The sequence below is a fragment of the Aliikangiella aequoris genome (assembly GCF_053709105.1).
The window spans coordinates 722,672-1,184,044 of record NZ_CM132298.1 but is presented as its reverse complement, the minus strand read 5'-3'; the positions used below and the strand labels follow the sequence as shown (position 1 = coordinate 1,184,044).

At 40.1% G+C, this 461,373-nt stretch carries 396 protein-coding genes and 8 tRNA genes (2 of these 404 only partly in view); 159 read left to right on the top strand and 245 right to left on the bottom strand.

Going from position 1 to position 461,373, the window contains the following annotated elements; all coding sequences use genetic code 11:
* From clpX to ACUR5C_RS05210, 7 genes are all read right to left on the bottom strand, one after another.
* Positions 1-698: the 5' portion of an ATP-dependent Clp protease ATP-binding subunit ClpX gene (gene clpX, locus ACUR5C_RS05240; protein ID WP_454467306.1), read on the bottom strand. It extends 592 nt beyond the left edge of the window; 698 of the gene's 1,290 nt are visible here — the first part of the coding sequence; the start codon lies at positions 696-698; its stop codon lies beyond the left edge, outside the window.
* 159 nt (positions 699-857) lie between these two features.
* Positions 858-1,478, bottom strand: a complete 621-nt coding sequence (gene clpP / locus ACUR5C_RS05235) for an ATP-dependent Clp endopeptidase proteolytic subunit ClpP (protein WP_454467305.1) — start codon at positions 1,476-1,478, stop codon at positions 858-860.
* A gap of 152 nt (positions 1,479-1,630) precedes the next feature.
* A complete protein-coding gene (gene tig / locus ACUR5C_RS05230) occupies positions 1,631-2,950 on the bottom strand; it encodes a trigger factor (protein ID WP_454467304.1) in 1,320 nt (439 codons plus the stop codon).
* Positions 2,951-3,205: 255 nt separating this feature from the next.
* A tRNA-Leu gene (locus tag ACUR5C_RS05225) sits at positions 3,206-3,290 on the bottom strand.
* 42 nt (positions 3,291-3,332) lie between these two features.
* Positions 3,333-3,408: transfer RNA gene (locus ACUR5C_RS05220), tRNA-His, on the bottom strand.
* A 77-nt stretch (positions 3,409-3,485) separates the two neighbouring features.
* Positions 3,486-3,562 (bottom strand) — tRNA-Arg (locus ACUR5C_RS05215).
* A 52-nt stretch (positions 3,563-3,614) separates the two neighbouring features.
* A tRNA-Pro gene (locus tag ACUR5C_RS05210) sits at positions 3,615-3,691 on the bottom strand.
* Between the two features lie 167 nt (positions 3,692-3,858).
* Here ACUR5C_RS05210 and folD point away from each other — a divergent pair.
* A complete protein-coding gene (gene folD / locus ACUR5C_RS05205) occupies positions 3,859-4,722 on the top strand; it encodes a bifunctional methylenetetrahydrofolate dehydrogenase/methenyltetrahydrofolate cyclohydrolase FolD (protein WP_454467303.1) in 864 nt (287 codons plus the stop codon).
* Between the two features lie 102 nt (positions 4,723-4,824).
* On the opposite strand, the gene ACUR5C_RS05200 is transcribed toward folD, so the two are convergent.
* Positions 4,825-5,868, bottom strand: a complete 1,044-nt coding sequence (locus tag ACUR5C_RS05200) for a rod shape-determining protein (RefSeq protein WP_454467302.1) — start codon at positions 5,866-5,868, stop codon at positions 4,825-4,827.
* Positions 5,869-6,084: 216 nt separating this feature from the next.
* On the opposite strand from ACUR5C_RS05200, the gene ACUR5C_RS05195 reads away from it, so the two are divergent.
* From ACUR5C_RS05195 to ACUR5C_RS05180, 4 genes are all read left to right on the top strand, one after another.
* Positions 6,085-6,570: a GNAT family N-acetyltransferase gene (locus ACUR5C_RS05195; protein WP_454467301.1), complete on the top strand. Its 486-nt coding sequence runs from the start codon at positions 6,085-6,087 to the stop codon at positions 6,568-6,570.
* A gap of 118 nt (positions 6,571-6,688) precedes the next feature.
* Positions 6,689-8,308 carry a methyl-accepting chemotaxis protein gene (locus ACUR5C_RS05190; RefSeq protein WP_454467300.1) on the top strand — a complete coding sequence of 540 codons (1,620 nt, stop codon included), beginning with the start codon at positions 6,689-6,691 and terminating at the stop codon, positions 8,306-8,308.
* Positions 8,309-8,385: 77 nt separating this feature from the next.
* Positions 8,386-9,531, top strand: a complete 1,146-nt coding sequence (locus ACUR5C_RS05185; protein ID WP_454467298.1) for a porin — start codon at positions 8,386-8,388, stop codon at positions 9,529-9,531.
* 12 nt (positions 9,532-9,543) lie between these two features.
* Positions 9,544-9,972, top strand: a complete 429-nt coding sequence (locus ACUR5C_RS05180; protein ID WP_454467297.1) for a type 2 periplasmic-binding domain-containing protein — start codon at positions 9,544-9,546, stop codon at positions 9,970-9,972.
* Positions 9,973-10,050: 78 nt separating this feature from the next.
* Here ACUR5C_RS05180 and dnaE read toward each other — a convergent pair whose 3' ends face one another.
* From dnaE to ACUR5C_RS05020, 32 genes are all read right to left on the bottom strand, one after another.
* Positions 10,051-13,572, bottom strand: a complete 3,522-nt coding sequence (gene dnaE, locus ACUR5C_RS05175) for a DNA polymerase III subunit alpha (protein ID WP_454467296.1) — start codon at positions 13,570-13,572, stop codon at positions 10,051-10,053.
* Between the two features lie 18 nt (positions 13,573-13,590).
* Positions 13,591-14,172, bottom strand: coding sequence for a ribonuclease HII (rnhB, locus tag ACUR5C_RS05170; protein WP_454467295.1), 582 nt, complete (start codon positions 14,170-14,172; stop codon positions 13,591-13,593).
* Between the two features lie 37 nt (positions 14,173-14,209).
* On the bottom strand, positions 14,210-15,346 hold the full coding sequence (gene lpxB, locus ACUR5C_RS05165) for a lipid-A-disaccharide synthase (RefSeq protein ID WP_454467294.1): 1,137 nt from the start codon (positions 15,344-15,346) through the stop codon (positions 14,210-14,212).
* 17 nt (positions 15,347-15,363) lie between these two features.
* Positions 15,364-16,128, bottom strand: coding sequence for an acyl-ACP--UDP-N-acetylglucosamine O-acyltransferase (gene lpxA / locus ACUR5C_RS05160; protein ID WP_454467293.1), 765 nt, complete (start codon positions 16,126-16,128; stop codon positions 15,364-15,366).
* A complete protein-coding gene (gene fabZ / locus ACUR5C_RS05155) occupies positions 16,125-16,595 on the bottom strand; it encodes a 3-hydroxyacyl-ACP dehydratase FabZ (RefSeq protein WP_454467292.1) in 471 nt (156 codons plus the stop codon). The genes lpxA and fabZ overlap by 4 nt, the downstream gene beginning before the upstream one ends.
* On the bottom strand, positions 16,588-17,643 hold the full coding sequence (gene lpxD, locus ACUR5C_RS05150) for a UDP-3-O-(3-hydroxymyristoyl)glucosamine N-acyltransferase (RefSeq protein ID WP_454467291.1): 1,056 nt from the start codon (positions 17,641-17,643) through the stop codon (positions 16,588-16,590). Before lpxD ends, fabZ begins: the two co-directional genes overlap by 8 nt.
* A gap of 5 nt (positions 17,644-17,648) precedes the next feature.
* Complete coding sequence (locus ACUR5C_RS05145; RefSeq protein WP_454467290.1) at positions 17,649-18,158, bottom strand: OmpH/Skp family outer membrane protein; 510 nt, start codon at positions 18,156-18,158, stop codon at positions 17,649-17,651.
* 43 nt (positions 18,159-18,201) lie between these two features.
* A complete protein-coding gene (gene bamA, locus ACUR5C_RS05140; RefSeq protein ID WP_454467289.1) occupies positions 18,202-20,712 on the bottom strand; it encodes an outer membrane protein assembly factor BamA in 2,511 nt (836 codons plus the stop codon).
* Between the two features lie 27 nt (positions 20,713-20,739).
* Positions 20,740-22,089: an RIP metalloprotease RseP gene (gene rseP, locus ACUR5C_RS05135; RefSeq protein WP_454467288.1), complete on the bottom strand. Its 1,350-nt coding sequence runs from the start codon at positions 22,087-22,089 to the stop codon at positions 20,740-20,742.
* A gap of 2 nt (positions 22,090-22,091) precedes the next feature.
* Positions 22,092-23,276 (bottom strand): 1-deoxy-D-xylulose-5-phosphate reductoisomerase, encoded by a 1,185-nt coding sequence (gene ispC, locus ACUR5C_RS05130; RefSeq protein ID WP_454467287.1) that lies wholly within the window; start codon positions 23,274-23,276, stop codon positions 22,092-22,094.
* Positions 23,276-24,157: a phosphatidate cytidylyltransferase gene (locus tag ACUR5C_RS05125; protein WP_454467286.1), complete on the bottom strand. Its 882-nt coding sequence runs from the start codon at positions 24,155-24,157 to the stop codon at positions 23,276-23,278. The genes ispC and ACUR5C_RS05125 overlap by 1 nt, the downstream gene beginning before the upstream one ends.
* A complete protein-coding gene (gene uppS, locus ACUR5C_RS05120; RefSeq protein WP_454467285.1) occupies positions 24,157-24,882 on the bottom strand; it encodes a polyprenyl diphosphate synthase in 726 nt (241 codons plus the stop codon). The genes ACUR5C_RS05125 and uppS overlap by 1 nt, the downstream gene beginning before the upstream one ends.
* Before the next feature lie 99 nt (positions 24,883-24,981).
* Positions 24,982-25,539: a ribosome recycling factor gene (gene frr / locus ACUR5C_RS05115; RefSeq protein WP_454467284.1), complete on the bottom strand. Its 558-nt coding sequence runs from the start codon at positions 25,537-25,539 to the stop codon at positions 24,982-24,984.
* Between the two features lie 38 nt (positions 25,540-25,577).
* Positions 25,578-26,309, bottom strand: coding sequence for a UMP kinase (gene pyrH, locus ACUR5C_RS05110; protein ID WP_454467283.1), 732 nt, complete (start codon positions 26,307-26,309; stop codon positions 25,578-25,580).
* 3 nt (positions 26,310-26,312) lie between these two features.
* Positions 26,313-27,194 (bottom strand): translation elongation factor Ts, encoded by an 882-nt coding sequence (tsf, locus tag ACUR5C_RS05105; protein ID WP_454467282.1) that lies wholly within the window; start codon positions 27,192-27,194, stop codon positions 26,313-26,315.
* A gap of 128 nt (positions 27,195-27,322) precedes the next feature.
* Positions 27,323-28,078, bottom strand: a complete 756-nt coding sequence (gene rpsB / locus ACUR5C_RS05100; RefSeq protein ID WP_454467281.1) for a 30S ribosomal protein S2 — start codon at positions 28,076-28,078, stop codon at positions 27,323-27,325.
* 406 nt (positions 28,079-28,484) lie between these two features.
* On the bottom strand, positions 28,485-33,335 hold the full coding sequence (locus ACUR5C_RS05095; RefSeq protein WP_454467280.1) for an NAD-glutamate dehydrogenase: 4,851 nt from the start codon (positions 33,333-33,335) through the stop codon (positions 28,485-28,487).
* 330 nt (positions 33,336-33,665) lie between these two features.
* Positions 33,666-35,981: an efflux RND transporter permease subunit gene (locus ACUR5C_RS05090; protein WP_454467279.1), complete on the bottom strand. Its 2,316-nt coding sequence runs from the start codon at positions 35,979-35,981 to the stop codon at positions 33,666-33,668.
* A gap of 18 nt (positions 35,982-35,999) precedes the next feature.
* Positions 36,000-36,929: a WD40/YVTN/BNR-like repeat-containing protein gene (locus ACUR5C_RS05085; RefSeq protein ID WP_454467278.1), complete on the bottom strand. Its 930-nt coding sequence runs from the start codon at positions 36,927-36,929 to the stop codon at positions 36,000-36,002.
* Positions 36,930-37,139: 210 nt separating this feature from the next.
* Complete coding sequence (locus ACUR5C_RS05080) at positions 37,140-38,519, bottom strand: DUF1329 domain-containing protein (RefSeq protein ID WP_454467277.1); 1,380 nt, start codon at positions 38,517-38,519, stop codon at positions 37,140-37,142.
* 15 nt (positions 38,520-38,534) lie between these two features.
* Positions 38,535-40,373 (bottom strand): DUF1302 domain-containing protein, encoded by a 1,839-nt coding sequence (locus ACUR5C_RS05075; RefSeq protein ID WP_454467276.1) that lies wholly within the window; start codon positions 40,371-40,373, stop codon positions 38,535-38,537.
* A 243-nt stretch (positions 40,374-40,616) separates the two neighbouring features.
* On the bottom strand, positions 40,617-40,853 hold the full coding sequence (locus ACUR5C_RS05070) for a DUF2835 family protein (protein ID WP_454467275.1): 237 nt from the start codon (positions 40,851-40,853) through the stop codon (positions 40,617-40,619).
* Positions 40,834-41,466 (bottom strand): DUF2799 domain-containing protein, encoded by a 633-nt coding sequence (locus ACUR5C_RS05065; protein WP_454467274.1) that lies wholly within the window; start codon positions 41,464-41,466, stop codon positions 40,834-40,836. Before ACUR5C_RS05065 ends, ACUR5C_RS05070 begins: the two co-directional genes overlap by 20 nt.
* A gap of 163 nt (positions 41,467-41,629) precedes the next feature.
* The gene (locus tag ACUR5C_RS05060; protein WP_454467273.1) at positions 41,630-42,379 is read right to left on the bottom strand and encodes a TMEM175 family protein; all 750 of its coding nucleotides are present in this window, start codon (positions 42,377-42,379) and stop codon (positions 41,630-41,632) included.
* A gap of 221 nt (positions 42,380-42,600) precedes the next feature.
* Positions 42,601-42,677, bottom strand: a tRNA-Arg gene (locus tag ACUR5C_RS05055).
* 145 nt (positions 42,678-42,822) lie between these two features.
* A tRNA-Ser gene (locus tag ACUR5C_RS05050) sits at positions 42,823-42,914 on the bottom strand.
* Between the two features lie 118 nt (positions 42,915-43,032).
* The gene (gene csrA / locus ACUR5C_RS05045; protein WP_353896571.1) at positions 43,033-43,218 is read right to left on the bottom strand and encodes a carbon storage regulator CsrA; all 186 of its coding nucleotides are present in this window, start codon (positions 43,216-43,218) and stop codon (positions 43,033-43,035) included.
* A 157-nt stretch (positions 43,219-43,375) separates the two neighbouring features.
* A complete protein-coding gene (gene alaS, locus ACUR5C_RS05040; RefSeq protein ID WP_454467272.1) occupies positions 43,376-45,967 on the bottom strand; it encodes an alanine--tRNA ligase in 2,592 nt (863 codons plus the stop codon).
* Complete coding sequence (locus ACUR5C_RS05035) at positions 45,957-46,538, bottom strand: regulatory protein RecX (protein WP_454467271.1); 582 nt, start codon at positions 46,536-46,538, stop codon at positions 45,957-45,959. Before ACUR5C_RS05035 ends, alaS begins: the two co-directional genes overlap by 11 nt.
* Before the next feature lie 220 nt (positions 46,539-46,758).
* On the bottom strand, positions 46,759-47,337 hold the full coding sequence (locus ACUR5C_RS05030; protein ID WP_454467270.1) for a DUF4136 domain-containing protein: 579 nt from the start codon (positions 47,335-47,337) through the stop codon (positions 46,759-46,761).
* A gap of 292 nt (positions 47,338-47,629) precedes the next feature.
* A complete protein-coding gene (gene recA, locus ACUR5C_RS05025) occupies positions 47,630-48,658 on the bottom strand; it encodes a recombinase RecA (protein WP_454467269.1) in 1,029 nt (342 codons plus the stop codon).
* A gap of 319 nt (positions 48,659-48,977) precedes the next feature.
* The gene (locus ACUR5C_RS05020; protein WP_454467268.1) at positions 48,978-50,282 is read right to left on the bottom strand and encodes an NAD(P)/FAD-dependent oxidoreductase; all 1,305 of its coding nucleotides are present in this window, start codon (positions 50,280-50,282) and stop codon (positions 48,978-48,980) included.
* A gap of 295 nt (positions 50,283-50,577) precedes the next feature.
* Between ACUR5C_RS05020 and map the strand changes: the two genes are divergently transcribed.
* From map to ACUR5C_RS04985, 7 genes are all read left to right on the top strand, one after another.
* Positions 50,578-51,345 (top strand): type I methionyl aminopeptidase, encoded by a 768-nt coding sequence (map, locus tag ACUR5C_RS05015; protein ID WP_454467267.1) that lies wholly within the window; start codon positions 50,578-50,580, stop codon positions 51,343-51,345.
* A gap of 23 nt (positions 51,346-51,368) precedes the next feature.
* On the top strand, positions 51,369-54,029 hold the full coding sequence (gene glnD / locus ACUR5C_RS05010; protein WP_454467266.1) for a [protein-PII] uridylyltransferase: 2,661 nt from the start codon (positions 51,369-51,371) through the stop codon (positions 54,027-54,029).
* 9 nt (positions 54,030-54,038) lie between these two features.
* The gene (dapD, locus tag ACUR5C_RS05005) at positions 54,039-54,863 is read left to right on the top strand and encodes a 2,3,4,5-tetrahydropyridine-2,6-dicarboxylate N-succinyltransferase (protein ID WP_454467265.1); all 825 of its coding nucleotides are present in this window, start codon (positions 54,039-54,041) and stop codon (positions 54,861-54,863) included.
* A gap of 63 nt (positions 54,864-54,926) precedes the next feature.
* Entirely contained in the window at positions 54,927-55,286 is a 360-nt protein-coding gene (locus tag ACUR5C_RS05000) for a Spx/MgsR family RNA polymerase-binding regulatory protein (protein WP_454467264.1), read from the top strand.
* Between the two features lie 44 nt (positions 55,287-55,330).
* Positions 55,331-56,473 (top strand): succinyl-diaminopimelate desuccinylase, encoded by a 1,143-nt coding sequence (gene dapE, locus ACUR5C_RS04995; protein ID WP_454467263.1) that lies wholly within the window; start codon positions 55,331-55,333, stop codon positions 56,471-56,473.
* 10 nt (positions 56,474-56,483) lie between these two features.
* Complete coding sequence (locus tag ACUR5C_RS04990) at positions 56,484-57,176, top strand: M15 family metallopeptidase (protein WP_454467262.1); 693 nt, start codon at positions 56,484-56,486, stop codon at positions 57,174-57,176.
* Positions 57,177-57,276: 100 nt separating this feature from the next.
* Positions 57,277-57,480 carry a DUF2897 family protein gene (locus tag ACUR5C_RS04985; RefSeq protein ID WP_454467261.1) on the top strand — a complete coding sequence of 68 codons (204 nt, stop codon included), beginning with the start codon at positions 57,277-57,279 and terminating at the stop codon, positions 57,478-57,480.
* Here ACUR5C_RS04985 and ACUR5C_RS04980 read toward each other — a convergent pair.
* Positions 57,477-57,845: a response regulator gene (locus ACUR5C_RS04980; RefSeq protein WP_454467260.1), complete on the bottom strand. Its 369-nt coding sequence runs from the start codon at positions 57,843-57,845 to the stop codon at positions 57,477-57,479. The two genes, ACUR5C_RS04985 and ACUR5C_RS04980, sit on opposite strands and share 4 nt — an antisense overlap.
* Positions 57,846-58,055: 210 nt before the next feature.
* Here ACUR5C_RS04980 and ACUR5C_RS04975 point away from each other — a divergent pair, with 210 nt between their 5' ends.
* The 5 genes from ACUR5C_RS04975 (at position 58,056) to ACUR5C_RS04955 (ending at position 62,954) form a co-directional block, all read left to right on the top strand.
* Positions 58,056-59,210 carry a methyltransferase gene (locus ACUR5C_RS04975; RefSeq protein WP_454467259.1) on the top strand — a complete coding sequence of 385 codons (1,155 nt, stop codon included), beginning with the start codon at positions 58,056-58,058 and terminating at the stop codon, positions 59,208-59,210.
* A 187-nt stretch (positions 59,211-59,397) separates the two neighbouring features.
* Positions 59,398-59,976 (top strand): YajG family lipoprotein, encoded by a 579-nt coding sequence (locus ACUR5C_RS04970; RefSeq protein ID WP_454467258.1) that lies wholly within the window; start codon positions 59,398-59,400, stop codon positions 59,974-59,976.
* Positions 59,977-60,162: 186 nt separating this feature from the next.
* Positions 60,163-60,930 carry a TIGR04219 family outer membrane beta-barrel protein gene (locus tag ACUR5C_RS04965; RefSeq protein WP_454467257.1) on the top strand — a complete coding sequence of 256 codons (768 nt, stop codon included), beginning with the start codon at positions 60,163-60,165 and terminating at the stop codon, positions 60,928-60,930.
* Positions 60,931-61,033: 103 nt separating this feature from the next.
* Complete coding sequence (locus ACUR5C_RS04960; RefSeq protein WP_454467256.1) at positions 61,034-61,915, top strand: ABC transporter ATP-binding protein; 882 nt, start codon at positions 61,034-61,036, stop codon at positions 61,913-61,915.
* Positions 61,916-61,925: 10 nt separating this feature from the next.
* Positions 61,926-62,954, top strand: a complete 1,029-nt coding sequence (locus tag ACUR5C_RS04955) for an ABC transporter permease (RefSeq protein WP_454467255.1) — start codon at positions 61,926-61,928, stop codon at positions 62,952-62,954.
* A gap of 20 nt (positions 62,955-62,974) precedes the next feature.
* Here the strand turns inward: ACUR5C_RS04955 and ACUR5C_RS04950 are convergent, their stop codons facing one another.
* The gene (locus ACUR5C_RS04950; protein ID WP_454467254.1) at positions 62,975-64,531 is read right to left on the bottom strand and encodes an AmpG family muropeptide MFS transporter; all 1,557 of its coding nucleotides are present in this window, start codon (positions 64,529-64,531) and stop codon (positions 62,975-62,977) included.
* Between the two features lie 130 nt (positions 64,532-64,661).
* Between ACUR5C_RS04950 and ACUR5C_RS04945 the strand changes: the two genes are divergently transcribed.
* Together ACUR5C_RS04945 and ACUR5C_RS04940 are read left to right on the top strand one after the other, a co-directional pair.
* Entirely contained in the window at positions 64,662-65,567 is a 906-nt protein-coding gene (locus ACUR5C_RS04945; protein ID WP_454467253.1) for a ketopantoate reductase family protein, read from the top strand.
* Between the two features lie 112 nt (positions 65,568-65,679).
* Positions 65,680-67,428: an ATP-binding protein gene (locus tag ACUR5C_RS04940; RefSeq protein ID WP_454467252.1), complete on the top strand. Its 1,749-nt coding sequence runs from the start codon at positions 65,680-65,682 to the stop codon at positions 67,426-67,428.
* A gap of 161 nt (positions 67,429-67,589) precedes the next feature.
* Here the strand turns inward: ACUR5C_RS04940 and ACUR5C_RS04935 are convergent, their stop codons facing one another.
* A complete protein-coding gene (locus tag ACUR5C_RS04935) occupies positions 67,590-67,958 on the bottom strand; it encodes a response regulator (RefSeq protein ID WP_454467251.1) in 369 nt (122 codons plus the stop codon).
* Between the two features lie 284 nt (positions 67,959-68,242).
* Here ACUR5C_RS04935 and ACUR5C_RS04930 point away from each other — a divergent pair, with 284 nt between their 5' ends.
* The gene (locus ACUR5C_RS04930; RefSeq protein ID WP_454467250.1) at positions 68,243-68,914 is read left to right on the top strand and encodes a TIGR01621 family pseudouridine synthase; all 672 of its coding nucleotides are present in this window, start codon (positions 68,243-68,245) and stop codon (positions 68,912-68,914) included.
* A gap of 2 nt (positions 68,915-68,916) precedes the next feature.
* Here ACUR5C_RS04930 and ACUR5C_RS04925 read toward each other — a convergent pair whose 3' ends face one another.
* From ACUR5C_RS04925 to mpl, 4 genes are all read right to left on the bottom strand, one after another.
* The gene (locus tag ACUR5C_RS04925; RefSeq protein WP_454467249.1) at positions 68,917-69,690 is read right to left on the bottom strand and encodes an ABC transporter permease; all 774 of its coding nucleotides are present in this window, start codon (positions 69,688-69,690) and stop codon (positions 68,917-68,919) included.
* A gap of 41 nt (positions 69,691-69,731) precedes the next feature.
* The gene (locus tag ACUR5C_RS04920) at positions 69,732-70,652 is read right to left on the bottom strand and encodes an ABC transporter ATP-binding protein (protein ID WP_454467248.1); all 921 of its coding nucleotides are present in this window, start codon (positions 70,650-70,652) and stop codon (positions 69,732-69,734) included.
* Between the two features lie 82 nt (positions 70,653-70,734).
* The gene (locus ACUR5C_RS04915) at positions 70,735-71,364 is read right to left on the bottom strand and encodes a flavin prenyltransferase UbiX (protein WP_454467247.1); all 630 of its coding nucleotides are present in this window, start codon (positions 71,362-71,364) and stop codon (positions 70,735-70,737) included.
* A 9-nt stretch (positions 71,365-71,373) separates the two neighbouring features.
* Complete coding sequence (gene mpl, locus ACUR5C_RS04910) at positions 71,374-72,765, bottom strand: UDP-N-acetylmuramate:L-alanyl-gamma-D-glutamyl-meso-diaminopimelate ligase (RefSeq protein ID WP_454467246.1); 1,392 nt, start codon at positions 72,763-72,765, stop codon at positions 71,374-71,376.
* 252 nt (positions 72,766-73,017) lie between these two features.
* Here mpl and ACUR5C_RS04905 point away from each other — a divergent pair, with 252 nt between their 5' ends.
* The gene (locus ACUR5C_RS04905; protein ID WP_454467245.1) at positions 73,018-74,289 is read left to right on the top strand and encodes a 6-phosphofructokinase; all 1,272 of its coding nucleotides are present in this window, start codon (positions 73,018-73,020) and stop codon (positions 74,287-74,289) included.
* A 111-nt stretch (positions 74,290-74,400) separates the two neighbouring features.
* On the opposite strand, the gene ACUR5C_RS04900 is transcribed toward ACUR5C_RS04905, so the two are convergent.
* From ACUR5C_RS04900 to ACUR5C_RS04890, 3 genes are all read right to left on the bottom strand, one after another.
* Positions 74,401-75,042 carry an energy transducer TonB gene (locus ACUR5C_RS04900; protein ID WP_454467244.1) on the bottom strand — a complete coding sequence of 214 codons (642 nt, stop codon included), beginning with the start codon at positions 75,040-75,042 and terminating at the stop codon, positions 74,401-74,403.
* A gap of 67 nt (positions 75,043-75,109) precedes the next feature.
* A complete protein-coding gene (locus ACUR5C_RS04895; protein ID WP_454467243.1) occupies positions 75,110-76,177 on the bottom strand; it encodes an Hpt domain-containing protein in 1,068 nt (355 codons plus the stop codon).
* Positions 76,178-76,380: 203 nt separating this feature from the next.
* Complete coding sequence (locus tag ACUR5C_RS04890) at positions 76,381-78,429, bottom strand: sodium-translocating pyrophosphatase (RefSeq protein WP_454467242.1); 2,049 nt, start codon at positions 78,427-78,429, stop codon at positions 76,381-76,383.
* 376 nt (positions 78,430-78,805) lie between these two features.
* On the opposite strand from ACUR5C_RS04890, the gene ppa reads away from it, so the two are divergent.
* Positions 78,806-79,354, top strand: coding sequence for an inorganic diphosphatase (ppa, locus tag ACUR5C_RS04885; protein WP_454467241.1), 549 nt, complete (start codon positions 78,806-78,808; stop codon positions 79,352-79,354).
* A 53-nt stretch (positions 79,355-79,407) separates the two neighbouring features.
* Here the strand turns inward: ppa and ACUR5C_RS04880 are convergent, their stop codons facing one another.
* The 7 genes from ACUR5C_RS04880 to dusA all read right to left on the bottom strand — a co-directional run bounded on the left by ACUR5C_RS04880 (position 79,408) and on the right by dusA (position 86,686).
* Complete coding sequence (locus ACUR5C_RS04880; RefSeq protein ID WP_454467240.1) at positions 79,408-81,621, bottom strand: tetratricopeptide repeat protein; 2,214 nt, start codon at positions 81,619-81,621, stop codon at positions 79,408-79,410.
* A gap of 27 nt (positions 81,622-81,648) precedes the next feature.
* Entirely contained in the window at positions 81,649-82,557 is a 909-nt protein-coding gene (locus ACUR5C_RS04875) for a DUF4097 family beta strand repeat-containing protein (RefSeq protein WP_454467239.1), read from the bottom strand.
* Between the two features lie 263 nt (positions 82,558-82,820).
* Entirely contained in the window at positions 82,821-83,864 is a 1,044-nt protein-coding gene (locus ACUR5C_RS04870) for a DUF2333 family protein (protein ID WP_454467238.1), read from the bottom strand.
* 9 nt (positions 83,865-83,873) lie between these two features.
* Positions 83,874-84,320 (bottom strand): copper chaperone PCu(A)C, encoded by a 447-nt coding sequence (locus tag ACUR5C_RS04865; RefSeq protein ID WP_454467237.1) that lies wholly within the window; start codon positions 84,318-84,320, stop codon positions 83,874-83,876.
* Positions 84,321-84,502: 182 nt separating this feature from the next.
* Positions 84,503-84,715: a PspC domain-containing protein gene (locus tag ACUR5C_RS04860; protein WP_454467236.1), complete on the bottom strand. Its 213-nt coding sequence runs from the start codon at positions 84,713-84,715 to the stop codon at positions 84,503-84,505.
* A 45-nt stretch (positions 84,716-84,760) separates the two neighbouring features.
* The gene (locus tag ACUR5C_RS04855) at positions 84,761-85,423 is read right to left on the bottom strand and encodes a PspA/IM30 family protein (protein ID WP_454467235.1); all 663 of its coding nucleotides are present in this window, start codon (positions 85,421-85,423) and stop codon (positions 84,761-84,763) included.
* Positions 85,424-85,693: 270 nt separating this feature from the next.
* Complete coding sequence (dusA, locus tag ACUR5C_RS04850; protein WP_454467234.1) at positions 85,694-86,686, bottom strand: tRNA dihydrouridine(20/20a) synthase DusA; 993 nt, start codon at positions 86,684-86,686, stop codon at positions 85,694-85,696.
* Positions 86,687-87,062: 376 nt separating this feature from the next.
* Between dusA and ACUR5C_RS04845 the strand changes: the two genes are divergently transcribed.
* Positions 87,063-87,485, top strand: a complete 423-nt coding sequence (locus tag ACUR5C_RS04845; protein ID WP_454467233.1) for a DUF3718 domain-containing protein — start codon at positions 87,063-87,065, stop codon at positions 87,483-87,485.
* Between the two features lie 181 nt (positions 87,486-87,666).
* On the opposite strand, the gene ACUR5C_RS04840 is transcribed toward ACUR5C_RS04845, so the two are convergent.
* From ACUR5C_RS04840 to bioA, 11 genes are all read right to left on the bottom strand, one after another.
* Positions 87,667-88,020 (bottom strand): DUF1428 domain-containing protein, encoded by a 354-nt coding sequence (locus tag ACUR5C_RS04840; protein WP_454467232.1) that lies wholly within the window; start codon positions 88,018-88,020, stop codon positions 87,667-87,669.
* A gap of 106 nt (positions 88,021-88,126) precedes the next feature.
* A complete protein-coding gene (locus ACUR5C_RS04835; protein WP_454467231.1) occupies positions 88,127-90,130 on the bottom strand; it encodes a methyl-accepting chemotaxis protein in 2,004 nt (667 codons plus the stop codon).
* A 217-nt stretch (positions 90,131-90,347) separates the two neighbouring features.
* A complete protein-coding gene (locus tag ACUR5C_RS04830; protein ID WP_454467230.1) occupies positions 90,348-90,761 on the bottom strand; it encodes a secondary thiamine-phosphate synthase enzyme YjbQ in 414 nt (137 codons plus the stop codon).
* The gene (gene alr, locus ACUR5C_RS04825) at positions 90,749-91,825 is read right to left on the bottom strand and encodes an alanine racemase (protein WP_454467229.1); all 1,077 of its coding nucleotides are present in this window, start codon (positions 91,823-91,825) and stop codon (positions 90,749-90,751) included. The genes ACUR5C_RS04830 and alr overlap by 13 nt, the downstream gene beginning before the upstream one ends.
* 9 nt (positions 91,826-91,834) lie before the next feature.
* Positions 91,835-93,205 carry a replicative DNA helicase gene (gene dnaB / locus ACUR5C_RS04820; RefSeq protein ID WP_454467228.1) on the bottom strand — a complete coding sequence of 457 codons (1,371 nt, stop codon included), beginning with the start codon at positions 93,203-93,205 and terminating at the stop codon, positions 91,835-91,837.
* Between the two features lie 183 nt (positions 93,206-93,388).
* Positions 93,389-93,841, bottom strand: coding sequence for a 50S ribosomal protein L9 (gene rplI / locus ACUR5C_RS04815; protein WP_454467227.1), 453 nt, complete (start codon positions 93,839-93,841; stop codon positions 93,389-93,391).
* A gap of 30 nt (positions 93,842-93,871) precedes the next feature.
* Positions 93,872-94,099 carry a 30S ribosomal protein S18 gene (rpsR, locus tag ACUR5C_RS04810; RefSeq protein WP_142934948.1) on the bottom strand — a complete coding sequence of 76 codons (228 nt, stop codon included), beginning with the start codon at positions 94,097-94,099 and terminating at the stop codon, positions 93,872-93,874.
* A 14-nt stretch (positions 94,100-94,113) separates the two neighbouring features.
* Entirely contained in the window at positions 94,114-94,536 is a 423-nt protein-coding gene (gene rpsF / locus ACUR5C_RS04805; protein WP_454467226.1) for a 30S ribosomal protein S6, read from the bottom strand.
* A 307-nt stretch (positions 94,537-94,843) separates the two neighbouring features.
* Entirely contained in the window at positions 94,844-95,503 is a 660-nt protein-coding gene (locus ACUR5C_RS04800) for a hypothetical protein (RefSeq protein ID WP_454467225.1), read from the bottom strand.
* Between the two features lie 14 nt (positions 95,504-95,517).
* Positions 95,518-97,359, bottom strand: coding sequence for a serine/threonine-protein kinase (locus tag ACUR5C_RS04795; RefSeq protein ID WP_454467224.1), 1,842 nt, complete (start codon positions 97,357-97,359; stop codon positions 95,518-95,520).
* A 254-nt stretch (positions 97,360-97,613) separates the two neighbouring features.
* A complete protein-coding gene (gene bioA / locus ACUR5C_RS04790; protein WP_454467223.1) occupies positions 97,614-98,912 on the bottom strand; it encodes an adenosylmethionine--8-amino-7-oxononanoate transaminase in 1,299 nt (432 codons plus the stop codon).
* Between the two features lie 124 nt (positions 98,913-99,036).
* Here bioA and ACUR5C_RS04785 point away from each other — a divergent pair, with 124 nt between their 5' ends.
* Positions 99,037-100,740 carry an amidohydrolase gene (locus tag ACUR5C_RS04785; RefSeq protein ID WP_454467222.1) on the top strand — a complete coding sequence of 568 codons (1,704 nt, stop codon included), beginning with the start codon at positions 99,037-99,039 and terminating at the stop codon, positions 100,738-100,740.
* Positions 100,741-100,793: 53 nt separating this feature from the next.
* On the opposite strand, the gene ACUR5C_RS04780 is transcribed toward ACUR5C_RS04785, so the two are convergent.
* The gene (locus tag ACUR5C_RS04780) at positions 100,794-102,314 is read right to left on the bottom strand and encodes a tetratricopeptide repeat protein (protein WP_454467221.1); all 1,521 of its coding nucleotides are present in this window, start codon (positions 102,312-102,314) and stop codon (positions 100,794-100,796) included.
* 253 nt (positions 102,315-102,567) lie between these two features.
* Positions 102,568-103,230 (bottom strand): 2OG-Fe(II) oxygenase, encoded by a 663-nt coding sequence (locus ACUR5C_RS04775; protein ID WP_454467220.1) that lies wholly within the window; start codon positions 103,228-103,230, stop codon positions 102,568-102,570.
* Positions 103,231-103,434: 204 nt separating this feature from the next.
* On the opposite strand from ACUR5C_RS04775, the gene ACUR5C_RS04770 reads away from it, so the two are divergent.
* A complete protein-coding gene (locus tag ACUR5C_RS04770) occupies positions 103,435-103,953 on the top strand; it encodes a DUF4240 domain-containing protein (protein ID WP_454467219.1) in 519 nt (172 codons plus the stop codon).
* Positions 103,954-104,006: 53 nt separating this feature from the next.
* Here ACUR5C_RS04770 and ACUR5C_RS04765 read toward each other — a convergent pair whose 3' ends face one another.
* From ACUR5C_RS04765 to ACUR5C_RS04745, 5 genes are all read right to left on the bottom strand, one after another.
* On the bottom strand, positions 104,007-105,806 hold the full coding sequence (locus tag ACUR5C_RS04765) for a hypothetical protein (RefSeq protein WP_454467218.1): 1,800 nt from the start codon (positions 105,804-105,806) through the stop codon (positions 104,007-104,009).
* 147 nt (positions 105,807-105,953) lie between these two features.
* On the bottom strand, positions 105,954-106,907 hold the full coding sequence (locus tag ACUR5C_RS04760; RefSeq protein ID WP_454467217.1) for a pyridoxal-phosphate dependent enzyme: 954 nt from the start codon (positions 106,905-106,907) through the stop codon (positions 105,954-105,956).
* Positions 106,908-107,012: 105 nt separating this feature from the next.
* Positions 107,013-107,540 (bottom strand): DUF4199 domain-containing protein, encoded by a 528-nt coding sequence (locus tag ACUR5C_RS04755; protein WP_454467216.1) that lies wholly within the window; start codon positions 107,538-107,540, stop codon positions 107,013-107,015.
* Between the two features lie 139 nt (positions 107,541-107,679).
* The gene (locus ACUR5C_RS04750) at positions 107,680-108,192 is read right to left on the bottom strand and encodes a response regulator transcription factor (protein ID WP_454467215.1); all 513 of its coding nucleotides are present in this window, start codon (positions 108,190-108,192) and stop codon (positions 107,680-107,682) included.
* The gene (locus ACUR5C_RS04745) at positions 108,185-108,523 is read right to left on the bottom strand and encodes a DUF2956 domain-containing protein (protein ID WP_454467214.1); all 339 of its coding nucleotides are present in this window, start codon (positions 108,521-108,523) and stop codon (positions 108,185-108,187) included. The genes ACUR5C_RS04750 and ACUR5C_RS04745 overlap by 8 nt, the downstream gene beginning before the upstream one ends.
* Before the next feature lie 131 nt (positions 108,524-108,654).
* Between ACUR5C_RS04745 and ACUR5C_RS04740 the strand changes: the two genes are divergently transcribed.
* Both ACUR5C_RS04740 and ACUR5C_RS04735 read left to right on the top strand, forming a co-directional pair.
* The gene (locus ACUR5C_RS04740; protein ID WP_454467213.1) at positions 108,655-109,683 is read left to right on the top strand and encodes a CDP-glycerol glycerophosphotransferase family protein; all 1,029 of its coding nucleotides are present in this window, start codon (positions 108,655-108,657) and stop codon (positions 109,681-109,683) included.
* A 3-nt stretch (positions 109,684-109,686) separates the two neighbouring features.
* A complete protein-coding gene (locus ACUR5C_RS04735; protein WP_454467212.1) occupies positions 109,687-110,796 on the top strand; it encodes a glycosyltransferase family 4 protein in 1,110 nt (369 codons plus the stop codon).
* A 16-nt stretch (positions 110,797-110,812) separates the two neighbouring features.
* Here the strand turns inward: ACUR5C_RS04735 and ACUR5C_RS04730 are convergent, their stop codons facing one another.
* Positions 110,813-111,886, bottom strand: coding sequence for a glycosyltransferase family 9 protein (locus ACUR5C_RS04730; RefSeq protein ID WP_454467211.1), 1,074 nt, complete (start codon positions 111,884-111,886; stop codon positions 110,813-110,815).
* A gap of 77 nt (positions 111,887-111,963) precedes the next feature.
* Between ACUR5C_RS04730 and ACUR5C_RS04725 the strand changes: the two genes are divergently transcribed.
* Positions 111,964-112,689, top strand: coding sequence for a 3-deoxy-D-manno-octulosonic acid kinase (locus ACUR5C_RS04725; RefSeq protein WP_454467210.1), 726 nt, complete (start codon positions 111,964-111,966; stop codon positions 112,687-112,689).
* A 45-nt stretch (positions 112,690-112,734) separates the two neighbouring features.
* Here ACUR5C_RS04725 and waaA read toward each other — a convergent pair whose 3' ends face one another.
* The 3 genes from waaA to ACUR5C_RS04710 all read right to left on the bottom strand — a co-directional run bounded on the left by waaA (position 112,735) and on the right by ACUR5C_RS04710 (position 114,842).
* A complete protein-coding gene (gene waaA, locus ACUR5C_RS04720) occupies positions 112,735-114,054 on the bottom strand; it encodes a lipid IV(A) 3-deoxy-D-manno-octulosonic acid transferase (protein WP_454467209.1) in 1,320 nt (439 codons plus the stop codon).
* 28 nt (positions 114,055-114,082) lie between these two features.
* Positions 114,083-114,541: an OsmC family protein gene (locus tag ACUR5C_RS04715; RefSeq protein ID WP_454467208.1), complete on the bottom strand. Its 459-nt coding sequence runs from the start codon at positions 114,539-114,541 to the stop codon at positions 114,083-114,085.
* A 76-nt stretch (positions 114,542-114,617) separates the two neighbouring features.
* Positions 114,618-114,842: an FmdB family zinc ribbon protein gene (locus ACUR5C_RS04710; RefSeq protein WP_454467207.1), complete on the bottom strand. Its 225-nt coding sequence runs from the start codon at positions 114,840-114,842 to the stop codon at positions 114,618-114,620.
* Between the two features lie 257 nt (positions 114,843-115,099).
* On the opposite strand from ACUR5C_RS04710, the gene ACUR5C_RS04705 reads away from it, so the two are divergent.
* From ACUR5C_RS04705 to ACUR5C_RS04685, 5 genes are all read left to right on the top strand, one after another.
* The gene (locus ACUR5C_RS04705; protein ID WP_454467206.1) at positions 115,100-116,812 is read left to right on the top strand and encodes a proline--tRNA ligase; all 1,713 of its coding nucleotides are present in this window, start codon (positions 115,100-115,102) and stop codon (positions 116,810-116,812) included.
* A 52-nt stretch (positions 116,813-116,864) separates the two neighbouring features.
* The gene (locus ACUR5C_RS04700) at positions 116,865-117,548 is read left to right on the top strand and encodes a transglycosylase SLT domain-containing protein (protein WP_454467205.1); all 684 of its coding nucleotides are present in this window, start codon (positions 116,865-116,867) and stop codon (positions 117,546-117,548) included.
* 70 nt (positions 117,549-117,618) lie between these two features.
* Entirely contained in the window at positions 117,619-118,806 is a 1,188-nt protein-coding gene (locus ACUR5C_RS04695; protein WP_454467204.1) for a patatin-like phospholipase family protein, read from the top strand.
* Between the two features lie 249 nt (positions 118,807-119,055).
* The gene (locus ACUR5C_RS04690; RefSeq protein ID WP_454467203.1) at positions 119,056-120,351 is read left to right on the top strand and encodes a PstS family phosphate ABC transporter substrate-binding protein; all 1,296 of its coding nucleotides are present in this window, start codon (positions 119,056-119,058) and stop codon (positions 120,349-120,351) included.
* Between the two features lie 191 nt (positions 120,352-120,542).
* Entirely contained in the window at positions 120,543-121,544 is a 1,002-nt protein-coding gene (locus ACUR5C_RS04685; RefSeq protein WP_454467202.1) for a transposase, read from the top strand.
* Between the two features lie 243 nt (positions 121,545-121,787).
* Here ACUR5C_RS04685 and tilS read toward each other — a convergent pair whose 3' ends face one another.
* Complete coding sequence (gene tilS / locus ACUR5C_RS04680; RefSeq protein WP_454467865.1) at positions 121,788-123,236, bottom strand: tRNA lysidine(34) synthetase TilS; 1,449 nt, start codon at positions 123,234-123,236, stop codon at positions 121,788-121,790.
* Between the two features lie 47 nt (positions 123,237-123,283).
* A complete protein-coding gene (gene accA / locus ACUR5C_RS04675) occupies positions 123,284-124,252 on the bottom strand; it encodes an acetyl-CoA carboxylase carboxyl transferase subunit alpha (RefSeq protein WP_454467201.1) in 969 nt (322 codons plus the stop codon).
* Positions 124,253-124,664: 412 nt separating this feature from the next.
* Here accA and ACUR5C_RS04670 point away from each other — a divergent pair, with 412 nt between their 5' ends.
* Complete coding sequence (locus ACUR5C_RS04670) at positions 124,665-126,524, top strand: DUF1631 family protein (RefSeq protein WP_454467200.1); 1,860 nt, start codon at positions 124,665-124,667, stop codon at positions 126,522-126,524.
* Positions 126,525-126,720: 196 nt separating this feature from the next.
* The gene (locus ACUR5C_RS04665; protein WP_454467199.1) at positions 126,721-127,746 is read left to right on the top strand and encodes a hypothetical protein; all 1,026 of its coding nucleotides are present in this window, start codon (positions 126,721-126,723) and stop codon (positions 127,744-127,746) included.
* Positions 127,747-127,824: 78 nt separating this feature from the next.
* Here ACUR5C_RS04665 and ACUR5C_RS04660 read toward each other — a convergent pair whose 3' ends face one another.
* From ACUR5C_RS04660 to hemA, 5 genes are all read right to left on the bottom strand, one after another.
* Positions 127,825-128,649 (bottom strand): hypothetical protein, encoded by an 825-nt coding sequence (locus ACUR5C_RS04660; protein WP_454467198.1) that lies wholly within the window; start codon positions 128,647-128,649, stop codon positions 127,825-127,827.
* A gap of 159 nt (positions 128,650-128,808) precedes the next feature.
* The gene (locus tag ACUR5C_RS04655) at positions 128,809-129,564 is read right to left on the bottom strand and encodes a HesA/MoeB/ThiF family protein (protein ID WP_454467197.1); all 756 of its coding nucleotides are present in this window, start codon (positions 129,562-129,564) and stop codon (positions 128,809-128,811) included.
* A 16-nt stretch (positions 129,565-129,580) separates the two neighbouring features.
* The gene (prmC, locus tag ACUR5C_RS04650; protein ID WP_454467196.1) at positions 129,581-130,462 is read right to left on the bottom strand and encodes a peptide chain release factor N(5)-glutamine methyltransferase; all 882 of its coding nucleotides are present in this window, start codon (positions 130,460-130,462) and stop codon (positions 129,581-129,583) included.
* Between the two features lie 45 nt (positions 130,463-130,507).
* The gene (gene prfA / locus ACUR5C_RS04645; RefSeq protein ID WP_454467195.1) at positions 130,508-131,596 is read right to left on the bottom strand and encodes a peptide chain release factor 1; all 1,089 of its coding nucleotides are present in this window, start codon (positions 131,594-131,596) and stop codon (positions 130,508-130,510) included.
* 64 nt (positions 131,597-131,660) lie between these two features.
* The gene (gene hemA, locus ACUR5C_RS04640) at positions 131,661-132,983 is read right to left on the bottom strand and encodes a glutamyl-tRNA reductase (protein ID WP_454467194.1); all 1,323 of its coding nucleotides are present in this window, start codon (positions 132,981-132,983) and stop codon (positions 131,661-131,663) included.
* A gap of 604 nt (positions 132,984-133,587) precedes the next feature.
* Between hemA and ACUR5C_RS04635 the strand changes: the two genes are divergently transcribed.
* From ACUR5C_RS04635 to ACUR5C_RS04595, 9 genes are all read left to right on the top strand, one after another.
* Positions 133,588-135,549 carry a tetratricopeptide repeat protein gene (locus tag ACUR5C_RS04635; RefSeq protein ID WP_454467193.1) on the top strand — a complete coding sequence of 654 codons (1,962 nt, stop codon included), beginning with the start codon at positions 133,588-133,590 and terminating at the stop codon, positions 135,547-135,549.
* On the top strand, positions 135,550-136,164 hold the full coding sequence (gene lolB / locus ACUR5C_RS04630) for a lipoprotein insertase outer membrane protein LolB (RefSeq protein ID WP_454467192.1): 615 nt from the start codon (positions 135,550-135,552) through the stop codon (positions 136,162-136,164). It abuts the gene before it with no gap.
* Positions 136,165-136,174: 10 nt separating this feature from the next.
* The gene (ispE, locus tag ACUR5C_RS04625; protein WP_454467191.1) at positions 136,175-137,038 is read left to right on the top strand and encodes a 4-(cytidine 5'-diphospho)-2-C-methyl-D-erythritol kinase; all 864 of its coding nucleotides are present in this window, start codon (positions 136,175-136,177) and stop codon (positions 137,036-137,038) included.
* Positions 137,039-137,046: 8 nt separating this feature from the next.
* Positions 137,047-137,121 (top strand) — tRNA-Gln (locus ACUR5C_RS04620).
* A gap of 150 nt (positions 137,122-137,271) precedes the next feature.
* Entirely contained in the window at positions 137,272-138,219 is a 948-nt protein-coding gene (locus ACUR5C_RS04615) for a ribose-phosphate pyrophosphokinase (protein ID WP_454467190.1), read from the top strand.
* Positions 138,220-138,573: 354 nt separating this feature from the next.
* Positions 138,574-139,203: a 50S ribosomal protein L25/general stress protein Ctc gene (locus ACUR5C_RS04610; protein ID WP_454467189.1), complete on the top strand. Its 630-nt coding sequence runs from the start codon at positions 138,574-138,576 to the stop codon at positions 139,201-139,203.
* Between the two features lie 43 nt (positions 139,204-139,246).
* On the top strand, positions 139,247-139,831 hold the full coding sequence (gene pth, locus ACUR5C_RS04605; RefSeq protein WP_454467188.1) for an aminoacyl-tRNA hydrolase: 585 nt from the start codon (positions 139,247-139,249) through the stop codon (positions 139,829-139,831).
* Between the two features lie 190 nt (positions 139,832-140,021).
* Positions 140,022-141,113, top strand: a complete 1,092-nt coding sequence (ychF, locus tag ACUR5C_RS04600) for a redox-regulated ATPase YchF (protein WP_454467187.1) — start codon at positions 140,022-140,024, stop codon at positions 141,111-141,113.
* 187 nt (positions 141,114-141,300) lie between these two features.
* Positions 141,301-141,377: transfer RNA gene (locus ACUR5C_RS04595), tRNA-Met, on the top strand.
* Between the two features lie 482 nt (positions 141,378-141,859).
* Here the strand turns inward: ACUR5C_RS04595 and ACUR5C_RS04590 are convergent.
* On the bottom strand, positions 141,860-142,105 hold the full coding sequence (locus ACUR5C_RS04590) for a DUF2164 domain-containing protein (protein ID WP_454467186.1): 246 nt from the start codon (positions 142,103-142,105) through the stop codon (positions 141,860-141,862).
* Between the two features lie 417 nt (positions 142,106-142,522).
* On the opposite strand from ACUR5C_RS04590, the gene ACUR5C_RS04585 reads away from it, so the two are divergent.
* The 6 genes from ACUR5C_RS04585 to ACUR5C_RS04560 all read left to right on the top strand — a co-directional run bounded on the left by ACUR5C_RS04585 (position 142,523) and on the right by ACUR5C_RS04560 (position 146,241).
* A complete protein-coding gene (locus ACUR5C_RS04585) occupies positions 142,523-142,762 on the top strand; it encodes a hypothetical protein (protein ID WP_454467185.1) in 240 nt (79 codons plus the stop codon).
* A gap of 24 nt (positions 142,763-142,786) precedes the next feature.
* The gene (locus ACUR5C_RS04580; RefSeq protein WP_454467184.1) at positions 142,787-143,002 is read left to right on the top strand and encodes a hypothetical protein; all 216 of its coding nucleotides are present in this window, start codon (positions 142,787-142,789) and stop codon (positions 143,000-143,002) included.
* On the top strand, positions 142,968-143,417 hold the full coding sequence (locus tag ACUR5C_RS04575; RefSeq protein WP_454467183.1) for a DUF8616 domain-containing protein: 450 nt from the start codon (positions 142,968-142,970) through the stop codon (positions 143,415-143,417). The genes ACUR5C_RS04580 and ACUR5C_RS04575 overlap by 35 nt, the downstream gene beginning before the upstream one ends.
* Positions 143,407-144,129, top strand: coding sequence for an SEL1-like repeat protein (locus ACUR5C_RS04570; RefSeq protein ID WP_454467182.1), 723 nt, complete (start codon positions 143,407-143,409; stop codon positions 144,127-144,129). Before ACUR5C_RS04575 ends, ACUR5C_RS04570 begins: the two co-directional genes overlap by 11 nt.
* 588 nt (positions 144,130-144,717) lie before the next feature.
* Complete coding sequence (locus ACUR5C_RS04565) at positions 144,718-145,095, top strand: hypothetical protein (RefSeq protein WP_454467181.1); 378 nt, start codon at positions 144,718-144,720, stop codon at positions 145,093-145,095.
* Between the two features lie 105 nt (positions 145,096-145,200).
* On the top strand, positions 145,201-146,241 hold the full coding sequence (locus ACUR5C_RS04560; RefSeq protein ID WP_454467180.1) for an IS481 family transposase: 1,041 nt from the start codon (positions 145,201-145,203) through the stop codon (positions 146,239-146,241).
* Between the two features lie 51 nt (positions 146,242-146,292).
* Here the strand turns inward: ACUR5C_RS04560 and ACUR5C_RS04555 are convergent.
* From ACUR5C_RS04555 to ACUR5C_RS04540, 4 genes are all read right to left on the bottom strand, one after another.
* Positions 146,293-147,362 (bottom strand): IS3 family transposase gene (locus ACUR5C_RS04555; protein WP_454467179.1). Its coding sequence is split into 2 segments (ribosomal slippage): positions 146,293-147,113 and positions 147,113-147,362, totalling 1,071 coding nucleotides; the frame shifts between segments, so codons are not numbered across the junction.
* 204 nt (positions 147,363-147,566) lie between these two features.
* Entirely contained in the window at positions 147,567-148,424 is an 858-nt protein-coding gene (locus ACUR5C_RS04550; RefSeq protein WP_454467178.1) for an OST-HTH/LOTUS domain-containing protein, read from the bottom strand.
* A 654-nt stretch (positions 148,425-149,078) separates the two neighbouring features.
* Positions 149,079-150,503, bottom strand: a complete 1,425-nt coding sequence (locus ACUR5C_RS04545) for a hypothetical protein (protein WP_454467177.1) — start codon at positions 150,501-150,503, stop codon at positions 149,079-149,081.
* Between the two features lie 672 nt (positions 150,504-151,175).
* Positions 151,176-151,913 (bottom strand): methyltransferase family protein, encoded by a 738-nt coding sequence (locus ACUR5C_RS04540; protein WP_454467176.1) that lies wholly within the window; start codon positions 151,911-151,913, stop codon positions 151,176-151,178.
* 430 nt (positions 151,914-152,343) lie between these two features.
* On the opposite strand from ACUR5C_RS04540, the gene merC reads away from it, so the two are divergent.
* Together merC and ACUR5C_RS04530 are read left to right on the top strand one after the other, a co-directional pair.
* Positions 152,344-152,733 (top strand): organomercurial transporter MerC, encoded by a 390-nt coding sequence (merC, locus tag ACUR5C_RS04535; RefSeq protein WP_454467175.1) that lies wholly within the window; start codon positions 152,344-152,346, stop codon positions 152,731-152,733.
* On the top strand, positions 152,721-152,939 hold the full coding sequence (locus tag ACUR5C_RS04530; RefSeq protein ID WP_454467174.1) for a GDCCVxC domain-containing (seleno)protein: 219 nt from the start codon (positions 152,721-152,723) through the stop codon (positions 152,937-152,939). The genes merC and ACUR5C_RS04530 overlap by 13 nt, the downstream gene beginning before the upstream one ends.
* A 146-nt stretch (positions 152,940-153,085) precedes the next feature.
* Here ACUR5C_RS04530 and ACUR5C_RS04525 read toward each other — a convergent pair whose 3' ends face one another.
* Entirely contained in the window at positions 153,086-153,628 is a 543-nt protein-coding gene (locus tag ACUR5C_RS04525) for a hypothetical protein (protein ID WP_454467173.1), read from the bottom strand.
* Positions 153,629-153,985: 357 nt separating this feature from the next.
* On the opposite strand from ACUR5C_RS04525, the gene ACUR5C_RS04520 reads away from it, so the two are divergent.
* From ACUR5C_RS04520 to ACUR5C_RS04500, 5 genes are all read left to right on the top strand, one after another.
* Positions 153,986-156,100 carry a TonB-dependent receptor plug domain-containing protein gene (locus tag ACUR5C_RS04520; RefSeq protein WP_454467172.1) on the top strand — a complete coding sequence of 705 codons (2,115 nt, stop codon included), beginning with the start codon at positions 153,986-153,988 and terminating at the stop codon, positions 156,098-156,100.
* A 485-nt stretch (positions 156,101-156,585) separates the two neighbouring features.
* A complete protein-coding gene (locus ACUR5C_RS04515) occupies positions 156,586-157,803 on the top strand; it encodes a hypothetical protein (RefSeq protein WP_454467171.1) in 1,218 nt (405 codons plus the stop codon).
* 14 nt (positions 157,804-157,817) lie between these two features.
* Positions 157,818-158,312, top strand: a complete 495-nt coding sequence (locus ACUR5C_RS04510; protein ID WP_454467170.1) for a hypothetical protein — start codon at positions 157,818-157,820, stop codon at positions 158,310-158,312.
* Entirely contained in the window at positions 158,305-159,870 is a 1,566-nt protein-coding gene (locus tag ACUR5C_RS04505) for a sensor domain-containing diguanylate cyclase (RefSeq protein WP_454467169.1), read from the top strand. The genes ACUR5C_RS04510 and ACUR5C_RS04505 overlap by 8 nt, the downstream gene beginning before the upstream one ends.
* A gap of 3 nt (positions 159,871-159,873) precedes the next feature.
* Positions 159,874-161,769 carry a putative bifunctional diguanylate cyclase/phosphodiesterase gene (locus ACUR5C_RS04500; protein WP_454467168.1) on the top strand — a complete coding sequence of 632 codons (1,896 nt, stop codon included), beginning with the start codon at positions 159,874-159,876 and terminating at the stop codon, positions 161,767-161,769.
* Between the two features lie 203 nt (positions 161,770-161,972).
* Here ACUR5C_RS04500 and ACUR5C_RS04495 read toward each other — a convergent pair whose 3' ends face one another.
* Positions 161,973-162,362 (bottom strand): DUF6768 family protein, encoded by a 390-nt coding sequence (locus tag ACUR5C_RS04495; RefSeq protein WP_454467167.1) that lies wholly within the window; start codon positions 162,360-162,362, stop codon positions 161,973-161,975.
* A gap of 37 nt (positions 162,363-162,399) precedes the next feature.
* Entirely contained in the window at positions 162,400-162,912 is a 513-nt protein-coding gene (locus tag ACUR5C_RS04490; protein ID WP_454467166.1) for an RNA polymerase sigma factor, read from the bottom strand.
* Positions 162,913-163,104: 192 nt separating this feature from the next.
* Here ACUR5C_RS04490 and ACUR5C_RS04485 point away from each other — a divergent pair, with 192 nt between their 5' ends.
* Complete coding sequence (locus ACUR5C_RS04485; protein ID WP_454467165.1) at positions 163,105-163,578, top strand: acyl-CoA thioesterase; 474 nt, start codon at positions 163,105-163,107, stop codon at positions 163,576-163,578.
* A gap of 67 nt (positions 163,579-163,645) precedes the next feature.
* Here ACUR5C_RS04485 and ACUR5C_RS04480 read toward each other — a convergent pair whose 3' ends face one another.
* Positions 163,646-164,161, bottom strand: a complete 516-nt coding sequence (locus ACUR5C_RS04480; RefSeq protein WP_454467164.1) for a hypothetical protein — start codon at positions 164,159-164,161, stop codon at positions 163,646-163,648.
* 423 nt (positions 164,162-164,584) lie between these two features.
* Between ACUR5C_RS04480 and ACUR5C_RS04475 the strand changes: the two genes are divergently transcribed.
* Entirely contained in the window at positions 164,585-165,496 is a 912-nt protein-coding gene (locus tag ACUR5C_RS04475) for a hypothetical protein (RefSeq protein ID WP_454467163.1), read from the top strand.
* On the opposite strand, the gene ACUR5C_RS04470 is transcribed toward ACUR5C_RS04475, so the two are convergent.
* The 21 genes from ACUR5C_RS04470 to ACUR5C_RS04370 form a co-directional block, all read right to left on the bottom strand.
* The gene (locus ACUR5C_RS04470; RefSeq protein ID WP_454467162.1) at positions 165,480-165,956 is read right to left on the bottom strand and encodes a DUF3106 domain-containing protein; all 477 of its coding nucleotides are present in this window, start codon (positions 165,954-165,956) and stop codon (positions 165,480-165,482) included. The two genes, ACUR5C_RS04475 and ACUR5C_RS04470, sit on opposite strands and share 17 nt — an antisense overlap.
* On the bottom strand, positions 165,953-166,327 hold the full coding sequence (locus ACUR5C_RS04465) for a hypothetical protein (RefSeq protein ID WP_454467161.1): 375 nt from the start codon (positions 166,325-166,327) through the stop codon (positions 165,953-165,955). Before ACUR5C_RS04465 ends, ACUR5C_RS04470 begins: the two co-directional genes overlap by 4 nt.
* Before the next feature lie 12 nt (positions 166,328-166,339).
* Positions 166,340-166,663, bottom strand: coding sequence for a hypothetical protein (locus ACUR5C_RS04460; RefSeq protein ID WP_454467160.1), 324 nt, complete (start codon positions 166,661-166,663; stop codon positions 166,340-166,342).
* Positions 166,664-166,690: 27 nt separating this feature from the next.
* Positions 166,691-167,236, bottom strand: a complete 546-nt coding sequence (locus tag ACUR5C_RS04455) for an RNA polymerase sigma factor (RefSeq protein ID WP_454467159.1) — start codon at positions 167,234-167,236, stop codon at positions 166,691-166,693.
* Positions 167,237-167,429: 193 nt separating this feature from the next.
* A complete protein-coding gene (locus ACUR5C_RS04450) occupies positions 167,430-169,313 on the bottom strand; it encodes a DUF4382 domain-containing protein (RefSeq protein WP_454467158.1) in 1,884 nt (627 codons plus the stop codon).
* Positions 169,314-169,397: 84 nt separating this feature from the next.
* A complete protein-coding gene (locus tag ACUR5C_RS04445; protein ID WP_454467157.1) occupies positions 169,398-173,594 on the bottom strand; it encodes a hypothetical protein in 4,197 nt (1,398 codons plus the stop codon).
* A 224-nt stretch (positions 173,595-173,818) separates the two neighbouring features.
* Entirely contained in the window at positions 173,819-175,036 is a 1,218-nt protein-coding gene (locus ACUR5C_RS04440; RefSeq protein ID WP_454467156.1) for a methyltransferase, read from the bottom strand.
* Between the two features lie 118 nt (positions 175,037-175,154).
* Positions 175,155-175,604, bottom strand: coding sequence for a BLUF domain-containing protein (locus ACUR5C_RS04435; protein ID WP_454467155.1), 450 nt, complete (start codon positions 175,602-175,604; stop codon positions 175,155-175,157).
* 115 nt (positions 175,605-175,719) lie between these two features.
* Complete coding sequence (locus ACUR5C_RS04430; RefSeq protein ID WP_454467154.1) at positions 175,720-176,160, bottom strand: BLUF domain-containing protein; 441 nt, start codon at positions 176,158-176,160, stop codon at positions 175,720-175,722.
* A gap of 2 nt (positions 176,161-176,162) precedes the next feature.
* A complete protein-coding gene (locus ACUR5C_RS04425) occupies positions 176,163-178,754 on the bottom strand; it encodes a CheR family methyltransferase (RefSeq protein ID WP_454467153.1) in 2,592 nt (863 codons plus the stop codon).
* Positions 178,741-180,846, bottom strand: coding sequence for a sensor domain-containing protein (locus tag ACUR5C_RS04420; protein ID WP_454467152.1), 2,106 nt, complete (start codon positions 180,844-180,846; stop codon positions 178,741-178,743). The genes ACUR5C_RS04425 and ACUR5C_RS04420 overlap by 14 nt, the downstream gene beginning before the upstream one ends.
* A 324-nt stretch (positions 180,847-181,170) precedes the next feature.
* A complete protein-coding gene (locus tag ACUR5C_RS04415; RefSeq protein WP_454467151.1) occupies positions 181,171-181,809 on the bottom strand; it encodes a response regulator in 639 nt (212 codons plus the stop codon).
* Positions 181,809-182,531, bottom strand: a complete 723-nt coding sequence (locus ACUR5C_RS04410) for a sensor histidine kinase (RefSeq protein ID WP_454467150.1) — start codon at positions 182,529-182,531, stop codon at positions 181,809-181,811. Before ACUR5C_RS04410 ends, ACUR5C_RS04415 begins: the two co-directional genes overlap by 1 nt.
* Positions 182,518-185,847, bottom strand: coding sequence for a protein kinase domain-containing protein (locus ACUR5C_RS04405; RefSeq protein WP_454467149.1), 3,330 nt, complete (start codon positions 185,845-185,847; stop codon positions 182,518-182,520). The genes ACUR5C_RS04410 and ACUR5C_RS04405 overlap by 14 nt, the downstream gene beginning before the upstream one ends.
* 16 nt (positions 185,848-185,863) lie before the next feature.
* Entirely contained in the window at positions 185,864-186,763 is a 900-nt protein-coding gene (locus ACUR5C_RS04400; RefSeq protein WP_454467148.1) for an FHA domain-containing protein, read from the bottom strand.
* 17 nt (positions 186,764-186,780) lie between these two features.
* Positions 186,781-187,617 (bottom strand): DUF6689 family protein, encoded by an 837-nt coding sequence (locus ACUR5C_RS04395; RefSeq protein WP_454467147.1) that lies wholly within the window; start codon positions 187,615-187,617, stop codon positions 186,781-186,783.
* A gap of 557 nt (positions 187,618-188,174) precedes the next feature.
* On the bottom strand, positions 188,175-188,678 hold the full coding sequence (gene msrA, locus ACUR5C_RS04390) for a peptide-methionine (S)-S-oxide reductase MsrA (RefSeq protein WP_454467146.1): 504 nt from the start codon (positions 188,676-188,678) through the stop codon (positions 188,175-188,177).
* A gap of 2 nt (positions 188,679-188,680) precedes the next feature.
* Positions 188,681-189,124 carry a peptide-methionine (R)-S-oxide reductase MsrB gene (gene msrB, locus ACUR5C_RS04385; RefSeq protein WP_454467145.1) on the bottom strand — a complete coding sequence of 148 codons (444 nt, stop codon included), beginning with the start codon at positions 189,122-189,124 and terminating at the stop codon, positions 188,681-188,683.
* A 301-nt stretch (positions 189,125-189,425) separates the two neighbouring features.
* A complete protein-coding gene (locus ACUR5C_RS04380; protein WP_454467144.1) occupies positions 189,426-190,520 on the bottom strand; it encodes a metallophosphoesterase in 1,095 nt (364 codons plus the stop codon).
* 190 nt (positions 190,521-190,710) lie between these two features.
* The gene (locus tag ACUR5C_RS04375) at positions 190,711-191,124 is read right to left on the bottom strand and encodes a hypothetical protein (RefSeq protein ID WP_454467143.1); all 414 of its coding nucleotides are present in this window, start codon (positions 191,122-191,124) and stop codon (positions 190,711-190,713) included.
* Between the two features lie 252 nt (positions 191,125-191,376).
* A complete protein-coding gene (locus tag ACUR5C_RS04370; protein WP_454467142.1) occupies positions 191,377-192,396 on the bottom strand; it encodes a DUF5924 family protein in 1,020 nt (339 codons plus the stop codon).
* Positions 192,397-192,609: 213 nt separating this feature from the next.
* Between ACUR5C_RS04370 and ACUR5C_RS04365 the strand changes: the two genes are divergently transcribed.
* From ACUR5C_RS04365 to ACUR5C_RS04350, 4 genes are all read left to right on the top strand, one after another.
* On the top strand, positions 192,610-193,428 hold the full coding sequence (locus tag ACUR5C_RS04365) for an alpha/beta fold hydrolase (protein ID WP_454467141.1): 819 nt from the start codon (positions 192,610-192,612) through the stop codon (positions 193,426-193,428).
* Between the two features lie 446 nt (positions 193,429-193,874).
* Entirely contained in the window at positions 193,875-196,190 is a 2,316-nt protein-coding gene (locus ACUR5C_RS04360) for a S8 family serine peptidase (RefSeq protein WP_454467140.1), read from the top strand.
* 224 nt (positions 196,191-196,414) lie between these two features.
* Positions 196,415-197,173, top strand: a complete 759-nt coding sequence (locus ACUR5C_RS04355; protein ID WP_454467139.1) for a class I SAM-dependent methyltransferase — start codon at positions 196,415-196,417, stop codon at positions 197,171-197,173.
* Positions 197,174-197,651: 478 nt separating this feature from the next.
* Complete coding sequence (locus tag ACUR5C_RS04350; protein WP_454467138.1) at positions 197,652-198,512, top strand: GGDEF domain-containing protein; 861 nt, start codon at positions 197,652-197,654, stop codon at positions 198,510-198,512.
* 111 nt (positions 198,513-198,623) lie between these two features.
* Here the strand turns inward: ACUR5C_RS04350 and ACUR5C_RS04345 are convergent, their stop codons facing one another.
* Together ACUR5C_RS04345 and ACUR5C_RS04340 are read right to left on the bottom strand one after the other, a co-directional pair.
* Positions 198,624-199,868, bottom strand: coding sequence for a DUF418 domain-containing protein (locus ACUR5C_RS04345; protein WP_454467137.1), 1,245 nt, complete (start codon positions 199,866-199,868; stop codon positions 198,624-198,626).
* A 71-nt stretch (positions 199,869-199,939) separates the two neighbouring features.
* A complete protein-coding gene (locus ACUR5C_RS04340) occupies positions 199,940-200,758 on the bottom strand; it encodes an MBL fold metallo-hydrolase (protein WP_454467136.1) in 819 nt (272 codons plus the stop codon).
* 217 nt (positions 200,759-200,975) lie between these two features.
* On the opposite strand from ACUR5C_RS04340, the gene ACUR5C_RS04335 reads away from it, so the two are divergent.
* The 3 genes from ACUR5C_RS04335 to ACUR5C_RS04325 all read left to right on the top strand — a co-directional run bounded on the left by ACUR5C_RS04335 (position 200,976) and on the right by ACUR5C_RS04325 (position 207,189).
* The gene (locus tag ACUR5C_RS04335; RefSeq protein WP_454467135.1) at positions 200,976-201,764 is read left to right on the top strand and encodes an RNA methyltransferase; all 789 of its coding nucleotides are present in this window, start codon (positions 200,976-200,978) and stop codon (positions 201,762-201,764) included.
* Positions 201,765-201,918: 154 nt separating this feature from the next.
* Positions 201,919-202,497 (top strand): hypothetical protein, encoded by a 579-nt coding sequence (locus tag ACUR5C_RS04330; protein ID WP_454467134.1) that lies wholly within the window; start codon positions 201,919-201,921, stop codon positions 202,495-202,497.
* Between the two features lie 159 nt (positions 202,498-202,656).
* Positions 202,657-207,189 (top strand): EAL domain-containing protein, encoded by a 4,533-nt coding sequence (locus ACUR5C_RS04325; RefSeq protein ID WP_454467133.1) that lies wholly within the window; start codon positions 202,657-202,659, stop codon positions 207,187-207,189.
* Positions 207,190-207,443: 254 nt separating this feature from the next.
* Here the strand turns inward: ACUR5C_RS04325 and ACUR5C_RS04320 are convergent, their stop codons facing one another.
* Positions 207,444-210,587, bottom strand: a complete 3,144-nt coding sequence (locus ACUR5C_RS04320; RefSeq protein WP_454467132.1) for an EAL domain-containing protein — start codon at positions 210,585-210,587, stop codon at positions 207,444-207,446.
* Between the two features lie 294 nt (positions 210,588-210,881).
* Between ACUR5C_RS04320 and ACUR5C_RS04315 the strand changes: the two genes are divergently transcribed.
* The gene (locus ACUR5C_RS04315; RefSeq protein ID WP_454467131.1) at positions 210,882-213,800 is read left to right on the top strand and encodes a diguanylate cyclase; all 2,919 of its coding nucleotides are present in this window, start codon (positions 210,882-210,884) and stop codon (positions 213,798-213,800) included.
* A gap of 29 nt (positions 213,801-213,829) precedes the next feature.
* On the opposite strand, the gene ACUR5C_RS04310 is transcribed toward ACUR5C_RS04315, so the two are convergent.
* Positions 213,830-214,462 (bottom strand): class I SAM-dependent methyltransferase, encoded by a 633-nt coding sequence (locus ACUR5C_RS04310; protein WP_454467130.1) that lies wholly within the window; start codon positions 214,460-214,462, stop codon positions 213,830-213,832.
* Between the two features lie 122 nt (positions 214,463-214,584).
* Positions 214,585-216,327, bottom strand: a complete 1,743-nt coding sequence (locus ACUR5C_RS04305; protein ID WP_454467129.1) for a monovalent cation:proton antiporter-2 (CPA2) family protein — start codon at positions 216,325-216,327, stop codon at positions 214,585-214,587.
* A gap of 201 nt (positions 216,328-216,528) precedes the next feature.
* Here ACUR5C_RS04305 and ACUR5C_RS04300 point away from each other — a divergent pair, with 201 nt between their 5' ends.
* From ACUR5C_RS04300 to ACUR5C_RS04290, 3 genes are all read left to right on the top strand, one after another.
* The gene (locus ACUR5C_RS04300) at positions 216,529-218,700 is read left to right on the top strand and encodes a prolyl oligopeptidase family serine peptidase (protein ID WP_454467128.1); all 2,172 of its coding nucleotides are present in this window, start codon (positions 216,529-216,531) and stop codon (positions 218,698-218,700) included.
* Positions 218,701-218,938: 238 nt separating this feature from the next.
* The gene (locus ACUR5C_RS04295; RefSeq protein WP_454467127.1) at positions 218,939-220,603 is read left to right on the top strand and encodes a VRR-NUC domain-containing protein; all 1,665 of its coding nucleotides are present in this window, start codon (positions 218,939-218,941) and stop codon (positions 220,601-220,603) included.
* Complete coding sequence (locus ACUR5C_RS04290) at positions 220,593-223,019, top strand: ATP-dependent DNA helicase (protein ID WP_454467126.1); 2,427 nt, start codon at positions 220,593-220,595, stop codon at positions 223,017-223,019. The genes ACUR5C_RS04295 and ACUR5C_RS04290 overlap by 11 nt, the downstream gene beginning before the upstream one ends.
* Positions 223,020-223,037: 18 nt before the next feature.
* Here ACUR5C_RS04290 and ACUR5C_RS04285 read toward each other — a convergent pair whose 3' ends face one another.
* The 4 genes from ACUR5C_RS04285 to ACUR5C_RS04270 all read right to left on the bottom strand — a co-directional run bounded on the left by ACUR5C_RS04285 (position 223,038) and on the right by ACUR5C_RS04270 (position 225,640).
* Complete coding sequence (locus tag ACUR5C_RS04285; protein ID WP_454467125.1) at positions 223,038-223,634, bottom strand: hypothetical protein; 597 nt, start codon at positions 223,632-223,634, stop codon at positions 223,038-223,040.
* Positions 223,634-224,191, bottom strand: a complete 558-nt coding sequence (locus ACUR5C_RS04280; protein WP_454467124.1) for a hypothetical protein — start codon at positions 224,189-224,191, stop codon at positions 223,634-223,636. Before ACUR5C_RS04280 ends, ACUR5C_RS04285 begins: the two co-directional genes overlap by 1 nt.
* Before the next feature lie 47 nt (positions 224,192-224,238).
* Complete coding sequence (locus ACUR5C_RS04275) at positions 224,239-224,778, bottom strand: TFIIB-type zinc ribbon-containing protein (RefSeq protein WP_454467123.1); 540 nt, start codon at positions 224,776-224,778, stop codon at positions 224,239-224,241.
* Positions 224,779-224,938: 160 nt separating this feature from the next.
* Complete coding sequence (locus ACUR5C_RS04270; RefSeq protein WP_454467122.1) at positions 224,939-225,640, bottom strand: putative porin; 702 nt, start codon at positions 225,638-225,640, stop codon at positions 224,939-224,941.
* Between the two features lie 352 nt (positions 225,641-225,992).
* Between ACUR5C_RS04270 and rimO the strand changes: the two genes are divergently transcribed.
* The 3 genes from rimO (at position 225,993) to ACUR5C_RS04255 (ending at position 230,387) form a co-directional block, all read left to right on the top strand.
* A complete protein-coding gene (gene rimO, locus ACUR5C_RS04265; RefSeq protein WP_454467121.1) occupies positions 225,993-227,411 on the top strand; it encodes a 30S ribosomal protein S12 methylthiotransferase RimO in 1,419 nt (472 codons plus the stop codon).
* Positions 227,412-227,428: 17 nt separating this feature from the next.
* The gene (locus tag ACUR5C_RS04260) at positions 227,429-228,940 is read left to right on the top strand and encodes a B12-binding domain-containing radical SAM protein (protein WP_454467120.1); all 1,512 of its coding nucleotides are present in this window, start codon (positions 227,429-227,431) and stop codon (positions 228,938-228,940) included.
* A 127-nt stretch (positions 228,941-229,067) separates the two neighbouring features.
* Positions 229,068-230,387, top strand: coding sequence for a hypothetical protein (locus ACUR5C_RS04255; RefSeq protein WP_454467119.1), 1,320 nt, complete (start codon positions 229,068-229,070; stop codon positions 230,385-230,387).
* Between the two features lie 481 nt (positions 230,388-230,868).
* Here ACUR5C_RS04255 and ACUR5C_RS04250 read toward each other — a convergent pair whose 3' ends face one another.
* The gene (locus tag ACUR5C_RS04250; protein ID WP_454467118.1) at positions 230,869-232,128 is read right to left on the bottom strand and encodes a DUF2130 domain-containing protein; all 1,260 of its coding nucleotides are present in this window, start codon (positions 232,126-232,128) and stop codon (positions 230,869-230,871) included.
* 183 nt (positions 232,129-232,311) lie between these two features.
* Between ACUR5C_RS04250 and ACUR5C_RS04245 the strand changes: the two genes are divergently transcribed.
* A complete protein-coding gene (locus ACUR5C_RS04245; protein WP_454467117.1) occupies positions 232,312-233,196 on the top strand; it encodes a helix-turn-helix transcriptional regulator in 885 nt (294 codons plus the stop codon).
* Between the two features lie 63 nt (positions 233,197-233,259).
* On the opposite strand, the gene bamJ is transcribed toward ACUR5C_RS04245, so the two are convergent.
* From bamJ to ACUR5C_RS04210, 7 genes are all read right to left on the bottom strand, one after another.
* Positions 233,260-233,880: a BamJ family beta-barrel-assembly machinery protein gene (gene bamJ / locus ACUR5C_RS04240; RefSeq protein ID WP_454467116.1), complete on the bottom strand. Its 621-nt coding sequence runs from the start codon at positions 233,878-233,880 to the stop codon at positions 233,260-233,262.
* 460 nt (positions 233,881-234,340) lie between these two features.
* The gene (locus ACUR5C_RS04235; RefSeq protein WP_454467115.1) at positions 234,341-236,746 is read right to left on the bottom strand and encodes an alpha/beta hydrolase family protein; all 2,406 of its coding nucleotides are present in this window, start codon (positions 236,744-236,746) and stop codon (positions 234,341-234,343) included.
* Between the two features lie 210 nt (positions 236,747-236,956).
* Positions 236,957-237,271: a DUF7683 domain-containing protein gene (locus ACUR5C_RS04230; RefSeq protein WP_454467114.1), complete on the bottom strand. Its 315-nt coding sequence runs from the start codon at positions 237,269-237,271 to the stop codon at positions 236,957-236,959.
* A 384-nt stretch (positions 237,272-237,655) separates the two neighbouring features.
* Positions 237,656-237,865, bottom strand: coding sequence for a DUF6316 family protein (locus ACUR5C_RS04225; protein ID WP_454467112.1), 210 nt, complete (start codon positions 237,863-237,865; stop codon positions 237,656-237,658).
* 211 nt (positions 237,866-238,076) lie between these two features.
* On the bottom strand, positions 238,077-238,346 hold the full coding sequence (locus tag ACUR5C_RS04220; RefSeq protein WP_454467111.1) for a DUF4404 family protein: 270 nt from the start codon (positions 238,344-238,346) through the stop codon (positions 238,077-238,079).
* A 275-nt stretch (positions 238,347-238,621) separates the two neighbouring features.
* A complete protein-coding gene (metA, locus tag ACUR5C_RS04215; protein ID WP_454467110.1) occupies positions 238,622-239,689 on the bottom strand; it encodes a homoserine O-succinyltransferase MetA in 1,068 nt (355 codons plus the stop codon).
* Positions 239,690-239,863: 174 nt separating this feature from the next.
* On the bottom strand, positions 239,864-240,253 hold the full coding sequence (locus ACUR5C_RS04210; protein ID WP_454467109.1) for a hypothetical protein: 390 nt from the start codon (positions 240,251-240,253) through the stop codon (positions 239,864-239,866).
* A gap of 273 nt (positions 240,254-240,526) precedes the next feature.
* On the opposite strand from ACUR5C_RS04210, the gene ACUR5C_RS04205 reads away from it, so the two are divergent.
* The gene (locus ACUR5C_RS04205) at positions 240,527-242,074 is read left to right on the top strand and encodes a PilT/PilU family type 4a pilus ATPase (protein ID WP_454467108.1); all 1,548 of its coding nucleotides are present in this window, start codon (positions 240,527-240,529) and stop codon (positions 242,072-242,074) included.
* Between the two features lie 102 nt (positions 242,075-242,176).
* On the opposite strand, the gene ACUR5C_RS04200 is transcribed toward ACUR5C_RS04205, so the two are convergent.
* Positions 242,177-243,376, bottom strand: a complete 1,200-nt coding sequence (locus ACUR5C_RS04200; protein WP_454467107.1) for a CaiB/BaiF CoA transferase family protein — start codon at positions 243,374-243,376, stop codon at positions 242,177-242,179.
* A gap of 154 nt (positions 243,377-243,530) precedes the next feature.
* Here ACUR5C_RS04200 and yaaA point away from each other — a divergent pair, with 154 nt between their 5' ends.
* Positions 243,531-244,301, top strand: coding sequence for a peroxide stress protein YaaA (gene yaaA, locus ACUR5C_RS04195; protein WP_454467106.1), 771 nt, complete (start codon positions 243,531-243,533; stop codon positions 244,299-244,301).
* Positions 244,302-244,439: 138 nt separating this feature from the next.
* On the opposite strand, the gene ACUR5C_RS04190 is transcribed toward yaaA, so the two are convergent.
* From ACUR5C_RS04190 to ACUR5C_RS04165, 6 genes are all read right to left on the bottom strand, one after another.
* On the bottom strand, positions 244,440-244,874 hold the full coding sequence (locus ACUR5C_RS04190; RefSeq protein ID WP_454467105.1) for an MgtC/SapB family protein: 435 nt from the start codon (positions 244,872-244,874) through the stop codon (positions 244,440-244,442).
* A gap of 24 nt (positions 244,875-244,898) precedes the next feature.
* On the bottom strand, positions 244,899-246,284 hold the full coding sequence (nhaA, locus tag ACUR5C_RS04185; RefSeq protein ID WP_454467104.1) for a Na+/H+ antiporter NhaA: 1,386 nt from the start codon (positions 246,282-246,284) through the stop codon (positions 244,899-244,901).
* Positions 246,285-246,433: 149 nt separating this feature from the next.
* Entirely contained in the window at positions 246,434-246,940 is a 507-nt protein-coding gene (locus tag ACUR5C_RS04180) for a Dps family protein (RefSeq protein ID WP_454467103.1), read from the bottom strand.
* A 278-nt stretch (positions 246,941-247,218) separates the two neighbouring features.
* Positions 247,219-247,785, bottom strand: a complete 567-nt coding sequence (locus ACUR5C_RS04175) for a hypothetical protein (RefSeq protein WP_454467102.1) — start codon at positions 247,783-247,785, stop codon at positions 247,219-247,221.
* Between the two features lie 62 nt (positions 247,786-247,847).
* The gene (locus ACUR5C_RS04170; RefSeq protein WP_454467101.1) at positions 247,848-250,697 is read right to left on the bottom strand and encodes a putative Ig domain-containing protein; all 2,850 of its coding nucleotides are present in this window, start codon (positions 250,695-250,697) and stop codon (positions 247,848-247,850) included.
* Positions 250,698-250,772: 75 nt separating this feature from the next.
* Positions 250,773-250,997, bottom strand: a complete 225-nt coding sequence (locus ACUR5C_RS04165) for a DUF6316 family protein (protein ID WP_454467100.1) — start codon at positions 250,995-250,997, stop codon at positions 250,773-250,775.
* A 379-nt stretch (positions 250,998-251,376) separates the two neighbouring features.
* Between ACUR5C_RS04165 and ACUR5C_RS04160 the strand changes: the two genes are divergently transcribed.
* The 6 genes from ACUR5C_RS04160 (at position 251,377) to ACUR5C_RS04135 (ending at position 258,856) form a co-directional block, all read left to right on the top strand.
* Complete coding sequence (locus ACUR5C_RS04160) at positions 251,377-252,645, top strand: efflux RND transporter periplasmic adaptor subunit (protein ID WP_454467099.1); 1,269 nt, start codon at positions 251,377-251,379, stop codon at positions 252,643-252,645.
* A 59-nt stretch (positions 252,646-252,704) separates the two neighbouring features.
* A complete protein-coding gene (locus tag ACUR5C_RS04155) occupies positions 252,705-253,406 on the top strand; it encodes an ABC transporter ATP-binding protein (RefSeq protein ID WP_454467098.1) in 702 nt (233 codons plus the stop codon).
* 12 nt (positions 253,407-253,418) lie between these two features.
* A complete protein-coding gene (locus tag ACUR5C_RS04150) occupies positions 253,419-254,732 on the top strand; it encodes an ABC transporter permease (protein WP_454467097.1) in 1,314 nt (437 codons plus the stop codon).
* 9 nt (positions 254,733-254,741) lie between these two features.
* A complete protein-coding gene (locus ACUR5C_RS04145) occupies positions 254,742-255,947 on the top strand; it encodes an ABC transporter permease (protein ID WP_454467096.1) in 1,206 nt (401 codons plus the stop codon).
* Between the two features lie 164 nt (positions 255,948-256,111).
* A complete protein-coding gene (locus ACUR5C_RS04140) occupies positions 256,112-257,476 on the top strand; it encodes a sigma-54-dependent transcriptional regulator (protein ID WP_454467095.1) in 1,365 nt (454 codons plus the stop codon).
* A gap of 45 nt (positions 257,477-257,521) precedes the next feature.
* Entirely contained in the window at positions 257,522-258,856 is a 1,335-nt protein-coding gene (locus ACUR5C_RS04135) for a sensor histidine kinase (protein ID WP_454467094.1), read from the top strand.
* Positions 258,857-258,904: 48 nt separating this feature from the next.
* On the opposite strand, the gene ACUR5C_RS04130 is transcribed toward ACUR5C_RS04135, so the two are convergent.
* The 3 genes from ACUR5C_RS04130 to ACUR5C_RS04120 form a co-directional block, all read right to left on the bottom strand.
* Positions 258,905-259,945, bottom strand: a complete 1,041-nt coding sequence (locus ACUR5C_RS04130; protein WP_454467093.1) for a DsbA family protein — start codon at positions 259,943-259,945, stop codon at positions 258,905-258,907.
* 183 nt (positions 259,946-260,128) lie between these two features.
* Positions 260,129-260,518: a hypothetical protein gene (locus ACUR5C_RS04125; protein ID WP_454467092.1), complete on the bottom strand. Its 390-nt coding sequence runs from the start codon at positions 260,516-260,518 to the stop codon at positions 260,129-260,131.
* Positions 260,519-260,680: 162 nt separating this feature from the next.
* On the bottom strand, positions 260,681-262,144 hold the full coding sequence (locus ACUR5C_RS04120) for an aminotransferase-like domain-containing protein (RefSeq protein ID WP_454467091.1): 1,464 nt from the start codon (positions 262,142-262,144) through the stop codon (positions 260,681-260,683).
* A 263-nt stretch (positions 262,145-262,407) separates the two neighbouring features.
* On the opposite strand from ACUR5C_RS04120, the gene ACUR5C_RS04115 reads away from it, so the two are divergent.
* The gene (locus ACUR5C_RS04115) at positions 262,408-263,412 is read left to right on the top strand and encodes a DMT family transporter (protein ID WP_454467090.1); all 1,005 of its coding nucleotides are present in this window, start codon (positions 262,408-262,410) and stop codon (positions 263,410-263,412) included.
* Positions 263,413-263,599: 187 nt separating this feature from the next.
* Here the strand turns inward: ACUR5C_RS04115 and ACUR5C_RS04110 are convergent, their stop codons facing one another.
* On the bottom strand, positions 263,600-264,592 hold the full coding sequence (locus tag ACUR5C_RS04110; RefSeq protein WP_454467089.1) for a GlxA family transcriptional regulator: 993 nt from the start codon (positions 264,590-264,592) through the stop codon (positions 263,600-263,602).
* Between the two features lie 166 nt (positions 264,593-264,758).
* On the opposite strand from ACUR5C_RS04110, the gene ACUR5C_RS04105 reads away from it, so the two are divergent.
* The 7 genes from ACUR5C_RS04105 (at position 264,759) to ACUR5C_RS04075 (ending at position 273,370) form a co-directional block, all read left to right on the top strand.
* Positions 264,759-266,606: a beta-ketoacyl synthase gene (locus ACUR5C_RS04105; RefSeq protein WP_454467088.1), complete on the top strand. Its 1,848-nt coding sequence runs from the start codon at positions 264,759-264,761 to the stop codon at positions 266,604-266,606.
* Positions 266,607-266,822: 216 nt separating this feature from the next.
* On the top strand, positions 266,823-268,160 hold the full coding sequence (locus tag ACUR5C_RS04100; protein WP_454467087.1) for a chalcone isomerase family protein: 1,338 nt from the start codon (positions 266,823-266,825) through the stop codon (positions 268,158-268,160).
* A 349-nt stretch (positions 268,161-268,509) separates the two neighbouring features.
* The gene (sufU, locus tag ACUR5C_RS04095) at positions 268,510-268,950 is read left to right on the top strand and encodes a Fe-S cluster assembly sulfur transfer protein SufU (RefSeq protein WP_454467086.1); all 441 of its coding nucleotides are present in this window, start codon (positions 268,510-268,512) and stop codon (positions 268,948-268,950) included.
* A gap of 6 nt (positions 268,951-268,956) precedes the next feature.
* On the top strand, positions 268,957-269,943 hold the full coding sequence (locus ACUR5C_RS04090; RefSeq protein WP_454467085.1) for an XdhC family protein: 987 nt from the start codon (positions 268,957-268,959) through the stop codon (positions 269,941-269,943).
* A gap of 3 nt (positions 269,944-269,946) precedes the next feature.
* Positions 269,947-270,636, top strand: a complete 690-nt coding sequence (locus tag ACUR5C_RS04085; RefSeq protein WP_454467084.1) for a nucleotidyltransferase family protein — start codon at positions 269,947-269,949, stop codon at positions 270,634-270,636.
* Between the two features lie 19 nt (positions 270,637-270,655).
* Entirely contained in the window at positions 270,656-271,123 is a 468-nt protein-coding gene (locus tag ACUR5C_RS04080) for a (2Fe-2S)-binding protein (protein ID WP_454467083.1), read from the top strand.
* Positions 271,124-273,370: a xanthine dehydrogenase family protein molybdopterin-binding subunit gene (locus ACUR5C_RS04075; protein ID WP_454467082.1), complete on the top strand. Its 2,247-nt coding sequence runs from the start codon at positions 271,124-271,126 to the stop codon at positions 273,368-273,370. It begins immediately after the preceding gene.
* A 321-nt stretch (positions 273,371-273,691) separates the two neighbouring features.
* Here ACUR5C_RS04075 and ACUR5C_RS04070 read toward each other — a convergent pair whose 3' ends face one another.
* Positions 273,692-273,838 (bottom strand): hypothetical protein, encoded by a 147-nt coding sequence (locus tag ACUR5C_RS04070; protein ID WP_454467081.1) that lies wholly within the window; start codon positions 273,836-273,838, stop codon positions 273,692-273,694.
* An 83-nt stretch (positions 273,839-273,921) separates the two neighbouring features.
* Between ACUR5C_RS04070 and thrA the strand changes: the two genes are divergently transcribed.
* The 5 genes from thrA (at position 273,922) to ACUR5C_RS04045 (ending at position 280,543) form a co-directional block, all read left to right on the top strand.
* On the top strand, positions 273,922-276,378 hold the full coding sequence (gene thrA, locus ACUR5C_RS04065; RefSeq protein ID WP_454467080.1) for a bifunctional aspartate kinase/homoserine dehydrogenase I: 2,457 nt from the start codon (positions 273,922-273,924) through the stop codon (positions 276,376-276,378).
* Positions 276,379-276,408: 30 nt separating this feature from the next.
* Positions 276,409-277,365: a homoserine kinase gene (gene thrB, locus ACUR5C_RS04060; RefSeq protein WP_454467079.1), complete on the top strand. Its 957-nt coding sequence runs from the start codon at positions 276,409-276,411 to the stop codon at positions 277,363-277,365.
* Positions 277,366-277,407: 42 nt separating this feature from the next.
* A complete protein-coding gene (thrC, locus tag ACUR5C_RS04055) occupies positions 277,408-278,694 on the top strand; it encodes a threonine synthase (RefSeq protein ID WP_454467078.1) in 1,287 nt (428 codons plus the stop codon).
* 133 nt (positions 278,695-278,827) lie between these two features.
* Positions 278,828-280,009, top strand: coding sequence for a Na+/H+ antiporter NhaA (nhaA, locus tag ACUR5C_RS04050; protein WP_454467077.1), 1,182 nt, complete (start codon positions 278,828-278,830; stop codon positions 280,007-280,009).
* Positions 280,010-280,096: 87 nt separating this feature from the next.
* Positions 280,097-280,543, top strand: a complete 447-nt coding sequence (locus tag ACUR5C_RS04045) for a GNAT family N-acetyltransferase (protein WP_454467076.1) — start codon at positions 280,097-280,099, stop codon at positions 280,541-280,543.
* Positions 280,544-280,745: 202 nt separating this feature from the next.
* Here the strand turns inward: ACUR5C_RS04045 and ACUR5C_RS04040 are convergent, their stop codons facing one another.
* The 11 genes from ACUR5C_RS04040 to ACUR5C_RS03990 form a co-directional block, all read right to left on the bottom strand.
* A complete protein-coding gene (locus tag ACUR5C_RS04040) occupies positions 280,746-282,032 on the bottom strand; it encodes a peptidase MATCAP family protein (RefSeq protein WP_454467075.1) in 1,287 nt (428 codons plus the stop codon).
* Positions 282,033-282,367: 335 nt separating this feature from the next.
* A complete protein-coding gene (locus ACUR5C_RS04035; protein ID WP_454467074.1) occupies positions 282,368-283,177 on the bottom strand; it encodes a hypothetical protein in 810 nt (269 codons plus the stop codon).
* Positions 283,178-283,461: 284 nt separating this feature from the next.
* The gene (locus ACUR5C_RS04030) at positions 283,462-284,802 is read right to left on the bottom strand and encodes a glycosyltransferase family 2 protein (RefSeq protein ID WP_454467073.1); all 1,341 of its coding nucleotides are present in this window, start codon (positions 284,800-284,802) and stop codon (positions 283,462-283,464) included.
* A gap of 319 nt (positions 284,803-285,121) precedes the next feature.
* Positions 285,122-287,737, bottom strand: coding sequence for an ATP-dependent helicase HrpB (hrpB, locus tag ACUR5C_RS04025; protein WP_454467072.1), 2,616 nt, complete (start codon positions 287,735-287,737; stop codon positions 285,122-285,124).
* A gap of 112 nt (positions 287,738-287,849) precedes the next feature.
* Positions 287,850-288,959: a hypothetical protein gene (locus ACUR5C_RS04020; RefSeq protein ID WP_454467071.1), complete on the bottom strand. Its 1,110-nt coding sequence runs from the start codon at positions 288,957-288,959 to the stop codon at positions 287,850-287,852.
* A 151-nt stretch (positions 288,960-289,110) separates the two neighbouring features.
* A complete protein-coding gene (gene aguB, locus ACUR5C_RS04015) occupies positions 289,111-289,968 on the bottom strand; it encodes an N-carbamoylputrescine amidase (protein ID WP_454467070.1) in 858 nt (285 codons plus the stop codon).
* 17 nt (positions 289,969-289,985) lie between these two features.
* Positions 289,986-290,972, bottom strand: coding sequence for an agmatine deiminase family protein (locus tag ACUR5C_RS04010; RefSeq protein ID WP_454467069.1), 987 nt, complete (start codon positions 290,970-290,972; stop codon positions 289,986-289,988).
* Positions 290,973-291,049: 77 nt separating this feature from the next.
* The gene (gene speA, locus ACUR5C_RS04005; protein WP_454467068.1) at positions 291,050-293,017 is read right to left on the bottom strand and encodes a biosynthetic arginine decarboxylase; all 1,968 of its coding nucleotides are present in this window, start codon (positions 293,015-293,017) and stop codon (positions 291,050-291,052) included.
* 64 nt (positions 293,018-293,081) lie between these two features.
* Positions 293,082-293,933, bottom strand: a complete 852-nt coding sequence (gene speE, locus ACUR5C_RS04000; RefSeq protein WP_454467067.1) for a polyamine aminopropyltransferase — start codon at positions 293,931-293,933, stop codon at positions 293,082-293,084.
* Between the two features lie 79 nt (positions 293,934-294,012).
* Entirely contained in the window at positions 294,013-294,489 is a 477-nt protein-coding gene (speD, locus tag ACUR5C_RS03995; protein WP_454467066.1) for an adenosylmethionine decarboxylase, read from the bottom strand.
* A 490-nt stretch (positions 294,490-294,979) separates the two neighbouring features.
* Positions 294,980-295,618 (bottom strand): DNA-J related domain-containing protein, encoded by a 639-nt coding sequence (locus ACUR5C_RS03990; RefSeq protein WP_454467065.1) that lies wholly within the window; start codon positions 295,616-295,618, stop codon positions 294,980-294,982.
* 481 nt (positions 295,619-296,099) lie between these two features.
* Here ACUR5C_RS03990 and ACUR5C_RS03985 point away from each other — a divergent pair, with 481 nt between their 5' ends.
* Together ACUR5C_RS03985 and ACUR5C_RS03980 are read left to right on the top strand one after the other, a co-directional pair.
* Entirely contained in the window at positions 296,100-298,697 is a 2,598-nt protein-coding gene (locus ACUR5C_RS03985) for a TonB-dependent receptor (RefSeq protein WP_454467064.1), read from the top strand.
* A 333-nt stretch (positions 298,698-299,030) separates the two neighbouring features.
* Positions 299,031-299,471: a hypothetical protein gene (locus ACUR5C_RS03980; RefSeq protein WP_454467063.1), complete on the top strand. Its 441-nt coding sequence runs from the start codon at positions 299,031-299,033 to the stop codon at positions 299,469-299,471.
* Positions 299,472-299,548: 77 nt separating this feature from the next.
* On the opposite strand, the gene trhO is transcribed toward ACUR5C_RS03980, so the two are convergent.
* Positions 299,549-300,541, bottom strand: coding sequence for an oxygen-dependent tRNA uridine(34) hydroxylase TrhO (gene trhO / locus ACUR5C_RS03975; protein ID WP_454467062.1), 993 nt, complete (start codon positions 300,539-300,541; stop codon positions 299,549-299,551).
* 233 nt (positions 300,542-300,774) lie between these two features.
* Here trhO and ACUR5C_RS03970 point away from each other — a divergent pair, with 233 nt between their 5' ends.
* A complete protein-coding gene (locus ACUR5C_RS03970; protein WP_454467061.1) occupies positions 300,775-302,349 on the top strand; it encodes an aspartate kinase in 1,575 nt (524 codons plus the stop codon).
* Between the two features lie 4 nt (positions 302,350-302,353).
* On the opposite strand, the gene ACUR5C_RS03965 is transcribed toward ACUR5C_RS03970, so the two are convergent.
* Entirely contained in the window at positions 302,354-302,818 is a 465-nt protein-coding gene (locus tag ACUR5C_RS03965; protein ID WP_454467060.1) for an Lrp/AsnC family transcriptional regulator, read from the bottom strand.
* Positions 302,819-303,050: 232 nt separating this feature from the next.
* Between ACUR5C_RS03965 and ACUR5C_RS03960 the strand changes: the two genes are divergently transcribed.
* Positions 303,051-303,896, top strand: a complete 846-nt coding sequence (locus tag ACUR5C_RS03960; protein WP_454467059.1) for a class I SAM-dependent methyltransferase — start codon at positions 303,051-303,053, stop codon at positions 303,894-303,896.
* 133 nt (positions 303,897-304,029) lie between these two features.
* A complete protein-coding gene (locus ACUR5C_RS03955) occupies positions 304,030-305,715 on the top strand; it encodes a M28 family metallopeptidase (protein ID WP_454467058.1) in 1,686 nt (561 codons plus the stop codon).
* A gap of 56 nt (positions 305,716-305,771) precedes the next feature.
* Here ACUR5C_RS03955 and ACUR5C_RS03950 read toward each other — a convergent pair whose 3' ends face one another.
* Positions 305,772-306,431, bottom strand: coding sequence for a peptidylprolyl isomerase (locus tag ACUR5C_RS03950; protein WP_454467057.1), 660 nt, complete (start codon positions 306,429-306,431; stop codon positions 305,772-305,774).
* 252 nt (positions 306,432-306,683) lie between these two features.
* On the opposite strand from ACUR5C_RS03950, the gene ACUR5C_RS03945 reads away from it, so the two are divergent.
* Positions 306,684-307,919, top strand: coding sequence for an EAL and HDOD domain-containing protein (locus ACUR5C_RS03945; protein ID WP_454467056.1), 1,236 nt, complete (start codon positions 306,684-306,686; stop codon positions 307,917-307,919).
* Positions 307,920-307,927: 8 nt separating this feature from the next.
* On the opposite strand, the gene ACUR5C_RS03940 is transcribed toward ACUR5C_RS03945, so the two are convergent.
* Positions 307,928-308,881, bottom strand: a complete 954-nt coding sequence (locus tag ACUR5C_RS03940) for a DUF808 domain-containing protein (RefSeq protein ID WP_454467055.1) — start codon at positions 308,879-308,881, stop codon at positions 307,928-307,930.
* Between the two features lie 136 nt (positions 308,882-309,017).
* Here ACUR5C_RS03940 and ACUR5C_RS03935 point away from each other — a divergent pair, with 136 nt between their 5' ends.
* Together ACUR5C_RS03935 and trxC are read left to right on the top strand one after the other, a co-directional pair.
* A complete protein-coding gene (locus ACUR5C_RS03935) occupies positions 309,018-309,392 on the top strand; it encodes a CoA-binding protein (RefSeq protein WP_454467053.1) in 375 nt (124 codons plus the stop codon).
* Positions 309,393-309,443: 51 nt separating this feature from the next.
* Positions 309,444-309,896, top strand: a complete 453-nt coding sequence (gene trxC / locus ACUR5C_RS03930) for a thioredoxin TrxC (RefSeq protein WP_454467052.1) — start codon at positions 309,444-309,446, stop codon at positions 309,894-309,896.
* Between the two features lie 16 nt (positions 309,897-309,912).
* Here the strand turns inward: trxC and ACUR5C_RS03925 are convergent, their stop codons facing one another.
* Genes ACUR5C_RS03925 through ACUR5C_RS03915 form a run of 3 tightly spaced genes read right to left on the bottom strand, consistent with a single transcriptional unit; the run spans position 309,913 to position 312,220 of the window.
* Positions 309,913-310,830: an AEC family transporter gene (locus ACUR5C_RS03925; protein WP_454467051.1), complete on the bottom strand. Its 918-nt coding sequence runs from the start codon at positions 310,828-310,830 to the stop codon at positions 309,913-309,915.
* Positions 310,823-311,245, bottom strand: coding sequence for a VOC family protein (locus ACUR5C_RS03920; RefSeq protein WP_454467050.1), 423 nt, complete (start codon positions 311,243-311,245; stop codon positions 310,823-310,825). Before ACUR5C_RS03920 ends, ACUR5C_RS03925 begins: the two co-directional genes overlap by 8 nt.
* Positions 311,246-311,272: 27 nt before the next feature.
* Complete coding sequence (locus tag ACUR5C_RS03915) at positions 311,273-312,220, bottom strand: 2-hydroxyacid dehydrogenase (protein ID WP_454467049.1); 948 nt, start codon at positions 312,218-312,220, stop codon at positions 311,273-311,275.
* 394 nt (positions 312,221-312,614) lie between these two features.
* On the opposite strand from ACUR5C_RS03915, the gene ACUR5C_RS03910 reads away from it, so the two are divergent.
* Positions 312,615-313,427 carry a DUF4097 family beta strand repeat-containing protein gene (locus ACUR5C_RS03910; RefSeq protein ID WP_454467048.1) on the top strand — a complete coding sequence of 271 codons (813 nt, stop codon included), beginning with the start codon at positions 312,615-312,617 and terminating at the stop codon, positions 313,425-313,427.
* 437 nt (positions 313,428-313,864) lie between these two features.
* Here ACUR5C_RS03910 and ACUR5C_RS03905 read toward each other — a convergent pair whose 3' ends face one another.
* A complete protein-coding gene (locus ACUR5C_RS03905; RefSeq protein WP_454467047.1) occupies positions 313,865-314,296 on the bottom strand; it encodes a hypothetical protein in 432 nt (143 codons plus the stop codon).
* A 24-nt stretch (positions 314,297-314,320) separates the two neighbouring features.
* Entirely contained in the window at positions 314,321-315,223 is a 903-nt protein-coding gene (locus ACUR5C_RS03900) for a recombination-associated protein RdgC (RefSeq protein WP_454467046.1), read from the bottom strand.
* A gap of 293 nt (positions 315,224-315,516) precedes the next feature.
* Here ACUR5C_RS03900 and ACUR5C_RS03895 point away from each other — a divergent pair, with 293 nt between their 5' ends.
* The 3 genes from ACUR5C_RS03895 to ACUR5C_RS03885 all read left to right on the top strand — a co-directional run bounded on the left by ACUR5C_RS03895 (position 315,517) and on the right by ACUR5C_RS03885 (position 317,922).
* A complete protein-coding gene (locus tag ACUR5C_RS03895) occupies positions 315,517-316,062 on the top strand; it encodes a phosphatase PAP2 family protein (protein ID WP_454467045.1) in 546 nt (181 codons plus the stop codon).
* Between the two features lie 47 nt (positions 316,063-316,109).
* Entirely contained in the window at positions 316,110-317,177 is a 1,068-nt protein-coding gene (locus tag ACUR5C_RS03890; RefSeq protein WP_454467044.1) for a glycosyltransferase family protein, read from the top strand.
* A gap of 184 nt (positions 317,178-317,361) precedes the next feature.
* Positions 317,362-317,922 carry an aminoacyl-tRNA deacylase gene (locus tag ACUR5C_RS03885; RefSeq protein WP_454467043.1) on the top strand — a complete coding sequence of 187 codons (561 nt, stop codon included), beginning with the start codon at positions 317,362-317,364 and terminating at the stop codon, positions 317,920-317,922.
* 43 nt (positions 317,923-317,965) lie between these two features.
* On the opposite strand, the gene ACUR5C_RS03880 is transcribed toward ACUR5C_RS03885, so the two are convergent.
* The 3 genes from ACUR5C_RS03880 to ACUR5C_RS03870 are packed head-to-tail and all read right to left on the bottom strand — an operon-like array spanning position 317,966 to position 319,062.
* The gene (locus tag ACUR5C_RS03880; RefSeq protein ID WP_454467042.1) at positions 317,966-318,253 is read right to left on the bottom strand and encodes a hypothetical protein; all 288 of its coding nucleotides are present in this window, start codon (positions 318,251-318,253) and stop codon (positions 317,966-317,968) included.
* A 39-nt stretch (positions 318,254-318,292) separates the two neighbouring features.
* Positions 318,293-318,721, bottom strand: coding sequence for a hypothetical protein (locus ACUR5C_RS03875; protein ID WP_454467041.1), 429 nt, complete (start codon positions 318,719-318,721; stop codon positions 318,293-318,295).
* Between the two features lie 17 nt (positions 318,722-318,738).
* A complete protein-coding gene (locus ACUR5C_RS03870; RefSeq protein ID WP_454467040.1) occupies positions 318,739-319,062 on the bottom strand; it encodes a hypothetical protein in 324 nt (107 codons plus the stop codon).
* Positions 319,063-319,601: 539 nt separating this feature from the next.
* On the opposite strand from ACUR5C_RS03870, the gene ACUR5C_RS03865 reads away from it, so the two are divergent.
* Both ACUR5C_RS03865 and ACUR5C_RS03860 read left to right on the top strand, forming a co-directional pair.
* Positions 319,602-319,778 carry a DUF1328 domain-containing protein gene (locus ACUR5C_RS03865; protein ID WP_454467039.1) on the top strand — a complete coding sequence of 59 codons (177 nt, stop codon included), beginning with the start codon at positions 319,602-319,604 and terminating at the stop codon, positions 319,776-319,778.
* A 92-nt stretch (positions 319,779-319,870) separates the two neighbouring features.
* Positions 319,871-320,053 carry a hypothetical protein gene (locus ACUR5C_RS03860; protein ID WP_454467038.1) on the top strand — a complete coding sequence of 61 codons (183 nt, stop codon included), beginning with the start codon at positions 319,871-319,873 and terminating at the stop codon, positions 320,051-320,053.
* Positions 320,054-320,161: 108 nt separating this feature from the next.
* On the opposite strand, the gene ACUR5C_RS03855 is transcribed toward ACUR5C_RS03860, so the two are convergent.
* Positions 320,162-321,505: a sigma-54 interaction domain-containing protein gene (locus tag ACUR5C_RS03855; protein ID WP_454467037.1), complete on the bottom strand. Its 1,344-nt coding sequence runs from the start codon at positions 321,503-321,505 to the stop codon at positions 320,162-320,164.
* 271 nt (positions 321,506-321,776) lie between these two features.
* Here ACUR5C_RS03855 and ACUR5C_RS03850 point away from each other — a divergent pair, with 271 nt between their 5' ends.
* The 3 genes from ACUR5C_RS03850 to ACUR5C_RS03840 all read left to right on the top strand — a co-directional run bounded on the left by ACUR5C_RS03850 (position 321,777) and on the right by ACUR5C_RS03840 (position 324,670).
* Positions 321,777-322,337 carry a BON domain-containing protein gene (locus ACUR5C_RS03850; protein WP_454467036.1) on the top strand — a complete coding sequence of 187 codons (561 nt, stop codon included), beginning with the start codon at positions 321,777-321,779 and terminating at the stop codon, positions 322,335-322,337.
* Positions 322,338-322,411: 74 nt separating this feature from the next.
* The gene (locus tag ACUR5C_RS03845) at positions 322,412-322,888 is read left to right on the top strand and encodes a hypothetical protein (RefSeq protein WP_454467035.1); all 477 of its coding nucleotides are present in this window, start codon (positions 322,412-322,414) and stop codon (positions 322,886-322,888) included.
* A 195-nt stretch (positions 322,889-323,083) separates the two neighbouring features.
* Positions 323,084-324,670, top strand: coding sequence for a peptide MFS transporter (locus tag ACUR5C_RS03840; protein ID WP_454467034.1), 1,587 nt, complete (start codon positions 323,084-323,086; stop codon positions 324,668-324,670).
* Between the two features lie 86 nt (positions 324,671-324,756).
* Here the strand turns inward: ACUR5C_RS03840 and ACUR5C_RS03835 are convergent, their stop codons facing one another.
* Positions 324,757-325,359, bottom strand: coding sequence for an HD domain-containing protein (locus ACUR5C_RS03835; protein ID WP_454467033.1), 603 nt, complete (start codon positions 325,357-325,359; stop codon positions 324,757-324,759).
* Between the two features lie 238 nt (positions 325,360-325,597).
* On the opposite strand from ACUR5C_RS03835, the gene ACUR5C_RS03830 reads away from it, so the two are divergent.
* Positions 325,598-326,149: a hypothetical protein gene (locus tag ACUR5C_RS03830; protein ID WP_454467032.1), complete on the top strand. Its 552-nt coding sequence runs from the start codon at positions 325,598-325,600 to the stop codon at positions 326,147-326,149.
* Between the two features lie 72 nt (positions 326,150-326,221).
* Positions 326,222-326,698, top strand: a complete 477-nt coding sequence (locus tag ACUR5C_RS03825) for a LabA-like NYN domain-containing protein (protein ID WP_454467031.1) — start codon at positions 326,222-326,224, stop codon at positions 326,696-326,698.
* A gap of 10 nt (positions 326,699-326,708) precedes the next feature.
* On the opposite strand, the gene ACUR5C_RS03820 is transcribed toward ACUR5C_RS03825, so the two are convergent.
* Entirely contained in the window at positions 326,709-327,206 is a 498-nt protein-coding gene (locus tag ACUR5C_RS03820; RefSeq protein ID WP_454467030.1) for an RDD family protein, read from the bottom strand.
* A 253-nt stretch (positions 327,207-327,459) separates the two neighbouring features.
* On the opposite strand from ACUR5C_RS03820, the gene ACUR5C_RS03815 reads away from it, so the two are divergent.
* The 3 genes from ACUR5C_RS03815 to ACUR5C_RS03805 are packed head-to-tail and all read left to right on the top strand — an operon-like array spanning position 327,460 to position 330,082.
* Positions 327,460-328,647 carry a dipeptidase gene (locus ACUR5C_RS03815; RefSeq protein ID WP_454467029.1) on the top strand — a complete coding sequence of 396 codons (1,188 nt, stop codon included), beginning with the start codon at positions 327,460-327,462 and terminating at the stop codon, positions 328,645-328,647.
* A 49-nt stretch (positions 328,648-328,696) separates the two neighbouring features.
* Positions 328,697-329,428, top strand: a complete 732-nt coding sequence (locus tag ACUR5C_RS03810; protein WP_454467028.1) for a hypothetical protein — start codon at positions 328,697-328,699, stop codon at positions 329,426-329,428.
* 12 nt (positions 329,429-329,440) lie between these two features.
* Positions 329,441-330,082 (top strand): site-2 protease family protein, encoded by a 642-nt coding sequence (locus ACUR5C_RS03805; protein ID WP_454467027.1) that lies wholly within the window; start codon positions 329,441-329,443, stop codon positions 330,080-330,082.
* A 45-nt stretch (positions 330,083-330,127) separates the two neighbouring features.
* Here the strand turns inward: ACUR5C_RS03805 and ACUR5C_RS03800 are convergent, their stop codons facing one another.
* The 4 genes from ACUR5C_RS03800 to ACUR5C_RS03785 all read right to left on the bottom strand — a co-directional run bounded on the left by ACUR5C_RS03800 (position 330,128) and on the right by ACUR5C_RS03785 (position 332,543).
* The gene (locus tag ACUR5C_RS03800; RefSeq protein ID WP_454467026.1) at positions 330,128-330,709 is read right to left on the bottom strand and encodes a hypothetical protein; all 582 of its coding nucleotides are present in this window, start codon (positions 330,707-330,709) and stop codon (positions 330,128-330,130) included.
* Positions 330,702-331,295, bottom strand: a complete 594-nt coding sequence (locus tag ACUR5C_RS03795) for an RNA polymerase sigma factor (RefSeq protein ID WP_454467864.1) — start codon at positions 331,293-331,295, stop codon at positions 330,702-330,704. The genes ACUR5C_RS03800 and ACUR5C_RS03795 overlap by 8 nt, the downstream gene beginning before the upstream one ends.
* A 128-nt stretch (positions 331,296-331,423) precedes the next feature.
* Positions 331,424-331,720: a DUF1653 domain-containing protein gene (locus ACUR5C_RS03790; protein ID WP_454467025.1), complete on the bottom strand. Its 297-nt coding sequence runs from the start codon at positions 331,718-331,720 to the stop codon at positions 331,424-331,426.
* Positions 331,713-332,543 carry a tetratricopeptide repeat protein gene (locus ACUR5C_RS03785; protein WP_454467863.1) on the bottom strand — a complete coding sequence of 277 codons (831 nt, stop codon included), beginning with the start codon at positions 332,541-332,543 and terminating at the stop codon, positions 331,713-331,715. Before ACUR5C_RS03785 ends, ACUR5C_RS03790 begins: the two co-directional genes overlap by 8 nt.
* A 299-nt stretch (positions 332,544-332,842) precedes the next feature.
* Between ACUR5C_RS03785 and ACUR5C_RS03780 the strand changes: the two genes are divergently transcribed.
* Positions 332,843-333,145 (top strand): hypothetical protein, encoded by a 303-nt coding sequence (locus ACUR5C_RS03780; RefSeq protein ID WP_454467024.1) that lies wholly within the window; start codon positions 332,843-332,845, stop codon positions 333,143-333,145.
* Between the two features lie 74 nt (positions 333,146-333,219).
* Here ACUR5C_RS03780 and ACUR5C_RS03775 read toward each other — a convergent pair whose 3' ends face one another.
* On the bottom strand, positions 333,220-335,652 hold the full coding sequence (locus tag ACUR5C_RS03775; RefSeq protein WP_454467023.1) for a S9 family peptidase: 2,433 nt from the start codon (positions 335,650-335,652) through the stop codon (positions 333,220-333,222).
* A gap of 488 nt (positions 335,653-336,140) precedes the next feature.
* On the opposite strand from ACUR5C_RS03775, the gene ACUR5C_RS03770 reads away from it, so the two are divergent.
* Complete coding sequence (locus ACUR5C_RS03770) at positions 336,141-337,010, top strand: BPSS1780 family membrane protein (protein WP_454467022.1); 870 nt, start codon at positions 336,141-336,143, stop codon at positions 337,008-337,010.
* A gap of 49 nt (positions 337,011-337,059) precedes the next feature.
* On the top strand, positions 337,060-338,736 hold the full coding sequence (locus ACUR5C_RS03765; protein ID WP_454467021.1) for a GGDEF domain-containing protein: 1,677 nt from the start codon (positions 337,060-337,062) through the stop codon (positions 338,734-338,736).
* A gap of 40 nt (positions 338,737-338,776) precedes the next feature.
* Here ACUR5C_RS03765 and ACUR5C_RS03760 read toward each other — a convergent pair whose 3' ends face one another.
* The gene (locus ACUR5C_RS03760) at positions 338,777-339,259 is read right to left on the bottom strand and encodes a YajQ family cyclic di-GMP-binding protein (protein ID WP_454467020.1); all 483 of its coding nucleotides are present in this window, start codon (positions 339,257-339,259) and stop codon (positions 338,777-338,779) included.
* A 244-nt stretch (positions 339,260-339,503) separates the two neighbouring features.
* Between ACUR5C_RS03760 and mgtE the strand changes: the two genes are divergently transcribed.
* From mgtE to ACUR5C_RS03745, 3 genes are all read left to right on the top strand, one after another.
* Entirely contained in the window at positions 339,504-340,889 is a 1,386-nt protein-coding gene (gene mgtE / locus ACUR5C_RS03755; protein ID WP_454467019.1) for a magnesium transporter, read from the top strand.
* Positions 340,890-341,374: 485 nt separating this feature from the next.
* Entirely contained in the window at positions 341,375-343,576 is a 2,202-nt protein-coding gene (locus tag ACUR5C_RS03750) for a M4 family metallopeptidase (protein WP_454467018.1), read from the top strand.
* 96 nt (positions 343,577-343,672) lie between these two features.
* Positions 343,673-345,574, top strand: a complete 1,902-nt coding sequence (locus ACUR5C_RS03745) for a M20/M25/M40 family metallo-hydrolase (protein ID WP_454467017.1) — start codon at positions 343,673-343,675, stop codon at positions 345,572-345,574.
* A gap of 82 nt (positions 345,575-345,656) precedes the next feature.
* On the opposite strand, the gene ACUR5C_RS03740 is transcribed toward ACUR5C_RS03745, so the two are convergent.
* Together ACUR5C_RS03740 and ACUR5C_RS03735 are read right to left on the bottom strand one after the other, a co-directional pair.
* Positions 345,657-345,965 carry a putative signal transducing protein gene (locus ACUR5C_RS03740; protein ID WP_454467016.1) on the bottom strand — a complete coding sequence of 103 codons (309 nt, stop codon included), beginning with the start codon at positions 345,963-345,965 and terminating at the stop codon, positions 345,657-345,659.
* A gap of 40 nt (positions 345,966-346,005) precedes the next feature.
* The gene (locus tag ACUR5C_RS03735; protein ID WP_454467015.1) at positions 346,006-347,241 is read right to left on the bottom strand and encodes a hypothetical protein; all 1,236 of its coding nucleotides are present in this window, start codon (positions 347,239-347,241) and stop codon (positions 346,006-346,008) included.
* 560 nt (positions 347,242-347,801) lie between these two features.
* Here ACUR5C_RS03735 and ACUR5C_RS03730 point away from each other — a divergent pair.
* The 4 genes from ACUR5C_RS03730 (at position 347,802) to ACUR5C_RS03715 (ending at position 353,048) form a co-directional block, all read left to right on the top strand.
* A complete protein-coding gene (locus ACUR5C_RS03730) occupies positions 347,802-348,554 on the top strand; it encodes a TetR/AcrR family transcriptional regulator (RefSeq protein WP_454467014.1) in 753 nt (250 codons plus the stop codon).
* Positions 348,555-348,585: 31 nt separating this feature from the next.
* Positions 348,586-350,940, top strand: a complete 2,355-nt coding sequence (locus ACUR5C_RS03725) for an efflux RND transporter permease subunit (RefSeq protein ID WP_454467013.1) — start codon at positions 348,586-348,588, stop codon at positions 350,938-350,940.
* A 65-nt stretch (positions 350,941-351,005) separates the two neighbouring features.
* The gene (locus ACUR5C_RS03720; RefSeq protein ID WP_454467012.1) at positions 351,006-351,797 is read left to right on the top strand and encodes an outer membrane lipoprotein-sorting protein; all 792 of its coding nucleotides are present in this window, start codon (positions 351,006-351,008) and stop codon (positions 351,795-351,797) included.
* A gap of 42 nt (positions 351,798-351,839) precedes the next feature.
* Positions 351,840-353,048 (top strand): hypothetical protein, encoded by a 1,209-nt coding sequence (locus ACUR5C_RS03715; RefSeq protein ID WP_454467011.1) that lies wholly within the window; start codon positions 351,840-351,842, stop codon positions 353,046-353,048.
* A gap of 52 nt (positions 353,049-353,100) precedes the next feature.
* Here ACUR5C_RS03715 and ACUR5C_RS03710 read toward each other — a convergent pair whose 3' ends face one another.
* From ACUR5C_RS03710 to bioB, 13 genes are all read right to left on the bottom strand, one after another.
* Positions 353,101-353,913 carry a Dam family site-specific DNA-(adenine-N6)-methyltransferase gene (locus tag ACUR5C_RS03710; protein ID WP_454467010.1) on the bottom strand — a complete coding sequence of 271 codons (813 nt, stop codon included), beginning with the start codon at positions 353,911-353,913 and terminating at the stop codon, positions 353,101-353,103.
* A 118-nt stretch (positions 353,914-354,031) separates the two neighbouring features.
* Positions 354,032-354,808: a putative metalloprotease CJM1_0395 family protein gene (locus ACUR5C_RS03705; RefSeq protein WP_454467009.1), complete on the bottom strand. Its 777-nt coding sequence runs from the start codon at positions 354,806-354,808 to the stop codon at positions 354,032-354,034.
* Between the two features lie 39 nt (positions 354,809-354,847).
* Positions 354,848-355,144 carry a hypothetical protein gene (locus tag ACUR5C_RS03700; protein ID WP_454467008.1) on the bottom strand — a complete coding sequence of 99 codons (297 nt, stop codon included), beginning with the start codon at positions 355,142-355,144 and terminating at the stop codon, positions 354,848-354,850.
* A 249-nt stretch (positions 355,145-355,393) separates the two neighbouring features.
* On the bottom strand, positions 355,394-358,264 hold the full coding sequence (locus ACUR5C_RS03695) for a M16 family metallopeptidase (protein ID WP_454467006.1): 2,871 nt from the start codon (positions 358,262-358,264) through the stop codon (positions 355,394-355,396).
* A 213-nt stretch (positions 358,265-358,477) separates the two neighbouring features.
* Entirely contained in the window at positions 358,478-358,855 is a 378-nt protein-coding gene (locus ACUR5C_RS03690; RefSeq protein WP_454467005.1) for a diacylglycerol kinase, read from the bottom strand.
* A gap of 5 nt (positions 358,856-358,860) precedes the next feature.
* The gene (locus tag ACUR5C_RS03685; protein ID WP_454467004.1) at positions 358,861-360,420 is read right to left on the bottom strand and encodes an amidohydrolase family protein; all 1,560 of its coding nucleotides are present in this window, start codon (positions 360,418-360,420) and stop codon (positions 358,861-358,863) included.
* A complete protein-coding gene (locus tag ACUR5C_RS03680) occupies positions 360,417-360,956 on the bottom strand; it encodes a hypothetical protein (RefSeq protein ID WP_454467003.1) in 540 nt (179 codons plus the stop codon). Before ACUR5C_RS03680 ends, ACUR5C_RS03685 begins: the two co-directional genes overlap by 4 nt.
* 12 nt (positions 360,957-360,968) lie before the next feature.
* Positions 360,969-361,796, bottom strand: a complete 828-nt coding sequence (locus ACUR5C_RS03675; RefSeq protein WP_454467002.1) for a CvfB family protein — start codon at positions 361,794-361,796, stop codon at positions 360,969-360,971.
* Between the two features lie 54 nt (positions 361,797-361,850).
* The gene (bioD, locus tag ACUR5C_RS03670) at positions 361,851-362,534 is read right to left on the bottom strand and encodes a dethiobiotin synthase (protein WP_454467001.1); all 684 of its coding nucleotides are present in this window, start codon (positions 362,532-362,534) and stop codon (positions 361,851-361,853) included.
* An 11-nt stretch (positions 362,535-362,545) separates the two neighbouring features.
* Positions 362,546-363,400: a malonyl-ACP O-methyltransferase BioC gene (gene bioC / locus ACUR5C_RS03665; RefSeq protein WP_454467000.1), complete on the bottom strand. Its 855-nt coding sequence runs from the start codon at positions 363,398-363,400 to the stop codon at positions 362,546-362,548.
* Complete coding sequence (bioH, locus tag ACUR5C_RS03660) at positions 363,397-364,197, bottom strand: pimeloyl-ACP methyl ester esterase BioH (RefSeq protein ID WP_454466999.1); 801 nt, start codon at positions 364,195-364,197, stop codon at positions 363,397-363,399. The genes bioC and bioH overlap by 4 nt, the downstream gene beginning before the upstream one ends.
* Positions 364,194-365,369, bottom strand: coding sequence for an 8-amino-7-oxononanoate synthase (gene bioF / locus ACUR5C_RS03655; RefSeq protein ID WP_454466998.1), 1,176 nt, complete (start codon positions 365,367-365,369; stop codon positions 364,194-364,196). The genes bioH and bioF overlap by 4 nt, the downstream gene beginning before the upstream one ends.
* Before the next feature lie 20 nt (positions 365,370-365,389).
* The gene (gene bioB, locus ACUR5C_RS03650) at positions 365,390-366,481 is read right to left on the bottom strand and encodes a biotin synthase BioB (RefSeq protein WP_454466997.1); all 1,092 of its coding nucleotides are present in this window, start codon (positions 366,479-366,481) and stop codon (positions 365,390-365,392) included.
* 177 nt (positions 366,482-366,658) lie between these two features.
* On the opposite strand from bioB, the gene ACUR5C_RS03645 reads away from it, so the two are divergent.
* The 5 genes from ACUR5C_RS03645 (at position 366,659) to ACUR5C_RS03625 (ending at position 371,444) form a co-directional block, all read left to right on the top strand.
* On the top strand, positions 366,659-367,480 hold the full coding sequence (locus ACUR5C_RS03645; protein WP_454466996.1) for a ComF family protein: 822 nt from the start codon (positions 366,659-366,661) through the stop codon (positions 367,478-367,480).
* Positions 367,481-367,611: 131 nt separating this feature from the next.
* Positions 367,612-368,940, top strand: a complete 1,329-nt coding sequence (locus ACUR5C_RS03640) for an MATE family efflux transporter (RefSeq protein ID WP_454466995.1) — start codon at positions 367,612-367,614, stop codon at positions 368,938-368,940.
* 2 nt (positions 368,941-368,942) lie between these two features.
* Positions 368,943-369,971 carry a serine/threonine protein kinase gene (locus ACUR5C_RS03635; RefSeq protein ID WP_454466994.1) on the top strand — a complete coding sequence of 343 codons (1,029 nt, stop codon included), beginning with the start codon at positions 368,943-368,945 and terminating at the stop codon, positions 369,969-369,971.
* A gap of 164 nt (positions 369,972-370,135) precedes the next feature.
* A complete protein-coding gene (locus tag ACUR5C_RS03630; RefSeq protein ID WP_454466993.1) occupies positions 370,136-370,993 on the top strand; it encodes a PA4780 family RIO1-like protein kinase in 858 nt (285 codons plus the stop codon).
* Positions 370,994-371,090: 97 nt separating this feature from the next.
* A complete protein-coding gene (locus tag ACUR5C_RS03625; RefSeq protein WP_454466992.1) occupies positions 371,091-371,444 on the top strand; it encodes a tellurite resistance TerB family protein in 354 nt (117 codons plus the stop codon).
* A gap of 117 nt (positions 371,445-371,561) precedes the next feature.
* Here ACUR5C_RS03625 and ACUR5C_RS03620 read toward each other — a convergent pair whose 3' ends face one another.
* The 7 genes from ACUR5C_RS03620 to ACUR5C_RS03590 form a co-directional block, all read right to left on the bottom strand.
* Positions 371,562-371,963 carry a response regulator gene (locus ACUR5C_RS03620; protein ID WP_454466991.1) on the bottom strand — a complete coding sequence of 134 codons (402 nt, stop codon included), beginning with the start codon at positions 371,961-371,963 and terminating at the stop codon, positions 371,562-371,564.
* Positions 371,964-371,968: 5 nt separating this feature from the next.
* Complete coding sequence (locus ACUR5C_RS03615) at positions 371,969-372,433, bottom strand: response regulator (protein WP_454466990.1); 465 nt, start codon at positions 372,431-372,433, stop codon at positions 371,969-371,971.
* 10 nt (positions 372,434-372,443) lie between these two features.
* Entirely contained in the window at positions 372,444-376,040 is a 3,597-nt protein-coding gene (locus ACUR5C_RS03610; protein ID WP_454466989.1) for a PAS domain-containing sensor histidine kinase, read from the bottom strand.
* A 19-nt stretch (positions 376,041-376,059) separates the two neighbouring features.
* Positions 376,060-378,099: an EAL domain-containing protein gene (locus ACUR5C_RS03605; RefSeq protein WP_454466988.1), complete on the bottom strand. Its 2,040-nt coding sequence runs from the start codon at positions 378,097-378,099 to the stop codon at positions 376,060-376,062.
* A gap of 34 nt (positions 378,100-378,133) precedes the next feature.
* Positions 378,134-378,550, bottom strand: a complete 417-nt coding sequence (locus ACUR5C_RS03600; protein ID WP_454466987.1) for a response regulator — start codon at positions 378,548-378,550, stop codon at positions 378,134-378,136.
* An 11-nt stretch (positions 378,551-378,561) separates the two neighbouring features.
* Positions 378,562-379,296 (bottom strand): sensor histidine kinase, encoded by a 735-nt coding sequence (locus ACUR5C_RS03595; RefSeq protein WP_454466986.1) that lies wholly within the window; start codon positions 379,294-379,296, stop codon positions 378,562-378,564.
* A gap of 563 nt (positions 379,297-379,859) precedes the next feature.
* Complete coding sequence (locus ACUR5C_RS03590; protein WP_454466985.1) at positions 379,860-381,848, bottom strand: 7TM diverse intracellular signaling domain-containing protein; 1,989 nt, start codon at positions 381,846-381,848, stop codon at positions 379,860-379,862.
* 480 nt (positions 381,849-382,328) lie between these two features.
* Here ACUR5C_RS03590 and ACUR5C_RS03585 point away from each other — a divergent pair, with 480 nt between their 5' ends.
* Positions 382,329-382,694, top strand: coding sequence for a DUF6164 family protein (locus ACUR5C_RS03585; protein WP_454466984.1), 366 nt, complete (start codon positions 382,329-382,331; stop codon positions 382,692-382,694).
* An 8-nt stretch (positions 382,695-382,702) separates the two neighbouring features.
* Positions 382,703-382,981, top strand: a complete 279-nt coding sequence (locus tag ACUR5C_RS03580; protein WP_454466983.1) for a hypothetical protein — start codon at positions 382,703-382,705, stop codon at positions 382,979-382,981.
* A gap of 18 nt (positions 382,982-382,999) precedes the next feature.
* Here ACUR5C_RS03580 and ACUR5C_RS03575 read toward each other — a convergent pair whose 3' ends face one another.
* From ACUR5C_RS03575 to ilvY, 3 genes are all read right to left on the bottom strand, one after another.
* Entirely contained in the window at positions 383,000-383,776 is a 777-nt protein-coding gene (locus tag ACUR5C_RS03575) for a hypothetical protein (RefSeq protein ID WP_454466982.1), read from the bottom strand.
* A 200-nt stretch (positions 383,777-383,976) separates the two neighbouring features.
* Positions 383,977-384,264 (bottom strand): YebG family protein, encoded by a 288-nt coding sequence (locus ACUR5C_RS03570; RefSeq protein WP_454466981.1) that lies wholly within the window; start codon positions 384,262-384,264, stop codon positions 383,977-383,979.
* Between the two features lie 88 nt (positions 384,265-384,352).
* Positions 384,353-385,231, bottom strand: coding sequence for an HTH-type transcriptional activator IlvY (ilvY, locus tag ACUR5C_RS03565; protein ID WP_454466980.1), 879 nt, complete (start codon positions 385,229-385,231; stop codon positions 384,353-384,355).
* Between the two features lie 172 nt (positions 385,232-385,403).
* Here ilvY and ilvC point away from each other — a divergent pair, with 172 nt between their 5' ends.
* Positions 385,404-386,879, top strand: a complete 1,476-nt coding sequence (ilvC, locus tag ACUR5C_RS03560) for a ketol-acid reductoisomerase (protein WP_454466979.1) — start codon at positions 385,404-385,406, stop codon at positions 386,877-386,879.
* A gap of 22 nt (positions 386,880-386,901) precedes the next feature.
* Here ilvC and ACUR5C_RS03555 read toward each other — a convergent pair whose 3' ends face one another.
* From ACUR5C_RS03555 to ACUR5C_RS03545, 3 genes are all read right to left on the bottom strand, one after another.
* The gene (locus ACUR5C_RS03555; protein ID WP_454466978.1) at positions 386,902-387,546 is read right to left on the bottom strand and encodes a DUF502 domain-containing protein; all 645 of its coding nucleotides are present in this window, start codon (positions 387,544-387,546) and stop codon (positions 386,902-386,904) included.
* Positions 387,547-387,650: 104 nt separating this feature from the next.
* Entirely contained in the window at positions 387,651-388,859 is a 1,209-nt protein-coding gene (locus tag ACUR5C_RS03550) for a GGDEF domain-containing protein (RefSeq protein WP_454466977.1), read from the bottom strand.
* Between the two features lie 169 nt (positions 388,860-389,028).
* Positions 389,029-389,349, bottom strand: coding sequence for a hypothetical protein (locus ACUR5C_RS03545; RefSeq protein ID WP_454466976.1), 321 nt, complete (start codon positions 389,347-389,349; stop codon positions 389,029-389,031).
* A gap of 307 nt (positions 389,350-389,656) precedes the next feature.
* Between ACUR5C_RS03545 and ACUR5C_RS03540 the strand changes: the two genes are divergently transcribed.
* Both ACUR5C_RS03540 and ACUR5C_RS03535 read left to right on the top strand, forming a co-directional pair.
* Positions 389,657-391,342: a FimL-related protein gene (locus tag ACUR5C_RS03540; protein ID WP_454466975.1), complete on the top strand. Its 1,686-nt coding sequence runs from the start codon at positions 389,657-389,659 to the stop codon at positions 391,340-391,342.
* 18 nt (positions 391,343-391,360) lie between these two features.
* Positions 391,361-391,816 carry a tellurite resistance TerB family protein gene (locus ACUR5C_RS03535; RefSeq protein ID WP_454466974.1) on the top strand — a complete coding sequence of 152 codons (456 nt, stop codon included), beginning with the start codon at positions 391,361-391,363 and terminating at the stop codon, positions 391,814-391,816.
* Here the strand turns inward: ACUR5C_RS03535 and ACUR5C_RS03530 are convergent.
* On the bottom strand, positions 391,813-392,496 hold the full coding sequence (locus ACUR5C_RS03530; protein ID WP_454466973.1) for a cyclic di-GMP-binding domain-containing protein, MshE-related: 684 nt from the start codon (positions 392,494-392,496) through the stop codon (positions 391,813-391,815). The genes ACUR5C_RS03535 and ACUR5C_RS03530 overlap by 4 nt on opposite strands.
* A gap of 315 nt (positions 392,497-392,811) precedes the next feature.
* Positions 392,812-393,216, bottom strand: coding sequence for a hypothetical protein (locus ACUR5C_RS03525; protein ID WP_454466972.1), 405 nt, complete (start codon positions 393,214-393,216; stop codon positions 392,812-392,814).
* A gap of 528 nt (positions 393,217-393,744) precedes the next feature.
* Between ACUR5C_RS03525 and ACUR5C_RS03520 the strand changes: the two genes are divergently transcribed.
* From ACUR5C_RS03520 to ACUR5C_RS03505, 4 genes are read left to right on the top strand one after another with little or no spacing between them, the layout of a single operon-like run.
* Positions 393,745-394,632: a MipA/OmpV family protein gene (locus ACUR5C_RS03520; protein ID WP_454466971.1), complete on the top strand. Its 888-nt coding sequence runs from the start codon at positions 393,745-393,747 to the stop codon at positions 394,630-394,632.
* Complete coding sequence (locus tag ACUR5C_RS03515; protein ID WP_454466970.1) at positions 394,622-395,062, top strand: DUF3019 domain-containing protein; 441 nt, start codon at positions 394,622-394,624, stop codon at positions 395,060-395,062. The genes ACUR5C_RS03520 and ACUR5C_RS03515 overlap by 11 nt, the downstream gene beginning before the upstream one ends.
* 10 nt (positions 395,063-395,072) lie before the next feature.
* Positions 395,073-395,771: a response regulator gene (locus ACUR5C_RS03510; RefSeq protein ID WP_454466969.1), complete on the top strand. Its 699-nt coding sequence runs from the start codon at positions 395,073-395,075 to the stop codon at positions 395,769-395,771.
* 8 nt (positions 395,772-395,779) lie between these two features.
* The gene (locus ACUR5C_RS03505) at positions 395,780-397,063 is read left to right on the top strand and encodes an ATP-binding protein (RefSeq protein ID WP_454466968.1); all 1,284 of its coding nucleotides are present in this window, start codon (positions 395,780-395,782) and stop codon (positions 397,061-397,063) included.
* 38 nt (positions 397,064-397,101) lie between these two features.
* Here ACUR5C_RS03505 and ACUR5C_RS03500 read toward each other — a convergent pair whose 3' ends face one another.
* From ACUR5C_RS03500 to ACUR5C_RS03470, 7 genes are all read right to left on the bottom strand, one after another.
* On the bottom strand, positions 397,102-397,512 hold the full coding sequence (locus ACUR5C_RS03500) for a GFA family protein (protein ID WP_454466967.1): 411 nt from the start codon (positions 397,510-397,512) through the stop codon (positions 397,102-397,104).
* 69 nt (positions 397,513-397,581) lie between these two features.
* Positions 397,582-398,718: a flavodoxin-dependent (E)-4-hydroxy-3-methylbut-2-enyl-diphosphate synthase gene (gene ispG / locus ACUR5C_RS03495; RefSeq protein WP_454466966.1), complete on the bottom strand. Its 1,137-nt coding sequence runs from the start codon at positions 398,716-398,718 to the stop codon at positions 397,582-397,584.
* An 84-nt stretch (positions 398,719-398,802) separates the two neighbouring features.
* The gene (locus tag ACUR5C_RS03490; RefSeq protein WP_454466965.1) at positions 398,803-399,831 is read right to left on the bottom strand and encodes a RodZ domain-containing protein; all 1,029 of its coding nucleotides are present in this window, start codon (positions 399,829-399,831) and stop codon (positions 398,803-398,805) included.
* A complete protein-coding gene (gene pilW / locus ACUR5C_RS03485; RefSeq protein WP_454466964.1) occupies positions 399,822-400,619 on the bottom strand; it encodes a type IV pilus biogenesis/stability protein PilW in 798 nt (265 codons plus the stop codon). Before pilW ends, ACUR5C_RS03490 begins: the two co-directional genes overlap by 10 nt.
* Before the next feature lie 197 nt (positions 400,620-400,816).
* On the bottom strand, positions 400,817-401,926 hold the full coding sequence (gene rlmN / locus ACUR5C_RS03480; RefSeq protein ID WP_454466963.1) for a dual-specificity RNA methyltransferase RlmN: 1,110 nt from the start codon (positions 401,924-401,926) through the stop codon (positions 400,817-400,819).
* A gap of 133 nt (positions 401,927-402,059) precedes the next feature.
* Positions 402,060-402,491, bottom strand: coding sequence for a nucleoside-diphosphate kinase (ndk, locus tag ACUR5C_RS03475; RefSeq protein WP_454466962.1), 432 nt, complete (start codon positions 402,489-402,491; stop codon positions 402,060-402,062).
* A 214-nt stretch (positions 402,492-402,705) separates the two neighbouring features.
* Positions 402,706-403,722, bottom strand: a complete 1,017-nt coding sequence (locus ACUR5C_RS03470; protein WP_454466961.1) for a winged helix-turn-helix domain-containing protein — start codon at positions 403,720-403,722, stop codon at positions 402,706-402,708.
* 135 nt (positions 403,723-403,857) lie between these two features.
* Here ACUR5C_RS03470 and ACUR5C_RS03465 point away from each other — a divergent pair, with 135 nt between their 5' ends.
* The gene (locus ACUR5C_RS03465) at positions 403,858-405,249 is read left to right on the top strand and encodes a hypothetical protein (protein ID WP_454466960.1); all 1,392 of its coding nucleotides are present in this window, start codon (positions 403,858-403,860) and stop codon (positions 405,247-405,249) included.
* A gap of 305 nt (positions 405,250-405,554) precedes the next feature.
* Here the strand turns inward: ACUR5C_RS03465 and ACUR5C_RS03460 are convergent, their stop codons facing one another.
* From ACUR5C_RS03460 to ACUR5C_RS03395, 14 genes are all read right to left on the bottom strand, one after another.
* A complete protein-coding gene (locus ACUR5C_RS03460; RefSeq protein ID WP_454466959.1) occupies positions 405,555-406,346 on the bottom strand; it encodes a crotonase/enoyl-CoA hydratase family protein in 792 nt (263 codons plus the stop codon).
* A gap of 92 nt (positions 406,347-406,438) precedes the next feature.
* The gene (locus ACUR5C_RS03455) at positions 406,439-410,119 is read right to left on the bottom strand and encodes an ATP-binding protein (protein WP_454466958.1); all 3,681 of its coding nucleotides are present in this window, start codon (positions 410,117-410,119) and stop codon (positions 406,439-406,441) included.
* The gene (locus ACUR5C_RS03450; protein ID WP_454466957.1) at positions 410,110-410,865 is read right to left on the bottom strand and encodes a DUF4194 domain-containing protein; all 756 of its coding nucleotides are present in this window, start codon (positions 410,863-410,865) and stop codon (positions 410,110-410,112) included. Before ACUR5C_RS03450 ends, ACUR5C_RS03455 begins: the two co-directional genes overlap by 10 nt.
* Positions 410,852-412,300 carry a Wadjet anti-phage system protein JetA family protein gene (locus tag ACUR5C_RS03445; RefSeq protein WP_454466956.1) on the bottom strand — a complete coding sequence of 483 codons (1,449 nt, stop codon included), beginning with the start codon at positions 412,298-412,300 and terminating at the stop codon, positions 410,852-410,854. The genes ACUR5C_RS03450 and ACUR5C_RS03445 overlap by 14 nt, the downstream gene beginning before the upstream one ends.
* Positions 412,301-413,020: a 7-cyano-7-deazaguanine synthase QueC gene (gene queC / locus ACUR5C_RS03440; RefSeq protein ID WP_454466955.1), complete on the bottom strand. Its 720-nt coding sequence runs from the start codon at positions 413,018-413,020 to the stop codon at positions 412,301-412,303. It abuts the gene before it with no gap.
* A 56-nt stretch (positions 413,021-413,076) separates the two neighbouring features.
* Positions 413,077-413,721, bottom strand: a complete 645-nt coding sequence (gene queE, locus ACUR5C_RS03435; protein ID WP_454466954.1) for a 7-carboxy-7-deazaguanine synthase QueE — start codon at positions 413,719-413,721, stop codon at positions 413,077-413,079.
* A 258-nt stretch (positions 413,722-413,979) separates the two neighbouring features.
* The gene (gene ybgF / locus ACUR5C_RS03430; protein ID WP_454466953.1) at positions 413,980-414,747 is read right to left on the bottom strand and encodes a tol-pal system protein YbgF; all 768 of its coding nucleotides are present in this window, start codon (positions 414,745-414,747) and stop codon (positions 413,980-413,982) included.
* Positions 414,737-415,258, bottom strand: coding sequence for a peptidoglycan-associated lipoprotein Pal (gene pal / locus ACUR5C_RS03425; RefSeq protein WP_454466952.1), 522 nt, complete (start codon positions 415,256-415,258; stop codon positions 414,737-414,739). The genes ybgF and pal overlap by 11 nt, the downstream gene beginning before the upstream one ends.
* Positions 415,259-415,365: 107 nt before the next feature.
* The gene (gene tolB, locus ACUR5C_RS03420; protein WP_454466951.1) at positions 415,366-416,712 is read right to left on the bottom strand and encodes a Tol-Pal system beta propeller repeat protein TolB; all 1,347 of its coding nucleotides are present in this window, start codon (positions 416,710-416,712) and stop codon (positions 415,366-415,368) included.
* Positions 416,702-417,601 carry a cell envelope integrity protein TolA gene (tolA, locus tag ACUR5C_RS03415; RefSeq protein WP_454466950.1) on the bottom strand — a complete coding sequence of 300 codons (900 nt, stop codon included), beginning with the start codon at positions 417,599-417,601 and terminating at the stop codon, positions 416,702-416,704. The genes tolB and tolA overlap by 11 nt, the downstream gene beginning before the upstream one ends.
* A gap of 62 nt (positions 417,602-417,663) precedes the next feature.
* On the bottom strand, positions 417,664-418,101 hold the full coding sequence (tolR, locus tag ACUR5C_RS03410) for a protein TolR (protein WP_454466949.1): 438 nt from the start codon (positions 418,099-418,101) through the stop codon (positions 417,664-417,666).
* 10 nt (positions 418,102-418,111) lie between these two features.
* The gene (gene tolQ, locus ACUR5C_RS03405; RefSeq protein WP_454466948.1) at positions 418,112-418,801 is read right to left on the bottom strand and encodes a protein TolQ; all 690 of its coding nucleotides are present in this window, start codon (positions 418,799-418,801) and stop codon (positions 418,112-418,114) included.
* The gene (ybgC, locus tag ACUR5C_RS03400) at positions 418,791-419,204 is read right to left on the bottom strand and encodes a tol-pal system-associated acyl-CoA thioesterase (protein ID WP_454466947.1); all 414 of its coding nucleotides are present in this window, start codon (positions 419,202-419,204) and stop codon (positions 418,791-418,793) included. Before ybgC ends, tolQ begins: the two co-directional genes overlap by 11 nt.
* 233 nt (positions 419,205-419,437) lie before the next feature.
* Entirely contained in the window at positions 419,438-419,899 is a 462-nt protein-coding gene (locus ACUR5C_RS03395; protein ID WP_454466946.1) for a GNAT family N-acetyltransferase, read from the bottom strand.
* Between the two features lie 331 nt (positions 419,900-420,230).
* Here ACUR5C_RS03395 and ACUR5C_RS03390 point away from each other — a divergent pair, with 331 nt between their 5' ends.
* Positions 420,231-421,526 (top strand): hypothetical protein, encoded by a 1,296-nt coding sequence (locus tag ACUR5C_RS03390; RefSeq protein ID WP_454466945.1) that lies wholly within the window; start codon positions 420,231-420,233, stop codon positions 421,524-421,526.
* A 107-nt stretch (positions 421,527-421,633) separates the two neighbouring features.
* Here the strand turns inward: ACUR5C_RS03390 and ACUR5C_RS03385 are convergent, their stop codons facing one another.
* A complete protein-coding gene (locus ACUR5C_RS03385; protein ID WP_454466944.1) occupies positions 421,634-423,235 on the bottom strand; it encodes an ABC-F family ATPase in 1,602 nt (533 codons plus the stop codon).
* A gap of 212 nt (positions 423,236-423,447) precedes the next feature.
* Between ACUR5C_RS03385 and ACUR5C_RS03380 the strand changes: the two genes are divergently transcribed.
* The 7 genes from ACUR5C_RS03380 (at position 423,448) to ACUR5C_RS03350 (ending at position 428,870) form a co-directional block, all read left to right on the top strand.
* Positions 423,448-423,651, top strand: a complete 204-nt coding sequence (locus ACUR5C_RS03380) for a hypothetical protein (protein ID WP_454466943.1) — start codon at positions 423,448-423,450, stop codon at positions 423,649-423,651.
* Between the two features lie 14 nt (positions 423,652-423,665).
* Positions 423,666-424,055, top strand: a complete 390-nt coding sequence (locus tag ACUR5C_RS03375) for a GntR family transcriptional regulator (protein ID WP_454466942.1) — start codon at positions 423,666-423,668, stop codon at positions 424,053-424,055.
* Between the two features lie 10 nt (positions 424,056-424,065).
* Entirely contained in the window at positions 424,066-424,950 is an 885-nt protein-coding gene (locus ACUR5C_RS03370; RefSeq protein ID WP_454466941.1) for an ABC transporter ATP-binding protein, read from the top strand.
* Complete coding sequence (locus ACUR5C_RS03365) at positions 424,937-426,259, top strand: hypothetical protein (RefSeq protein WP_454466940.1); 1,323 nt, start codon at positions 424,937-424,939, stop codon at positions 426,257-426,259. The genes ACUR5C_RS03370 and ACUR5C_RS03365 overlap by 14 nt, the downstream gene beginning before the upstream one ends.
* Before the next feature lie 318 nt (positions 426,260-426,577).
* On the top strand, positions 426,578-427,291 hold the full coding sequence (locus tag ACUR5C_RS03360; RefSeq protein ID WP_454466939.1) for a UPF0149 family protein: 714 nt from the start codon (positions 426,578-426,580) through the stop codon (positions 427,289-427,291).
* Between the two features lie 43 nt (positions 427,292-427,334).
* Positions 427,335-427,769 carry a hypothetical protein gene (locus ACUR5C_RS03355; RefSeq protein ID WP_454466938.1) on the top strand — a complete coding sequence of 145 codons (435 nt, stop codon included), beginning with the start codon at positions 427,335-427,337 and terminating at the stop codon, positions 427,767-427,769.
* A 30-nt stretch (positions 427,770-427,799) separates the two neighbouring features.
* A complete protein-coding gene (locus tag ACUR5C_RS03350) occupies positions 427,800-428,870 on the top strand; it encodes a phosphotransferase enzyme family protein (protein WP_454466937.1) in 1,071 nt (356 codons plus the stop codon).
* A 16-nt stretch (positions 428,871-428,886) separates the two neighbouring features.
* Here ACUR5C_RS03350 and ruvB read toward each other — a convergent pair whose 3' ends face one another.
* Complete coding sequence (gene ruvB / locus ACUR5C_RS03345) at positions 428,887-429,897, bottom strand: Holliday junction branch migration DNA helicase RuvB (RefSeq protein ID WP_454466936.1); 1,011 nt, start codon at positions 429,895-429,897, stop codon at positions 428,887-428,889.
* A gap of 173 nt (positions 429,898-430,070) precedes the next feature.
* Here ruvB and ACUR5C_RS03340 point away from each other — a divergent pair, with 173 nt between their 5' ends.
* The 3 genes from ACUR5C_RS03340 (at position 430,071) to ACUR5C_RS03330 (ending at position 432,596) form a co-directional block, all read left to right on the top strand.
* Positions 430,071-431,189 (top strand): S-(hydroxymethyl)glutathione dehydrogenase/class III alcohol dehydrogenase, encoded by a 1,119-nt coding sequence (locus ACUR5C_RS03340; RefSeq protein WP_454466935.1) that lies wholly within the window; start codon positions 430,071-430,073, stop codon positions 431,187-431,189.
* Between the two features lie 93 nt (positions 431,190-431,282).
* Positions 431,283-432,131, top strand: a complete 849-nt coding sequence (fghA, locus tag ACUR5C_RS03335) for an S-formylglutathione hydrolase (RefSeq protein ID WP_454466934.1) — start codon at positions 431,283-431,285, stop codon at positions 432,129-432,131.
* An 81-nt stretch (positions 432,132-432,212) separates the two neighbouring features.
* Entirely contained in the window at positions 432,213-432,596 is a 384-nt protein-coding gene (locus ACUR5C_RS03330) for a hypothetical protein (RefSeq protein ID WP_454466933.1), read from the top strand.
* On the opposite strand, the gene ACUR5C_RS03325 is transcribed toward ACUR5C_RS03330, so the two are convergent.
* The 8 genes from ACUR5C_RS03325 to rnr form a co-directional block, all read right to left on the bottom strand.
* Complete coding sequence (locus ACUR5C_RS03325; protein WP_454466932.1) at positions 432,597-434,828, bottom strand: TonB-dependent receptor plug domain-containing protein; 2,232 nt, start codon at positions 434,826-434,828, stop codon at positions 432,597-432,599. It lies immediately after the preceding gene.
* A 201-nt stretch (positions 434,829-435,029) separates the two neighbouring features.
* Positions 435,030-435,644 (bottom strand): Holliday junction branch migration protein RuvA, encoded by a 615-nt coding sequence (gene ruvA / locus ACUR5C_RS03320; protein ID WP_454466931.1) that lies wholly within the window; start codon positions 435,642-435,644, stop codon positions 435,030-435,032.
* A 51-nt stretch (positions 435,645-435,695) separates the two neighbouring features.
* Positions 435,696-436,214 (bottom strand): crossover junction endodeoxyribonuclease RuvC, encoded by a 519-nt coding sequence (gene ruvC, locus ACUR5C_RS03315; protein ID WP_454466930.1) that lies wholly within the window; start codon positions 436,212-436,214, stop codon positions 435,696-435,698.
* Positions 436,215-436,342: 128 nt separating this feature from the next.
* Complete coding sequence (locus ACUR5C_RS03310) at positions 436,343-437,083, bottom strand: YebC/PmpR family DNA-binding transcriptional regulator (protein ID WP_454466929.1); 741 nt, start codon at positions 437,081-437,083, stop codon at positions 436,343-436,345.
* A gap of 81 nt (positions 437,084-437,164) precedes the next feature.
* Positions 437,165-438,928 carry an aspartate--tRNA ligase gene (gene aspS / locus ACUR5C_RS03305; protein WP_454466928.1) on the bottom strand — a complete coding sequence of 588 codons (1,764 nt, stop codon included), beginning with the start codon at positions 438,926-438,928 and terminating at the stop codon, positions 437,165-437,167.
* A gap of 139 nt (positions 438,929-439,067) precedes the next feature.
* Positions 439,068-439,682, bottom strand: a complete 615-nt coding sequence (locus ACUR5C_RS03300; protein WP_454466927.1) for a DUF1287 domain-containing protein — start codon at positions 439,680-439,682, stop codon at positions 439,068-439,070.
* Positions 439,683-439,756: 74 nt separating this feature from the next.
* Positions 439,757-440,494 (bottom strand): 23S rRNA (guanosine(2251)-2'-O)-methyltransferase RlmB, encoded by a 738-nt coding sequence (gene rlmB, locus ACUR5C_RS03295; protein ID WP_454466926.1) that lies wholly within the window; start codon positions 440,492-440,494, stop codon positions 439,757-439,759.
* Between the two features lie 27 nt (positions 440,495-440,521).
* Positions 440,522-442,987, bottom strand: a complete 2,466-nt coding sequence (gene rnr, locus ACUR5C_RS03290) for a ribonuclease R (protein WP_454466925.1) — start codon at positions 442,985-442,987, stop codon at positions 440,522-440,524.
* Positions 442,988-443,300: 313 nt separating this feature from the next.
* Between rnr and ACUR5C_RS03285 the strand changes: the two genes are divergently transcribed.
* Positions 443,301-445,043, top strand: a complete 1,743-nt coding sequence (locus ACUR5C_RS03285; protein ID WP_454466924.1) for a sensor domain-containing diguanylate cyclase — start codon at positions 443,301-443,303, stop codon at positions 445,041-445,043.
* Between the two features lie 210 nt (positions 445,044-445,253).
* Here ACUR5C_RS03285 and ACUR5C_RS03280 read toward each other — a convergent pair whose 3' ends face one another.
* A complete protein-coding gene (locus ACUR5C_RS03280) occupies positions 445,254-446,288 on the bottom strand; it encodes a mechanosensitive ion channel family protein (protein ID WP_454466923.1) in 1,035 nt (344 codons plus the stop codon).
* A gap of 184 nt (positions 446,289-446,472) precedes the next feature.
* On the opposite strand from ACUR5C_RS03280, the gene ACUR5C_RS03275 reads away from it, so the two are divergent.
* Complete coding sequence (locus tag ACUR5C_RS03275; RefSeq protein ID WP_454466922.1) at positions 446,473-448,311, top strand: M1 family metallopeptidase; 1,839 nt, start codon at positions 446,473-446,475, stop codon at positions 448,309-448,311.
* 52 nt (positions 448,312-448,363) lie between these two features.
* Here the strand turns inward: ACUR5C_RS03275 and ACUR5C_RS03270 are convergent, their stop codons facing one another.
* From ACUR5C_RS03270 to ACUR5C_RS03260, 3 genes are all read right to left on the bottom strand, one after another.
* Entirely contained in the window at positions 448,364-449,575 is a 1,212-nt protein-coding gene (locus ACUR5C_RS03270; protein ID WP_454466921.1) for a phosphatidate phosphatase App1 family protein, read from the bottom strand.
* Between the two features lie 122 nt (positions 449,576-449,697).
* On the bottom strand, positions 449,698-449,898 hold the full coding sequence (locus ACUR5C_RS03265; RefSeq protein WP_454466920.1) for a tautomerase family protein: 201 nt from the start codon (positions 449,896-449,898) through the stop codon (positions 449,698-449,700).
* Positions 449,899-450,046: 148 nt separating this feature from the next.
* On the bottom strand, positions 450,047-450,331 hold the full coding sequence (locus ACUR5C_RS03260; RefSeq protein WP_454466919.1) for a CBU_0592 family membrane protein: 285 nt from the start codon (positions 450,329-450,331) through the stop codon (positions 450,047-450,049).
* 316 nt (positions 450,332-450,647) lie between these two features.
* On the opposite strand from ACUR5C_RS03260, the gene ACUR5C_RS03255 reads away from it, so the two are divergent.
* The 4 genes from ACUR5C_RS03255 (at position 450,648) to egtD (ending at position 456,318) form a co-directional block, all read left to right on the top strand.
* Positions 450,648-452,801 carry a YgiQ family radical SAM protein gene (locus tag ACUR5C_RS03255; protein WP_454466918.1) on the top strand — a complete coding sequence of 718 codons (2,154 nt, stop codon included), beginning with the start codon at positions 450,648-450,650 and terminating at the stop codon, positions 452,799-452,801.
* 60 nt (positions 452,802-452,861) lie between these two features.
* Positions 452,862-453,908: a dihydroorotase gene (pyrC, locus tag ACUR5C_RS03250; RefSeq protein WP_454466917.1), complete on the top strand. Its 1,047-nt coding sequence runs from the start codon at positions 452,862-452,864 to the stop codon at positions 453,906-453,908.
* Between the two features lie 146 nt (positions 453,909-454,054).
* Positions 454,055-455,368, top strand: coding sequence for an ergothioneine biosynthesis protein EgtB (egtB, locus tag ACUR5C_RS03245; RefSeq protein ID WP_454466916.1), 1,314 nt, complete (start codon positions 454,055-454,057; stop codon positions 455,366-455,368).
* Entirely contained in the window at positions 455,368-456,318 is a 951-nt protein-coding gene (egtD, locus tag ACUR5C_RS03240; RefSeq protein WP_454466915.1) for an L-histidine N(alpha)-methyltransferase, read from the top strand. Before egtB ends, egtD begins: the two co-directional genes overlap by 1 nt.
* 33 nt (positions 456,319-456,351) lie before the next feature.
* Here the strand turns inward: egtD and ACUR5C_RS03235 are convergent, their stop codons facing one another.
* From ACUR5C_RS03235 to ACUR5C_RS03225, 3 genes are all read right to left on the bottom strand, one after another.
* Entirely contained in the window at positions 456,352-458,757 is a 2,406-nt protein-coding gene (locus tag ACUR5C_RS03235; protein ID WP_454466914.1) for a zinc-dependent metalloprotease, read from the bottom strand.
* Between the two features lie 158 nt (positions 458,758-458,915).
* Positions 458,916-459,488, bottom strand: coding sequence for a GNAT family N-acetyltransferase (locus ACUR5C_RS03230; protein WP_454466913.1), 573 nt, complete (start codon positions 459,486-459,488; stop codon positions 458,916-458,918).
* A gap of 41 nt (positions 459,489-459,529) precedes the next feature.
* Positions 459,530-461,373 carry the 3' portion of a M14 family metallopeptidase gene (locus ACUR5C_RS03225; RefSeq protein WP_454466912.1) on the bottom strand. Its footprint extends 754 nt past the window's final position, so only the last 1,844 of its 2,598 coding nucleotides appear in the window; the start codon falls outside the window, past its right edge — the gene reads right to left on this strand; its stop codon occupies positions 459,530-459,532.

Here is a 461,373-nt window from a genome sequence, read left to right as displayed (position 1 = left end):
CCACCTTGCGGCGGTACTGAAGCCACAGTGCCTTCAATTAGCTTCAACAATGCCTGCTGAACACCCTCACCCGAAACATCACGGGTAATTGATGGGTTATCCGCTTTACGCGAAATTTTGTCAATTTCATCGATATAGACAATACCATGCTGCGCTTTTTCAACGTCATAATCACATTTTTGCAGCAATTTTTGGATAATATTTTCTACGTCTTCACCAACATAACCGGCTTCTGTTAACGTTGTTGCGTCAGCAATTGTAAATGGAACATCTAATAAACGCGCTAAAGTTTCAGCTAGCAGCGTTTTACCACTCCCTGTTGGACCAACTAGCAAAATGTTACTTTTACTGAGTTCAACGTCATCGGTTTTAACCGACGAATCTGATTGAAGCCTTTTATAGTGGTTATAAACCGCAACAGACAAAACACGTTTAGCGGCGCCTTGCCCAATAACATACTGTTCTAAAATATCATTAATTTCGCGAGGTGTAGGCAGTTTGCCACTGTTATTGTCTTGTGCAACCTCTTGAATTTCTTCACGAATTATATCATTACATAGCTCTACACACTCATCGCAAATAAAGACCGACGGCCCTGCAATTAGCTTTCTAACTTCATGCTGACTTTTTCCACAGAAAGAGCAGTACAAAAGCTTACCGCTATCATCTCTACCGCCCGATTTTCTGTTATCACTCATCTGCTTTCCTTTACCATTATCTTTCAAATACAATTAACGCTAATTTAGTTCGCTGTTAAACGGCAATACTCAACATTAATCCATCGACATTTAATCTTAATCATTGGCAATTAATCGACTACTGCTAAGTATGCGAAAATTTACCAAAATTTCCAGTTTTTAAGTATTTCGTGCGCTAATAACTTTGTCAACTATCCCGTATGCTTCAGCTTGCTCAGCACTCATAAAGTTGTCTCTATCAGTGTCTTTTTCAAGCTCTTTTAGTTTTCTGCCGGTGTGATGGCCTAAAATACGGTTTAAAGTTTCTCTCATTTTAAGTATTTCTTGCGCATGAATTTCAATATCGCTCGCTTGACCTTGATATCCGCCTAAGGGCTGGTGAATCATAATACGTGAATTCGGTAAAGCGAAACGCTTATTTGGAGTACCACCGGCAAGCAAGAAAGCCCCCATACTGCAGGCTTGGCCAATACATAAAGTCGACACGTCAGGTTTAATAAACTGCATAGTATCGTAAATTGCCATCCCAGCAGTGACCGACCCACCAGGCGAATTAATATAAATAGAAATATCTTTATCTGGATTTTCTGACTCTAAAAATAGCATTTGAGCAACAATTAAGTTCGCCATGTGATCTTCTACTTGACCAACAAGAAAAATGACACGTTCTTTTAATAGTCGAGAATAAATATCATAAGAGCGTTCACCTTTAGCGGTCTGCTCTACAACCATAGGCACTAAACCTAATGCTTGTGCTTCACTCATGGAATTCATGTGCATTATTAATCCTTATATTTCAACGAGATGCCGAATATTGCTCGACAAACATACAAAAACCCGGTCTAAAACGACTTGTAGCTAACATATGGGTTAACTATAGCAGTTTCAATACCGGGTTTGTAAATAATAAAATACTTTATTTGTATTTTATTTTAGCTTTCTGTTGCTTCTGTTTCTTCCTTTTCAGGATTCATCACTTCATCGAAGGTCATTGTTTTTTCAGTTACTTTTGCTTTTTCTTGGATAAACTGAATCACGCTGTCTTCAAGTACTAGCTGCTCTACTTCGTTTAATCGATTTTCGTCAGACAAATAATAGTTAATCACGTCTTCTGGTTTTTCGTATACCGAAGCTAGCTCTTCTAACTTAGTCTTAACTTGGTCTTTGTCTGCAGTAATCTTGTTTTGCTTAATTACTTCACCCACTAACAAGCCTAATTTAACACGACGCATAGCCTTGTCTTCAAATAGCTCGCTAGGTAAGTCTGGTAAGTTAGCTCCTTGGCCACCAAACTGCTGCATTGCTTGCTGTTTTAGATTACCAATTTCTTGTTCAATCATAGAACGAGGAATTTCAAATTCATGGCTATCAACTAAAGCATCCATCACTTGCTCTTTTACTTTAGTATTTAATACTTGCGCTAATTCACGCTCCATATTTTTGCGAATATCTGCTTTTAAACTAGCGACTGAACCATCTTCAATACCTAGTTTTTCAGCTAGTTCGCCCATTTTAAGCGCTTCTTTCTTATTTACAGCATTCACTTTGGTAGCAAAAAGCGCTTCTTTTCCTGCAACATCTTTATTTTGGTAGTCTTCTGGGAAAGTCACTTTTACTTCAACTTCGTCACCGGCTTTAGTTCCAACTAATTGGTCTTCAAAACCTGGAATCATTCGGCCTGCGCCAAGCTCTAGATCGAATCCATCAGCTTTACCGCCAGCGAATTCTTCGCCGTCAATGGTTCCTACGAAGTCGATATTAACCTGATCGCCTTCTTTTGATTTGCGTTTTACTTCAACCCAATTGGCTTGCTGCTCACGTAAGGTGTCTATCATTTTGCTTAAGTCTTCATCACCCACTTCGGCAACCACTTTTTCTATTTTAATAGAATCAAGAGCATTAACTTCAATTTCTGGGTAGATGTCGAAAGTCGCGGTAAATTCAAGATCTTTACCTTCTTCCATAGTTACTGGCTCAATTTTTGGCGCGCCAGCGGGTTGTAGCTTTTCTTGCAAGACTGCTTCATAGAAAGAGCGTTGCATCACTTCCGAAACCACTTCTTGACGTACATGCGGTCCAAAACGCTTTTTAATGACGTTCATGGGTATTTTGCCTGGTCTAAAACCGTTTAGTCGTTGAGTTTTCGCTAACTCTTTCATACGTGATACGGCGACATCGTCGACTTTCGCCGCAGGTACACCAATCGTTAATTTACGCTCTAAACCGTTTGTGGTTTCAACAGAAACTTGCATTTGTCTGCTCCAACTGAGATTTTTTATTGAATACTCAAAAAGCACTGACTATTCGATAGCCAATGCATAATAATATAAGGTTGAGTCTAATATACAGGAAAGTTGCGAGAGCGTTAATTGCAGAGTAAATATAATTTATCACTATATCATTCAACATTTGGCTAGCACCAAAGCTCAGGCGACCACCAACTAGCTCAAGCCAGAATTTTCAACAACATGAGTCTAAAATGCTCATTTTATTGATTTTTTACAAAGTGGTGCGAGAGGAGAGACTCGAACTCTCACGCCGCAAGACACTGGAACCTAAATCCAGCGCGTCTACCAATTCCGCCACTCTCGCACTTTGTAAAAGCGGTCATTTTTTATCAAAAATGACTTAATATGGGGTGGACGATGGGGTTTGAACCCACGACCACCGGAATCACAATCCGGGGCTCTACCAACTGAGCTACGCCCACCATTACAAACTCTTTCTTTTAGTGAAGGCAGTATAACTGCTTTTTCACTTGAGGTATAATCCTGTGACACGCATTAATGGCGCGCCCGGCAGGATTCGAACCTGCTACCCTCGGCTTAGAAGGCCGATGCTCTATCCAGATGAGCTACGGGCGCATTGTTCCTCAGGAAACCCCGGCACAACTTCATATAAATGAAACTGCTAATTTGGTCGGGGAAGAGGGATTCGAACCCCCGACATCCTGCACCCAAAGCAGGCGCGCTACCAGACTGCGCTATTCCCCGAACAATCTTATGAGGCTGGCCCCACAAGGAGCGCGCATAATACTGACTAAACTGATTCTCGTCAACAAAGAAAAGTAATTATTTTTAAAAAAAGTTTTACTTGGCAGTGAGTTAAACAATTGCGAAAATGAGCCTAATATTTCTTTTAGTTATTGGATGAATCACCTATGTCAGCGAAATTGATCGACGGCAACAAAATATCAGCAACTTTACGCCAAGAAATAAAGCAAAAAGTCGACCAGCGCAAGCAAAAAGGACTAAGTGCTCCTGGCTTAGCGGTAGTTTTAGTTGGTGATGATTCCGCGTCTCATGTTTATGTAAGCAAAAAAGTGCAGGCTTGCGATACCATAGGGTTTAATTCTAAAAAGCTTGCATTTCCAAGTCATATTGAACAAAACCAGTTGGTCGCTGAAATTGAAGCACTAAACCAAGATGAATCTATCCACGGCATTTTAGTCCAATTACCACTGCCCGCTCATATTGATGCTAGCGTAATTTTAGAAACGATTCGCCCAGACAAAGACGTTGACGGATTTCACCCTTACAATGTTGGCCGCCTGGCGCAGCGGATACCACGTTTAAGACCCTGCACTCCTTACGGAATCATGATTATGTTAGCCAGCTCTGGCATAGATGTAAAAGGCCTTAATTGCGTCGTAGTTGGCGCAAGCAATATTGTAGGCCGCCCCATGGCGATGGAGTTATTACTGGCTGGAGCAACAGTCACGGTATGTCACAAGTTTACCCGTGATTTAGCCGAACAAGTCGGTCGCGCAGACTTAGTGGTGGTAGGCGTTGGTATTCCAAACCTTGTAAAAGGTGACTGGATAAAGCCAGACGCAATCGTCATTGATGTGGGTATTAATCGGCTCGATAACGGCAAATTGACCGGAGATGTTGAGTTTGAGGTTGCTTCACAAAGAGCGAGTTGGATTACGCCGGTACCAGGAGGTGTTGGTCCTATGACGGTGGCTACTTTAATGCAAAACACTTTACTTGCAGCAGAAAGTTTTGATATTGCCAAGCGCTAGGAAAAGTCAAAACTCGGCCGACATAAGTTTCGGCAAAACATAAAAAAAGGCCCACCAAAGTGAGCCTTTTTTATTCATATTTAGCTAATCATGTTTTAAAGCTTAGTTTTGCCAGAAAAGGTCGCCACCATGCTCTTCAATGGTTTCCAAAACTTTCCCGCCACCGCGTGCAACACAGGTTAATGGATCTTGCGCTACTATGACAGGTAGTCCAGTTTCCTCTAAAAAGAGACGATCTAAATCTTTAATTAAAGCACCGCCACCAGTTAACACCATGCCTCTTTCAGAAATATCTGCTGCAAGCTCTGGTGGAGACTGCTCTAATACCGAGCGCACCGCGCGAATCATTCCAGCTAACGGATCTTGCAAAGCTTCGAGTACTTCATTACTGTTAATGGTAAAACTACGTGGAATACCTTCGGCTAAATTACGTCCACGGACATCAATCTCCATGACTTCGTTGCCCGGAAAAGCAGTGCCAATTTCGTGTTTGATTCGTTCAGCAGTCGCTTCACCAATAACAGTACCGTAATTACGTCTAACGTAATCAATGATTGCCTCATCAAACCTGTCACCACCAATTCTAACTGAGTCAGAAGAAACAACACCATTAAGCGATAATATGGCAATTTCTGTAGTGCCGCCGCCAATATCAACCACCATTGAGCCACGCGCCTCTCCGACAGGAAGCCCAGCACCTACCGCTGCAGCCATAGGTTCTTCAATTAAGTAAACATCTCGCGCACCAGCACCATAAGCCGATTCTTTTATGGCACGTCTTTCTACTTGAGTAGAACCGCAAGGTACACAGATTAAAACTCTTGGACTTGGCCGCATAAAAAAGCTTGAGTCGTGAACTTTACGTATAAATTCCTGAAGCATTTTTTCAGTTACTTCAAAGTCTGCAATAACACCGTCTTTAAGTGGACGAATCGCAGTAATATTGCCTGGAGTTCTTCCTAACATGACTTTTGCGTCACGCCCAACCGCCGCAATCGACTTATTTCCGCCGCGCTCGTGACGAATAGCAACAACGGAAGGTTCATTTAACACAATCCCCTGTTCTTTCATATAAATTAAAGTATTTGCCGTACCCAAATCGATAGATAAGTCGGCCGAAAATAGGCCTCTAATTTTGTTAAACATAATGCAGGAATTTCCGCTGTAATTATTTTAAATTCTATACAAGCAATCACTAAAAGCGCGGCTAAAACTAGCCTTAAATGCTACTCGCACAATTAATAAATCACTTACTTAAAAACTGATTATCGCTCACTTAGCTCATAAACAGAAGTGTTTGCATTAAATAATTTATCCTCTATCATAATTTTCCTTAATTTCACCGCTAATAAAAGTGAAACCATGCTAAAAATTGAAAAAGCGCGTCCCCAAGATTCAGCACGCATCGCAATGCTAGCTAAACCTATCTGGCAAGAACATTACACGCCAATTATTGGAGCCAAACAAGTAAACTATATGCTAGAGAAGTTTCAGAGCGAGGAAGCGATCGCCGCGCAAATTAACCAAAACTTTGCCTACTATCTCGTTTCCTATGAAAACCAAGCTGCAGGCTATTTTGCGACTCAAAAGCGAGACGCCCACTTATTTATTAGTAAGTTTTACCTACTGAGCGTCTTTAGAGGGCTTGGATTGGGTAAAAAAATGATGCGCTATGTTGAAAATTTGGCACAACAACAAGACTGTAGCCACTTAGAGTTAACGGTTAATAAGTTTAACCCGGCCTATCAGATATACTTAAAACTTAACTTTGTTGTTAAAGAAGCCATACAAATTGATATTGGTAATGGCTTTATTATGGATGATTACCGAATGTTAAAGTCCTTATAATATCGAAAAAGAATGAAACAAAAGCTATATATGTTTGTTTTTTGGCGAAATTCAAATCTCTCTACTACACTCTAGATCAAGTGCCTCCAAGTTCTGAGAGCCATTTAGAGGAAAAAATATGGAGTTTTTTGCCAAGCAGTCAATTCGACTCAAAATCTTACTTATTCCCTTTGTCGGTGTTTTAGGATTTATGTCTTATCTTTTATTTAGCTTGTCTACAATGAATAACAATTTAGATTTGTTAAAAAATGCTAAAGATGTGCAGTTCCCTTTGCTACAAATATCGGCTGATAGCCTTGTTCAACTTGAAGACATAAAACGAACACTAGGCGACGCGGTCAGTATGAACGAACAGGAAAAGCTAGAAGCAGCTAACCAAGTGTATAGCGACTTGCGTGAAAAGCTTAATAATGCGGCAAGTATCGACAAAACGACTTCTGCAGAAATACGCTCGTTAACGACCCAACTAGATAACTACTATCAAAGAGCCTTTTCTCTGTCTGAAAGTATTGTCAAAGAAACCGCTGATTTTTCTAATATTGCCACCCAAAGTCAGAAAATGACTGACTTACTTAGCAATTTACAAGATGACTTAACTGCCTTTAACCAAGCTAGAAATAACGACTTTGTCGAAGCATTTAACTTAGTTAATGATCAAACCGAAGCTACAGCATCAATCGGGATCACCGTGGGTATCGTCACTATAGTGTTACTGCTGGCGGTTTCTTTACCGATTAGCCATGCGATTAAAAACAGCTTAGATCAAATTATCGACTCCATGCGCCAAATAGCGCAAGAAGACGGAGACTTAACGCTGCGCATAAAGTCACGTAGTAAAGATGAAATAGGACAACTGGTTCACTGGTTTAACACCTTTATTGATAAATTACAGAACACCATTAAACAAACGGTAGAAACCGCCCTTCCTTTAGCTCAAACCGCGACCAAAGTAAGAGAGTTAACCGCACACTCACAAGCAATTTTTGCGCAACAAATAACTAGCAGCGAAATGTCTCGAGTGTCAGTCGACGAAATGAATCAAAGTGTTGAGCGCATCTCAAACAACGCCATTCAAGCATCTGAGTCGGCAAATGATGCCCAACAAGGCGCAAATAAAGGATTAGAAGACGTTCAACAAACCATTGATAGTATTCACTCACTTGCTCAATACATTAGTGATTCAGCAGAAACTGTCACTAAATTAGAGCAAGGTTCAACTAAAGTAAACGTGGTGCTAGAAGTAATTAAGGGTATCGCAGAACAAACAAATTTATTGGCGTTAAACGCTGCGATCGAAGCTGCTAGAGCCGGAGAACAAGGCAGAGGGTTCGCCGTGGTAGCAGATGAAGTTCGTAGTCTGGCATCTAGAACCCAAGAATCAACTGAAGAAATCAACCAAATATTAGAAGAACTCCAATCTTCCGCCAAAGAAGCGGTTTCGAAAATGGAAAGTAGCCGCAGCCAAGTAACTCGTAGTGTAGAACAGGCGAGTGACGCAGGAGAAAGCCTCAAGGTAATTACGGGTACCGTAACGGCGATTAATAAAATGAACGAAGAAATTGCCCACGATACTGCCAACCAAACGAGTATTTCTACCAGGCTAGTTGAATCGGTTATCGACATTCAAGAAAAAACTCAAGAATCGAGTGAAGCCAGTGCTCAGCTGTCCAATGTGAGCGAAGAGTTATCTAAGCTTGCTTCTGTTTTAGAGTCGATTACTACTCAATTTAAAGTATAACAACTTATAATAACGCGTATTTTTAATTTAAACCTAACTAAAACTGATAAAAACCAATGCTTAAAAGGAGCATAACAATGAAAATCCTTAGAAAGTCCATAATATTCTGTATCCTGTGCGTGCCACTAGCGCTTCAGGCTGCTGAAATAAATTTCTCTGGCTTTGCCACTTTAGCAGGTGGTAAATTGTCTGAAGAAATCGAATTTAGAGGCTACGATGACGAAATCGGCTTTGCCTCCAACTCGCTTTTAGCTTTGCAAGCTTCAGCTGACCTAGGCGATGGTTGGGGTGTCACTACCCAACTAATTTCTCGAGGCAGTGAAAACTGGGAAGTTGACTCCGAGTGGGCGTATTTAAGTTATGACGCCAGCGACAATTGGCGATTATTGTTCGGTAGACAAAGGTTGCCTTTATACATCTACTCTGACTTTCTCGACGTTTCCTATGCATACCACTGGATATCTCCCCCAGAAGGTGTTTATAGTTTGCCGTTTGATGTAATTGACGGAATCGGTTCAATTTACTCTAATAGTTTCGGCGGTTTTGATTCTTCTCTACATTTAACCTATGGCCGTACGGAAGGGAACATTGAAGCACTTGACGCAGATACCGTATTCAAAAATGCTGTCAGTGTAGCTTGGACACTAAATAGAGACTGGTTTACATTAAGATTGGGCTATGCGCAAACTGATTTAAGCATTCTCTCCGAAGATTTGAGCAACTTAGCCCAAGCTTGGCGAGATACAGGTCCTTTAGTTGGTCAAGACTTTAGTACTATCGGCGACAACATTGAGTCTATCGACGACAAAGGTACGTTCGCTGGTGTTGGTATTATCATTGACTATAACGACTTTTTGTTCGTTACAGAGTTTACCGACGTTGACCCAGGCAACAACCTTCTCCAAAAACAAGAATCTTTTTACGTGAGCTTTGGTAAACGATGGGGCGATGCGCTATTGCATGTCACTTATGGCGAAGACTTAGATGTAGTTGAAGACGTACTAGGCGCAGCTGCGTCAATACCGCCTCTAGCAGGTTTAGTTGCCGCAACCAATGGAGTAGCAGTTGGATTAGAAGAAGATAGTAAATTCTATACGGTAGGTTTACGTTGGGAACTAAGTGATTCTGTCGCGATGAAAATCGACTACACTGACTACGATGACCTAAACCCAGTTAACAATACAACGTCTATTTTCCAAGTAGCGTTGACTACAGTCTTTTAAGAGGTGACCACAATGAAAATCTTACAGAATTTCCTTATAGTCACCTGTTTACTAGGTGGCGCGCTTTATACAAGCGGTCTATCAGCCGAAGTCGCAGTAATAGTTCATCCATCTAATGCGAATAATTTATCCGCTGATGACATTAAGCGTATATTTTTAGGCAAAATGAAGAAATACCCTAATGGTAGCTCAGTACTGCCGGTAAACCAAGACAGCTCCAGCGCTGCAAGAGACGAGTTTAACGACAAAGTCTTAGGTAAATCTGCTAGCCAGGTAAAAGCGTATTGGTCTAAGTTAGTGTTTAGTGGTAAAGGTAGCCCACCGAAAGAAGCGTCAAACCAAGATGAAGTGATTCAATTGGTTAAAGACAACCAGTCGGTCATTGGCTATGTAGATGCTAGCAAAGTAGATCCTGGGGTAAAAGTTGTCGCAAAGTTTTAAGCTTAGCTTTGTTTAGGTAAAAATAAAAAGCCCGCTTTATGCGGGCTTTTTATTAAATTCAATGGCTATAAGCAAAGCTTAATAAACTAAATTAACTCGCTCACACCCAGGGATATTCTTTAAATTAAAAATTAAGTCATCGGTTGGCTTTACTGAGTATTCTCCAGAGGCGATTAGTTCGGCGTTTACACCTGCCGATTTAACGACTAACCTAACAGGGCATAGCCCACCTTTAAACGCGGCAACCTGAGCGTAAACATCTTCACTGAGCAAACTGTTTTGATCAAGGTCTAAATATACTTCTAGCTGTTTGGATAAGCGCTCTCTAACTTCAATCAGTTCACTAACTTCGACCGCACTCATTTTTAATCCACCAGAAAAATCATCATTAGAAATATCACCTTTGGCAACAATGATTTCATCTTTACGCAAAATATCGCGATTAGCTTCGTAAAGCTCGTTATAAACCATTAGGTCAACTCGGCCACTTTGATCATCTAAAGTGACAATAGCCCAGTTTAAGCCTTTTTTGGTTTTCATCACGCGGATTGCAACAATTAACCCTGCGACAGAAACGTATTCTCCACGGCGCGTAGGTTGAAGGCTATTTAGGCGCGTATCACAAAAATGTTTTAATTCGGTTAAGTAACGATCTATCGGGTGGCCCGTTAAATATAAACCTAAGGTTTCCTTTTCACCCAAAAGTACTTTCGCTTCGGGCCAATCTCTTACCATAGTATACTCAGGCTTTTCATCTAACGATTTATCATCTGCCGACCCAAATAAATCATTTTGTCCCAATAACTGGTTGCGCTTAAATTGCTCTGCACTTTTCACCGCATGCTCTAACGACGCCATTAACACCGCTCGACTTGGCCCTAACGCATCTAGCGCACCAGCTCGAATCAGTGCTTCTAAATTACGTCGGTTGGCTTTTTTAAGATCAATTCTTTTACAAAAATCAAACAGATCTCGATAGGCTCCATCTTTGTTTCTTTCTTCGACTATGGACTGAATAGCTCCTTCGCCAACGCCCTTGATTGCGCCAATTCCGTAAATAATGGTACCTTCACCATCAATTGTAAACTTGTATTGGCCGCGGTTAACATCCGGAGGAACAATTTTTATTCCCATAGATTTAGCATCATCGACATAAGTAACCACTTTGTCGGTATTATCCATATCAGCAGACATAACTGCTGCCATAAATGCCGCTGGGTAATGCGTTTTTAGCCATGCGGTTTGAAACGACACTAAAGCATAAGCTGCAGAGTGAGACTTATTGAAACCATAGCCTGCAAATTTTTCCATTAAATCGAATATATGCCCTGCTAAATCACCATCAACATCTCTTGCAATTGCGCCTTTCATAAAAATTTGACGTTGCTCTTCCATTACTTCGGCTTTTTTCTTACCCATGGCTCGACGTAATAAGTCCGCGCCGCCAAGAGTAAAGTTAGCTAACACTTGCGCTATTTGCATTACTTGTTCTTGGTATAAAATTATGCCGTAGGTTGGCTCAAGAACCGGCTTTAAATCTTCGTGCTGATAATCTGGGTGGGGGTATGCCACCTCTTGGCGGCCATGTTTTCGGTTAATGAAGTCGTCTACCATTCCAGAGCCGAGAGGCCCCGGTCTAAATAATGCCACTAAAGCGATAATATCTTCGAAACTACTCGGCAATAGCTTTTTGATTAACTCTTTCATGCCGCGCGACTCTAACTGGAATACCGCAGTTGTGTTGGCAGATTTGAGCAAGTCAAAAGTTGCGCTATCTTCTAAATCAATGGCTTCTATTCTTAGCGGCTCTTCTTGAGGATCTTTTAACTGCTTGTTAACCATTTCGACAGCCCAGTCAATAATAGTTAAAGTTCTTAAACCAAGAAAATCAAATTTTACTAAACCCGCAGATTCAACATCATCTTTATCAAATTGGGTAACTAAGCCTTCACCTGCTTCGTCACAATACAAAGCGGAAAAGTCGGTTAAATCAGAGGGAGAAATCACCACGCCACCGGCATGCTTGCCGGCATTTCGAGTTATCCCTTCTAATTTTACGCCCATATCCCAAATTGCTTGAAATTCTTCTTCTTCGGCATACCGAGTTCTAATTTCTTCTTCTTCGTCCCATGCTTTTGCTAGGGTCATACCCGGATCAAACGGGATCAGCTTTGAAATTTTATCTACAAACCCATAAGGTTGACTTAAAACTCGGCCCACATCCCGTATCACCGCTTTTGCTGCGAGGCGTCCAAAAGTAATAATCTGCGATACACTATTTCGGCCATATTTGTCAGCCACATAATCAATCACTCTATCACGACCATCCATACAAAAATCAATGTCAAAATCTGGCATTGAAACTCGTTCGGGATTTAAAAATCGCTCAAAAAGTAAATCATATTCTAATGGATCAAGATCAGTAATTTTTAATGCGTAAGCCACTAATGAGCCCGCACCAGAACCACGACCTGGGCCTACTGGTACACCGTTATCTTTTCCCCAACGAATAAAATCAGCAACAATTAAAAAGTAACCGGGAAAACCCATTTGGTTAATAACATTTAGCTCAATCTCTAGTCGCTCGTCATAAGGCTTGCGAATTTCAGCAAAATTCTCGGCACTGGTATCAAATAGAAACTCTAACCGTTCTTCTAAACCTTCGCGGCTTAAAATACAAAAATATTCTTCAATGGTTAAGCCATCTGGTATCGGGTAGTTAGGTAAAAAATATTCTCCTAAGTGCAAATGTAAATTACACCTTTTTGCGATCTCTATGGTGTTTTCAATCGCTTCTGGAATATCACTAAATAATTCAACCATTTCATCGGCTGTTTTTAAATATTGTTCTTGCGAATAAGTTTTAGGACGCCTTGGATCATCCAATACTCTGCCTTGATTAATACAGACTCTAATTTCATGCGCGGCAAAATCTTGTTTTTCTAAAAAGCAAACATCATTAGTTGCGACTACCGGAGTGCCCGAGCCTTGCGCGAAACCCGCAACAGACTGAATATATGCACCTTCTCCTGCTCGCCCAGTTCGCTGCAGTTCTAAGTAATAACGATTATTAAAATGTAAGTTCCAAAACCCTAAATGACTTGCAGCCAGTTCGTGATTATTAGCCAACAAAGCGCGCCCAACGTCACCCTCTTTTCCGCCAGACAGAACTATCAAACCTTCGTTATGCTCAATTAACCAATTTTTTTCTACGATAGGTTTACCGAGTTTTTGATTGGTTTGATAAGCTCTAGAAACGAGCTTCTTGGCATTAAGATAACCTGCATCGTTTTGACACAATATAGTAATTCTAAAAACATCATTTTCATCGGCACTATCATTAACCCATAGGTCAACACCGACAATAGGTTTGACTCCAACGGCAATCGCTTTACGGTAGAACTTAATTAAGCCACAAAAATTAACATTGTCAGTAATGGCGAGTGCAGGCATTGACTCTTTAGCCGCTTTATCAAGCGTTGGGTTAATTCTACAAATACCATCAACCATAGAAAATTCTGTATGCATTCTCAAATGCACAAATGCAGTTTTTTGACTAGGCGAGCTTGGCACAGAATCTAATGCATTATTATCGGTCATTTTAAAAAATTAAACCCTTTATACTAAATCTAGTTGCGCTTTAACTGGCCCAAAGCTCATTCGATGAATTGGCGTAACGCCTAACCGTTGAATTGCTTCGCGGTGGAATTTTGTAGGGTAGCCTTTATGCTTTGCAAAACCATACCCAGGATACTTTGTATCCATTTCTAACATCTCGTTATCTCGCGCAACTTTTGCAATGATCGACGCCGCGCTTATAGCCGCCTCGGTCAAGTCGCCTTTTACAATCGCTCTCGCAGGGCAGGGCAAATTGGGTAATTTATTACCATCGACTAAACAAAATGTTGGCGCAATATTTAGCCCTTTAACAGCTCTTTCCATAGCAATTAAGCTGGCTTGTAAAATATTCACTTTGTCAATTTCTTGTGGCTCTGCTCGCGCAATACAAAAACTAAGCGCTTTATTTTTTATTTCAATGGCGAGCACTTCGCGCTTTTTCTCCGTCAGCTTTTTAGAATCAGTTAAGCCTTCGATTGGATTACTAGGATCAAGAATAACCGCAGCTGCGATTACTGGGCCAGCTAAAGGCCCGCGCCCTACTTCATCTACACCGGCTATTAAATCTTTTGGGTTTAACATCACTTTTCTTTTTATTAGAGTAATTGGTCAATAATAATTAATCGATCAGCTCGCAAATTGCATTTGCTGCTTTCTCACTTCCACCTAACTTTAAGTTCTCATGAAGCTGATAAAAAGACTTAACAGTCTGTGCACTCGCTTTGCTATCAAAAAGCTTCAGTAACTCATGTTTTAGGTTTTCAGGGTTACAATCCTCTTGCATTAACTCCTTCACTAGCGGCTTACCAGCAATTAAATTAGGTAGTGAAAACTGATTTATCTTAAGCAGTTTTTTAAATATCCACAAGCTAAATGCGGAAACTTTATAACCCACTAACATTGGCTTTTTTAACAGCATGGCTTCTAAAGTTGCAGTTCCCGAAGCAAGTAATACGACATTCGCAGCTAACATGGCTTGGCGCGAATCACCATCAATCAATTTAATAGCCAAATTAGTCTGGTGAGCTTGTAGGTATGCCTCTATTTGTTGGCGCCTTTTATCGTTGGCACAAGGAATAATAACTTGTAAGCCTGCTATAGAGTCAGCGACACCTTGCGCCGCTTCAATAAAAGGTGCTAATAAATAATTAACTTCTGTACTTCTGCTTCCCGGTAAAAGTGCTAAAACTTTTTCATGTTCTGGGATATTTAGTAATTTTCTTGCTTGATTTTGATCAGGGTGTAGCGGTATTTCATCGGCAAGTGGATGGCCTATACATGCTGTTTTCACATTATGCTGACGATAAATTTCAACTTCAAAAGGAAATAAACAAATCATTAAAGAGACACTTTTGGCGATTTTAAATATACGATTTTCGCGCCATGCCCATACTGAAGGACTAACATAATGAACGGTTTTTATATCGGCTTGCTTTAATAAAAACTCTAACTGAGTATTAAATACTGGTGCATCAATACCAATAAAGCAATCAGGCTTTTCACTAATTATTTGGCGAGCTAACCGCCGGCGCATCAGCCACAGCTCTGGTAAGCGTTTTAAAATAGGACCAATCCCCATGATTGCTAATCTTTCCATAGGGTAATATTCGATTAGTCCCTCAGCTTGCATTAGCGGCCCGCCAATCCCTTTAAATACGGCATTTGGATAGCGTTGTTTTAGAGCCGCGATGAGACCTGCGCCTAAGATATCTCCAGACGATTCTCCAGAGACAATATAAAATAATTTTTTAGTCACGTTTTATACAGCTAAAATTAGCGCGCGATGCCGCGTTGAGAGTTCTTAACAAAGTCAACCATCAACTGCACTGAAGCACATTGCTCTGCCGCTTCTGCTAGCTCAGCTATGGCTTCGTCTATCTTAAGCCCTTGTCGATAGATCACTTTAAATGCGCGCCGGATTTGGGTAATGTCTTGTTTAGAAAAACCTCTTCGCTTTAATCCTTCAGCGTTAATAGCTCGAGGGCTAGAAGCGGCAAACAAAACAAAGGGTAATATATCTTGCGTCACAGCGCTTTTAATACCGACAAAAGCGTGAGCTCCAATATGAACAAATTGATGAACGCCAGAAAAACCACCCAATATAGCCCAATCACCAACCACAACATGGCCGGCTAAATTTGAGCTGTTTGCAATAATAATATTATTACCTAATACGCAATCGTGAGCGACATGAGTGTAGGCCATTATTAAATTATCATTACCTATCGTAGTTTCCGCTCTATCTTGTATTGTTCCTCGGTGAATAGTACAAGACTCACGGATAATATTATTATCACCAATAACGGTTCTAGTGGGTTCACCGGCATATTTTTTATCTTGATTTGCTTCACCAATAGAACTGAATTGATAAAACTGATTGTTCTTGCCTATTTTAGTGTGACCATTAATGACCACATGCGGACCTACAACGGTGCCCGAGTCTATTTCAACGTGCTCGTCAATAATAGAAAAAGGACCGACACTTACGTCTTTGCCTAACTTCGCCGAAGGATGGATAATTGCACTAGGGTGAATCACGATTGAATTTCCTGTTTTGAACACATCAATTTAGCTGAACATACGGTTTGTCCATTCACTTCTGCCACGGCATCAAACTTCCAAAATGTTTTCTTTCTTTTAATAAGTTGTACTTTTAATAGCAATTGATCGCCCGGCTCTACCGGCTTTTTAAATTTTGCTTCATCAATACTCACAAAATAGTATAGCGTATTTTCGTCAGCACATTGCTGCGAAGTTTTAAACGCCAAAATTCCGGTGGCCTGTGCCAATGCTTCTAAAATAAGCACACCGGGAAACACCGGACGATGCGGAAAATGCCCCATAAAACAAGGTTCATTCACACTGACATTTTTAATCGCATTTAGGTACTCACCTAGCTTGTAGTCAATAACTCTATCGACTAGCAAAAATGGGTAGCGATGCGGCAGCGTTTGCATTATTTGGTGTATATCGAGAGAATTTAACTGCTGGTCGCTATCACTCATTATTCTCCCCCTTCTCCCGCTCTAACTGAGAAAGTGCTTTTTGCAGCTGTTTTAGCTGTTTTGCCATATCATCAAGCTGTCTAAACCTTGCCACATTTTTGCGCCAAGTTTTGTTATCTTGCATACCCGTGCCGCTAGAAAAAACGCCAGGCTCTCGGTTTGAGCGATTAATAAGACTACACGCAGTAACGTGAGTTTTATCAGCAATCGTTAAGTGCCCCAAAATAGAGGAGCGTCCGCTAAAGGTACAATACTTGCCAATTTTACTACTGCCAGCAATACCAGTAAAACCGGCCATCGCTGTGTGTTCGCCTATTTCAACATTATGTGCAATATGACATAAATTATCGATTTTTACTCCATTCCCTATAACCGTATTATTTAAGGCACCTCGGTCAATACAAGCATTGGCGCCAATATCAACCTCGTTTCCAATAATCACTTTTCCGGTTTGAGGAATTCTAACCCAACATCCTTTTTCGTTAGCGTATCCAAAACCGTCTGCGCCTATAACTGCGCCCGATTGAATAATACAGTTTTCACCAATTTCAACACCGTGATAAATACTAACATTAGGATATATACGTGTTCCTTTACCCAATATTGTTGCTTCACCAATGCTTACGTTAGCGCCAATAATAACGTTGTCTTCTATTACCACTCCATGATCAATATAAACGCCAGCACCAATGGAGACATTACTACCAATGCTCGCTCCGGATGCAATTTGCGCGCTTGAATGAATCGTTTTGACTGGAACCGGTGTGCTATCTAAAAGTTGCGCAACTTTGGCAAAACCTAAATAGGGATCTTTTACAATAATTGCGTTGCCTTTAAATTCCTTTGCGGTATCAGCAGATAGCAAAACACAACCGGCAAGGGTTGTGTTGAGTTGTTGCTTAAATTTAGCGCTACTTAAAAAGGAGATGTCGTTGGGTCCTGCGCTTTCTAAAGAGGCTATACCATCGATGGTATGCTCGCTGTCCCCAACAATCTCAGCTTCTAGCAATTGCGCGATTTGCGCAATTGTATAAACCTTACTATTCAAATTAACTATCCTGCAGGGTTGCTCAATACTTTTATAACCTTAGGGGTAATATCTAAATTAGTATTATTAAATAAAACCGCGTTTTTCTGAACAATCATATCAAGCTTTTCATCAGCAGCAACTTGCTTAATAGCATCGTTCACTTTAAGCATGACTTTTCGTTTTTCAATATTGTTAGCCGCTTGAATATCTTCGTTAAAAAATGCTTCTTTCAGCTTATAGTCTGCTTCTAAAGCTCTTAATTCTCTTTGAAACTCAATCTTTTGTTGGTTAGTTAAAGTCATCGCGTCGCGCTTAACTTTTTCTTGAATTTCTTCGCTCTTTTTAATGATCTTTTTAAGCTCATCTTGGCGCTCTTTAAATTGCGTCACCACTTTTTGATTAACATCTTGTAGGCCTGGAGTCTTTTGAATCACTTCTTGCATGTCTACTACGCCAATTTTAAGTCCTGCCGCACTTGCAGTACCTAACATAGCAACTAAAAGTAATACTGAAACAAATAATTTTTTTAACATTTTTACACCTTTTGCTTTTATTTAAATTTAAAATTCAAGTTGGCTAGAAAGTTTTTCCAACATCAAATGAGAACGACTCTGTTTCATCCCCATCTTCTTTTTTTATTGGCTTCGACAAACTAATCGTCAATGGCCCCATTGGCGAAAGCCATTGAATGGAAAACCCTGCCGATATCCTAAATGTACCAGGCTCTGAATAGTCCGGTATGTTAGCATACTGTTCTGCAGAAAGATGACTAAACCTCGTTTTATCAAAGTTAGTATCCCACAAGTTACCCGCATCTACGAAGAAGCTCGTCCGTAAGGAGTTATTATCTTCTGCAAAAGGAACGGGGAAAATAAGCTCGAGCGTCCCTAAAACCCTGACGTTACCTCCAGCAGTTCTTCTGCTTAAAATCAGGTTGTCATTTTGGTTAGGTAGTACTACTGTACCAGAGCTTTGGCCAGTGTCCAAACCAAACGGGCCGTCAGCAGACTGATTTTGAACAATAAAAACTCTCGGCCCAATTGTGTTGTTTTCAAACCCACGCATAGTACCAGAACCACCTGCACCAAACATCTCAAAGAAAGGCAACGATTGACTGTCACCATAGCCGTCGCCATAAGACGCTTTAAACGTACTTAAAAAAGTCCACTTAGGCGCTATGGGAATATAATGGTTAATCATATATTCGGCTTTATAAAACTCTAGATCGCTGCCTGGAATGGTCGCATTCAACGAAAGTGATTGACTCGTCCCACGATCTGGAAATATCCCTCGGTTTAACGTATTTCGACTCCAAGCCGTTGAAACGCGATACAAGCCATAGTCGAAGTTAGGGTCGACTCGAATATCCTGACCATTTTCTTCGTAAAAATCAACAACTTGCGAAGATGTAGTATAACGACTCGATTTCAAATTACTATCTTGTATACCTAAACCTAGGTTAATTCGCGTTACTTCATTAATGGGGTAACCGAAATTCATATTCAAACCAGTCGTGTCGAGGATAAAGCTCGAGAAATTAATTTCGCCATAATCAGTCGTTACATATTCCAACCCAACCCCAGCACTAATACCATTTAAGGTGAAGTAAGGGTCAAAATAATCAGCATTATAACTTTCTGAAAAGCGATTTTTATTAATGCCAAACTGAATTCGCTTACCTGATCCCATGAAGTTGCTGTGGCTAACATTTGCATTTAACGAGACTCCCCAAGAGTCACTATAGCCCAGCCCGCCTTGTATCGTTCCCGCAGATCGTTCTTTAACTTGGTAGTTCACATCGACTCGGTCTTCTCTATCTTCTAGCTTTGGTGTTTCAACCTCAACTTCTTCTAAATAAGACAAACGTTGCAGTCTAATTTTTGAGCGATCGATACTAGAAGTTGATAATGCACTACCTTCCATTAAGCGAACTTCTCTTCGCAAGACTTCATCATTGGTTGACTCATTGCCATTAAAAGTAATGCGATTAACATAAACCTTTTTTCCGGGATCAATATAAAGCGTTAAATTAACTTTATTTTCCGCTTCATTAATATCAGGAATCGTTGCAACTTTGGCAAATGCATAACCATAGAAACCTAGACTGGTTTTAATTTGTTCTTCGGCAAAAGAAACCGCAGCTGCAGAATAAGTATCGCCTTTTGCTAAAGGCATTAAAGCTTTTAAGCGATCTTTAGATAAAATAAGTTCGCCGGAATAAACAATTTTATCTACCGAAAATTTTTCACCCTCTTCTACATTAATAGTGACATAAATTCCTTTTCTATCTGGTGAAATTGATACTTGAGTAGAAGTATTATTATACTTTAAATAGCCTCTATCTAAATAATACGAGCGCAGTGTTTCTAAGTCGCCAGAAAGCTTTTCTCGAGCATATTGATCGTCACTAGTAAAGGTTGAAAGCCAGCTACCAGTGGTTAGCTCAAATTGGCTTAGCAGTTCTTCGTCACTAAATATTTTATTACCAACTAAATTGATCTTTTTAATTCGCGCGGGTTCACCTTCTGTGACATCAAACTTCACATGAACTCGATTACGTGATTGAGCTATGATTTTCTCTTCTATCTTTATGGAATATTTACCATGCGAAAAATATTGCTCTTCCATGCCAATCTTTATACTTTTGATCGCTGACGGATCAAATATTTCACCTTTTGCAAATCCAGAGCTTTGCATCGCTTCTAATATTTGCTCGGTTTTAATATCAGAGTTACCATCGATTGTTATTTCTGAGATTGTTGGTCTCTCTTTTAAATCGATAAGAAGTTTATTGCCTTCTTTAAACAACCGGATATCTTCAAAACTGTTAGTCGCGAAGATAGTTCGAATAATAATAGGAATTCGAGTTTCATCAACTCTTTCTCCCACTTGTAAAGGAAGGAGGTTAAAGAAAGTTCCAAGCTCCATGCGTTGTAATCCATTCACCTGAATTTCAGAGACAACAAAAGCTTGCTTATCACTGCTGTCTGCCTCGGCCGCAAAACCTAATGCAGGCGATAACAAACAAGTGCTTACCAAGAAGCGAACCACCATTTTTCTTAAGCTGGATTTATTAGAATACTTCATAATTCCCTAACATTATAAAACCACGCTCTAAAGGCGTGAAAAATCATTAAAAATGGCAAAAGCCATCAAACAAAACACCATAAGCATGCCAATCTGCATACCAACTTCTTGTACTTTTTCTGAAAGCGGCTTGCCTTTAATCGCTTCAATCGCGTAATACATAAAGTGACCACCATCAAGCATGGGAATTGGCAATAAATTAATAAAGCCTAAATTGACACTTATCATTGCTATGAAACTAATAAAATACACCAGTCCGCTACGCGCACTAGTTCCCGCTCCTTCAGCAATAGATAGCGGGCCACTTAAGCTTTTAGGTGAAATGTCTCCAATTAAAAGCTTCTTAAACAAGCTAACCGTTAATGAAATCATTTTACCGGTTTCTTGAAAAGCTAACCCTAACGACTCAACAATGCCGCCTTGGCGCTTATCTAGATATTCATCAACCTTAATTCCTTGCGGAGTCACTCCAAGAAAGCCAACAGTCTTTCCATCTTTATTGTGAGAACCTATGACCACAAAAATAGGTTGCAGTTCACCATCTCGCTCAATTAATAACTTTACTCGCTGATCTTGCGCGATTTCTATTTTTGATACGAGTGATTTCCAACCTGAAACTGGCTCATCGTTATATTGAACTATCTTGTCGCCTACATTAAGACCGGCGTTAAAAGCCGGTGAATCCTTTGATATATTAGCCAAAACTGCGGGTCTATCTAAATCTTGATACTTGTTTCTAAGACCTAAGGACTCAAATATCTTTGGCTTTTCGGTATCAACCTGCCAATTTTTCAACGGTACAATTATTTCTTTTTGGCGGCTATTGGTAGACTCAACGGTAAGCGTAATCGCATCTGTGTCACCAATCTTTGCCACCAGACTGGTTAATAAATCGTTCCATAAGGTCACTGGGTTGCCGTCAATCGCGGTAATTCTATCGCCTTCAACTAACCCAGCCTTACCAACGATTGAGTTGCCGTCAATTTTACCAACCTGTGTCGTTAAACCTGTTATACCTAGAACAAACATCCACCAATAAAGGAAAATAGCTAATATAAAGTTAGCAATTGGCCCAGCGAGTACAATTGCCATTCTTTTCCAGACACTTTTACGATTAAATGCATAGGCAAGATCTTCAGGAGCAACATCGGCTTCACGTTCGTCTAACATTTTGACATAGCCGCCTAACGGAATAGCAGCAATTACATAACGTACTCCGTCTTTCGCAGTGCGTTGCCAAATAGGCGTACCAAACCCCACGGAAAAGGTTAAAACTTTAACGCCTAACTTGCGAGCCACCCAAAAATGGCCGTACTCGTGAATAGTTACCAGTACTCCCAAAGCGATAATAAAATAAATTAGATTAGAGATGAACACTTTTACGACTCTCCCTTTTCTATTATTTGGCGTGCGGTTTGACGAGCTTGCGAGTCGGCGCTCAATACACAATCTAAATTATTAACTTTATCAACCGGTATCAAATCGAGGGTCTTTGCAATAACTTTTGCAATTTGAGTAAACGCAATCTCTCGGTTTAAAAATGCTTCTACAGCAACTTCATTGGCTGCGTTCAAAATAGCTGGCGCGGTTCCACCACTTTTAATCGCTTGTATCGCGAGTTGTAAGCAAGGGAAGCGCTCAAAGTCTGGCTTTTCAAAACTTAAATCTTGCATTGAAAAGAAGTCTAATGCACTAACTCCAGAATTTATTCGCTCTGGCCAAGCTAATGTGTGGGCTATGGGCGTTCTCATATCTGGCTGACCAAGTTGAGCAATCACAGAACCATCAATGTAGGCGACCATTGAATGGACAATACTTTGTGGGTGAACGACTATTTGAATATTTTCTGGTGCAATATCGAACAAAAAGCAAGCTTCGATAAACTCTAAGCCTTTATTCATCATGGTGGCAGAATCAACTGAAATTTTCTTACCCATATCCCAGTTTGGATGAGCACAAGCTTGTTCTGGTGTTACCTGTTCTAACTCATCTAATGGAGTGGTTCTAAATGGACCACCCGAGCCAGTTAATAAGATCTTTGCAACACTCTGCTTGTCGATACTGGCATCTTGGTTATTAACCGGTAAACATTGAAATATCGCATTATGCTCGCTATCTACGGGAAGTAGCATCGCTTTACTATCATTTACTTCTTTTAAAAACAGCTCGCCCGACATAACCAAAGCTTCTTTATTGGCTAACAGCACTTTATGGCCTTGTTTAACCGCCTCTAAAGTCGGCAAAAGACCGGCTGCGCCAACAATTGCCGCAACCACAGTATCGATGTTCGGCAACTTAACACAATCAACCAAGGCAGCTGGGCCACTATTGACTTGTATACTTAATGACTTTTCCGCTAGCAATAGAGTTAATTCTTTTGCTTTAGTAGGATCAGCAACAACAACATATTTAGGCTGAAAGCGAATACACTGTTCAAGTAATTTTTGAATATTGTGATGGGCAGTTAGAACTTCTACTCGGTAAAGTTCTGGATTACGAGCAATTACGTCGAGGGTACTACTACCAATAGAACCCGTTGAGCCTAAAATGCAGACCCCTTGCATTAACGAAACCATCCCATATAGCTAAATATCAGGTAAAACAAAGGCGCAACCACTAGGCTGCTGTCGAGCCGGTCAAACAATCCGCCGTGCCCCGGCAATAAGTTACCTGAATCTTTTATATTTGCCGCTCGCTTTAACGCGCTTTCGAATAAGTCGCCATAGACAGAGAGAACCGCTAGGCCAACTGCCGCTAGCGTATACCAAAGTGGCGAAGCTACCTCAAAGCCAATTAAAACCACACCAAGCCAAGCAATGGCGACACTTAAAATAAATCCACCGGCAGCCCCTTCCCATGTTTTGTTTGGACTAACTAATGGGGCCAGTTTATTTTTACCAAATAATTTACCGGTAATAAATGCGCCGGTATCTGCTGCCCAAATAATACAAAACATTAATAATAAAAACTGACCGCCAAGGTAAACATCGATTAAATAACCTACTGCTCGCGTCGAAACTAATGCCACAAAAAATGCAGGCAGCAATGCTAACCCAATAAATAATAGCAAGCCTGAAAACTTCCACCAGACTTTAGATTCGGTATAACAAGCAACCACGGTAACCGCAAGAATAATTGCCACTATACTGACAAGCAGTGCAACCATAGGCAAATGAAAGACTAACTCAAATGGCCAATTAGGAGATGGCCAGAGTTCAAGATCGCCCCCGAACCACCAAATAACTAAATTGACAATAGACACACCAATAGCGTAAAAGCTCTGCCCGAGCGAACTACTCATACCGGCTACTTTAGCCCACTCCAACGCCACTAAGTAAGTAATAACTAGAACAACACCGGCAAAATACTCTAACTGTATTAAGAAAAATGCGCCTAGCACTAAAGGCAAAAGCGTTAAAGCGGTGACTATTCGTTGTTTAAGCATTATTTAGGTTCTCGCTGCTCAATTTGTTCGCCTGTCATACCAAAGCGCCTTTGTCTTTGGCTATAATCTTGTACGGCTTTGGTTAGGGCTTGAGTATCAAAATCTGGCCATAAAGTATCACAAAAATACAGTTCAGCATACGCAGCCTGCCAGATTAAAAAATTACTAATTCGAGTTTCTCCACCGGTTCTAATTAACAAGTCTAGTGGTGGTAGGTCTGCAGTAGCTAACTGCTGCTCTAGCATTTCTTCGCTAATTTTAATTGGCGTAGAACTACTTTCAATAATTCGGTTAACTGAATTAACAATATCCCAACGTCCGCCGTAGTTTGCGGCAACATTTAAACGCACAGATTGATTATTTTCTGTTAACTTTTCTGCTTGTTTAATACTCTGTTGGAGCTTTTCATTAAATGCAGAAGTATCACCAATAAACTTAAGTTTTACGTCATGCTTATTAAGGGTTTTCACTTCGCGGTTTAAAGCCATGATAAACAGCTCCATTAAGTACGAAACTTCTTCCTGAGGCCGATTCCAGTTTTCACTACTAAAAGCAAACAACGTAAGTGATTTAATCCCTAGTTTACCAGCTGATTCAACAACTTCTCGCGCACGCTCTACTCCAGCCTTATGTCCACTGGTGCGCTTCTTACCTTGAGCTTGCGCCCAACGGCCATTGCCATCCATTATAATGGCTACATGCTGTGGCGTTTTTAATTGCGTCATTAAGGTTGCCGTCTAGTTAGTTCAATTACGATAGGGGTAATACAAAGACGCCGCGTCATCTTACCGATAACACGGCGCTCAATTGCTAAACTAATGGAACTAAATTTCCATTAGCTCCTTTTCTTTCTCAGCAGCAAGCTCATCCACTCTTTTAACATGTGCGTCTGTGAGCTTTTGCACGTCGTCTTCGCCGCGACGTTCTTCGTCTTCACTAATTTCTTTCTCTTTTTCTAACTCTTTTAATGTTGAGTTAGCATCTCTACGAATATTGCGAATCGCAACCTTAGCAGCTTCCGCTTCGTTTCCAACAACTTTAATTAAATCTTTACGACGCTCTTCAGTCAGCGGAGGTAATGGCAGACGAATTAAGTTACCCGCCGTATTCGGTGTTATCCCAATATCAGACTCCATAATGGCTTTTTCTATTGGCGCAATCATTGACTTTTCAAATGGCTGAATAGTTAAAGTTCGCGAATCTTGTACCGAAACGTTTGCCGCTTGATTTAATGGCGTATTAACACCGTAATAAGAAACGCTCAAATGGTCAAGAAGGCTGGGATGTGCTCTTCCCGTACGAATTTTTTGCAACGAAAGTTTAAAAGCTTCTATGCTTTTGTCCATGCGAGTGTTCGCATCTTGTTTTATTTCGTCTATCACTTTTTTAGCTCCGTAATTGCAAAGTTAAAAAACTCGCCTTAATCGCGAGTGATGAGGGTACCTTCGTTTTCTTTTAATACTGCATTCACTAATACGCCCGGCGATTGCATGTTAAAAACTCTAATCGCCATATTATGATCTCTCGCCAAACAAAACGCGGTTAAGTCCATAATGCCTAATTGCTTTTGCAGTGCTTCATTATAAGTTAAATGTTCGTACTTTACAGCGCTAGGGTCTTTAACCGGGTCTGCTGAATAAACGCCGTCAACTTTAGTTGCCTTTAAAACAACGTCGGCATCTATTTCAATTCCGCGTAAACATGCTGCAGTATCGGTAGTGAAAAATGGATTACCTGTACCGGCGGTAAATATGACCACCTGCCCAGTTTTCATATATCTTAAAGCGGCTCTTCGGTCATAGTCTTCACAAACGCCAGTCAGCGAAATAGCCGACATAACTCGCGTACCAACACGAATTCTTTCTAGAGCGTCTTGCATAGCCAGCGAGTTCATTACAGTTGCAAGCATCCCCATATGGTCACCAGCGACTCGATTCATACCCGCGTTGGCTAATTTTTCACCTCTAAACAAGTTACCGCCGCCGATAACAACGCCTACTTGAACACCTTTTTCAACTAGTTCGCTGATTTCGGCAGCAATTCGATCGAGGATCGAAGGGTCTATACCATACGGCTCTGCACCCATAAGGGCCTCTCCGCTTAATTTAAGCAGAATTCTAGTGCGATTCTTTTTAGGTGCAGAACTTGGCATGGCTTATTCTCCTTTAACTTGTGCCATTACTTCTGAAGCAAAATCTTCTTCTTTCTTTTCGATTCCTTCGCCTACTTCAAAACGAACCATTGACGTTACGCTTGCGTTAGCTTGTTTTAAAAGCTCGCTAACAGTTATCGAAGGATCTTTAACAAAAGGCTGGCCTACTAGGCTGACTTCTGCAGCAAATTTGCGCATACGGCCAACAATCATTTTTTCAATGATTTCAGCAGGTTTACCGCTTTCTTGTGCTTGTGCAGTAAAAATCTCTTTTTCACGATTATAAACATCTTCAGAAATGTCTTCTGGGTTTACAAATTGTGGGTTAGTTGCAGCTGCATGCATCGCAATATCTTTAGCTAGCTCAACATCGCCATCTTTCAGTGCAATAATAACACCGATTCGGCCACCGTGAATATATGACGCTAAAGCACCGTCAGTTGCTTCAACAATTTGAACACGACGCACACTAATGTTTTCACCAATTTTAGCAACTAAGTTAGTACGTGCTGCTTCCACTGTGTCACCAGATGCTAGAACAACAGCGTTAAGCGCTGCAACATCAGTAGTTTTGTTAGCTAATGCTGCATCTACAACGTTATTAGCAAACTCTTTAAAGTTTTCGTCGCGAGCAACAAAATCAGTTTCAGAGTTAACTTCTACTATTGCGGCTACTTTACCATCATCACTAGACTTAGTAATAATGACACCCTCTGCGGCGATACGGCCAGCTTTTTTCTCAGCTTTAGCAGCACCAGATTTACGCATATTGTCAATTGCAGTTTCAATATCGCCATTAGTTTCTACTAAGGCTTTTTTACATTCCATCATGCCCGCGCCAGTTCTTTCGCGCAGTTCTTTTACTAAAGAAGCAGTAATTGCCATTTCTTTCTCCAAAAAATATGAGCGTTGAGCCATTTGATTTAACCAAGCTAGCTTGCTGGTTAAGTTAATTTCAAATTGGCATAAAATAGGGGGCACAGCCCCCTACTCTAAATAACAAAGTAAGCGAGTTACTCTTCTGCAGAAGCTTCTTTTTCTTCTTCTACAAATTCATCGCTTGAATCTTCAGCAGGTGCTGTAGCTACACTTTGGCGACCATCAATAATGGTATCAGCCGCTGCTGACAAATATAATTGAATAGCACGAATAGCATCATCATTACCTGGGATAACATAATCTACGCCATCAGGGTTAGAGTTACTATCAACAACAGCAACAACAGGAATACCTAACTTGCGTGCTTCAGAGATTGCAATGTGCTCATGGTCAGCGTCGATTACAAAAATTGCATCAGGAAGTCCGCCCATATCTTTAATACCACCGATACTGGCTTCTAATTTTTCCATTTCGCGGCTTAATAAAAGCGCTTCTTTCTTGGTTAGTCTTTCAAAAGTACCATCTGCACTTTGCTTTTCTAACTCTTTTAAGCGGTTGATTGACTGACGGATAGTCTTATAGTTAGTTAACATACCACCTAACCAACGCTTATCAACGAAGAACTGACCACAACGAGTCGCTTCTTCTTTAACAATTTTACTTGCACTACGCTTAGTGCCTACAAACAATACTTTTCCTTTACGTGCAGCAACTGAACTGATGAAGTTCATTGCGTCTTGGAACATAGGAAGAGACTGCTCTAAGTTGATAATATGAATTTTGTTACGAGCGCCGAAAATGTACGGCTTCATTTTTGGATTCCAGAAACGGGTACGGTGACCAAAATGAACGCCCGCTTGAAGCATATCACGCATTGTGACTTTTGCCATTGTATAAACTCCTGATTTTTAAGGGTTTTGCCTCCGCTACTCCCAAATATCAACCTTTAATAAACAAACTATTAAAAGCACCCTGATATCTGTGTCGAACAGCGTGTGGATTAGGTGCAGGCGACATTGCCATACACGGCGCGCTTTATACCATAAAACGCTTATTTAGAGCAATAAAAATAGCTAACTAGCTAGCAATTTCATAGATTAGGACTCATTTCACCCAGATCGCAGGGCAAGATTAAATCGAATCGTCTGTTTTAACCTTAGTTTTAGTCTTATCTCAAGCAAGGCTTTTTAAGGTTTAGTGCAAACAGAGAAAAAGAAAAGGCGCCCTAAGACGCCTTGGTGTGCAACAACGTTTTGTCTCTTGTTGATTCGTTAGTGAAGGCTCTGGCTAAACAACCTATTTAAGGCTGGCGGCTGCGCTGACACTACTTTGCACAAGAATTAATAGTTCCCGTAATGCCACTGAGAACTTAGCAAACTCATGGTGACTGCTTGTTCTAAAGTCCGCCAACATTTGCTGCCAACGAGCGAGTAAATTTGCATTCTCGATTATCCAGTTAATAATTCGCTCTTCTGCATCTTTAGAGCGATTAGTTAACTGTAATACGGCCACAGTAAGACTGCGTTGTTGCCAGTCTAAGTCTTCTCGGAATGTAGCTCGCGCGAAGGCCTGCCAATGATTATCGACTGGTTGCAAGTTGATTTGCTCTAAGAACCAATGGAGTTCTAGCTTGGCACCCAATTTAAAGTAAACTTCTGCAACCAGCGAAATATCATGCTTAGTTTGTTTCGCCATTTCGACAATATCAAGACCAGAAAACATCGTACTTAAATAACAAACTCGCTCAGCTAGTTTGGTAGGCACACCTAGCTCAGTCCATTTGTCGACATGCTTGCGAATAGATTTGTTCTCTTTTTTGTCTAGCACTTTGTGAATGCTCTTTTCTAATTCAACAACGCCATCTTTAAAGAAGTCGATACTCTCAATAATCTTTAGATTTTTACGTTTGTGACGTAAAAACCACCGAGTGCAGCGACGGCTCATACGTTGCGTTTGGTATATCATGTCATGCTTAACGCTGGCGGGAATAGAGTGATCTAACGACTCAATTTGTTTCCACAATCCAGGAAGGTCAAACACTTCTTTGGCAATAGTAAAGCAAGTTGCAACATCTGCGGGGTTTGCACCGGTTTCATCTATAGCTCTAAATGCAAAATTACTACCCAAATAATCAACCATTTCATTGGCGAGTTTCATGGCAATAATTTCATCTCGTAATGGATGGCTTTGCATTTGGGTCACAAACTTTTTGCGCAGCGGTTTAGGAAAGTAGTTTACCAATACAGTATTGTAAAAAGGTTCATTCGCTACTTCTGGAACTCTTAAATCTTCTTTAAGTACCATTTTCCCGTAGGCGGTTAGCACCGCAATTTCTGCCCGTGTGAGACCTTTATTTTGTGCTAATCGTTCCAGCAACTCTTCATCGGTTGGCAAGAACTCTAGTTCGCGATCTAACTTTTCTTCTTTTTCTAACCAATGGATAAAGCGCAATAGCTCTTTTACCATAGTGGCAGAGCGCTGCTCACTCACACTAATAGACTGTGCTTGCAAAAAGTTTTCCCTTAACACTATTTCGCTAACTTCATCGGTCATACTTGCCAGCAGTTTGTTTCTGCGCTTTAGCGTCATTTCACCTGCAAGTACCATTTGGTTAAGTAATATTTTAATATTTACTTCATTATCAGAGCAGTTAACGCCGCCAGCATTGTCAATAAAGTCAGTATTTGCGCGACCACCATTCATCATATATTCAATACGGCCAAGCTGAGTAACACCTAAGTTGCCCCCTTCACCAATGATTTTACAGCGTAGCTCTTCCCCATTTACCCTTAGATTATCATTCGCTCTATCGCCCACTTCATTATTAGATTCGTGTTTACTTTTTACATAAGTACCAATGCCGCCATTCCATAAAAGATCAACTTTAGACTTTAAAATGGCATTAATAAGGTCGTTCGGTGATAGTGCTTTTTCTTCAAGGTCGAGCAACTGACGAATTTCTTTCGACAAGGGAATACTTTTTGCGCTTCTAGAAAAAATGCCGCCGCCTTTAGAAATAAGCTTAGCGTCGTAATCTTCCCAGCTAGAGCGGGGTAAGTTAAATAACCTTTCTCTCTCAACAAAGCTTTTTTCAGGGTTAGGGTTAGGGTCAATAAATATGTGCATATGATTAAAAGCAGCGACTAGTTTAGTGTGCCGCGAGCACAACATGCCATTTCCAAAGACATCTCCAGCCATGTCTCCAACACCAACGGCAGTAAAATCTTCATTTTGACAATCAACACCCATTTCCATAAAGTGACGCTTCACCGATTCCCATGCACCTTTTGCAGTAATTCCCATCTTCTTATGGTCATAACCCACACTGCCACCTGAAGCGAAAGCATCACCTAGCCAAAATCCATACTCTTCCGATATGCTATTAGCAATGTCCGAAAAAGTTGCGGTACCTTTATCAGCTGCGACAACAAGGTAAGGATCATCAGAATCTTTACGAACTACGTTGACTGGAGGGATTAATTTAGATTCTACTAAGTTATCAGTGATATCAAGCAGTGCACTAATAAAAATTTTATAACAGGCAATTCCTTCCGCCATAAATTCTTCTCGGCTTAGTCCAGACAAAGGACGTTTACACACAAAGCCGCCTTTAGCACCAACTGGAACTATGACCGAATTTTTTACTTGTTGTGCTTTAACCAAGCCTAAAATTTCAGTTCTAAAATCTTCGCGTCTATCCGACCAGCGCAATCCACCCCGTGCAACCTTGCCTCCTCTTAAGTGAACACCTTCTACTCTTGGTGAGTAAACAAAAATTTCAAACATAGGTGCAGGCTTAGGCATATCTGGAATTTTGGCAGGGTTTAGTTTAAGAGAGATATAACTCTTAGGCTGCTCTGACTTATCCAGTTGGAAAAAGTTTGTTCTTAACGTGGCCGAAATAAGCTCTAAATATCGATTGAGAATTCTATCTTGGTCTAATATGGCAACACTATCTAAAGCGCTAATGATTTTGTCTTTAATATTTTTCTGTTTAACTTTGCTGCGTTTCATTGACGGATCAAAGTTAAGGTAGAAATATTCAACTAGCATACTTGCAATATCAGGGTAAGCAGCTAAAGTTTCTTCAATATAGTTTTGCGAAAAGCTCGATCCCAATTGCCACATATATTTAGCATAAGCTCTTAATATGGCGATTTCACGCCAGCCTAAAGAAGCCGATAACACTAGGCGGTTAAATCCGTCGTTCTCTGCTTCGCCGTTCCATATACTTGTAAATGCCGACTGAAATTTTTGCTTGAGCTTTTCAAGCTTTAGATCAGTACTACCTGGATGTAGCATGACATAATCACTAACCCAACGCTTCACGCCATTTTCTGGCTTAATTTCGTAAGGCTTTTCACCAATAATATTCAACCCCATATTTTCTAGCATTGGAATAATTTCAGATAATGGTTTAGGGGCATCTCTAAAAAATAGTTTAAAGCGGAGTAGATCAGCATCATCTTTCTCATCCCGATATAAACGCATGCTCAGTGCATTTTTATCAGTTAAAGACTCCATATGCTGAATATCATTTACTGCAGTTTTTACTCGAGTATCGTCTTGGTAACCCACAGGAAAACGGTTAGTATATCGAGCCGCAATTCTTTTACCTTCATTTTCACCAAACTCTTTTATTAATGTTTGTTTGAGCGAATCTTCCCAAGAGCGCGTAGCAAGTTGAAGCTTACGCTCTAATTGAGCCAAATTAAATTTAACGGTTTCTGCGTTTTCAACCGGAACAATAAAATGAATACGCGCTAATATTGACTCAGAAAAAGTCGTGGTAAACTGAGGTTCAGAAATAGCACCAAAGGTTTTCTTTAACAAGTTAGTAATCTTGATTCTAATTTTGGTCGTGTAGACCTCTCGTGGAACATAAATTAAGCACGAGAAAAACCGGCCATAGGGATCTCGTCTTACAAATGCTCTTACAATAGGACGCTCTTGGATTTGTAAAATACCAATTGCCGACTCATATAAATCATCAACTCTAATTTGAAAAAGCTCATCTCTGGGGTAGGTCTCAAGAATATTTCTTAAAACTTTTAAATCGTGCTCAAGCTTTGTTAACCCTGAACGTTTTTGAACCGCTTGAATCTTCTGCCTTAAAACGGGAATGCTCATAGGATTCAGGTTGTATGCAGCCGATGTATATAACCCGATAAAGCGATCTTCTCCAATAATCTCGCCTTTTTCATTGACTCGTTTAATGCCAATATAATCGATATGTGCGGGGCGATGAACTCGACTAACCGCACTTAGCTTAGTTAAAACCAATAAATTTTCTGAATTTAAAATAAGGTTACGTGCCCCTTTGGGCAAGTCACTTAATGAATAAGCTTTTGGCTTCCAGTTTTGTTTGGTTTTAAGACCAAGGCACGCACTTTCTTGCGGAACTAATCGGACATCTTTATTGGTTTTTTGAAGCTCGTAATAGGTATAGCCTAACAATGTAAAGTGATTACCACTAATCCACTCTAAAAAATCTTTACATTCTATATTCTTTTCGTTGACTAACTTTTTAGGCAAATGGCTTAACCGCTGTATCACTTCGCCTAGTCTTTCTTTCATAGGTCCCCAGTCTGCAACCGTAACCCTTACATCAGAAAGCACTTCTTCTAAGTTGAGCTTAATTAGCTCGTGTTCGTGATCATCTAACTGACGATCAATTTCTAAATACATGGGTGTAATACTGCTTGCTGGCGCTTTGGGATCTGGCCGTGCAACGCTAGTAATTTTTCCGCTTTTATTGCGCTTGATATCTAAAGGAACATGAATGTGCAATTGTATATTAATACCCATTCGATTGAGTTCCATTCGCACCGAATCAACAAGAAATGGCATGTCTTTGTGCACCAGTTCTATTACCGAGTGACTACACCAGTTTATATCATCACCGGGAGAGTAAACTCGCACATGACATTCGCCTTCACTTTTTTGCATATAGCCCCAAAGGCTTTCAATTGAGCTAAAAAGCGCTTCTGCGGATTTTGATTCTATTTCGACACTGGCTATTCCTGAACAAAAATGGTGGGCAAAGTCAGTAACTAATTTAGCTTGCGGCTTACTAAATTTAGACTCAATTAAATGGACAACATCTTTAAACAGTTTTGATTGATGTATTTTATGGTCGAAAGACATAATATTTCCTTTAAAGGCAACTAGCTAAAAGGCGATTCAAGTGACGAATTATTGCCATTTTGTTCGGTAAAAGTTGAATTAAGTGTGGTAGAAAAAACACAAGATTGCCAACAAAAAGCCTGCAGATAATGATTTAAATCTAGATTTAAAGAATTAAAGGTCATTTTTTTAGTCATTGGCCAGTTTTTGGCAATTTGGTTGAATAAAAGAACTGCGCCAATTGTAGGCGAAAGAATTTCAGGAAGCACGCACTAAATGCATAAAAAACGCTTTTTTTTATGCATTGCGTAAAAATTATGGGTAAAGCAGCGACGCTACGGTTTATTAACTTTAGCGTCGGTACAAGAAGGCGGCTAATGCGGGTAATAAAATCACCGCACCCAGCATATTAAATAGGAACATAAAGGTTAAAAGAATTCCCATATCAGCCTGGAACTGAAGCGCAGACATCAACCAAGTACTCACACCAATCGCTAATGTGATACCAGTAAAAAAGACCGCATTACCGGTTAAATTGAGCGTTTTTAGAAAAGCCTCTGAAATAGATTCCCCCGCTCTAATAAACACAATCATGCGAGAGAAAATATAAATACCATAGTCAACCCCTATGCCAACTCCTAAGGCGACCACGGGCAAAGTCGCTACCGTTAATCCGATGTCGAGTATGGTCATTAAGGCTTGTGCCATTACAGAAACAATTGCGAGCGGAATAACAATACATAATGTTGAGCGAATTGAACGAAAGCTCACCAAGCAAAGTAAAATCACAGCCGCATACACCCAAATAAGCATCGGGATTTGTGCTTCTGATACAGCTTCATTAGTGGCAGCCATAACGCCTACAGGGCCGGTAGCTAAGCGGAATTTTATATTTTCGAACTGATGTTTTTCTGTATAAGCCTTGGCAGCGTCTACCACTTCTTGAATAGTTTCTGCTTTATGGTCTTTGGTAAAAATAAGAATTGGAATAACGCTACAGTTACTATTAAATAACCCGCTACTCGTTTCTAAATACCTTATCGACTGAACTAAAGTAGCTTGCTCTTGCGGCAGTATTCGCCATTGCAACGCACCTTCATAAAAGCCGGCGTTCAATATTTTTGCGACCGAAGGTAAACTGATTGCAGATTGCACACTCGGCAAGTTTTCAATGTGCCATTGAAACTTGTCAATCTCATTCATAATTGAGTACTGAGTACATCCATCGGGGATAGTTTCCGCGATAATCGAAATCATGTCTGTCCCAATGGAGAAGTTGTCGGTTACAAATTTGGTATCTTTGTTATAAACAGAGTCTTGTTTTAGCGCGGGTGCACCAGCGTGCAAATCACCTACTTTCATGTTACGCGCAAACATTAACGATACGACAACAATTATACCCGCAACAATTAAAGTTTTGGTTGCGGTTCTGGGGTTAGCAAAGCCAGAAAAGAATCGCCAAAGAACCGCTTGACGCTGACTAGACTGTTCAACTTTAGTGGCAAAGTTATCTGGAAATTTCGCAAAAGAAAGCAGCACAGGTAATAAGACTAAGTTAGTTAATATTATCACCGCGACACCTAAACTTGCGGTTATTGCGAGTTCTTTAATGATATCGATCTTAATAAATAGTAATGTTAAAAAGCCTATAGTGTCACTCAATAAGGCGATCATACCCGGAACAAATAGGCGGCAACAAGCGGCATAAGCAGCGCTTTTAGGGGTGCTTCCGGCAGCGACGTTTTTACCCACCGCATTAATCATTTGAACCCCGTGACTCACTCCAATCGCAAACACCAAGAAGGGCACCAGAATTGACATAGGATCGATGCCAAAGCCAAATAATGTCAACAGTCCAAGTTGCCATACAACCGCAATTACCGAGCAAGCTAACGGCAAAACGGTTAAGCTGACTGAATTAGAATATAAAAACACCAATATCGCAGTAATGACTAAAGCCACGCCAAAAAATGCCACCACTTGCTTGGCGCCATTACTTACATCACCAATCATTTTAGAAAAGCCGATAATATGAACTTTAATTTGCGGATTAGAAGACTCTATAGTTGATCTAATTTGTTCAAGCTGGTCCGCTACGGCAACTAAGTCAGTTTTTTGTTTGGTTTTGGGGTTAATTGACAATAGCTGAGCACTAACCATGGCCGAAGCAAAATTATTGGCGACTAAACGCCCCACTAAACCAGCTTTTAAAACATTGCTTTTTACCAACTGAAGCTGCTTTTCAGATCCGTCGAAACTCGCGGGAATTACCGGTCCGCCAACCATGCCATCTTCTACCGCTTCAACAAAGCGTGTGTTAGGGGTAAACAACGAACTCATTAATGGTTCAGAAATACTATCAATTGAGGCAACTAAATCAGTAGCTTCACTTAAAGAGTTAAAAAACGTAGGATTAAAAATGTCGCCACTGGTATCTTCAAGTACAACCAGCACTCGGTTTGCTCCACCAAAGTGCTCTTGGTGCTCAATATAAGTTTGCATATACTCATGCTGAAGCGGAATGTTTTTCTCAAAACTAGCATCAACCTTGAGTTGCGAGGCAAATCCAAGCATACCAATGGTGATTAAACCAAAACACCATAAAATAACTTTTCTATAGCTAAAAATAGTTTTGTCAATTAAAGCTTCAAAATTGAACCGACTCATCAATTATGTTCCAGAAATCTATTGTTCATTAAAATTAGTTTTTAACACGCCTTTTATACCAACAAGTAGCACAGTATCTTGGTCTAGTGCTATAGCATTAGCCAAATGCACTCTATCACTCCGCTGTGAAAGCTTAAAGCTATCTCCGTTGTCATCACTAATCAGCTGCGCTCCATCTGTGCCAACGATTAATAACCTTCCGTCGGCTAGCTTAGTCGACTCTTGCAGAACAGCGATAGTATTGGTCTCAATTTGATTCCAACTTTCCCCTAAATTAACCGATTTAAAAACATGTCCGCGTAAGCCCATAATAACTAATGTTTGCTCATTTAGCGCCTGAACATTAAAAAACGAACCGTCGTAAGGGCTATCTAATTTTCGCCAATTTTGCCCCAGGTCGCTCGAAATTGCTAAAAAGCCCAGTTCTCCGGCCATGACCAAGGTTTCACCATCATCTAAAGCGGCAACCGAGTAAAAGTGGGGAAACCCAATTTCTTCATCTTCAAGAGTTGCTTGATAAACAGGCTCCCAAGTGACTCCGCCATTTTCGGTTTGCATATATAAGCCATAGGCGCCTATGGCAATACCCTGTTGCTTGTTTTTAAACCAAATATCGAAAAATGCTGGCTGGTCTAAATTTTTACTCGCATGTTGCAAAGTCCAAGTTTCTCCAGCGTCATTGGTAAACAAAATATTTTGTTCGTGACCGACAGCCCAACCTGTTTGCCCGTCGAGGAAAAATAGTTTGGTCAACAGCGCCTCAGTAGGTACCAGTTTCTGCGACCAGCTTTCACCTAAGTCATCTGAAACAATAATATGGCCTCGCTCACCAACAGCAACCAAGCGTTTATTAGCCACTTGCTTTATGTCCATTAATAAACGTTCAGGTGCTTTTACTGCACGCGTGTTCAAAGTTACTTCTGCAGTTGCCCCAACGCTAAATAACATGAAAGCGCTGAAGATAGTAACTACAGTAATTTTTAAACCCAAAAATTTCATGAACTGATTAACCATCCATCGATTAGATTGTCGTTAAAATTTACGCTTAACTATTCGTTTTAAGTAAGTGTAGGGACAATTTGAATATAAATCACGAAAAAAGGTCGGCAATAAACCGACCTTTTCTTGTTTGGAGCCTTTTTCACTAAAAAAAATGACTTATTTTTTACCCGCTCTGCGCAGTGCAGCTGGAGTAAAGTCATTTTTGTCTCTTTTAGCAGAGAAGTCATACATTTCGTCTTCATTATCTAAGCCTAATGCCAAATAACGGCCGGACTTAAGATCGTGGAAAACCTCCAATGTAGACCATAATGTAGGCACTTCGTAATAATTGACCGCGTGAGACATTCCAACGCGCCACAGTTGATCTTGCGTGTCATAAATGTCAGTTATAGCAACTTGCCAGCTGTCTTCATCGATAAAGAAAACACGCTTTTTGTACTGGTGGCGAGTATCATCTTTTAAGTCAGCTTCTACAACCCAAACTCTATGAAGTTCATAGCGCACTAGATCTTGGTTAATATGCCCTGCACGAACAATGTCTTCGTATTTGACACTATCAGAATGTAACTTGTAGGTGTTATAGGGAATATATAGCTCTTTTTTGCCGACTAACTTCCAGTTATAACGGTTTGGTGCACCATTAAACATGTCAAAATCATCTGTCGTTCTAAGCCCATCTGCCGCTGTTCCTGGTGCGTCATAAGCAACATTAGGAGCTCGTCTAACTCGACGTTGACCAGTGTTGTATGTCCATGCTTGACGAGGCTTTTTAATTTGATCAAGCGTTTCATGAACCAACAGAGCGGTACCAGCTAATCTGGCTGGCGAAGTTACCCATTGCTTAAAGTAAAACAACATGTTGGTCTCTTCTAAATCTTCTGGCTTAGTCCCTTTCTTTGTATAGTGTTGATCGAGTTCGTCCTGGAACTTAACTAATGTGTAGCTTCCGTCTCTAAGCGGAGTAACTTGACCGGTATTACGGGTTACCGTTTCACCGCGATAGCGTACGATATGATTCCAAATAACTTCTAAACCCGATTTAGGAATAGGAAAAGGAAAGCCAACTGCAGCTTTACTTAAACCATTTCCACCTTCAACTAACTCCGCGCGCAATGAGTTTGCCTTGGTTTCATCGTAGACATGCTGCGGATAAGAAGCACTTCGACGAGTGAGATAAACATCCATTTTAAAAGTATCTGGATAAGCTTCAAATAATGCGATTTGACCAGGCGTTAAGTTATCTTTGTACTGCTCCATGTTGGCTTTAGTAATAGTAAACTTTACTTTATCACCAGCATAGGGATCAGGATGAAAGTCACCAGGCTTGTAACCCGCAGGTAATTGCGTAATACCGCCATTCCACTCAGGAATTGTGCCCGCGGCATTGCCGCTTTTCTCAGATCCCATTGGGGTGAGAGTGGTGCCCAATTTTGCTGCTTCTTCAGCAGAAACTTTTGCCATACATGCGCCAGAGGTTAATCCATAGCAAACCGCAGCGGCAATTATCGTTGTTGTAAACTTCTTACTTTTTAACATGTGTACATGTCCTTCTTAAAATGAATAACTGATGTTAGCCGCTAGAAAATCTCTATCGCCCATAAGGTTCGCTGTGCCTGCGCCGAAGAATGCAGAGTAACCAATATCTGCTTTCCATTTTGCCTGTAAATCAAAGCCAACACCTAAAGTTACAGCTTTACGATCTTCAACAAAATTGCTAATTGGCCCAGGTGTGGTACCGCTTACATCATGTTGGTAAACTATTCGGGGAGCAACATTCCATCCATAAAAGACATCGGTATAATCCCATTTACTAACTATTCGATATCCCCATGAAAAGTCGTCAGCAAAATTATTAGTTTCTACGCCTTCGCACTCCACGGGAACACCGCCGATACTGCAAGGTGAAGTGGGGTCAACAAAACCCAATCCGCGGCCAGCTCTATCAGGATTACCACTACGATTGGTACCTGGCGCGTTAAATCTTAGTTCAGATTGTTCTGGCATATCCATAATTTGGTTTGCGCCAATTTCAGCTAGTAATACCCACTGATCTGCGCCAAAAGTTGGCCCCATAAACTTTGTAAAGGTCGCTTGATACTGTACCGTATCAAATAAGCGATACCCAGAAATCTCGTCTCCTGGGGATGCGCCTCCTGGAATTTGTGAAGTTCCGCTTGGAATAGACCCTACAGGTTCTAAAGTAGCAAATAGTAGCTCAACATCGTCTATTTGGAGTGGCTCATCTTGACGGTAAGTCATTTCACCTGCGATAGAAATACCGCTATCAGTTGAAGTGTTAAAACTGAAACCGTACATTTGAATATTTTCTAGATACTCAAAAAAGCCCGTAACTTCAGTGCCGTTATGTGCATTTGCAGAAATAATAGGTCTTTTATTATGGTAGTTAACATAGTAAAAACCAAATTCAGTGTAATTTAAGTCTTCCGCTAGCCACGCTAACTTTACACCAAATTGACCGTCATCTTTAGCGTCTTTGTCATCTAAACGACGTGCAATAGTGCCTGGAGTGCCCTCGCCATATTGCGAAAATCCTAAATGGATGTCTGTGCCTGATTCACCGGTAAAATCTTGAGTAGCAAAATAGGTGCCGGGCTCGTCAGTTCTGAATTTTTCCCACTCAAACTGTACGAAAGCCTCTAAACTAAGGGTAGAAGTGAGATCTAAAGACGACCACAATGTATTGACAGGTAATAGTGCTTCTTTTAACTCAGAACCAGGTACTCGCAAAGCCGTTACATCCACCGCATTGATTTCTGATAAGCCATGCTGAATAAACGTGCTTTCACCCCAACTTATAACCTGTCGTCCGGCACGCGCTTGAAGCACACCGTCGCCAAAATCGAAAGTTTTATAAACATAAGCGTCTAACAAACGCATATCTTTACCTTGTTCGTCTAAGGCGGCATCAGAAATTGGTTTAGGACGTCTCCATGGATCTTGATTGAGTTCAACATCATAAAAAGCTGAACCACGCACAAAAAAACCAAAACCGCTGTCGTGTTCCATACCAAGCTCTGTAGTCACTTTAAACACTCGCGAGAACATTTGTCCTTTGTCGAAGTTTAAATTGCCATCGTCGCCATTGTTACTCCAAGCGCCGCGCGTCAGCTCTTGATTAGACCCTGGAATTGCCGATAACTCGCCAGGTCCTAAACCTAATAAGTTGGCATGACCAATTCTTTTCTCATCGCGATCTTCGGCACGCCAGCTCATACCTGCTGACACAGTAGTGTCCCACGAGCCGCTCCAAGTTTCAGTATTAAGCTCAATTGCCTGGACGCTTGTGACGGCAGACAAAGCTAGCGAAACTGCCACAACAGCTTTAGAGATATTAAGTTGGCAGTTTTTATTTAGCCCTTTTGTTATCATTTTATTACCTTCCCCATTGAAGAGCGGATTATGTAAATAGTTGTAGCTTAAACGACCAGTAGTGACGACTACTTTATACGTTATAGCCTTTCTTAAAGTTTAGTAAAATTTAACTTTGAGCAAAAGCCCATAAAAACCTATTATGGAAAATCATCCGACCAGTTTAAAGCTTTTTTTAATATTTTTTTTAATCTTTAAATTCAAACACTTACAAGACAGCAAAGTTGCTGCATTGCGTCAAAACTATGTTAATTTTACCAATTCGATCACTTTCCCCAAATTACTGTATCTTAGGCAAAAGTATCCGCAAATACCTAATTTAGTCACGTAAGGTTGCAACAAGTTTGCCGGGAAACGGACTTTTTTCCCATCGTCACTGACAACCAATACACTATGCACTTGGCCTCGGTAATACTTTAAGTACTCTTGTGCGGAGATATTTAACCTAAATCTTACTTCATTAACGCCTTGATTTTGCATATTTTAAATTTTCAAGCTGATCCCTAATACGGTCAATATTTCTATTATAATGCTCTACCTTTAATATTAGGTCTTCTTTATCTTCGATTAAGCGTTTATTTTCTCTCAGTAGCGCTCTTTTTTCCGAGCGAGAAATTTTCGCTTCAATCACTCGTTCTTCATTGGTTTCTATTTGTGACTCTATTAAGCTGATTTCATCTTCTACTTGATGTCTTTTACTTTCCCAAGATTTAATTTTTAAAGAAAGCTTATATACGGCTTTTCCTCCAACCACGCCTTTATTAAATTCAGCGGCTAATTGCCCTTTACAAACGCCGTTATGACGTCCGCCAGACTCTCCCACACGGAATCCATTGTGATAATTACAATACTCTTTAACTCCTTGTGTGTGGCCTTTTAAGTAGGCCTCTAAATTTGGCACCACTGAATACTCAGCACAAGCTTCACGATGTTGACTAATATAAGACGGTAGACGACCTTTAGCCCCATCAGCCATTCCAATAATATTCCAGTTTGCGTTTAAGCATTCGTCTTGGCTCAACGTCGCACAGCCACTTAAAACGCTGATAAAAATTACAGGTACCAAAAACCTTAGATATAAATTAGAACTCAAATGACATCCCCTAAATTAAGTAACAAACAGCACATCAAAATACACTATTTAAATTAAGACTACTAGCCGCTACGTTAAACTTGAAATTTGTAAACCTGTTAATCTTTCCGATTTAGTTCTTGAGCCAAGCATAGCCTAAGCCAGATGAACTCAATATTAACGATTAACTTAGGTCACTCAATTGCGAAGCTAGTATTTTTGCCTTTTGTTTAGTTCGTATTCCAGAAATTAAAGGAAACCATACCGCTAAAAGCGCAAAAGCAAAACCGCTCAACGGCACTAATTGCGCAGGCATGAAAAGCGCTAATATAATACAAAGCACACCACTAGCAGCGGCTCCACTCCACCCCAAAATAAAACTAGAACATTCAAAAGTCTCGTTAAAATTTAGCACAAGTTGCTCTTTAAGGTTCAACGCGTAGCGGTACATTTGCACAAATACCAAACAAATTGCAGAGAAACCGACGCCTAAAAATATAAACATAGTGCGCAATTCGTCTAAAGAGTTAATTTTAAAGCTTGAGGGTAAATACCCGTTAGTTAACCAAGCAAACATACCCGCAGCCATGGTTCGCATGGGATAAACATAGATTAATACTAGAATTAAAAGTGCGGTGCTAAGCACTACAACATAAGTTGTGTCTAGCCCAAATCGCCTACTCCATATATTATGAGTATGCCAAACCCACACTAATTGCACCACAGCAAAAATAAAAGCGGGAATTGTTTTAATCGCTAGAATCATTTCGTCAAACGATTGAGGAATCGCATCAAAAGAAATAACAAGCATTGTGACTGCAAATGCAAAAGCAGCATCAATAAAAGCTTCCAGCCGAGTTGTTTGAATCCCCCGCATTCGAAACCCTTTTTCACTTGGACACTCATTTAGAAATTTTTGAGTTAACAAAGCCATTAAAATTCCCTTAATATTTGGATCAATCATTTAATTAAGGAATATATATACCATAAATTTTAGGTATTTAAATCTAGCTTCTCACAACTAACTTAAGCAATAACGACTTAAAATACTCAAGCTGAGAGCTTAGCGATTCAATTCGCAGCACAAGTAACACTTAGTAAAATATTTATTGCAGACATAAAAAAACCGAGCAAGCTCGGTTTTTTTATTTGAAATGGCGCGCATGGAAGGAGTCGAACCTCCGACCGCCTGGTTCGTAGCCAGGTACTCTATCCAGCTGAGCTACATGCGCGTAAGGTATCTAACGTTGCCGTTAGAAGGTGCGGCATTATCCTTGTGTGATAGGTTAAAGTCAATACTAATTAAAACTAATTTTAAACTTTAACGACTAAGCCGCTATCCCACAAAACTTCATTTATTCCTTAAACAACAATTAATGGCGGAGAGAGAGGGATTCGAACCCTCGATGGGCTATAAAACCCATACTCCCTTAGCAGGGGAGCGCCTTCAGCCGCTCGGCCATCTCTCCAGGTATTAATTATTTGCTGATGTTTTGCGGGGGAGAATACTACCTGATTAAAACTAAAAATCAATCACTTTTTTGTATTTAAATCAGATTCTCTAAATAGAAGACTAAATCGTGAAAACTACTCGTCCGAAGACATCTCTTTTTCACGTTGAATTCGCATATAGATTTCTTCTCTGTGTACAGAAACTTCTTTGGGCGCATTAACGCCAATTCGTACTTGATTACCTTTAACGCCTAAAACCGTTACCGTAACCTCATCACCGATCATTAGTGTTTCGCCAACACGACGAGTTAAAATTAACATTGCCAATCTCCTCAAAAATTTGGCTGTATTTAAATACGCGTCCTACTTTTTATCTTCCCTTCCTAAGGGAGGCAATTATAACAATAGACTATTTCATAGTCACTGTATTAATTTTTAATTTCAGCACGTATTGTTCCTACTTAATATAATAGCAGTATTATTGCGCTTCGACCCAACTTTTAACCGCTTGTATTGCTTCACCTATAGCAGCTACGTTGGTTCCACCGCCTTGCGCCATATCGGGACGCCCGCCGCCTTTACCATCAACAATAGCGGCTAACTCGCGCATTAAGTTACCTGCGTGATATTGTTTACATAAATCTTTAGTCACGGCAGTAATTAATGTCACCTTATCATCATTAGCTGTCGCTAATGCGATAATGCCCGAACCAATTTTATCTTTTAGTTGATCAGACAAGGTTCGTAAGCCTTTATTATCAACCCCTTCGACTTTAACTGCTAACACCTTTACACCGTTAATTTCCTGCGCTTGAGATAATAAGTCCGACCCTTGTGAAGATGAAAGTTTTGATTTTAACTTGTCTATTTCTCTGTCTTGCTGCTTTGACTTAACCACTAATTGTTCTACTTTTTCGCTTAGTGACAAACGGTCGGTCTTTAAAGAGGACGCTAATTGATTAATTAACCAGCCTTGCTTTTGAGTATATTCAATGGCACTTGCCCCTGTTATCGCTTCTATTCGCCTTACGCCCGAGGCTATACCTTGCTCACTAACCACTTTAAATGCACCAATATCACCAGTACGCTTCACATGTGTACCACCGCAAAGTTCAACCGAGAATTCAGACATTTTTAAAACACGCACTTCGCTGCCATATTTTTCACCAAACAACATCATTGCACCAATTTGCTTGGCATCTTCAATGGAGGTGAGTTTAGTTTCTACCGGGTGGTTCTCGCGTATCTTTAAATTCACTAATTGTTCGATTTTAAATATTTCTTCTTGCGAAACAGATCCAGGGTGAGAGAAGTCAAATCTCAATCGCTCACTATCAACTAATGAGCCTTTTTGCTGAACGTGCTCGCCTAGTATTTTTCTTAAAGCCGCATGTAATAAGTGAGTTGCTGAGTGATTTAGCGCGGTTTCTTCACGATTCTTTTGATCAATTTCGGCAGTGGCTTTAGCACCGACTTTTACAGTGCCACTTCTAACAATGCCTTTATGCAAAAATGCTTCGTTTACTTTAATCGTGTCTTGTACTTCAAACTCAAAGTCGTCTGCATAAATGCGTCCCCTGTCGCCAGCTTGGCCACCAGACTCTGCATAAAAAGGCGAATGTAATATAACCAACGCAGCTTCCGTACCCGCAGTAATTGCATCGACTTTTCCGCCATCTATAACAATTTCACTTACTTGGGAGTTTGCACTTGAATCTGTGTAGCCGGTAAACTGTGTTTCACTTTTTAAGTCTAAATTGTCGTTATAGTCGTTACCAAATTGGCTACCTTGACGCGCTCTTTCGCGCTGCTCTTGCATACAAGACTCAAATCCTTCCATATCCACTGACAAACCTTTCTCCCTTGCTATATCAGCGGTTAAATCAACCGGAAAACCATAAGTATCATACAACTTAAATAAGGTTTCTCCCTGAATTTGTTGATTTTGCAAATCGGCGATATCTTGCTCAAGAATTTTCATACCTTGTTCTAAAGTACGCGCAAATTGTTGCTCTTCTTGTAATAAAATATCCATTATTTGCTGTTGTTGCTTCTTAAGATCAGGGTACGCCTGTCCCATTTGAGCCACTAACCCTGGTACTAGTTGATGAAAAAAGTGACTAGGGGCATTTAATTTATTTCCATGACGAATCGCGCGACGAATAATTCGACGTAACACATAGCCACGACCTTCATTACCGGGTATGACACCATCTAAAATCATAAACGAACAAGAACGTATATGGTCAGCAACCACTCTAAGCGACTGATTAGTATGATCTTTCACACCAATAACTTTGGCAATAAACTGTATTAAGTTAGCAAATAAGTCTATTTCATAGTTATTGTGTACGTGTTGCATTACTGCACTGATTCGCTCTAACCCCATGCCAGTATCTACCGACGGTTTTGGTAAAGGCTTCATACTGCCGTCTTTACTACGATTAAACTGCATAAAAACTAGGTTCCATATTTCTATGTAGCGATCACCATCTTCTTCTGGTGTGCCAGGAGGACCTCCTTCAACACCTTCACCATGGTCGTAAAAGATTTCGCTACAAGGACCACACGGACCAGTGTCACCCATCGACCAAAAATTGTCTTTATCACCTAATCTCGAAAAGCGGTTTTTATCTATGCCTATGTCGTTAAACCAAATATCTTCAGACTCTTTATCGTCTTTGTGGACAGTCACCCACAGTTTTTCGGCGGGCAGTTTAAGTTCTTGGGTTAAAAAGTCCCATGCAAATTGCATGGCTTCTTTTTTAAAATAATCACCAAAGCTAAAGTTGCCCAACATTTCAAAAAAGGTGTGATGGCGGGCGGTATAACCGACGTTTTCAAGGTCATTATGCTTACCGCCAGCTCGCACACACTTTTGCGAACTTGTGGCTCTGCTATAGCCTCTATCTTCTGTTCCAAGGAAACACTCTTTAAAAGGAACCATTCCTGCATTGGTAAACAACAGAGTAGGATCATTCCCCGGCACTAATGGGCTAGAATCAACGCGCTGATGCCCTTTGCTTTCAAAATAAGTTAAAAAGGCTTCGCGAATTTCGTTACTCGTCATGCTCACCTGATGTTTCTCCCAAAACTATAAATTTATTCATTGATGCGCGAATTTGCTGTGAGTCGAACCCGCGATACTGTAAAAATCTTTGTAATTGTCGATATTGCTTTAAATTCTGTTTAATCGGTGTAATGGCGACTTCAGCGTGTTGCGCTGACAACTCTTCAAAGTTTGCCGCCAAACTAGTTGTAACCATGGACCGTGTTTTTTTTATCAATACAGAGTCGCACAAGGCTTGCCAATCAACTTGTGCCTGTTGCATTGCTTGTTGGGCAAGCTTAGCATCAACTTGCTTTTGAGTAAGCTCATGGTTAATTCGCTGCTTACCGATGCCTCTGGCCGACTTAAACCGAATATAAGATTCGCAATAGCGAGACTCGTTTAACCAATTGTTAAGCTTCAAATACTCTAAGCATTCAGTAACTACACATGCATCAAAGCCCTTGCTCTGTAATTTTAGTGCTATTTCCTTGTTAGCATATTCTCGAACACCTAGTAATCGGCACGCATATTTGATTGCACGATTAAGCTGTTTGTTACTCTTTTTAGGTTGTTCGTCTTGGTTTAACATTTGAGTCTAAGCCATATTTCAAGCGCATAACCAATATCGCCCAAATTTTAAGTGAACGATATACAATCATCTAGTGGATTACAATAGAGAAAAGCCCTGCTTTGTACCATTAATAGGATAATCCCGCGGAATAAGCGAATCTATTAAACAATAAATGCGTTTTAACAATACGCAGGCTTTAGTTAGTTAATCTGTCAGCCTTTTATCCTATCAATTTACATTAACGTGGTGGAAACGCACTGAGCATTTCACTGGCGTTGTTTAGTTCAATTGTCATACGCTCTTCAGGTGTTCTATTGTTATAAATACCAAGCGGACTAGCAACACTACCTCGCCAAATAACTTGCTGTTTCTTAGGGTCAACAATGTCGAGTACTAAAGTACTTATTTTACGCTCAGTAACCACAGTAGTGGAGTTGCGTGGCCACCCTATAAAGCCGGGATGCATAGTATTAGGATAAATATAAGGATGGTAACCCCAAGTAGAATAAAAGCGATCTACATCAACCTTTTTATCTGTTACCACATGCGTTTTTAAAAGAAAATCAGCTTGTTGCACAGTTGCAGCCTTGCTAAACCCTTTTCTATTCAGAATAGTTTCAATGGCATTGATTTGTCTTTTTTGATCTAAAGTTAAAACTTTCTCAGCTTGCTCACTTTTGACCCATGCGTATTTTTTTAGCTGCGAAAAATTATAGTTCACATCGTAATCGTAAGTTACCGGAGGCTTAGACGCACAGCCAACCAGCACGGATAGTACCCCGACCAGCAAAATGCCGAATTTGATTGTTTGTAACATAACTGTTTAGCCCACCTTAACAATTGAGTAATTGATTAAATAAGACAATACTCTTTTCAAAGTTTGCCTTGCGCTTAGTATAACACTAGCTTTCAAAAATAGAATATCAGTGCGCAGTTTATACTAGTAGGCGCAAATTAAGCTGTTACAAGTAGATCACAATTAGACTGGCTAGATACTCATCGTATTCAAATGCAGTACACATTCGAAATAAGAGTATTTAAAGAGAGACATAAAAAATGGCCACTAAAGTAACAACCTTAGTGACCATTGCAATTAAAACGACTTAAAATCAGTCTTTAACTGGTTCTGCAGGAGCTTCCGCAGTTTTGGCTTGCGGGAGCAGCTTAGCTCTAATTTGCGATTCAATTTCTTCCGCGATTTCTGGGTTTTCTTTAAGGAAATCAGTCACTTTAGCTTTACCTTGGCCAATGCGGTCACCGTTATAGCTATACCAAGCACCCGCTTTGTCTACAAGACCTTCTTTTACGCCTATATCAACCACTTCACCCAATCGAGAGGTTCCCTGACCATAAAGAATTTGAAACTCTGTTTGCTTGAATGGCGGCGCCACTTTATTTTTAACCACTTTTACTCGAGTTTCGTTACCAATAACTTCGTCACCTTGTTTAACCGCGCCAATTCGACGAATATCAAGGCGAACAGAAGCGTAAAACTTAAGCGCGTTACCACCGGTTGTCGTTTCGGGGTTTCCAAACATTACCCCAATTTTCATACGAATTTGGTTAATAAAAATGACGGTACAGTTGGTACGTTTAATGTTTGCTGTTAGCTTTCTTAATGCTTGTGACATCAGTCGAGCTTGCAATCCCATATGAGAATCGCCCATATCACCTTCGATTTCAGCCTTTGGAGTTAAAGCCGCCACCGAGTCGATAATAACCAAGTCAACGCCGCCAGAGCGAACTAACATATCGCAGATTTCAAGGGCTTGCTCTCCAGTATCAGGTTGTGAAACGAGTAGCTCATTTAAGTTGACTCCTAGCGCTTCGGCATACTCTGGATCAAGTGCGTGTTCAGCGTCAACAAATGCAGCAGTACCACCCGCTTTCTGACATTCCGCAATTGCCTGTAGGGTTAAGGTTGTTTTGCCTGAAGATTCTGGTCCATAAATTTCAACAACTCTGCCTTTTGGAAAACCGCCAATGCCTAAAGCAATATCAAGCCCCAAAGACCCTGAAGAAATGGTACCAATTTTCTGCGCTTCCGCTTCTCCAAGACGCATTACTGAGCCTTTACCGAATTGTCGTTCTATTTGTCCTAATGCGGCATTTAACGCCTGTTTACGATTATCGTCCATTTTACTCTCCACAAAATTTGTTATCTAAATTAGGTTACAACTTAAACCGCCGATCCGTTTGCGACTATAGCTGCTTAAAACTCAGTTACGCCTGTCAGTTGCGTCAGCCTATTCTAGAGCGTAAAGAATCACCCCAAAAAACAAACACCACCCAAGCAACAGGCACTTATACTACACCTACTTATACCAGTAGGCAAATGTTAATTTTTTATTACCTTAATGGCTTAAGCGCCATCATAGTTTTTTTAGCTTGGCCTGGCTATGCTAGTTAAATAAATGCGTCGCTTTTTCAAGCATACTACTTAACAGCAAAGTGATTTTACTCTAGGGTTTGTTTTAGCCAGTCTCTAGCTTGATACCAGGCATAGCTCGCTTGCGCAGCCATAGGTCCAAATACTCCACCGTTCCAGGGTAGTCCCCAAGGCTTAAATTGTTGAATAGCGCTATTATCGCCGCATATAGCGCTAGCCAAAATTTCACCCGCTGCAGTGGTTGGTGCGACACCATGGCCCCCAAAGCCAATGCCATACCAAACATTCGAATCTACTTGGCCTATTTGGGCCATTTGATGACGAGAATATGCCATCCAACCGTCCCATGCATAGTCAACTTTAAAGTCACCTAAGTCTGGAAAAACCTTGTAAACATCATTTTTTAAATCTTGCTCTAAATCTTTAGGCCGTTTCGTGTTAGCGCTAATCCTACCGCCCCACAGCAAGCGCGAGTCTGGTAATGGGCGGTAATAATCAAACGCAAATCGTGTGTCATAGACCGCAGCTTTGGTTTTAAGCACGGATTCTAACCGATCAGCTAATGGCTCTGTGGCCATGACATAGGTTGCAATAGGTAAAATTGAGGATGCAACCTTTGGATAAAGGTTTTCAATATAGCCACCAGCGGCAATGACCAAATGTTCGCAGTGAATCTCCCCTGACTCAGTCTCTACCACGCTGCCACTACTGACCTTTTTAACTCGCTTTGCCGGCGTTGCTTCATATAGCTGGGCACCAGATTGAATAATTTTATGGGCAATTCCGTTAGCGTAATTTAAGGGATGAAAGTGCATCGCATTTTTTTCAAATAAACCACCGTGATAGCGCTTACTCATTATTTGCTTACTTAGCTGCTCTGGGGTTAAGTATTTCCATTCTACCTGCAACATTTTACGCATAAAGGCTTGTTCTTCGAGCAATAGGCTTTGATCTTTAAACCAATTGGCCCAAATCACCCCTTCATCAACTAAGTCACAATGAATTTGATAACGATTAATCCGCTGCCTTATTAAGTCTACCGCCTGAGTCGTAAATTGATAAAGCGCCTTGGCTTTTTCTTGCCCAACACGCTTAACTAATGCGCGCGGCCCCAGAGAGTAACCGCCAAACACAAAGCCACCATTGCGACCAGACGCTCCCCAGCCCACTTTATTTTTTTCTATGATGACAATATCTTTAACGCCACGCTCTAACAAACTCATTGCAGTCATTAAACCAGCGTAACCGCCACCAATAATACAAACCTTAGTGTGAATTTTAGGCTGAGAAAATGGGCTGAGATTTAAAGCCTGCTTTTGAGTCGCTGCATAGTAACTGTTAACGTGTTCGGTCTGCTTAATTTGAACCGTCATAATGACTTATTGTCCCCTTTTTAGTAAATGCTGAGAGTGTTCCTTACTCTTATTTTGGGTTATTTTACCCGCAATAAACTTACCCTGTATAGCAAATAAGCACTTATTTTTAGGGTTATATTGAGTCTTTTGTTAGTCCAATTAATTACCTAAGTTGCGCGTAGTACAGCAATATCTAAAACGAAGATACCAGTCATTATCGGCTTGGGCTTAGCCTTGATTGTTTCTCGCTACTATTCCAATTAGCTACAATTTCAGTACAATGTGGCAAATACTTAAGTTACGGTAATATTTAATGTCTGTTTCAATAAAAAATGCAGAGCAAATCGCAAAAATGCGGGTCGCTGGTCGGCTTGCTGCAGAAGTGCTAGAAATGATTGGCCCTTACGTTAAAAAAGGGGTTACAACCAATGAACTGAATCAAATATGTCACGACTATATTGTCAATGAGCAACAAGCGATTCCAGCACCGCTCAACTATAACGGTTTTCCTAAATCCATTTGTACCTCGGTAAATCATGTGATTTGTCATGGTATTCCCGCGGATAAGAAGCTCAAAGACGGCGATATTATCAATATTGACGTGACGGTTATAAAAGATGGCTTTCATGGCGATACATCAAAAATGTTTGTTGTAGGTAAACCAAGTGTACTCGCAGAGAAGTTAATAAAAGTTGCCCAAGAGTGCCTGTATATTGGTATTGACATGGTTAAGCCAGGCATAAAGCTTGGTGATATAGGACATGCTATTGAAACTCATGCTCACAAAGCACGCTTTAGCGTTGTGCAAGAGTATTGTGGTCATGGGATTGGTGAAGTGTTTCATGAAGAGCCCCAAGTATTACATTATGGCCGCCCAAACACAGGGGAAACACTGCAAGAAGGCATGACCTTTACTATAGAACCAATGATAAATGCCGGTAAACGGCATTCGCGTCTTCTCAAAGACGACTGGACGGTTGTAACTAAAGACAAAAGCCTATCAGCTCAATGGGAGCACACTTTACTGGTCACTGCTGACGGTGTCGATGTTTTAACCAAAAGACCAGATGAGCCATTCTAAATGGCTCGGTACTCAATTTATTTATGAAATCTAATTCGCGTACGACTTCGGTAAACAAAAAGCTCTCCGCTATACTCGACTTTGAGTCTCAGTCAATTTCAAGAGAAGAGCTTTTAGAAAAGCTCAAGCGCTACTTCCAATTATTAGAAGAGCACCTTAACAGCGAGTTTAAAAAAGGAACCAATGTACGCTCTTTAGTCCACTCTCGCACCCGATACGTTGATAAACTATTAGTTACTTTGTGGCACTACTATGGCATTAATAATCATGCAGCCTTAATCGCCGTAGGAGGTTATGGCCGAGGCGAATTACATCCGCAATCTGATATAGACATGCTAATACTTAGCGAAACGACTCTAGACCCCCACTACCAGCAGCCTTTAGAGTCTATAATTTCATTATTATGGGACTGCCACTTAAAGGTTGGCCAATCGGTTCGCTCGTTCGAGCAATGTATAGACTTGGCCAAGCAAGACCTTACTGTTGCAACCAATATTATGGAAGCGCGCTATTTATGTGGTGACAAAGCCATGTTTAACAAATTAAGAGCCGCTACCTCGCCCAGCCACATATGGCCTGCTCAAGACTTTTATCACGCAAAAATCGCCGAACAAAGAGCACGCTATAAAAAGTTTGACGGCTCGTCTTTCGATCTAGAACCCAATATAAAGTCTAGTCCTGGCGGATTAAGAGACATTCATTTAATTAGTTGGATTGCCCAAAGGACCTATTTCCCTAAATCACTCTACCAGCTAATTAAACAGAACCTCATTTCAAAAAAAGAATACTACACCTTAGTAAAATGTCAGCTGTATATTTGGCGAGTTCGCTATGCATTGCACATTGTTAGCGGAAAACCTGAAGATAGATTACTGTTTGATTACCAAAAAAACACCGCCAAGTTAATGGGGTTTAAAGACAGTAAAAATGCGCTTGGTGTCGAAAAAATGATGAAGCGCTACTATCGATCAGCATTAATTATTAGAAATATTTGTGACATTCTTATTCAAGTTTTAGAAGAAAACCTGCATCGAACCGATCAGCCAGAAATCGTAGCGCCCATTGATGAGCATTTTCAGATCGTCAATCAGCGCATAGATGCTATTGACCCTAAATTATTTGTAAAAAAACCCAGTCAGCTGCTTAAAATATTTCAGTATGTCGCTAAAGATAATGAAATTAAAGGGATAACAGCCTCTACACTAAGAGCAATTAGAGCGGCTAGACATAAAATCACCCCGTCGTTTCGCAACAAAAATAATAACAAACAGTTATTTGTAGAGTTCTGGCATATTTTGCATACTTCGCCGCGCGCAATGTTTCAAATGAAGCGAAGTGGCGTTTTGGCTGACTATTTAAACGCCTTTAAGCAAATCACTGGTCAAATGCAGTATGATATGTTTCACAATTACACGGTGGACGAGCATACTTTATTTTTGTTAAAAAACTTAAGCGAGTTTGCCGATCCTGAGAATAATCAGGCCTTTCCATTATGTAGTGAAATTATGCAACGCCAAAAACATCCAGAAATTATTTTTTTGGCGGGACTATTTCACGATATTGCTAAAGGCAGAGGTGGAGATCATAGTGAACTAGGCGCAATGGAAGCACGCAACTTTTGTATTAGCCATAGCATCGATCCTAAACACACAGCAATAATCGAGTGGCTGGTGGCTAACCACTTAGTTATGTCTATGGTTGCGCAAAAAAGAGATATATCTGACCCTAAAGTGATCAAAAATTTCGCTGAAATAGTTGAAAACCAAATGCGGCTAGAGTTGCTGTATATTCTAACGGTAGCCGATATTAGAGCAACTAGTCATAGCTTATGGAATTCGTGGAAAGACTCGTTACTTAAAAATTTATATTTGAATACGTCGGCTTACTTAAATCAAGACAACTCATCTTCTGCTGAAGTTTGGCAAGTTAACCGAACACAAGCTAAGAAATTATTAAATAAGCAAGGCTTTGACAACAAAAAAATAGATGCTTTATGGCAGTACTTAGATAGCCAATATTTTTCTAAACGCTCAGCGTCAAGTATCGCTTGGCAGTCTAAGCTGATTTTAGAGCAGCAAGGTGAAGATAATAACCGCATTGTTATTGGTATAAAAACAACACCACAAAAAAGTGGTAGTGAAATTTTTGTTTACAGCAAAGACAAAGATCATCTGTTCGCTGCGTTAACAGCCACACTTAGCCAACTGGGTTTAAGTATATTAGCAGCCAATATTTATACCGATCAAAGCGGTCACTGCTACGATAGTTTTTTTGTTTTAGACGAAAAAGGAAACTTGCTAAAAAATTCACAACTTAAGAACACGATTAAGCATGCCATTATTGAAAATATTGGGCAAACCGAAGACATGGAGTTATCGGTTCAAAGGCGAATGCCAAGACAATTAAAATATTTTTCAATCGATACTAAGGTAGAATTTTTCGACGATGAATATACAGGTTTTACTCGCTTAGAACTGACCGCAAGAGATCAACCGGGGCTGTTAGCCGCAGTCGGAAAAGCCTTTGTAAAAGCTAACATTCGCTTACACGAAGCCCGCGTTACCACACTAGGCGAGAAAGTTGAAGACACTTTTATTGTTAGCCAAAAAGATAACACCCCTATTTCTGATCAAAATAGTCGTGAAGAGATAATTCAAGAAATTAAACGTCAATTAGACAAGTAGGATAAAAACATGAAGCAATTAATTGAAACCATTGAAAGCGCTTTTGAAATGCGTGCAACGATTACACCACAAAACGTTGCCCCAGAAGTTGCTTCGGCAGTCGCTCGGACAATAAGCTTACTAGACAGTGGAGAGCTGCGAGTAGCTGAGCCTACCGACAGTGGTTGGCAAGTTAATGAATGGGCAAAAAAAGCAGTTTTACTTTCATTTAGAGTATTAGAAAACCAAAAAATTGACGCTGGACACACTCAGTTTTACGACAAAGTACCGTTAAAATTTGCGCAGACAAGTGAGCAAGAGTTTCAAAAAATGGGCGTTAGGGTCGTTCCTCAAGCGATTGTTCGCAATGGATGCTATGTTGCACCTAATGTAGTTTTAATGCCAAGCTACACCAATATTGGCGCTTATATTGACGAAGGCGCAATGATTGATACTTGGGCAACCGTCGGTTCTTGTGCACAAATTGGTAAAAACGTGCATCTTTCTGGCGGTGTTGGTATTGGCGGTGTGTTAGAACCACTTCAAGCTAACCCAACGATTATAGAAGACGACTGCTTTATTGGCGCGCGCAGCGAAATAGTTGAAGGTGTTATTGTAGAAAAAGGAAGCGTTATTTCAATGGGCGTATTTATTGGCCAAAGTACACGTATTTACAACCGAGAAAGCGGTGAAATTAGCTACGGCCGAGTACCTGCAGGCTCAGTAGTTGTTCCAGGAAGCTTACCCTCAGAAGACGGAAAGTATAGCTTAGCTTGTGCGGTTATAGTAAAACAAGTGGACGAGAAAACTCGCTCTAAAACTTCAGTAAATGAATTACTAAGAAGCATCGACTAAAACGCAAATGTCATCAATGGTTTCATTTGCAAAATGTAGACACACTTAATAAGAGACTTAAACATGCCTCAAGATTTAAAAATGTTTGGTATTAAAAACTGTGATACGGTCAAAAAAGCAAAAAAATGGCTTGAGAGCCATAAAATTGAGTTTGAGTTTTTCGACTTTAAAACCGTTCAACTTACCCCTCAACAAGTCAATATTTGGCTAGAAGAAGTGGGAGCAGAAAAATTAATTAACAAACGAGGAACGACTTGGCGGCAATTAACTGATGCGCAAAAAAACAATCAAGATAATGATTTTTTAGTTCAACTCATTATTGATAAACCAGCATTAATTAAACGCCCTTTAATTTCCTTTAATCATCAATTTGACGTTGGATTTAAAGTGCAAGACTGGGAAGCAAAGTTTTTAGCAAACTAATCAGCCCTCCAAATAGTCAATTTACAAAACACTAGTGAAAATATATGTCAAACAACTTACTCCAAGCCAGCACATTAGAACTGGCCAAAGATCTTATTTCAAGAGAGTCTGTCACGCCTACTGATGCAGGGTGCCAAGATTTAATCGAGCGTTTTCTTAACCTACTTGATTTTAAAGTTGAAAGAATGGACTTTGAAGATACCCAAAACCTTTGGGCTATTCGTCAAGACGCGCAGCCGGTTTTAGTTTTTGCCGGCCACACAGATGTGGTCCCCCCCGGAAACTTAGCCAACTGGATTTCTCCCCCCTTTGAGCCAACCATTAAAGATGGGCAATTATTCGGCCGAGGTGCCGCAGATATGAAAGGCTCTATTGCAGCAATGATGACCGCTACCGCGCGATTTGTAAAAGATTATCCAGAACATAAAGGGGCAATAGCTTTTTTGATTACCAGCGATGAAGAAGGCCCTTTTATTAATGGCACGGTTAAAGTAGTTGAAGCCTTAATGCAACGCCAACAAGCAATTGACTTTGCAATTGTGGGTGAACCATCGTCAACTCAACAACTTGGAGATGTCATTAAAATAGGTCGGCGCGGTTCGCTAACTGGTTGGCTTACGGTAAAAGGCATTCAAGGTCATGTTGCTTACCCTCACCTTGCCGACAATGCATTACATAAAGCCGCTTTATTAATCGATCAGTTGGCGAATATTGAATGGGATAAAGGCAACCAATATTTCCCTCCTACAAGCCTTCAGGTGACTCAAATAAACGCCGGAGAAGCTAGCAATGTGGTACCAGGAGAAGCACACTTGGAGTTTAACCTGCGTTACTCAACCGAACAAACTCAAGTAAAAATACAAAACCAAATTGAAACTTTAGTCAAACAGCACTGTAGCGACTTTGAACTCACTTGGAAGCTCAATGGTGAGCCTTTTATTACTCAATCAACGGAATTAATTCAAGCGGTGTCGCAAGCAGTCGAGTCAGTCTGTGGCATCAACCCTTCAGCAGAAACTAGCGGAGGTACCTCGGATGGACGCTTTATAGCTAAAACCGGAGCTCAAGTGGTCGAAATGGGGCCAATTAATGCCAGCATTCATCAAATCAACGAGAATGTAAATATTGACGACCTGAGTAAATTGAGCGACATTTACTATCTTACTTTAAAGCACCTACTTACCTAAAAGGTTAACAATGCAACTGACTTGGCAGCAATCGATTGGGCTTGAACAGTCTCATTTAGTTGACTTTAAATTGTCAGACAAGGCCGTTGTTCAAGTAAACCCTAACATTGTAACTGACCTGCAAAAGCTAATTAATGCCGCCCAAAAAGATGGTATTGAGATTGCGGTTATTAGCAGCTTTCGCTCCTTTGAACAACAACTTAAAATCTGGAACGAAAAGTGGTTAGGCCATCGCGCAGTGGTTTCACGCCATGGTAGAACTCTGCATATGGATGCGCTTTCGTCGATAGAAAAGTACAAAGCAATCAGTTTATGGTCGGCATTGCCGGGTCTTAGCCGACATCATTGGGGCACAGATTTAGATATTTTTGACCTTAATGCAATAAAAAACGGCCATAAAGTAGAACTGACCCCAGCGGAGTTTGCACCTAATGGGCCATGCGCAAAACTAGAAACTTGGCTACAAGCCAATTTAACTCAGTTTCAATTTTTTAGGCCTTATGCCGAATATAACGGTGGTGTAGCGCAAGAGCCTTGGCATATTTCTCACTTTTCAAGTGAGCAAATTGTGCAAAATTTCGATCATCAAAAATGCAAAAAAGCGCTAATGGAAAGTACCATTCAAAACAGTGAGTTTATTAGTCAGCAATATCAACATTATGTTAACAACTACTTTACCAATATCTCTCCTATAACGGCATAGCAAAGTTTTCATCATTAAATTTTCACCCACAAGTATTCTCATGTAGTCTAGGCTTAAGTACAGCGAAAGCTTGTTAAATTAGCATCCAAGGAGGCCTCAGTTGTCTACTGCCATTATCGTTATTATTTTAGTTTTCGCCTTTATTATTGGCGGCATGATCACTCTACTCAAAACGGCCAACAAATACCGCTTTCCTAAAAACTATGATAAGTCTAAAACAGGCTTCGATGATGAAGAGGATTGGGGTAGTTCAGATGAAGCGGAGCCCAAAACTCGGGAGCGCTCACCGCAAGATAAAGATTAACTTGCTACTGCCAGCTTAAGTGCATTTTGAAAAGCAGATTTGTTGACCGGCTTGTGGATCACCATGAGCATTCCTGCATCTTTAAACTGTTGCTCTGCTTCTACTGAAGTGTTGGCCGTAAGGGCTACTATTGCGGGTTTGTGAGGTAAATTAGCTAAGATATGTTTAGTTGCTTCTAGTCCGTCGATTTCAGGCATTTGAATATCCATAAAGACTAAATCAAACTTGTGCTGGCTGCACATTTCTTGTGCTTCGCGACCATTAGAGGCGGTCAATATTGAGTCTGGAGCAACCCCTAAAGCTTTTAAGTAAGCACAGGCTACTCTTAAGTTGATGTCATTATCGTCAGCGACTAACAATTGCATTATTTTAATTCTACTAAGGTTAAGGATAATACTGTATGCTGCATCCTTACTTGAACACCATTATAATGCCCGATTAATAACGGCTTTTGGCTCCATTCATCTCAATAAGCATAGATCAAAAATACGCAATAAGCATCAAATACTAAAAATTATTATCCATTTTTAGTATATTTTTAGCTTTTTTACGATAACTTTAACGCAAAAATTAACATGTTAACTGACTTCCAGCCTCTTCAATCTCTCAACTTAAAGCGTTTTCCGCCCTCTTCCGATAAATCGCTCAGGGCCTGGAGCGCAGCTGATGAACTCTTACTAGAGCATTTAAAAGAGCTTAAAATTAGCCCTGAAAGCAACATTTTAATCGTTAATGACGCGTTTGGCGCTTTGAGCGTTTCACTCGCTCACTTTAATCCGACAGTTTGGGTAGATTCATTACAGTCTAAAATAGCCATTGAGAACAACTTAAGTCATTTAAACCTTACTAAACAGGTTAATTTTCTGGAGTTTACGCCTAGTTTTAACCCACAGCTACTAATCCAGAATATTGCAACAGCGAAACCTTTCGATTTAGTGGTTATGCAAGTGCCTAAGCACAATAGCCTGCTAACCTACCAGCTTGCTCAATTAAAACAATGGCTTACACCGAATGCTCAAATAATTGCGACGGGTATGACTAAAACGATACATAACAGCAACTTGCAAATTTTTAGCAAAGTCATTGGTACAACGCGAACATCATTAGCCAAAAAGAAAGCAAGGCTAATTTTTTCTAAATACCAAAACCAAGTCAAAACTGAAGTCTATCTTAAAAGTTATCAAACCCATCCAGATAACCTCGAAGTGCTTGGATATCCGGGCGTATTTTCTCGTGCAAAGTTAGATTTAGGTGCGGCGGTGATGCTGAAACACCTGCCGCAACTGACTGCCAATCAAAATGCTTTAGATTTGGGTTGTGGCAATGGTGTACTTGGCGCAACTTTAGCCAAAAGATCACCTAGCGCAAATATTTATTTGGCGGACGAGTCTTTCTTAGCGGTAGCGTCCGCAAAAGCAACCTTTGCGGTTAACAAACTGAGTAATGGACAATTCTTTCATAGTGACGTGTTATCTCAGGTAAACACTCCAAAGCTCGACGTTATTGTATGCAATCCGCCGTTTCATCAACAAAATGTTCAAACTCTGAGTATTGCCCAAAAAATGTTCAAGCAATCTGCAAAAGCGTTAAACAGCACAGGAGAGTTGCGAGTTGTGGCGAATAGACACTTAAAGTACGCAGGTGAACTCAAACGCTTATTTCATCAGGTTAAGCCGATATCTAATGACCCCAAGTTTATCGTGTGGCAGGCATCAGAGCCTCGGCGCTAGAGTTAATCTATGAATTTAATCTCTTAAAACCTGAATTTAAGCTCTTAAACTCTGTTACATAAATCAGCAACAATAAATTACCTTCTACCTCACAAGCCTGTTAAAATGTTCGCCTAAAAAATAGCGTAAAGTTAATTTCAAATCGACTTTATACATAACCTAAAATAGATAATACAAGGACCCAAAAATGCGTGTACAGATGCAATCTGTTTTTTTACTTTGCTTACTTAGTTTGTTCATCGGCGGCTGCTCACCGGCAAAGCTAAACTATCGTATTGATCCAGAAATCGGCAATACCCAAAGCTTACAAAAATTAGCTAAGCTTGTTGCCATTGACGTTACAGACAGCCGCAGCGACGTGCAGCAAAAGTCTAGCGATACAATTATGTATGTACCAGGCCCCGCTAACACGGCAGAAACTTTACGAAATAAACTAATTAACAAGTTCAAAAGTAACCAATTTAAAATTATTAGCAATAAATTGCTCGCCGATCTGGCGATTGAGTTAGAAATAGAAACACTTGAAACCAAAATAGAAAAATCATTTTTTAAGTCAACCGTTCAAGTTACATCGCATTTACGCTTAAAAGCGAACAAACAAAGCAAAAAGTTTGAAAAGCTATTTAAAAATCGTAGTCAACAAGAAATCGCTAACCCAGCCTCTGAGCTTGATGTTACAGGTGCCGTAAACCAATTGCTTAGCGAACAGCTAGCGAGTATTTTAAATGATCCAGGATTATTAGACTTAGCCGCAGCGCAAGACTAACAATCTTAAATAGAGATAATAGAGCAGCGTAGCGTTTAATAGAACGCTACTTTATCCTCTATTTTAAGCCGCTAGTCGAAAGAATTTGTAAATTAGCTTTGTTTTTATCAATTTATAAATTTTTTCTCCCATTTTTTAATCACTTAGTCCATAATTATGGCGTATTCACCTATAAGAGAGAGAACCATGAGAAAGTTACTGAGCGTTTTAGCGATTGCAAGTATTGCATCAATTCCAGTCGCCCAAGCAGATATAGCAGGCTTTGAAGTTGGCGCATATCAATGGAGTACAGACTATGACGGAACAATTTCTTCTGATTCAGGTAATGTTTTAGGCGACGAAATTAACCTAAGAGACGACTTAGGCTACACCGACGATAAAAACAATATCATTTGGGCCTCGTTAGAGCACCCATTGCCATTTATTCCTAACTTTAAATTAGTATCATCAGATATTAATGCTTCTGCTACCAATACGTTAGTTAGAGAAATCCAATTTGCCGGAGAAACCTATAGTGCTAACGCCGATGTAGCAACCACGGTCGACCTAAGCAATATTGAATATACCTTTTATTATGAAATTCTAGACAATTGGGTTAATTTAGATTTAGGTTTAACCTTACGCCAATATGATGGTGAAGTTTCTCTGCGCACCCTTGATTTGCCTAATAATCTTGACGAGCGTGAAAATATCGACTTCACTATTCCGCTAGTTTATGCCAAAGCACGATTTGATCTACCTTTTACCGGTTTTTTCATTGATGCAGAGTTAAACGCTATCAGTTATGACGACGACTCAGTATCAGACATGCTTATTGCACTTGGTTATGAGAGTGATATCGGGTTTGGCGCAAAACTCGGTTACAGAACTTTTGATTTAGATGTTGTAGACGACCAATTTACTGCAGACGTTACCTTTGACGGAGCCTATGTGAGTGCCTTCTATCACTTTTAACGCCTCAGAATGACCCGCTAGCTACATTTAGGCGAGGTTTATTAAGCAATAAAAAGGGAACCAGGCCACTGATTCCCTTTTTTAATTCCTACAGAAAAAGCTAATGCAAAATATTTTAGAAATTATTAACCTAAGTAAAGAGTTTAACGACACAGTTGCGGTAAATGATATTTCGTTTAACGTTAAACGTGGTCAATGCTTTGGTTTACTTGGTCCAAATGGCGCGGGAAAAACCACAACAATTGAAATGATGGAAGGCATTTTAAAGCCTACGAGCGGGAAGATTTTATTTAATGCACAGCCACTAGGAAAAAACTATTATCATAATATTGGTATTCAATTCCAACACACCGCAATTCAAGACTTTTTAACCGTACAAGAAACATTAACCATGTTTGCGAGCTTTTATAAGAAGTCGCTTTCTCAAGACTATTTAATTGAAACCTGCGCACTGCAAGAAATTTTAAACAAAGATACGCGAAAGCTATCCGGCGGTCAGCGGCAACGGCTTTTATTGGCATTAGCCATGCTCAATGATCCAGACATTATATTTTTAGATGAGCCAACTACAGGTCTAGACCCTCAATCACGACGTAATTTTTGGCAACTAATAGAAAACATTAAATCACAACGCAAAACCATTTTGTTAACCACTCACTATATGGAAGAAGCTGAAACCTTGTGTGATGAAATATTGATTATTGATAAAGGTCAAATAATCCAGCAAGGCTCGCCACAAACTATGCTACAACAACACTTTTCTGGAGTGATCGCTTCACTACCCGCCATTACTAGCGATGCATTAAATTTAGCCAGTGTCGCATACAATCAAGTTAAGCACTCTCTAGAAATAGAGAGCAACGATATTGATAAAACCATTAAGCATTTACTTGAAAATCAAGTACCGCTAGACGGACTACAAGTCCGCTCACCAAACTTAGAAGACTTATTTATAAAGTTAACCGGACATCAACTACGCCAGTAAGAGCAATAACATGAATAAATTTTTTGCTATATTTGTTGCAAGAAACAAAGAATTTGTCAGAGATCGAGCATCGCTATCGTGGAATTTTATCTTTCCGATTTTACTATTGCTAGGCTTTTCATTTATGTTTTCTAATGATGGCAGAGCTTTATATAAAATAGGAGTTGTCCAGTTACCAGCGAAACAAGCTGAGTCCACTCCTTCTGAATCTGCAAGCGATTTTTTAAACTTAAAATATTTCGACTTCATTCATTATGACAATAGGTCTGATGCCATACTCAAGGTCGACCAACATAAAATCGATCTACTGGTTGATTTTAACACGCAACAATACTGGGTAAATGAAACCTCTTCTAAGGGGTATATTGCAGAGCAGCTATTATTAGCGGATAACCATCAAATGCAGCGTAGTGCAACTAGCGGCAAAGCCATTCGCTATGTTGATTGGGTCATGCCTGGAATATTAGGTATGAACATGATGTTTAGTTGTCTGTTTGGCGTTGGCTATGTCATCGTAAGGTATCGCAAAAATGGCGTACTTAAACGTTTTCAAGCGACGCCATTAAGTGCACTTGAATTTTTGTCGGCACAAATTCTTTCACGTTTAGTTATCGTCATGTGCGTTACATCTTTGTTATTTGTTGGCAGTAATTTTTTACTCGATTTTTATATTATTGGCGATATTTTAAACTTGTTTATCATTGCCCTGGTTGGCTCGATTAGTTTAATTGCGCTTAGCTTAGTGATTGCTTCTCGCTCCAGCAGTGAAGAGTTTACTGGCGGCATGCTTAACTTTGTTTCTTGGCCCATGATGTTTTTAAGTGGCGTTTGGTTTTCGTTAGAAGGCAGCTCTGAATTAATTCAAAACCTTGCTAATATTTTTCCACTTACCCATATATTAGAAGCGGCAAGAGAAGTCATGACCGATGGCGCCGGTTTGGCAGATATATCAGATCACCTGTTAATATTGTTTGTTATGAGCGCAGTTTTTCTTAGCTTGGGCGCAATGCTATTTGATTGGGGTAGCAATCGCACTTAAGCGTTGTAACTCATGCTCGCTTAATTTTTAAGCTTTACGTATCGATTTAATAGCAGCAGTATAAATAAAACCGGTACGCCCATTAAGCTAGCAATCAAAAAGAATTGGGGATAACCTAAGTTTTCAACCATACTGCCAGAGTAGCCGCCAATAATTTTTGGAAACAATGTCATTAAAGAACTAAAAATAGCGTATTGAACGGCAGTAAAGGACACGTTGGTAATATTAGCTAAAAATGCCAAAAATGCAGCCGTTGCGATTCCAGCAGCTAAGTTATCAGCAGATATTACAAAATAAAGCATTTTCATATTGTAGCCAGTTTGTGCAAGCAACATAAATAGTAAATTAGTTAATATAATTAAAATGGCGCCTAACATTAAAATCCGCAGAATTCCGTAGCGGATAGTTAATAAACCACCGATAAAGCTTCCAACTATCATTGCGACCACACCAAAGAGTTTCGATACCTCGGCTATTTCTTGTTTACTAAATCCAATATCTTGGTAAAACACATTTGCGATCACGCCAAGGACAATATCAGAGACGCGATAAAAGCCAATAAATAGCAATAAAATGAATGCGACTTTTAACCCATAACGATCAAAAAAGTCTTTTATAGGAAGCCAATAGTTTTCTTTAACTAGTTGCTTTTCAACCAAGCCCAATGCATTAAGAACAAGTCCAAATAACACCACGATTGCTGCTGCAAAGATGAGCTGTGAAGTCTCGCCAATAAAGTTTGCTAACGCTCGATTTGAAAGCCCATCTGACAGTACCGACTTAAAATAACTAAAAAAGTCCCCGCTAATAAGATAAGTGCTAATTAATACAATAATGCAACTACAAAAAAGACCTAAAAAATTTAAATACTGACGATTAGTGTAGGCTGTTTTAATAACATTATTGAGCTTAGGTTCGCGAATAATCAGCGTAGTTGCAACCCCCACTAACATAATTAGCGCCATCCAATAATAAGTTGCTTGCCAAGCAGCATAATTATAATTTAATTTGGTTGAACCTAAATAACCTGCAAGATAAAGCGCTCCAGCTCCAGAAACGATCATTGCGATCCGATAGCCCGTAAAATAAGTTGAAGACAAAATGCCTTGTAGGGCGACATCAACTACTTCAATTCGATAAGCATCCACCACAATATCTTGAGTTGCCGAAGCAAAGCCTAAATAAATTGCTGCAAACGCCATTAGTACTAGCGAGTTTTCACCGCTTGTTGGGTTGATAGATCCCATAATAACTATCGCACTAATCACCATAAGTTGGGACAATAAAAGCCAACCACGACGACGCCCTAAATGATACGTAAGAAATGGCACCGGCAGCCTATCAATTAAAGGTGCCCATAAAAATTTAAACGAATAGGCAAGACCAGCCCAGCTAAAATAAGTGACCGTCGCTTTAGAAATTCCCGCTTCATTTAGCCATAAAGAGAGTGACGAAAAGATTAGTGCAAATGGAAGCCCGGCAGAAAACCCCAGAAACAACATGGTTAAAACTTGCGGCTTTATTATTAACTGAATAGTTTCTAACCAACTACGTGGCTTAATTTGCGCTTGCTGCATTACTCTACCCTAAAAACTGAATGAGGCTTATTGGTTTTTTCTTAGTTTAAAAGCGACTCTACACTTTCTATTTTACAAACTATCTCGTTATACTACCTGTTTGAACTGATGAATAGAACGTTTACTTCACATGGCAAACACATGTTTTAATATAATTGGCGCAGGCGCTATGGGTCACTTATGGGCGTGCTATTTAAAACGCCAAGGCTTGCTGGCTAATTTATATTCAAGACAGCCTCAGGCTAGCCGTAGGGTATCACTTGTAAATAAACAGTATCGCTTTAGGGTTGAGCTAGACTACACTCCGATTAAAAATTGGCAAGCAGCGCCGGTTACTATAATTTGTGTTAAAGCACACCAGTTAGAGTCACTTTGTAATAGCTTACCGAAACAGGCATTTAAAGACGAGTCGATTATTCTAATGATGAATGGGCTTGGCTTAGAAGAAATAGTCCAGCGTTACTTCCCAACTGCTAGGGTCATTCAAGCTTATACTAGCCATGGCGTTTACCAACAACCCCACAAAGACTCGCTTATTGTTAATCATAGCGGCAATGGAGAAACCTATTTAGGCTTTCAAGGTTTGGTATCAGCTAGTTCACCATGGCAAGACATTGTTGAATTACTTAATTGCGCATTACCACCAACTCAGTGGAGCCAATCTCACAAAGAGTTGCTTTTAATCAAATTGATAGTTAACGCGATTATTAATCCGCTCACTGCGGTTAATAACTGTACTAACGGCGAAATTTTGCACAATGGTCAATTAAACGAACAGGCTCACGCGCTATTGTATGAATTAACACCGATTATTGACGTTATGCTACCCCAACTAACCTTTAATGAGATTAAGTCGCGGATCGAAAAAGTTGCCTTAAGTACCGCCAATAACTACTCTTCTATGCAACAAGATATTGCACGCAAAAATAAAACTGAAATAGATTTTATTAATGGCTACCTTTTAAAAACGGCCCAAAAGCTTGGTTTCAGTTTAACTAAGCATAATGAAATCATTCAACAAATCAAATTGTTATAAGGCAATCTAACTAGATCACAATTTCGCTTAGAAAGTCGGAAGAAATCAAGATCTTCTGATATTCTTAAAGGCATAACAATCATAACAATAAACTTTCTTCTGAGATATCCGTATGAATCCATTAAAAACTGCTATTTTAATTTCCGCTTTGGCCGGTTTAATTCTAACTAGCTTGGTTTATTTTAGCCATTCCAACAAAAACCTACTGCCTGAACAAGATATTGCTCAAGCTCAAACCAACGCTAATCTTTTAAGTGAGCAATTAAACAGCAATTTAGCGTCTTTAAATAGTGCAATTGACGCACTTTCATTTAATGCTTTTTGGCAAGCCACTCCAGTGAGCGAATGGTCGTTTTGGCTATCATCACAGAAGCCGCTTTATACCGCGGCAGGTTTATCGTTATTAGGCGTACACGCTAAAAGTAACAACGTGATGTACTTTGAGAAAGCCTCTTTACCAGGCCAGTTTGCAGAAATAAAAACGCCTCTCACGAGAATGTACCAAACGGAGTCGAGCGTCAGTTTACTCCAAATATTCAGGGGTGAGCCTGCAATTTTAATATTAACGCCAATCAAAAATATTGAAAACCAAGTAATAGGCGCTATCGTTGGGGTTAAGTTGCTAAACAGCGCCACTTTAAAATCATTCCATTACTTAACCAAAGTCAAAACAGCCGTTGTGCAAAATGGTAAAATTGAAGCGGTTAGCGTTGATAACAACCCTGCCCTGCAAGACTATCAGCTAGTCGAAGTAACCTGGCCAAAGTCGATTAACTCTTCGCTGTGGAGTCTCGTTCTTCTGGTTTCGCCGCCGCCTACAATTTCTTTAAGTAATATACTTTCGGTCATTGCGCTGCTTATTGCAGGCCTTGCAACTTTTCTTGTAGCGACTCAAGTTAAGGCATCTCAAGCTTCGCTAGATATACTTGATGACACTTTAGATCTTCAGCTTCCAGTGAATGAGCAAATACAGCGCCTAGAAACACTCAGTAGCTTAACCAAAGATCCAAAACTGTCTCAAGTCACAGCATCTATAAAACAACGAATAGAACAATTGCTGCAACAAAAGAAAAGCCTCTCTTTAGAGTTGCGTAAGTATAAAGAAAGTGAAGCAGCAGCCAAAGCTAAAGTGACGGCCTTAAAGCAAGAGCGAGACACGGCATTTGCTGCGCCTAAATTGAAATCGGAGTTCTTATCTAGAATGGGTGATGAAATCACTACTCCGATGAAGTCAGTTGTGAGCATGTTAAAGCTACTCTCGGAATATCAATTTGAATCTGAGCCACGCCAACTTTTAAATATCGCCAAGCGCTCTACCCGCACTCTCGTAGACAATCTCAATAATATTTTAGACTTTTCTAAACTAGACGCTGGCATGCTAAGACTAAAACCAAAATCATTCAGCGTACGAGAGCTAGTCGATGAGCTTTCCTCAGAAATTTCGCATTATGCCAATGATAAAGGTTTATCTTTACAGGCCAGTACTGATCCTGAAGTACCCGCATCAACAACCTCTGATGAAGCAAGGATTAGACAAATTCTTCGCAATTTACTTGGCAATGCCGTTCGCTTTACTAAGGAAGGAGAGGTTTCTTTATATGCCGACTTAGTGACCAAAGAAAGTCAGAAATTTCTAAGGTTTACTATAAAAGACTCTGGTGTTGGGATTCCGTTTGAGGCGCAAAAAGGGTTGTTTGACTCACTTGAGCAATCGACCAAATTAACTAATAGTAGCTTTGCAGGCCGATTAAGACTTATCGTATCTAAAAACCTGGCAGAGTTAATGGGTGGTGAAATTGGTGTCATTAGCGAACCGGGTAAAGGAAGTCAATTTTGGTTTACCATTCGCTTAGACGAATAAGCAGTGATTTAATTAAGCATTCAAAATTCACCTAAAGAGTGTTTTACTAGCCGCCTCTTGATAAACAAAACATTTCAAGAGGCTGCTTTGCTCGTAAGGTAACACTATGGCGTTAAGAACTAAGTGAATAAAACCCGATTAAAGGGGTAATTTGACAATGGCTATTTTTCAAGCAAGTGCTGTATTTCTTGGCGTAGCTCACCAAGCGGCATAGGTTTACTGAATACTCTATCGGCCCCCATGCCAATAGCAAACTCTAGATAACTCTCGGGATCAGCTGAACCGCCCCCAGAATAAGCAATAATTTTAATATGAGGGAATTTTTCTCTAATTTCCGAAATTAACTCTAGCCCCTCTTTATTGGGCATTAGTATATCGGTAATCATGAGATCGGGGGTATGATGTTCAAAGTATTCAACCGCCATCGCTCCATCTTGCGCCAAAAGCACATCGTGCGCATCAAGTTCAACAACATCGGTCAAAAGCCGCAACATTTGCGGGTCATCATCCACTATTAATACTAAAGCCATCTAAAAACCCTTTAAATCCCTTTTTCCCTAATACTGCTCGACAGTTTATTTTTGCAATCCATCATCATTTTTAATATTGTCCATCGAAACAACGACTGTACTTTCATTCCTCGATTATATCGGAATATAACCTCTAAACAACAAGTATCGATTTAACATTAGCTAATTTAAGGTAAAATAGCTCGTTAAAGCGCAATATCTCAGTTAAATGTTACAAATTTGGCCATTCAATGGCATTATTTTGCATTAATTTAATCATTTCAATCCATAGCATGGTAAGCAATATGCAGACTCAGTCCCTAATTGAAGTGCTATTTCAACACCAAGACTTTATCGTTATTAATAAGCCAGCACCTCTCTCGTTTCATGATGAACAAAGCCCTGGATTAGTATCTTTAGTCACCCAAAGTTTAGCTCACTTAAGCTCTACAAAACGTTTTTGGCCAGTACATAGACTCGATAAAATCACCTCTGGCTGCATCATATTTGCATGTAATGCAGCTGCCGCAAAGCACTTTGAAGCGCTTTTTAGCGAACGACTTATTGAAAAGGTCTACCTTGCTATTAGCAACCAAAAGCCCAAAAAAAAGCAAGGTTCAATTATAGGAGACATGCAAAAATCTCGCGGCGGAAGCTGGAAGCTCGTTAAAACCAAAACTAATCCAGCCATTACAGCGTTTAAAACCTACTCAATTGAACCTAACATAAGGCTCTTTAAAGTTAGCCCTAAAACAGGAAAAACCCACCAAATAAGAGTGGCGTTAAAATCTCTAGGCGCACCTATACTTGGTGACACTCGCTATAAAGGAGAGCAGTCTGACCGAGCCTATCTGCATGCTTATTCGCTCAGATTTAATTGGCATAACCAACCAATAAAAGTTCAATGCAATCCAACTACAGGCCATTGGTTTACTCATTTAAAAACCACTGAAATACTTCATTCTGTTGAGACTTAAATTTAGCTTCTTATGCCAATGCCTTTATCAAGCAAGTAATAAGCTAAAGAAAATAGTGCAACAATGAAGCTAGAAATTAAGATTAAAGCGACACTAATATCAATATCAGAAAAACCTAAGAAACCATATCGAAACGCATTTACCATATACAAAATAGGGTTTCCAAGCGATACGTTTTGCCAAAACTCAGGTAATAATTTGATAGAATAAAACACACCCCCTAGATAGGTTAACGGGGTTAATATAAAGGTGGGGACGATCGAAATATCGTCAAACTTTTTAGCAAAAATAGCATTCACCAAGCCGCCTGTTGCAAATAACATGGAGGTTAGCGTGACTACAAATATTAGTATGCCCCAGTGGTGTATTTGAATATTAACAAATTGACTGGCGACTAAAGTAACAATTAGCCCAGTTAGCAAACCGCGCGTAACTCCGCCAAAAATATATCCAAGTAAAATAAATAAAGTTGGAACGGGGCTCACCAACATTTCTTCTATGCTACGCTGAAATTTGGCACTAAAAAAAGAACTCACCACATTAGAATAGGAGTTGGTGATGACGGACATCATAATAATTCCAGGAGTTATATATTCAATGTAACTGACCCCATCCATTTCGCCTACTCTGCTACCAATTAATTGACCAAAAATCACAAAGTATAAACTCATGGTAATTGCCGGTGGTAGCAAGGTTTGCACCCAAATTCTAAAATAGCGAGTGACTTCCTTTATTAAAATGCTATACAGTGCGATAAAAGCTTGTTTGTTATACATGACAAATCATTCCAAAATTAGTTTTAAGTTTATTCTTTTTGTTAAATTCTTTTTTCTGTTAAGCGCACAAATAATTCTTCTAAACGATTAGCTTTATTGCGCATAGAGCTTACCGCAATGCCTTGCTGACTAAACCAGTTAAATATTTCATTAATCGGCGTACCTTTAGGAATATCTGCTTCAATACTTCCATCGTCTCTTAATCTACATTCAACGCCTTGAATGGACGGCAAAGTCTTTGGGGTTGAGTTTACGTCAAAAACAAAAGTCTCAACGTCAAGTCGCGAAATAATATCTTTCATACTGGTATTTTCAATGATTTCGCCGTTGTTAATAATGGCAATTTTTTTACACAACTGCTCAGCTTCTTCTAAATAGTGTGTGGTTAATACAATACTGGTACCTTGCTGATTTAACTTTTCTAAAAACTCCCACATGCTGCGTCTAATTTCTATGTCAACACCAGCAGTAGGTTCATCTAAAATTAAAACTTTTGGATTGTGAATTAACGCTCTAGCAATCATGAGGCGACGTTTCATTCCACCACTGAGCTGGCGCGAAGGGATATCTTTTTTATCCCACAGTGACAACTGTTTAAGCACTTCTTCTGCGCGTTTAATTGCTTGTTTTCTGGGTACGCCATAATAACCAGCTTGGTTCACAACAATTTGTAGGCAGGTTTCAAATTGAGAAAAATTAAACTCTTGAGGAACTAGCCCAATACATCGTTTAGCCGCTTCTAGTTCTGAATCAATAGAGTGACCAAACACTTTAACCTCGCCTGACGTTTTATTCACTAGCGAGCATATGATACCAATAGTTGTCGATTTACCAGCTCCGTTTGGTCCTAGCAACGCCACAAAATCTCCCTGCTCTACGTCAAAAGAAATTCCTTTTAGCGCCTGTAGTTTATTGGCATAAACTTTAGTTAAATCTTTTATTTCAATGGCTTTTACGCTCATAACACTCTCTTAAATTTTATTTTTTAATTTCAGCATTGTTACTTAAATACAACTTAAACGATAAACTCAGCTCAATCACACACTAACGTTTATAGCCCCATGCCTGTGAAAGGTTGTTATCAATACCTAAATGGTGCAATATTCGCGAAGTTACAAAATCTGCTAAGTCTTGAATTGACTGCGGCTTATGATAAAAACCTGGCGCTGCGGGCATAATAGTAACCCCCATTTCACTGAGACTCAGCATATTCCTTAAATGAATAGTAGAAAACGGCATTTCTCTGGGTAGCAAAATAAGCTCACCCTTTTCCTTTAAAACTACATCGGCGGCCCTTTCTAATAGCGTATTGCTCGCTCCCTGTGCAATAGCAGAAACACAGCCCATGCTCGCTGGAGCAATCACCATTTGTTTTGGTGCGGCACTACCGCTTGCTAGTGGCGAAAACCAATTGTCTTTACTATAAACTTTGATTTTTTCCGCATCACACTGACAATACTCAGTTAAAGCCAGCGCAATTTTAGCCGGGTTTTCCGCTAATTTTAAATCGGCTTCAGTCGCCATGACTATTCGCGCAGCATCACTCAACAACACGTGGACTTGCTGATAATGCTGGGTTAATTGACGCAATAAAGTCAGAGCATAGATTGCACCTGATGCCCCTGTAATACCAAGTGTAATTTGTGAATGTTTCTGACTCGGTAGCTCACTCATTTATATTTCCTAATGTTCAACTGATGTAGATGCTTCATGTGACGAAAACTTTCGCGCCAATAAGTCGAGTAATTGGAGATGAATTCCATCAAAACCACCGTTACTCATCACTAACAAGTTATCCCCTTTCTGGGCCGAAGCTGATACTTTTTCTGCGATTGCTTTAGCTGAATGCATCACCGAGTAATTGACCTTGTCAACGGGAGAGAAATCCCAAGTCACACTTTCGGGAATATGAAAAATCACTTCATCGGCGACTTTAACCGAATCAAGTAAGCGATCTTTATGTACTCCCATTTTCATCGTGTTCGAACGCAGATCAACAATCGCAATAATTTTTGCTTGATTAACTTGGTTCCTTAAACCTGCAACGGTTGAGGCAATTGCGGTTGGATGATGAGCAAAGTCGTCGAACACCCGAATTTGGTTAATTTCTCCGCGTAGCTCCATGCGTCGTTTTACATTTTTAAAGCTTGCTAATGCTTTTACTGCATCGCAAGGTTTAACCCCGACATGATAAGCCGCAGCAATCGCGGCTAGTGCATTGTTGACATTATGATCGCCAATCAAACTCCAGTTTAGCTCGCCTTGCAGTTCACCTTGATAAAACACCTCACACTGACTGCCGTCAGCAGATAGTTTTTTCGCAAACCAGTAGGCATCGTTTTTATCAACGGAAAAATCATTGGTTGGCGACCAACAGCCTCGCTCTAGAACCCGATTTATCGCTTCGCTTTGCTGTGGATGAATGATAATCCCATTTTGAGGAATGGTTCTTACTAAGTGATGAAACTGGTTTTCAATAGCGGCTAGGTCATCAAAAATATCCGCATGATCAAACTCTAAATTATTTATAATAGTGGTGCGCGCTCGATAATGAACAAATTTAGAGCGCTTGTCGAAAAATGCAGTATCGTACTCATCCGCCTCTACGACAAAAAATGGGGAGTCAGTATAGCGAGCTGATGCGCTAAAGTTTTCTAAAACTCCACCAATCAAAAAGCCTGGGTTATAACCGTTAGCCTCTAATATCCAAGTCACCATACTAGCGGTAGAGGTTTTTCCATGGGTGCCAGACACTGCAATAACCCACTTATCATGAAGAATATTTTCCTTTAACCACTGCGGTCCCGACAAATATTTCTGATTGGAGTTTAGCATCGCTTCAATGGCGGGGATCCCTCTACTTAGGGCATTTCCCACAACCACACAGTCAGGCTCTGGCTTTAGTTGTTCGGCGTCAAAGCCTTGATGTATATCAACCCCCATGGCCTCCAGTTGAGTACTCATCGGCGGATAACAGTTTTGATCAGAACCAGTAACCGTATAACCTTTTTGTATTGCTAAGCGCGCTACGCCGCCCATAAAAGTTCCACAGATGCCTAAAATGTGCAAATGCATAAAATCTCTCTTTAACTGCTTCATTATGGCAAGAATTATAACACCATTCTCTCTTTTCATAATGATTAACTCAATTAGCCACGCTAGGAATGATAAATCACAAAACTTAGGTAGAAATAAAAACCAGTAAAAGCCGCCTCTAACGCTCGCGAGCGCAATAAAACCCCTAAAAAATAACCAATCTATATTTTATTTGCTTTATAATACGCCAAACTTAATCGTCATTATTTTTAGATTTGTCAGGAGTCACTTATGGTCGCCAAAAAAAAGCAAAACGCATTTTATGCTCAGTCAGGCGGTGTAACCGCAGTTATAAACGCTTCGGCTTGTGGTTTAATCGAAACCGCGCGCTTACATAAGTCAAAAATAGGCAAAGTCTATGCGGGCAGAAACGGCATTATAGGTGCACTTACCGAAGACTTAATTGATACTAGCAAAGAATCTAAAAAAGATATTGCAGCATTAAAGCATACCCCTTCAGGCGCTTTTGGCTCTTGTCGATATAAACTCAAGAGTCTTGAAGAGAACCGCGCAGAATACGAAAGGCTGATTGAAGTTTTTAAAGCACACGACATCGGCTATTTTTTCTACAATGGCGGTGGAGATTCAATGGATACAGCTCATAAAGTGTCGCAATTAAGCGAAACCATGGGTTACCCAATAACCTGTGTTGGTATTCCTAAAACGGTCGACAACGACTTACCTATCACCGATAACTGTCCAGGATTCGGAAGTGTGGCTAAATATGTCGCAGTTTCCATTAGAGAAGCCGGCTTTGATGTTGCTTCTATGGCTAAAACTTCAACTAAAGTGTTCGTACTTGAAGTTATGGGGCGTCATGCGGGCTGGATAGCCGCAGCTGGAGGCTTAGCAGCAGAAAAAGAAGGTGACTCACCGCATATTATTTTGTTTCCTGAAATTCCATTTAATAAAGAAAAATTTTTAAAACGAGTCAATCGTTGTGTTAAAAAATACGGCTATTGTGCCATTGTCGTTTCGGAAGGTGCCGCTTATAAAGATGGAACTTTCTTAGCTGATGCGGGCTCAGTTGACGCCTTTGGCCATAAGCAACTTGGTGGTGTAGCGCCAGTTGTAGCACAAATGGTAAAAGACGAACTAGGATTTAAATATCACTGGGCAGTTGCCGACTACTTACAACGTGCCGCGCGCCATATTGCTTCAGAAACCGATGTCGAACAAGCCTACGCAATGGGTAAGGCGGCAGTAGAGCTTGCAGTCAGTGGAAAAAATGCGGTAATGCCAACCATTGTGCGCAAGAACACTAAAAAGTATAGCTGGACTATTGGTGAAGCGAATTTAGCTGACGTTGCCAATGTAGAAAAAATGATGCCACGTAATTTTATTAGCCGAGATGGTATGCATATTACTGAAGCTTGCAGAGACTACTTGCTTCCTCTAATTAAAGGTGAGTCTTACCCGCCGTACAAAAATGGACTCCCTCAATATGTTACGCTTAAAAATGAGCCGGTTAAAAAGAAACTAAAGAAAAAGTTTTCTATTTAAATAACCAACCTTAAAAAAGGGCAAGCCATTAATTGCGCTTGCCCTTTTTACCCGCAGACACTCTAGTAACAAACAACCTTTTCAGATTAGGTAATTGCCTTTAATACTTTATTAGGCTTCACTCTCTAGTTTATAGTCAAGGACAACCACCTGATCTTTGACAACCGTTGCTTTACCGGCATTAATTTGCGGGTTATAGCGCCATTTAGAAACCGCTCTTCGTGACGACTTTTCAAAAAAACCTTTAGGTCGTGACTCGATTACACGAATATTAAATGGATGGCCAGCTTCGCTGATATCAAACTGCACTTTGGCATAACCTTGAACGTTATCTTTAGCAGCGTCCACAGGATACATTGGCGCGATTCTAACTCTTGGTGCTAGTTCAGCATGACCGTTACTTGCGTCTATCCCAACCCATGAATCGTCAGAGTAATGATGACTCGTAAAGTCACGCAATGAGCCTTCAAGCGATGGCTTAATCGGTGCTTTTGGCGGAAGCTTTTGCGTTTTTTTTGGTGGTACAGACACAATCGATTGGGGCTGCTCTTGATGCGTTAACTCTGGTAACTTTTTGGTTTTCGGGGGAATTGGCTTTATTTTGATATCATCAAGTTTAGGTACTTCAACAAAATCAACCTTGGTCAAAGTTTGCGGTTGCGCATCAACCTTTTGCTGAATCATCAAGTTCATTAAAGCAAATAACATAAATGCAAAAATGCTAGCGAATATTACCGATACTAATTTACTCATTTCTTACCCCTGTTTTTATCTGTTCGACACTATTAAAAACGTAAACAAAATTAAAAGGGGTTAATTGTTACCACATTTGATGAGTTAAGTAGTCAGTTTTTATGATGTTATTAAAGCGCTCAATTAAACGCTGTTTGAAGTGGGTATGAGCTAAGCTGTTTACTTGTTTAACCGCGTTGAACAAGGATTGTTTATAACCACTACTGAAATTGTTATAAACTAAATCAGCGAAAACTAAAGCTAGTGAAATTGCCTGCGCTGCGGGCATAATTTCATCATCTTTCAGCGCAAGCGGTAAACCCGTGCCGTCATGTTTTTCTAAAACTTGCATACAAACATCTGCGGCAACTCCCCATCCACTCATACGATTTAGAATTCCAGAGGCCAACATAATTTGTTCTATTTGAATATTGTTCGAGTTAGAAACGCGCAATGATAAAGCAATAAAAGTTAAACAGGCCACAAGCTGCTGTTCATCGATAGAACGCCCAAGCTTAGCGTTAATTTTTTTCGCCAGCGCTTCGGCAACTTTAAACTTTAACGCAAACTGAGTATCAACGTTAATCATTTTATCTACAATAAAATCAAAAAACTCGGCATCAGTTGCATCGCTAAAACTAAATGCTCGACCATGCTCTTGGTCCAGTACGACTAAATCTAAATTAAAGTGCCCATCTTGTATCGCAATTGAGGCTTTTGCGGCTATTGTTGGCCTCTGCGCTGCTTCAGCGGTTTCTATGCGATCAATAAGTCGCTCAAGACTATCTAGCGTTTCTAAATTAGGTTGTGCAGTTTCAAGCGTATTAATAATTTGCATTTCTATTTGATTTACAACATGCATAGCGAAGCGACCAAACTCTGCTTGGTACTCAATTTCGCCGTTTCGAATATCACTGAATAGGTCTTCCAGCTTATGACTCACGTTCACAAAAGGCTCTAAAAAGACCATTTTGCAATTGCCTTTAACCGTATGTAGAGCTCTAAACATACGGTCAATAACCTGAACGTCTGCGCTTGACTCTAGTGACGAAGCGCATTCATTAATATCTTTGATAGCTGCTTGAACATCTTCAAAAAACTCTTGTTTAATTTCATCATCAAGTTCAGTAAATGCAGCGCATGGATTACTATTCAAAAATTTTTTTTCCTTATATCAGCGTTTAAATTTATTGATTAATAGACTACTTAACGGCCCCAATTATGCCTAACTTTAATTTGAATTTATATTAACGCATAAAAAAAAGGGTTCATTTGAACCCTTTTTTTAGTTTTCTAAACAAACAGCTATAACTTGCTAAGGTTATTTTTATTCACAGGCCACTTGCGCAGCGCTACTTTTTAAGTTAACAATGGTGCTATCACCAAACTAACAATAGCCATAACATTAATCAAAATATTCATAGCAGGCCCAGAGGTATCTTTAAAGGGATCGCCTACAGTGTCACCAACCACCGCAGCTTTATGCACATCAGAGCCTTTTCCGCCTAAGTGTCCCGACTCAACATATTTTTTTGCATTGTCCCAAGCACCGCCAGCATTTGCCATGGTGAGCGCAAGTAAAACGCAAGTAATTAACGCGCCCGATAGCATTCCTCCCAATGCTTCTGGTCCTAGCCCAAAGCCAACAACCGCGGGCGCAGCTACCGCAAGCGCACCGGGTAAAAGCATTTTTTGCAGAGCCGCCTTGGTTGCAATATCAATGCATTTGGCATTATCCGGTTCAGCGGTTCCCTCTAGTAGACCAGGTATTTCTTTAAATTGACGGCGGATTTCTTTAATCATATCAAATGCCGCGCTACCAACAGCTCGCATTGTGATAGCAGAAACCAAAAATGGAAAAATGCCACCAATAAACATACCCATTAATACTAAGGGATTATTAACCTGCAGTGAAAAGTTTGGCACATTTAAAGTGACAGTTTCAATATAGGCCGCGATAATTGCCAGCGCTGCGAGTCCAGCTGCGCCTATCGCAAACCCTTTACCAATTGCTGCCGTGGTATTACCCACTTCATCTAAACCATCGGTAATCGCTCTAACGTCGTCGCCTAAATCAGCCATTTCGGCAATTCCCCCGGCATTGTCTGCCACAGGACCATAAGCATCAATGGCCATAGTAATACCTACAGTAGCCAGCATTCCAACCGCAGATATTCCCACGCCATATACGCCGGCATCGCCTAAAAGCTGAGAGCTTGCCCAAATAATTCCGGCAATAGTTAATACTGGAATGACGACGGACTCCATACCTACAGCAAGTCCGGCAATCATTACCGTTGCAGGACCTGTTTCACCCTCTTTCGCTAAGTCTCTTACGGGCTTTCCGCCAGTATAATATTCAGTAACGAGACCAATAATGCTTCCTCCAACAGCCCCGCAAATAACACATAACCAAATATTAATACTTAAACCCATCCAGTCGATCAAAAAGTATGCAGCAATTATTAGCAGCAGAGTCGCGCCAATGGTACCAGTTCTTAATGCTTTGGCAGGCTCAGAAGAAGACACCATTTTGACAATAACAATGCCCAAAATAGAGCAAAGTAAACCAACAGATGCGAGAGCTAGCGGAACAAACATTAAATATTCTCGGTTATCGCCCCCGGTTAAAGTCAACACAGTTGCACTCGCCATGGTTGAAGCAATGGCAATGGTTGCTATCATAGAGCCACAATAAGACTCGAAAATATCTGAGCCCATTCCGGCAACATCGCCAACGTTATCACCAACATTGTCAGCGATCACTCCTGGGTTTCGCGGATCATCTTCAGGTATTCCAGCTTCAATTTTGCCAACTAAATCTGCACCTACATCGGCGCTTTTGGTAAAGATTCCGCCACCCACACGAGAAAACAAAGCGACAACAGAAGCCCCCATACCAAAGCCGTGAATAGCATCGGCGTGTTCTGGATTACCGCCAAAAACATAATACATGCCACCTAAACCTAACAGCCCCATAGACGCAACTGCTAGCCCCATGACAGAGCCACCATAAAATGCAACAGTTAACGCTTCCGATGCGCCCTTCTCTGCAGCAGCAACTGTAGTGCGCACATTGGCACTAGTTGCGGTAAACATACCAATATAGCCAGCAATCGCTGAACTTAAGGCACCTACCACAAATGCAGTAGGTGTTTGCCAAGCATTGGCCGCGCCATTATTGATATAAAATCCGACATACAGCGCTATGGTAAGCACTACCAGAAAAATGGTTAAAATAGAGTATTCTCTGCGCATAAAGACCATCGCGCCTTCATGAATTGCTTGCGCAATTTTAGCGGTTTTCCCCTCTCCGCCTGAGTATTTTTGAATGATAAGATAAATAAAGAGTGCGACAACTAAGCCTAAGACGCCTAATATTGGCGGTACTGCAACAAGATTGGTCATACTTCCCCCAAAGTTAAATTAAAAAGCACTTAGCGGTTTTTAATGTTGTAGCTGCTAAGTGGTTTTAGTGATTTTTACTTTTTAAACAAATTGCTTAACGGGTAAACCAACTACTTTGACTCCAAATCTATAATATAAAACTAGCGATCCCCAAGAGCCAAAAAGGTATGCAACATAGCACCAGTATTGTGCCTAGTACTTTGATTTGCTATTACCTGTATAGCAATAAAGCCTGTAGAGGTAAATACATCTAAAAAAGTTATTTTATGTTATTGATTTATAGGGCATTTAATTATTTTTTATAGGCGGTTTATTTTGCAGTGCAGTATCGTTATAATACGCGACCAAAATTTAACCATCACACAAGTAACCAATTATGAGCTTAAATACTGTACCTGCTGGAAACAACTTACCAGAAGAAATCAATGTTATTATTGAAATCCCTGCTCACGCAGATCCTGTAAAATACGAAGTAGACAAAGATTCAGGCGCAATTTTCGTTGACCGCTTTATGGCTACCTGTATGCACTACCCAACTAATTATGGCTATGTACCGCATACTCTGTCAGAAGACGGTGACCCAGTAGACGTATTAGTGCCTACGCCATTTCCACTATTAGCAGGCTCAGTAATAAAATGCCGTCCAGTTGGGGTTTTAAAAATGACTGATGAGTCTGGTACTGACGCTAAAATTTTAGCTGTTCCAGTTCGCAAGTTAACACCTGTTTATCAAGGTGTTGAAGAAACCAGCGATTTACCAGAGCTATTACTTAACCAAATTCAACACTTCTTTGAGCACTATAAAGATTTAGAAGCGGGAAAATGGGTTAAAGTTGAAGGTTGGGGTGACGCAGCCGAAGCCAAACAAGAAATTCTAGATAGCGTTAAACGTTACGACGATGAGCCTGTTAAACCGGCATTCTAGTTGAATGGCTCTAATGATTAAAAACGGTACGCTTTAGTACCGTTTTTTTTTGCCTAAAAAGTACTGGCTAGCTGACCAAAGCGGCTTTCAATGTTGGTTTGAAGTACTTTAATTTTAATTGTGTATTCATCTTCAATCAATTTGAAATCTGGCAGTTGTTTTAAACTCGCAAAAGCTGGGTCGGATTTAGCCCACCAAAACTCTATAAAGCCCGACTGAACGGCATTTCGTAACTTTAACAAAGCTGCATCATTTTTGCCTTGCAAAGCGAGAAGCGCAGACTCTTGGTAAGTTATCACTTGGTTTCTATATCCTCGCTGAGTTAACTCCTGTAACTCATTTGCCACCGCTTCTAAATAATTGTTAGCATCGAGTTGCTCGCCTAGCTGCTGATAAGACTTAGCAATAAACAATTGTAGCCGAATTGTTTCCGCATCAATTCGATGCTGATTTTTAGTTTTAGCTAGCTGTAACGCTTTTTCTAAATCATTAATTGCAAACTTCCAGTTGGCCTGTTGCATATGCGCAAGTCCACGCCACAAAAGCTTTGACCAATCACCTTCATCTTCGTTAAAGCTTTGCGTCCAGGAATGAAACGAAGCTAAGTCATTACTTGCTAACCAAATACTTGCCTGAAGCCAATCAAATTTTTCTTTGTACATAGCTTCAGCTTTATCTTTGAGTTGATTAACGTTATTTTGCGCTAACTCAAACAGGCCTAATGGAATGTATATTTTAGTGGAGTAGATTAACCAGTCTTGTTGGCTGCCGCTTAACTCGGTAGCACGTTTAAACATGCTATAAGCTTGATCGAGCTGACCTACTGCAAAACTCACATCGCCAGCAATTGTATAGGCATTAGGATAATTAGGGTTGTTTCTAACCACCGCATTAAAAACTTCCATTGCTTCCTTATACTGTCCCATTCTAACTAAGTCTTGAGCACGGTTAAAGCCAACCACTGCAGCCCGAGGATCAATTTGGTAGGCTTTAGCATGAAGCTTTACGCCTTCTTCAAAATTTCCTTGGCTTTGTAAAATTGACCCATACCACATATAAGGCTCAGCTAAAGAAGGATTTAATTGAATGGCTTTGGCCAAGTGAAAAGTGGCACTATCAAAAGCCTGTTGAGGCGCTTTAGAATACTCTGCCAATTGCCAATGATACAAACCTGTTGCGCCATGTACAGACGCTGACTGTGGCGCTATCGCTAATGACTGCTGCAATAGTGGTAAAGCAAGTTGGTGTGCTTGCTGCATATCCAGTAAACCGTAACTTGCTTGGAGCAAATAAGTTTGAGCTAACATTGCCATGGCATCGCTAAATTCAGGATCACTTTCAAGCGCATTTTTAAAACTTTGTATTGCCTCATTAAAGTCGCCCTTGACTCGATTACGCAGAAAGGCTTGCCCTCTCGAGTATTCTGCAAACGCGGTAATATTTTTGGTACTAATATCAGCTAATTCGCGTTCTGTTTCGCCAAATAAACGCACTTTCAATTCGTTAAAAACTGAACCAGCAATTTCATCTTGTACTTCAAAAATTTGCTCTAAGTTTCTATCCCAAGTTTGCGAAAAAATATGACCATCAACCTGCGCATCTATTAATTGTGCAGTCACTCTAATGGTATCGCCAGAGCGACGAATACTGCCTTCTAAAATATATTGAACGCCAAGCTCTTGCGCAATCGTGCGAATATTAAGCTTGGTATTTTTGTACTGAAAGGAAGAAGTACGTGCAACAACTCGCAAATTCTTGTGCCGCGCTAATACATTCAAAAGCTCTTCTGAAAGTCCATCAGCAAAATACTCATCTTGTTTTGAGTCACTAAAGCTTGTGAATGGAAGCACCGCAATTGTTTTTTGACTTTGAGCAATTGCCTCGTTCAGATTTGCGAGACTTGATTGATTACTTTGCTGGCTTGCTATTGCCGGCTCGGTTGCTGAGTTATAATAAATAAATGCCGCGCTCAAACCAAATAATGAAATTACACCTAATTCAATAAAGCGCGCAACTAGCGACTGATTTGTCTGAGTGGTTGCTGACAGCGCCTTAGAGTTTTTTAAATCAATACTCCAACCTATGATCAAAGCGACCGGAAAGCCTAAGAAGGCAATTAATACCATTGACGACAATAGCCAATCAGGACCGTTCATAACCGGAATGAGAACATCCGAAATTTGAATAAGTCCCCAACTAATTGCAGCATAAAATGTTGCAACTTTAAATGTCTTTCGTTGTTTAAACTCTCGCCAAAATAAAGACACAAAAAATATCCTAAATTAAACAGTCAACTATTTATCAGACTTCACGTTATTCTTTTGCAACCGAACAACACCATTTACAGTACTTAAGTTAATACTGCCTTTGCCTGCGCCTGATTTAAAATCTAACTTATAAGACTTAATTAAAGTTTCGCTCGGCTCTACTAAATTAAATTGATTATTGATTTCGCCTCCAGGCGCTGTTTCAATCGATACCTGCGCGTCTAGCTCCTCCTCAACAATCATGGTTGTTTCACCAGAAACGCTACGCATTTTTACATTCGACTCTTCACTCAAGGTCCCTTTAAGCCCAGTTTGACCAGACACATTAGAAACATCGAGGTTTTTAATATTTTTTATATTTAAGTTCATTTTCGATGTAACTCCCCTAATCTTCGCTTTAGGGCAGTTAATATCGGCATCAATATCTCCACTTACGGTAGAAACATCGAGTTCGCCCTCTAAGTTCGCTAGGCTAATATTACCGCTCACATTATTAACAAAAGTATTCCCTTTTACTGCGTTAAGCTTTATGTCGCCACTGACAGACTCTATACTCACCGCACCACTGATCTCGCTAACAACAATATCAGTCGCTACACCAATAAATTTAACTTTAGAGTTATTAGGAATATTAATTGTGAGGTTAGAACCATCACGATTATGATAACTAGAAGACTGCGGTAATTTAACTTTAATTAAAGTGGTATCGCCTTGGGTTAAAAAAACAAATTCCTCTGCTAAATCGTCTAGCTCGCCAACAACTTGGACTTGCGCACTGTTCCAGCCATGTAATGCAATTTTGCCGCGTATGTTATGGATTTCGACAAGGCCACCTTCTTGTGCTGCTAGCGTTTGGTCAACTTTGTCTCCCGCATTCACTATGCCAGCCATACCTAGTAGAAGGCAACACATTGATTTTAAACAAAGTTTTAACATATTTGATTACTCACTTTTAATTAGTCGACGGCTCGGAACATCCACTTAAAAATTAATCTCATTTGGATTAATAGACTGCCTGTCAGCCAAAAAACAAATTTCCTAAAATAACTTTAAACAGTTTTAAAAGCGATTGCCACATAAGATTGTAAGCTGATATTTAAAGGTAGGCGCAGCCTATTTGAACAATAGGGAAAGCTGCGGTTTGTAAGGCCCTTCAATTCAGGCCTTACAATGAGAGCATTGATTTAAGCAATGGCTAGTTAGCCGCGATTAAGTAGCTCGCGCAGATCAATCACACCAGCATTTGCACGAGAAATATAAGAAGCCATCACTAAGGAGTGGTTTGCCATTAACCCGAAACCGCTACCGTTAAGAATAATAGGGCTCCATAGAGTATCTTGGGTTGCTTCTAGCTCTCGAATAATTTGCGCTAAACTTGTTGCAGCATTCTTCTTCTCTAGCACAGTCGCAAAGTCAACTTCGATGGCTTTTAACAAATGAATTAAAGCCCAGCAGGCACCGCGAGCCTCATAAAAGTTATTGTCTATTTGTAACCATGGCGTCTTAACCAAAAGGTTTGAACTGGTTTGAGTGGACTGGTTTGCAGCTGAATCACCGGACAAATCAGTATTTACTCTTGCTTGCCCAACCGATGCGGTTAATCGTTGCGACAATCCACCTAGCCGCTTTTCTACTAGATTAAGCCACTCGCTCAAATTGTCAGCGCGAGCATAAAACTGTGCGTCGCTGTTTTCAACACTGACTAAGTCATTACTATAGGCAGTTAATAACTCAATACCTTTCTCATATTTACTTTCTGCACTCGGCAACAGCCAGAGTTTATGGTCATTGTTAAACAAAGGCTCAGCATCTTTTAAGCGCATATTTTCTAATGACTGAGACTGCGACCGGCTCATATGATTACGTAATACAGAAACCATATCACGCACTTGCACTAATGCGCCAAACTCCCAAGACGGAATATTATCTAAAAATAACGAAGGAGGAATAACATCATTGCTTAAATAGCCACCCGGCTTTTGCAGTAGGGTTTGGGCTATTTTTTTAGTGGTGAGAACCGTTGTTTCGCCAACTATTTTTTTAGAACTATTGGCTCTTTGACTTAATTGAGTCACATCAAAAGCCTCAGGCTCATAACTCCAGTAAACGCCTAAAAAGTAGAGAATTAGCGATATACCTAATAAGCTGTAAATAGTCAGCTTTAGCATCGAAACCGACTTAGACTCGCCAAGGCTTTCGCGAGGCGCTTGCTCTACTTTTTTTCTGTTCCAAAGTTTCAACATTCTCTTCCTTTATTTGGGGGTAACAACAACATCAATACTTGGGTGCTCTTTAAATGAAAGCTTGAGTTTAAATGGCTGATTCATTTTTTCCTTAATTAAACCCATTAACATAATATGGTAACTCCCTGGTTTAAACTCAAGGACTGAATGCGGTTGAATAATAATACTATCATGATGACGCATTTTAGAAACACCTTCTACTTGCTTGGTTTCATGCATCATGACATGCCGTGCAGCGCTAGTGTCCACATCCGTTAAAGTAATAGCAGAGTCGGTCAAATTTTCAATATTCAAATAAATAGCAGCGGTTCGACTAACTTCTGGTAACTTTGGCATAACAACCTCAGAAACCTTTATCGCTTGGGGTAAGTTAGCAGGACTTGCCGGGCTGGCTTTAACTTGTAAAACAAATAAAAAACAAAGCACTAGTAAACTGACTCGGGTATAAAACTTCATTTCTGTGTAAATCCGTAGCATAAGAAGAGTCGTTAGTATAACAAGAATTTGAACATACTCATTATTTTAAACTAAAGAATTTTAGGTAACGGTCACAAAATAGAAGCCAAAAAAACACCCTAAACTTTAGGCATGAGCCAATAAAAAGCGCCGAGGGTTACTCAGCGCGGATAAGCGTTGGCTTAATAAATAAAAGCACCGGCAACAATATATGCAATAAAAGTCGGCACGGTGAAAACTAGCAGCGAAATAATCGCGGCAATTCGCACCCAAGACACATCCCATCCAAATTGATGAGAAATCCCCGCGCAAACGCCCATCAACTTTTCCGCAGGCGCTCTATTGCCACAGTGACATTCATGGGTGGTATAGCGATGGTCATTGTAATGTCTCATAATTACTCCTTTATTTCAGTCAAGTTACCTTACTATTCTACAAAGTTACCCTGCTTTTAATCTTTGTTTTAGCGCAGCTAACTCGGCATCAATTACTTCATTTTTATCAAGCGAGTCAATCTGTTCACTTAGACTCGCATTACGCCCTAAATCGAAAGCTTCAACTTGCGCTTCTAGCTTATCCATTTTCGCTTCAAATCGGTCAAAACGATGAATCGCTTCATTAATCACACTGTCATCAAATTTTTGCCTTAGTTGAACCGTTTTGGTGACAACTTCATGTCGGGCGACTAACGATTTGCGACGCGCTACCGCTTCATTTAACTTTGCTTGTAGCATGCTTAGGTCTTGATCAAGTTGCAAAAGCGCTTGCTCTAAAGCGTCTAACTCTTTGGTTTGGGCTGTAATGGCTTGCTCAACTCGTCGCTTTTCCATTAGCGCTTGTTTAGCAAGATCTTCTCTCTCTTTAGCTAGCGCCTTTTTTGCTCGCTCCTGCCACAAGGATGTTTCTTTTTCTAATTGAGTTAGAGCACGTTGCATATGCTTTTTATCGGCTATGGTTTTAGCCGAGGTTGATCTTACATCAAATAAAGTTTGTTCCATTTCTGAAATAATTAAGTTCAGCATTTTCTCAGGGTTTTCAGCTTTATCTAACATCGCTGAAATATTGCTGTTAACGATATCTGAAAAACGTTTAAATACACTCATGGGCTTCCTCTCTAGTTTCACAATTATTTAAAACACTCATCAAAAAATGTGCGCTTAAATTAGTTAATACATAGTTCGTGCCAGAATTTGAATAAGTGGACTAATTGATTGAATATAAAAGAAAAATAGAAAAATAATTTGCAAGCTAACAAAACTGCCAGCATTCACAGAAATAAATTGAAATATTTGAGTGGTTAAATTCACGAAGTTTTCGTCAACTCCAGCCTCAGTAAAAAAGCGAAGTTGCAGCACAGCTTGACTCAGCTAAACTTACTCATTTAATACTTTTGCGCTTACCAAGGCAGCTGCTTGTAGCAAAACTTCTAGACCAGAGTCGGCCTTATAGGCATTTTCACTTAAATAACGGCGCCATAACTTACCTCTCGGTTGAGCATGATAAAGGCCTAGCATATGCCGACTAATATGTTGAAGTCTCGCCCCGCTAGCTAACTCATGCTCTATATAAGGCAACATTTTCTCTACTACTTGCTCTCGAGACAATGGCGCTTGGGTTGCACCATAAAACATCTGGTCCGCATCCGCTAACATATAGGGGTTTTGATAGGCCTCTCGTCCAATCATCACGCCATCAACGCTATTTAAATGCTGCTGAGCTTCAGCCAAACTTTTGATACCACCGTTAAGAATAATTTCTAAGTTGGGAAAATCTCGCTTCAATTGATAAGCAATTTCATATTTTAACGGCGGCACTTCTCTATTTTGTTTAGGGCTTAAACCGCTCAATATGGCTTTTCTTGCGTGAATAATAAACGTTGAACAACCCGACTCACTAACGGTGCTGACAAAATGATGTAAATGTTCATAAGAATCTAAATCATCAATTCCAATTCGATGTTTTACCGTAACTGGAACCTCAACCCGGTTTGCCATTGCGCCTAAGCAATCTCTCACTAACTCTGGCTCTGCCATCAAGCAGGCACCAATTTTGCCAGACTGCACTCTATCAGACGGACAGCCCACATTTAAATTGATCTCATCATAGCCATAATCTTCACAAATAAGCGCACATTGGGCTAAATCACTTGGATTGCTTCCACCCAGCTGCACTGCCAATGGATGTTCTTGTTGATGATATTTCAGAAAACGCTCACTGTCGCCATGTAAAATGGCGCCCGTAGTTATCATTTCTGTATATAAAACAGCATGTTGACTTATTTGGCGTAGAAAAAATCTATCATGACGATCTGTCCAATCCATCATGGGGGCAATACAAATTGCTCGATTTAGCGGAGTTTTATTCAAGGCGTGGTTAACTAAAATGTCGATTTGGGCAGGATTCTATCAGAATAGCCGCTATTTTGCAGATCCAAATCGTTTAGCTAGTCAATAATATTGGCAAAACAAGCTAACAGGCTTTAAATTTTAGGCTTTTTCTAAGTATTTTTAAATATTTCGCTTAATTTGCAAAATAATAGTAAAGGAATCACAAAACTAGCCGATTATAGGGGTATCAATAAAACTTTTCGTTCAAGAAGCTTAAAAATAAGCCAAATACGTCAAGTTTGAAGGTCAGGGTTGGCAAACGTTTTACCATTAATATTTAACTATGGTTGCGCAGGATCAAGGAATTTCTTTATTGGCTGATAATACGGCCTCTAATTATATGAGGAGCAAACATATGACAATTCGTACTACACTGAACAAAACACTTAAAGGCGCACTATTTGCCTCTTTAACTATAGCAACTTTAAATTACTCTCCGGTCACCCAAGCTAACGATTTGCAGCGACTTGCAGAAAGTCTATGTGAAGCTGCGAAAACCGACGACAGATCAGGCATGCGCAAAAAATTGCGTTCTGCCAAAATACGATTACGTAACATATACGCTGGTATTAATTGCGGATCAGGCAGTTTATTAAGAACTGCAACTACTGCTGGCTCTATGGAAGCAGCCACTTTTATTGCAACCAAGATAGGCTCAGACAACATCAGTTCTCCAGAGTCTGATGGTAAAAATATAATCCAATGGACCGAAGGTTTAGTGTCTGCTGGAGATGCCAGTAAACAAGCATTTTTAGACTTGTTTAATTCAAAGCTTTAATGCCCCTAAATACCAATTAACCTGTTTGTTGTCGCGGAGTTAGCTCCTCTCGAAGCAAAGAGCGGCTAACGCCGCTCATTTTTTGATTGAGTAACCCGATTGTTTGGCCCATGTTTCCTCAACATGGGCTTTTTTTTGGCCCTTGCTTATGCAATTTTATGCTTGCTGACTTGAAATTGTATTAACTTTTAAGAATGGTATTAAACCCACCAAAAATTAAGCGTTTTCCATCAAAAGGCATTGGATTTATCTCGGGCGACATTCTTGGATCTTCCATCATAGCGCTCCAGCCTTGATCACGAGCTTGTTTTGAAGGCCACACAACCCAAGAAAAAACCACGTTTTCATTTGGTTGAGCTTTAACAGCCAAAGGTAACGATGTTAGCTCTCCTTGTGGCACATCGTCGCCCCAGTTTTCGACAATCTCAAGCGCACCATTTTCTTTAAGCACTGCAGCTGTAATCTTTGCGTGCTCAATATATTTATGTTTATTTTCTGACTCTACAGCGGCAACAAAACAATCAACATAGGACATTCGTATTTCCTCTTCCTCGAAATTTTTAAAATCTAATTATTTTAATACAAAAAAAAACGCCGCAAAGTAAGCGACGTTTTTTTAATTAAGTTTTTGCCTTGCGGAACTAAACCTTAAACTGAGATACAAGTTTTTGTAAATGCTCTGCTAATCGGGCCAACTCTCGCGAAGCTTCTAGATTTTCACTCGCACCTTGGCTAGTTCGATCTGCCATTTCAGAAATTGAAGAAACATTTTGGTGCATTTCTTGAGAAACAGAACTTTGTTCCTCTGCAGCACTAGCGATATGGGTACTCATATCGTTAATAACGCTAACAGCTTGAGTTATTTTGCCTAGAGACTCGCCAGCGATAGCAGTTTGGCCTACGCTATTTTGTGCTTCTTCTCGACTTGTTTCCATTACACTAACAGCTTCTCTAGTACCGGTTTGTAATCGCTCAATCATTTCTTGAATTTCTGAAGTAGACTCCTGTGTTTTACTTGCTAATGTTCGTACTTCATCTGCCACTACCGCAAACCCTCGTCCTTGTTCGCCCGCTCTCGCTGCTTCAATAGCCGCGTTTAATGCTAATAAGTTAGTTTGATCTGCAATTCCTCTAATTACATCTAATACTGCACCAATATTGGTACTATATTGATCGAGTTTATCAATAACAGCCGCCGCACTTTCTATTTCACTCGCTAATCGATTAATCGTAGCAATGCTTTTCTGAACAACTTGTTGACCATCTACTGCTTCGCTATTGGCTTTTTGAACTTCCATTAAAGTATTATTTGCACTGTTAGCCACTTCATCTACGGTAGCAGTCATTTCTGTCATTGCGGTCGCAATCATGTCAGTTTGCTCACGCTGATAACCAATATTCTCATTGCTTTGGCTTGAAATGGTGGTGGTTTGCTCTGCACTGGCAGACAGTTGCTCTGAACTCGAACCTATTTCTTTTAGCATGGTACGAAGTGCAGTAATTAACTCATTGAAGCCACTCGTTAACTTACCTAGCTCATCATTTCTGTAAACCTTGGCTTGGTCTGTTAAGTCACCTTTCGACACTTTACCTATGACTCTTAGTACTTCATTTAACGGGCTGGTGATACTTTGAAGAACCCAATAGTTAACCCCAATGGCAACTACAATTGCGATAACCGCAAAACTAATTAATAAGGTACGACTCGACTTAACTTTCTCTGCAGCGTCTTGTTTAATTGACAATGCCAACGCTTTCACTTTGGTTAATACATTATTTAAATGGTCTTGTGCCTGAACAGCCACTTCGTCCATAGCAAATAATTTTTGTTTGGCTTCTGCACGCTTTTCTAGTTGGCGTTTATAAGTTTCTAAAATATTGCCGGAATTAACCGTTAACTGTTTAAATTGTGTAATTGAAGTTTGAGTGTCAGCATAATAGCTCGAGTTGGTTGCGGCGGGATCAGACTTAACTTGTGCGAACTTTCGGTCTAGCTCAGCAACTAACGAAACAATATCTTTGGTGGTGGACTCAACGGCTTGCAAGTCGTCGGTAACTAAAACATCAGTAATAAGTACTGTGGCTTCGCGGATTAAATTCGACAAGCTATTTAAAGTAGTCGCTGTAGCGCCTTCACCTAAATCATCGGAAAAATCGAATAAGTATGAGTCTAGCTCGTCAGCAGTATCTTCAAAATCGCCTCTTAATTGGGTAACCGATGCTCCTAATGAAAGGTCTGCGCGATGCGCTTCAAACACTTGCGGCACAATTTGCTCAAATTGACTAATACTTTGGTTGCTGGCTTTTAATGAAGCTAAAACTTCTGGGTAGGCTTGTGCTGCACTGGCTAAGTTACTAGAAGACTTCTTATTGGCTTTCATTAATTGCCCATAGTTTGTCTCAAAACCAGCTAACTCGCTCACATTACGTGATTGATGAAAACGGTTCACTTCAGCTTTTGCCTTTAACAACGAAGAAGTTTTTTCTCCGCCAGCCGTTAGCATAGGAATAGACTCATCAGTTACACCATTAAGCCCTTCTTCTATGTTGCTGACCCCTTCTAATCCTGTAATCGACAGCGCGATCAATAACAGAATCACTAAGCCAGAACCACCGGCTATTCTCGTTGTAACTGTCAAATTCATTCTAAGCCTCTTTACTTCTATTAACTATATGGACTGAAATCAAGGAGAAAAGTAAGCACAGAAGTCTTCTAAAACCGCGCTTGCTTGTCGTTATCAATAAGCATAGTCAAGAATTTAGATGCCTGCCTAGAATATCAAGCTAATTAGTTGAATCTATTACTTATTGTTGATTATTTATTATGGGTAATAAGAAATTCATAAAAACTAGAAAATCTATTCAGTTTATATGCACAACAACTTCACGTTGGTGCTTAGCTTTACGGTGTTCCCAAAGGAAAATTCCTTGCCAAGTACCTAACACTAACTTCCCATTTACCACTGGGATAGCTAAGCTTGAAGCGGTTAACGCCGACTTAATGTGCGCAGGCATGTCATCGTCGCCCTCAAATACGTGCGTATATAAAGGGTCATTTTCAGGCACTAATCGATTCAACCAGCGCTCCAAATCATCCTGTGCAGATGGGTCTGCGTTTTCTTGAATTATCAAACTGCAAGATGTGTGCCTAACAAAGAGTGTACATAACCCTGAGTCGACATGTGTTGATGTTACTAGGTCATGAACCTGCTGGGTGAATTCTACCAGCCCTTGACCTAATGTATTGATAGTTAAAGATTTAATCACTCCAGCCATTCGAACCTCACGCGCGAAGTGACCCCGCATAATAATGTATAACTAATCGTATCTGCATGCTTTGCTATAGTTTCGATCGGCAAATCTTTGCCCCAAAGTACAGCCCGAGAACCCATTGGAATTGTACTTTCCTTGCCTAAATCGACACTAATCATATCCATAGAGACTTTACCTATTAGAGGGTAACAAGTTCCATTAATTAGAACCGGAGTACCCTGCTTAGCATGTCGAGGATAACCGTCCCCATAACCTATGGCGATTATACCGACTCGCGTCGCCTGTTTGGCACGCCAGGTAGCTCCGTAGCCCACGGTATCGCCAGGCTTTAGATCTTTCACAGCAAATAACTGAGACTCTAGAGTCATTGCTGGCTTTAAACTATGCTGCTCTCCTTTTAGACCGAGCATTGGCGAGCAGCCATAAAGGATAATTCCCGGCCTCACCCAATCAAAATGGCTTTCTGGCCACGCGACAATCCCTGCCGAGTTTGCCATACTGAGTTTTGCTGATTTATTGCTAACTGCGCGTTTAAACGCTAATAGCTGCTGTTGAGAAAAAGAATTAGTAATGTCGTCAGCGCAAGCAAAGTGCGACATGAGGTTAATTTGAGCTATTTTTGAACTGCTGCTTAGTTGCTGGTAAGCAACCTCAAACTCAGTTTGGGTAAAACCCAAACGATTCATGCCTGTATCAAGCTTTAACCATACGACTGGTTTATAAGTAGTGCTCGCTGCAGCTTCTATAATATCGATTTGAGCTTGGTGATGCACCACAGTTTGCAGTTGATGCTTTAAAACTAACTCATATTCAGCAGCACTAAAACACCCTTCTAGCAAAATAATTTCATTGTCAATCCCGGCTTTTCTAAGCCGAATTGCTTCATCCATACAAGCGACGGCTAATGCATCTACTTGGGGCATTGCTTTAGCAGTTTGAATAATGCCATGACCGTAAGCGTCAGCTTTTAGTACCGCCATAACTTTCTGGGCTGGTGCTAAACGTTTTACAACTGACAGGTTATGTCGAATCGCTGCTAAATCGATTATCGCTTTAGTTGACCGCATAATAACTGGCTAAAATTCTTCTTCATAAGTTTTGGCTAAATTAGCAAAACGGTTGAAGTGCCCTTGGAATGCCAACCTCACATTACCAATAGGGCCATTCCGTTGTTTGCCGATAATGACTTCTGCGGTACCTTTGTCTTCCGAGTCTTTATTATATACTTCGTCGCGATATACAAACATGATGATATCAGCGTCTTGCTCAATCGCGCCAGACTCACGTAAGTCAGACATCACCGGGCGTCGATCAGCACGTTGCTCTAACGAGCGGTTTAGCTGTGAAAGTGCAATCACCGGTACTTGTAACTCTTTGGCCAAGGCTTTAAGCGAGCGTGAAATTTCGGAAATTTCTAAAGTACGGTTATCGCCAAGTCCTGGTACTGTCATTAGCTGCAAATAATCTATCACGATAAGCCCGACTTCGCCGTGTTCTCTTACCACTCTACGCGAACGCGAACGTAACTCAGACGGCGTCAAACCTGCAGAGTCATCGATAAACATTTTGCAGTTATTTTTAAGAATATTAGTAGCGACAGAAAGGTTATCCCAGTCTCTATCGTCGAGCGCTCCGGTTCTTAATCGAGTCGCGTCAATGCCTCCAATAGAAGCGAAAGATCGCATTAATAGCTGGTTTGCCGGCATCTCCATACTAAAAACCAGTACCGGCTTGCCGCCATGAATTGACGCGTGCTCGGCAATATTCATGGCAAAAGTAGTTTTACCCATCGCCGGACGACCAGCAACAATCAATAAGTCAGACTTTTGTAAACCGTTGGTCATTTTATCTAAGTCTTTAAAGCCCGAACCTAAGCCAGTTATGCCACCTTTTGATTCAACCGCAAACTGAACTCTATCCAGAGTTTCATCCAAAAAATTTGCAGCTAATTGCAAACCAGCTTCATTGGTTTCTCTTTGCTCAGCGATCTTAAAAACTTTAGATTCGGCTAAATCAAGAAGCTCGTCAGGCTTTCTACCTTTAGGAAAATAAGCGGCATCGGCAATTTCATTCGACACGCTTATTAAAGAGCGTAAAACCGCTCTTTCTCGAACAATATCTGCATAAGCCACAATGTTAGAGGCACTTGGCGTATTTTTAGCTAAATCGCCAATATAGGCTAAGCCGCCAATTTCATCGGCTTCGCCTTCTTGTTCTAAAAACTCGTATAAAGTCACTACGTCCATAGGACGCTGGTTTTCAGCTAAATACTGTAATGCTCGAAAAATAAGTCGGTGATCTTTACGAAAAAAATCGTCAGCGACTAATTTATCCGATACTTTTTCCCAAGCTTCATTGTCGAGCAATAATCCGCCAAGCACAGACTGCTCAGCTTCGACCGAATGCGGTGGCATTTTTATATTATTTATTTGTTGATCATCTGCCATTTTGTATTCCAACTACTGTTCTATCTAACGGCTAAGCTCAATCTAATGGTTTAAGACTGGTGGGCTTAATTAATTTATTTCACTCAAAAAAAAACACCCCAACCAAAGTTGAGGTGTTTTATTTTGTCACTTGATTCAACTGAAAGCAATCAAGCGTTTTCATCAATCGCTAAAATTGATGAACTACTCAGCTTGAGCTGCAACAACTAGTTTGAAAGTCGTTTCAACATCAGAATGTAAATGAACGTCGATTTCAAATTCACCAGTATTGCGTAGCGCACCGTTAGGTAAACGGATTTCATGCTTTTCTAAAGCAACGCCTGCTGCGGTAACTGCATCAGCAATGTCTTTAGTTCCTACAGAACCAAATAACTTGCCTTCGTCACCAGCATAAGCTTCTACAGTTACTGTTAATTCAGCAAACTTTTCAGCTCTTGCTTGTGCAGCAGCAAGTTCTTCAGCTGCTTTCTTTTCTAAATCTGCACGACGTGCTTCAAACTTTTCAATGTTATCTTTAGTCGCTGGAACCGCTTTACCTTGTGGAAGTAGGAAGTTACGCCCATAACCGTTTGCTACAGTAACGCTATCACCCAGTTCGCCAAGATTACGGATTTTTTCAAGTAGAATGACTTGCATTAGTCTTTCCTCTAATTCGTTAATCGTTGCTTATTTATGCGCGTCTGAGTAAGGCAATAATGCCAAGAAACGTGCACGTTTAACCGCTGTAGAAAGCTGGCGTTGATACTTAGAACGTGTTCCTGTGATACGGCTAGGAACGATCTTACCAGTTTCAGTGATGTAGCTTTTTAAAGTAGCTAAATCTTTGTAATCAATTTCGGTAATGCCTTCAGCAGTGAATCGGCAGTACTTACGACGTCTGAAATGTCTAGACATAATGATATCCTCCGTTATTCTGCTGCAGACTCATCAGCTTTTTCTGCTGATGCTTCTTCGCTAGATTCAGTTTTTCTTTCAGGCTTGTCACCTGAATCAAAACGCTTAGCCGCTTCTTCTTTTGCTTTCGCTAATGGAGAAGCTTCAGTTACCGCACCTTTCATTTTAATGATAAGGTTACGTAATACAGCGTCATTAAACTTAAATAAGTTCTCTAACTCTGCGATAGCTGAGTAATCACACTCAACATTTAATAATACGTAATGGGCTTTATGAGCATTGTTGATTGCGTAAGCCATTTGACGGCGTCCCCAATCTTCAAGACGGTGTATTTTACCCTCTGCTTCAGTAATAACAGCGCTATATCTTTCGATCATAGCAGGCACTTGATCGCTTTGATCAGGGTGCACTAGAAATACGATTTCATAGTGTCGCATTTAGATCTCCTCACGGTTTCCAGTCATTAATTTAATTATTAATAACAAGGAGTTAGGTCAGATTGTAATAAAAGCCCAAAAATTTAACAAAAAGCTAAATGGCTAGACTCGGTTTAAGAGCGCGCGATTATACGGGGAGCCTAGCTAAAATGCAACTTTAACAAGGGAGTTAAACGCATTTCAGCAGTTTTATTGACGCTTTGACGCCACAATTCAATTGGTTTTATCGGTGCAGGCTTTATTCGCTTACACTTTACGCTAAATTTGTCGGAAACTGGTTAACCAGTAATTCGCCGTTCAGCCACGCTTACTCCAGTAAAAATGCAACTTTAGCTTGGTCCGCGCGATAGGCTAAATAACGGTTTTCGCTATTGGGTTGCTGATGAATAACTAACTGCATTTGGTTTTGTTTAGGTTCGAACTCTTTACCATCAATAATCACGTAAGTTTTAATTGGGTAAATGCCTTGAGGCATCCCTTTAGGAAGCTTAAACGTAAACTGATTTTTAAAAGCACCACAAGTTTTGGTTTCTGCATTAACTGGCTTAGTTAAACTTTTTAACTCTTTGGCATGATCTTCGTTATCGTAAATAACTATTTTCTCTTGTATTTCAACACTTTTTCGCTGTGTACCGGGCACCACTTCTAATCTTGAAATAATCGAAATAGGACTACCCGCTTTCACTACCTCGCCCGGTTTTAAGCTCGACTCATAAGTAACTAATGCAGGCTCTGGTGGAAGTTGCTGATGAATTTTTTTGTAATCTTCAATCACTTTATCTTGGTTAGTGACTTGTTCAGTTTTGTAGTCAACATACATATCATACAAGAGTTTAGCCGCCACCCCTACAGCAATCACTGCACCAATAGTACGTAAGCGTTTACTATTCATACCACAACCTAGGCCTGTAACTAGCATAATAGACAAAGTTGTAATTAAAATGACTTTCGATGGATAGTTTTTCATAGCGAAGCTCACCTCTATTGAATTTCGATAGCGGCCTTAGCATTATCCATGGCTGCTTTCGCTTTACTTTTAAGCATTAATGCTTGTTGCAAGTTAGGTACAAATTCTAGCGCAGATTCAGATTTAGCGATAGCGCAACTGTAATCGGCCTTTGCAAAGCAGTTTTCACCTTCTTGAAGTATTTTCTCTGCTTTTTGCTGACTTTGTTGAAACTGTTTTAAAGCGAAACTCGCATTTTGAAACAGGCTTTCAGCGGACGCTGAGCCTGGCTTAATTTCTAATGCCAATTGCGCTTGATTAACCGCACAAGTCAACTTTTGCTGCTCTAAACAAAGTTGCGCTTTATCAAAGGCTTGCTCAAATGCTTTTTCCGCCGACTGCTGCGCAGCGAGTTGGGCTCTTTGTGCCTGCTCTGCGTGCGCTTTTAGCTTAAGCGCTAAGCGATGGTTTGAATCTAACAATAAAAGCGCATCAAGCTCAGTTAACGTACACTGATAGTCTGACTTTAACTCGCAATCTTGTGCGTTTTTCCAATGGGACTCAATCGCTTGGACTTTTCGTTGCTCGGCTAAGCGCTGCAATGCAGCGGAGTATACTCGCTGCGCTTTAGAATGCTCCGGAGCAAGGTTTAATATTGCTTTAGCACTCGCGGCTTCACAGCTAAAGTCTTGCGCCTGCTGGCATTGTTCAGCTTGCTGGAGCATTTCTTCAATGTACAAAGACATTTCATCAGGCACAATAAATTGTATATAAGCCGCCCAAGAAAGTAACCCAAGCAACCCAATGCTAACAAACTTAAACACCGGTAACTTAGGCGTTATCGTCATTTGAGTCCGAAACTCGCGAATGTTACGCGTTCTATTTTCTCGCCTTAACGCCAAAGCATTAGCGAGAGCCTTCCATTGACGGTTATTTAAGTTCGCCAGCCTTTCCGGCTTTAAGTTTAACGCTAGCGCTGCCGCTGCAGATTTACCCGCATAAGGGTGAGCGCCAGATAATAACTCATAGGCAATAATTGCCGCAGCATAGACATCATCGGACTCATCAGGAGGCTGATTATCGAGCATTTCAAGGCTGGCATAAGCTGGTGTTAGAGCGCCAATCGCTCCCGCATCAAAGTGATCTTGATAACGCGACTCAGCCGCAATTCGAGCAATGCCAAAATCCAGTACTTTCGCGGCATCGTCGGTCACAAAGATATTGGCGGGTTTTAAATCGGAATGGATAATGCCTTTTTCGTGGGCATATTCAAGCGCAAGACAAAACTCTTTAAAGATTTTCAGTGCGCGGTCTTTTTCTAGCCCAACATTTTTGTTTTGTAATATAAGTTCATCTAATGGGATCCCCTTTAACAGCTCCATCGTCATATAAATCGTGTTTCCATCACGATCAAAGTCGTGCACGGTGACAATGTTAGGGTGAGATAAAATATGCGAGCGGCTGGCTTCCCGTTGCAGCGAAACAAACGCGTCTGGATGCTTGCGAAAGTCACTATTCAGTATTTTAGTCGCGACATAAGGATTCGCATCACGAGCTTCAACCTTGCGCAAGTCTCTGGCCTTATAGACGGTACCCATGCCACCACTACCGAGAATTGAATCGAGCACAAAGCGGTTATTTAACACCACTTTATTTTCAGCTAAGGCTTGATTAGCTACTTTTTGAACATTAATAACACCTTGTAAATTGGCTTGGTTCTGCAAGTTATTATTAATTTGGGTAAGGGCTTTTTCTCTGTTGTCGGCAAGTTGGCGCTTTAGTTTTTCCGGATCTCTAAACAATTCCGAGTCAATCGATTCAGACTTAACTGAAACCTGAGTTTCATCACTGAGTTTATTTACTTCTCGATTGTCCATTAAAAAATAATTACCCCCTATTAAACCAACAAGGGCTTAATAGCACTTTTATAATTTTTATAAGTTAGGCGAAATCTACACCACCTAACCTGAATACAACATAAACGCATTATAACTGAAATTAGCCAACAAACGATTGAAATCTCAAATTCCTATCATTCGTATGACCCATTGCTTTACTTACCCCTTAAAGGTTAGCCCTTTAATCGCGCTTCGGTGAATTTGATTTACCATAATCAATTTACCTAAATGCGCTATTTCGCTTTACACAGCGACTCCATGGCAATAGTTTTTATGGCATCGGTTAACTTGCTCAGCTGCTCAGCGGTAATAATATATGCTGGCATAATATATAAGAGTTTACCAAAAGGTCGAATCCATACGCCAAGCTCAACTAGACGCGGTGTTACCCAATGCATGTCTATTGCTTGTTTCATTTCAACCACGCCAATCGCTCCTTTGACTCTAACATCAGCTACCGAAGGTAATTCTGCTAAGGGAGCTAGCTCGGCTTGCAACTGCAACTCAATACGACTCACTTGCGTTTGCCAGTCTCCGTTTTCAAGTAACTCTAAACTAGCATTAGCCACAGCGCAGGCTAACGGATTGCCCATAAAAGTGGGCCCATGCATTAAGTTTCCACCGGCATAACTGGATATCACATCGGCAACTTTGCGCGTTGTCAGGGTTGCCGCCAAACTCATATAACCGCCAGTGAGGGCCTTTCCTAAACACAATATGTCCGGTGTGATTTGTGCTTGTTGATAGGCAAAAAGGCTTCCAGTGCGGCCAAACCCCGTCGCGATTTCATCAACAATTAACAGCACATCATTCTCATCACATAAACGCCTAATTTGGCGTAAGTACTCGGCACAATAGACTCTCATTCCTCCAGCACCTTGCACCAAAGGTTCAATAATTACTGCAGCAATAGTGGCTGAATTACGCTGAATAGCCTGCTTAAAAGGCTCAATGTCGCTATCTTTCCATAAATCATCACTAATGCAGTTGGGCGCTTCCACAAATAAATGCTTTGGTAAAACGCCAGCAAACATCGAATGCATACCGTTTTCCGGGTCACATACCGACATAGCACCAAAGGTATCGCCGTGATAGCCGTTTTTAAAAGTTAAAAACTGGGTCTTTTTAGTCTTTCCTTGCGAGTAGTAGTATTGCAAGGCCATTTTTAAAGCCACCTCAACAGCAACCGAGCCAGAGTCGGCTAAAAATAAACAAGTTAACTCTTCCGCGGTCATGGCAATTAGCTTTTTACCTAATTGAATGGCCGGTTGATGGGTTAAACCGCCAAACATCACGTGCGAAAATTGGTTTACTTGAGAAATTAAGGCGTTATTCAAATGCGGATGGTTGTACCCGTGAATGGTCGACCACCAAGAAGACATGCCGTCAATAACTTGCTGACCGCCGTCTAAAGTCAAATACACCCCGTTAGCAGCAGTCACACCAAAAACGGGCGTTGGCTGTTTTAAGTTAGTGTAAGGGTGCCATAAGTGCTGGCGGTCAAAACTTAAATCTTGCGCTAAAAAATCCATAAAACGACCCGCATAAACAATTTGTTAACATTTATTTTTATCCATACATTATGCCCGTTTAGACATTCAAAGGTAAAATCTTATACACTCTAGCCACATAATAAAATCCTTTAAAGGAATCCCTATGCATTTGCTATCGAACAAAATTAAATTACTTACCGTCATAGTTTTATCCAGCGCGATAACCTACACCAGCCATTTGAGTGCTCAAACTGACCAAACTGACACATCACAGTGTCAGCTGATTAACAATATAACTGGCTACACTCCCCAGTCTAACTCAAATAAAATACTTAACTTCACTTGGTTAGCATTTTCCAACGGCAAAGTACTAGCGACCGGTACAGACCAAGCGCCCAAAAACCTCAGCCATTGCCAAGTAATTGATGGCGGCGGACAATTTGTATTACCTGGATTAATTGATGCTCATGGACATGTTTCTGGGTTAGGCAACGAAATGTTGCGAGTCAGCCTGCGCGGTACGGCTTCAGAAGAATCAGCTGCTGCATTGGTAAAAGAGTTCGCGCAAAATAACCCTAAATCACAGTGGGTTTTAGGCCGAGGTTGGAATCAAGTATTGTGGTTAAACAAAACCTTTCCGACTAAAAAATCTCTTGACGATACAGGAGTAAAGCGTCCTATCCTTTTAAGACGAATCGATGGACATGCTGCTTGGGCAAATTCTGAAGCATTAAAATTGGCCGGCATAAATCGGAATACTCCCGATCCAGCCGGAGGAAAAATTATTCGCGATGCTTCTGGTGAAGCAACTGGCGTACTCATCGACAATGCAATTGATTTAGTGGAGTCAAAAGTTCCCGCTCAGTCTGCATTAGAGCGAGAGTTTGCATTTGATAAAGCGTTTCAGCATTTATTATCTTTAGGGATCACTAGTGTCCATGACGCGGGGGTAAACCAAGCGGATCTAGACTACTATTTATCTAAAAATAAAGCCCAAGGGTTACCCGTTAGAATCTACGCCATGTTAGCAGGCTCAAGCCCTAATTTAAAAACTTGGCTAACAAATGGAATTATTCAAGATCCCAATGACCGTTTATCTGTTCGGAGTGTTAAGCTTTACTCTGACGGCGCATTAGGCTCTAGAGGCGCGGCATTACTTGCCCCCTATTCTGACGACGCAGATAACAAAGGCTTATTAGTGACACAAGCAGAGCAGCTCAATCATTTAGTTGATTTAATATTAAGTCATGGATTTCAAGCTAACGTTCATGCAATCGGCGATCGCGGCAATAGGCTGGTACTCAATGCGTTTGAAAAAGCCTATGACAATAAAACAAAAGTTAAGCTACGCAACCGTATTGAGCATGCACAAATAGTTGCTCTAGACGACATTCCCCGCTTCGTTGATTTAAAGCTAATCGCTTCCATGCAACCAGTCCACGCAACTAGCGACAAGAACATGGCTGGCGATCGTTTAGGCGAAAAAAGATTGGCTGGAGCATACGCTTGGAATAAGTTTTTACAGCAAGGAACCATCATTGCTTCTGGCTCTGATTTTCCAGTAGAGCTGGCCAATCCAATGCATGGGTTGCACGCAGCAATCACTCGACAAGACCAACAGAACAATCCCAAAGACGGTTGGTTACCTAACGAAAAAATGACTCCACAACAAGCACTACGAAGCTTTACCTTAGACGCCGCATTCGCAGCTCACCAAGAGTCAACTTTAGGTTCACTCGAAGCAGGCAAATGGGCAGATTTTATTTTAGTCGATAAAGACATCATCAAAGGTGATCCAACTAAAATTTGGCAAACTCGCGTATTACAAACGTGGCTAGCAGGTGAACGCGTGTTTAGCGCTCAGTAATAAAAAAGGCGCTAACCAAATAGCGCCTTTTTTATCCTTAGTTTAAATTGAAATTAATGCGAAGCTGAACCAACTGAAACTGATAAAAACTGATTTCTTTGTTCGGCTTCATTTCGCAAGAGCGCAAACTCAACAGAGTTAAAATTATGCCGTGCGACTTCATCAAAAAGCTTCTGCGCCTGTTTAGTGTCACCGGTTTGCTCAAGCGCAATCGCTTTATTAAATTTCACATAAATCTTTTCATTATTGGCTAAATTATAATGCCCCACCGCTTCGCTATACTGCTCTTTTTTTAGTGAAATAAAAGCCATAAGCTCATGAAAGTCTTCTAACTTTCGCTCATTTTGAATAGGCACCAATAGTGTTTTCATTTTATCAGCACTTTGAGTTGCTGCGACTAGTTCGCCTTTTTGCGCCTGAATAGTCCCTTTCCAAAAGTGGTTAGTGGCGCGTCTAGAACGCTTTAAATTATCATCATTCACGCTAGCTAATTGGGCTTCTATCAGTTTTTCACGTGCTTTAATCGCGTTTTCTGCAGAATCAATTATTTCATGATGAATCCCGACCATCGCTAAGTTTTCCATGGTAAACAATTTTGCTTGGGTTTTTTGATGGTTTTCAACTGGCGACTTATCAATATTTCGCGCAACGGTTTGCAACTCTTTTATGGTTTCATTAGGCAGGCCTTGATAAAGATGAGTAAAGGTTTTGTAATTTGCCAAGTAGTTCGCCATATTTGGCTCAGCAACTTGAATCGCCTTATCGTAATCGACTCGGGCCTGTTTGTAATTGCCTAAAAACGTATTAACGTGACCGCGCTTGGTTAAGCCAGATCCATTTTGCGGATCTAAATATAACGCTCTCGAGTAGTCACGCAATGCTGCAGAAAAATTATTTTGCGCTCTATGAGCGTCACCCAAACTGATATGCCCCCAAAAATTAGCGGGCTGAATCTCAACCACTTTAATAAAGTGCTGCTCTGCTTTCGCAAAATCCTTTGGTGTTTTAAATAAGTAGTTATTACCTAGCGCTAAATTAGGCGAAATATCATAAGGTGACAACTCACCCGCTTTGCTAAAAGCATCTCTGGCAGCAACGTTTTGGTTTGCATCGGCCAATGAATGTCCTCTAGCTTCCCAAGCAAAACTGCTCTGTGGGTACTTTTTAATTAACTTTTCGGTGATGCTGAGTCTTGCTTTGGCATCGTTCGCAATATAGGTTTGCTCCATTTCTATCATTAACTTTTCAGCTTCGGTGCTGGTTTTAGCTAACTGGCTAGCTTGCTCTACTGCGTAGTTAAATTGCTCCAGCGATGTAGCTGAATGACTCAACCCAATCCAATTAATGGGAGCTCGTGGGTTTTCTTTGGTTAACTGAGTAAAAATACGATTAGCAACCATTCGCTTATTTTGGTTTAAAGCTTCAAAACCAGCTTTCACATCGATCAATTGCTGCGGACTAACTTGAGAAACAGGAATTCCTTTTAACTCAATTGGTGAAGCGATACTGACTGGAATAAAACAACAGGCGACAATGATAGATATTGCCAATATTCGATTAATTAGTGACTTCATAGTGCTCTCCTTTAGTAGAAAAAGAAAGCTGGGCTTACCTACAACGAATACTACAGATGAGATATTTTTAGTTTATTTTACTCGACACGACCTTCAGGAAAATATCACCCCGCTTTATGGGTAAAACATGGTAACGCATTTAACATACGCTTTTCGTAACGAGTTGCAAGCAATTTTTTAAGCTAACCTAAACACTTTGCTTTTTATAACATTTCGGTCAAAAAATCGAAGCTATTACTACTTTAAAATTATTCTACGCATTCACTCGAAACCAACCCGCAACAGAATATCGCGACTGAGATGCCGGAAGTACCTGATGAGGAAAGTCTTCACTTAAAAATGCTACCAGCGTAGCAAAGCTAGGCAGAATTTTTATTTTCTTTTGTGCGTAGAGTTGAAGCTCTAACTCACCACCCCAATGTGCCTCCCAAACAGGGTTTAAATAAGCAATTAGAGAGAGCTTACGTGTGTTCCCTCCTTTAAACGCATCAACATGGGTTTTGTAGTAAGCACCAACAGGGTAATGAGCAAAGTGACTTTCAAAACTAAATAGTCCTAAAAACAGCTGGCGATTTAATACGCTTTGGAGCGACGCACTCCAGCTTAACCAAGTTTGTTGTGCAGGAGTACTACCTTCAATCCACAAAGTTCTATCGCTACGAGTTTCCAATTGAATCTGATGGCTATTTTCACGTCCAACCGCAGCTAAACTAAAGTCGCTGCTAATTTTAAGTTCTTGATATAGCGCCATCGCTAGGCATTTAGGCAAGGCCGCTTCGGTAATACTATAACCACGCAAACCAATATCATCGACTATTTTATTGGCTAAATCATCATCTAACTGGGCACGCTTAACATACTCAGAGCTGGCCGCGCTCGATTGGCTTGAAACGGTTGGTAAATGCGATAAGAACATAATTTTGTCTAATTGAAAAAAAGGCGTATTAAACCTAAAACAAGAAGCAAACAGCCAACAAAACTAATTTATCGTCAAGAATCTAAATTTTAATTTAAAAAACTTGCGGTACTAAATACGCTTGGATTGAACTAGCTAGGTATTTTTATCCAGTCGCACTGGCTATAATAGGCTTATATTTTTAAATTGAGAGTTAGATTAGGTATGAATGAAGATACTTTTTGGCGTCTAGTAACGGCTTCACCAAACTTACCAGACGCTGAGTCTATTGGCGCGGCATTAACCCAAAAACTAGAACCACTCTCAAACCAAGAACTTGCCGACTTTGATAAGCACTTTAGCCTTAAGATGCGGGCTAGCTATACCTGGGCTTTATTTGGCGCGGCTTTTGTTATAGCTGGCTGTAATACGGAATATGCGTTTGCCGAGTTTCGCTGCTGGCTAATTTCCTGCGGCAAAGCAACTTTTGATAAAGCACTGAATGATCCTGACTCACTTGCAGAGGGCGACATTATTCCATTCAAAGATGATGAAGCGTCTCCATATTTAGATGAGTATGATCTCATTGCGGGCTTAATTTACGAACAGAGAACAGGTAAAGAGCTACCATTTGTTCCCTCTGGACAACTAGAGCCCAAAGGTAAACGCTTTAAAGACAAACCTAAGTTTTTACGCCAAAGCTACCCTAACCTATTCGCCAAATACTGGGTGTCTTTAAACTAACTTAACATGCCGCTTCTTCCCAACGGAATAGCGGCATAAAAGCGAGCTTTAACTTAGCGCTGCTCTACGTCTAAACCTTCAGGAGATCCTTGGTCTTGGGTATTTATCTGCCCTTCGGCGCGCTCATGGGGAATTTGAGTCGATCCACTTTGATTAATCGCTGCTTGCTCATTCAACGAGCGTGTTTCTTGATTAACCTGATAAATCGTTCCTGCCGATGCAAGATCTTTATCGTTAATGCTTGCTATGGTTTCCCGATCACCCAAAAACTCTCGCATTTCTTGAGTAATTTTATCTAAATCGTCATCGGCCTTATGAAGCTCTAGAATGCGGCGGTAATACTCTAAATTATTACTCCCACTTTCAGCAAAACAGCTAGTAATTAATTTTGAGGTAATAATCCAAGGTGTCATGCTAGAGCGAACAACCACATTTTCCGAACGAGTACTATCATGAATACTCGTACCGGTACTTAGTTTGGATTCTGCATAAGTCCCTTTGCATTGAAAATAAACAATTAAAGACTCGAAATGCATTTCCGCCCAAAAAATATGTGCCGTATTACTAATAATTCGGCCGAATATCCATATGAGCACCGGATAAATAATCGCATCAAAGGCGACTATCGGCTGCGACTTTAACGCAGTTACCGACTCTATTGCTTGGTAAAACATTATCGCAGCAATCACCAACAGCAATTCACCCGCGATGGTTCCGGCAATACGTAACGACTTAAACCAAGGGTGCATCGGTATTTCTCGGTACACCGGTTGAGTTTCTTGGATCATTTCGCCATCAAATTTACCTTTATCGTTACTTCCTTGCTCCACCAAATTGGCATCAAAGTCACGGTAAACTCGATTAGGTATTTCTTTATAGCGCCGATTCGCCATAACGATGTTTTCAAAGTTAATAAAAATTTCTTGCGGATGAATACTTTCTTGCCAATTTTTACGAAACTCTGAAACTTCCGTTTTAGGATCGGCTTTACTGGCCCGTAAAAACGTCACTAACAAGCCGTAGCTCGCAGCCAACAAGCCTAATAAAGTCATGGTCATAATATAAGCGGTTGCACTAAACGGCAGTTCAGGTAAGGCAGTAACGTTATGATGTATATAGCTTAAGCCGACCGGCAATAAAATAGACACAACCACCATCATTATTACACCACTCGCACCCGCGCTAGCTACCGATACCTGAGCAACTCTTTTTAGTGGTGAGCGACGCCCAGACCAAATGACAAATAAAAAGCTAGCCAAAACGATACTCAACCAACTCATTATTGGCGTGTCGTTAATATTAGTTAATCCGGTTGTTCCAGAAAACCACGCTAATCCATAACATAAAAAAGCCAACAGGGTATAAATAAGCGCACTGCTTAAATTTTGAGCGGCAGTACGAATAGGAAAAGGCATAAATAATAAGCGCGGCATTAGGGTATGAATTAATCGGGCCAGCCAGCCTTGTGGCTCGACAAAGGTTAGATTCTTACGCCCCATTAACATTTGTTCTAAGTGTTTGTCGTGATAAGCAATGTAGTTTTCTCTCACATGGGCTTCACTTTTTCCCATATTAGATGCAAGGCTGGCGGGTACACTGCGACCAACAAAAAAGCGCAGCATTTTAAAAATACCTCGCGCTGCAGCGACTACCCCATTACCTAATAACAGCACCCCCATTCCCAGTGATAACCAACCTGCAGCTTTATCACCTTCATTCACCAAATCTTTGACCGCTAATATTGCCACAACGCCGAGTATTGTAACTATTGCGCCTCTGATGGTTAAAATTAACCCTTCGAACTTAAAGGGGTTCTTAATACCTAACGTATCCGAGCCATATTCAAATGCCATAAAGCTTCCTTAACTAATCGCTTACTTATATTTTGTTTGAGTTAAAATTGATGTTTGAGTTAATTGTTTTGCTTGAATTAAATAGTTGTTAAACCCTATTCTTGCTAAACATAATACCTTGAGATTCAATAAACACCAATTTTACAGTTAATCATTTTCGCAAGACAAAATTAACCGCATTGTTTCAGCGTCAATATTTCCACCACTTATAATCACCCCAACATCGCCTTTTGGCTCAACCAAGCCACTCATTAATGCCGCCAACCCTAGCGCGCCCGAAGGCTCTACCACCATTTTCATACGATAGAAAAAGAATCTAACCGCTGCCTTAATGGATGCTTCAGTAACCGTGTGCATAGCATCAACATGCTCGCGTATAATGGGAAAGTTTAGATTACCTAAACTCGCAGTTCGCACTCCATCGGCAATTGTCGCGGGATTTGCAATACGATGTAACTTGCCTGAATGAAATGACAAAGTCGCATCATTTGCCAGTTCTGGCTCGATACCTACAACTTGGCAATTAGGCAACTGATGCTTAACCGCTATTGCGCTGCCGCTCAGCAAACCACCGCCACCACAAGGCACTAATAGTTGTTCGAGCGAAGGGTGCGACTGACAAAACTCAAGTGCCGCAGTGCCTTGACCGGCAATAATATGCGGATGATCAAACGGTGGTATTAAGTGTAATGACTGCTGCTGAATTATCGCAGCGGTAACCTCTTCACGCTGTTGAGTTGTTGGATCATACTCTACAACGGTTGCACCATAAGCTTTGGTAGCAGCCAATTTAATGCTTGGCGCATTGGCGGGCATAACGATAGTCGTTTTAACGCCAAGCAATTGCCCAACACAAGCGATAGCTTGAGCATGATTTCCAGAAGAATAAGCAATAACACCTCGCGCCTTTTGCTGCTCACTTAGTTGAGCGATACTATTAAAAGCACCTCTAAATTTAAACGCGCCAACTTTTTGAAAATTTTCACACTTAAACCAGACTCGACAACCTAAACGCTTATTTAAGCTAGATGAAGATAAAACTGGGGTAACTTTAGCAACCCCTTGAATCCGATTAGCGGCCGCTTTAATTTGCTCAAACATAATGACAATCCCAAACTCAAAATAAATAGACGCTTGGGATTAAACCTTGTTCGTTAGCGATAGTCTAGTAGGTTGATTAAACTATTATATTTACAGACAAACTGATTAACTAGCCGGTTGCGACTCTCGCTGAATAAGGCCTGCAAACAAGCTAACCACTAAGCCAATTAAAAACACTGTGAAAAACATAACGATAAAGTTAACCCATGGGTTCATAAACAGCGCTTTATCTGCCTGTAATTTCGCAATTTGTTGCTCAATTTCTACTTGAGCTAAACCACTATGCTGAATAGTTTGTATGTAGTAATTAAAATAGTTATCCATAAACTCAGGATCTAAGTAGGCAACATAAACGAGGTTATAAACACCAAATAAAATGCCCGCAATCAAACTAACCCCGGTTCCCAGTAAAAATACCTTTTTAAAACCGATAACTTGGTGGGTATTTTTCTGCTTTAGCTCTTTAACGGCTAAAAATATTACTAGTACCGAAAGCAAAATGGCAGCATAGCCAATGACTTCGCTTTGCGCATAAGTTTCAGTGCCTCCCCCTATAATCAACCAAGCAATAAAAGGGATCCCGACGCAAATACCACCAGCAATAAAACCGTACTTTAAAATTACATTTTTCATTTATGTTTCCTTTAATTTTTAACCTCTTAAAATCACCCTAGCTGTCACTTTTAGGCTTAATCCAAAGCGCCGGCTATCGCTTTGCTATGCTCGCTTATTAATTAATCAAACACTATCACCCATTTGGGTGACACCTTAATTATCCTATTAAATTCATTAGCTTAGCTTCAGAAACAGCTTGCGTTCGATTGCTGACTTCCAGTTTACTAAATATACGACTACAGTGAGTTTTTACCGTATTAGGACTCACTTGAATACTTGCGGCAATTTCCTTATTGGTATAGCCGTGAGCGAGTAAAACCAATATTTCCTGCTCTCGCTCGGTCAGCACTGGCTGTGGCAAACATTGCTTAGCTAAGTTCACGTGAGGTTTTAACTTAGATTGACTTACCCCTGACGAGCTTGAAGATGACGGGCTTTTAAGATTAGATTTTAGTTCATTTTCGCAAGTATCAAGCTGCCCCCTTCGAGAAGGATTTTGCTGCAACACCAACCAAGCAACTGCGCCACCGAGGCACAAAAAAATCACCGCAACAATCATTAAATAGAATTCGAGGCTAAATTTATAACTGAAAAACTGAAACTCAATCAACTTGAGCAAGCTCAGCGCTAGAAACAGCCCTAGCCCATACTTGAGTATAATTTTAACCACCTAAAGTCTCATATAACGCAAAGCCAATCCAAGAGCCAATAAGCAATAACCAAGGAAGTGCGCGCTGCCAGCGCAGGTTTTTTGAAACCCTACTTTCCTGCTGAGGTTGAGCTATAGGCTCTTGCTGTGCGCTTTTAAGTTGTTTAAGCTTTTTGTCGAGTTCGCGTTTTTTTACTTTTTGCTGCTTTTTGTATTCATCAATTCCTTTTTGAATTCCTTGTGCAATCAACTTAGTTTGCTCTTTAGATTGGCCTGGGCGTTGCGTCGCTTTAGCCGCTTTTAATGCTTCTTTGACCGTTTCTGGCGATACTTTTGAATTATTTTTAGCCATGCTACTTCCTAAGATTGATCACTGATTTATATACTTTCTGCCTTACTAGCTAATTACCCAGCTAAGTTCTTCTGGTATAATTTGCTGCAACCGCAGTGCCCTGTCTACTAAAATACTGAGTTAGCATTAAAATGACTAAAAAGCGCTACTTGTTTTATATATCACAAAATTATTCATTTGAAATTTTGCGACCTATCCAGCAAGAAATTATCGCCAATGGAGACGAGTGCGCCTGGTTTGTCGAAGGCGGTCAAGTTAATTTAAGTAATTTTAACGCTCATGAACAGCGTTTACCCAACATTCAAGCAGTTCAAGAGTTTAACCCAATTGCTGTATTTGTTCCGGGTAATATTGTGCCTAACTTTATTCCAGGTTTAAAGGTTCAGGTTTTTCATGGGCTTGAATGGAAAAAGAAAGGCCACTTTAGAATTAGAGGCTTCTTTGACCTGTATTGCACTCAAGGCGAAATTACCACGACCCGGTTTAAACAGTTAGCTGAAAATCATCAAAATTTTCATGTCATTGAAACAGGCTGGAGTAAACTTGATCCATTATTTACCACGCCCGCTTACCCATTAACTACAGACAAGCCAGTCATTTTATACGCACCAACATTTTCGCCTAATCTAACTTCGGCATTGGAGTTATTAGCGCCTATAAAACAAATGGCAGCCACAGGTAAACACCACTGGCTCATTAAGTTTCATCCTAAAATGAATCCAGACTGGATCGCAGAGTATCGTGCAATCGAGAGTGATAACCTCGAAATTGTCGATATAGACAGCTGCTTACCTTTACTGCAACGGGCGGATATTTTAGTCTCAGATACTTCCTCAATGGTAGGTGAGTTTTTACTTTTAGATAAACCCGCCGTTACTTTTAACAATGCGAGCCCTGGCGATTATTTGATCAATATAACCGAGCCTTTAGAGCTGAGCGATGCTATTCAACAAGCATTAACACCCAGCACTTTGTTGAGTCAAAAGATAGCCGAAAATAATCACCAATTGCACCCTTACAATGACGGCCAATCGAGTGCCCGAATTTTACAGGCAGTCGATTATATATTGACGCAAGCAACGCCACTTAAAAAAACCAAACCGCTTAATTTATTGCGTAGCTTTAAACTGCGTAAGAAGCTTAACTATTGGAAAATTTAGTCAGTGAATATTTTAATCATTCCCGACGTTGGTCGCTCATTTAACAGTGTTCGCCCCGAAGCAGAAATTTATATTGGCCTTGCCAACGCTGGCCATAAAGTGACCATTATGACAGATCTTAATGGTGCTTATGCCGAGCGCTATGCTCAGCACAACATTGATTTAGTCGAGCTTAAAATGGATAAAAAGCTTTCGCTCAGCGCAATCAATAAAATACGCAAACTAATCAAAAGCAAAAAAATTGATATTGTCTATGCGTCAAAGTCACGCACTATTCCTAACGCAGCTTTCGGTTGCATTGGCACGACAGCAAAAATGGTGGCTTATCGCGGCACTACTGGCGGGTTATATAAAAGTGACCTCACCAATTATCTTTCCATTCTTCATCCCCGAGTCAACGGGATTATTGGTGTGTCTAATGCTGTTACTGCTCACGTAAAGTCAAGCGTAAGAAAGAAAATCCACCCTTTTGTTAAAACTATTTATAAAGGGCACGATTTAAGCTGGTATTCACAACCACCGAGCGACTTGTCGGCACTGGCAACTAAAAGCGCTCAACTCACTCAGCCAGATGCGTTTAATGTTTTGTGTATTGGCAGCAAGCGGCTTCACAAAGGAATGCAATATATGATAGAGGCTGCTGCCAAATTAACTCACCTTCCCAAGCTTAATATTTTGCTGGTTGGCGACCATTTTGATTGTGAACCTTTCCTTACTCAAATCCAGCAGACCGGTATGGCAGAAAGAATCATCATGCCCGGCTTTCGTAATGACGTACCACAACTAGCCGGAGCTTGCGATTTATTAGTTTTACCTTCATTACGAGAGGGCTTGCCTCGCGCAGTTTTAGAATCTCTCGCCTACGCAACCCCAGTAATTGCATCTGCCAACCCAGGTACGATGGAAGTAATTAAAGACGGCGTGAATGGATTAATTGTTCCACTAAAAAACAGCCAGGCTATTGCCGATAAAATCACTCAACTCTACCAAGACAAAGCGCTATATAGTCAATTGAAAAGCCAAACCCAAGCGACTATCAAAAACCAATTTTCGCATCAAAAAACTGTGCTTGAATATGAGAAATATTTTACTGAGCTTTTACAGCAAAAATAACAGAAGAGTAGATTTTTTAAGGTAAAGGAAATTCGGCTAACACGGCATTAAATGTCGATTCAACTTGCGCTACGCTGATAAGCTTCATTAAATTCTCGCCTTTAACTCGCTTACCCCAAGGAAGGGCTTGCCAGTTTTTATTAAACTGCTGCTTAACTAAACTGTCATAAACAGAAACAGTGAATCGAGAATATAAATAAGGCCCGGTACGCCGCGGATTGCTGTGCGCATACAGCCCAATCACTGGCGTATTAACTGTAACAGCCATATGCGCAGGCCCAGTATCTGGGGCTAACACTAAATGAGCGTTTTTGATAACCACTAACAGCTGCTTTAATGTTGTTTTACCCACTAAATTAATGCAGTCTGATTGCACCTTTTGAATGATATCAGCCGCTAACTTTTTTTCCATATTCGTAGGTCCACCGCAAATAACGACTTGCATACCTCTATCTCGCGCCATTTGAGCAATTGCGGCATAAGATTCGGGCAGCCAATTGCGTTGCGCTTTACTGGCGGCAGGTGCAATCACAAAATAAGGCGAAGTAAGGCTGACTTGTTGCTTAAACCATTCAAGAGTAGACTTTTCGATTGGCATATTCCAGCTAAGTTGGTATTGGGCATCAACGCCTACTGCTTGCGCAAAAGCTAAAAAGCCCTCGGCAACGTGAGCCGATTTTTGTGGCATCACTTGGCGATTAGTAAAAAGCCATTGCCCCTCTTTGGCACGAGCAGAATCAAACCCCCACTTCTCTTTAGCTCGAATACATAGGGTTGCTAAACTGGCTCGCAGAGCAACTTGCATATGCAGTAAAATATCAAACTCTCGCCCTTGTAGACGCTTAGCTAAATCCAAATACCCGCGCAAGCCGGCTTTTTTATCAAAAACAATAAACTCTACGCCACTTAAGCCATTTACTAGCATTAACTCGACTTTGCCAATAATCCAAGTTATTTTAACTTGCGGCCAGCGCTTTTGAATCGCCTGCACGCTAGCAACCGCGTGACAAACATCACCTATCGCCGACAACCTTAAAATGCAAATAGACTTGGGTTGATCAATTTTTGTTTGGGGTAATTTTTTTGACATTAAGTTCACTTCACTACAATTCGACTGCTATTCTAATGTAAAATAAAACTTGTCTCTATTAAATTTAGGAAAACACGTTGTCGATTATTGTGAAAACCTCAGCAACGCATCAACTCTTACTTACGGATATCAACCCGGATTTAAACCAAGTTGCCAAGCCAGAATGGTTTCAAATAGATTATTGGCGTCAAATAAACGCGGTAAAAGGTCAGTCAAAAGGTCGTAACACGACCTGGTTTGTTGGGCACGCAGACGAAACTTGGGTGTTAAGGCACTATTATCGCGGTGGTATGGTCGCAAAACTCTCGAATGATAAATTTATTTATTTTGGTCAAACTAACAGCCGCGTTTATCAAGAGCTACAATTATTAGAAACCATGTATTTGAGCGGTTTGCCAGTACCTAAACCAGTCGCCGGTTTAATTACTCGCCATGGCATTAGTTATCAAGCCGACTTATTAATGCTACAAATTGCAGACGCTCAAGATCTGGTTGCCATTTTAACCCAGCAAGCAATGGCCGAAGCCCAATGGCGAAATATTGGAGTAATGTTGGCTCAATTTCACCAAAACGGCATTTATCACTCCGATCTAAACGCCCACAACATACTGATGGACCAACAAAATAAAGCTTGGCTAATCGATTTTGACAAGTGTCAGCGCAGACCGGTTGCACGCCAATGGCAAGCGGCTAATTTAGCCCGCCTTAAACGTTCTTTTATGAAAGAGAGCCAACTTTATGACTCTTTTTATTTTGATGAACAAGCATGGCACTGGCTAGTGCAAGCTTATCAAACGCATTAATTTAACCGTTCAAACTCGCGTATTAATTTGCGCAGAATAACCCGCTTAGGGTTTATTTAATTGTGACTGACAAGCTGCAACAGTTTTATCAATACAACCCTGGTTTGCCTGCATAAATTGCAACGCACGACGCTGAGTTAATGTGTTAGAAGCTTGCTTTTGAAGCGCAAGTTTTACTTGATTGGCGAGGTCGCTACTGTCACTGACGACCTGCAGCAATTCGGCCGCTAACAGCTTATCGGCGATGTCAGAAAAATTATAAATACTTGGCCCCATTAATACCGCATTTCCGCAAACGATTGCCTCTAGAGGATTATGCCCACCTCTGTCAATTAAGCTACCACCCACAAAGACACTTTGGGCAACACCACAAAACAACAGCACTTCTCCCATAGTATCGCCGACTAACACTTGTGAATTATTAAGTTGCGATACGACTTGCTCACGACTCAAACTTTGCATTTGTGAACGTCGTAAAAAACACATTTCTTTTTGTTCACAAAAATTGGCAAGCTCATCAAATTTTTCTGGGTGGCGAGGAATAGCGATTAATATCAAATTTGGCTGTTCTAACAATAATTCGCGGTGCGCAGCTAACACTTGAGCAAACTCACCTGGATGAATGCTCGCTGCCACCCACACTGGCCGAGTGGCAAAAAAATCTTTGTGCAATTGCTGCTGTTGCATTAGCACTTCATCGCTCAGCGTTAAATCAAACTTAATGTTGCCGCAAAGCTGAACCTTATGCGGCGCAACGCCCAACCCAAGATAGTTATTTTTATCTGACTCAAACTGCGCAGCAACTAAACTAATACACTCAAAAATTTGTGAGGTCAGTTTTTTATACTTAGCATATTTTGCAAAGGACTTATTTGAAAGGCGCGCATTAGCTAACAACACAGGTACGTTTTGTTTGCGACACTGATTTAACCAGTTTGGCCACAATTCAGTTTCCATAATTATGACGAGCTTTGGCGAAACCCGCCGTATAAAACGCTGACAACTTCCAATCCAATCAATAGGAAAATAACTGTGAGTAACGCTGCCGCCAAACGCTTTGGCAACTTCTTGCTTTCCCGTTGGAGTCGTCGTTGTCACCACAATTTGATAGTCGCTAAATCGGCTTTGCAAAGCGCTAATTAGCGGAATTGCGGCACGGGTTTCGCCTACGGATGCGCAATGAATTAATAAAACAGGCTTAGAAGTCGGCGATGCTGATTTTAGAGAACTTAATTTAGGCGCAAACCCAAGACGTTGCCAAAAGCCATGACGATACTCAGGCGCTTTAACTGCACGCCAAGCAAAATACCCTAAAATTACAGGGCTAACTAAATACAACAAACATGAATAAACAAATCGATTCAAATTAAGACCAAATCACTGGATGAGTTGGTTAGCATTCTACAACAACTTCAGTTTTGATTGAATTAGCGATAAAGCAACTCGCATGAGCTAGCTGATGAATTGTCGCTATTTGGGCCTTACTAGGCACCTTATCACCAGCAAAAGTTACTTGCGGGCGCAGCTTAACCACTGTCATAGCCATCTTCCCATCGTCATTCGGCGCGAGCTCACCAACCGCCGCGTCTCTATAATGACTAACTTCTAGCTTTTTCTTGGCGCAAATAGATAAAAAAAACAACATGTGGCAGCTAGAAATTGAAGCGATAAAGGCTTCCTCTGGATCAACGTTTTCTGCAACCGAGTAAGGCAAAGGAACAATATGCGGCGACGCAGATGCTTGAATACTTGCACCACCATCAAAACGCCATTGGTGGGCTCTAGAATATTCGCCTTGAATAAACCCAGCTTGCGAGTTGTGCCACTCAACCACCGCAGAATGCTGTGCCATATCAGTTCCTTATACTTAATATTTCACCAAGTAGAATTAAACAAGGCGCTCAAATGCGCCTTGTCTATTATTAAATTTAGCTATCTGAACTAGCCGTCGACTCCGAAGGGGTAGGTTTTTTGCCTTTAAAATCAGTCTCATACCACCCGGTTCCAGTAAGCCGGAAACCCGCAGCAGAAACAAGCTTTGATAATGATGGCTCATTGCACTCAGGGCAATCTTTAAGCGGATCATCACTCATTTTCTGTAACTTTTCCATTCGATGGTCACAAGCATTACATTTATATTCATATATTGGCATGATTTTTTAACCCGATTAAAAACTAAACAAATTATGAGCGACAATATAAGGACTTTTACAAAAATTTAAAGCGTTATTTAGAAATTTGTTGGTTTTTTTTATTATAAAGTTAGTTTTTACATATAAGTAGCCTCGCATGGCTGCTAAAATAGCGTCGCAAAAGCCACTGAGCAACTGCTTTAGGCCTTGAAAAATAGCGCAAAGTCAGCGAAATATAGCAATTTTTCGTTTCTAACAAGACAAAAGAGAATAATTGAATGAGAACCACCCAGTATTTATTAGCGACTCTTCGAGAAGAGCCTAGCGACGCCGAGTTAATCAGCCATAAACTGATGCTCCGTGCCGGCCTTATCCGTAAACAAGCGTCAGGACTTTACACTTGGCTTCCGACCGGACTGAAGGTATTGCGCAAAGTAGAGCAAATAGTCCGTGAAGAAATGGACGCGATAGGCGCAGCTGAGCTATTAATGCCAATGGTGCAATCAGCTGAACTATGGGAAGAGTCTGGCCGTTGGGGTGATTTTGGACCAGAGCTACTGCGCATAAAAGATCGCCACGACAGAGACTTTTGTTTAGGGCCTACTCACGAAGAAGTTATTACCGCCATGATCCGCGACGAAATTCGCAGTTACAAACAGTGCCCTGCCGTGTTTTATCAAATACAAAGTAAGTTTAGAGACGAAGTTAGACCCAGATTTGGGGTGATGCGTGCACGAGAATTCTTAATGAAAGACGCATACTCGTTTCACACCAGTGAAGCCTCTTTAGCCGAAACCTATGAAATGATGTACGAGGCCTACAGTAAAATTTTTAAACGCCTAGGACTCGAGTTTCGTGCCGTTATTGCCGACACTGGCTCTATCGGCGGTAGCACTTCTCACGAGTTTCACGTACTCGCAGATTCTGGGGAAGATGCCATCGCCTTTAGCAGTGACAGCGATTATGCTGCTAATGTAGAAAAAGCAGAGTCACTCGCGCCGGTTAGCCCGGCTCAAACAGGAGACGCTAGCTTGCAAGAGATAGCTACTCCAAACTGCAAAACGATAGCTCAAGTCGCTGAATTTTTAGAGCAACCACCTCAACAAATTATTAAAACCTTAATTGTTAAGGGCGCTACTGAAGAACACCCTTTAGTCGCTATTTGTTTACGTGGTGATCACAGCTTAAATGAATTAAAAGTTGAAAAACATGCATTGGTATTGTCACCATTAACGCTGGCGGACGAAACGACAATACAAAATCAAGTCGGCTGTAACCCTGGCTATGTAGGGCCAGTAAAGCTAGCAATGCCAGTTATTGCAGACCGAGACGCAGCAATATTAACCGACTTTATTTGTGGTGCTAACCAAAACGAGCAGCATTTAAGTGGCGTAAACTGGAACCGAGACGCACAAATTCACGAAGTATTTGATTGTCGTAATATTGTTGAGGGCGACTCTAGCCCCGATGGCAAAGGTAAACTTACCATTAAGCGAGGCATAGAAGTTGGGCATATTTTTCAGCTAGGTACAAAGTATAGCGAAGCAATGAAAGCAAATGTACTAGGTGAAAACGGCAAGTCTGTAACGCTTACTATGGGCTGTTACGGAATTGGCGTTTCAAGAATTGTAGCCGCAGCAATCGAGCAAAACCATGATGAATACGGGATAGTTTGGCCGGAAAATATCGCGCCGTTTCAGGTTGCAATTGTCCCCATGAACATGAAGCGATCTCACCGAGTTGCTGAGCACGCCGAAAAATTATATGCGCAGCTTAAAGATGCCGGTATTGAAGTAATTTTAGATGATAGAAAAGAGCGTCCTGGCGTCATGTTTGCCGACATAGAACTGATAGGGGTGCCTCACCGAATCGTCATTAGTGAGCGTGGCATTGATGCCGGTCAGTTTGAATATAAACACCGCAAAGAAAATGACAAAGTTGATGTTAATATTGATGACGTATTCACTTTTATTCAGAAAAAAATAGCCTAAAATTAAAGTGGTGAGGTTAGCCTCACCACTTTGAGGCTTGATTAACTGAGAAATGATGAAACTTCACTACCTGCAACAACTGGTGCGACACTTATCTGTACGACATTTATTTGTACGACACTTATTTGTACGACACAAATCACGCGGCAGCAAACTATTGCCGCTGTGCTGTTTTAGCATGCTTTATTTAAGCCTATTGAATTGTTCATTCGTATCCGCGGCGACTCAAGAAAAACCCAGCGGAGAATTTCGTCAGAAATTAGCCTTAGCAATAAAAAACGCACCCGACTCTTTTAAAGACAAGTTTGATGCTGAAGTTTGGTTAGTTGAGCAGTCCGCTCGACTCGCAAAAGCAGCTCCGCATATTCCAGAAGATGAAAGATTAAAAATTTTGCGTTTAGTCCATCAAGAAGCGACCTACTTTAACTTAAACCCCATGATGGTATTAGCTTTAATTCAAGTAGAAAGTGCTTTTGACCAATACGCCATTTCAAGAGCTGGCGCTAGGGGGTTAATGCAAGTTATGCCATTCTGGAAAGCAGAGCTAGGCACCGAACAAGATAGCCTTTTTGATATTCATACTAACCTACGTTATGGCTGCGCCATTCTAAGCCTATATTTGGAAAAAGAAAACAACAACGCAACTCAAGCATTAGCGCGCTATAATGGTAGTAGAGGAAAAGTTTGGTATCCAATGCGCGTGTATAAAGCAATGCGCAAAACTTGGCGTCCTTAAACTCACCAGGTTAATCCTCCTCGCTAAAAACGAATATAACAGGCAGTATAGTTTTTGGAAAAACAAATCGATGGATGAATTTTGTTATAACTCAACCCAAAAAATTGGTTTAGTCTTAACTGGCGGAGGTGCTCGCGCAGCATATCAAGTTGGGGCGCTTAAAGCCATTGCCGACCTGGTCTATCGACAAGAATGTGGCAATCCTTTTCCTATAATTACCGGCACTTCAGCCGGCGCTATAAACGCCACCGCAATTGCAGCGGGCTCACTTGACCCAACCAAAGCGGTCGATGATTTGTATAATGTTTGGAAAAACTTTTCAGTAGAGCAAGTTTTTCGGGCAGATTTTTCTGGGCTGATGAAAAATACTGGTCGCTGGGTAAGATCAATTTTTTCCAACCAATACCATAAAAATAATCAGCTCGGGTTACTTGATAATACCCCTTTAAAAGAACTTCTTTCACGGGTCATACAATTTCAAGATATTCAAAATGCAATACAACAAGGGCAGCTCAGCGCACTCTCAGTGACAGCTTCTGGTTACTCTACTGGTCAGTCTATTAGTTTTTTCCAAGGCGAAGATACACTTAAAAGTTGGCGTCGCTACCGTCGCTGCGGTACTCGTACAACAATTAACCTTGACCACTTACTCGCGTCATCTGCGATTCCGTTATTATTTCCTGCAATAAAAATTAATCGGGAATTCTTTGGTGATGGCTCAGTACGGTTTCTAGCGCCTCTCAGTCCAGCGATCCACTTAGGCGCCGACAAAATTTTAGTTTTAGGTGTCGATCCGGTTCGCACCCCTAATAACAATCGGCCCACCAATGTTCACTATCCGTCAGTCGCCGATATTGCCGGTCATGTGCTAGATAGTGTATTTATTGATAGTTTGGACAGTGACATAGAGCGCATTTCACGCGTTAACAAAACCATTAAGTTAATTCCAGAAGCGGTAAGAAATTTACAAAGTAATTTACGTCCAATCGAAACGCTTACAATTTCACCCAGCATGGACTTAAGTCTTTTAGCTAACAAACATTTTCACCGCCTCCCACGCATGCTACGCTTTTTCTTTAAACGTATAGGGATTGGCTCAGGCGAAGGCTCTACCGTATTAAGCTATTTACTTTTTGATCAAGCTTATACCACCGAGCTTTTAGAGTTAGGTTACGCCGACACTATGAAACAACGCGCAGAAGTTGAATCTTTCTTTGGTCAATTATCCAGCGAAAGCGCTCCCAGTCTATCACAATAATTTTAAGTCCCATCTCAGTTAGCGAGAGCTAATTGAACTTTATGACAGCTTATAACTTTTAGTTGTCATAATTCCAATTAATGTAATAAAACTGTCATTTTAGTTCAGCAAAATAGCGTTGGTTAGCGTCTCACTCACTTTAGTGTTTCGCTGCTATTTTGATGACGAAGCGATGACTACTAATTATTTTAATTCTCGCCTAATTAAACAATCACAAGTATGACAGCAAGGCTTACCTTAAGAGAACTTATGATAAAGACTATAATCAATTCTATTCGCAGTAGCCTATTTAAATTTATTTTTAGTTTGCTATTAGTCAGTTTAAATTTTGGATCAACTATAGCAAGCTCAGCAGACCAAAAAATTAAAGCTGAAACTTTAAAGCTAGTTGGTTCAAATACTATTGGTGAGTCTTTCGCCCCGCTTCTTGCCGAGTCATTTTTAAAAAATAAAGGCGCTATTTTGGTAAGAACCGAAACCCTCGAAAACCCAGTTGAAAAGAATATTAGCGGCTTCATTCAACAAACAAATACCCAAATCAACATACAGATTAGAGCGCATGGTTCAACTACTGGATTTAACGTGCTGCTAGCTAATCAAACTGATATTGCAATGAGTTCGCGCCCAGTAAAAACAACAGAAGTTGAAGCCCTTAAAAAGGCGAATCAAAACTTAACTGAAGAACCAATAGCGCTCGACGCGCTAGCAATTATTACTCACCCAGACAACCCGATCAGCCAATTGACGATAACACAAATAGGTGAAATATTTTCAGGAAATATTAGCAACTGGAAGCAGCTAGGTGGTCCAGACATGCCTATAACTATTTATGCAAGAGACAATAACTCTGGAACATGGGACACCTTTAAAAATATCGTGTTAAAACCTTTTAATTTAAACCTTAATACCGCAGCAAAGCGCTTTGAGTCGAGCCAGCAGTTAGTTTCAATGCTATCCCAAGACAACTCAGCCATCGGTTTTGTCGGTGTAAGCTATATCGCCCAGGCAAAAGTTATTGCCGTAGCAGCGACTCAGCAGTCGCAAGCAAGTACCCCCTCTGTATTCACCATTGGAACCCAAGCCTACCCGCTTTCGAGAAAGCTATTTTTATATGCAAACGAAGAAACGAAAAGTCAGTTAGCCAAAGAGTTTTTATCATTTTGTAGTACTCATAAAGGCCAACAACAAGCGCCGCTAGTTGATCTTATTTCCTATTATCCTACCTATAGTCGACCGCAAGCACTGACTAAAGCAACACCATTGCGCTACCGAAATCTAGCCTCATTAGCTACGCGGTTAACGGTCAGCTTTGCTGCGCATACTCATGCGTTAGACCCTACAAAGGAAGCCAGAGATATAGAGCGGCTCAGTAATTTTTCGCAACAATCACCAGGCAGAAAGTTTGTGTTAGTTGCCACGCAGCCTTCTTCTCGCCTTAAGTCACTTAAAGAGCAATTAACCAATGCAAAAATAGGAATTCTAGATACCTTACAATTCGACCTAGCCGACTTGCAAAAACAACATATTGAAGTATGGGTATTATGATCTGTTTTGAACAAATGATAAGTTTCGGACACCTCATTTTAAGCCATGATAAGTTTCGGACACCTCATTTTAAGCCATGATAAATTTCGGACACCTCATTTTAAGCCATTATCCTACACCACTTAAGGCTAATCTCTCAGTTCAAATTAAGAAATTGTAAATTGGAACTCATTTCAATTTAGGCTAATGTAATGCCAATTGAGTTTATTCAAGGATCGAACATGCCGACCCCAAGAAGAGATATTGTCGACAGTGAAACGCCTGGTTTCTATCACTGTATTTCACGCTGTGTTCGTCGCGCTTACCTATGTGGCCAAGATCCCTTTACCGGAAATAATTGCGATCACCGCAAAGCTTGGCTTGAGCACAGAATGCTAACCCTTTCTCAAGTTTTCTCGGTTGAATTGTATGCCTACGCAATTATGGACAATCATTATCACTTAGTACTTTCTATCGATCCCAAAGCTCCATTAAATTGGACTGACGAACAAATTGCAGAAAAATGGCTGTTAGCCTTTCCTAGCAAGCTTGATAAACCTGAATATAAAGCGAAACGAGAACTGAAGAAGCGGGCCATTATGAATGATCCAGCTCTGCTCGAAAGCTATCGGAAACGTTTGGGAAAACTATCTTGGTTTATGGCGTGCTTAAATGGCCCACTGGCTAAAAGAAGTAACGCCGAAGACTACTTAAAAGGCCGCTTTTGGGAATCGAGATATCAATCAGTCGCACTACTTGATATCTCCGCGGTGCTTGCTTGTATGGCGTATGTAGACTTAAATCCAATTCGAGCCGGCATTGTTGAAGAGCTACAAAACTCGCTACATACTTCAATTAAAAAGCGCATTGAGCAATTACGCGGCGAGCCCATGCTACTAAAAGAAAATTTAAAACCAATTGCTCAAGCTATGCAAATACGTGCCATACAAATAAAGCTCAAAGATTATATCGAACTAGTTGAATGGACGGGAAAATCCATAGTGCATCCCGGCAAAGCTCAAATGCCTGCACAGGTTCAAAGCATTATTGCCAACTTAAATCTTCAACCCGACCAGTGGCTTTACCAGTACAGTAAGCTAGGCAAACATAGCGGAATAGCTATTGGGCCTTTATATAAACTAAAAAATAAAGCCAAACAACTGAATAAATGCTGGATAAAGGGAGCAAGTATTTCAAACTTGCTTTACTGTTGACACCTAATAGATTACGAGCGCTTGGAATTGCCGCCTGGTCAACTTTCTGCTGCTTTCAATTTCTACTTTGAAATATTTTCCAATACTAAAATGCCATTTATTGCTTTAATAACATCTAATATCCCCTCTCTTCGCCATCGTTGAAAAATAACAAATTAATTTAAGTGAAAATATCGAGTTCAAGCACTAATTGAGGTGTCCGATTTGTTATCCGATTATTAAAATCAGATATGTAACGCTTGCTTAAAATGACAACTGAAAATCAATTCCAATTTCGCTGCTATTTAGCAAATAGTCTTTCGCTAAAAAGACCCCAGGCACTGCCACAAGCTGATCATTATAAAAAATAAGCGGAAGTTTAGCGCGTAGCTCTTTGGGAATATTTTTTTCTTGAAAAATTATTTTAAGTGAGGCGGCTTTATTACGATAATCAGGCAGAATTTTTTCACCGCCTTCGCGCGTTTTCACCTCAACGACTTCGCCATCAGATGGCTTGCGTAGCCCTCCAGTTCGAGCACATGTCGCAACAAGTAAACCATTAGATAAACTTAAAGGTTGTTGCAGATCGCTCCACTTAGTCGCGGCAAATTTTTCCGCCAAATTGAACGCGCGATTAAACTGTAATACTCCATTACAAGTTACTAAATCACTGTCTCTAAGAGTTAGCCGGACCGAGCGAGAGCTACTCGCGCTGATTTGTCTTAACAGCTCTTCTATTTGCACACTCGAAGGCGCCAAACTCTGATTAATCTGATAATAATAATAATAAATAAGATTCTTTTGCCGTGGTGTAGAAAGCGTTTTTAACTTATCTAGGTTTAACCCCAAATAGCCTAAGGTAGCTGCCCGAGTGTCGAGAATAATTTCCGGTAAAGCCACCTGGCATTCAACCAAATCTTGCTTAGCTATGTCCTCTAATAATTCTCGCTGCTCGCTGGCAACTTGAGTGAAACGCGCAATAGTTTGTGCTACTTGGGGCCAATGTTGTTTGATTAATGGTAAAACTTGATTGCGGATAAAATTACGTTGGTAAATGCTAGACTTATTGCTTGGGTCGTCAACCCAGCTAACTTTCTGGAGCCTAGCGTATTCCTCAATTTGTGCTCGCGTGAACTCGAGCAATGGCCTTACGAGTTTTCCCTTAGCTAAACTTCTCACTTTGGGAATTCCCACCGCGCCACGTAATCCTGTTCCTCTAAACAACCTATAAAGTAGCGTCTCAGCTTGATCATCTAAATGATGTGCGAGAAAAATCACGTCGTTAGTTTTAAGTTGTGAGGAAAAGAAGGCGTAGCGCGCCTTTCTCGCCACTTCTTCTAAATTACTAAGTTTGCTTTTGCCCTTTTCTTGTTTAGAGAGTAACTTCAATTGAGTAGTCTCCAGCTCAATTGCATTTTCTTCGCAAAACTGCTCACAGACCTGCTGCCACTCGTCGGCTTGAGAGTGCAGTCCATGATTAACATGCAGTGCGCCTATTTTTATCTCTCTCGTAGGCTGCCCCTTTGCCAACATAGTCCTAACTTTAAGCAATGCGGTTAATAACACCATCGAGTCAACTCCACCACTTAACCCAACCCAATAGGTACCCGCAGAGTCATACTCTCGAATGCTCGTAATTAACTGAGTTTCAATGGAATGCTTAGGCATAGTCTTAGAATAATGGGGAGTGAACAATTGGTTAGCTAAGAGCATAGCACACAATCAAAAACGCCTGCGTAATGCAGGCGTTAATTGCAAGCTTAGTCGACGATAGACTTCCAGTCTTCTTGAACACCAAATGACATTAAGCGTTCAAAACGAGTATCAAGTAGCTCTTCTTCTTTAAGCGTGGTTAATGCGCTTAAGTCCTTTTCAATTTGAGCTTTTAAGTTAGCAGCCATCGCCGGATGATCGCGATGCGCGCCGCCTTCAGGCTCGGGAATAATCGAATTAATTAAGTCTAATTGCTTTAATCGTTCAGCAGTAATTCCCATAGCGTGAGCAGCGTCAGACGCTTTCTCTGCGCTTTTCCATAAAATAGAAGCACAACCTTCAGGTGAAATTACAGAATAAGTACTGTATTGCAACATATTAACGCGATCGCCAACACCAATTGCCAATGCGCCACCAGAACCACCTTCGCCAATAACCGTACAAATCGTTGGCACTTTTAAACGTGACATTACTTTTAAGTTGCGAGCTATGGCCTCTGACTGACCGCGCTCTTCTGCGCCAACACCTGGGTAGGCTCCCGGAGTATCAATAAAAGTGATAATAGGCCAGTTAAACTTTTCAGCCATTTGCATTAAGCGTAAGGCTTTCCGATAACCTTCCGGACGCGGCATACCAAAGTTACGTGCGACCTTTTCTTTGGTGTCTCGCCCTTTCTGGTGCCCTATAATCATTACCGGTTTGCCATTTAAGCGTGCTGGACCACCAATAATCGCATGATCGTTAGCAAACGCTCGGTCACCGGCAAGCTCGTTATAATCAGTAAAGATTAAGTTAATATAGTCTTTGGTATAAGGACGTAGTGGATGGCGCGCAATTTGCGCTATTTGCCAAGCATCTAGATTAGAAAAAATCTGTTGAGTCAGTTCCTTACTTTTCTTTTTAAGTCGATCGATCTCTTCACTGATATTGATTTCACTATCATTACCAACCAGTCTAAGCTCTTCAATTTGAGCTTCCATTTCTGCAATAGGTCTTTCAAATTCTAAAAAGTTCATTATGAGACTACTCTGTTTTTAATCTATCTATAAGTTCTATACGACAGCTGGCAATTAGGACTAGCATCTGGCATACAAAATCGTTTACTAGGCAAATTCGCTAAATTTAAGCACTTAGCACTAAAAAGCAGCAATTTACACTGATTAAGCGCTATTTTCCAATGACCTAGCGTCAGAAAATAATAAAGGGCGCATTTTAACTGCTTTATGCTTGAGATAAAACAAGTTATTCAGCTGATTAGACCATTTGATTATATTAGCCATATCGAGCCAGAATGAAACCGATAAATACTGCTTAGTTCACAATCTTAAATTAAAAAACACGCTAAAATCCAATAACTTGCGAAATTCTATCTCAAATGAATAGAGTCTCGTCTATAGTTTGATTAAGTCACTTATAAATGCGTTGTCAATGTCTAGAGAGTTAAGAAATTTATTAAAGCAAAACCGCAATCTCGAAGAAAAGCTCTTTTATGAGCCTCGAGAAGACGATTGGCGTGAGGCTCAAATTAACTCTAAAGAGTTAAGTGAAGGTCTTTCTTATCTTGCCAAAAGGATTCTTAATAACCAAGACACCGAACTCAGCATTTTAAAAATGATTAACGAAGTCGATAAACTCAAAGGTCGCCCGCTTCCTGCCTTTGAAAAAAACGCGCTTCAAGTAGTAGAAATCGCCTTTAACTATTTAAGAGCTAACGCCAAACGCGAAAAGAAGTTTTACCATGTTCTTAACAGCCTACAACTCGCATTCACCCGTCTTTCCCTAAACGATCTAAGCTTTTTAGATAACCCTAAACACGTTGCAGTAAAGTTTTTAAACAAATTAACCGCTTTTGGGACTCAATATGACAATAATGCCGGTAAACTGGCGCAATTTTTTATTCAAGCAGTAGAATTGTTAGTCGATAGGCTGGCGAATCGAGAACAAGTAACCGGCAAAACTTTTGCAATGGCAGATAAAATGCTGAGTGAGTATATTTTTGGCTTTAACGACAAGATCAACACAAATGTTGTCAATGTGCTGGCCGAAGCGGATCGTCAGAACAGAGAAATAGAAGCAGAAGCCTTTACCGAAAAGCTGATAAAAAGTAAGACTCAAGGAGAGGAAATTCCGATTTTCTTGTTAGACTTTTTTGAAAATCAAATGTCACCATTTTTATACCAAACCATTAAACAGCATGGGGTAAAGAGCAAGCAAACCCAACAGCTGCTAACCGATATGGATAGCTTAGCGTGGAGCGTTACTGCCTCGTTCGGTGACCCTGATTACGCGGCCCGTTATGCTGCCGATGTCACCCCAGCCATGAAACGAATTTATAATGAACTTAACGACATTGGCGCTGTAAATGACTATATCACCGATTTTTTCCGAGAAATTGAAGATATGCACGCGCGCAAACTTCGTGGCGAACGAGTTGAGTTCGACGTTATGATTTCTGCCGATATATTTGCCGACGAAGACTATGAAAAAGACGAGGTTGTGTACTGGAACGAAGACTCTGGTAAAGCATTTTTTGATATCGACAGTTTACATGAAAATAGCTGGTACTTTTTAGATAAAGAAAGTGAACAGGTTCGCTGCAAGTTGCTAAATAAAAACCCTCTCACCCAGCAGCTTATTTTTACCAATTTGTCGGGCGAACTAGTTTGCACTATTCGCTATGACGATACAGACTATTTAGCAAATCACTTAACCCCTATTCAAAGTGAAAATAAAATAGAATTTAAACATGCAATTAAGGCGCTAATCGTTGAGTTACAGTCACGCCTAGAAATTTTAAAAAGTGAATACGAAAACTTTTTGAACAAGCGAGCCAAAGATAAAAAGCAGCAAATAGAACAAGAGGAAAAAGCTCGAATAGCAGTACAACAACAACTTGCAGAAGAAAAGCGGTTACTACAAATTAAGCAAGCAGAAGAAGCAAAACGTAAGTTAGAACAAGCCGCAGAAGCGCGGCGTTTAGAAGAAATGGATGCTAAGCAACGTTTTATTATTAAAGGTAACTATCGAAAATTAAAGCCCGGTGCGCAGGTGGCATATAAAACCGAGTCTGGAAAATGGACCGAAGCCAGCTTAATGTTGATTTCAAAAACGACTCAACGTCATATTTTCACCGACAGCAAAGGAAACAAAGTCGCAGAGCCAGATAAAGACGAAGTATTTCAGCTATTTAAAACTGAACGGTTAAAAATACTTAAAGAAGCGACTTCTGCCCAAGACCCACTTACTTCGTTGGTTAAACAACGTAGAGAAAAATTATCTGGAAGTTAATTATTTCAAATCAAAACTGCCTATAGCTTAGTCGGTGGACAAAGCTTGAATTCACAGTATCTGCTGCACTAGCCTATGCTGCTAAGTATCGATTAACTAATCGCTCATCTAATTTAAAATGAATAAAAAACTAAAGTTGCTATTTATGCTAGCCGATAAAGTATTAATCAATGGATGAGTGATCTCGAGAATAGCAATGCAACTAAAAATATCAATGCAGCAATTTCAGCTTCTGGTAAAGCGGCTAACACAAGTAATGAGTGGCTTTGCACTATTAACTGCAACTAACTTAGTGCAAGCTGACACAATTGAATTTCAGCAAGCCGCACAATTTACCCATTTAAAATGGCCAAACCAACTTAATTCTCCAGTTACGGTGACACTTAGTCCACTGCTTAACCATTCGGGTATTCCAATTGAAAAAAGGGACGAGCGCGCCGAATACTACTATTACGGCAAGCTACCTGCTGAAGTTCAACATATTTATCAAGACGTTTTTAACGCCAGTCATTATTTTAAGCGCGTTAAAGGCGATGCTGACTACCATATTCAAGTGAGCATAGATGAATATATTTTGCCGTTTAACTACGCACCTGATGACGAATGGTGGAATAAACTACATGATCAAGCAGATCGCTGGTTACAAGACCCCGCCACCAGCCAAGTTACCCTAACTTTGAAGCTTAGCAGTGGTAAAAAACCTATAAAACCTTGGATGCAAAGCGTGACTATGGCGCTGTCGCCTTGTGATCTTAACCGCTATCCTCAGCCAGCTAGCAGCGCATACAATCAAGATAAAACTCGGCAAAAATATTTAAGTACCACTCCGGGTCAAACATTTTTAGCCGCAGCAAATTATTTAGTATTAAAAGCCAAACAGCGCATTGAGCAAGAGCCTATACTGGCAACAGTAGTACAAAAATATCAGCAGGAAATACATTTAAGTAGCGAAAACTTAGCCTTTAAAGTTGGGCAAAAATTACCGGTATTTATTCAGCAAGAAAACCAAAAACGTGCCCAGTTTAGTTTAGGAGAGCTGCAGGTTTTTAAAACCCATGGCGATTATGCCATTGCCTACCCCATCAATTTACGCGCTGATCACTTAAAAAGCGGCGACTGGGTTCAGCTTGGCTACGGCAAACCAGCGCCTATGCCAGCGACAAACTTTGTCTCATTAAAGCGCTGCGCTCAAGTTTCGAATGCAGTTGCTAGCGTAAACTAACTCAATATAAAGAACTGTCCTAAAATAAAAAAACCGCAGCAAGTGCGGTTTTTTTAACACATTGGCTAAAAGTAGCAATTAGTTTAACGGGCAGCCTTGCTCATTATAGTCAACTAAATTTTCAATAATTGCGCCGTAGTTGTTACTATCATAGCTCATTTGAAAAGCATTGATTACACCACTTGAGTCCATATCATAAGCAACACCAGTAGACATCGCGTTTAAGTAAGCTGCTGCTGCATGGCGAGCCGCCGTATTGACTTTGCCACCATTAGCACCTAGCGCTTGCAGAAGAGTCGGATCGGTAATTTCCCCTTGTTTCTTTATCCGAATAGTAATCACTCGATCGAAAACTTCGGAGAATAACGTTGTTTCAGAAATCGGCCACGAATCTAAATGATGAGGCTGTTTCCAATAGCCAGGAGTACAACCTTTACCTCCAACAACGAGGGTTTCGCATTTTACCCATGCATTATCAGATGCATAACGGGGGGTGTCTGAAATCATTGAATAACCTTCGGCGAAAGCAATATTTTCAACATTACCTTCATAGCCTTGGCAGTAGTCAGGCACTTGTGTGGTAAAAACGCTCGGCGTGAAATCATTTTCATCACCCGAAAGATCAGCTACAAGCTGTTCAACATTTAACTGAGGATCGCTAATCACAATGTTATACATGCCGCCCCAAGACTCTGGGCATTTAAATGCAGAAAAGCGAAAGTGCGCAGTCCCACTAACCGGCACAGCTTCCGCGTCGGTATTAGCGTCAAACCAGTTAATTCCGTCACTACTCACCTCTTTCTTTAAACATAACTGAGTGGTCGCGCTGCTAAGGCCAGAAAATGCGGCGGTAGCAACAAGTAACAATGCACAAATAAAACGAGGTAATTGAGAATATTTCATAAAAAAGTCCCTATTTTTTTAATTGAATTTGGTAGGAATATTACGCCATAAAGCAATTGGCAAACCCATCTCCAATCGCGATTATACAACAATATTTAGCGCGCTGTTATTGTAATTTTATGTAAAAATAGCCAAGCTAATTACTTTCTTAACTCAGCTTTAATGTTGCTGCTTTTCACCACCACAAACGGGACAGTTTGGCTTAGGTTTGAACTGAATACTACGCCATTGCATGGCAAATCCATCAAATATTTGGAGCCGTCCTACAAGCAGTTCACCGCTCGCACAGATTGACTTAATTGCTTCCATCGCCTGGATAGAGCCAATAACACCGACAAGTGGCGCAACAACGCCATTTTGTAGGCAGCTTTCATCAGTGCTTATATCGGATTCATACAAACATTCATAACAGGGCGTGCCTTGGGCATAAGTATAGGTGGACACTTGCCCCTCCCAGCGTATGGCAGCGCCAGAAACAAGCGTAGTGTTATGTTGATAGCACACCCGGTTAAGCAGGAATCGGGTCGCGAAATTATCACAGCAATCTAGCACTAAGTTGACCTTGGCTACTTGTTCCTCTAATTCTGCTGGAGATAATCTCTGGTTAATGCCATTGACCACACACTGAGGCGCAATTTGCGCTATAGTTCGCTTAGCCGAGGTCACTTTATCTAATCCCACCGCATTGGTTTGGTGCACAATTTGGCGTTGTAGGTTTGATTGCTCTACTTGATCATCGTCTACCAAAGTGATTTGACCTACGCCAGCAGCGGCTAAATAGAGGCAAACAGGTGAGCCTAATCCACCAGCCCCAATGACTAATACATGCGCATCGAGTAGTTTCTGCTGACCTTCAATATCAATTTGCGGCAATAAAATTTGACGACTGTAATGTAGCAATTGTTGATCATTCATTGGCTTTGCCCTCAGCTTAGCTTAAGTCAAACCTTGCTAAACTCACTCTATCTAAGCCAGCTAAATCTTGGCGAGTTTCTATGTTTGAATAATTGAAACGACTCATTAATTCTCGCACCGCTTCGCCCTGATTATAACCATGCTCCAAGGCAATAAAGCCTCCATCTACCAGAAATTTCGGCGCCTGCTGTAATATAACCTGAATGTCGGCTAGCCCTTGTTTATCTGCGATTAAAGCAGAGTTAGGCTCAAACACTAAATCGCCTTGAGTCAGGTGAGGATCCTTTGGATCTATATATGGGGGGTTAGAAACAATCAGCTGAAACTTTGAGCCAGCTGAATGCTCATTGACTTGAGTAAACCAATCACTTTGAAAAAATTGCACATTGCTAAGTTGGTTTAGTTTTTGGTTTTCCTGAGCGAGAGCAACTGCAGCGGAATTAACATCACAAGCAAAAAGCCTATCACTGCTGCGCTCAGAAGCAAGTGCTAATGCAATAGCCCCCGTTCCCGTGCCCAAATCTAACACGTTAGCTTGCTGATAAGAAGCGAGTAACGCTAACCCGATTTCAACCAAAAGTTCGGTGTCGCTACGCGGAATTAATGTAGAGGGATTGGTTTTTAAAGTTAAATTCCAAAAATCACGGTGGCCAATAATATAGGCAATTGGCTCTCCTTGCACACGCCGATTTAACATCATTTTAAACTGACTAACTTGCGCTGGCGACAACGAATAATCAGGCCAAGTTTTTAACCAGGTAAAGGAGCGCTGCAATGCTTCAGCCAACAGATACTCAGCGTCGGTTCGACTGTCTTGTTGCTCCAAATCAGTTGCCTTAGGCAAAATTTGGAGTGCATAGTCAAGCGCTTCAGATACCGTCATGTTAGCTGCTTCCATTGCTCTTCTCTAGCTAGAGTTAACCCATCGTTCGCAAAAATTAGCTTAATCGTTATCGGATAAACTGGCTAATTGATCCGCTTGATGCTCATTAACTAAAGGCTCAACAACTTGCGCAAGGTCGCCTTGCATCACTTCATCTAACTTGTATAGAGTTAGGTTTATGCGGTGGTCAGTCATGCGCCCTTGAGGAAAATTGTAAGTTCTAATGCGCTCACTTCTGTCGCCACTACCGACTAAGCTTTTACGCGCTTCCGCTTGCTCACTATGCGCCGCATCAGTTTGCGCGGCTAGCAAGCGAGATTTTAAAACACTTAATGCTTGGGCTTTATTTTTGTGTTGCGAGCGACCATCTTGACACTCCACCACTGTTCCCGTTGGTAAATGAGTTACTCGAATTGCAGAGTCAGTTTTATTAACATGCTGCCCCCCTGCACCAGACGCTCTAAAAGTATCAATGCGCAAATCTGCTGGGTTTATTTCAATCTCATCAAGTTCGTCAGCTTCGGGCATAACCGCCACCGTACAAGCAGAAGTATGAATTCGACCTTGTGATTCTGTCTCTGGCACTCGTTGGACTCTGTGCGCGCCCGACTCAAACTTTAATTTAGAATAAACATTCTCACCAGAAATTTTACAAATAATTTCTTTATAACCGCCCTGTTCACTGGGGCTTTCGCTCATGACTTCTATTTGCCAACGATTCTTTTCAGCAAAACGGCTATACATACGGAATAAATCGCCAACAAAAATTGCCGCTTCATCTCCGCCGGTTCCAGCCCTTACTTCTAAAAAGATATTTTTATCGTCGTTTGGATCTTTAGGTAACAAGAGTTTTTGTAACTCAAGCTCAACTGGCTCTACCAATTTTTTGTTTTCTTTATAATCCTCTTCAGCCATTTCTCGCATGTCAGGATCACTATCTTTTAACATTTCTTCTGCAGATTTTAGATCTTCTAAAATTTGCTGATATTGATTAAACGTATTCACCACTTCTTCTAACTGAGAATACTCTTTAGACAACTCTCTAAACTTATTTTGATCAGATATTGTTTCGGGATCACCAAGCAAGTGACCGACTTCTTCGTGACGCTCAGCTAAAGCTTCTAGCTTTTTTAATATTGAGTCTTTCATAAGTTACCTTGTTAATCTCTTATAATAGTTAAGTCAGTGAGCAACTAAAGCTCTATCTGCTTATTTAGTCTTCATTCTTTTGTTTTAAGTCAAATGCCTCAGACAAAACTTTTAGCACTTGGGTTTGCCCTGTTTGGCCTGCTTCGCGGATTAATTTGCTGGGCGAATGCATAAACTTTTTAGTTAGCCGGTTTGCAAATTCCAATAGCAACTGTTCGGCATCATCTTGCTGATTAAGCTTACCCAAAGCCCTTTTAAGCTCTTCCGCTTTAATTGCTTCAATACTCGATCGAAACGCCTTTAATACAGAAATGGTAGACAAAGATTGAATCCATTCCAAATACTTTCGACCATGCAGTTGAATAATATCCTGCGCTTCAAGCGCGGCTTCTTCGCGAACTTTTAAATTTTCTTTAATCACGTCTTGCATATCGTCTACCGTATACAAGTACACATCGCTAAGCTCTCCCACTTGCGACTCTATATCGCGTGGTACGGCAAGGTCCACCATAAATACTGGCCTATGTTTGCGCTTTTTTATTGCTTGTTCCATTAAGCCTTTACCGATAACAGGCACTGGGCTTGCAGTACTACTAATAATAATATCGGCTTCGGCCACTAGTTCGGGAATCGCACTTAAACCGTAAGCTTTAGCATTAAACTCTTGCGCGAGATTTTGTGCTCTTTCTACGGTACGATTAGCAACACTCATTTGGGTTACCCCTTGGCGCGACAAATGCCGAGCAGCTAACTCAATGGTTTCACCTGCGCCAATAAACAAAGCTTTTATCGGCGCAAAGTCTGCAAATATACGTTTCGCAAGAGTGACCGCCGCGTAGGCAACTGAAACCGCACTCTCTCCAATTTGGGTATCTGTTCTTACTTGCTTTGCCAATGAAAATGTTTGCTCAAACAAGCGGTTTAAATAAACGCCATTGGTTTGCGCTAGCTTGGCATAACCATAAGCTTCTTTTACTTGCCCTAATATTTGCGGCTCACCTAACACCATTGAATCTAAGCCACAAGCCACACTCATGATATGGTTAATCGCGTCTTCATTGGCATGGGTATAACAACATTGCTCTATTTGTTGGGGGCTTAAATGGTGATATTCCGCTAGCCAAGTAATTAATTGCTGATCTAACTTGGAATAGTTTATTTTGTTAGAATCAGCGGCCTGCGGCGACTTTGAACTCTCCGTGCTTGGCTGCAAACGGCATAATATTTCCATGCGGTTACAAGTAGAAACTATCGCCACTTCATCTAAGTTTAAATCTGATTTAATCTTTTTTAGAGACTGAGTAATTGAATCTGGCGCGAAAGCAACTTTCTCTCGAATTTCGACAGGCGCAGTTTTGTGGTTAATTCCAAATAAAAAAACAGGCATGAGGCAGTCGCTACAAATTATTGGCGTTATCAACAGTCATTCGCAACTTGAATGAACCTAAATGATAGAAATTAAGTATTAAAGTGTTACAAACTAACTGCATAGCGAATTAAGTGGCCTATTGAGTTTCCAGAAGGTTTTTAAACCTTACTAACTTATTGAATATAATAGCTTTATAATGACTAAACCATTGCTAACTGCTAACCGATTAAAGCCTTATCGTGGCAAATCAAATGCAACTAATTGGCAAAATATACGTCTTAACCCCAACAATTCGGCTAAATTAGCTTAAGTTTAAAGCTAGCAGGATAAGTTTAGGGTTAAATGAGCTGCCGGATTATACCAGAGGCGCATCGCAAAACGCATATTTTTTAACGTAGAGCTTTATTTATCTGTATTTGTTACCATTTAGGGGATTAGCAACTAAAATTAAGCCGACAAAATAGATTGACTTAATAGAGAATAACCGGTTAATCGATTAAAGTAGGTAGAATTTTAGAAACACCATTAACTTTTGCAATTTAAATGGCCTTATAGTGCCTTTTGATGTTGCTTATTTGATTTATTCGTTTGAATGCCAGTTAAAGAGGCAAATAATCATAATATGAATTTAAAATTTGGTAACAAAGCGGTTATTGCCGCAGCAGTGAGCACGTTGTTGTTTGGGTGTGCCACCCAGTCTGGCGAAGTGTTTAAAACCGCGCAGTCAGAATATCACTTACAAGCAACAGACCAGCTCAGCCCGCGCCAAAAAGCCGACTTATATGAAGCTATTTTGGCCGGCGATTTAGCAGCTCAACAACAAGATCATCAAAGCGCGATGAGTTATTACTTGTTTGCTGCAGACTTATCTAAACAAAAAGTATTTGTAGAAAAAAGCATCGATGCCGCTCTGGCAATAGAAGACCCACTCGGTTTAGAACAAGCCGCCAATATTTGGCTTGGCATAGAGCCGCAGTCGCAAGAGGCTTTAGTGCTTTTAATGCGAGCCCAAATCGAGCAACAAAATATTGCGGCCGGAGTAGAAACCGCCACCCAATTATTCAACATTGTGACTGAGAGTGAGTCGCGCTTTGCCATTCTTAATGCAGAAATACTCGACCTTGAACCCAGAGAAGCTTTTAATTTTATTCGCTCACTCGATAAAGCTTTTCCTAACGAAGTCGCAGTAATGACCGCGCAAGCTAAATTTATCATGTCGCTTTCCTCCAGCAATAAGCGCCCCAAAAATATTCTTAATCAAGCGCTCAACCGAATTTCTCAAGCTTTAGAGATTCGCGCCGACTTTTTACCTGCGATTAGGGTAAAAACTCAAATCCTATTTCAGCTAAGGCAAGACGATAAAGCACGCTACTATTTAACTGAATTGTTTGATCAAAACCCTACCTGGGCCGAAATTAGTCATTTGTTAGGTCAGCTTTTATATGACTTGCGTGACTTTAGCGCCGCGCAAGCTCACTTTACCGACTGGCTAAATAAACACCCTAACGATGAGCGAGCCCGCTACTTGCTTGCGGCCAGTGCATACGCGCAAAATGACTTTGAAACCGCATTTCAACTTTTCTCCAAACTCGCTACTGGCAACCACGAGTCAGATACCGCAGCGTTTTATTGTGGTGATTCGGCATTAAAGCTCAACCTATCTGACGCGGCACTTGAGTGCTTTTTAAATGTTCAACAAGGCCGCTTAATGGTCCCTGCTAAAATACAAGCGGCTCATATTTACGCCGAAAACCAACAAGTAGACGCCGCACTTTCGGTTTTACGCACCGCGCAAGAGCTGTCAGATAATGAAGCAATTCAACTTGTAAGTGCCGAAGTAGATATTTTAAATCAATACAAAAGTCGCGACGCAGCCAAGCAAAAACTCCAAGCGGCTTTACAACAATCACCTGATAACTTAGCGCTAATCCTAAAAAAGATTGAAATATATCAACTTACCAGCAAACCCGATGAACTAATCGCACAATTAAAATCGGCACTGGCGCTAATTGAAAACCCAGAAAAAAGAGATCGATTTAATTTAGCCGCAGCGGCACTCATCAATAACAATGGCTATGCCGAGCGCGCCATAGAGTGGATAAATCAGGCATTAAAACAAAAGCCGCAAGACAAGGCACTTTTATATGCCCGCACCTTATACAAAGAACCTTTAGGCCTGTTTGACGAAATGATCGCAGAATTAAAAGAGCTGGTAAAACAACACCCTGATGATCTTAATATTAAAAATGCACTAGGTTATACCTTAGTTGATCAAAACCAGCAGCTCGACTTAGCTGAAACTTTGGTTCAAAGCGCTTACGATGGCTTACCCCAAAATCCAGCCGTTATCGACAGTAAGGGTTGGTTAGAATTTAGAAAGGGCAATATCGCTGAGTCTATTGTGTATTTAACCCGTGCATTTAAGCTGTCGCCAAGTGCAGATATTGCTGCGCATTTAGGAGAAGCACTATGGGTGAGCGACAAAAAAGAATTAGCAATTCATGTTTGGCAGCGTGGTAAAGCTATCGATCCAACCAATAGCGTTTTAATCAAAACGCTTAAGCGATTGAATGTGGAGCTTTAATTGATTCAAACAAAGCGATGGCCACTATCACAAGGTGGCCTGATAATCAGCATTCTCCTAATGACTTTGCTAACCGGCTGTGGCGCAACTAAAAAAGCAAGTTTATCAGCCCGTGGGCACAGCCTAGCCCAAATCAAACATTGGCAAGTACAAGCAAGAATTAGTGTCATTACCTCAGAAGACAACGTCGCAGCAACCTTAGACTGGACCACACACGAGCAAGATTTCGACTTTCATGTTTACGGCACTTTTGGCATTACTTATGCTCATTTGACTCAAAACGGACACTCGGCAAAGTTAGCCTTACCTGATGAACAAACCTTTTATCACCAAGATGCCGAGCAACTCTTGTACCAGTCTTTAGGCTGGGACTTTCCATTAAAAGCACTGAGCTACTGGATTAAAGGGCTGCCCTCGAACCTAGCGGGAGAGCAAGTGTATTTGAATGAAATTGGCCAATTAAAAACCGTGGCATTAAATGGCTGGCAAGTCGAGTTTTCTCGCTACCAAGATTATCTAGGCTTTAAAATGCCTAAAATGATCAAAGCCAAGCACCCTCAAATGAAACTAAAAATTGTTATTAGAGACTGGGAATTCTTCCCACAATCGAGTTAAGTAAGGTTTTATGCAGACACGCACCTGGTTAAGTCCAGCCAAACTCAATTTATTTTTACACATAACCGGCCAAAGACAAGACGGTTATCACCTTCTACAAAGCGTCTTTCAAATGCTTGATTATGGCGACGATATTCACATCACAGTAAACCAAACCCCACAAATTAAATTTCATTGTGATATTGCAGAGCTAAATACTAGCGACAACTTAATTGTTAAAGCGGCCCGCTTAATTCAGCAGTACGCCCGTGACAATTTAAATCGCCCCCAATTAGGTGCAACCATTGAGTTAACAAAGCGCCTACCTTTTGGTGGTGGTGTAGGCGGTGGCAGCTCTAACGCAGCAACTACGCTTTTAGCCTTAAATCATCAATGGGAGCTCAACATTCCGCTCCAACAATTAGCCCATATGGGGCTCAGCTTAGGCGCTGATGTACCTGTTTTTGTTATGGGTGACACCGCGTTTGTGGAAGGTATTGGTGAAATTTTAACCCCCATAGAAGTACCCCAAGCGTGGTATTTAGTGGTCAACCCAGGGTGTCATATTTCCACTCAGAAAATTTTTTCAAATTCTTTGTTGACAAGAAATAGCAAAGCCATCAAAATACGCGACTTCAACGCACTGGAGCTACCTTTTAAAGGTATTAACACCATGCAAGCAGTTGCATGTAAGCAGTTTCCAGAGGTTGCTCAAGTGATTAATTGGCTGCAACAGTTCAATTCTTCAGCTAGAATGACCGGAAGTGGAAGTTGTGTGTTTTTAGCCTTTGACAATGAGCAAGAAATGCGTAGAATAGCGACCCGATGTGAATGGCCACACTTTGTAGCCAAAGGGGTGAATAAATCACCAACTCACATCCAACTGCTAAAGTAAAAAATTACAGGGGTATCGCCAAGCGGTAAGGCAACGGGTTTTGATCTCGTCATGCGTTGGTTCGAATCCAGCTACCCCTGCCATTTTCTTTTAGTTATCAAACTAAACACTCTATTGTGACCCGATGGCTCTTTTTTATCAAAATAAAAAAACAGTAACCGCCATCAGCATGGTCTATCCTTTTATAATTCATTCTTCAAATAAATTCCATTAGAGACGATTGGGGTCTAATAATGTCTGATATGATGCTCTTTAGCGGTAATGCCACTCCAGAACTTGCTGGCAAAATCGCAAACTACCTTAACGTAGAACTAGGAAAAGCCAAAGTTGGCCGTTTTAGTGACGGTGAAGTTGCGGTTGAAATTTTAGAGAACGTTCGTGGCATGGATGTTTTTGTGGTTCAATCAACTTGCGCCCCAACTAACGAAAGCTTAATGGAATTAGTGGTCATGGCCGACGCACTACGCCGCGCTTCTGCAGGCAGAATAACCGCGGTTGTGCCCTATTTTGGCTATGCCCGTCAAGATCGCCGCGTACGAAGTGCCCGGGTGCCTATTAGCGCTAAAGTCGTTGCCGATATGATGGCAGTCGTTGGCATTAACCGAGTTTTAACCGTTGATTTACATGCAGACCAAATTCAAGGTTTCTTCGATATTCCAGTAGACAACGTATACGCCACTCCGGTTTTAATTGAGCATATTCAACAAAAAGCCACCGGTGATGAGATTGTTGTTTCACCCGACGTTGGTGGTGTAGTGCGAGCCAGAGCAGTTGCCAAATTATTAAACGATGCCGAGTTAGCCATCATTGATAAACGTCGCCCAGAAGCTAATAAATCAGAAGTTATGCATATTATTGGTGACGTAGCGGGTCGTGACTGTATTATTTTAGATGACATGGTTGATACTGCAGGCACCTTGTGTACCGCTGCTGGCGCGTTAAAAGCCAATGGTGCTAAAAGTGTTTCAGCTTATGCAACTCATCCGGTACTTTCTGGCAAAGCGATTGAAAACATTAATAATTCAGTGCTCGATCAGCTTGTTATTACTGACACCATTCCGCTTTCTCAAGATGCTCGTGAATGTGAGCGTATTACGGTACTGTCTTTATCTGAAATGCTTGGTGAGTCAATTCGCCGCGTGAATGAAGAAGAGTCACTGAGCACTATGTTTATGGGTTAATCACCCGATTAATCAGCACAAATATTGGCAAGCCGCTAACCCATTGTTTAACGCCTTGCCATCTCTCACTAAAACACGGCATCTACTGCCGTGTTTTGGGTTTTAATGGCCACAAAGATGCCCAAGCGGTTTAGTTGTTGTAAATATACCCAGTTATTAACATAAACTCGCCTAAATCCTTGCACTTGCCCCCTATCCTCACTTATAATTCGCCGCCCATTTTAATGGGGAAACGACTCAATTTAGCTAACTTAGTTTAAGCCTAACTCTTAGAGTTAACCGCAATTAAGAGCTAATGAGCAAGTCCTTGTCTGGTCGCGGTCAAGGAACAACATTCTATTTTGGAGAAACACAATGAGCGAATCATTTGAAGTAAATGCAGAGCTTCGTGAAGACATGGGGAAAGGTGCGAGCCGCCGCCTACGTCGTCTAGAAGACAAAATCCCAGGCATCGTTTATGGCGCTGGTAAAAAGCCACAGTCAATTACGATCAGCCACCCAGAGATTTTAAAGCACCTTGAAGAAGAAGCTTTTTACTCGCACATTTTAACTTTAAAAATTGGCGGCAAGTCAGAAAAAGTTATCTTAAAAGACATGCAACGTCACCCATACAAGCCAAAAATCAACCACGTTGACTTTATGCGCGTTAAAGCGAATGAAAAGCTACACACTGCAGTACCACTTCACTTCTTAAATGAAGCAAGTTGCCCAGGTGTTAAAGCTGGTGGGGTTATAAACCACTCTTTCACTACGGTTGAAATCGCTTGTTTACCAAAAGACCTTCCTGAGTTCATCGAAGTTGATTTAGCTGACTTAGAAATGGATCAAGTAGTTCACTTATCTGACATTAAAATGCCTAAAGGCGTTGAATTAGTTGAGCTAAGCCACGGTGAAGACCACGATCAAGCTATCGTGACTATTCACAAAGGTAAAGCGGCTAAAGAAGAAGATAGTGCCGAAGAATCGGAAGATTCAGCAGAGTAATTTTGTTAAAATAGGCGGCTACTAGCAACTATTTTAAAGTCATATGACAGCAATAAAACTCATTGTAGGGCTCGGAAATCCGGGCCCTCAATATTCTCAGACCCGACATAATGCAGGTGCTTGGTACGTAGAAGCATTGGCACAAGCCTACTCAATTCCACTTCAGCTAGAAACTAAGTTTTTTGGTGTTACTGGGCGCGGATTAATCGCGAATAAAGATGTTCGTTTATTAATTCCCAATACCTTTATGAATTTAAGTGGCAAATCAGTCGGTGCACTCGCCACCTTTTATAAAATTCTTCCCGATGAAATTCTAGTAGCACATGACGAACTTGATATTGAGCCTGGTTTGGTCAAATTAAAGCAATCGGGCGGTCATGGTGGTCATAATGGACTAAGAGATATCATTAAATCATTAGCCAATAACAAAGATTTTTACCGGCTGCGCATTGGCATAGGTCACCCAGGCAACAAAAATCAAGTTTCAGACTTTGTGCTAGGTAAAGCACCGCAAGCTCAACAAAGACAAATTGAAGAAAGTATAGATGAAGCATTACGCCACACCCCCGATATTGTCAGTGGCGAACACGCAAAAGTCATGCAATCAATGCATGCCTTTAAAGCCTAAACAAACATTTTAAGGCTAGGCTAATCAAAATACCGTTAGCCATTACGTAATTAATGACTTATTAAAACAAAATAAATGTTTTCAATGAGTTAGCTTTTATAAAAAGCAACAAAACTATTATTTGTTGGGGTAAATTTTCGCCAGAAAAGCAAAATTACCGCAACTTCAAGTACTAATTGGAGTATATATCATGGGTTTTAAATGTGGCATCGTCGGTTTACCTAATGTTGGCAAATCAACCTTATTCAACGCGTTAACAGATGCAGGCATTGACGCGCAAAACTATCCTTTTTGTACTATTGAGCCAAACACAGGTGTAGTGCCAGTACCAGACGAACGTTTAGACGCATTAGCGGCAATTGTTAATCCAGAAAAAATCCTGCCAACCACAATGGAATTTGTTGATATTGCTGGCTTAGTTAAAGGCGCATCGAAAGGTGAAGGTTTAGGTAATCAGTTTTTAGGTAATATTCGCGCGACAGATGCAATTGCTCATGTTGTACGCTGCTTTGAAAATGACGACGTGATTCACGTTGAAAATAAGATAGATCCACTCGATGATATTGACGTAATCAATACAGAGTTAGCACTTGCTGACCTTGAGTCCGTTGAAAAACAGATACTTAAAAATACTAAGGTCGCTAAAAGCGGTGACAAAGACGCAAAAGCAATGCTGGTTATTTTAGAAAAATGCAAAACATTACTCGATGACGGCCAACCCATTCGTGCCGGTGATTGGGACGAAGACGAATGGAAAGTTGTCTCTAAAATGCAAATGATCACCAGCAAACCAACCATGTATATTGCCAACGTGAGTGAAGACGGCTTTGAAAACAACCCATTCTTAGACCAAGTCACCGAGTTAGCAGCCAAAGAAAAAGCCAGCATAGTGGCGGTATGTGCTTCTATGGAGTCTGAAATAGCCGGATTAGAAAAAGACGAGCAACAAGAATTTCTAGAAGAAATGGGGTTGTCTGAGCCAGGGCTAAACCGAGTAATACGCGCCGGTTACGAGCTTTTAGACTTACACACCTACTTTACTGCTGGGGTTAAAGAAGTAAGAGCATGGACTATTCCAGTAAATGCAACTGCACCTAACGCAGCAGGCGTAATTCATACCGACTTTGAAAAAGGCTTTATTCGCGCAGAAGTTGTTGCTTATGATGATTATATTGCCAACAACGGTGAAGCAGGCGCTAAAGAAGCCGGTAAATGGCGTTTAGAAGGCAAAGACTACATTGTGAAAGACGGTGACGTTATTCACTTTAGATTTAACGTATAAGCGCATTTTACGCAGCCTTATTAAGGTTAAAGCAAGTCACTTTGCACAAGCTTTAACCGCCTTTAGGGTCTGACTAAAAATAATCAATAAAATCGGGGTTTGAGTGTTGACAAATCCCCGACTAAACAGGAAAATACGCGCCTCTTGAGTCTTGACCAAGATATCAAGAATAGAAACACAGAATTATGGCAAGGTAGCTCAGTTGGTTAGAGCACATCACTCATAATGATGGGGTCGGTGGTTCAAATCCACTCCTTGCTACCATATATAAATAAACCCGCATCTTTCGCGGGTTTTTTTATATCTGTAGAAAAGGCGTTTGATATGAAGCACCCTTGGTTCATCAGTTGTACTGCAACTAACCACGCAGCGCTGTTGAGCAAGCCCGCAGGGGCATAAAATCCCTTAGGCATTTTATGATGCAATCTCGCAAGTCCACCGCAAGTCCACCGCAAGTCCAAATAAAATCTGTTTTTAGACCGTAAATCAAAGTACAGTAAATTTTGTGAAGGGATTATTCTGAGTGAAACCTTGAAAATTAGTTCTGAGCCTTAAGCGGGCTTTGTATCGCTGATTTTAAAGCTTTACCTTAATTCGCTCAATTGCGGACATTCGACTGCAAGTTTACGCGAATCAGCGCCATTGATTTTATTTTCTAAGGTTTAGCAATGCTATATATTGGAGAGCTAGATTCAGTGGTGTACTTGAGTAACTAGAGTGAAATATTAATTATAGAGCCCCCACTTTTAGTCTGTTGCTTTTTCCAACTCTTGAACCAGATAGACAACTTCTTCAGACTTTTCTGTAAACAACACTTGAGCGTCACTAAGACCACGATTATAAAAATAAGGACCAATTTCCTTTGCGAAAAAATCAATCAAAAATTCCGCCTCAAAATTACCAATATCTTGATCTAGCTCATCATTAAAGTAATCTTTTACTTTGCCGACAATTCGATCGGTTTCATCTCTGGAGAATTTTATCTCACTCATATCATCTATCTGTCTATTTACCTAATGTAAACTATGGAAATCAATTCAGCTACTTTATTTGGGTCAGTTTAAGTTACTCGAACATTGGGACTTCCATCTCTAATCCTGCGTAATACTACAACACCAAAACATAAGTTTAAAGCACCCTTCTCTGTGTTTGATGAGAATAACTTTATCGAATTAGATTCATTCAGGACATATAGTGGCTAGATATTAAAGTTAAGAAAACACTAGTCTCCAGCAGAACTGACTATGGTATTACAAGATAGTATTAAGAAATAGTTATGGCTGTCCTGATATTCACTGATATTCATTCAGAGTATGAATCTCTATTCATATGTACTAAATATCCCATTAAGTTATACTGCCCCTAGTGGGCTCTTTTTTTAAGTCATTTAAAAGCACTGGCGTCAAATTGTGGCTATCGGTTTAAATATTGGGTTGTGTGCTGGCGCTTGTACTTTTTTGCAAGCTATTGGTGTTGGAGCATTATCTGGCGCTATGGCAACAGGGAGTTTGAAAGGCATCATAAACGGCGCGGTTAGTGCTGGCATATTTCATGGTATCGGTACTTTTTTTGAAAGTGTAAAATACAGTAATTTCAACAATGCTTATTCTCAGGCTTTAAAAAATGGTAAAAGCTCGCTTGACGCATAAAAGTCATCTTTAAGCAGCTATGCTTTGAGCATAGCGCAACAGATAGGGAGAGTTTTAGCTCATGCCGCTGCTGGTGGAGTGATGGCAAAGTTAAATGGTGGTCATTTTGGTAATGGGTTTGCCGCGGCGGGTGTAACTCAAGCCTTTTCGAAAACTATAGATAATTTACCGGCCTCTGAAGGGCGAGTATTATCGGCATCGATACTTGGCGGTACTACTTTCGGTGATTACCGGAGGTAAATTCGCGAATGGGGCTGTGACAGCGGCATTTTCTAGGGTGTTTAATGAAGAAGCAAAGCATCAAGCCGAGGAAGAAATAGGTTTCTTTTCAAATATAAAAACCAGTTCCGACGTTTTTGATGTCGGGGGGGAGCACGGAGATAATACCATAATGCAAAAGAACTCACCTTTTGTTGAAATGCGAGCAGAAAATCTGTGGAAAGAAATACAAAATCACCCTAACTGGAAGAAAGGTATCCCTATTAGGCTTTGGTCTTGTAATACAGGTTCAGGATATAATAGTTTCGCTCAACAGCTTTCAATACTTTCAGGATCTTTTGTTTATGCTCCCAATGTATACTTAGGTTTTTATCAAAACGGAGACCGGGACGTTAATGGTGGAAAATTTGTGGGGTTTTATCCTGATGGAGAGTAATAAGCGTATTTTATTTAACTGGGTTATATATAGTTTAATTTTTATTGGTGCCACCTTCGCCAATAATTCTCATAGTATTAGTGATGATGAAAAATATCGAGATGATAAATGTGAAGAGATTATAGCTAATGAAGGTAGCGCGTCAACTACCCATAATGGCCATATAAATCCTTCAGTAACAGAAAAAGAGTTGCGTTGCCGTTGGCATAATGGCGATATTGGCGCCGGATATCGTTTAGCAATTAAGCTACGCGCTCTCGAAAGCCGACAAACTATAGAGGTACTTAAAGAGCTTATTGCTAGTGGTCATGTTGGAGCACTTTCAATGTTAGGTGAGCTTTATAAAACAGGCAGCCTTGTTGTAAAAGATGAAAAGCTTGCTTTTAAGTATTTCCATGAGGCGTCATTTAAAGCCGATTTTTCAGCCGCACTAGAGTTGTTGGGGAATGAAACATATCTAAACAAAACAACCGATGCTGAAAAAGCAATACTTTATTTTTTTTTGATGGAGAGTATTGATTCAAGTTCAGAAAGTTGGAATCGTGTAAGCTTAAAATTAGATGAGTTCCTGCAAGCTAGAAGTCTCGCTGAAGTTTCAGAATTGATAAAGATTGTTTCAAAGTGGAAGTTTAAAGTTTCTCAAAGTAAAAAGTGGCAGATATGGATGCCGCAACTTGTGAAGTATTTAGAAACTGTAAAGCAAGAGAATTGAAAAAAGGGACATATATGGGCGCCTCCATAATGTCCCCTTTTTACTGCAAGACTTATATTTACCTTAACTCTATAAAAAGTGGATTTCAAGCGAGTATGGCATATCATAATCCGACACTTCATTGATAAGAAAATTAAACTGGTAATTATCTATAAAAATTTGACACAAATATATTTGCAAAAAAATACAGGACATCCATTTTCATACCTGCGTAATACTACAACACCAAAACATAAGTTTAAAGCGCCCTTCTCTGCGTTTGATGAGAACAATTTTATCGAATTAGATTCATTCAGGAATTATTGTAGTTAGATATTAAAATTAAGAAAACACTAGTCTCCAGATAAACTGATTATGGTATTACAAGATAGTATTAAGAAATAGTTATGGCTGTCCTAGTATTCTTAATCGAAAAATGTTCAACTGTATTATACTGAAATTCAGTCCGTAGCTTACCTGTTAAGAAAAAGCTTGATTTTCATTATAGCCTTTGAGCACTGGTGAATACGTTGAAATGTGTTAATATCTGAAAATTAAATAATCGGATATTAAATCGGTTAACTACAATGTTAGGAGCACAAGAGAGTTATGCGAAATATTCTAGTATCATTATTTATGCTTCTTGCCTGCGCCTGTAGTAAAACAGAATTACCCAAATTACCTGCAACACTAAAATATGTAGAAGGTGCAAAAAGCTTAGAGGTATTTAATAGAAAAGGGCATCACATTTTCGGTGAACGCATTATTAAAATAGGTGTTGGCAAAAATTTTGTAGTTGCATGTTCAGAGTCGAAATATGACGATGAAAATTTTAAAGGGCAGGTAATTGAATGGCAATTTCATCACATTAAATCCGGTGAAACCGCCAGTACGATAACGAACGAAAACTGGGAGTACTTTAAGAAAGAGTTCCCTGAATTAAGTCAAATAAAAACAATTAAAATTTCTGAGGGTGTGTGCCCCTAACATGTATTAGTTCCGACTTCATCTGACACTTCAGCTTGACCAGAAGAGAGTTACCCGTTTTGATAAAGGTGTCGAATCTTTAAATCAAAACAAAAGGTAACTCTCATGCTACATACTAACAATCCAATCATTAAACACAAAGCAGGTTTATTAAATCTAGCTGAAGAGCTCAATAATGTCTCCAGAGCCTGTAAGGTGATGGACGTTTCACGAGATACATTTTATCGTTATCAAGAACTGGTTGAAGAAGGTGGAATTGATGCCTTAATCGAAAAGACCAGGCGGAAAGCCAACCCTAAGAACCGAGTTGATGAAGCGACAGAACAAGCTGTTGTGGCCTATGCGATAGAGCAACCAGCATTTGGCCAGCATCGAACAAGTAACGAGTTGCGCAAACAAGGCGTGTTTGTTTCTGGCAGCGGTGTTCGTTCAATTTGGCTTCGTCATGATCTGGAAAACTTCAAAAAGCGCCTTAAAGCACTTGAGGAAAAAGTCGCTAATGACGGTATCATTTTAAGCGATGCGCAAGTTGCTGCACTTGAAAAAAAGAAACATGATGACGAAGCTTGTGGTGAAATAGAAACTGCTCATCCAGGCTATTTCGGCTCTCAGGATACGTTTTACGTGGGTAACCTTAAAGGTGTTGGTCGAATTTATCAGCAGACTTTTATTAATACCTACAGTAAAGTCGCCTTTGCAAAACTCTACACAACCAAAACACCAATCACTGCTGCTGACATATTAAATGACAAAGTGTTGCCATATTTTAATCAACATGAATTGCCTATGTTGCGCATTTTGACTGATCGTGGAACCGAGTACTGTGGTCGCGTAGAGCATCATGATTATCAACTTTACTTGGCAATCAATGATATTGACCATACCAAGACAAAGCCGATGTCGCCGCAAACTAACGGCATCTGTGAGAGGTTTCATAAAACCATTTTGAATGAGTTTTATCAAATCACATTTAGGAAAAAACTTTACACAACGATGGAAGAGATACAAAAAGATCTGGACGTTTGGATGGAATACTATAACAATGATCGAACTCATCAAGGTAAAATGTGCTGTGGCAGAACGCCAAATGAAACTTTACTTGATGGTAAATTGATTTGGGCTGAAAAGAATTTAGCTCAAATCTAAACTGACAGATACCGTTAAAAAACGGGTAACTGTCAGATCAAGTCTGAGCTACTACAATTTATATTCCACAGGCGTCATATCATTCAATGAATCATGAGGCCTTTCTGTATTATAAAGCGTTATCCAGTTTTCGGTTATATCCATCACTTCTTGTAAATTCGTAAAAATATACAAATCTAAAACTTCATGTCGATAGGTACGATTAAACCGTTCGATATAAGCATTTTGATAAGGGCAACCTGGCTTGATGTAATCAATCGTGATCTTGTGCCGCTTTGCCCATTGCATAAACTCAAACGAGGTAAACTCTGGACCATTATCAACTCGTACTTTTTTAGGGTAACCATGCCAAGCTGCCAATCTATCAAGATAACGAGTAACCTTTGACGCTGGCATGCCTGTACCAATATCAATGCCTAATACTTCACGGTTATAATCATCGATGACATTAAACGTTCTAAAGCGCACTTTATTGTGTAAAGTGTCACTCATAAAATCCATCGACCAAACTTGGCCAAGTTTGTTAGGAACGGCTAATGGCTCAGGTTGACGAGGTGGAAGTCGTTTCTTATTTTTTCTCCTTAGGTTTAACTTCATTGCCGTGTAAATACGGTAAACACGTTTGTGATTCCAACGATACCCTTTAGCTCTGAGGCGCTTATAACATTTAGGAAAGCCCCAGCGTTGATGCTTTTCAACCAGCTGATTGAGTGCGTCAATAATCTCACCATCGTTTGATAATTGGGGTTTGTAATAATAAGCGGTACGACTCATGCCTGTTATTTGACAGCTGAGGGCAATACTAATGGTGTAAGTGGATTGCAACTCTTTTGCCCAAACTTTGCGCTCAACAACAGGCACTACAGCTTTTTTATAATTTCTTCCTGTAACTGTGACTTCAAGCTAAGGTCGGCATACATTTGTTTTAGACGACGATTTTCTTCTTCTAACTCTTTTAAACGCCTTACATCCGACGCTTCCATGCCACCATATTTTTCACGCCATTTATAAAAGGTTGAATTGCCGATGTTGTACTTTCGGCAAATATCTTTTACTAACATGCCTGCTTCTGCTTCTTTTAAAATCGCCACAATTTGGCTTTCATTCATTCGTTTGCTCATGTGTAAAACCTCTTAGGTTAGTTTAAAGAAAATTCTACGGTTAAGCTGTATTATTTTAAGGGATAGTTACAGTATCGCACTAAAATTTTTCATGTTTATCCTTATTAATTAGAGTGTTTCTTTAGTTCAAGTATACAATGAATGTCTAGATTATCAATTGACCCTTCTTTAATTACATAGAAATAGTTATGGCTGTCCTGATGTTCATTTTAATAGATCAGTTTTAAGCTTGTAGAGTACTTTCCAACCACCTTTATTAGTTGGCTCTTCCACAACTTCAAATAGTCCTGTCGCTAGAATTAATTGCTTCAGCGATGAATATCCAAAGCGCTCTTTCATTGCTGCCTTTTCTTCAGGGACGTGCTTATCTAGAAGTTGACCGGCGACGGTTAAAGAAACTGCGCCGCTTTCATCAGCCAATTGATCGAGTATGTCAGTTAGCGTTGTAACTATTCGGCTAGTTCTTAGCCAATCAAGCTCGAAGTAAGCTAGGAATTCTTCGGTCGATAAGTAACTGACATATTCCTTTTGAGTTTGTATCATTGCTTTTGAAATCACTTTTAACTCATTAACTTCCTTTCGAATTTCTTCAGCTTGGCTCTCAAGTTCCTTACTGAGTGTTTTTAGACTAACTTTGGACTGAAAATTATATTCTGAGGTAATGTGATGAATGAGTTTATTTCTTCCTTCGACAATTCTTGAGAGGGCTTCTTTTTTCGATTCATAACAACTCTCATCCATTTCTACATGGAATCGGTAAGATAGCATTGCTTCAGTGACTTCAGCTTCACTCGGCTCATCGTCGGGACTGTTAGGATCGATACTTTTAACATATCGACCGACTAAAATCCCCATGGTAGTTGTATTAGCTTTTTTTCGGTTAGCGTCTTGGAGCTTTTTTATTTGGCTTATTGGTGCAGAAAGCCCACTATTTACAACGATATGTTTTAGTAGCTGTTCCAGCTGTTGATAGAGGATGACGTTTCGGCCGATCTTTTGGTAGATTTCGTCCCTTTCTGCACCTAAAGCTTGGCGAGCTAATTCTTTTTTTTGTTGAGGCATTTCTTTCCTTGTCGCTAGCGTTCCCATAGACTTCAGAAGGAGTTAAAGAGTAATGATATAGTACACTAACTATAATTTCCTTTCCAAAATATACTTAACTTTAACTAATCCGCTGATAGTTTGTTTTGCTCTATTTAGTACTTATTAAATACTCTTTATCAGCTAGTTGTTTGATATAGATGCTATCTCCAGCACTAAGTTTTCTTGTTTTAAAAAAAGGTTCCCACTCTACCTCTATGACGAAGGATTGCTTTATCGCCGTCAATACCTGTTAAAACCGGATCGCTATCATCACCAAAATAGACAGTAAACTCTTCACCTTTTATCGAACAACGGGATATCCATTTTCATACCTGCGTAATACTACAACACCAAAACATAAGTTTAAAGCGCCCTTCTCTGCTTTTGATGAGAATAACTTTATCGAACTAGATTCAACCAGGGCATATAGTGGCTAGATATTAAAGTTAAGAAAACACTAGTCTCCAGCAGAACTGATTATGGTATTACAAGATAGTATTAAGAAATAGTTATGGCTGTCCTAATATTCATTTTCCTAACTTATCTAAAGGTAATTGCTTAAGACCAAACGCATAATTACCTTCAAACAACCTCTATAAGGTGTATTGCTTTTTCTCGGCCAGATTTTTCCAATTACTTCATGCCGGTACAAACTTTTTTATATTTTTGGGCATATTCCTCACAGCGATCTAAACATAAATTTTTGGGGTCGGGAGAAGTAGAGTCGCGCCCGCTTGAAAAGAGATGGGTACGGGAAAAGGCCTCTTGCCATACAGCTTCTTTATCGTTACCGAAAATATACATACACACCCTAGCTGTATTAGGCGCCTTACTCCGCCACATTCCAGCAGTATACTCAATGGGGTACTTATGACAGCTATAAGTTTTCTTTTTATGTTCACACAAAACATAAGGTTCAGGATTGCAATTCTTGTCAGCTGCAGAACATTTCCGCACGGCTTTAGTACTAACCTGAGTGCTACGTTTTGAAGATTCACTATCTTTAGCTGGCAAACTACTTGAGGCTACTCGAGGAGGTTGTTGCACAGTAAAATTTTTTAACTCATTCGCTGTTTGTTGCAGAGATTGGCTAAAAGCTTTCATTCTTAACCTTGAGATTTCTGCCTCTCGTTTTTGTTCTTGCTTTCGATAATACTCATCTTGTGCACGATATTGTGCCATTTGCTTTGCATATCTCCTTTGAATGTACGCTTTAACTGCTGCCACATAGTCGCGTACCTTATCTTCATACTGCGGTTCTTTAAACCTAGCATTGAACACCTGAGCAAATGTTTTGGTAGTCTCCTCTGGTGTGAGATGCAGCTTGTCCATTTCAAATCTTATAATATTGCCATTCTTAGTTTCAAAGTAAAAATCTAGCATGGGGAAAATACCCATAGGACCACCAAAGGGCTTACCCATACTTATAGAGCACCTAAGTCGTTGAGTGTTAGTATTTCTTTTATCGTAGTTTTCTATCGCCCACCGCTCCTCAAAGCAGTAATATAGAGGCACTCCCTTTTCAACCAGACGTTTTCTAATAGCGTGAGCATCAAGCGATGGTGTTCTAATGTTTGGATTGTAAGCATCTGTAAGTCCTGGAAAATCTCCAATTTTTGAAGGACCCAAACAAGTTTTCTTACCTCTAACTCTTACTGCCCTAGTAAAATCGTAGGTTAACTTGGAACTTAACGAATACTTTTTAATATTAAAATCATAGCGCCCAGCACCCGCAATGGCTAGGTTTTTACGTGCCCAATCTGTTGGGTTGCAATTTTTATATTCGCTGCTCATTTGAGACGTATAGTGTAATGGTTTTGAGAGTTGCTTATGTCCACACCAGAATCTATTGAGGCCATGATTGTGACAGTTTCGATCTTGATAAATTTGGTCTGCGCGCTTATTCCAAACCTCTGAAACAAACATATCAACTAGGTCTTCTGTGTTTTTTACTCGCTGCGCTTCCAACTGTGCCCAACGCTGTTTTTGCTCTTCCGTCGGCCCAGTTGAACATGAAGCAACCATCAGAAGCACGCCTATTAAAATACCTAGTTTCATGAATTCACCATACAGAATTTGTGATTAAAGCTTTAGAAAACATCCATGTTGATAGGGCTAGCAATAGCGCCAAAGGTACACATTCTATGAGCTCAACTGCTATTCATTTGCACCAGTTTCTTAAGCTATGGTAAGCCCTGTTCCCTTTAATAAATTGTTCGTTATCCAGTTAAACACTTAGTTTATAATCATAGTCTATCTAAAAAGAAAAGCGTATTTTGATATCGTTTTTCTGTAATCTTTCCAATTCCCTGTCAATCAATGGCAAATATTTATTCAAGTCACCATCAAAAATACTTATTTTAGTTAGTCTTAACAACTTGTATAAATTATACGCTTAGAATGGCTTGAGAAGAGGGAGCATTAGGGTGTGCATTAAGCGCTATTTTCAATTCAAGTCAAATAGCAGTGTAGCTGAAAATAAAACACAGAAAACACAAGGCATCCATTTTTATCCCTTCTTGATACCATAAACCAAAACATAACTTTAAAGCGCCCTTCTCTGCGTTTGATGAGAATAATTTTATCGATTTAGATTTATTCAGGACATATTGTGGTTAAATATTAAAATTAAGAAAACACTAGTCTTCAGAAAAACTGATTATGGTATTACAAGATAGTGTTTAGAAAAGGCTATAGCTGTTCTGGTATTCTGGTATTCGTTAGCTGCCACTAGTGAACAAAAGGAATTAAACGTTTAACTCGCGCCATGTAATTTAAATAATCATCACCAAAGTCGCGCACTAAATCTCTCTCTTCAAAATAAAGCCCAACCACTATATAAATGCTCATACCCCCAGCAAACATTATATGACTCACAGTTGATAGCGGGACCGACCACATACCGATAAGTACCCCGGTTTGTATCGGGTGACGAATAAACTTATAAATGCCAGGTGTTCTAAAGCCCGTTTCGAATGGCGCCTTGCCAACTAAGGGATTAAATGTTTGGCTTAGTCCAAACAACTCAAAATGATTGAGCATAAAAGTGGCAGCCAATAATAAAGTCCAACCAAAAACTGCAATACTTTGAATGAGGAGCGTAATAGTTTGCGAGTGAACTTGCCAAACAACTTCCCCCATAGGCACCCACATATAACACATTAGCACTATCACAAAAGCCGTACTTAATATGTAAGTTGAACGCTCCATGCTAGGGTGAATAAAACGAGTTAACCACAATTTAAATGAACGCCTCGCCATAAGGCTATGTTGCAACCCAAATAGACTGAGTGCGAGTAAATTGATTAATACCGCGTTCAATAGCGAGCCATTTACCGACATAGTGTTAACCGTTTTTGGCAGCAACCAATCGCTAACAAACAAGATAAAAATAATTAAAGAAGCCACACCGGTAGAATAACAAATAACGGAATAAATAAAACGTAATAACGACTGAATAGATTGCATAAAAACTTCCTTAATCTTTAGGTACTTTCTTGAGAAAACCTACCCACGACTCCTTCGCGGCAGACACATCGAATGTTCGGCTCCAGTCTATTCCTCAAAGACACTAAGTCAAGTGCATTCGTGAGGTGGGTGACTTTATTCATTAAAAATTCTTTTTTTAAGCCAAGCTATTCCAAATTTAATTTTAGCTAGAGCATTAACCAAGTTGAAAATTCACTCTAAAATTAATGGTAAATTTTCGAGAGAGTACCGAGAGAGTGCCGAAAGGCTCGGATCGATAGGATGCTCTTAAAGACTAAAACATGACTTGAGATAGCAAATATCATTGTAGAGATAGCCAATCCACCAACCCCTAACTAAATTTACACGATTTGCTATTGACCCTGTACCAATGTACAGCGTTTATAATGCCGTAAAAATTGAGGTTATTATGATTAATAAAATTTTAGATAAGATTGGCTCTGGCGGGGTTTGGCTAGCAGCACTAAGCTGCACCGCATGCTTCCCCGCACTTGGATCACTAGCTTCAGCGCTTGGGCTTGGCTTTCTTTCACATTTTGAAAGCATAGCGGTTAACACCTTGCTGCCGGTATTCGCTTCCCTAGCATTGCTAGTCAATTTATATAACGGCTATCAACACAAACATCTAGCAAGAGGTTTATTAGGCGTTATGGGTCCAATTGCTGTACTGTTAACACTTTACCCTTTGTGGCAATATGCTTGGAGCACTTATTTATTTTACTTTGGTATCACATCCATGATTCTTTTGTCAGTATTGGATATTGTAAAGCCCGTTAAGGAACCAATATGCAAGCGATAAAACTACAATCAAAAATCACTTGTCCTAAATGTGGGTTTAGTAAAGTTGAAACCATGCCAACAAATGCTTGTCAGTGGTACTACGAATGTGAGGGATGTAAAACTTTATTAAAGCCGCTGAAAAATGATTGTTGTGTTTACTGCTCCTACGGCACCGTAGACTGCCCTCCAATCCAAGAGGGAAGTAATTGTTGCAAAAAGGTTTAAACATTCACAATTACAATGAAGTCAACAATCAACTGGAAGCGAAAAAGTTTGTTATTAACAAAGAGCTTCTGACTATTTGAATTTCATATTTCAAACTTATTTATCAGTGTAGGTTAGCTGTCGCTATAACTATTTTTCCTTATCAATTATTTAGTTTGATTTGCTAATTTTTTCTTTAACTTAGCTAAAATCTCTTCTTTATCAAATATTCTGTCTATGTCTATTGAAACAATAAAATTAGGTTTTTCGTCATCAATAAATTTAAAGTTGCTTTCTGTATTTAATATGCCATCAACTAGTGCTTTTTTAATTTCTTTAGAGACCAACACATAATCCTGAGTTTCGTCATCATACACCATTGAATTGTGAAAAAAGATCAACTCAGCTTTGTAATTGTCATTGACTCGTTCAACGATATTAAGTACCAAATGGTATTTATGTGCATTAGAACTATCAATCAATAGGTTCTTTTTGGTTAGCGCAACTTTTTGACCTCTATCTTGATAAAAATATATTACTTGAGAGTCTTCAAAAACACCTTCATCTTCAAGCCCTACATATCCACCATAAACATGACCATTTTTTTCAACAATTTTAGCTGAAATCATTCCTCTATATTGTGTACTAGCTAAACTATGACAAGACACAAAACTGAGAGCTAAAATAATAACTAATGAACCTTTAAACATTCACTCACCATCGATTCTAAGGTAAAGTTAATCTCAACGACACCATCATCAACTAAGATAACATAGTTTTTAATGACATGAATACTCATTAGGTATTCATTAAATACTAATTAAGTAATCATTGAAGTCACCTGTCCCATTGATATATGCGTACGCCTTTATTTACCAGACTTTAAACCTAGCATTTTAGTTGGAAACGTCAGGTAAGCTCTAGCTCTAGTAGAATTAGCATCTGGTCTGCTTTCTGTAGATAGCTAAACAATAGACAGAAGATGCGAGATTGCTTGATTTTTGAGCATCGCGTGCCTATATTTTGGATATACACATACAATTCAAAAATAGAGGGAGATTATTCTGGTGAAAACGATAATTCTCCCGGCACTATCGTTATTTTTTAGCAGTTTACAAGCCCTTCCTCATGATTCTAGCTTATATTCGGTAGAATCAATTGAATCGCTGACTTTAGAAGAGTTACTTAAGGTTAAAATTACCGGCGCATCTTTCACTTCCTTAAATCTCCAACAAACACCCGCCAGCGTGATGGTATTTGATAGACGCGCCTTAGATCGTATGCAAATAAGAGACTTGAGCGATCTAATGAAACGAATTCCATCGGTTGATATAGTTGATAATAACCATTGGTATGGTGAGCTATATACTATACGCGGAATTAAGGGCAACGATCGCTTTTTAGTGTTGCTAAATGGCCAACAGCTTAACTCACAAACCGGGCTACATTTATCAGTAGGCAACTCTATTTCTCTTGATATGGCCGACAGCGTTGAAATTATCTATGGAGGCGCTTCGGTGATTTACGGTAGTGACGCGTTTTCTAGTGTGATTAATATAAAAACTACTCAAAAAATAGCGCGTGATAAAACCGAGTTAGCCATTGCTGGCGGCAGCTTTAATACTCGTGATTTACGCCTAGACAGCCAGTTTTCTTGGGCAGATGACAAATGGTTAAGATTTTATGCGAGAAGCTTCTACAGTGATGGGCTTGAATTTAAAGGCACAGGCTATAGCAATGCAATAGCAAGATACCAGCCGCCGTTAAAGCAAGAGTTTGAACAACCCATTGATGATTATAATTTACTGTTAGAATGGCGCAATGCGAACTTAAGTGGCGGTTATTACCGACAGGCATTTAACGAAGGAAATGGCAGAGGCTTAGGAAGAGGAGAAAGCCCATTTTTAACCATTTTAAATAAAGAAAATCAGTGGCGTTTTAACAACGATTTACTTTGGTTTCAGTGGCAAAGCAAGCATGATAATGCCGACTTAGATATTAAGGCGACTCTGCAAAGGTTCTCTCTTGATAGTGAAGCGAAATTTTTAGAGTTTAGTGATGAAACCTACACACAAATAACTCCTTTTTATAAAACAGGATTAGACGAAAGCGCAAAGTTAAAAGCAACCTATCGATTTCCTGTGTTTAACGACTCGAATATCCTTATTGGTATGGAATTAGATAAAATTAGAAGTATTCCTCCGTATGCCAATGACATTGTCTTTGGTTCGCCAGAAATTCCTTTAAATAGCAGTACACTCAGCATGCTAAAAACGACAAGAATATGGGAGTCAAAGTACGCTGTTTTTTCTGAACTTAATTTAGAACTCAACACTAAATTATTTCTACTGCTTTCAGCTCGCTATGAATACTCAAAAAGATACGACAATTCGTTTAACCCTCGCGTAGCACTAAACTATGAATTAAATAGTAAGAACACATTCAAATTAATTTATAGCACGGCATTTCAAGCACCGTCATTAAATTATATAAATGAGCAGTGGGGAAATGAATTTTTTATTATGGTGCCCAATACGAGTCAAGACTTTGTCTTGAAAAATCAAAGAGTACAAAACTCAGAATTGATTTGGCAGCATATGCTAAATAAAAGCATTTTACTTAGCACCAGCATCTATCAATCAAACTCGAAAAACTTAATCAATTATGTATTTCAAGAATCAATCTATAACCGATTTGCTGATGATTTTACCATTGGAACAAGATTTGAAAACATAGGGAGAAACTTATCTCGAGGGATAGAACTATCGCTACAAACACAACAAGAGCGCCTAAATTATTACTTTAATTACGCCTATACTCATGCAGTAGCAAAGACCGACTCTGGTGAAACTAACGTTCCTTTAGTGTCGCCTCATAAAATTTCATTGGGAGCCAGTTATCAATGGGATGATTTTAGCTTATCTTTAGATACTCGATGGATCTCTGAGCCTGAGACTTTACCCTCTTTGCAATTAACCCCAACTCAACAACGCTCAACAACTTATGCTTCTACCGACTTAGCTTTTAGGAGCGAGTTAATATTTTCTAATTGGCGCTGGAATCTAAGGCTAAATAATATTTTTAATCAAAAAATTAACCACATAGGAACTAGCGATAGCTCAACCCTATTAATTCCTCAGCCCGGGCGCAATTATTTAGCCGGAATTGAGTATCAGTTTTAGCCTGTTTGATAACCGCTGCAGCAACTCTCCAATTAAGTAAACAATTTAAAATGGGTGTTTAGCCGGATGCTAACTCCTTCAATTAGGCCGTCTTTGAGTGTTCTTTAAGGCGCTTTCAAACGCGCTTAGCGCACTAATTTCCTAGCTAACCCTAATGCTAATCGTATACCTCTAAGTAGATAAACCAACAAATGCTCTGGCTAAGTCGCTCTAATACAAGCAACGTAAGTAAATGCCTGTTGTAATCAGACAGGTTAACATAACGCAGTTGTGGGTAATTTCTATTGCCTATAAATTCCAGTTACACGCTAACTTAATCCAGAGAAATGACCATAAAACCTATTAAAATCAGGACCATAGAAGTATTAAAAGGCTAATTGCGATAAGCAACTTAAGCCTTGCGGTTTAGCTTTGAGCGTTGCAATATTAGAAATCTGTCCTATATTTAAACCTAGTCACTCGTTAGAACAAAACTTGGATAATAAATGAAGGTTCTAATCACTCTGGTATTACTAGGCCTCCCCTTTTGTAGTAGCGCTATAGAAGTTAACACTAGTGGTTTTGGAAGCATTATAGTTACCGCCAATGATCATAAAAATTTTGGTTACCGAAACGATATTTCGGCAAACGACGGCGTCCAAAAAGGCGAATACTCGTTAAAACCTCACTCTAACTTAGGTTATCAAATTGATATGACCTTGGCACCGCAGTGGGATATTGTGACCCAATGGATTATACGCGACCAAGAAGAGCAAAATTTTGATGGGTTTACCCGCATGGCCTTGGTTAGATATATTGCTAACAACAACTGGACTCTGCGAGCGGGTCGAATTCCAGTTAACTTATTTGAACTGAGCGAAGTGCGCGATATTGGCATTGCCTATTCTTGGGCCAGCGTTCCTAACGAAGTTTATGGTCTGGTTCCTTCGCGAAGCCAAGATGGTATTGATATATCTTATTCAACACGTGCAAACCAATGGCGCTATTCTGCCATATTTTCATATGGGCAAATGGAGGCAGAGGTAACCTCTGAAAGTGAAGAGCCTATAGAGTTTAACCGAGTATTAGGGCTAAAACTTGGCGCGCAATCCAGTGATTTTAATTTTAGTTTGCGTCATTCTAATGCCCAAGTGAGTAAAATTAATCAAAGCACTCAAGGTGTTGTCGATATTTTTGACGCACTTGCCTTTATTTGGCCGCAGGCGGCAACCATTGCCGATCAGGTTGATCTTAGACAACACGAATTTAATTACTCTAGTATTTATGCGGCTTATTACTGGGATGCTTTCACCCTCAGTGGAGAGCTAGCAAGTATCGATTCAACAAGTTTAATCGTTGATAATTTACTTAACGGATACTTAAACCTAAGTTACCAGTACAACGACTATTCTTTCTATTGGCTAAGTGCATTTACCGACGCGAAACGCTATCGCTTTGAAGGCGACGTACCTATGTTAGCGCCAGCACAAGAGGCGGTGCTCATTTTGGAAGAAATAAATACTTTCTTTCGCCCTAATCAAGTATCTCATTCCATTGGACTGCGCTGGGATATTCGCCCAGATTTAGCTTTTAAGGCACAAATAAAGTCAACTCAAATTGATGACGCAGGGAACGGCTTATGGCAGCTCGACCAAGGATTTAGATCCTTCACCCCCAAAGCTCGTATTACTACGACAAGTTTTGGCATCAGCTTTAGCTTTTAGGAGGGGGAAACTTGATGAATATAACACATTATAATCAACCGGCTTTACCTCCAGCTAGGCGCGCGCTGCTATTAACTGCTGCGCTTTTAATTAGCGTGTTATTTACCCCGGTGACTTGGTCACAAAATATTAAGGTAAACAGCAATGCGATAGTGGTGGTAACTCATAAAAATAATTCACTAGATAAATTAGCCTATGAAGAAGTTGTCGATTTATTTATGGGTAAAACTCATTCTAGCCCTTCTGGTGAACTCATTAAGCCGCTAGAAATATCTGAGAACCAAGCTTTAAAGAGAGATTTTTACGCTAACTTAACCGGACTAAGCTTGGCCCGCGTAAATGCTTATTGGTCTCGCATTCAATTCACCGGCAGAATGCGCCCCCCATTAGCAGTTGATTCTGCACAACAGGCACTCGCTTATTTAGAAAAAAATAAAGACGCTGTGGTTTATATTTATCAACAAGATGTCACCGAGCAGCTAAAGGTAGTTTACAAAATTAATGAATAAAAATAGTTTACTGACACGACTAGCGGTAGTTGTTCTATTTGCAGCGCTCGCGGTTGGCTTTGTGTCTTCGCAAATATTTTACCGAGTGACCTACTATCAAGAGTTGGACAACTCGGAAAGAGCAATAGAGCAAATATATCAAACGATATCACCTACCGCCTCGATTGCTGCTTTTGTAGAAGATGAAGAGCTTGCAAAAGAAGTCGTCAATGGACTACTGTCTAACCGCATTATAAAAGCCGCTGCACTGCATTCAAAAACAGTTAACTTTGGCACAATCAACACCAGCTCACCCAACTTAAAATACTTCACCGTCAATCACCCATTTATAGACAACACTAGCATTGGTCAGGTTATTATTCAGCCAGACATTCAGTTTATTCAAAACAAAGCCAACAATGTTAGCTATGACAATGCTATCGCGATTAATGTTCAAGGGTTAATCGTTACCTTGGCGGTATTAATGGTTAGCTTTTTTCTTATTGTTAGACCATTAAGTCACTTAGCCAAATCACTGAATACTATCACGCCCGGCACTTCAACCCGGCTAAGCACCCCAAGTATGAACAACGAGAGTGAAATAGGTACCTTGGTTAAAGATATAAACCAACTACTCCATAAGACCGAAACACAATTCAAACAAGAAAGAGAGCTTAGGCAAGAAATAGAATCACTCGAAAAGCGGTTTAGAATGCTGTTTGAAAACTCTATTTCACCAATCGCGTTAATCGAGCCCAAAGGCACAATTTCTTTAGCCAATGAAGCCTTTAAAACCATGTTAATTAACAACGGGTTACCTTCTAAAAGAAATTTTGGCGAATTTATGTGCGAGCTTTTTATAGATAGTAGCGAAGTTATTAACGAGTCTAAGCTATCAATTTTTGACGAAGAGTTTCATGTAGGCGAGTATCAACTTACCAATAGCGGAACGGCTAAGGACACATGGGTAAAAGTGCTTATCAACTCGGTGCGCTCTGATGACGGCAAGATTTATTACCTATTAACTTTTAACGATATCACTAAACGCAAAAAAGAACTTGATGACTTAAATGTACAAGTAGATATTGATAACCTCACTCAACTTTTTAATCGCTCGGTTGCAGAAAGAACCGTTTTGCAGTTTATTCAGCTAAAGAAAAAATTTGCTTTTGTATTAGTCGACTTAAATGACTTTAAGCCCATTAATGATATTGACGGCCACGCCGCTGGCGACGCAGCATTAAAACATTTCGCTAACGCATTAGATGCCTCACTACGCCAGTCAGATGTAGCCGTTAGATGGGGCGGTGACGAATTTGTTTTAATCATTGAAGCAAGCGAATATTTTCAGATTGAACAAATCGCAGAAAAAATACAGCACGAAGTTCAGCAAGGAATCGTGTTTGAAGGAAAGACGATAAAATACACCTTTAGTGTTGGCGTTGCTTTTTACCCACAAGGCGGAAAAGACTTAACCACTTTGTATCAAAATGCAGATAAAGCGATGTATAAAGCCAAACTAAATAAACAGGACAAAAGCAAAAGAAATGTTCAGTTTTATGAAGGTGACGAGGTTTAAGCCGTGCAATTAAGTTACGCATTAAGTTCGTTACTCAGGCTTCAAACGCCACAGCAAAAAGTTGCCTTTATTAAAGAGTTTTTATTTTACTTAGTCCTAGTCTCGATTTTTGCAGTTATCAATAGCTATATTTTTCACGATAGCCGATTTTTCCTTGAGTACGGCGTTCTAGTTCTGCTTTTTATTGGCTTGTATTTTTTTGTTTCTAAGGACACAAGTAGCCTAGTCACCATTATTACTATGTGGACTATTACCATATTTTGTTCTTATATTGCATGGCATTTAAACGGCATTCACGCCACCATATTATTTGCTTATCCTTGTATTCTTATTTTCTCGGTGATGCTAAGTGGATGGGGCCCAAGCATTGCTATTCTCGCTTACCTAGTGGCCAGCCTACTACTTTTTGTAAATGTTGAAGTAAAAGGCCTGGTTTCTAGTTACGACAGTAGCCAAGAGTCGATTTGGGGCAAGTTTAATAATATTATCATTTTACTCGCTATGTATGTTGTCAGTATGTACCTAGTAACGCGTCTATTTGCGCAAATTATGACCAGTTTGAAAGCGCAAAGCCAAAAATACAGACAGTTAGAAGAAACGGCTAGGCGCGATTTAGAAATTGACTTTACTACCCAATTGCCAAGCTTAATTAAAGCAAAAAGCGAGTTTAAACAGCTCTTCAGCCAGCTCGACAACACCAGTAAATTAGCACTTATATGCTTAGATATTAACAACTTTAAAGTGATCAACTCGACGCTTGGCAGCGATATTGGAGACATTGTATTAAAAAGTATCGGGCAAGCACTCAGCCAACTCACTTTAGAAAACACCAGGCTATACCGTGGCTCTGGAAGCGAATTTGTATTACTTAAAATATCTAACGAGTACGCTCTGCTAGAAGAGTTCTCAAAGCAAATATTGCAGTCAATTCAGCAGCCTATATCGACTCAAGATTTTGATATCGATCCCGAAATTTCAGTGGGCGTCGCAGTCGCTCCATTTGACGGCAACGACTTTGAAAGCCTACATAAAAAATCAAGAAGCGCATTAATTCAATCACGAAAAACCAATTCTGAGTTCTGTTTTTACGAAACCGAAATGGAATTATCGATAAAGCGCAAACTTAGTTTAATAAAAGAAATAAAAATTGGTATTGATAAGCAGGAGTTTCAACTCTACTACCAGCCTATAATTGACTTAACAAGTAACTCGGTTGTCGCGGCCGAAGCCTTAATTCGCTGGCATAGAAGAGATGGCAGCATGGTATTCCCCGACGAATTTATTGCTATTGCAGAAGAGTCTGGTTTAATTAACTCGTTAGGGCAATGGATAGTTAAGCAGGCATGTATGGACGCCAGAAAATGGTCTGAACAGGGCCTTAAAAATATTGCGGTTGCCGTCAACTTATCACCGGTTCAGTTTAGAAAAGGTAACCTAAACAAAACCGTAACCACTGCGTTAAGCACCAGTGGACTTGCCCCCGAAATGCTTTACTTAGAAATTACTGAGTCATTATTTTTTGATGAAATAGAATTCGCGCAATCGCAAATCAATAGCTTGGTAAAGCTAGGCTGCGAGTTTGCAATTGATGATTTCGGCGCAGGATATTCTAACCTAAACTATCTCGATTTATTCCAAGCAAGCAAGCTAAAAATCGATCGGTCATTTATCACCGAGCTAGCCTCTAATCAGTCACAAAAGCATATCGTACAAGCAATTATTAATATGAGCCAATCTTTGGGGCTCGCCAATATCGCTGAAGGGGTAGAAGACAATAACTGTGCCCACTTACTAAAGTCGATGGGCTGTAAGTTAGCCCAAGGCTACTACTGGTCAAAGCCTGTTCCTGTGAAAGATTTCGTTAAGTTCACTTTAAACCAGAACAATCAATCTCGATAGCCTGTAGCCTGTAGCTTGTAGCCTGTAGCTTGTAATCTGAAAAGTTTTTTTCTTAGCCCCTAGTTGCTGCAACATTTTACAATCCGAATTTTACACAACACGGACTTTTTAAAGTTTCAAGGAGTCAGTTTGAGACCGCACACAACAATATCAGTGACTCCTTTTTGATAAACCACAGCTATCCACATCCTCGGCTACTTATTTTACTGAGCTTTTAACTGAGCTTTTAACTGAGCATTTAACTGAGCAACCGTTAGCTCTAAGCGTTTAATCTCTCTAATTGTTGCGTGCTGCTGCATTTCAAGCCAAAACCAAATTTTAATCCCCATTAATCCAGTCCAAAAAGCTAACGAAAGCACTCCCCAAAAGATCTGCTGCTGTATGACTTCACTATAAAAAAAGTGATAGCCACTCCAAAAGGTAAGTCCGGTTAACACTACCGACAATATCAACCCAAAAATATTCCAAAACATCATTTTCCCGCGAAATATTGCGAATAATTGCTGAAATAAACCTTGCTCTCGGTTGAGTATTTTTTCAACCTCCGCTTCGTCTAACTTTAATGCTTCTTCAATTTTACGATCTAAATTCATTTTAAACTCCTATAAACTAAAAAATCTTAACGCCCCATTATTGCAGTTGTTGCTGGAGCGTTTTTCTGGCGCGATTTAAGCGTGACTTAACAGTTCCCAACGGAATAGTTAGTACCTGCGTAATTTCAACTAAGGTAAGCTCGGTTGAATAAAATAAGTACACGACTTCTCTTTCTTTCACAGGCAAGGTTTCAATTAGCTTGCTTAGCTTTTCTTTTAAAACCGGCGTCTCATCTATCTCCTCGGACGAGTCTAGGTTATCCAATGTTTCAAACTGATAAGACTTTGCTTTCAGCAAATCTAAGACACGCCATCGAAGAGAGCGAAATATCCAGCTTTTAAAAGCTCTAGGATCATTTAACTTGCGTAAGTTTTTGCTACTGCTAATCCAAACATCTTGCACTGCATCTTTGGCTAAGGCGTGATTGCCCGAAAGCTTGCTCGCAAAGTGAACCAACTGAGGGTGAAAATAGATCACCAAACACTCGAACGCTTTTTGATTACCGCTTTGTGCTTCTAATACCAATAAGTCTTGCTGTGCTTGCTGCATTCGCTCTCCTCTGTTGTCAATGCCTATAATAAAGACGATTGAAACTGAGATAAGGTTCATTTTGGTTGGATTGATTGAGTTAAAGCCTAGCTGGATTAAACTAATTTGGCTTTAAAACACTTAAAATGACTTTATAAAAATCTCTTTTAATAGTCTATAGTTAAATAGGATCAACAAATTAAAGGTATAGCAATGCAGAACCGAAGCGTCACTTTTCGATTTTTAGCCGAGCCAGCTGACATTAACTTTGGCGGCAAAGTCCATGGCGGCGCGGTGATGAAATGGATCGACCAAAGTGCATATGCTTGTGCTGCGGCCTGGAGTGGGCAATACTGCGTAACCGTTAATGTTGGCGGTATTCAATTTTATCGCCCCATTAGGGTAGGTAACTTGGTTCAGCTGAACGCCAATATTATTTATACCGGATCAAGTAGTATCGCGGTTGCTGTAGACGTGAGTGCAGGAAACGTAAAAACTCAAAAACTAGAGGCAACCACTCAATGTGTTATCACCTTTGTCGCGGTTGATGAGTTTGGCAATAAAACCCCTGTTCCGCAGTGGACTCCTAGCGATGAGAAAGACATTAAGCTGCAACAATATGCCATAAAGCTGAAGCAAAATAGTGTTGCGCTTAGTCACGAATTCGAGGGCATTTTAATAGAGTAACAAAACTTTATCGATGGCCGCTGAAAAAGTACCGAACCACTCCCTCTATCACGCTTAGTGATCTAGCCTATTGCAAAAACTTCTCATCGTCTTTTATCGTACACTTGCCAACTGCTTGCGGCCGATTATTCCTATTAATCACCCAGCACTCCTGATAAATAGAGCAATAACAAAGTTCTATAGTGACATTTTTATCTGCTGCTAAAAAGGCCTTAATATCTTCACCACGATAAGATAGTGGCGTAATATTTTGCTGTGCCGGAAGGGTTCTATTGCCTAGGTGAGATTGACGAATATTTTTAAACGCATCTATATCACTCCATCGGCTAATGGGCTTGAGTTCACTTTTTATTTTAGCGTACTTAATTAACGCAGGTCCTGTTCCATTATTAGTTACACCATAACTAAATGAGTCGCCACTGTAGCTTCTAAATATTTCAAGGCGAGGCCAAACCGAAGCGCGCGCATATTCGCGATCAATAAAAGCAGAATAAATAGAAGTAAAGGCGGTCACTAAGCCAATTAATAACGCTGATAGTGCGACTATCATCTCTGGATTCTTATACCAGCGGGTATCATTCATAGGTAGATTCTCACTTTGTGTTGCAAGTTAAAACGCGCATTTTTATATTCGCTAGGCTAAATAATTTTCTACGGCTTAATCACTAAAACATTTATTTATAGTTTCTTTAATTCGTCTTACTCTAATTCGACTTGCTTTAACTAGCCTTCCTTTAATCATTCGCTGTGGTTTAATTTAAATACCCAGTAGTGTTCAAGCTTAGCTTGAGCTTAGTTTAGTGCCTTGTATAGCAGATGTGCAGCCAAACCTTAATATTAAGCCATCCAATTAGATTTCAAAAGGGTATCGACGTTTTTAATGTTCAATCTGTTTAGATTAATATAATATCAATAAAAACCAAGTTCGTCTTGATTAAAGCAATTTAATAATTATAGTAGAATTAAATCATGCTTAGGCAACACCAATTAATGATAGGTACTCTTCATGCTAGGGAATAAATTAGCTTACGCCACACTGCTTTTGTTTAGCTTTTATTCGACATTGAGTTGTAGCAACAGCAACACGATTTGGCTTAGTCATACTAAAAATAGCGCTGATTTTTTTGGAGACGGCACTCAGTCAATCAATCCAGAAGGATATGCACTTGGTTATAGCAAATCATTTAATTCTGACTGGCAGGTTTCGCTAAGCTATGCAGAACTAGATGACAAAACACAATGGCTAACACTAGGCGAAGATTTACCTACGGTGGTAGATCATGCGGATAGTGAAACTAAAAATACCCAATTGAGTTTGGGCTGGATGCCAGAAGACTATATGGTTAGCTTTGCTTATAGCCAAATAGAAGCGACCGAAAGAGCTTTAACGCGTTTGCCGGCAATAGCTGAAATTACTCAAACCAAAGACAACATTGTTAATATCAACTATGATGGTTTTCATCTAGATAATCAGTGGACTTTTAATTGGACTTTAGGTGTGCAATATGCAGATAGCAAAAGTGATAATTTACAAATATTTTTTGTGAATCCTATTACCTCAGTAGGCACTCGATTCAACCAAACGATATGGAGCGCGATTACCAGTTTTAGTAGCAGTTACGAATATGCTTATTATGATATTTTGATTGCGCCGGGCATTTCCATTAGCTGGAATACAGAGCTAAGCAGTAGTGGTGAACCCTTAGTTTTGATTACTCGCGGTGACCAGCGCCACCTATTTAATCAATTTAGTGATCGCCAAATAGGCACGCTAAGAACACCTGACTCTGGACTTTGGGATTTTTCCATTAATATTGCATGGAGTGAACACATAAGCACTAGGTTAAGCTATGGTCAATCAATTTCAGCACCGATTAAGTCTTCGGGTACTTCAGTTGAACTTAGCGTCTATTTCTAGCTCGTTGCTTTTTAGCACGTTGCTGCATTCGCTTTAACATTTTTTGTTTTTGGGTTGGCGATAAATTACGATATTTTTCTCTTAACTTTTTTCTTTGTGCCGGAGAAAGCTTTTTAAACTTAGTAAAAGCATTACGCAATTGACGCTGCGAATCAGGTGGCAACTGCTTAAACTTTTGAAACTGCTGCTGCAGTTTTTCTCTTTGTTGTGGCTTGAGTGAACGCCATTTTTTAAAGCGCTGAGTCGCTGCAGTCTTTTGCTCTGGAGTTAAACTGCTCCAACGCTGTGCGCCTTTGATTAAATTATCTCTCTTTGCTTGAGGTAGACTTTCCCACTTATTTTGAAATGGCTTTAACACTTCTTGTACCTGTGGCTGTAAATCTTTCCATTGAGTATCGCTGGCCTCAACAATCCCTGGAAAAATCATACACAATATTACTAAAGACCAAATTCTCATCATTTATCCTCCGTGCTACTTAACTTTGTAGCTGGCTTTCTACTCTCATCTATTGGCAGGTTAACTGTTTTTGGTTGAGAGCTATTTTCAATTTCTCGAGTTTGTTTATTTTTTACTTGTTGCGGCATTTTTGCTGGTTGAGGTTGGGCTTTGTTTAACTCAAGGTCACTCGACATGTCTGCATTTAGCGCTTTATCATCTTGAATTTCCAACATATCTAATGGATCAGATAATTCACCATCAATACTATGCATATTGGCCAAAAACTCTAAAAACGCTTCATCAGGAACTTGGTTTTCCTGTGCCTTTAACAAACCGCTACTTAGCACGCCGGCTCCAAGCACAAAACTAATATAGGTACTACAATACTTCACTACAATACCTCACTACAATACCTCACTAGTCGAATCCTCTGCCAACCAATAAACAAACTCTAATTCATCTAACAGCTCAAGATCTTCTTCAGGAATTTCCGCGTAAACTTCAATTGCTGTGGGCGTATTCGAGTCATTTAATTGCCAAAATAACATCACCATCACGACTAAGCTCATTGCACCAACCATTTGATAAAACAAAGGCTTTTTTAGCCGCCGTTGGGTTGCGCTTACACGACTGCTATTTAGAGCACGCCTAACTTCAGGTGATAGATTTTCTACACTATCGTCAAGTGCTTGGTTTACACAATCTTCTACTGAGCGCTTATTCGACATCGCTCTCTCCTTCTACAGACTATTTAATTAACTTTCATCTAACGCACATTGGAGCGCTTGCTTGGCTCTTGAATAATGCGTTTTTACGCTTCCTTCACTACACCCCATTGCCTGAGCGGTATCGGTAACACTAAGCCCTTCCCAGCTACGCAATAAAAAGCACTGTTGTTGCCGAATAGGAAGCTGCTTTACCGCAAACAGCACCTTGTTTAAGTTTTGCTGCCCAGAAACTTCTCGTTCTATATCAATATGATTAGATGCCGAATCTATGAAACTTTCACCTAGATCAGTTTTTTGATCGCTATTTTTCCAAAAAAACAGTTTAGCGTGCAATGTCTTGCGTCTAAAGTAATCAGTTATTCGACTTTGAAGTATTCGATAAAATAGTGGCCGCCACTCAGCTGCTGGTTTATCGGCATATTTTTCAACTAATTTAATCATACTATCTTGGACAATATCTAAAGCATCGGACTGATTTTGAGTTGCAATTTCTGCCATTCTATAAGCCTTTTTCTCAACTTGAGCTAAAAACTGCTCTATCGAAATTTCCAGAATTTGGCCCTCCTGTTTCAACAATCTTCCCTAACAAAGAGTCAAGAGTGATTGCTATTTTTGTATTTATAATGGGGCGGCTACTCGATGTCTTTAGGTAACCTTATTAGCCAATTATTTAGCGCGAATGCCTGAAGCTAGAATAACCTAATGCAACACGCTGTTGCAATGCTGCATTAGGCTACACCCATGGTTTGCTCCCTAAAGTGGCAGCTTAATTCGCTGTCAGCTTTACATGTAATTTTAGCGTACTGAGTTGATGAGTCTGTCGAGAAAAACCACCAACAGCATGCATCAAGTCGATACGATAACTTGCATTTAACTTAGCCTGTAATTCAGTTACAAAGTCAGCAAAGTTAGAAAATACCATAATACTATCACCAGTTCGGATAGAGTATATGCCGCGCTCTGCTAAGGGTTGTATACTCACAGCTGCACTCAAAGTGGTTAAATCGGTTCTAATGCCACCTTGAATTAACTTATACACGCCGCCATCCACATCAACAGGAATATTAATGGTTAGGCTTTGCGGGCTAATTTCTGAAAATGCAGGCTCTTGTGTCGCATCAGGCCAGTTCACAAAAACTTGGCTGCGAGAGTTAGCATAATTAATCACGTTGTAAGCTTTAAAGTCAGCAGGCGCCGATCCAAAGTCACTTACAAAGCCGCTAACTCTGATTGGGTCGCCAGCAGCAACGCCACTCATCACTAGGTTATCAATTGAGACTTCATAATTTTGTGGGTCCGCATCGAAACTTGCATTTATTCCGGTACCACTAAAATCATAGGTTTCTGGTAATCGACCTTGTAAAGCTTGTAAATCAATATTTAGCCAAGCACTATCGCGTTCCAATGCATGTCCAGAAGCAAAAGTCATGCGCATTTTAACTGCGCCTTGGCTCGCGTCGAGGACAATACCATCTTCAGTCGTTTGCATTTCTCCCAGTACCGTAATCGCTTGACCAACAGAAAGGCTTTGGCTGTTCACTGCGTCATCTAGTTGTCTTGACTTAAAAACATGCGTCGCGTCAGAAATAACCACATCAATTTCGTCACCAAAAGTCACTTCGCTATCTTGGCGAATTAAAGTAGCTCCTTTAACCCTTAAACGGTTGCCATCGCGCGCAACTATCACCCCTTTAGCGGCATCTTTATCAGCACCCGGTACGCTAGTTCCGGCCATCACATTTAGTGCGGTAAAACGATTTTCTAAGCGATTAAACACACCGAAAGTCATGGTTGGCGTGCCTACAGCTAGGTTTTGCATAGCCTCTAGTCCCGCTTCGCCAACAAATATTTGGTTATTTATTTCAAAGTTAGTAGTGTCATTGATTGAAACATTAACGCCACCTCTGCGTCCATCTCGACGATGAAAAGGCCGCAGCGCAATCCTAAACGTATTGTCTGCTTGTGCCACACTGATTAAAGGCCCTCTAATTCGAAACTCCTTACTTTCAACCGGATCTATTTCTGCGGTTAAATAAGGCTCTGTGGTAATAGAAACCGGCGTGGTTTCTAAATCAATGTGGTGCGATGCAGCTAAATTGAAATCTAGTTCTAACAACGCTGGACGATTCCTGCCCACAATCAACAAATTACTAGAGTCCAACTGCAAAGTTAAAGCCTGAGTTGTTAATGGGTCACCCTGCTCATCAAGCATAAGCGCTTCCACCGGCTCAGCGTTTTTTTCTACCGCAATATCAGCGTTGCTATAATCTACGGTCATTACCACCTGAGTATAAACTCCAGTTGGAATGGTTGCTGCAGCGGCAAGTTCGCTTAACTCCACATAGTCAACAAAGTTAACCATTTCTGGATTAGGCATAATTGATACTTGAGTGCCGTCTAATCGAGTTAATTCAATCCCACTAATAGCGACGTTATAAGTTAAAAAATCGCCATCGGCATCAGTCACGCCAACAAATAAAGTGCCGCAACCGGGTGGTGGAGTGGGTGAGTCTGAAGTGATGCAGCTTACAGACTGCGCGTCATCTAAGATAGGATCAAGCTCTTCAACACTAGATCCGCCGCAAGCACTTAAGCCAGCGACAATTAATGCCATTAAGAGCGTTTGAACAAAGGTTTTTATATTATTCATGCTTATTCTCCTGTGTGAATTACTACTTAAAACGACTCACAAGAGAATAGGTTGACAGGCAACCAGTAAAAAAGAAGATTCCGGTTAGTTTCTTAGATTATTTCTAATAATACTTGCGCTATTAGTTAAACTACCAATAGTCCCTAACACTCCCATAACCGAAGCAACAATCATATAGAGCGAGTTACCAGAGGTTAATGCAATTCCTATAATCACAAAAAGAATTAGTAAAGTAATGGGTAAACGGTAATCTTTCCATTTCCCAGCATCACCGGCTTCAATCAAGCGCTGAATGGTTTCGCTGTTTTCGGCATGCTTAACAAACTGAGCAAAACTCCGATTAATTATATGAACTCTACCTAATTTAACAATAATCAGTCCACGTAAAGCAAGCTGCTCTAACATCGAAAGGTTTGCCGGATTAATTCGTTTATTAGAAACTAAATAGTACAGAGCTAATTTTTCTTTATCTGAGCAGGACTCCCATTTAAATCGGTAAAGCGCTTCTACTCGAGCAAACAAATAGGTGAGCGAATTCCATTCTGCGTGAGACTTATCGCTATCGCTTAAATTCAGCCAACGCCTAAAATTATATCGAATACCCGGTTTACTCTCATCTAAAGCCAATTCAGATGACAAAAACTTTAACCAATTACAACTATTTATTTCTTGCCTTAAAAATTCTAAATCAAGATTATGGGTCAGTTCGCTGGGTACCACAACATCAAAGTCTTTAAAGCACTCCGCCCACTCATGGTACTCAACATTCACTAAAGCAGAATGAGCGGCTTCGTCATCATGGGTTTGAGCATCTTTTAAAAACTGACGCTTAACTAATGAAAAGTCATCATGAAGTATTAACCCGGCGATCTCCCCTTCTAGCAATAATGATTTAAAATGATTTAACAAACGTAATAATAAAGCTTTGCGGTCTTTTCTTTCTAGGCTAGTTTCAAAGCCCCACAAAGCCACTAAAAACTTACCCTGCTTGTTTTTATTCACACTAAAAACAAGGTTAGGTAGTTTAATTTCTGACTGCGCCATTTCTTTGGCAAAGCAGCTAATATCAAAAAGCTCTTGAAAGTGACTAGCAACACTACTCGGTTGTAAATGCCATTTCTCTAATGTTAACGAGAAATTAACCCCATTGTCGGGCCGGTGAGTCGTATCGATTAACAGCCCATCTGTGGGCTTAAAGGGTTTGTTTAACTGACTACGAAGAACATTTTGATTTAAATGGCGTAAGAATTTTGGCGGCCCGTACAAACGGATCGCCAAAATTTGTCGATTAAAACGTATCCAAAGAAAAACTAATAAAATATAACCAAATACTAAGCTAAGTGAATACCAAAGATTTAATTGATATTTCACGTCTCTATCACTCGAACTCGAACCTAAGCTATTACGTAAACGGCTTGGCCCTTTATTGGGTGTGAATAAAAATCGCCCTATCCAATCTTGCATTTCTGATGTATAAATTAACTTTGAATAATGTTCAACATCTTTAGGTTGTAGAAACGGAGAGTCTGCATTGGCTGGCAAAAGCTTCTCTCGCCACTCTGTTGCAATAGGCATATAATTTAGCGGCTCTTTGCCTAACTGCCGAACCGAGTTAGGATAGCGAGTTAATGCAACTTTGCTTAACTCATTTTTTTCTTGAACTAATCTAGCAGGATAAACTTTCTTTTCATAGTACCATTCAAGCCCGTTATGTGCCGTATAGGCAATTGAAGACAAGTAGCTAAAAACAAACACACCTATCAACAAATAAACAACAACCAGTATTCCAGCACCGACTTGATAGTTTATAGGCGATTTTTTTACCTGCAATGAGCTTTTATAATACTTTACATATTCTCTATACCCCCAAAATAGACAAATAACACACGCTAGGCTCGAAAACCAAAATTCAGGACTACTGCTAACAGTGTTATTCAAATAAAAACTGACACCAAGCCAATAACCGATAAACAAGCTGGAAATATACACAGAGGTAAATACCATTAGTTTTCGGCGATCGATCACTAAGGGAATTTTTAACGCCGTTTTAACCAGTCCAGTATTAAAGAATGGCCGTGTTGATACAAAAAATAGCGCGGTAATTAAAATCGCACTTGATATTAATATCAGATTCACTAGAAACAAGTTGGTCATAAAAGTATTAATACTTTCGTCGGGCATAAATACAACTAATGCCCACTGCTTAACCGGTAAGTCGCTATAGCTAAAAGTGCCAGCAACCCCGTGATAAAATCCATCAACCCACCTATTACCAGTAAGTCCAATTCCAGATCGGATACGATGCGCAATATCACTTGTCCCATCGCCAGATTGATAGATATTCTCAACTAAACTTCGATCATCATCTAAATGAAATAAAACGTCTCCAGAATCTCTATCAATGACCATATAGGTTAAATCGAGTAGCGTGTCATTTTTCACAAAGGGTGTTGCGGTAAGCGAAGTTAATGCAATATCAGCTAATAGCAAATAACGCCCATATTGACTAACTTCGCTAGACAAAGGCATCGACAAAGTTGTTCCGCGTGTACCATTATTAATGTTTCGTAAGCGTTGTATATAAAGGTTTTTTACTTCGAGGCTTTTCTCTTCTAATTCGGCGGGATTATCTTTCGGCTTTATTTCAGGCAGTGTGACATCCCAACCCTTTTTATCTCTTACTATCTTAAAATAATCTCTATGAGATAAATCATAACTAGTAGGCAACTTATTACTTTCATAATGATAAAAACTTGGATACTTGCTAATGCCGTCAGTGGTTTCTAACATAAAAATAGATAAAAGTTTATTCTTGGCATTGTTAGTTAATTCATTAGGAAAAGATTCAAGTTCAAGATCATTATTTTCAGCCCCTCCACCGTTAAATACGTTAATCGCATTAGCACAAACCGACCAATTATCCTCTTTTATTTCATTAGGCTTCAATTCTCTATCAAAAAGCATGCCCCCCCAAATAGTGCCCTCTTTCGTTTCTTGCTTAATTCTGGCTAAAATTTTGCTTTCTTGTTGATCGATTAAGCTGGTAGAAATGATTTCACTTAAGTCGTCTAACTCAACTGGAATACAAAGATCTTTAGTCTGATCAAGCTTAAGGTTTTCGATAGAATCATCAGTATCAATTGGCGACTTTTTTTGTTGGAGCAAACTTTCAATGTGATTCGCTGTTTTCTGAAAAGGAGCACGATATTTGTCTAATTCGAACAAGATCGACCTAAGTTCACTAGCAAACTCATTTTCAATTTGTTCCATTAGCGCAAACGCTTTGACTTCTTTATCTTTTTGTTCTGCGTAGGACTCAAAAAACGCCAGCATAAGTGCTATTACCATGACGAACAATATATAGCTGCTTACCATTATCGATTTATAAAACAACTCACCTACCGGCTGGTTATTAGAAAGCATAAATAGTCTTGCCATCATCCAGCCAAACACTAACAAGACAAGAATAATTGCTAAAAGACTGAGGTTCCAGCGCTGATTTTCATATTGCTTTAGTACCGATTTTGGCAAAATCCCAACCACGTGAATATAATCTCCTAGCGATTCACTATTGTGGTAGAGAGCGTGCTTTAGCTTAAAAGGGTAAATAAATAAGCGGTACTCTGTCGATGTTAACTCTACGTCAATAAGTTCGCTCTGCCCTGGCAGTGACTGAGTTCCACTATTATTACTAACTTTGGCGTTGCCACTCAGGCTTTGCCAGTTTTGATTCTGACGTTCAGCGATAAGTTGGCTAACTTGGTTAAAGTTAGTAAAAGATAAGCCTGACTTATTGGGTGTTCCGGCGACAACCTGATTATTCTTACCAATAATTAAATAGCCGCTAAAAGCGGTTTTAGTCTGAGGCAAAATATCATCAACATTAATCTCACCCAAGATTTGTAGTTTAGCTAGGCTAGCCTTTTCTTCCTGTTGCGGTGTTGCTTTAACACTATTTTTTTCAGACAAACCACACCGACTCATCACGCTTAGCTTGGAACCGCTTAAACTAATTTGATATTGCGTATTTTGTTTTTCACACTTTACGCTAGACTTTTTCTTAAGATAACTAGAAAAAATACTCCGAATTGCCGTCTCGCTTTCACCGTATTGATGTAACGTAATAATTTGGGTTAAGTTTTCATTAAACTTTTGAGAGACTTCGGCAAGAATACTGAAGTAGTTGCCATTAGAGAAATTCTCTTGACTGAGCCGAGTACTATAGTAAAGAAAAGAGGCTAATGCGATGAATACGATTAACAACAACAACCAAAATCTCATGAATCTGGGTCGGCTAGCCGCATCGTTATTTGGTTTCGATTTTAAAATGGTCAATTCCTTTGACTAAACATTTTAGAATCTCATTTATTGATCAATCTCATATCAAAGTAAAGCAAACTCCAATCTATCCACTGAAAACATTATTAAAAATCATTTGGTTGTAACTATAAACCTTAGCGATAACCTGTAGTGAGATATTTTTAGCTTTAGCTTTCAGTTACTTTTCAATTTGTTTTTTTAACTGCTTTTAGCATGATATTTCTTGGCGTTAGTTTAACTTCACAAAATTCGAACAGTTCGCATTGATAACCTTGATCTTGTAAAAAAATTGCTTTATCAAGCAGTAGCCAAACTTCAAGTGCTCGCTGAAATTGAGCTTGAACCCATTCCATTTGAATAACTTGAGGTAGACGCTCAGTCGCCATTGCAATCACTTTGGTCTCGTCAATTTTTTCTGTAGCGCTTAATAAATCGTTCGACTGCTTAACTCTCGCCGCCCAGATAATAAATGATTTAAAATGACCTTTTAATATATTTTTAGGAATAGTTGGTAGCGGCATATAAGTGTTTGACTGAAGCACCTCACGCTGCCAACTATCAAAAGCAAGCCGCCATAACTTTTCTTTTTCCTGTTCGCTGCGCTCGCGCTTCCCTGCGGTTACTAGCTGCCTTAGGGTTAAGCTTAAATCTAGCTTGCTCAACTTAAGTTCACTGTGTTGAGCTTGACTTGAAAGCGGTTGATAAAAAGGTTCAGCTATTAAATTGTAACAACACGGAGACAAACAAAGTCCAGCAAGTTGCTTACGCGCTACCAGCTCAACCAAATGACTGTGCAAGTCACCACAAGCGTGTAAAGCAACAACAAAATGCGTTTGATTTAAGTCAGTATCAACTAAGCCGCTGAGCACATCTCGCTCAATGACCTTTGTGGAGCAAAACTCCTCAGCTATTTTTAACCGCTTATTGAGCACTTGGCAGCTTGCACATAAATCTTTTCGCCACTCAATACTGGTTAATGATTCAGCTCCCTGAGCAGCAACCAGGCGCCCAAGATGACCTTTGCCAGAACACCAATCGACAATTTGTTGCCTAAGCGGAACTAAGCCAGCAAAGTGAGCAATTTGTTGCCACTTTCTATCAGAAATTTTAAATTGCCAGTGCGCTGTAGGCGGCTCTATAGGATTAAGCCGTTGCGGTAATTTGGCCAAATGTTTAATGACTTTTAACTCTGGAATAATTGTAAAAACACGCTCTAACAACTCATTTTCTGACACTTGATTAAGTGGAGCGTATCCGACTTTAGCTGATTCTAGCAGACGATGTAATTGGGGTGATTGAATAGCCCAGCGGCTCTTAGACTCATGAAAAGGAGCGAATTGCCACCAGCTTCTAGTACTGGTTAAAAGCTCATCTAACTGCTCGAAATTTTTTATAAAATGCATAACCCAACGCAAATGATGCTGTATGACAATACACGAGATTCTAACCAGTTTAATAACATAGGTCGAGCAACCTTGCGTTTAGCTGTGATCTAATAAGAATACTTATCGAGAATTTGCCTTAAATTCGGCCACTAAAGTCCTTAATCATTTCTAGTAGATCACTACTTAAGGCGCTATTTGAAGACAATAAATCGCTAATCGCGTGTTCGCTTTGCGCTAGCAGCAACGCATTCAATCCATAGATTGAAGCGGCGTCTTCCTTAGCAATTTGTTGAAACGCCATGGTCCAATTAAAAAACATACGATTGTCGACTTCTCGGTTAAAGACTAATTCAACCGCCTGGTGGCGATTATCAGCCTGAATGTTTTCCCACAGCTGCTTGGTCGCTTGCGGGGCTCCTTCAAAAAGTTGAAAAAATGATTGACCACAATAAATTAACAAACCCGAAATATGGTGTTGCTCATTACTTGCTCTAAAATCTTTTAACATTTGAGTTAGCTCAACCGATGAATAGTCTTTAATCGCTAAACTAATGTAGGCATATTGAGTTATTGGCTCAGGCTTCATAATTTGGGTTCCCAAAAACTTAAAGAGCAAAATACGACATGCTTAGATTGTAATCTTGCGCCGCCTAGTTATAAAATTTATTATTATAAGACTGGTATTTTAGCTTCGATAGACGCTATTGAGTATAAGATGCCAGCATTTCAACAATATCATTGCTGATAGACTGGTTAGCTTTAAAACTATTCATTAACTCGTTTTTTTTATGTGCCATTAATAGTCCATTAAAACCATACACAGATTCAATATCTGCCAAATTAAGGACTTTAAATGCCATAGTCCAATTACTAAACATTCGGTCAGTAATTGATCGGTTTAAAATTTCGGTGACTAGATTATGGCGTTTATCTTGCTTAATATTTATCCAAAGCTGTTCAACCGCTTCACTCGGACCTTCAAATACCTGACAAAATGTTCCATTAAAATAGACCAAAATACCGGAAACGGCATTACGCTCATTATTTTTTCTAAATTCAGAAAGCATGTCGATAAGCTCGCCTTCTGAATAGTCGTTAGAAGCGACACTAATATAAGCTTTTTGTAGAAAATTGATGTTCAATACTAACTCTCCTTTGTTTTGCTAGCCGCTGCGACAAAAGTAAGTATAATGCCACAAAATACATCTTTGTCGTCGAAACTCGGATTTATACTAATTTTAACTGGTGGATCATTTTTATCCACAGAAGACACGGTTTTAGTGATAGCTCTAAACTCATTTTTAACTTGGTCGAACCACTGATAGAGCTCCGCACAATCAAAGCGAGTAGTCATATCAGTAAATGGGCGGCCAATATCAAGCGGCAGCAAGTTAATATATTTTTTCGCATTTTTGGTAAAACGCCTAATCAATAAACTATCATCTAAATAAACGACTCCCATTTCACTTATATTTAAAATACTATTTAAATCTCTTTGAGATGACTCTAACTCTTCAACTTTTTCTTTTAACTCCAAGTTAACGGTAAATAACTCTTCGTTAACCGAGTGAAGCTCTTCATTACTAGATTGCAGCTCTTCATTTGAAGTCACTAACTCTTCATTATTTGCCTGCAGCTCCTCAGTCATTACATCAATATCTTTTTGCTTTTCTCCAATTAACACGCGAGCATCAACTAGCTCGGCATCCAACTGCTCTATCCTATAACTCAGTTTACTATTTTGGGATTTTTGAGAATCCGTTGATAATCCCCTTAACGGCATTAAAATAGGCTTAGAGAAACTGATAAAATAGTGTATTTCATCGCTATTAATTCCAAAAGACTTATAATGGGCATCAATACTAAAAACCAAGTCTCCATCACCCAGTTGAATGTCAGTAATAAGTAGGTGCGACGTTTCTTCCGACAAGCGGCTTAAAATTGATTTAACAATTGTCGATATGCCAGCTTCTAAAAAGGCAGAATAATGTAGCGAGTGCTTTCCTGGTTTGGGCTTTTCAGTAAAAGTCTCTGTATTTCCGAAGCTATAAATAACTTCTTCTAGTTCATTTATAACCAAGGTTGGCGGGACAAATTTTGAAAATAAAAAATCCTGAAAGCTTTTCATATAGCCTAGAACTTGCTTTTTTTTAACCGGAGGCGTTTGGATTTCTGAATTGTTTTTCCTAAGAAACTCAGCATTTGTCGTTGGAATTTTAATCGCCTCTAATGGCAGTCGCTTATCTCCGACCTTACGATAAAGATGAATTCTACTATCAACATTATTAAATACATCATTAAGTACATTAACATTTTCAGATGCCCCTAAAAATAGCAGCCCATTTTCTCTTAAAGCGAAATGAAATCTAGCTAAAACTCGCTTTTGCGCACTCATTTGAAAGTAAATTAATAAATTACGGCATACCACTAAATCAATATTTGAAAAAGGTGGATCAGTTAAAATATTGTGAGTTGCAAAAACCACGCAATTTCTCAGCTTATCAGTAACTTTATACTCGCCATCCCCTACGATAAAATATTTATTTACTAATGCTTTAGGTAATTTTTCTAGCGAGCTTGGCCGGTAGTGACCAAGACTCGCTTTATGTATTGCCTTTGCGTCTAAGTCTGAAGCAAAAACTTTAAAGGGCACTTCAATATTTAGCTCATCTAAAGCTTCGCAAAGTGCAATTGCGAGCGAATAGACTTCTTCTCCGGTAGAACAACCGACAGACCAAAACCTTAATCCTTTACCATTCACGCTATTTAATAGCAACGGCTTTAAGTGCTCTTCAACTAGCGTATCCCAATAACTTTCTTCTCTAAAGAATTCAGTTACACCGATAAGCAAATCCTTAACCAGTAGGCTTTGCTCACCAGGCTCTCGCTTTAGGTAATCATAATATTCCGATAGATTTTCGATTGAATTAACGCCCATTCGATGAGTGATTCTGCGCTCTAGGGTAGAAGGTTTGTAGTCACCTAGATCGATATTTTGCTCTGCCGAAATTAGCTCAAATAGACTGGTTAATATGTCATTTGACTCTTCAAAACTTTTATTTGGATTAATATTTAACTGATTAGCAATGTAGTTTTTTAAGTACTCACCTATTTTTTCAACTTCAATAATTATATCTACTGCATTGGTATTAATGGCATTAAGCGGCATAGAGTCGAATTCTGCGGTGCTAGGATCTTGAACGATAGTCAACCCACTACTAGCACCAATAAACTCTACTCCCTGCGCTCCATCACTCCCAGTTCCTGACAAAACAATACCAATTGAGTTGTTCTGTTTTTCTTCTGTTAGCGACTTAAATAAAACGTCAATAGGATGATGGACACCACTGCCCTCAATGTCAGACAAAATCACTTTGTCGTCAGCCACAGTTAGGTTTTTTCGCTCAGGTATACAGTAAATATGGTCGGCTTGAATAGGTTCCAAATCAGCAGGCAATACAACAGGCATCGATGTCAGGGGGGCAAGCAAATCTCCCATGTAAGTTTTAAAGTCTGGAGACAGGTGCTGTACGATAATATAGGCAATCCCCAAATTATTGGGTAAGTTTTTCACTAAGCTCTTGAGTGGTTCTAATCCACCCGCAGATGCACCAATCCCGACAATATGGGTTGCTTTTTTAGAAGCCATATTGTTTACCACCGCTTTAGCTATTCCATGGCTTCGGGCGTTTTCTTCCTTGATGGTTAATTTGTCATTATTTTTATTGTTTGTCATGACCTCTAATCCACTGCTCCAACTGATTTAAGGGTAATGGTTTACTAATATAATATCCCTGGATTAAATCGCAACCGATATTTGTTAGCATTTCATATTGCGCTTGCGTTTCTACCCCTTCAGCTATCAGTTTGAGGTTTAAGGACTGCCCCGTTGCGATTATTCCTTTAATTAGGGTCAACTGATTGGGGTTTTGCATCGCAGTATCGATAAAGGTTTTATCTAGTTTCAAGTAATCAAATGGAAAACGCGTTAAATAGCTATATGAAGAGTAACCCGTACCAAAATCATCTAATGCAAACTTAAAACCTTTTTGTTTTAATTGCTTAAAGCATCGCTCTATATCCTTATCAAAGTGCACTAATAAATACTCTGTAACTTCAATAGTCACTCGACTTGGCTCAATATCTAAAGATAACATTTTAGAAACTAAGACTTCGATATGCTTGAGATTAGAAAATTCAAGACCACTCAAGTTAATCGCTATTCTAATATCTTCGCTATTATCAATGGCGCCTAAATTGGAATCTTGCAAGTCTCTCCCTATTGATTCGACCAAGCAATAAGATACTTGCTCAATAAATCCCAGATTTTCGGCTAGTGGAATAAACAGATCCGGTGGGATATGGCCCTTATCTATATCTTGCCAACGTATAAGCGCTTCTACAGATGCTAATTGTTGAGTTTTTGCATGGACTATAGGTTGGTATACGACTTTAAAGTTATTCTGACGTATCGCGGAAGGCAGCTTTTGGGCAATATTGTATTTAGCCGTAATTTCGGCGCTAATTTCCACAGAGAACCTTTGGATATTACTTTGTCCTGGCTGGCGAGCCGTTTCCAAAGCAATATCTGCTTGCCTAAACATTTCTTGAATACCGATCATTTCGATTAAAGTTTCATCGCCGTCGAACGCGGATATTCCCGCATAGGCGGAAACCATTATTTCATTTTCATCTATCACATAAGCTTGCGTCAGTTTGTCGATAATTTTTGCAGCAATGTCATTCACTGTAGCGTGGCTTATACTGCCTGGAAAAAGTACTACAAATTCATCACCCCCGATTCTTGCCACCATATCACAAGAGCGTACGCAATTTAGAATTCTACTACTAGCGCGACGCAATAAACGGTCGCCAACAGCATGTCCATATAAATCATTGACGACTTTAAAGCGGCCGAGTTCTATAAATATCGCCTGCAATTTTTGATTAATTCGCTTTGCGATATCTAAATATCGTTGTAGCTGATGTTGCAAGGTTTCTCTGTTAAACAAGCCTGTTACCGGGTCGGTATTAGCTAGTCTTTCTAGCTCACTCTGACGGTGAGCGCCTTCGCTAATATCAATTAAAGTACCTACCACTTGCTCAAGCTGTCCATGCGAGTTAGTAAAACTTTTAAAGTCGATGCGTAGTGTTCGACTGTCTTTTCCCATTAATGGTAATCTAAAATCGCAAGAGTTAGCATTTTGTTTTAGTACATCGGTGACTAGCGATTGCAGCCTGTCATTTTCGCCATCAAAGAGTGAGGCCCAGCCGTTACCTAAAAGCTCTCTTTCACTTTTTTCAGTCAATCGACAAAACTCAGGATTTACATAGGTACATCGCCAGTGACTATCTACACAAAACACCCCAAAGGGTACCGAATGTAAAACTGAATCGGAGTAATTAGAGTCGCTCGCTATCACCGCGCTATTCGCTGCAACATTCATCCAAAGCAGTAATGTCAGCTTGCCTGGGTTTGCTTTTTGTAAACTTTCATAAACCAAGCAGTGTACTTTCACGCCATGAGATAACCCCTCTCTTCTTAGCTCAAGCAAAAGAGGCTGATATCCAGTACTAGAATGCCTTCTAGTAAACGCTTGAATACTGCGCTTAAGTTTGGGTAGCAACTTAAACAAGTCAAGTTCATCTAGGCCTGCGGTTAAGCCTGCCCATTTTGCAATTGTTGAGTTGAATACACGGGTCTTACCGGAATCAAGAGAAAACTCGGCATAACCAAAAGGCAATTGATTAGGTGACGCTGATAGAGGCGACTGACTTTGCAAAACGCTAGCGACCTGTAGAGGGCTTGTTGCGTTTTTCTTTTTCATATTTGGGCACTCTAAAGCAAGCAGAACTTGACTGAGAAACAATGATTAAAGTCAACCCCCTTACTTAGACTTTGTATTGCTTACTCTAACCGCGAGAGAAACAACCAATCTTTTTAAAAAGACGCTATTTAGCTCGCTATTTAATACCATTCTAAAGATTAATCAAACGCTTTAAACAAAACATAATCCATTGTTTTTATTGATATATTAGGATTTCATCTTAAAAGCACCACACTAGACAGCGTTATGACAGCGCTATAGTCTAAGCAAACTTCTTCTATTGCCTAACTTAAGAATAGTCCTAATATCAGGGTTTTAGCAACTCTAGAGGAGTAAGTTTTTGCGTGCTGCGTAGCGAACCAGTTCAGCCGTATTAGCAACGTTAAGTTTATCGAGCACTTTTCCTCGATGGTTTTCTACGGTTTTAACACTAATAGATAGATCTCTGGCAATATCTTTAGTCGTTTTTCCATCAACTACCAGATGAAAAACTTGACGTTCGCGCTGAGTTAAATCGCGATAAGGATTGTCCCAATCAGTCGGTGGGTTCCGGTATTGACTAGCTAATACTTGAGCCGCTTTCTGGCTAAAATAAGTCCCGCCTGAAGCTATGGTTTTAACCGCTTCAATTAACTCCTGCGCGGCACTGTCTTTTACTAAATATCCGCATGCACCAGCCTTAACCATGTGAATCACATATTCTTCCTCTTCATGCATGGTAAGCACTAAAACCTTACAATTGGGTAGCTTATCACTTAACCTTTTTACAACTTCCATACCATTAAGCCCTGGCATAGCAATATCTAAAACCGCAACCTGAGGATTCAATTGGAGAATTTTTTCTAGCGCCTCAATCCCATTTGAAGCCTCGCCAACAACACTGCACTCAGCATCACTGGCTAATAAGCTCACCAACCCTTGCCTAACAATGGTGTGGTCATCTGCTAAAAATACTCTTATCATTATTCAACCTGTCCCATAAGTGTGACTTTAATTTCACATCCTTGTTTGGGTGCCGTAACTACTTCAAGCTGCCCACCAAATGCAACCACCCTGTCTTGCATTGCAGACAGCCCAAAACCGGAAACATTTTGCGGACTAGCGTCATGATTAAAACCAACGCCATTGTCAATAATTTTTAACCATAAAACGGGGGCTGTAGCTCTTAATATTACTTCAACTTTAGACGCTTGAGAGTGCTTAATGATATTCGTTAAAGCCTCCTGAATCACTCTAAAGATTAGTGTTTGAGTTTCTGCGTCAAGGTCAGTTTGAATCACTTGGGTAAGCTCAATATTAAACTCAGCCTTTTCTGACATGATTCTTACCAACCATTGCAATGCAGGTTCTAACCCAAGATCATCGAGTATTCTAGGACGCATAAGGCGAGATAGCTCTCTTACGTCACTGAGTGCCGTGCGCGCTAATTCTAGGCTTGGTTGTAAGTTAGCTGCGTTTGATTGCGACTGGGCTTGCTCTAATTGGTTAATTAAGGCAGTGAGTAATTGCCCTACACCATCATGTAATTCTGCAGCAATCTGCTTACGCTCTTCTTCTTGTACTTTCCAAACGCGCTTTGCCAAACTGCGCATTTGCGAGTTACTTGTACTGAGTTGTTGCGCAATACGCGACTGCATTTCGGTAAGCGCTTCAACTTGGCTATGAAAATCTTTAGACTGAGTCATTATCAAATAATTCTTGGGCTAATTTAATATTAAAAATCAACTCGTTTTGTTGCTTTAAAAACGATTTTCGCTGAGCTTCTGGAATTTCTAAAACAAGTTTTGTTAACTGACTTTGCGCTTTCTCCAAATCTATTTTATAGGCTAGACCACGCTGTTTGGCTAACATAACTTGCAACCTAACAAATTGAAATCGCTTCCAATAATTTGGTGTATTTTTAAGTTGTCGGCTGGCCTTTTGTAAAATATCGTCTAAAGCATCCCAATTACTTTGCTTGAGTGCAAACAAGCCTTGCAATTCTAGTAGCTGTAAATACTGCTCTGCATAGGATTTTACACTTAGCTCCTCTAATTTTAACACTAAACCTGTAAATTGCGTTAAGTCACTAAATAAACTCGCTTCTGCTAAAAACAGTAACTTTTTAATCTCTACCAATGGCGACATATTCGCTGCGGTTGCCAATACTTCACTCGACTTATTCCAATCTTGGCGACTATTAGACTTTTCTTTTAAAATAGCAAAGAGTAGGCGTTTCTCATTATTACTGGTTTTACTCGCCGCATTTTCAGCACGCTTAATAATAGCTTCAGCTTGATCAGTATTACCTAACTGAATATGCCAATTGGCAAGCCACAGTGAAAACTCTACTATTCCTCTAATATCTTGCCTTGTGTACATTTTTTCTAGCGACTGCTCAAGCGTTGGGATAGCGACAGAAAACCCGCCTTGTAGAAAAGCCAGCTTAGCTAAATAATTTTTCGAAACAACTAATTCTTCATTTAAGTTCAACGATTGCGCCTGACTCAGTGTTGAAGAAAACATATTATAGGCTTTATTCCATTCACCTTTTTGAATAGCAAGTTGTGCAAAATTTTGCTTTACGCGAATGGCGCCAACATGATCATCTGCAGATTCAAAATAGTTTTGTGCTTGTTGCCAATACACTTGGGCATGATCATTTTCGGCAAGCAAAAAGTACATATAGCCCACATTGTTTAAGCTTTCTGCTTTTAACCAGTTATCATCTAACTCCATTCTTATGTCTAATGATTGTTTGAAATTTTCTAATGCAGATTGATACAAACCTTGTTCTTCCGCAATGACGCCTAGTTCGTTATAAATGGAACTAACCCCATAATAATCTTGCAGTGACTCAAAAATAGCTAAGCTAGAATTTAAATAATTTTGTGCCTGGTCATAATCTCCTCTTACCGCATACAAATAAGCGAGATTACCTAATGAAGTCGTAGCTCCCAATTTATTACCAGCATTTTCACGTGTTTTAACTGCAAGGTTATAATTGTAAATTGCGTTATCGATATCGCCTAGCCGTTGATAAGCAACACCAATCGCGTTTAGGACATCTCCTTTGGTTAGCTCATCATTTAACTTATTTGCAACCACCAGCGCTCGGACTAAGTAGTCGTCTATGGCTAGCTGCATTTGTCCTGACATAATCGATATTTTAGCGAGATTAAACCAACCAACCGCATGATTGGGATCTTGCTGTAATAGTGTTTTTAATTCTGCTTCGGCTTCACTTAACTGCTCATTCGTTGCATAAATTTCTGCTAACCGAAAGCGAAAATCGGTACGCAAGGGAAACTCTTTCACTAAAGCTTCAAAAACTTTAGATTCTTTCTCTAAATTGTTGGCTAATCTAAAAAGGTTGGCATCGGCAAGCTTTTTTTCTTGGGACTGAATAGGTGCATGTTTCTGAGCATTGATAAATGCAGACTCGGCTTCTAAATTATTTTGAACACTATTATACAGCTCGCCGAGTAATAGCCACCCGGGATAATAAGTTGGCTTTTCATTTAATAGCGAAGTCAAAGTGGTTATCGCCAGTTCAGCTTCGCCCTTTTCTGCCAACTCTTTAACCTTGCTTAAAGTCACTAGTTGAGCTTGGGTTAAAGGCGGTAAGCTCAATTCTGTCTCGTTTAAACCGAGTTTTAAATCTAAGTGTTGTTTCAATATTTCACTTAGCGAGAAAAGCGCTTCTCCCTGTAAATTTCTTTCCAATAAAACTTCTTTATCAATAACTAAACCTAATAAACTAATAAGCTCTACATTGATTGCCGCTGACTCTGGCCCAGTAGAAAATATTTTAGCCTGCATTAAATAGTCGACTTGCAATAGATCGCTTAACAACGCTAACTGAGTATCATCTAAGGGTAATTTAAAGCCCAGTAGAGCTAGCGTTTTATTAACTTTAGCGCTTTCAACCGTGCGTATATTAGTTGATTGATTGAGATGATGAAGCACATGTTCATTCAGGCTTAAACTCACCCAGTCAAAGTTTTTTTGCTGCACTTGATTTTGTAACGGTAAAATGGCGAAGGACAAATACCCCTTGGAGCTAAGCGGGGCTTTGTCGTTAAATTGATATAAAAAGTAACTCGCCATCACCAATAAAAGCGCTCCTAGCCAGGCAACTTTTTGATAAGCTTTCGGTTTGGCGGTTTGCTCTAATAACTCAAAAGCCTTCTCTTTAGTCGAAGGCCTTTTGCTGATTCGAGGAGAAACAAGCGCCTTAATAATCGCGCCGTACTGTTTAAATTGCTGGGGCAGTAGATTAAACTTAAAAGCAAACGATTGTTTTTCGTTTAGTAAACTGGATAAATCTTCGGCTTCAAATAATGTTTTTTGTGTGCATAATTGGTAAATAACTGCGCCAACGGAATACCAGTCGGTTGTCGAGTTTATTTCACCCGACGCCAAGTACTCTGGAGCGCAATAAAGCGGGCTACCTGCAATATCAGCTTGACTATCCTTCATACAGGCTAAGCCAAAATCAGCGATGACTAGTCGACCTTGATTATCAATTAAAATATTTTCGGGCTTGATATCTCTATGGACAACGCTATTCTTATTAGCATAATCTACCCCTTCTATTAACTGTTCTATATAGGAAGGAACAAGCGTTAAATCTAAATTACCAGCATCGATTTTTTGTTGGATACTTTCTCCTTCAATCCAATCCATCGTAATAAAGTGAATATCTTTGTCTTGATAATATTCATGTACTCTTAAAATATTTTGGTGAGAAAGGCGACGTAATAAAAGTATTTCGTTCTTAAAATCATTAAGATTTTCTGCGTTTAAGCAAAGTTGAGTATGTAAGACTTTGATCCCGATATTCGCGTCTAGCTTTTGGTCATGAGCTTTAAAAACCTGCCCAAAAGTACCCGATGACTGAAGCGCTAAAATTTCAAAACGTCCAGCTAATATGTCTCCACAGCTTAGCTGGCTATGGGTAGCAATGGCTTGAGTTTTAATTAAATCGGGATGTGTTGACCTTGGCTCTTGCTCACTCATGTTAAATACAGAGCTTTCAGCTTACTAAGCCATAAATTGACTGGTTAATCAAAGGCTGGGAATGAGCATCACCCTGATAGTGTTGTAACATTGTTTCTAACTGCTGTTGAATAACTAAAGCTTGCGTATTCAGCTGAATTTGCTCGCATACAATCGACATAATTTCCATATCCATTTGCGAAAGTACTTTATTGGTTTGGTGACTATCGACATAAACTACGCCAATAGGTCGCTTATCGCTTAGTAAGGGTACGCAAGCGAGTGAAGCAATTTTTTTGCGTTTGGTGCTTTCTCTGCTTGCTAAAAAATCACTCAAGCACACATCCATAGCGACCACTGTTTTATGGTGATTAATTGCTTGCGAAATAGCGCCTACACTTCCTTGGAACTCAAGGTGATTAACGTCATGGGATGCCATCCCTTTAGCAGCGCAAATTTTGAGGGTTTGAAAGTCTTCACCTAATAAAATTAGCCCTCGCTCCATACCCGTTAACGAGAGTAGCGAAAAAAGCTTATCGTTTAGGGCGCGGCTCAGCTCATCATGGGAGTGTTCGGCTTGTGCAAGCCGTGCTTGTTGCAATCGCCACGCTTGATGGCTTGAATGTGCGTCTACTTGTTGTTGAGATTTTAGCTCAAACAAGCACTCAACCGAGCCGAAAGCAATTAACTCATTACCTGTGAGTGATCGCTGCTTAATTAGGCTTCCATTAACTCGCGTGCCATTCTGGCTTTTTGCGTCATCAAGGTTCCAACGCTCACCGTTATAACTTACCGTTGCATGCTTTCTAGAAACCGTAGCATGCTCCACTACCAAATCACATTCACTAGAACGGCCTAACTGATAATCGCTAGACTCAAACAAAACAGACTCAACCGCAGGCTGATCGGCATAGCAAATGGTTAAATGAGCTGGCATTTGGTTTCTCCTTTACGCTAGTTAATTAGCCTTAAAGAATAACCGAGCGTATTCGCTCTAGCGACTAACTCGCCAGCAACGTTTTCAATATCTCGACTTGAACGCCAAACATTGGGGATTTGATCTGCCGAAGCTTGTTCTACCGTTTGTTTAAACTGATTTAAGCGCTGGTTTGCTAACTGATAATTTTGCGAAGCAATATCGCTTCCTAGCTGATTCAGCTGTAAAGAGAGTGTTGCATACACACTATTTTCAATTAAGTCGGCGTGTTGGCTCAAAACCGATTGCATTGCAGAATACTTGGTATTGATTACGCTGACTGGTGCGCGGGTATCGGCAACAATCATAAACTGAGAAAACTTACCAGTAGTTCCTCTGGCTCGATAGCTACCAGAACCAGTGGTCATTGTAATATCGCGAAACTCGCCATTTAAGGGAGCTTTAAACAGCCTGAGTGGCGTATTGGCGGTATATTCTAAATTGTGCGTATGGATATCGAGCGTGACTAAACCAGCAAAGCTTAATCCCTTATCACTCAAAGGCTCAATGGTAATAAGTACCGGAAAGCCTACCGGAATACTATTAAGCATGCCATTGGGTAAACGGCTAATTAAGCTAAGATCAGTAATGTCAACGACCTCAGCAGATACACCCAGGCTTTGCGCGGTTAACCCCACCGAGTTTTCAAAACTTAAGGTCAGATCGGCATGAAAGACATTCGCTAGCTCTATATCAATACGCGCTTTATTACCTTTTACATCAACCACTACCGATTGTGCGTTAACTTGGCTTGGCGCCAAAACTAAAAGATAAAGTAAAATTAAGAGACTAGAAAACTTATATTTACCATTCATAATTCTCTCCAAAATGCGTTAATGCTGCGCTCTAACTACTTTCAAATAACGGGGACCGTTTTCCGTTGTTCGATATTATTTTTTTTAGGATATTATTTTTTTTTAGAATAATAAGCTGTCGTTAGCGGTTGATTGCGCTAAACACTTAGCGATAAAGCTTACCAATAATTGCAACTAACAATACTTTGATTTAAGTAGCTACGCAACCGAAAAATAAGCCCGCAACTATGTTTCAAACGACTCATTTTACTCAATTTATTGCCAATTTAAGCCCACTCATATTTTGCTTGTAAGCTTCCTAAACGCAGTATTTAAAGGCTACCTGCCCAAAAGCCCCTTGAATCCCTTAATAACTATCGCTTATTCTACTTGTGAGGCTTTGCAAAAACATCTCAACCAGATATTCTTTAGTTGATATGTTCTTATAACCAAATGAGTATATAGCAAACTATTATATAGGAACTATTCTCTAACGAATATGAGGGAAAACCCCCACCAAAATCCCTCTTAGCTGCTAAAAAGCGCGTTTTCAACCCAAATAAGCTTCAGCACATTAACTAAGACGCTGACTTAGGTAATTTCCAGTGAGAACGAGGAAAGTGACAGGTATATCCGTTTGGGTATTTAACTAGATAATCTTGATGCTCTGGCTCTGCTTCCCAGAAATCACTCGCGGGTTCAACTTCTGTAATGACTTTACCCGGCCAAAGTCCAGAAGCATCAACATCTTTTATAGTTTCTTCGGCGACCTCTTTTTGAGAAGGGTTAGTGTAATAGATCGCTGAGCGATAGGCACTACCGCGATCATTACCTTGTTGGTTGGGCGTAGTCGGGTCATGAATTTGAAAGAAAAACTCCAGTAGTGCTCGGTAACTGGTTTGTTGGTTATCAAAGTCTATTTCTATCGCTTCGGCATGGCTACCATGATTTTGATAAGTAGCATTCTTCACATCGCCTCCGGTATAGCCTACTCGACTGTTAAGTACACCGGGCAGCTTGCGAATCAAGTCCTGCATTCCCCAAAAACAACCACCGGCTAAAACGGCTTTTTCGATACTCATTTTTATTCCTCCACTTGCGGAATATATTCAGCATAACCTTGTTCCACCATATCATCTTTATGGATAAATCGGAGTGAAGCAGAATTAATGCAATAGCGCAGCCCCCCATACTCCTTGAGACCATCATTAAATACATGACCTAAATGACTGTCACCATGTTTAGATCTAACTTCGGTACGAATCATACCGTGCGAGCTATCTCTAACTTCGTTAATATTTGTGGGCTCTATCGGCTTGGTAAAACTTGGCCAACCGCAACCAGACTCATACTTAGCAGATGACGCAAATAACGGTTCGCCGGAAACTATATCAACATATATACCGGGTGCTGTATTATTTAACAAGGCGCCAGTTCCAGGGCGCTCTGTTGCGTTCTGCTGTGTCACTTGATATTGCTCTTGAGTCAATTTTTTAATTGCTTGTGCAGACTTCTGGTATTTTTTCATTTGCAGCCTCCTTGAAAGTGAATGGCTCACTGTGAAACAACCTAACCGTAACCTACAGGACAAATATCTTAGACTGCCGATTTTTTAGTCTAACGATTATCTCCTAGACTACCTACTTATAGAGACGATTTGAGCACATTTGTTTCAGTCAATATTTTATAAATTATTAATACTTACTTTCTCAACAGACTTTCCGAATACTCTCTCGACATACTCTCTCGACATACTCTCTCGACATACTCTCTCGACATACTATCGCTGGGCTATGCATGACAACGCCAACATTTTTATTGTAAATTAACTAAAGCGATTTAACTTTTCCGCTGAGTAACCCACGACTTGTTTGCTCCGCATTTAAAAGCAGTATTTCGCCGGACTCGGCTTTTTTAATACTAGAGTCTACCAACAACACTTTACCAGAGTAATGAGACTCTACTTGATTAGACGAGGTGTGCCCTACGACGACACGCTTGGCCTGGTATTGAGCCAATATTTTATTCAGCTCGTTCGATTGTAGTTTATTATCGCCAAAGTACCCTCTATACCAAATAGGGCCGTCACTCGCGTAAAGGTAGGCTAACTGCTTATTTAACTTTATTTCGGCTCGCGAAAGGTTCAACGACTGCCTAAATTTGTTGTTGATTTCTGCGAGTGAGAGTTTGCGCTCTGCCAGCGCTTTAGAAATTCCGCCATGAACAAATAGCGTATCATTAATTTTAATCACGCTAGACTTTGAACGTAGCCACCTTCCCAGTAGAGTCTCTTGATTAAACAGTGCTTGATAAGGCTGGTTAAGTAATTTTTCTGTATGGCGGTAATTCGCATGTAAATATCGTAAATCACCCAGCAACACCATATATTCATGATTACCAAGTAAAAAATGTACTTTTCCGCCCGCAGCCGACGCTTGTTGTTCAAGTTCAAAAATAAACCATAATGAATCAAGTACCTGAGGACCACGATCAAAAATATCGCCTACGATAACTAAGTGCCCTGCGCCAAACGACCATTTATCGTCATGGTCAATGATGTGATGAGCTTTCAACAATTGAATAAACAACTTATGTTGTCCGTGTATATCGCTAATTGCAGCAATATTTTCCGCTGTCTTAAACTCACTGGCCTCTGCCGCAAAGCTTGTGTTTATGTGATTCAATGGATACACATGAGTCACAACTTTACCTTGCCTTATCGATTTAGCCTGCAAATGTTGAGGCGTTATAAAAATATAAGGGCCGTCATTGTAATCGAGCACTGCCTGCTGCTCGCTTTTACTTACGCCTGTTAAATTAACGTCTGTGGTATTTGCGCTTACAGCAAAACTTAAAACTTGGAACAAAGCGCACATCAAACCGCGCAACCCAATGCGGCCAAAGGACTGAAGTATCAATAACATTAAGGATCACAACCTGTTAACTAGTTAAAGCCCGCCTCACCAGCTAGGCTGTTTATTTTTTATCATCATAGTTCAGTATAAAGGGGTCAAAAAATATTAACAATGAATCTATAACTGAATAGTTACAGGTTAGATTTTCTCGTTTAAAGTCTGAGATTGAATAGCGGTGCTAGTTAATAAAAAAACTCATTTAAGCTTGCACATTCTCTTTTTTAGGTAACTCTGATAAATCTAATCCGGCCCACTGGTAGGCGTCGGCTATTTGATTAAAGGTTTTAAACTTCCAGCTAGAATTTAAACTAGTTGAAGTATTAATATAAGTTTCGGCAAGGTTTTTGTTGTAGTTATTATCAACAACAATAGCCACTTTAACATTGCCTCGAGTTAAAGACGAAGCAAAATCAGTCCCTGCAACCATGGTAATTTCGTCAGTGTCTATTGGGCTTAAATCTGCATTTAAGACGTCGTAAATTTGAAAGTTATGCGAATCAAACTGAGGGTGTGAGTATAGCGCATTATCAAACTCTTCCATTTCCTCGAACGTCACCTTGCCGGTTAAACGGATTACAAAACCATTTTGATAAGTTTCAAACTGATACGCCATTTTAAATAAAAGCCTCAATGCTATTGTTAAGCGGAATAGATACTCACCACCTCAAACTGATTAAATATTAACCAATAAAGTTTGTTGAGGCAAGCAAAGAGCTTAATATTTTTACATGCTCTAATAATGACCAGTAATAACTCGATCAACCAGCGACAGTCTGTAACGCCATTATTTAATCAAGATTAAGGCTAGAAAAATGACGAACTTGTTTCTCTAGACATTTGTTTCAAAGCAAAAGATCGAGCTAAGCTAATCAACGCTAAACCGATGTAAACCAATCATTTGACCAGACGAGGTGACGACTTGAATTTTCCATTGTCCTGCCGAATTCTTAGGGAAATTATTTTTATGAGTCCAGGTTCTATACCCCGCTTTGCGTCCTCCGGCAATTTTAAGTGGGATACTATCGACCAGTACGTCATCTAGAAACCATTGATGAGTGACATCTTCAACTAAACCTCGAGGTGCTCTTATTGCTGTGTAAGCATAGAGTCCATGTTGATGAAGTTGCTGTTGGGTTAATTTAACGATTCCGGGGGAGTGTTGCTCAGCTTCATTTAAAGAACTATCAACTTTAAAATGAGTTAACCACAAACTCGCTGGCGGCACCCAGTAACGCCCATACCAAACACCCACACTCAATACCACAGAAACACTAACCGCAATAACCGTCCCACTGAATTTACTTTTTTCTGTACCTAGTTTATACAAAGTGGGAAACAACAGTACTAAGGTTGCCAATGTGGCATATTGATATGACTCATAAGTCGATAGCTGTAACACTATAGGCAGTACAGTAAGCAATACGACAAATAAAGTCACCCCATGAAAAAGCATAAGCAATACTCGCCTTTTCGATAGCCACTGATAGTAAATGGGGTCAATAATAGAAGTTAAAGCTAAAATAATTAAGCTAATGGTAACCACCGCCTGTCCACTATTCCATGTTGTGGTTAAAATAAAAAATGGGAGTACAAAAAATAAACTTTCTTGATGAATAAGCTGAGTGACAAATTTAAATAGATTTTCTGGAATGGCAATTCTTAACCGCCTAGTGATTTTTTGGGTTAATAAATTTTCTAGCATCAGGCACAGCCACCCTACCAATATGACGGCGGCAATAATTTCTGCTGAGCGACTTTGTCTATTAACTAAAAAAAAGCTCGCAAGCCCTGTCATAAAACTAATAAATGCCAATAAGCGCTGGTGCTTTTGGCAAAACGTTACCAGCGGCGAAACTTTGTGTTTTATTACATTAATCGCATTCATTTAAATCGCTTTTTGCTAAAAAATTGATTGATTTGTAAACTAACAAAACTAAACACACTACGGCTAAAAATCTTAGCGCTCACAGTGTAACTTAAAGCGCACACTATATACCGATGGTTTGCAATAACCAAGAGCGAGTCAATAAATCCATGAAAAGCGACGCATAAAAAGTTAGAATAGTGCCACCTTAACAATGCATTTATACTTAGCAGCATGCCAACCAACAGATTTAATTTAGATAACATATCAATCACCCGCTACCCAGCGGATGTAAACAAAGCCACCTTAGTTTTCGTACATGGAAATACTCAAAATGATACTTGCGGTCATGGCGTCATTGAGTTTTTCAACAAAAAAGGTCACCCATGTGTGTCCTATGATTTACCCGGGCATGGAGATTCAAGCTACGACGAACAGCCGTACACGTTTTTTGATTTAGTTGAATTAAATCGACAGGTTTTAAAAACCCTTGGAACCAAGCAAGTTATTTATTCGGGTCACTCGTTAGGTGGTATGATTCAAGCGGCGACCATCTGTCATTTAAAAATTAAACACGCCCCACTGATACTCGCGGGCAGCTTCGACGGTGATCCTATTGCCAGAGCCAAACATCTTGGTCAACACCAACTAGCGGCACAACTAAGCAGCGCGATCGACCACTATATTAGCGAAGGCTTTAAGCTTTACAAGCGCCCTAAAAAGTACAACTATTACGAAAATAAACAGCTTGAAGAAATGATCTTTGACATTTTTAATCGACGTTACTCTAACCCAATCGCCTCGGCAAACAATATGTCGCAACTTTCCGGTTTGTCGTTTCGAGAACAACTAGTAATGCTAGAACCCAACCTACTAATTCTTCATGGCGAAAAAGATTCAGTAATTCCCAAGCAGCTAGTAGCTGAGTTGGCAAGCCATTATCATCAAGTGCAGTTGGGTTGGTATCCTAATATGGGACACCATGCTTTCTTTCAATCAGACCAAGTAACCAATGCGTTTTTGGCTAGTTATTATCAGTCACTTAAATTCTGAATCAGTCCACGTATTTTTAACTTATCTAATAATCGAAAAAATTAAACCATTATTGCATGCTGTAAAAAGCCTTTTTCTAAATAGTTGCTTGGCGCTATAAGGTAACCAGTAATCAATTCAAATTAATAAATTCACATTAATAAAATCATCACCGCAGTTTTCATTTGACTTTGCAGTGCAACCCAATCTGTTCCGCTGAATTAAGCACAAATTCATCTATAAAAATCAACATATTCAGATTTTAGTTATTTGAACAGACTTTTATTATTAATTTGGTATTAATTACAATCATATTGGTAATATTCAACTATCTTTGAGCTTTTTTAGTTTCTATATTGGTGCGCGCTTTGAATTAACTACTCACAGTGCGGCTGGTTTAATAAACAATTAATCAGCGTTATAACAACTCAAATTAAGTAAAACACTGCTCGGAGAAGATAACCATAATGAAATATCCTGTAAAAAAAGCAGCAACCGCCGTTACCGCAATTGTATTGGGTATGGCTGCTAGCGCACAAGCATCAAATAATCATTTAACAACTAGCGAAGTTCGTATGGCGAGTTTCGACAATGTTGCAGAAATACTTCCTACTCGATATATCGTTAAATACCGTGCCGAGTCAGTGTCAAATCAAACAGCACAAATGGCTGCTAACAACATGCAAAGCCAGCTTGCTCAATTAGGTGCAAAAGCAACTCAGCGCTTCGACAACCTAAATATTTTAACCGCGGAATTAAATCCGGCGGCAATTAAAGCGCTTCGCTCTAACCCTTTAGTAGAATACGTAGAACTTGATCAACCGCGTCGCTTAATGGCTGAAACGGTACCTTATGGCATCAGCCTAGTTCAAGCCGATCAAGTCGACGACTCGGTTGCTGCGGCAGCAGCAGGTGGTAAAAAAGTTTGTGTCATTGACTCTGGCTTAGAAATGCCACATGAAGATATGGGCTCTCAAGGCGGTTCAATTAGTGGTAGTAATAATAGCGGAACTGGCAATTGGTACGATCACGGTGGCCCTCACGGAACACACGTTGCCGGAACAATTGGTGCGCTTTCCAATGGGATTGGTGTACGAGGCGTAATTGGCAGTGACGTAGCATTTCACATTGTTAAAGTTTTTAATGCATCTGGATGGGGATACTCTTCAAGTTTAGCCAGTGCCGTTAATACCTGTGTTTCAAATGGTGCTGACGTAGTTAACATGAGCCTAGGTGGCCCAAATAGCACAACAACAGAAGAAAACGCTATGCAAGCAGCTGTTGAAAACGGTGTATTGTTAATCGCTGCGGCTGGTAATGATGGCGTTATTGAAAATCCAACAGACGCATTTAGCTATCCTGCTTCATATGACGCGGTTGTATCGGTAGGTGGAGTCGACTCAAGTAAAGGGCCATATACTTCGTCACAGAAAAATGCGCAAGTTGAAATCGCTGCACCGGGCGTCGATGTTTATTCAACCTACCCTACTGGTACTGGACTCGTGGTGAGTTTAACCGTAGGCAATAATGGGTATGAAGTAAACGGTATGGAAAATCGTGGCTCTGCAGCGGGTGCTCTGTATAACTTTTCAACCGGTGAAAGCATAAACTCTGGAGCAAACGGAAAAATCTGCTTAATTCAACGAGGCAACATATCTTTCCACGATAAAGTTAAAAATTGTGAAGATAGCGGTGGCGTTGGCGCAATTATTTATAACAATACTGCAGGTAGTTTATCTGCCACGCTAGGCGAGACTAACTCAACTAATATTCCAGCGGTTGCGGCTAGCCAAGCTGACGGCAATTCAATGTTAAGCCAAATCGGGCAAACCACTAGTATTAATCTTGGCGCTGGCGATTATGGAAAAATGACCGGAACCTCAATGGCTTCGCCTCATGTAGCAGGTGTTGCGGCACTAGTGTGGAGTACCCACCCCACTTGTACCAATGAAGAAATTCGCGCCGTATTAAATGCTACTGCAGAAGATCTTGGAACCCCAGGTCGCGATGTTCAATACGGTTATGGCTTAGTCCAAACTAAAGACGCTATCGACTTTATTACTGCGAACGGCTGTGACGGAAATGGTAACGGCGGTCCTATTAATGAAAACGAACTTGAAAATGGCGTTGCTAAAACAGGTCTAGCTGGTAGCCGCGGTGAACAACTAGCTTATACTATGCAAGTTCCTGCAGGTGCTTCAAATCTAGAGTTTGTAATTAGTGGCGGTTCTGGTGATGCCGATTTGTATGTTCAATACGGATTTGCTCCAACGCTAAGCGCTTATGAGTGTCGTCCTTGGAAAAACGGTAATAATGAAACCTGCACTATTAGCAATGTACAAGCAGGGACTTATCATATTATGCTAAATGGCTACTCTGCATTTAGTAACGTTTCTTTAGTAGGCTCTTTTGACGCAAATGGCGGTGGTACTGGTGGTCCAGCGAGCTATACCAATACTGCAAACTTTAGTATTCCAGACAATAACTCAACTGGCATCACGAGTGCGCTAGCAGTAAGCCGCAGCGGAGCTTCAAATACGGTGACTGTCGATGTAAATATTGTGCATACCTATATTGGTGACTTAATTGTTGACCTAATCCACCCCGATGGTACGGTTTACAATTTACACAACCGAAGCGGTGCTGGTACTAACAACATTAACCAGTCTTATTCGGTGAACGTTGGAAATAAAGACTCTCAAGGCGAATGGCGTTTACGTGCCAGAGACCGCGCAAATGTTGATACTGGTTATATCAATGAGTGGACTTTAAACTTTCAATAAACAAAACTGAAGCAGAAATCAAACGGCCCTTTTAAAGGGCCGTTTTTTATCTTAAACGCATTAATTTTTTCCGCCGTTGTATCTTATTACAGCAAGCTAAAGCAAACCTTGTTACAACTTTAAACCCTGGCTTTAGTCAAAATTGGCCCATATTCTGTTACATTGTTTGTTAATTGGTCGTATTCAACAATTCAATAAAAACAAAACTAATTAATGGAGCCATTATGTATAAATCACTCTTAGTAGCCCTGTCACTTGTTGTTACAAGTAACCTAGCCAATGCGTTTGCAGAGTCTGAAATTAGCACCAAAGTAAAAAGTGCTATGCAGTCGGAGCTGCGCAGCGATTCAGAAAAAGAAAGAGACGCTAATCGCAAGCCAATACAAACACTCGAATTTTTTGGCCTAAAACCCGATATGAAAGTATTAGAGTTAATTCCTGGTGGCGCATGGTACAGCAAAATTTTAGCCCCGGTTTTAGCCGACAAAGGTGATTATCACGTCGCTATTGGCACTGGTCGAGTAGAAAAGATGCTCAAAGAAAACAGCAAGCTTAAAATAAACGTTTTAAATACCGAATCTAATATTCGACCAGATCCAAACAGCAAGTTTTATCTAATGGATAAATTTTCTTTTCCCGAAAAAGATTTCGATATTATATTTACCTTTAGAAACTACCATAATTTTGCTGAGGCGGGTCGTCGCGCAATGAATGAAGCATCATTTGCAGCATTAAAGCCTGGTGGTATTTATGCTGTTGTTGATCACACAAAACGCCACATGGAACCACTTAATCCAGAGAATGGACGCAGAATCGACCCAGTTTTGGCTATAAAAGAAATTCAAGAAGCCGGCTTTCAATTACTCGACTATTCAGACCTACATTATCGCGCTGACGACGAGCTACGTTATGAAGTTGGGCGTCGCTCTATTAGCGGTAACACCGATAGATTTACTTTAAAGTTTATTAAACCCAAAAAATAGACTGCATTTAAATCATTCATATTTTGCCAAGTGAGTCAGATCATTTGGCAAAATTTTTTGCGCCAGCTCAAACTATTCTCTAAGCTTCCATGCCAAGCGTTCTTCGTTAATCTTTTTCAACCTTTAATTTACTGCTATAGTTAAACAATAATAATTGAGGCATAGCATAGTGGATGGGTTAGACACGCGTACCTTGAGCGTAGTAATAATCTTTTTAGGGATCGTTAATAGTATAGGACTAGCCACCTACGCTAAAACACACCCGTCCTACAAAGGATTTTGGCTGCTCAGCTTAGGCTACGTTTTATTGTCTGTTGGCTTTATTTTTATTAGTTTTAGAGGGCTCCTCACTCATTGGCTATCGATCGTGAGTGCGGGTCTTTTGGTCCTTAGTGGTCTTTATTCTATTGGACTCGGTATCCTGCGCTTCTTTCACTTCAAGACTAAGCAGTTTAAAACACTTTTTTATAGTTTATTTGTGCTGCAAAGTGTTTTTTTAACCTATTTTGCGATTATAGAAGTCCAGGCAAAATGGCGAATTATAGTTCTTTGTACTAGCTTTGGCTTACAATGTCTTTATATTGCACTGTATATTTATAGCTATCGCGGTAAAACTGACCTTCGCTTTACCAAGCTGCTTTACATCTCCTTCATGGTATATGCCGCTTTTTTTCTTACCCGATGTTTGTGGACATTGTTTAACTATCAGCACGCAACTCCTGCGGAACTATCGTTAGCACATGTATCTTCGTTGCTGACTTTTGTTCTACTGTTACTATCCACTAGCTTCGCCATGATTTGGGTGGCAAGCCAAAAACTCGAGTTAGAACTATTACGCTATGCAATGTTAGATCCATTAACAAAAATTTATAATAGAAAGGCGTTAGAAATCTCTGCTACAAAGGAAATTTCTCGTGCTGGAAGAAACCACACACCTCTCGCAGTGATCATGTTAGACATTGATCATTTTAAACAAGTCAACGATCAGTATGGACATCAACATGGTGACAAAGTACTTCAAGACTTCGCCAATAAGCTAAAAATAAATATACGCCAGTACGATATTATTGCTCGCTACGGAGGAGAAGAGTTTATCATACTCCTACCCGCTACAACGTTAGAGCAAGCAGTACAATTGGCTGAAAAGCTTAGCCAAAGGGTTTATTCTCATGCACCAAAACTTAGCCGTAATAAGCCGTCAGAAAAAATCACCGCGAGTTACGGTGTAAGCAGTGAGAGCGGCGATTCCATTGACTGGGAGAGGTTAGTAGGAAAAGCCGACTCAGCTCTTTACAAGGCAAAGGATAATGGTCGAAATCAAGTGGGGTTTTCGCAATAAATAAACTTTCTGACAAGGCTTTTGCCAAGCCGAGCCTTCGCATAAGATTTTAATTGTCTAGCTGTAGCTTTGAGTTTAACTACAGCTAAGTACAACAATATTTTTATCGAACTAACGGCGAAACTTTTGCCAAGCCATATAGGTTAAACACCGCCATCCCCACTCTAATGGGCCATAGTAAAAGCGCTCTAGCCACCATTTAGAATAAAAAAGTTGTGCCACAAACAGAGCGATAGCAACTATCACCATTTCAAACCGTGACAACTGACCAAACAGTCCTAATCCAAAACCATAAAAAATAAAGGTACAAACCAGCGATTGAGTTATATAGTTAGAAAAAGCCATTTGTCCAACAGCTTGCAAGCGCATTTTTAAGCCTTTTAAGCCATCACTTAAATAAATAACGTTGAATAAACCAATATATCCTATTGCCAAAATAACACTACCTAAATAATTAAACAGCGAAAGCTTCATTTGTACTTCTTTCACACTCACAAAGCCGCTTTGATAAAGGAGCCAAGTACCATAACCAACAACCAAAATGCCAACTAAAATTCCCCAAGTTGCAAGCTTATAATAAAACGCTCGGCTTCGTTTTGCGGTTAAAATCCCTTGTTTATACAGTGCCATTCCAAGCATCATACCACCCGCAATCCTAAAAGAGCCAAACGCCATATAGCCTAACATCATTTGCATTGACTCAGCCCGTTGGGCAAAGTTTTCGCCCCAGCCAGCTTGATAAGCTGCGGTTACTTTATCAATTTTTTGTTGCGTGGGAATAAAGTCTAGCTGCATTTTGGCGACTTCTTCTGGCGGAATAGTTGCGTACCCAAGCAACATAAATAACGCAAGCACAGCGATCAACGAACTGCCCATCCAATAAAGAAACTTAACGGACTTTTGCCAGCTAAAATAGACAAACAAGGCCACTATTCCATAGGTTGCTAAAATGTCGCCATACCAAATCAAATAGCCGTGACAAAATCCAAATACTAACAACCAAAAGCTACGCCTGTAATGAATTTTAGCAGGGCTTTGGTTTTTAGTTTGCGCATTACTTGCCATTAAGCAAATTCCAGCACCAAACAGCATTGAAAAAATAGTATAAAATTTTTGTTCGAAAAATAAATTAGTAATAAACCAAGTCGCCAGATTAATTCCAGCAAAATCACCATTGACTGTTGGATTAAAATACGAAGCAAAAACATTACCAAATGATTGAACATTCATTATTAAAATGCCAAAAATTGCAATGCCGCGAATAAAATCCAAAGCCGTAATACGTGCATTAGACTCAGTAGGATGCATGCTATTATCGATTGTTATTTCCGGTTGTTCATTTTGGATTGGCTGCATAAAAAATCATTCCATTGTTAAGTTTATTGATTATCTTTAGCGAGCAAGTGAGTTAATAATTAAAAAAAGATTTAGTCAATGCTTAGTGTCTCGCCCGGTACACTAAAATAGTTTCGGTTAGACGCTTTTAAATCCTTAGGCACAATGACTGGCACGTGAATACCATAATTCTGCTTAGCCTTAATTACGTTATCGACAATAGTTAACCCTTGCTCGGACAAATAAAACCAATAAGGTGGCAGGGCTAAATCAGTTGTCTTTTTTGGCCAAAACGTCGCATGCTCATTAAAGTGACTGATATTAGGATCGGCATCTCCCATGTGCACGACTGTAAGCGAATCATCAAGTTGAACTCGATAGACAATATTTTCAACCTCTGCCCTACTGGGCCATCCAGCATGAGGAATTCTAACCGCTTCAATATTAATTCCCGCTATCGACATTGCTAACGGCTTGTCGCCTTTTTTAAGGGCAATAGGAATCACTCGCGAGCTAAATTTTTTAAACTGTGAAAACTCTCGCAACTGCTCTACCGCTTGTTGCGGCGCAATAATTACAACTTGCTGATTCGTTTCTAAATAGTGAAGCACATCAAGTCTATCAAAATGATCGGCGTGCGCATGTGAAATAAATACCAGTTTTATCTGCTCAAAAGGAGGCTCTTGATTAAAGATTTTCGCTCTTAGAGGTTTAGGTACTAATGTGTAATTATTAAATCCTTGGTGAAAAAATGGATCAAAAATAACCTGCCTGTCCTTTGAGGAGATTAGAACTCCCTCATTACCGACATAGGTGGCACTATTAGTATATTCATGCGCCATACCCATATGACTATTTACAGACAAGAATACGAGTAACGCTTTTGCAAGCCGATAAAATAAAGCATTCATGCAGAGCGACGCCTCTTAGCTAGTGGTAGTTTATATTATCTTTAAAAGTATCGATTATAAAAGCCTTAAAATTAAAAAGACTATAAGTTGTAGCGAAGTTTGGCAGCAAGTCCTGTTTTTATGTCACTTCTAAATAAGAACAGTTAAAATGTGTTAAAACGGGCTTTGGCCTAATAGGCTTGCTAACTTTCTAATTACAACATGGATTATTCCTATAATGCTAGCTAACAAGAATGATTTTTCAGCTATGAAAAACCGCTTAAACAGAGTGAGTATTGTTTTACTCAATACTTTTCATCCAGGCAATATAGGCGCAGTCGCGAGAGCCATGAAAACCATGGGACTCAGTAATTTGATACTCGTCAATCCAGTTGATCACCCTAGCTTACAAGCAGAATCTCGCGCTGCCGGTGCTAAAGACGTTTTACAAAACGCAAGCATAGTTGATAGCTTGCCAACAGCATTAAGCGATTTCACTCAAGTTTTTGCAACTACGGCCAGGCAGCAGCACAGCTTTAGCCGACCGATTAATGATTGTGAAAGCGCATGCCAATGGATTGTTGATCACCCCGATAACAAAGTCGCCATTCTTTTTGGGTGCGAACGCAGCGGGCTTAGTGCCTCAGACTTAGAACATTGCCAACAAATAATTCATATTCCAGGAAACCCAGAATATGACGTTTTAAATTTAGCCAGCGCGGTTCAAATTGTCTGCTACGAACTATTTAAGCAGCTTTCTCAAGCCACGCCACCTAGTACCGAAACTAAAGCAGTTAAAGAATCAAACAGCTCAGTAAAAATGCCAACACAACAAGAAATCAACCATTTTTATCAACATCTTGAGAAAGAGCTCGTTTCTAGCGGCTACATAAGACCGCAGCAACCGACAGATACCATGAAGCGATTTAAGCAATTTTTTAACCGCAGTAAACCATCAGCGCTTGAAGTCAGTATGATGCGCGGAATAATTAAATCGCTTTCTGGATTAAGAACCGGCAAAAAATAACAATGAGCGCTAACATTCCTTTTCTGTGCCAAAATTCAACCCCGAAAGTTCACATTTTTATAAGAATCATACGGTGAGACTTTTTCATCACAGCTAAGCATGCTAAATTACAGCATAGCTAATTGAGTCAGATAATAAGAATTTAGTTTAAATTATGAGCAAACGATGCCTAGCCTGTAAGAGAGACATAGCCGACGAGTTAAGCCAATGTCATATTTGTGGAGCCTCTCAAAGCTTTTTAAAGTTTCACGCTAAGAGCCTTTTGGGCGTATTGGTGTTGGTATCGGCTTTTAGTGGGTTAATTTACACCCAGCTTAATAGCGCAACAACACAACAGTTAGATGCTCAAGCTCAACAATTTATTGCTCAGCAAGCAAGTCAAAGCGCAAAATTAATTCAGCTACAAGAGGCTTTGCAACAAGCAGAAGAAAAGCTAGAACTAGCCAACGCAGACTTAGCAGAGCTTAAGAGCAACCAATCCTCTTCTGCGCAACAATCAACGGCCCAACTAAAAGAATTACAAAGCCAGCTAACGACTGCCCAATCAAATGCTAAAAAACAAAGCGAGCGAGCCGGCTGGCTTGGCAGAGAAAACGTGCGCCTAAAATCCGAGTTAACCCAACTTTCCGAACAAGTCGAACAGTTAAAAGCGCAACTTAATAGTAATGTTCAAAATGACTTAAATGCCACTCAACCTAATATCCCGGCAACCGACCCGCCAATTTTTGACTAAAAGCTCGTTTTCCCTTCGTTAATCCAGCCTTTTTTTAATTTCTACCCTAATTTCACTGCTTTATCACCGCTTAAATTTTACTTTTAGCGTTTCTAAACTAAGCTTAATTCATACTCTATTTTCTGTTTTACAACACTTACTCCAGTGGAGATTATCTTCTTGAAAAAGTTTTTAGCTGTTTATGCATTATTTATTCTTAGTTTTGGAGTAAATGCTAATAAAAACATAAAGTTAGAACAGTTGTCTTTAGACGAAGGATTAAGCCAAGCTGAAGTAAAGCAGCTTTTGCAAGACAAAGACGGCTTTTTATGGCTTGGAACCCAACAGGGCTTAAATGTTTATGATGGCCACAGAGTTAAAACGCTCAGTGGTCCCGATCATTTATTAGAAATCCAAACCATTAATACCTTATTTGAAGACAGCGAAGGTAACATTTGGGTTGGAAGCGCGCCTAATCGCAATTTTATTATCAATAAAAAAAGCCACAAAATAACCGAAATTCAACCACCTTTTCCAGAAGGAAGAGAGATTCAAGAATCTGCGTTTTTTACCATAAAGGAAGACCACAACAAAACGCTTTGGATGGGCACATTAAGAGCACTGTTTAAGTATGACATAAGCACCAAACAGTCAACATTCGTTATCGACTTTGAACCACGGCTAAGCATTCGCCATAGCATTAGAGCAATACTTCCCATTAATGGTGATATTCTTGTGGGTACTAGCGATGGATTGTTTTTAGTTGATCCGCAGCAGTCCACCAAAATAGAAATTCCCTTTACTCAGTTTTTATCCTCAAAAACGCCCAGTAGCGACAGCAAACAACCACAAGACGACAGGCGAAATGTAAAAGGGTTGTGGCTTAATCAGCAAGGCCAATTGTTGGTTGCAACGGTAGAGGGCCTTTATGAACTTGACCCTGAAGCAATCAATCAATTTAAGCTAGATAATAATAATCCCGTGCCAGTTAAAACTTTAGAACCTGAATTAAATGTCTGGAAATTGATAGAAGAGCCCAGTTTCTATTGGCTAGCAACGCACGAAGGGCTGGTTAAGCTCAATAAGAACGGTGGCAAAGAATACACCTTAAACTACGCCAATTCTCGCTTTCAATCAGTAGACAATAACATTATTGATATGATTAAAGACAACGAAGGCAATTTATGGCTAGGAAGTCGTAATGACGGTGCATTTAAGTGGCGTCCTATTGAAGACAGGTTTACTTACTTTCAACAGAATAATCAAGGCAATCGCTCATTGAGTAATAACAGGGTTTGGGCAACAGCCATCGATAACGAGGGCTTTATTTGGATAGGCACACGTAACGGTCTTAACCGCGTTGATCCAAAATCGCAAGAAGTTCGTCAGTTTTTAGTAAACGCTGATCCTAAAGCAACCATTTCTGAGTCAACCTTCTATAAATTTGAACTACGCGGCGAAAAACTTTGGATGCTAAGCACCAATGGCGTAAGAGTATTCAATACCAAAACATTGAGCGAGGAAAAACTCCCCACAACCGATATAGCAAGCAAATTTTTAAGCGAAAATATCAGTGACTTCTATTTTAAAAGTGACGGCCAGCTAAACGTCATCAATCGCCAAGGTTTGCATAGCGTTAATTTAGAAACTGGAGACATTCAATTTAATGAGAACACCGAATCAAATGGAAAAATAACCAAACGATTTTTTAGAATGGCCGGACAAGTACCAAACGATTCAGATAAAAGATACTTTACAATGGTCGATCAAGTCGTCAAATACTCAGAAAGTGAAGGTAACTTTCAGGTATTACACGCCTTGCCACCTTCAGATAAACCCAGAACCTTTGCCACAGATGTCTATTCTGATGGTAAGCAAACTTGGATTGCTTACCCTGGTTTTGGAATTTTTGTTATAGACAGCCTGACAGGCAAAGAAATAAAACAATTTACCAGTTTAGACGGACTGCCAGACAATAGTCCGCTTGATTTCTTGCCCGACTCACAGGGCAACGTTTGGGTCACATCAAACTCTGGTTTGGTTAAAATTAATAAAGACACTTTTCATCTTAGAGTTTACTCAACTGATGATGGCTTAGCGACCAACGAGTTTAACGGGGGTGCAGCCACACTTTCTAATAACGGCGACTTCATTTTAGGCAGCATTAAAGGCGTAATGAAAGTTTCTCCGAGTGCTTTATCAACCACTGGCAGAACCAACTCACTTTCCAACCACATAACCAAAATATCTTTAATGTCACGAGAAATGCCAGAAGTCTATGGTCCGCTAAATGAACCTCAGCTTGAGCTGACACACAATGACTATGGCTTAAAAATACAGTTTTCTGCTTTAAGTTTAACCAATCCCAAGCGCTTAAAATATCAGTATTGGATAGAAGGAAGTTCGCAAACCAAACCGGCAATAACCAGTGATAGTGAACTATTTTTACCTAAACTAGAACCAGGTGAAAGCGTTTTTAAAGTTGCGGTGATTGATTATGAAACAGGCAACGCATCAGCACCTGAAAGCCTATATTTAAAAGTTAAGCCACACCCTGCTTTTTCTTGGTGGGCATATAGTATTTATATTTTCATCTTTTTATCCGGCGCGGGAATTATTTATTGGCAACGTCGCAAGCGCCAAGTAGCGCTACTAAAAGCTCACAATATTCTACAAACTAGCGAGCAGCGTTTACAGTTAGCTCTAAGCGCCAGTGATAGCGGAATGTGGGATTGGCAAGAGCATAACAATCTTGTTTTTGAGCCTCGTATTCAAGTACAAGATCAATCAAACTCACAGCTTATTCCATTTGAACAACGCCTTGCCGCAATTTATCCCGAAGATAGAGACAACTATTTATCCCTGTGGAATAAGTTTATCGCAAGAGAGTCTGAACTATTTGAAGTAAGCTACCGCCTAGAAAGTAAACGTAAAGGTGTGGCATGGTATAAAGACGTTGCCCGGGTGACAGAAAGCCATCTTAATGGCAACCCGAAGCGAGTAACTGGAACCTTTATCGATATCACACGCTCTAAAGATGATCATGACAAAGCCACCTTATTCAGCGAAGCATTTCAAAGCACGCGAGATGTGGTTATTATTACAGACCAAGAATTTCGAGTAACAGCAGCTAATAATGCACTCTACCGTAGTACCGAGCTACAACCAGAAAAGTTTGTAGGCTCCGCGCTAAACATTCTTGTCAATCAAGAAGGCAATAACCTACTTGACCAAACCCTGCTGACTAACTTAGAAGAAAAGCAACACTGGGAAGGTGAAGCATTCTTAAAGCGCAATCATCAAAAACCGTTACCCGTGTTAATCAACGCCAACGCATTTTTAAATGATGACCAAAAACGCTATACCGTGTTTGCTATAACCGACATTGCAGAACAAAAAAAAGCCCAAGAAGAACTTCAAAAGCTTGCTAATTACGATACCTTAACTGGCCTACCAAACAGAGCGCTTCTCATGGATCGAATAGGCCATGCCATTAACGTTGCCAAGCGCAACAAAACTAAAATTGCACTATTTTTTATTGACCTAGATAGGTTTAAACAAATTAACGACTCGCTCGGACACGATATTGGCGATCAACTATTAACCAGAGCAGCTGAAGTACTTGAGTCAAGTGTTCGTCAAAATGATACGGTAGCGAGACTTGGCGGCGATGAGTTTGTGGTTATGCTTGAGGCAATAAATGCGCCTGAAGTTGTCAGTAAGATAGCCCAAACAATTACTGAAAAAATGATCCTACCCTTTAATTTAGAGCAGCATGAAGTTTCTATATCTTCGAGCATCGGCATTGCTATTTTTCCAGAAGATGCTAACAACCCTGCCGATTTATTTAAAAATGCAGATATTGCGATGTATCACGCTAAAAATGAAGGACGCAATAATTTTCAGTTTTATGCTGCCGAAATGAATCAATTTGCCAATAAACGTCTACAGCTAGAAAATGAAATAAGAGCAGGTATTCGAAACAATGAATTTTTAGTTCATTACCAACCAAAGATTGATTTAGCCACTAAGACAATTAAAGGCTTCGAATTATTAGCCCGCTGGCAAAAGCCAGATGGGCGATTAATTGCACCTTTTGAATTTATTCCATTGGCAGAAGAGTTAGGTTTAATCATAGCAATTACAGAACAACTGATAGAGCAAGGGCTATCGACTATGCGAGCATGGAGACAACTAGGAATAAGGACCACTTTTGCTTTAAACTTGTCTGCCAAACATTTACATCACTACGACTTAACTAGTTTTGTTGCAGAAAAGTTAACCGCTTATCAAGTACCTGCTAATTGCATTGAATTTGAATTAACAGAAAGTACCCTAATGCAAGATATGAAAAGTGCGGTTAAGCTACTTAACAACCTTAACCAACAAGGCATTGCCATCTCGCTAGATGACTTTGGTACAGGCTATACTTCATTCCAATATTTAAAAGATTTTCCAATCGACGCCCTAAAGATTGATCGCAGCTTTGTAAAAGATATTGGTGAGGATGATAAAGATGAAGCCATTATTGAAACCATCATTACTTTAGCGAACAAACTGAATATTGGCATAATAGCCGAAGGCGTCGAAACCGAGTCACAAGCAGAATACTTAACCCAACGAGGCTGTCCATTGGCACAGGGCTATCTATACTCAAAGCCTGTTCAAGAAAGCGAAGCCTTGAACTTAATCCAGAATGGCTTGCAAACTTAGAACTGGCGAGCTTCGCTCAAAGATAAGCTTTATGGGAACTCCTATCGGCCCGTTTAAACTATGAGCTAGTTGTTAGTCGACTATTTTTAGCCGTAACCTATAAGCTATTGTTATTTTTTGTTAGGTTTTTTATATGAGGGAATTCAGCCTAAACCATGCTTCAACCAGCTTTAAACTGGATCTAGTGTAAACGACTCGACCAGTAAACTAGAGCAGTAAACTCGACCAGTAAACTCGATCAGCAAACTAGGCTTTCAAAGGTCCTTGGAGTGATCGGCAAGTAACTTTTCAAACGCTTCAACAACAACCGGACGACTAAACAAGTAGCCTTGAAATTCTTCACACTGGTATTTTTTTAGAATATCTAAGTGCTCTTCAAGCTCTACGCCCTCTGCGACTACACTGAGCTCCAAATTATGCGCTAAGTCAATAATTGACCGAACAATATTTCTATCAACTTTAGAGCGGTGCATATCCATTATAAAGGTGCGATCAATCTTAAGAATATCAATTGGAAATCTTTTTAAATAGTTGAGTGAAGAAAACCCAGTGCCAAAATCATCAACCGCAAGCATAAAGCCCATCGCTTTCAAGTCGGCCATTGTCGATATGGCTTGTTCAATATTTCTCAATAACATTCCTTCCGTTATTTCTATTTTAAAATCACTGGCATTCACTTGGTGTTTTTGCAAGCTTTTTGACAATAGGGATATCAGTTTATTTGATTGCGAAAATATTTTTGCTGACAGGTTAAGCGAAATAACGCCGCAATCTAATTGGCTCTGCTGCTTCCATTGCGCAACTTGAGCGAATACTTGGTCAATCACAATATGATCTATCTGTTCGATTAAGCCGGCTTTTTCAGCAAAGGAAATAAACTCATCGGGAAACACGATTTTTCCATCAGGCTTTTTCCAACGAATAAGCGCTTCACCGCCTGCAATTTTTCCAGTGCTAATATTAATAAACGGTTGGTAATAGAAAATAAATTGATTTTGATTTATGGCTTGAGCAATTTGCTGCTCTCTCGCTAACTGAGAGCTAACGTGACTATTCATTCTATCTTCAAAGAAGCGATAACCATTCTTACCTTCATTCTTTGCATCATACATAGCTATATCAGATTTGCGTAAAAGCTCTTGTGGCTCCGTTGCATCTTCAGGATATAGCGCTATCCCAATACTGGTAGTCAGCTTAAATACACCTGCATTAATGCTAAACGGTTCCTGAAACGCTTTTAACAGCTTCTTGGCTACAATGGCAGCGCCTAGCTGTGGATCTTTAAGCTCAACCAATACACAAAATTCGTCCCCTCCCACTCGAGAGACAACGTCTTTTTTGCGTAAGGTGACTATGATTCTTTGAGCTACTTTTTGAATAATTTCGTCACCCACTTGATGCCCAAAAGAGTCATTAATCTTTTTAAATCCGTCTAAGTCTAAAAATAATAAAGCCGGTGCTTCTTTGTTGCGTTCAGCATTTTTAAAGGCGACCCCAATCAGCTCACTTAACAATGCTCGATTAGGCAATCCAGTAAGGTCATCGTGGGTAGCAAGCTTTAAAAGCTGCTCTTGCACTCTTCTCTTCTCTGCAATATTTCTAAATACGCCAAGGTAGTGTTCAACTTCGCCATTGGAGTTTTTAATGACTTCAATTTTAAGATCTAGCGGAAAAACAGTGCCATTGGCTTTTTTATCATAAACTTCACCTTGCCAGCGCCCATTTTCATCGGCCAATTTAAACAGGCGCTCAGCCATATGTTCATCTTGTCCGTGAACAGGAGCAAAGCGTATTTTTTCCCCAACGATATCATTTGCATCACGGCGGGTAACTTTGCAATAGGCTTCATTAACTACTTCAATATTAAAATGCTTATCACAAATCCAAACTGCGTCTGAGCTGTTCTTAAATGCCATTGAGTACATGGTTAAAACTTTTTCGCGAGCTTGAATTTCAAAATTATGCCTAATTAGGCGTTTGGAAACTTTTCGTTGATAATAAAATATAAGTCCAAAGACGATAATACACAGCGCGCTAGCAAAAACGAGCAACGATACATACCGATTAAGCTTTTCTGTTTCTAACTGCTGCTTTTGCAATGTGTTGCTGCTGGTCAAAGCGGCAATTTCTTGTTCACGTTGTTTAGCATTAAACTTTTCTTGTAGCTTAGCGATCGATTGTTTTCTCGACTCATTTTGCAAATCAGTCACTTTACTATGGTATTGAATAAAATGAGCTAAGGCTTTTTGATGATTATTTCGTGCCTCTGCAAGTTTACTTAATACTTGGTAAATATCCGCTTCTTCTCGCTTAAATTTCTTATCTTGATAGTAGGCTAATGCATCGTTTAATAACTTTTCTGCATTGGAATAATTTTTATTAACTAAAGCTAATTGACCTAATAAGACATTCGCTCTAGCAATGTATTGCTCATTCCGAGTTTTGCGTGCCATTTCAAGCCCTTTTTCAGCTAGAATTCTAGATTTTTCCCATTGGTTATTTTCAAGAAAAACGTTCCCTAAAGAAATCGAAACATGGGTTTCTATTCTCGGGAATAGGCCAATATTTTCATCGGCTAACAAAGATTCGAAAGTTGCTACTGACTCTTGGTGCTTACCTAACTCGCGTAGATAAATGCCCTTGTTAAGTAAATTAGTTAAATATGAACGAGTATTATTGGTTTGTTGAGCAATTAAGATGGCTTTTTCTAAGTATTCCAGTGCCTTTTCAAAGTCATCTTGCGCCCAGCTAATCATTGATAAATTACTTAGCGTGGGCGCAACCTTATGAAGCACTTCAATACTTTGATATTGGTTAAGCGCAGTTAAGAAATTTTGCTGTGCAAGTTCATAATTACCTACCATATAGTGAGAAACGCCGAGTATGTTGTGTACTTCAGCAACATCTAACTGAGTAATGGAGACTTCTGTATCAAAAGAGAAAGGTTGAGCTTTAACGTTCATCCGATTCGCTTGTTGAATTAGGCTGTCGGCGAGTGGTTGCAACTTTTCATATTCAGATTGCCGATACATTAGCTCTAAATTGACTTTATTTTTTAAGAACTCCAGCACTTGCGTGTCAGGGCCGTCTGCCTCTGCCTCAGCACCTAAGCGACTTAAATAATGATGGGAAAGCTCAAAATTTCGTTCTTTGGCATGAAAAATAGCTAATTGATAAACAACTAATTGCTGCAATGGACTTTGAGGAGAGGCTTCAGCGTGTTGCAGTACTAACTCTAAGTTAAGTCTTTGCTGCTCAGGCGGTAGGTTTAAATCGTTAAGCGTGCTATAAAATAGCGCGCTAGCCTCTGCACGGTTTAATGACGCCGCCTCTTCAGGCTGAGCGCTAACCCAAGAAAAATACATTATTGATAAAAGAAGTAAAACTGATTTAGACACTTTGACCAACTGCTTCCACTTTTAATAATAAGTTGCATTAGTTGTTACTAAGATAAAAAGCTGTTCCCAAGTCAATCAAGGGCGGGTAAAAGAAACTTTTAATCGTTCGACTAATTAGATTTTGGTTTAAAGTTAAGTTTAGTCAATGATTAAAGCTTTGTTTAAAAATTTATAACAAATAATCAAATTATTAGCGCCTATTTTAATAAAACAACAATCTAAGCCATTTTTTTAGCTTTACCCAGTAAAGTAACTATACTTACCAAGGTGTTTTCAACAAGATTTTGCTTTCTTATGCGCTGTATTAAGCTGTTTAAGCTATTTTTTATTGCCTGCTGTTGTTTGGGTATAAGCTTTTCTAATTCGCTCCTTGCGATTAACAAAGTACCCAGACAATACAACTTTAAAGAATACAATTTATTTGACGGACTGCCGCAAGGGCAAGTCACCAGTATCGCTCAAGATCACTACGGTTACCTGTGGCTTGGCAGTTATGCTGGTTTAATCCGCTATAATGGCAGTGAATTTATCAGTGTTGACGTAAAACTCCCTAGCAATACAATTCGAAGTATCAGCAGTTTACACGAAGGTAAACTGCTGGCTACAACCGCGGCAGGAATGTGTCTAATTCACCCAACAAAGAACATTAGTAATACCGTTATTGATTGTGCTCTATTTAATGAGCGTCTTCCAAACAAAAACCTCTTTAAACTCAATACTAAATTAAATGGCGGCTATTTAGTGGGGTCAGAAGGTGGCCTTTTACAGATTGATAGCGAGAAAACAACCGTTTATGACCAAACAAGTGGGCTACCATCTACCTCAAGTCGAGTAGCTATTGAAGACTCAAACCATGTCATTTGGGTTGGAACTGATAGTGGATTAGCAAAATCCAGCCAAACAGATTTTGTTGAAGTACTTTACCAATCACGCAGTATTGGCGCGGTTAGAACACTGCTCGATACAGCAGAAGGTATATGGGTAGGCGCTAATAACGGTCTCTATTTAATTAACAAAGAAACTAATGCGATTGAAAAAAAAGATGGCAACTTATTCAAAGGTAATGGTGTTAATTCGCTATTAAAAGACTCATTAAACAACTTATGGATTGGCACCTATAAAGGCGTGTACCGACTGACCAATGGCGCCTTTGAACGCTTGTCGCCACAAAAAGGTTTAAAAAGCGTCACAACTTATAGTATTTACGAAGATAAAGAAGGCATTATTTGGTTTGGTTCCGATGCCGGGCTAATCAAATATTTGCCCGGAGAATTCACTTCCTATAGCGAAGCTCAGGGGCTAAGTAATGACTTTGTAAGAGCCATCTCATTAGACAAACGCGGCAATATTTGGCTAGGCACTCGCAAAGGAGTCAGCGTACTTAACCCAAAAACCGAAGAAATCACTCGTTTAGTAGAGCAGTTACAACAAGACCAATTAAGAGTTTATGCCATCAAGAACTTGCCCGACGACAGTGTCTTTATCGGTACTCAAACTGGGCTAATTCACTGGAAAGACAACCAAGTTATAGGTAAATACACAACTCAATCAGGTTTACCTTCAAATTATGTTTCGGCTTTTCAAATAAGCCAAAATAATGAGGTTTGGATTGGCACCGCGCGAGGTTTGGCTAAATGGAGCCAAGGAAAAATCCATCCTGTACCCGAAAATCCTATAGGTCTGAGCAATATTTTTAGTATTTCAGAAGATAACCTGGGACGGCTCTGGTTAGGCACGCATAACTACGGAGTAATCATTTACAATCCTAAAACTCAATCTTATAGTCAAATAGAAGGCGTACCAGAAACCCATGAATATACCGTTTGGTCTATGGATAAAGACGCCGATGGCAATTTTTGGATAGGAAGTAATGGCAATGGGCTGCTGCATGTTAGCCAAGACCTTAAGCTACTCGCTAAGTATGACCGCTATAATGGTCTTGGCAATAACTACGTTTGGCAGGTAAAAGTTGACTCCAAGGGACGCGTGTGGGCTTATACCAATAATGGTTTAAAGCGAATAGAAAAATACCAAGTAACCACATTTGATGGCACAGACGGCTTGCCCGATTTAGAAGGAGCTGCCACTGCTGTAGCTGAACACCCTAACGGTGACTTATGGTTTGGAACTGCATTTGGTGTGACACGCTACGCTGAAAATAGAAAAACCCAGCCCGAGCCACCACCAGTACTTATTGAAAAACTCACCTTTGGTGACAAAGTTGTAGTGCCTAATGAAACCCTAACCTACGAAAATGCTATCCTCAGCGCAACTTTTGTAAGCCTTTCATATCGAAACCACAAAGACTTAAAGTTTAGCTACCGCTTAATTGGCGTGAGTCGCGAATGGTCTCCTCTTCAATCAGAAAGCAAAATACAGTTCGCCAAACTGGCTCCAGGAAACTATGAGTTACAGGTTAAGGCGACTCACAACGGCCACCAATTTAGTGAAACTCCAGCAAAATTAAAGTTTAGTTTATCTGCACCTTACTGGCAAAGCTGGTGGTTTACACTTTTAATCATCTTAGTTGTAGTGATACTCGTCACTCAAATTATTAATTTTAGATTACGAAAAATTTCACTTGAAAAAGAGCGTTTAGAAAATGAAGTCAATTCCAGAACGCAAGAACTGCGTCTAAAAAATAAAGAGCTAAAACAACTCGTGAGAACCGATCATTTAACCAAGCTTAACAATCGGCGTTATCTTTTAGAATGCTTAAGCAATGAAATTGCTCGAATTTCTCGAAGCTCAAGTCCGGTTAGTCTTGCGTTTATTATTATTGATGTTGATCACTTTAAAAACATAAACGATACCTTTGGTCATGAAGCTGGCGATCGAGCGTTAATAAATATTGCGAATGAAATTAAAAAACATTGCCGCTCTACCGATATTCCTGCGCGTTACGGCGGAGAAGAATTTGCCTTAATGCTGCCCTACACCGACTCCAGTGGCGCAATGCACTTTGCGCAAGGCTTATGCAATAAAATAGCAGCCAAAAAAATTGAAATTAATCAAGAGAATAGCGTTGCTATTACAGTAAGTGCCGGCGTATCTTGCCTTTCATCACTTGAAGACTTAACCGCAGGCAGAGCCGATAAAATCATTCGCGAAGCGGATGTCGCACTGTATAGAGCCAAAAATACTGGCCGCAATACCTGTTGCGAGTTTGATCCTAAGCAAGACATTGTAGAGTTTAAAGGCTCCACTAAGTGATAGTAATTTTTAGTGAGTCGAGCAATTATTTAGTAAGCGCTAGCATAAATAAACATATCGCTAGTGGGCTCTTGTGAAACGTCAGGAAACGCTTTGCGGCTCACCCTGATAACTTTGAACTGATTTAATTCTAGGTGCTTTTTAAAGTGTTTAAATTGGTGATAATAAGTATAAACAGAATCTCCACTGGCTGATGATTGAAACCCAGTACGAGAATCCTTATCTTCCATACTACTCACATAAAAAATACCCTTTGGCTGCAAGATTCTACCTACATCTTTAAATAATTTTTCTACAGCTTGCTTAGATAAATAGGGCGTACAAAAACCACACACCACCGCATCAAATTTTGTTCTTATCTGATCGATGTTTCTCGCGTCCATCACTTCAAAGGTTGCAGACGGGTTGTTTATTCGGGCCAACTTTATCATGTTAGGCGCCAAATCAATTCCGTGCAACTGAAAGTCAGGTCGTCTTTCAAGTATATATTTTGATATATTTCCGGGCCCACAACCAATTTCAAATATTTTGGCATTGGGCGTTGTGACTAAGTCGCAAAAAGTATCATGGCAGTCAAAGTAATGAGTGAAATTCATATACTTTAGTTGATATTCATCGGCTAGTTTATTAAAGGTATTTACAGTGACTTGCTCACGCTGCATTTTAACCTCCGTAGCGAATAATTCTTTAACTATCCAAGTTGATTTATATTCTTAAGCATACGGCAAATTATAACTCTAGCGACGCTCTGCCAACGCAAGTTTTTAGAATATATTCAACCTAGCTAATTTTGATCTTGCTCAAAAAGCCGCTCTAGGTCAGCTCGACCTTTTTTACCGATATCAATCAGTTTGTCTATATCATCGCGATGCGCGTAAGAGTGCTCGAGCATTGCTATGTCATGGCTTTCAAACTCATCGACGGTCTTTAACGCCTCACCAGAGCTAAACCCTAGCAAACTTAAAGTAGACGCAGCAGCTTCTAAACTACTTTTAAACACTTCTCGGGTGACGCTATGTGCGCCACAAGAGCGCAACGCCCAGTAGGCAGCCCGATTTCTAGCTCTGGCAATCACTTTAATTTCTGGAAAATGCTTAACCACCAAATGAGTAATTTTCTCGGTAATTTCAATACTATCAGTGGCAACTAAAATCACTTTAGTTTTTTCAATGCCGGCAGCTTTTAGAACATCCAGACGACTCGCATCACCAAAATGAACTTTATTACCAAACTGTTTTACAAACTCAATATGTTCCGCATCTTTATCGAGAGCAATAAAAGGAATGTTGTTAGCTGCTAAAATGCGACCAGTAGTTTGCCCAAAGCGGCCAAACCCGGCAATCATGACTTCTGGGTTTTCATGTAAATCGGCTACGGGGGCATCTTCCGATATCACTTTAGTTGAAGGCTTAACGCGGCCAGCAATTGCTACTAAAGGTGAAGTTAGCGCCATAGACACACCAACAATCAAGCTAACAAAGTTAGCCGTCTCTGCACCAAGCACGCCGCCGTCGCTTGCAAGGTTCATAACAACAAAAGCAAACTCTCCACCTTGGCTTAGCATTAGCCCCATTTGAATGCCTGCCTGCCATTGAATACCCGATATTCTTAAAAGCCCCGCAATAATCAAACATTTTGCCAACATTAGAGCCAACCCAAGTCCTAAAATAGTCAGTGGGTATTGAATAAAACTCGCGAGATCGAGAGTCATGCCGATGGCGATGAAAAACAAACCTAAAGTTAACCCTTTAAATGGCTCTATATCGGTTTCTAGCTGGTGTCTAAAGCTAGAGTTAGCCAGCATGATTCCCGCGATAAATGCGCCCATTCCCATAGACAAACCAGCTTGTTCCATTAAATAAGCAGCCCCTACGACTATTAACAAACTGCTCGCAGTCATGCTCTCTCTGCTACCGTAGCGAGACACCATTTTTAACAGCGGATTAATTGCGTATCGCCCAATCACTAATAAGCCCAAAACGCCGATAATCCCAAGCCACCAGGGATGCTGTGCGCTAGATTGATTGACCGAAAAAGATTGTACTAATACTAAAACAGGAATAACTGCCAAGTCTTGTAATAGCAAAATGGCAAAGCCACGTCGGCCAACAGGCGATGCGAGCATGCCTTTTTCGGCCATCAACTGAATGGCAAATGCGGTTGATGATAAAGCTAGCGCTAGACCAATGACCAAGCCTGTATTCATTGACGCGTCAATTAGTAAGATGACGCCAGCGCCAATAACTAGCGCACAGATGAGTAACTGAGCTAAACCTAAACCAAATATATGGCGACGCATAAGCCACAATTTTTCTGGACTTAACTCTAGCCCAATCACAAACAATAACAGGACAACACCAATTTCAGAAAAGTGTAAAACCACTTTGGGATCGTCGATTAGATCGAATCCAAATGGCCCCATAAGTAACCCCGCCACTAAGTACCCTAAAATAGCGCCTAATCTAATTTTGCGAAACACTGGCACAGCGATAACCACTGCGATCAGAAAAAACAGTAATGTACTCAAAGGGTTAGCACCTTGTCTTCAAAGCGAATAATAGATAGTTTGTACAGCAATAGGTGAATAAATACAATAGATTCTAGCTAATAGTGTTATTAGGCAACGTGCAGTGATTTTGATACACTATCTCACTTTGGGACAATCGAACCAGTCTAAATAAGGTTCGACCACAAATTTTTTATAAAACCAATAAATTGAGACTTTAAAATGAGAATTGTGACTTCAATAATTGCGGCATGCTTAGTTTCTGGCTGCTCGTTAGATACACCAGAAGTAGAACAAGAACAGAGCGCGCCTGCTATCGCTATGGATAATCAGGTAAATCCAGTTAAATACCCTAAAACAAAGCAGATTGAGGTTAGCGACAATTACTTTGGGCATAAAGTAAAGGATCCTTATCGCTGGCTAGAAGATGATCGCAGCCTAGAAACCGGAGAGTGGGTTAAAGCTCAAAACGAAGTTACTTTTGACTATTTAGAAAAAATTCCCTACCGAGACAAAATCAAGCAACGCTTAGAAGCTTTATGGAACTACGAAAGAACCAGTGCACCATTTGTTGAAGGGAAATACACTTATTTTTATAAAAATAACGGCCTACAAAACCAAAGCGTGGTTTATCGACAACAAGGCGACGCGGAAGCTGAAGTATTTTTAGACCCAAATCAGTTTAGTGAAGATGGTACAACCTCATTATCAACTTTAAGTTTTTCTAAAGATGGCAGTATTGCCGCCTATGCGATTTCTGAAGGTGGAAGCGATTGGAGAAAAGTGATAATCATTGACGCCGAAACTAAGCAAGTTTTAGAAGAACCGCTAGTCGATGTTAAGTTTTCGGGGATTTCCTGGAAAGGCAATGAAGGGTTTTATTACTCGAGCTACGACAAACCTAAAGGAAGCGAGCTTTCAGCAAAAACCGATCAGCACAAACTTTATTATCATAAACTCGGTCAACAGCAAAAAGATGATGAGCTAATTTTTGGCGGTACTGAAGCGCAAAAACATCGATACGTTTCTGGTCAGGTAACAGAAGATGATCGCTATTTAATAATTTCAGGTGCGGTTTCTACTTCAGGTAACGATCTATTTATAAAAGATTTGACTAAATCAAATGCTGAGTTAGTCACAATATTAGATCACACCGAAACGGATACCTATGTTTTAGAAAACGTAGGCAGCCAGTTATTTTTAGTAACCAATCATAACGCACCGAATAAAAAAGTTGTTACGGTCGACGCAAGTGACCCTAAGCCAGAAAACTGGGTCGATTTTATTCCTGAAACTAAACATGTGTTAAATGCTTCAACCGGCGGCGGCTATTTTTTCGCCGAATATATGGTTGATGCCTTATCTAAGATAGAGCAATATGACTATCAAGGTAAAAAAGTAAGAGACATCGAACTACCTGGCCCAGGCAGTGCAAGCAGCCTTTCGGGCAAAGCTGACGCAGAAACTCTTTACTACACTTTTACCAATTACAAAATGCCCTCCACAATTTTTGCTTTTAACGTAAAGCAAGGGAAGTCTAGTGTTTATAAAGCATCTGGCGCTAACTTTAATAGCGACTTGTATGAGTCTAAGCAGGTGTTTTACCCATCTAAAGATGGCACCAAAGTTCCTATGATTATCACCTATAAAAAAGGTACGCCCCTTAATGGCAAAAACCCGACGTTACTTTATGGTTACGGTGGGTTTAATGTCAGTTTAACGCCACAATTTAAAGTCACTACTGCCGTATGGTTAGAGCAAGGCGGTATTTATGCTGTGGCTAATTTGCGTGGTGGTGGTGAATATGGTGCAGATTGGCACAAAGCAGGCACTCAGCTTAATAAACAAAATGTTTTTGATGATTTTATTGCTGCAGCCGAATACTTAATTTCTAAAAATTATACTTCGAGCAATTATTTGGCAATTCAAGGCGGATCAAATGGCGGTTTATTGGTTGGCGCGGTAATGACACAACGCCCAGAGCTAATTAAAGTTGCACTTCCTGCCGTAGGCGTTCTGGATATGCTGCGTTACCATACTTTTACCGCAGGAGCTGGATGGGCCTATGACTATGGAACCGCTGAGCAGAGCGAAGCGATGTTCAACTATTTATTAAGTTATTCTCCCGTACATAATGTAAAAGCTGGCACCCAATACCCTGCTACGTTAATTACTACAGGAGACCATGATGATCGTGTTGTACCCGCTCACTCATTTAAGTTTGCTGCTGAGCTACAAGCTAAACAAGCAGGAAATGCGCCTACTTTAATCAGAATAGAAACAAATGCTGGGCATGGTGCAGGCACCCCTGTTGCAAAAACCATCCAACAGTACGCTGATATCTTCGGCTTTACTTTATATAACATGGGCATAGAGTCAGTTAACTTTAACTAGCCCAACTTTTAATTAAGATCTCGATAAACCTCTACTAGTTTAAGCGTTTCTATAACAATTGAGCTAGTAGAGCACTGACCATTTAACCGGCAGTTTTGTTTTTGCCGCCGTAAAATACTTCACATTAATAGTCTTTTACAATCCCCCCTAAAACGCAGTAGACTCAACTAACCAAATTATTTCGACTCGAGTAATTTCGAGTTTAATCTATTTAAAATACGAATCGCCATTAAACAATATGCCAGTAGAGCTAGCAAAAGGATATTACTTAGATAATTTTTTTGAAATTATTGAGCATGTATATAAACATTATTCCGATCTGCTGAATAAGCAAGAACAAACTTTCTATCACCAATTTAAGTCTCTGCCGCTTAGTGCCCAATATCTTTATGTGCGCATGCTCACCCGCAAAGGAGAATACTTTCGTGCGGATAAACTCTCGTATGATGAAGTCACTTGCGCGCAGGCTGCACTAGCGAGCCTTAAAGAACTCAACTTTATTCAAAAGCCCCAGTCGACTGATTTTGTAAACCTAGTCGCATTATTTACTAAACAAGAATGGTTAAAACTCTTAAGTAATTTACCCGATTTTGCTGATAAATTAGCAGCATTAAGACCGTTAAAGCGCGCTGAATTAGATAGTTTTCTAGTTAACCTAGAAAAGCCTCAGCGTATTTTTAGTCATATTCTAAAACCGGTGATTAAATTACGCCACCAAGATGTGTTTAGCACCTATAAATTATTGTTTTTTGGCAATTTACATCAAGATCTTACTGACTTTGTTCTACGTGACTTAGCGCTTAACTGCTACGAAAACTACAGCATTGACAAACAGACTCGCCTGTTTGAGTCTCGTGAAAAAATTGATAGCTATTTAGCCTATTATCAAACTCTAGATTTGCTAAATGACAAGGCATTACAGTCAGTACCTTTATTGCTGGATATTTATAAGTTATTGCCGAAAAACACTCACCAAGACGACACCTTAAAAAGAAGGCTTGAACGGGCATACATAAAAATTGCGCGCCAACTAGAGCGACTAGAAGCGCTTGATCATGCGTTATTAATTTATCAAGAGTGTACGCTCGAGCCAGCAACAGAAAGAACAATAAGAATACTGGCAAAACAGAATAAAATTAAACAGGCGCTTAGCTACTGCCAAAAAATTATCGCCGAATCAATGCATGAAAGTGAGCGAGACTTTGCTCAAGGCTTTGCTTACAGACTCGCTCGCAAACACCATATTGACTGGCAAAAGCCAAAATCTTATCAACCGAAAGTTCAGGTTATTCAACTGAGCCCTTCAGGAATGGGTGTAGAAATTGACACCGCTAATTACTTTAATAACCAAGGCGGTCACTGTTTTTATTGCGAAAATAGCCTTTTCCCAGGGCTGTTTACGCTCTGCTATTGGCAAGTGATTTACGCTCCGATAAAAGGCGCTTTTACCCACCCTTTTCAATCGAGACCGCATGATTTTTATGAGAATAATTTTTTTGATAAACGCAGCGCTTTTCATGGGGCTGTCAATACCATGATGGTCGATTTAAAGAAGTATCGGCGTCAGTTGCTTAGTTTACTAGCGCAACAACAAGCCATTATTTCACCACTATTTAACCCTAAACTTCTCGCTCCCGAGTTACTAGATTTAGCTTTAAAAACAATCCCTAACCAAGATTGGCAGTTAATTTTTAACCGCTTAAAGCAGGATCTTAAAGCCAACCGTAGCGGCTTTCCCGATCTAATAAACTTCACGCCAAACGGAGGTTATCAATTAATCGAAGTAAAAGGCCCTGGCGATAAACTACAAAAGAATCAGATTCGCTGGATGAGCTACTTTAAGCAACACAATATACCTCATCAGGTAGTCAATGTTGAATGGCTAAGCGAAAATGAAAGTTAAATTAAGCGTCAACGAACTTGTAAACTTTAGTGCGCGCACGGGTGATCTATTCTCGGAAGCAAGCTTTGGACCTAGCGCACTTGAAGGCATTAGAGGTCATCAGCTTTTACAATCACAGCGTGGCGCTAATTGGCAACAGGAAGTCACACTTAAATATAGATTTAAACATGAAACAACCAGTGTCGATTTAAAAGGTCGGTTAGACTTACTTAAAATAACGCCCAACGGGGCCATTATAGAAGAAATAAAAACGACTTACTTAGAGCATGAACAAATTCCATTAGCTAAAAAACAACTTCACTTAGCTCAAGCTAAAGTCTATGGATGCTTATATTATTTATCTTTAACGGACCAACAGCAAAGCGAGTTAGCTTTAGATAATTATACTATTCGTACCAGTTGGTTTAATTTAACGACCAATTCAAACCACTATGAAGACGTGTATTGTAGCGGCAGTGAGCTACTTAGCTTTACGCAAAGCTTAATCGCCACCTATTGCGATTGGTACTTAGCTCACCAAAAACAAATTAAGTTATTAAAAACTAGCGCAAATCAACTTCAATTTCCATTTGAGCACTACCGCGAAGACCAGCATCTATTTGCGCGAAATGTTTATCTAAGTATTAAAAATAAGTCACAACTACTTGTTAGCGCACCAACCGGTTCAGGAAAAACCATCGCGACCATTTTTCCCGCACTTAAAGCGATAGGTACGGGCCTAGCGGAGCAAGTTGTCTACTTAACAGCTAAACAACTAACCGGTCAAGCTGCGGAGAGTTTATTAAAAAAGCTATCAGCTCAGCTCGATATAATGTATTTAACGCTTCAAGCAAAAGATAAACTTTGCCCTTGCCGCTCGGCTGATAGAGACGAGCAATTAGACTGTATACAAGAAGATGGGCGTTGCAATAGAACCATAGGATTTTTCGACCGTTTGCCCCAAGCCAGAATCACCGCGCTAAACAAAAAACAGTTAGATGCAAAAACTATTCGCGAAATAGCGGACAATTACCAGTTATGCCCATTTGAACTAAGCCTTCAGTTAATTCCATGGTTTCCCTTTGTAATATGTGACTATAACTATGTTTTTGACCCAATGGTTAAACTAGCAACATTTGACTCGTCGAGTGGTAAACGTGTTTTTCTTATTGATGAAATTCATAACCTGCTAGAACGCTCTCGCGACATGTACTCAGCATCATTAGATACAAACCAACTAAATTATTTCCGCAAAAAATTAATTAAGCACAAACAGCTAGTACTTTGCATTTCAAAATTAGCCAACGCAATCTCACAAGCCTGCCAAAACGGCAGCCAACCAGCTTCACCACCAAAAAACATATCACAGTCACTTGAAGCGTTACTCGAAGCAGTTGCGATGAGCCAAGTTAATTCTGGATTTGGTGCACAGGTTACACAGCAGGAGTATGCGGGAATCACAGACTGGCTTAAGCAGCTTTATTGCTACTATACAATCACTCAACTCTACTCCGGCTCACATAGAATTATTACTAACCAGTTTGTGAGCCAAGATAAGCCACAAACTCAAGCCCAACCAAATGGCAACTCTCTACCAAGACAACCAGAAGCTAATAGTGAAATTGAATTACGCTGCCTAGATGCTAGCGAATTTTTAAACAAAAGACTCAAACTCGCGGCTAGCAGTATTGGCTTTTCGGCGACTCTACACCCGCTCGATTTTTATAAGCAACTCCTTGGATTTAACCCAGCGACTACAACCGCTAGGGTAACAACAAGCTTTCCTCAATCAAACCAATTAACGCTGCATTGTAATTTTGTTGATACTCGATGGAACCAAAGAGAAAACTCTAAATCTCGGCTATGCGAGCTTTTAGCTAATATTATCCAGCAAAAATCTGGAAAGTATTTAATCTTTTTTCCTTCTTATACCTATATGCTCGATGTCTACCAAAGCTTTACTCAGCTGTTTCCAAAAGCTAATTGCATAATACAAAATAAAGCGAGCGATACCGCACAGAGAAAAGCATTTCTGGATCACTTTTTTAACCAAACAGAAGCCGTTTTAGGCTTTGCTATCTTAGGAGGAATTTTTGCAGAGGGCATTGATTATCATGGTGATAAATTAGATGGCGCTATAATAATAGGTACGGGAATGCCATCACCCAGTTTGCAAAATCAGCTCATGCAGACTCACTTTGATAATTTAGGTTACAATGGATTTCAATATACATTTCAATTCCCAGGTTTTACTCGAGTATTGCAAACAGCGGGTAGGGTTATTCGTTCAGAGCGAGATAGAGGTGTAGTCATCTTAGTTGACCCTCGCTTTGCCAGAGCCGACTATCAGGCTCTAATGCCGCCTCATTGGCAGCTTAAACAATGTGATAATATTGAGCGGCTTGTTGAGCAGCTCAAGTTGTTTTGGAATACTTAAATGATTTAGTCAATGACTTTAGTAACCTTGGCGATCAAACTCATTCATATTTTCTAACAGCAAATACACGCTCTGCTCTACAGACTCTCGATTATTAGCCTCTGATAATTGCCTTAAACTATCGACTATGGCAATCCACCACCGCATATGTACTGCACTCAATTGCGCAGCAACCGGAATCATGTCGCGTGCGAGCGCTATGGTATTAATACTCTCTCGCTTTAATGAGGTCATACTGCGCAAATTTAAGCGATTGTCTTGCAACTCTTGCATAAACCGATTGACGATTGATAAATCTTGCTCTAACACAAGCGTATCGGTTGGCTCTGCATTAGGAGAAAGAAAGGCAATATCTAAATTAGACAAAATTCCACGTAATCCGCCGCGCAAACTTAACCATAATTCTTTACGTCTTGCGCGTTCGCGCGAAGACTGAATTAATGAAATTAATCCGACTAAAAAGAACCCCTCTAAACAAAACCCAATAATTTCAGGTACTAAATTATCATGGAAAGGACCACTAATATTGGGGTTAATAAAATAAAGATAAAAACCGATACCACTAAAGCCAAATACCGCTAGCGGTGCAATTAAAAGCATTCTGCTAGAATTCATTAGGCGTCTCCACTTTTCTCAGTAGCCAGTGCACTAATCACCTTGCCAATTTTTTCAGCTTCTACCTTTGATAAGTCGAGCGGTAAGTTTTGCACAAATACAGTGATATCTTCGCGCAACGGAATAGAAAAAATATTTGCTTCTTTTTGCACATTGCTTAATGTGATTTCTTCGAGAGCTTTTTCCTCAAACGAAACTTCTTTTTCGCTGGCTTGGTAACGCTTATCTTTTCTAATGGTATCACCACCAATAGAGAAAAAAGACTGAGGATTGTCGAGCCACGCTAAGTAGTCGACTAAAGCAGCATTCATGCGTTTAACATAAAGCTCTAAAACTTCTGGACGAATACTACTATCGTGTAATTTATGAAAGCGACTACTGAGCTGTTCTACATTAATCTTACGTATATCCTCCCTTTCACTATCGCTTAACTCAGCGGATAGCTGCTCTACTGCATTCAGACGACTTTTTGCTACTGCAGGGTTGAGTAACCCTTCGATAGTTGATTGACGCATAAAATCGATTAGCTTTTGGTAAGTATAATCTTCTGCAGACATATTTAGCCCTAGTTTTAGTTTTTAATTGGATGGCACTCTATTAAACATTAGTCATGGTTGATATAAAAAATGATGTCGGCTTTGTTCGGGTGGTCTTTTAACCAGTCGCGCAATTGGTCAGACTTTTCGAGATCTTGAGGAGACAAAATTTTAGCAAAACGCTGCCGGCGAATTTCGTCAGAAACATCTTTTCTTACCTGACTTTGCCACTGCTCGCTAAATACTAAAGGTATTTCCTTGCTTAACTCTAATGCCTTTAACAGTTCCCACTCACCGCCATCTAGCCAAGCTTCATCACATGACTGACACAGATCCAAACGATTACTGGAACAACCAGAAATACGGTACTTTTGCATAATTTTTGCGCACTTAGGACAAGATAATGCAGCCGCTGTATCTTCGCTATCTAAACCTTTTAATAGTGCGACATCTGGCGCATTATGCAAACTGCCAGTACGCTCTACCCAATCACGATAATATAATAATGAAACACTGGCCCCTTGACACTTTACGCAACCCATTGCTAGCAATCCATCTTCTAACTTAGTAGGTTTTAACTCAATATTTTGGCACTTTGGACAACGCACTAATTCTTACTCCTTCATTGTTTTACCTAGATTAGTGACCTATGCAACAAGACTCAACTAGTTTTTGCAAATTATAAAAAATTTACAATAAAAAAGCCGCAATTATTATTGCGGCTTTTAACTTAGCAAATAAGCTCTTTTATACTAATGAGCCAACATTTTAGAACCTTGCAGTTAATCCTATTGAAGTTGTGTCGCCAAAATCGGTTGAATCGTAACCTACTTTAAGTGCGATACTTGGGCTGAAAAAGTGTTGGAAGTTAACCCCATAATCATAACCTTCTGCATCAGATAATGACACACCAGCGCTGGTTTGCGGGTTGAAATAAAAATCACCGGCCAAATGAATGTCATTGTCTGCATCATCGATACTCGCTTCAACATTAAAGAACTGTCCCCCGCCTAACTCGCCTACATACTTAGTTTTTAGAAAGATTGGGCTGCTACTTTCATCACTCGCTTGTACTGATACTAACCAGTTTTTAGCAACAAAGTACCCCAGCTCACCAACTAAAACGGTTTCGCTCCCTTGACCATCAGCCTTGATATTGACGGCACCGATCGAAGCATATAGATTATTGCTTGCGTCCCCCATAAACTCACCCATGATTCCAATAGCGCTGGCATCGCCATCAAAATCAGTATAAGAAGCAGCTACATTACTATTTCTACCAGTAAATGCAGCTTCTGCCCAAGGAGTACTATTCGTGCTTACCGAGTCAAAATAGTAGCTTCCAGCTAAATTAATGACTTGATTCCCTTCGCTATCAAAAAGATCTAAATCAACTTGAGACTGGTAGTTATCAGCCAAAACAGAACCCGATAGTACCGCTAAACCTAGAATCAACGCTGTCTTTTTCATTGTATATCCTCTACAGTTTTTTACTAATTACGTTTAATAAAATTTACTTTATGTTGGCTAGAAAACTAAAACTGATTAGTTAGCTAACTTGCGGCCAGTTTAATTGAATTTTTATGAACTGAAACTTAACCAATTGTAAAAATATGTAGGCGTTATAATAATTAATTACATTTACTCTCAAAATAAATTTTAAAGCGCACTAAAAGCGTAAATCTACCGATAAAAGCTCACCAAACAAACAACAGGAGACTGATGCCTTAGCGCATTGATTGGTTGATTTTTAACCTGACCTAACCGGATAAATCAGGTATAATCCGCCAACTTTTTTGCCGTAAACCTAAACTAGGCCGCTATGACAGTCGAGAAATTTGACCCCAAACAAACCACAACTTTAGATATCCCAAGAAAAACCTTAGCTGATAATGCTAAAAAAACTAGCAAAATCAACACTCAAGGAAACTCAAAGGTAGGTTTTGTTAGCTTAGGCTGCCCTAAAAACTTAGTCGATTCTGAACGAATATTGACCCAGTTAAGAACCGAAGGCTACGATGTGGTGCCAAGTTATGACGATGCAGAACTTGTAATCGTTAATACCTGTGGATTTATAGACAGCGCGGTGCAAGAGTCACTCGATACGATTGGTGAAGCACTTGCAGAAAACGGTAAAGTGCTAGTTACCGGCTGTTTAGGCAAAAAAGAAGACGAAATTAAAGAAATTCACCCGAGTGTGCTTGGCATTACCGGCCCGCATGCCTACGAAGAAGTATTAAAGCAAGTTCATCAACATGTAGAAAAGCCTAAACATGATCCATTTATCAACTTAGTTCCAGATCATGGTATTAAGCTGACCCCGAAGCACTTTGCTTACTTAAAAATATCTGAAGGCTGCAACCATCGCTGCACCTTTTGTATTATTCCTTCAATGCGCGGTAATTTAGACTCGCGCCCAATCGGCGACGTGTTAAGCGAAGCAAAACGATTAGTCAATGCCGGTGTAAAAGAACTGCTGGTTATTTCTCAAGATACTTCAGCTTATGGCGTCGATACTAAATACCGCATGGGCTTTTGGGAAGGTATGCCAGTAAAAACTCGCATGCTAGAACTGTGTGAACAACTTGGAAAAATGGGAGTATGGGTTAGACTGCATTATGTTTACCCCTATCCTCACGTTGACAATATTATTCCGCTAATGGCAGAAGGAAAAATTCTTCCCTATTTAGATATTCCTTTTCAACATGCCAGCCCTCGCATTCTCAAACTAATGAAACGCCCAGGTAATATTGACAAAACATTAGAGCGCATACATCAATGGCGTGAAATTTGTCCAGAATTAGTGATTCGTTCTACTTTTATCGTTGGCTTCCCTGGAGAGACAGATGCTGAATTTGAAGAACTATTAGAGTTCCTGCGCGAAGCAAAGCTGGATCGTGTGGGATGCTTTAAATACTCGCCGGTCGAAGGCGCGACTGCAAATGACTTACCTAACCCAGTGAGTGAAGCTATAAAAGAGCAACGATTAGAAAAATTTATGGCAGTACAAGCAGAAATAAGTGCACTAAAACTCAAACAGAAAATTGGCAATGAATACCAAATTCTCATTGATGAAGTCACCAGTGACGGAGCAATAGGACGCACCTACGCAGACGCGCCAGAAATTGATGGCGTAGTTCATTTAACCGATGAATTTGACGTAAAACCCGGCGACAAAGTTTGGGTACAAATCATTCACTCCGATGAACATGATTTGTGGGGTGTGAAAGTCGACGAATAATCGACAGAGCAGACATCATGGCTAAAATTTTACTTTCAACTCTCAATGCTAAATATATTCACGCTAGTTTAGGTTTGCGCTACTTATATGCTAACTTAGGTGAGCTTCAGAATGAATGTAGTATTAAAGAGTTTACAATCAATACTCGAGCTATCGATATTGTAGAACAAATACTTTTAGAAGAGCCTAAGATTGTCGGCTTCGGTGTATATATTTGGAATGTAGTGGAAACTGCAGCGGTGATTAGTCAACTTAAAACTGTCGCACCGGACATCATAATAATTCTAGGCGGCCCAGAAGTTAGCTATGAAACAGAAGAACAAAGTATTGTCGCGTTTGCAGATTACATTCTTACCGGCGCAGCCGACTTAACATTTAGAAAACTTTGCTATGACATATTGAGTCACAATGCGCCTGAGAATAAGATTTTAAGGTCAAAGCCAGTAGAGCTCAAAGACTTAGAAATGCCTTATCAATATTATACCGATGAAGACCTGAAGCATCGTCTCCTATACGTAGAGGCATCTCGGGGTTGCCCCTTTAAATGTGAATTTTGCCTTTCAGCATTAGATACCAATGCTTACCCTTTTGAACAGCAGCGGTTTCTTAAGGAGATGGATGTACTTTACCAACGCGGCGCTCGTAATTTTAAATTTGTCGACCGAACATTCAACCTTAAAATTAGCAATACTTTAGAAATAATGAACTTTTTTTTAGAGCGCATGGACGAGGATTTATTTTTGCACTTTGAGGTGATCCCTGATCATCTTCCAGAAAAACTAAAACAAACCTTAGTCAAGTTTCCGGCTGGCAGCTTGCAGTTTGAAGTTGGCATACAAACATTTAACAAAGCCGTTCAAGCGAATATTAGCCGACGCCAAAAAAATGATAAATCTAAAGAGAATTTAATTTGGTTAAAAAATAATACCACCGCACATATTCATGCAGATCTAATTTTTGGACTACCCGGTGAAACCTTGGCAACATTTGAGGAAAGCTTTGACCAACTATATGCTTGTGGCCCGCATGAAATACAAATGGGTATTTTAAAGCGCTTAAGAGGCAGTCCAATTATTCGCCACACCGAGGCATTCAAACTCCGCTTCAATCCATTGCCTCCTTATAATATTTTAAGTAATAGCACGACAGACTTTATTACTTTACAAAGAGTTAACCGGTTTGCTCGGTATTGGGATATGGTTGGAAATTCTGGCCGATTTAAACAAACCTTAGCGCATTTATTAGGCAACCGACCATTTCATGATTTCCTCAAGATTACCGACTGGATTTTTGCTAAAACCGGACAGACTCACCAAATTAACTTGAAGAAACTTTACGAATACGTTGCTCAAGCGGTTGCCGAGCTTTTTCCAGAACGACACCACAAAGTAGTGACTAGCTTAGAAGTCGATTACGCAAATTCAAAGCTAAAAGGGAACTTTAAAGGGCTCACGCTTGTCTCAGATAAAGTTAAAACAAGTGATTCTCAAACGAAACGCTCGTTACGACAACAGCGCCATTTAGGTTAAATTTAACCAATTAAAACTATTTTGCTTAGCACAGCGACATAAGCAATATGTCGCCAATAATACTTTAGCCACACTACAACTAAAAGACGAACCAAGGTTGTAATAATAAAATTTAAAGATCATAACTATGCGTTTATCTCAACAGTTTATTCAACCATTAGTTAAAGCACCTGCAACCCTTATTAATATAAAAGCTAAGTCATTCACTTGGATGCTAGCTTATTTAATTGCTGGGTTAGTGATTTTTTCATTATTTGGCTGGCTTTTACTAGAAAACGAAATATATTTAAAAAACCTCCTCCTTGATTACTTGTTTCCACGTTCTTGGCATGAACTTTCAGAAGAGCTACTGCTATTCTTCTACGAATCACAAGCCAAAGCGGTACTTGGCAATATGATTATTGGCGCTTCTTTAGTTGTAGCATCAATTTTTTTATTTCCGATTAAAGAATATTTTTCTGCTGCATTTGAAAAAGAAGCTGGCTACGCAAACGGCCCAATTAAAGAGTTCCCTTTAATTAAACAAGCATGGGAAGAAACGCGGCTACTATTCTTTTATGTAACGGCTCAATCAGTCATTCTATGGATAGGATACTACCCTTACCCTTGGGCTAAAATTAGCTCACTGGTTTTAAGCTATTTTTTCCTATTTTTTACATTTGGCCTCGACTTTATTTCACCAACTCTGCAGCGCCACCGCTTAGACTATCCAATAATTTTAAAGGCTTTAATTAAACAACCTACTTTACTCTGCTTGTTTGGACTTTTGTATAGCTTGCCGAGTATCTTACTTGCCAAATGGATGTTTAGTTTACAAACTTTAAGCTTTATAGAAATAACTGTTTATTTATTTTTAGCGAATATGCTACTGCTTACAATGGCGATACCGGCAGGAACTCATATTGCAAGTATGCTAATTAAAGAAATAAGAGCAACGTCTCCTCCTTCTACCCGCTCAACAATGCTAAGTTTTATTTTTCTTGGCATGTTGCTAGTAAGCAGTGGATACTTACACATTAGTTTGGCAAAAAGCCTGCATCACAAAAGCCAGCTGCTAAAAGCAGAGTATACGATTGACTGGAATTCTTTTGACTATAAATTACCTAGCTTTAGTCAGTTTTTTAATGGTAAAGCACTAACCAATTTAAGCTTTGATTTAGAAATTCATAATCCAACCAAGTTTGACATTGTAATTGAAAAAAGCCAGATTCATATTGATAAGTTAGCCGTTAATATTGCCATTATCGACCTCAACGGCTTTTCCATACCTAGTGGCGAAACAAGACGAGTTAAACTCCAGCTTGACTCACTATCGGACTTAGGCAAGATAACAAATTTTAGAACTTTACTTGAAGACTGGCAGGTCAACCTATACTTGCAAGTTTGGCCAGGAATTCCTTTTATTTTGAATATTTATCAGTCTGATTCTGACTCTGACTCGGCTTAAATCTTTTACTTAAGAAGGTAAAGATTTTAAATATGGGTATAACCCTAGATAAGCTAAGTTAACCTAAGCTAAGCTAATTGTCTTGACTCTGATATGGCCTGACTTGCTCAATCGCAAGTTAAGACTTTACCTTACAATGCACGCCAAGTTCCGAGACGCTAATTCTGTAACAAAGCAGCATAGACACAGAAATTGTGAACGGTAAAATTTTCAAATAAAATCAGCCAATCGAAAAATCGACATTCTGGGCAATTAACATAATAAATGATTAGTTTTTTACACCATCCTGCACATGCTTTGTAAAACCAGCAGGATGAAAATAATGCCGCCATTGAATGAGAATTCGAGGAGCGGTACTGATTCTAAGGCTAGCGCTTTAATAACCTGCCCGACCAGGGGGCAGGTTTAATGAGGCATAGAATATCTAACTTACGACTGGTTCTTTTTTTGGTTTTTTATTTTTATCTAACAACATACCTTGTTAATTTTCTGGTAGCTCTAACAAGGGTAAACTTTTAACTGCCGTACCAGCAATACCCTGAACTGAGCTATACATTTCCGTGGTGTTGATTAAGACTTTTTCAATTTGTTTTTCACGCTTTTTCCACATGGCAGCCATAGAACGCTTTTCTTTAGTTAAGTCATCTTGCATTTGTGTAAATCCTTCTACTATGGCTTCAACTTGCATTCGAAACTCATTACCCGTTAAAAAGTCGTATAACATTGACATTTTATCGCCTTTGTTATCTTGAATAGCAATGGCCTGACTCATTCGAACCATTGAATCCCTTAACACCAAACTGAGCCCTTTGAACTCTTCAAAGCTGCAAATCCATATTCCTTCTTTTAAGCCCATTCGCTGCATATCACTTGGCATAGCTTCGGTAACTAACACACCAATATCAGCACCTTTTTCGCGAATGTCATTTTTAAATTTCTCAATCCAACTAGGAGAAAAATTTTGAGTACGCTTACTTTCATAGTAAATGCTGCCACAGTTTTTTCGGTTACGGGTATTAACAATTTGTAAACAGTCTGCCCCTCTTGCACCTTTTTTAATTTCGTCAATTATATCTAACGGAAATTGCTCTTGCAGCCATTGCTCTATGGCTAGCTCTTGCACTTCACCTTGGAGTTGCATAGAACCTTGTTCGGCTTTTCTTTTAGCGATGTCTAATTGATCTTTAAGCTGCTGAATCACTTTTTCTTTTTCAGCCAACCCCATTTGGCTGCGCTCCATTTCAGATTTTTGAATTTTTTCTCGCTCAATTTGCAGCTGCTGATTTAACCTGCGCTCGGCTTCTGCTTGAATACTATCTTTTAACTCATCTTTTTCACGCTTTAGTCTTTCAATATCAGATTTGGCTTTATTAAACTCTTTTAGCTGCTGTGACTTTTCGTTTAGCTCACTATGTAAACTACTTAATTGGTCGGCTTGTTCTTCCGCCAGCTGGGCTTTTAACTTTTGAGTCAATTCTGCTTGCTGCTGTTTTAATTTTGCCGCTACAGCCTCTTCTACCGCTTGCTGTTGGCTTTGTTTTAATCTTTCCAAAGTCGCTTTTTCATCAGCAAGATTTTTACGCTCTTGTTCAAAGGCCTGTTGCTGCTGTTTAGCTTGTGCTTCGTATTGACTGCGCAGTTCATCATCAAGTTTTTTTGCCAGAACTTGATTGACATCAATCAGTGTTTGGCATTTAGGACATTCAATTTGTGCGCTAGCATGGGATTGATGATCGCTCATAAAGCATCCTTTAAAATTAAAATAGTGGATAAAATTTAAACATTTTCGTCAATAGCGAATATCAGAGTTGTTTCTATTAGGTATCTTAGGTAGCCTTAGGTCACTTGTCCATAGTGATTATTCAAGTGTGTCGCTTTTTCAAGCAGACACAGCCGCTTGCTACTATTAAGAGTCGATATAAATATGCCAAAAGAAACTTCGCAAACAAACCAATGGCCCTACCGCTGGGATTTACTCTTAAAATATCGATTAATTGAAATACTGTCATTATGGGAAGGACGCCTCACCAGCAAAGCGCTTATGCAAGCGTTTGGAATAGGCAGGCAACAAGCAAGTAAACATATCAATCAATATATTAAAGAAGTCGCGCCTAACAATCTCGTTTACGATCAAGTTATAAAAGGCTACCGGCCAACTGCTGCGTTTAACAGCGTGGTAACTCAAGGCGATATTAATGAATACTTGCAGTTACTAAGCTTTCAACAAGATTTACTATCCAATATTCACTCTTTAGAACTCTCTCAAGCACAAACGGTAACTATTCAACCGCTCATTCGTAATATCGACCCAACATTCGTTCGCCCGATTATTCAGGCAGCAAAAGATAAAAAGCGCGTTGAAATTCAATATAGCTCCTTAACGCAGCCAGAACCTAGAGATCGCATGATAGCCCCTCACACGTTGGTGTTTAATGGCTACCGCTGGCATGTACGCGCATTTTGTGAAGAGTCGCTCCAATTTAAAGACTTTTTACTATCGAGAATGACCGACATCGCCGAGATTACTTTAGACGCGACTCTAACTGAGCAAGACGATACTGATTGGAATACTTTCGTCGACATTATCATTACGCCCGATCCTCGTCTATCCAACGCACAAAAAGTGATCATTGAAAAAGACTTTGCGATGCAGCAAGGACAGCTTGTTATTAATACACGCGCGACCTTAATTACTTACTATCTGCAATTACTAAGAATTGATACCGCAATGCCACACAGCAATCCTAAAGCACAACAAATTGTGCTTGCAAACCGCGAGAGCTTAAGTAAGTGGCTGCTTCCTGACTAAAATTTAAGAATAAAAAAAGGCGCTAATTTTAGCGCCTTTTTTATAGAATGTAGCTGTAACTAATTAAGCTACAATTTCCATTAATTCTACGTCAAAAACTAATGTTTGGTATGGCCCAATAGCAGCACCTGCGCCTTGCTCACCATAAGCTAAATGGTGCGGTACTGTTAAACGGTATTTAGATCCTACTGACATCATTTGCAATGCTTCAGTCCAACCTTTAATCACACCATTAACAGGGAACTCAGCAGGCTCACCGCGCTCATACGAGCTGTCGAATACCGTGCCATTGATAAGTGTTCCGTGATAATGAGTACGAACAGTAGAATTTTCGCTTGGCTTGTCGCCTGAACCTTCATTTAATACTTCAAACTGTAAGCCAGAATCCGTTACGGTTACTTCGTCTTTTTTAGCATTTTCGGCTAAAAAGGCTTCGCCTTCTGCAATTACCGCTTTAGAAAGTTCAGCTTGCTTAGCTTGCATAATTTTACTGATATGCTGAAAAGCTTCTTCCATTTCACTTTGACTTACAGGGCTCTCTTTAGCAGTGAAAGAATCGATAAGACCTTGTGCTACAGCATCAATATCAATGCCATCAAAAGGTTGATTTAATAACTGCATTCCCATGTTACGGCCAACACCATAACTCGCTTTAAGCTCAAAGCTTTCGTATGTTTTAGACATTGAATTACTCTATTTTCAAAAATGGAGCGGGAGTATACCACAATAACCAGACTAATCCGAGTCTGGCTAAGCGCTAGTTCTTTCTTGCCTGATAAAGCTGCCGCGATTTATCGCTAAAACGGTCCCAAGTTGTCATTAACGGAGGCTACAATAACCTGCTGGCACTGGGAAATGTATAGCTAACTGATTGATAAAATTGAGAAACTTTTAGATGAATAAAGTTTTCACGACTAGCGGCGCTTTACATTTCGGCTTGCATTTCGGCTTGCATTTCGGCTTGCATTTCGGCTTGCATTTCGGCTTAGATTTCGGCTTGCATTGCCGCTAATTAGCAAATGCGTTTTTAATTTGGTGGGCGGGTGAAGTTGCAGTCCAGCTAGCACTGCAACAGCGGCTTTTAGCTAAGCAAAAACAGTTAATTATTAACAACTTGCTTGTTAAAGCCGCCGGCAGCGCAGAATTACTGGGACTTACTCTTTAGGTGCTTTTCCAGCCACTGATCTTGCTCCCACAACAAGTGAAGAATACTTTCCTTAGCTCGGTAACCGTGACTTTCCTTTGGTAACATCACTAGCCTTACAGGAGCACCTAATCCTTTCAAGGCATTAAAATATCGCTCGCTTTGTAATGGATAAGTACCAGAGTTGTTATCTGCTTCGCCATGAATTAGTAATAAGGGTGTTTTCATTTTATCAGCGTGCATAAATGGCGACATCGCATTGTATACTTGAGGCGCTTCCCAATAGCTACGCTCCTCACTTTGAAATCCAAAGGGTGTTAGCGTTCTGTTGTATGCACCACTACGCGCAATTCCGGCAGCAAATAAATTAGAGTGTGACAATAAGTTTGCCACCATAAAAGCGCCGTAACTGTGTCCACCAACAGCGACTTTTGTCGGATCGATATAGCCGAGCGCATCAACCGCATTAATTGCCGCTTGAGCATTAGCGACTAATTGATCTCTAAAAGAGTCATTGGGTTCTTCATTGCCTTCACCGACAATTGGAAATGCGGCATCGTCGAGTACTACGTAACCTTTGGTTACCCAATAAATCGGCGATCCATAATAAGGGTAAGTAAACTCATTGGGGTTTTGAGTATTTTGAGCGGCACTGGATTTATCTTTAAACTCTCGCGGATAAGCCCATAAAATCATTGGGTATTTTTTTCCTGCCTCATAATTAACCGGCAAATAAAGCGTGCCCGATAAATCCAACCCGTCCTTACGTTGATAATTAATGACTTTTTTAGTCACATTTTGAATGCTTTTAAACGGGTTTTCAAAGTCAGTTATTTGAGTAACTTTATTCGTTGCTAAATTTCTTAAAAAATAATTAGGATAATCACTTTTCGACTCAATCCTAACGAATAGCTGTTGTTTTTCAATGCTAAAATCGCGAAGCGTTTCTAGCTTATTAGTTAAGTTTGATTGATAAACTCGCTGACTTTGCTTAGTCGATAAATCAAACTCATCAAGAAATGGAAATTGGCCTTTTTCACTATAACCATCACCGAGTAAGTAAGCTTTAGTTTTGGCTATTGCTAGCACTGAACGACCCAATTGATTTCGCTGCATCACAAAGTCACCAGGATCACTATATCTATCTTGGTAGCTTCTATCATTAAATGGCACTACCTTATCTTTCGGACTTGCAGGATTAATTAAATAGCTTTTCGTATTTCGGTTATTCCACCAATAATCTTCAACTATTGCGTAATTATCATTTCCCCAAAGTACTCTATACAATCGGTTGATAGTTTTTACTAAGCGTGTACCTTCCCCCTTAAATGGTGCATTTAACATGATTAGTTCATCACGATAGCTAACTTCATTTGCCGGATCGCCATTATCAAGCGCTTGGGTATAGACTAAGCTCGCTGGTTTATCGTCTCTCCAACCAATATTACGCGGCCCTTTTCTAACCGCCATAAAACCTTTAGGCAAATCCTCAATTAAAGGAACGTCAGCAATCTGACTAATTTTTTTTCCTTTATGGCTGTATACATTAACCGTCATTGGAAAGCGATAATAAGGAACAAGGTAAGAAAAAGGTTTTTTGTGTTCAGTTACCAAGACATACTTTCCGTTTGGCGAAATTGATACATCGGCATACATACCTGCAGCAAGCCATTCAGTAGCCTTACCTTTTAAATCAACACGATATATTTTTGCTTTGGCTAATTGCTCAAAATTAAACTCATCGGTTTTATTTTTAAGGAGATCTTGATAAGTTCTATTTTGCGCTTTTTTTCCATCACTTACCGAAATTGTAGGACCTGTGGGAATAGCAGCTTTAGCATCAATAAGTGCTTTACGTTTTTTAGGAAGCGCTTTCACCAGCAATGACTGACTATCGGCAAACCAATTTATTACATCACGCATATTGGCATTTAAATTTAATTTCGATAGCTGTCTTGCTGTCGCTTTTGGTATGTCAATTAACCAAAGCTCCAGGCCTGAATCGCTAGTATGAGTCATTGCCATATATTGCTGGTTTGGAGACCATTGAAAATTAGTTAAACGCGGCTTAGCTGGCAAACCACTAATAGCAAGGGTTTGTTTTGTGGCAATTTTTTGGATTTTTACATCATTGTAATAAGTAACCCGACTACCAATATTCGTTTGCGGATCAATTCTTAATCCCGCTAGTCGCATTTCCTGTTTAGATAGTGTTTCTATTGATTTATAAGTGTCTCGCGACAGCAACAGCATATTTTTCTGTGCATCATCAACCAATGTAGTTGGTGCAAGCTTCACATCAACCAGTTCTAAAATTTCTTGAGATGGCTTTTGATATAAAACCGAGTCTTGGGCGTAGACCCCGCTAGTAAAAAATAACAGACAAGCAAGCCACAGATTCTTCATTTGAATACCCTTTAGTAAGCGGATTATTATTGTTAGCTGAATTATATTTTTAGTTTTATCAATAAGCGGCAGTGATTGCTTAGACTAAAAACACGTTTAGCATTGTTTGCTTTTTCAACTAGAGTTGCAAGCTAGCAGGACAAGTCAAAAGAAAAATAATTGTGAATAGATGTTTCTAATCGTCTTACGATAAGTAAATGCTAGCATCTTCTAATGGTTGGCTGTCTTGTGATTAGCCATATGAATAAAATCACACTCAATAAAATATTGATATTTATCTAACTTTAACTTTCTCGCACAAACTCTTTCAATAAACGCCTGTTGCTTTGAAGTCACACGATAGCTGAAAAGCATAGGGTTATCTGGTTCAAGTCCAAAAATTTGACGTAAATAACCTTCACTAACGGTGCTCAATGGAAATTGCCCTAAATATTCACAAGTTTTACTATCAAAATAGCGTATATGCCGCTTTGTCACCTGCATTTGCGGAACAACTTGTTCACCTTCCCGTAGCCTTAATCCCATTTTAACCTCCCAGCCAGTTGTGCTTATGGCCGCTTCTCATCCAACATTATTCATAAATTCTCAGCGTCTTATTTGATACTCATTAACCTTTGTTAATTGAATCAAATTATGCGCTCAGTTTAACTAGGGATTATTTCAAAACCATGAAAACAGCTATAAATGCTCTCTAATCAAACGCTTGGTTGTTTAGTGATATAACGGCTTAGTCAACCGAAGATACGCTCACTTTAAGGGGAATATTGTAATCAAAAAATCATCCCATGTGGCGATAAAATAGCCAAAAAAGCTAAGCCAAAGCGCAAACTATAGGCAAGTTCACAAAATGGGTGTTTTTATCCTAAAAGGCTAAATTTTTTAGTTATAAAAGTATTAGAGTCTTATAAATTAAGAAGCAGAGGTACTGTGGTGGCGATCATTAGGATACTGCAGTTGCAGCAGCGCAACGAAGCTTTGTAGGCTTTTCTCCGCATTTTGTTTAGATTGGTAAGGCCCAAATGATGCGCCTTGCCTGACTAAAAAATACCAGCCAGAAGCGCGTTGATAAATTCGTTCTTTACGAAGGTAATGATTTGGTTGTGTATCTTCCTTGCGCACACTTGCTCCTAAATACCCATAGCCTAATTTAGCGGCATTTTACACCTCAAAAGGAGTCATTGCCGAGAGAGATTTTTCACAATTGATGTAAGAAATATCTCAAAAAGCATGTGCGATATTGCCTAATTAAACCAACGAAAGCAGCCCATTAGCGAAAACTGGCCTTTACCGAAAACTGCCCCTTACGAAAAACTGACTAAAACAGTCAGCATTAAATTCCTATGGCCGACAATAGATTTGAGAAACGTCCAATAATACTGGTTAACTGCGGATGCTTAACTTTAAACTCTTCTGTAGGCTCCTTAAGGCGCTCTACCAAATAAAGTGCCGCGTTCATATCATTGCTAGGATCTTGTACTTGGCGCTCTAGCTCTTCAATGAGTGCGCTTAATGTATCGACTTGGTGGGAGTCAAGTTGCTCGTTAGTATCACGCTCTACTTTTAAGTCGTGTAAAATTTGTTGCAGTTCTTGCTTATGCATACCTACCTCACTTCACTTAACTTAACTTAACTTTTAAAAGTACCAACAACACTATCTAAAGTTAAAACATCTTGCAAAACATATCAATGCTCAAGCCTTATCACTAAAAATTGCAGACTGATCATTCTTCAAGCTGCGCAGCAACTATTCTTAAAGATTAGATGAGCCAACTTGGCTACACAAGCGATAGAATAAGGCATACTAAGTACCGCTCTTCTTATATCGACTGATTGAGTTGCTAAATATTATTAACACACCTAGCCGTCTGGCAATAGCTATAGATAAGCTAAAGGGCGTTCGGGATCAATGCCTTGCATAAAGGGAATTTTAGGATTGGAGTGAGTCACTTGGTAAACGCAACCTAACCAATTATTAAAGGTTGAAAGCGCAGTATCGCGCCAAGTATTATCAATTTCAGCTGCCAACTCTTTTTCTGGCCATTCAGGAAGTCGCTTAGTGCTTTGTTTACAGCGTTCTACGAGTTGCCGATACTCGATTAATTTTTTTTGTGTAGTGGCGTTAAAATAGTTTTCTGGAAATTCAGGAAACTCGGTTCGTTGCCCGTTAAACCAACGCTCTATTTCACGCTTATATTCTTTTAACAAGCTAAGGTTATCGTACTCTGGATGACCTTGAAAAAAAACAAACCTCAACCCATCGTGACTAACTGCCAAATGCACTCCCGCAGCTAAGCTCTGAGCCAAAACTTTAAGCCCTTTAGCTTCCAGTTGACGCTTTGAAACTTGATTAAACCGCGAGTGAGGCACATCAAACCGGGTATTAATATGGCGAGTCAGCGGGTGATCGACTGAGGTTAACCGATGCTCAAAAACGCCCCACTTTTTAGCTGGCATTTTTTCCCGCCGGATTTGGTATAAATATTCCAACACTGCATGTGACGCTAAGCAAGCACATAAAGTAGAGGTAACATGAACTTTGGCCCAATCAATCACCTCTGTTAATTGCCCCCAAAATACTTCACTTTGTAAATCCTTTGACTGAGGATTGGCACCAGAAATAATTAACGCATCTAAACCTTGTTTTTGTATCGACTTAAAATCTTCATAATAAGCATCGATCCAAGCTTGAGCATTAGCCTCTCGCGCAATTGCCGGTAGGGTAAATAAATGTACATAAATTTGTACCACTTGGTTACAGTCACCCACAAGACGCATAAACTGGCGTTCAGTCGCGCGTAAGGAAGCATCCGGCATCATATTCAATAGCCCAACATGCAGCTCTCGTATATCTTGCTGCTGCGCTTTATTTAAATCAAGCACGTCATGCTTTTCATCTTGTAAACGTTTAAATGTGGGTAATGAAGTGAATGCGACTAAGGGCACGAGAACCATCCAGACGTCTAAATAGCCAAATTCTAGCTTGAACCTGGCTGTTTTTAAAGTAACTTGCTTGTTTTAACTATCACCATTGGTTATATGTGACCTCGTTGGTGCGTGAGTTCTTCAAAAGCAAGTTATATAACGATTCCAAATGGACGCCACAAATGAGTTAAAAAATTAAAATAAACGTGGCGTAAAGCCAGGAAGTTTATCCAGTGATTGTAAAAATAATAATGAATCAACTTCCCAAACTTCAACTGGTGAAGCAACACCTTCGGGCAAGTCGTGATCGGGATTAAAGCGAGCAATTTTATACGCTAAATAAGACTCTAAATTTTTTAAGTGCAAACATTCAACTTTATTACTTAAGTTTGCAAAATCATAGAGTGCGTTTTCTTTAACAATAAAATGTACTTTCTTAGAGCGCTTATACGGACGGCTTGGATCATTGTTTAATAACCAGCAAAATTTCGCATGATAATCACCATTACGGTACTCAATTTCTAGTTCCGCTTGTTGCGGTAGCAGCAAAGTTAAAGTTTCTGTAATGAGTTGTGGTGAGATCATTTCCTTTTCCTTTTCCTTTTCCCTTTTAAACTCAAAAATACACCGTGACATAGAGAGTAAAGCGCAAGTATTAGCTTTTCTATGCAGACTATTGAGTCATATTGAGTCGGTTTAACCAGCCAGCTTTTGCTAAATTAGTCTAGAAACAACGCAGCCTACAGATAGGTTTAGCGTAATTTTTGTAACAAGGCAATAAAATTTACGCCCCCTTCTCTATGAATTTATCTCAAAAACGATTATTATCAGTTATCAATTGTTTCGCAAGGAGTGAACATGGATATTTTCGAACTTTTAGGTGCCATGGTATTTAATCAGGCTTCGGATTTATTCATTAGTGTTGACTCTCCGCCATTAATTAAAGTTGAAGGAAAAACTAAACCTGTTGGCGATCAGCGCTTAAATAGCCAACAAAACAGTGCGCTCATCTACTCTATTTTAAACGAAGAACAAATAGCAGAATTTAAATCAAGCTGTGAACTCAACATCGCACTTAACTTAGAGCGACTTGGGCGGTTTCGAGTCAATGTTTTTCAACAAAGCGGCGAACCAGCGATGGTAATCCGTTATATAAAAAAGAAAATACCTTCCATTGATGAATTAGGTTTACCGTCAATTTTAAAAGAACTGATTTTAAAAGAGCGCGGGTTAATCTTATTAGTTGGCGCTACTGGAACGGGTAAGTCAACCACCTTGGCTTCTATGATTGACTACCGCAACACGAATAAAAGCGGCCATATTTTAACAATAGAAGATCCTATTGAGTTTATGCACCAAAATAAACGCTCGCTAGTGAATCAGCGCGAAGTAGGAGTGGATACCCGTTCATTTGAAGTCGCGCTAAAAAATGCTATGCGAGAAGCGCCCGATGTTATTTTAATTGGCGAGATCCGCGATAAAGAAGCCATGAAAAATGCGCTCGCTTATGCTGAAACAGGGCACCTTTGCTTAGCCACCATGCATGCCAGCAGTGCTAACTTAGCATTAGAAAGAGTCGTTAATTTTTTTCCCGAAGAAGCTCACAAAACGATACTTCAAGATATAGCGCTAAATCTAAATGCCATTGTTGCGCAAAGACTCTGCTTGGGACTTAAAACCAAACGGGTTGCCGCTATAGAGCTCATGTTAAATACTCCCTTTATTCAAAAGCTGATTGAGCAGGGCCGAATAGATGATATAAAAGAAGCAATGACTCGTGCAAAAGGCAGAATTAACCAAACCTTCGATGATTCACTTTATAAGCTAGTAAAGGAAGGAAAAATAGCTAAAAAAGAAGCGATTAGAAAAGCCGACTCACCGAATAACTTAGCGCTTAAATTTAAGCTTGAAGATGGTAGCTCTGACGCTAATGAAAACTCTGAAGAATTTGTGTTAAACGAAAAAGCCCCGTTTGAACATTACCACACTTTTAAAATTTCTCCTTTAACCGTACGCGCCAAACAACCCGATATAAAGCAACGAATTAACAGCGCGCTAATAGCCGCAATGAGTCAAAAAGGTTTAGAGTTAAGTAGTCAAAAGCCCGACTTAGAAATTCAGTATGTGCTTGGGTTAAAAGTAGAAGAAGGTCTTGCACTAGAAAACATCGAAGGTAAGCAAAATAATATTCAACACTTTATACCGCAAACCAAAGAGCATGCCATGCTAGTAATTAATGTCATTGACAAGCGCATTAATAAACCCATTTTTCGGATAACAGCAATTAGAAAAGTAGCGGAATTTAGTGAAACACAGCAGCAACTAGACAAAGGTATTTATGAGCTACTAAAAGGTTTTCCGGTAGGAAAAAGCCACAAACTGGCACAGTCGAAACAAACAAGTTGAATTTTTTAGACTGTAACTTTCATGCGCTATCTCACCTTATAACGTCTAATAATTAATAGACTAAAGCTAACCCGCCCGCCTCTAAATAAAACACTTCGCAAACTACGCATTGCTGTCTAAGTCGATACCTAAAACATCTTTTAGCACTTGCGCGGTATCTTTTCCTAATTGTGGTGGAGCAAAATGGCTGTTACTACAGGCATTAGAAAACTTCACCGGATTAGCGATTTGAGGTATTCCACCAAAGTCAGCAGATTGCATTTCAAAAACCATATTTCGGTGTTTTACTTGCGGCTGTTGCAGGCTTTGTTGAATGTCGTTAACCGGACTACAGGGGATCCCTTTATTGGCTAGCGTCTTATTCCAATGCGACACAGTGTTTTCTATCAACACAAGCTGGACTCTTTTAACAAGCTCATGCCTGTTTTTAACTCGGGCTTGATTGCTGCTAAAGTCAGGCGATACTGCCAATTGGGCAAAGCCAAGTGCTTCGCATAGCAACTTAAACTGGTAATCATTACCAACGGCTAACATTAAATATCCGTCTGCGCACATAAAAGACTGATAAGGCACAATATTAGGGTGCGCGTTGCCTAGCCTTTGCGGGACATTTCCAGAAACCAAATAGTTCATGCCTTGATTAGCTAACATGGCAATTTGGCAGTCAAGCAGTGCAACGTCAATATACTGGCCTTGTCCACTTTGGTTACGGTAATTTAAGGCGGCTAATATTGCATTGGCAGCATACATTCCCGTCATTAAATCAGTTACCGCTACACCAACTTTCTGCGGCTCAGCATGCGGCACTTTTTCTGCTGGCTCTCCGGTAATGCTCATTAATCCACCCGCGGCTTGTATCATGGCATCATAGCCTGCTTGATTTGCCATTGGCCCGGTTTGTCCAAAACCGGTAATCGAGCAATAAATTAACTGGGGGTTAATCGCAGACAAGCTCGCATAGTCTAAGCCATAGCGCTTTAATCCGCCGACTTTAAAATTTTCTACAAGCACATCAGCTTCTAGCGCTAACTTTTTAATCAATTCTTGGCCGCTCTGACAGCTTAAGTCAATTGCCAGCGAGTGCTTTCCACGATTTGCCGCTAGGAAATAAGCGGAGACCCTTTCACCTTTGTTTTCAATAAAAGGGGGCCCCCAACCTCGGGTGTCATCTCCACTATTTGGCTTTTCTATTTTCCACACTGTCGCCCCATAATCAGCTAATAACTGAGTAGACCAAGGTCCAGCCAGAATTCGGCTTAAATCTAATACCTTGATTCCTTTTAATAATGTATTTTTTGACATATCAGACTGCACTGTTTAAATACCCTTTACCCTTACGGCTTGAATTTTCAACTTAATAGATTTTAGCTATTAAGTCACCTTAAAATCCGCAGCACCAAAGCTTAATTTTTGCTATCCTAGCGCCCTCGTTTAAAACCTCAGCCAAGTAGAGCTAATGATTACTGTTATTTCACCTGCTAAAAGCCTTGATTTTGATAGTCCTTTGGCAACAAAACAAAAAAGCCAAGCGCAATTTTTAGCGCAGTCAAAAGAGTTAATTTCTCAACTACAAAAGCTTGCACCTCAAGAAATTGCTAGTTTAATGAAGCTTAGCGATAAGCTAGCAAGCCTTAATTTTGACCGTTTCCAAAACTTTAAGCCGACTTTTACTCCCAATAATGCGCGCCAAGCAGTACTCGCATTTAGAGGTGATGTTTACCAAGGCCTAGATGCTGACTCATTATCAAGCGACGACTTTAAATATGCGCAAAAACATTTAAGAATCTTATCGGGTCTTTATGGGGTGCTGCGGCCGCTCGATCTTATTCAACCCTACCGGTTAGAAATGGGCACTCGTTTTGAGAATAGTGCGGGGAAAAACCTATATGAATTTTGGGGTCTGCAGCTCAATCAATTTATAAACAAAGAATTAAAAAAACATGCCAATCCTACGTTAGTCAATTTAGCGTCTAACGAGTATTTTAAAGCAGTTAAAGAAAAGCAGTTAGAGTTCCAAGTTGTCACACCGGTATTTAAAGATTTTAAAAACGGCCAATTTAAGATTATCAGTTTTTTTGCGAAACGTGCGCGAGGACTCATGAGCCGATTTATAATTCAGAATAAAATAGACAACCCCAAGCAACTATGTGAGTTTGATTTAGATGGGTATTATTATGATGAAAAGTCGAGTACTCCTAATTCTCCAACGTTTCTGCGTAAACAATAGACTAGGCATTAATTAACGCTAAATCGTTCACTACGGCTACAGCATGACGTATTTCGAGTTAATCGGATATCGTTTAAGTTAGCATCGTGTCTTAGATTTAAAGTTTCCCTAAACTTTAAATCTAGCGAGTCTTTAGCGTTACTCTTCTTTCGACTCTTCCGACTTAAACTGTTTTATATAGCGCAAGGTAACAAACCCGATTAGCGAAACTAACAAAGCAATTTCAAAACGGCTAAATGCGACCGCAACACCAATTAAGCCGGTATTCCATATACTAGCAGCCGTAGATGTACCAATAATATGGTCTTTGCTTTTTAAGATAGCACCACCACCAATAAATCCAATCCCCGTAATAATCCCTTGTAAAACTTTTGATTCAGCGCCCGTACTATCTAGCACCGACATACCCACTAAAGAGTATCCACAAGCGGCAACCGCGACTAAAGGAAAAGTTCTTAAACCCACGCCGTGTTTGGTTTGGTCACGGTCAAACGCAATAGGTAACGCAAACAAATAAGCAATCCCTAAATGGATAAGGTTTGTTAGCGCATCATCAAAACTAAATTCAAGCATGGTACTTCTCCTTAGTACTTATAACTATTCAGCATTTTTTGCTTTTAGCCTTTGAGAGCTGGCTTTTAATAATATATAGACTCCAGCAACTCCGGCAATCAGTGAACCACATAGAACGCCAAGCTTGGCCTCTATTAATAAACTCGGGTGACTAGAAAATGCCAGAGAGGCAATAAATAGCGACATGGTAAAACCAATACCTGCGAGTAAACTTAAGCCAAATAATTGAGTGAAATTCATGTCTTTAGGTAAAGCGACCCACGCAAGCTTAACACCCAACCAAGCAAATCCACTAATGCCTATCGCTTTACCAAACACAAGCCCAAGGGCACAGCCCAAGAAAACACTAGAGGTCACTATATCATTAAAGTCTGAAGGCAGAACAACCCCTGCATTGAGCAGTGCAAAAATAGGCATTATGCTATAACTGACTGGCTTTTCTATGCTTTCTGTCCAACGCTGCAATGGAGTTGCAGCTTTAATTGTAAGCTCACGTGCTTTCTCATTAAGCTTATGTTGCTGCTCTTTTTCTAATATTGACTTATCTTCTTCATCAATTTTTTCAAACCGATTAAGTAACTTCTTCATGTAACGTAAATACCAACCCGTTTCTATTTTAGACTTAGTCGGAACTAGCAATGCCGCTAATACGCCAGCTGTAGTCGCGTGCACCCCAGAGTTATGAATAAACCACCATAAAAAAATACCACCAATAAAATAAATTAAAGCATGACGAAGCCCTAATAGATTAGATAAACCAAGCAAAGCAAGTACGCCACCGGCACTAGCCAGCGCCGCGCCATCTATTTGCTGAGTATAGAACACACTAATCACCAGTACTGCGCCAATATCATCAACAATAGCCAACGCAGATAGAATAACCACGGCACTCGATGGAACTTTTGATCCCAATAAAATTAAAATGCCGATAGCAAAGGCTGCATCGGTTGCCATGGGAACCCCCCAACCGCTGAAAGCACCTTCTATCCCGTTTACATTTAACCCAACATAAACCAATGCAGGTACAACCATACCACCAATCGCCATTAGCAGGACTAAACTCGACTGTTGAATATTTTTAAGCTCTCCCACCAAGAGTTCGCGCTTTATTTCCATGCCTAAAAGAAAAAAGAACAAAACCATTAATCCATCATTAACCCAATGCTTTAAGCTATAGCTCAAGCGCCACTCACCTAGCGCAATTTCTAGTGGAAGATGATTTAATGAAAAATAGAAGTCTTTATAGTCAGAGTTAGCCCAAAGTAATGCAATTACTGTCGCGGCTAATAGACTTATTCCTATGCTAGATTGGCGCTTAAAGAAGTTTTCAAACGGTGACTTAATAGCCGAAAACTCCTTCTCTAACAAAGCAAAATCTTTCTGTTTGGTAGGAATATTATTTTTCTTCATTACCTCTGCCTTAGCTTTTTAACGCATTTAAAATTAATAACTTTGATATAAAAAACCGGTGTTTCAGCTTTATCGAAAATTTAGAGCGATAAAACGCCCCTAGAAAATTGAATAGCTGGCTGCGGCACAGCAACCAGCTAAGGGTTCAACTAAGAAATTAATGACCGCAGCATCCAGGCGTTTTCTTCGTGCTGCCCAATACGTTCGGTAAGTAAATCGGCGGTTTTAACATCTTTAACTTTTTCAGCTTCTGTAACTGCCGCGCGCAGCTGTTTTGCAACTAGCTCATTGTCCATCATTAATTGTTTGATCATTTGCTGGGCATCGGGCGTTCCATTTTCTTCTTCAATCGACGCAAGTTCACTAAACTGTTTGAAGCTACCTGGCGCGGTAAACCCTATCGCACGAATTCGCTCCGCTAAAATATCGATGGCTTCCGCCATATCTTCATACTGAGTTTCAGTTAATTTATGCATACCATAGAACATTGGTCCTACAATATTCCAGTGAACATTTTGAGTTTTTAGGTAAAGTAAATAGCTGTCTGCGAGCCCTCTTGAGAGTAACATTGCAAGTTCTTGTCGGTCGTTTTGCTGTACTCCAGTGTCAGATTTCAATTGTTGTGGTTCGGTATTCGAAATAGCAGTTAATGCCATGTTGAGCTCCTCCATATCAATTTAATTAACATCTCTATACACCAATAAGCAGATATAGTGCCAAGATTACCTAGCTCTTCTAAAGACTGCAAAATCACTAGCATTAGGCCATAGCGCTTAAGCTTTAAACGTTAGTGATAAAAAATATTACAAGGTGAATTGAAAAAACTACACGCTACTATTGGCAGGTACGCTTTACTTTTAAAAAGGCGTCAATCAGTGGAAATTATAATTAATACTAATATTTCAGTTAGGGTTAAGCTAAATAAGCTATCGGTTTAAGTGATACTTAACGTTTGATTATTAAGGGTTGAGATCAACGAGGCAAGCATCACAATAACGATGAGCGAGTGAATCCAAATATTTTTAATAAAGCTTAAAGCGAAAACCAATAGAGCAAATATCCACTGATCCAAGTTAAAATAATTAATCTCTTTGCTCGAATCAATTGAGTACATAACTAGTGGGATGGTAATTAGATATAAACTGATAAACGGGAAAAATATCACGCGCTGGCTTAAAAAATAATGCCACATATTAATGCCAGCATTAGGCAAGCTTCTAGGTAATACAGTGGCACAAAACATAAATGTTAATAAAGGCAACAATGACAGCACTAAAAGTTGACTTGCTTTACTAATTTTTAATTTCGAATTAATGTCGAAAAAGCCCCACCAGCCGTTAATAATCATCAGAAAACAGGCCAATGCCCACAGCAAAGGAATAACATGAAACTCAACTTTTTTTCTTTGCTCTAATAAACGGTAAAGGCTTGTAAGTAACTCAGTTGCACAAAGCCCATAAATCAAACCGACAAAAGGAATAACATATTCAAACTGCTGCAAAACAAGCCCTCAATAGTTTAAAGCGACAACACCATAAGTTGTTTTTGTTACCTTAGTTTATCTTATTTTTTAGCTCGACTACGAGCCAACTTTTGGGTGTAAAACAACAAAAACATTATCCAAATCAAATAAAAATCACCGCCGCCACCACTACTCGACTGAGGGGGCTCTTGAGCTTCGACCACATTTATTGTCACCTGACTAGAGAGGCTTAACTCACCATCAGAAACATTAATCAAAGCAACGCTGCTGCCAATCTCAGAGGGTGTTCCAGTAATTAGTCCTGTTTCAGAAATCATTAAACCTACAGGCAAACTATCAGAACTAAAGCTAAGTTGATCGTCGTTAGGATCGTCAAAAAAGGCTTGAAGATTGATAGATATCGCTTCATTCTGCGTCAGTTGTTGTGCACTGATTGTTGAAGTTAATGTCGGCGCAAGATTTACCACATCTGTAAGTTGAGTTTTAAAAGCACCACGTCCGTAGGTAAAAGCAAACAAACTCGACTTAAGCTGGTGCCTAACATAGACCAATTTTTCAGTAGGCGCATTAGGCAGTCCGCTAGTTAGTGGCTGCCAGTTAAGTCCATCATCTTGACTTATGTAAACCCCAATATCATTCGCTACGTATAAAGTGTTAGTGTCATGTGGCGCAATAATAATATCATGAGTTGGCAAATCAGGAAGTCCGGCAGCGCCAGCTTGATCTATGGGGTTCCATGTAACCCCTGCATCATAACTTAGCCAAGCATGTATTTGTCCAAATGTGGATACGGTGGCAGCAACTTTTTGTGGATTATTTCTATCAAAGTTAATTGAAGATATATAGCCGTCAGCAATTTTAATATTTTGCATCACACTATTGGCATTGCCACTGAGCGCACTTAGGTGGCGATAAATGGTTCCGTCTGTTCCGCCAGTAATCACTAAGTTAGAGTTACCCGGTTGAACCGCTACCGCTGAAAGTCCATTGATATAATCCATGTTATATTCGTTGGTACTAACTTTACTCCAGTTTTCGCCTTGGTTGTCTCCGCGCCACAAGGCCAACCCAGCGAGCCAAATTCTTGAACTGTCATTAGGATCTAATGTAAATGGGGTAATAAAAAGCCCAGGCGCATCAAAATTACCGCTAATGGGCACGCGCACATTATCACCGTCTTGAATGTTGATGCGAACTAGATTGGCATATTGAGAAGAAACATACACGGTATTAGGATCATTCGGATCAATAGCGGAATAAGAACCGTCGCCACCATTGATTCTTTCCCATTCACCACTTTCAGAGCGCCACTGTGTGCCATTATCTTGGGAGCCGCCTATCAGCGTCTTGCCGTCACGAGAAACAGAGCCATGATAAAATTGAGTCACAGCATAGTTATTATTTAAAGAACGCCAGTCAATTTCACTCGTATTAGGGTTACAGTTGTTAGAAGCGGCGGCGGCATTCGCATTTTCGGTTATCCAAATACCACCATCATTGGTAGCAAATACTCTTTTTTCTGTCACGCCATCATAATTTGGATGAAAAGTAATTAAATGGTGGTCTCCATGAATGTAACTAGGCTCATCCTCGTCAGCCCACCAAAATGACGCAAGTTCAAAATTTTCTCCACCATCAACTGAGCGCCATAAATCTAAACCGCCAGTCCAAAGCCGGTTTTCGTCTAAAGGGTCGACGGTCAACAAATTGTAATACCACCCGCCACCGGCAATTCGTCCATCTTGATATTGACCGGTGTTACTACAATCAAAAACATAATTAGTTGCCGAAAACAAGCTCCTATTGTTGAAGTTGCTTGCATTATAATCGGTCACTTTAACCCAGTTAGTACCACCGTCACTGGATCGATACAGCCCGTTAACGCCATAAGGATAAGGTCCAAATTGATTTTGAGCTGACAGTGCATAAACTTTATTAGGATTAGACGGGGCATACGCTAGGGTTGTTCTGCCTTGATTAGGCTCTGCTAAAACGCTGCTCCAAGTTTCGCCGTTATCACTACTTTTAAAAACCTCACCGTTTTCAAAACTGCCACAAGCAGCAAGTAACTGGTTAGGTGAACTTGTGGGTTGAATTTCTACTTCTTGACACCCACCGGTACGGCTTCTTTGATCTAATACCAAGCTCCACTCTAGTCCAAGATCATCCGAGCGCCAGATGCCGCTAATCGCAGCGGCAAACAAGGTTCCATCTTGCGCTGCTCGAATTCGATTAACAAACTGAAACTCTGCATTATTTAAAGTTTGGCTTACTGGTAGCCAGGTTTCTCCGTTATCGATTGAGCGGTAAATGCCGTTTCCTTCAACTCCTCGACTGCGCACAATCGGCCGACCAACGTATACGCCCTCACCAGTTCCAGCAACAATAATATTAGGATTGTTAGGCGGTATAGCAAGTGACACCACAGCTAAGTTTTCTAAGTCATCGGAAATAGGAAACCAGCTTTCACCAGCATTAAGTGTTTTCCATACCCCGCCAGAAACACCGGCAGAATAAATAGTCTCTGGATTCTCAGGATGAAAAACTAAGCTACGGGTTCGCCCACCAACAAAGTTTGGACCTAAGCTTTCCCACGGCTCAGCAGCAAAACTACGATGTTGTGCAAGGTAAGCCCTTTTCTGCTCAATCGCTGAAGTATACAGCGCAGCGCTATTAAATACCGGCTTATTGCCAAACCGCTTAGTCGCGAAGTATTGATCAGGGCCTTCCGGAGTTTGCGCTACTTGAGACTGTTTTTTGACATTTTTAAGGTGACTAGCAAGAAGTTTTGAGTGATGTTTTTGTTGAGGCGACTCTAAATTTAGCGTGACAATAATACCGACCAAAGCAATACCACTGAAACAAGCGCCTAACTTTAGTAAAAATTTTGGCTTGAATAATTGAGAAAACGATTTGGCCAGAATGTTCATTGGATGTCTCCTTGATCCCTTTTTCACCATCATAATGAGAAAAAGGGCAAAAAGCCAATCCATTAAAAGCTGGAGTTATAATTGCATTTGAAAGTTATTACGCTCTAGCTCAGACTCTATTTTAAGCACTTGCATAAAAACGCTTAAATCTCGCTTTGCGTCTACTTCAGAAGCGAAAGGGCCGTGCAGCTTGCCTCCCCTCACTTTATAAAATATACCAAAATCGTTAATCACAAAGCGTTGCGTCTGCATAAATGTTTGACTGGAAAGATCTTGGCGGCGGTTACGAATATTTTTCACGTGAATTCCTTTTTACGAACAATCAACTAGCGATGAGATAGAGCTTCGGCGCTACTCTATCCCTACTAAGTAACTCCTTAGAAACTATTTTAATCAATCCCAACCCAGGTTTACAGTGAGAAAAGCGCTTCCTTTTGTAAGCAATATCTCAAAAGTAGGTAAGCAAAACTGCCAAGCCATAAATTTACTCGCTTACCGAGATCTAACTTGTCCAGAGTGTCCGAAATAGTAGAGTCGGACACTGTCCAACTTATATAAACAGCCTAAAAACCACTTACATAAAAACAAAATCTCTTTAATAACAGTGCCTTAGCGCTCAACCATAAACTGGCACGCTCTCTGCAGTACTACTTGCAACGTTTATTGGAGCCACACAAAAATGATAAAAGATACTTCATCACAAGATGTCATCATCACTCCGGCAAGGTCATGGAAAGGCAACGCGATGAAAGCGCTAATGGCCATTATCTGCCTAATACTGGTTGTTATTGCATACCCTAGCATTGCTAATTGGTCCTCTTCTGATTTGAGCATAAGTGCTGAGCGAGTCCGTTTAGCAAAGGTTAAACGTGGTGACTTTACGCGCGACTACGCACTCCAAGGAAATATTGTGGCAGCACACAGTCCAAAACTATACTCCCCAGCACAAGGCCATGTAACTTTACTGGTCAACCCAGGACAAACCGTGGTACGAGGCGAATTAATCGCACAAATTAATAGCCCAGAACTCAACAACCGCTTGCTGCAAGAAAAGTCCAAGCTAGAGAGTTTACAAATTGAATTAGAGCGCACCCGAATAGAAGCCAAACAAGCCCAAATTAGAACTTCACAACAAATTAAACTTGAAAAAGTTGTCTTAGAAGCAGCGAAGCGAGAAATGCGAAGAGCAAAGCAGTCGATAACGATTGATGCGATAAGCCAGATTGACTTTGAGAAGGCAGTAGACGACTTAAAGCGCGCGGAGCTAAAGTACGAATTTGCCGTAGAACAAGCGGGGTTAGAACAAGAAAAGTTAGCTTTCGAAATTAAGACACGCCAATTTGAATATAACCAATATCAGTTGCTAGTAGACAATACCAGCCGCCTTGTTGAGTCGCTAAATATTACTGCGCCAGTTAAAGGCATTGTAGGCTCATGGGCTGTTGAACAAAAGTCTGCAGTACAAATAAATCAAGCATTACTAACCATCGTCGACCTTTCAACATTTGAAGTCGAGCTGGATATCCCGGAGTCTTTTGCCGATGAAATAGGAATTGGCATGGATGCTTACGTCACCTACAACAATCAACAGTACCCGGCGCGCATTGCGAGTATCTCACCTGAAGTTAACGACAATATCGTCAAAGGACGTTTGGCATTTAGCGAGCAAACTCCCCCGGGAATTAAACAAAACCAGCGCGTCTCTAGCCGAGTTATTTTACAACAAAAAAAGGATGTTTTATTTTTGCCGCGCGGTTCATTTATTCAACACCATGGCGGCAAGTCTATTTTCTTAGTAAAAGATGGTGTCGCAGAGCTTAAAGAAATTACTTTAGGTGCTCACAGTATCGACAAAGTAGAAGTGATTGCTGGTTTAACCGAAAACCAGCAGGTCATTATTTCTAATACTGACTTTGTGCAAAAAGCACAAAGACTCACACTAAATTAAAGATCAAACCAAACAGACAAATTTAATAAACCCAGTCAACGTAAACTAGGATGAATTCAATGTTAAAGATGCAAAATATAAAAAAAATATTCCGTACCGATTTAGTTGAAACACACGCGCTTCGCGACTTTAGTTTAGAGGTTAACGAAGGTGAGTTTGTTGCAGTTACTGGCCCCTCGGGTTCAGGCAAAACAACTTTTTTAAATATTACCGGCATGCTAGATACATTTAATTCGGGTAGCTATTTATTAGATGACAAAAATGTAAGTCAACTTAGTGACAAACAGCGTTCCAAACTAAGAAATGAAAAAATTGGTTTTATTTTTCAGAGTTTTAATTTAATTCCAGACTTAAACCTATTTGATAACGTTGACGTTCCGCTCAGATATCGAGGGTTTAGTGCCAAGCAACGACGTCAACGCATTGAAACCGCTTTAGAAAGAGTTGGCCTTTCATCTCGCTTAAAGCATCTTCCTTCGCAGTTGTCAGGCGGTCAGCAGCAAAGGGTTGCCATTGCGCGCGCACTCGCCGGAGAGCCACGCTTTTTACTTGCTGATGAGCCCACTGGAAACCTAGATTCTCTTATGGCACGCCAGGTAATGCAGCTACTCGAAGAAATCAATCAACAAGGAACCACAATTATTATGGTTACTCATGACGCAGAGTTAGCGCGTCGTGCACAAAGAAATATCCATATTGTCGACGGTCAAATTAGCGACTTTAAAGATCTTTCACCGGTATTAGAAACTGCACAAGTATAGGAGCCAGTCGTAATGTTTAACTACTATTTAAAATTGTCGTGGCTCAGTATGAAACGAACGCCAATGCTGACCCTATTAATGATTTTTGCAATAGGGCTTGGCATAGGCGGTAGCATGACAGTATTAACTGTTGATTATTTAATGTCGCAAGATCCAATCCCAGAAAAAAGTCAGCAGTTATTTCATGTTCAGCTTGATAGCTACAACTTAGGAAACACCGCTAACTCTCCCGATGGACTTCCTTCGCAACTCACTTATCAAGACGCTGTTAATTTACTTTCGTCGAGCATTCCCACCAAACATACTCCACTGTTACGCACAGGGTTTGCAGTTATCGATGAGCGCGAAGGAAAAGCGCCATTTTTAGAATCAGCACGCGCCGCCAACAGTGACTTTTTTGCGATGATGAACGCCCCTTTTCTGTTTGGTTCGGCGTGGGCAAGTGAAGTTGATCAAAACCCGCGCAAGCTAGTTGTAATTGGAGAAAGACTAAATGACACATTATTTAATGGTAAAAATAGTGTTGGACAAAAAATCAACTTAAACAAGCAATACTATACGATAGTTGGCGTTCTCAAACATTGGGAGTTAACGCCTAGATTTTATGATGTTAACAACCATCCATTTGCTGAAACGGAACAAATTTATCTGCCTTTTTCTCTCCTTCCAGTAATTGAAGCAAAAAGTTGGGGCAATAATAATGCTTGGAAAGTTGAAGACGTTTCAACCTATGCTAAAAAATTACGCTCTGAAACCTTTTGGATTCAATTTTGGGTACAGCTTGATACCCAACGGCAACAACAAGAATATAGAGACTATTTAGCTTCTTACATTGAGCAACAGCGCGCATTAGGTCGATTTGAAAAGCCCGACGCACGCTCTGATATAAAGGATGTTAATCAGTGGATGACGCGCAATTTAGTGGTGAGTGATGACAACCGCGTGTTAGTGGGGCTTTCGTTTATGTTTTTGGCTGTATGTATGATTAACACACTGGGCTTGCTGTTAGCTAAATTTCTTAAACGCTCTGCAGAAATTGGCGTGAGGCGAGCGCTTGGCGCAAGTAGAGTACAAATTTTTATTCAACATTTAGTCGACGTAGGTTTAATTGGTGCTGCCGGAGGAATACTTGGATTACTGATAGGCCAGGCAGGGTTGTATGGCGTTAAGTCGCTTTACTCAAATTATGAGCGACTCGTGAGCATGGATATTACCCTCATTTTAATGGCAATAAGCATTGCCTTAGGCGCTAGTTTAATTGCCGGTCTTTATCCTGCTTGGCTAATTTGTAGAACCAATCCATCCGTTTATTTAAAAACTCAGTAAGGAAGCAGCATGTTAGAAATAAAGCCCATATTAAGTACTTTGTTAAGACAAAAAAGCCATACTTTACTAGTCATCTTTCAAGTTGCGATCACTCTAGCAGTTGTGGTTAACGCAATCTTTATTATTAAGCAAAGAACTGAAGCAATGAATTCAAAAAGTGGCATTCCCGAGCAAGAGCTTATTACTTTTGCGCTCAACACATTTGATGAAAATGCTGATTTTGAATTTAATTATCGAGCAGACGAAAATGTGCTTAAAGCGCTTCCCGGCGTTGTCGATGCCTCAGTCATGAATGCAGTCCCTTTAGGCCGTGGAGGAGACTCGTCGAGCGTCGCCCAAAGCAATGAAGAATTCGCTAATCAAAATAGTCTGGGAGTCGCTTTTTACCGCGGCGGAATCAATATGCTGAATACTTTAGGGGTAAAGTTAATTGCTGGACGAAACTTCAATCTCGATGAAGTAAGCCTGCAAACTGGGAACAATATCCCAAACGTGGCAATCATCACCCAAAGTTTGGCACAGCGTCTGTTTCCAGATAAGAGCGCATTGGGGCAAACGATTCATTTTTGGGATTCAGATATTTTGGTGGTCGGCATTGTAGACTATTTAGTTAGTCCTTGGGTCAATCATCCACACCATGAAAAAGCGGTACTTATACCATCCGTTCCGCCACGTGAATTTATTCGAATGATGGTTAGGGTTGAAAAAGGTGAAGTCGATAGAATCATGGGGCAAATTGAAGAGACCTTAATTAAACGCGATCCTAACCGGGTTATTTTACAGATTAGACCCATGACAGAAAATCGAGAGTTAAGTTACCAAAACGATGCAGCTATGACCAAAATCTTAATGGTGGTCAGCTTGCTGCTTATATTAATTACCGCTTTAGGAATTATTGGACAAGCCAGTTTTAGTATTAACCAAAGAATTAAACAAATAGGAACACGCAGAGCACTAGGCGCGTCAAAAGTAGATATTCTTCGCTATTTTATTACCGAAAATATTCTAACCACTCTATGTGGACTTAGCTTAGGTATAATACTCGCCATTGGGCTTAACGTTTACTTAGTAAATACTTTTCAGTTATCCCCAATTGAGTGGTTTTATATACCAATAGGCATGCTGATTATGCTTATAACAGGCGTTATTTCAGTTTGGCTGCCTGCTCATAAAGCCACCCTAATTCCGCCATCGGTTGCAACCCAAAATATTTAGCTAACGAGCGCGGTAGCACCCAACTTAAACCTATTGGTTGTAGTGCTACCCGCTATATTTAGGGTAATATGCAGTAACATTAAATTGATACAATAGTATTTAAATCGCTTTAATTAGCTCTGCTGTTGGATTTAAAGAATAATCAAAAAAAGGCTACCTTCTGTATGAGTCAAATTTTACTCATTGACGACAATAATGGCATTGCTGATGCCTTAGAAATACTTTTTTCATTATATGACATACGTTGCGTGCATGCCGATACGCCCGAGCGTGGTATGCAAATGCTCAACACCCACGTGATAGATCTAGTTATTCAAGATATGAATTTTAGCGAAGACACTACATCAGGCAATGAAGGAAAAACGCTATTTAAAACCATCCAGAAGCACTACCCTGATCTACCTGTCATTTTACTCACCGCGTGGGGCAACTTAGAAATGGCCGTAGAATTAGTTAAACAGGGCGCGGCAGACTATATTACTAAACCTTGGGATGATAATAAGTTAATTACGACCGTTAAAAACTTAACTGAGCTTGGACAACTCCGCCAACAAACCAATAACCTTTTAGCTGAAAAGCAATCTCAGTCTAGCAGTTTAGCTAACCAGTTTGATCTTTGCGGTACGATTTTTAGTAGTGACAGTATGCGGCAAACACTGTCTATGGCAACTCAAATAGCCCAGTCTGAAATACCGGTATTAATCACTGGCCCTAACGGCAGTGGTAAAGAAAAGATTGCAGAAGTTATTCAGGCAAACTCTCCGGTGAAAGCTAAACCTTTTATCAAAGTCAATGTTGGCGGGCTACCTTTAGATCTCTTAGAAGCAGAGTTATTTGGCGCCGAAGCTGGTGCATTCACCGGAGCCAATAAACAGCGAGTTGGTCGCTTCGAAGCAGCCGACGGTGGTACTCTATTTTTAGATGAAATTGGGAATTTACCTTTGACAGGTCAAGTCAAACTATTACGGGTTTTACAAACCGGCGAATTTGAAAGGCTTGGTAGCTCCGTAACAAGAAAGGTGAATGTGAGAATTATTAGCGCGACCAATGCCGACCTTTTAGCCGACATTAAACAAGGCAAATTTAGAGAAGATCTTTACTACCGCCTCAATGTAATAGAAGTTAAAGTCGCTCCGCTATGCCAGCGAGTTGATGACATTTTGCCTCTGGCCTTGAGCTTTTTACAAGAGAACCTTTCACTTTCAGAGCAAGCAGAGCAGCTATTACTCAGTTATCAGTGGCCAGGAAATGTACGAGAGTTGCAAAATGTCATAAAAAGAGCCAATATTCTCGCGAAAAATAATAACGTCACGGCAGAAGATCTTGGCATTCATTGCGATACTCTGCTGCCAGTTGAAACTGAAAAAGTTAGTCCTAAACCTCTAACCGAACCAACCGCTCAGCAAATTAAAGATGCGTTACAGCTCTATCACTATAATATTTCACAATCTGCTAAGTCGCTAGGGTTGAGTCGGCAAAGCCTATATCGGCGTATGCAAAAATATGATATTCCTGCCAGTGCCAGTTAATGTGCAACACAATGATTAATTTAAATTCGCGACAAAGGAAGCAGCTTGAAAATTAGAATTAGCATTGAAGCCCAAATAGTCGCCATCTGCTTAGCCGCAATACTGCTGTGCGGTATATTGATTGCAGGACTTGGACTTTTATTGGGTAATATTCTCGGAGCCAGTTTAATCGGTGTGAGCATTGTTTCACTACTAATGATTGTCTTTATCCGTGGATATACTAAGTCCATAAATAAAACTCTTAGCGCAATTCATTCTGGATTCTTTAACTTCTTAGATAATGAATTTAGTGTTTCATTAGCGCAAACCCGTAATGATGAGCTGGGAGATTTAATTGATATTTATAACCGAGTAAGCACGACTCTAAGACAAGAGCGAATGCATGTTTACCAACGGGAGCTTTTACTCGACACCGTAATTCAAAGCACTCCACTAGCGCTCTTCTTAGTTGATTCCAGCGACAAGCTTATATACAGCAACAGTGCTGGTCGCCACTTATTTAACCATGGAAAAGCGATTAATGGACTAAATTTTAGCCAGTTAGTTGCCAAACAACCCTCTCCTTTTGGACACGCGATTCATTCGCAACTTGATGGCTTGTTTACGATTGAAAAAGGAGACGCTAGCGAAACTTACCACATCACTCAAAATCGTTTCTTACTTAACAGTAAAGAAAATAAACTCTACTTAATTAAACAACTAACTAAAGAAATCAATCGTCAAGAAGTCAACACTTGGAAAAAAGTTATTCGCTTAATTAGTCACGAACTTAATAACTCATTAGCGCCTATTTCATCACTGGCTCATTCTGGCCAACTACTAAGCCAACGAGAAAACCAACCTAAAATAGAAAAGGTTTTTAATACCATCGAGGAGCGAGCTAGGTATCTTAAAGATTTTATTGAAGGCTATGCAACTTTTGCCCGTTTACCCACACCGAGAACCGAATTAATCGCACTCGATAGTTTTTTGCACAACCTTACTCAGATCAAGTTAGCCGAAGTCATTAACGACTCATCGGAGAAACACTTTTACGCGGATCCCGCTCAGTTACAGCAAGTGATCATCAACTTGCTTAAAAATGCTCACGAATCTGGCTCACCAGTTGAAGCAATTCAATTAGTTGCTAAAGTTAGCTGCCAAGTTGCCGAGTTTCAAATATTAGATGCTGGAAAAGGAATGACAGAGAAAGGACTACTTAACGCTTTAATGCCTTTTTACTCAACTAAAGCTGGCGGTACCGGGTTAGGCTTACCACTGTGTAGAGAAATTGTTGAAGCTCACGGTGGCAAACTTATTATTAACAACCGTATACCGCAAGGCCTCCAAGTAATCTTGTTACTACCTAACACCCCCAGTAAAACCACAAGCCACAATTAATCAATAAGCTAAGTTGTGGCGAGCGAATTATCTGCAATTAAAGCAGATTTAATTTTTTGGCTTAGCGCTTAGTTCTGCTTCAATTTTGTCGACAAATACACCTAAAGGTTGCGCTCCTTGCAGTAATTTACCGTTAATAAAAAACACTGGCGTTGAGGTGACTCCCACTTGAGCTCCTTGGCGCATGTCTTGGGCAACTTTTTTAGCGGGCCTTATGCTTGCTAAACAGGTGTTAAATTCTTGATAATTTAATCCTATTGATTTCGCGCTATCTTTAATAACACCTAAAGACAAATTGCGCCTTTGGCTAAACATCTGATCATGTAGCTGCCAAAAATACTGATTACTTTGTTCTGCAGCACAAACTCCTGCTTCAGCAGCTATTTGTGCATTCTTGTGAAAGTCGAGTGGATAATGCTTATAAACCACTTTAATTGAGTCGGGATATTTCTTTAGCAACTGGCGTAATGTTGCATCGGCTTTTTCACAATAAGGACACTCAAAATCTGAAAACTCAATAATGGTTACCGGTGCATTTTTAGGGCCTCTAAAGGGTGAGCCGCTAATGTCGATTTGTGCGCGATGTTCAGTTGGTGGAGTTAAGTTAATTTTAACTTGGTGTTTTTCTGCTTGTTGCCAAAACCACTTATCAAGCGCATTCGCAATACGAGTATTTTCAATATACTCTTTTATTTGATTGATTACCGTCGGATTGATTTTTTCTTTCGCTATACCGCGCTCTTTAATAAAGGCTTGGACTTCTTGTGTAGTCACCTCTTGGTTAGTGACTATATATTTAAAAATATAATCCGAATCACTTAAGCCAGAGCTGCGCGGGTCTTTGCGTATCAGTTTAGGCACTAAAATCGACTTTAGTTGACTAAAATATAGGTCGTAAACTGCTTTCTTGGCTTTATAGAGATCTTGCTGAATACTTTTCTCCGCCTGAGCATAGGTGATTTTTTCACCGTCAATTTCGGCAAGCACTTGTTCAGCAACCGCAATTTGACTATTTAATGCAATCCAGCCGCTAATACAATTAACAAGAACAATCTGACACCAACTGCGCCGCAACATTTTTAAGTTCACACACCACTCCCAAAGCATAAAGTCAAACTAGCCATTAAAAGTGCACTGCTAAAAGCTATTTCGCTGGATAGACTGCACATGCTAGATAAAGTCAGGCCATACTAATAGTTAAGACAGGGTGATTCAACCGATAGTTACTTTCAGCAAAAACATTTTCTTTGCCTAAATCGCTAATAAATTTAGCTAAGCGTCTTTAAGTGCCGCTTGATACTCTCTTTCTGACATGTCGAGCTTTATTGCACGCACAAAGTCACTACCTTGGTCAGCGTCGGCTCTTGCAACACTTAAACTGATTTGATTACTTTGGCTGCCGGGTAGCTTGGCGCTAAGTTTTAAATCGTCCACGCTAATGATAATTTTGTGACCAAAAATGCTTTTTTTAAATTGCACTTCTTCTATGTGCTTTAAAGGAAGCTCAACTTCTTTGACATCCGACTTAATCATGCCTAATAGCGAGTCTTGAGATTGGTATTGCAACAGTATCGAAGTGTCTTTTAATGCAAGCAGTCCACTCGACTCCATTAACCCTTCATAACTACTTTGTAATTTAACTGCGATGCTAATTGATTTCATTGTTTCACCTCGATAAAAACCCAAAAAATAATACTTAGTATTCACTTAATCGAACTAAATGAAGATAAATTCCGTTTTAGCCTACCTCTTTTACTGAGTCTCAGAGTTTTAATATTTATTACAAATTATTTGACATAAACTACTCATGTAGCGGTGACAAAGTTAACTCACTTTGTTTAAGTGTTGCTGAGCCAGTTGCTTAGCTAGCCTAGCCAGTTCAATAACAGCACTTTCAACTTGATTGGTCCAAGGTAAGCCAAAGCTAACTCTAGCGCAGCGCTTATATTTACCCGAAGCAGAGAATAATACGCCAGGAGTAATACTAATACCGGCTTTAACGCTCAGTCTAAACCACTCAATGGCATCACAACCAACCGGTAGCTCTAACCATAAAACACCACCGCCTTGAGGGTTTGAAACTCGCGTATTGCTGGGAAAATGCTCTGCAATTAAGGCTAACATGCGATCTTTGTTTTGCCTTAGCACTTGCCTTAAGCGCCTAATGTTGCGTCCAAAGTCGCCACTTCGAATGTATTCGGTTAACACCATTTGATTTAATAACGACGAAGAACAAGAAAAAGCGCGTTTTAAGCCTTTCGCTTTTTGTTCGTACTGGTGAGTTAAAATCCAACCTATGCGATAGCTTGGCGCTGCAGTTTTAGAAAAGGAGCTACAAGTAATCACGAGCCCCTTGGTTGAATAGGCACGCATAGGCAGTATTTCTTCATCACAAAAGCTTAACTCACCGTATGCATCGTCTTCTATTAAAGGAATATTGTAAGACTCGATTAACTTTACCAAATGCTGGCGTTTGTTATCCGGCATGCAGGAGCCAACGGGGTTATTAATTAATGAAGAAAAAACACAGGCTTTTACCTGATGGGTTTCAAGAGTTTGCTTTAAATCATCCAAACAAATTCCATCTTCAGCACAAGTTGGAATTTCTAAAGCTAACATGCCTAGGTTTTCTATTAACTCTAAAATCCCAAAGTAAGTTGGTGACTCCACTGCAATAATATCGCCAGGTTTGGCTACGCATTGAACAGCGATAGCTAAGGCTTCTTGAGCGCCGTTAGTAATGACAATATCTTGTTGGTCGACCATAACGCCTTTTTCTATATAACGCTGCGCAATTTCTCTTTTAAGCGGTACATATCCATCCATAGGACCATAAGCCATAGCATTAGGCCCAGAAGAATTAAGCACTTTGCGCATAATACGCGCCAAGGTTTTATCTGGAGGTGAAGCCATCACAGGGTGCGCTACGCCTAAGGGAATAACATTAGGGCTGTGAACAGCATCGTAAACTTCTTCAATGAGGGTTTGGCAACGAACAGATATCGGTTTTCGAATAAAGTTAGGCCTTTTAGGTGATCCCATAGGAACATTCGCTGACTTTAAAAAGTATCCTGACTTAGGTCGAGCCTCTACTTTACCTAATCGCTCTAGCTCAATATAAGCTTGCTTAACTGTAGGAATACTCACTCCAAGCTGACTACTAAGCTTACGCAAAGAAGGTAATTTATCTCCCGGCCTTAAATTGCCGGATGTTTGCATTGCCTGAATTAAATCGATGACTTGTTGATATAAAAAGTGCTGACTGTCTTTTTTTAAAGTTGTTGCCACTTTATTCTCCAGCGCAGGTATTGAGTTATTTACAATCTAGCTTATTGTTTTTAAAGCGAATTTTTTTAATGCATTAATTTGACCTAAAATGCACAAGGCGCGGCACAACTTTAACACAACATCTGTACAGGTCATATTTTAATTTTTCTGTATATGTTAGGTATACAATTTAAGCGTATAGTTAAGCCTTATTAAAACCAATAGCAGTGCTAATGTGCACTTACTGGTTTACTCGAGTTAAATTAATAACAAAGGCGCAAGCGATGAATCCTTCATCATATTTAAACTCTTTTCTTTATCTGCTCACAGTTCTCATTTGGGGATCGACTTGGCTTGCCATAGAGTTTCAACTGGGTGAAGTTGCGGTTGAAGTTTCGCTCATTTATCGATTTGGTCTCGCCGGAATTTTAATTATTGCATTTAGCCGGCTGGCAGGTCTTACCTTAAACTTTAGTTTAAAACAACACGGTTATATTGCGCTGCTCGGCTTGTTTAATTTTTGTTTAAATTATGTCGCATTATACGAAGCGCAAAAAACCATTTCCTCGGCCATTACTTCTATTGGCTTTTCTTTATTGCTACTCATTAACATTATTAATACACGCTTATTTTTCGGCAAGCCAATAAGCATTAAAACCTACTTAGGCGCTGTGGTTGGGGTGGTTGGAATTTGTGTTTTATTTTGGCCTCAAGTGGCTAACTACCAATCAAGTCCAGGGAGCGCAATAGGTATTGTGCTCATTTTGGTAGGCACTCTGTTTGCTTCCTTCGGCAATATGATTAGTGTGAGAAATTCAAAAGATAACTATCCGGTACTGCAAACCAGTGGTCTTGCCATGTTATATGGTACTGCTTTTTTATTAGTTTTTGCGTTTTTTAATCAATCAGAGTTTACCCTCAGCAGTGAACCAAGTTATTGGTGGTCATTAGCTTACCTTTCAATTTTTGGAACTGTAATTGCTTTTTATTGCTACTTTATTCTGCTAAAAAATATTGGTCCAGAAAAAACCAGTTATAGCATTGTATTATTTCCGGTTGTCGCAGTGATTCTCAGCACAATTTATGAGGACTTCCCATGGACAGGTTTTACTATTGGTGGTTTTTTACTCGTCGCGAGCGGTAATTTAATTATGCTAACTCCTACCCAAAAAATAATTAATTGGCTCAACTCACTGCGCGCCAAGCAACCAGACGTTGTGATAAAGACAAAAGTAGAAAAAGTTATTCAAGACAATATTGCTGCTACCAGCAAAGAGTGTGTGGACTAATAAGACTTCCTACAGTCCGTAGTTAGTTTGTTAAATTCAGCTTTAGCCATATCATAATACAAGTCTTTAAATAGCTAGCTGGCTTGATATTATGGCCCTTTGCCCACTCATTTGAGTGGGCTTTTTTATTTGAATAGGCTTCAAGCGATTGCGAAAACTAAAGTAAACAAAGTTTAATCACCTATCGCTACTCTAAGTTAAATAACTTGCCTCTTACCATTTCTCTATATTCGGAAGCGGTTAATTGATTTTTTTTCTTAAACTGGCGCGAGAAATAAGCAACATCTTTAAAACCTACTTGATCAGCAATATCTTGGTGGCTTAAGTTGGTTTTTTTTAACAACTCTCTCGCGGCTTGTATTTTTAAGTCTATTGCATAGCCCAAAGCAGACTTCCCTACCGCGGCTTTAAAACGCCGCGAAAAATTACGCTCACTCATATTGGCCAGCTCGGCCAAAGACTTGAGGGTAAATTTTTGCGCATAATGAGTTTGCATCCATTGTTGTACTTCAATAATTCCTTCATCTGGGTGGCGCGCAGCACCGCTACTAAACCAAGGCTTATCATAAGTACGATTAATTTCGTGAGAGAAATGTTGCTCGATTACTTGACCAACCGACTTATCAAAATAAGTTTCAATAAAGTACAAAGTTAAATCAACTAAGGCATTTATACTGCCACAACAAAATAGGTTTCCTGCCTGGGTAATAAAATGATGACGCTGTAAATGAACTTTAGGATATTTACGTTCAAATTCGTCAAAGTAATACCAATGCGTAGTGGCTGCTTTAGCATCCAAAACTCCGGCTTTGGCTAACAAGCACACCGCGGTTCCCGTAGCAACAATTTGTACTCCGTTGCGGTGCTGCTCAACAATCCATTCGATAAGCTTTGGAGAGCGATCAACCACCACATCGGGGTTGCCCCATATTGGCGGTAAAAATATCGTTTTGGCTTGTGGTGCATTGTCTAAACCAAACTGAGGTACCACTAGAAAGCCTTTAGCAAAGTTTATGGGTTCATTTTGCTTGCTGTTAGCCCCTACAACATGGCACTTCCAATGACGATTTTTAGAGCGATTAATTCTCGCAACCGAGGTTGCAGCTGCAATCATTTCCATTGGTAGACTTAAGCTTGTAGAAAGCGCATGAGGATAACAAACAAAAACTGAAGGGTTCATAAGCGACCAATGAGGTTCAAATAAGGCTGCAAATGGTGAATAAATGCTCAGCTACAACAATGGCTGAAATATGCAAGCGATTGGCGTGATTGTCCTACAACATTTATACTCAAGTCAAATAAACTACCCACATTAAATTTTATTTGTTCTATTTAGGTTATTAGTAATGCAAAAATTGCCAGTTATCGTAGGTTTTGGTGGTATAAACGCCGCAGGAAGAAGTTCATTTTTTCATAGTTATAGACGTATGGTTCACGAGGTTTTGTCGGAAGAACAACTGACTCCTATGTACCAAGGTTTAGCTAAGCTTATGGGGCTAGAAAATAGCGATGACAAAGAGCATATGTTGGAACATACGCTTATTCGCAAAATAGAACCACAAACTTTTGATTTAAACAAAGTTAGCACTCACCGTAAAACGACTATGAGTAGCAATGGGGGAGAAATTAAATTTCAAACCAGCAAGCGCCAACTTCCTAGTCAAATTCCAGAAAACTGGCAAGTTGAGGAGCTTGGCGGCGGCAAAGTGAGTGTTAAAGTAACCGGTGATATGCAAGTCATGACCACAGATAGCTATACACCAGCGGTTACTAGTGCAGCCCAACTTCCTACCGGATTTGACCCAGCCAAGCTTTATTCATCGCGCAATCAACCTAAAGGACTCCAACTGGCAGTGTTTGGTGCGTCTGATGCACTCCATTCAGTGGGTATTGATTGGGATACTATTTTAGAGCAAATCAATCCAGACGAAGTCGCGGTATATGCTGCTTCAGCTATAGGCCAGCTTGATGAGTTTGGTGGCAAAGGGCTAAGTCAGGCTATGCTAAAAGGCGGACGAGTAACTTCCAAACAAATGCCGCTCATGCTCTCTCAAATGCCAGCTGATTTTGTTAACAGTTATATGATTAACAGCGTTGGAACTACTGGAGCTAACTTAGGTGCTTGCGCAACCTTTCTTTATAATTTGCGCCAAGCAGTGGGCGATATTCAAGCAGGAAGAGCGCGAGTTGCCATAGTAGGCGGTGCCGAAGCGCCAATTGAGCCCGAAGTTATTGAAGGATTTAAAGCAATGGGGGCGCTCGCAGAAGACTCACAATTAGCTGCTTTAGATAACAGTGAGACTGTGGATAACCGCCGTGCTTGCCGCCCATTTGCAGAAAATGCTGGGTTTACCATTGCTGAAGCATCTCAGTTTTTTGTATTAATGGATGATGAGCTTGCTGTTACTTTAGGCGCCACTATCTATGGCAGTGTTCCCGACGTATTTGTCAATGCAGACGCTAATAAAAAGTCTATTTCATCGCCTGGTGTTGGTAACTACATTACTGTTGCTAAAGCCATGGCATTGGCGAAAAACATCTTAGGGGAAGAAGGCGTTAAACAGACTTTTGCTCAGGCACATGGCACCGGTACTCCACAAAATCGAGTAACTGAATCTCACATTTTGAACGAAGTCGCGAAAACTTTTGATATTACCCACTGGCCTGTTGCCGCGATTAAAGCCTATGTCGGTCACTCATTGGGGCCAGCAGGCGGGGATCAACTTGTTGCAACTTTAGGCGTTTGGGAATACGGCTACATTCCAGGAATTAAAACCGTAACTAAAACGGCAGATGACATTTACAGTTCAAATTTAGAAATTTGCTTAGAGCATAAATTTGTTGGCGAACAAGGCTGCGAAATGAAAGCAGCGATACTAAACTCTAAAGGCTTTGGCGGGAACAATGCGACTGGTTTAGTACTGTCACCTCACGTCACCTTAGAAATGCTAGAAAACAAGCACGGTAAAGCTGCCATGCAGAGTTACTTAGAGAAAAATACTGCCGTTAAAGCAAAAGCGAATAGTTATGACCAAGCCGTCACTGCGGGCGACTTCCAAATTGTTTACCATTTTGGTACTGAAGTCATGCAAGGCGAAGATATCAGTATCACCAAAGAAGGAATAAAGCTAAGCCAGTTTAAAAATCAGCTAAAATTTAGCACTCAAAATCCTTACTCTGACTTCTGCAAATAACGCTATAACCAAACCAGCTAGCCTTGTATAAGGCTAGTATATTTAAAAGCGGTAGCTGGTATGCCGCGTCTTCATCTAAATCAAGTGGCCGCAGTTATTCGCTTACATACTAGCGGCTTTATTGAATTTTTAGGCCTCACAATCTATTAAGCGCGAAAAAATCCTTTTTCTGCTATAATAATCAAGATTTTAGGACTCATTGAGTTGGTTTTTTACATGAATAGATCGATCTTTACCTTTTGGTGTTTTATTTTTATCACTTTTGCACTAGTGGGCAATAAAACTTTAGCCGCTGAGAAGCTCCAAGACCTCCCCTTAGCCAGCTTAGCCATACACGAAAAACACCAAGTTCCAATTTTTTATGCGGCAGTGTATGCAAACCAAGTAACTGATAACGCGACCATTTTTGATGAATATACGCCTATTAGAATGGAGTCACGCTTATTGGTTGAAAGTTATTCGTCTCGCCAAATGCACCAAATGTGGGTTGGGGCTATTTTAATCAATACGCCTAGAACTGAATTAAAAGAGTTGGCCGATCCTTTCCTTATTTTTAGCCAACTAATAAAAGTTGATCTGGTAAAAGGCGACCACTTAGTCTTTGACTATAATGCAGACCAAGGCACCAAAATTATTCTAAACGGTACTTTGCTAGGACAAGTCAGCGATACTCGCTTTCAAAAGGCGTTAACAGCTGCTTGGTTTGGAAACCGCCCACCGTCAAAACCCTTTGGCCAAAGCATCCGCAAAGCACCCAATAGCAAAGCGATTGCTGCGTTTGAAGCAATCCAACCTAGTAGCCAGCGAATTGCTCAAGTGGCTAGTCGATTTGCTAAGTCCAACTCGTCACAAGCAGTCGCAGAAGAAACCGCAGCAGAGCCAGCAGAGATAACTAAGGTAGCCAAAGTAGAACCACAGCAAAATACCCAGCCTGCGCCTAAAAAACAGCCAAACCCAAAAACGCTTGAAGTAAAAAAGCCTGTGCAAGTTCAGCCTAAAAAGAGTGACACCAAACCAACTAAGAAAGTGGCCGAAAAACCAAAAGCGGTTTCAAAAACGACTCAACAAGCGCCACCTAAACAAGTTCCAACGAAACAGGTTCAACCTAAAAAAGCGCCAGTAAAAAAAGCGACTCCCAAGCCCAAGGCGACTAAACCAAAGGTCGCAAAAGTTGAAAAGCCAAAACAAGAAAGCAATGATATTTTAGATTCAATGATTGCTACTTTAAAACAAGATTATGTCGACGAAGTAACTGACTACATTGAGTCTAAAGCGCGTCCCAAGCCGCCCCGAAGCATCAGGAAATTATCTAAAGATATACCGCAATTGAAAGTAACGATTATTCGCAATGGTAGCAACGCTAAAGTGACAGCTGCTGAAGTCATTTCAGGGGAGTTTTTAGACGCAATGAAAGCCGAGCTCAAAGAGTCGGTACTTGAGCTTAGAAGCTTGCCCGCTTTCCCAGACTCAATACCAGATAGTCAACTAGAACTATTGGTTACACTTGACCTATCTAAATGTAAGCGCTCAACCTCAGCGTGGATTTGTCTATAACAAAACAATTTAGCGCTAACCAAAAATTATTACTTGGGTTAGCGCTAAAGCTCCCCTGCTCCTCGCTTTTAAAATTTCTTCGATCTTTCGTTTAACCTAAGTAAAAACAAATACCAAATTTTAACGCTATTTAGCATCTCGTTTTAACTTGGTTATTTATCGACTAAACGCGTATCGCTTTAGGCTTATCAGGTAATGCTTTAGAATTTAACGTGACGTCTTTCGTCAGTGGGTTTTATGCGAAAGTAGTTATTCCTAACTACAAATGTGCTATTTTGTAAAAATAGATGAAAAAATCCACTCGTCTCAACCCGTTAATTAGCGCCAAGCATCAAGAATTGAGATTTTAATGAGTATTCAAAAACTATATCAAGAGACTATTAAGCAGCATAACCAAGCACCAATAGGCTATGCGGCATCATTTAAGGCAACTCACCAAAGTGAAGGAGTCAATCCGAGTTGTGGCGATGAAATAACTTTAAAAATTCAATTGCATCCACAGCATTTAATCATTGAGAAAATGGGGTTTATAGGTGACTGCTGTGCGATATGTAAAGCTGCTTGCTCTATCTTAAGCCAACATGTTATTGCTCAGCCCGTTGCTGCAGTCGTAAGAGACTTCCAAAGTATTCAGCAAAACTTCTGTCAGAAAGAGTCGATAACTTTAGATTCTTTCGAGTGCTTCTCTGCGGTTAATCAGTTTCCAAGTCGAGTGAATTGTGCACTGCTCCCGTGGCATACGCTGATCAAAATGATTAGCCCTGCAACCCAAATTAAAGCGAGTTATTAATTACTCATGCTCAATTTAATCGACAGCCTTAAGCAGTTTGAACCGAATAAGAATTACGTTTTAGTGATCATTCTTGAAACCCATGGTTCAACCTATCGCAAAGCTGGCACATTAATGTTGGTTGATGAAACAAATCAATACTGGGGATTAATTAGTGGCGGCTGCTTAGAAGGCGATATTGTCGCGCATTGTGAGGATCTTTTTAAACAACAAGAAGATAAAATTATTCATTATGATATGCGGGGTGAAGACGATTTAGTTTGGGGAATGGGGCTAGGCTGCGATGGCGCAGTTAATTTGTTATTAAAGTATCTTCCCGCAAAACAGCAGCATTGGCATTTTTTTGATGGGCTTAAGTGGCTAAGCCAAGGGGTAAATGTTGACCTTACCATCAACACGCTAAAACCATTTAATCTAACTGTAGAGCCTAATTTGGAAAAGCCAAAAGGCTTGGTGCAACAACGCACAGCAATACAAAACAATCAGCTTCATATTTTTCTTCCAGCAGTACTCAATGTATTAATTTGTGGCGCGTCTCCAGATGTCCACCCGGTAGCGCAAATGGCTCAGCTAATGGGTTGGAAAGTTACGGTGATAGATCATCGAAGAGAGTGGTTACAACAGCCTAAATATTTTGGTGAGGCGACAGTACTTCAAATAAAAAAAAGCCAGTGGGCAAGCTTTAAGATTGAGCAATTTAATGCTGCGATTATTATGAGCCATCAATTTGAGCGAGATCAGCAATACCTTGCTAAAATTTTAGATAGTCATATTGCTTATATTGGATTGCTCGGTCCTAGCAAGCGCAGAGATCAACTTTTACAAGCCTGCTCAGCTCAATTCTCTAATCTAAAAGGAAGAGTGTTTGGGCCAGTCGGCTTAGACATAGGCGCAGATACGCCTGAAACTATTGCTTTGGCGATTATTGCCGAGATTCAAGCAGTTAGATCTAAAAAAACAATAACCAGTTGCTATCAAGACGCGCGGCGCTAAGTCATGAAAATACTAACACTAACACCGCACGACAAAACAACAGAGAGCCAAGCCTCATCTAATCCAGCTCTGCAGAGTTTAAACTTAGCTGGCGTAGTGATAGCCGCAGGAAATTCATCGCGATTAGGCGAAGCTAAACAGTTAATAAAATTATTCGACAATAACTTGCTCACTCATTCAATCAAATTACTCAACCAAGTTAGCCACAATAGCTTTTGTGTTGTGGGATATGAAAGCGAAAAAATGTGCTCCGAAGTACCCGCGGGCCTTGCTGAGTTCATTGTTAATTCCAATTGGCAGCTCGGTATGGGTACATCTATTGCTTGCGCCGTTAATCGTATTAAGCATCACTTTAATGGAGTGCTTATTTGCCTTTGTGATCAATGGAAACTTACCGCGCAAGACTTAAAAACACTGACGCAAACTTGGCATAAAAACCCGCATAAAATTATTGCCAGTCGTTATTTTGACAAGGTTAGACAAGAATGGGTTAGTGGCGCTCCTTGTATTTTTCCGCGTAGTTATTTTAAAGAGTTACTCAACTTGAAAAATACTGGAGCTAAATATTTACTAGAACAAGAGAAACACAACGTAATTAATTTAGACCTCGCACATGCTGCATTTGATATCGACACTCCTCAAGACTTGGCGGCACTTTTAAAAACCTATCCTAAATCACAGCGGGATAGTTGATTAATTTTAAACGGAGAGAATGATGATAAAACTAACTATCAATGGTCAGTCAAAAAGCTTAGACATTGATCCAGACATGCCATTACTTTGGGCGCTGCGCGATATTGTTAAACTGACTGGAAGTAAGTATGGTTGCGGCAAAGGGTTATGCGGTGCCTGTACCGTTCACTTAGATGGTCAACCCATTCGCTCCTGTGTGATGCCTATTTCTGCGGTCGAAGGAAAATCAATTACCACCATTGAAGGCTTATCTGAAAATGGTGACCACCCTGTACAAATTGCTTGGCAACAACTCAATGTACCGCAATGTGGTTATTGCCAGTCAGGTCAAATTATGTCGGCGTCAGCACTGATTAAAAGTAACCCCAATCCCAGTGATGAAGATATCAACAATGCCATGTCTGGAAATATTTGTCGCTGTGGCACTTACCCAAGAATCAGGGCTGCCATTCATTCGGCTGCAAAGCTTGCTCGAGAGGTTAAGTAAATGCAAATTAAAAATTTAAGCCGACGAAATTTTATTAAAGCAGCCGGTCTATCAAGCAGCAGTCTGGTGCTTGGTATTCAGTTTTCTCATTCACTCGCAGCAACACCAGCAGAGGATTCAGAAAGCCACTTTTCACCTGATGTTTTTGTCTCAATCGCACCAACAGGTCAAGTGACAATTATTAGCCACCGTTCAGAGATGGGACAAGGCGTGCGCAGTACTTTACCGTTACTAGTCGCAGATGAGCTGGAAGCTGACTGGCAAAGAGTGACTGTTGAGCAAGCGATAGGTGATCAAAAATATGGTAGTCAAAATACCGATGGCTCACGTAGCGTGAGAAAAAATTATCACAAGCTAAAAGAAGCTGGAGCAATACTGCGCACTATGTTGCAACAGGCTGCTGCACAGGTATGGAAGATTCCCGTTGAGCAAGTGAAAATTTATAATCACCAAGCTATCAACCAATTGAGCAAGCAAACATTAGACTTTGCCGATTTGGTTTCAATAGCAAGTCGACTTCCCATACCAGCGCGAAGTCAGCTTCAGCTTAAATCCGCAAAAGAACAACGCTATATTGGGAAAGAGAACATTAAGCTATTAGACGAAAAAGCCATTGCCACTGGTAATACAATTTTCGGTTTTGATGTTGAACTAGAAGGTTTAAAAGTGGCAGTTATTGCGCGCCCACCAGTCGTTTTTGGTAAAGTGAAGTCTTATGACGCAAGCGAAACCTTAAAAGTCCCCGGCGTAATTAAAGTTATTGAAATGCCTAGCTTAAAAGCGCCCGCAGCTTTTAAAGCGTTAGGCGGCATAGCGGTTATTGCAGAAAATACTTGGGCTGCATTGCAAGGCAGAGACAAGCTTAATATCCAGTGGGATCATGGCGAAAATCAAAATTACTCAACCCAAAAGCACCAAGCCGTTTTTGAAAAAGCACTCACCAATCCGCCCCATATAATTAGAAAACGTGGCAATGTAGACAACGCAGAAGCGCAAGCAACAAAACAAATCAACGCAGAATATTACGTGGCAGGGCTTGCCCATGCGTCTATGGAACCACCGGCAGCTACTGCGCTTGTAAACGAAAACGGTGTTGAAGTTTGGGCTTGCACTCAAACTCCACAGTCGGCTCAGTTTAGTATTATGCAGCTACTGAATATTTCAAAAGAAGACGCAGCAAAAGTTAAAGTGAATGTTACGCTATTAGGTGGTGGTTTTGGCCGAAAGTCTAAGCCAGATTTTGTTGTCGAAGCGGTCTACTTAGCCAATGAAACCAAGCTACCGATTAAAGTCTTGTGGACTCGCGAAGACGATATTCAACATGGTTACTACCATTCACCGAGTTTTCAAAAACTGAGCGCTGGGCTTAATAAAGATAATAGCGTGGTCAGCTGGCGACATAGCATGGTTAACCACCCTATAGGCTCAACCTTTGATCCTAAAGCCAAAATTGCCGGAAGCGCAGACTTAGGCCAAGGCGATATTATGTATGATATTCCCAACATGCAAATGGAACTCGGTGAAAGTGATACTTTTATGAGAATAGGCTGGGTGCGTTCAGTAACCAATATTAATAACGCATTTGCAGCCTGTTCATTTGCTGATGAGCTGGCACACGAAGCAAAACAAGATCCAAAGAACTTTTTATTACAGCTAATTGGGAAAGATCAGCAAATTGACTTTGCTAAAGATGACTACAAGTATTCTAACTATGGCGAACCTATAGCAGACTATCCCGCAGATACCGCAAGATTAAAGCGCGTAATCAATGAAGTTGCCAAACAGTCTGGTTGGGGCAAAAAGCTCCCCAAAGGGCGCGCAATGGGAATAGCAGCGCATAGAAGTTTTTGCAGCTATGTGGCAACCGTAGTTGAAGTTTCTATGCAAAATGGCAAGGTCAAACTGGAAGCCATTCACAATGCAGTTGATGTTGGTAAAGTTTTAAACCCTGATAGAGTGCGCTCGCAAATGGAAGGTGCGGCTATTTTTTCCACTAGTTTAACTTTCTATGGAGAGATAAGCGCAAAGAATGGACAAATTGAGCAAAGTAATTTCCACGATTATCCCATGGCTCGCATTGATCAGTTTCCAGAAATTTATACGCATATTATTGAAAGCGATGAGTTGCCAACGGGCGTAGGCGAGCCTGGAGTCCCTCCCTTTGCGCCTGCGCTATGTAATGCCATATTTGCCGCAAGTGGTAAGCGATATCGCCGCCTTCCTTTAAACCAATTTAATATCGTTTAAATTTTCTACTTCGTTCCGTTTAGTGGCGTGTGTTTTTAAACTAAACGGAACATTTTACACTTGTGTTACTTGGTATAACAAAACGCTATTTGGAAAAATGAGCTAAAGACGCTAACCTCAATAAATATATTTTAGATGGCTATACTGCTGTTTAAGAAGGTTCGGTTATTTTGAAAACTCGCAGCCTCAATTTCAATCACTTAAAACTGATGCTGAGCGATATTTTTCTATTTAACAAGACTTCCATTAGCAGCAAGCACAGCAACCAACCAATTGGTAAATAAAATGAGCAAAACTAAATTACTAACGACAAATAGTAACTTATGTTTCTACAACGACAGTAATTACTACAACGACAGTAATTACTACAACGACAGTAATTACGTCAACGGCAGTTTTAGCTACAACGAAGACAATATCAATAACGGCGTTTACACCACCGGAACGATTATGCGCACCTTGCGTCATAAGGTCACTGGCTAAAATTTAATTCTGTTAATCGCCCGTGACTCTTAAATGACTCACGGGCTTTTTTTTGTAAAGGAAACAATATGCGAGTCCTCAAATTTGGTGGTTCTTCACTTGCTAGCGCTCAATGCTTTGTTGATGTGGTCAACATCATTCAAGCCGCTGCCGCACAAACTCCGCTTGCTATAGTGTTGTCTGCTCCACAAACAATCACGAATGAGTTTGACACGCTTATTACTCAGTTATCCGCAGGCGTCGACGCAAATCCGCAGTTTCAAACGATTAAAAATAAACTTCAAGCCTTACTAACGGAATCATCACAACACCTAAGTCAGCCAGAGGGCCAAGCACTCGCTGACGAATTTTTAAAACAAATTAACAAGCTAGAAGAGCTGATAAAGGGAGTCAAGCTTATTGGGCATATTCCCATTGCAACCCAAGCACAATTAATCTCCTACGGAGAAAGGTTTAGCGTTATGTTACTCAAATATTTGCTAAGCCAGTCAAACTATTCCATAGACTTGTTGGACCCGCTCGACTTTATTCAAATATCGCAAAGCTCGACAGAGCCAGTTGTGCAAATTGGTACCTGCCAATCACAATTTACACAGCGCTACCCAAAAATCGCGCATATAAGTTTAATGCCCGGCTTTTATGCAAAAGATACTAACGGCGATTACGCTATTTTAGGACGAAATGGTTCCGACTACTCAGCAGCGATTTTAGCAGCTTGCCTTGCAGCAGACAGCTGTGAAATTTGGACGGATGTTAGTGGCGTTTACAATGCAGATCCTCGCCTGGTAAAAGACGCACATATAATCAAGTCAATGTCTTATCAAGAAGCAATGGAGCTTAGTTACTTTGGCGCTAAAGTACTTCACCCGAAAACTATCGCACCTTTAGCTTATCACCAGATACCTTGTTATATTAAAAATACCAACGCACCCGACAGTCCTGGCACTTTAATATCCGACAAGGTGATTAGCCATAAAAGTGTTAAAGCCATTTCGCACTTAGAAGATGTCGCAATGATTAATGTATCAGGGCCGGGAATGAAAGGTATGGTAGGCATGGCTAGTCGTATTTTTTCTGCTATAAGCCTTGCCGATATTTCGATTATTATGATTAGTCAGTCTTCGGCGGAATACGCAATCAGCTTTTGTGTACCAGGCAAAGAATCAAAGGCAGCACTAAGCTGTTTGCAAGACGCTTTTTCTTTAGAGTTAAAAAATGCGCTACTCGACCCTATCAGTGTGAAACAAAACCTCAGCATAATAACTTTAGTGGGTGATAATATGCAGCAACAAAAAGGCGTTGCCGCTAAGTTCTTTAAAGCGCTTTCTCAAGCGAGCGTTAACATTATTGCTATTGCCCAAGACTCTTCAGAAAGAAGCATTTCAGCAGTCATAAGAAGCCAACGTTGCGAAGATGCGGTAAGAGTTTGCCATCAGCAGTTGTTCACTCAACAGTCCAATATTGATGTAATCGTTATTGGCTGTGGTACCGTTGGAACTGAACTAATTAGCCAAATAGAACGACAACATGCCTGGCTCAAAGAAAAAAATATTGGATTAAACTTAGTTGCAATTGCCAACAGTCAATCGGTCATATACGCCAGCCAAGGAGTTAGTTTTAACGATTGGCAACAGCAGCTAAAAAATTCTTCAATCCCATTTGAGTATAGTGCGCTTAAACAGTTTTTAAGCGACTCGCATTTAAACAATCCAGTGATTGTCGACTGTACTAGCAGCGAGGCCATTGCACAGCAATATGCAAATTATCTTAATGATGGCTTTCACATAGTAACCGCCAATAAGAAAGCGAATACAGGACCTTATGAGTATTATATTGCTTTGCGCCAAATAGCCCAAAATAAGCAACGACGATTCTTATATGAAACAAATGTTGGTGCTGGTTTACCGGTTGTTGATAACCTTCAAGGTTTATTTAGAGCAGGCGATAGACTAATCGCATTTTCAGGTATATTGTCGGGATCTTTATCTTATATTTTTGGCGTGCTTAGCCAAGGTCAAAGTTTATCTGCCGCAACGCTAAAAGCTAAAGAGCTAGGTTTTACCGAGCCAAACCCTGCAGAAGATTTGAGTGGGTTAGATGTTGCTAGAAAAGTTCTGGTAATCGCTAGAGAGGCCGGCATAAAACTAGAGCTTGAAGATATCCAGTTAAGCGGAGTTGTACCGCCAGAGCTAGCCAATATTGATAATGCAGAAGAGTTTTTACTTAGGCTGCCGGAATATGACCATGAATTTCAACAACTCGTTAGTCGTGCGCAAAAGGAAAGCAAAGTACTGCGTTATATTGCCAGCATCAACAATGGTATTTGTCGAGTAGGAATACAAGCCGTTGATGAATCACACCCCTTGTATCATGTTGCCGAGGGAGAAAACGCTCTTGCGATTAACACTCAATACTATCAGCCGCGCCCTTTTGTAATCAGAGGCTATGGTGCCGGAGCGGAAGTTACTGCAGCTGGGTTATTTAGTGATATATTAAGAACTTTAGTGTGGGAAACATCTCACTAGCAGTAAGTCGTAATCAATTTTGGAAACGCCATGAAAGTTACCGCATTCGCACCAATATCTATCGGCAATTTAAGCGTTGGGTTTGACACTTTAGGCTTAGCACTAAAGCCTATCTCCCATCCGCCAGTAGGTGACTATGTAACAATTTGCCAAACAAAAAATTCACAGAGCCAGCTAAATGTAAGCGGAAGCTACGCGCACAAACTACCACAAGAACATCATGACAACATTGTATGGCGCTGCTGGAGAGTTTTTCAACAAAAACTAAAACAACAAAAAATTCCATTGCAACCTGTCGATATCGAATTAATTAAAGACATTCCTGTGAGTAGTGGTCTTGGCTCAAGTGCCTGTTCTGTTGTTGCGGCGCTAGTCGGATTAAATCAATTTTTTAACAAACCTTTTAACTCAGTAGAACTATTGAGGTTAATGGGACAGCTCGAGAGTGAAATTAGCGGCGGCTTACATTATGATAATGTAGCACCTAGCTTTTTAGGTGGACTTCAGCTAATGCACAATGACACTCATAGAATTTGTAGTCAGTTACCTATATTCAATGATGTTTATTGGGTCATTGCCTACCCTGATGTTAGCGTTAGTACCAAAGCGGCCAGGGAAATTTTACCTCAACAATATCCCCGGAAAACGCTAGTCGAGTCCGGTCAAAATCTTGCTGGTTTTATTCATGCCAGCTATCAGCAAGATAAAGTGTTTGCTTTTAAAATGCTTAAAGATGTAATTGCAGAACCCTATCGAAAAAATTTAATTCCGGGTTTTAGCCAAGCCAAGTCTGCGCTGTTAAAACTAGGCAGCTTAGCTGTCGGCATTTCCGGCTCAGGTCCCACTTTATTTTCCGCTTGTGATAACTTAGAACAAGCAAAGGTTCAAGCAGATTGGCTTAATCAACATTATTTAACAAGCGATCAAGGCTTTGTGCATATTTGCCAAGCCGATGTACAAGGTGCGCGAACAAACCTAAATCAATAGCGTATATTTAACTATTTTAACAGCTAACTTTAAGAGTGCTTAATGGTGCAATTCAATAATTTAAAAGACAATCAGCAAAAAATCGACTTTATTACCGCGGTAAAAACCGGGTTAGGTCGTAATCAAGGCTTATTTTTTCCTGATAAAATCCCCTCGCTAAATAATATTAATACGCTATTAGCGCTACCGACAATTGCAAGAAATACACAAATTTTAAAAGCGTTTGTTAACCCTGAAGTTAGCACGCAGGCGCTCAGTAGCATTATTGAAAATACTTTTACTTTTCCCAGCCCAATAAAACAGATTAATGCAAATACCCATTGCCTAGAACTATTTCATGGACCTACATTAGCTTTTAAAGATTTTGGCGCAACCTTTATGGCCAATTGTTTGCAACAATTTGGAACTAAACAACCGCTAACTATTCTTACTGCCACTTCTGGCGACACAGGGGCAGCTGTGGCCAGAGCATTTTATCAAAGCCCCAATATCCAAGTGGTGATTCTTTATCCTCAGGGTAAAATCAGTCAATTACAGCAAAAAATGTTTACCACTTTAGGCAAAAACATTACCTGCCTTGCAATCAATGGTAGCTTCGATGACTGTCAAGCGCTGGTTAAGCAGTGTTTTAATCAACCTAGCTTAGTTGCAGAGCTAGGCTTAAATTCTGCAAACTCCATTAATATTAGCCGCTTGCTAGCGCAAGTTTGTTATTACTTTGAGGCATTCTCACAGCTTACAGAAGCACAGCGTAACCAAGTGGTGGTGTCGGTACCAAGTGGTAATTTTGGTAATTTATGTGCCGGCATTATCGCTAAAGTATTGGGGCTGCCAATTAAGCGATTTATTGCTGCGACAAATTTGAATGATACTGTGCCACGCTACTTACAAAACCAAGAGTGGAGCCCACAACAAACAATCGCAACCCTCTCAAACGCAATGGATGTTAGCAACCCGAATAACTGGCCTCGTATTGAATATTTAATTCAAAGTGATCAGTTTAAGTTAAGTGAGCTAACTGGAATTGCCGTCAATGAACAACAAACCAAACAAAGCATGCAAGGCTTGGCAAAGCAAGGATATGTCAGTGAGCCGCATGCCGCGGTAGCCCACTATGCCCTTCAACAGTCTCTGCGCGATGGTGAAACAGGATTATTTTTAGGCACCGCGCACCCTGCCAAGTTTAAGCAGTCGGTTGAATCAGTATTAAATACAGAAATTGACATGCCAGCGGCAATTTTGCAGTGTGAGAAAAAAAAGGACTTATCCAAACATTTAAACGCAGATTTTGAACTGCTTAGCGACTTTTTACGTAATGGCTTAGAGTAATTGGAATAACCTTAAAAGTAATACGTTCTGCTCAAGATATTCAGTTATCTGTATTACTAAATTTAGAGCTTGCTTTTATGCGGAGCTATGAATATTTTCACAATAACTCATAGAGGAGTCATATTTAAAACTAATGAAACATTTAGAGTCATTTTTTAAAAAAGAATCAGCCGCCGGATTACTGCTCATACTCGCCACAATTGTCGCACTGATTCTAAAAAACACCCACCTGTTAGATCACTATGAAGCCTTCTTGCATTTACCCATAGAAGTCAGAGTTGGGGCATTAGAAATTGACAAACCCCTTCTACTTTGGATAAACGATGGCCTAATGGCCATTTTCTTTTTCTTGATTGGCTTAGAAATAAAACGCGAGCTATTAGAAGGCAGCTTATCTCAATGGTCGCAAATTTCATTACCAGCAATCGCGGCTGTCGGCGGAATGCTGGTACCCGCACTATTTTATTTAGCATTTAACCATAGCGATGAATTTGCATCTAAAGGTTGGGCAATTCCTACCGCAACTGACATAGCCTTTGCCCTAGGTATTTTATCGTTACTCGGCGACCGTGTTCCCATTAGTTTAAAAGTTTTTTTAACTGCATTAGCGATACTCGACGACCTAGGCGCAATAATCATTATTGCCCTTTTTTATACCAGCGAACTTTCATTGTTATCTATTGGTATCGCCTGTTTCGCTCTTTCAACTTTAGTTTTGTTAAACTATTTAAATGTCGCTAAACGCGCCGCTTATCTATTTTTCGGCTTGATTCTATGGGTCAGCGTATTAAAGTCCGGGGTGCACGCAACTTTAGCGGGGGTCGCACTAGCCTTTACCATCCCTATGGTTTCGCAATCTAAGCAGGGAAGGAAGTTCTCTATGCTAAAACAAACTGAGCATGCGTTACATAGCTGGGTTGCTTATTTAATTCTACCTTTATTTGCTTTTGTTAATGCTGGTGTCGATATTTTAAATATTTCTCCAGAAAAATTGCTTGGCAATGTTCCTGTGGGTATTTTTCTCGGCTTGTTTTTAGGCAAGCAACTGGGCGTATTTCTTTTTGCGTGGCTCGCAATTAAACTAGGCTGGGCTAAACTGCCGCAAAACTCTAACTGGCTAATGCTTTATGGCGTATCTGCACTCACTGGCATTGGTTTTACTATGAGTTTATTTGTAAACAGCTTAGCCTTTAACGACTCTCAGATTTTCGAGTCAGCGGACAAGCTTTCTATCATGGTTGCTAGTTTTTGTTCTGGAACCTTAGGATTTATTTTAGTAAAAATCGGCATCAACCAAACTAAGCCAATACACTAAACTCGATACCAAATAGCAAAAGATGACAGGCGCTAACAATTCGTTTATGGTTAGCGCTTGTCATGGTTTACTTTGTAGAGGCGCGCTATGCAGTGGCACAGCAAAACTTTTGCCGAGCTTTCAACACTCGAGCTTTATCAGATCTTAAAACTACGCGTAGATGTATTTGTTGTAGAACAAGAATGCGCCTACCCAGATATTGATAATCTTGACTTACTCCCCCAAACTATTCATTTATTTGCGACTCAAAACGAGCAAGTAATTGCTTATTTGCGAATTCTTGCGCCAGCGAATAATGAAAATTCACAGGTCGTTTTCGGTCGGGTTGCAACATCACAAGCCCACCGTTCTAGGGGCTTAGGGCATGAGCTTGTTATAAGGGCACTTAGCATAATCGACAATAATTGGGGCCAAAATGTTTGTCATATTTCTGCTCAATCACACTTGCAAGCCTTTTACCAAAAACACGGATTTAAACCAGTTGGTAAAGGCTACCTAGAAGATGGAATTCCTCATATTGGAATGGAAAGATAGTCTTTAAGGGCCCCAAAATAACCGATGAGCATGGCGAGTTGCCACGATAAATTAATAAAACTATCAAATAAAAACACTCAGTCGATAAACCGGTTAGTGAAAACGCCGACTATAATAAGCAACTAAGCCTTGGGTGTTTTTTGTTTGAGTTTAACATTAGATAATTTAAGCAAAGACATCATCTTACTTTAGTGTTATCGCTTTAGTTCACCACTCCGACATTCACTAGCATCGCTTTATAGTGCTCCGATACTTTCGACATATCAACAGAGTTAGCAAATAACGAATAAGACAAATAACAAAGTAAAAACCGCAAATCACTAGCCCAATGGGGTAAAAACCTTGGTTTCTTACACAATCCTAACGAGCGTAAATAAGATAATGTCGGCAAGTCTTCAATATCTAATCGCCCGGCAAACAATAACTGAATTGAATCGGCTCGTCCGGACGACACTGCGGCACGCATAAAGTTGTGAACTCGTAATAATCCATCTAAATAAACAATATCTTTAGTGAAAGGTGCACCGCCAGTTATCACTCCACCTCGAAACACGCGGCGAGCGTTTTCAAATGACTGATCCGGCTGATCAGTTTTTTCTAGAAAATAACGATAGACATCCATAAAGTCAGCGCCGTCAATAGCATTCTGAATGGCAACAACTCGGTCAGCCAAACGTCTCATTCTATCTAAGTCAAGCGATCCGGTAATTAACTCTGCGAACACAGCTAAACCTTCTTGCGTTTTAGTTGCACCAGGGTGAGCTAAAGCGAGTAAACTTAAATTCCCTGCAGTTTTACCATTTAAAATAGTCGCTACATGAATATGAATTTCATGCTCAATTAACTGTTTAATATCATTATCCGAAAAGCAAGCACCGCGCCTAATTCTGACTTTATCTGAACTCGCAAGTGCGTTTGCAGATAGCTCATCAACAATTAAAATTTCTGGCGACTCTTCTGCAAACATTTCTTGCGTCGCGGTTCGCATTTCATCCGCTAAGGTTTCCGCCAGAAAACAAGCTACTGGCGGCTCACCTAAGTTCATATCATTAATTGGTTTTAAGGTGGATAAGTACTGTTGAGCTAATTGCAATGAGGTTGAGCGCTCATCTTTTAAAGTTAGTTTAGGGTGGCCATACAATTCGCAAGAATAGCGAAAAAAGTCTTCACTGCCGCGGCTTTCTAATAGTCTGGCCGTATTTTTTAAAATGCCAATAACTCGGCCAAACCAATCATCGACAGGTGTATCACCCAAATCTTTTAAAATTGCGTCTAAAGCCTGTAACTGAGTACTACCACAAAAATGGTTATACTCGACGCTCGGTAATTGAGTTGCGTTGTTAGCAAAAAAATCTTCTTTAATCGATAGCGGCCAGGCTAACTGTGACAGCACTTTTAAACTACTACCAATCGCAACAATTCTGTCAGAAAGGTTGCATAGTCGTGAAGACTCTCTCACCACCCATCCATCGGAACTTCCTTGAAACATGAAACCACCCCGCTCTCTGGTATTAATACGACTCAATTAACACATCATAGAAAAGACTACATCCAAAGTTAGCAATTGGAAAGCAAAATAAACGTTATTCTATACACGCTATTGTGACGGCTTAAAGCAATTACACCTGAAATGATAGTTGAATATTTCGTTAAGCTGTTAGGTGAAAGCCATGTATTTAGGGAGTTAGAGCAAACGGCTGAGTTGAATACTAAATGGTTAGACAAATTGATACTAAAAGCCTATTGCCTTAAAACAAGAAAGCCCAGGTAAAGTACCTAGGCTTTTTTGTTGAAACTTTTTAGGGTTTAACCTGAAGTTTAATCCTATTTCTTTTTGGCCTTCTTAGGCTTTTTCTCTGCTTTTTCTTCAGAAGATGCTTTTTCATTGGAATCGTTTTCTTCTGAACTGATAGACTCAATAGCAGCCAATAAATCTTCATTTAATGCTGGTATATCAGCTAAAGACTTTTTGTCTTTTACGCTATCAGCTAGCTGGGTATATTGCTCGTTAGCTAATTTATGCAACTCTCTGTGACTTTCGACTAAACTGCTAGCTTGTTGCAATAATTCTTTAGTTTCTTTTAGCTCTTGATCGACCTTTTGCTTGTCTTTGCGTAATGAGCGCGAATTTTCTTCAGCACGTTTACGGTCGTTAGCTTCTTCCATTTTTTCTTTCTTTAGCGCTTTAAGCTTTTTAACCACATTTTCTGGCGTATCAGCAAGTACCTTAGTGATTTGCTTGATCTCTTTTTGCTTATCAGCAAGTTGAGCTTTAACTTTCTTCAAGTCTTCTTGGCTAGCAGATTTAAACGCAGTATGTTTTTGCTCCATCGCACTCAGCGCTGCTATCGTATCTTGTTTAGCCGCTTCAGTTTGCTTTAACGACTTTTCAGTTGCAGCTAACTTTTCTTCAAGTGCTGCAATATCAGCTTGAGACTTTTCATTGGCGGATTGCAGCGCTTGCTCTGCATCTTTGGCTTGGCTAAGCGTTTTATTTAACGCTGTTTCAAGTTCTTCAGTGGTACACTCCGCTTTTAAACCTAGTGTTTTGGCTGCGGTTTGCATTAATACTTGTTTGCTAATCGCAAGGTCTTTCCACACTTTAAGTTGGAGTTCTAAATCATTCTGGCTCAATTGTTTCTCCTGCACTACGAATTTGGGGCGGAATCATACTAAAAAACGACCTAGAAAAGCTAGTTAAAAAGCGGATTTCAGTACTTTTTTTATACATTATTTTAAATCAAACAGGGTTATCTGAGATATTGGGCGAATTTTGCCAAAATTCGGAGTAAAAAGGATTATAAAAATAGCTGCTTAAGCTTTTTCCACCACCATCTACTGAACTATGCTAGGCGATCAAATCCTATGCACTCAGCCAGCAATCAGTTTAATGACTTAACGAGGGCAAATACGAATCGCTAGTTCATGACTCCAACTCGCTTCCATTTTTGCCACTGCAAACTTTGGCGGTTAATTAGCCGCTTTATACTGCGACATAACGCTTGGAATTCGACTAAGTCAATGATGTAAAAAATTATCCATGCAACCGGCGCGAAAGCGAGCAGGTTATAGTGAAACTTTGCTTTTGAGTCGCTTAGTACCTGCATGCAAATAACGCCCGACATAAACAAAATAACAAACGCGAGCGGAAAATAGTCACTTGCTAAATAGGTATAGCCATAAAAAATCAATAATAAGGGGCCTTCTAACAAAAGCGTTAACTCGGCGTATACAGCTAAAGGCAATAACATCATTGTTAAATAAGGGTTATGCTTTTTATCGTTACTAAAAAATAGCTTTTTATGCTTTAAAAATGTGACCAGGCGACCAAACTTCCATCGTAAACGCTGATTGCAAAGCCCTTGCCAATCACTTGGGCCTTCGGTAAAAACAACCGCATTGGCGGCATAGCGTGTTTTATAGCCATGGGCAAGAATGCGCGTTGACATTTCAATGTCTTCAGTAATGATATCGTGATCGAAGCCGCCAACTTTATCGAGCACGCTTTTTCGATATGCTGCGGCCGCACCACCAATGATATATACCGAGTTAAACGTTGAATCGGTGCGTTTAAAAAAGAAACCGTATAGATACTCTAACTGCTGAATGATAGCTAGCGGGCGTTGCTTGTTTGCGACAATAACATTGCCTGCTACTGCGCCAACTTTAGGCGAGTCAAATCGTTTGACTAAATTCGCCACGGCATATTTATCCATTACGCTATCGGCATCAACGGTGACGATTATTTCGCCTTTGGCGATTCGTAAGCCTCTATTAAGAGCCGTTGCTTTTCCACCGTTTGGCAATTTAAGATATTTAACTTTAGGCTTAAGAAACTCATTTTTCTTATAGTCGGCAAAAAATTGGCGGACTAAGTTATCGGTGTTATCGGTTGAACCATCGTTAATAACAATAACTTCTAAATTCTCATAATAAGAATCGATCACCGAGCTTAAGGTTTTAATAATGCCGACTTCTTCGTTCCATGCTGGAATAAGCACTGAAACCAGTGGTTTATAGGGAACAGCTGCGCGCGCTCTATAGCGTTCTACTAAAGAGTAAAAGGGGGCAACAATAAGCTGTAAAAAGTATTTAAATAGAATCGGTAACAACAGACAAAATATAGCGACTCGAATGCTGGTGAGGCTTTCAATTTCGGCTGGCGAAGTCGTGTTGGCAAGATAGATAACAGCCGCGCTCAAAACATAAAAAAACGCAATTAATCCAACAAACCCAATTTGTGTTTTATTTAGCTTCATAGTTTCACTTTTATTTTTGCTTTGTTTTAAGTTAACCAATTTGCTCTAACTAATTGAATTATCTTAATTTACCTAAAAAAACTACTACCATAAAACGGCCTTGTTCGAGTAGCAGCGGATTATGCCACCGAAAGCAATTGGCGCAAAGTGGATATTGATGAATATGATAATTTACTTAAATTCTTCGGATTTTATGTGAAATAGCTCTCAAACATGCTCAAAAGAACAACTCGAAGCAGGCTTAGTTACGTTTTAAAAGACTTAAAACTAGCTAAACGCTGGTGATATGGCGCTAATGAAGGCTTTGCTGCTTCGCAATTTAAAGTTGAGTCTTTGTTTTATGGGTGGCACTGGCTTGAATGGGATCATCTGGCCAGGGGTGCTTTGGATATCGACCTCGCATTTCTTTTTTGACTTCTGAGTAACTTCCTTGCCAAAAACTGGCTAAGTCTTGAGTAACCTGCAGCGGTCTGCCAGCAGGCGATAATAAGTGCAAGCTTAACGCGAGTCGCCCGTTTGCAATTTTTGGTGTGTCGGTGACGCCAAACAGAAGTTGAAGTTTGACTGCAAGCACTGGTCCGGCAGGGTTTGCATAATCAATTTTAGCGCGATACCCCGAAGGTAAAGTGATAGAGTCAGGTAACATGGCTTTAACTTGTTGAACTTTGTCCCAACCGAGCAAGTTTTGTAGCGCGGTTTGCAAAAGCTCGCCATTAATTGTTGATAAATTAAACTCTGTACAATGCGTGTCTATAGTTAGACAAGGCAGCAGCCACTGCGATAAGTTTTTTTGTAACCAGTCAAAACTTAAGTCAGGAAACTCAGGTTCTAAGTCGACTAGTTTGCGCAACAAGTTAACTCGCTGCATAAGCAGCAAACTCGCCTGGTTCCATGCCAAGCTAGCTACGCCTTGGCTCTCGATAACTTTAAGTACCTCACCAATGATCATTGCTTGCGGAACTTGGCAGGGTCTAGACTGAGCCAAAGGGAGTTGGCCTAACATAAGCGTTTCTTGGGCAACCACACGCTTTTTATTGGAGTCTAAGTTCACGCTTATTTGTCGAACTGCTCGCTGTTCAAACAGGCTCCTCAATGTTTCTAAATCCACCGCTTGATACAAGTAGATTGTTGCTAGACTTGCCTTGGTGCTATTAGCGCTTTGGGTGGCACTCAAATGAACAGCGATAATATAATCTGGCTGGGTTTGTGACTCAGGTAAGCTGGCGCCTTTTCCATTGGCCAATTTGTAGCTTTGATTTCTTCGCATCGCTACTCTGTCAGGAAATGCAGCCGCCAGCAGCTGAGGTAAAAAACTCAACTCAAGTTGATCTAAAGCTTGCCATGTATGGCACTCTCCTGCCGCCGTTAAACAATCCAATCGTTTTAATTGCAACGTCCGCTGAAAATAACGTTTAGCCTGTTTTAAAATAATTTGGGCCTGTTTCGCTTTAGGCTCACTGAGCACCCAACTTACTCGCAAAGCAAAGTCGCTGCTTGAGTGATCTAAAAATCGTAAACTCTGTTTTTCTTCTATGGTTGCAGCCACAATACAAGCAAGTTGCAGGTTATTGATGTGCAGACCACAAACAAGCATTGCGCCTAAACGCGGCTCTATATTTAAACCAACTACTGCCCTGCCCCAATCAGTTAGCTGATTATTCACCCCAATTAATCCCAGCAATTGTAACAGCGACTCGGCTTGATTAATTGAGCCTTCACTAGGCTGCTCTAACAAAGCCAGCGATTTGCAGCTAGGCGCTCCCCAGTCTTTTACCTTTAATACTAAACTGGCTAAATCACAGCGTAATATCTCTGGGGCCAAATGCGCTTTTAATTTGCTATGACTCGCCCACAAGCGCCAACAACTGCCAGCTCGTAAGCGACCCGCTCGTCCAGCTCGCTGTGCAGCCGACGCAGCAGAAATGGGTACGCTTACTAATTGATTAAATCCAGAATTGGGATCAAAACGACTAATCTTAACCAAACCAGAATCAATCACGGCGTCGACCCCTGCAATAGTTAAACTGCTCTCAGCAATATTGGTCGATAAAATAATTTTACGTTGCTTGGCAAGGTAACAGGTTGCATCAACCTGTTGAGCAAAACTCAAATTAGCATGCAGTTTTTTAATCACCATGTTGCTAGATAACACGCCGCTCTCTTGAATAATTTTTTCAGCTAAATTAATTTCTGCTACGCCAGGCAGAAAAACCAGAATATCTTTTTGCGCGGTTTTTAAAGCCAATGCCAGTGCTTCAGCTAAATTAAACTTCCAGCTCTCTTTGAACGAGTTTAAGTGTTTATTTTTTGGTGCTATATAGTCAATTGCTACCGGATAGCTGCGCCCAGGTACTTGAATTTTTTTTGCTTGTGGTAAGATTTTTATTAAGCTATCACTATCAATTGTTGCCGACATCACTACTAGCTTTAAGTCGGCTCTAATCGATTGTTGTACATCTAAGCAAAAAGCTAAACTAAGATCGGCATTTAAACTGCGTTCATGGAACTCATCAAAAATTATTGCACCAACATCACTTAACTCTGGATCTTGTTGCAATCGACTTAACAGCACACCTTCAGTAACAACTTCGATTCTAGTGATAGCGCTCACTTTTGCCGCCTCGCGCATAGCATAACCGACCAACTGGCCAACCGGTTGTTCGACTAGCTCAGCTAATCTGGTTGCTGCATTTTTTGCCGCTATTCGGCGAGGTTCCAATAGTAATAATTTTTTCGATGGTGTTATTTGCTGAACTAATGCCAATGGTACCAATGAAGTTTTACCAGCCCCAGGCTCAGCTTCAAGAATAAGGTTAGCGTGTTGCTCAAAAGCTTGTTCAATAGTAGGAAGAAACGGAACTACCGGAAAGTCCATAGAGTAAATTTTAGCCGCAACCTGCTTATCGATTGACATATTCTGCTTATCTTTTGTCATTGAGTAGTGGAGCCATTGGTTTGCAACATTTAGGTGCTTGCCTAAAAATAGATGGGCAGGGCTTAAAACTTAATCACTTAATCACTTAATCAAAAGCGGCACTTAAACGAACTTAAATTAAGCCCTTATTTTGCATATACGCAGCAATACCAATTGCACTAACAAGCAATATCACCGTTATGTAAATGCCTGTACGTGAGCGAGCTTTTTTACTTAAAATATTATGCTGACGTTTTAACATGCCGGTCCACTGCATAGGCTTCATTGGCTGCATATTATATAGACGCTTTAGGTAAACTTGGTTTGAATAGGGCTCATATTTTTGTAACAGCTTGCAAATGAGTAGGGCTCTTTCCATACAGTTTTTGGGCGCTTTTTCATCATGCGCTTTAGCCAGTTGGCTTAATCCTTTATCTTCTTGCCCCAATGCTCCCCAAGGAATATCTTTTTGGCTAGAGTACCAAGGTTTGCCCGCAAGCTCCGGTATAAGCACTGCTAAATGTTTGCGCTCAATATCGGCATCGTTATGACTGACTACAAAATCAGCTAATTCAAACATTGCAGTAATTTTTACCGGGTCAAAATTTGAAACTTTCGACTTAACTTGCTTAATGCTAAATTGATTTAGCGTTTTTGGTGGCACTTTAATTAAAGTCGATCTTTCGCCCCAATAGGTCTCTAAAATTTTACCTTTCTCTTGTCTGCTGTCTTGATACTCAAAAAGCACTAAAGCAATTTGCACTAGTTCATCAGTATCCGCTCTACCGGTATAAGCGGCACAGATTGTTAAAACTCTCACTGTAGACTCGCTAAAAGGCTTTTTATCAGGGTTTACCCGCCCTTCTACTGCAGGCTTATGTTTAACTGGCTTAAGTTCGGTTTCTTCTTCCTCATTCACTAATTCTAAACTCGCCGCACCCTGCATAGCTTGAGCAACGCTTTTAGGAGAATGGGCTTGATGCGTTTGAATTAGCTTAGTGACGCTGTCGATACGCTCGTATATATCAACTAAGTCAGGTGATGTGTTGTTGTCTAGTTTGGTAAAGCGCTCTAATATCTTAACTTCTTTAGCGTAGTTTTTATGAAAGTGATGTAAATCAGCGAGTTGCATATAAAGCTTGCTGTCTATTTGAGCACCGCTAATGGTTGCCTCTTTTTCTGCAATTTCGATCAGTGACAGTAACTTATTTTCAATGTTCGCTGTTAAACTGGGGCTATTCATTCGTTATAAAGCTCTAAACCTACTACAATTGCGCCTATTCTAGTCAATTTTCTTAAAAACAGCGAGCCATATCTAGCATTGAGATACGGCTCGAATAATTAATGTTGACGCAAGCAGTTAGTATCGACTTATAAAGTCATATCTAAAAGGCTTAAAGCTGAGTAATACGCTGGTAAAGTTCTGGACGTCGATCTCTAAATAATCCCCAACTAGCGCGCATTTTAGCTAATTCTGCTAAATCAAAAGTCTCGCAAATAATGCCTTGGGATACTTTATCCATTTCTTTTACTTTTTGCCCAAACTGATTGGTGATAAAAGAACTGCCATAAAAAGTAATTTCACAGCTCTCGCCAACTTCACGTCCAACTCGGTTAGAAGCAACCACCGGAAGCATATTAGCACCACTATGACCTTGCATAACGGTTTGCCAGTGAGCACAAGAATCCCAACTTGGATCTTGCGGCTCTGAACCAATTGCGGTTGGGTAAAAAATCACTTCTGCGCCCTTTAATGCCATTATTCTAGCGGCTTCAGGAAACCATTGGTCCCAACAAATTGCTGCACCAAAGTTACCAAATTGAGTTTGCCATACTTTAAAGCCAGTATCACCAGGTGAAAAATAATACTTTTCTTGATAACCGGGCCCGTCTGGAATATGCGATTTTCGATAATTATCTAATACCGTTCCGTCCGCATCGATCATGACAAGTGAGTTAAAAAAAGTGTTGCCACTTTTCTCAAAATAACTGATTGGCAAAACCACGTTAAGTTGTTTTGCTAAAGTGGAAAAATGTTGAATCAGCTTAGAATTAGAAAACTCACTAGCCCAACTAAAGTATTCATGCTTTTGGTCTTTGCACCAATAAAAGCCTGCGAATAGCTCTTGTAATAAAATAGCATTGGCACCACTTTCAGCCGCTTCACGAATTAAGCTTTCAGCTAAAGCGATATTGCTATCGAAATCTTCTGTGACGGCAAATTGAGTTGCCGCAAAAGTTACATTGCTCATTGTTTTCTCACTCAAAGTTATAAAGGCTGTTGCATGGTAATACAGTGAATGCCACCGCCACCGACTAATATTTCATTTGCATCTATCATGCAAACTTGCCTCTGTGGAAACAAGTCAGCCAATATTTGTTGTGCGGCATCATCCTGCTTACATCCAAAGCGCGGCGCAATAACTGCGCCATTGGCCAAATAAAAATTAATATAGCTTAATGGCTCTCTCATATTATCAACATACCTAGCTTGCGGCTCTGGTATCTCAACTAACTGTAATCCGTGCTGCTGAATAATTTGTTTGTTTTCAGCATAAATAGAGTGATTCTCACTTTCTGGGCCACAACACTGACTAACAATGGTGTCCTCATTAACAAAGCAGGCAATATTATCGATATGACCATCGGTATCGACATCACCGTGCACTCCGCGCTTCAGCCAAATCACTTTATTAGTATTAAAAGCTTGCTGTAAATTGGCTTCAATTTCACTGCGACTCAATTGCGGATTGCGGTTAGCGTTTAGCAAACACTCTTCTGTAGTAATAATGAGGCCCTTTCCGTTACCATGAATTGAACCACCTTCTAGTACCATATCAAACTGTTGAGATTCACTATGTGTATACTCAATAATAGTTTGCGCAATAGCCTTTTCAGCGTCATGCGGAAAAAACTTATTTCCCCACGCATTGAAAGCAAAGTCTAATGCAATTGGGGTATCGCCTTTTTTAACCCAAATGGGCGCTGTATCTCTAGCCCAACTGTCATCGAGCGATGCAGGCACTATGTTAATTTGCGAGCTCAACAGTTTTTTAGCAATATCTAAATGGGCTTTATTAACCAGCATATTAAGCGGCTCAAATTCGCTTATTTGATTGGCAACTTTTGCATAGGCTTGCATCGCGCTCTCTATGCCGTTACTCCAAATTGGCACGCGACAAGGAAACGCCATCCAAGTTGCTAGATGGGGTTCCCACTCTGCGGGCCAGCGTAAGTCATGTGTATTATTGTTCACAACTATTTCCTCAAGCTAACTTAAACAACGCAAGTTTTAAAACTGAAATTCGCACCAATACAGTTAAACCAAAGCGATTATTCTTCAAGATAACTATACCCATATATACCTTGGCGTAGCTCAGCCAAATATTGTCGTTGAACGCTTTCACTTAGCGCCGACATTTTTAGTTGGCGGCGATAAGACTCAAGTAAAGTTTTAGAATCAAAATCAACATAATCGAGCAGCTCTTCAACACTTGAACCGGTTTGTATTGCACAAATTTGTAACTCGTCATTGTCATCAACGGCTAAGTCGACACTATGCGTATCGCCAAATAAGTTGTGCATGTCACCCAGAATTTCTTGGTAGGCGCCAACCATAAACATACCAATTAAATAATTGTCACCCGGATTGTAGGTGGGCAAATCGATTGTAGGCAATACCGTTTGCGCATTCACATACTGCTTTAACATACCATCACTATCACAAGTAATATCTTGTAATACAGCAGTCTCTTGCGGCGCTTCATGCAGCCCCTTTAACGGCATTAATGGAAATATTTGCTGGATAGCCCAAGCGTCTGGCAAAGACTGAAAAATGGAAAAATTAACAAAAAATTTACTGGCTAATTTTTGATGCAACACCGCAATCGTTTCTTCATGAGTATGTAACTCTGGATTAATACGTGAAGAAACATTAAATAAGATGCCACGATGAATACGCTCTACTTGAGCACGATCAATTAAATTCACAACGCCGTAATTAAACATTTCTTGGGTTTGTTTTAGCAAGTACTCAGCAGTATGAAAGCACTCCACAAGCTGATTATTATCATTTGATTCACCGCTGGTGAGATAAGCTTGCCATAAGTCATGCACAATTTCGTGACTTTGCTGATTAGGTTCTGCCACCTCAATAGCGCGCGGTTTTTCACTATCAATTACATTAGCGATTAATACCGCATGGTGAGCGGTTAAAGCCCGCCCAGACTCAGTGATAATGTTAGGGTGAGGTAAACCAAGCTTTTCGGATATATCATAAAAAGCATAAACCACATTATTGGCATATTCATTTAAAGAATAGTTAACAGAGCAATGGCTTTGGCTTTGTGTCCCTTCGTAGTCCACGCCTAATCCTCCGCCTACGTCAACAGTATTAATAGGTACATCTATTTGACGCAGCTCAGAATAAAAACGGGCACATTCTTTTAATGCGTTTTGAATGTCATTAATCGAGGTAATTTGCGAACCTAAATGAAAATGCAATAGTTGAAAAATATCAAGCTTATTCTTTTCCTTTAAGGTTTCAACTACGCGCAATATCTGGCTCGCGGATAAACCAAATTTTGAATGGTCGCCGCCCGAATCTTGCCACTTACTCTCACCTTTAGAAGCGAGTCTTGCGCGCACCCCAATTTTAGGAAAAACTTGCATGGCTTCAGCTTCTTGCAATAATAAATTAAGCTCAGTTTGTTTTTCGATCACGACAAATACATTATGACCTAGCTGAGTCGCAATAATGGCCGCACGAATATACTCTCTGTCTTTATAGCCATTACACACAATTACTGAGTTAGTTTTTTCAGACAGCCCAAGCACCGCCATTAATTCAGGCTTACTGCCAGCTTCTAAACCAATTTGGCGGTTCGCCATTTGCTCATTAGCACTAATAAGACCTTCAACTACACGCCTTTGTTGATTAACTTTAATCGGGTAACAAACGGTATAGTTTGCCTGATACTGATACTCATCAATAGACTGATTAAACGCATTGCAAAGTGATTTAACCCGATTTCGCAAAATATCTACAAAACGCAACAAAACCGGCATTTGCATGCCTTTTTCAGCTAATTGCTGGCAGATAGCGTTAAGTTCGAAACTCGCTTGAGAGTCTGCAGGGTTAGGACGAACCACCAAATTTCCCTGCGAATTTAAGTCGAAGTAATCTTCACCCCAAAATTTTAAATTATAAAACTGGCGTGCTTTGTCTATGCTCCACTCGTCATCCTTTGCAAGCGCGATAGGACCAGTTTGTGGTAAAGATTTTTTGTAGTCTAAAGTCATCAGCTTAATCCTTAATAGTTAGTAGCCGACAATCAATTAACGGCTTAAGAATCAAGCCGATCATTTAGTCTGAAAGTACATTAATCACATACTGCGGCAACGCAAAAGCCGCTACATGCAATTGTGGGTTGTAATAGTTTGTGGTTATTTTTGAGTCTTTATAACGGCCCTCAATAACCGCCAATGTTGTGTGTCTTAACTTATCATTGTCGGTGCCCCATGACAAAGTCATCACGCCGCCAATATAGGAAGGAACCGCCGCAGTAAAAAACCAACGGTCTGCAAAAATACCATCAAATCGCTTATAGGTAGTTTCAACTTCATCAAGCTGCATAAAGCAAACCCCATTTTGAGTCGCTAAAATTCCACCATTGGTTAAACTTGCTTTGCAACCTTGGTAAAAACGTGATGAAAATAAGACTTCTCCTGGGCCTTCTGGATCGGTAGAGTCTGAGATAATGACATCGAACTTTTCTTTATTATTGACGATAAAGTCGACACCATCATTAAAAACTAAATTAACTCTAGGGTCTTGAAATGCGCCTTGCGAATGCTCTGGAAAATATTTTTCACAAATATCAACTACGGCAGAGTCAATTTCTACCATGGTGACATGCTCTACTTGAGGATGCTTTAGCACTTCGCGCAAAATACCACCGTCACCGCCACCAATAATTAACACGCGCTGTGCATTTCCATGGGCAAACATAGGCACATGGGTCAGCATTTCATGGTAAACAAACTCATCCTTTTGAGTGGTTTGCACTATTCCATCTAGCGCAAGCACACGACCAAACTGTTGATTATTAAAAATAATTAAGTGCTGATGATCGGTGCGGTTTTCGAACAACACTTCATCGATCACATAACTTTGACCATAGGTATCATAAAGTGTTTCGGTAAATCGTTTTGCCATGAGTAAGTCCTGAAAATTTCCAGTCAATAATTTAAATTCAAATTAAATGGTGAAATGCGCGAGGTCTCGCGCAAGCCCACTACTCGCCAATGTTTTCGCCGCGCAATATTTCACGCACGTCAATTCGTTCTGGCGTAAAAGCCTTACGGAATATTTCAGTGGCTTTATGAGGTTCTGCGTCACCACACATAAACACATCAAAAGCGGCATAGTCAGCTTCTGGCCAAGTATGTACGCTAATATGCGACTCTGCGAGTACAGCAACACCAGAAATACCGCCATTGGGAGTAAAATGATGTAAATGTATATGAAGTAAGGTCGCGCCGCACTGCTCAACCGCCTGACGGAAAGCTTTTTCCATCAGCTCTAGGTTGTCCAGTCTAGATGCGCCCCAAAGGTCAATGATAATATGCGTACCAGCAAAAGTTTTGCCGTCACGTCGTACAAAATGATCGTTTCGCTCATCGTTCTCATTGACATTGTTATATTCTGGCCAATGAGCGTCTGTTGCGACTGAAGGATCAATCTCTGAGTTACAGTGGAAGTCTTTTAACACTTCTATTTCTCCCATAATCAAGGATTAAGCAAAATCCGGAGAACGAAACGAATTACGATATCCGAAATGTATGGCCAAAACTCACCCAATGAAACATTCATTAACTTCACTTTGACAGCCAACAGCCGGACTACTTACATTCTGAAGAATCGCATCAAAATGTTCATTTTTTAAGCAGCCAACAATTTTTGGAAAGTGCTTTATACGCGATATTTCCTAAAAATCAAGAAAAAATATACCGCGTTACCGCCAAAATCACTTATCTCACTTTAAAAAGCACCTAAGAAACACCATAACCCATTGTTTATATAAGAATTCTTCTCACTTTAGCTTATTGATAAAAATCTTCATGTTTTTGCTAACAAACCCATGATATAAACCGATTTTATGGGCACTTAATTGGTTTTTTTATGAATAAAACAATAAGCTTTTCTAAGCAGAACTTTCTTAAGTTAAAGCGCAAGCCTACAAGAGTCAACTAAGGGGCAGCTTAACTTAACAGAAGCTTTAAGTTTTGATAGGCATTTTCGATTTGCGCAAACCGGTTAGCATCGCCTCCTTTATCCGGGTGATGCAAATTAGCCAGTCTCCGATATTGTTGCTTGAGTATTTTAATATTGAGCTCACTAACCTCAGTTAACTCAAGTTCCCTAATTGCGGCAGCTTTTTTATCAATAGCTAAAAACTTTTCCCAAAACTGGCGCTGCATTGCCGTCACCGCGTCATCCGATAGTTCGAGATTAGTAGGGTCTAGATAGAAGTCCTGTAACGGATCAGCGTCAGCTAAATATTTATCATTGGTACTATGTAAACTTGCTGCACCTGATTGCGCAATGGACTGAGTAGAACTGCTTGGCAGCAACTGAATGCTCAGCGGAGAAATCATTAAGTGTAACTGGTACGGGCGCAATGCTATTTTTAATTGGTACAAATAGTGATACAGATAAAAGTGCTTTTTAAAAAGCGATAGGGGAAGCTCAAGTGACGTGTAGAAATCTTTCTTTTGTAACCACTGCATTAATTCATATTCTGATATCGCTTGCGGGTTTAATTCAAAAAAGGAAAGCAAAGTCAGCATCGGCTTTGGTAGTGCTTTTTGATTACTTAAATAGTTCTGTAATTGGCCCAATCTTGCTCCCTAAATTGACTAATAAATTATGTAATAAAATATTTCAGCGAAATAGCACTTTTGCCTTTGCAAAGATGAATAAAAACCAACTAGTCTCCGCTTACTCGAGTTATTTTTAAAAACTCATTAACCGGCTTTAATTTATTTAAATAGAAAAATAGGGGGTTTCACCTATCCACCTCATCGAAAAACCGCATTAAATGGTTAATCAACTTACTACAACCTAGCACAAACTTTAGTAAACAGCCGAACAAAAATATCACCACGAGATATTTATGCGATTTTGTGCAAAAGTTTTATTCAAAATGTAAGTATCAGTAAATTTTTCATACCGATTTTTCGCCTTTGTTAGCAATGCTTGACCGAAAAAAAGTGCTTCTGTATAGTCATTTCACAATTCATTTTTACGCTGTAATGATTGTATAACAACAACCAAGTTAACTTAAAGAATAAACAACTAACAAAAGTAGGGAGTCACAGCATGGCGACAAAAAACCCATTTCAATATAAAGTGCTGAGTTTAGCACTCGCAAGTGCATTAGCTGTTCCATCGCTAAATGCTATCGCGGAAGAAGAAGACAACACCGAAAGAAAAGTAACCATTACCGGTTCACATATCAAACGTAGTAACATTGAAGGCCCTTCACCAGTTCAAGTTATTGACCGAGAAGCTATCGTTGGTTCTGGCCAAGCAACATTACAACAACTTTTTGAAAGGCTTCCATCGTCTGGCTCGGGTACATTCTCTACTCGTGGTAACAGCCAAGACTCAACCGGAAACGGCGGTGCTGCTATCAGTCTTCGCGGTTTTGGAGCCGATGCAACTTTAGTATTAATTAATGGCCGTAGAGCGAATATTAGTGCTTTTGCTGAAAGCGTTGTGAACAACTTTGTTGATTTAAATAGCATCCCTCTAGCGGCAATCGAACGCGTTGACATTCTTAAAGACGGCGCATCGGCTATTTATGGTTCAGATGCAATTTCTGGTGTTGTAAACATCGTTTTAAGAAAAGACTTCGTAGGCTCAGAAGTTACTCTAGGCTACGGTTCTACAACTAAGTCTGGTGCAGACGAAACCACCATGAACGCAATTTTCGGTTATGGCGACGGCAAAACCAATGGCACTTTAATTTTTGACTATTTTAAAGCAGGCGAATTACGCAACGCCGATCGCGGACGTTTAGCTTCAGCTAACCAATCAGCTAATGGCGGTTTTGATTTACGCTCTTCGCGTGGCTTCCCTGGTCGCTACATTTTAGACGGCGACACTAGCCCTACGATTGACCCTAACTGTCCTGCAGAGCGCTCTTTTGGGCAAACTTGTGTATTTGATTATGGCCCCTTTGGTTATCTGATTCCTGAAATGGAACGTGCAGGCGCAATGTTTTTATATAACAGTGAAATTGGCCAAGATGCAGAACTTTATTTTGAAGTTTCTGCACAGCGTAACACTTCACAAGCAGGGGGCGCACCGACGCCACTTGACGGCGACGCTGGCTTAACCGTCGATGCTTCACACCCTAACAATCCGTTTGGGCAAGACTTAGCCATTGATCGTCATCGTACTGTTGATGCAGGTCCACGTGTTTGGGATATTCAAAGTGAAAGTTTACGCTTTGTAACTGGCGTAAAAGGTATGGTTGGCGACTTTGACTATGACCTTTCTTTTACCAAAGCGCGCAGCATTTCTTTGCAAACGGGTGACCGCACGCAAGGCTGGGTAAGAACAGACTTTTTACAAAGAGAAATTGATGCTGGCAACTATAATCCATTTGGTGGTTTTGTTAACTCTCCAGAAGTTATCGATGCAATTACCACTTCGCTTACTCGTCGAGGCGAATCTCGCCTTTCAGCATTTGAAGGCTCGCTTTCTGGAGACTTAATGCAAATGGATTCTGGCTGGCTAGCCATGGCAACCGGTTTTGAGTATCGTAGCGAAGCAGTAAAAGATAACCCAGACGATCAGTTCCAACGCGGCTTAATCTTTGGTACAGAGTCTGTCAGTGCACAAGCTTCTAGAGACCATTGGTCAGTTTATGCTGAACTTGCTATTCCACTCACTGAAACCTTAGAACTGCAAGTAGCAGGACGCCACGATGATTATGAATTAGCGGGTAGCTCTACTAACCCTAAAATTGGTATGCATTGGAACGTTAATGAAGACATTGCCGTTCGTGCATCTTGGGGAACTGGCTTTAGAGCTCCATCACTAGCGCAAATTGGCTTAGGTCCTTCGCAAGAGTCTCGTTTCTTTGTTGACCCTTACTGTGCGCAAGCTCAAGGATGTAATGTTAATGACCCTGCAACCGATCTGACTGTTACTTTTCGAGGTAACCCTGACCTTAAGCCTGAAAAGTCAGAATCTTTTAATATTGGGATGATTTGGGATATCAACAATGAGTTAAATCTATCGGTTGATTACTGGAATATTACACAAGAAGATAAAATTGATGAGGGAGACCTAGGACTTGCAGCGCTTCAAAACTGTGAGCCAGGTGCAAACTTTAATCCTAACTTTTGTGTTCGTCAAAACAACAACCTTGGTCAACTTTCGCAAGTATTTAACACCTTCCAAAATATTGGTGCACAAGAGGCATCTGGTCTAGACATTTCTGCAAACTATAAAATGTCATTACAAGACAGTGGTGACTTAAACTTTGGTATTGAGTGGACTTACCTAGCTAACTTTGAAAAGGACGGCATTGATTGGACTGGTGAGTATGAGTATCCTGAGATTCGTTGGAACGCGTCTACTGAGTGGAAAGTTGGCGACTGGTCAACAACTGCTGTACTTAATTACATTGGTGAATTCCAAGATTTACCAGATGCTAATTTAGACGGCACACCAGACGTAGAGCTAAACGATACGCGTACGGTTGACTCAATGGTAACTGTTGATTTACAGGCTTCATATGAAGTAAACGACAGCCTAAGCTTAAGCTTTGGTGCTTCAAACTTGTTTGACGAAAAAGTACCATTTGCTGCTGGTGACGGTAACAACGACTTATACGGATACGTACAAGCAGTACACGATCCTCGAGGCCGTTTTATCTACACTAAAGCAACCTTCAGATTTTAATCAAAGGTTACTTTAACTCTTAAAAAAGGAGCTTCGGCTCCTTTTTTTTTGTTATAAATTAATGACCAATTAAGTCTTCACCACCGCTAACTAACACAGAAAATTGCACAAAATCTCTTATAGAAATAAACCTTAATCGTTAATTTCTGGTTGCGATTTTTTCTTTCAAAATAGCCAACCTAGCTCACATTTTTTTTACCAAACGATATTCAGTTCATCTCAACCGAATATTTTCTGCTGGCTTGTTTTATTTACTTAATTATTCAAGGTGAGTTTTGCAAGCGATTATAAAATCAACTATCAATTTAAAAATTAAAGATGAAGGAATACTTAATGAAAAAATTAATAAAAAGTGCTTTATTAATCAGCGCAGCAGCAAGCTTCTCTTTCTCAGCAATGGCTTCAGAAAAAGGGATCACAGAGGCAGATATTAAAGCAGCTCCAGAGCTTCAACAAGCAAATGAAATGCAAATGAGCAGCGCAGCAACAGGAATAAAGTGTCTAGTTGATACTCCTCGATGGGACCGTTGGGGCTCACCAAACTGTTTTAGCGTAGGCTCAGCTAGAACAACAACCGCTTATTTTCAAATTACAAACCCACCAGCAAACTACACCATTTACTGGTCTCACGAAGGCTGTAACTCTGGCTCAGCTACTTGTAACTTGCCTATAAGAACTTATCAAACTTTAGTGTTAAGTGCGACGGTACTCGATCACTCTAACAATACATTTACTCAAGTTGAGTCTCGCGCACATTACGAAGGAATGGATTAAGAAGGAACTAGCTTAATTTATTTTCTATAGGTTGATTTAGCAAGGCAGGGTTTATACTCTGCCTTGCTGCTTTTTTTCTAACTGGAAGTTTTACTTTTTTCTGCCAGCGCTTGCTTTCTTGCAAGCTTAGCTAGACGCCGTTGCTCTAACTCATCAGCCACGTGACCACCGATGTGTTCTTCGCCACGCTGCTTTGCTAACTGAATTTGCTTTTCTCTTTCTAAATAACGCTGCTTTTGTTCTGGCGTTGTTTTATCAAAACAATGTGGGCAGCTTACGCCTTGCACATATTGTTCGCTTTGCATGTCTTGTTGAGTTATTGGCAGTCGGCAAGCATTACATTGGGCGTAACTACCGGGTTGTAAGTCATGGTCAACTGTCACACGGTCATCAAAAACAAAGCATTCACCTTTCCAGCTGGATTTCTCCTTAGGAACGTCTTCTAAATACTTTAAAATACCGCCCTTTAAATGAAAAACTTCATCAAAGCCTTCTTGTTTTAACAACGCAGTCGACTTTTCACAACGAATGCCGCCGGTACAAAACATCGCTACCTTTTTATGCTTTTTAGGATCTAAATGTTGCTGGACGTATTCGGGAAAATCTCTAAATGTTTCGGTCTTAGGATTAATCGCATTGTTAAAAGTACCTACAGCGACTTCGTAATCATTTCTGGTATCAATTAACAAGACTTCAGGATCATTAATGAGCTCGTCCCAATCCTGTGGCTCGACATAAGTTCCGACCACTCGATTAGGATCGATATTTTCAACTCCCATAGTCACTATCTCTTTTTTAAGCTTTACTTTAGTGCGCTTAAAAGGCATTGACTCAGAAAAAGAGAACTTGCACTCGATAGACTGTAACTCTGGGTACTGGGCAAGCCACTCTAAAAGATTTTCGATACTTTCTTTTGTGCCTGCGACGGTACCATTAATGCCTTCATGGGCGAGCAGCAAGGTGCCGTTAACACCGGATGATTGCATTTGCTTTAATAATGGCTTTTGAATTAATTCGAAATTTTTTAGCGCAGTAAATTTATACATTGCGCAAACGACATATTGAGACATGATTTTTCCTATTGCTAGCTGAAGCGTAAATTCAGGGCAAAACGCAGCGCGATTATAAGGAAATGTAAGCCTGGGTCAAGCCAGTCTGTACATTAATTAATCATATTAATGCCATAATTAGCCGCATAAAAATAGAAATTACGCTTATCGTCCAAGCGGCTTAAGTGCTAAAATCCTCCTAAATCAATTAATTAGGAACTTACAATCTTTCAATTGTGAGTCTTTTGCAGCGAATGGTAAAACCTTGGGTTGTTTTAAAATTTGGCGGGAGCAGTGTTGCCGAGCCTGCGCATTGGCATACCATTAGCCATGCGGTTGCCCAAAAGCATCAACAGGGGTTACGCCCCATTCTAGTTTTTTCTGCCCTTAAAAATGTGTCTAACTTACTTGAAGCATTGTTGCACCAAGCGCTTGCAGGCGTGCACCCTAACGCATTACAACAACTTAAAGAGTTACATATAAACTTTGCGAGTCAGTTGCACTTAGAGGTTAACGAGCTTCTCCGCCCCATTTTTGAACAGCTTAATGAAGATTGCTCAGCCATAACCAAAAGCCAACAAATCTCGCCTCAACGTCATGCCAAAATACTTGCCGCAGGAGAGCTTCTCTCAACGACTATTGGATGCCACTACTTAAACCAGTGCACTGAACTCACACAAATTGGTTTAAGCTGTCATTGGCTAGATATAAGAAAAGTCTTAATTGCCAACCCACAGCCCGATCCTTGGCACCAATATACCAGCGCAACCTGCGACTACCAATATTCAGCTAGTTTGGACCAAACACTCAGCGATCTAAATAAAGTGATTGTTACACAAGGCTTTATTGCCGCTAACGAGCTTGGCGAAACCGTCCTGTTAGGTCGGGAAGGTTCAGATACCAGCGCAGCTTATATTGGAGCTAAACTAAAAGCTTGTTCAATCGAGATTTGGACCGATGTGCCTGGCATATTTACTACGAATCCGCGTGAATTGAGTCGTGCAAGACAAATTAAAAGTCTGACCTATCAGCAAGCCCATCATCTTGCGGCTCTCGGGGCCAAAGTGCTGCACCCAAGAGCACTTAGCCCTGCCCAAGAGTACCAGATTCCGGTTCAGGTTAAGTCCACTAGCCTACCACAGCAAACAGGAACTACCATAGGAAAAGACGCCATTGAAGGAGAGGCCATTGAAGGGGCAACCATTAAAAGGAATACCAGCGAAGCAACGCGCATTAGAGAAACTAGCACTGCGTCCCATAATCCTAATCAAGCGCTTCCTAGCAGCCAGTCTGCAGAGTATTTATACGCAATCACTAGTGAAACGCCTATTAACCTAATTAAGCTCACCGCCCTTCCTCAACCACCCAACCAGAAAGCCTTATTGGCGGAGCATGCAAGCAAAGTGATCGCTTACTTAGGGTCGCTAGGGTTTGACTTAATTACGCAGCAACAAGACCAAACTAAAGCCAATTTGGTATTTAAGTACAGTAATAGCGATAAGGCAGAACCCGCTGTTTCAAGCTTAATCGACCACTTGCAACAGGAGCTAGCTGACCAAGCAATCATTGCTATCAGCGCCGGTTACGCTTGTGTTAGCCTTTGCTTTTCTCAATTAAAGGTAAATCAAGTGAACACACTTCGCAGCTTACTTGCAGAAAATGAATTACCTTTAATCGATTGTTTAGTATCAAAAGCGAAAAATAGCATTAGTTTAATTAGCCACTCACAACACCGTATTGCGATCAGTCAATTAATTCACGCAAGCTATATTGAGAATCAAGCAGATCGCAATATTTTTGGAAAAAGCTGGCTAGAATACGAACAGTGAAAAGTTAAAGGTCGAGATTAATCGGATAGGCTTTACTGTTTTTTAAAGTAGACAAAACCACCGATGACTTGATTTTCCCTAAACTATTTAATTTGACTAACTTTTCACGCACAAACCTTTCATACTGGTAAATATCGGGGCAAACAACTTTCAGCATAAAATCGCTGTCCCCTGTCACATGATAGCATTCCATTATTTCATCTAATGACTCGACCGCACGATACATTTCTTTAATACTATCCTCAGAATGATGGTGCAAGGTAACCGACACCATCATGGTGGTGGCTAAGCCAATTTTTGCAGGGTCTAATATTGCACAATAACCGGATATAAAGCCGGCTTGTTCAAGCTTTTTAACTCTTTCTAGCGTAGGAGGCGGCGATAAACCTAATTGCGATGCGAGCTCTTTATTGGTAATTCGTGCATTAGTCTGCAGTATTTTTAAGATTTTCTTATCTATTTTGTCCATGAGTCTGCTTGTTCAGTTGAATTGTTTTCTCGTTTTTTAATAATTTAACCTATGGCTTACCGCGCTAGCAACCTAAAAAATTTTATAGTCAGGATTATTAAACAAGCCGCCAGCGAGCAATCGCTTATTTAAAACATTAAACAACAGCCCACACTAAGCTAACAGGCGACTTGCCAAGCCTTGCTATCTCATGTTTAATAACATTTTTATAGTCAATAGAGAGTCTAAAAAAATGCACACTAACAAAACACTCTACCTTAGTATTTTTATCACCTTTGGGTTAGCTTTTAGTTGCCATTTAAGTGCTAATAACAACAAAGATAACCCCCAGGTAGATCAAAAGCTGGCAAAAATCATTGCTAGTGAACACCGTACACCAAAGAATCAACAAAGAGATAAGTATCGTAATCCTTTAGAAACACTCACCTTTTTTGGTATTCAAGACAGTATGACGGTAGCAGAAATCTCTCCCGGTGGCGGTTGGTACACCGAAATATTAGCTCCCTACTTAAAAGATAATGGGCTATACATAGCAGCAGGTTATGATCCAGAGTCTGCTAACGATTACTATAAAAAAAGCGCGGCACGTTTTAAGCAAAAACTTGACGCCAACCCAGAACTTTATGCCAAAGTAAAACTTGGCATTATGCAAGCACCAGATAAAATTGATTTTGCTGCACCAGAGTCGGTTGACTTGGTGTTATCATTTAGAAACACTCACAACTGGCACAGTAAAAACCAAGCAGAAACAGTTTACGCTGCAATATACGCTGCGTTAAAGCCAGGTGGAACTTTTGGTTTAGTGCAACACAGAGCTGGGCCACAAACCAAAGATACTACGGGTAAACATGGTTATCTAAAACAAGAAGACGTGATTGCTTTAGCCAAAAAAGTTGGTTTTGTTGTCATGGCAACTTCTGAAATTAACGCAAACCCTAAAGATACCCAAAATCACTCGAGTGGAGTTTGGACCTTACCACCAGTACTACGGGCCGAGGGTGAAGAAAAGCAAAAAGTTTTAGCTATTGGCGAAAGCGATCGCATGACTATTAAGTTTACCAAGCCAGCAAAAATGTAAGCCGTAATTTAAAAAAAGGAAGCGACAAAGCTTCCTTTTTTAACATTAATAACTCACCAAATTTAGATAAAACATTAACCTAACGCAATCAACCCAAAACAATTGACTTGACAACTATTTAGCAGGAATCTTTATGTTAGCAGGAATTTTTATGCGAAAGAAAACATCAATGCGTCTCGCCTTACCCGCACTTTTTACTATGCTGATCGCGAGTTTGCCCTTTGGACTTAGCGCCAAAGATAGCTCAACTAATTTTCAACAGGCATACCAGTCGTTTGATTTAACTAAATTACAAAACAATATTAAGCTGCTTTCTTCTGACGAGTTTGGTGGCAGAGCGCCCGCTACGCCTGGGGGGCAAAAAACTACAGAGCTGCTTGTAACTCAGTTTAAAGCACTTGGCTTGAAACCGGGAAACGGCAATAGCTACTTACAATCAGTTCCGTTAGTTGCAATAGAAAGTATGCCAACAGCGCATTTAAGTATTGCTGATCTCAAGTTCGACTTTTTAAAGAATTATGTTGCTAACTCTAGAAAAACACAGCCATCTGTTGAACTAGATAATTCAGACTTAGTATTTGTTGGCTATGGAATTAATGCCCCTGAATACGGCTGGAACGATTATGCAGGTGTAGATGTAAAAGGTAAAACAGTCGTCGTTTTAGTTAACGACCCAGGCTACGCAACTCAAGATCCTGCGCTATTTAATGGCAACACTATGACTTACTATGGCCGCTGGATTTATAAGTACGAAGAAGCCGCTCGCCAAGGTGCTGCCGGCGCAATTATCATTCACGAAACTAAACCAGCAAGTTATGGCTGGAACGTTATTGAAAGCAGTTGGTCTGGCGCTCAATATCACTTACCCGCAAGTGAAGTTAATGAGCCTGCGCTAGATGTTGAAATGTGGATCACAGTTGAAAAAGCCAAAGCGCTGTTTAAAAAAGCCCAACTAGATTTCGCTCAACTAAAAGACATGGCCGCCAAGCGCGAATTTGTTGCCACTCCATTAAACTTAAAAGCCTCTATCAAATTAAGCAATAGTATTAAACAATCTACTTCTAACAACGTCATTGCTACCATCCCGGGCACTAAAAATGAAGGTGAACACATCGTTTATATGGGGCATTGGGATCACTTAGGCACCACAACTGTTAACGGAAAAACGCGTATTTTTAATGGCGCACATGACAACGCAACAGGAACGGCTGGCCTTATTGCTATCGCAGAGGCTTATCAAAAACTCGAACAAAAACCGCAGCGTTCAATTACTTTCATTGCCGTAACCGCCGAAGAACAAGGTCGACTTGGATCCCGTTATTTTGCCAATCACCCAACGATTGCGCTTAATAAAATCGTGGGTTTAATTAATATGGATAGCTTAAATATTTCTGGTTTAAAGCGAGATGTAAGAGTCGTTGGGTTTGGCAAATCAGAATTAGAAGAATACTTAGCGAAAGCGGCTAAGCGCCAAGGCCGTACTTTAACGCAAGAGCCAACTCCAGAGCGAGGCTACTATTATCGTTCTGATCACTTTAGCTTAGCGAAAAAAGGCGTTCCAGGATTAAGCTCCGGCGGTGGAACTATTCCGTTAAATGATGAAGAAGCCAAAATTAACCAAGCAATGAGCCAATTAAAAACTAATTGCTATCATCAAGCTTGCGATGAGTACAACCCTAATTGGGGTTGGCAAGGCATGATAGCGGATTTACAGCTCTACTTTGAAACCGGTTATTTACTTGCTAATTCTAGCGACTGGCCTAATTGGTATAAAGGCACCGAATTTAAAGCCGCTCGTGACAAGATGATGGAACAATAATTATTTCTACTTGAAAAAAAACGGGCTTTGCGCCCGTTTTTTTAGTTTAAGAGCATCTATTTTATTCTAATACTGGCTTTTTCTATAACGATATCCTGTTGCGTTCGGCCAGAACGCGAGCCCTGTGCTTCAATTTTTTTAAGTACTTCTTCGCCAGCAACTAATTCACCAAAGACGGTATGCAAACCATTTAAATGAGGCGTTGCCCTAAAGGTGATAAAAAATTGGCTTCCGTCGGTATTTGGGCCTGAATTGGCCATGCTTAAAATACCTGCCTTACTGTGCTTTGCTTGTTCCGAAAATTCTCCAGCATAAGAGTAGCCAGGACCGCCCATACCATTGCCGAGAGGATCACCACCTTGCGCCATAAAATTGTTAATTACACGGTGAAATTTAAGTCCGTCATAAAACCCTAACTCGGTTAAATAAATGCTGCTGCTCACGTGCATAGGCGCCACCTGATGATAAAACTTGATCGATAATAGGCCTAAATTAGTTTGCATATCCCAAAAGTAGCTTTTATTCGGGTCAAAAGTTAACGCTGGCGGTTTAGGTAGTTTGGTTTTCCATTCAGGTAAATTTTTATCGATTGATTGCTGCTCAATAAAGGCCGTTATTTCTTTAAGTGCCGGGTCTTTCTCTTGCGTACACGCCACGATACCGCTAATGATAAGCAAGCTAGCGATTAACTTTCCTAATGCTTTAAAACTGTTCATAATAAGTCCTAATAAAGTAATTTTATCCAACATGGGTATGTTTTTGACTAGATCAGCCGAATAACAAGCTAAAACACCCTCGAATTATAGGCAAACCCCAGTCTATTTAAAACCATTGAAAATGGAATTAGTACGCACTATTTACTAAACTAACCTATACTTATATTTGGCCTTTATTGACTTGGGCTCATAACATATAACGCTGAATATTGAACTATTTCCGTTAGTAAATTAATAAAAAAATGGCAGTTAATGGATTCTTCAAACGACCTACTTTTTGCTCGACAGCCTATATTTGACGGCAATAATAAGCTGTACGGATTTGAGCTGTTGTATCGTAATATGCATCCAAATGCTGCAGTATTTGACGATGGTAGTCGCGCCACCAGCGAGCTATTGGTTAATTACTGTGGTGGAATACTTAACGACGAAGATGCACCCTATGTAAAAATCTTTATCAACTTAACCCGCGAACTCCTGCTCTCTGACTACTTTTTTCCGCTGCAGCCAGAAAGAGTCGTCATTGAAATTTTAGAGAACACCTTAGTTGACGAAGTTTTAATTGAAAAAGTAAAGCAATTAAAAGCAAAAGGTTATCGCTTTGCGTTAGATGATTATTCATTTTTGCCGGAGTACGATGCCTTAGTTCCGCTAGTTGACTATATTAAAATAGACTTACTTTGTATTTCCGATGTCACCTTAAAGGACAGTCTTAAGCAGTTAGAAACTAACACCCTTGCTAAGCTAAAAAAGCGCCCTATTTTTCTTGCAGAAAAGGTTGAAACCTGCCAACAACACCAACTTTGTCGAGAAATTGGATTTGAGCTTTTTCAAGGCTACTACCTTGAGCGCCCGCAGTTAGTTTATGGCAAAAAGATTTCTAATGACTCTCAATTAGCTTTAGAAATTGTGGCGAAAATGCAATTGCCAGACATTGATATTGACGAGCTTTGTCACGAAATATCGAGAGATACAAAACTAAGTTATCAAATACTTAAAATTATTAACAGTCCGCTTTGTCGACTTCCAAGACAAGTCAACAGTTTGAAAGAAGCGGTCGTATTTCTAGGGCTAGAGCAAATCAAAAAATGGGCCATGGCCATGGCGCTTTCTAGCAATTCTAATCAATCAGTAGAGTTATTTAGAATTTTACTACAGCGTGCTAGAGCATGCGAACTTTATGCGATCAGCCAAAATTTTGAAAAGCCAGAGAGCTTTTTTACCGTCGGTCTTTTTTCTGGCATCGATGCGGTAATGCAGGCGGATAAAACTTGGTTAATTTCTAAACTCGATTTATCACAGTCGATGAATGATGCTATTTTGCTCGAAAAAGGTCAACTTGGTGCGGTTTTAAAAGCCATTAATGCCGCTGAACGAGCTGACTGGAAGTTCACTAAAAATTTAACGGATAATGAGCGAATAGAGCTTTTTTCCGCCCACGAAAATGCGATAGCGTGGGCGAACAAGTTGTGCCAAATGATCAAATAAAATTGATGCTATACCTCATTACTGGGTGTTTTTTTAAAGCGCGCAAAAACATTCACTAAGAGCAAACAAATAATGCCCGTTAATATGCCTACAACGACTCCCACTATGCTTGGCAAAATAAATTTTATTACACCACCAATATAGTCAATCGCAGCTGCCGCCGTTTGCCAGTCTTTAACCCAAAGATCTAAAAAGTGGAGGCCATGTAATAAAATTCCCCCGCCAACTAGGAACATTGCAGCAGTACCAATCACAGATAATGACTTCATTAAAAAGGGTGCAAAAGCGAGCAATCGACGCCCTATCCATCGATAAATTCCTAGTAAAGCACCTTTACCCTTTTTAGCCACCAAATAAAAACCCGCATCATCTAGCTTTACGATCGCTGCGACTAATCCATAGACGGCAACGGTCATAAAAATTGCTATAGCGGACACTACCATTGCTTGAGTGGCAAAAGGCGCTTGACTGACCGTACCTAACGAAATGACAATTATCTCGGCAGACAAGATAAAATCGGTGCGAATCGCTCCTTTAATTTTTTTACTTTCAAACTCTACCATATTAATTTTGGGATCGGCCAAAGCCTGTTTTACTTGCTGCTTATTTTTATCAACTTCATCTTTATGCATTAAATGATGGGCAATTTTCTCAATGCCCTCGTAGCACAAATAAGCCCCCCCAATCATCAACAATGGATTAATTAGAATAGGTAAAAACACGCTAATTAATAATGCCGCAGGAACCAAAATAAACTTGTTAAGCATAGAGCCTTTTGCAACAGCCCACACCACAGGCAACTCACGTTCGGCTTTAATGCCGGAAACTTGTTCGGCGTTTAACGCTAAGTCATCACCTAAAACGCCGGCGGTCTTTTTAGCCGCCACTTTACTAAGCACCGCAACATCGTCTAACACAGTCGCGATATCATCTAATAGGGTTAACAGGCTTGAGCCAGCCATATTTCTCTCTTCCTTTGTTATAATATTTGGTAAACTTATCCCATATTAACTGATTTTCATGTGAAACAGTGTTAATTAGTTTTCAGTCAATTAAAAATCGCCGGTTTTAGGGGTTTTACGATAGTAAAGGTTAAAAATGCAGCCAATAAGTGTGGTGCTTGGTGCCAGTAGCAATTCGCAACGCTTTTCTAATCAGGCAATTCGCCTGCTTTTGTCGCAAGGGCATAGCGTCATTCCAGTATCGCCTAAATTACAACATACCGAAGGCTTGCAGTGTGTTAATAGCCTTACTCAAATTGACCAAAATGTCGACACCATCACGGTGTACGTTAATCCAGAAATATTTTCTGGCGAAATTGAAAAGGTAATTAATTTGGCACCTAACAGAGTTATTTTTAACCCGGGAACAGAGTCAATCCAAGCACAGCAGCAACTAGAGTCTGCTGGCATTAAAGTAGTCAATCAATGTACCCTTATCATGTTAAACAACAACACTTACTCAGTGCGATAAACTGACTAAACCAATAGCAGACGCCTCAACCAAAGAGATTGATTTAAACTTATGAGTAATAAAATTCGCCTAGTTTGTCCAAACTGTGACACCATTAATCAGTTTCCTGTAGAGCGACTTGATGATAAGCCCAAATGCGCCAAATGCAAACTTGCTTTATTCGACGGCCAACCGATTGAAGCCAATAGTGGTCAAGTGGTTCGTCATATTGAAAATAGTGATCTACCGCTACTTATCGATTTTTGGGCACCTTGGTGTGGTCCCTGTATTAACTTTGCGCCGGTCTTTGAAGAGTTTGCAGGCTTAGTAGGCAACCAGTTGCGGCTCATAAAAGTAAATACTGAAGCAAACAAGTTAGCGGCAATGGACTTTAATATTCGCTCGATTCCAACATTAGCGATTTATCGAGGTGGGCAAGAACTCAACCGAGTTTCTGGCGCTTTTAGCCTAGCTCAATTACAGCAATGGGTTGTACAACAGCTGACTAATCCAGAGTTTGATTAGGCACTAAATTAGCCGATTAAGTAATTAACCAATACCATAAAGGTAATGTAATACAAGACAGCGCGAGCCCGAAACCAACGGCAGCAGCGGCTAATTTTGGCTCCAAATCGGCGTGAATAGCCATAACTGAAGCCGTTACCATTGGTGGCATTGCGGCTTCAAACAAGCTTGTTTGCACTGCCAAAATGCTAGTATTAAAGCCACTTAACCAGATCAATAAAAAGGCCAAACATGGCATAACCAATAACTTAACGCCTAAGCCAATCATTAAAGGCGAACGATGCTTAGCGTTAAGTTTAAAGCGCAAATGGCTTCCCACAAGAAACATTGTTATTGGTACTAACAAATGGGCTAACCAAACAAATATCAGATTAAGCCACTCAGGCAGCGTCTTCCATGGCAATGCCCACACCAAAACAATGGCGATTAACGGCGGAAAAAAACAAATTTTAGTGAGTATTTCAAACCAATTAATTTTAGTTTGTGGCGCTTGCGCTTGCTTAAAAACCACTATAACTATGTTACCCAATATAGCTAAACTCAAAAATGAGCCCATCACATCATAAATAACAGCATAACTTAACGCGTTTTCTCCCAAAAAAGCATTTACCATGGGAAACCCAAAAAACGATGTATTGCCAAAACAGCACACCATCAGTAAACAACCTAAGGTTAGTCTGGACCAATGAAAAACCTTTGCCGCAAAAAATAGCCCAGCGGCAATTAAAAGCATCAGTACCCAAGGTAAAATGAGAGGAACCAATAGGTTTGCGTTTATTTCTATTTGCGGTAGTTTTATAAAAACTATAGCCGGCAAACACACATAAATAACCGAAAAGTTAAGCCAGTAGGAAGACCGTTGAGGCAACCATTGACGGTAATTAAACAATGCCCCTAAAGCCAAAAAAAGACCTATTAATGCAAAGTTAAGCATTTGGCTGAAATACTGCTTGAGGATTTTTAAAACACTTTAACTCTATGGGATTACCACTAAAGTCGAAGAAAAACGCGGTTTGTTGCTCTCCAACTTGATTTGGATAACGAACTTGCGGCTCGATTAAGAAAATTGTTTGATGCAGCTTTAACCGCGCGATAACCTTTTCGAAGTCTTCCTGGTTTAAAATACAGCCAAAATGCGGAATAGGTACTTTAATGCCATCAACTAATCCACAAAAATCCGCTTCGGGCAAATTAGCACTGACATGAGCTGACAGCTGATGTCCAAAAAAATCAAAATCAAGCCATGTCTCACTTGCTCTACCAGGCTTGCAGCCTAATATATTAATATAAAACTCTCGTGTTGATGCGAGATCTTTTACCTTAAATGCGTAATGAAAAGAATGCGTCAAAAATTGCCTCCAAGGGTTTGCTTGTTATTAGTATTCACGAGCTAAACACACTAAGTTCAATGGCGCTTGATTAGCTTTTACTCGCCGATAATTCTCAATAATTTGAGGAGCAACAGATTCTGGCTGAGTTAAACTAGCAACATGAGGTGTCATGACAACTTGATCATGCTTCCAAAAAGCATGTTCTGCAGGTAAAGGCTCTTGCGAAAAAACATCTAAGTAAGCTTGCGAAATTTTTCCAGATGCAAGCGCCGCGATTAAATCAGTTTCGTTTAAATGATCGCCGCGACCTAAATTCACTAACACGGTATTCATAGGAACCCGTTGAAAAACCTTTTGGCTCAGGATCTGTTTTGTAGCAGAGGTTAAAGGTAACACGTTTATTAACCAATTAGTTTGCTCAAAGAAAGCATTTGCTTGCTCATTTCCATAATAAGTTTTAATTGCAAAACCATCGTTAGATTTTAAGTTTTGATAGTTTTTGCGCCAAGCTGACACTTGATAACCGTTAGCAACTAAGGCCCTCGCTAAGCCCTCTCCAATTTTACCTAGCCCCATAATACCTATTTTAAAATGAGACTTAGGCAAAGTTTCTCGTGGCTGCCATTGCTGTTGTTGCTGACATTTTTGATAATAAAAAAAATGATGTCGATGCGACTCTATTAGTGTCAATAAGTACTCAGCCATCATACTAGCCAATTTATCGTCAACCAAACGAGCACAGGCAACGCCAGAACTTAGAATTGATTTATCAGCGATTAAGTGATCAACCCCGGCTCCCATCGAGACCACAAGCTTACAGTTAATTAGCGGGGCCAGTGCATTTTCTGGATGCTGCCAAACTAACGCCAAGCGGACTGCTGCAGGATCATTTATTTGCGGCCAAACTTGAATATCAAGGCTTGGCGCAAGTTGTTGCAGTGCCTTAACCCAAGGCTTAGCATTTTTAGTTGGGGCTACAATGGCAATAGACATAAAACTCTCTGCTATAAATGTCGCCGCTAGCAACGGTGACTTAGCTCATAATAATGAAGCGATATTAAACCTGTACAAATGATAAAGATAACCGCTTGATCGTTTCTAGTCTCAAACCGAAACGTTTTAAATCCAGTCGGTTTTAATCTAGCCTATCTCGCTTAATCTAAACAAATGGAACTGTAGGTATCAAAACCCTTTACAGTAGCATACCGCTGATTTTGATCTTATTTGAAATATTTTGCCAACCATTATGGCAAATCACAAGTCATATTAGTGTATTGGTTGTCAGCATGACTAAACCCTCGATAGTAAGTTTCTGTCACGCACTTAAGCACCCAACACGAGAATAAAAAACATTTATTTAAACAACCTAAAGTGTAAGGAAGAGTCTATGCCAACCCATCAAACAACGAGCAATCACCTTAAACCTCGATTAAAGCACGCTTTGAGTAACTTAATGCTGAGTTGCACCATCGCACTTAGCAGCTTCACAGCTATTGCAAATGCTGATGTTACTCGAGTCGTAGAAAAACAGTTTGCGTTTGATTTAGACGGCAAGATCTCGCTATCTAACATCAACGGGAATGTCACAATTACAGGCTGCAACTGTAACCAAGTGAACTTAACGGCATTAATCGAAGCTTCAGACTCTGCCTTACTCGATAGAATTGAAGTGAGAATTAAACAATCTAAAGCCCAGCTGAGCGTAGCGACCCACTATAAAGAAAACTATGAAAACGACTATAAAAAACACCAGCGATCCAGTGTGACTTACACCCTAAGCGTACCAAATGACGTCAATTTAAATGGAATTAGCTTAGTCAACGGTGATCTGAATCTAAGTCGTGTCACAGGCAAGCTTAAAGCAGAGCTTGTTAATGGCAACCTAAATTCAGACTCAACTGCTAGTTCAACTCAGGTCGACATGGTCAACGGCAATGCCGAAGTGGTTTTTAGTGACCTATCACAAGTAGAGTTCATTAACTTTGAGTCGGTAAATGGCAACATTCAGCTATCATTGCCTAGCGACTTAAGCGCGACATTTGATATTGAAACCGTTAGCGGTCGGATTACGAACCAGTTTGGGTTAGCCGTCAATCGGGGAAAATATGTAGGTAGCAGCATGCGTGGTCAGCTTGGCAAAGGCACAACCCAAGTAAAAATTGATAACGTTAATGGAAAAATTAACATTAACCAACTATAGAAACCGGCTAAACCAGCTCAATTAGGCCGTGTTTACGGTCAGAAACCGACACGCTAGTTGTCACCAATTCTGACCGTTATTTTCTTTTTTATCTTAGTTTTAGAAAGCTTTAGTTAAATCAAAAACATATTATAGTGATAGGAATAGGTGTTGAGGCTTAAGCTGCTCATTAGTATTTTGCTTTTTAGCATTTACTTTGGTTATTCCCGATACCTATCCCCTTGTAGTTTTCACTAGAAGTCGCTATGGCAAAATAGCAAAACTAAAACAGGTACCTGAAATCAGGCATAAAAATAGATACTGCCACAACTTGAACTAAACGATGCTACCAGAATTGAATTAGCAAGTGCTTGCTATAAATTTCTGGTTATAAATTCCTGGCTAGACTTGCAAAGATAGAGTTTATCTACTCGATTTAAACTGACTTTTTATTCCAATCACTGCAGCACTATAAATTTCATCCATGCTTGTTGCCAACGGGCAAGTTTTGTTGAAGCATTGAGTTGCTTAGGAGAGACATTAACTTTCTGGAGAGACTCGGCATTATCAACAAGGGCGTTGACGTTTACCGCGCCAATTAAATCATCATTAAATTTTACGGTTACGGCAATAATGATTTTGCAGTTTTCACACTGGATAAACTCGGCTTGCTCCGAACCTTGCTTAATTCGATTAACCGGGTTGCTAATATATAAACGACAGCTGCCCGCTGGGTCAGAAAGGTAGGCCAGCTGATGTTGCTGGCAAAAGTCACAGTCACAATAGCGAGCAAGGTAGTTTTTTAATGGCTGCGTTAATGCTAACTGATAGCTTAAGTTACCACAGCCACAAGCGCCTTGATATGAAAAGACCGCATCTGAGTGTGGCATAACTTTCATCAGTATTATTTCACATTAATTGCTTTGGTTAACTTTAAGTAACTCGATTAAATCTTGCGCGAAGTCACCGAGTGAGCGAGTCATTAATGCAAAGTCGGCGTCGAAACGTACTAACTCATCTTCACCGTCAACATCTTCGTTTTCTGCTAGTAACTCATCCATAAACTTAACTGATTTAATTTGTAAATCTGGGGTGATTATTCCTTTAAACTGCCCTTTATAGCGAAAGCCAAGCTTGTTCACCCAGTAACCATCTTCAAGTAAATCGCCGATAACATTATTTTCGCTTTCGTTATCTTTAAACTTTGCTACTCGTTCATCTTTCGGATCTTTAAACTCGTATTCGCCGCTCAACTCCCACCCTTCAGGCATTCCGTTCTCTAACCACCCATTGAGGATGATTGCCGGATTTTCCTCACTAACTAAACGCACCGCGCCGATAGAACCAATAGTTTCCACTAAAAGCTCTAAAAACGTGTCCGCAATAGTGTCACTTCCTGCATTTAAAACTAAATAGCCGCGTTTGGTATCAATATAGGCTGTAATGTGGCTAGAACGCACAAAAGCTTGAGGTAGCATTTTACTCAAAATATCTTCCTTCAAAGACTGCTTTTCTTTCGAGTAAACCTTACGCCCAAACTCTTTTTGAATAGTATGTACACGCTCTTCAAGCTCTTCTTTTACCGCGCTTGCGGGAATAACCTTTTGTTCACGGCGCATACAAATTAAAATACAGCCCGCTGCGGCATGTACCAAATACTCTCGCGAACGGTGAATTGGTGACACCCAGCCGACACTTTCTTCTGCCTGTCTTGCACAAGGCGCAAAGCGCTTTTCTGCCAGCCTTTCAGACAAAACTTCTGGTGATAGCTCAAATGGTGTTGTTAAACGATATAAATATAAATTTCGAAACCACATAGACAACTTTTTAATTGAAGAATTGGTTGCGTATTATCGCCAACTCTTTGTATTTTTCCAAAGACTATTTCTAAGAAATTTGCCAGAAGCTTGCTGTTTTCACGATTACCTTTTTGAATCAGTAGGTTAACCTGGATATTAACTTTCACTTCTATGCCATAAAACAGGGGGACACACCAAGCTGTCATGCTTACTTAACAAACTGGTCATTTTTCAGTCACAATCTCGCGTTAAGTTCTCCTTATGCACACCAAGATAATTGAAACACCACCAGTGATATAAGGAGTATTAACATGCCAACCTCTTTAAAAGCACAATTTCAAGCTATTGATACTTCTCTTTTTTTATGGATTCAAAACCACTGCTGTAAACGCCTTAAATTTAAACTCGTTCGAGCAGTCTCTTTTAGTGGTGATGGCTGGCTTTATGCGGTGATTGCTTTTGCCGCATTAAGCATTGATTTTCACGCTAACTTAAAATTTTTTAACGCTTGCTTAATAGCCTATGCGATTCAAGTTCCGTTGTATGTCGGATTGAAAAAAACCTTTAAACGAAATAGGCCGCAAGATTCATTGCCCGCGTTTATGGCGCAAATAAAACCATCCGATCAATTTAGTTTTCCATCGGGGCATACAGCAGCCGCCTTTGTCATGGCAACTCAAATGGCTTTGTTTTTTCCAGAATTTATCGCGCTTAGCTTAGTTTGGGCTTTATCTATTGGTGCGTCCCGTGTTTTGCTCGGCGTACATTATCCCGGCGACATACTAGCCGGCATGGCCCTAGGTTTAGTGAGTACATTAGTGAGCTATCAAGCGATAACTTTACTCAATCTAGGTTAACGGATTCAGCGATGCTTTTTAAGCTAATAGAGAGTTAGAAATTAAATATGAAAGTACTTTATGCGGTTCAGGCAACCGGTAACGGCCACATAACGCGGGCAAGAGTCATGGCTAAAGTGTTTAAAGCACTACATATAGAGGTTGACTGGGTCTTTACCGGTAGAGACAGGGACTCACTGTTTGATATGCAAATATTTGGTGATTTTAAATGCTTAAAAGGTTTAACATTTTCAATACGGAATGGGAAAGTTGATCATATTAAAACCATTTTTAAAAATAATCTGTTTAGTTTTGTTTATGATGTTTTGTCTTTTGATTTTACTGGCTACGATATTATTATCAATGACTTCGAACCCATTACTGCTTGGTCTGCAAAAATAAAAAAAATCAAAACCTATGGCCTTTCACACCAAATGGCCTTTCAAAAAGATATTCCTATTGCAGGTAAAAGCTTGATCGCCAGTTTAGTGTTAAAACACTTTGCACCCGTATCATTTCCTATGGGATTACATTGGGACGCGTTTGATCAGAGCCTACTTCCACCAATCGTTGAAAAGCCAACCAATTTAACTCAATTAATCCCAAATAAAATTTTAGTCTACTTCCCTTTTTGTGATAGTGAAAAGCTCGTCGAGTGGTTTAGCCACTTCACCCAATTCGAATTTTATATTTTTCATGGTGAAACTAAACCCAGCGGATTCAAGCATATTCATATTTTACCATTTTCTCGAAAACACTTTTTAACGATGCAAGCAAACTGCGGCGGAGTGATTACTGCAGCAGGCTTTGAGTTACCAAGTGAAGCGATTCAATATGGACAAAAGCTACTGTTATTACCGCTTAACGGACAAATGGAACAGCAATCCAATGCATTAGCCCTGCGTCGACTAAATCGCGCAACAATAATTCACGACTTCTCTCAAGGAGCTTTAGAAAAATGGTTAACTCAACCACTTCACCAACCAATAATTTATCCCAACGTCGCTTGCGCAGTGGCGAAATGGTTAGTCAGTTTAGAAAAAGAATCACTTGCAAGCTTAAGCAAAAGACTTTGGCTAGAAACTACAACTCACGCTGCAACTCACTATGCTAAAAAAGCCCACAAGCTTGGCTAAGCATAGCAAAACTCTTATGTAGACTAGCATCAAAATTATAGCGGCGTTCGATAGTTAATAACTAGAAGTGATTAATTACATGCGTTTAGAATGATTAGGTTCTCAGTGATTGATAATTCTGGTTTAAAGGTACGATGGGAGTAAAATAAACCATCTCTCTTTGTGCAAGATGCTGGGAGGCAACATGTATTCCATTAGTCCTATAGAGTATTTAGATTCACTGTTAATCGACTATACTTTAATACCACATGCGACAACTTTTACTGCACAAGAAACTGCAGAAACTGCTCAAATAAGCGGTAAAGAGCTGAGTAAAGTTGTCGTTATTGAGCGTGAACAGCAATCAAAAACAAAGTTCGCTCACGCACAAATTTCGGTGTTTACTGACTCACTAGCGCTACTTGTAATTCCTGCACAAACATCAGTGGTTAAAAGCGAGCTACGCCAAATTCTCGGCTTACCCAATTTAACTTTGGCCCCTGAGTCACATTTTATTAACCGCTTCCCGTTATGTGAAGCTGGCGCTATGCCACCGTTTGGTCGGCTGTATAATATAGAAATATTTATTGCTGACAAGCTCATTGAGAATAATCATATTATTTTTAATGGTGGCACGCATAACTTGCTAATAAAAATGCGTACTAAAGATTATCTATCGATTAACAACGCCAATGTCATTAGCGCAGGATATCGCAATTTGCAGCTAGAGCGCGACTCTAACTTTGCAACTTTTATTTCTCGCTGAATTGATTATTCCAAAAGCTATAATCACACCGATGTATAGCTAGTTATTTTACCTGAGTAGCTGGCAAGGATAATAGTGACGCTATTTTAAGCCATGAGAATGGCAGTGATTTTTCGCTTAATGTTTGCCTTTTGCATGCTTGATGCCCCATTACGCCTACAGCGAAACTGGCCGCCAAACCTGTCGGCGTTGTTAACAGTGCCTCGCCTTTTTGTTTACTTTGCGCTTTTATTTGCTTAATCAGCTCAGCGTTTAGTTCAATTTGCTTTAGCAAGTATTTTTGCTGCTGTTGTTTAAGGCTATTTTTTTTCCAAAAATTTAATAACATCATTTTTAAATATCCCTCTATTCAGTCGATTAAAGCCTCTCGCTATTGCTCACTCTTAGTGCGAAGATAGCTTAAACTTTTGCTAAAACCAATCTTCATGATAGTAAGCTTTATCAGGCGCCAAACTATTGCGCCTAATACAATTTGTATCAATAAGAGCGCGCACAACACGACGGGAATGCTAAGTCCAAATGAGTAAAGCGCAGCACCTATCGCGACACTAATTACGATCCAACCAGTCATTACAATGGCGCTAAAAATTAGTAATAGAGCAAGCGCAAAAGCAGCACTATCAAGGCTCATTTCCCACTCGTTTTTTAGCAGCTTGCAGTGTAAATCGATTTTATAGCGATAGCATTCGTAAATTTGCGATGTTAAAAGCTTAAGCTCAGAAAGCAACGTAGATGTGTCGCTAGACACATCTACTTTTTCTTCCGCGGCCTCCGATTGACTCGCTGATTGCGTGTTCATAGACACTCCCGAGGATCTTAAGAACGGCGGCTTAACAATGATGAAACTAGTACGCCAGCAGCAAAAGCGATGCCCGCTGTTGCTAAAGGATTCTTTTTTGCTATTGTTTTGGCTTGATCTGCAGAAGCCTTTAATTGACTTTGCAATTGAGCGCTTTTATCGGTAACGTTTTCTTTCGATTTAGCTGCAGCATCTCGCAGGCTACTTTCAGCAACTGACGCTTTGCTTGCAACTTTGTCAACAGATTCATGTAACTTATGAGTGGTTTTATCTGTCCACGGAGAGTTAATAGAGTCCGTCATAGATTCTGATTGTGTGTTTGCTCTCTGTTGATTAGCCATAGTAAAACTCCTTTAGTTAACAGTTTATATAGTTCACTCTAATGCTTTGTGATTTTTAATAACCTTAGCCATTTGCAAAAACCAAAGTTTTTTACAATCTCAATAACTTTAGAGTACACAAACGTTTTTGAAACGCTTACTCAAGCAAAAGCAATCAACGTGCCAACACACAAAAGTTTTTATGTGAATACGCACTCCCCCCTTTAAAACAGCTAACTCACATGACAATTACTTGAACAACCATAGGTTATCAATAACCCGTATCTGCCTCATCGAGTAGCTAGCTAGTTGCGCAAGTTGATAATTTTTACCGACAACCTTGAAACTATTTCAAAAAAACAAATTTAACCAGCGGCATTGCAGCAGCGCTAATTTCTATTGCCTCTCCAAGAGCTTTTAAATACAAGCTCTGCAGCGATTAAACCGTTTTACTTTAATTGCTGGCACAGTTTTCGCTTGATGCATTAACAATCACGTTACTAACAAGCTAGTAATTAACAAGCTAGTTAGTAACAAGCTAACCTATAAGGAGGATGTCGATGTTATCTTGGTCAATCACATTTTTGGTTATCGCACTTATCGCGGCGGTATTAGGGTTTGGCGGTATCGCAGGTACTGCAACAGGTATCGCAAAACTATTGTTTTTTTTATTTATCGTCCTGTTTGTTATTTCAATGGTTATGCGAGTGGTTGGAGGAAAACAGCCACCGGTTTAAATCACCCGCACAGTTCAAACCAAATACAGCTTAGTATTTTTCAGACTTTATAGCTTACAGTTAATTGCAACTTTTAAACTAGGAGAAAAAAAATGAAATTATTATACCCATTATCATTAGTATTAGTATTGTTCCTAAGCGCGTGTGAAGAACAAGGTCCAGCAGAAAAAGCAGGAGAAAAAGTCGACGAGATCGCTAAAGACGTAGGTAATGAAATAGAAGATGCTTGCGAAAAAGTTAAAGACACCGTTGATGCTAAAGACAAAGACTGCTAAAACATAGTTAATAGAAACGCAGGTTAATCCTGCGTTTCTATTGGCATGAGCACTTTGGTTTGCTTATTTGGTTTTAGCTTATTTGTTCTAGTTGTATTAGTAATATCATTACTCGGCTTTATCGTATTTTTCTAATTTGTTGTACAAGGTTTTTACACTTATTCCTAACTGCTCAGCGGTTTCTGATTTGTTTCCTTCGTTGTCTTGCAGAGTTTTTTCTATTGCTCGTCGTTCAATTTCTTCTAGCGGAATACCTGAAGGTACAGTTTGAGTAACAGACTGTGATTCTCCCCTTAACTCATCTTCTAGAATTAAGTGTTCAGAGTCAATCATATCTTCAGCTAATATAAATGCCCTTTCTATTGCGTGTTTTAGCTCTCGCACATTACCTGGCCAGTCGTATTCAGATATTTTACTTATTGCATTAGCAGTAAAGCCTTTAGCGCTATCTTCTTCAGCATTTCTATAAGCTAAAAAATGATTGGCTAAGCCTAAAATATCACTACCTCTATCTCGAAGCGGCGGAACTCTAATAGGGAAATGAGCTAAACGAAAATATAAATCTTCTCTGAACAATTCATTTTTAATCGCTTCGGATGCTTCACGGTTAGTTGCCGCTATTACTCTTACATTGGCTAGTTTTACTTTTTCACTTCCAACTGGCCGATATTCATTTGACTCTAACACGCGTAACAATTTCACTTGGTGCTCAATAGGCATTTCTGTTACTTCATCTAAAAACAGCGTGCCACCGTCGGCTTGTTCAAACACGCCGCTTCTATCTTTATTAGCCCCTGTAAACGATCCTTTAACATGTCCAAAAAGTTCACTTTCTATTAACTCGGGACTTAATGCTCCGCAATTAATGGCAATAAATGGTTTTTCAGAGCGTGAACTAGCTAAATGAATGGTGTGCGCAACTAGCTCTTTGCCCGCGCCGCTTTCTCCTACAATAAATACGTTAGTATTTGAGTCAGCAGCTTTACGAATAACTCGATACAAACGGCGCATTACTGCAGAAGAGCCAACTAGTAAGCCAAACTGATCAAGCTCGCTTTTAATCGCCTTAGAGGAAGATGCCTTATGCTGACTTACCTCTTGGTATAATTCATCTAAAAGCTCTTTTAACACTTTAAAATCAATGGGCAATCTTAAGTGATAAGTTACCCCTCGCAACATGGCGTTATCTATGGCTTCGTTTGGCTCACCATTACTAATAAATATGACATCAATTTCCGATAAAATTTTGCTTTCTATTAGTGCGTCGTAATCCTGTTTAGAAAAGCCATCCACTTGTACAATAGCAATATCACAGGCGCTCTTAACACATGTCTCAATCCAAGCGTTGCTCTCTGTATTTACAATTTCAAATTGGGTAATGCACTCAGTAGTTCTTAATTGCTCATTTAATGAGCTATCGACAATATGCAATAACATGCTTGGACTAACCACGTTGAATTCTCCTTTTGGCTCAACGAAAGCGAAACTTAATTTAAAACATCCTTGTAATTTTAACAAGTTCCTTTGTAATTAATACCTAACTGGTATCACTTTCAACCAATAAAGTGACTAAGCAGCTTGATATGACCTTTATTTTGGGGCTTCAAAAGCTATTTTCAATTGTGGCATGCACTTTGCTTTTCCTAGAGTGAGGTTCAGCGATATTGATGTACTTTTAAATAATGGCTGAATTAATTTTTGTTTACTATAAAAGGAGAATCGCATGAAATTTTCAATGAACAAATCGCTTATTCCTTTAGTTGTGGCAACAGCACTTTCGCTTCCAGCAATGGCTAATAATGATAAGTCAGAAAGCGCTATGAATGACGCTTGGTTAGACGGTAAGCTTGACACAGTGATCATTCTTAATGAACACCTTAACCCATTGAAAATTGAAACCGATGTGACCAATGGTGTCGCTGTTATTACAGGTAAAGTTGACAATGAAGTAGAAAAAGATCTTGCAACTGAACTTGCTAAAAGTGTCGAGGGTATTAAAGAGGTTGAAAACCGCTTAATTGTTGCAGATAGCGAAAAAGAAGCTGACTCGAATGATGATTCGATAATGTCAGATATTACGGATGCGTCAATAACCACCGCAATTTCAACCAAGCTTTTATTAAATACCGAGATCGATAGCACCGAAATTGATATTGATACAGATAATCGTCGAGTGGTAATTAATGGAACGGTTGAGTCGGAAGCAGAAAAAGATTTAGTACAACAAATTGCCAAAAATACGTTTGAAGTGAAGAAGGTAGAAAACCGCCTGGCAGTGAAGTAATTAACCAGTCGTTTAGCCCGCTTCGGCGGGCTCTTTTTCAATTTTTAACGCTTTAGTACACCTTGGAGTTGATTATGGGAGAGCGTCAGTTAGAGCAAATTGGTCGATTAAATGCGACCGACCCAACGGTGATTTTTGAGGTTGCTAAGCTAACCGAAACAAGCTTTATTTTTTTTCAAACAATCGCGGAGCAAATCCAACTAAAAACATTACGGAATATAATGCTAAAAATGGCAACGCAGCGAAAAGCCATGTTGAGCGCTTTAGTTGAGTCTAGAGCAGCAAGCTACGCAACGCTCAAACACAAGCCGCTAATTAATGAACCGGCAAAGTCTATTGCACAATGGTATCAGTCGAAACTACAGCAAGATCAATTGGCTTTTCCTTCGCAGTTTATTGAGGAGCTAGAATTTAACGAGCGTAAGCTACTGAGTTTTTATCGTCAGAGCATTCGCAATATTGCCGATGAACAGTTAGTGAAAGCGCTAGCATCACATATTGCTTCAATTCAAATCACCTTTGATAAACTACGCCAAAGCCGTTTCGATTAGACTTACCGCCGTCTTTTATCACAATTTTTTATCACAACCTTTTGTTGCAACAATCAGCAAACTAATAGCTACGCTGTTTGTTGCAACATTTTGCTTTTTTACCGCTCGTTCCCTCGCCCACTTGTATAAACATGGCCAAGTGGTTTATTTCTCGGTACACTTTAATAAAAATTACAAGACTGACGGATCACACCTATGCAGCAGCCAAATAGCTCACCCACCGCTCCAACTGTCGAATATTTAGGACACCCCAAAGGGCTTTATATCTGCTTTTTAACCGAAATGTGGGAGCGATTTTCATTCTATGGAATGAAAGCACTTTTATTTCTTTACCTAATTAAATATCACCTATTTACTGATGAAAATGGATATAGCCTACTCGGTGCGTATGGCGCGCTAGTATACGCACTACCCGTAATCGGCGGGCTACTTGCGGATCGCTATTTAGGCATGCGAAAAGCAGTAATTTTTGGTGCTAGCTTGCTCGTTTTAGGTCACCTAGGCATGGCATTTGAAGGCCACAAAGCCGCTTTAATTGACGGCGAAGTAGTTCGCGATGAGTCTGCATTACAAGTGTTTTACTTTTCACTGGCATTAATTTGTATGGGAGTTGGCTTTTTAAAACCCAACATTTCGACCATAGTAGGCAACCTCTACGCGCAAGAAGATCCAAGGCGAGACTCTGCATTTACTATTTTTTACGCTGGCATAAACGTTGGGGCCTGGCTCGCGCCACTAATTTGCGGGTTTCTTGGCGAAACTTACGGCTGGAAATATGGATTCGGTTTAGCTGGAATTGGCATGTTTTTAGGGTTGTTAGTGTTTATATTTGGGCAAAAGCACCTCCAAGGCAAAGCGGAGTGTAAAGATATTGCCAAACTAAACCAAAAAAAGTTTAGCATCAAAGTTGAATATTGGATTTATGCAGCTGCCCTAGTGGGTGTCGTACTTGTTTGGGGCCTAATTCAGACCCACTCTCTCGCCATAGCCCTGTTTAGTGGCACTGAAGGCTTCAGCCCTGTTGTTTGGTTTATGCATTTAACCGCTTTAATCATGTTAAGCGGCATCGCTTGGTTCTTAATTAAGCACTGTAGCCAAGTAGAAAGAGATCAAATGATTGCCTTACTCAGCTTTGTGATAGCTATTCTGTTATTTTTTGGGCTGTACGAACAAACTTACGGTAGCTGGGTAGCCTACTCTGATCGTTTAATGGATAGGCAAATGCTAGGAATCAATTGGGAAGCCTCACAATTAGTTTCAACCGGTGCTTTCTTTATTATTTTATTAACGCCATTTTTCGCATGGTTATGGCCTTGGCTGGCCAATAAAGGCAGAAATCCAAGTAAACCTTATAAAATGGCGATAGGGCTCGCATTCGCGGGGCTTTCTTTTGTTGTAATGGCTATATCTACCCAACTGCCAAATGCAAATGGATTAGTGAGTGCCTGGTATTTAGTTGTCGCTTATTTTGTATTAGAGCTCGGCGAGTTAAGTCTTTCACCCATTGCATTATCAGCCGTTACTCAGTTGTCTGTGCAACGAGTCGTAGGCTTAATGATGGGCGCATTATTTCTTGGCCTAGCCTATGCCAATGTTATTGCCGCCCAACTCAGTAGCTTAACTTCGCTTGAAACCTTAGCCGGTGAAGTCGTAGATAACACAGTCGCATTAGCAAAATACCAAGACGCATTTTGGTTGTCGGCTCAAATTGGTTTAGCTGCCGCTGCGGTTTACCTGTTAATGGCACCATTGCTTAAAAGAATGATGCATGCCGATATTTAAGCAGAATTAAACTTTTCAATTTTATTTGTGCATTTTTGACAATAGCTTGGCGTTAATTAACGTCAAGCTATCTGCAACTAAAAACTTTAGTTTTTTGGATGAACTAAGCCTTGGTTAAAGACACTTTCAATTTTAGTCTTTAATACCTGCCATAAGCTTTTGCTGGCTTTTTCTATGCGACTATTAACCTCCAATACTTGCTCTAATTGAATGTTATGATTGCGCCATGAATGATAGTCGTCATTTAGGTTATGCAATAGCGGCGGTATGCGATCGATAGCTCTTGCAAACTGGCTGTCGGCAGTTTCTCCGGCTTCAAATTCTTGCCACAAAGGCAAAAACTCGTTCAGCTTATTCTCGCCCAACAAGCCTAAAATTCGTTTTACACCTTGCTCTTCTAAGTCTTTATTGTCTTGCGCTTCGCTTGAGTAAACAATACTATCGCCAGTATCTATCTCACCTAAGTCGTGTATTAAGAGCATTTTAATGACTCTATCAATATTCACTTCGTGATCGGCTAAGTCTTTAAACATCAAGGCGGTTAAAGCCACTTGCCAACTATGCTCAGCAGAGTTTTCATAGCGCTTTAAATCAATTGGCCGAGTTGCTCGCAAGACACCTTTGAGCTTCTCAATTTCTTGCATAAAGGCTAAGTAAGATTCGATTTTTTGGTGGGGTATTGGCTTCATTTATTACTCAAATAGTGTTTATAAGTGCTTAAAGATTTGGTTTAAAGCTGCTCTAATTGGTCACATCACTAAATTGCCTAGTGTCTATTCTTGGTTAAAGCTAGCCTTTCGGCCATTCTAACCCACTAGCCTTAGCTTTCAAAACTTAGCCATTGGAAAGCTTTTGGCAAGCATGCTTAAATAGCCTTACAAACCGTCAAGCAGACTGCTTAAAGTAAAAATAGAGGGGGAAACTCAAATGAAAGATAAACTATTTTCCATGGGAACGATTGGATTATTTATGCTGGCTAGCACGCCTTTAGCAGCTAATAATAATTCGCCTAAACCTGCGCCTGCGGCTTTAAATATAGCCTGCCAACAGCAGCATTATAGAGCATTTGACTTTTGGGTTGGTCAATGGGAAGTCAAAGATAAGCAAGGAAAAGTGCTAGGAATAAATCATATACAGCCAATTTTAAACGGCTGCGGTTTATCAGAAAATTGGCGCTCACAAAATGGCTTTGAAGGTAAGAGTTATAACTTTTACGATAACCAAACTCAGTTATGGCACCAAACTTGGATAGATACTAGCGGCGGCATTCTTTATTTAAATGGCGGCCTGCAAAAAGATAGCATGGTGTTAAAAGGCACTCGTCCGGGAAAATCCTCAAATGGTATTTCACAACAGACAACACATCGAATTACTTGGACACCTCTTAAAGACGGGCGAGTTAGGCAATATTGGGAATCTTCTGTAGACGCGGGAAAAACTTGGAAAGTCTTGTTTGAAGGATTCTATTCTAAAAAATAGTCTACGCGGTTAACTAAACTCGTGTATTGTGTTGACTAATCAACCTCCAACAAAATAGCTTAAGGCCGTCACTTGAAAAAAATTGGTTTATTTGTCGATGTGCAAAACATTTACTACACAACACGCGAGGCTTATGGCAAACAATTTAACTATCGAGAGCTTTGGCGTCGGGTATCTCAAAATAACTGCATTGCTGTTGCCAATGCTTATGCCATTGCTCACCAAGATGATCAACAGCATAAGTTTCAATCTGCACTTAAACACATAGGCTTTAATGTCAAGGTTAAGCCATACATTCAGCGTCGCGACGGCTCCGCTAAAGGAGACTGGGATGTGGGGATCACTATCGACATTCTAAAATCGGCTCAAAATTTAGACGGGGTAATTTTGCTGTCGGGTGATGGAGACTTTGATATTTTAATACAAACTATTCGCCAAGACTATCAGGTTAGTGCAGACGTATTTGGCGTAGAAAAACTAACGGCAAACTCATTAATTGAGTCTGCCAGTCATTTTTATCCTATCGATAGAAGTCTATTACTAGCCTGATTATCGCTACTTATCTTTTATCTATAACCTGAGTATCGCCAGCTAAGTCATGAATACAACGCTTTTCTTTTCCAAAAATAAAGAGAATATTCACAATGGAGAAAAATTGGCCGACTACTGGAATTTGCCCCGGTAAAAAGTAAACCGCATAACGCTTTATCAAGTGGTTTTTAGTTGCAAGGTTTCCTTGCATATCGGTTATTTTAATTCCTAAAAGCTTTTTGCCAAGCGTTTGTCCATCTCTAACTAGAAATGCACCGTTAATCAAAACAAAAGCAACAATTAGTAGTGCAGAGATCATTAGATTATAAGTCAATGATGGCTCAATGCCGGCTTCGATTGTATATAGACCACCAGTCATAAACATCAGTGGAATCAAGACACACATTAAAATGATCGTGTCAATTAGTGAAGCGCCTAGTCTGGCCCAGCGTGAGGCAAGCGGAGCTAGTACTGCTTCATGATTGATAATATCTGACTCCGGTGCCTGGTATACATTGTCACTCATAATTTATTCCTTATTATTTTACTAAACTTTTTTATATTTTTAGTTGATTGCTCTAAATGAGAGAGTAAAACACGTTAAAATAACCACTGATAATTAGCAAGTAAAAATACTCAAACTTGCTGAGTGTGCCAAATATTTAGCCGTTTATTTAATATTATATTGGCTTGAACGCAGCAACTAGCTTTACCAAAAGGGAGCTTATCAAGTAAATTAAACTCTCTTTCATTAAGCCTTTACACGAGACTAAAGCGTTATGCGAATACCAAAAGGAAAAAAAATATTGTTGTTGGCAGTTATCGTTTTGGTTACTGCTTATCTCTGCGTCACTTTCTTTTCACCAACAATAATCGACAAAAAGTATAACCAAACGGTTAATCATTATCCCTATTCTGCTTCTGCTCCAGCATTTAAGCTTTATCAGTCATTAACATTTATAGCTGATTTACACAGTGACGCACTATTATGGAAACGTAATTTATTAAATAAGCATGATTACGGCCACGGTGATATACCTAGAATGGTAGAAGCTAATATTGCATTACAAGCCTTTACCATTGTGAATAAAGTTCCTAAAGGACTTAACTTTAACCAAAACCACGCAAATAGTGACATTATTACTTCGCTTTTTATTGCACAAGGCCGGCCGATTAAAAGCTGGTTTGGGCTGGCCGAAAGAGTCTTAGCGCAATCTGCTCACCTGCATGCGATGAGTCTTGAGTCAGAAGGTAAGTTTCATGTGATTAGAAACACCCAACAATTAAACCAATTTATTCAGCTGCGAGCACAAGACAAAAGCCATAGTGCAGGATTTTTAGGTATAGAAGGTGCTCAGGCGCTGGAAGGAAAACTCAGCAACCTTGAGCTTTTTTATGACGCTGGCATACGTATGATTGGATTAACCCACTTTTTTGACAATGAGCTAGGTGGAAGTGCGCACGGCGTGAGCAAGTCTGGCCTTACCCCGTTTGGGCGTAAGGCAGTGCTTGAAATGCAGCGGCGCGATATTTTAGTTGACCTATCACATGCTTCACCGCAAATGATAGATGACGTATTAGCTATTGCCACTAAGCCAGTCATAGTGTCGCACACTGGAGTTAAAGGGACTTGTAATAACCGACGTAACTTGTCTGATAACCACCTTAAGGCGATAGCTAAAAATGGCGGTTTAATTGGTATTGCAATGTTTAAGCAGGCGGTATGCGGTAATGACCCTAAAGCTATTGCCAATGCAATTGTTTATACTAAAAACCTCATTGGCGTTTCACATGTTGCGTTAGGCTCTGATTTTGATGGTTCAATAAAGGCAATAGTGGAAGTTCGAGGATTAGTCACTATAGTTGACGAGTTATTGAAGTTAGGCGTTACCCCGAAAGAAATAGAGTTGATAATGGGCGGTAATATTCGACACTTTTTGTTAAACAACTTACCTAACCAAACTTAAGCAAAGCTGTTAAAATGCCGCTCAGTTTACTACTTAGAGAACTAAATTAATGATAATAAAAGCTTTACAGTTTTTAATGGTTTTTACTTTAGGGCTAATTATAGGTATTTGGCCATTTGGTCATTCTACAACCAATTTAAATGCTAACTCAGAAAATAGCTTAACATCGACTGAAGCCTCTTTAGCAGCAAACGATTGGATTGAGCCAGAGCTAACGAGCAACCTTAGTCACTTAGAGTTGCAGCTAAAAGAACAGGCAGACACTATTGCCAGTTTAAAAAATCAGGTCAATCAATTGCAAACTGTCAACAAGCAGTTAAGTCAAAATAAACGGCCAAACAATGACTCTCAAAGTATCACAGAAGCTGCGCCACGGCCGGAACTTGAAGTGTTAACTATGCAAGATTTTGAGACCCGAATAAAAGATCAGTTTTTAGATAGGTTCAGAGGCATTGCGATTCAATTAGAGGGTGAGCAATTGGCCGAAGTTAAAACGTCTTTTTCTCAAAACCAAAATAAAGATGGCTGGAGTGCTCAATATGAAAACTATATTAGTGACTACTTTAGTCAAAATAACCCTAGCAACGCACACTTTATAGAAGAGATTAACTGCAACACCCGTATGTGCCGCTTAAAAGTTCAACCTGGCGACGCCAATCAATGGAAAAAGCTTTATGCCAACTTAACCCAGCAAGAATGGTATAGTAGCATGACTTTAGTAGAGCAAAGCGAAAGCTCAAACACAAAAATTTATTATATCCCTAAACCATTTAACCCTTAAGGCTAAAAAATAATGATTACGCTTTTAATGCAAGGCGAATATGCGATTTTTATTATGTTGCTTATTGCCATAATAATCTCGCTTTCATTCCATGAGTTTGGACATGCATGGACGGCCAAAAAGTTTGGCGATAATACCGCAGAGCGCATGGGCAGGTTAACGCTTAACCCTGTCGCTCATATTGATCCTGTTGGTTTATTAATGGTGGCTACTGTGGGCTTTGGTTATGCTAAACCGGTTCCAACCGACCCTCGAAATTTTAACTCTCCACAAGCCTCATTTTGGATAAGTGCGGCGGGGCCGGCAATGAACTTAATATTGGCATTCTTAAGTATTAATTTACTTGCCTTTGCGGCGCATTTTGGAATAGACAGTTTAACTAGTATGGGTCCAAGGTATTTTCTACAGTACTTAGCATTTATTAACTTAATTTTAATGCTCTTTAATTTATTGCCCATAGGTGCGCTCGACGGCCACTACATGATGCCCTATTTCTTATCCAGAGATTTAGCTTTTAAATATGTTCGTTGGAATGCTCAATATGGCAATATGGTATTACTAGGGTTAATAGGTTTAAGTATATTAGGACTACCTATTTTCTCATTTCTAATGAACTTTGCAGCTAAGCTCTCAAGCTACTTAATCATTTTTTAACCGGCAATAATTGATAGCATATAAGCTGAAAAATAACAACGCTCGCTATTTAATTAAATCTTTCCATAGTGCCTCAAGACGTAAATATTCTGCTTGTTTTTTCTTTTGATACCAAGCCGACAGCCCGCCAATTCCGCCTAGCCAAACGCACACAAACAGCGTTACAACAGCAATGTTATCTTGATGAGAAGCCTCTAAGTTGAATATTAGATCAAGCCCCAACCAAAGAAAAAACACGACCAGTACAGCAAGGCAAAACTGCCAACCAATTTTTCCAATTAATATGCCCGCTTTTACCCGTTGCAAATATAAATTAAGAATATCTTTGGTGGTTTTACCCTGACTTTTAATAATCGGTAGCCTTATTTTAAAATCTAAAAAGACACCAACAACAATAAAGACTCCCATCACACAGTGCCAAATAATTTCTAAAGTATTGGCACCCTCTAAAATAACAAGGTAATAAACAAACGGGAAGTAAGCCAGTAAGATCACAAGATCCAAAGCGAGTATGGCAATCATTCGATAAGTAACCCAATTGGTTTTACGATTGATCTTACGCATGTCTGGCTGATACGCTTGCCACTCTGAAGCTAAAGTTTCCCAATCATTATTTGGATCAGTCATTGCTTTCTCCCTGACTTAAAATTTGATTGAGTTTTTGTTTGGCTCGATTGAGTTTTGCGCCAACATTGCTTACGCTTATCCCCAATATTTCAGCGGTTTCTTTATAGCTAAGGCCTTCTAACGACAAGGTGACTAATTGGCGGTCGCTCATACCTAAACAATGTATTGCTCGCACTAACTTCTGCATTTTTTGATTCTTTGACATTTTTTCGCTCGGGCAGTCTTCACCAACAAAATCAAAATCTTCAATTTCTACTTGGAAGGGTTCTTTAGCATATTTTGCAACATGAGAAACTGCCCGCTTATGGCAAATACTTAACACATAGGTTTTTAGCGCAGACTGTTGATTAAATTGAGCAAGCGCTTTCCATAAAGCCATTGATATTTCTTGGTAAAGCTCTTCTTGCAACGCTTTATTCCGCTCGTAAGAACTCACTACCCTAGAAATCATTGGGTGATATTGATTGAGCGTTTCTTCAAAGAGCAGCTCTTGCTCTCGACGTTTACCGCTCATTACAGCGGCTGGCATATTTGGGCTTGCTCCAATAATCGCCATAGACGTCATGTTGACCGAGTTGTTGAGCATACTCACCCGCTCTCCAAAAACAAGTTTGCTTATAAGACATACTTAACTTAGTCCTTACTATCGTTGTTTTATTACAAATGTTACTCATTTTTAACACCTAACCAAAAATAACCGCTCTCAATGGCAACTCAACCAAGGTTAACCCACTTAAACCGTGGACATTGAACGCCATTAATAAGCACCGACTCGGTAAACATTTGCAGTGGTCTAACCCACAAGTTTTGCGATTGCATTAAGGCAGGATCTTGTAATTTAGGGTAGCTTTTAGGGGCTTGCTGCGAGTCTTTTTGCAACGGAAAGTATAACACCAAAACCTCCTCAGTCTCGCTGTGCCTAACCGTAGAAATCACTTGATAGAAATTCCCTTTGTAATGCTGGTATAAGCCCGGGCGTATGGTTTGGTCTTGGTTACAAGTATTATTCATTGATTGGCTCAATCCAAGGTTGGTGACTTTGATATGACTCTAAATGCTTCTGAAACTCCAGTAAAAAGTCTTCTTCAACATCCTCTGGCAAATGACTTATGGCTTTTTGCTGTATTTCAACGGCTTTGTCAAACTGTGAATCTGCCGCTTCAACCGCAGCAATAGTGTCTAAATAAATAGCTAAGTCTTGCGGAGACTCGGTATCTTCCAAGGAAATTCTTTTTGCCCAAAAGCGTGCTTTTTTTACATCTCTAAAGCCTGAAATTTCACTTGTCGCATACAGCCAAGCGAGATTATTGGCGCTCATAGCATGCCCCGCATTGGCTGCTCGTCTAAACCAGTCAACTGAGGTAGATAAGTCACGCAGCGGTGTTTCAAGATAAATGTTACCTAATGAAAATGCTGCTTCTGTATCACCTTGATCAGCTGATTTAGTCAACCAATTGACCGCCTCAGGTAAACTCTTGGCAATTCCATCTCCATTAAGGTATGCAAAACCAACCGTTGTTTGCGCTTCAATTAAGCCGCTTTCTGCAGCTCGCTTATACCAACTGAAAGCTCCGGGCAAGTCACGCCCTTGCTTGGCTAAGTCATAGTATAAAATATTAGCAACTCGGTACTGAGCACCAACTTCGCCCAATTCACCAGCTTTGGCACAAACATCTAAAGCCACCACATAACTCGTTGCGCGGTAATGGTTTTCACACTGAACAAGCAGTCTTAATGACTCCTGAGGGGCTTCACTGCACCCAGCGATAAGACTTCCCCCCAACAGAGCGAGCACCTTTATAGGGTAACTCGCCCACTTAAACCCTTTTATCATAGTCACTTAACCCTTTAACCCTTTAACCCTTTAACCCTTTAACCCTTTAACCCTTTAACCCTTGGTTTATCAACTTACTTATTCAAGTCTACCAATATTTAACTTTCAAATCTTACTAAAATGCGGCTCACTCTCATCGATTACTAAGGTAGTTTCCTCGAGCAAAATAATCCGCTTAATATCCTGAGTAATAGAACACATTTTGTACAAACAATGGAAAAATTGCTTTCTTTTCTTTTAATATCTCAACTATACTAATATCTCATTTGATTAAAAGGATTTATCTATTGGCTAACGAAATGACTTCAAAAGACCGAGACTTCATTTGGCGCGTGGTTGATCATGCAGTCGAAAAAGCCGGCTCTCATGCCAACCTCTTTTCTAACCGACTTGATTTTTTTGAAGAATCTGGACGCATTAAGTTTCGCTGGCCGGTTTGGATGCATGCGATTAAAGGCTATCTTATTTTTCAATATGGCGAAAAAAAAGCCGAAGCGCTGTTACTAACCATTTTGCGAGAAGTCATGTCAGAAGCAAACTATCATGCTTATTTGCGTAAAATTGAGCGACTTGAAAAAGACTCGAATCAAAAAGCCGGTTAATTAATGCCCGTCAATCAAACCGTTTGAATAGACCTAAAAAAACCAGCTCAGGCTGGTTTTTTTAGGCTTGAAGCTTAAGGGTTAAGATGTTCTTCAAATAAATTAAAGATACGCGTGTATTCATCTAACCAACTTGAAGGCTGGACAAAGCCATGAGGCTCAACTGGATAAATTGCAGTTTCAAAGTACTCGGTTTTCTCTAACTCTATTAAGCGCTGTACCAGTCTCACCGTATCTTTAAAAAATACGTTGTCATCTACCATGCCGTGACAAATCAGAAGGGGCTTATTTAATCCTTCAGCAAACTCAATTGGCGAGCTTCTTTCATAGGCAATAGGGTCAACTTCAGGTGTGTTAAGAATATTTGAAGTATAGCCATGATTATAATGTGCCCAATCAGTTACAGGTCTCAGCGAAGCTCCCGCGGCAAAGGTTTCTGGCGATTTAAAAAGCGCCATAAAAGTCATAAATCCGCCGTATGAACCACCATAAACACCGACTCTTTTAGGATCAACATTAGCATTCTCAACTAGCCACTTAACGCCGTCTTGCATGTCTTGAAGCTCTGGCGTACCCATTTGGCGGTAAATAGCAGTGCGCCAATCTCTGCCGTAGCCTTTAGACGCACGGTAGTCCATGTCTAATACCACATATCCCATTTGAGTAAGCATATTGTGAAACATAAACTCTCTAAAATAGCCAGACCAGCCTTGGTGACTATTTTGTAGATAACCAGCCCCATGAACGAACATGACCGCTGGCTTTTTACCTTCCGCCGAGGTCTTTGCTGCGCTGCGCGCGGCGTAGTAACGCGAATAAATAGGCTTATTCACATGACTTGAAGGCACAGCAACAATTTCTGGGGCTTGCCAATCAATCGACTTAAACTCACTGCTAGCCGTTGAAGTTAACTGTTTTGGCGAAACACTAGAATCTAAAGTTGCGTGTAATAGTTCTGGCATTTTAGTAGTTGTTGAATGACGAATCAGTAAGCTTTGCTCGTCTGGCGAAAGCACGTAATCGTTAACACCGCCTAAATTGGTTAAAGCTTTAACCTGACCGCCCTTTTTAGCGACTTGATAAATTTCATAAATTCCTGGGTGCTTTTTGTTTGCTTTAAAGTAAAAATGGTTACCATCTGCTGACACAGTGACATCACTAACTTCGTAACTACCTTCTGTTAACTGGCGAGGTCTGCGCTTGCCGGTTTTTATATAAAGATGCGAATAACCATCTTCTTCTGATAAGTAATAAAGGGTATTGTTATCTGGCAACCAGCCAAATTGATTGAAGGTCCAATCATTAATCCAAGCTTCATCAGACATCCAATGCAGTGTTTTTAATTCAGGCTTACCCACATCGATCCCAACAATCCAGCGGTCTTTGTTATCATAAGAATACAAAATTAAAGCGGCTTTAGTACTATCTTTAGTCCACTCTACTCCACCATTAGCAGTCCAATTATGGGCATAAACCGCGCGTGGTGATTCATTTTCTACAAATTTCTGCTTGGTTCGCTTAGCGGTCATTTTTTTAATTTTTGCTAAAGGATCATCGCTAATCCCCGGCAGTTTGCTAGTTTTTAGAGCGTGCTTTTTGTGCGCTTTAAGGTCAAACAAATAAAAGGTTTCCTGGGTTGGCTCAGATGTGCCGACCAAAGGGCGTACTTTGCGATCGTTAACGTAACCGTCTGCGGTAACAAACTCTGGCATATGATCGCTTTTGCCCGAGCGAGACTTGGGCGTAGTGCCTAAAATTAACCATTGTGCATTAGGTGACAATCTAAAGGTTTTTATTGATACATTTTTGCCTAAGTACCAAGTTTTAGTTGTGCGTTCTAAAATGTCGCGTTTGCGTTGCTTTTGAAATTCTTTTTCTTGTGTGGTTTTATTAATATATTCAATCAGTCTTGGTTGAGATTGTTCTAAGTAAGATTGTTCTTTTTCGCGCTCAGGATCTTGCGACAACTTAAACTCTGCGACTTGATTGATTGAGCCATTATTTAAGTTGTAAATAAAAATGCTATGTCCTTCTAAAAAGCTCACTTGATTTTCGTTAACAAACTGAGCATTAGACTGTGTTTTATTGTCTTGAATTAATCCTTTAACTTGTTTGCTGGCAAAGTCTACCCAGTAAAGATCACCTTGATAAGTAAAAACCCCTTGAGTTTTTGCTTGATTAAGGTTGGCCGATTGGGCCTCAAACCAAAGCCGGTCTTCTGATGACACAGGTTTTACCGCTGATTGACTTAACTCAATTATCATTTGGCGTTTATGCCCATGCCCCATGGCTTTTTGAGTATAAAGCACTGCCTGCCCATCTCTCGACCAAGCGAAATCCTGCGGCGAAGCTCCCATCCAGTCAGGATCAGCCATAATTTGTTTTAAACTAAGATTATTACTTAATGCCTGATTATCATTAGCAGCACTGAGCCATTGGCTCGGTAAAAATAAGCTAATACTTATATAGGTAAACAGTAGTTTGCTCGATACGCTTAATTTCATCATTTATTTCTCAACTAGGGTGTATAGTTTGTTACCGACAGTGAATACTTCGTTATTTTTATCATTTATTGGCTTAGGTTAAACATTGAGCCTGAATTCAAGCTAGCCTGTTACAAGACATTAATCGTCATGCGCTTGATTAAAAGCTTTTCACAGCCAAGCAATAAATTGCTGCAAAGAATAACATTGTGAATTCCCACTGGCCAGTGAGCAAATAAGGCAACCTTTAGCTTTTAACTAAAAATGAGCAGATTAGAGTTAAATTTTTGTAAAAGAATATGACTTTACTCAATTTTGTCGCAAAATCACGCCATTTTCCACGTAAAAATACCAGTCCGTTTGTTTTTCATAGCCCATTTATTCAACCGCCACCGGCTTGCATAGCAGCAAATAAACTGTGTTCATTGCTTGTTGCGAGAATGCGATTTGATTATAGTGTGGCTAACTGCAATAGCGCATTATTCATGTCCATACAATTCTAGGAGACATAAGTGTCAGATAACCATTATGAAAGCCCTAGCGCGAACCTCACTCCGCCCAATGAAGTTAAATTAGAGCCTCGTAAAGTTCAAGCGAGTGATGGCTGGCAATGGCTTGTTAAAGGCGCAGAATACTTTTTAGCAACGCCTGGAGCTTGGTTTGGCGCCATGATGCTACTGGTTTTTGGCTTTGTTGTGCTAGCTTTTATACCGGGTGTTAATCTGCTCTTAAATATAATTGCGCCCATTATTAGTGCGGGGTTTATGTATTCCTGTGAGCAAATAAGACGTAATGGAGAGTTTAAGTTTGACAATCTATTTAAAGGCTTTAGCTTAAACCTTAATCAGTTGGCTATTGTTGGCTTAATCTATTCTCTAAGTGTTTCTTTGGTGCTGGTTTTCAGCTTCACATTACCCGAATTACTTGGCTATAGCAGTATTGATTTTCAAAATCCAGAAGCAATAAAAGCTTTAAGTCCCGAACAACTTATCAACAATATTGCTTTACCGGCTTTAGTTGCGATGGCGTTAATTGTTCCTGTGCTAATGGCCTATTGGTTTGCTCCAGCCCTTGTGATTTTACGTGGATTAAAGGCAACTAGTGCGTTTAAGCTTAGTTTTAAAGCTTGTTATATGAATATTGTCCCCTTTTTAGTTTATGGTATCGGTGGCTTTTTAATGGTAGCTGGGTTAATGCTTATTGTTAACATAGTCGCTTCCATTAGCATGTTTATTGCGCTTCCTGTAATGATTGGGTGTTATTTAGTGATGATGTCTGTTTTTATGGCGTCAAACTATACATCTTTCATTGGCATATTCCCGCCAGCGGATAGTGAAGACGAAAGCCAATCGGCGGACACTCAAGATCAGATGATTGCATAAAGGCCGTTATGATATTTTGTAGTTTACTTTATATAGTTAGAGTTAGCTGATGAAAAAGCAGTTAGTGCTTTTGAAATTGTTTGTTTGCCTTATTGCTGTCGCGAACAAGAGTTCAGCGGCTCAACTCATCGATCAACTTCCCGCAACGTTAGCTAAAAACTGGCAAGTCTGTTTTTATTTTGAAACCAGCGAACAAGAGTGTGCCAAACAAGACTTACCTTTACCTAAAAGTGAGCTGGTTAGAAAAGCCAAACTGCAGATTTATCAAAAAGAATTTATTCCAAGCAGCCAATTAAAGGGAGCCTCTTTAGGCTTACTCATTCAGCAACTTGATGATACTGACGCAGCTTATGTCAACGGAGAGCTGATTGGTCGCACAGGTCAATTTTTGCCTAAATACGAAACCGGTTATCGCCAACCGCGCCTCTACCTAATCCCTCATGGACTAATAAAGTTCAATCAATTTAATCGAATAGAAATCCACACCTTTAGCGCAAGGAACAGTGTCAGTTTAACTCAGTTTTCACCGGTGATTGATCATTTTTCAGCAATGCAAAAGCAGCTCTATATTCAAGATAGGTTTTATTTAATCGTCGCCAGTATACTGCTATTACTGACTATATTTCCTGCTTTCTACTTTATCATTGTAAAAGGCAATTTAGAGACGGCTTACTGTTTCTGCTTTTTAGTTGGTTTTTCTCTTGTGACTATAGCTCGCTCGCAGCTACCTATTCAATTTGGCTTGGACTTAAACTCAACCTTCAAATTAGAATTTTTTATGCTGAATTTTTCCCTAGTTTCTGCGTGTTTGTTCTTGTTTTCCTTTTTCGAACTAGAGCTTAGAAAAGTTTATATTGTGGGCTTATGTGCGTTGGGGTTAACCAGCGTTACGTTAATCATTTGGCCCTATGCCATTCACATACGACAGCTAGCAGAGTTTAGCTATTTATTTAGTGCGTTAATGTCATTTGTTATAGCCGGTAGTGCGTTTGTTATCTCTATCCATAAGCAGAGAAAATATGCCATTGTTATTGGTATTAGCTTCTTTTTAGGCTGGCTAAGTATTGTTTATGATGCGTTAATGCATGCCAATATTTTATTTGGAATTGATCTTACAATTAACAAAAAGCTCACACCTTTTTTCTCTGTATTACTTGGAATCACTATTTTACTGACTATGACACATAAATATTGGACCTTTTTTAAAGGCTCAACATTTGACCATTTAACAGGCACTCTGTTACGGCCTGCATTTTTTCAGCGACTATCAGAAGAAATGCACCGTAGCCGAAGAGGTGATTTAACTTTACTTATTTCAGTCATAGAAATACAGCAAGCAAAAAAACTTTCCGCCAACTTTAGCTATAGCTTAGGTAACCACTTGTTAATGACTGTTAGTAGCTCACTGACCAAAGTACTTAGGCCCTATGATTTAATCTGTCGATTTAGTGATGAGCAGTTTTGTATTGCGACTACAGTGAAAAGCCAAAAAAATGCAGAAGCTTGCATCGACAGAATTCACAACGAGCTAATTAGCATTCAACAACCAATCAATGAAGAAATTGATCTCTACGTAGACGCTAGAATTGGCAGTGTTATTTATAACGACGAGCAACATTTATCTGTTTCTCACTTAGTACAAGATGCAAACTATGCACTGTCTAAAGCAAAAAATGAGTCTAAACAAAGCTTTCTGTTAATTCAAAGCCCTTTAATTAATCTTTAATACAAAAGCATGCGAGTCTTTTCTAGCGCTGGCACCAAAACTAATCTCTAAAGTTATTAAACTGCATCGGCCATTCTAGCTCAGACTCTTTAATTAACCGCATTACTGCTTGTAAGTCATCACGCTTTTTGCCAGTTACTCTTAATTTGTCACCTTGAATACTGGCTTGTACTTTGAGCTTTGAGTCTTTAATTAGTTTACTTATTTTTTTAGCTAGCGATTGCTCAATGCCTTCACGAATGACAACCTCTTGATAAACTAATTTACCATTCGCCTTAATGTCACCAATTTCCATACATTGCGGATCGATGCCTCGTTTGATCAATTTTACTCTAAGCATATCGACTAACTGCTTTACATGCATTTTGCCATCGGCAATAACTTTTACTTGAGTATCTTTAAGCTCAAATTTTGCAGAGGTGTTTTTTAAATCAAAACGAGTGCTTATTTCACGGTTGGCTTGGTCCACCGCATTGGCAAGCTCGTGAAAGTCAACTTCCGAGACAACATCTAATGATGGCATGCTTATTTTCCTCAATGAAATATTAGTAAAAAAACCAACAACTGGTCATGGCCGAAAAATGCCCCAATTGGTCTGTATTATAAACATAAATAATTCGTTTGGGGATGGATTTACTATACTAATAGAAAGCCTATTTAATTTGACTTCAATTAAAATTGGACAGTTTTTCAATAAGTTGTGATAATTTCACTAAAGATTCCCCTTTCATCAAGCTATTTGTAGCTTTTTAACTATTTGCGAGCTTATGTCAGCAGTCGAAAGTTTAGAAAACGAGTACAGCAACGAGCACTTAGAGCGCCTAAATACGGCACTACAAGACGGCAAGTTTGTTAAAGTACGTAAAATGCTTAACGCGTTGCCTGCGGCTGACGTAGCGCATTTTTTAGAGTCTACGCCTCCCAAAGAAAGGGATATTTTATGGCGCTTAATTAACACTGAGCGCGAAGGTCAAGTTTTACAATTTCTAGACAACGAAATTAGAAATGATTACGCCATCCAAATGGAACCTGCAGAACTAGCAGCGGCGACCAAAGACTTAGAAATTGATGACCAAGCTGACATTTTAGGCAACCTACCCGACAAAATCGTTCAAGAAGTGCTCGCATCAATGCGGGTACAAGATCGTCACCGCATTGAACACGCCATGAGCTACCCAGAAGATAGTGCTGGCGGATTAATGAACACCGACGTAGTAACCGTTAGACCTTTGGTTACTATAGAAGTCGTACTACGTTACTTGCGTATGAAAGGCGAACTACCCCGCTCTACTGATAGTATTTATGTTGTTGACTCAGAAGATAAATTTATTGGTGCAGTGACCATATCGGGCTTGGTAACCAGCCAACCAGAACAAACTGTCGATGAAATATTAGAGCAAGAAGTTCAAGCAATTCCACTCAGCTTGCAAGACAGTGACGTTGCCAAACTGTTTGAGCGCCGCGACTTAATTTCTGCACCGGTGGTTAATGAAGAGGGTCAGCTAGTCGGTCGAATCACTATTGATGATGTGGTAGACGTAATAATAGAAGATGCCGATCACTCTTTAATGAGTATGGCCGGTCTGGGTGAGAATGACGATACTTTTGCACCGGTTGTGACTAGCGCAAAGCGACGTGCCGTATGGCTAGGTATTAATCTAATTACCGTTATGGTGGCCGCTTCGGTTATTGGTATTTTTGAAGAAACCATTGCCGCAGTCACCGCTTTAGCCATTTTACAACCTATTGTACCTAGCATGGGAGGCATTGCTGGAACTCAATCTTTAACTTTGGTAATTAGAGGCTTAAGTACTGGCAGAATCAGCAATAGCAACTTTCGCTGGTTAATGATGAAAGAGCTTGGCGTATCTGTAATCAATGGTTTTCTATGGGCGCTGGTGGTGGGCTTAAGTGTTTTTCTGTGGTTTAACTATATGCAGCAGTCGCCGCACTCATTTTATTTAGGCGTAACAATTGCTGGAGCCATGATTGTTAATTTAATTGCCGGCGCTTTAGCGGGAGCAGCCCTTCCTATCATTATGACACGTATGAATATCGACCCTGCGCTTTCCGGCGGTGTGGTATTAACCACAGTGACAGATATGGTCGGCTTTTTTGCATTTCTTGGACTGGCCACGGCGTTTTTTATGTAACGGCAAGAACCACCACTCAGTATCTTTAACACTACTAGTCACCACAAGGCGCATCTTTTCAGGTCGGAGCAGCCTTCTATTGCCTGTTAAAACAGCCTGTTAGCGCAGCTTTTAACTAAATTGGTAATATTTACCCTTAATTTTAGAGATATAAACTGATAAATAATTTGCTTATTATTTAAACATGCTGTTAGTATCAGAATCGTATCTCAGATGCATTTAAAGCTAACTGTTATAAGAAAGTAGCCTGTTAATTCTTGGTTTAACAACACCCTTGAAACAGAGCCCAACAACATCAGCTGATAGCGCCTTTGGATACTCCAGTGTTCAGGTATTTAATGTCTCAATTAATTTCTCGTTTAATTTTAGCCATTCAATCCTAGCTGGCTCTTAAAGGGTTTGCAGGGAATCTCACCTTTTTTAAACACTCCCCCAAGTCTAACTAGCTTGGGTACAATAATAATTAATCTCTTCTGGAGAAAAATATGAAAAACAACTTAAAGCTCAAGACGTTGGCGCTGGTTGTCGGTGCGTCATTTGCAGCCACAACACTTTCTGCCAATACCAACTCATCCGCCATGACTATCAAAAACCAAAACAGTAATGGCTCGCCTAGTTTTGTTACTGGCAACTTAGGCTCTATGACCACAAAAAATGCCGCACAAGCACTAAAAAACATTTTGTCTGCACAAACCAGTTATGGATTTACTGGAAGCGAAGACTTTCAAGTAAAGCGAGAGTGGGTAGACTCTCTAGGTAAAACGCATGTGCATTTTGACCAAACCATTAATGGTATCAAAGTTTATGGCACCAGCATGATTCTGCATGCCGATACAACTTCAAACTCACTGACTAGCGCCAACGCAAATGGCAGCATTTACGCGATTTCAGGTTCGCTAGCAGTTGATTCAAACCCAGCAATCGCAGGCATGTTAGTCGCTAATAATGATGGCGGTAACATGGCAATCCAAGCAGCCCAAATGATAGGTAAAATAGAAGGTAAACCAGAGTTAGCCTATGTTTTCATTCCTGAGACTGGAGAAACCAAACTCGCTTGGAAGATTGATGTTAAATACGACGGTACTAACGGTTTTGAACATGACGTAGTGTTCTTCGACGCGAACAGCAGTGAAGAACTTGCACGCCATCCTTTAGTTCACCGCGCAAAAGTTTACAACACATACGACATGAAGAACGCGCCTTATAGTTCAGGAACTCGTCCAGGAACATTAGTTTGCTCAACTGGCCAGTCTTGTTCAGATGCTTCAGCACAACGCGCTCACACTGGCGCTTCAATTGTTTATGATTATTATCAAGATCGCCATGGTCGCGACGGCATAAACGGTTCTGGCATGAACATGATTTCTAGCGTACATACTGGTAGCAATTGGAATAACGCAGTATGGTACCAAAATCAAATGATGTATGGTGACGGCGACGGAACGACATTTATAGATTTAACAAATGATTTTGACATCATTGGCCACGAATTAACCCACGGTGTAACTTCCTATACCGCTAACTTGGTTTACCAGAATGAGTCGGGAGCTTTAAACGAAGCTTGGTCAGACATAATGGGGCTTTCTGCTGAAGCTTACAAAAACGGAACCACAACATCATCTTGGAAATTAGGTGACGGTGCTTATACGCCTGGCACACCTGGCGACGCATTGCGCTATATGAACAACCCAACGCAAGATGGTAGCTCTAAAGACTACTATCCTGAGCGCTATGTTGGCACACAAGATAATGGTGGAGTTCACTGGAACTCTGGTATTGCGAACTTAGCTTATGTATTAGTTGTTGATGGTGGTACTCACCCACGTAATAAAACAACCGTTAACGTACCAGGAATTGGTATGGCGAAAGCTGAAAAAATCTTTTATCGTGCTTTAACCACCTACTTTAACCAAAGCACAAACTTTAGCGGAGCAAGAACCGGAACGGCTCAAGCAGCATTAGATTTATATGGTGCAACAGAAAAAGCCGCGGTTGAAACTGCATGGTGTGCGGTAGGTGTAGGTACTTGCCCAGGAACAACTCCTCCGCCTACAGGTGGTTCAGAACTTGAAAACGGTGTTGCTAAAACAGGTTTAAGTGCGAGTACTGGTCAAGACATTACCTTTACTATGGACGTACCAGCTGGTGCAACTAACATTAATTTTGTAATGAGCGGCGGCAGCGGCGATGCAGATTTATATGTTAAGTTTGGAAGCGCACCAACCGACTCAAGCTATGATTGCCGTCCATACAAAAATGGCAACTCAGAATCTTGTACAGGTTCTTCAACCGGTGGCATTTATTATGTGCGAATTAAAGCTTATAGCAGCTTTGCTAACGTAAGCTTAACTGGTAGCTATACGGCACCTACAAGTGGTAACGACCCAATTGATGTTAGCCAAAGCAATATCTCGGTTGCATCTGGTCAGTGGGCACGCTACACCTATGTAATGCCAGCAGGATATTCAACTTTAACTGTTAGTATTTCTGGCGGTTCAGGTGATGCAGATTTATATGTTCGTCATGGCGCGCAATCGACAACTAGCGCATATGACTGCCGTCCATATAAAAATGGTAACAATGAAACTTGTAACTTTAATAACCCGGCTTCAGGTACTTGGTACTTAGATATTCGCGGTTATTCTACAGCTTCAGGCGTTACTCTAAGACTGACGGCTAATCCATAGCATTATAGCCGTTTAATAAAGAGGGGCTTTCTGCTCCTCTTTTATTTTCAACAAACTATTAATTTAACAGCAATGCCATCAGGCAGAGGTACTATTATGTTTAAAATAACTGTTCCCTTGCTTGCCCTTGGCGCAGTAGTGTTAGCAAACACTGTCAACGGACAATCAAATGAAGCACTTTCCGATTCAGTTCAACTCACAAGTGAAAAACGAGTTTGGATTTCAATTGGCACAGATGCAGTCAACTTGATCAATGAGAAATACCATTCTCAAATTAGTTTAAATCAAGTGAATCTTTACAACTCTAATAGCGGCACGGTCGCAACGGCGAGTATTCCCGCTTCACAAATAGACTCATTAAGTGAATTAATGCACGAAGAATTTAATCGCTGTGCAGGCTTTATCTTTCATGAAAGTTATTCCGAGGCTCAAACATTTGCGCTCACTCCTTCGCAGTTAGCGCCATCAATTAGTGTTAGCTATAGCATCGACAACTCAACTGGCGTTAACGCCTTACTCAATGAGCTAAATGCTAGCAACCTGAGTGCGACAGTAAACACTTTAAGTAACTACAATAACCGCTACTATACTCAACAGTCTGGCGTTGATGCTGCCAACTGGATTAAAAACGAGTGGAGTAATATTGCTAGCTCACGCAATGACATTAGCGTTAGTCTCTATAACCATAGTTGGGCACAACCATCGGTTATTGCCACAATTAATGGAACCACCAACCCGGAAGAAATCGTTGTAATAGGCGGCCATTTAGACTCTATTAATGGTTCAAATCCAAGTTATGGTAGAGCGCCAGGGTCAGATGACAATGCATCGGGAATTGCGATTGCAACGGAAACCTTACGCGCGCTAGTCGCTAGCGGCTATAAACCACAAAGAACGGTAAAATTAATGGGCTATGCGGCTGAAGAAGTCGGCTTAAGAGGCTCAAAAGCCATTGCCCAACAAGCCAAAAGTAACGGTGATAATGTTGTTGGAGTTGTTCAGTTCGATATGAGTGGCTTTAAAGGTACTAGCAATCGTGACATTGTTTTTATGACTGACTACACCAACAGTGCTCAAAACCAATTTCTGGCAAACTTATTAGATACCTACCACCCAGGAATTAGTTACGGCTATGACCAGTGTGGTTATGGCTGTTCTGATCATGCGTCTTGGCATAATCAAGGGTTCGCCGCTTCAATGCCATTTGAGTCAAATATGGGTGATATTAACCCTAGAATTCACACCTCAAATGACTCAACTTATGATGCAAATCACTCGTTCAACTTTGTAAAATTAGCGGTGACTTATTTGGCCGAGCTAGCCAAAGGAGGCACTGGCTCAAACCCACCTCCTCCTCCACCAAATGACCAAGTGTTAGAAAATGGCGTCGCTAAAACAGGTTTAGGTGCTTCTACCGGCCAAGACATTGTATTTACAATGGAAGTACCAACGGGAGCGACTGACATTCAGTTTAGTATTACAGGTGGATCTGGTGATGCAGATTTATATGTGAAATTTGCCAGCACACCAACTGACTCAAGCTATGATTGTCGCCCTTATAGAAACGGCAATAATGAAACCTGTTCTGGCTCTGCGACCGGTGGAACTTATTATGTCAGACTAAAGGCTTACACTAGTTTTAGTAATGTCACTTTAACCGGAAGCTATACGGAAGGTGGTGGAAATACCAACCCGCCAATTGATAGAACCATTACTAATATTGGCATGTCGCAAGGCCAATGGAAAAACTACACCGAAAACTTAAGTGCAGGCTATGCTAATTTAACGGTAACAATTAGCGGTGGTTCTGGCGACGCCGATTTATATGTACGCCATGGTGCTCAATCAACGACTAGCTTATATGACTGTCGCCCTTATCGAAACGGTAATAGCGAAACTTGCTCATTTAACGCACCCGCAGCTGGAACTTGGCACATCGACTTACGTGGCTACCGAACTTCTAGTGGCGTAACTTTAAACATTCAAGCAACGCCGTAAATAGAAAAACAGGCATAAAAAAGGAGCTTCGGCTCCTTTTTTAGTTTTTTATATTCAGCAACACTTCATCAATCTGTCAACTTTAATTACTAGGCTTATTACATTGCCAACAAACTTTAAACTGAACTTCGTTCTCTTCCTCACAATTTAAACATTGCCAAGTTTTCACCTTTCCGCTACTGGCATCTGTAAGCTCATTGATAAGATGATTAGCTTTATCTAAATCGTCAATATCGTAAATCCAAACTTCAGGCCAAGCCGTCGCTGCAATTTCACCTATGAGACTTTGAGTGGGAACATTTTTAATAAAGCAGTCAATTCCATTGTTTTCAAAAATATTCTTTAAATGGTTTATTTCAAGTATGCTTTCTCTACTAGCGATCTTAATCATTTATCAATTCCTTTGGTAAATATTTATCGCAATTTAATTTTTATGAAAAATCAAAATAAAAACGCTGACTAGTTAACCATAGCGGGTATTCAACATCTAAATAGTAACCTAGGTAACGAGACAAATCGTCACCAATTAAGGCCACTGAATGTTCAATTAGCCCGTCAAAGTGACTTAACCCACACTTAACATCCATTCGCTCAACTTCTGGATTAAACAGCTTAACTTCGGGAGCATCTAAAATACGATCACTCCATAGCTCTTCTGGGTTATTAGCCGCCTCTTGCGCTTTCATGCTAGATGGGTAGCATCCTGCATGCAAGTGACACACTTTATCGAGTTGTTTTTCAATTAAAGTTAATAAAATAATTCTTTTAGCAGGACTACGCTGCATTAAACTTTGGCATAACACTTTATGATCAGAAGATGCTGGATTACGCTGTGCTTTTTTCTCGCCGTAAGCAATCGTTATATCAAATTTATTTCCATCAATAGGCGGCAACGAATGATTATATATCAAGTTATTGCCTAGTGAGCCTATCCCGGCAAAGCAGCGCTCTACACCTGGCGTAGAAAAATCCGCCATTAAAAAATCTTTATTGTTGCCAAAATAATCCGATGAGATATTTTCTGAAGTAAGTAAAAAAGGTTTATCCACGCGAACTTCATTTTGGTTACCGCCGAATGCTTGCACAAAAGGTCGCGCATTTTTAGCTAAATCAACTCCCATTCGATTTGCCACTACGATTTCATCAATATAATTAGGATCGTCGGCATTGGTTCGAATAAAGTGAAGTCCTATATAAAGATCAACGGATTCACCAGTAATTTCTCGGTTGGTTTGGTAGGCTTGTTTGCGCTGTTTTTTAAGGTAGGCATCTTTATTCGCCGATCCTTGCGCTTGCGAATGAATGAGTAGCTTTTTTAGCTCAGATTGACTTGTGGCAAATTCAAAAATTAAATTTTGATATTCAACAATTAATTGTTGGAAATTATCTAAGCAGTCTTGGTTGTCGATAAGCTTCTTAAATTTAGTATTAAACTGCTCTAAAGCACTAGGCCCAGGCAAAGTAACAATGACATCTAACCCGCCGGTTGTTTTTGTCACCGCTTGTACTAATCGCTGACAACTTGATTTATTAATACCAGTCCATCGTGCCATTCCTGCGATTGATTGCGCCGAACGAGGAATATGTTCAAATGTCTCTTTAAGAATTTTCTTAAAGTGTTCTCCGCTTCGTCTAACTAACGTTAAATCGACTTCTCTCAAAGCCATAAAATCATCCCTTTAATAATGAACTAAATGCTTTAACTACGCCTTTAGCTATTAAACGTCTATTTTTGTAATTAGACGAAATCAAATAGTATTTAAATCTGAGATTATTCTAACATTATGGATAAAATATTCCAGATTTAAATGTACACCGTTATTTAATTAAGCTATTCGTAACTAAAATAACCCACTTCAAATACTCATTTTCTAGTCTAAAAGAGACCAAACTAACTACATGACGAGAATTCGGCGGAATAGAAATAAATTAAGCAAGCGAAACCAGAAACCCAAACTAGCATTGAGCTTCTTCTTATATTTCAAAGAATTACCTATTTTACCAGAATTGATTCTTGGTAGACTCACACCAATTGAATATGCCGCCACTATAACAGATAGCGGGCTACAAAGTTTAGCGGTAACTTTTACCATTGACTATTCGCGCGACTTAGTCGCAATAAAAAAATAAGATTAAATTCCTTCAAGGCTTGATTTTTAAGTGCGCTTATTTATAATGACGATTCGTCACATGACGAACCGTCATTATAAATAAAGTCGAGTAATACATGAGTCCACGCATTATTAGTGAACAAGAATTTGTCGAAAGAGAAAAGCAATTAATTGAAATTGCGCGAGGCTTGGTTGAAAACGACTGTTTAACCACCTTAACCATCGACAAACTTGTGGCTTCTTCGCCTTTTTCGAAAGGTACTATCTATAAGCACTTTATAAGCAAAGAAGACTTATTATTAGCAATTTGTAATACCTGTGTTGAAGAAGTTCAAGCTTTATTTCTTAGAGCCCTCCAATTTAAAGGCAACAGCAGAGAGCGCATTATTGCAGTCATGTTTTCTTATATCGTATGGGCAAAGCTACATCCGTCTCAGCTATTTGCCGTTCTATCAGCACATTCCCCGAGTGTTGCAGCTTGTAGTTCTGAGTCACGCAACTTCAAACACCAAGACTGTGAAGCAAAGTTAATGGGCATCATGAACATTGAAATAGGCAAAGCGATTGAAGCCGGCGACCTAACCCTGCCAGACAATATGTGCTTTGAGCAGGTTACTTTTGCGATGTGGTCAGCGGCTTGGGGAGCCATGGCATTAATTATGAGCAAAGGCAATTCAACAAAATTACAGCCAATGGTGCTTGAGCGAGAATCATTCACCAACGCGCGTTTAATATTAGATGGATTTAATTGGAAGCCCCTATCCCACGAGTGGGACTACGCCAAAACCATCAGGCGAATAGCTGAAGAGTTATTTCAACCTGAAGTAGAAGCACTTAAGAAAAATCAAACCCCTTTTATTTTTGTATAAATATTTCGTCACCAAAAACGAGCAATCTATTATGGAAAAGTTTTCAAACTGGATTATAAAATACCGCTGGCTAGTCATTATTGGTTCTTTGCTGTTAACCGTAGCGGCTGGCTATGGAATGAAGAATTACTCTTTTAAAAGCGACTACAAAACATTTTTTCAATCCGACAATAAACAACTCAATGACTTTTTAAATTTGCAAAAGATTTATAGTAAGAGTGACAATGTTGCTTTTATTGTCGCGCCTAAAGATGGCGTAATTTTTGACCAAGAATCTCTAACTGCCATTTGGGAGTTAACCGATACCGCATGGAAAGAAGTAACCTACAACTCGCGTGTTGACTCGATTACCAATTACCAATACAGCTATGCTGACGGCGATGAACTCATTATAGAAGATCTTATACTCGAGCCAGAAGATCTCAACCCCACTACAATTGCTCGTGCCAAAAAAGTTGCGCTATCCGAGCCGCTACTAGTCAAAAAGCTAATATCAGAGAAAGCCGATGTTGCGGTAGTGAATGTCACCATTCGCTTACCGGGGAACGACAAATCAGCCGAAGTGCCTAAAGTTGCGCGCTCTGTTCGAGACATTAGAGATCGCTTTGCCGAAAAATATCCTGATACACAGTTTTTACTTTCTGGCATGATCATGATGAACACAAGCTTTCCAGAGGCCTCTCAAGAAGACGCAGCGACATTAATTCCAATTATGTTGCTAGTAGTGATTCTAGCGGTTGGCGCCTTTTTCCGCAGCATTACCGGAACCATAGGCACATTGATAGTGGTTCTATCAAGTATTGTCACAGCACTCGGCATTTGGATGTGGTTTGGCGGATTTATGACGGGCCCATCTGCTGGCTCACCTACCGTTATTTTAACACTCGCTATCGCTGATTGTGTTCATATTCTATCTACCTTCTACTACAATATGCGCCACGGCATGAACAAAGTTGATGCCATTAAAGACAGCTTGCGAGTCAACATGCAGCCAGTATTTTTAACTAGCTTAACAACGGCTATCGGCTTTTTAACGATGAACTTTTCTGACTCTCCGCCATTTGGAGATTTAGGAAATATTGTTGCCATAGGTGTGACACTAGCATTTATCTTTTCGGTTACTATATTTCCCGCAATATTAATGGCGTTTCCGGTTCGAATTAAGCCGATTAAAGTACATAAAAAAGATTCCATGGATCGTTTCGCTAGCTTCGTTATTAACAATCGAAAATGGCTACTTCCGGTATCGACCATAGTGATCATATTTTTTGCTGCGTTTGTACCTAGCAACCAACTGAACGACGACTTTGTAAAGTATTTTGACGAGCGAGTTGAATTTAGGCAAGCCACAGACTTTATGCAAGAGCGTCTCTCTGGTATGACAACGCTAGAGCTTTCCTTTGATTCTAAACAAACCAGTGGGGTTAACGATCCTAAGTTCTTAAATTTTGTTGAAGAGTTTTCGCAGTGGTTAAGAAAACAACCAGAAACCGATCATGTAAATACGATTACGGATACGCTAAAGCGATTAAATAAAAATATGCACGGTGACTCTCCTGAATGGTATAAATTGCCAGACAAGCAAGAATTAGCGGCGCAATATCTACTCATGTATGAATTGTCGTTACCACAAGGATTAGACGTTAATAATCAGCTCAATGTTGACAAGTCTTCTACTCGAGTTATTGCAACTTTTAGAAACTTAACTTCGAATGAAACTCTAGCGCTAGAAAAAAGAGTGCTTAACCATTTCGAACAACAGAACGTCGACTATGGATTGACCTTAGCAAGTCCCTCACTTATGTTTGCTCACATTGGCGCAACAAATATTGTTGGTATGTTAAAGGGCTCGTCTATTGCACTAATTTTGATTTCTATTTTATTAGGAATCGCGCTACGTTCAGTAAAATTTGGCTTAATTAGTTTACTCCCTAATTTAACACCAGCGGCTGTAGGCTTTGGCTTATGGGGAATGTTATATGGCGAAGTTGGACTCGGCTTATCGGTCGTTATGGGTGTAACTTTAGGTATTATTGTTGACGACACGGTACATTTTCTCAGCAAATATATTAGAGCGCGACGCGAGAATAATTTGAGTTCTGAAGAGGCAGTTCGCTATAGTTTTAACAGCGTGGGCAAAGCCTTATCAATTACCACCGTCGTATTGGTCGCTGGGTTTGGTGTTATGGCAACCTCAAGTTTCAAAGTTAATGCAGATATGGGGCTACTCACTGCAATCACTATTTTAATTGCATTAATTATTGATTTTCTTTTTCTACCGCCGCTACTTATGCTGCTAAAAAGCAAGAAAGATCGAAAGGCCGATATTAAAAGTCAAGCTACCATGTCGGGCCAACTAGAAGAGAAATCGACTCAACAAACTTAATTTCACTGTGCAGATTTTAAATTTGCACAACTACATTTTTTAGAATTAAAGCGTATGGAGCTTTTATGAAATTGTTAAAATTTTCTTTATTAGGCATTTTATGTATTAGTCTCACTTCTGTTGCTACTGCCGAAGAAGACCCGGCACAAAAAGGCAGAGCTATCTCACTGCAAGCCAAGCAGCGAGATCTTGGTTGGCAAGATAGCCAAGCTGAAATGGAGATGGTGCTAAAAAACCAACATGGCGAGACATCGGTTAGAAAAATGAGCATCAAATCCTTAGAACAACAAAACGATGGCGATAAAAGCCTGACCATTTTTGACTCGCCTAACGATGTTAAAGGAACCGCTTTTTTAAGTTTTTCGCACCCTAATACAGACGACGAACAATGGCTTTATTTACCTGCATTAAAACGAGTTAAAAGAATATCCTCTCGAAATAAGTCTGGCTCTTTTATGGGCAGTGAGTTTTCTTTTGAAGATTTAACTTCATTTGAAGTAGAAAAATATGATTACAAATTTCTGCGTACCGAAACCCTCAACGGTCTAAATACTTGGGTCATTGAGCAGTACCCAAAAGACAAGTACTCTGGTTATAGTAAAAGAGTCGTTTGGATCGATCAGCAAGAATATCGAACATTACGTACGGATTTTTACGACCGTAAAAATAGCCTGTTAAAAACTTTAACTTTTAGTGATTATAATTTGTATAACAACAAACACTGGCGCGCTTCAAAACTGTCTATGGTTAACCATCAGTCGGGTAAAAGCACCCTACTCACCTGGAAAGACTACCAATTTAAACAAGGTTTAGACGAAGCAGACTTTAACAAAAACGCGCTCAAAAGAGCACGCTAAATTTAGCCCCTAAGCAATTAACTCAAACTGGAATTGTAAAGTATGAATTTAAACCAATATTGTTTGCTTTTAATCATAACTACTGGGGTATTTAACTCCCATACTAGCAATGCAAATGAGTTTGAAGTAAGAGGAAATATCGAAATTCAAGAGCGCTTGTTTATTGAAGAGCCTTTATTTCCTTCACAAAAAAACTCTTACCTTTCACTCGCTGCTGCACCGGAATTTTTTTGGCGCTGGAATGACGGCAATGACTCGTTAGAATTTATTCCATCAGCCAGAGTTGATCAGCATGACAGCGAGCGAACGCATATGGACATTAGAGAGCTTGGCTGGATTCATGTTGGCGATGGTTGGGAAAGCAGAATAGGTATACGACGAGTCTTTTGGGGCGTTACCGAGTTTCAACATTTAGTCGACACGATTAACCAAAGTGATTCAGTAGAAGATGTTGATAATGAAGATAAATTAGGGCAACCCATGGTGAATTTATCACTGGTAAAAGACTGGGGAATCTTTGATATCTATCTAATGCCCTACTTTAGAGAAAGAACATTTGCTGGTAGAGAAGGTCGGCCGGGCCTTCCGATGGTGAACGCCGATACACCATTATACGAATCGAGTAACGAGCAAAGACATCTAGACTGGGCAATGCGTTGGTCACATTACATCGGAGACTTTGAGTTTGCACTATCATGGTTTGATGGTACTGAGCGAAACCCTTTACTGGTTCCCACTGCGACGCCCAATAACAATCAAGGCTTTGAATTAACGCCCTATTACTTTCAAACGCAGCGACTTGGTGTAGAGCTACAAGCAAACTTAGAAAGCGTCATTCTAAAGTTAGAAGCGGTGCAACATTTCTCTAGTGTCGATGACTATGTTGCGATTCAAGCAGGCGTTGAGTACAGCCAATATGGCATTTTTGACTCAGCTGCCGACTTAGGATGGTTAGTAGAATATGCTTGGGATGAGAGAGGTAGCGATAGCACTTCAGTTTTTCAGAACGACTTGTTTTTTGGCAACCGTTTAGCCTTAAATGATATCAGCTCAAGCGAGCTTTTGTGGGGATTAAGCTACGATTTAAAAAATGACTCTACCAGTTTTCTTGTTGAAGCCAGTAAACGATTGGGTGACAGTGTTAAAGTTTCGCTAGACGTCAGGCTATTTGAGTCGGATAAACCGAGCGATCCGGCTTACTTATTCCGCCGTGGAGATCATATTCAACTAACTGCTCAATACTATTATTAACAAACTTAGTCGCAGTAGCACGCAATAAAAAAACGCTCTTTTGAGCGTTTTTTTATTCGTAAATAGCTAAAAGTTCCGCGGCGTTTCCACGCGAAGCCCCATCACAACTAATAAAGCGCCTTACCGGAAATGACTCAATGAGAGCATCTTCGTAAATTTTTCGAGTAATGGCGTTATCATGATTAGAAATAACAACTTTAACTCCCCTATTCGCTAAATGCTTTGCTCTATAAGCAAGCTCTACTTGTTGGTCATAAGAAAAGCCCTGTGCCGCGTAACTCGTAAAACTAGCGGTTGGGGACAATGGGACATAAGGCGGATCACAATAAACGACATCGCCTCTTCGAGATCGGTTCATTAAACTAACAAAATCACCGCAGATAAATTTTGCATCTTTAGAATGTTTTATAAAGTGAAGCATTTCTTTTTCTGGAAAATAAGGTTTCACATAGCGTCCAAAGGGCACATTAAAGCCGCCAGAACGATTATATCGGCAAAGCCCATTAAATCCGTGACGATTTAAATAGACGAAAAGCGCTGCTCTACGCCTTCCAGTTGCGGTTTGATTAAACTCCAAACGAAAATTTAGGTAACTTGACTGTTGATTATTTTTAGCGGTAAAAAAGCTTCTAGAATACTCAATGAAGCGACTTTTTTCAGACTTTAAGCACTGGTACAGATTGATAAGATCAGGATTAATATCACCTAATAAATAACGCTCAAATTGATGATTTAAAAATACCGCTCCAGAACCCACAAAAGGCTCGATCAGCTTTTTCCCACTTAAATGTGGAGCAAGCTTATCTAATAACCTAAACTTCCCACCGGCCCATTTTAAAAAAGGTCGGGTACGCACTAACGACATAATTATACTTAATAGTTTTTACCAAATGACTTTAGCGCCAAGTTTACGGAATTAGGCCTGATTAGGGAAATGGTTTGTCAGTTTCCAAGTAGCTTCTGATAAGAAGTTAATTGAAAGTCTAGATAATTGTACGAATATTCGCCTGGCTCTCGGCGTCACTAAGTGCACCAGAGTCTGCAATACGTTGATTTAAAGCCAAAGATTGACGAATAGCTGATAAAGGATCCTTCACGCGCAAATTAGTTTGTTTCGTATCATCTGCTTCTGTCGATGAGCGAGAGCTGTTTGGCTGATTACGCTCAGCTTGTAACTCTACTTTAGCCTGGTTTGCAATTTGGCTTGCGATTGCTGCGACTTTTAAATCTTGCGAAGAAGGTGAAGCTGGTGCCAGAGCAGCTCTACGCACTTGCTCCATTTTATCGATAGTCGCTTGGGGGTTATTGGCTACTTTACTCGTATCGATTGATACTTCACCACTCACTGCATAGCGTTTACCGTCTGGGCCAGTAACAAAAGACAGCTGTGGCGCTCCGGCCAAACTTCCACCAGCGCTCGCGTGAGCGGCTTCATGAGCTCTTACTTCGCGGTCGGTGCGCTTGAGTGCTTCTACTTCTTGTTGCTGTTGAGCTTGGGCTCTTTCCTCTTGACTATTATTAGGATCGCCTTGCGAGTTATTACTTTCTTTTTCTGCCTCAGGATCGACTTTATCATTTGTTTGTGCGGAATTACTTTTACTGGGTTCCTGCGGATCGGCAGCTTGTCTTAAACTAGGGTTTTCTACCGTTGGTTTGGCTTCTGGAACAGGAACCTTACGCGCAGCCTCAGCCGCTACTGCTTCGGTCGGTGGGTTCGCAGTAGAAACCGGAATTGAAATTGGCGGTGCAGTAATAATCATTGGTTTAGGTTAACCTAGCGCTAGCAAAGCCTCTTTAACTTATGCGGTAACATCTAACAAACTGCCAACTATATCTGATGCGGTTCGGATCACATTGGCATTGGCTTTAGCTTCATTTTCTGCCACTCTTAACTCGATTAGCGAAGTCGTTAATGGCTTATTAGGCTCTGCTGGTACTGCGACTACCGAATTAGAGTCGCTTGAATCATTTGAGCTCGCTTGTACATTAGCGCTACTAACCTGCTGAGAAGCAATTTCCTGAGCCGCTTGGTTGGCTCGATTGGTTGCGTTTTGAAAGCCTTGTATACCGGTATTTAAAGCGTTATTAATGTCCACAATGTCCTCTGTTATCCGAATGAATAAAAGTCGATCTTAGCTTCCACAAAAGCATTTAAACGCTTTCGGGGATATTGATGAGTTTATCGGCTTAGTAGAGAAAAAGTTTAGTGAAAAATACGCGCTTCATTGAAAAAAGCGGTAATTTGATAAAAAATTACTCTTTTATACTTTTTACCAATAAAAAAGGCTAGCAATCTAATTATTGCTAGCCTTTTAATTAATGCCTTTTAATGGCGTTACACGCGCTTATAACTCAAATATTTCAACTGGATAGCCCAAAGCTTCTAATTGAGGTTTAAGGACTTCGGCATTGCCCACAACAACCATTAGCATTTCTTCTAAATTTAAATGCTTTTTCGCAAGCGCGTCAATTTCAGCTTTGCTAATCGTGGCAACTATGTCGCTGCGCTCTTTAACAAAGTTAGAGCTTAAATCATGCTCTAAAATTTGCGCAAGAAAGCTTAACTTCGCACTCGGGGTTTCGTATTTTAGTGCATCTCGCTGATTAATAGACTCACGCATAAACTTCAGCTCGTCTGCGCTAATTCCCTCTTCTGCGTAGCGCTTAATTTCCGTTACAAACTCTATAATTGACTTGTCTGTGGCATCGGCTCTTACTTCTGCAGAGGCAACAAATGCGCCACTTAATTTATCGCCGTAAAAACCAGAGCGCGCACCATAGGTATAGCCTTTATCTTCACGCAAATTTAAATTTATGCGACTATTAAATGCACCACCTAATGGAAAGTTCATTAAGTAAGCTTTATAAAACTCACCAGTTATATCTTCTTTTAATGCTCGTTTTCCAATACGAATGGCTGATTGAGCAGAATTATCTTTATGAACTAAGTAAATAGTGCCCGTTTTTACTTTAGGTAAAGGGAGTTCAAGATTGAGTTGTTTTGACTCGCCTTTCCAATTCGCTAACGTGCTTAAACTTTTTTCAAGTTTTTCTTTAGCTAAATTTGATACCACAATCAGCTGGGCATCACTTGGCATAAAGAAAGTCTGATAAAACGCTTGAACATCTTTTAACGAAATATTATTGAGCGTTTCAACCGTACCATCGGTTGGCATTGCTGCAATATTATCTGCATGTATAAGTTGATCAAATGCTCTGCGAGCCAAATACCCTGCATTTTTCTTATTATTTTTTACTCCTTCAATCGCATTGTTTTTTACTCGTTCGAATTCAGCTTGATCAAATGCTGGCTTTAATAGCTTTTCTTGTAGTAATTGAATACTTGCATCTAAGTGCTTTGTCAATGCATTGACATTAACGTTTAAGTAATCGTCGGTTGCGTAAATCGATATACTTGTGCCCAGCTTTTGTAATGACTTACTCATTTCTTCAGCACTGCGTACTTGAGTAGACTCATCGAGCATACTAGCCACTAAGCTAGCTAACCCGGCTTTATCTTTACTTTCAAAATAATGACCCGCAGGGATTTTTAATAAAAATGATGTGGTCGGAGTTTCGTTACTTTGAGTTCCAAGTAATTTAATACCATTAGTAAGTTCAGCCTTCCACATTTGAGGTACGTCTACCGGCTTGTTAACGCCTGCTTGAGGAATTTTACTGCGGTCAAAATTGTCTTTAGCTGTGCGTAGTTTAAGTTCGTCAACAGTAGTACTGGCAGCTTGCGCAAGCTTTCTTTCTGGTGCGCTAAAATTATCTTTAGACGCGATCAGTTCTGGCTTGCCGTTAGGAACAATACTCATCACTACCGCATGACTATCTTTAATGTATTTTTTATAAACTCGCATTACATCTTGTTTTGTCACATTGGCATAACGTGAAATGTCTTTTTCAATAAAGTTAGGGTTGCTAGCAAAAGTTTGGTAAGCCGCTAGTTGACTTATTTTTCCAGAAACACTTTGCAAACCAAAAACAAAATTTGCTTCCATTTGTGCTTTTGCTTTAATTAAATCATCATCTTCTACACCGCGTTGCTCAAATTCTTTTAATGATTCGCGGATAACTTTTTCCACATCTGCGAGTGACTTTCCTGAGCGAGGGTGTGGTAGCGCATACAAGTTAAATGTGCAGGCTAATTCTGCACAAGGATGACTCGCGGAAGCTTGCACTGCAAGTTGGTTTTTAACTAAATTTTTATACAAAATCGAAGTTTGACCGCCGCCAAGTATGGTTGCTAATAAGTCTAACGCAGCCTCGTCTTCATGGTACAAATAAGCTGTAGGATAAGACATATAGAGGAGTGGCAGATGAACATTATCTTGCATAGAAATGAATCGATCTTCTGCAAGCGTTACTGGTTGTTTAGCCGGCATTGCTACTTCTGGGCCTCTAGGAATAGAGCCAAAATATTTTTTCACTTGGGTTAAAGCTTGTTTCGCGTCTAAATCGCCACCAATACTCAGCACCGCGTTATTTGGGCCATACCAACGTAGAAAGAAAGCTTTCAAATCATTCACATCAACGCGATTAAGATCTTCCATATACCCAATGACTGGCCATGAATAGGGGTGTCCGCTAGGATATAAAGCTTCAGAAACTCGCTCGTTCAAGCGTCCGTATGGACGGTTATCGACTCGTTGACCGCGCTCATTTTTCACCGTTTCGCGCTGTACTTCAAATTTTTCTTGAGTTACTGCGTCGAGCAAAAATCCCATTCGGTCAGCTTCTAACCAAAGAATTTTTTCAAGTTGATTTGCAGGTACCGTTTGAAAATAGTTAGTTCTATCGCTATTAGTGGTGCCATTTAAAGTACCACCGGCTTCTGTAATTAGTTTAAAGTGTTGCTCGTCTGCGACGTTTTCAGAGCCTTGAAACATCATGTGCTCAAAAAAGTGAGCAAATCCTGATTTACCAAGTTCTTCACGCCCTGAACCGACATGGTAGGTGACATCCACATGAACTAAAGGATCAGATTTATCTTCATGCAAAATAACAGTTAACCCATTGTCAAGTTGATATTTTTGGTAAGGTATAACCGTTTTATCTGCTTGCGCTTTGACTTCTTCGATAAAGGTAATTCCTTCTATATTCACAATCGAAGAATCGGCTGCAGGCTGGGCTGTTTTATTCTGTGGGTCAGATGATTGTTGGCAGCCGACCAACATTGCTAAAAGACTTAGTGTCACCAGTTTATTCAATTTTTCTCTCCGTTCGAAATTTCAAGCCGATTAAATTAAACTATTTTAAGCAAACATGTAAGGCAATTAGTTACACAAAGCTTCTACATCCCTTAACCCAAGGCTGCAAAGTGTTACCAAATATGTAATTTAAGCCCAAATAGGCCAATTGAGCCTCATAAAAACAAACTTGCTTACTAAGGGAAGAAAGAGGCGGGTATTGAGTGTGATAGGTTAAAATCCAAAAATAGACGGAAAAAGTATCACGCTCCAAATCACACCAAACAACAATAGACTAACAAAAACTAAAGCAGAGCCAATATCTTTTGCCCTGCCTGCTAAATGGTGATGTTCATCACTAATACGATCGACGACTGCTTCAATAGCCGAATTGGTCAACTCAGCCATAACCAAGACAAACAAAGGAAGAACTAACCAAAGAAACTCTATTTTATTGGCTGCTAAAAAGTACGCAACAGGTAACCCTATCAGCGCTAATATCAACTCTTGTCTAAAAGCCGCTTCATGTTGCCAAGCGGCTTTGAGTCCTTTAAACGAATAACCTGTGGCATCGATAATTCTAGCTATTCCTTGCTTACCCGGTTTTGCCATAGTGACTAATTCTCCAAACTTGATTTTTGCTGCTTAACAATCGCCTTAACATCTTCTAGCAACTGCTTTGCGTCAAATATAATACCGTCTTTAATGGTATATTTTACCCCGCCAACTGTGACAGGTTTATTATCGTCATTTAGCTTTACGTGGCCAGTCCCATACAAAGTTTTAAAGTTTCTTAATGGGTTTTCTTCTACTATGACTAAATCAGCTAGTTTGCCCACTCCAATTGAGCCAATATCGTTTTCCATTCCCAAGGCTTCCGCACCATTAATCGTGGCAGACTTGATCACTTCTAAGGGATGAAAACCGGCTTCTTGCAGCAGCTCTAGTTCGCGAATATAGCCAAAACCGTAAGTTTTATAAATGTAACCAGAGTCACTGCCAGTCGTCACTCGACCACCATGATTTTTGTAATCATTTAAAAAGTTCATCCAACGCACATAATTATTTTTCCAGTTAATTTCGTCCTGAGTTGTCCAGTCAAACCAATAAGAGCCATGAGCATGGCGATTCGCTTGAAAGAAATCCCAAAGTCTCGGCAAGGTGTACTCTTCATGCCAATCGGCATTTCGCTCGCGCATTAAATCACGACTAGCTTCGTAAATAGTAAGTGTTGGATTAATCGTAAAGTTTAAATCAATGAGCTCATCTCTCACCGCATTCCATTTTTGACTACCTGGCTTGGCAGCTTGTAACCATAGTTTACCTGCCTCACCAAATCGGTCTTGCTCGTTGTTATAATTGTAATTTAATGAGTAGTCTTGAATCACTTTATCTTCAAACATTGCTTCTGGTAATCCATACCAGTGCTCCATCGTATCTAACCCAATACGCGCACTATCTAAAGCATTTAAATGAACCACATCAAGCTGCGCGTGATGCATCATAGTTTTTAAGTTCCGTTTTTTAGCTTCTTTAACTGCGGCTTTAAATACTGCTGGTTTTAATCCAAAAAACTTAATCCCTCTGGCGCCTTGTTTGGCGATTTCTTTCACCCATTTTCGCGCTTCCGACGGTGTATTAATTGGCTCGCTACTGCCAAGTCCAAAGCCAAAATAAGGAATAATCCGTGGCGCTGTAATTTGGTTTAATTGACTCTTTTTAGCTTGGCTTAAAGTAAACTCTGCACCATTGAAACTACCAGGTTCACGCACACTTGTAATTCCATGAGCTAACCAAAGTTTAAAAGTATACTCCGCCGTATTAATTTGTGAATCGCCACCAATATGTCCATGCATATCAACAAAACCTGGTAATACATAATGACCTGCAAGCTCCAACACTTTATCCCCAGGTAGTGCTTCAGGGCGCTTGGCTATAATTGGCACACCAGGGTTACCGACATTTTGTATTGTCACGATTCGATTTTTTTCTATTACTATATCAACAGGCCCGCGCATCGGTGCGCCGTCTCCTGCAATAAAGTTAACTCCACGCAGAATTAAGCGTTCAAACGGGCCTTCACCACGTTCTCTTGGAGGGGCTTGCTCCGGAGTAGCCATAGCATTAAAAGCAACAAAGCAAATTAAAACAATCCAACTGCCGACTATTTTTTTCATTTTTCTACCTCAATTTTTAAGCGCTTTAATTGCGTTGTTAAAACATTGTCTACTGTCTTTGCCCAATTGCTTAACTCAGCAGTGCCACTACTCACCAAATAATTCACCTCAAGCTTGGTTTGTTTAGGGCTAACCGCAGTTAATTGGAAATTCATACTCCCATTAACCGGAAGGGCTTGTAACGGACCTAAACCGCCTAACAAACGTAGTTGTTTACCCGGCCAATATAATCCAACTCCCATATGCTTCACGACACCTTGCCGATCAAGCTTTTCACAAAAGCAAAGCTGTTGCTCAAGATCAATGTACAAGTTGTTAGCATCGCCAGAGTAGGTGTGTGCTGCGCTCCACCATGAGCTAACATTAATTAATGTCGACTCAACTTTATCTAGTGGCGCATCAATAATAATGGTGTAGTTTAAAGAAAAGTGCTGCGGGCTTTGCGCTTTAATTTGCGCATGCGCGGCGAAGGAAAAACAAAATAACAAACCAAGAAAAACGACTCGGCCGAGATTAGATGGATAGTGAGTTAACATAATTTTTCCCTTTTAGGCCAGTCGAATACCGCCACTTTCTATGACTATTTTTCTTTGCTTATACAACGAACCTAGCTCAGCCTTAAACACTTTTTTACTCACCCCAAAAGTTTTATAGATGAGTTCAGGTGGGCTTTTATCATAGACCGGTGAGAAGCCATCATTCTTTTCTAAATGTTTTAGAATTTTTTCAGACAACGACTGGCTTGGTGCATAACCGGGTTCTTGCAAGGATATATCCACACGCTTATCGGCACGAACATTTTTTATAAACCCTTTTAGTCTTTGGCCGTAACGAATTTCTCTAAAGACATCTGCGGTATGAAGTACGCCCCAATATTTTTGCTCAACAATCATTTTGTAGCCAATATCTGTTTTATCGCCTACAAACAAACTCACTTGTTGCCCAGTTTTTAAACCTTGAGTTTCTGGTTTAATAAATTTATTGAGTTTACTCGTCGCACACACTCTCCCTGTATTATCTTCGTAAACGCGAACAAGATGAAACTCTCCTTCTGCCATTTTTTTACTTTGCTCACCAAAAGGTACTAACAGATCTTTTGGCAGTCCCCAGTCTAAAAACGCGCCAACAGAACTAACAGATACAACTTTTAAACAGGCGACGCCGCCAATTTCAACCCGAGGTTTATGGGTTGTTGCAACCGCTTGGTCGTGAGAGTCTCTATATAGAAAAACTTCTATTTTATCCCCGACTTCACAAAATGAGGGCGTTTGGTTGGCAGGAAGAAAAACTTGACCAAATTCTCCTGCGTGTAGAAAAGTACCTTTTGAGGTTTTGCGTGCAATTTTTAAATGGTTAAACTGACCAACTTTTGCCATGTTGAGTTTCTCATTATCTAAGTAGCGATTTAGGGATAGCCAGTTTCGAACTCGTTATCCAACAATAGTCTCTAGTTTAACACAATTAGCAGCGGCTTCTATCTTGTCTGCCCCGGCTAAAAAAGGTATCTCAGCAATTAAAGGACATTCAAGACGTTGCTTTAGGGTTTCTATATTTTGGCTTTGATTTAGCATATTAGGATCAATATAGTTAGCTACCCAGCCCGCAAGCGTTAATCCTTGTTGGCGGATCATAGCGGCAGTGAGTAATGCATGATTAATACAGCCTAATTTAAGCCCTACTACCAATATCACTGGAATTTTTTCAGCGACGACATAATCGGCCATCGTTTCTTGGTGATTCAAAGGCACTAACCAGCCACCAGCACCTTCAACCAATGTAAATTGTGCAGATTGATTATCTAAATCGACTAGTTGCTGCAACTTTTCAACCGACAAGGCTTTATCTTCGAGTGCTGCTGCAATATGCGGCGCGATAGGTTGGTGTAGCGCAATAGGGTTTACCTGCGCGTACTCTCCACTAAATTCAAGCGCTTTTATTATTGCTAAAGCGTCTTCATTTTTTGGCTCGCCCGCTATCGTTTCGCAACCCGCCGCAATTGGTTTAAACGCCATGACGGTATGTCGCTTGGCACGCAGCGCACGGATCAAAGCACAGCTGAACAAAGTTTTACCTACTTCGGTATCTGTTCCGGTAATAAAAAATTTTTGTGACATATTACTTGCCATTAGTTTTTAGCAGCAGGCTGAATTTCTACTGCCTTAGTATGATAATCTTGTTGAGGCTTTCCAGTTCTCTTCCAAGCGTGACCATAGACTACTTCGTAAGTTGCAGGAAGCTGTCCATCTTGCCATCGAAATTGCTCATAAGCTTGCTCTAGCTGCTTAAATTTTTGTTTGCCAAGCATGCCTTTTGGTCTGCCCGAGTTAACATTATGCGCACCTATTCCTTTTAAATCCCGCATTAGGCCCAGCATTGTTTGGTAAGTTAAGGTAATAACATCTCTATCCATTACGGTATTTTCAAAGCTTGCATTAAATACAATATCACCGACTATATGCATATCGAGAAACTCATTAACGTGTACATTATCGTCAACTTGTTGCCAACTTTGGCGGAGCTCTAAAAGTGTATCTGGCCCAAGCGTAGAAAATATAAGTAATCCACCGGGCTTCAAAACTCGGTGCAGCTCAGCCATCATGATATTTAAATCGTTTGACCACTGCACCGTCAGACTAGAAAAAACAAGCTCAAAAGAGTTGTCTGCAAAAGGCAGCGACTCGGCATCGGCAACTTGATAATTTATTTTATTAAGTAACGGTTGCTGATGATTGGCTTGCTCTATCATTCCAGGGGCAATATCAACGCCGTTGACTTTGGCTCGTTTAAACAACTTGCGAAGTTTGCGCGTGCAATAACCCGTACCACAGCCTACATCTAGAATGTTCTTAGGTTTTATCCGCATCAGCTCGAGCCGCTCAAACACTCTATCAGCGACTTCATTTTGTAAAAAGGCAAACTCATCGTAATGCTTTGCGGCGCTACTAAACGACTGCGCGATTAAAGTTTTTTCTAAATTCATTCGCTTACTGCCGCAGGAATTTGATCATGGATTAAAAAACCAGAAACATCGTCACAAAATTCTTGTGGCACAGATAAGAAAGGGGCGTGAGCTGCCCGTCGATAAATTTTTGAAGGGCTATTAGGTATATGCTCTGCTACATCCGCCACCACTTTGGCGGGGACTAAAGAATCCAATCTTCCATAAAGCCTTAAAATTGGCATTTTTAGCGCTTTCAACTGTTCAACCAAATTAATGTCATGCAAAATTTGCAAGCCACCTCTTAGCGCTTTTTTCGAAGGCTGACCATGAATAAACACGGTTTCCTTTAAGCGTTTAATGTCTTCTTTTTGAGTTGCGCTTCCCATGGTTTGAATGCCCAAAAATTTAATTAACGTACCTTCGTAATCTTCCTCTAAAAAAGCAATAAACGACTCCAATGTTTCGGCCTGCATTCCAAAACGCCATTCTGGAGTTGCCACAAAGCTCGGGTTAGACGCAACGGTAATCAGTTTTTTTATTTTTTGCGGATATTTAAGTGCAATTCCCGTCGCCACTAAACCACCTAACGACCAGCCTAATAAGTAGCAATCTTCGGGTATGACAGCGGCAACCGATTCAACTAGATACTCTAAAGTGTATTCTCCATTATAAACAGGACTATACCCAAACCCTGGCAAATCAATGTTAAATACTTCAAAATTAGCTTCTAACTGAGGTAATACAGTTTCCCATATTCCTCCATGCAGCCCCCATCCATGAAGTAAGACGAGCTTTGGCCCACTGCCACTTTGTTTACAAAAAGGTTTTAATTTCATGCCTTCACTTCTTTATTGCTATGCATTATTTTGGCTAAACAGTTTACCAAGCTTTGAATTTGGGCGGGGCTATGTGCTGCACTTAAAGTGATCCGAAAGCGAGCACTACCTGCAGCAACGGTTGGAGGCCTCACCGCGCCTATTAAAAAGCCTTGTTTTCGAACCGCTTTTTCTAATTTAATTAACTTATCGCAGGCGCCAACAAGAATTGGTTGAATCGCACTCTCTGACGGCATTAACTTGATTCCAACTTGCAGACATTGCTGTTTAAAAAAAGTAATATTTTCACCTAACGCTTTCACCAAGCGATTGCTCGACGCAAGCTGTTGTAAATTTGCTAAATTTGCACTGGCAACCGCTGCAGGCATGGCAGTTGTAAACATATAAGTTCGAGCCATTTGCTGTAAATAACGAATAAGTCGCTCATCGCCAGCAACAAAAGCCCCGTAACCACCCAAGGCTTTACCTAACGTTGCCATATAAACAGGAACCTGCTTTTGGGTTAAACCAAAGTGCTCAGTAATTCCTTTACCTTGCTCTCCAATTACGCCAAAACCATGTGCGTCGTCAATTATTAAGGTCGCTTGATATCGCTCGCACAGGTTAACAATCTCCTTAAGCGGTGCAATGTCACCATCCATACTGAAAACACCATCAGTTACCACAAATTTATTGCGTCCATTGAGCTTTAACCTAGCTTCTAAATGAGCCATATCAAGATGTGCATAACGCAAACTTTTGGCACCACTTAGTTTCACGCCGTCAATCAGTGAAGCATGATTTAATTTATCTGCAATAATTAAATCGCCTTTAGATGCAAGCGCTTGAAGTAACCCTAGGTTTGCCATGTAGCCAGAAGAAAAACTCAAAGCGGCATCTCTGCCGGTAAACTTAGCAATGGCTAAATTTAGCGCTTGGTGAGGTCGTTGATGGCCGCAAATTAAATGTGAAGCGCCACTGCCAACACCAAATTCTGAAGCGCCTTGCTGCATGGCCGTAATGCCGGTAGCAGCGGTAGACAAACCTAAATAATCATTGCTGGCAAAGTTGAGCAACTGTTTACCAGCAATGCTTATTTTCACGCCATTTACCGCCTCAACAGTCGCTTGTTGGCGCAACAGTGAATCGGCTTGGCGCTGTTTTAAGGTTTGCTCAAGCAGGGATAAAAACATAGGGCGTTATCAATGCTTGTCTAGTTTGCGGCGTTATAAAACTGCGGTTTATTTTGCGCACTACCCGCATTCGCTGCAGCCTCTATTTGAGCTTGCTCTTCGGCGAGTTTACGCGGACAAGGGTTAGTTTCAGGCGTACCGCCTTCGGGCGTTATGCCTAAACGCTCAAATAAAGCCAAATCATGGTTCATGTCCGGATTCTCGGTGGTCAATAACTTGTCACCATAAAAAATAGAGTTAGCGCCAGCAAAAAAGCACATTGCTTGCATTTCGTCGGACATATTTTCACGCCCTGCAGATAAACGTACATAAGACTTTGGCATGACAATGCGTGCAACAGCGATCATACGGATAAATTCAAACGGGTCTAACTCTTTCACATCTTGTAACGGCGTGCCTTTAACCGCAATTAATTGATTAATCGGAACGCTCTGAGGGTGCTCTGGCAAATTGGCTAGTTCTTTAATTAAACTCAGCCTGTCTCTTAGGGTTTCACCCATACCTAAAATACCGCCAGCACAAACGTTTATTCCCGCATCTCGCACCTCAGCCAAAGTGTTTAGTCGGTCTTGATAGGTTCGGGTGGTAATAATTTCGCTATAGTATTCTGCGCTGGTGTCTAAATTATGATTGTAATAGTCCAAGCCCGCATCTTTTAATTGTGCTGCTTGTTCTTTATTGAGCATTCCAAGTGTCACGCAAGTTTCTAATTCAAGCGCTTTCACTTGCTTTATCATCTCTAACACTACCGGGAAGTCTTTGCCTCTTGGGCTGCGCCACGCAGCTCCCATACAAAATCGCGTCGCTCCGCTACGCTTGGCATTTTTTGCAGACTTAATAACTTCGTCAATGGCAACCAATTGCTCTTTTGATAAACCGGTATTGTAGTGGCCGCTTTGCGGACAATAAGCGCAATCTTCTGGGCATGCACCAGTTTTAATGCTCATTAATGTAGAAGCTTGAACCTGATTAGGATCAAAATACTGGCGATGTACAGTTTGCGCTTGAAACAACAAATCATTTAATGGCTTTGCATAAAGAGCTTGAATTTCAGAGACTTGCCAGTCATGACGAATATCAGATTGCGCGGTAGCGGTGTGGTTAGATTGCATAATTTGCCTGCTAGATGTTATTTTACTGTTATTAAGGTTGATTATGAGAACCCTTGCTTTAGCATCCACTAAAATAGCAAATAAAGGTTATTGCTATTAATCTTAGGTGTAATTCAATAGTTTTTGCATAAGCAACTAATTGTAGGCGGATCTTAAAAGTAGACAAAGGATTGTCAAGTGATTAGCAAGTTTAAAGTTAACATGCGGTTGTTTTTTAAACAACTCAAAAACACCTCGTTCCAATTAGATGCCGACTGCTTGCTTTGTCATGGTGAAATTAAACTGACTCAACCGGCAAATTATGGGGGCGGTGCAATTTTTCCACCCGCACAATTAACTTCACACTTAATCTGCCTTTATTGCCAGTCAAAGTTGCCCTACTTGACGCAAGCGTGCCGAGTGTGTGCCTTGCCTTTAACTCAAGCTGCGAATAGTGCTAGCCAAAGTACTTGTGGTGAGTGCTTAACAAGTACACCAACGTATAATAGGACTTGCGCGGCTTTTTTATATGAAGCCCCAATCAATGATTTGATAACCCAACTAAAGTTTAATCACCAGTTTCGCCAGCTTAACCTGCTTTCGAACAGCCTTTATTTAGCCATTCAAAATCAATATGCCGCTCACGAACTACCTAACGCCATGATTCCGGTGCCATTACATCCTAAAAGGTTACGCCAAAGAGGATTTAATCAAGCCAATTTAATCGCTCAAAAACTCTCTAAACGCCTTAAAATTCCGGTTTATACTAGGCTCATAAATAGAGAGAAGTTAACCTTACCTCAAATTAACCTTTCTGCCGCAGAGCGTAAACGCAACTTAAAAAATGCCTTTGTATTAGCTAAGCGCTTTAATCCTGTCACAGGCATGCCTGCACATATTGCCGTTATAGATGACGTTATGACGACGGGAACTACAGCCAACGAGCTGGCAGACTTTTTACTAGCGCAAGGCGCTGAGCGCGTTGATATATGGTGTATCGCCAGAGCGATTTTAGCCTAACTCCAACAATGCCAATTTTGCTATTCAATTAATAATAAATACTGTTACAGATTCAAGCATTCGCCGCTTCTGCATCACGCCTATAAAATGCTAAACTGTCGCCCATTATCTCAACTTAAAGTGGTGCACCATTGGTTGCTCGCGAGCGCTCAACTCAGATTTTTCAAATAGCTCTTCCGATAATCGGCGGGATGATGTCTCAAAACATCTTAAATTTGGTCGATGCTGCTATGGTTGGTCAACTCGGTACGGCCCCGCTTGCTGCAGTTGGTTTAGCCAGCTTTATGAACTTTGTGGCTGCGGCATTGTTTATGGGCTTGTCTTCTGGAGTGCAAGCCATGGTGGCGCGCCGAGTAGGCGAAGGCCGGCTCACTACTGCTGCAAACCCACTAAATGGCGCATTAATTACAATTTTTGTTTGTGCAATTCCATTAACGCTAGTTCTCACTTACTTTAGCCAACCCATTATGCAGTTGTTAAATGATGATCCCGAAGTCATCAAGCATGGCGAGCAATATTTAGATGCCAGACTTATCAGTATTATGGCTGTTGGCATGAACTTTAGTTTTCGCGGCTATCTTAGCGCCATAAAAATGACCCGCTACTACTTTAAAACGCTAATTATCATGCATGCCCTCAATATTTTTCTTAATTATGTGTTTATTTTTGGACGATGGGGCTTTCCAGAGCTAGGTACCCAAGGCGCTGGGCTAGGCACAACACTAGCCATGTTTGGCGGAAGCTTTATGTATTTTTACCTAACTATGCGACACACAAGAGCCTATGGATTTGGGTTTCATTTACCGCATAAAGAAACCTTAATTCAAATGCTAAAAATATCCTTACCCTCGTCCGCTCAGCAATTGTTTTTTGCGTTAGGTTTTACTATTTTGTTTTGGATTGTGGGGCAAATTGGGACTCAAGAATTAGCGGCGGCCAATGTGCTTACAACACTTACTTTAGTTGCCATATTGCCCTCTATCGCTTTTGGTATGAGCTCGGCAACATTAGTAGGCCAAGCGCTAGGGCGCAAAGATGTTGATGATGCTTATAACTGGGCCTGGGACACCGCAAAAATTGCCGCTTTGTGTATCTCTAGTTTTAGCCTTCCTTTATTCTTTTTTCCCGAACTCATACTCAGCTTTTTCTTAAAAGATCCTACGGTAGTAGCGCTCGCTAAAGTGCCGCTGCAACTTGTTGGTATTGCCATTATTATAGACGCCTTTAACTTAGTGTTAATGTCTTCACTCCAAGGCGCCGGCGCCACTAAAGCTACGATGATTGTTGGTCTAGTTTGCCAGTGGTTAATATTTTTACCGCTAGCATGGCTGATTGGTCCTTATTTAGGTATGGGGTTGACGGCAATTTGGCTAACTCAGGGACTTTATAGACTTTTCCAAGCATTTTGGTTTGTAAGGTTATGGCAAAAACGCGACTGGAGTTTAATTAAACTAACTTAAAAATGAACCAATCGAAAGCGCCACCAACTGACGTTGCATTAGCGTCACAAGAACTTAATTTTTACGCACTAACTCCAGATAGCGTTCTCGACGCACTTGAATCTGTCGGCTTTGAACCGCAAGCGGCGTTACTTGGCTTAAATAGCTATGAAAATAGAGTTTATCAATTCAGAAATTACGCAGAAGAACGCTTTGTGGTTAAGTTTTATCGCCCCGCGCGCTGGAGCGACCAACAAATAATTGAAGAGCATCAATTTACTTTACAATTAAGCGCGCAAGAAATCCCCGTTGTGGCGCCAATTGTTATCAATGAAACGACCTTATTTAAATTTAATCAATTCAGGTTTGCGGTTTATCCTTGCGAAGGCGGTCGCTCCCCCAATCTAGACGACAAAAAAACTTTGCAATGGCTCGGTCGATTCTTAGGCAGAATTCATTTACTTGGAGAGGCTAGTGCTTTTAATGTTCGCCCTCATTTAAGTCTACAAAGCTTTGGTTTCGATAGCGTTGACTTTCTACTCAACAATCAGTTTATTCCCGCACATATTGAGGCAGCATTTAAGTCCGTGACACAGCATATACTCGATCATTGCCAAACTCAGTTTGACCAATTTGGCGCTTATAACAGCATTCGGTTGCACGGTGACTGCCACCCAAGTAATGTACTTTGGACTGATGATGGACCACATTTTGTTGACTTTGACGACAGTAGAATGGGGCCTGCAGTGCAAGATTTGTGGATGCTTGTTAATGACAGTGAAAGTAATCAGCAAATAAATGAGTTATTAACAGGGTATGAAGATTTTAGAGAGTTTGATGATCGCGAGCTAATATTAATTGAGCCACTCCGAGCCATGCGAATGCTCCATTATAGTGCGTGGTTAGCCAACCGCTGGCAAGACCCTAGTTTCAAACACAATTTTCCTTGGTTTAACACGAACCGCTACTGGGAAGAAATGGTGCTATCTTTAAAAGAGCAACTTGCTCAATTACAGTATAAATCACCGTTACAAGACAGTTCTCGTTATTAGCCTTTGCCTCACCAATAAAGCCTGCTTTTAAACATAATTTAATTTTTTCACCGCAGTGAATTAATTGATTGGTTTTAAATGTCGCTATACAAACAACAATAGCTGTTGAGCTGCTGCGCAGTTATCATATGAATATAAAGTAAATAGGGTATAATCTTCAGCATATGAAATTTCCTAAAAGAATTCAGCCACTCGTCGACGACGGCATAGTCGACGAAGTACTCAGTCAACTGATGAGCGGTAAAGAAGCAACAGTTTACGTTGTACGTTGTGGCAATGAAATTCGCTGCGCCAAAATTTATAAAGACGCCGCAAAGCGCAGCTTTAAAAAAGCTGTCACCTACCAAGAAGGCCGCAAGGGTAGAAATAGTCGTCGTAATAGAGCGATTCAAAATAAATCTAGTTTCGGCCGCAAGCAACAAGAAGACGCTTGGCAATCTGCGGAAGTAGATGCGCTCTACAAATTAGCCGACGCTGGCGTTCGTGTTCCCAAACCTTATGGGTGCTTTGATGGCGTGTTGCTCATGGAGCTAATCACCGATGATTTAGGGCACGTAGCTCCTCGACTTAATGACGTCATTCTTACTAAAGAGCAAGCGCTTGAAGATCATGCTGCGTTAATGCAATCGGTAATGCGCATGCTTTGTGCTGGAATAGTGCACGGAGACTTATCTGAATTTAATGTGCTGTTAGATGAATATGGTCCGGTAATTATTGACCTACCGCAAGCAGTTGATGCTGCCGGCAATAACAACGCTAAAGCGATGTTAGAGCGTGACGTTAATAATATAACCGCTTACTATTCACAATTTGCTCCTGAGTTAATTAGTAGCAATTATGCTGCTGAAATTTGGTCACTATACGAAAGTGGAGAGCTTGTCCCTAATAGTGAGTTGACAGGGCAATTTACTCAAATAATGCCAGACGCAAACGTTGATGACATTATGCTCGAAATAAAAGCGGCGTTTGAGGAGGAACAAGCCCGTTTATTGCGTATTAAGACGGCAAATGATGAAGTGTGAGTTGTGATTTAACCGACAAATTGAAAACATATTATGCGAAAAGCTTAGTTCAACCAATAACCCATTAATAATCAAAAAGCTTAGGAGTAAAATAACAATGATAGGTAGAATAGAAATTGAAGATTTAACTCAAAGTCAGAATGAAGCTTTAATTACTTTACTGGTACTGTTATACCGTTCAGACAAGAAAATCGACTTAGGTGAACAAGACTACTTTCAGCAGGTATGTGAACGCATGAACTGGAAAAGTGGTACATCACTAGACAACTTCATTCCGCAAGCGATTAGCTATGTACGCGATCATGATCATGCTACAGTGATTAACCAATACTGTAAGCCCCTAACGGGCTACAAAGAAATCAAAGTGATACTCGAAAAAATGGCCGCTGCTGACGGAGAGCTATCTGCAATTGAAAATGAAACCATTAAAGCAATCGAAGCGCTAATTTAACGGCCATCTACAAAATTAGTAGGTAAAGTCAGTTTAAAACAGCTTCCTTTTGCAAGTTGTGACTCTGCGGAAATTTTGCCAAGCTTCTATTAACACTTAAGCAATTGCTTTACAAAGTTAAGCTTGATTTCTATTCACATTATCATTAACAGCCAAATTGATAAGCTCTTCTGGCGCATGGGTTTCTAGTTCGTCTTTAAAAAATACACTAGCTGCACCATTTTCGAGTGCACTAGCTATTAACGACTGGTTATTAGTTCCACTTAAAATCAAAATTGGCGATTGAGTAATTGATTTAAGTTCCGCTAGACCACTGAGTTCAATCGTGTCGGGCAAGCTGAGATCTAAAAAAATCAGGTTGAACTTTTGATTTTGAATTGCTTCTTTAGCGCCTGCTAAGCTTTTTACATGAGTACTGCTAAATAGAGAACGTTGCTCTGATTGATTAAGCCAAATTCTAACTAGCTCATAATCAAATACATCGTCATCGATTACGAGTAATGAATAATGTTTTCTCATTTCGACTACTCTTGAGATTTTAAATTGAGTTTAGGTTGAGCATTGGCTGACATCCAATAACTTCCAATTTCAGAAACTCTTTGACAAAACACATCAAAATCAATTGGCTTGACTATATAGCTATTGGCACCGTTTTGATAGCAATTATACAAATCCATCTCTTCTTTAGACGATGTCATAATAATGACCAGAATCTGTTTTGTTAGCTCATTACTTTTAAGAGACTTCAGGACGTCAAGACCTGATACTTTCGGCAACTGCAAATCAAGTAGTACTACTTTTGGGAAAGCAAAATCTTTAATATTTCCATCATCATAAAAAAAATACTTGATCGCCTCGTCACCATTTTTTAAATGAGTTATATTCATTACGTTTGAATTTTTCCTTAGCTCAAGCATCGTAAGCTCTGCATCATTTACGTCATCCTCAACGAGCAGAACATCTACTAAATCCTTACTATATTCGTACATAGCGTTCTTCCTATCGGTTACTTAAAAGTGAAAAATAAATCACTGTACCTTTATCAACTTCAGACTCTGCCCATATTTTCCCTTGATGTTGATGAATTATTCTACGACATATAGCCAAACCTATGCCTGTGCCAGCAAACTCATCTTGGTCATGAAGCCTACTAAATACTTCAAACAGTTTCCCAGAAAATTTTGAATCAAACCCTGCACCATTATCTCTAACACTATAGATATTTTCACGCTCCCCTTGCTCACAACTTACTTCAATAGTTGCGTCTTCTTTTTTTCGAGTAAACTTAATCGCATTTGACAGCAGGTTCCTCCAAACCTGCTGCATTAAATCAATATCGACACTTTGATCTGGAAGCTTGTGTAAAATAAATTGAATGTCTCGCTCCTCAGACTCTTGCTTAAGAGTCTCTTCATAAACATTTTTTGCCATTAAGTTCATATCAATATATTGCGGTGTAATAGCAACTCGACCTAACTTTGAAAATTCTAATAGACTATCGATTAACCTACCAAGCTTTTTACTACTTCCGGAAATAATTGATAATAGCCTTGCTCCTTCCTCATCAAGCGAACTCGAGTGGCTTTTTTGTAAATGGGACGCAAATCCGTCAATTTGTCTTAAGGGTGCTCGCAAATCGTGTGATACCGAATAGGTAAATGCTTCTAAGTCTTTATTAGTTTGCTCTAATTTCTTTTGCGCAAGTTTTGCTCGGCTATTATCTCTAGCTGCTGCAAACACGCCTAAAACATTTCCTTCTCTATCTTTAAAAACAGAAGCGTTATACAAAACATCAAATAAAGCACCACTTCTATTTTTGATCGTAAGTGGGTAGTCTTTAACCTCACCTTTTCTAAATGCAATCTCATATCCAAGTCGAGCTTTATCTGGCTCGGTAAAATAATCAGAGAAATCTGAACCAATTAAAGTTTCTTTATCAATCCCCGTGACCTTTATCGTTGCTTGATTTACATCGGTAATTTTCCCTTCAGAAGAAATTGTCACTAATGGATCGAGGGATGCCTCTATTAATGAACGCGCATATTCAGATGCTTGCTTTTGCGATGATACATCACGTGCTGCAGCGAATACACCGCGAACTTTACCTTCCGCATCACTATAAACGGACGCATTATATACGACATCAATCAAGCGTCCTTTAGCTCCCTTTATCACCAATGGGTAGTCAGTAACTCTCCCTTCTTTAAAAACTTTTCTATAGCCTTGGCGAGCCCTACGAGGCTCTGTGAAATAATTAGAGAAATCAGTTCCAATCAACCACTCTCGGGTAACACCGGTGATATTTTCTGTGGCATGATTTACGTCGGTAATTTTACCTTCGGGTGAGATTGTTACTAGTGGGTCAAGTGATGTTTCGATTAAGGAACGTGCATAAGCAGAAGTTGAATGAAGTTGCTCCTCAACCTTTTTACGTTCAGTAATATCTCTTGCAGCTGCAAAAACACCAATAACTTCTCCTTCAGGATTTTTGTATACCGTTGCATTGTATAAGACGTGTGCGATTTTACCTGACACATGTCGGATTGCTAATGGATAGTCCCTAACAAAGCCTTCTTCAAAAACTTGCTGATAGCCCTCACGTGCTTCTTCCGGCTCAGTAAAGTAGTCGGAAAAGTCAGAACCAATCAAATCCTCTTGAGTTCGCCCAGTAATTTCAACTGTCGCTTGATTAACGTCCGTTATTTTGCCTTCAGGAGAAATAGTTACTAGTGGGTCAAGTGATGCCTCAATTAAAGAGCGAGCATATTGCGAAGCTTCTTTTTGCTCAGTCACATCCCTTGCCGCAGCAAATACGCCAAGGACATTCCCACGAATATCTTTATAGACCGCAGCATTATAAAGCACGTCTGTTACTTTCCCTGAGCTATGTCGAATAGTAAGTGCGTAATCCGTAACCTTACCTTTAGAGAACACTTCTTGGTAGCCGCGGCGAGCTTCCTCAGGCTCGGTAAAGTAAACTGAAAAGTCAGAGCCTATTAGTTCCTCTTTTTTGCGTCCTGTGATTTCAATAGTCGCTTGGTTTACGTCAGTTATTTTGCCTTCTGGCGAGATAGTTACAAGCGGGTCGAGAGAGGCTTCAATTAGCGAGCGAGCATATTGCGAGGCCTGCTTTTGCTCGCTCACATCTCGAGCTGCTGCAAAAACACCTAGCACATTTCCATGAGTATCTTTATACACTGCTGCGTTATACAATACGTCGGTTAACTTTCCATGTATGTGTCTGATAGTCAAAGCATAGTCAGTCACCCTCCCGGTAGAAAATACCCGCAAATATCCAGCTCTGGCTTTTTCTGGCTCAGTAAAGTAATTTGAAAAATCAGATCCTATAAGTTCTTCTCTAGTACAACCAGTAATCTGCATAGTCGCTTCATTAACATCAGTAATTTTACCTTCTGCCGAAATTGTAACTAGAGGGTCCAAAGATGCTTCAATTAAAGACCGCGCATATTGCGAAGCTTGCTTTTGCCCGGTGATATCTCTAGCAGCGGCAAATACTCCTCGTACTGCCCCTTGTTCGTCACGGTAAACCGACGCGTTATAAAGTACATCTGTTTCTTTACCATCTTTTTGGCGAATTGTAAGAGCGTAATCAGTGACTTGCCCCTTAGAAAAAACCTCAAGATAGCCTCGCCTCGCTTGGTCAGAATCGGTAAAATAATCAGAAAAATCAGATCCAATCAATTCTTCACGAGTGCACCCTGTAATTTGAATAGTCGCATCATTTACATCCGTAATAATACCGTCAGCAGAAATGGTAACTAAAGGGTCTAGTGAAGCCTCAATTAATGAACGGGCATATTGTGATGCGCGCTTTTGCTCAGTAACATCTCGCGCAGATGCGAATACACCGAGTACATTTCCGTGACCATCTTTATACACTGTCGCGTTATAAAGAACATCGGTCAAATGACCGTCTTTACTGCGTATAGTGAGCGGATAATCTTTAACTATTCCTTCAGAGAAAACTTGTTGATAACCTTCGCGCGCTTTATCTGGCTCAGTAAAATAATTTGAAAAATCAGAACCAATGAGCTCACTTCTTTGGCGACCAGTGACCTGAACAGTAGCCTCATTAACATCCGTAATTTTACCGTTAACAGAAATTGTAACAAGCGGGTCAAGAGATGCTTCTATAAGCGAACGAGCATATCCCGTAGCTGACTTTTGATTAGAAATATCACGAATGATTTCAGCGATCCCTACAACGTTATCATTTCCATCCTTTATTGCTGATATAGAAACGGAAACATCCATCAAGCCTGAATCTTTAGTAATACGCTGGGTTTCAAAATGATCTAAAGATGCGCCTTTTTCTAATTGAAAAATAAGCTTATTTAGCTCTGTTTTACTGTGCTGAGGATAAATTATATTAATAGGACTTCCTATAGCTTCATCTTTGCTATAGCCAAAGATTTTAACCGCCCCGGAGTTCCAGCTTGTAATATTTCCGTCTAATCCGATCGTCAAAATCGCATCGGAGCTATCTTCAACGACAGACGCCATCCACTGGGTCTCAAAACCAGAAGGCGCCTCAGATATTTGTTCCTTGAAATGCGCAGTTTGTTCGCCTTTCATATGTCCCTCTTAAATATCATTAATCATCTAAAGACGGTACAGGCTTACCCCAATAATAGCCTTGGGCAAACTGTACCCCCATTCCTTCCAAAACACGTAAGTCATCGATTGTCTCTACCCCTTCAGCAATAATCTGAGCATTGACTGCTTGCGCTATTTTTATAAGCTTAGCTAACTCTTCACGTTTTTCTTTATCTTTGCTAACCTCAAACACTCGCTTTTTATCTATTTTTAAAATATGGGGCCTTAAATAAATCAAATTTTCCAGGCAACTCCGTCCAAACCCTATATCGTCAATAGCGACTTGAATACCTGCATCAAACAGTTGAAATATATGTCCCTTCAAATATCCAGGATCGCCAATAATTTGCTGCTCACTAATTTCTATACAAACCTGATTCTTGCCGAGAAAAGGAGCTAAATGATCAAGCAAAAAAGATACTGATAATTCAAGTAAAGTCGAAGGGAATAGATTAATATGAGCTTGAACACCCTTGTCTTTAACACTAGCTTCAAGTGACTTTTTAAAGCAGATAAAGTCGACTTTAGAAAGAATATTTTCTTCTAGCGCAAACCTAAATAGATTATCAGGTGTAAAATAAATACCTTGAGGACCTCTTGCTAAATATTCATATGCAACTAATTTTTTAGTATTAAGATCAATGATTGCTTGCTTGTATGAAGCAACGCCATCATTACTTAAAATATCTTCCTTTATTTTTTTTGCTTTGGTAATTGTTTGTGGAAGTGATTCAAAATCTGAAATATAGGTTATCGAGTCTTTGCCCGAACTATTATTTAATGCACGCTGTGAGCTGTTAATCAAATCGCCTAATGTAACCGTATTTAAATCAACAACGGCCACGCCCAAACTTATAGAGTTTTCTATGATAGTCTCAATATTTTCAAGCTTAAAACGCTTGCAGGTAGAACGCATTCTTTCTGCAATTGTTTTAGACTCTTCCATATTGGACACTTGGATTAAAGCTACAAACTGAGCCCCACCAATACGCGACAAGTAATCACTTGGCCTAATTGTACTTTGCAGAGCTATGGCGGTTTCTTTGAGTACAATGTCTCCGGATGTATAGCCTAATGCATCATTAATCTGCTTAAATTCATCAATATCTATTAATATTGAAACTAAAAGCTTTTTTTCGCGCTTAGCGCTTTTCACAGCTCGCCCAATAATGTTCTCCATACCTCTTCGATTTAAGGTACCAGTTAGCATATCTGTTTCAGACAAATCCTCTAATCGTTTATTTGAAGCAACCAAGGCTCGGTTTGATTCTTTAAGCAAACTTTCTATGTTTCGTTGCTCGCTAATATCTCTTACAGTGGCTAGGAACAATTCATTGCCATCAAAGTAGATCTGACTGGCGCTAACTTCTGCATAGAAAAACCCACCTTGAGGTTTTTTAAGCCGCATTTCAAAAACCGGACCTTCATTAGCGTTATCTTCGCGAATTTGCAACTCTGACAATAGCTTCTTAATCGGTCTCGAACTATCACATTTTGCTTTTAACCATTCAAAGTCGCTATTAACTAGCTGGTATCTATCTCTTTTCCATACTTTTTGCGCCTTTAAGTTAGCATCGACGACTATTCCATTTTTATCCATAATAAAAAGGCTATCGTTAGAATGTTTAAATACATGCCGAAACTTGCTACTAGCAGACTCATAGTACTCTCGTCTTTTGATTGCATATTTTAATGTTCTGTCAATTTTAAAAGGATTAATTTCATCTTTAAGCAAATAGTCTGTCGCTCCGGCTTCTATCATTTCTTCAGCCTGGACTTCTCCTTTTATCCCTGTAATCCCAACAACAGAAACACTATCATCACTAATTTTATGCATCTCTCTTAATATTTCAGGTCCTTGCAAGTCAGGTAAGTCGTAATCTAGAAATACACAATCAAAAGGCTTAGCTTTAAACATTTTCAGGCCTTCACTGCCTGTCGACGCTTCGGTGATATCATGACTAAAACTTCCGCATTTCAAATCCCTAATCAGTGCGGCGCGATCAACTCTATCGTCATCAATTATCAACGTTTTCATAACTGTATCTCTACCTTAACCATAACATTTAAATCTAAAGAGGCATTTCTACCACTTTCCAATACTTCGTCATTTTTTCAACTACGCGTAGAAACTCAGATGCAGTATCTTTTTTTACAATATAACCTAATGCATTCATTCCAAATGAATTAACTCTGTTTTTATCACTGTCCGATGAAGTGAGCACAATAACTTCGCTGTCGCTGAGTTCTTCATCAGCTCTTATGATTTTCAAAAATTCAAAGCCATCAATTTTAGGCATATGTAGATCTAGCAAAATTATATAAGGCGCGGGAACTTCACAATTTTTAAGCATATTGAGCGCTACATAACCATCCGATGCAGTATAAATTGGGTTAGCAATTTTTTTTTGCTTAAAATCTCGCTTAATAATAGTTACGTCAACTTCATCGTCATCAACTAATAAAATATTTAACTGCTTGCTTTGCAATTTCTATCTCCTTAAGTTACCTTCCAACCAAACTCTATTGTAGTTCCCTGTTCAGGCTTGCCACTGATAACACGAATGTATCCCTGATTATTGTCAAGTAGCTTTTTTACCAGTGTTAAACCTATTCCACTTCCCTCACAATCGTCTTTAGATTGCAGTCCCTTAAACGGCTTAAATATCATTTCATGAAATTTTTTATCAATTCCGGGACCATTGTCAGTAATACTAAAGTGAAAGCCAGTACTATCTTGCGCTCCTTTAAAGTTTAAAATAACTTTATTTTTAGTGTTATGTTTTATAGCGTTATCAATAAGCTCCGAGAGTATAATTTCAAACATAATAAAACTAACGTTTACTACTGGCAGGCAGTTTGAAGAGTTTACCTCAACCACTTTTCCATAAGCATTGCTTTTATCAATTAGGCAACGAATGACTCGTTCACAGTCCACTCGCTCTGTATCATCAAAGTGTTTGCTAGTAAACTCAGCAAGCTTTCCTATATCTTTGATTAAGCGCTCTAGTCGATCAACACGAGAGCGTAGCAGTGCAAGGTTTTCTACAGAAGTCTCTGTTAATTGGTTTCCAGTATCTTCTTCTAACCACTGAGATAATTTAGAAATCGCTCTGACGGGGGCATTTAAATCGTGGGATGCAATAAAGACAAACTGCTCAAACTCTTTGAGAGAGTCATCGAGTTTTTTTGTTAAACAATCGTTGTTTTCTTCTAGTTCACGAAAACTAGCCATAGTGCAACTCAACAACAGCAGGTGCAATTTAATTACTGGATTAATTTAATTACTGGGTTATGGTATAGGTATTTATTTATAGAGATTAGAAGAACTTCCAATATAAATAACTAAACACCTGGCTTAAAAGTTTATTACATATAAGTAATTGCATAGGAAAGAAACAAGTTTACAACCTTTACAACTTCTAAATACAACAACCACATTCATGCAGACTTTCAGATTTAACTATAGTAGAGAATTAAATTTAGGCAACAGAATTGATATGAATTTTATTTGGTAAAGCGACAAATAAGGAATAAGAATAAAAGCTCTTTGTTTATATTCAAAAAAAACATCACTGGTCTAACCACCATTATGTTCACAATGTGATTTAAACAATCGGCACGGATTTGGCAAATATCTAATTTGTGGTGAGCGTCGCTGCTTATTTAAAACACCTTTTTCGTAACTATATAATCAGCACATAGGATGGCCCAGTTTCGCAAAGGCAGACGTGTGTATTCTATACAACTTGCCGAGATCCATATGTCTAATAACTGTTTTAGTCAGTGCACAGCGCTTTATTGTTTTGCTGCTAAGTCTAAATTAGTGGGTACTATAAATTTAAAACAGCTTCCTTTTGCAAGTTGTGACTCTGCAGAAATTTTGCCACCAAGTACATTGGCAATAGCCTGGGCTATAGTTAAACCGATACCCAAACCTGAATAAGGTCGACGTAAGGTACTGTCAACTTGAGAAAAAACTTCAAAAATTCTGGCTAAATGGGCTTTTTCTATTCCTATGCCGGTATCTTTAACATTAAAAACAATAAAACTATCCGCCCCGTGCTGAGTTGACTCAATACTCACTTCAACCATGCCAGAATGGGTATATTTTAAAGCATTATCAATTAATACCTTTATTGTCACCAACAGCTTTTCTAAATCGGTGTATAGGCTGTCTAAGTTTTCTTCAGGCTCTACCACCCTAAATTTAACTTTTTTATTGATTTGAATTGATTGCGCATAATCATTTAACTCATTGCAGAGCTTTTTATAATCAACTTTAACTTTTTTAATTTTTGAAGCGCCAGCTTGCAATTCGACAAACTGTAGCATCGAATCAATTAAACGCATCATTTGATCAGCAGACTCTCTCGATATTTCGACAAACTCTTGCGCTTCATCGGTTAAGTTTAACGTACCCAATAGTTCATTTGCACCAACAATACCATTCATAGGCGTACGCAGTTCGTGACTGACGGTTGCCAAAAAGTCATTTTTTATTTTATTGCTATACTCTAACCGAGCAAGCGTTTCTTGGAGCAAATGATTAACCTGAGTAATAGAGGCCTGAGCTTTAGTTTTTACTTGCTCTTTTTCACCGCGTATCTGATTAAACTTATCGGCAAGCGCAAATGACAGCAACATGACTTCTATAGATGATCCTAATTGGGCTGCATTTTCGGTAATAAAATTATCCGGCAAAATTTGCACTCTATTTAAAACCATTAAAATCGAACCTGCTAAAAAGCCTATCCAAGCTAACGAAAAATACCGCGCTTCACGTACATTTTGGCTAAGCCATAATGTTAAACTAAATACGGTTATAGCTAAGGAACCAATAACAGAAAAGAATAATGCAATTTTAATTGTCCAATCATAAGGAAGCAGCATGCTTAGCAGAAAATTAAGCCCGCCAATCACCCCAATGCTATATATCACATTAAAGGCAAGTTGATTATGATATTTTAAATTAAGAAAATTAACGGTAAAACTACAACCAAAAAGAATAACTAAAGATAATCCTAAAACAACGGCCTGATTACTAAGGTGAATAAAATCTGTAAATAAATACTGAAACGCAATACCATTTAAAGAGGCCTGCACAACAATATAAGAAGCAACATAAAATACGTAATGCAAATAAGCTCTTTCTTTAATTGAAAAATAAATAAACAAATTGTAAAGCATCATAATAATCAAAATGCCAAAGTAAATTCCTTGGCCTAATAATCTTTTTTGATCATTTTCAAAAAATGTTTGCTGCTCCCATAGTGTTAACGGCAACCGTATAGAACTGCTAGACTGAACCTTAATGTATATATCGAGTGATTTGTTTGAATCTAAATTGAATGGGAAAAGAAAGTTTCTATGTTCTATCGGCCGCTGACTAAATGGCAGTTGGTCGCCAGTCACTATATTCCTAAGTTGGTTACTATCAACAAAATAAAACTCTATGCTATCAAGCAACGGATAGCTGAGCTCAATGATCCAGTTAGAGTGTCCACTTAAATTAATTACATTGGTTTTAACCCAATAAGTAGAATCTGAGTAACCGAAGGCTAAGTTTGTTTCATTGCTCTGACTCGCCCTTTTAAATTCTTCGTTTTTAACTTGTTCAAATGTTAGTTGGCCTGTGGGATCTTCAAAGTAAGCTAAGTCGGCATATAAATTAATACGAGTACTATTAGGCTTGATTTCAAGGGCATTTAACGGCGCTGAAATTATTAAAATACAAGCGATAATACTTTTCACTAAGCATGTATTGAGTATTTTCTTATAATTCAACAAATAATCTTTCAAAGGTTAGTTTTCCATTTTACGTCATGTAGCAGAAGTCGTTTTTGAGCCAGCCAATGCCAAACCAATTACGCGACTGAAGGTATTACAAGTCTACTTCATATTAAATTTATTGACTTATTTTTTAGTGCAACTGCCTGTCTAAATAATACATTTAAAGCAAACGGCTTATTTTAATCTTAATGATAAAATAGTTAATTAATAAATACGACTAAAATCAGTGCTTTAGCAAGCAACAATACAGACTTGAGTAAACCCTAAAGCTAGTCTCTCTTTAAACTTTTAAGCACCACTGTTACAATGGAAGCTCAAGCAAGCCTCAAGATGAAAACCTTTAATATTGATTTTAGTATTTAACAGCTTAGTTGCAGCTCATATTGAATAAGCTTTAATTGCTAGCCCCTCTGGGGGGATGAGCAAAACAAGGTTACATCCTATTATTTTTTAAATACGCACACAAGACAAACCATGGCCAAACTATTATTTAAGCTTAACGGCGTGCCCGCAGATGAAGCCGACCAAGTCCGTCTATTATTAGATGAAGCTGAAATTGACTACTACGAAACCACCGCTGGAACCTGGGGGCTTTCATTTGCCGCTATTTGGCTTAACCAAGAATCTGACTTCGAACAAGCCAGCCAGCTAGTCAATGACTATCAAACCAAGCGCGCGACTGAAGCAAGAGCAGTCTACCAAAGTTTAAAAGCTGACAACCGTCATTTAACAATCTGGGGCGCCTTTAAACAACGCCCTATTGTTAGTACTTTGAGTGTCGCATTTATTTTATTAATAGCCTACTTCTCAGTTATTCCTTTTTTTCCAACATTATTTTAGTGCTTGCCATGAAAAGCGATCCCAATAAACTGACTAAAAAACATGAACAACTTACTCACTCAGATGAAATGGTGGTTGTGAGCCACAATCAAAGAGAGAAAGACGACTGGTTTATTAACAGTATTATGGTAGAAGGCTGCGATGTTCCGTTTAAATACAAACGAAGAAAAAAGTACAAACAATTACAAAAAGGCCAACGAGTTAATCTCACTTATTACCCAGAAGAAGAAAATATAGCCGGCCTGAGTTTCGACATTATGAAAGTGGTGAGAATTAAAATAAGTTAAGTTTCAATTGCTTAATCACTATGAGCAATGGAGAAAACTATCTACACTATTACGAGCAATTAGTTTTAGTATCGCTTGAGTAGCGGTGTCTACCGCAATATCCTCTATTGGCCCAAGCTCATCGGCAGGCTGCATAGTAATAACTTGATAAAGTACCATTGCGGTCAATAGTGCGCCAGTCAAATTGGCGTGGTTTCCATCATCGGCGTGCAAGTTTAGGCTTGGGTAGAGTCTCCCGGCTTCTTCCCAAGCAAGTCCAATAGGTGCAACACAAGTGGACTCGCGAGAAGCTATATATAGGTGCTTTTCATGAATTCTTATACCTTCGGTAGTATTGCCTTTTCTAGCCCACTCCGGAAACATAATCGGCTTTGCTTGTTGAGCATTAACTCTTCTAACCCATTCTTCCGCAGCCTCTGTTGAGTACCAGTTTAAACCTGTCGTAGAATATTTTTGGGCTTGTAAAATAACATGAGTCCAATCCTTACTTTCTAGTAAGGCTTGTGTATGACCGTCATTAAGACGCTCATCTAAAAAACTAATACTTGGTGAACGAACTGCGTTTGCGGTAAAAGTGGGTAGCCCTTGCTCGATTAGTTTAGCAATTAAATTGGGTAAATCGTAAGCAGCGCTATGGCTATTTCCAAGCATTAAAATTTCAAAATCAGCGGCAACTAGGTTTTCTTCTGGTTGAGGGCTACTTTCGCTTTCATTACTCGATCCACATGCTGTCATCAAGGCAATAAAAACGACAGCGCTCAAAGAATAAAGATGAGTCCTACGAAAGATTTTCATGACAATGCCTACATAAATGATGGGGAACTTTGACGCTGAGATAAATTTTATATTACGCCAGCTTTACAAGAAAAAGCAATCAAGTCAACGTTGAATTTTTTTTAATTTGAGAAGTGCATAAAAAAGCGGCTAATAAAATATTAGCCGCAAACTTTACCTACATTCAAAAAGGGAAAAATTAAAGTTGTCGCGCTGCGACACTAAGCAGATGCACTAATCGCAGTCACTTTATCGTCAGCGTTATTAGTGTCTTCTAATAAAATATCGGACTTACCTTTTAATGCTTTTGCTAGCGTATCCTTATTCTCAGCTAAAAGTAGTCCAATCGATTCAATTTGATCTTCAGACAACCCCGGGATCGACTTTTCCATCCATAAACTAACATTCTCTGCTAACTCAAGCATTTTGTCATAATTGTCAGCTTCTTTTTTATCGCTAAATGTTTTACTACTATCTTTATCTGACATATATAAAGTCACCACTGCCATCGGATTCACTCCACTGTTTAAAATCACTAAACACAATACTACTCAAACAAGTAGCTTTATACAAGTGGTATTTTAAACTAAATTAATTTTAATATTTTAGACGCTGCCAAAATGCTTTAAGCACTGGCTCTTGCAAGCGCGACTTTAAGCCAATAATACCCAGATCAAATGGTTGAGGTAAGATCTCAACTGCGAGCTTTTGGACCCTATCAGCAATCGGGCTATGGCTTAATACTGGCGCAGGAATGGCGCCTATACCGCACCCAAGAGCAACCATGCTCACCAAAGCTTCATTACCAGAAACCCGCGCGTAAACTTTGGGCTTGATTTGCATTTTTTTAAACCAGTTTTGTATTTGCTTTAAGCTGGGCCCAGACTCTGGCAATACAAAAGGTACACGATTCCAATCGATGAACTCTTTATTTAAGTCATGATTGAGCAAACGTAGGCCTTTCGGTGCAATAAAAGTGAAGGGTATAAAATCGATATGGTGAAATGCGAGCTGATTATTAGGTGTATCTTCATTTACTGCAAAAGCAAAGTCGTACTTGCTAGCTAACACCCCGTTTTTTGCCAAAGCAACATCTCCTGTTTCAATCCCTAACTCCACTCGTGGGTAGTCTTCTCTAAAGCCTTGTAAAACTTGCGCTAAATAATAGTGAGCGGCTGTGACTGTACAAAATAGACTTAGCCGCCCTTCCATTAATTGCACACTGGGGCTCAGGTCATGTTTAACCAATCTCCATTCTTCAACAACTCGATTGGCAAACTCCAGATACCTACGCCCAGCCATGCTGAGCTGAACCTGTCTTTTATTACGCACAAATAGCTCGGCACCAACGGCTTCTTCTAGGCGCTGAATAAGCCGACTTAACGTTGATGGAGTCATATGGATTTGGTTAGCCGTTTGATTAAAATGCAGCGACTCAGCTAATTGTATAAATGCTGAAAGATCCTGAATTTTCAATTTTTATCCTCATTTAAAAGCTCATCCCACCCAAGTTATTGCGATTTTTGCAATATAGAATCAAAAATATATCAATTTACGCAACAGCAAGCCAGCACTATCATCAACCTTAATTGCTTAAAATCATTCGCTTTACTAGTCAAAACTTAACCTTGTTTAAACGGATTACACGATGAAAAATTACTTCAACTCGTTGAATTTACGCCAACAATTGTTTCAATTAAGTCGCTGTCGCTTTATGCCACAAACGGAATTTGAAGAGGGTTGCAGCGCTCTAATTAATAAAGAAATAGTCATTGTCGGCTGCGGCGCACAAGGCTTAAATCAGGGCCTTAATATGCGTGACTCGGGCTTAAAGGTCAGTTTTGCGCTACGCGAATCTGCAATAACGCAAAAGCGAGAGTCTTGGAAACGTGCAACATCTCAGGGCTTTCAAGTTGACACTATTGCAAAGCTTATTCCTAAAGCAGACTTAGTTTACAACTTAACACCAGATAAACAGCACGCCAAAGTGATTGAACAAATTATGCCGCTGATGAAAAGTAACACTATTCTTGCTTACTCCCATGGCTTTAATATTGTCGAACAAGGCCAGCAAATTCGTCAAGATATTAGCGTCATCATGTGTGCACCTAAATGCCCAGGAACTGAAGTAAGAGAAGAGTTTAAACGCGGGTTTGGAGTGCCTACTTTAATCGCAGTTCATCCAGCGAACGACCCACATCAGCAAGGTTTAAAATTTGCCAAAGCGTTAGCCTGTGCCATTGGAGGTGATAGAGCAGGCGTTTTAGAGTCGTCATTTGTTGCCGAAGTAAAGTCAGACCTTATGGGAGAGCAAACGATTCTTTGCGGAATGCTGCAAACAGCGTCTATTTTAGGATTCGACAAAATGCGCCAAGCGGGTATTGCACAAGACTATTCAGCACAGCTAATACAAGAGGGATTACAAGCAATCACCGAAGCACTCAAAATAGGTGGTATCACGTTAATGATGAACAGGCTTTCAAACCCAGCCAAAATTAGTGCGTATAGTCTCGCAGAAAAAATAAAGGATTTAACTCGGCCTTTATTCGAAAAGCATATGGACAACATTATTAGCGGAGCCTTTTCTCAAAGAATGATCAAAGATTGGCACAATGAAGACCTTGAGCTATTAACTTGGCGAGAACAAACCAAGCACTCTGGCTTTGAAAAAGCGCCTGCTAACAAAGTCGTTATTGATGAGCAAAATTACTTTGAGCAAGGTATATTTTTAATCGCGATGATCAAAGCCGGAGTGGAGCAAGCTTTTGAACTTATGTTAGAAGCAGGCATGTCAGCTGAGTCGGCATACTACGAATCGTTGCATGAAACGCCTTTAATCGCCAATACCATCGCTAGACAGCGACTCTACGAAATGAATAAGGTAATTTCAGACACGGCAGAATACGGTAACTATTTATTTTGCAATTCAGCAATTCCCTTACTGCAGGAACATTTAATGTCGACTATTACTAGCGAAGAAATTGGCGGCGGAATAGCATCAAATGGTTTGCAGGTGAACAATAGCCAACTAGCGTCAATTGATCACGCAATTCAATCCCATCCGATAGAAGTTGTTGGTAAAAAACTACGCAATTATATGACCCAAATGCGGCCCATTATTTAACCGTTTAACTAAGTCACAGCGTTTACTGTGGCTTAGTTGTTGTTTGATTAACAGGCTGTGCCGACGCAAATAGTTTATCGCTGCCAGCACCACACGCAATAATTGTACGCATCATTTGCTCAACACTCACATCGGGGTAAAACTCAACGAGAGACTCGGGCATATGGTATATATTCCCCGAGGTAGGGTTTGGCCCTGTTGGCATAAATATAGTTACGGTACCATCAGCGTGCCTCGAGGTAACAAGCGCGGTAACGGTCGTTTCGCAACTAGCGCCAAAAAGTTTTACTTTGACGACTTCACCTTTGGCAAACGGCGAGTTTTCATCACTGCCAAAGACTTGTGAGACAATTTCTTTAACAATTCGATAGCCTGGGGCTAGTTTAATTAAATAGCGGTCAAACCTATCGTGCAGCCATTTACCGACAGTGGTGGTAACAAAGGTTCCAATAACAAAACACAATGCGAGAATTAATAACACAACGCTCAAGTCGGCAACTACTTCTGGCACAGGAAAGTAGCGTACAGTGTAATCAGTTAACGGTTGAATAAGATCAGTGATAAAATTAAACAGCCAACGAAACACAAACCCAATAATCACAATTGGTAATAAAACCAAAATACCACCAATAAGTGATTTTCGAATAATTAGTTTAATTTTACCCACGAAACTTCTCTGTTGTTAAAAGATGATTATTCGAAGACTAGCAAAATCAACACTAAAGTGCATGAACTATTTTATTGACGTAGGCACTGTTTTGCCTTCATCAACTAAACAAGCGCTGGCTCGACGCTAGAATAGACTTTAACTTGATTGCGGCCAGCATTTTTAGCTGCGTAAAGCGCCTTGTCTGCATTATCAATTAGCTGATTAGAGCTGATGCTAGAGTTAGGTAAAATACAGGCAACCCCAATACTCACAGTGGCATTGAGCAATGTTTCGCCTTGCTTAAATGGATTTTCTTGAATTTCTAAGCGAATGCTTTCGGCAAGCTGTTCTGCCTCTTTTTGGGATGTGTTACTTAATAACACCGCGAACTCTTCTCCCCCAAAACGCGCAATTAAATCAGTTTTACGTTTTGCGATACCATGGATGGCTTGGGCAATGTAAATCAGACAGTCATCACCAAATAAATGACCATAACGATCATTAATCGACTTAAAGTGATCAACGTCTATTAACAACAGTGATTGAGGCTTCTGGCTTCTGATACCTGAGTTCCACTGAAACTGAAAGGTGGTATTAAAATGTCCACGATTATAAATTAAGGTGAGTGGATCGATTTGATTAATTCGTTGTAACTCTTTCTTTTGTCGATCGAGCTCTATTTCAATTTCAAATGCTCTTAAGTACTCGCGATTTGAGCGATAAGCCAACATACTTAAATAGCCCAAGAATATTGAAATTAGTATCGCCATGGAGTAGTCAGATTTAAGCAATAAACTCACCACAATACCGGGTACTAGAATTAAAGAAATGTTCAACAACACCAGACCTAAACGCGGGCTCAAGGCGCTCATTGCACCACTCGCAATTCCGCCTAGCGCTAATACCAATACGAACCTTACGGGCTCAAACGCTGGTTCAACTATTGAAAGCGCAAATAGCCACCCCCAACAAGCCGCTTGCATTAATGATAAACCAGAAAAAATCATTCTCCATAAGCGCGCAGAGCGCTCATAAAGGGCATGGGTGACTCGCTTATGCCACCACCTAATTGCACTTATTAGGGCTAATAAAAACGCGAACCCCCAGCTATACCAAGGATTGTCATGGTGGAACTCTAATGGATAGAAGATTAACGGCCATAATATGGCAAAAATAATTACCCCGGGAATTGAACGCGAGAGCATATCCATATCAATTCGTTTCTGGATATTATTTAAGTGCAGCCCATCGCCAGAAAGGTTTTCAGCGGGTTCTGCCATTGGCAGCACTAACTGGGGAGATTTCTCATTTAATCCATTAGTTGAGTGCATTGATCACTTTTGCCTGCTTTAAAATAGTTATGTGGTCACTTATTGGTTCATTAAGTCGATTTAGGGTTACATTTAACTACTAATTTAACTACTAATAAGCATAGTCAATGTGTTTCATTTCGCTTAAAGAATTTATTATTAAGTTCCGCTAAGTCGACCACTTAATAAGCTAGGTATCCCTTATATCAAAGCGGCTTTTCAATTGGCGTTTTAACTTAAATAACTGCTTAAAATATGCACTTGAATTATTAGTCATCTCAATACCAAGAGACTTTATAGGCTTTACTTTGTTTTGGCCCTTTTCAAACTCTATTTGTATTTGGTTAGTTGAATCAGTTTCACATGAGCACCATACCGACGAACGGTCATTAATTTGAAACTGCTCCCATTGAGTTTTCGGTGAGTCTAGTTTCAAACTTTCGGTAATAAACTGAACAAGCTCTTGGCTTTGGGTGAAGTTCCGCCAACCTTTTGAAGGTTCAAATAACATTGCAATCTTACTTCCTTTGTTTAAAGCATTTTATATTTACAGCGTTATTTAGGATCGTATCACACCTTGCGATAACTAATTAGTTAACTTTGCCACAAAATATTGCTAACGTGAGCCTTTCAACCTTAATTTACCGATAATTGGCGGTTTTTAGTGGCTAAAGTGTCGCTCAATCAGAATAAAACGAGCCAAATTCATCTTAGAAAAAGGCGAATTCTTAGCTAACTGCGAATTATGACCTGATTTAGAGGATAAATTCGCTTATTATCTCAGGATAAAAACTTTTTAATTACTTAGCGGTGTAACAATGAGCCAAGCAAACGCATTGCAGTCTTTAGACTTAATACTAGAAGACGTTTCAGCCGAAATTAACTTATCTATCAATGCATTAGAGCAATATTCTCGCAAACCAGAGAATGTATCTGCATTGAAGAAGTCTAGCTTGCACCTTAACAAGCTTAAAGGGGTGTTTACCCTGTTAGAAATGGTTGGCGCCGAGCGACTGGTGAAAGATGCAATGATGTTAATTAAAAAGCTACCTAACCTGGCAAAAGAGTCTCGCCAGGAGCTTTTAACCATTGTCTCAACCTCACTGGCTCGGTTAATGCGCTACACAGAACATGTCAATCAAAAGCCGTATGACTTGCCGCAGCTATTATTACCGGCCATTAACAGTATTCGCGGCGCAATAAATGCGCCACTGTTAAGTGAAGCAGTGTTTTTTGATTGCGACTTTAACTTCCCTCGCCCAAATAAAATAACCAGCTTAGTCACAAGCGAAGAGAGTGCCGAAAAATCTCGTCATTTTCGCCAAATGTACCAAATTGGGCTAATTGAGGTGTTACGCCAGACGAATTTAATTGGTGGCTTAAGAATGATGCAAAAAGCCCTCACCAAATTAGATCAAGAATGCCCTCGCCCGAACTTCCCTAATACTTGGTGGATAGCAGAAGCAATGCTCGACGGCTATATCGAAGGTACATTGGTTTTAACCAAAAACAGAATTAAAATGTTTTCACGAATAGACCGTCAAATTAGACAAGTTGAAAATAAACCACAAAACCTGCTCCAAAATAATCGCGCGGAAACCGCGGTTCTCAATCGAGAGATGCTCTATCTTGTAGTAATTAGTAAGGCAGCTAGCGAAAGAGCGAATGCGGTGTTAAGTCATTTTAAACTAGAGTCTTCCGCTATTAGTGATGCGTTAATCCGCCAAGAAACCCAAGAAATGCGCGGTCCAAGTGATCATGACTATGGCACAGTTTCAGAAGCTCTGTTAGATGAAATAAAATCAATTACCTTAGCACTTAAAAATACGACTGAGAACGCCCTTGAAGAACTCGATCTTGAGCAAACATTAAAGCAACTTTCTAATTTAGATAGCTTATTAAAAATACTTCAAGTCAACGATCAACGAGTAAGACTTAATGTGGCCATGGAGCTAGTAGAAAAAGCCATTGCTGACTGCCAGCCGCTTCCAGAAAAAGATATTAATATATTGTTAATAGTATTAGAAAGTATCGGTAAGGTGGTCAATGAATCAGATTTGGCCAAATATTCGGGTAATACTGCGCCTAAACGTCAAAAACTGACAGATAACCAAGCTAAAATTCGTACCCAAGCATACGCTTCAGTAAAAAATCTTATTAAAGCGTTTGAAGAGTTCAATCAGCAAAACCGCAAGGTGCTGTTACTCAAAGATGTACATCAAATGCTGGACGAGCTAAGACTTAACTTTAAACAACTTAAATTAAGTAATGCGGTAAGAATAACTGAGGGTTGTCTTGTGTTCATAGACCATCACTTAACGAATAATCCACACACTACCTCTAGCAATGCGATTAACTTATTTGCTGATATTATTAGCAGTTTTGAATTCTATTTAGAAACCATGAAACACACCGCAACACCAAGCGAAAAGATTTTTGAATTTGCAGAAAATAGCTTGTTGCACCTAAACAGAGAAAGTAAAGTTAATACGACAAAAGCTTAGTTTGAAATAGAGAGAATAATGCTTAGTTTTTTAAAATCAACTTTAGAGAAAATAGTTACCCCTAATAGTAATAGCCCCCAAAATAGCAATAAAGAAAATATACATTTAGCCGTTGCTGCACTGTTTATTGAGTCAATACTTATTGACAATAAACGCAAAGCGCAAGAAGTCAATAAGGTTAAAAATCTATTACTTAAAAGTTATCATATAAAACCAGAAGCACTTGAATCACTATTAGAAAATGCTGAAGCAGACTTAGCAGAAGCCGTTGACTACTACCAATATACGCAACTTCTTAATCAACACTTTGATTACAACCAAAAAGTACAAGTGGTTAGAGAGTTATGGCAATTGGCGTTAGCGGATAATCACCTAGATAGTCACGAAGAGCACTTTATTCGCAAAATTGCTGATCTATTATTTGTTCCACACAGCGAATTTATCAAATCTAAAATTAAAGCCCAAAGCGACTAAAAGTGTTTAGTCACTGAAAACATCACCTCATATTTTTTGTATGGGCTATTCTTCATTTTATTTAAATTCCAATAACTGATCTTTTTGTCGTCTTTCTCTATCACCGAGTAGCCTTTAAGCGTAAGGCGATAAACAGAGGGCGAGGTGTTTTTGTAACGATCGGCTCGTCTATCTTGCTCAGTAAACTGAGTTGGTTTAGTAAAGCTTGAAGAGAGTGAAATAGAAGAAAAATATTGACCAAGCTGAGGCGTATCGCGCTTGTTGTTTCCTGTAGCTAACTCTAGAAATACTTCTTTGCTTTTAGGTTTACTAATTTTAAAGCGGTTACTTATTTTAAATAAATCATCATTATTTGCATTTAGATGCTGTCCATCCAAATGATTCATTTGATTGCTGTTGAATAACTTATTGCTTTTGTCACTAGCGAGAGCAGGACAAAGCGGCGCGCTCAGCATCACTAAGCCAGCAATCACACGCCGTATATGTTTTTGCTTGGTTAATACCTTGGAAAGCTGTTTTTGGGAAATAAACCCCAACGCAACTAGGCTTTCGCCTAGCCGGCTAGAGTGCTCAACCTGATAGGCTAGCGCTTGCTCAAGCTCAGCCTGACTAACCCAGCCCTTACTCAGCAATAAGTTACCGATTCGGGAATTTATTTGTGACTGATTTTTTTTACTCATTAACTAACCTACAGCTACTACTAGACACTAGCTATAAAACTCTCGCTAACCTTTTGACTTAACTACACTTTGTCAAAATTAAAGCAAACTATAGTTAGTGAACACACTGCTTATACAAGCGACTATTAAACAATATAGCTGATTAATTAGGGGAATTGTTGACCGATTTATCATTTTATTAAGGAACGCTTAAATCATCATAACAGCATTCAAACTTAGATGATTTTGCTATTTTAAGTTAAGCTTTTTAAACGCTCATAAAAAAAGCCGCAAATCGCGTGATTTGCGGCTTTTTAGCTCAAGGCTAATTGAGTCTTAGTTTGCTGCGGTATTGCTCGTATGAGTAATACTAACGGGGTTTTTCACCTCAACAAAACGGTTAAGATCTAAGCCCAAATGCTTATAAGAGTACTGCAAAGACACATTTCTCGGCTTCATTCTGCAGTTATCTGGGCGAGTTCTTACCACTTCTAGGCTATTTTCCTGTTTATCGGCAACTTCTACTTTAAAGCTATTAAAGAAAGTACACCCATAGCCAACAGCCTGAATTGTAATAAAGCCATCTTTCAGCTCATAATCGGTTAGCACGGCGACGTCTTTAATAGCGCTATCGCTTGATGTACCGGTAAGATGCTGAACTGAACTACATCCGGCAATAAGTATGCTTAGCAATAACATTGCGATATTTTTGCTTTTATTTAAAATTGAAATATTCATCATATAATCCGTACTTAATAATGTGCTTGTCCTTCATTAATGCTCTATTGAGCTTTCCATTGTTTATGCCTAGTTATTATTATTGGAATAAATTAATGTTCTTTGGTTTCTCATCGCTAACAGCTAAAATCGTAAACCTTCAATTTGATGAACTTTGGTTTCAACCTAATTTCATATCGTGTTATTAGAATGCCAAAATTCGAGCGAATTATACTCACTTTAAGTGTAAATGTGTGTAAAAAACCTTGTTTATTCAGGGTAAACCATTGAAAAATCTCGAAAATAGATAACTAGTTCAAATAATTGCATCTATTATTAGAGCAATTAACTCTTTTCTTGCTAACTTATATCAAATAACCTAAGTTTTTGGCCTCTAGTGTATTGCTCATTTAATAACTTGATCCGGAACCGCGGATTAGGTAAAACAGATACTTTACAAATATTCACAGCTAAATACGATTTAACCAAAGAAATATCGCAAAAATTTCACCACAATTGTCGACTATGCAAATTAATTAGGAAAACACCATATTGCGCACAAGTTATTACTCGCTTATAGGCATGATTGGTTTGTTGCTTTGTCACAAACCCTTAGCTACTGAAGTTAGTTGCGAAACCGAGTTTGACTGCGCCTCAGTCGGCTCTTGGTCATTTGGTATAACCACCGGGGTAGGTGTTAGAACGAATCCCTTAGCAGACGGAAAGAATATTCCACTGGTGCTATTACCAGCCGTCTCTTATTATGGCGAAAACTTCTTTATTGATAATTTAGACGTAGGGTATACGTTTTATGAGAACCAAGACTGGGCTGTTAATGCGCTAATTACACCAGCTTATGACCGTATTTTTTTCAATCGCTGGGATATCCAAAATATCTTTGTAGACTTTACCACCTCCTCGATAGCGCCAGCATCTGATGTTAGTGACTCGCTAGATAGTCAGGACCCACCATTAAACGAATATATCGAGGTGCTCGATTATTCTACTCGCCCTAGAAAAACCAGTATTATGGGTGGGTTAGAGCTGAATGCTAAAATTTTTGAAGGTGATTTACAGTTAAACTTACTCCAAGAAGTAACCAAACAGCACCATGGCAGCGAAGTTCGTTTAGCCTACGCACAAAGGCTCAAACACAGCGGCTGGACTAGCACTGTAGGGTTTACATGGAAAAGTGCAAAAATGACGAATTATTACTATGGACTAGAGCTGTCAGAAATTAGTCCAAACCAGTCAACTTATACTGCAAAAAGCAGTCTTAACCCCTTTATTCGAATTAGCTGGAAAGAATTAACTCAATCAGATAGTTATTGGCGCTTTGCCATCGAGTATCAAAAATTAGATAGCGAAATTAGCCGTAGTCCTATTATTTCTAAAAATAATGTCATGACAATATTTATAGGAAAGCATTTTGACTTTTAGCCTTTCTAAGCCATTTTGCTTAAAATCATTTTGTGTAATCATCATTAGTTTTGTTGGCTGTATCGCTATTTCCAGCAATGCCAAAACAACCAAGTTAAGCAATGCAGGATCCCTCGGACTTTATATTACTCCTAACTTGTGCTTAGTAAGCCATTCCAAAAAACAATGCGAGCTCGATGCAGAGATTGTATGGCGAACTCAAGAGAAAGGAAATTACTGTTTAGTAGAGACTCTTACTGGCAATCAATTACATTGCTGGACTAACCAGAATTACGCCAAAATAAGACTTGGCTTAAATTTTAATGCCAATTACCAGTTGGCGTTATCAAGGTTAAAATCAGGCCAGAAAATTTATACTCAAACAATAAAACTACAACGACAAATACCCCATACTCGTAAAAAACGCAGGAATCCGTGGCGATTTTACTAGGAGCTTTCATATGCAAAAAGACACCAAGAAAATACTACTGGTTGAAGATGACCAAAAGCTCGCCCAACTTACTCGAAGCTACTTAACTGAGTTTGGCTTTGAAGTTTTAATAGAGTCAAATGGCGCGTTAGCAATCGACAAGTTTCGACATTTTCAACCGGACTTGTTAATTTTAGATATTATGCTGCCAGGCAAAGACGGCTTAACTATTTGTAAAGAAATTCGCCCTATTTTTAACGGACCTATACTGATGCTAACTGCTCGCAGTGAAGATTTTGATCAAGTGCTCGGGCTAGAATTTGGAGCCGACGACTATGTAATCAAGCCGGCAGAACCTAGAGTATTGTTAGCGAGAATTAATGCGCTGCTCAGACGAACTAATAATGTTGAACCAAACATCAAAAGGTTCGAGTTCGGGTCACTCACAATAGAGCTCACTAACCGCCAAGTGAGTTTCGAAGGAAAAGTAGCCACTGTCTCTAGCCACGAATTCGAGTTACTCGCTTTACTAGCACAAAACGCCGGCAATATTTTAAGTCGTGATCACTTGTTTAAAACTTTATACAACCGACCTTATGATGGGATTGACCGTTCTATTGATGTAAGAATTTCTCAACTTAGAAAGAAGTTTGGCGATAACCCTGAAGATCCTTTTAGAATAAAAACCATTTGGGGCAAAGGCTACCTTTTTGTTCCTGATGCTTGGTAATTTAAATAATGTCACTTTCTAGCCAACTGTTTTTTAGATTCTACTTAGTTATAGTTGTTTCATTAGTTGCCGTTGGTTGGGCGATCGACTCGTTTTGGCGCCATTCTGTTTCTCAAACTCAAATAGAAGAGCCACAATTTCCGCATCTAACTGCCGCTGCAGGATTATTAAACTTATCTGAAGATAAGCTTCACTCGCAGCAGTTAAACGACTTTAATTTAAGCCTATCAACACAAATAAAGCTGGTCCCAGTTAGCTCAATTCATGTAAAAGAAATTGAACAGCAACTGCTTAGTGGTAATCCAGTAACCTTAAGCGATGGTGAAATCGAAACAACCTATGTGATGTTAAAAAATCAACGTTCGCTACTCGCACAAGAGCATCAAACCACTGACTATCACCAAACTATTGAATATTTTTGGCTAGCAATTTTTTATTTACTAATTGCACTCATTGTCTATTTTTTAATTCGCCCATTAACGAAAGATCTTAAGGCGCTTGAAAGTGCTGCATTAAACTTTTCGGACAAACAATTTAATACCAGTATTAGACTTTCAAAAAACTCACCCGTACATCAACTTGCGCAGGTTTATAATCAGCTTTTAAAACGTATCCAGCAATTAATTACTGATCAAAAAGAAATGACCAATGCAATATCTCATGAACTTAGAACCCCAATAGCGCGCATAAAATTTTCTCTAGAAATGGCTCAATCGGGTATTGAGCTTAACAAACCAGCGCAAACTATTGCGAGCCATTTACAAAGTATTAATGAAGATATTCAAGAAATTCACCAATTAGTAGATGAGCTACTCGCCCTAGCCTCTTTTGAAAAGCAAGCTGTCAACGCCACCTTAGAGCGTGGGGATTTAACCAGCCTAGTGAAAAGTACCATTGAAAAACTGACTCCTTTAGCCGGAGACTTAAAGATTGAATATACCAACCAGAGTATCAACAGTTTTGCTTATTGCGACAGCATGCTCATTGAGCGCGCTTTACAAAACCTTATAACCAATGCCATCAATTACGCTAAAACCACAATTAAAGTTCAAATAGACGAGTCACCGCTAGATTACAGCATTTCGGTTCATGACGATGGGCCAGGCATTAAAAGTGATAATTTTGAGCAGGTATTTAACTCTTTTGTACGCTTAAATACGAGTGCTAAAGTCAAAGGGTTTGGGCTAGGCCTGGCTATTGTAAAACGCATTATGCATATGCATCAGGGTGAAGCATTGGTTGGACATTCTGAGTTGGGCGGCGCTCACTTTACTTTGCGTTGGCCTAAATAAATTATTTAGCTTCGCTTACCCCAAATTATTTGAAACTATCACTCAGTGATAACGGGCTTTTTAAGTAAACAGTTAGTTGCCCAAGGCATGGCTGATTGAGTAAACTTTTCAGCCGTTGGAATAAGTAAATTTCTTTGCTCTATGCATCCGGTTCGTAAGTTCAATACTTTTTCATCTTGGTAAGTTGTGGCATAAATTTGGCTGCCACAAGTACCACAAAAATACTGTGCGCGCTGGTTTCCACTTTCTGCAGTCTTTATATAAAATTTCAGTTCACCACAAATAAGCTGAAATTTTTCAGCGGCTACAGGCAAGCTTGTTCTAAACGCGCTACCAGACAAAATTTGGCAATCATTACAGTGGCAAATGCGAACAGCATTAGGATCGACTGTTGCTTTAAACTTGATTTGCTGGCAATGGCAAGCGCCATTAACTTGCATTTCATTCATAATATTGCCCACACTTAAAAAAAGACTATAGACTGTACAAAAAAATCCTAACAAGTTGCAAAGTTTAAACTACTTAGCAGCGATGTCGATTTGCGGTTTTCCTTTGGTCTTTAGTTCAACCTGAGCTTGTTTCTCAGCTATTTTGGCTCTAACACTTTGTTCAATTGAATCAACTAAGTTAGCGTTTTCAATTTTATGACTTTTCTCGCCATCTTGATAAAGTAAACTTGCTTTTAAGCCACCGGTTAAGCCAAGATCGGCTTCTTTGGCTTCACCAGGACCATTCACCACACAACCAATAATGGCTACGTCTAATGCCTCGCGCACATCTTCAAGGCGCATTTCTAATTCGTTAACTGTTTTAATTACGTCAAACTGCTGTCGCGAACAAGAAGGACAAGCAATAAAGTTAATTCCTCGTTGGCGAAGCCCCAATGATTTTAATATATCAAAGCCGACTTTTATTTCTTCAACCGGATCCGCCGCCAGCGATACTCTAATAGTATCTCCAATCCCTTCAGATAAGAGCATTCCAAGGCCTACCGCAGACTTAACTGAGCCAGCTCTAAGGCCACCGGCTTCAGTAATTCCTAAATGTAAAGGTTGCTCAATTTGACTCGCTAGCAGTCGATATGCAGATACCGTCATAAACACATCGGAAGCTTTCAAGCTTATTTTGTAGTTTTGAAAATCGAACTTGTCTAAATAGTCTATATGTCTAAATGCAGACTCAACTAATGCTTCTGGAGTTGGTTCACCATATTTAACTTGTAAATCTTTTTCTAGTGAACCCGCATTAACCCCGATTCGAATGGGTATGTTCTTATCTTTGGCTTTATCTACAACCGCTTTAACGCGCGCTTCATTGCCAATATTGCCCGGATTTATTCTTAAACAATCCACGCCATAGTCCGCAACTTTTAAGGCAATTTTATAGTCAAAGTGAATATCTGCAATGAGCGGAACCGGAGAACTTTGTTTAATTCTCTTAAAGGCTTCAGCAGCATCCATAGTAGGCACAGAAACACGCACAATGTCTCCGCCAGCATCAGCGATTCGATTAATTTGTGCCAAAGTTGCTTCTACATCACAGGTGTTTGTATTGGTCATGCTTTGAACGGCAATAGGCGCATCTCCGCCAATTGGCACATTACCGACCATAATTTGTCGACTTTTACGTCGCTGTATCCAAGAAATGCCTTTCATAATTACTCTTTCTCTTGGCCAGTTGTTTTTTGAAAAAGCTTGCTGGCCTACATTATTAAAATGTTATTAACTATTTAATCTTACTTAGTTTAAAACAAACTCAGCTCGGCGCCCGGCCTGATATACAGACATATCGTAAGCTTCGCCGGCATAAGTCAACTCGACTGCCGCAGGGTCACCTAAAATAACTGTTACGGGGGCAACCCCTTGCAGTGGCATGACTCGGCCAGCAGTTTTAACTCCAATTGCAATAGTTTCACCGACTCCGTCTACAATTTTTACCCAGCAGTCTGCACTAAAAGTAAAAGTCATGTCGACCAAACTCACGACACTATCGGTTAAATCGATTTGACTCATATCAGCTTCAGTCACTCTGTCGGCTCCAGTAACTTTGTTGGCTTCAGTAATTTTGTCGGCTCCAGTCACTTTGCTTTCAGCTTGACTAACCGCTGCCTGAATATCAGCACTGAACTTAGTCGTCTCTGCTACTTCACTCTGCGGCTTAGCATCACTGCTTGAAATTGCTTCATCTTGTTGGACTTGATCCGTAGTCGTCTTTTGCTCTGCGATACTTTTGTCACTTTGAATATCAACATTTAAAGCAGTTAGGCCACTATCACTAGCCCGCTCAAGTTGGTTCAGTTCAATCGAATTGGCTGGTGCTGCTTCAGTTTTTTCTCCGACTCGCTTAAATAGCTCCCACCCAGCAAAACTAAGTATGGCAATGACAATAATCGAGGTAATTAGTTTAAATATAAAGCTATTGGAATTTATCTCTTTGCGGCGAGTTTTAAATTGCGAAACGACCTTAAGATTTTTAACCGGCTCTACATTGGCATTCACTTGAATATCAAACTCTGCGCAAATCGACTCGGTGTCTACCCCAACTCTTTGTGCATAGCTGCGGATATAGCCTCTTAAAAACGCATGTGGAATATCTTCGTTAAATCGATTTTCTTCTATTTGAGTAATAACACTTAACGTCAAATTCATTTGATCTGCGATTTCTTGCGCAGACCAATTACGATTTTCTCGAGCTTCAATCAGCAACTCGCCGATATTGGTCGACTTTTTGTTTTTTGGCTCTACAACTTCTTCAGTATTTACATCCATCGCTTTTTATTTTCCAAATAAGCTACTGTTTCATCACTATCTGGAAAGCGTTGCTCTAAAATTACGCCATACTTTCCAATTGCGTCTTTATCGCGTACAAAATGAGCAATTCTAAGACCTAACCAAGCTGACTCAGCAGTTGTATTAGCATTAGACTCAAAGCGTTGTAAATAATCCATTGCTCGGTTATAGCGCTTTAAACCAAATTCAATTTTTGCCATTTCTATTAACGCGTCAGGACGACGTCTATCACGGCTTAATGACTTACGAAAGAACTCACTCGCTTTTTCTACGTTACCTTGGGTAATAGCACAAAGGCCAACATTAAAATAAGCTGAAGCTACATCGGTATATGTTGGAACATCAATTGCGCGCATAAAAAGTTTATCAGCTTCTTTATACTCGCCCTTTTCACATAAAAAAGCACCATAAGCGTTTAAATATTCTGGACGCTTTTTGTCTTCCGATAAGGCTCGCTTAAAATGTCGCTCACTTTGCTTTAAATCACCAACACGCTGAAAATAAATGCCTAAAGCATAATGTACATTGCCAGAATCTGAATTATATTCTAGCGCTTTATCCAAATGATATTTGGCACGTTTAAAATTGCGAGCATTAATATAAGTGAGCGCATACCCTACGCGTTTTTCTGCCGCTTTCTTACGATCAAACTTTCGCTCACTTAGCGGTTGCGAGCTAGTTCCAATATTGGCGGTTTGAGTATTACGAGTTGTTTCACAGGCAGCGAGTAAAACCATCAAAATGATGACTGTTGTAATTCTTATCACGATAAACTCCTGACGTTTTTAAAACACAAAAATTGAGTTAAATTTCACTTACAGCTAATCAGGCTGTTATAGAGCTAATATTGTAGCGATATTTTCACCAATATAATAAGTACAAACGCCCAAAAACGAAATCACTTATTTAAAAATCAACAAGTTAATCGGAAGTTTTCAATTAAACAACGCCCAATTTTGGCGCTTTAGCTAACTTCGACTACATTTATCTCTTTTTGACGTCGCGCTTGGCGTTTAGTTCTATCTGCAACTTCGCCCACCAATTGACCACATGCAGCATCAATATCGTCACCTCTGGTACGTCTAGTGACAACAACAAAGCCCTTTTTGATCAATATTTCACCAAATTTATTGATATCTGCCTGATCAGAAGTTTGATATCGTGTGCGCGGAAAAGGATTAAAAGGGATAAGATTAATTTTACTCGGCAAGTCTTTTAATACGCGCGCTAACTCTCTCGCATGTGCTGGAGTATCATTAACCCCTTTTAACATCACATATTCAATTGTGCACTTTTTGCTTGCTTTAGAATGGTTGATATAATTTTTAACTGACTCTAACAGAACTTCTATCGGATATTTTTTATTCAGTGGTACTAGCTGACTACGCAACTCGTTATTAGGCGCGTGTAAAGAGAGAGCAAAAGCCACATCGGTACGCCCCACCATCTTATCAATAGCAGGCACCACACCACTGGTACTTAAGGTCACTCTTCGCTTCGACAAGCCATAAGCAAAGTCATCCATCATTAAATCCATGGACTTCATTACAGGGTCGAAATTTAATAAAGGTTCGCCCATACCCATCATAACAACATTAGTAACTTTGCGTTCGCCAGTGGTTTTCAGCATGCCTAATCGCTTCGCAGCAAACCACACTTGGCCAATAATTTCGCCAACCGACAAGTTTCGGCTAAAGCCTTGCTGTGCGGTGGAACAAAATGCACAATCTACAACGCAGCCCACTTGGGACGATACACACAAAGTGCCGCGTTCACCATCAGGGATAAATACCGTTTCTATTGCTTGCCCGTCTGCCGTGCGCAACGCCCACTTAACCGTTCCATCGTCGGATAATTGTTCGGTGATTATTTCTGGGCCTTTAATCTCTGTTAGCTCTTGTAGCTTAGCGCGTAGAGATTTAGAAATATTGGTCATGGCGTCGAAGTCTTCGACTCCAAACTGATGGATCCACTTGATGACTTGAGGGGCACGAAATGGCTTTTCTTCAATTTCTTTAAAGAATTCAACCATTTCATCGCGCGTCAGGTCGAGTAAATTAATTTTATCACTCATTGCACTACCTTTTTGCGATTAGATCTTACGATTAGACTGTCATTGGGCTTTTCATTTAAAGCCTGCTTTCTCCAATTCACATAACGACTTAAATTCGCAATGTTCGTTGGAGAAAACGAGTTTTGCTATAAAACTATCGAGTGCGAGCGCAAAGTTCTTCTTCAGAGAAGAAATAAGCGATTTCACGCGCTGCCGATTCAGGAGCGTCAGAGCCGTGAACCGCATTTTCGTCGATAGAGTCAGCGAAATCTGCGCGTAGTGTACCACGAGCCGCTTCAGCAGGGTTAGTTGCGCCCATAATTTCGCGGTTGGCTTTAATTGCGTTTTCGCCTTCTAATACTTGAACCATTACTGGACCAGAAGTCATAAATGCCACTAAGTCATTGAAAAAAGGACGTTCTTTATGCTCAGCATAAAAACCTTCAGCTTTTTCTTTGCTTAAATGTAGCATTTTGCTAGCAACAATTTTAAGACCTGCACTTTCAAAGCGTGCGTAAATTTGGCCAATTACGTTTTTTGCGACTGCGTCAGGTTTTACAATTGAAAAAGTACGTTCGATAGACATCGATAAACTCCAGTTAAATAATGTTAAAAATCAATAGGTTAAAAAAATAAACCAAAAGAATTCGGGTGCATCGCTCGATGCTAAGGGCGCGTATTATACACGCCAACTTATTGGGGAGGTAGTATTGATTGAAAAATAGTCTAATTCCATAGCGAGATCGACTATTTAACAATAGAAACACATCATTGTGAGCAAAAATGTCAGCTATTGGCGGTTATATAGTTGTTTCTAGTTTGTTAATAAATCGATTAACGATTTTATTCAAATCTGGCGAGTCTAAAGCAACAATATCAGTCTCACTTGCTAATACTAAGCCCGATTGTACTTCGATTAGATCTAGGGTAACGCGCGCGCCATTGGCAACTAATTGGATTTTACTTTCAAATAAGTAATTTATTGCATACTTTGACGCATAGATTTCAAGTATTTCTGAAGTCGTTTGCCGCAGTAAACTAGAAGATAAAAAGCGTATATTATCAGTTATTAAAACTTTTTGGCGCAACAGGCTATCTAATTCATTCGCAATAGGGTTTAACTGCACTTGCTCCACAACAACATCTAACATTGCAACTCTAACGTAGCGGGGCTGCATAGAATAACGCATTAAAAGCGAAAGTAGCCCTAGCATCACAACTGCCAATACAGCGCTGAAACCAAATAACAACCTACTTTTGTGGTTACTATTGTGCGCAGTTTTGTGGGTTGTATCTATAGGCGCAGCCGTTTCCATAGCTTCACTTGCTCGTTGTGCTCTAATTAATCGCTTGCCAGTTATATTACTTTCAACCGTCTGAACCCCAATGTATTCAGGACGCTCATCAATTGTTTGCACCTCTGCAGTCCATCGATAACCCTTTTTAGGAATAGTTTCGATCAGTGGGTGTGGCGAAAGCTGCTTTAGCTGATTACGCAAATCGGAAATACAGCGGGTAAGGCTATCATCTGATACGATTTGTTGTTTCCAGACCTTATCAAATATTTCACTCCGAGTGACGACTTCACCGGCATTATCTAATAGCAACGCTAAGACTTGCATATTTAATGGTCTAATACGCAGCGATTGCGCCAGCTGCTGGGCGCCGTCGCCTGTTTGGCTCTGCTCTGCCTGGTTAAGCTCTGCTTGTTGCAGGCAAACTGATGGCGCTCTCGCTGTTAACCGAGAGACTTCAGCTGAGGCAAAGTTAAAAACTAAGTCTGCGCTGTGAATAATTTGTTTCGCTGTATTTGTCATGCTAAAAGTCTACCTGAATTTTTTAAATAAAAAACTGAGAATTCAATGAATTCAGCTTTTCAGGAGGTTTTGTTCAGGTAAATTTTAGCCAATTGGCGATAATCCTAACATCACCATTGAACCAAAGGACGACTAATGCAAAGCTCTAAAAAATTAAACCACCTTATTTTTACTAAAGCTCTAGTAATTCGCTTCACTAGTATTATTGTCGCTTGCTGCTTACTTTACATAGGCGCTCTATTTGTTACCAATTTAAGCGTTTTCGATCAATCGTTAAGGGACGAGCTTAACTATTTAAATGAAAAGCCTGCAATGCCGCAAACTAAACAAAATGCTTACTTTGCTATAATGGGCATTAATGCAGCACCTCAAATAAATATGTTTACGGCAGGAGAATCTTTATACCAGCGCTACCGGAACAACAGAGCGCAGGATAATTTTGATGGATTAAGAGACTCCGACTACACTGAGATTCTCGCCTTAGACCCAAACAGCTCCGCTAATACGAGTAACGGATTGTCTCAATTAGTACCATGCAACTTAAGAAAATCAACACAGTGCCTAGCGCCGCTACTAAATGGTGATTTAACCGATGCTATTAATTCCTCTCTATTTCAGCAGCAATTAGTCCGTATGAATCAAATATTGATGTCCCAACATTATAAAGAAATTATCGATGCGACTTTAACATCACCACTGCCTGATTTTGGCACTCTGCTCAATCTTCATAAAGCACAAATGGCAATCTACTATCAACAACAAGCATGGGATAAATTACTTGCTCATATTAACTTGTCGAATCAATATTGGAATAACATGCTCACTCAGTCGCACATGCTGATTTCAAAAATGATAGCTATAGCAGGATTATGGAGTGACTCTCAGGTGCTTTCATTTTTAATAAGCAAAGATAAATTAACATCACAGCAGCTAGCTCAAACTTCACAATTAGTGGCTAACCAGTCACAGCAAAATGCCAATATAGCCAAAGCCTTTCTGTTTGAAGTTAATCACTTAAGCAATAGCCTTGAGCGGATATCACAAAGTCAGTTTATTAATGAGCTTAGTTTACTGCCTATGGGTTTAATCACCCAAAAAAACGCAACCTTAAATAGCTTTTACGAATCAGTGATGCAACCTGTACTCTGCTTGAGCAAGCTATCGATTAGTCAGTTTTATGCCGAAAAAACAGGACAAAATAGTCGCTGCGATCAGCCTTCACACAAAATAGAGCAACTCACAAACAGTATTTCTTTATACAACCTTGGCGGCAAAAAGCTTATTGGCCAGCTGGTATTTTCACCTGATAATTACATAGCCCGCCAGCACGATTTGCAAAACTTCAGAAAATTGTTGCAAATTCAAATAGAAATTAAGCTTCAACCATCACAAACGGTGGAAAGCTTGCTGAATAGTTCAAATCTAAAAAATTTATACACGCTTAAACCATTTCACTATGATGCGCTACAACGAACTTTGTCGTTTGACTGTTTAGAGCAAGGTTCTTTTTGTGAGATTGCACTATAAATGAACAGCATGCTTTAATCATTATATTTGCCTATAAAACTTAGTCTTATAGGCAAATATTAAAAAGTGAAGCTATAAAATAAAGAAACAAAGAAATAAGCTGAAACTATAAATAGTTGAACCAACATTCTGTTTATCCATTCGGTGATAAAAAAATGCTGGCTCAACTCAACAACAGGAACAATGCTCTGCAAATGAAATCAACATTTGCCTCGAGTTTAAAGGCTTGCTACCTTTTGCTTCAGCGCAACTTGTTGCCACTAGCAGATTTACCAATGTAATTTTTACCTAACTATTTTTAGCGATTACAGCTTAAACTTTTCAGATGATTGATTTAAGCTTCTTTTTACCGCAATGCGTTGATTGTTCCCAAAAAGAATTTTTATTTGATGATAAGTCTCAAGCGCTAACACTCTTCTTTCGCTTAAGTTCCATAACTTGTGGTACATCGCCTTTATGGCTTTATTGGTGTCAGGAGAGCGGTCAGCTAACTGTTTAGCCAGTGACATTGCCGCTTCAAAAGGCTGCTCAGAAACTTGCGTAACTAAACCACTAGACTGCGCGTGTTCAGCAGAAATGGGAGTTGCTGTCATCGCAAGCTTCATTGCTTGATCTGCAGCAATGCACTTTAGTAAAGCGTTAGTTCCCCCCATATCTGGAATTAGCCCCCACTTTGACTCCATCACTGCAAGCGAACAGTTTGTTTCAGCTATTCTAAAATCGCCACCAAGGGCTATTTGCATACCACCGCCCCAGCACTTGCCATGTAAAACCATTATTACAGGTACACTTAATCGACGCCAACCAATACAGACTCTTTGTGCCAAATTCGCATTTCCAGGAAGCCATTTGGCTAGCAATTTAAGGGCACTGCTTTTATTCGATAAAAGCGATTTTATATCAATGCCCGAGCAAAAACTTTCGCCGTTGCCCGAAACGACTACGGCTCTGACCGCTCTATTACGTCGAATTGTTTTTATGCATTGATCGATAGCACAAAACATCTGAAAATCTAGCGCATTATGTTTTTCAGGACGGTTAAGCTTGACCAATGCAATTCCATTATCAACACTTAACTCAACTCGATTATTTTTCATTTGGCTTTTCCATTAGTTTTATCATGTGCTATCCAGCAAGCGATTGGCAAAGCCACGGTCTGTTAAGCTAACAGCAATCTAGCGCGAACAACTTAATCAGCAATCGCTTCTACGTCTTGAGTTTCGCTATCACTGTTGTTAAGCGCATCGAGCTCGGCTAAAAAGTCAAGTTCTGCTTGTCGGTAAACGGTTCGTTTATGGCTAGCCCATAAGGCTTTTATTTTTTTTTGGTTGCAAACTTTTCTATCGACTAATACCCTAGTGTTTAGTTCACCACGTTTAGTTTCGCTTGGGCACTTAGCAAAAACAAATTCATTACTGATTAAATCCATAAAGGGTCCACACTTACTTGTAGGCATGATAAAAACCAACTGTAAGCCTAACGACTCAGTTAAATAATTAATCACTTCTCGAGACCGGGTCTCATCCATTTTAGAAAAAGCTTCGTCAACCAATACGGTTCTTAAATGGCAACGCCCTTCGGAAAATTTAAATGCCGATGTGATTGCCGCTGCGCGAATAATATAAGCAGGCGTTTCTAGCTGCCCACCGGAACCAGTTCCATACTCACTTAATGCAATTGGAGGTTTTCCCTCGACTTCTTTGTAAATTTCGTACTCGCGATAGTTTCTATAGTCAGCAATTCGGGCTAATTCTCGCAAGGCTTTGTCGCTGTCTTCATCTAACAGCATATTCATAAGTCTATCTCTGATTTGCACAGAAGATTGCTTTAAGTTGGCTTCAAATAATGTTTGCCCCTCACTCAGGTCAGGGTTCTTAATGACTTCTTCAAAGAAGCGAGCATATTCTTTAAACTCCGGTACCCAGCGATAATCAAATCGAAAAGTTTCGCGATCATCGCCAAAGCGATGATTCTCAAGCTCTTTATTGAGCAGCTCAATTTGTCTTTTGCCATCATTAATCGCTTGGTGGATTGAGTGGCATAAATTACTAACAAAAGTATGGTTAAAGCTCGCTTTAAGTTGCTTTAGTTGCTGGTGTTTTTCTAAAAGAATATTGTTTTTCAAGCGGTTAAAAATATTATCCACTTGCTGCTGCAGTTTAACAATGCGCTTAAATATCGCTAAGTCTAAGCTCTCATTAAAAGATTCGTAAACTAAAGAGTCACCGGGCGGGCACAACTGGTTGTGACGCTTAATAGCGTCGTCTAGGCGCTTTTCATATTGATAGAGTAAGCTCTCCTGCTCTTGAGCTAACTTTTCTTGCAATGCTTTATCTAATGACTGAGCGGCTATATCAGCCTGATTTAAATGAGCTTCGAGAGAGAAGTCTGGCCATATAGCAAGAATTTTTTGTAAATCATCTTCGCTCTTTTCTACCACTTTCAAGGTGGCTTCTTGCTCAGCACTCAGTTGCTTATAACTTTTTACGAGTGTTTCTAGCTTATTTTTTAGCTTACCGCGCTCTTCTACTAGCTGCGTATTCTGCTCTTGTCGTGACGTCTCTTCTTGTGCTAATTGAACCAGCTTATCTTCTAAATCTTGATGATCCGATACATCGATTTGCGCGATTAAACTTTCAATCTTTTGCAGCTCGCGTCGGCACTCTAAAGCATGAGAAAGGGCTTCACTCATTTGCATTGGTTTTAACTTTGCTATTTGCTCGGCCAGCTGCTTTAATTCAAGCATAGTTGAATTTACTTGGTTCCATTGCTCAGTAAGTTTATCTAATTCTTGCTGCCAACCAATTAATGCGCGCTCTCTTGCTTCTTGTCCAAAGACTAAATCACTTTCACTAATATCGCAGCGAAACATTGCATAGTTACCTGAAGCAAGGCAATCAACGGTTAGTCCTCGTCTAGTACTGCGCAAGGCTTCTTCATCAGCTACACGAACTACACTAGCATAGCTCGCCATGACATAGCTTTTGGCTACTGCATGAGAAAACTTTAATAAGTTGCAAATAGAGTCAGACTCTAAATTAACTCTGTCGGCATCTTTGTGGGCTTTACTGCCTTGAATAACGCGGGCACGGCTGGCTCGGCCTGGCAAGTTTCTTACTGCTCTAATCGCTTGTGCTTCAAAGGCTTCGTCAACTAAGATGGAAAAGCGTGAGCCACCTAAATAGCCCTCTATGGCAGTTTGCCACTGACTATCTAATACCTCAACATGGTCACATAATACTCTGGGATCAGCTTGTGGATAGTCTCTTTTAATGGCCTCAATTGCCTTTTCGACGTAATCCGGATATATCGCTTTAGCTTGCTGTAGTTTTTCAATCTTTCGTTCTACTTGCTGGCGCTCTTTCTCGATATTTCGATATTGATTTTCAGCACGGTCTAAACAGTTAGCGACTTGAGTGACTAAAGTTTTTTGCTCTGATTGTTGCTCAATCCAAAATGCGACCCACTGATTATAGTTAGCTTCTACTTGGCGTAAGTTGTCTAATTGACTTTCTACCCCTTGAATATCATTTAAAATATCACTACTCAATAACCCATGAACGTCTAAAGCATTAGCGGGATCTTGTTTTACAATTTTTTTTGCTTGAGCTAAACAGTTTAAGTTGGCAATAAAGGGCAACTCGTTTTGCAATTGAGGTGATTGTAGTAGAGAGACAATTTGTTTCGTCGCCATAGTAGCGTGTTCTAGGTCTTGGTTTTGCTGCAGCAATTTTACCCCAATCTGGCTCAGCATTTTATTTTGTTGGTTGCGCTGCTTTTCTAGTTCATCTTTTTTCTGAAGTGACTCAATACCCATTCGCTGCGCTTCAAGCGCAACTCTTTGCTCATGTAACTGCGAAACCCTGGCACTGTTGATTTCAATTTGCTGCTCAACTTCCTGCTCTTGATTTTTAAGTATAAGCTGTTTATCTTTTGCCGCTACATAAGCTGATTGACGGATCAAATATTCACTCTTAGCAAGCGTATAACGAGAAACCTGTAAGTCACGCCAGCCTTCAATATAATTTTGGCTAAGTTGACTTGCATTTTGCAATAGTTCTACAGAGTCTCTAATTTTTGAAGCATCAGCTTCCATACTATGAATCGTCTTTAGCTGACTCGATATCGATCTGACAGCTTCACCTAAATCTTTCTTTTCTAAAATTTCATCAGCTACAAAACGATTAATGCTTTGTACGGGTTTGTAAGCCATAAAACGAGAAAAAGCTTTGGCTGCATTTAATGCTTCAACTTCAGAAACTGCATCTTTCTTGCCGCGAAGAGCTCCGTAAAGTCGACGCAAATAAGCTCGCTTTGTTTCATATTTTTCGACACAAGACTGGCCAAAAATTTGGGTCAGCGTTAAATTTAGATTATCTAATGTCAGCACTTGATTGTTCGGCTGTAAATCTGCTAACTGCAAGCCTCTATTTTGTTGTTGAGTCAGAATATAAAAAACTAATTCATCTTGACGTGGCAAGCGGTTATTGCCCGCATTTTCTAAAAAAGCACGAACCGCCAACATCGCGGTAAATGGCTCACCGCTCTCGCCCGCAGACGGATAAAATGAAGCGGCCATATATCCATCGGTTGGATTAATTCGCGCATAACTACCGTCGTCGCAACCTAATATATAAGATGCCAGCGTACGAACTTTTTTTCCGCCTTTGCCTTTTTGCGTTGTTTCATCTTGACCCGGATTATATTGAAATAAATTTTCATGGGCCGCGGTCATAATGGTTTGAATAATATCAGCTGCAGTAGTCTTGCCGGAGCCGTTTCCACCAGAGAATAAGTTGACCGGACCAAACTCAAATTCCCCATTGGGCAAATTACCCCAGTTCACCATGATCAATTTCTTTAAGAACATGTAAAATCCTCATCACGCTTGTTGCTTACTTGTGTTTCATTAGCCAGCTTTTGATCAATTCGTTCGCTGATATTTTGGTCAGATTTTTCTTCTAGCTCATCGGGTGTTTGATCGCTCATAATAGTTTGTAATGCTGCTATTGCGGGGTTGCTAACAAAAGTAACAATCATCGGATGTATTTTTATCCAACTATCTCCGCTTTCAAATGCTTCATCAGCACGGTATTCAATTACGCGCAATTGTCGTAATCGTTGAAATAACTTACGGCGCTCAGTCAATTTCTCTGGCAACCCTCTACCCAGCAAGTTTTTGAAGGCGATAGTTAATGATTCAACTGAATCTAATGCGTATCCTTGCTCGTCAATTTTGCCTTCTCTTAATGCTTTTTCATATTGGGTTCGAATGATCAACACAAGCGCTACTTCCATTTGCGACAATCGCTGGCGTAAGCTGCCACTCCAAGCATTTTCTTGTGCTTCTTGAACGCCGGGAATTTCGCTTGCCGGTGGATAGATTCGAACGTATTCAAATTGACTGTCAATATAAATTTGAATTCCCATAATATCTAAGTATTCAGCAACAAGTTCTTTACAGCGAAGTAATCGATCAAATAGTTGCTGTTCAGTATGGCTTTCGCTACGAACTATGACAGAATAATTCAATAGTCGAACAACCAGTTCTTGAAATTCACTTATAGAAACGCCAAGCTCGTCTAACTGCTGCGTTAAAAACTCATTTAGTTGCATTATCATTTCTCATAACTTCGAGCGTAAACTCATCACCTTCAGAAAAGTATTCATCACTGACGCGCTTACCCGTAGGTTCTATTTTAAATTCAAACTCGCTTGACTGCCTGCCAGCACTTGCCGCTTCAATTGCGTGACTTCTTAAAATAAGCTGCTGTGCATTGCTCACTGGCAATTGCTGAAGCTTAATTTGATGCCCACTTGCGAGCGAGTCAATTAAATAGTCACTTAACTGTTGGTTATTAACCATAAACGCCTTTTCTAACACTTGTTGTAAATAAAACGTTTTTCGAGACTCAGCGCTCATTGCGGTATTTTCTTCTACTCGCGTATCGACTATTTTTTTGCTGCGACCAGCGTATATTTTAATCTGTGAAGGGTCTAATAATTCTAATTTTAACTCTGCAAAATGCTCACTTAAGCTGGCCAAGCTTTGTAGAAACTGTGATTCATCTAATTGGCTTAAGTGACGCAAACTGGTAATAAGTTCATCACCACCGCTTTGATAAGAAAAACTCAATTGACGCATAATAATATCGGCACGACGGGTAAAACTGAGCAAAGCTTTACGCAAGGCTGGTAGCATGATCTCGCTTGCATTGTGTATTCTTTGCTCTATCTTATCTAGTAAGTTCATTAGCACAGATTCTTGGGTCGAACTAACGAGCTCGGGAACCGCCTTGCGCAAGCCCTGTTCTACTTTTACTTTAAAATCTTTACGCTTTCTTCTCACGCTATTGATGGTCGAGACTATTTCGTCACGATATTTTTCTACACTATCAACTGAAAGCCGAATTGCCAGATCAGGAACAAATCGTTTTTCCATAAATTCGAAAAATTCGTCACTCGCTTTTTGAACTAGCTGCTGAGATTCCACTTCTTGGATAAGCGAGCGCTTTCTTTCGTCTAGCTCTCCAATTACATCGGTGAAATCGCTTATAATTCGCTCTGAGTATTCAAATGCGTCTAACAAATCATAAACATCACCTTGTTCCAGAAACATACTCAGTGCGTTTCGAGTGTTACGAGTATTTCTATGCCGAGTTCTAAAACGTCCTTGATTAAGTTCAATAAAGGGCTGCGTAAATAGTCTTCCTATCCGGGTAAACGCATATGAACTTTGCAGTGTTGCTTCGTCAACTTGTTTTTCTAACCAAGCATGCTCGAGCAACAAATTTAAAGTCCAGTTTGCTTGCTCTCTTTCGGTTCGTGCTGAGGGTGTAAATTCGTCTTCTAATTGAGATTCTAATAATGGCGCTCTAGCAATCGCTTCTTGAAAAGTTTCAATAATGATTTCCCTTGAAAGCAATTGAGAATAGTCTGCTTGGCTGGTATATAACCTAGAATAAAGCAGCTGTAAGCATTCTAGAATTTGCTCGCGATACTTGCTGGTGAGCGGACGAAAAAAGTCCTGATACTGGCCGTCAAAAAACATTTATGCTTTATTAAAATAGCGAGTGGGGTCGGCAACATTAGCGGAATTAAAAGCTTGCTGACGAATTTTACAAGAGTCACATTGCCCACACGCCTGCCCGTTAGTATCAGCTTGATAACAAGAAACGGTTTGAGCGTAGTCTACGCCTAATTGGTGACCTAGTTGAATAATCTCTACTTTAGTTAAAGCAATTAGTGGCGTTTCTATTTTTACACCGTGACCTTCAATGCCCGCTTTAGTTGCTAAGTTGGCCATACTTTGAAAGGCTTGAATATATTCGGGACGGCAATCTGGGTAACCAGAGTAATCAACTGCATTAACACCGGCAAAAATCGCATCAGCTTGAAGTACTTCTGCCCATGCTAAAGCAACCGATAAAAATACGGTATTTCTTGCTGGTACGTAGGTCGAAGGAATACCATCGCTTTCTTCAGTTGGCACATCGATAAGTTCATCAGTTAAGGCCGAGCCACCAAAGCTACCTAAGTTTAAGTCTATTATCTTATGCGTTACCGCATTAGACTGCTGAACAATACGCTTTGCGGCCTCTAATTCCGATGAGTGCTTTTGACCATAACTGAAACTTAGCGCATAACATTTATACCCCTGAGATTGGGCAATGGCCAAACAAGTCGTACTGTCTAACCCGCCAGAAAAAAGAATAATGGCTTTCTTATTCGTCTTTTGGTCGGCTGTTTGATTGGTCTGTGTTTGGCTCAAGTTAGTTATCACTCAGTTAGTTTTCGATAATTCTACCAGCAGTTTTTGGCTAGAAGTTAATGCCCGGCTGCATCATCCCAAAGAATTTTATGCATTTGTAATTGAAAGCGTACCGGTAAATTATCTTTAATAATCCACTCGGCTAATTCTCGTTCATTAATTTCACCAAAGCATGGCGAAAATAGAACATTGGTTTTTGCCGCCAAATCATATTCATTTATTTGCATTTTTGCCCAGTCGTAATCACGCCGACTCATAATGACAAATTTGACTTCATCATTAGTCGACAAATGCGCAATGTTAGCGTAAAGGTTTTTACTCATTTCGCCTGAGTCTGGTGCTTTTAAGTCCATGACTTTAGTTACCCTAGCATCAACTTGAGCAATATCAATTGCACCACTCGTTTCAATAGAAACTTTATAGCCTTTATCGCAAAGCTGAGCCATTAATTGCTCGCAAACCGCTTTTTGAGCAAGCGGCTCACCGCCTGTAATACATATATGCTGAGGAGAATAGCTTTCAATTTCTGCGATAAGGTCTGGCATTTCCCAGTATTGACCGCCACTAAAAGCATATTCGGTATCACACCAGACGCAGCGCAAAGGACAACCAGTAAAGCGCACAAAAAGCGTTGGCTTACCAATGCTAGAAGACTCCCCTTGTAGCGAGTAGAAGATTTCACTAATTCTTATTCGTGACAAATTTTTCACATCGTTTTTATGGCGTAAGTTGGGGCTAATTTTACCGGAGTTTTACTTAGATTTCGAGCAAGTAAATGAAGCTAAAAAATACGTTTTAATAATCGCTCAATAAAGCGACACGCTTAATCAATTAACGCTAGAATTTTACCTTTAAAATTTAACGACGTTTGTATAAGGTTTACCTTATCGCAGGTATAAAAAAGCCTTGTATAACAAGGCTTTTAAAAGTTCTTTATGGAAGCTTAATGCGCTAGCTGCTTAATGCCCTTGCTGCTTAATATCTCGCAAACCTTTGCGAGCCAACTGCTGAGACGCACCGCTATATTGAGTAACGACTTCATTATAAATACGTTTTGCTTCTGACCATTGCTCCTGTTTCACTTTAATTTCAGCAAGTTTTAACAAAGCATTAGGCACTTTAGAAGAGTCCGGAAAGGTTGCAACAAGTGTATTAAATTGTTGCTCAGCAGCTGCTAAATTTGACTGGGCAAAATAAACCTGACCAATCCAAAACCTGGCATTGTCAGAATAAGCTCCAGCCGGATATTTAACTAAAAATGACTCAAACTGCTTAATGGCTTCAGCATACTGACGATTGCGAACCAAACCAAAAGCCGCTTCAAACTCAGACCGCTCTCCACCGCTAACTTTAGGCGTTTCAACGCTATTCGCCGTGCTAGTATTAGTGTTACTCGGTGTTGAGTTAGTGTTATTTGCAGGTACTGCTACCTGACCTTGGGGCAAAGCACTTAACCGACTATCAATATCACGATACAGATCTCGTTGACGCTCTTGAATCTGTTGTAATTTGAATTGATGCTCTTCCACAATGCCACGCAATTCTTTAACTTCTCGCTGTAACGCGGTTAGTTGCATACTCATTTCAGTCTGCAATTGGGCGCGAGTGCTAACTTGTTGTTCTAAGTATTGAATTCGTTGCTCTAGAGAGGATTCTGCAGTTACAACTAAAGAGAGGAAGTTGGTGACGACTAAAGTCGCCACCATTAAAAAGGGCTTACCCTTCATAGCTCAATTCACCGCGACGGTTTTGAGACCATGCGCTTTCATCGTGCCCCATTGCTGCTGGCTTTTCTTCGCCATAGCTAACGGTTTTAATTTGTGAAGAAGAAACACCATTTAACATTAAGATTTGTGCGATTGCTTTTGCACGTCGCTCACCTAATGCTAAGTTGTATGCTGGTGTGCCACGCTCGTCACAGTGACCTTCGATTGTAATAACTGTACCTGAATTTTCAGGTTTAGCTAAATACCATGCGTGAGCTTCTAACAAAGCACGGCCTGAAGGCTGAACGGTATCGTCATCTAGCTCAAAGTAAACTGTACGCGCTTCACGAGCTTCAGCGTTAGCTTCTGCAGCTAGCTGCTCAGGCGTTTTTGTTGGTGGCGTAACTTCGGTTGGTGTTTCTGTTACTACTGGTTGAGTTACAGTCTCAGCTTCTTGTTTACCCGCACAAGCAAATAATAAACTTGCAGATGCAGCAAGAACCAGACCTTTCCCCAATTTGATGATAGACATTTGATGCTCCTATTTTTTAGCTATTAGTTAATATGTTATAAACTGGCATATTATGTATGATTTGAACACAAAAACACAATTAACATTTGTTCAAATCGTGACGTCAATCAATTTAAATAAGGCGACCACACTGGTGCCTTAACTTCACCTTGTTTTGCGGGTAAGCGTGCCTTAAATCGTCCATCGGTCGACACCACCGATAAAACCTGTCTACCTTGATATACCGTCGCATAAATGACCATACTGCCATTAGGCGCTAAACTGGGAGATTCATCAAGTGATGTCTCAGTCAGTGTTCGCATGCTATTGGTTTCCATATCTTGCACCGCAACGTGAAATATACCATTAGTTCGATTAATTAGCACCATTGTTTTTCCGTCGGGCGTTAAGGCAGCACTCGCATTGTAATTTCCTTCCCAAGTGACCCTTTGCGCCCGCGTGCTCGCTAAGTTTTGGCGATATATTTGCGGCCTGCCGCCTCGATCAGAGGTAAACAACAGACTTTGACCATCCGGTGACCAACTCGCCTCAGTTTCTATCGAGTTTGGATTATTGGTAATTTTTGAGTAGCGTTGACTCATTAAATCTAAAATATAAATTTCTGGGTTGCTACCGCGCGATAAGGTAAGCGCTAGACGGCGTCCATCTGGCGAAAATGCTGGCGCACTGTTAATTCCTTCAAAGGCAGCAACTCGTTGACGACTATTCACCTTATAAATATCTTGTATATATACCTCAGAACGGCCATTTTCAAAGGAAACATAAGCCATTTTAGTGGCATCTGGTGACCATGCCGGTGACATTATAGGCTGCGCGCTAACAAATAAAGTTTGTGGCGCATAGCCATCTGAGTCGGCAATCATTAAGGCGTATGGCTTTGGTTGGTTGTGATTAACGCTTACATATGCAATTCGGGTTGCAAAAGCGCCTCGCTCACCAGTGAGTTTTTCATAAACTCTATCAGCAATACGATGAGCGTGAAATCGCAAGTCGGCGGCATCAATCACCACACTGTAGGCATCTAACCGATTACGATCAACAGAGACTAGCTCACCATTTCTGACTTCTTGCTGCTTTTTAAACACATCAACTAGTTCATAAGAAACACGTAAGCGACCATCAATTTGCTCTTGAACACTACCGACAACCACGGCTTCAATACCTTTCTCTCGCCATAATGCTAAATTCACATCGCTATATTTATCGACTTGCTGCACTAATAAATGGCGCTCCATTGGTGCAAATCGGCCACTTCGGCGTAAGTCTGCACCCACTACCGCTGCGACATCATGTTCAGGTGTAATGGCTTGACCTTGCCAAGAGAAAGGAATAACCGCCACCGGGCGCGCGCTATCCAGGCCTCCACTAATCACAAAGTCGAGCTTAATTTCTTCGCTTAAAGCATTCCAAGACAGACTAATTAAGCCCCATAAGATTAAATATTTAATTTTCATTATCTTCATTTTCTAATTTAAAAGTCCTAGTCTTAAATACTGCAAATACATCCGGATCGGTTGGCACTGGCAATGGTTCTGACTTATAGATAGCACGTTCGCCCGATTCACAATGCCTCGGGTTACCCGATATGGTTTTAACACTTAAAACAAGACCGCCAGGTGCAATTTTTATCTCAAAAATACAATGATTTTTTTGCTCCGGAGCAATCCAGTTTCGCTTTATTTTACCTTCCAGCAAGCTATTAAACTTAGCTAACTCAGAATTAATTTGAGCCTGATGAGCCGCATTGAGCTCTGCTTGTTCACGCGCCATTTGCTCCATCATTTCCCGTTCAAGCGCTTCCTGCCTGGCTTTTTCTTCGGCTTCTTTACGGCGCCTCTCTTCTGCTTCTTTGGCTTTACGTTTACGCTCTTCTTCCAACTTGCGCTGCTGCTCTTGCTCAGCTTTACGTTTTCGCTCGGCTTCGGCTTTTGCCTCTTGCTGTGCCTTTTTCTTACGCTCTTGCTCTTCTTTTATCCGTTTTTGCTTAAGGTTTGCCGCCTTTTTCTCTTCCGCTTTTCGTTTGCGTTCAGCTTCAGCGACCTTTTGCTTTGCTTGTGCTGCTTTGCGCTCTTCTTCTAGCCGCTTTTGTTTCGCCGCCTCTTGAGCCCTCTTGAGCTTTTGCAAGCGCTCGGCTTCTTGTTTACGAGCCGACAGTTTTTCTTGTTGGAGTTTTTCAACCAGCTGCTCAACCCGTTGATTATTAACTGCGCGAGCATTAATCTGTGGCAGCGTCTGCCCTGAGGGTTGAATTTCGATTTTGGCAAACTGAAAGTTAGACACAAGCAGTCCCAGTAAGCCTAAATGCGCAATCAAAGATAAAACTATCGCTGAATTAAACTTCATAAAACCTTTTGAACTCTGAAATCAGTTTAACGTTTTGATTAATAATCATTGTGTCGTCGCTTTTACTTTTCAGGGTCAGTCATTAAGCCAACCGACTCAATTCCTGCCTGACTTTGAAGCAGTACCATTAACCGCACTACCTTGTCGTAGGGCACGCTCCGGTCACCATTAATCATAACTTGAACCTTAGGGTTTAGTTTTTTATGAGCTAATACCAGCTCAATTAATTGGTGCGACTCTAAGGCTTGATCTTGTGACTCGCCGACTGACAAGTAATAATTCCCACTGGCGTCTATGCTCGCGATTAAAGGCGGCTCTTCGTCAGACGACATAGGCTCGGCGGCTGCTTCTGGTAAGTCTACTTTTACCCCAGCCGTTATTAATGGCGCGGTGATCATAAAAATGACTAATAGCACCAACATAACATCGATATAAGGAACTACATTAATTTCTGCTACCGGCCGACGCTTAATTTTGCGCGAAATAGGAGCGTAATTCATAAGTACTTACTCACTGTCCGCTTGACTGACTGTGGGCTTTGCGATGTAAAATCCCAGAAAACTCTTCAACAAAATTTTCGTATTGAGTTTCTATTCGCTGAACCTGATGGGTAAAGCGGTTGTAAAAGATAACCGCGGGAATTGCTGCAAATAGCCCCATAGCAGTTGCAATAAGTGCCTCAGCAATACCTGGTGCAACCATTGCTAATGTCGCCTGCTTTACCGCACCAAGTGCTATAAAAGAGTTCATAATTCCCCAAACCGTTCCAAACAAACCCACATAAGGCGTGGTTGAGCCCACAGTAGCTAAGAAAGATAAATGGACTTCAATTTTGTCGATTTCTCTCGAGTAAGCAACTCGCATTGCACGGTGAGTGCCATCCATAACCGCTTGCGCAGAAGTACCAGACTGTTTGCGAAGTCTAGCAAACTCTCTATAACCCGCTAAAAACAATAGCTCCATTCCATTCGGTTGGGCTTGCCGACTAGTTAAGTCATTATAAAGCTTGCTTAAGTCAATTCCTGACCAAAAGCGCTCTTCAAATTTATTGCCAGCTATCACCGCAGCTTTTAACGCTCTATTTCGGTCGATAATCATCGCCCATGAAACAACCGACAAAACGAGCAAACCCACCATGACAATCTGCACGACCAAACTAGCATGTAGAAATAAACTTAAAATTGACATATCAGCTGACACGCTGAAACTCCTCTTTTATTTCTGTCGGAATACGACAGGGTTTAAATGTTGATAAGGTTAAACAAACCACTTTAACTTCGCCTTGGCATAAACAGACACTTCGATCATTTTGATAATATAGCGACTGCTGAAACACCAAACTAGCACCGCTTAACCCCGACAATCGAGACACGACTTCTAAATGATCGTTAAATTTTGCCGGTAGCACAAACTCTGTATTGACACTTTTAACCGCAAATACCAAATCTTTGGTAATTAGCGCGGCTTGATCAATTCCTAGGTTTCGTAACCACTCGGTTCTAGCTCGCTCAAAAAACTTTAAATAATTAGCGTGATAAACCACGCCGCCAACATCCGTATCTTCGTAGTAGACTCTAATTGGCCAAATAAATTCCGCAGACATATTAATTTGTAATTATCGCATTAGCGCATGAATGGAGGCACTATAACCAATTAAATCACAGAAATTAACCTTTAAAATGTAAAAATATGGCAATTTTGAGTAGTTTATGAGCTTTTAACGCTAAATTATTGAAAAATGTTAATTTTTCTTTCAAAAACCGACTTAAAATAGGGTTGATTTGGCGTTTACTAAGTGAGCTCGGAAGGAAGCGAAAATAAGCCGCTTTGCTTTACCTAAAGTTTAAGCTCCATAAAGACAACTTCGTCTAGTGGGTTCGCATAGTAAGGAAGAACTTCTTGAAAACCAAACTCTTGGTAAAGTTTGATCGCAGGCACTAAGCGCTTTAATGTGTCTAGTTTCATTGACTGATAGCCAAGTTGCCTTGCTTCAGCAATAACTGTTTCAACTAACTTGAATCCTCCTTTTAATCCTCTTGCTTGCGGCTGCAAAAATAAGCGCTTCATTTCACACACTCCCGCTTCATGCTTGCGTACGCCAACACATCCAACGAAGTGGTCGCAGTGCTCTGCTAAAAAGATAGCGCCGTAGGGCGCCGCATATTTTTCTGGTAAGTTTGCTAGCTCTTCATTGAACCCTTGAAAACATAAATCAACATTTAGTTCGGCTTGATAAGCTTTAAATAGCTCGGCGGCCTGGCAAAATTCGTATGCAGTTTGCGCTTTAATTATTTTCATTGGTAGAGCTTTCTCAAATTTCTAAAATAATTTACGCAGCATAGGCAATATTGTAATTGACCGCAATAGCACCTAAGCATTAAGCGGTAGAGCGTGTAAGTAATTGCTGAAAGATCTGTAGGTTAGACCTAAACAATCTCAATTTTGTAATATTTAATTGCAGCCTAACCCGTGATTCCGTTTAATATTCTTGATGCTGCAAAATGCACCTATCTGTTATCTAAACTTAAAAGGATTTAAGTGGTCTTCGCATTACAAGTTTTGCTGTTTAATAGGTTACGCATTCCAGCGTTAATTAACCTTATTCATTGAATTTTCAAAGGAGCTGACAATGAAACAGACTACCCCATGTTGCCCAGATTTAGTTACTGGCAAACAATGTGACTATGTTGATTTTATCTATCGACTAACCCACTACACAGACGTAAAGCAAGATAACCGAGAACAAAGAGTTGCGGTTGAAGTTGCAATTCATGTTAGGGCTGAACGCTGCACAGGCCCCTTACAATTAGGTAATTTAGTTTACAGCACGAGTTTATTACCCGGTGAAAAAGTGAGATTATTCACTCAAAATCGAAAGACTCGCTGGTCTTATGATGCAGAGTCTCAATTATCTTATCGCCATGAGCAATCCGCAGAAGAACAATATTATATGGAGTCTTTTGAAAAGCTTATGAGCGACCTAGAGAGCAGAGAGTCCATTAACGACGACTCTAGCTCTAGCGGTAGTGCCTCAAGCAGCGCCGGAACGAGCAGCCCTTTAGAGACCGTTTTTTTAGGCGGTTCGGTATCAGTTGAAGGAAGCTTCAATGCTCAATCTAGCCGAGACTTTTTACGCGAGCTAAATGTTCATGCGGAATCATCCCACAACCGCTCAGTGCAAATGACACGATCAACCAATGCAGTTCAAATAGGCGAAGTGCAAACTCGCCAACACGCAGAGGGCGAAAGTGAGTCTCACTTAGAAAGTAGTAGCCGAAGCTTTGAGAATAAAAACGAATGTCATTCGGTCACTTACTTGTTCTATCAGCTCGACAAAGTTCAAACCACTAAGTTTAAAATTCGAGCGGTTAAAACACGCGTCATTGATCCTGTAGCCAATACGAGTATTGTCAATCGACCCGTGGTTGCAGACAGCAAACTCTCGGTGATTCCTACCGCAGTTTTGGCGACATCAAACCAAGTAGAAAAAATGAGTGCACGAAAAGCCGCCTTTAATATGACAGCTCAACCGAGTCACACGCGCAGCTTATTATCCTTGTCAAACTTACGTCTAAACGCTCAGCCGCTTGCCGATTCAGTAAAAAACCAAGCGCTCAGTAATATTCAAAATGACTTAGTTAAAAGCAAAATATTAACTAAAGAAGGGGGAATAACTAAAGAGCTAGAAGCGGAATTTAATTTCGAATTTTCTACTAGCATTCCAACTTCAGGAGTAATCGTTAAAGGCTGCTTAGATGACTGCAATACCTGCGAAGATGCTCGCGGTGCAATGATTCAGTTAAAAATTGAACGTCAGAAATTAGAAAACCAATTACTTAAAAAGAAAATAGAACTACTAGAAAGCTCGCAGGAATATCGCTGCTGCCCTAAAGCGGAAGAGGAAGTGTTAGTCGAAGAGTCGTAATTTAAAATGAGCTACTGAAAAGTAGCTCATTTTTTCGTACCATTAAGAGCCGCGAACCTTACTTAGGTTTACACTCATAGTTAGTCATGAGCGTTTGAATTTTAAGCCTAATTCGCTTGCTGCTGTATACCTAACGAAACTAAATAGTCTTCGTACTTGCCTTCGAAATGCGTAATTCCTTCGGGCTTCATATCAATAATGCGAGTCGCTAATGAAGAAACAAATTCTCTATCGTGTGAAACGAAAAACAAAGTCCCTTCATAATGCTCTAATGCTAAGTTAAGTGCTTCAATCGACTCCATGTCCATGTGGTTGGTTGGCTCATCCATTATTAAAATATTGGGTTGTTGCATAATTAATTTGCCAAACATCATGCGCCCCTTTTCTCCACCAGACAGTTTAGTCACAGACTTTTTAATGTCATCTTGCGAGAACAGCATACGCCCCAATATACCGCGAACAGCCTGTTCATCATCTCCAGGATTTCGCCACTGACTCATCCACTCAAAAACCGACATATCTTGCAAAAAGTCTTCGGTATGGTCTTGTGCGTAATAACCTATTTTAGCATTTTCTGACCATTTGATTTCGCCAGATTTTGGTGGCATCTCGCCCATTAAGGTTTTTAGAAAAGTGGTTTTTCCGACCCCATTAGGCCCAATAATGGCAACTCTTTGGCCTACTTCGATCATTAAATTGACTTCATTAAAAAGTAAATCATCGTAGCCATTAGCAACATTTTCCATTTCTAAAGCTAAACGAAATAACTTCTTTTCTTGGGTAAATCGAATAAACGGACTGACTCGACTTGACGCCTTCACTTCTGCCAACTCAATTTTTTCCATTCTTTTCGCGCGTGAAGTTGCCTGTTTGGCTTTCGATGCATTGGCAGAAAAGCGACTTACAAAAGTTTGTAGTTCGGCAATTTGAGCTTTTTTCTTCGCATTTTCGGAAAGCAGTTTTTCACGCGCTTGAGTTGCTGCCATCATGTATTCGTCATAATTTCCAGGGTACAAACGTAGCTCACCATAGTCTAAGTCGGCCATGTGAGTACAAACACTGTTTAAAAAGTGACGGTCATGAGAAATAATAATCATCGTTGATTGGCGCTGATTTAATATGTCTTCTAGCCAACGAATTGTATTAATATCTAAGTTGTTTGTTGGCTCATCAAGTAACATAATATCGGGATCAGCAAACAGGGCTTGCGCTAGTAACACTCTTAACTTCCACCCTGGAGCAACGGCACTCATTAACCCAAAGTGCTGTTCAGTTGGAATATCTAAACCAAGTAAAAGTTCGCCTGCTCGCGACTCTGCCGTATAACCGTCCATTTCGGCAAATTTTACTTCTAAATCGGCGACAGCCATGCCTTCAGCTTCACTCATTTCAGCAAGACTATAAATACGGTCGCGCTCCTGCTTCACTTCCCATAATTCCTTGTGCCCCATTATAACCGTATCAATCACGCTATATTCTTCAAATGCAAACTGATCTTGGCCTAATACACCTAACCTATCATTAGGATCTAACATCACCTGCCCAGCCGAAGGCTCTAGCTTACCGGCTAAAATTTTCATAAAGGTCGACTTACCGCAACCATTTGCGCCAATCAAACCGTAACGATTACCATCGCCAAATTTAACCGATATATTTTCAAAGAGCGGCTTAGCGCCAAACTGCATGGTGATATTTGCTGTTGAAATCAATTGTAGTGCCTGCTGTTACTGGGATTTGAAAAGTGAATGTTTCCATAGCCGCATTGGGCTAAAGGGCGCGCATTCTAGCTTATTTTTTGCTCAAAGTAATTAAAAGCTTAATTTAATTGTTGAAAAAAACTTGACCTTCACCGAGTGTATCATTATATTAATACACCAATACCACAAAGCTACACTGAAAAACCGCTATAAGGAGACGCTTTATGAGCCACCTATTTAAATCACCTATAACCATCAGCGCTATTTGCTGGGCAAGTGCCATACTTTCAAGTGCTTTACTTGGCGGATCAGCTTTTTTCAGCATTATCTTATTGCCAAGTCTTGCCATGAGCCATCTTCTCTTGTTAGAGAAAATTAGTCGGGCAAATCAGCACAAAGACTCTTCACTTTCTTGCCGTAGTCAATAGGCTAAGCAGCCATTATGGAGTCATTGCTTCACTTATTTTCGCTCAACCCAAGTTCGGGAGTGCCAATTTATCGGCAGCTTATTGATCAAATAAAGCAAGCCATAAAAATGCGACTATTATCGCCTGGTGAACAACTTCCTTCAGTGAGAAATTTAGCCGGAGCTTTACAAATAAACCCAATGACTATATCAAAAGCGTTTGCGCAGCTAGAACTAGAAGGGGTTTTAATTAGAAAGCGAGGGGTAGGCATGTTAGTCGCCAAGAGTGAACAAGAAAATAGCATTCCATCAGATGTAGAAAGCCAGCTTAATAGCTTTATATCGGCCGCCCGTAAAAGCCAGCTTGATGATGAACAAATTGTCACTCTTGTTCAGCAAACCTTATCCATTAAACGAAATAGCTAAGAGTAATAAGATGCAGCCTGTAATTTCCATTCAAAATATGAGTAAGTCCTTCGATAAGCAGCCTATTTTAAAAGACCTAAGCTGGGAAATTCAAGCTGGCGATATTGTCGGCTTATTAGGCAAAAACGGCGCGGGAAAAAGTACTTTGTTAGAGTCGGTAATGCAGCTCAGAAACTCATCTCACGACAGCTTAAAAATTTGGGGAAAGAGCTGGAAAGATTTATCTCAACTAGAGCGGGAAAAAATTGCCTTTGTTGCACAAGACACAAAAGGCTTTGAATGGATGCAAGTTGACTCTTACTTAAAGTATTTAGGTAGTTTTTTTTCTGGGTTTGATTTAGCCTACTGCCAGTCATTACAAAAGCGTTGGAATTTAGAAACAAGCAAGATTATTGGTGACTTATCCGGCGGACAAAAACAGATTTTAAGAATCATTCAAGCACTGTCGGTTAAACCTGAACTACTTATTCTAGATGAGCCAGTCGCTCACCTCGATCCTACCATGCGCAGACAGTTTTTAGGAGAGCTCGTTGAACAAGCTTATGAGCTCAACTCAACGGTTATTTTTTCTACTCATATTGTTTCTGATCTTGAGCGAGTCGCCAATAAGGTAGCTTTGCTAATTGATGGAAAAATTGATTTTTACTACACCATCGATGAGCTAAAAGAAAATATCGCACACCTTAAAATATCACAGTCTGCGCCAGTAGACTTCGCATCAATTAAAGCTTTCTTGTCAAACTGTCGCGTACATGAGTTTGGTGCAACAGCGACAGTTATTAGACCCGGCTTGGGTTTAGACGAAATTCAACAGCAATTTTCCGAAGCTAAAATTGATTCTATTCCGCTATCATTAGAAGACTGGTATTTAGAGGTAAATCATGCTAACCAGTAATTCTAGCCTGCTCAAGTTACTTTTCCACTCTAAAATAACTTTGGCCTTAATCATTATTGCCTGTATTGCCATGTCTTTTACAGTTCAGCTGAAACTAGAACATGAGGTTTGGTCATATTTATTATCAGTTCACACTAGTTTGAGCATTTTTTTTAGTGGTTATGTAGCGGTAGGGCTTGTCAAATTTAAGCGCCATCATTTGTGGCGGCTTAACCCGCGATACCGCATAAACTTGCTGCACGCTAGCCTAATAATATTGGCTTGCTTTTACTTAGCTCAGTTTGTCACCTTGAGCCTACACTTATCGCTTGTAAGCACTGCATTTATTTACCCTATAACAAGCGGTTTTTGCTTTGCCTATTACCTATTAGGAAACTCGTTTTTCAAACGACTAGCATTTTTTTTACTGGGGCTAGTATGGACATTTTTACCTGACGAAGCGGTTGCTTCTAACTGGGTGCTAGCTTGTAACCTAGCGCTATTGACTGTAACTGTTTTCCTATACTATCAAGATAAGCAGCCTTTAGGATATTCTCAGCAGTCTACTTACATGATGAATATTTTTAAAAACAATGTTAATTTGCCTTTTTACTATAAGTGGAGTTCTTTTTTAAACCGTTTTATTCGTCGTTCATTAACAAAGAAAAATCCGCAAAAAAATATTCATTGGCTAATCAACCTACCTCACAACCGCTGCGGATTGATGAGCGTATTTTACTTTCTTGTAATACTATTGCTATCTTTTATTGGTGAAAAAGATGAGCCGTATAGCGTTGTATTTTTTTGTAATCTGTATGTTTTTACGCTGGTATTTAATGTACTCATGGAATCTCGGCAACTACTGGTTAACACTAAATCCGTTGCTCACCTTTGGCCGCAGCACGCTCGCTCGAACATCAAAGGAAAAATAATTCAATCACTGGATACGACTATAATATTTAATACCGCGTTACTCAGCGCACTTGTTTTTGGATTAGTAAGCATTACTAATGCTGAGATTAGTTCACATTACTTTGTCGCATCTAACTTGGCTATCATTGCTATTGGACTTGCGATATACCCACTTTTACTTTGCTTTCAATGGCTAAAGGTTTCATGGCAGCTTATTCTTTCTATCGCAATTTACGGCGGGCTTTGTTATTTCGTTTGCGAATGGTTATTTCAGCATTTAGAACAGCCTAGCGAGGCAACAAGCCTTGTCGCTTCATCCGAATATTATCTGATTTTATTCGGAATAATTGCCTTGAGACAGCTAAGCCTTAAAATTTTTCAACGCTCTCCTCTAGAGCGCATGCTTAAATCCGATTAACAAGGAAGTGATATGCCTGCTAGCATGATAATAACTCCTGTTGCCTTCGCCTTCATTGGTGCATTGAACCTTAGTGTTTATATGGCTTTAATTGCACTACTCGTGCTGGCTAGTTATTGCCTAGTTGACTATTTAACTAATTTTAAGCAAATAAAGCGCCGCCAAGTTGTGCACAAAACACCACAAGCGAACCATTCAAAGACACCTAAGGCAGTTTAAATAGCTCCAGAATTAAAATAGCACTAAGTATAAAGACTAAAGCCAACTTAAAGAAAAACCTGTACAATTCTATACAGTAAATACTGTCTGAGAGAATATATGCCAAGTTTTGACTTAAAAAAGTTAGAGTCCTGCTTTAAGCAACCGACAATTTCAAACACATTTATTGGGCTACACCAAGCTTTAGGTTTACTTACCGCTGTGGCGTCTAGCCCAGAAATCATAAAGCCTTCAGAATGGATGGAGCAACTCAAAGCGAGCCCCGAAACGCCCTTAGAATTCCAAGACGAGCAACAAGCTAAAACATTTTCTATTAACTTAATGGCTTGGTGGAATTATTGTGTCACCTTATTTGATCAAGGCCAACAAATTGAGCTACCACAAAAAATGGGCGTAACACCGACTGGAGCAGCAAATAAAGCACTAAAAGATTTCGCAAAAGGTTACTTGCAGGGCTACAACTGGTTGTCTAAAGTATGGGATAGTAAACTGCCCGATCCAAATACTGATGAAGCGCGCAGTCTTTCCGTACTTAATATGATATTAGCGCGCTTTATCAATGAAAAAGGGATTGCAAAAGCACAACCCGAATTATTAGCGCAACTACCAGACAATGCAGGCTGTTTAAAGGTTTTACCAAATCTTCTTTCAGCTGTGGGTATGCTAGGTAAAGACTTATCGGCCGAAGAAGAACAGCCGCAACAAGCGTCAATTTCTAACAAAACTTATATTAAGACAGAAAAAACGCCTGGTAGAAACGATCTTTGCCCTTGCGGTAGCGGCAAAAAATTTAAAAAGTGTTGTCTTCATTAAAATAAAAAAGTGTTGTCTTCATTAATAAATAGAAGGAAATAAAATGAAATATTTTACAATCGTCACTTTGCTATTATTAGCCAGCGGTATTAGTGGCTGCCAAAGTGAGCTTGAAAATGCGAACCGAGCAGAAACAGAGCAAGTTACACAAACTAAATCGAAAGAAATAAGAGTATCTAAAGACACTCTAAAAATAATTTCAAAGGAAAAAAATAAAATGCCTAAAATAGAAAGTTATAGCGGCACTATCCAATTCTACGATTTAGAAGGTGGATTTTACGGAATTACAACTAAAAGTGGTAAGCGACTGTTACCTTTAAACCTTGCAAAAGAGTTTCAACAAGATGGTGCAGAAATCGCATTTAGTGGCATTTCGCAAACCGATACCATGACGATACAACAATGGGGAACGCCTTTTGAAATTGATAGTATTACCATTATAAGCGAAGGTCGAGCCCAAAATAACCTAGAGCGATAGTCGCTACTTAAAGTTTATTCGCATTTATCAATGAAATCTATTTGGCCTAGGCTTGCAAAAGCCTACTCTATTCAGCAGCCTGCTAGTCAATTGCAAGCAATCGCTAGTGGGCATATAAATGACACTTACTCCCTGCGCGATAACCAACAGCAATGGATAGTTCAACGTATTAATCATCAAATTTTTGTAGAGCCGCGCAAGGTGCAGCAAAACTTTGATCGAGTGTCTAATTTTTTACAATCACATGGCTATCCACTCACCCGCTTAGTCGCAAAAGCCAATCGACAAGGCAAAACTCTAACCCAAGTTGATCAACAGTATTGGCGCTTAATAAACAGGGTAGAAAATAGCTATACTGTTGAGCGAGTTAGCAACAATGAACAAGCATACCAAGGAGCCTATGCAGTTGGTTTATTTGATGTGGCATTAATTGATATGCCGTTACAGCAAATACATTGCGTAATCCCTAACTTTTTTGACCTAAACTTTAGATTAAAGCTGTTATCGCAAGCGATAGCACTTAATAAAGCAGGTAGGCTAAATGAAGTTAAAAACTTATTAGCCTTTGTTGAACAGCATCAATATCTTGCTGATTGGCTGGCTCCCTTAACCTCGGCCAACAAAGTTTTTCCGCGAGTTGTTCACAACGACACCAAAATCAGTAATATTCTTTTTTGTAGTACAACTCATAAAGCTAAGTCAGTGATAGATTGGGATACCATAATGCACGGCTATTGGGTTTTCGACTATGCCGATATGGCGAGAAGCTTTACACAAACCGATGTGCCCAAGGAGCAGTTGAATAATAAAAGCGAGTTACCTGGTATAGAATTTGAGCGCTTACAGGCTTTAACCGAGGGATTTTTAAGCGCAACAGATGCGCATATAACAGCTACTGAAAAGCAACACTTATTAGTTGCAACACAAACCATTAGCTTAATGCTTGGCGTACGCTTTTTAACTGACTATCTTAATGGCGATGAGTATTTTAAAACCCAATTTCGCCAGCACAATTTACAACGCGCCAACACTCAATTTAACATTGTTAAAGAATTTAAACTGAACTCAAAAAATTGGAACGCACGCCTTGGTTTAAACTAGGCAGAAAATTCGATTACTATTTACTTTGGTTAGGTTTAAATCCAAAGTACTGATAAGCCAGTTCCGTAGCTACTCGTCCACGGGGAGTTCGGTGAATAAAACCTTGCTGAATTAAAAAAGGCTCAAGAACATCATCGATAGTATCTCTTTCTTCCCCAATAGCGGCCGCCAAAGAGTCAATACCTACGGGCCCACCATCAAATTTCTCAATGATTGCTAGAATCAACTTTCGGTCCATATTATCAAACCCTTGATGATCAACATCTAAAAGGTTTAATGCTAAGTCTGAAATTTCAGCATTGACCTGACCGTCAGACTTTACTTCAGCGTAGTCTCTTACTCGGCGTAGCAGTCGGTTAGCGATTCTTGGTGTACCACGTGAGCGACGCGCTATTTCTTTAGCGCCCTCGAAATCGATAGGTAGCCCCACAATTTTAGCCGAACGAGCCACAATAGAAGTCAGATCTTCAATATTATAAAACTCTAAACGCTGTACTATGCCAAAACGATCTCTTAGCGGTGATGTTAAAAGCCCGGCTCTAGTGGTAGCACCAACTAAAGTAAAGGGCGGTAAATCAAGCTTAATCGAGCGAGCCGCCGGACCTTCACCAATCATAATATCTAATTGGTAGTCTTCCATGGCGGGATAAAGAATTTCCTCAACCATCGGACTTAAGCGATGAATTTCGTCGATAAACAGTACATCATTTTCTTCTAAATTAGTTAATAAAGCAGCCAAGTCGCCGGCTTTTTCTAGTACAGGACCAGAAGTGTGCCTAATGTTAACCTGCATTTCGTTGGCAATAATATTCGCTAATGTTGTTTTTCCCAAACCAGGAGGGCCAAATATAAGCGTATGGTCGAGAGCATCTTGGCGTTTTAGGGCCGCTTGAAATGCAATGTCCATTTGTGCTTTGACTTTAGGCTGGCCAACATAATCAGCGAGCATTTTAGGGCGAATCGCACGGTCAACCTGCTCTTCGGCTCCTTGGTTGGTTGCACTTATAATTCTGTCTGTTTCAATCATGGCTTGATAAACTGCTCACTCAATGCTTGATGTGCTTATTTGAGTAGTATTCTAACGAGTTTTTCACCGTTTTGGAAACCACTAATTTGCAATCCTTAATAGCTACGCGCAAAATGGGGCAAATTACTGTACTTAATATAAAAAATACAACTCATTTAAACTCGAGGGAAGTTATGCAAACTAAAGCTGCTGTTGCATTTAAAGCTGGTGCGCCTTTATCAATAGAAACTGTTTCTTTAGACGGCCCGAAAGCTGGAGAATGTTTAATTGAAGTGAAAGCAACCGGCATTTGTCACACAGATGAGTTCACCCTTTCAGGCGCAGATCCAGAAGGCCTATTTCCTGCCATTTTAGGTCATGAAGGAGCCGGAATTGTGCGCGAAGTTGGCGCGGGGGTCACCAGCTTAAAGCCAGGCGACCATGTTATCCCTTTATACACGCCAGAGTGTCGCCAATGCGAATATTGCCTATCAGGCAAAACCAATTTATGCCAAGCAATTAGAGAAACCCAAGGAAAAGGCTTAATGCCAGATGGGACTTCACGCTTTAGTTTAAATGGCGAAAAAATTCATCATTATATGGGTACCTCAACATTTTCGAACTTTACCGTAGTACCAGAAATTGCCCTGGCTAAAATTAGATCAGACGCACCTTTTGATAAAGTCTGTTATATCGGTTGTGGTGTGACTACTGGCATTGGTGCGGTTATCAATACTGCTAAAGTTAAGCCTGGGGACAACGTTATAGTATTTGGGTTAGGTGGAATTGGCCTAAACGTTATTCAAGGCGCACGTATGGTAGGCGCCAATATGATAATTGGTGTCGATACTAATCCGGCTAAACAATCCATGGCAGAGAAGTTTGGAATGACTCACTTTGTTAATCCAAAAGAAGTTGAAGGCGAACTTGTACCTTATTTAGTTGATCTTACTCAAGGCGGCGCCGATCACTCTTTTGAATGCATTGGCAATGTCGATGTCATGCGCGACGCACTGGAGTGTTGTCACAAGGGCTGGGGAGAAAGTACTATTATTGGGGTCGCTGGTGCGGGTCAAGAAATATCGACTCGTCCGTTTCAATTGGTTACCGGCAGAGTATGGCGAGGCAGCGCCTTTGGAGGAGCTAAAGGTCGTACCGATGTTCCTAAAATAGTCGACTGGTATATGCAAGGCAAAATTAATATCGATGATCTGATTACGCACACTATGCCATTAAGCGAAATTAATACCGCTTTTGATTTAATGCACAGTGGTGAAAGTATTCGTAGTGTTGTTTTATTTGACGAAACTTAACCCGCTTCGCCAATTAAGCAGCAATAAAAAATGATAAAACATCAACTTTGTTATTAACTATATAACCAGCTATCGCCAACACTAAGTAAATATATGACAATTCAAACTGTTTCAATTCAAAAATCTTTTGGTGGCCAGCAAGGCGTTTATAAGCACCACTCTAAAAACTTAAACTGCGAAATGAGTTTTAGTGTTTATTTACCAGAAAAAGCACTTTCCCACCCCTGCCCTAGTTTATATTATTTAAGTGGTTTAACTTGTAATCATGAAAATGTGACCACCAAAGGTGGCTTTCAACAGTATGCAAACAAACACAATCTTATTGTCGTTTGCCCAGACACTAGCCCGCGAGAGTCGGACCACCCAAATGAGCATGATAGTTACGACTTTGGCAGTGGAGCCGGGTTTTATATTAACGCAACCCAATCACCTTGGTCACAAAATTACTTAATGTATGATTATATTACTCAAGAGCTTCCTGAGTTAATTGACCGCCACTTTAATACGCAGGCGGATAAAAAAGGAATTACTGGCCATTCAATGGGGGGGCACGGCGCGTTAACTATTGGATTAAGAAATAGTCAGCTGTTTTCGTCAATTTCCGCCTTCGCTCCAATCGTAGCGCCTAGTCAATGTCCTTGGGGAATAAAAGCGTTCAGTCATTATTTAGGTGAAGACAAAGACGCTTGGAAAAAATACGATGCGGTTGAATTAATCCAGCAAGGAGCGCATTGCGCTAACACTATTTTAATCGACCAAGGTGACGCCGACAACTTTCTAGAGGAACAACTAAAGACTCATCTTTTTAAAGCCGCTTGCCTTAAAAACAAACAGGCCGTTAACATCAGAATGCAGTCTGGATATGATCACAGCTACTATTTTATTAGCAGCTTTATGAATGATCACATTAAGCATCACGCAGCTATTTTACACCAGCGTTAATTTTAAGCTGGCATTAAAAGATAAGCTCATGCTGATTACACAAAGCAAGATAGCAATTATTTATTACACTGAGAAAATAAAATGAAACTTTATTGGGTAGAAACAATTGATCACGGAGAAGATTGGTTTATAGCAGCCAATGATCAAACTCACGCGATAACAATATTTTCTGAAGAACTAGGGTTTGATATTGAGGCAGACAAGGTAACCGCTGAATTCATCTGCAATTTTCCCGCTAGTCCCAAAAATTTAGAGCCCGGTTTTTGCGACAATGACGACCTAATACAATGTGGAGGAGAGTTTATTGACTTCCACGACCAAGATTTATTGGCTCACGTTACGCCAGAATTTTTACACCAAGTCGCGGGAGAAACTCGAATAGTTCGTTTCGGAAAAAGAGTTTTTATGGAAGGTAATATTCTAAGAGTCGCTCTCCAAATAGAAGGTAAACTTAGTCAGTCGTAATTAAAATTGAGTTGAAAATCCAATACTGAACTCTCTTCCTGGTTGAGCTAGCTTAGAGCTAAAAAACCCTTTGCTCCCCATCCAGTTATTATTAATATCAAACTCGCCGGGGTCCTCTCCCGCATCTGCATTGTTAATGCCTGGATGAAAGTAAGGCTGATTAAATAAATTAGTAATCGCAAAATTAAGATCGATATTGTCAATTGCATTTTGCCAAAGTAAGTTAATATCACTGACTTGATAGGCTGGTATTTCTTCAATAGGATTTAACGCCGAAGTATAGCGCTTAGAAATAAAACGAGCACGGTAGTTTAGGTTTATATCATCTTGAAGCTTCCAATCAACACCGACTTTTAATTTGTGTTTTGCTATGTCGCCTGTTGGCCCCTTATTACTATTTTGTTGGAAGCTTTGCTCTATGTCATTGGCGCGCATAATGGGTTTAACATCAAAAACATGTGAGTAGTTTGCCCAAACCATTAGTTGCTGCTGCTCTAATTGTAGCGATTTTGAAAAAATCATATCAATACTTTGCGTTACTCGCTTACCCTGTTCATTTCCAGCCCCGCCCGCAAAAGCGCTAATAGTTTGTTCTGTTACCACATTAGTAAAAGCGAATGTGGCTCTCGCACTTTCACTTAAATAATTCCAGCTGGCCTCAATGGTCTGCGATTTTTCAGGATTAAGGTTAGGATCACTGCCAATACCATTCCACCCTCCAAAAAGTAGCCTAGCCGAAGGTTCCTGAAAAGCTTGTCCCCAGGTTAACTTATAAGCATAAGGGGCATCATTGACGACATAGCCAGCATTAAAAAGGGGCCGTGATCCAAAATAAGAATGATTTTCAAACCGCCCCCCTAGATTAAGCGTTGCACTTTCACCTAAACCAAACACGGCTTTAGTTTGTTTTTGAACTAGTAAATAAGCACTCGATTCATTCGTCTTACGCCTGTTATTGGGAATACTGCTCGTTTGGGGTGGTACTGGCATGTCATATGACTGCCAATTGATTAAATCACTTGGCGCGACAAAAGGGTTCTCTCCCCGAGTAACATCGTAAGCTTTTTGTAAATCTTTTCTTTCAAACTTAACGCCAAAAGACGCAGTCCAGCGTTCACTGTTATACTCAAAATCTTGCGAATAACCTAACGAGCGATTAATACTTCGCCAATTAGATACATCAATCAGTCGACCACCAGGCACTCCTGCAAACTCAAAACCTTCTAAGAAAAAAGAGTCGTTGTCTATATCTGTACGCCGATATCTTAGTTGTGAAGTGGTTGACAGGTCATTATTAATGACAAAATAGTGCTTTAACGCGATGCTTTGCTCTGGGCGGATCCAGTGAGCATCTTTTTGTGCCTTATCTGTCGCATATACATAGCCATACCCCGAATCAACTTCAAATGACTGCAGCCTCAATTGGGTATTCTTAAATCCAACTTTGAGATCAATAAAGCGATTGTCATGTGCCGAATTGTTATTTCCCGCAATTCCAGAGCCATTAACAAAGTCTCCCCACAAGCGCTCATCTTGCAAATAGCGTGACTTTGTATATTCATAGCGTTCAGAGAAAGTTGTGTCGAGGTTGCCTTTGTCTAAGCGTACTGCGGCATTAAACACCCAATCATCGACAGAATATTGATGACTTAAATCAACTAGTTGGCGGTTGTTACTGCCTAATGTAGCAGTACCTCTAAAACCATCAGCGCCCTTTTTACCGCTTCGCGTGATTACATTTATAGCGCCTAAAAATGCATTATCACCATAAGCCACAGCGGTAGGGCCAAAAATAAGTTCAATTCGCTCAATGTTCGCAAGCGACAAAGTTGACATAACCTGAATAGAATCAAAAAATAAATGATTTAATACGTCACCATCTAGCATTAATAGCGTTGTACCACCGGTTTGGTTTACACCACGCAAATAACTTGTAAACCAAGTATCTCCGCGCGGATTAATCATATCTACACCCGGTAAATCATAGAAAACTTCACTCAGTTCACGGTATCCACGCTTTAGGATTTCTTCTTGGGTAATTACCACTGCCGTGGCGGGAGTTTCCAGTAAGCTATTTTCTATTCTTGCAGCAGTTTTAATCTTTATTTTTAACAACTGAGCCAAATTAAATTCGCCCAATGGCGCACTAGACTGCGCATAACTGGGCGAGCTGCTCATAAAGCTGGCTAAAATAATGGCTGCGGCCAAGCTGTTTTTTCTAGCAAATTGCATTCAAATAAAAGCCAACGAAATTTAAAATTAATTAAATTATAGACTATTCACGGAGTTTAGGTTTTCAAATATAGATTATGGAGATATAAAAAAGAAGAATACTCGTTTTTTAGATTCGCCAATGACCTTCAGGACAATCCTAAAAGAAAACTAGATAGGCTAAAGGCATGACTCAATCACCTTTAAAATCAGTAGGCTAGCTTACATCATACCCTTTAGCGCTAAGCGAATTAAAGTGGCAGCAGGAAGTGAGTCATCGTCTAGCTTGCTGATTGCTTTACTCGCGTCAACAGGCTTATAACCTAAAGCAACAAGGCCGCTAACCGCTTCACTCACATTAGCACCGCCACCGATACTAGCAGGCCCTTGTTTTATTGTATTCTCGTTGCCAGAATTAGTCAGGTCAACTTGCCAATCTTTTAAGCGATCTTTCATTTCTATAATTAGGCGCTCGGCGGTTTTTTTACCCACTCCGGGAATTTTCACTAAAATGCTCGCTTCACCATGATGAACATGTTGGACAAATTCGTTCGCACTCATTGCTGACAAAATAGCTAAAGCTAACTTTGGCCCTACCCCATTAACTTTAATTAACTCTCTAAATAGCCGGCGTTCTTCCAGACTATAAAATGCATACAGTGTGTGCGCATTTTCACTGACTGATAAGTGAGTGTGCAAAACAACGGCTTGAGCGACTTCCGGCAAGTTATAAATGGTATTCATGGGTGCTTGGCACTCATAGCCAACGCCATTAACGTCTATTAATATAAATGGCGGTTGCTTTTCTAAAATCGTACCGCTTAATCGACCTATCATATCAATTATTTCTCTTGTTTTTCGAAGCAGTTAAAAACTGCCAGCTTCTGATTATCTGAGCCTACCGCGAACAGTTCGTTTGGCGCCCGCTTGATATAGCGCACTTTGCATCGCATGCCCATGGCAAATAGCCACAGCTAAACCGTCAGCCGCATCAGCCTGAGGGGATTTATTTAAGCCCAATAAGCTAGTAACCATATGTTGAACCTGAGATTTATCGGCACTTCCGGTTCCAACGACTGATTGTTTGATTTGCCTAGCGGAATATTCTGCTACCACCAAAGCATGTTGTGCCATAGCGACTATTGCAGCGCCGCGAGCCTGCCCCAGTTTAAGTGCAGAATCAGCATTTTTAGCCATAAACACTTGCTCTATAGCTGCCTCATTAGGCTTATACTCTTGTACCACTTCTGCAATGCAGTCAAAAATTTGATTGAGCTTATCAGACAACACGCCATCTTTTACTCGAATACAGCCACTTGCCACATAGTCAATTTTTCTTGAATGCATCGCAATCACACCAAAACCGGTGATGCGAGAACCAGGATCTATACCAAGAATAATAGACATGCAGACATCTTCTAAGTGATTACATTTTTGTTACTTTATTTAAGTACTGAATATAACATAGGCGCGCGTGGTGCGACACAGTGAAAAATAAGCACCACATAAAGCCGGTTGACAATATGAAAACTCTCTTATAATTGCTCGTAAGCTTCCGAAGGAATATCTGCGTTGCTATACACATTTTGAGTATCATCTAGGTCATCGAGTCGTTCAATCAGCTTGAGCACTTTCACTGCGGTGTCTATGTCTAATTCCGCCTGAGTAGCAGGTATCATAGCGATTTCTGCATCTTCTTCTTTTAGTCCTTGTTCTCTCAAAGCCTCTTTGACTGCCTGAAAATCTTCTGGCGTCGTGCTAACTTCAAACGAGTCTTGGTGATCAATAATATCTTCTGCTCCCGCTTCAAGCGCGGCTTCCATTAAACGATCTTCATCAACATTCGCGTCATAAATTAATTGGCCTTTACGCTCAAATAAGTATGCAACCGAACCCGATGTGCCTAACTCACTACCCGCCTTAGAAAAGGCATGACGCACCTCGGCGACAGTACGGTTTTTGTTATCGGTTAAACACTCAACCAATATTGCAACACCACCCGGCCCATAACCTTCATAAGTAAGGTTTTCGTAATTATCCCCTTCGGCATTTCCCGCGCCACGCGCGATGGCTTTTTCAATAGTATCTCGCTTCATGTTTGCGCCAAGCGCTTTATCGATAACTGAGCGTAAAGTGGGGTTGTCTTCAGGGTTTGGGCCGCCCTGTTTGGCTGCCACTACGATCTCTCGAATTATTTTAGTAAATATTTTACCGCGCTTAGCATCTTGTGCAGCTTTGCGGTGTTTAATGTTAGCCCATTTACTATGTCCTGCCATTGGTATGCTCCAACTTCTAATAATGAGTGATTGCGATTCTAGCTGTACGCCAGCGCGGCTAGCTGGCGTATTTTAAACTTGTTACTTTTTAGCGATAGACGCAATCGCCAGCTCTTCTAATTGCGCTGGCGACACTTTTGAGGGCGCCGAAGTTAATGGACAACTCGCAGTCGTTGTTTTTGGAAATGCAATAACATCTCTAATAGAGTCTGCGCCGACCATTAACATGACTAAGCGATCTAATCCAAAAGCAATCCCACCGTGCGGCGGACAACCGTACTTTAATGCCTCAAGCAAAAATCCAAATTTCTCTTCCGCTTCTTGTGCTTCAATACCTAAAATATCAAAAACAGCAGCTTGAATATCTTGGTTATGAATACGTACCGAGCCACCGCCCACTTCGCAACCATTTAAAACCATGTCATAAGCGCGCGATAAGGTTGCCGTAGGTGCCGCTTTTAATTTTTCTGCGTCATTTTCTTTTGGTGCTGTAAAGGGGTGATGCAATGCATGCATTTGCCCTTTATCTTCTTCAAACATGGGGAAATCAACCACCCAAAGCGGCTTCCAAACATTTTCAACTAAGCCGCGATCTGCTGCAACTTTTAGCCTTAAGGCGCCTAATGCATCAGTAACAACTTTGTTGGAGTCTGCCCCAAATAACAAAATATCACCTGCTTTTGCATCAGCTCTTGTGATTATTTGATTAACAATTTCGTCATTTAAAAACTTAGCTATTGGAGATTGAACTCCTTCAATACCAGCCCCGACTTGATTAACTTTTATCCACGCCAAACCTTTGGCGCCATAGCGGCCCGCGTATTCTGCATACTGGTCAATATTTTTTCGACTTAACTCTGCACCGCCAGGAACACAGATCAGAGCTACCCGCCCTTGTGAATCGTTAGCTGGGCCAGAAAACACTTTAAATTCAACATCTTTTAATAGATCGGCAACATCAACCAGCTCAATACTGACTCTTAAATCTGGCTTATCACTTCCATATCGCTGCATCGCTTCGGCATAGGGCATTCGAGGAAATTCGCCTAAATCGACGCCAAGGCAATCGACGAAAAGCTGCTTAATCATTTTTTCCATCATCTGCATAATTGATTCTTCATCCATAAACGAAGTTTCAATATCCAGCTGGGTAAATTCTGGCTGCCGGTCGGCACGTAAATCTTCATCTCTAAAGCAGCGAACAATTTGATAGTAACGATCAAAGCCACTCATCATTAATAGTTGCTTAAACAGTTGTGGAGACTGTGGCAAGGCGAAAAACGAACCTTTATTAGTGCGGCTAGGCACTAAATAGTCGCGTGCACCTTCTGGCGTCGCTTTAGTTAGAATAGGCGTTTCGATATCAACAAAACTTTCCGCCTCCATAAAGTCTCTTAGTTTTTTAACCACTTTATTTCTAAATAAAAGCTTTTGCTGCATTTCTGGGCGTCGCAAATCTAGATAACGATACTTTAATCGCAGCTCCTCAGAAACATCTTCGTGACCATCAATTAGGATTGCAGGCGGAGCGGCTTTATTTAATACTTCTATAGACGCAGCAACGACTTCTATCGTACCGGTCGACATGTCTTTATTAATCATATCTTCTGGTCGATTACGCACTACCCCTTCAATACAAATAACAAACTCACTCCGCAAGTCCTCTGCCTGCGCAAACAATTCCGCTTGGTCTGGCTCTATTACAACTTGCATAATGCCGCTGCGATCACGTAGCTGGAGAAAAATTAAGCCGCCTAAGTCACGGCGTCGATGAACCCATCCAGCAATTTTTACGGTTTCTCCAGCAGAGACTTGGAGCAAATCTTCACAATAATGGCTGCGCATAATATTACCTTAAATTAAAGCTAACGGCGGGACACATGAGCCCGCGGAAAACCGCGTATATTACTGGATACAAGGCGTAAAGTCGATGCTTAAGCCTGAAACTTAGAGGCGAAAATGAAGTGAATTGTTCCGCTTTGGGTTATTCGGCTTGAAGTGGCCTGATAGATTCGGGTAAATAACGGTAGTGGCCAACAATTTTAGCGCCAAACAAAAAATCTTCTTGCTTAGGCCCCCACCCAATATTGTGGATAATTAACGGTCGTTTTCCGTCGGAACTACGCTTTTGGCCAACAATGCCAATATGCGGCAAGTTATTAGCTAGCCGCCAACTGACTATATCTCCTGGTAGATAGTCTGTCGCATTCTGGGTAATTGGTAAAGCTTGACCATGGCGCTGAAAAAACACTTCTAAATTGGGCACTCGACGATGGTCGATATTAGTGTCTGGCTTTTTTAAGCCCCAAATATTAGGGTACAAAGCAAAGTTTTGTTTCATATCTTGGTGAACTAATTGCTGAAGGTCTATTCCTAACGCGCGATAGCTTCTAATTAACACATCGGTACAAACCCCAAAACGCTTTGGTACATCGCCGCCAGGATAGTCTATCTTTCGATAAGCTCCGTTATAAATAACAAAATGCTCGGTGCGCTCTTCTGCAGCTTTAACCAGCAATAAGTCCTTTGAAGCAGCCTCTGCCCAAGTGCTCGCAGCGCAAACCACTATCCAAACGATAACCACAAACCATTTATCCATTTAGCTTCCTTAGCAGATAATTAAATTTTGAACGAACCAAGCAAAGCTGAAACTTAACTTTAAAACAGTAAAATTTAAGCCATGCGTTGCCTAACAATTTCAAACAAACAAACCCCAGTTGCTACAGAAACGTTTAAACTAGACACGCTACCCGCCATTGGAATTTTTATCAATTGGTCACAGTTTTCTCGGGTTAAGCGTCGCATTCCTTCACCTTCTGCTCCCATAACTAGCGCCGTAGAACCACTAAAATTTGTTTGGTAGACATGTTCAGTTGCTTCGCCTGCCGTACCTATAACCCAAACATTACGCTCTTTAAGTTGCCCCAAAAACCGCGCTAAATTAGTCACTTTAACTAACGGGACATGCTCTGCAGCCCCACAAGCCACTTTACGTGATACTGCGGTTAATGAAGCACTTCGGTCTTTAGGTACCACTACCGCATCAACTCCAGCAGCATCGGCGGTTCGCATACACGCACCTAAATTATGCGGATCGGTCACCCCATCTAACACCAGTAACAGTAAACCTTGCTTTTGTTCTGCTAGTTCAAGTAGTTGATTTTCATTTAAGCTGGCGTCTTGCAATTTAATTTCCGCAATCACCCCCTGATGATTACCACGAACCCAATCGTCCATCTTTTTCTTATCAACGTATTGCGGTTTTATACCTGCCTGCTGAGCTAACTTTTCTACATAATTTAGCTTTTTATCTTGGCGGCTTTTTTGCAAAAAAAGCTGAATGACTTTTTCTGGTGAGCGGGTCAATACACTTTCAATTGCGTGCATACCAAAAACTTTATCTTGACTCATTATTTAAACTCTTATTAATTGCTTTACTTAACGTTTTTTAGTGCTTTTACGTTTAGCTGATTTTTTGTTAACCGGTTTAGTGCTACTAGTCGCTTTCTTTTTAGGTTTAGCACCTGGCTTGGCACTCGACTTACTAGCACGACCTCGTTTAGGTTTCGCCGCTTTATCACCTTGCATTGATTTGATTTTTGCTCTGGCATAAAGTTTTTCGCGCTCACTTCTGGCGCCTTTAGCCCCTTTAATTCGTCCAGTTATACCGACGAGTGAAAAATCGATTTTACGCTGCTCTATGTCAACTTTAGCTACTTCAATTTCAAGCTTGTCGCCTATGGCAAAAGTTTGCCGAGTTCGCTCGCCAATCATTTTTTGGCGTTGATTATCATAATGAAAATAATCATTACCTAACTCAGTCACATGAATTAAACCTTCTACATAAACATCATCTAAGCGCACAAACAGACCAAAATTGGTCACACTACTCACTTCACCCGAATACTGGTTACCTACTCTGCTTTGCATATACTCGCATTTTAACCAATCCATTACATCACGCGTTGCCATATCAGCATTACGCTCAGTTTGTGAATTGGTTTGGCCAATGCTAGCTAAAGTCGATTTGTCATAACGCTTTAACACCAATTCTTTTTGCTGTTTAGATTGCAACGCCTCATCGGCAACTAATGCTTTAATTATTCTATGTACAATAAGATCAGGATAGCGCCTTATCGGCGAAGTGAAGTGAGTATAAGCGTCAAAAGCTAACCCAAAGTGACCTTCATTATCAGGCGAGTAAACGGCTTGACTCATAGAGCGCAACAACATAATTTGAATATTTTCTGCGTCGGGACGATCTTCTATTTGTGCCAATAGCTGTCTAAACACAGCCGGCTCAGGCTTTTCGCCACCACTAATAAATAAACCCAGCTCACCAAGATAAGCGCGAAAGATATCGAGTTTCTTTTCCTTTGGCCCTTGATGCACCCGATAAAGCCCCGGCACTTTATTTTTAATAAAAAACTTAGCTGCAGCAACGTTGGCGCAGATCATACATTCTTCAATTATTTTATGGGCATCATTACGAACAACGGGGACGATCTTATCAATCTTACGATTATCATCAAAAATTATCCGTGTCTCTGTCGTTTCAAAGTCGATAGCACCTCTTTGCGCTTTGTAGGCAATTCGTGACTTATACAGCTTATGCAAGTCATGTATCGGTCCAATGAGCTCTTTAAACTCAGTACAAAGCTCTTCGTCGCCCTGAAGTATTGCCCAAACTTTGGTATAAGTCATACGTGCTTTTGAATGCATTACCGCTGGGTAGAACTTACTTCTAGTCACTTGCCCTTTTGCACTGATGTTCATTTCGCAAACCATACATAAGCGGTCAACTTTTGGCTTGAGCGAGCAAAGCCCATTGGATACTTGCTCTGGCAGCATAGGTACCACAGAATTAGGAAAATAAACCGAATTACCTCGTTTAATTGCTTCCAAATCTAATGGACTATCAACATCGACATAATGACTCACATCTGCAATTGCGACCCATAATTTCCACCCCCCACTGGGTGTTTGTTTACAATACACAGCATCATCAAAGTCACGTGCGTCTTCACCGTCAATCGTAATCAGCGGCATGTCTCTTAAATCTACCCGCCCAACCAAGTCGCTTTCTTGTACTTCTAGTGGTAGCTGTTGTAGCTGGTCATGAATTTCTTCATTCCAAGTGTTCCTAATATTATACTGGGCAATAGCTATCTCTATTTCCATTCCGGGCGCTAAATAATCGCCCAAAACTTGCGCAACCGTACCAACCGCTTTAGAGCGCATTGTGGGGCGAGTGACTATGTGCACAACAACGACTTGTCCTGGCTCAACCTGCATGGGGTCATTGGGTGGTATTAAGATATCTTGCGAAATACGTGTGTCTTCTGGGGTTACAAAGCTAATTCCGTGCTCATGATAAAAACGACCAACAATTTGCAATGGCTCATCACTTTCTAAGACTTCAACTATGGCCGCTTCTTGTTTACCGTCATCGTGGTGGCTTTTCCGACGCACCAATACTTTTTCACCGGGAAAAACTAAACGCATTTCGCGCGCAGAAACAAACCAGTCCTTACCACCACTTTCCGGTGCAAAAAAACCAAAGCCTTCTCGATGCCCAATAATTGTCCCCTTGGTTAAGTCGAGCTTATCAACCAAACCATAGGCTCCTCGCCTATCACAATGCAACTGCCCATCTCTTTCCATTGCTCGTAAACGCCTTGATAGAGCGACTTCTTCATCTACATCGAAAAGCCCCAGCATATTTTGAATAGCCTTGAACTTCAGTGGGCCGCCCGCTTTCTCTAAAAGCTCTAAAATATACTCGCGTGATGGTATTGGGTTCGCATATTTTTGAGACTCTCGATTAAAGTGAGGATCTTGAGTAAGTTCAGGTAAGGGGGGGTGGTTTTTGGTATCTTTTGACGAAGACTTTTTTTTGGTCATCTATTAAGTTTACTCTCTTATTAATTAATTATTGATTTACTTAGGTAAAGCAAAAGCCATAGACTTTGCGCTATTGTACCTCATTTCGCCTAATAAATAGACACCTCTATGCGGAATAGGCAAGAATTAACCTATACCAAGCAAAACTCGCCTATAAAGGTAACGAGTTACTCAAATTTCATTTTTAGTATCACTTTGTGGGATAATCAAGGTCTTGCAGTAAAACTAAATAGTCGCTATCAAGTTGTCTTATTTAGCCAGTGCTTGCCACATAAATATAATAAACAAATACCTAACTAGCGATAAATCATCAATGGCGCAACCTTTAACGGGCAATATAAGTTACAACCAAAGCTTAAAAGCTCATTTTTTGCTCGTTTTATTATTGCTCTTGTTTTTTTGCCACACTGCTATCGCGAAGCCTCTGTCTGCGGAAGTTACCGCAAATCCATCAGCACTAAGCCTGAATACTGGTTGGAAATTTTGTCCGTTACAGAGCTATCAACCAGATATTAATTTTAAATTACTAAAATGTCATCCAATCGCAATTCCTGGCGGCTGGGAAGCGAGCATTCCTGACTACAATGGATTTGGGGTTTTGTATACCCAGTTTAAGTTTCAAAATTTTCCCGCTAAAGCACCACTAGGGATGTATATTTCTCGCTTAAGAGATGCCGACAAAGTTTATATTAATGACACACTCATAGGCGAAACCGGCGAGTTTCCACCGCACTTTCAAAAAGCAGTGCTTCACTCACGATTATATTTTATTCCCACAGAGAGCCTTAATATCGAAGGAACTAACCAAATCAAAATATGGGTTTTTAATGACGCACGTTCTGGCGGAATTACTCAGCAGGCTCCGGTAATAGCCAATTACCAACAACTTGCGGAATCTTTTTATAAAAATAACTATCAGCTACTTTTTTTTATTACCGTGTTATTAGTATTTAGCTTGATTAATGTAATCTATTTTTGGCTACATCGCTCTTCAAAAGAGAGTCTCTACTATGCTGCATTTTTATTATTTTGGTGTATCTATCTTTTCACCTTTAGTAACCTGGCACTGCATACTAAGGTTAGTTTTAATTTATTGTTTAGAATAAACGTTGCCAGCTTTTTTGCTATTTTTATACTCTTTCCTCTCTTTATCTATAATTTTTTCGGACAGAAACAACCGCGCCTTTTAACACAGGCTTTTTATTTTATTAGTGCATTGATACCGTTATGTTTTTTGCTACCGCAGCCCGGCTTACTTTATATCCCATTGCAACTTGTTGAACTAATGGCTTTTCCAGTTTTAATCGTTATATATCAGCTACTTTATCGAGTAATAAAAGCAGAGCTTGCGTACGCTAAAACTATGTCATTGGTGCTAATTGTTTATACTTTGCTTGCAATTACAGATATTACCCTCGACCTTATTCAACCGGCTAACCATGCTTCGCTTCGCCTACATGGTCCTTGGGCATTAATTATTTTATCCACAGTACTTACCATTATTGTGACTCACAAAAACGTCATTTACTATAAAGATGCCACCGCAGACAAGTTAACGGGTGCGCTAAGAAAAAGTGAGTTTTACTTGCGCCTAGAGCAAGAGTTTTTTAGGGCTGATAGGGAGAGCAAGCAGCTAGTCGTGATTATGCTCGACCTCGATAACTTTAAACCGTTAAATGATAAGCACGGGCATATTTTTGGCGACTTAGTATTAAAACATTTAGCGCAAAGTATTCGTGCTCAATTACGCCATTTTGATTTATTCTGTCGATTTGGCGGCGACGAGTTTTGTATTGCTGCTGGATTTAACTCAACCCATGAAGTCACGGGTTTTGTTGATCGGGTCCATGCAACCATTAATCAGTTAAAAATTGAAAGTGAATCGGATTATGAAACCATTCGGGCAACGTTTGGCGTTTCGCTTCGACTACCGGGGGAAACAATAAAAAGCGAAACTCTAGTGGCACAGGCAGATAACTTATTAATTCAAGCTAAGCAACAAACTAAAGGCAGTATTTTATGGCCCACGACAGTCATGCCAGAGCCGCTTAACTAATCAATAGATTCAGATATTTTTATATCTTATTATTTTATATCAATAAAGCGAAAGTTTATTCAAGCTAGCTTTATAGTCTGCTTTTTTGACTTATCACTGAATTAACTACTTACCTAATAAACTTCTTACCTAATAAAATTCTTACTTTATAGACCTAATTAGTTAATTGACTGATTACTTAATCGATATTCTGCAGAAACAAAATTTTTATCAGTCTTTCTTTGATTGGGCGATATCAATCGCTTCAAGTTTCAGTTTAAGTTTTTCAATTTGTTTTTCGACTCGTTGCTGAGACTCACTTGGCAAAAGTTTTAATTGCTCCTCAAGCGCCGCAATTTGTTGGTTAAGCCTTTGTTGCTGTTCTTCAGTTTTTTGAGCCTGTTCAGCTTTATCAAAAACAATATCTTCCGCCACATTCGTTTCTTCGATAACTGTTTTTAGCTTTCTTCGGGGGATAACTTTTTCCGCAACTTCAAAACGCCGCTGATTCACAAAGTTGGGTGACATAATTTCAATTTGAACATCATGCAGCGCATCTAAAACACTGGCACATAATTTTGAGCGAGCAGAAATAAGACCTTTTACCTCGGGCAATAATCCAGACACTCGGTAAACAACAGAGAAGTCGCCCAGTTCTAGAATATGCACAAAGGCATCACTTAGCCCACAATTTTCAGCCGCTTTCAGTAAGGCAGCTTCAACTTCTGTGTGGTGTACATCGTATCCAATAGAAAGTTTGGTTGAAATGATAGTTCCATCAGCATGAACTGCTTTAATGGGATTATTCATTAAATAGCTATTAGGTAACGCAATTAGCTCTCTATTTTCCGATTGAATTTCTGTATCAATTAAACCCCGCTCACTAACCCGGCCAAAATGTTCACCGACACTAATAAAGTCACCGGTTTTAAATGGTTGAGTAAACCGAAGCACTATACCTGCGGTTATATTAGCCACTGCAGCAGTAGAAGAAAAAGCAATTAATCCAGAAACAAGTACACCAATTAAGCCTATTAATTGGTTTTTAGAGCTTTCTTCTATGGGCAAGCTAAGAACTAAAGCAATGACACCCGCGAGAAAAATGCCTAGCATCACCATTTGCCGAGGGAACTTTTTTTCGCTTCCCATTTCTGGCGAGCGATTCAACAACAACTTTTTAGCTACCGAAACCACGAGCACAACAATGATTAGAGTTAAAATACTTGGAGAAAACTGTAATAACACCGCGATAAAATTTTCAAACATTATTTAAGCTCATTTTAGTCAAAAAGTTAAACAGCCTAATTTAGATTAAGCCGTACAAGGAGTTGGCAGTGGAACTACACTGATTATAACGTAACTAACAGCAGAATACCGAGCAAATATACTCACACCTATTGCTTGTGGTAAACTTTGCCAACTTCAATAAAACAGTTTTTTAGGAATAATAATGAAAGCATGGTTTAGCCTAATTTTACTTGCTGTGTGCAGTATATCTCCTGCGCAAGCTGCCGCTGACTGGCATACTCAATCTAATTATACGCAAATTATATCCAGCCACATTCATCTTCAGCTTAAGGTCGATTTTAAGACACAACAACTGGTGGGCAGCGTAACCCATGAACTGGAATATCTTAATCAAGACGTCAATGAACTAACCCTAGATACCAGAGATTTAGATATCCACAAAGTTGAACTGTTAATTAATGATAGCTGGCAACAAACTGACTTTGATTTAGCTAAAGCAGATCCTGTGCGCGGAGCGAAGCTAAGCATTCCATTAAAACCCAACACCACACAAGTAAAAGTCAGTTACAACTCTAGACCAGAAGCTTCAGGTTTACAGTGGCTAGCCCCTCAGCAAACCGCCGGTAAAGATAAGCCCTTTATGTTTAGCCAGTCTCAGGCAATTCATGCGCGTAGCTGGATCCCCATTCAAGATACACCGGCAATGCGACTAACCTACTCAGCCACAATTACCACAGACAAAAGTGTTCGAGCTGTAATGAGTGCCGATAACTCGCCACAACGTAATCCAGAAGGTATTTACGAATTTAAAATGCCTCAACCTATTCCGCCTTACCTCATTGCGATAGCGGTAGGAGACATTCACTATAAAAAAATGTCTGAACAAACCGCTATTTATTCAGAAAAAGCTTATTTAAATTCTGCCGCGGCAGAGTTTAACGATACTCAGGCGATGATAGAAGCAACTGAAAAGCTCTACGGCCCTTACCGATGGAACCAGTATGATCTTTTAATTCTACCACCTTCATTTCCTTTTGGCGGTATGGAAAATCCGCGTTTATCTTTTATCACGCCAACGGTAATCGCCGGAGATAAAAGTCTCGTTAACTTGATCGCACATGAACTAGCACATTCTTGGTCTGGTAATCTGGTAACCAATGCTACTTGGAGAGATTTATGGCTAAATGAAGGCTTCACTAGTTATGTAGAGAACCGCATTATGGAGGCCGTATTTGGTTTAGAGCGAGCAGTGATGGAGCAAGCGCTAGGATACCAAGACTTAAAGTCCGAACTACAGCAACTTGATACACGAGATCAAATAATGCATGTTGATGTGACCAACCGAGATCCTGACGATGCATTTTCAGGCGTACCTTATGTCAAAGGACAACTGTTCTTAATGTTCTTAGAGCAGCGTTTTGGCCGAGAAATTTTTGACGCCTTTGTTAGAAAGTACTTTGAAGACTACGCATTTAAGAGTATTGATACCAAGACTTTTGTCGACTACTTAAATACTCACTTGCTCAAAAAACATCCTGCGAAAGTATCAATTCATGAAGTTAAAGAGTGGATTTATCAGCCTGGTTTACCAAGTTATTCGCCGAAGCCTAAGTCTGATGCTTTCAAAAAAGTACAGCAACATATCGACAGCTGGAGCCAAAATAAAACTTCGCTAACAGACATTCCCACGACTAACTGGACCATTCACGAGTGGTTGTATTTTATCAACAACTTAAATAAAGACATTAGTTTAAATAAAATGAGTGAGCTAGATAACCAGTTTAAACTCACGCAATCGAGTAATAGTGAAGTAGCTCATGCCTGGTTATTATTGAGCATTAAACGCGGTTATACAGGTATAGAAAAGCGCTTAGAAGACTATTTAATGACAATAGGCCGACGCAAATTAATTGTGCCTTTATATAAAGCGCTGAACCAAAAGCCTGCCTATAAAGACTTTGCTAAGCGCGTTTACCAGGCTGCACGACCGGGCTATCACCCATTAGCGCAAGGTAGTATTGACGCTATTTTCACCAACTAAAGATATTTAGATTAAATTTAAGCCAGCTAATTAAGCTGGCTTTTTTTATGCGCTAAGGGTGCGTTTTTGCTTCACAGTCAGCGCTGTTTACAAGTGGCGTTAATACCCTAATGACCGTCATAGACTTTAATCGTTCCGGTGAGCAGTGTGCCGCATTAACGATATCCCTTATTTTTATTTCTAAAACTTGCTCAGGAAAACGCGCTTTTATTTGTCGATAAACTTCAGGATCTTTTTCTCCCGAGTCACCAATAAGAATAAACTGACGCTGCGGAAAATGTCTAAATATCTGCTCGATCTGTTGTAGCTTTTGTTCATAGGTTACTTGTTTAGAACCATCTTGTATTAATCTTGCAACGTCTTTATATGAACTACTTGAAAACGGGTTTACTCTTACCCTCTTCATATGAAAAGAACCTAAAGGAAATGCGTTACCGTGAAACATCGCACTTTTTAATGGTCGATAAAGCTGCCACGGCGCCCCTGATAAATAATGAAAAGCTACCCGGCTATCAAATGATTGGTACATTTGCTGCATAGTTTGAGCAAACATAAAAGGCTTAAAGAAGGTATTATTTAAAACGGTTTTACGCCCCAAAGGAATGTTAGTAAGCTTTATGGTGTCATCAATATCGGAAATAACCGATACACCTTGTGGCTCAATAAACCTAACACGACCGATATTTTCTATTGGCTGACCTTTAATGACAAAGCTAGCCCAACCCTTGGTTGAGTTTTGCGCGTTTAGAATTGCTTTTACGTGACTATTCGAAATGCGTAGCTCGGCCAATAAATTTCCATTTAAATCTGACTTAAGCATTTGGCCATTTTGGATAAAGGAGAATTCTGCTTTCCTAGGGTCATTTAAAAACTGCAAAGTAAGTGTTTGAGCAGATTTATTATTGGCCAGAAAATCATGACTAACTTGATTAAAACGTTCTTTTTGCCAGCGACTCAGCTCATCGTGACCTGCTTGCCGAGCAATCACAGCGCGTGCAGCTTTACCGGTTAAACGACTCGCCCAATGAGGTGGTTTACTAAACCATACGTTTAACGGTATAACCCAATCGTCTCCTTCTAAATAGGCATAACTCAAATAGGCTAGAGCTTCTACCTTATCGCTTTGATCTAGCTGGGGCCTACTCTGATCAACATTCTGTGGCGGCCACTGACTTGCCTGTGCAGTGACACCTTGTGCAGTCACATTGAGGCAATTAATACTCAGGTAACACCATAAAATGGATTGAACAAAATTTAGTTTCATAGACAACCTAATGCTGAGAGGGAGCTTTTAGCATGGAGCAAAAGAGCTTACGCAAGCAAGACTAAGCTTGTGCAACGATTAAAATAGCTCAAGTCTTAAATGCGCAATGGCAGTATGCTTTGTTAATCAGCTTTTTTGCGCCATTCACTGGTTAGCTTGCCGGCAAATCCCCAGTTGTCTTCTTCAATTTCTTGAATAACCACATGGATATGCTCTGGCCTTTTGTTGAGGTGTTTAATTAAAGACTCACTAATGTCCGCGACTATATCAGCTTTTTGCTGACGAGTTGCCCCTTGGGTAATTTGTACATTCACGTATGGCATAGGAAGTCCCAATTAGTTTAAATAAAAAATTAACACGCATGATTCTCTTAAATATTGAATCAATATGCAAACCATTACGCAAATCCACTTTAAAGTGTTACTTCCGTTAAAACTTTTTAACTCAAAAAACCAAGCCGAGTAGCTCAGTTTAACTTGGCTCTGCTGGCACTGACGTTATGCGCTTTTTCTTGTGTTTACCCCAGTATTTGATCACGCCGATTAAACTAATGATAATCCAGCTAATTTCAACCACAAAAGCAGATAGGTTAAAGTCAAAAGACAGTGATGTTGTGATACACAAAGCGCCAATGAGGTTTAGCATTGAATACATGAGACTTTCTGAGCGCAGCTTTTCTATTTGAAGTAAAAAGTAAGTGCCAATAGTCAGTGCCACACCAATATTACCAACAAAATTATACCAATTGTATTCCACTTTAAATCTCTCATTACAGCGAGACCGACTAGTCTCATAGACACTGCAATGGCGCGATATTAGGCCGATTTGTGAACAAACACAATAATTTTTTTCAGTGCAAAAATTAACTTTTTAACGCGAGTTTTTAATCAATAAAACTCACTTAAATTGAAATTTTAGTATGCTCAATGCCCAAATTTTGACGATTTACCCTTTTTAACCCCTATTTAGCGTTTTTTATTGATTAAATGCGGTTAATTTTTAAACAAATGATGAAATTTAGGGTTAAATTTGAGAGAATACGCGCCCATTTTCACGAGTCACCGAAAATCACATGATAAAAGCCGAAAAACACCTGTTTTCCTATCCTAAATACTGGGCAGAATGCTACGGCAGAGCCAAGTTCCTTCCTATGTCACGCGCCGAAATGGACGAGTTAGGTTGGGATAGTTGCGACATTATCATTGTGACCGGAGACGCTTATGTTGACCACCCTAGTTTTGGCATGGCGGTTATTGGCCGATTTTTAGAGTCGCAGGGGTTTCGGGTTGGCATTATTGCGCAACCAGATTGGAATGACCCAGAAGCTTTTAAAGTCCTAGGCGAACCTAATTTATTTTTTGGCATCACCGCAGGAAACATGGACTCAATGATAAATCGTTACACTGCAGATAAACGTATCCGCAGTGATGACGCCTACACCCCGCACGGCGCGGCAGGTAAGCGTCCGGATAGAGCAGTTATTGTTTACACCCAAAAATGTCGCGAAGCCTACCCTAAAACAGCAACCGTCATTGGTGGTATTGAAGCTAGTTTGCGCCGAATTGCGCAATACGATTATTGGAGTGATGAACTACGTCGCTCTGTTTTAATCGATTCAGCGGCGGATATATTATTGTACGGCAATGCCGAGCGCGCTATGGCCGAAATTGCACATCAAATTGCTAATGGGCGAAATATAAAAGAACTCACCGATATCCCCGGCACTGCCATAGTAAGAGATGAGGTTCCTGCAGGCTGGACAGAAGTAGACTCTACCCGCATCGACTGGCCCGGCAACTTGGCCCAAATGCCCAACCCGTTTGAGCAAAATCCTTACGAAATGAAAGATCCGCAATCTGAAACTTGCCAAACTAAACAAAATGCAGGTAAAGATCCGGCAGCAGTACCCATAAAAATTGTTCCTATGCCACTCGTGGGCAAAGCTGGGCTAGATAACAAAACAACGGTCATTCGAATTCCTTCGTTTGAGAAAATAAAAAATGACTCTGCATTATATGCGCATGCGTCGCGCATATTACATTTAGAGTCTAACCCGCATAACGCTCGCGCTTTAGTTCAAAAGCATGGAACCAAAGAAGTTTGGCTAAATACACCACCTATTCCACTAGAAACCAATGAAATAGATGGCGTTTTCGACCTAGAATATGAACGAGTACCTCATCCTAGTTATGGCGATGCACGTATTCCAGCCTATGAAATGATTCGCTTTTCGGTCAATATTATGCGCGGCTGCTTTGGCGGTTGTACTTTCTGCTCTATCACCGAGCATGAAGGGCGCGTTATTCAAAGTCGTTCTCAGGAATCTGTGTTAAATGAAATAGAGCAAATGCGTGACAAAGTTCCAGGTTTTACTGGCACCGTATCTGATTTGGGTGGACCTACAGCCAACATGTATCACCTGAATTGTAAAGACGATGAAATTCAAAAAAATTGTCGTAAATTGTCCTGTGTTTATCCCACAATTTGCAAAAATCTAGTCACCGATCATAGCCAAACTACTCAACTCTATCAAAAAGCGCGGGCTATTCCCGGAGTAAAACGCGTCGCGATAGCGTCAGGATTACGCTATGACCTCGCGGTTGAAGATCCAGAGTACGTTCGTGAATTAGTGACTCACCATGTAGGAGGCTATTTAAAAATTGCTCCCGAGCACAGCGAAAAGCAAACTTTAGAAAAAATGATGAAGCCAGGAATGGATAGTTATTACAACTTTAAGCGCATGTTCGAAAAGTTTTCTAAAGAAGCAGGCAAAGAACAGTACTTAATTCCTTACTTTATTGCTGCTCATCCTGGTTGTGACGACAACGATATGCTCAACCTTGCATTGTGGTTAAAAAAGAACGACTTTCGTTTAGACCAAGTACAGAATTTTTATCCTTCACCTATGTCACTGGCTACGGCGATGTATCACTCAGAGAAAAATCCACTGAATAAAGTGACATATAAAAGTGAAAAAGTACTCACCGAAAAAGATTTAGACCGCAGGCGCCGCCACAAAGCATTATTGCGTTACCATGACGAAGCTAACTGGGCTACGATTAGAAAGCTTTTAGTTGAAATGAATCGTGCAGAGTTAATTGGCGATGGACCTAACCAGCTGGTACCGGCTGAGCAAACAAAAGGTAGAAAACAGGGCAATCAACGCTCACATGCAAAACCTTTTGCAAAGCGAAATTCACAGCGTAAGCCTAAAAGCAAACGTTAATAAACTTTACAACTGACTGTGAAAAAACGAGCATAGTAATTATTTAAAACTGAGAAAAAGATGGCCACAGAAATTACGATAATTAAACCTGACGATTGGCATTTACACTTTAGAGATGGCGATATTTTAAAAGAAACGGTTTCTGCAACGGCTCGCTGCTTTGAGCGCGCAATCGTCATGCCAAATTTGGTACCGCCAGTCACCAATGCAGAAATGGCACTGCAATATCAAGCGAGAATTAAAGCCGCCACCCCTGCCGGCTCTAGCTTTACGCCACTAATGACAATTTACTTAACCAACCAAACCACACCGCAAGACATTATTGAGGCTAAAAAGGCGGGGGTTACTGCGGCTAAGCTTTATCCCGCGGGCGCAACTACCAATTCAGACGCAGCGGTAAGTCAGTTAGAAGCGCTTGATCCGGTATTTGAATGCATGCAAGAGCAACAGATGCCGTTATTAATTCACGGCGAAGTCACCGATAATCATATTGATATTTTTGACCGCGAAAAAGTTTTTATCGATACTAAACTCACTCAAATAGTCGCACGCTTTAGCCAGCTTAAAATTGTGTTTGAGCATATAACAACGAAAGATGCAGCAGACTTTGTTATGCAAAGTTCAGACAAAGTTGCCGCTACGATTACGCCGCAACATTTGCTGCTTAATAGAAATGATTTACTCGTGGGTGGAGTGCGTCCTCATAACTATTGCTTACCCGTACTTAAACGTAATATTCACCAACAAGCGCTACGCCAAGCGGTTGCCTCTGGCTCTGAGAAGTTCTTTTTAGGAACTGATAGCGCGCCTCATGAAAAAAGAAATAAAGAGAATAGTTGTGGTTGTGCTGGTTGCTATAGTGCTTGGAGCGCCATAGAGCTTTACGCACAAGTATTTGACGAACTTAACGCCCTCCAACATTTTGAAGCATTTGCGAGTAAAAATGGCCCTAAGTTTTATGGCTTGCCACAAAACACACAAAGCATCACTTTAGTTAAACAAAGCTGGACTATTCCAGAAGAGATAATTTTACCCAATGGGCAACCAATTGTGCCATTTTTCGCTGGCCAAACCGTTAACTGGAAATTAAAAAGCAATCAAGATTAGCACCGCTTTTTATTATCACAATCAATCCACGGGTGCTTTCCCTTAAAGCACCCATTTGCAAACCTATCCCAATCTATTCTATAGTGAAGCTATTCTAGAACCAGTTATCTAACGAGAGCTTTTGGTTTTTCAAAACTATCACTTTTATGATTGATAATGAGTTATCACATTTCCCCAATGCATTAGTTGATCAGTTTGAACTAATTCGCCAAGGTTCGCTTGATTTATGCTGCGGCCTCAGCGAAGCAGATATGCAAGCTCAGTCAATGCCCGATGCATCGCCTATAAAATGGCATTTAGCCCACACCACTTGGGCCTTCGAAAATTTTTTGTTAAAACCCTATTTAAAAGACTACCAGCCGTTTTGCAGTGATTATGATTACCTTTTTAATTCTTACTACAACGCTATAGGTAAACAATATCCACGTCCTATGCGAGGCTTGCTAACTAGGCCAACATTTGATGAAATTATTCGTTATAGACGCCACGTTGATAACGCCATGTGTGCTTGGTTAATCGACATAAACAAAGCTCAACTAGAGGCGCAGCAAGCTTCAAAGCATTATTTAATTCAGCTTTGCTTTAATCATGAGCAGCAACATCAAGAACTCATGTTAACCGATTTAAAACACCTATTTTCCTTTAACCCGCAACAACCTGCGCTAGCCAGTAATCACCCATTTAAAGATCACTTAGAACCTGTCTCTACTGGTTTACATAGTGATGCCAACCTGCCAGCAAATAGTAACCAAGCAGCTCGCGAAAAACAGCGAATCGAATCTGCGATTAGTTTTCCAGAGGGACTTTACTCAATCGGCCATTCCACTACAAACGACCAAGCTGATGAGCGCTTTTATTTTGATAACGAAACTCCTAGTCACCCATATTATCTAACCGGTTTTAAACTTGAGTCACAACTCGTTTCCAATGCAGAGTATTTAGCGTTTATTCAAGATGGCGGCTATTCGCGAGCGGAGTTTTGGTTGTCTGAAGCTTGGCACTTAATCCAAACTCAAAAGATAGACATGCCGCTATACTGGAAAAAAATTAACCACCAATATTTCCAACATACGTTACATGGGTTGCATCAACTAGAGCTCGATCAGCCGGTAAGCCATGTCAGTTATTTTGAAGCCAACGCCTTTGCTAACTGGAAAAAAATGCGCTTACCAACTGAACAAGAATGGGAAGTTGCCGCAACCACCAGCCCGCAACATTTTAACGGGCTGTTTAACCAACTATGGCAGTGGACCAGCAGCAGCTATTGCGCCTACCCAGGTTTTCAGCCAACTCAAGGCGTCGTCAGTGAATATAATGGAAAGTTTATGCTAAACCAGTATGTGCTCCGAGGTGGCTCAATAGCCACACCGGCACACCACATTCGAGCAACTTACAGAAATTTTTTCGCGCCATCAGCTCAATGGCAATTTAGCGGAATTAGACTTGCGGAGTGCCTTTAATGGATGTAAAAGTTAAGACCACCGATACCAATCAACAACAATTTACTCAAGATGTTATCGAGGGGCTAAGCCGCCCGCAAAAAACCCTGCCATGTAAATATTTTTACGACGCAGAAGGCTCAAATTTATTTGAAGAAATTTGTGAGCTAGATGAGTACTATGTTACTCGAGCTGAACTGGCATTACTTGAGCAAATTGAGTCAGAGTTAGTTGAGCTTATTGGCAAAAATGCCATTATTATTGAGCCTGGCGCGGGTGCTGGCATAAAAATAAAAAAACTCTTACATGCGCTTAACCAGCCGCAAACCTATGTACCCATCGATATTTCTGCAGACTTTTTATTTGAAAGTGCAGAGAAAGTAAAAAGCGAGTTTCCTAAAATTAATGTACTACCTTTACAAGGCGACTTTACTCAAGCGCTAGAGTGGCACGGTGCTCGTCAACAAACTAACCGACTCGTATTTTTTCCTGGCTCTACTATTGGTAACTTTACGCCAGACAAGGCTGTCGAGTTTCTTAAAAACCAAGCTAAGCTTGCTGGAGAACAAGGTAAACTACTGATTGGTTTTGATTTAGTCAAACCTATTGAAAAGCTGGTAGCTGCTTACAACGACAAAAAGGGTATCACCGAACAGTTTAATAAAAACTTACTAGTCAGAATAAACAATGAACTTGATGGCGACTTTGACATTGATAGTTTTGAACACGACGCGCGATTTAATCCGCATAAAAGTCGCATTGAAATGCACTTAGTGAGTAAAGTAAATCAGTTCAGCCAAATAGATGAGCACCAGTTTGAATTTAAAGCCGGCGAAACGATTCATACTGAAAACTCATACAAGTATACCCATGAATCGTTTTTAACATTAGCCGAAGCCGCGGGTCTAAAACCAGTTAAACACTGGACCGATAGCAAACAAAGAGTAGCTCTCCACTTTTTAGCAGTATAAAAGCTGAGCTTTGCTTAGTTTTGCTCACCCATTTTAAATGGGTGAGCCCGGTGGCATTTTAGGTAACTCAATTAAATCACTGCGGCGGTTTAAATAATAATCTTCTAATCGCTTTGCTTGAAAAGCATAAAACCCATAATAACTAGAAGTCTTTCTTACCGTTGTTAGTTTGCGGGTTAAGTACTCTTTTTCTTTAATTACAATACCCATAATTTGCATTTTTACCGCTTGTGACGTTGCACTATCGTTTAGCAAATTAAGGTAGTTAGCATAAATTAAATCAACCACCGCTTGATGGATTGTCGCTTGAATGCCTTCATAATTTTTCTCTATCACGGTTTGATGAATCTCAGTAGTGATACCGTCAATTGAAGGTATTTGCGGATCCATCCCATGTTGCTGAATAATTCTAGCTAATCGTTGTGGATGAAAAATAAGCCCTAAGGTGTGCTGCGCCGAAGCGCGCGCCAAATGGACTTGGTCAAATACAACGCCTGTTTCACCATTAATCGATTCTCTGGTGCGGTAAGATCCAGCAGCTTTAGGCACAAAGAGCTTAGCAGTTTCCTCGGTCAAACTTAAAAACTCGGGCGATAATGAAGAAAGCATTAACTGCAAGGCTTGCATTTGTTTTTCACCACTCACCATTTCTTGTTTTACTGCTTCAGAGCTACGCTTTATTGAGTAGTCGTAAAAATAACCCCCTAATGACTTAGCAACCGCAGTAATTTGAAAGCGATGGAAATAATACACAGGAACAAAAATTTCTTCTAAATCAGACCACGGCTGATTCATTTTTAAATTTTTGGGCCCAAAGTTAGCAATAGCTGCAGCTCGAATCGCAAACATATTTTTGAGTTCGCTAATAGGATCACCACCATTGTCCCATAAACTGGCTTGGGCGTGAGCGCTACCAGGGCTGCGAGCGTCACGATCGGAAATAAATAACAACCCTTGCTGATCATTCTCTGCAATAATTTGTCTTAACCATTTATCAGCTTTACCATCAGTAAAAGTTTGATAGCCATAGCGAATGGCCGCTTTATCCCACTTTGCAATTCCTTCGGCGTATGGATTGGGCGCTGCAACTTTATTACCGTTTAGCATAAACTGAGGGTGCGGATAATCCATCACTGACTCTTTTCCATAACTACTTGCAGCAAAGTTGTGGCTTAACCCTAAAGTATGCCCTACTTCATGAGCCGACAATTGTTTTATTCGCGCGAGCGCGAGCTTCATTAAAACATCATCATTTTGAGACTGAGCAAATGGCGCTAACATGCCTTGAGCGATCAAATAGTCCTGGCGAACACGCAAAGAACCTAAAGTGACGTGCCCTTTAATAATTTCGCCAGTTCTTGGGTCAACAACAGACGCGCCATAAGACCACCCTCTTGTTGCTCTGTGTACCCACTGGATTACGTTATAACGTACATCCATAGGATCAGCATTTGCAGGTAACATTTTTACTTGGAAAGCATTTTTATAGCCTATCGCTTCAAACGCCTGATTCCACCATAACGCCCCTTCTATTAATGCCGATTTAACTGGCTCTGGCACGCCTGGGTCTAAATAATAAACGATAGGTTTAACCGCCTCGCTTACCTTAGCGTTTGGGTTTTTCTTTTCAAGTCGATGACGTGCAATATATTTCTGAGTGATACTGGTATTAATTGGTTGCGCATAATCCTTGTATTCAATATTCCAAAAGCCGCTTTTGGGGTGAAAGCTGCGCTTTTTATATCCGGGTTTAGGCAACCTAACAAAGCTGTGACGCATTTTAACTGTAACCGCGGTTGGCTCCGGTGCGGTTTGTCGTAAAAACTTGCCTGGCGAGCTTCCCACTAAAGTAATGATCGACTCGACTTCTGTATTATCAGGAAAAGCAGTAGTTCGGGGCATATAGAGCGCTGAGCGCGATTTATCAACTTTGAAACCTTTACCTTGGTTAGTTTGTTGCAAGCGCTCTGCAACGCCGTGAATGTCTTGCATGGCAAACTCTGTTGCATCAACTAAAGCCCAGCCGGCTCGACTATCAACCACCGGAAACCCCCAAAGCACCGATGCAGCAAAGGCTTCGCTTACCGCGTCAGCTTCTTTTTTGTTCTTGGTTTTTGCACGGAAATTAGTGGGGATTTGTTTTAAAAAGACTTTATTACCTACCTTTTCAAACTCGACTAAGCGGGTCTCGCTTAGTTGGCCTCTGTCTAGTCCAATATCATTAGAGCCTAAACCACTCGGCAGGCTAGTTTGGTAGATAAACTGTTGCTCAAGGTTATCGATTTTAAAATAGATTTTGTCTTCTTCTTTATCAAAAATAATACTGACAAAGCCTTTATCTAAGTTATACAGCTGTTCTAATTCGGCCAATTTCTTAGCAAACACTTGAGGCACAAAAACGACCAATAAAACGCTAACAATCCCCAAAAGCTTTTTCATTTTGCTTACCTATACTCCGAATCTTGATAAAACTAATTGATTTGCCCAATATAATGAGGATCGCCTAACAAAATCAAGCACTTCCAGAGAATTCCTTATTATATTTAGTGATTTTTTGCGGCCGCGAGCAGTATTCGTAAGTATCTTTAAACCCGCTGCTAATTGAAATGCTGCCATTGCGCTTTGCTGATCCCAAAGTCCAACTGATCACTCCAACGTTCACCAATTAAAAAATGGGATTTAAAATGCGCTTCTTGGCACATACCAACTTTCCGCATAACCTTATGTGAGGCAATATTTAACGGGTCACATTTTGCGACTATCTTATGTGGACTAAATCGCTCGAATAAATAATTAAGTAACAATGTCAGTGCTTCACTCGCCACACCTTGTCCGGCGTGATGCTTACTAACTCGGTACCCCACTTCCATGCGCTGGTTTTTCCAGTCTTCAATTTTAAAGGCAATATCCCCAATCGCTTCTGGCTGCTGATTCCAAATAATCACTAAGCCATTCCAATGTCCTTCCACCATCTGCCAGCCTTGAGAATGTTGTAAAATGAACGCATCTAAATCAGCATTACTTTGTGGCGGGCGAATATAGCGGCATTGTTCCGGATCTTGGCGATAAGATTGTAACGCAGCCTTGTCTGACTCATAGTAAGGTCGCAGACTAATTTTAGTGCCAACAATTTGCTCTGCTAAAAGTTTTTCACCTAGTTCAACTTGCATGGATAACTCTCATTGCTAAAACCACCAATTTTCTTTCGTTATCAATCAGCTGATTTAGTGGGCTTTTGCTCATCCGACTCCGCTTTTGGCGAAGCTTTAATCACCTTCCCGAAATACAGAGCGTTAGCAAACATTCGACTTGTTCCTAACCAAAACCCGCGAAATAAAGGGTTATCTGAAAAAGCAATGACTTTACCTTGACCAACGCCTTGAACCGCAATACTAACCTGGTTAACTAAATGGGCCTCGACTTCATCCGACATATAACCAGCAGCATGCGGCGCTGAAGTAAACCGCGCAATTGCCACGTAAGGCTCTTTAGGCTCTGTTAATGCATTTTCTCGACGCTTAAAAATCGCAATATTTTCATCACTTAAGCCAAAAGCCAACGGGTGAGTAATATCAACTTTTACATTTGCAATAGCGCCGCCGACCACATGCTTAGCATCGGCTTGCTGTTTATTAGCATAACTAATATTAGTCGGTTTATTCGGTTCAAATTCCTTAATTTCGCTAGACAGCCAACCTTGCTCGACCACCCACTGACTAGCACCACTATGCGTAATAAGTACTCCGCCCTGCTTTAGCCAGCGCTTTAATTCTTGGCTGGCAGCTTCTTCAAGCGTGTATTTACCATGCACAAAAATAAGGTGTGTATAGGGAATGGTTTGTAGTTTTTTTAGCTTTTCGAGAGTCAATAGAGTCACTCGCTGTTCTAACCGCTGATCGAGAAAGTGCCACGCTTCGCCAGCGTCATAACTCGAAACACTCTCGTCAATAATAATGGCGGGGTTTATTTTCTCTAAAACGGGCAAACTAGGGCTTCCAAGGTCCACTCCAGAAACTGCAAGCCCGCTATTAATAGGTGTAACCTCAAGCTGTAATGCATTTAATTGAGGTTGTAACCATTCCACAATTTTAACTGCACTCATCGCTTGGCCCTTTAGGGGAAGTATGATCGAGCCCAAATTCAAGTCGACCGGAGCACCGGCAGATAACAACCGAGTAGATTTGGTAACGCCTTGTACTCTTAATCCTTTTTGCTGTAAACGCACTAGCAAAATATTACTGGAAAAGTCTTGCCAGTCGAACGCCAATGCCACACTAGCCGCTAACTTTTGAGTGTCATAACTGGGTAAGTTCGGCTGGTTTTTATTCAGCTCTTGCCCAAGTAAACTCGTCGCATAATCGGAACGAGACACCCAGTCAAAGTCTAAATCGAAAGCCATTCCCATATTCCAAGCAGAGACATCGTAAAACACTTGGTCTTTAAATTGTTTACGTGTTTCAAACAGCGAGCGAATTAATCGATACTGCGGTTGCATCAAAGGAATAATCACCGCTTGATTAGGTTGATATTCGCGCTGGCCTACTTTGATTTTTTCGGCTAGCGAGTAAAATAAAATTTGATGTGTTTGCAAAATACGCTTAATTTCATTGAGTCGATAAGCGTCTTGCGATTTGAACACTATTGCTCTATTACGATCTTTTTTGGCCAGTTTTTGGGTCGACTCGACAAAGGCTTTACGCATTTTCTTTAAATTAGCAGCATTCTGCTGCGCGGCTTCAAGGGTAGAAAAAGAAGTGGTTAAATGATTTCTGATCGCAAAAGGAAAACTAATTTCACCATATTGAGACGCTTGAAGATGACCGCGAGCACTCGCTTGTTCAAATAGGATTCCAACTGAGCCATGCGCATCAGGGTAGGTTGACCCCTTACCGTAATAAAAGTCATCAAAGTTTTCTTGAGAGTAATACAAGCTACCAATATCATCTAACGCCTTCGCATGATACTGAGCAATAGTAGCGGTCATTTTAAAGTTAGCTTCTGGCGTTAAAGGATTTTGACGTGAATGCACCCCAGGTTGAAAAAAGTAACTACTGT

What these genes read in the sequence shown, in the direction of transcription:
- ACUR5C_RS03445 (WP_454466956.1), bottom strand. Translation starts at nt 412,300, where the DNA reads ATGTTTTTTGACGGCCAGTATCAGGACTTTTTTCGTCCGCTCACCAGC.
- ACUR5C_RS03505 (WP_454466968.1), top strand. Translation starts at nt 395,780, where the DNA reads ATGTCACTTTCTAGCCAACTGTTTTTTAGATTCTACTTAGTTATAGTT.
- pyrC (WP_454466917.1), top strand. Translation starts at nt 452,862, where the DNA reads ATGGCCACAGAAATTACGATAATTAAACCTGACGATTGGCATTTACAC.
- dapE (WP_454467263.1), top strand. Translation starts at nt 55,331, where the DNA reads ATGTCAAACAACTTACTCCAAGCCAGCACATTAGAACTGGCCAAAGAT.
- ACUR5C_RS04475 (WP_454467163.1), top strand. Translation starts at nt 164,585, where the DNA reads ATGCTAGGGAATAAATTAGCTTACGCCACACTGCTTTTGTTTAGCTTT.
- ACUR5C_RS03810 (WP_454467028.1), top strand. Translation starts at nt 328,697, where the DNA reads ATGATAATAAAAGCTTTACAGTTTTTAATGGTTTTTACTTTAGGGCTA.
- ACUR5C_RS03460 (WP_454466959.1), bottom strand. Translation starts at nt 406,346, where the DNA reads ATGAAAAATAATCGAGTTGAGTTAAGTGTTGATAATGGAATTGCATTG.
- ACUR5C_RS04075 (WP_454467082.1), top strand. Translation starts at nt 271,124, where the DNA reads ATGCAAATTAAAAATTTAAGCCGACGAAATTTTATTAAAGCAGCCGGT.
- ACUR5C_RS03880 (WP_454467042.1), bottom strand. Translation starts at nt 318,253, where the DNA reads ATGATGTTATTAAATTTTTGGAAAAAAAATAGCCTTAAACAACAGCAG.
- ACUR5C_RS04800 (WP_454467225.1), bottom strand. Translation starts at nt 95,503, where the DNA reads ATGAAAAACTATCCATCGAAAGTCATTTTAATTACAACTTTGTCTATT.
- rpsR (WP_142934948.1), bottom strand. Translation starts at nt 94,099, where the DNA reads ATGTCTAGACATTTCAGACGTCGTAAGTACTGCCGATTCACTGCTGAA.
- ACUR5C_RS04295 (WP_454467127.1), top strand. Translation starts at nt 218,939, where the DNA reads ATGCCAGTAGAGCTAGCAAAAGGATATTACTTAGATAATTTTTTTGAA.
- ACUR5C_RS04040 (WP_454467075.1), bottom strand. Translation starts at nt 282,032, where the DNA reads ATGTTTCAAGGAAGTTCCGATGGATGGGTGGTGAGAGAGTCTTCACGA.
- ACUR5C_RS03280 (WP_454466923.1), bottom strand. Translation starts at nt 446,288, where the DNA reads ATGTTTGAAAATTTTATCGCGGTGTTATTACAGTTTTCTCCAAGTATT.
- ACUR5C_RS03945 (WP_454467056.1), top strand. Translation starts at nt 306,684, where the DNA reads ATGGATTCTTCAAACGACCTACTTTTTGCTCGACAGCCTATATTTGAC.
- ACUR5C_RS03395 (WP_454466946.1), bottom strand. Translation starts at nt 419,899, where the DNA reads ATGAAAATAATTAAAGCGCAAACTGCATACGAATTTTGCCAGGCCGCC.
- alaS (WP_454467272.1), bottom strand. Translation starts at nt 45,967, where the DNA reads ATGACGAGTAACGAAATTCGCGAAGCCTTTTTAACTTATTTTGAAAGC.
- ACUR5C_RS04080 (WP_454467083.1), top strand. Translation starts at nt 270,656, where the DNA reads ATGATGATAAAACTAACTATCAATGGTCAGTCAAAAAGCTTAGACATT.
- ACUR5C_RS04840 (WP_454467232.1), bottom strand. Translation starts at nt 88,020, where the DNA reads ATGTCCTATGTTGATTGTTTTGTTGCCGCTGTAGAGTCAGAAAATAAA.
- uppS (WP_454467285.1), bottom strand. Translation starts at nt 24,882, where the DNA reads ATGACGCAATTAAAAACGCCACAGCATGTAGCCATTATAATGGATGGC.
- ACUR5C_RS05000 (WP_454467264.1), top strand. Translation starts at nt 54,927, where the DNA reads ATGCCTCAAGATTTAAAAATGTTTGGTATTAAAAACTGTGATACGGTC.
- ACUR5C_RS03965 (WP_454467060.1), bottom strand. Translation starts at nt 302,818, where the DNA reads ATGGACAAAATAGATAAGAAAATCTTAAAAATACTGCAGACTAATGCA.
- ACUR5C_RS05080 (WP_454467277.1), bottom strand. Translation starts at nt 38,519, where the DNA reads ATGTTAAAAAGTAAGAAGTTTACAACAACGATAATTGCCGCTGCGGTT.
- ACUR5C_RS04705 (WP_454467206.1), top strand. Translation starts at nt 115,100, where the DNA reads ATGAGAACCACCCAGTATTTATTAGCGACTCTTCGAGAAGAGCCTAGC.
- ACUR5C_RS03570 (WP_454466981.1), bottom strand. Translation starts at nt 384,264, where the DNA reads ATGGCAGTGGTGACTTTATATATGTCAGATAAAGATAGTAGTAAAACA.
- ACUR5C_RS03350 (WP_454466937.1), top strand. Translation starts at nt 427,800, where the DNA reads ATGAAATCTATTTGGCCTAGGCTTGCAAAAGCCTACTCTATTCAGCAG.
- ACUR5C_RS03585 (WP_454466984.1), top strand. Translation starts at nt 382,329, where the DNA reads ATGGCCAAACTATTATTTAAGCTTAACGGCGTGCCCGCAGATGAAGCC.
- csrA (WP_353896571.1), bottom strand. Translation starts at nt 43,218, where the DNA reads ATGTTAATTTTAACTCGTCGTGTTGGCGAAACACTAATGATCGGTGAT.
- trxC (WP_454467052.1), top strand. Translation starts at nt 309,444, where the DNA reads ATGAGTAATAAAATTCGCCTAGTTTGTCCAAACTGTGACACCATTAAT.
- ACUR5C_RS04205 (WP_454467108.1), top strand. Translation starts at nt 240,527, where the DNA reads ATGGATATTTTCGAACTTTTAGGTGCCATGGTATTTAATCAGGCTTCG.
- ACUR5C_RS04160 (WP_454467099.1), top strand. Translation starts at nt 251,377, where the DNA reads ATGATAAAAGATACTTCATCACAAGATGTCATCATCACTCCGGCAAGG.
- mgtE (WP_454467019.1), top strand. Translation starts at nt 339,504, where the DNA reads ATGTCAGCAGTCGAAAGTTTAGAAAACGAGTACAGCAACGAGCACTTA.
- ACUR5C_RS04670 (WP_454467200.1), top strand. Translation starts at nt 124,665, where the DNA reads ATGTCTAGAGAGTTAAGAAATTTATTAAAGCAAAACCGCAATCTCGAA.
- ACUR5C_RS04775 (WP_454467220.1), bottom strand. Translation starts at nt 103,230, where the DNA reads ATGTTCTTATCGCATTTACCAACCGTTTCAAGCCAATCGAGCGCGGCC.
- ACUR5C_RS03390 (WP_454466945.1), top strand. Translation starts at nt 420,231, where the DNA reads ATGAAACAGACTACCCCATGTTGCCCAGATTTAGTTACTGGCAAACAA.
- pth (WP_454467188.1), top strand. Translation starts at nt 139,247, where the DNA reads ATGACAGCAATAAAACTCATTGTAGGGCTCGGAAATCCGGGCCCTCAA.
- rlmN (WP_454466963.1), bottom strand. Translation starts at nt 401,926, where the DNA reads ATGAGTGATAAAATTAATTTACTCGACCTGACGCGCGATGAAATGGTT.
- ACUR5C_RS04085 (WP_454467084.1), top strand. Translation starts at nt 269,947, where the DNA reads ATGAAAATACTAACACTAACACCGCACGACAAAACAACAGAGAGCCAA.
- ACUR5C_RS04655 (WP_454467197.1), bottom strand. Translation starts at nt 129,564, where the DNA reads ATGAATGATCAACAATTGCTACATTACAGTCGTCAAATTTTATTGCCG.
- ACUR5C_RS03275 (WP_454466922.1), top strand. Translation starts at nt 446,473, where the DNA reads ATGAAAGCATGGTTTAGCCTAATTTTACTTGCTGTGTGCAGTATATCT.
- ACUR5C_RS04740 (WP_454467213.1), top strand. Translation starts at nt 108,655, where the DNA reads ATGACTAAAAAGCGCTACTTGTTTTATATATCACAAAATTATTCATTT.
- ACUR5C_RS03705 (WP_454467009.1), bottom strand. Translation starts at nt 354,808, where the DNA reads ATGATTATTACTGCACCGCCAATTTCAATTCCGGTTTCTACTGCGAAC.
- ACUR5C_RS04940 (WP_454467252.1), top strand. Translation starts at nt 65,680, where the DNA reads ATGAATCCATTAAAAACTGCTATTTTAATTTCCGCTTTGGCCGGTTTA.
- ACUR5C_RS03840 (WP_454467034.1), top strand. Translation starts at nt 323,084, where the DNA reads ATGCAGCAGCCAAATAGCTCACCCACCGCTCCAACTGTCGAATATTTA.
- ACUR5C_RS03685 (WP_454467004.1), bottom strand. Translation starts at nt 360,420, where the DNA reads ATGAAAAAAATAGTCGGCAGTTGGATTGTTTTAATTTGCTTTGTTGCT.
- ACUR5C_RS04370 (WP_454467142.1), bottom strand. Translation starts at nt 192,396, where the DNA reads ATGAATGCGATTAATGTAATAAAACACAAAGTTTCGCCGCTGGTAACG.
- ACUR5C_RS04150 (WP_454467097.1), top strand. Translation starts at nt 253,419, where the DNA reads ATGTTTAACTACTATTTAAAATTGTCGTGGCTCAGTATGAAACGAACG.
- ACUR5C_RS03890 (WP_454467044.1), top strand. Translation starts at nt 316,110, where the DNA reads ATGAAAGTACTTTATGCGGTTCAGGCAACCGGTAACGGCCACATAACG.
- ACUR5C_RS03905 (WP_454467047.1), bottom strand. Translation starts at nt 314,296, where the DNA reads ATGCCACACTCAGATGCGGTCTTTTCATATCAAGGCGCTTGTGGCTGT.
- ACUR5C_RS04905 (WP_454467245.1), top strand. Translation starts at nt 73,018, where the DNA reads ATGGTCGCCAAAAAAAAGCAAAACGCATTTTATGCTCAGTCAGGCGGT.
- hemA (WP_454467194.1), bottom strand. Translation starts at nt 132,983, where the DNA reads ATGCCTGTTTTTTTATTTGGAATTAACCACAAAACTGCGCCTGTCGAA.
- bioD (WP_454467001.1), bottom strand. Translation starts at nt 362,534, where the DNA reads ATGTCACAAAAATTTTTTATTACCGGAACAGATACCGAAGTAGGTAAA.
- ACUR5C_RS03780 (WP_454467024.1), top strand. Translation starts at nt 332,843, where the DNA reads ATGACTTCAAAAGACCGAGACTTCATTTGGCGCGTGGTTGATCATGCA.
- speE (WP_454467067.1), bottom strand. Translation starts at nt 293,933, where the DNA reads ATGGCAAAACGATTTACCGAAACACTTTATGATACCTATGGTCAAAGT.
- ACUR5C_RS04755 (WP_454467216.1), bottom strand. Translation starts at nt 107,540, where the DNA reads ATGAAAAATGTAATTTTAAAGTACGGTTTTATTGCTGGTGGTATTTGC.
- ACUR5C_RS03805 (WP_454467027.1), top strand. Translation starts at nt 329,441, where the DNA reads ATGATTACGCTTTTAATGCAAGGCGAATATGCGATTTTTATTATGTTG.
- rpsF (WP_454467226.1), bottom strand. Translation starts at nt 94,536, where the DNA reads ATGCGACACTATGAAATCGTATTTCTAGTGCACCCTGATCAAAGCGAT.
- msrB (WP_454467145.1), bottom strand. Translation starts at nt 189,124, where the DNA reads ATGAAAAAATACCAGAAGTCTGCACAAGCAATTAAAAAATTGACTCAA.
- ACUR5C_RS04260 (WP_454467120.1), top strand. Translation starts at nt 227,429, where the DNA reads ATGGCTAAAATTTTACTTTCAACTCTCAATGCTAAATATATTCACGCT.
- ACUR5C_RS03790 (WP_454467025.1), bottom strand. Translation starts at nt 331,720, where the DNA reads ATGAATAATACTTGTAACCAAGACCAAACCATACGCCCGGGCTTATAC.
- ACUR5C_RS04445 (WP_454467157.1), bottom strand. Translation starts at nt 173,594, where the DNA reads ATGAGATTTTGGTTGTTGTTGTTAATCGTATTCATCGCATTAGCCTCT.
- ACUR5C_RS05030 (WP_454467270.1), bottom strand. Translation starts at nt 47,337, where the DNA reads ATGTTACAAACAATCAAATTCGGCATTTTGCTGGTCGGGGTACTATCC.
- sufU (WP_454467086.1), top strand. Translation starts at nt 268,510, where the DNA reads ATGAGTATTCAAAAACTATATCAAGAGACTATTAAGCAGCATAACCAA.
- ACUR5C_RS04400 (WP_454467148.1), bottom strand. Translation starts at nt 186,763, where the DNA reads ATGCCAGCTCATTTAACCATTTGCTATGCCGATCAGCCTGCGGTTGAG.
- trhO (WP_454467062.1), bottom strand. Translation starts at nt 300,541, where the DNA reads ATGTCTCAATATGTCGTTTGCGCAATGTATAAATTTACTGCGCTAAAA.
- ACUR5C_RS03865 (WP_454467039.1), top strand. Translation starts at nt 319,602, where the DNA reads ATGTTATCTTGGTCAATCACATTTTTGGTTATCGCACTTATCGCGGCG.
- ispE (WP_454467191.1), top strand. Translation starts at nt 136,175, where the DNA reads ATGCAGACACGCACCTGGTTAAGTCCAGCCAAACTCAATTTATTTTTA.
- ACUR5C_RS04190 (WP_454467105.1), bottom strand. Translation starts at nt 244,874, where the DNA reads ATGCTTGAATTTAGTTTTGATGATGCGCTAACAAACCTTATCCATTTA.
- ACUR5C_RS05200 (WP_454467302.1), bottom strand. Translation starts at nt 5,868, where the DNA reads ATGTTTAACAAAATTAGAGGCCTATTTTCGGCCGACTTATCTATCGAT.
- ACUR5C_RS03230 (WP_454466913.1), bottom strand. Translation starts at nt 459,488, where the DNA reads ATGCAAGTTGAACTAGGTGAAAAACTTTTAGCAGAGCAAATTGTTGGC.
- ACUR5C_RS03925 (WP_454467051.1), bottom strand. Translation starts at nt 310,830, where the DNA reads ATGCTTAACTTTGCATTAATAGGTCTTTTTTTGGCTTTAGGGGCATTG.
- ACUR5C_RS05190 (WP_454467300.1), top strand. Translation starts at nt 6,689, where the DNA reads ATGGAGTTTTTTGCCAAGCAGTCAATTCGACTCAAAATCTTACTTATT.
- ACUR5C_RS03615 (WP_454466990.1), bottom strand. Translation starts at nt 372,433, where the DNA reads ATGTACGAATATAGTAAGGATTTAGTAGATGTTCTGCTCGTTGAGGAT.
- ACUR5C_RS04930 (WP_454467250.1), top strand. Translation starts at nt 68,243, where the DNA reads ATGCAGACTCAGTCCCTAATTGAAGTGCTATTTCAACACCAAGACTTT.
- ACUR5C_RS04245 (WP_454467117.1), top strand. Translation starts at nt 232,312, where the DNA reads ATGCCAAAAGAAACTTCGCAAACAAACCAATGGCCCTACCGCTGGGAT.
- ACUR5C_RS04925 (WP_454467249.1), bottom strand. Translation starts at nt 69,690, where the DNA reads ATGTATAACAAACAAGCTTTTATCGCACTGTATAGCATTTTAATAAAG.
- ACUR5C_RS04470 (WP_454467162.1), bottom strand. Translation starts at nt 165,956, where the DNA reads ATGATGAGAATTTGGTCTTTAGTAATATTGTGTATGATTTTTCCAGGG.
- ruvA (WP_454466931.1), bottom strand. Translation starts at nt 435,644, where the DNA reads ATGATAGGTCGATTAAGCGGTACGATTTTAGAAAAGCAACCGCCATTT.
- ACUR5C_RS04485 (WP_454467165.1), top strand. Translation starts at nt 163,105, where the DNA reads ATGCAGAACCGAAGCGTCACTTTTCGATTTTTAGCCGAGCCAGCTGAC.
- tilS (WP_454467865.1), bottom strand. Translation starts at nt 123,236, where the DNA reads ATGCTCTTAGCTAACCAATTGTTCACTCCCCATTATTCTAAGACTATG.
- ACUR5C_RS04395 (WP_454467147.1), bottom strand. Translation starts at nt 187,617, where the DNA reads ATGAATGGTAAATATAAGTTTTCTAGTCTCTTAATTTTACTTTATCTT.
- ACUR5C_RS04685 (WP_454467202.1), top strand. Translation starts at nt 120,543, where the DNA reads ATGCCAATTGAGTTTATTCAAGGATCGAACATGCCGACCCCAAGAAGA.
- ychF (WP_454467187.1), top strand. Translation starts at nt 140,022, where the DNA reads ATGGGTTTTAAATGTGGCATCGTCGGTTTACCTAATGTTGGCAAATCA.
- ACUR5C_RS03935 (WP_454467053.1), top strand. Translation starts at nt 309,018, where the DNA reads ATGCAGCCAATAAGTGTGGTGCTTGGTGCCAGTAGCAATTCGCAACGC.
- ACUR5C_RS03745 (WP_454467017.1), top strand. Translation starts at nt 343,673, where the DNA reads ATGTTTAAAATAACTGTTCCCTTGCTTGCCCTTGGCGCAGTAGTGTTA.
- ACUR5C_RS04945 (WP_454467253.1), top strand. Translation starts at nt 64,662, where the DNA reads ATGGCAAACACATGTTTTAATATAATTGGCGCAGGCGCTATGGGTCAC.
- ACUR5C_RS04235 (WP_454467115.1), bottom strand. Translation starts at nt 236,746, where the DNA reads ATGAAGAATCTGTGGCTTGCTTGTCTGTTATTTTTTACTAGCGGGGTC.
- ACUR5C_RS05060 (WP_454467273.1), bottom strand. Translation starts at nt 42,379, where the DNA reads ATGGCTTTGTTAACTCAAAAATTTCTAAATGAGTGTCCAAGTGAAAAA.
- glnD (WP_454467266.1), top strand. Translation starts at nt 51,369, where the DNA reads ATGAAATCTAATTCGCGTACGACTTCGGTAAACAAAAAGCTCTCCGCT.
- dnaE (WP_454467296.1), bottom strand. Translation starts at nt 13,572, where the DNA reads ATGACCGATAATAATGCATTAGATTCTGTGCCAAGCTCGCCTAGTCAA.
- ACUR5C_RS04915 (WP_454467247.1), bottom strand. Translation starts at nt 71,364, where the DNA reads ATGAGTGAGCTACCGAGTCAGAAACATTCACAAATTACACTTGGTATT.
- ACUR5C_RS03465 (WP_454466960.1), top strand. Translation starts at nt 403,858, where the DNA reads ATGCAAAGCTCTAAAAAATTAAACCACCTTATTTTTACTAAAGCTCTA.
- ACUR5C_RS04420 (WP_454467152.1), bottom strand. Translation starts at nt 180,846, where the DNA reads ATGAAAAAGAAAAACGCAACAAGCCCTCTACAGGTCGCTAGCGTTTTG.
- bamJ (WP_454467116.1), bottom strand. Translation starts at nt 233,880, where the DNA reads ATGTCTAAAACATACGAAAGCTTTGAGCTTAAAGCGAGTTATGGTGTT.
- ACUR5C_RS04795 (WP_454467224.1), bottom strand. Translation starts at nt 97,359, where the DNA reads ATGGACAATCGAGAAGTAAATAAACTCAGTGATGAAACTCAGGTTTCA.
- ACUR5C_RS04565 (WP_454467181.1), top strand. Translation starts at nt 144,718, where the DNA reads ATGCGAAATATTCTAGTATCATTATTTATGCTTCTTGCCTGCGCCTGT.
- ACUR5C_RS03285 (WP_454466924.1), top strand. Translation starts at nt 443,301, where the DNA reads ATGGCGCAACCTTTAACGGGCAATATAAGTTACAACCAAAGCTTAAAA.
- msrA (WP_454467146.1), bottom strand. Translation starts at nt 188,678, where the DNA reads ATGAGTATCGAAAAAGCCGTTTTAGCCGGTGGTTGTTTTTGGGGAATG.
- tolR (WP_454466949.1), bottom strand. Translation starts at nt 418,101, where the DNA reads ATGAATTACGCTCCTATTTCGCGCAAAATTAAGCGTCGGCCGGTAGCA.
- ACUR5C_RS04090 (WP_454467085.1), top strand. Translation starts at nt 268,957, where the DNA reads ATGCTCAATTTAATCGACAGCCTTAAGCAGTTTGAACCGAATAAGAAT.
- ACUR5C_RS03735 (WP_454467015.1), bottom strand. Translation starts at nt 347,241, where the DNA reads ATGGCTTTGAGAGAAGTCGATTTAACGTTAGTTAGACGAAGCGGAGAA.
- ACUR5C_RS04835 (WP_454467231.1), bottom strand. Translation starts at nt 90,130, where the DNA reads ATGAATTTGACAGTTACAACGAGAATAGCCGGTGGTTCTGGCTTAGTG.
- ACUR5C_RS04110 (WP_454467089.1), bottom strand. Translation starts at nt 264,592, where the DNA reads ATGAACCCTTCAGTTTTTGTTTGTTATCCTCATGCGCTTTCTACAAGC.
- ACUR5C_RS04180 (WP_454467103.1), bottom strand. Translation starts at nt 246,940, where the DNA reads ATGGCATTAACTGCTATTTCGAATACCGAACCACAACAATTGAAATCT.
- thrA (WP_454467080.1), top strand. Translation starts at nt 273,922, where the DNA reads ATGCGAGTCCTCAAATTTGGTGGTTCTTCACTTGCTAGCGCTCAATGC.
- bamA (WP_454467289.1), bottom strand. Translation starts at nt 20,712, where the DNA reads ATGAAGTATTCTAATAAATCCAGCTTAAGAAAAATGGTGGTTCGCTTC.
- ybgF (WP_454466953.1), bottom strand. Translation starts at nt 414,747, where the DNA reads ATGAAGGGTAAGCCCTTTTTAATGGTGGCGACTTTAGTCGTCACCAAC.
- ACUR5C_RS05075 (WP_454467276.1), bottom strand. Translation starts at nt 40,373, where the DNA reads ATGATAACAAAAGGGCTAAATAAAAACTGCCAACTTAATATCTCTAAA.
- ACUR5C_RS04525 (WP_454467173.1), bottom strand. Translation starts at nt 153,628, where the DNA reads ATGTTTAAAGGTTCATTAGTTATTATTTTAGCTCTCAGTTTTGTGTCT.
- ACUR5C_RS03535 (WP_454466974.1), top strand. Translation starts at nt 391,361, where the DNA reads ATGCTTAGTTTTTTAAAATCAACTTTAGAGAAAATAGTTACCCCTAAT.
- ACUR5C_RS05020 (WP_454467268.1), bottom strand. Translation starts at nt 50,282, where the DNA reads ATGACGGTTCAAATTAAGCAGACCGAACACGTTAACAGTTACTATGCA.
- ACUR5C_RS04635 (WP_454467193.1), top strand. Translation starts at nt 133,588, where the DNA reads ATGAATTTAAAATTTGGTAACAAAGCGGTTATTGCCGCAGCAGTGAGC.
- ACUR5C_RS03980 (WP_454467063.1), top strand. Translation starts at nt 299,031, where the DNA reads ATGAAAAAATTAATAAAAAGTGCTTTATTAATCAGCGCAGCAGCAAGC.
- ACUR5C_RS05180 (WP_454467297.1), top strand. Translation starts at nt 9,544, where the DNA reads ATGAAAATCTTACAGAATTTCCTTATAGTCACCTGTTTACTAGGTGGC.
- mpl (WP_454467246.1), bottom strand. Translation starts at nt 72,765, where the DNA reads ATGCATTTGCACATTTTAGGCATCTGTGGAACTTTTATGGGCGGCGTA.
- ACUR5C_RS03835 (WP_454467033.1), bottom strand. Translation starts at nt 325,359, where the DNA reads ATGAAGCCAATACCCCACCAAAAAATCGAATCTTACTTAGCCTTTATG.
- ACUR5C_RS04155 (WP_454467098.1), top strand. Translation starts at nt 252,705, where the DNA reads ATGTTAAAGATGCAAAATATAAAAAAAATATTCCGTACCGATTTAGTT.
- ACUR5C_RS03795 (WP_454467864.1), bottom strand. Translation starts at nt 331,295, where the DNA reads ATGCTCAACAACTCGGTCAACATGACGTCTATGGCGATTATTGGAGCA.
- ACUR5C_RS04870 (WP_454467238.1), bottom strand. Translation starts at nt 83,864, where the DNA reads ATGTTGAAACTTTGGAACAGAAAAAAAGTAGAGCAAGCGCCTCGCGAA.
- tolB (WP_454466951.1), bottom strand. Translation starts at nt 416,712, where the DNA reads ATGAAAATTAAATATTTAATCTTATGGGGCTTAATTAGTCTGTCTTGG.
- ACUR5C_RS03895 (WP_454467045.1), top strand. Translation starts at nt 315,517, where the DNA reads ATGCCAACCTCTTTAAAAGCACAATTTCAAGCTATTGATACTTCTCTT.
- ACUR5C_RS04615 (WP_454467190.1), top strand. Translation starts at nt 137,272, where the DNA reads ATGTCTGATATGATGCTCTTTAGCGGTAATGCCACTCCAGAACTTGCT.
- ACUR5C_RS04210 (WP_454467109.1), bottom strand. Translation starts at nt 240,253, where the DNA reads ATGATCTCACCACAACTCATTACAGAAACTTTAACTTTGCTGCTACCG.
- ispG (WP_454466966.1), bottom strand. Translation starts at nt 398,718, where the DNA reads ATGAAAGGCATTTCTTGGATACAGCGACGTAAAAGTCGACAAATTATG.
- ACUR5C_RS04300 (WP_454467128.1), top strand. Translation starts at nt 216,529, where the DNA reads ATGAGAATTGTGACTTCAATAATTGCGGCATGCTTAGTTTCTGGCTGC.
- ACUR5C_RS04960 (WP_454467256.1), top strand. Translation starts at nt 61,034, where the DNA reads ATGCAAAATATTTTAGAAATTATTAACCTAAGTAAAGAGTTTAACGAC.
- ACUR5C_RS04545 (WP_454467177.1), bottom strand. Translation starts at nt 150,503, where the DNA reads ATGAAACTAGGTATTTTAATAGGCGTGCTTCTGATGGTTGCTTCATGT.
- ACUR5C_RS03530 (WP_454466973.1), bottom strand. Translation starts at nt 392,496, where the DNA reads ATGAGTAAAAAAAATCAGTCACAAATAAATTCCCGAATCGGTAACTTA.
- ACUR5C_RS04590 (WP_454467186.1), bottom strand. Translation starts at nt 142,105, where the DNA reads ATGAGTGAGATAAAATTCTCCAGAGATGAAACCGATCGAATTGTCGGC.
- ACUR5C_RS04340 (WP_454467136.1), bottom strand. Translation starts at nt 200,758, where the DNA reads ATGAATGCTTTATTTTATCGGCTTGCAAAAGCGTTACTCGTATTCTTG.
- ACUR5C_RS03355 (WP_454466938.1), top strand. Translation starts at nt 427,335, where the DNA reads ATGAAATATTTTACAATCGTCACTTTGCTATTATTAGCCAGCGGTATT.
- ACUR5C_RS03300 (WP_454466927.1), bottom strand. Translation starts at nt 439,682, where the DNA reads ATGGATAAATGGTTTGTGGTTATCGTTTGGATAGTGGTTTGCGCTGCG.
- ACUR5C_RS04335 (WP_454467135.1), top strand. Translation starts at nt 200,976, where the DNA reads ATGCTAGCTAACAAGAATGATTTTTCAGCTATGAAAAACCGCTTAAAC.
- ACUR5C_RS04970 (WP_454467258.1), top strand. Translation starts at nt 59,398, where the DNA reads ATGCGTGTACAGATGCAATCTGTTTTTTTACTTTGCTTACTTAGTTTG.
- ACUR5C_RS04145 (WP_454467096.1), top strand. Translation starts at nt 254,742, where the DNA reads ATGTTAGAAATAAAGCCCATATTAAGTACTTTGTTAAGACAAAAAAGC.
- ACUR5C_RS04785 (WP_454467222.1), top strand. Translation starts at nt 99,037, where the DNA reads ATGCATTTGCTATCGAACAAAATTAAATTACTTACCGTCATAGTTTTA.
- bioC (WP_454467000.1), bottom strand. Translation starts at nt 363,400, where the DNA reads ATGAATTTAGAAAAAACTTTAATCGCGCAGTCGTTTAGTAGCGCCGCA.
- ACUR5C_RS04100 (WP_454467087.1), top strand. Translation starts at nt 266,823, where the DNA reads ATGAATAGATCGATCTTTACCTTTTGGTGTTTTATTTTTATCACTTTT.
- ACUR5C_RS03605 (WP_454466988.1), bottom strand. Translation starts at nt 378,099, where the DNA reads ATGAAAACGTTGATAATTGATGACGATAGAGTTGATCGCGCCGCACTG.
- tolA (WP_454466950.1), bottom strand. Translation starts at nt 417,601, where the DNA reads ATGAAGTTTAATTCAGCGATAGTTTTATCTTTGATTGCGCATTTAGGC.
- ACUR5C_RS04125 (WP_454467092.1), bottom strand. Translation starts at nt 260,518, where the DNA reads ATGAAATCAATTAGCATCGCAGTTAAATTACAAAGTAGTTATGAAGGG.
- ACUR5C_RS03910 (WP_454467048.1), top strand. Translation starts at nt 312,615, where the DNA reads ATGCCAACCCATCAAACAACGAGCAATCACCTTAAACCTCGATTAAAG.
- ACUR5C_RS03625 (WP_454466992.1), top strand. Translation starts at nt 371,091, where the DNA reads ATGATAGGTAGAATAGAAATTGAAGATTTAACTCAAAGTCAGAATGAA.
- ACUR5C_RS04695 (WP_454467204.1), top strand. Translation starts at nt 117,619, where the DNA reads ATGGATGAATTTTGTTATAACTCAACCCAAAAAATTGGTTTAGTCTTA.
- ACUR5C_RS03680 (WP_454467003.1), bottom strand. Translation starts at nt 360,956, where the DNA reads ATGTTAACTCACTATCCATCTAATCTCGGCCGAGTCGTTTTTCTTGGT.
- tig (WP_454467304.1), bottom strand. Translation starts at nt 2,950, where the DNA reads ATGCAAGTTTCTGTTGAAACCACAAACGGTTTAGAGCGTAAATTAACG.
- ACUR5C_RS04505 (WP_454467169.1), top strand. Translation starts at nt 158,305, where the DNA reads ATGAATAAAAATAGTTTACTGACACGACTAGCGGTAGTTGTTCTATTT.
- ACUR5C_RS04955 (WP_454467255.1), top strand. Translation starts at nt 61,926, where the DNA reads ATGAATAAATTTTTTGCTATATTTGTTGCAAGAAACAAAGAATTTGTC.
- ACUR5C_RS03760 (WP_454467020.1), bottom strand. Translation starts at nt 339,259, where the DNA reads ATGCCATCATTAGATGTTGTCTCGGAAGTTGACTTTCACGAGCTTGCC.
- ACUR5C_RS03950 (WP_454467057.1), bottom strand. Translation starts at nt 306,431, where the DNA reads ATGAACAGTTTTAAAGCATTAGGAAAGTTAATCGCTAGCTTGCTTATC.
- ACUR5C_RS04405 (WP_454467149.1), bottom strand. Translation starts at nt 185,847, where the DNA reads ATGAGTGAGCAAGAGCCAAGGTCAACACATCCCGATTTAATTAAAACT.
- ACUR5C_RS04410 (WP_454467150.1), bottom strand. Translation starts at nt 182,531, where the DNA reads ATGACTCAGTCTAAAGATTTTCATAGCCAAGTTGAAGCGCTTACCGAA.
- ACUR5C_RS03630 (WP_454466993.1), top strand. Translation starts at nt 370,136, where the DNA reads ATGAAATTTCCTAAAAGAATTCAGCCACTCGTCGACGACGGCATAGTC.
- bioB (WP_454466997.1), bottom strand. Translation starts at nt 366,481, where the DNA reads ATGCAATCTAACCACACCGCTACCGCGCAATCTGATATTCGTCATGAC.
- egtD (WP_454466915.1), top strand. Translation starts at nt 455,368, where the DNA reads ATGGATGTAAAAGTTAAGACCACCGATACCAATCAACAACAATTTACT.
- ACUR5C_RS04665 (WP_454467199.1), top strand. Translation starts at nt 126,721, where the DNA reads ATGCAACTAAAAATATCAATGCAGCAATTTCAGCTTCTGGTAAAGCGG.
- folD (WP_454467303.1), top strand. Translation starts at nt 3,859, where the DNA reads ATGTCAGCGAAATTGATCGACGGCAACAAAATATCAGCAACTTTACGC.
- recA (WP_454467269.1), bottom strand. Translation starts at nt 48,658, where the DNA reads ATGGACGATAATCGTAAACAGGCGTTAAATGCCGCATTAGGACAAATA.
- ACUR5C_RS03330 (WP_454466933.1), top strand. Translation starts at nt 432,213, where the DNA reads ATGAAACTTTATTGGGTAGAAACAATTGATCACGGAGAAGATTGGTTT.
- ACUR5C_RS03580 (WP_454466983.1), top strand. Translation starts at nt 382,703, where the DNA reads ATGAAAAGCGATCCCAATAAACTGACTAAAAAACATGAACAACTTACT.
- ACUR5C_RS04550 (WP_454467178.1), bottom strand. Translation starts at nt 148,424, where the DNA reads ATGCCTCAACAAAAAAAAGAATTAGCTCGCCAAGCTTTAGGTGCAGAA.
- speA (WP_454467068.1), bottom strand. Translation starts at nt 293,017, where the DNA reads ATGACTTTAGACTACAAAAAATCTTTACCACAAACTGGTCCTATCGCG.
- ACUR5C_RS03710 (WP_454467010.1), bottom strand. Translation starts at nt 353,913, where the DNA reads ATGTCGTTAGTGCGTACCCGACCTTTTTTAAAATGGGCCGGTGGGAAG.
- ACUR5C_RS04690 (WP_454467203.1), top strand. Translation starts at nt 119,056, where the DNA reads ATGATAAAGACTATAATCAATTCTATTCGCAGTAGCCTATTTAAATTT.
- ACUR5C_RS03610 (WP_454466989.1), bottom strand. Translation starts at nt 376,040, where the DNA reads ATGAAAGGCGAACAAACTGCGCATTTCAAGGAACAAATATCTGAGGCG.
- egtB (WP_454466916.1), top strand. Translation starts at nt 454,055, where the DNA reads ATGATTGATAATGAGTTATCACATTTCCCCAATGCATTAGTTGATCAG.
- bioH (WP_454466999.1), bottom strand. Translation starts at nt 364,197, where the DNA reads ATGAAATTAAAACCTTTTTGTAAACAAAGTGGCAGTGGGCCAAAGCTC.
- tsf (WP_454467282.1), bottom strand. Translation starts at nt 27,194, where the DNA reads ATGGCAATTACTGCTTCTTTAGTAAAAGAACTGCGCGAAAGAACTGGC.
- ACUR5C_RS04570 (WP_454467182.1), top strand. Translation starts at nt 143,407, where the DNA reads ATGGAGAGTAATAAGCGTATTTTATTTAACTGGGTTATATATAGTTTA.
- ACUR5C_RS03365 (WP_454466940.1), top strand. Translation starts at nt 424,937, where the DNA reads ATGCTAACCAGTAATTCTAGCCTGCTCAAGTTACTTTTCCACTCTAAA.
- rpsB (WP_454467281.1), bottom strand. Translation starts at nt 28,078, where the DNA reads ATGGCAAAAGTCACAATGCGTGATATGCTTCAAGCGGGCGTTCATTTT.
- ACUR5C_RS04200 (WP_454467107.1), bottom strand. Translation starts at nt 243,376, where the DNA reads ATGTCAAAAAATACATTATTAAAAGGAATCAAGGTATTAGATTTAAGC.
- ACUR5C_RS03380 (WP_454466943.1), top strand. Translation starts at nt 423,448, where the DNA reads ATGAGCCACCTATTTAAATCACCTATAACCATCAGCGCTATTTGCTGG.
- ACUR5C_RS03500 (WP_454466967.1), bottom strand. Translation starts at nt 397,512, where the DNA reads ATGAATGAAATGCAAGTTAATGGCGCTTGCCATTGCCAGCAAATCAAG.
- ACUR5C_RS04310 (WP_454467130.1), bottom strand. Translation starts at nt 214,462, where the DNA reads ATGCAGCGTGAGCAAGTCACTGTAAATACCTTTAATAAACTAGCCGAT.
- ACUR5C_RS04030 (WP_454467073.1), bottom strand. Translation starts at nt 284,802, where the DNA reads ATGAAGCTAAATAAAACACAAATTGGGTTTGTTGGATTAATTGCGTTT.
- ACUR5C_RS03540 (WP_454466975.1), top strand. Translation starts at nt 389,657, where the DNA reads ATGAGCCAAGCAAACGCATTGCAGTCTTTAGACTTAATACTAGAAGAC.
- ruvB (WP_454466936.1), bottom strand. Translation starts at nt 429,897, where the DNA reads ATGATTGAAACAGACAGAATTATAAGTGCAACCAACCAAGGAGCCGAA.
- ACUR5C_RS05195 (WP_454467301.1), top strand. Translation starts at nt 6,085, where the DNA reads ATGCTAAAAATTGAAAAAGCGCGTCCCCAAGATTCAGCACGCATCGCA.
- ACUR5C_RS03255 (WP_454466918.1), top strand. Translation starts at nt 450,648, where the DNA reads ATGATAAAAGCCGAAAAACACCTGTTTTCCTATCCTAAATACTGGGCA.
- ACUR5C_RS04250 (WP_454467118.1), bottom strand. Translation starts at nt 232,128, where the DNA reads ATGAGCGATCATCAATCCCATGCTAGCGCACAAATTGAATGTCCTAAA.
- ACUR5C_RS03970 (WP_454467061.1), top strand. Translation starts at nt 300,775, where the DNA reads ATGGTAAAACCTTGGGTTGTTTTAAAATTTGGCGGGAGCAGTGTTGCC.
- ACUR5C_RS03360 (WP_454466939.1), top strand. Translation starts at nt 426,578, where the DNA reads ATGCCAAGTTTTGACTTAAAAAAGTTAGAGTCCTGCTTTAAGCAACCG.
- ACUR5C_RS03235 (WP_454466914.1), bottom strand. Translation starts at nt 458,757, where the DNA reads ATGAAAAAGCTTTTGGGGATTGTTAGCGTTTTATTGGTCGTTTTTGTG.
- ACUR5C_RS03960 (WP_454467059.1), top strand. Translation starts at nt 303,051, where the DNA reads ATGCACACTAACAAAACACTCTACCTTAGTATTTTTATCACCTTTGGG.
- ppa (WP_454467241.1), top strand. Translation starts at nt 78,806, where the DNA reads ATGAGCTTAAATACTGTACCTGCTGGAAACAACTTACCAGAAGAAATC.
- ACUR5C_RS05070 (WP_454467275.1), bottom strand. Translation starts at nt 40,853, where the DNA reads ATGCAAAATCAAGGCGTTAATGAAGTAAGATTTAGGTTAAATATCTCC.
- aguB (WP_454467070.1), bottom strand. Translation starts at nt 289,968, where the DNA reads ATGAGCAATGTAACTTTTGCGGCAACTCAATTTGCCGTCACAGAAGAT.
- ACUR5C_RS04950 (WP_454467254.1), bottom strand. Translation starts at nt 64,531, where the DNA reads ATGCAGCAAGCGCAAATTAAGCCACGTAGTTGGTTAGAAACTATTCAG.
- merC (WP_454467175.1), top strand. Translation starts at nt 152,344, where the DNA reads ATGATTAATAAAATTTTAGATAAGATTGGCTCTGGCGGGGTTTGGCTA.
- ACUR5C_RS03725 (WP_454467013.1), top strand. Translation starts at nt 348,586, where the DNA reads ATGGAAAAGTTTTCAAACTGGATTATAAAATACCGCTGGCTAGTCATT.
- ACUR5C_RS04425 (WP_454467153.1), bottom strand. Translation starts at nt 178,754, where the DNA reads ATGACAAACAATAAAAATAATGACAAATTAACCATCAAGGAAGAAAAC.
- ACUR5C_RS04990 (WP_454467262.1), top strand. Translation starts at nt 56,484, where the DNA reads ATGCAACTGACTTGGCAGCAATCGATTGGGCTTGAACAGTCTCATTTA.
- yaaA (WP_454467106.1), top strand. Translation starts at nt 243,531, where the DNA reads ATGATTACTGTTATTTCACCTGCTAAAAGCCTTGATTTTGATAGTCCT.
- ACUR5C_RS04380 (WP_454467144.1), bottom strand. Translation starts at nt 190,520, where the DNA reads ATGTTATTGATACTTCAGTCCTTTGGCCGCATTGGGTTGCGCGGTTTG.
- aspS (WP_454466928.1), bottom strand. Translation starts at nt 438,928, where the DNA reads ATGCGCAGCCATTATTGTGAAGATTTGCTCCAAGTCTCTGCTGGAGAA.
- accA (WP_454467201.1), bottom strand. Translation starts at nt 124,252, where the DNA reads ATGAACTTTTTAGAATTTGAAAGACCTATTGCAGAAATGGAAGCTCAA.
- ACUR5C_RS04900 (WP_454467244.1), bottom strand. Translation starts at nt 75,042, where the DNA reads ATGAGTAAATTAGTATCGGTAATATTCGCTAGCATTTTTGCATTTATG.
- ACUR5C_RS03620 (WP_454466991.1), bottom strand. Translation starts at nt 371,963, where the DNA reads ATGAGAAAACATTATTCATTACTCGTAATCGATGACGATGTATTTGAT.
- ACUR5C_RS03545 (WP_454466976.1), bottom strand. Translation starts at nt 389,349, where the DNA reads ATGTTATTTGAACCTTCAAAAGGTTGGCGGAACTTCACCCAAAGCCAA.
- ACUR5C_RS04855 (WP_454467235.1), bottom strand. Translation starts at nt 85,423, where the DNA reads ATGAGTGTATTTAAACGTTTTTCAGATATCGTTAACAGCAATATTTCA.
- pyrH (WP_454467283.1), bottom strand. Translation starts at nt 26,309, where the DNA reads ATGCCAAGTTCTGCACCTAAAAAGAATCGCACTAGAATTCTGCTTAAA.
- ACUR5C_RS04965 (WP_454467257.1), top strand. Translation starts at nt 60,163, where the DNA reads ATGAGAAAGTTACTGAGCGTTTTAGCGATTGCAAGTATTGCATCAATT.
- ACUR5C_RS03325 (WP_454466932.1), bottom strand. Translation starts at nt 434,828, where the DNA reads ATGCAATTTGCTAGAAAAAACAGCTTGGCCGCAGCCATTATTTTAGCC.
- ACUR5C_RS04760 (WP_454467217.1), bottom strand. Translation starts at nt 106,907, where the DNA reads ATGTTTGAGCAAATTAAAGCGGCCGCTAATCGGATTCAAGGGGTTGCT.
- dnaB (WP_454467228.1), bottom strand. Translation starts at nt 93,205, where the DNA reads ATGGCAGATGATCAACAAATAAATAATATAAAAATGCCACCGCATTCG.
- ACUR5C_RS03715 (WP_454467011.1), top strand. Translation starts at nt 351,840, where the DNA reads ATGAATTTAAACCAATATTGTTTGCTTTTAATCATAACTACTGGGGTA.
- prfA (WP_454467195.1), bottom strand. Translation starts at nt 131,596, where the DNA reads ATGAAAGACTCAATATTAAAAAAGCTAGAAGCTTTAGCTGAGCGTCAC.
- ACUR5C_RS03815 (WP_454467029.1), top strand. Translation starts at nt 327,460, where the DNA reads ATGCGAATACCAAAAGGAAAAAAAATATTGTTGTTGGCAGTTATCGTT.
- ACUR5C_RS03340 (WP_454466935.1), top strand. Translation starts at nt 430,071, where the DNA reads ATGCAAACTAAAGCTGCTGTTGCATTTAAAGCTGGTGCGCCTTTATCA.
- ACUR5C_RS03940 (WP_454467055.1), bottom strand. Translation starts at nt 308,881, where the DNA reads ATGGCTGGCTCAAGCCTGTTAACCCTATTAGATGATATCGCGACTGTG.
- ACUR5C_RS05125 (WP_454467286.1), bottom strand. Translation starts at nt 24,157, where the DNA reads ATGCTTAAACAACGAATAGTCACCGCTTTAACGCTTTTGCCTTTAGTG.
- ACUR5C_RS03690 (WP_454467005.1), bottom strand. Translation starts at nt 358,855, where the DNA reads ATGGCAAAACCGGGTAAGCAAGGAATAGCTAGAATTATCGATGCCACA.
- ACUR5C_RS03310 (WP_454466929.1), bottom strand. Translation starts at nt 437,083, where the DNA reads ATGGCAGGACATAGTAAATGGGCTAACATTAAACACCGCAAAGCTGCA.
- ACUR5C_RS03750 (WP_454467018.1), top strand. Translation starts at nt 341,375, where the DNA reads ATGAAAAACAACTTAAAGCTCAAGACGTTGGCGCTGGTTGTCGGTGCG.
- ACUR5C_RS03455 (WP_454466958.1), bottom strand. Translation starts at nt 410,119, where the DNA reads ATGTTCTTAAAGAAATTGATCATGGTGAACTGGGGTAATTTGCCCAAT.
- ACUR5C_RS04920 (WP_454467248.1), bottom strand. Translation starts at nt 70,652, where the DNA reads ATGAGCGTAAAAGCCATTGAAATAAAAGATTTAACTAAAGTTTATGCC.
- rnhB (WP_454467295.1), bottom strand. Translation starts at nt 14,172, where the DNA reads ATGTTAAACCCAAAAGATTTAATAGCCGGTGTAGATGAAGTAGGGCGC.
- ACUR5C_RS04105 (WP_454467088.1), top strand. Translation starts at nt 264,759, where the DNA reads ATGCAAAAATTGCCAGTTATCGTAGGTTTTGGTGGTATAAACGCCGCA.
- ACUR5C_RS03490 (WP_454466965.1), bottom strand. Translation starts at nt 399,831, where the DNA reads ATGGATGTAAATACTGAAGAAGTTGTAGAGCCAAAAAACAAAAAGTCG.
- ACUR5C_RS03885 (WP_454467043.1), top strand. Translation starts at nt 317,362, where the DNA reads ATGTATTCCATTAGTCCTATAGAGTATTTAGATTCACTGTTAATCGAC.
- thrC (WP_454467078.1), top strand. Translation starts at nt 277,408, where the DNA reads ATGGTGCAATTCAATAATTTAAAAGACAATCAGCAAAAAATCGACTTT.
- ACUR5C_RS04975 (WP_454467259.1), top strand. Translation starts at nt 58,056, where the DNA reads ATGTTAACTGACTTCCAGCCTCTTCAATCTCTCAACTTAAAGCGTTTT.
- ACUR5C_RS04610 (WP_454467189.1), top strand. Translation starts at nt 138,574, where the DNA reads ATGAGCGAATCATTTGAAGTAAATGCAGAGCTTCGTGAAGACATGGGG.
- ACUR5C_RS03595 (WP_454466986.1), bottom strand. Translation starts at nt 379,296, where the DNA reads ATGGCTAGTTTTCGTGAACTAGAAGAAAACAACGATTGTTTAACAAAA.
- ACUR5C_RS04360 (WP_454467140.1), top strand. Translation starts at nt 193,875, where the DNA reads ATGAAATATCCTGTAAAAAAAGCAGCAACCGCCGTTACCGCAATTGTA.
- ACUR5C_RS04355 (WP_454467139.1), top strand. Translation starts at nt 196,415, where the DNA reads ATGTATAAATCACTCTTAGTAGCCCTGTCACTTGTTGTTACAAGTAAC.
- thrB (WP_454467079.1), top strand. Translation starts at nt 276,409, where the DNA reads ATGAAAGTTACCGCATTCGCACCAATATCTATCGGCAATTTAAGCGTT.
- ACUR5C_RS03860 (WP_454467038.1), top strand. Translation starts at nt 319,871, where the DNA reads ATGAAATTATTATACCCATTATCATTAGTATTAGTATTGTTCCTAAGC.
- ilvC (WP_454466979.1), top strand. Translation starts at nt 385,404, where the DNA reads ATGAAAAATTACTTCAACTCGTTGAATTTACGCCAACAATTGTTTCAA.
- ACUR5C_RS04280 (WP_454467124.1), bottom strand. Translation starts at nt 224,191, where the DNA reads ATGTCTGCAGAAGATTATACTTACCAAAAGCTAATCGATTTTATGCGT.
- nhaA (WP_454467077.1), top strand. Translation starts at nt 278,828, where the DNA reads ATGAAACATTTAGAGTCATTTTTTAAAAAAGAATCAGCCGCCGGATTA.
- ACUR5C_RS04730 (WP_454467211.1), bottom strand. Translation starts at nt 111,886, where the DNA reads ATGTCAAAAAAATTACCCCAAACAAAAATTGATCAACCCAAGTCTATT.
- ruvC (WP_454466930.1), bottom strand. Translation starts at nt 436,214, where the DNA reads ATGTCTATTATTCTTGGTATAGATCCTGGTTCTCGCATCACCGGTTTT.
- ACUR5C_RS04365 (WP_454467141.1), top strand. Translation starts at nt 192,610, where the DNA reads ATGCCAACCAACAGATTTAATTTAGATAACATATCAATCACCCGCTAC.
- ACUR5C_RS03675 (WP_454467002.1), bottom strand. Translation starts at nt 361,796, where the DNA reads ATGGCAAAAGTTGGTCAGTTTAACCATTTAAAAATTGCACGCAAAACC.
- ACUR5C_RS04875 (WP_454467239.1), bottom strand. Translation starts at nt 82,557, where the DNA reads ATGTTAAAACTTTGTTTAAAATCAATGTGTTGCCTTCTACTAGGTATG.
- ACUR5C_RS04495 (WP_454467167.1), bottom strand. Translation starts at nt 162,362, where the DNA reads ATGAATTTAGATCGTAAAATTGAAGAAGCATTAAAGTTAGACGAAGCG.
- ACUR5C_RS04345 (WP_454467137.1), bottom strand. Translation starts at nt 199,868, where the DNA reads ATGCAGCCAATCCAAAATGAACAACCGGAAATAACAATCGATAATAGC.
- ACUR5C_RS03730 (WP_454467014.1), top strand. Translation starts at nt 347,802, where the DNA reads ATGAGTCCACGCATTATTAGTGAACAAGAATTTGTCGAAAGAGAAAAG.
- ACUR5C_RS03785 (WP_454467863.1), bottom strand. Translation starts at nt 332,543, where the DNA reads ATGATAAAAGGGTTTAAGTGGGCGAGTTACCCTATAAAGGTGCTCGCT.
- ACUR5C_RS04765 (WP_454467218.1), bottom strand. Translation starts at nt 105,806, where the DNA reads ATGGCATTTGAATATGGCTCGGATACGTTAGGTATTAAGAACCCCTTT.
- ACUR5C_RS05095 (WP_454467280.1), bottom strand. Translation starts at nt 33,335, where the DNA reads ATGTCTTTCGACCATAAAATACATCAATCAAAACTGTTTAAAGATGTT.
- ACUR5C_RS04255 (WP_454467119.1), top strand. Translation starts at nt 229,068, where the DNA reads ATGCGTTTATCTCAACAGTTTATTCAACCATTAGTTAAAGCACCTGCA.
- ACUR5C_RS03900 (WP_454467046.1), bottom strand. Translation starts at nt 315,223, where the DNA reads ATGTGGTTTCGAAATTTATATTTATATCGTTTAACAACACCATTTGAG.
- ispC (WP_454467287.1), bottom strand. Translation starts at nt 23,276, where the DNA reads ATGCAAGGGGTCTGCATTTTAGGCTCAACGGGTTCTATTGGTAGTAGT.
- ACUR5C_RS04490 (WP_454467166.1), bottom strand. Translation starts at nt 162,912, where the DNA reads ATGCAGCAAGCACAGCAAGACTTATTGGTATTAGAAGCACAAAGCGGT.
- ACUR5C_RS03375 (WP_454466942.1), top strand. Translation starts at nt 423,666, where the DNA reads ATGGAGTCATTGCTTCACTTATTTTCGCTCAACCCAAGTTCGGGAGTG.
- hrpB (WP_454467072.1), bottom strand. Translation starts at nt 287,737, where the DNA reads ATGACAAAAGATAAGCAGAATATGTCAATCGATAAGCAGGTTGCGGCT.
- ACUR5C_RS04170 (WP_454467101.1), bottom strand. Translation starts at nt 250,697, where the DNA reads ATGAACATTCTGGCCAAATCGTTTTCTCAATTATTCAAGCCAAAATTT.
- ACUR5C_RS04415 (WP_454467151.1), bottom strand. Translation starts at nt 181,809, where the DNA reads ATGATAAGAGTATTTTTAGCAGATGACCACACCATTGTTAGGCAAGGG.
- rnr (WP_454466925.1), bottom strand. Translation starts at nt 442,987, where the DNA reads ATGACCAAAAAAAAGTCTTCGTCAAAAGATACCAAAAACCACCCCCCC.
- ACUR5C_RS03740 (WP_454467016.1), bottom strand. Translation starts at nt 345,965, where the DNA reads ATGATTAAGATCGCTAGTAGAGAAAGCATACTTGAAATAAACCATTTA.
- ACUR5C_RS03955 (WP_454467058.1), top strand. Translation starts at nt 304,030, where the DNA reads ATGTTAGCAGGAATTTTTATGCGAAAGAAAACATCAATGCGTCTCGCC.
- ACUR5C_RS04715 (WP_454467208.1), bottom strand. Translation starts at nt 114,541, where the DNA reads ATGGCACAGCATTCTGCGGTGGTTGAGTGGCACAACTCGCAAGCTGGG.
- ACUR5C_RS04330 (WP_454467134.1), top strand. Translation starts at nt 201,919, where the DNA reads ATGAGCAAACGATGCCTAGCCTGTAAGAGAGACATAGCCGACGAGTTA.
- ACUR5C_RS04440 (WP_454467156.1), bottom strand. Translation starts at nt 175,036, where the DNA reads ATGCATTTTATAAAAAATTTCGAGCAGTTAGATGAGCTTTTAACCAGT.
- ACUR5C_RS03775 (WP_454467023.1), bottom strand. Translation starts at nt 335,652, where the DNA reads ATGATGAAATTAAGCGTATCGAGCAAACTACTGTTTACCTATATAAGT.
- ACUR5C_RS03635 (WP_454466994.1), top strand. Translation starts at nt 368,943, where the DNA reads ATGAACCAATCGAAAGCGCCACCAACTGACGTTGCATTAGCGTCACAA.
- ACUR5C_RS05090 (WP_454467279.1), bottom strand. Translation starts at nt 35,981, where the DNA reads ATGAGTCGGTTCAATTTTGAAGCTTTAATTGACAAAACTATTTTTAGC.
- ndk (WP_454466962.1), bottom strand. Translation starts at nt 402,491, where the DNA reads ATGTCTATCGAACGTACTTTTTCAATTGTAAAACCTGACGCAGTCGCA.
- ACUR5C_RS04660 (WP_454467198.1), bottom strand. Translation starts at nt 128,649, where the DNA reads ATGAAATATTCTCAATTACCTCGTTTTATTTGTGCATTGTTACTTGTT.
- ACUR5C_RS04780 (WP_454467221.1), bottom strand. Translation starts at nt 102,314, where the DNA reads ATGAAGTCACTAATTAATCGAATATTGGCAATATCTATCATTGTCGCC.
- ACUR5C_RS03470 (WP_454466961.1), bottom strand. Translation starts at nt 403,722, where the DNA reads ATGACAAATACAGCGAAACAAATTATTCACAGCGCAGACTTAGTTTTT.
- ACUR5C_RS04045 (WP_454467076.1), top strand. Translation starts at nt 280,097, where the DNA reads ATGCAGTGGCACAGCAAAACTTTTGCCGAGCTTTCAACACTCGAGCTT.
- ACUR5C_RS04700 (WP_454467205.1), top strand. Translation starts at nt 116,865, where the DNA reads ATGATGAAACTTCACTACCTGCAACAACTGGTGCGACACTTATCTGTA.
- ACUR5C_RS03720 (WP_454467012.1), top strand. Translation starts at nt 351,006, where the DNA reads ATGAAATTGTTAAAATTTTCTTTATTAGGCATTTTATGTATTAGTCTC.
- ACUR5C_RS04375 (WP_454467143.1), bottom strand. Translation starts at nt 191,124, where the DNA reads ATGGCGTATCAGTTTGAAACTTATCAAAATGGTTTTGTAATCCGTTTA.
- fghA (WP_454466934.1), top strand. Translation starts at nt 431,283, where the DNA reads ATGACAATTCAAACTGTTTCAATTCAAAAATCTTTTGGTGGCCAGCAA.
- clpP (WP_454467305.1), bottom strand. Translation starts at nt 1,478, where the DNA reads ATGCACATGAATTCCATGAGTGAAGCACAAGCATTAGGTTTAGTGCCT.
- ACUR5C_RS04865 (WP_454467237.1), bottom strand. Translation starts at nt 84,320, where the DNA reads ATGAAGTTTTATACCCGAGTCAGTTTACTAGTGCTTTGTTTTTTATTT.
- ACUR5C_RS04770 (WP_454467219.1), top strand. Translation starts at nt 103,435, where the DNA reads ATGAATGAAGATACTTTTTGGCGTCTAGTAACGGCTTCACCAAACTTA.
- ACUR5C_RS03370 (WP_454466941.1), top strand. Translation starts at nt 424,066, where the DNA reads ATGCAGCCTGTAATTTCCATTCAAAATATGAGTAAGTCCTTCGATAAG.
- ACUR5C_RS04890 (WP_454467242.1), bottom strand. Translation starts at nt 78,429, where the DNA reads ATGACCAATCTTGTTGCAGTACCGCCAATATTAGGCGTCTTAGGCTTA.
- prmC (WP_454467196.1), bottom strand. Translation starts at nt 130,462, where the DNA reads ATGGAAGCAGCTAACATGACGGTATCTGAAGCGCTTGACTATGCACTC.
- nhaA (WP_454467104.1), bottom strand. Translation starts at nt 246,284, where the DNA reads ATGAAGAAAAATAATATTCCTACCAAACAGAAAGATTTTGCTTTGTTA.
- ACUR5C_RS04935 (WP_454467251.1), bottom strand. Translation starts at nt 67,958, where the DNA reads ATGGCTTTAGTATTAATAGTGGATGATGACCCGCAAATGTTGCGGCTT.
- ACUR5C_RS04270 (WP_454467122.1), bottom strand. Translation starts at nt 225,640, where the DNA reads ATGAAAAAGACAGCGTTGATTCTAGGTTTAGCGGTACTATCGGGTTCT.
- ACUR5C_RS05185 (WP_454467298.1), top strand. Translation starts at nt 8,386, where the DNA reads ATGAAAATCCTTAGAAAGTCCATAATATTCTGTATCCTGTGCGTGCCA.
- ACUR5C_RS04020 (WP_454467071.1), bottom strand. Translation starts at nt 288,959, where the DNA reads ATGAATAGCCCCAGTTTAACAGCGAACATTGAAAATAAGTTACTGTCA.
- rplI (WP_454467227.1), bottom strand. Translation starts at nt 93,841, where the DNA reads ATGCAAGTCATTCTACTTGAAAAAATCCGTAATCTTGGCGAACTGGGT.
- map (WP_454467267.1), top strand. Translation starts at nt 50,578, where the DNA reads ATGTCTGTTTCAATAAAAAATGCAGAGCAAATCGCAAAAATGCGGGTC.
- alr (WP_454467229.1), bottom strand. Translation starts at nt 91,825, where the DNA reads ATGCGGTCAACTAAAGCGATAATCGATTTAGCAGCGATTCGACATAAC.
- ACUR5C_RS04560 (WP_454467180.1), top strand. Translation starts at nt 145,201, where the DNA reads ATGCTACATACTAACAATCCAATCATTAAACACAAAGCAGGTTTATTA.
- ACUR5C_RS04745 (WP_454467214.1), bottom strand. Translation starts at nt 108,523, where the DNA reads ATGGCTAAAAATAATTCAAAAGTATCGCCAGAAACGGTCAAAGAAGCA.
- ACUR5C_RS04285 (WP_454467125.1), bottom strand. Translation starts at nt 223,634, where the DNA reads ATGAATTCTAGCAGAATGCTTTTAATTGCACCGCTAGCGGTATTTGGC.
- ACUR5C_RS04315 (WP_454467131.1), top strand. Translation starts at nt 210,882, where the DNA reads ATGCGCTGTATTAAGCTGTTTAAGCTATTTTTTATTGCCTGCTGTTGT.
- ACUR5C_RS03765 (WP_454467021.1), top strand. Translation starts at nt 337,060, where the DNA reads ATGAAAAAGCAGTTAGTGCTTTTGAAATTGTTTGTTTGCCTTATTGCT.
- bioA (WP_454467223.1), bottom strand. Translation starts at nt 98,912, where the DNA reads ATGGATTTTTTAGCGCAAGATTTAAGTTTTGACCGCCAGCACTTATGG.
- ACUR5C_RS04845 (WP_454467233.1), top strand. Translation starts at nt 87,063, where the DNA reads ATGACAATTCGTACTACACTGAACAAAACACTTAAAGGCGCACTATTT.
- ACUR5C_RS03575 (WP_454466982.1), bottom strand. Translation starts at nt 383,776, where the DNA reads ATGAAAATCTTTCGTAGGACTCATCTTTATTCTTTGAGCGCTGTCGTT.
- rimO (WP_454467121.1), top strand. Translation starts at nt 225,993, where the DNA reads ATGACAGTCGAGAAATTTGACCCCAAACAAACCACAACTTTAGATATC.
- ACUR5C_RS04140 (WP_454467095.1), top strand. Translation starts at nt 256,112, where the DNA reads ATGAGTCAAATTTTACTCATTGACGACAATAATGGCATTGCTGATGCC.
- pal (WP_454466952.1), bottom strand. Translation starts at nt 415,258, where the DNA reads ATGTCTATCATCAAATTGGGGAAAGGTCTGGTTCTTGCTGCATCTGCA.
- ACUR5C_RS03510 (WP_454466969.1), top strand. Translation starts at nt 395,073, where the DNA reads ATGCAAAAAGACACCAAGAAAATACTACTGGTTGAAGATGACCAAAAG.
- ACUR5C_RS03830 (WP_454467032.1), top strand. Translation starts at nt 325,598, where the DNA reads ATGAAAGATAAACTATTTTCCATGGGAACGATTGGATTATTTATGCTG.
- ACUR5C_RS04450 (WP_454467158.1), bottom strand. Translation starts at nt 169,313, where the DNA reads ATGAATAATATAAAAACCTTTGTTCAAACGCTCTTAATGGCATTAATT.
- ACUR5C_RS04510 (WP_454467170.1), top strand. Translation starts at nt 157,818, where the DNA reads ATGAATATAACACATTATAATCAACCGGCTTTACCTCCAGCTAGGCGC.
- ACUR5C_RS03265 (WP_454466920.1), bottom strand. Translation starts at nt 449,898, where the DNA reads ATGCCATACGTGAATGTACAAATTACCCAAGGGGCAACTCGTCAGCAA.
- ACUR5C_RS03850 (WP_454467036.1), top strand. Translation starts at nt 321,777, where the DNA reads ATGAAATTTTCAATGAACAAATCGCTTATTCCTTTAGTTGTGGCAACA.
- ACUR5C_RS04980 (WP_454467260.1), bottom strand. Translation starts at nt 57,845, where the DNA reads ATGCAATTGTTAGTCGCTGACGATAATGACATCAACTTAAGAGTAGCC.
- ACUR5C_RS04460 (WP_454467160.1), bottom strand. Translation starts at nt 166,663, where the DNA reads ATGTCGAATAAGCGCTCAGTAGAAGATTGTGTAAACCAAGCACTTGAC.
- ACUR5C_RS03985 (WP_454467064.1), top strand. Translation starts at nt 296,100, where the DNA reads ATGGCGACAAAAAACCCATTTCAATATAAAGTGCTGAGTTTAGCACTC.
- ACUR5C_RS03525 (WP_454466972.1), bottom strand. Translation starts at nt 393,216, where the DNA reads ATGATGAATATTTCAATTTTAAATAAAAGCAAAAATATCGCAATGTTA.
- dapD (WP_454467265.1), top strand. Translation starts at nt 54,039, where the DNA reads ATGAAGCAATTAATTGAAACCATTGAAAGCGCTTTTGAAATGCGTGCA.
- ACUR5C_RS05035 (WP_454467271.1), bottom strand. Translation starts at nt 46,538, where the DNA reads ATGTTAAACCAAGACGAACAACCTAAAAAGAGTAACAAACAGCTTAAT.
- ACUR5C_RS04830 (WP_454467230.1), bottom strand. Translation starts at nt 90,761, where the DNA reads ATGGCTGGAGTGATTAAATCTTTAACTATCAATACATTAGGTCAAGGG.
- ACUR5C_RS04290 (WP_454467126.1), top strand. Translation starts at nt 220,593, where the DNA reads ATGAAAGTTAAATTAAGCGTCAACGAACTTGTAAACTTTAGTGCGCGC.
- ACUR5C_RS04540 (WP_454467176.1), bottom strand. Translation starts at nt 151,913, where the DNA reads ATGCAATCTATTCAGTCGTTATTACGTTTTATTTATTCCGTTATTTGT.
- ACUR5C_RS04435 (WP_454467155.1), bottom strand. Translation starts at nt 175,604, where the DNA reads ATGAAGCCTGAGCCAATAACTCAATATGCCTACATTAGTTTAGCGATT.
- ACUR5C_RS04230 (WP_454467114.1), bottom strand. Translation starts at nt 237,271, where the DNA reads ATGGGATTAAGGCTACGGGAAGGTGAACAAGTTGTTCCGCAAATGCAG.
- ACUR5C_RS03870 (WP_454467040.1), bottom strand. Translation starts at nt 319,062, where the DNA reads ATGGCTAATCAACAGAGAGCAAACACACAATCAGAATCTATGACGGAC.
- ACUR5C_RS03820 (WP_454467030.1), bottom strand. Translation starts at nt 327,206, where the DNA reads ATGAGTGACAATGTATACCAGGCACCGGAGTCAGATATTATCAATCAT.
- ACUR5C_RS04860 (WP_454467236.1), bottom strand. Translation starts at nt 84,715, where the DNA reads ATGAGACATTACAATGACCATCGCTATACCACCCATGAATGTCACTGT.
- ACUR5C_RS03450 (WP_454466957.1), bottom strand. Translation starts at nt 410,865, where the DNA reads ATGCAACTAAATGAGTTTTTAACGCAGCAGTTAGACGAGCTTGGCGTT.
- ACUR5C_RS03915 (WP_454467049.1), bottom strand. Translation starts at nt 312,220, where the DNA reads ATGTCTATTGCCATTGTAGCCCCAACTAAAAATGCTAAGCCTTGGGTT.
- ACUR5C_RS03800 (WP_454467026.1), bottom strand. Translation starts at nt 330,709, where the DNA reads ATGACTGATCCAAATAATGATTGGGAAACTTTAGCTTCAGAGTGGCAA.
- bioF (WP_454466998.1), bottom strand. Translation starts at nt 365,369, where the DNA reads ATGTTTTTATCCCTGCTTGAGCAAACCTTAAAACAGCGCCAAGCCGAT.
- fabZ (WP_454467292.1), bottom strand. Translation starts at nt 16,595, where the DNA reads ATGAGTGATAGCGACCAGCAGTTAAATTCTCTCGATATACACCAAATA.
- ACUR5C_RS04710 (WP_454467207.1), bottom strand. Translation starts at nt 114,842, where the DNA reads ATGCCAATATATGAATATAAATGTAATGCTTGTGACCATCGAATGGAA.
- ACUR5C_RS05085 (WP_454467278.1), bottom strand. Translation starts at nt 36,929, where the DNA reads ATGTTATTTAGCGTTGGGGCAACTGCAGAAGTAACTTTGAACACGCGT.
- ACUR5C_RS04480 (WP_454467164.1), bottom strand. Translation starts at nt 164,161, where the DNA reads ATGAATGATACCCGCTGGTATAAGAATCCAGAGATGATAGTCGCACTA.
- ACUR5C_RS03270 (WP_454466921.1), bottom strand. Translation starts at nt 449,575, where the DNA reads ATGAAACTAAATTTTGTTCAATCCATTTTATGGTGTTACCTGAGTATT.
- ACUR5C_RS04515 (WP_454467171.1), top strand. Translation starts at nt 156,586, where the DNA reads ATGAAGGTTCTAATCACTCTGGTATTACTAGGCCTCCCCTTTTGTAGT.
- ACUR5C_RS03875 (WP_454467041.1), bottom strand. Translation starts at nt 318,721, where the DNA reads ATGAACACGCAATCAGCGAGTCAATCGGAGGCCGCGGAAGAAAAAGTA.
- ACUR5C_RS04115 (WP_454467090.1), top strand. Translation starts at nt 262,408, where the DNA reads ATGAATCCTTCATCATATTTAAACTCTTTTCTTTATCTGCTCACAGTT.
- ybgC (WP_454466947.1), bottom strand. Translation starts at nt 419,204, where the DNA reads ATGTCTGCGGAATTTATTTGGCCAATTAGAGTCTACTACGAAGATACG.
- ACUR5C_RS04070 (WP_454467081.1), bottom strand. Translation starts at nt 273,838, where the DNA reads ATGACGCAAGGTGCGCATAATCGTTCCGGTGGTGTAAACGCCGTTATT.
- ACUR5C_RS05145 (WP_454467290.1), bottom strand. Translation starts at nt 18,158, where the DNA reads ATGTTAAAAAAATTATTTGTTTCAGTATTACTTTTAGTTGCTATGTTA.
- ACUR5C_RS03550 (WP_454466977.1), bottom strand. Translation starts at nt 388,859, where the DNA reads ATGCACTCAACTAATGGATTAAATGAGAAATCTCCCCAGTTAGTGCTG.
- ACUR5C_RS04530 (WP_454467174.1), top strand. Translation starts at nt 152,721, where the DNA reads ATGCAAGCGATAAAACTACAATCAAAAATCACTTGTCCTAAATGTGGG.
- rlmB (WP_454466926.1), bottom strand. Translation starts at nt 440,494, where the DNA reads ATGAGTCAAGATAAAGTTTTTGGTATGCACGCAATTGAAAGTGTATTG.
- ACUR5C_RS04220 (WP_454467111.1), bottom strand. Translation starts at nt 238,346, where the DNA reads ATGCATAAGCAAGAACTGCAACAAATTTTACACGACTTAAAAGTAGAG.
- ACUR5C_RS03845 (WP_454467035.1), top strand. Translation starts at nt 322,412, where the DNA reads ATGGGAGAGCGTCAGTTAGAGCAAATTGGTCGATTAAATGCGACCGAC.